Below are 461,373 nucleotides of genomic sequence, written 5' to 3'. Positions count from 1 at the left end.
CCGCCTCGGCGGCGGACTTGTTCGGGGCGAATCGGTAGTTCACGGATATGCGGCATTCGTCGGGCACGACATTGCCCGCGACTCCCCCTGTGATATTCACCGCCGACAGCGACTCGCGGTAGTCGAGACCGTCGACCGTGATCGTGTCCGTCTCGTGCTCGGCCAGGCGGGTGAGCACCTCGGCGGCGGCGTGGATCGCGTTGACGCCCATGAACGCGCGGGCGGAATGGGCACGCACTCCGGTGGTGGTGACGTCGACGCGGATGGTGCCGTTGCACCCTCCCTCGACCGAGGCGTTCGAGGGTTCGCCGAGGATGGCGAAGTCGCCGGTCAGCCAGTCCGGGTGGCTGCGCGCGACGCGGCCGAGCCCGTTGAGGGAAGCGTCGACCTCCTCATGATCGTAGAAGACCCAGCTGATATCGCGGGCCGGTGTGCGCAGCGCCGCCGCGGTGACGAGCTGCATGGCCACCCCCGCCTTCATATCGCAGGCTCCGCGGCCCCAGATGACCTCATCGGCGGGGTAGTCCTCGCCGGTCATGGTCGTGCGCACCGGGGGCAGATTGTCCTCGACGGGGACCGTGTCGAGATGCCCGGCCACGACGATCCGCTCGGCCAGGCCGAGGTTCGTGCGCGCGACGACGGTGTCACCGTCGCGCAGGATCTCGAGCTGCGGACCGGGGCCGTCGCTGATGCGTGTGAGCACGTCGACGACGGCATCGGCGATGGATGTCTCATTGCCGGACACGGATTCGATAGCGCACAGGCGACCCGTGAGCTCGGCGGGATCGTCGAGGGCGGCGAAGAGGTAGTCACCGAGCCCGGTCGTGGGCGCGAACAGGGAATCGGTCTCAGCAGATGGATCGACAGTCATGTCCCTTAGCCTAGTACGCCGCCACCGACTAGGCTTGAGGCATGACAGAACGCATCGTTTCCGCACGTGGACTCGCCACGATCCATTCCGACACCGTCCTCTCCGTCTGGTACCCGACGCTGAGCACGGGAGACACGCCCGAATCCGCCGAGGCGGCCGCAGTACCCCACGTCACCGACGACGGTCTCGACGCCCTCGTCGGCATCGATGACGCTCGCGGAACCCACGCCAAGGTCGTCACCACGACGATCGACCTCGACGCCGCCCCCGCCTCGGCGGAGGACGCCTATCTGCGTCTGCACGCTCTGTCCCACCGCGTGGTCACTCCCAATGACGTCAACCTCGACGGCATCTTCGGTCATATCGCCAACGTCGTGTGGACCTCCTTCGGTGCCTGCTCGCCGGAGGACTTCGAGTCCACCCGCGCGAAGCTGATGGCGCGCGGACCCGTCGCCGTCTACGGACTCGACAAGTTCCCGAGGATGACCGACTTCGTCATCCCCTCCGGTGTGCGCATCGCCGATGCCGACCGTGTCCGCCTCGGCGCTCACCTGTCGTCGGGCACCACCGTGATGCATGAGGGCTTCGTCAACTTCAATGCCGGCACGCTGGGCTCGGCCATGGTCGAGGGACGCATCTCGCAGGGCGTCGTCGTCGGCGACGGCTCGGACATCGGCGGCGGCGCTTCGATCATGGGTACTCTCTCCGGCGGTGGAACACACCGGATCTCGATCGGATCGGGCAGCCTGCTCGGTGCGAACGCCGGTGTCGGCATCTCCATCGGCGACGACTGCATCGTCGAGGCCGGCCTCTACATCACAGCAGGCACCCGCGTGTCCGTTCCCGGTGAGGACGGTGCCGTGGTGAAGGCCTCCGAACTCAGCGGTCAGAACAACATCCTGTTCCGCCGCAATTCGGTCTCCGGAGCCGTCGAGGCCATCGCCCGCGATTCGAAGGGCATCGAGCTCAACCCTGACCTGCACTGATCACCAGCAGTCTGCTGCACGGCGGCCAGCCTGGCGGCCACGGGCAGTCGCGAACCGTGCGACGGTTTCGCGAGAGGGCGCGTTCACACGACGTGGACGCGCCCTCTCGCATTCATCGCCGCAGCGACTCATTGCAGGAAGCTGCGGCCATCCATCACCGTTGGCGCCGAGACATACCAGCAACCGCATATCACCGCGGTCCTGCGGGGCGTGGTGCCGCGAACGGTGAGGGATGCACCCAGCACGCGCTCAAAACGGGTCGCGAGGCACGAGGGGCCGCGGGTGGCCGTGCACTCGCTGGTGAATGCGCGACGGCGTCGGGCAGAGAGTTCTGCACCGACGCCGTCGCGTGGTTTGTTCAGCCGCAGAGGCTCAGCGGTCGCTGATGTCCTTGTAGGTGCGTGAGTGCTCGCCCGTGTAGATCTGGCGCGGACGGCCGATCTTCGTCTCGGGATCCTTGATCATCTCACGCCACTGAGCGATCCACCCGGGCAGGCGGCCGACGGAGAAGAGCACCGTGAACATGTTCGTCGGGAAGCCGAGCGCCTTGTAGATCAGGCCCGTGTAGAAGTCCACGTTCGGGTAGAGCTTGCGCTCGACGAAGTAGTCATCCGCAAGAGCGATCTCTTCGAGCTGCTGAGCGAGTTCGAGCAGCGGGTCTCCGCCGGAGCGCGCCAGCACCTCGTCGGCGGTCTTCTTGATGATCTTCGCGCGGGGATCGTAGTTCTTGTACACACGATGCCCGAAGCCCATGAGACGAACGCCGTCTTCCTTGTTCTTCACGCGCTCCATGAACTTCTTCGGACCGTCGTCGGAGGCCGCGATCTGCTGCAGCATCTCGAGCACCGCGGAGTTCGCACCGCCGTGGAGCGGTCCGGCCAGAGCGTTGACGCCGGCCGAGATCGACTGGAACACATTCGCCTGGGACGAACCGACGAGGCGCACGGTCGAGGTCGAGCAGTTCTGCTCATGGTCGGCGTGGAGGATGAACAGCTGATCCATCGCCTTGACCGCCAGCGGATCCGGCTCGTACTCCTCGGCGGGAACTCCGAAGTTCACGCGCAGGAAGTTCTCGACCAGGCTGAGCGAGTTGTCCGGATGGATGACCGGCAGTCCCATGTTCTTCCGGTGGGCCAACGCAGCGATCGTCGGCATCTTCGCGAGCAGGCGGAACGACGAGGTGTCGATCTGGCCCTCGTCAAAGACATCGAGGTCATCTTGGTAGAACGTCGACAAAGCCGCGACGGCTGCTGCAACCATAGGCATCGGATGCGCATCGTAGGGGAAAGCACGGAAGAAGCGGCGCAGATCCTCGTGGACGATCGTGTGTCCGCGCAGACGCGCATCGAAGGCATCGTACTGTTCCTGAGTGGGCAGCTCACCGTAGATGAGGAGGTAGCAGACTTCAACGAAGTTCGACTGCTCGGCAAGCTGTTCGATCGGGTACCCGCGGTACTGCAGCACACCTTCGTCACCGTCGATGAAGGTGATGGCCGACGAGGTGGATGCGGTGTTGGCAAACCCTGGATCGTATGTGACCGAACCGGTCTCTTTGAGCAGAGAGCCGATGCGGTATCCGTTGTTGCCCGCCGACGCTGACACCTCGGGCAGTGTCAGCTCCGTGTCAGCGATCCTGAGGTTCGCCTCCGAAGTCATTCGATCTCCTCACCGTTGACGTACCTCAAGAACTTCCTGAGGTGTCTTGCACAGTTCCATCAAAGACTACCGACATCTGCAGGAATGAGAAAATCACTGCACTCTGCATCTACTGGTCAGTAATACTTTTGACCTGGTCAGACACTGATTTCGCCGTTCTGAACGTGAGCCCAGCGTCACCTTGGCGAACGCTGCGCAGACAGCGCGCAGCACCTCACCCGTCTCCGCACGAAGCCTCACTCAGCGGCCGCGCGAAGCCGGTCCGAAGCCGCTTCGATCCGTTCGTCGCTGGCGGTCAGCGCCAGCCGGATATGATCGTCGGCGGCCTCCCCGTAGAACTCCCCCGGGCCCGCAATGATGCCCAGTTCGGCCAGGTCAGCCAGGGAGTCCCAGCAGTTCCTGCCCGCCGTGGACCACAGGTAGAGGCCGGCTGTCGAGTGATCGATGCGGAATCCGAAGCTCTCGAGGCCGGAGCGCAGCAGCTCCCGCCTCCGACGGTAGATCTCCTTCTGCGCGCGAACGTGGTCGGTGTCGTGCAGCCCCGCGATCATCGCCGCTTGGATCGGGAACGGCACGATCATTCCCGCGTGCTTGCGGGAACGGGTGAGGTCGGCGATGAGTGCGGCGTCTCCCGCGACGAAGGCCGCCCGGTATCCGGCGAGGTTGGACTGCTTCGACATCGAGTACACGCTGAGCACGCCTTCGCGGCTCTCCCCCGCCGCCGACAGCACGCTCGGTGCCGGTTCGTCGGATTCCCAGTTGAGCAATCCGTAGCACTCGTCGGAGGCGAGCACGACTCCGGCTTCGCGGGCACGACGGACCACCTCGGCGAGGGTGCCGGCGTCGAGGACCTCCCCGGTCGGGTTGCTCGGGGTGTTGATCCACAGCAGGCCGATGCCTTCGAGTGAGGCACCGGCGGCCACCTCGGCGGCATCGATGCGCACACAATCAACCCCGGCGATCGTCGCACCCATCTCATAGGTCGGGTAGGCCGCAGCGGGACAGGCCACAGTCAGGCCATTCTGTCGCAGACCGAGCAGCGTCGGCAGCCAGGCCACGAGCTCCTTCGAACCCACGGTCGGCAGGATCTCCGTCGCCGGATCGAGGGTCACCGAATGCCAGGTCTCGTACCACCAGGCGATGGCTTCGCGCAGTTCCGCGGTGCCGGCAGTCGTCGGGTATCCGTGGGCGTCTCCGGCATCGGCCAGCGCCCGCCGGATGACCTCGGGCGTCGGATCGACGGGGGTGCCGATCGACAGATCGCAGACGCCCCCGGGGTGTTCAGCCGCCCGTCGGCGGAAGTCGGTGAGCCGGTCCCAGGGGTAGTCCGGCAGGTTCAGACCATGGGAATTCGTCATCGCTCAGTCGTTGTTCTGAGGCGGCAGCGCCGAGATGATCGAGTGGTCCTTGTGCGTGTTGCCGAGCTTGGCGGCACCGCCGGGCGAACCGAGATCGTCGAAGAATTCGACGTTGGCCTTGTAGTACTCTTCCCATTCCTCGGGAACGTCGTCTTCGTAGAAGATCGCCTCGACCGGGCAGACCGGTTCGCAGGCGCCGCAGTCGACGCATTCGTCGGGGTGGATGTAGAGGCTGCGTTCGCCCTCATAGATGCAGTCGACCGGACATTCGTCGATGCAGGCCTTGTCTTTGATATCGACGCAGGGCTGGGCGATGATGTACGTCACTGGACTGACTCCTTGGAAGACTCACGGATGGTGCGCATATACCTCCCACAATACGCCCTCACCCGTTGCCGGTGACCACCCGCCCGAGGTGATTCGCATTGCATCCGGCCTCCCTCCTCATGCCTGCGAGGCACCGGCCCCGCGGTGTCATAGGGTGGGAGGGCACACGATCGACGGAGGAAGGTACGAAGTGGACGATCTGCAGCCCGGCAGACGAGTGGTCATCCGGTATTCCCTCGAGCCCGGCGACACCCATTCGACCTCGGACGCGCTCGGTGTCGTCACCTCCGCCGACGAGGCGGTCGTCGACATCGACACGAAGCGCGGTCCCCTGCGCATCCCCCGCCCCCAGGTCCTCCTCGTCCACGAGGTGCCGCCCGCACCGACCCGGTCCGGTCGGACGCATGAGATCGTCTCCGCGGTCGATCTGCGCCGCATCTCCGCCGCCGCCTGGCTGCCTGCTGACGTGTCCTGGCTGCATGTGGAGAACCTCCGCAACGAAGGCGGCGAATCCGATGCCGAGATCGGCCTGCTGCAGAAGGGCTGGCTGCTGCGCAGTTCGGATTCGGCCACGCGCCGCGCCAACAGCTGCCTCCCCGTGACAGATTCCGGTCTGGGCTGGGAGCAGGGACTCGACGCCGTCGAGGAGTGGTACCGGAATCGGGAGAAGCCGAGCCGGATCCAGATCTACTCCGCCGACGATTCCTCGGCTCTGGCTCCCGAGTGCGAGGGGCTCGCTCCTCTGCTCTCGGCCCGCGGGTACTCCCCCTCCGAGGCCGTCCTCCTGCTCACCGGTTCCACCGCCGAGGCGGCCGACGGAGCGTCGAACCCCGCCGAGGCGGCCGCCCCCGGCCTCATCATCGATGTCGCCGATGCGCCGACGCCCGAGCATTTCGCGGCCTGGACGAGTCAGCGCAGCACTGGCGATGCGCCCGGCTCGGACGAGTCGTTCCGAGGGCTGATCGAAGCCGACCAGCCCTGCGAGTTCGTCACCGCCTATGCCGAGCACCCCGACGGCTCCCGCTCGATGGTTGCGGCGTGCCGGGTCGTCGAACGCAGCAAATGGGGCGTCATCACGAATCTCATCACCCGCCCGGACCTGCGCCGCAGAGGTGCCGGCCGTGCGGTCGTCCGAGCCGCCGCGGCACTGCTGGCTCAGCGCGGGGTCCGGTCCTACCTCGTCGACATCGAGGTCGGCAACGAGGCGTCGCTGGGCCTCTTCACCTCACTCGGGGCGACGGTGCGCCATCGGTCCTGGTATGCCGAACAGGGCTGAACTCAGCCACGTGGATCAGTCCTTGCACTCGACCTTGTTCACCGGCCGGTAGACGGTGGTGAAGCCGTCCTTCGACGTCCGGCCCGATGCGATGTCCTTCATCGTGCGGGAGATCCGGATCGACCATCCGCCCTTGGGCGACTGCGGTGTGCACGATGCGCCGCTTTCGGTGACGGATCCGGCCGAGGTGAAGTCGAAGCGGTCCGAGGAGTGGGCCTTGACGTCGTACTTCTTGACGCCGAAGACCTTCGCGTGGACCTCTCCGCCTTTGAGATACATGTCGAGGACGACCGGAGTCTTCGAGTTGTTCGTGAACTTCAGGTCGATCGACGACCAGTCGAGCGTGGACTCCCGGCCTTCCGGGTAGCGGGAGATGTACCGCGAGTGCGCCTGGTGTTCGTCGAGGTCGAAGCCGGCGAAGAAGGCGGCGTTGAACAGGGTCGTCGACACCTGTGAGACTCCCCCGCCGAAGTCCTCCTTCATCTGTCCCTCGGAGATCACGCCTGCGGGTTTGTAGCCGTTGGCAGCGGTGCGCTGTCCGAGCGCCTCGTTGAGCGAGAACTGCTCTCCTGGTCTGAGCACGGTCCCGGAGACCTTCTTGGCGGCCACACGCAGGTTGGTGTCACGGTTGGGTTCGGAGTTGTACCCTGTGGAGAACTCGGACACGGTGTCGGAGACGTCGGCCTTCTTCGCGTCCTTCGTCGTGAAGTCGGGTTCGACCGAGGCCAGAGTCACCGTGGGCGTCGCGGAATCGTCTTTGATCGCATCGGTGACGGCGGCCGTCAGTTCCTTCGCCTTGATTCCGATTCCGTCAACGGCCGGGACGACCTCCGGCTTGCCGTCCTTGATCGTGAAGCTCGCGTCCTCTGCGGGCTTGCCGATGTCCTTGTTCGCGGCGAGAACCGCTTCCTGCAGTTCGTCCTTGTCGAAGACGGGCACCAGCTTCGAGTCCTTCTTGTCGAAGGTCAGCGTCTTGGCGATGGTCTCCGGCGACACCGTCAGGTCCCCGCCCTTGACGTCGGAGTCTGCATCCTTCCCAGCCTCGGCAGTGATGGTGCGGTCCTTGCTCACCGCGTCCTTCGCGAAACCGGAGGCCGTCTCCTTCGCCTCGGGGGTGGTGATGTCCGGATCGACTTTCTCCGGTCCGACCGGCAGTGCGTCTTCGCTGCGCAGCCAGTGCCGATCAACGGCGGTGCGCACCGCGTCGGCGTCGACGGTCTGTCCGACCGTTCCGTCCTTGACCGTCGGCTTCGTCTTCTCAAAGCTCAGTTCTGCGTCCTTCGGTTCGACGGCGAGGGACTCGGTGACCTTGTCTGTGGCTTTGTCGAACTTCTTCTCATCGACGTCGATGACCGGCGCGACCTCGTCGTCGCCGAAGAGTCGATGCCAGATGACGGTGGGGTCGAGGCTGAATCCCGTCACCTTGGACACGGTGGCCTCGGCATCGAAGGTGATGCCGGCTTCGGCGGGGTCCAGCTTCGCGGTGGGTTCCCCGGCCTGGAGGGTGATCTTCTGCTCCGCCGTGTCCTTGAGGTCATTGCGCAGAGTATTCTCGGCGTCAGTGGCGCTCTTGCCGCCGATGTCGATGCCGGCAACGGTGGTTCCCGGGGTCAGGACGCGTCCGCTGAAGAAGCCGATGACGACGTAGATCACTGCCAGGACGATGACGGCGCCGAGCGCGAACGGCCAGATGCTCCGCTTCTTCTCCTCATCGCCTGCTGAACGCGGCCCTTCGGGCGTCGGCGTTCCGTCGGACAGGGTCTGGGTCGGCATCATTCTCCCGAGTGTGTCGAAGAAGACTGGTTCGGTTCTGTTCGGATGAGTCTAACGAGTCCGATCCTCGCGGTGCACGTCGGTGACGGGACGCACCTTGATGAAGGAGAACACGGCGGCCAGAATCATCGGTCCCAGCAGCCATGCCACCGAGCGCAGCATGCCGGTGACGATCATGTCCGCACCCGGAAGCCAGTTCGGCTGCCCGAACACGTAGGACATCACAGCGATGACGACGGCGGCGAGCAGCATCGGTGAGCTGGACCGATACATCGTCTTCAGGTGCCACAGACCGGCGGCGGCCAACAGCAGCGAGAGTGCGAGCCCCCAGGGCAGGATGACAGGAGTCTCGCCGAGGTGGGCGACCGTGACGTTGAGATGCTGCATGGCACCGAGGAACGCGATGAGCAGTCCCAGGACCGCGGCGTGCAGGTACGCGAAGACGCCGGGCCGCCTCGGCGACCGATCCCGTCGCAGCGGAGCGGCAGCTGCGGCCCGGTCCTGCCCAGCCGGATCCGTTCCGGCGTGCTCCTGCGCGTCGATGGCACCGAGATCGAGTCCGGTGAGGACATGCCCGGCCGGACCGTCATGCAAGGCGTCGTCCGGAACGTCGGTTCCGGCTCCGACGGAGAAGTATTCGCAGTCGCCGATCCGCTGACCGACGCCGTTCGAGAGTGCGAAGAAGTCGCCGGACACGCTCACCTGGGTCCGGTGTGCCACAAGCGCCGCACGCTTGGCGGGCAGCTGCGGAGTCACGTCCTGGCCGATGACGATGCGACCGACCGGGGGTTTGGCCGGGATCGTCGACGCCGGTGCGAACCCGGTTGCGGCGAATCCGGCCTGGTCGGGGTCGAAGGCGGCGCGGGCCACCTCGGCGGGCGTGTCGACATAGAGCAGTCGACCCGTGCGCCATTCGGCGAGGTCGACCGCGGCGGTGGTGGCCTCATGGACGCGCACATGATCGGGATGACCGTATCCGCCGTTGCCGGCGTAGGTGATCACGGCATGCGGCTCGAAGGCGTCGATGACCGCAGCGACGTGCCTGGCCACGGTGCTCAAGTCCGTCGCGCAGAGGGCATCGGCGGTCATGGACCGGGCGGGGCGGGCGTGGCCGTCCGGGCCCCACTCCATACCCGAATCCTCGAAGGTCCGGGTGGTCCCGCCGAGAAAGGCATGCAGGCGCACTCCGAGGGCACGCATCGCCTCGGCGATCTCCTGTTCGCGGACGCGCGCCAATCCCTGCCGGTCGCCCTCGAGGTGCCCCAGTTCGGCGGGAATGACCTCTCCGCCCTCACCGCGGGTGGCGGTGAGCACCATGACCTCGGCCCCCTCGGACACCAGCGCGGCGATCGTGCCTCCTGTCGTGATCGTCTCATCGTCGGGATGAGCGTGCACGAAGAGGACGCGTGGCGTGACTGACATGGAATCCTGGGGGCTCGAGGTCATTCGGCGGAGTGCGATTCAGGCGTTCTGCCGGCGCAGCTTGGCGTAGAGCTTCGCCCGCTCCTTCTGGTCGAGTTCGACCTTGCGGATGCGCACGACGGTCGGGGTCACCTCGACGCATTCGTCCTCACGGGCGAATTCGAGGCTCTCCTCGAGGGTGAGCTTCCGCGGAGGGGTGAGGTTCTCGAAGGAGTCCGCCGATGCCGAACGCATGTTCGTCAGCTTCTTCTCCTTCGTGATGTTGACGTCCATGTCGTCGGCGCGAGAGTTCTCGCCGACGATCTGACCCTCGTAGACCTCGGAGGTCGGCTCGACGAAGAAGGTTCCCCGGTCCTGCAGGTTGATCATCGCGTACGGTGTCACAGCTCCCGGGCGGTCGGCCACGAGGGAACCGTTGATCCGGAACTCGATGTTGCCCGCCCACGGACGGTACCCAGCCGAGAACGAGTTCGAGATGCCGGTGCCGCGGGTCTCGGTGAGGAACCGGGTGCGGAAGCCGATGAGGCCGCGGGCGGGGACCGTGAATTCCATCCGGACCCAGCCGGTTCCGTGGTTCGTCATGGTCGACATGACGCCCTTGCGGCTGGCCATGAGCTGGGTGACGGCGCCGAGGTAGTCCTCCGGAACGTCGATCGTGAGCTCTTCGAACGGCTCATGGAGCTGACCGTCGATCTGCTTGGTCACGACCTGAGGTTTGCCGACGGTGAGCTCGAATCCCTCACGGCGCATCTGCTCGACGAGGATGGCCAGAGCCAGCTCTCCGCGGCCCTGCACCTCCCACGCATCAGGACGCTCGGTCGGGAGCACCTTGAGCGACACGTTGCCGACGAGTTCCTGGTCGAGGCGGTCCTTGACCATGCGGGCGGTGACCTTGGTGCCCTTCTCGCGTCCGGCCAGCGGCGAGGTGTTGATGCCGATGGTCATGGAGATCGCCGGATCGTCGATGACGATCGCGGGCATCGGTTTCGGGTTGCTGATGTCGGTGAGCGTGTCACCGATCATGATGTCCGGGATGCCGGCCACGGCGACGATGTCGCCGGCCGAGGCCTCGGTGGCGGGAACACGGTCGAGCCCTTGGGTTTCGAGGAGTTCGGTGATCTTGACAGAGCTGATGTCGTCCCCGCGGGCCCATGCGACCTGCTGGCCCTTCTTCAGCGTTCCGCCGAAGATGCGCAGCAGCGCGAGACGACCGAGGAAGGGCGAGGCGTCGAGGTTGGTCACATGCGCCTGCAGGATGCCGTCGGAGTTGATCTCCGGAGCCGGGATCGTCTCGAGGATGGTCTTGAACAGCGGCTCGAGGTCGGGGTTGTCCGGCACGTCTCCGTCGGCGGGCTGTTCGAGGGAGGCGGCTCCGGCCTTCGCGGCGGCGTAGACGACGGGAACTTCGAGAACGGAGTCGACGTCGAGATCGGGGACTTCGTCCGCGAGGTCGGAGGCCAGGCCCAGGAGCAGATCCTGCGACTCCTCGACGACGCCGTCGATGCGGGCGTCGGCGCGGTCGGTCTTGTTGATCACGAGGATGACCGGAAGCTTCGCGGCCAGCGCCTTGCGCAGCACGAAACGGGTCTGCGGGAGCGGTCCTTCGGAGGCATCGACGAGGAGGACGACGCCATCGACCATCGACAGTCCGCGTTCGACCTCACCGCCGAAGTCGGCGTGGCCGGGAGTGTCGATGACGTTGATGACGATGGGTTCATCGCCGGCCGAGGGACCGTTGTAGAGCACCGAGGTGTTCTTCGCGAGAATGGTGATGCCCTTCTCGCGTTCGAGGTCGCCGGAGTCCATGACGCGTTCAGCAAAATCGCCGTGTTCGCTGAACACACCGGTCTGGCGGAGCATGGCGTCGACGAGGGTCGTCTTGCCATGGTCGACGTGGGCGACGATTGCTACGTTGCGACGGTTCTCCCGACGCGTGATGGCTTCAGTCATCAAAAACCTTTTGAGATAGAGAGATCGGTCCAGCCCGGACCCAACAGACAATTATACGGCCACCCGCACACTCTCGTGTGCAGGTGGCCGTGTAGGTGAGCGAACTCAGGCGTTCATCGTGGCTTCGAGGACGGCATCCCTGGCCTCCCGACGCTTGCGCTGCTCCTTGGGATCCGGAACCGGAACCGCCGACAGCAGGCGCTGTGTGTAGGGGTGAACGGGATTCGACACGACCTGCGAGGACTTGCCGATCTCGACGAGGTATCCGTGACGCATCACCGCAATGCGTTCGGCGATGCGCTCGACGACAGCGAGGTCATGGCTGATGAACAGGCAGGCGAACCCGTAGTCCTTCTGCAGTCCCTCGAACAGATCGAGGACCTTCGCCTGCACGGACACGTCGAGCGCCGAGGTCGGCTCATCGGCGATGAGCAGCTTCGGCCGCAGGGTCAGCGCGCGGGCGATGCCGATGCGCTGCCGCTGCCCGCCCGAGAGCTCATGCGGGTACCTGTTGCGCATCGACGTCGGCAGCTCGACCGCGGTCAGCAGCTCCTCGACCCGCTTGCTCAGCGCCGGTCCCTTCATCTTCTCGTGGAGATAGAGCGGTTCGCCGATGGACTCACCGACGGGCAGACGCGGATTGAGCGAGGAACCGGGATCCTGGAACACGATGCCGACCTCCTTGCGCAGAGGACGCATCTGCTTGTTGCTCAGACCCTTGATGCTCGTGCCGTTGACGACCATGTCGCCTTCGACTGTGGGCAGCAGACCGAGCGCGGCACGCCCGATCGTCGTCTTGCCCGAACCGGACTCGCCGACCAGACCCACGACCTCACCAGGAGCGATCATGAGGTTGATGTGGTGGGCGGCGCGGAAGGCCTTCTTCCGCCCCGACGCCGGATATTCGATCGCGGCATCCCGCAGCTGCAGTGCAGACGGCTTCGAGAAGTCCGCCTGCGAACCGGGATGGTAGTACGTGTCCGTCGAATCCATCTCGATCTCGGGACGCTCCGTCTCGCTCGCCTGCGCACGGGCCTCGGCCAGCGCCATGTCCGCCTCCGCGGCCATCGAGATTCCGTCCGTGCCGGCACCGGCATCCGACAGACCCACCGGATCCGAGGCATGATCGGCCTGATCGCTTCCGATATCGCTCAGCGATGCTTCGACATCGTCGAGGGTGGTGCCGAACGCCTCCCCCTCAGCGCCGGCGCCGAGGTGGGGCACCGCGTCGAGGAGCTGCTTCGTGTACGGGTGCTGCGGCTGATAGAAGATCTCCTCCGCCGTTCCAGCTTCGACGACCTTGCCCGCCCGCATGACGATGATGCGATCGGCCATATCGGCCACCACGCCCATGTCGTGGGTGATGAGGATGATGCCGGCGTCGAGCTTCGACTTCAGCTCACGCATGAGCTTGAGGATCTCGGCCTGCACCGTCACATCGAGTGCCGTGGTCGGTTCGTCGGCGATGAGCAGCTTCGGCTGACAGGCGAGGGCCTGCGCGATCATGATGCGCTGACGCTGACCGCCCGAGAGCTGGTGCGGGAACGAGTGGAACCGATCCTCAGGGTCCGGGATCTCGACGAGGCGCATGAGCTCGAGAGCTCGCTCTTTGGCCTCGTTGGGTCCGATGTCGAGGTGGACGCGCAGCGTCTCGACGATCTGGTAGCCGGCGGTGTAGACCGGGTTGAGGGCGGTCATCGGCTCCTGGAAGATCACGGAGATCTCATTGCCGCGCACGTTCTGCATCTTCTCCGGAGGCATCCCGATGAGCTCACGGCCGCTGAGCTTCGCCGATCCCGTGGCGCGACCGTTGCTCGGCAGGAGTCCGAGCAGGGACATGCTCGACTGCGACTTCCCGGAGCCGGATTCGCCGACGATTGCCAGAACCTCGCCGGCGTTGACCGTGTAGTCGAGGTGTTCGGCGGCCATCCACCATTCGTCGCTGACCCAGAACTGGACGCCGAGGTCCTTGACCTCGAGGATCGGGGACCCTTTCTTCGGCTGGGTATCCGCTGTCTTCTCAGCCATCACTTCGCCCCTTTCTGCGCCATGCGCTCGGCTTTCTTCATCTTCCTCCAGCTCGGGATGGTCTTCATCCGCGGGTCGAACGCATCACGCAGACCGTCGCCGATGAAGTTCACGCACAGAGCGATGACGATGATGAACAGACCGGGCCACCAGAACAGCCACGGACGAGTGGCGAAAGAGGTCTGGTACTCACTGATGAGCTGGCCCAACGAGATGCCGGGCGGCTTGATGCCGAAGCCGAGGTACGACAGCGAGGCCTCGAGCACGATCGCCTGGCTCATGATCAGCGTCGTGTTGACGATGATCACGCCCATGGCGTTGGGCAGCATGTGCTTGAACATGATCCGGAAGTCACTGGCTCCGGCCACGCGGGCCGAGTCGACGAACTCACGTTCGCGCAGAGACATGAAGTCACCGCGGACGAGGCGGGCGAGGCCGACCCAGAGGATGCAGCCGAGAGCCACACCGAGCAGCGGGCCGTTCGCTCCGCCGACGAGGACGCCGAGGATCGAACCGACGACGATGACCGGGAGGATGACGAAGCCGTCGGTGATGCGCATGAGCACCGAATCGACCCAACCGCGGTAGTAGCCGGCGAGGGCTCCGACGATCGTGCCGATGATGAGACACACGATGCCGATGACGAACATGACGATCAGCGAGATCTGTGTCCCCTTCATCACTCGGGCGAAGTTGTCGCGCCCGATCTCGTCCTGTCCGAACGGATGGTCACCGGGAGAGAAGATGTTCGACAGCGACCAGGTCGGTGCGCCGCCGGGGTTGACCACGGGGCCCGAGGCGGTGTGGGTGAACTTCCACCACCCGGGCACAGCGCCGAAGCCCTGGGCGCTGAAGGCGAAGATCGCCACCAGCACGAGGACGACGATGCTGATCATCGCGCCTTTGTGGCGGAGGAACTTGCGCAGGACGATCTTGCCCTGCGACAGGCCTTCGGTTTCCTTCGACTCGATCGCATTGTCCCCGACTTCGTCGAGCGCGAGAGCGTTCTGATTGTCGTTGTTGGTACTCATGCATTCACTCGGATTCTCGGGTCGAGGACGGCGTAGAGGAAGTCCGCGACCAGGTTGGCGATGATGGCGAGCAGACCCGTGATCAGGATGTAGGCCATGACGGGATCGAGCTCGGCCTGTCTCAGCGAGTCGATGAAGAGCTTGCCCATGCCGTTCCAGCCGAAGATCGTCTCAGTGATCACGGCGCCGCCGATCATCGTGATGATGTCGACGGGAACGACCGAGGCCAGCGGCAGCAGCGCATTGCGCAGCGCGTGCCGCATGATCACCGTGCGCTCGTTGAGACCTTTGGCTCGTGCCGTGCGGATGTAGTCCTGTCCCATCACTTCGAGCATCGAACCGCGCGTGTAACGGGTATACGAGGCGAATGAGATGAGGACGAGGGCGATCGACGGCAGCAGCAGGTGCGTGAACGAGTCGAGGTTCGTGATCCAGAAGTCGCCGTCGATGTTCGGTGCCGAGGCACCGATCGTGGCGATCGGACGATTGTTGATAGCCGGATCGTCCGAATACTCCTGCCATCCCTGCAGCACCCGGTCGGCGAAGATGAGGACGGCGATGATGATGGCGGTGAAGCTCGTCGTGCGTGCGGTGTCCCACGGGTCAGGCCCGCGGAAGGCGAGCCCGACGCCGATGGCGATCGCAACGGCGATGATGAGGAGGCCGAACATCCACAGCCAGTTCATTCCGACGTAGTAGAAGAGGTTCTGCAGAGGCCAGTAGAGGAGCGCACCGATGACCACCGTGGCCAGCGAGGCATAGAGCACGCGACGGTTCTTCAGACCGGTCGACAGAAATGTCATGACGATGGCCGCGCCGGCTCCGATGACGATGACGCCGACGAGACCGATGCTCGGGTGCTGCATCCAGCCGCTGGCGAGAATGTAGTAGACCGTGGCAAAGGTGATGAGCGTGGCGGCCGCAAAACTGATGAGGCGTCGCTTCCCGCTGCCGCCGAGAGCCCCCATCCAGAACAGGCCCATCGCCACACAGGCGATGATGATCGGCCACCAGGAGTCGAGCGTCGGATCATTGATGAAGTTGTTGATGTCGATCGCACCATACTGCTTGAGCAGCACCGCCACCCAGAAGACCGGCAGCGAGTAGAGGAGGAACGAGACGAAGGTGATGAAGTAGTCGAAGCCCGAGTACTGGCGGATCGCCGAGATCATTCCGACGGCGATGCCGAGGATGATGGCCACGATCGTCGAAGCGGTGATGAGCTTGATCGTGTTGACGATCGCGCCCTGGAGCTGGTCGGTGACTTCCTGACCGGACTTCCAGGCGATGCCGAAGTCACACTGGCCGATGGCGCATCCGCCCACACCGGCCAACCACTTGAAGTAGCGGACGACCGCAGGAGTGTCGAGGTCGAGGAGTCGGCGACGCGACTCGTAGAGGGCCTCGATGTTCGGAGAGGTGCTCGCCCGCAGATCCCAGAAGAAGTCGAGGGCGACGTTGAGCAGCAGGTAGAGGACGAAGGTGACGACGAGGAGCACGAGTGCCGTCGACAGCAGTCGTCGGAGGATGAATCTGATCATAATGGGGTTCCGTTTCAATCTTCCGAAAACGCCGCTGTGGGGATCACACAGTGATCCCCACAGTAGGCTTGGGTGGAGAAGAACCGATCGCGTCAGTCGCGGATCAGTTGACTTCCCACTCCCAGTAGTTCCAGAACATCGTCGGCGACACAGCAGTCGACTTCACGTTCTTGACGCTGTCACGATAGATCGTCAGTTCGGGGAACTGGAAGATCGGAGCGCCGAAGGCGTCCTCGCTCAGCTGCTTCTCCATGTCGATGAGCAGATCCTGTTGCTGGTCCTCCTTGGACACGAGCAGCTTGTCGAGGATCTTGTTCATCTTCTTGTTCGAGTAGCCGCCGTAGTTGTTCTGAGCACCGGTGCGGAAGTTCGCATCGTTCTCCGTCACTCCGGTGCCCTCGGACTGCCAGCCGAACAGCGAGACGTCGTAGGTGCCGTCACCGAGGCGGGTGCCCCAGTTGACGTCACCGACGTCCTTGATCTTGAAGCCGGCCTTCTCGGCCGATTCCTTGATCAGCTGGAACTCCTGCTGACGACGCGAGTTCGTGTTGTCGTACATGACGCGGACCGTCGGAGCGTCGGCACCAGCTTCCTTGAGCAGCTTCTTCGCTTCGTCGATGTCGACCTTGGTCGCATCGGCAACACCGTTCTCCTTCGTGATCGCGTCATACATCGGCGAACCGGGGACCTGCGAATAGGAATCGCGGGTGACGGCCTTGTCGTTGAGAGGCTTGATGATCTTGTCGACGATGTCTTCGCGCGGGAGAGTCTTGAGGAAGGCCTGGCGGACCTTCTTCGCCTTCTCTTCGTCACCGCCGTTCGCCTCGGGATCGAAGGGACCCTTGTTGTCGAACGTGAAGTCGACGTGCTCATAGGTGGCGCCGTCCGCGGCATCGACGTTGACTCCGTCGAGCTTTTCGGCAGCGGAGAGGACGTCGGCGGTCGCCTGCGGCTGGGTCATATCGACCTCGCCGTTCTCGATCGCCTGGATCATGGCCATCGGATCGCCGTTGTAGCGGACCGTGACGGTCTTGACCTTCGGCTTGACCGGTCCGGTGTACTTGTCGTCGAGTTCGAGGGTGACGTACTGACCCTCTTCGAACTTCGTCATCTTGTACGGGCCGTTGTGGACGAGCAGGTCCTCGTCGTCCGGCATCGAGGTGAAATCGAACCCGGTGTTCCAGGTGTTCGAGATCTTCGAGAGCTTCTCGGTGTCCTTGTCCTTGATGGCATCGAGGATCGCCTGCTTGCCCTTTTCGGCATCGTCGATGCCCAGGGCCTTCTTCGCCACGATGTGAGCGGGCAGACCGACGCCGTCGGCCCCGGTGCCGAATTCGGTCTGCCAGTCGGCGTAGGGCTTCGAGTACTCGAGCGTGATCTCTTTGCCGTCGTCGGAGATCTCCGGGAACTTCTTCACCAGAGCCGAACCGGCGGTCGAGGAGTCGAAGTAGACGGTCTTCGCGTCGTTCTTCTTCACCGATCCGTCATCTTTGTTGTTCGATTCGACGGTGTTGAAGTTCGCCGAGGTGCCTGCCCAGGTCAGGGCGAGGTCCGCTGCGTCGACGGGGGTGCCGTCGGACCACTTGGCATCGTCATTGAAGGTGTACTTGACCTTCAGGGGATCTTCCGAGACCTGCTCGACCTTGCCGAGGGCTCCGTCCTGGACCTCGAGGTCACCGTCGTAGTACCCGAAGTTGTCATTCATCATGTAGGTGAGAATGGCGTTCGAGGTCGCATTGCCGTTCGCGGTCAGAGTGTTCATCGAACGGAAGGATTCGTTCCATCCGATGTTGACGGCAGTGTCCTTCGATGAGTCACTGTCGTCGCCTCCGCCAGGGGGTGTGCAGGCGGTGAGCACCATAGCGGCTGCGGCAACTGAGGCGCCGGCCGCGAGGAAGCGCTTTTTCACGTTCTCTCCTTGTTGTCTTAGGGCGAGTCACCCTCGTACGTGCGCCCCAAAGCCGGGGTGCATTCCGATCACAGAATCCGGGACAGGACAATCCGATCCGGATATGATCGCGTTCATGCTTTTCACATGGATTGCCTCAAAGTTAATTCACTCCCGACTGTGACTGAGTCCACATAATGAGCATTCTCGGCAATCGTTACCGTTTCGAGACCGAGGAAACATGCAAGAAATCTCAAGTCTCAGTGGATAGGATGTTCAGGTGGTTAACAGTGAGATGGATCGCAATTCAGTGGGTCGTCAGCCGACTTTCGTGAGGACGACGAGCTCGACGGTGCTGTTCGTCATCGTCGGCGGGCTCTGCGCCGTCGGAGTCGCCTCGATCGCGATCGGCGACTTCACGATGCGCGGACTCGCCATCGCCGGGATCCCCATCGCCGTCGGCGCCCTCGTCTACGTGCTCTACAGGTACCCGCGGGTCGAGCTCCACCACCGGCAGCTCGTCCTCGTCAATCCGCTCCGGACCGTGACCGTCCCGTGGAATCTCGTCGACGGCTTCGACACGCACTTCGGCCTCGGAGTGCGCACGCATGAGAAGACCTTCTCCTCCTGGCCGTTGGCCGGCAAGGGGAAGAAGTGGGAGAAGGACGAGCACGACATGCGCCGACTCGTGGACGATCCGAATCCGGCCGTCGACACCGTCCTCGACCGCTACGCCGGTCTCAGCGACGACGAATTGGCCAACCCCGGCGGGAAGCGGACGATTCAGCGGGAGTGGAACCTCGGCATCATCGTCGCAGGTCTGCTCGCCCTCGCGTGGGCTGTGCTCGGCATCGCGGCCCTGCCGAGCTGATCATCACCAGCCGCGTTCGCGCCACTCCCCCAGCTTCGGCCGCTCCTCGCCCACTGTCGTCGAGGCACCGTGGCCCGGCAGCACCAGCGTGTCATCGGGCAGCTCTGTGAAGACCCGTTCCTCGAGATCGTCCATGAGCGAGGTGAAGTCCTCACTCGACCAGGTCTTGCCGGGTCCGCCCGGGAACAGTGAATCTCCGGAGAACAGGATCGTCCTGCCCCCGTCGCGCAGCAGCAGCGCGATCGATCCCAGGGTGTGCCCGCGCAGCCCGATCGCCTGCAGGACGAAGCCGCCGAAGTCTCCGACGTCGAGGTGGTCAACCGAATGTGCGATCTCCACGCCTTCGGCTTCAGCGATGGCGGCCGCGTCGTCGGCTCCGGCGATCGTCATCGCCTCCGGATACTTCGCCGAGGCTGCCGGCAGGGCGCGGATGTGATCCCAGTGCTGGTGGGTGGTGATGATCGCCCGCAGCTGCGGCTGCGCCTCGGTGTCCGCGGCTCCGGCGGTGACGAGGTCGCTGATCGCGTCGATGTCGTCGGCGGCGTCGATGAGCACCTGCGATCCGGTCTCCTTGGCCGTGATCAGGTAGACGTTGTTCTCCATCTCGGACACTGCGACTGAGCGGATGACGACGTGTTCGGTCTCGATCGTGTTCATTTCCGTACTCCTCTTCTCATTGTGGTCTGACACTTCGCTGTGGGCTGACGCTTCACCAGGCTCCGCGCGTGTATTGGGGCGGATAGGGGCCGGGCTCGACACCGAGGATGTGGGCAGCCTTCTGCGGCCACGAGGGTTCGCGCAGCGCGGCGCGGGCCATGAAGATCGCATCGGCCTGGCCGGTGCTCAGGATCGTCTCGGCCTGCTGCGGGTCGGTGATGAGTCCGACGGCACCGGTCGGCACGCCCTCAGCATGCACCGCAGCGGCCAGGGACACCTGGTAGCCGGGGCCGATGGGGATCCGCACGGGGTAGTTGCCGCCGGAGGAGACGTCGATGAGGTCGACACCTGCCTCGGACAGACCGCGGGAGACCTCGGTCGCCTCGGCGATGTCGAAACCGCCCTCGTGCCATTCGCTGGCCGAGATGCGCACGAAGACGGGAATCTCCTCGCCGACCTCGGCGCGGACGGCCCCGTAGACCTCGTTGAGCATGCGGGAACGCCCGGCGAGGTCCCCGCCGTAGTCGTCGGTGCGCTGGTTCGACAGCGGTGAGAGGAAGGAGTGCAGAAGATAGCCGTGGGCGGCGTGGATCTCGACGAGGTCGAACCCGGCGTCGATCGCACGGCGCGCGGCCGCGGCGAAGGCGGCGACCACCTCGGCGATGTCCTCACGCGTCATCTCCGTCGGTTCGGCCAGCTGCGGGTAGGCGATCGGACTGGCACCAAGCGTCGGCCAGCCACCATCGGATTCGGGGACACTGCCCTTGGGCTCACCGGTGAAGGGACGGTAGGTGCTCGCTTTGCGCCCGGCGTGGGCGAGCTGGACGCCGATGACGCTGCCCTGGGAATGGACGAAGTCGACGACGGCCGACCACGATTCGGCCTGTTCGTCATTCCAGATCCCCGCGTCCTGAGGAGAGATGCGCCCTTCGGGGACGACGGCGGACGCCTCCGTGAGGATGAGTCCGAACCCGCCCTGCGCTCTGGCACCGAGGTGGACGAGATGCCACGGACCGGGCATGCCGTCCTCGGCCTCGCAGGAGTACAGGCACATCGGGGCCACCCAGATGCGGTTGGGGATCTCCGTGCCGCGCAGAGTGAGCGGTTCGAACAGCTGAGTCATGGCTCAAGTCTGCCAGTTCGCGACCAGGTCAGACAGTGTCCGACACATTCCGGACCGAGTTCGCGGCTGCGGGTCCGCTGCGACGCTGGCCGGGAGTGCGTGGGCGTGCCCCCGACCTCGTCGGCGCATTCCGTCAGTCATCGTCTCAGTCGAGTTCGGTGACCTCGCCGAGTCCGCTGCAGAACTCGCTGACGTGGTCGACGACGATGTCGGGGTGTTCGACCATCGGCAGGTGTGCAGAGTCGGGAACCGTGACGAAACGTGCACCCTCGACCTGGTCGGCCATCGCCGACATCGCCTCCGGGGTGCAGCCGGGATCCTGTGCTCCGGCGAGGAACAGGGTCGGCGTCGTGATCGCCTGCAGCGATCCGCTCACGTCGTAGCTCTTGAGCGCCGAGGCGGCTGCGATGTAGGCCTCATCGTCGAGCAGTGCCAGGTCGGTGAGCACGAGGTGACCGGTCGCGATGTCTTCGGCGAGGAATCCTGCTGCGAACCAGCGGTCGGCGGTGTCGTCGACGATTCCGCGGGTGCCGTCGGCGCGCACCTGTTCGATGCGCTCGTCCCAGGACTCCGGGGTGCCGAACTTCTCAGCCGTCGCACAGACGATGAGTCCGGTGAGGGACTCGGAGTGGTTGAGTGCCAGCGTGAGTCCGATGCCGCCGGAGATCGAGACCCCGCAGTAGGCGAAGGTCTCCACTCCGATGTCCGACAGGGACTCGACGAGACCGGAAGCGAGCTCGTCGATCGTCACCGGCGCGGCCGCCTCGGCGAGGGAATCGTCTGCCGGGAGGGTGTGCCCGGGCAGATCGGACAGGTAGATCTGGAAGTCGTCGGTCAGCCGCGCGGCCACCGAGGACCACAGGGACATCCGCGTGCCCAGCGCATTGCCGAAGACGAGGACGGGAGAACCGGGATTGTCGTTGAAGGCACGGATGGCGATGCGCATATCAGGCTCCTCGGCAGGGGTGGTCAGGAGTCTTCCGTGATCAGCCTACCGCCGGAGAAGTCGAGATAACAGCGGGGACACAGTGACTCATAGGTCACCGCGTTGCCGTCGATGGCGACCTGATCACCGTCGAAGATGAACTCACCGTCGACGAGGCGGCCGTTGAACATCGCCTTCCGACCGCAGCGGCAGATCGTCTTGAGCTCTTCGAGGGTGTGCGCGATCTCGAGCAGGCGGGCTGAACCGGGGAATGCGCGCGTCTGGAAGTCCGTGCGGATTCCGTAGCACATCACCGGCACCGAGGCGTAGGTGGCGATGCGCATGAGCGAATCCACCTGAGCCGGGGTGAGGAACTGCGCTTCGTCGATGAGCAGGCATGCGACGGGGGTCTTCGGCGCGTCGATCGATTCGAGCAGAGCGTCGTGATCGACGTAGTCGGCGTGTTCGGCGTAGATCGTCTCCACATCGCCGTCCTCGGGGATGAGGAAGTCGACCTCACGGGTGACGCCGAGGCGGGAGACGATCTCCGAGGCGCCCTTCGTGTCGATGACCGGCTTGGCCAGCAGGACCCGCTGTCCGCGCTCCTCGTAGTTGAAGGCGGCCTGGAGCAGAGCGGTCGACTTGCCTGAGTTCATCGCCCCGTAGCGGAAGTAGAGCTTGGCCACTGTCGTCCTCTTTCTGTTGTCCGTGCCGACACAGAAGACTACCGGGTGGCACGATGACTGGGCGCCGTGGGGCGTGGACCGGTGCTCGCACGGTGGCAGACGTGCGGCGGGGCGGCTGTGAGAACCGTCGCAGGAGTGAGCACAGTCGCAGGTGTGAGCACAGTCATCGGCCCGCGACGACTACCGAAATGGTCCGGAAGGTAAGATGTCTGTGACAAACCCCAAGACGATGCGGAGTAGTCCATCACTATGGCTAAAATCATTTACACGCGCACGGATGAAGCGCCGCTTCTGGCGACATACTCGCTCAAACCGATCATCGAAGCCTTCGCCACCTCGGCCGGCGTCGAGGTCGAGACGCGAGACATCTCTCTTGCCGCGCGCGTGCTGGCGCAGTTCAGTGACCGTCTCCCCGAAGATCAGCAGGTCGGCGACGCCCTGGCCGAACTGGGCGCCCTCGCCCAGACTCCGGACGCGAACATCATCAAACTGCCCAACATCTCGGCTTCCGTCCCGCAGCTCAAGGCCACCATCTCCGAGCTGCAGGGCCAGGGCTACGATCTGCCGGACTACCCGGAAGAGCCTGCCACGGATGAGGAGAAGGACGTCCGCGCCCGCTACGACAAGGTCAAGGGTTCGGCCGTCAACCCGGTTCTGCGCGAAGGCAACTCCGACCGTCGCGCTCCGGAGGCGGTGAAGAACTTCGCCAAGGCCCACCCGCATTCGATGGGCGAATGGTCCGCTGACTCGAAGACCGAGGTCGCGACCATGGGCTCGGACGACTTCCGCGACAACGAGAAGTCGGTCATCATCGACGGCGACGATACGCTGTCAATCCGCCTGCGCACCGCTGCCGGCGAAACCGTCGTGCTCAAGGAATCGCTGCCGGTCCTCGACGGTGAGATCATCGACTCGACGAAGATGAACGTCGCCGCCCTCGACGAATTCGTCAAGGAGCAGATCGCCCGCGCCAAGGAGACCGGCGTCCTCTTCTCCGTCCACCTCAAGGCGACGATGATGAAGGTCTCCGACCCGATCCTCTTCGGGAAGGTCATCGAGGCCTTCTTCCCTGCCGTCTTCGCTGAGTATGGTGACGTCCTCGCCGAGGCGGGACTGACCTCCGACAACGGACTGGCCGCCATCCTGGGCGGACTCGACGCCCTGCCTGCCGACGCCGCAGCCGGCATCAAGGCCGGAATCGAGAAGGGCCTGGCCGAGGGACCCGACCTGGCCATGGTCAACTCCGACAAGGGCATCACGAACCTCCACGTGCCCTCCGACGTCATCGTCGACGCATCCATGCCCGCGATGATCCGCGTCGGTGGAAAGATGTGGAACAAGGACGATGCGACCCAGGACACCCTGGCCGTCATCCCCGACTCCTCGTACGCCGGGGTCTACCAGACCGTCATCGAGGACTGCAAGGCCAACGGCGCCTTCGACCCGACGACCATGGGCACCGTGCCCAATGTCGGTCTCATGGCGCAGAAGGCCGAGGAGTACGGCAGCCACGACAAGACGTTCGAGATCACCGAGGCCGGTGTCGTCGAGGTCGTCGATTCCGCCGGTGAGGTGCTCATGAACCACGAGGTCGCCGCCGGTGACATCTGGCGCGCCTGCCAGACCAAGGACATCCCGGTCCGTGACTGGGTCAAGCTCGCCGTCACCCGCGCCCGCCTGTCGGACACCCCGGCCGTGTTCTGGCTGGATGAGACCCGCGCACACGACAACAACATCCGCACGAAGGTCGAGGAGTACCTCAAGGATCACGACACCGAGGGCCTCGACATCCGGATCATGAACCCCGTCGACGCGACCCAGTTCTCGATCGACCGGATCCGCGAGGGCAAGGACACCATCTCGGTGACCGGCAATGTGCTCCGCGACTACAACACCGACCTGTTCCCGATCCTCGAACTGGGCACCTCGGCGAAGATGCTCTCCGTCGTCCCGCTCATCGCCGGCGGAGGACTCTTCGAAACCGGCGCCGGTGGTTCGGCTCCCAAGCACGTCCAGCAGCTCGTCGAGGAGAACCACCTGCGTTGGGACTCCCTCGGTGAGTTCCTCGCCCTGGCCGAATCGTTCCGTCACGAGTTCAACGTCCACGGCAACGAGCGTGCCGGCGTGCTGGCCGACACCCTCGACGCCGCCACGGGCCGGTTCCTCGAGGAGAACAAGTCGCCCTCGCGCAAGGTCGGTCAGATCGACAACCGCGGCAGCCACTTCTACCTCACCCTCTACTGGGCGGAGGAACTGGCGAAGCAGACCTCCGACGAGGCCCTCGCCGAGGCCATCGCACCGGTGGCGAAGGCTTTGACCGAGAATGAGGAGACCATCGCGAATGAACTCCTCGAGGTGCAGGGCAGCCCCGTCGACCTCGGCGGGTACTACTACCCGAACGATGAGAAGGTGAACGCGGCGATGCGTCCGTCGGCCACGCTCAACGACATCATCTCCTCCCTGAGCAAGACCGTCTGATCTCCTGATCGACATCGCTGATCTCCTGATCGGCATCATGTGAGAAGTGTCCCGGCAACGGTTTGCGAACACTTGCCTCACACCCCGACTCATGCGCCCCATCAGCAGTTATGATGGGGCGCATGAGTACTCAAGACCCCCGCGGCGAATCGCAGACGCCCGAAGAGCTCCTGGCCGAGACCGACTCCGTGCTCGGGGACGAGACTCCCGCTCAGGCCGACCACGGTGCTGGTGACACCCGTGAGATCTCCCCACACGAGCAGTCGCAGACACCTGCCGGACACCCCGACGAACGGACCCAGCCTCAGACCGGAGAGCTGCCGTCGACGAAGGCCGGCCCCGGCATGTCGGCAGGCATGTGGGTCTCCCTCATCCTCGGCGCGGTCATCGTCGTCCTGCTCCTCATCTTCATTCTCCAGAACAACGTGCCCGCGGAGTTCGAGTACTTCGGCTGGCAGTTCGAGCTGCCGCTGGGCGTGGCCATGCTCTTCGCCGCGATCGGCGGCATCCTCATCGCCGGAATCATCGGTTCGGTGAGGATCTTCGTCCTCAACCGCAAGCTGAAGAAGATCCACAAGGCGCTGGGCCGCTGATCGATGCCGTTCCACTCCAGCTTCACCCAGCTGCCGACCGATCTTCCCGCTGCCCTCGTCCTCGCCGACACCGCCGCGTCTGCCGCATGGACGCGTGAGGACGACTCCGTGCTCACCGAGCAGGAACGCAACTATGCGAAGGAATTCGACGCCGAGGCGGCCGCCACCTGGACGGCCGGTCGTGTCGTCCTCCGCCACGTCCTCGGCGCTCATCTCGATCGGGATCCGGCCGGGATCGAGATCCGTCTCGATTCGGCGGGCAAACCTCGTGTGGATGACTGCGAGTTCTCCGTCAGCCGGGCCCGGCGCCTCGTACTCGTGGCCGTATCCGAGGATCCGGTGGGCATCGATGTCGAGGCCGTGCCCGAACATGCTGTGGCGGCCGAGGCGATGCAGCTGCTCCATACCAAGGAGCGCGCCGAGCTCGAGGCACTTCCCGCCGACGACCTCGCGGCCGGTTTCGTCCGTGTGTGGGCGCGCACCGAGGCGTTCCTCAAGGCACTGAGCACCGGCCTGGCGAGGGATCCGGGAATGGACTACATCGGCACCGGCGAGCAGCCGGACTCACCGCACCCGGACGTCGACATCCACGACCTCGACGAAGGAATCCCCGCAGGCTACACCGCCGCGATCGCCTTCAACCGCTGAGGGCGACGGGAGCCCTGAGCTTTTCAGCGCCGGCGTCAACGTCCGAGTCGGCTTTTCGTCGGCACCCTCCGGCCCAATGTCGGCGTCGTTCAAGAGTCCCAGCGGCAGCCGACCCTCGTTCAAGGCGGCGCGCTTCTGTCGAAAGGTGCACGGTTCCACAGACGCGGCCCGCCTTGAACGAGCCGATTTCAGCACCGACCGCTCAAGCGCGTCGTCACTGATCGTTCTCCTCGTCGCCGAAGTCCGGGCCGTTTGCTCCGGTCGTGAAGACGACCGCGAGGAACAGCGAAGCCAGCCCCGTGTATCCGAACCAGACAAAGCCGCCGGCGACGTTCCCGGCGAAAGCGAGTACGATGCCGACAATCGTCGCGATGATCCACAGGATGTCGAAGATCGCCAGGTGTCTGACGTAGCGTCTCTCCCCCTTGCGCACTCCGAATGAGACCTCCGTGGCCGCGCTGAGGAAGAGCAGTACGGCAGCGGTGATGACGAGCCACCTCGGCGAGAGGAAGAACTCCTCGAGTGCGGGCATGAACACCACGAGTGCCACGGCGACAAGCAGTTTGAATACGCCGTCGGCAACGAAACCGGACCTCATCATGACTCGATCCTACTCAACAGGGACTGCACGACTGTCAGTGCGTTCCGCAGCACCTCTGCCTCGACATTCGAGTGGGCGATGACCAGTCCGTGGCGGGCCTCATCCCCGCCGGTCCAACCGCGGGCCAGCGAAGCGACGAGGATACCGCGATCGGCGAGTCGGCGCAGCAGCCTCGCGGCCTCGTCACGGCTCGTCTCGATCACGAGGGTGCGCCCCTCGTGGACGAGTCCGGGGATCTCGCCGACCTCGGCGACGATCTTTTCGGCCACTCTGAGGCGACGGCGTCCACGAGAGATCCGCCGACGCAGTCCCCCGGATCCCAGGTACGAACCGATGGCCATCTGCAGGATCGGTGAGTACGCCGGGCCCAGTGCTGTGCGCATCTCCACGAGGCGGTCGGCGATCTCGCCGTGGCTGATCAGGTATCCCGTCGACACCGACGAGGTCAGCAGGGTCGAGAACGTGCCGATATGGACGACCTGCGCATCGCTTCCTGCCGAGGAGGCGAGGTCGTACAGCGTCGGCAGCACGGTGCGGGTGAAGCGCGCCTCGCTGTCGTAATCGTCCTCGACGAGGATGATGTCGTGCTCAGCTGCCCAGTCCAGGAGACGGACCCGTTGGTCGACCGGCATCGGTGTGCCGTGCGGGAACTGATGATTCGGGGTCACGACAGCAGCTCCCACCCCGGTCGGGGCCGGGGCTCCTTCGGCGACGTCGAGCGGGACGAGATCGTGGTCGGCCATTGCCTGCCGCAGTCCCGGGAAGCCGGGATTCTCCACGGCGATCGCCCCATTCACGCCGATGCCCAGCAGCAGCCTCAGACCATCGCGGGAACCACTGGTGAGGATGATCTCGTCGGGATCGACAGTCATCCCGCGGGCCAGCCGCAGATACTCAGCGATGGCCCACCGGGCACCAGGCTGGCCCACGGGGTCGATCGGTCCGGGATCGAGGTCGAGCGAATCCCGCCACGCCCGCCTGAAGGCAGGTTCACGCAGCGGATCGTCGCCGCCGAAACCCGGACGCAGGTCGACATAGCTGCGCAGACGCCGCCTCGGCGACGTGGAAATACGGGGTCTGGAATGCGGTGACCGTGCCGCGGCAGGCAGGTCCGGATTCACCCGGGTCGCAGAGCGTTCGGCTCCGACGAGAAAGCCTTCGACGCCGAGTTGAGCGTACGCGGTTTCGACGCTGCCACGGGAGACGCCGAGGTGGCCCGCCAGGCGACGAGTCGACGGAACCGCATCACCGGGGCGCAGGGCTCCGTCGGCGATGAGGGTTCGCAGGCCCTGACCGATCTGATCGGGCAGGGGCGTCGCCTCGCGGCGGTCGACGCTCAGCGGCAGGGCGATGCCTTCGGCTTGGTCAGTGTGCGCTCCCATGTCACGATGATAGGTCCGTCGGCTCCGTCTGGCCTAAAATTATGGTTCTCTGCTGGCCCTCTATTTGAGCCACATATCGTTCTAGGCTGTGAGGGAACGGCCGTTCACCCCTGTAATCATCCGATCCACCGACCCCACAGCTGTCTGAGGCGACTCGACGTTGCGTACTTGGTCGACCCGGATCGTGACCACACGAGTGAATGGACGAACCCAATGACCGAGACTCAGACCCTCCTCAACACCGGCCTGGCGCAGATGCTCAAAGGCGGCGTCATCATGGACGTCATCAACGAGGAGCAGGCCCGCATCGCCGAGGCCGCCGGAGCGTCGGCCGTCATGGCCCTCGAACGCGTCCCCGCCGACATCCGCGCTCAGGGCGGAGTCGCCCGGATGAGCGATCCCGACCTCATCGATTCGATCGTCAGCGCGGTGTCGATCCCGGTCATGGCCAAGGCCCGCATCGGACACTTCGTCGAGGCGCAGATCCTCGAGACCCTCGGCGTCGACTACATCGACGAATCAGAGGTCCTCTCCCCCGCCGACTATGTCAACCACATCGACAAGTCCGTCTTCCAGGTCCCCTTCGTGTGCGGTGCGACCAACCTCGGGGAGGCTCTGCGCCGGATCACCGAAGGCGCTTCGATGATCCGATCCAAGGGTGAAGCCGGAACCGGCGACGTCTCCGAGGCGATGCGCCACCTGCGGACCATCAACTCCGAGATCCGTGCGCTGACCGCCAAGAGCGAGGACGAGCTCTACGTCGCAGCCAAGGAGATCGCCGCGCCCTACCACCTCGTCAAGCAGGTCGCGAGCCTCGGCAGGCTGCCCGTGGTGACCTTCGTCGCCGGCGGCATCGCCACTCCCGCGGACGCGGCGATGATGATGCAGCTCGGCGCCGACGGCGTGTTCGTCGGCTCCGGCATCTTCAAGTCCGGCAACCCCGAGGCCAGGGCGAAAGCCATCGTCGAGGCCACCACCCACTTCGACGACCAGGCAGCGGTCGCCGCGGCATCACGTGGACTCGGCGATGCGATGGTCGGCATCAATGTCGCCGACGTGCCTGCCCCTCACCGACTGGCCGAACGCGGATGGTGAGAATCGGGGTCCTCGCCCTCCAGGGAGCATTCCGTGAGCACCTGACCGTGCTGCGCTCCCTGGGGGGCGAGACCCGGAAGGTCACCCGGGCCGAGCACCTGACCGATCTCGACGCGGTCGTCCTGCCGGGCGGGGAATCGACGGCCATGGTGCGCATCGCCGACGGCACGGATCTGTTCCCCCAGCTGCGCAGACGCATCGACGAGGGTCTGCCCGTGTTCGGCACTTGCGCCGGGCTCATCCTGCTGGCCGACCATCTCAGCGATGATTCGTTGGGCGGGTATGGCCGCCTCGGCGGACTCGACATCACCGTGGCCCGCAACGCCTACGGACGCCAACGCGAATCCTTCACCGCGCCGCTGACCGTCTCAGGGCTCGACGAGAGCTTCGACGGCACGTTCATCCGTGCCCCGCAGATCCTCGACATCGGATCGGACGTCGAAGTGCTCGCCTCGCATGACGGTCAGCCCGTCCTCGTGCGGCAGGGACATGTGTGGGGCGGCAGCTTCCATCCGGAATTGGGCGGGGATGCGCGATTGCACGCACAATTCCTCCACCACCTCCGCGCCGCTGTGCAAAGATTGAGCCATGACAGCTCAGCCTCTGCAGACGCTCAAAGACGGATACGCATTCGACGGTGAGACCCTGGAGCTCGGGGTCGCCCTTGACGGTGAGGAGCCGTCGAAGGACACCCCCATCTCCATTCCTCTGGCCATGCTCAACCGGCACGGGCTCGTCGCCGGCGCCACCGGCACGGGCAAAACCGTGACGCTCCAGGTGCTTGCCGAGCAGCTGTCGAAGGCGGGCGTGCCCGTGTTCGCCTCGGACATCAAGGGCGATCTGTCGGGCATCGGTGCCGCCGGCATCGAATCGGACAAGCTGCGCAAGCGCCTCGACGCTGCCGGCCAGGATTGGGCGCCGAAGGGCAATCCCACGGAGTTCTACACGCTCGGCGATTCGGGACTCGGCACGCCGCTGCGCGCCACCGTCACCTCGTTCGGACCGATCCTGCTGTCGAAGGTGCTCGAGCTCAACGACACGCAGGAGTCCGTGCTCTCGCTGGTCTTCCACTACGCAGATCAGGCCGGACTGGCCCTGCTCGACCTCTCGGATCTCAAGGCGGTGCTCACCTTCCTCACCTCGGCTGAGGGCAAGGAGGATCTCGAAGGCATCGGCGGAGCGTCGAAAGCCACCGTCGGGGTCATCCTGCGCAAGATCTCGGAACTCGAGGCGCAGGGCGGCGACGTCTTCTTCGGTGAACCCGAGTTCGACACCGCGGATCTGGTGCGGGTCGACGACAACGGGGCCGGGATCATCTCCGTCCTCGAGCTGCAGAAGCTCAGCCAGTCCCCCGCGCTGTTCTCCACTTTCCTCATGTGGCTGCTGGCCGACCTGTTCCAGGACCTGCCCGAGGTCGGCGATGCGGACAAGCCCTCGCTCGTGTTCTTCTTCGACGAGGCCCACCTGCTCTTCGCCGATGCGTCGAAGGCGTTCCTCCAGTCCGTGACGCAGACCGTGCGGCTCATCCGCTCGAAAGGCGTGGGCATCTTCTTCGTCACGCAGACGCCGAAGGATGTGCCCGACGATGTGCTCGCGCAGCTCGGGTCCCGCATCCAGCATCAGCTGCGGGCGCATACGCCCAATGATGCGAAGGCGCTCAAGGCGTCGGTGCAGACCTTCCCGAAGTCCGACTACGACCTCGAAGAGCTGCTGACGTCGCTGGGCACCGGCGAAGCCGTGGTCACGGTGATGGATCCCGATGGGGCTCCGACTCCTGTGGCGCCGACGCGGATGCGCGCCCCGGAGTCGAAGATGGGTCCGATGAGCGAGGACGAGATCAAATCGGCCGTGGCCGCCTCGCCGCAGCATGAGAAGTACGGAACCGCCATCGACAACGAATCCGCGCGCGAGATCCTCGCCAAGCGGCTCGAAGGCGGGTCCGAAGCCCATGCGGAAGAGCAGCGCTCGGCATCGGCCGATTCGGCTCGCGAACCGGCTGGCGGCTCCGCATCCTCGGACAAGATCGACTTCCCCGAAGAGGCGGGTACGTCGGGGAGGAAGAAGCCGGCGAAGAAGGCGGACGAGAACATGTTCTCGCAGGTGGTGAAGTCCTCCGCATTCAAACAGTTCACGCGCACCGCCGCCCGTGAGATCGCGCGCGGCATCTTCGGCACCTCACGGCGTCGGCGCTGACACCAGCAGTCCCCTTTCCCCGGCGCTCAGGTGCAGCTCGACGCAGTCCTCGATGAGCTCGCCGTCGAGCTGCACCGGTGCCGGGGTGGTCAGACGGACCGTGACTCCGGTGGCCTTGCGATAGTCCATGAGCGCATTCGATTCGGGACTGCCGCTCAGACAGGAGAGACCGATTGATGACCATGCGCGTATCCGCATGAGAAGCGTGTGCGGTAGCGGTCCGACGCCGAGCACGGAGAATGTCTCAGCGTCGATGCGGGCGTCGGGAAAGACCGAGACAGGTCCGGCGGGACGAGCGACCTTCGACGCCATCACCGACCACACGCTTCCTGGTCGAGCGCCGGTCTCGTTTCGTCGAGCTGTTGTCCGGTCGTCCGCCGGGTCGCCGGCCCGAGCCGACTCCCCATCGACGGTGATGCCGTCCGCGGTGGGCGTGAGGTCGGCGGCGAAGAGCGCTCTGGCAGCGCCCCAGACGTAGCCGAGCAGACCCGGCGCGATGTGATGGTGGGCCACCGCACGGGCATCCCCGCCGATTCCGGCCAGACTGAGGAACACGGTATGCCGTCGTCCGCCGTCGCGGAGACGGATATCGACCTCGTTGATCGGCACGAGGAGCCAACCCGCAGTCGGGTCGAGTCCCGTGGAGAGGGCCCGCAGGCAGTGCGTGATCGCGTGTCGTGTCGAGGTGATGCCCACGTGTCGGCTGAGCACGTTCGCCGTTCCCGTCGGGATGAGGAGCACTGGTGTCTCTGAGTCGGCGAGCACCGGACCGGTGGCCCTGATGGTGCCGTCGCCGCCGAGGATGATGACGACGTCCGCGCCCCACGTCACGAGTTCTTCTGCCTGCCACGCACCGTCGCGCGCACGCGTCGTCGTCATCGTCCGGGAGCGGATGCCGAGGGGACGCATCGCCGCGACCAGTTCCGAGTAAGCCCGGTGACTGCTGAGGTGTTTGGGGTTGACGATGATGCCGACTGCCGGCAGCGTTCGCCCTCGTTCTCTCCGGCTATGCAAGGGAAACGCCGATCAGGCGAAAGCCGGGTGCGCGGCGGCGGCCGCCTCGACGGCGTCGGTGTCGACCTTCAGGCCGGGGAAGGCATCGGTGACCACGCGTGACCCGGTCTTGCGTGGTGAGCGCTTCCACGTTCCATGCGCCCGCCCCTGGCTGATGACAGTGTTCTTGAACATTCCGTTGCCGCCGGGCACGACGAGCTTCTCGTGTTCCGGGTCGAGTGTGGCGCTGCGGTCCTTGTAGCCGAGGATGATCTCGTCGAAGCCCGGCAGCAGCATCGTGCCCTGGGCGGCTGATTCGAATTCGGCCAAGCGGTCCTCGAGGTCGGGAGCATGAACATAGTCGACGTCGCCGATTGTCGTGCCGATGATCTCCTCGGCATCGAGAGCCGTATTGATGGCCGACTTCACCGTCGTCTTCGGAAGGCCGGTCCACCGTGTCGCGTCGTCGATGGTCACCGGTCCGTGGCTGAGGACGTAGCGTCTCATCCATTCGTGCAGGGCTGCCTCGGCGCCGAGTTCGGTGGGTGTCGGCACCCAATCGGCGGTGAGGACGTACTTCATGTCGTCCTTGCCCGCGATCATCGGGGCCTGCACGAGGAGGTTCTGCAGGCACAGGGAGGTGATGAGGTACCGGGCGTGACCGTACTCGTCGCCGGCTCCCACAGGTGCGAATGCTTCGAGCAGCTCCTCACGTGTCAGCGGTCCGCGCTCCCGGATGGCGTCGGTGGCAAGTTCGGCCGCAGTCTCGAGCATGGCATCGGTGATGCCGAAGTACTCTCGGCGCTTCGCGGTGGACTTCATCGTCCGCGGTCCGGTCAGGCTGAGAATCCATCCGAGGTCTTTGGCAGTGGTGAGATGGATCGTGCCGCGCTGAGTCCACGAACGCACGACTTCACCAGCATCGATGGCCGCTCGCACGGCGTCGAGGCTTGCGGGGGCATTGTCTCCGCTGCGCAGAGCCACAGACGCCAGGGCGCCGCCGAGGGCCTGCGCTTGGACGCAGCCGAGGTGTTCGACGACCGCGCCCGCCGGCGACAGTGCCGTACCGGTCGGTGATGCCGGTGCCGGTCCGACGAGTCCCTGGGAGATGAGTCGGGCGGCAGAGATCTGGTCAACGTCCATGGACCATACGGTAGTCGACGACGGTGACGCAGCGATTGTGAAAACGCGACTCCCACCGGCTCCATCGTCAGGATGCGTGCGGCGGAGTCCGTGCGATGGGCCAGGTCGGCCCGTTGTGCGCGGCCCCGGCGGGCCTGTCAGCCCCTGGCAGCCGGGACGGTCAGCCCATGATGTCGATGAGTCCCGGGACGGGTACTCGCGGCAACGCCCCCGAGGTGGCGAATCGGCCCCAGATCCGTCGCAGTTCGGGTCCGGCGATGGCGGTGGTCGTCCCATAGTCGAGGAAGGAATCGTGCCAGATGTCGCCAGGGAAGACCAGCGGCAGATCACCCGAATGTGCGGCATCGAAGAAGCTGCCGTCGCCGCGGGAGACGATGAGCAGGCGCGCTCCCTGACCGCCGGACATGCGGTGCCGGTCGTAGAATTCCCGACCGGCCCGGGTGTAGACCGCCGAGGTGATACCGGAGATGAGGGATTCGAGCATCGGTGAGGTCAGGGACCGGTTGTGCAGCCGGCGCAGGGCCGGAACGAATCCGGCGAAGAACGCGATCTCGCGTTCGGTGCGGGTCATGAGGACGTCGAATTTCGGTGCGACGTCGGCCCATGCGGCCGCCGCGAGCGCACGAGTCGGCAGAGGGTGCCGGCCGTAGTGGACTCCGAAGCACATTCCCGCGTGCAGGCCCCCGACGAGGGCCGCTCTGTGGACTTCCTCCTGGGCGTCGAGAATCTCCTTGACGCTTGCGTCGGGGTCGATCCGCTGGGCGACCTTCGCCATGGCCCAGTTCATCGTGTCCGTGCCGCCGGCCAACCCCAGCGGGGCTGAGGCCATGAGGACGCGGCGGAAGAGTCCTGCCGTTCCCTCGGCGATCATGAGGTGGGCGCACGCGTCGGCGCCGGCACTCTGTCCGGCGATCGTGACATTGTTCGGGTCTCCGCCGAAGGAGGCGATGTTGGTCTGCACCCACCGCAGGGCGGAGATCTGGTCGAGCACGCCGAGGTTCGAGTGCTCGGGTTCGCCCGTGCCCAGGTATCCGAGGACGCCGAGGCGGTAGGTGACGGAGACGACGATGATGTGCTGTTCTGCCGCGAGGGTGTGCGGGTCGTAGATCCCCACGTCACCGGCACCGGCGACGTAGGCACCGCCGTGGATCCAGACGAGGACAGGGAGCCCCACCTCGGCGCTGGGATCGATGCCCTGGGGCATCGTCACGCTCACGCGCAGGCAGTCCTCGCTGATGGGAAGGCCGCCGAGCTGGTCGAACGTCATCCCCGCGTTGGGGTCGCGGCGCAGCTGCGGGCTCGCCGGTCCCGGGTCGGCGCCGTCGATGAAGTCGACGGGCGGCTCGTCGACGGGAGGTTGGAAGCGCTGGGCGCGGGCATAGCGGATGCCCCGTGCGCGGATCACATCGCCGTTCGCGTAGGCGCGGACCCGTCCGCACGGGGCGACGAAGTCCCGTGTCTCCGTCACCGTCTCAGTTCACTTGCTGGGTACGACCGGGGGCTCGGCCGACCACGGGAAGACGATCCACTGATCCGTGCGCTTCCACACGAAGTCGGGGTCGATGATCGAGGCCGACTTCGCGTAGATGACGGCCGACTGCGCCTCGGCCCCGTGCTTGCGCAGGAGTTCGAGCACGAGGGCGAGGGTGCGACCGGAGTCGGCGACGTCGTCGACGACGAGCAGCTTCTTGCCCTTGATCGCGTCGATGTCGAGCATCGGCGCGAGCAGGATCGGGTCGGGCAGGGTCTCGTGGACATCGGTGTAGAACTCGACGTTGATGGCGTCGGAGAGCTTGAGTCCGAGAGCATAGGCCAGGGCGCCGGCGGGAAGCAGGCCTCCTCGAGCGACGGCGATGACGATCTCCGGTTCGTAGTCGGAATCCGCGATCGTCTGTGCCATCTCGCGCGCCGACTGGCCGAACATGTCCCAGCTGAGGATCTCTTTGTCGTCGAGGTCGGTCGAATCGGCGTGATAGGCCATGGATGCTCCTTGTGTGTGCCCGATGGTGGTCCGAGTTTCAAGGATACGCCGTCGCGAACTCAGTGCAGAAACGCCGCGAGCCCGGCCATCTCCTGCGCTTGGGAGCCGGTATGGACGGGTGGATTCGGGTTCACCCAGTAGTGCCCGGCGCCGGAGTTGCGCTCGAGGAGTCGATAGTCGATGAGTTCGCGCCGTAGGAGGGCGAAGTCCGGGTGGAAGTCGGCAAGGATCATGTTGACGTCCTTCTCTGTGTACGTCCGGTCGGGTTCGAACGCGTGGAGGACCTCGATGAGGAGGACGACGAGGGCTCTGCGCTTCGTCGGAATCGCGGTGATCCGGCCTGCGGGCATGAAGGTGCGCAGCGTCTTGGTGCGGAACTGTTCGATCCGGGGGTCGATCTGTGGGTCGAGCAGGGCCGCGCGTGCGGACGTGAAGTTCTCGCCGGTCGCTGTCATCCGCGCTCGCACGAGCTTCTTGAAGTCCTTGTCCTTGGTCATGGTGTCGTTTCCTTCTGCGACCAAGTCTCCCCCAGCACGAAACCTGGTCAGGAACTCTCACCGTGCCGGTTTCGTCCGAGGATTCTCTCCCCTTCGCCATGTGGTCGATGTGCTGGGAACACGACCTCGGCTGGGCGTTGGATGCGCCGGTGACCAGTATAGGCACGGCTGCGTCCGGTTTTCGAATACGGCGCTGTCAGCGACTCCAGATTCGGCGGCTCAATGGTTGAGAGCCTCGAGGTACATCCATCGGCCGGCCCGCCGAACGAATGAGGAGTTCTCCTCGAGCACATGATCGCCGAGGTGGTCCCGGAATCGCGCACGGAAGTGCACCGTCCCCGTGGCATCGTCTTCGCCGCCGTCGGTGGTGCCGATGATTTCGAGCCCGAGCCATTCCGTCCGATCGTCGACGCCGAGGTCGGCGGGGCGGGTCCTCGGGTGCCAGGTGCGGAAGAGGTGATTCTCATCCCCGCGGACGAAGGCGGTGTAGCGGGAGCGCATGAGCGCCTCGGCGGTGGTCGGCCAGGTCGCACCGTCGAGGGCAGGTCGGCAGCAGCGGTCGAAATCGGTTCCTGGGGGCAGTCCGGAGCAGGGGCAGATCATGGCTCGATGATATCCGGGATGATCGGCCGGCGATTGCGTGCGAGGATGGAGCAATGAGTTCAGTGTTCCTCTCCGGAGATCCCAAGGCCGATGCCCTCCTGACCGAAGACCGTTTCGCCCTGCTCGTCGGCATGCTGCTTGACCAGCAGGTGACGATGGAGAGTGCTTTCGCTGGACCGGCGAAGCTCAAGGAGCGTTTGGGCCGGCTCGACGTCGAAGAGATCGCCGAGATGAATCCGGATGACTTCCTCGACACGTTCGCTGCTACCCCGGCGGTGCACCGGTTCCCGAAATCGATGGCGGCGCGGGTGCAGAAGCTGGCTGCTGCCATCGTCGACGACTATGACGGTGAGACCGAGAGGATTTGGACCGAGGGCGACCCCAGCGGAGCCGAGGTGCTCAAACGGTTGAAGAAGCTGCCCGGGTTCGGTGATCAGAAGGCGAAGATCTTCCTTTCGCTGCTCGGCAAGCAGTTCGGACTCACTGCTGAGGGGTGGCGTGAGGCCGCGGGTGACTACGGCGATGAAGATGCACGACGATCCATCGCCGATGTCGTCGACGATGTCACCCTCCAGGAAGTGCGCACTTTCAAGAAGCAGCAGAAGGCTGCGGCAAAGGCTGCCAAGGCGGCAAAGAAGTAGGACGCTCACTCCCGCGTGAGTTATCCACAGATTCCACTTCGCCTGTTCTAAAATGCGCGCTGGTCGAATAATGTAGGGATTCCGGGTGCTGAGCGAGGGCTCGCACCGCAGTTGCAGACCACAGAGGCGTGGAATGAGAACTGGACCGTCCCGACACATTCGTCGACCTGGCTTCATTGCTGTTGCACTTTTTGCCGCTCTATCGCTGGCTTCCTTGGCGGGCTGTGGCGACAATTCACCTGTTGCTGCGCCGACATCGACCCTGCCGGAACAGGCGCCCGACGATGATGCCACCGATACCGGCACCGAGGTGGACATCCCCGACTACGAGACCGACCTTGATCTCTCGCCTGAGGAGGAAGAGGCGGTGGACGGCGCGTTGGTGGCTCTGGACGGTTACGTCACCACTCTGAACGAAACTTTTTCAAGCGGAGGCTACGAGACAGATCGCATAGCGAAATACGCTCAAGGAGAGGCACTGCGGTCACTCCGCGAGGACTCGGACGATCTAAGAAGAGACGAACAAATCATGGCTGGCCGATTCAAGATTGAGAATCGGGAAATTCAGGATATCGATCTGAAGGAAGATCGAGTCACGGTTTTGACTTGCGTTGACAACTCGGCATTTGCAAAGGTTGCCAAGGGAGAGTCGCTCCCCAAAAGCGCGCCAGAGCCTCTCAGCGTAATCTTCAATACACAGCGCAGTGGCGAAGAATGGAAAGTCGATTCTCAAGACCTGTGGAGCGAGCCTTGCGGCGGATAGCACTGATAGCGGCGTTGGTGCTCGCGTTGACAGTGTCTGGGATAGCGCCCGCAGTAGAAGCGCAGTCGGGCCCTGGTTGTAGTGCGCTCAGTCTCAAGAAGTGCAAGGTGGTAGATCCCCCGGCTCCCGCTCCCCCGCCTGGCGGAGGAGGCGGTGGCTCCGACGGAGGAGGCAATGATGGCGGTGGCTCCGGTGGAGGAGGCAACGGCGGCGGAGGCCGTGGCGGACCCGGAGGCTCCGGTGGTGGAGGAGGCTCCGGAGGAGGCGGTGGTGGTGCCGAACTCCCCGATTGCAGCTACGAGGAGACCGGACACATCTGCGCCAGCCTGCCCGGTCCGGGCGGAGGCGGCGGAGGTGGAGGTGGACCGGCCGCTCCAGTCCGCCCGGATCCCCCGACTCGCATTCCGGAGTCGCAGTTCCAAACCTTTGATATTCCGGCCCCGACGATCTACGCATGGCCGAAGGACTGGGCAGTCGTCGGCAAACCCGCCGCGTTCTGGACGAACACCGAGGTCAGCTACATCGACATGACCCTGCTGACCTACGCAGTGACTGTGAAGGTCACACCGGAGAAGTTCCATTGGAACTTCGGTGACGAGACGGGCAAGACCACCTCAACGAAAGGTGCAAAACCGCGACCCGGTGGTGCCCCGCAGATCGGACACGAATACCAGAAATCCGGGAAGGTCTCGGTATCGATGACTGCAACTTTCAGCGGCGAGTTCTCCGTCGACGGCGGACCATGGCTGCCGATCGACGGCTTCGCCCACGTCGCCAGCAACGACATTGCCATCGACGTCTACCGATACCACCGGTATCTCGTTGACGAAGATTGCTACTCCGACCCTCGCGGACCTGACTGCACCTGACCGCCTGACTAGTGACGACTCAGCCGCGCACCCGCGATTTCGGCCGTTCGAAGAACAGAACTGCAACGAAACCGATGATGACGAGGGCCGCGGGCACCCACAACGACTGTCCCATCGCGTGAGCGAATCCCGAGGCGATCGCCTCAGGCATTCCTGCCGACGCGGCTCCCGCACCGTCGGCGGACGACCCCGCCCCCGCCTCGGCGCCGGCACCGCCGACTGTCCCCGTCGACGAACCGATATTCGCGGCCAAGCGCGACTCCATCGCCACGGCTATCGCCGCACTGCCGAGCACCGCCCCGACCTGCCGAACCGTGTTGTACACGCCCGACCCGGCCCCTGCATGGTGCAGCGGAAGGTTCCTCGTCGCCGTCGAGCTGATCGGCGCCCACATGAATCCGTTCGCCACGCCCAACAACAGAAGTGGCGGAATGATGGCCCACAGCGATGTGTGTGCGTCGAGGATCGACCCCAGCCAGAACAGAGCGATCGAGAACGATCCCAGTCCGATTCCGGCCAGGACTCGCGGGTTGCCGTGATCGACGAGGCGACCGACGAACGGGGCGAGCAGACCTGAGAGGATCGCCATCGGAGCCATCAGCAGAGCCGATTGCGTCGGCGTGTACCCGAGCACAGTCTGCGCCCACAGCATGAGCGGGAATGCCATCGCTGTGATGCCGAATCCGACCGTGGTCATGGCGATCGCCGCGAGCGTGAAGTTCCGATCCTTGAACAGCGAGAGTGGGACGAGCACCTCGGAGGTGTTGACCTTCTGCCACAGGACGAAGCCGATGAGGAACACGACTCCCCCGCCGATGACGAACGGTACGGTCACCGGCCCGATGAGCGGACCCCAATCGACACCATGTGCCTGCTGGATGCCGTAGACGAGCAGGAACATGCCGCACGCCGACAGCACCACGCCGAACCAGTCGAACCGGTGCGGATGCGTCTGCAGTCTCGGCACCAGCCACACGGCCATGATGAAGGCGATGATTCCGACCGGAACGTTGATGAAGAAGATCCACTCCCAGCCGAACGCGTCGACGAGCACTCCGCCGAGGATGGGGCCGACCAGGGTGGCGATGCCGGCGACGGCACCCCACATGCCCATCGCTGCACCGCGACGATCGGGCGGGAAGATCCGAGTGATCACCGCCATCGTCTGCGGCGTCATCGATGCGGCACCGATGCCTTGGACGACTCGAGCGAGGATGAGGACTCCGACGCTCGTGGTCAGACCGCACCACAGCGAGCTCAAAGTGAAGATGACGAGTCCGACCAGATAGACCCGTTTGGGTCCGAATCGGTCACCGAGGCGGCCGGTGATAAGCAGCGGCACCACGTAGGCGAGCAGATACGCCGAGGTCACCCAGATGACGGAGTTGATGTCCGCACCGAGGGAGTCCATGATGTCGCGGATGGCGACGGACACGATCGTCGAATCGACGAGGATCATGAAGAAGCCGAGACAGAGGGCCCACAGTGCTCGCCAGGGGTTGCCCACGGCATTCGTTTCAGTGCTCACCGGTTCATCATTGCCCTCCCCGCCTCCAGGGTCAATCCGAGCCGCCTTCCCGGTCAATCGGACCGACACCGCAGAGACGAGTGTGACGGATTCGAACGACAGACCCACGCGTCACCGCCGCCGACAGTCACCGCCGCCGACGCTAACCTGGGACAATGGGGTCATGGTGTGCCGAATCAACGAGCTCCTCGTCGACTCCCACTGGTCCGTCGTCATCATCGGTGCCGGCCAGGCGGGTCTGTCTGCAGCGCACTATCTGTGGCGCGACGGCATGGTCCCCGGGAGGGACTTCGTCGTCCTCGACGCCGGAGACGGACCCGGCGGTGCATGGCGCGAGCGGTGGGATTCTCTGACACTGGGCAGGACGAATCACGTCGCCGATCTGCCGGGATTTCCTCTCGGCCACCCGGACCCGAATGTGCCCGCTTCGCAGGTCGTCTCCGACTACTATTCGCGCTTCGAACGTGAACTCGAGCTCTGCGTCGTCCGTCCCGCCGAGGTGGCCAACGTGACTTCGCAGCAGCGTGGGTCCGGCCTGCTCGACATCGTCGCCGACATCGACGGTGAGCGGGTGAAGCTGTCGACCGACTTCCTCATCAACGCCACCGGCACGTGGACCCAGCCCTATGTGCCCTTCGTCCCGGGAATCGCCGATTTCGAAGGACACCAGCTGCACACAGTGAACTTCCGCGACGTCGAGGATTTCCGGGGACTGCGCACACTCGTCGTCGGCGGCGGCATCTCCGCCACCCAGTTCCTCCTCCAGCTCGCCGAGGTCACCGACACCCTCTGGGCCACACGCCGTCCCCCGAACTTCACCGCCCGAGAATTCGACGGCCAGTGGGGACTCGAGGTGGAGCGGGCTGTACGTGAGCGCACCCTCTCCGGCCGCGCCCCCGCCAGCGTCGTCCGCACCACCGGGCTGCCCATCCGCAGCGAATTCCGTGACGGCGTCGAGTCCGGTGTACTCGTCTCCCGCGGCATGTTCGACCGCGTCCTCCCCCACGGTGTGCACTTCCCCGGCACGGGCGAGACTGCGACGACGACTTCCGAAGGATTGGGGCCCTCGGCAAGTGATCATCTCGCCCTGCCGCAATCGTGGGCGCCGTATACGACCGAGCAGGTCGAGGACGTCGACGTGATCTTCTGGAACACAGGATTCCATGCCGCCCTCAAACATCTTGCCCCACTTCACCTGCGCACCCCCGACGGCGGAATCTCCATGGACACCGAGGTGGCTGTCAAGGACGATCCCCGCATCTTCCTCGTCGGCTACGGTTCCGCCAGTTCCACCGTGGGTGCCACCCGGGCAGGCCGCATCGCCGCGCGGGAACTGCTCAAACGCATGGGCAGCCCACGTCAGCGCAGATCCGGGGCCTTGAGTTCCTGACCGTCGAGGCGGACGGTCGGCAGCATCTGCCTGAACTCCTCGTCGGCCGTCTCATCAGCGACCGGTGCGAGCATGTCGACGCTGACCTTGAACAGTCGGCCGTCGACGGAGATCCCGGCGACAACACCGAACATCACCGATTCCTCGTTCTCGACTGCACGCATGTCCTCCGGAGCGAGTGTGCCGTAGACCGTCCAATACTCTCCCCCGTCAAGGGAGCCCGAGGCTTCGCTGATCTTGGTCGAGCCAGAGGTGCTGAACATCCGTTCGCGAGCCTTGTCCATGATCTCCTGAACCGATTCGTCATCCTCATCGAAGCAGTTGACTGTGACGATCGCGTCCGTGTCGGTCTCAAAGAGCCAGTAACCGTCATACCCTGCTCCATCCGACCAGTCCGCACCGATCGCCAGGCTCACTTCGACCGGACACGAACTGCCGAGATCGACCGTGGTCTCGGTCATGCCCTCTGGAACGGTCGGACCCGTCGGGCTCGGCGACCGGCTCTCCGAACCGTCGCTGATGCCGACTCCGGCCGGTTTCGATCCGGCCTCATCGGAGCTGCTGACCCGCAGTGCCGAGCATCCTCCGAGCAGCAGACTCACAGCCACCACGCCCACCAGGAGCAGTCTCTTCTTCATCGTCAGCCTTCACTCGCTCGGACGGTTGCCATCATCGTACCCATTTCCATGGTGGACTCAGGGCTCTGGCGCAACCGATTCCAGCGGCTTAGCCTGGTGTCATGACTGAACTCCCACTCTTCGACGACTCTGCCATCGACCGTGTGCTCTGCGTCGTCGCCCACCCTGACGACATGGAGTACGGCGGTTCGGCCGCGGTTGCGAAATGGACCGACGAGGGCAAGGAGGTCGCGTACCTTCTCGTCACCCGAGGTGAGGCCGGGATCCGGGGCATGCCTCCGGAAGAGGTCGCGCCGCTGCGAGCCGGAGAGCAGCGACACGCCTGCACCATCGTCGGCGTCGACGACCTCGAGATCCTCGACTTCCCCGACGGACTGGTCGAACCCACGCATGAGCTGCGTCGGGCCATTGCGAGGAAGATCCGCGAATCCCGTCCGCAGGCCGTCGTCGTGACGAACTTCGATCTCAACACCAACTGGGGACTCAACCACGTCGACCACCGCAATGTCGGTGTCGCCGCCGTCGATGCGATCCGTGATGCCGACAATCCGTGGCTCTTCACCGAACTCAAGGACGAGGGGCTCGAAGCATGGAAGGCGGACCGTCTGCTCATCAACGGTGCCGAACCGACACATGCGGTGGCGTTGAGCGCCGAACACGTCGACCGGGGAGTGCGCTCGCTCGAAGCACACACGGTCTATCTCGACGCTCTCAGCGATCATCCCGCGCCGAACGAGATGATCCCGTCGATCGCGGCGTCCGGAGGGGAGCTTGCGGGCATCGATTACGCACTGCCGATCAGAGTCGTGGACATGTGAGAACCGGGTGGAACGCACGATTGCGTTCCACCCGGTTCGTCTGCCTGTCGACCGGTCAGTCGAGGACCGGCCTGCTGCTGTTGATCAGGCGTTCACTGCGGCGATGGCGGCGTCGTAGTCGGGTTCGGTGGTGATCTCGTCGACGAGCTGCGTGTAGACCACGGTGCCTTTCTCATCGAGGACGACGACGGAACGGGCCAGCAGACCGGCGAGCGGTCCGTCGACCATGGTCGTTCCGAAGTCCTTGCCGAACGAGCTGCGGAATCCCGATGCGGTGATGACGTTCTCGATGCCTTCGGCTCCGCAGAAGCGTGCCTGTGCGAACGGCAGGTCGTTGGAGACGCAGAGGACGGTGGTGTTGTCCAGGCCTGCGGCGAGTTCGTTGAACTTGCGCACCGAGGCGGCGCAGACACCCGTATCCAGGCTGGGGAAGATGTTGAGCACGACGCGCTTGCCGGCGGTGTCCTGCGAATTCACCTCACCGAGATCGGCACCGACGAGGCTGTAGGCCGGAGCCTGCTCGCCCTTGGCCGGCAGCTCGCCGACGGTCTTGACCGGGGATCCCTGAAATGCTGTGTTGGCCATACTTGAATCTCTCCTTCTTCAGAGCGGACTTGTCGTCCCCACTCTACGTGAGTCACCGCACAGGGGGACCCGACGTCCATCTCCCGTCCGTTGTCTCTGCTCTCTGTTCGACGGTTTCAGCTGCGCCGGCGTCGAGCGAGGATGACCAGCGCGATTCCGAGGGCGATGGCCGCAGCAGCAATGCCGATGCTCGTGGCGATCTCGATGCCCGTACGCGGCAGATCGGAACCACCGTCGGCATCGCCGGATGCGTCCTCGGTGTTTCCGTCCTCGGCGCCGGAGCCCTCACCACCGCTGTCGGTATCGGCTGAGCTGTCGTCTGTCCCCGCACTACCTCCGCCGGCACTGTCGGCACCGTCGGCGCTGCCATCAGCCTCGGCGCGGGTCGACCCGTCGTCACCCGCTCCGCTGCCGGCGTCAGAGTTGCCGGACGTGTCCGTATCCGCGGAATCGGCACCGGACGAATCCGCATCGGAATCGTCATCTCCGGGAGTCCGACTGCTCGTGACGACCTGCCAGTTCTCGTCGAAGAAGTCGGCTGGATCGACCACTTTCTGCTCTTCGACCCAATCGATGAGGGCCTGCCTCACCTCGACCTGCTCGTTGTAGACCTCGTTCAACCCATCGACAGGGTAGGCTCCTCCACCGGACTGGCGGTAGTTGTTGATGGCCAGGATGAACCGATCGTCGTCTCCGATGGCGTCGCCCTCGGCATTCGTGAGGTTCTCGATCCTCTCCCCCACGGGCTTGGACACGTTGATGTCGTAGTCGACTCCGGCCAGGGCGTCATAGTTGTAATCCGGGATCGGCGCATCGGTGGCCTCATCGATGGCGTTGGTGCCGTCGACGGGATCGAAGTCAGCACCCTCGTCGGTCTGCTTGAAGTAGCGAGACGAATATTCGAGGTAGTCGCGCAGCTGTCCGCCGTTGATCTCAACCCCGGAGAGGGTGTTATCGAAGACATAGAGCCCGGCCACATCGCGAATGGTGATGTCTCCGGCGGGGAACTCGGCAGTGCGGCTGAAAGGTGAGGCCTGCGAAATCACCGGGAGGTCTTCATAGTCAGTGCCCTTCAGACCGTCTTCCACGGTCTGCGTCTGGACGTGCGAGATGAAGTCAAGGATCGCTGTGTCCTCGTAGTAAGAGCTCTTGGCTGACAGGGTCTCTGTCACCGAGCCGATCTTCGTGTTCACATAGTCGATGGTCTTCTGATGCTGATCGTCGACGAGATCCGTGATCTCCGGATCCTCGGCGACCTCACCCTGAGTCACGAGCGGATCGGCCTGCGGCTCGTCTCCGCCCCAGTCGACATGCCCCGTGTCGAGGTTGATCGGCAGGTTCACTTCGGACACCGACCGGGCCCAGTAGTTCGGTTGAGTGATGAGCGCCTTGCTGCCGTCGTCTCGGGTCACGACCTGGCTGGGTTCGTTCTGATGGGTGTGCCCGGCGACGAGGACGTCGACACCGGGGACCTGCGCCACCGAGGTGCTCACGTTCTCCTGCAGCTCGTCCGGATCCCAGGTCTGTCCCTTCGGATCCTTGCCGGAGTGGGAAAGCACGACGATGACGTCGGCCCCGTTCTGCTTCATCTCCGGCACGTACTTCTTCGCAGTCTCGACCGGGTCGTCGAAGTGCACCCTTCCGGACAGGTTGTTCTTATCCCAGATGCGACTGCCCGGCGTCGTCACACCGAGCACTCCGACGGTGACCTCTTGACCGTCGACCTGCTTCTTGATCATGGTGTACGGATCGAGGTGGGACTCATTGTCGTCATCATCGATGACGTTGGCGCCGAGCAGCGGGAAGTCGAGCTGCTTCTCATACGCCGACAGCAGATCCAGCCCGTAGTTGAATTCGTGGTTACCCACGACCTGGGCATCGTATTTCAGGTGGTTGTAGGTCTTCGCCAGCGGATGTGTCTCACCGGTGTCGGTGATCGGCTCCTGTTTCGCGTAATAGTAGGCCAGCGGACTTCCCTGGATGGTGTCTCCGTTGTCGACGAGCAGCACGGAATCCGCACCTTTGTCCTCACGCACGCCGTTGATGAGGGTCGAGGCCCGCGACATGCCGAGTTCCTCACCGTCCGGGTAGGGCTTGTTCGCGAAGTAGTCCCAGTTGAGGACATTGCCGTGAACATCCGTGGTCGCCAGCAGGGTCAGTTCCCCGGTGTTTGCGGCTTGCGGATCAGCGGTAGTTGCGTCCCCGAGGCCGGCAGCCGAGGCGGCTGCCGGTCCGGCGACGATGAGAGTGAGGGCGAGAGTCGATGTGGCGAAGGCGCGCAGACGCATGAGTCTCCAGAGATCCGAACAGTGGATGGAAATGTAATTCAGATCTCCAATCCTAGTACGCGCTGACCGTTTCCTGAGTGGAAAGTGAGCAAAATTTGAACAAACTCTGTTGTGATCTGTGCCTGGTCGCGGTGGTCGGAGCCGCCGCGAGGTCAGCCCGTCGTCTCGGACGGCTCGGTCTTCGGAGCCGAGAACTTTGCTTCGACGACGATGAGAACCACGACCGCTGCCGCCCCGACTACCGCGAGGAGAATCGGACCGGCCACGGGGTCAACGGGTAAGAGGAGGCCACCGGCACCATGGGCTTCACCGTCGGCACCGACTTCGGCTGCAGTCTGCCATGGCCAGAGGGCCCGTAGAGAGCCGAGCATCAGTCCGGCCATGACGACGAGTGTCCACCAACGGTGGTTGTGGAGGAAGTACCGCAGGACGTTGACGAAGACAGCCAGTCCGAAGACCGCGCCGAGCAGGAAGACCCCGATGTACCCGAAATCGTGGGTGTCGACAGCTCGCAGTGTGGCGGAATACATCCCGACAGCCAGAAGGAAGAACGAGCCCGAGACGCCGGGCACCACAAGGGCGCAGACGGCAATCGATGCGACGACGAAGACAGCGATGAGCGGCGGGTCGGCCACATCGGCACCACCGGCCAAGCCGGTCATCCAGAACGCTAGGGCCGCCGCGACGAGGAACGCCAGACTGCCGACCAGCACAGACTGCCTGGCTGTGCGGGAGGGAAGCATACGCAGCGGCACGGCGATGCTGGCGGCGACCAGTCCGAAGAAGAGTCCACGCGCCAGTTCCGGATTCGCAGTCACGAAGTTCTCCAACACCCCGGCGATGGAGAACACAGCAGTGGCCATGCCCACAAGCACCGGGATGACGAGGAACCAATCGGTGCGTCGCAGTTCGGATAGGGCTCCGGCGATCCTGTTCGGCCCGGTGCCGAGAGTCTTCGCCGCTCCGACGACATGAGCCGCGGAGTCGATGAGCTGGTCGTACACCCCGGTGACCAGCGCGATGGTACCTCCGGAGACACCGGGGACGAGCTCGGCACTGCCGATGAGGAAGCCCCGAACGAGGTCGAGGGGAATCAGCGCTTTGGACCGTGTCGGTGCCGCCTGAGTCGCGGATGACGAGGAGTTCGACATGCCTTCCACCTTACGGGATCGGCCTGCTCCGAACGGCTCCAAGTCCCCATGGCGGATGCCGCAGGCCCCAGGGGCGGTGTCAGTCGCCGACCTGGCCGTCGATGTCTTCGCGGATGAGATCGGCGTGCCCGGCGTGACGGGCGTATTCCTCGACGAGGTGGATGAGGATCCACCTGACGTTGAATTTCTGCCCGGTCGAGTCACCGCGCACGCTCAGCGCGTCGAGATCGGCCGCCTCGGCGAGGATTTCACGTGATCGAGCACAGGCCTGCGCATGGGCGGACAGGAGGTCGTCCGCGCTCGAACCGGCCGCACTGTCGAAGTCCCAGTCGGGATCGGCCTTCCAGTCGACGCTCGCCCACGGCTCTGCAAGGTCCCTGCCCAGCAGGACCTCGGAGAACCAGGACTCTTCGACGAGCGTGAGGTGTCTGATCATGCCGCCGATGCTCAGCGACGACGAGGCCACCGTGTGCGTGAGCTGTTCGGGGCCGAGCCCCTCGGCCTTGCGCCGGATCACCTGTCGGAAGTAGTCGAGGAACTCCTCGAGTCCCTGTCGCTCACTCGGAGTCGTGGCCGGTTCGGTCAACGGCGGCAGCATCATGATCCTCTCTGATCAGTCGCGTAGCACTCGGGGCACGGCGCCCGGATTCGGACGGGCACACCCGAGTTTCGGGCAGCGCGCCCGCTTCTCAGGCTACAGTGCGTCGACCGATATCGAAGAGGTTGCCTTCGGGATCTTTCAGAGTCGTCCATTCGATGCCGTATTCGTCGAAGGAGGCGAGCTTCTCTGCACCCAGCGCCACCGCCCGCTCGACGTCAGCGGGATAGTTCGGGTCGTCCAAGTCGATGTGCAGCGGATTCTTCCCCTCAGCACGGTCGTCGACCTTGATGAAGAGCATTCCCGGTGTCAGGGAGTCCGAATTGTGCACACCGCCGATGCTAGCGACGAATTCGTTCGCGCCCTCGTCGAGTTCCGTGCCGAGCAGTTCGGCCCAGAAGACCGCCTGCGTCTCGACATCGTGGCAGTCGAAGGTGATGCTCAGTGATGACAGCGAGGCCATGGGTGGTCCTTTCGCCAGAGGTACGCCGGTGCCTCCGACTCTAGACTCACGCACTGACGCGACAGTGCCGCCGGTGTCATCAGCGGTTATCCAGCGTCATTTCGCTCAATCGCGCGGTTGGCGAGCCAGCTGGCGGGACTGCGCGACGAGGCGGCCGGCCGAATCCCAGAGATCGCAGTCCTCTTCGAACATTCCTCCGGCGATGTTGCGGGTGGAGATCCTCGCACTGATCCAGCCGGGGGCCGGCAGGGCGCGCAGGTGCGCGGTCAGCTCCATCGTCGGGGCCCAGTTGAATCGGCCGAGATCGAACATCACCGGCGGGAAGGCGTCGAGGAAGGTCAGCAGCGACAGCGGGTCGGGGTCGGTGTCGTCGATGAGCCGGATCCACCCCTGCAGCAGTCCGCGTCCGCTCGGCTTTCCGACGGCGAAGCCGGCCGTGGCTGGGTCGAGGCGCATGTCGAAGCGGTCGATGAGCGGAGCGGCTTGGTGGAAGTCGTCGCTGGCTTCGGCGACGCTGATGCATTCCTCCGGAGGCGGCAGGTGGGGAGGTTCTGCGGTGGTGGCGACATCGTCGGGAAGCCCGCCGAGGTTGCCCATCGTGGCCATCGCCGAGATCGTCGGCGCTCCGTTCTGGGACAGATCGATGCCGAAGTTCGCCGTCGAGCGCCCTTCCCGCAGGATGCGGGTGGTGATGTCGGTGGGGCCTTCCGTGCTCGGGCCGAGGTAGAAGGTCGAGATCACGAGCGGGTCCGGAGTGGCCGGATTGAGGGCCCGCAATGCTCGCCCGGCGATTCCGAGGAGATATCCGCCGTTGATGGCGCCGCCGACCTTCCACTTACCGTCGAGTTCGGCGGTGAAAGTGGTGTCGGATAGGCGTTCGACAGCGGTCGCACGCGCGAATTCGCTCGTGATCGTCTGACTCATGTCACATACAGTACCAACAACTGAACGATCGTCCAGCCAGCTTCAAGGTCGGCGAGATCGCCGTTCGTTCCCGTGGCGATAGTTCCCCGTGGCTCGGGCGAGCAGCTGCTGGTCGGAGTCGTCGCTGCGACCGAGTCGGGGAATGAGTGAGGCGGCCTTCTTGCCTCCGAGTTCCATCACGGTGTATCCGCCCCTGCGGATGAGAAGCATTCCTGACTTGGTGATCTGATACTCAAACGGGGCGTCTTCGAGGCTCATCGTCGCGTTCCTTCGTCAGTCGAGGGCTCAACGCTGAGCCCGAGTGGGTTCTAGTCTAGAGGGCATGAGCATCGAACTGACCCGCATCGATCCGGCGGGACCGAACGCAGAAGGACTTTTCGACTTCTTCACCTCCGAGGACTTTCCTTTCCACGTGCATCAGGGGGCATGGTCGGATGAGATGGTCAAGGAGCGCATCGAGTCGGGGTATTTCCGTGACAAGGACAACGAGTCGTTCTGGCTCGACCATGATCGGTTCGGCCGGGTGGGTTTTACCCGTCTCGAGGACGTCCGCGATGAGACGGTGATGTTCGATCTGCGCCTGGCGAGCAGTTTCCGCGGCCGCGGGCTCGGGATCGAGGCGGTGGAGGCGATCGCCGGTCATCTGTTCTCCACGACGGGAGCGCTGCGGGCAGAGGGTCAGACGCGGGATGACAACCATGCAATGCGCACGGTCTTCGAACGAGCCGGGTGGACGAAGGAGGCGCACTATCGTCGGGCCTGGCCGGTCACTGGCGCATCCCCGCGGGATTCGGTCGCCTATGCGCTTCTTCGGGAGGAGTGGCAGACGGGCCGTCGGCTCGAGCTTCATTGGCACGACAGCCGCCGCTGCCGAGAGTCCTTTGACTCGGCAATCACGTACTCGTCGAATGTCTTGCCCGCTCAAGGGGCGCTGATGGCTCTCTACGACGCGGTCGGGTGGTCGGCGTACACTGCCGATCCAGCGCGGCTGGATCGGAGCATTCGGGCGTCCGCTCATGTCGTGAGTGCGTGGGATGGGGAAAGCCTTGTCGGATTGGCTCGAGTCGTCAGCGATTTCGGCACTGTGGTGTACGTGCAGGATGTCCTTGTTGATCCGGAGCACCAACGCCGAGGTATCGGTGCCGGTCTCATGCAGCGAGTGCTTGAGCCGTTTGCCGACGTCCGTCAGACGGTTCTGCTCACCGATGCCGATCCCGCCTTGGCCGCGTTCTATGCCTCACTCGGATTCAGCGAAGCGTCCAAGGCGGCGGGATCGTCTCTGCGCGCATTCGTCCGGTTGTGACGAAGTGCCCCTGGCCAGCTGGCCAGGGGCACTTCCGTTCAAACGATCACGTGTGGATCATTCGTGTCATTCTCAGTTGTTCTTCTTACGACGCATGGTCAGGACAACTGCGGCTCCACCGACGAGGAGGAGTCCGGCTCCGGCTGCGAGGCCGGTCAGCTCGGCACCGGTGCGAGGCAGATCGGATCCGCCGCCACCGTTTCCATCGTCGTTGCCGTCACCGTTGTCTCCGCCGCCGCTGCCGTCTTCGTCAGCAACAACTTCGAACGAACCGGTCAGTGCCGACTCATCCTCGGTGTCGTTGGCCCCGGTGACCTCAACGTCGTACTTGCCCAGGTAGGCCTCGGGGTTCGAAGCGCTGGTGCCGTAGATCGAGAATCCGACGACGCCGTCAGCGTTGGCAGTCTCCTCGAGGGTGATTCCCTCGACGTTCTCCGGACCGGAAGCGACCTTGAGGGAGACCTTCTCGCCCTCGTCGAAGCCTTCGCCAGTGATCTGCACGCCCTTTTCCTTATCAACGAAGTCGGAAGCGGTGACTTCCTTCGGGTCGACAGTCAGCTTGCGCTCGGCCGGAGCCTCTTCGGCTTCAACCGTCACGACGAACTCGGTGGCAGCAGAGTCCTGGCCGTTGGCGTGGACGACCGCCGTGTAGTTGTAGTCACCGGCTTCAGCGGGAGCATCTGCAGTGAACTTGCCGTCAGCATCGGTCTTGACGGTAGCGCTGCCTTTAGCGGGAGCGGCCTGTGCCTTAGCCTGCGAGGAACCGGCGTTGGCGTCGGCGGGTGCCCAAGTCAGCTTGACCTCAGCGTTCGGCTCGGCCTGACCGGTGATCTTTCCGCCTTCGACGACTGTCTGGTCGCCGACCTTCGGAGCTTCGGGCTTCTCGTTGCCATCAGCGTCCGAGTCGGCCTTGTCGTCGTTGCCATCGGCGTTGTCGGATCCATCCGAATCCTTGCCGTCAGCAGCGGAGCCACCGTTCTTGTCGGCGTCGTCCTTGGAGTCTTCGTCCGCGTCATTGCCTTCAGCCGACGAGTTGCCGTCCTTGTCAGCGTTCTCGTCGGAATCATTTCCGTCAGCGGCAGCGGAAGAGCTTCCATCCTTGTCGTCGGAGCCGTCCGCAGCCTTGACCGTCACCTTGAACGAAGCGGCCTCCGAAGACTGACCCTCGACAGTCGCCACTGCCTTCGCATCGTAGTCTCCTTCAGCGGTGGGGCCTTCAAGGGTGAAGTTGCCGCTGTCGTCTGCCTTAGCGGTGACTTCTCCTTCGGCAGCTCCCGTCCAAGTGACCTTCACGTCTGCCCCGGCAGCAGCTTTGCCAGTGATCTCGCCCTTGGGTTCGATGGTCTGGTCTTCAACGGACGGAGCGGCAGGAGCTTCCGGCTCTTCACTCGGATCGCTGAGGGAGAAATCGACGTCAGAGTACTCGAGGGAGTAGTCGAGGTCAGCCACCCACGCGAAGGACTTGGTGTCCTGGTATGTGCCGCCTCCGGAGATGACGCCAACTGCCTTCGAACCCTGGTATACGCCCCCACCGGAGTCACCAGGCTGAGAGAACGGGTCAGAGAGCGGTGCAGTCACTCCGAAGCCGTGTACCCAGTAGCCGCCGACATTCTGGAACTGGAAGGCGTCGTTGTACTCAGTGAAGACCTCGCCTGACGTCTTACCTGTCGTACGCCCCGACTTTTCAATATCACCGTCGGTCACCTTACCGATCGACTTGATCTCCGTCGTCGAGGAGCTGAGGTCGCCCGCGTCGGCCGCCGACTTCTTCCAGTCGGTGACGCCGGACTTCGACTGATACTTCGATCCGTCGACCTTGATGGCCGCGAAGTCGATGTCACTGTCTTTAGGAGGGTTGGTCTTCGGTGTGGCGTCATCGGGAAGGCGCTCGCCTTGGCCGTAGTTTTCGTATGCCCACTTACCGATGACTCCGAGCCCAGAGGGGTCAAATCCTTCGCCGCCATTGGCCGGCGCGGTCGCGGGCTTCTCGGACTCGTTGACCGTGGACTTGCCAATCACTTCGCCGGTCTCTTCGACGATCTCCTGCGCACAGTGACCAGCAGTAACGACGACCGACTCACCCTTGCTGTTCCAGCCAGCGAATCCGGTTGAACAAGCGCCAAGACCAGAGTCACTCGTAGCGAGATATCCAGCACCACCGACAAGATCGTTCTTGGCCTGCGGCTTGATGTCTGTTGCAGACGCAAGAACATTGACGTTGTCGTATTCCGCTGCGAGTGCCTTAACGTCCTTCGACTCCGGGTCGCCCACTCCGATGTTGAGGGTATCGCCCTTAACGCCGTATGCGTTGATGTCGTCAATGCTCGACAGTGCGTCCTGGACCTTCGTCTGGCTCTGCACGTCCAATTTCTGCGGACCGCTGTCAGCAGCCGCCGGGCCGGCAACGAAGGCGCCTCCGAGGCCGAGTGCCGTCGCTGCTGCCAGCGCCAGCGAACTCTGCACGAGTTTCTTCTGCATAAGTAGTTGTCTCTCTTGTCTGAGGGATCTATGTTACGAATCGATGACCTAAGTCACGATAAGGTTACGGGCTCCGCTCAGCGACTACCAAGAAAGTAGCCAAGAAGCTGTGAACTAAATGAACGAAACTTCAGGCGATGTGGACAACCCTCGTTGGCAGAATTTGGTCCTGCCGCCGGTGCGAATCGACGATGCCCCGGTCACAGGACCGGGGCATCGTCTCTGAGTGCTCAGCAGACCGTCAGACGGTCGACCTCACCTCGAACTCAGTTGTTCTTCTTGCGGCGCATGGTCACAACCACCGCAGCTCCGCCGACGAGCAGGAGCCCAGCTCCGGCGAACAGGCCGGTCAGCTCGGCACCGGTGCGGGGCAGATCGGATCCGCCGCCACCGTTTCCATCGTCGTTGCCGTCACCGTTGTCTCCGCCGCCGCTGCCGTCTTCATCAGCAACAACTTCGAACGAACCGGTCAAAGCCGACTCATCTTCGGTGTCGTTGGCCCCGGTGACCTGAAGGTCGTACTTGCCGAGATAGGCCTCAGGGTTCGACTTGCTGGTGCCGTAGATCGAGAATCCGACGACGCCGTCAGCATTGGCAGTCTGCTTCATCTCGTAGTCCTTGACGCCCGAAGGACCATCAACGACCTTGAGGGTCACTTCCTCGCCCTCCTCGAAACCTTCAGCCTTAATCTGAACGCCCTTGTCTTCCTTCACAAAGTCGCTGGCAACAACTTCCTTCGGGGAGATCGAGATCGAACGCTCAGCCGGAGCCGGAGGCTCAGTGTCCTCCTTCTCGACAGTCACCGTGAATTCCGTGGTTTCCGATTCCGCTCCATCGACAACAGCGACCGCGGAGTAGTCATAAGTGCCCTCGGCGGATGGAGCTTCGAGACTGAAGTTGCCTTCTTCGTCGGCCTTGACCGTCTCGGATCCTTCCTTTGCTGCTTGCTTTGCTGCCTGCGCACCCGAGCTCGGTGCCCACTCGACCTCGACTTCAGCGCCAGGTGCGGCCTTACCTGTCACCTCACCTTTTGGACCGACAGTCTGGTCCTTGGCGACAGGCGCCTTCGGCTCGTCGGGGGTCTCGTCGCCCGGCTTCTTCAATTTGAAGTCGACGCCCGACTGCTCGATCGAGTGGTCGAGGTCGGCGACCCAAGTGAACGAGGTGTTCGCGTCATAGTCACCGCCGCCAGAGATCACACCGACAGCGGTGCTGCCCTGGAAGACCGCGCCACCCGAGTCGCCGGGCTGAGAGAACGGCTTGCTGATCGGCGAAGTCACACCGAAACCATGCACCCAGTAGCCGCTGACGTTCGCGTACTCGAATTTATCGTTGTAATCCGAGAACACGTCACCATCGGTGAGTCCGGTGGTGCGACCTGACTTCTGAATACCACCATTATTGTGCGCTCCGACCTTCGAGATGTCTGTAGCAAGGCTGCTGGACAGATCCTCGGAATCGGCTGACGACCAGTCAGTCACACCATTCTTCGCAGCATATGTCGAGTCGTCGACCTTGATCACGGCAAAGTCGATGTCGCTGGGCTTGGCGTTTGCCGTGTCCTCGTCATCCCCGACGAATCCACCGCTACCGAAGCTGGTGAATCCCCACTTGCCGGCGACTCCCTTACCTGACGGCTTGAACCCCTCTCCGCCATTGGCCGGTGCCGTGGATGGCTGCTCAGTCTCACTCACCGACGTGTCACCCTCGATGAGACCTGAGTCCTCGTTGATGATCTTCGAGCAATGGCCGGCGGTCAATACTACAGGGTTGCCGTCACCGTCCCAGCCGGAGAAGCCCGTCGAGCACGCACCAGTGCCGCCTCCGGCGTCCACCAGATAGCCGGCGCCGCCGACGAGGTCGGTGTCGGCATAAGCCTCGAGCTGCTTCACCCCCTCGGTGACGGTGACATTCTCGTATTTATTCTCCAGCTCCTCGATCTCGGGCGTCTTCTCCTCGACACCGATATTGAGTTCGCCGTCCTGAGCTCCATAGGCGTTCAAACCCTCGACGTCGGCGAGGGCCTTCTGAATCTGAGCATCACTCTGCACGTCGAGCTGCTGGGTAGCATCATCGGCCATGACCGGTGACGCGACAAAGGCACTCCCAAGCCCGAGCGCAGCGGCGGCAGTCATTGCAAGCGAACGCTGCACAAGTTTCTTCTGCATGTGTGGTCGTCTTTCTGATCGGGACCAGCTGAGATCACGATTTCATGATCTAGGTCACAGTCAGATTACGGGCACCATTCAGCTACTGCCAAGGAAGTCCCTCCGAACCGGTGACCTAAATGAACGAAACTACAGGCACCGTCAGTAAAAACAATCACGATGAACGTTCGTCAGGACGGATGTGAATCGACGATGCCCCCGGTCACAGGACCGGGGGCATCACGTCTGAGTGTTCAGCAGACCGTCAGACGGTCGACTTCACTGTGCTCAGTTGTTCTTCTTGCGACGCATCGTCAGAACCACAGCGGTTCCGCCGACGACGAGGAGTCCGGCCCCGGCAGCGAGGCCGGTCAGCTCGGCACCGGTGCGAGGCAGATCAGATCCGCCGTCACCGTTTCCGTCATCGTTGTTTCCGTCGTCGTTGCCGTCATCATCGCCGCCGTTGCCGCCGCCGTTGCCGTCTTCGTCGGCAACGACCTCGAAGGATCCGTTGAGGGCGTCTTCGTCTTCGGTGTCGTTGGCGCCGGTGACATCGAGGTCGTACTTACCGAGGTAAGCCGACGGATCCGAGTCGCTGGTTCCGTAGATGGAGAAGGCGGCAGCACCGTTCTCGTTGGCGGTCTCATCGAGGGTGATGCCCTCGACGTTCTCGGGACCGGAAGCGACCTTGAGGGTCACCTTCTCACCCTCGTCGAAGCCCTTGACGGTGATCGTCACGCCCTTGTCTTCCTTCACGAAGTCAGAGGCGGAGATCTCCTTGGGGTCGACGCTGATCTCACGCTCGGCGGGAGCAGGCGACTCGGACTCGTCCTTCTGGACGGTCACGTCGAACTCGGTCGTCTTGGATTCCTGTCCGTCGACGGTCGCCGTCGCGGAGAACTTGTAGTCCCCTTCGGCCTTCGGACCTTCGATGGAGAACTTGCCGTCCTTGTCGGCCTTGACCTTCTCGGTGCCATCCTCAGCAGCCTGAGTGCTGTTCTTCTCAGCCTTAGCGGCTTCCCACTTCACCTCGACCTCGGCGCCGGCCTCAGCCTTGCCGGTGAGCGTGCCTTCAGGCTCGACGGTCTGATCGTCGACCTTCGGAGCGGCAGGAGCCTCAGGGGTCTCGTCGCCCGGCTTCTCGAGGTTGAAGTCCGTTCCGGACTCCTCGAGCGAGTGGTCCAGGTCGGCAACCCAGGTGAACGAGGTGTTCGCGTCGAGGTCGCCGCCGCCGGAGATCACACCGACAGCGGTGGATCCCTGGTACACGCCGCCGCCGGAGTCGCCCGGCTGCGAGAACGGCTTGTCGATCGGAGCGGTCACGCCGAAGCCGTGGACCCAGCGGCCACCGACGTTCTGGTAGTCGAAGTCGTACTCCGAACGCGGCAGGACTTCACCCTCGGTCTGACCGGTGGTGCGGCCCGACTTCTGGATCGAGCCTTCCTTGTGCGCTCCGACCTTCGTGATCTCCTGAGTGGACTTGGCGAGGTCGTCCGAGTTCGCGGTCTTCCAGTCGGTGATCCCGCTTTTGACGTTGTAGTTGGAATCGTCGACGTTGATGACGGCGAAGTCGATGTCGGACTCGCTGGGGTTCGGCCACTTCTCCTTGTCGTCGCCCTCGAGAAGGTCGCCGCCGAAGTTGTGGAAGCCCCACTTGCCGATGACGCCGTTCTTGGAGGGCTTGAAGCCTTCCCCGCCGTTGGCCTCGGATGTCGATGGCTGTTCGGTCTGGTCGACGGTAGAGTCGCCGTCGAACTCGTTCGTCTGCTCGTTGATGATCTTCGAGCAGTGTCCTGCGGTCAGGACGACGGGCTTGCCGTCTCCGTCCCAGCCGGAGAAACCGGTCGAGCAGGCTCCGCCGCTCTCGCCGGCCTTGACGAGGTAACCGGCACCGCCGACGAGATCGTTCTTCTCGTACGGCTTGAGTTCCTTGACACCCTCGGTGACGTTGACGTTGTCGAACTTCTTCTCGAGATCCTTGATCTCGGAGGTCTTCTTGGCAACGCCGATGTTGAGCTTGCCGCCGTCGGCACCGTAGGCGTTGACGCCTTCGATTCCGGACAGTGCCTTCTGGACCTGAGCGTCACTCTGAACGTCCAGCTTCTGCGGGGCGCTGTCGGCCATCGCGGGAGAAGCGACGAACGCGCTGCCCAGGCCGAGCGCAGCTGCGGCACTCAGGGCCAGTGAACTCTGCACGAGTTTCTTCTGCATACTGTAGATTCCCTTGATCGTTGTCGGTGCTTCGATTGTCCGGCGCCTCAACACGCCCTGCCGGTAAAAGCGGTCGCGTCTCCGGTGTCAGAATTTCAACCGTGTGAAAGGTTACGGTTTGATCACGACGCAGTGCAAGAACAATGAGTCTTGTGCGTGAACACAACTTACAGAAGTCGCTGCCATGCTCGTGGCAGAAGCTGCCGTCTTCCCTACATCAGCGTTCTTACAGCTGACGAAGAACCCTGGCCGTTATGATCAGGGCATGCCGAACCACACTCTGCTTCGCCCCCTGCCGACTTCTCGCGCGGTCTCCCGGCTTGCTCTCGGGGTGGCCGCGCTGGCGCTGACTCTGCCTCTGGCCGCCTGCGATACCGGCGTCGACCCACGCGACCCCGGCTCGGCTTCTCCAAGCGAATCGGCCGCATCCGCGTCGCCGAGCGATGACGCCGCCGCCACCGACCCGGTCGGAAAGTGGTCCTCCCCCGAAGCCGGCGATCCCTTCCTCGAATTCGCAGAGGACGGATCGCTCAAAGGCTCCGACGGATGCAATGCGATCTCGACTTCATGGAAGGCCGAGGACGGCAAGATCACCATCGAATCCTTTATGAGCACACAGAAGGCCTGCGCCGGGGTCGACACGTGGCTGAGCAAGGCATCGTCGGCCACGATCGAAGGCGATGTCATGAAGGTCGAGGACAGCAGCGGCAAGGTCATCGGCGGACTGGAGAAGGAAGACAAATGACACACGAGACGATCGGCCGCTGGGTGGCCGAGGACAACGACCGAGCATTCCTGGACTTCCACAAAGACGGCACACTGCGCGGCAGCGACGGCGCCAACGCCATCGTCACCTCGTGGACCGATGAGTCCGAAGGCGTGACGATCAAGTCCTCGCTGACGACTCTCCGCGCCGCCCCGAACATGATCAAGTGGATCTCCAAAGCACGCCGCGTCGAACCCGATGGAGATCGACTCCACGTCTTCGACTCTGCCGAGAACCACCTCGGCGATCTGCTCCGTCAGCCGCCGGGCGGCTCCGACGCGGGCGAGAGTCGATAGATGGCCGGCGGACTGTTCGCTCTCCTCGACGACGTCGCTGCACTCGTCAAGCTCTCTGCCGCCAGTCTCGACGATGTCGCCGCAGGAGCCTCCCGGGCGGGGGTGAAAGCCGCCGGAGTCGTCGTCGATGACGCAGCAGTCACCCCGAAATTCGTCGAGGGGGTCAGCCCGAAGCGCGAACTGCCGATCATCCAGCGCATCGCCCTCGGATCCCTCGTCAACAAGATCGTCATCATCCTGCCGATCATCCTGCTGCTCAGTCAGTTCCTGCCCTGGCTGCTCACGCCGCTGCTCATGGTCGGCGGCACCTACCTGTGCTACGAAGGCGCGGAGAAGGTCTTCGAGAAGTTCGGGTGGATCGCCCACCACGAGGAGCATCAGGACGACGAGCGGCCTGCAGACGGTGACGCTGCGGAGAAGAAGATCGTACGCTCGGCTATCACGACCGACTTCGTCCTCAGCTGCGAGATCATGGTCATCGCCCTCAACGAGGTGGCCAGTGAAGCACTGCTCCCCCGCGCGATCATCCTCGCCATCGTCGCCGTCGCCATCACCGTCGGCGTCTACGGAGTCGTCGCGCTCATCGTCAAGATGGATGACATCGGCCTGCACATGGCGACCAAAGACGCACCGGGACCGCAGAAGTTCGGGCGCTTCCTCGTCGAGGCCATGCCGAAGCTGCTCGCACTGCTGTCAGTGGTGGGCACCTTTGCGATGCTCTGGGTCGGCGGGCACATCATCCTCGTCGGCACTGACGAACTCGGCTTCCACGCACTCTACGGATTCGTCCACCATCTCGAGGAACCCCTCGCCGCAGTCGCCGCTGTGGGAGGTTTCCTCGGCTGGCTGGTCAACACCTTCTTCTCGCTCATCCTCGGAGCGATCTGGGGCGCGATCGTCGTCGGCGTGGTTCTCGGGGTCAAGGCTCTCTTCCGGTCAGGGAAGAACACTGAGCATGCGGCGGACGAAGCTCAGGCAGGCTGAGTCTCAGCGCTGGGCGAAAGTCTTCTTCGGCATCCCTGCGACGATCATCGGGGCACCGGTGACGGGATCGTCGATGACGGTGCAGTCGATGCCGAAGACCTCGTGGACGAGATCAGCGGTGACGATCTCCTCCGGGGCGCCCTGCGCGACGATGACCCCACCTTTCATGGCGATGATCTCATCGGCGTAGCGGCACGCCTGGTTGAGGTCGTGGAGGACCGCGACCATCGTGTGCCCGTATTCGTTGTTCAGCTGTGAGAACAGATCGAGCAGTTCGATCTGGAATGCGACGTCGAGGAAGGTCGTCGGTTCGTCGAGCAGCAGCAGCGAGGTCTCCTGTGCCAGCACCATCGCCACCCACACGCGCTGCCGCTGGCCGCCGGAGAGTTCGTCGACCTGTCGGGACGACAGTTCCTCGGTGTTCGTCGCCCGCAGGGCTCGCAGCACTGCCGCCTCATCCTCATCGGTCCACTGCTTGAGGAACGACTGATGAGGATGGCGCCCTCGCGCGACGAGTTCGCCGACGGTGATGCCTTCGGGGGCGATCGAACTCTGCGGAAGCAGACCGAGGCGCCGGGCGATGACCTTGGTCTTCATCTTCGCAATATCGGTGCCGTCGAGGAGCACGTTGCCCTGTGCCGGAGGAAGCAGCCGGGCCAAGGCTCGCAGCAGCGTCGACTTCCCGCAGGCGTTGGGCCCGACGATGACGGTGAACTTTCCGTCCGGGATCGACACGTCCAGGTTCGTCACGACCTGCCGGTGGTCGTAGGCCAGATCGAGGCTCTTCGCGACGAGAGGAGCTGCTGTTGTTGTCATTGTGCTCATTGTGCCTTCCGAGCTTCTTGGACGAGGAGCCAGATGAGGTAGATGCCGCCGATGCTCACGGTCACGACGCCGACGGGCAGTTGGATGTCGCCGAGCGCATGCTGGGCGATGAGGTCGGCTCCGACGAGCAGCAGCGCTCCGACTGCAGCCGAGGCGAGCAGGCTGGTGCCTTGTGACCGGGCGATCCGTCGGCCGATCTGTGGGGCCGCCAAAGCGACGAAGGCGATGGGGCCGGCCGCCGCGGTGACGACCGCGACCAGGGCGACGGCGACGAGGATGAGTGCGGCTCGCACCGGTTCGTTCCTCACGCCCAGGGCCTTCGCCGTGTCGTCTCCGAGTTCGAGGGTGTGGAGGTCACGGGCGAAGAGCCCGCACGCCAGTGCGAGAACGATCGTGACGATCGCGGCCGGAGTGATCGTCGACCAGCCCATGCCGTTGAGCGAACCTGCCCCCCAGGTCGCTGCGGCCATGGCCAGTTCGAGGTCGGCGCGCATGATCAGCCAGGTGTTGAAGGCGTTGAGCATCGCGGTCAGGGCGATGCCGACGATGATGAGCCGGAATCCCTGGACGCCGCCCTTCCAGGTCAGCAGGTAGACCACGGCGGCGGTGGCGATGCCGCCGATGATCGCACCGAAGGCGGTCGAGACGTAGCTGGACCCGAATACGATGATGGTTACGATTCCACCGGTGTAGGCACCGGTGGAGAAGCCGATGATGTCGGGGCTGCCGAGTGGGTTGCGGGTCAGTGACTGGAAGACGGCTCCCGAGACGCCGAGCCCGACGCCGAGAACGATGCCGGCGATGATGCGCGGGGCGCGCCATTCTCCGACGACGGTGTTGACGATGCGTCGGTCGGCCTGACCGAAGAGTCCTTGGAACACCTCCCCGGGGGTGAGGGAGAACTTGCCGAGCATGAGGCCGGCGAAGCCGCACGCCAAGGCCAGGAGCGCGACGATGCCGGCGGTCATGACCACGCGCATGTCGATGCGCTGACCGAAGATGCGCAGCATCGGCCGCCCGAAGTCGATCTTCTCTCCGGGCAGGACGGACCGATCGATGTTCATCGGGGTCGATTCGAGTCGGGTCGGTGCAGTCTTCACAGTCCGCTGGCCTTCTTTCGGCGTACGAGCGCAATCAGGACGGGGGCTCCGACGAAGGCCGTGACGACTCCGACCTGCAGCTCTCCGGGTTTCATCACCACACGCCCGATGACGTCGGAGGCCAGCAGGAGGATGGGCGAGAGGAGGACGGAGTATGCGAGGATCCACCGCTGATCGGGTCCGACGATCCAGCGGGCGATGTGCGGGATCATCAGTCCGATGAAGCCGATCGGGCCGGCCGCCGCGGTGGCGGCCCCGGCCAACAGCGTCACCGCGAGGATCGAGAGGACTCGGGTCCGGTTGACCGACGTGCCCAGGCTCGCGGCGAGGTCATCGCCGAGGGCGACGGCGTTGAGCGAATGGGCCAGAGCCAGGGCCAGCACGGTACCGACAGCGATGAAGGGCAACACTGCGGTGACCGCTTCGAAGTCACGACCGGCGATCGCACCCACGTCCCAGGACCGGAAGGAGTCGAAGGCTCGTTCGTTGGTCAGCAGGATCCCCTTCGTCAGTCCGGTCAGAACTGCGGCCATGGCCACGCCTGCCAGGGTCAGGCGGATCGGGTCGACGGTCCGGGTGGGTCCGGAGGACCCGATGATGTAGACGCCGACGGTGGTCAGCAGCGCACCGACGAAGGCGAACCAGATGTAGCCGTTGATCGAGGTGATGCCGAAGAAGCCGATGCCGATCGTCACGGCGAAGGAGGCACCGGCGTTGACACCGAGGATGCCGGGATCGGCCAGCGGATTGCGTGTCAGCGCCTGGATGAGGCCACCGGCCAGCCCCAATCCCATGCCGACGAGGATGCCCAGCACGGTTCGGGGCAGACGGAGTTCGAGGACGACGAGCTGATCATCGCTGCCGGTCGGTGCGAAGAAGGCGTCGAGCACCTCGCTCACAGGCATGTCCCTGGCGCCGATGGCCAGGGAGGCGAGCACCACGAGAACGAGCGCGAGCACTGCGGCGATGAGTCCCGTGGTGCGCTTGATCAGCAGAGCCCGACCGGAGGTGCGACCGGTATCCACGTCCTCCTTCGCCGAGGAAGGTGTGACGGATACGGTCATCGAGGTGGTCCTTTGAATGGCGGGCTAAGGTCAGGCTAACCACACTGTAGCTCACCGGACCATGTCAGCCAAGCGGAACCGAACTCACTCGCCTGTGATCTTGCCGATCCTTTCGGAGACCTGACGCTGGATGCGCGAGAGCATTCCGCTCATCCCCCGCAGTCTCAGGGGACTGACGATCTCGGACATCGACAGCCGAAGGGGCAGGTCGGCGGGAATGCCGAGGATCACCTCGGCGGTGGCTCCGTCGAGCCCTTCGTGGAGGATCCCGGCGAAGCCCCTGGTCGTCGGCGCCTCGGGCGGCGCGGAGAAGTGCAGGCGTACGATCGATCGGTCCCCCGCCTCGGCGTCGTCGACCTCGGTGACGAGGAAGATCGGCGATTGGCATTCGGGCACCGGTTCGAGCAGCTCGGGGTGATCGGCGTACCGCTCCGGCAGGTCCGGCAGGTCTGTGGCCAGTTCCAGCAGCAGCTGGAGTCGGTCATCGGCCGGAGTCTCGGCGAAGTCGGTGACGATCTCGGCCAGTGCCTCCGGCAGGTCGTCGGTCTTCGGTGAGTTGTCGGTCTCGGCAGCCATCAGCGTCCGGGCACCTCTCCGGGTTCGGAGCCGGTGACGATCGGCACGCCCACGACGTTGCCCCACTCGGTCCAGGATCCGTCGTAGTTGCGGACGTTGGAATAGCCCAGCAGGTGCTTGAGGACGAACCAGGTGTGGCTCGAGCGTTCGCCGATGCGGCAGTAGGCGATGACCTCGTCGCTTTCGCCCAGACCGGCCTCATCGGTGTAGAGGGCCTTGAGCTCGGCCGCCGTCTTGAACGTGCCGTCCTCGTTCGCGGCCTTGCCCCACGGCATCGACTTCGCTCCGGGGATGTGGCCGCCGCGCAGGGCGCCCTCCTCCGGGTAGGCCGGCATGTGGGTGCGTTCGCCGGAGTACTCCTCCGGGCTGCGCACGTCGATGAGCGGAAGGTCGCCGAGGCTGTCGCGGACCTCGGGCAGGAAGGCGCGGATGACCGAGTCGTCACGGTCGACGACAGGGTATTCGGTGGGCGTGGGCTGCGGCTTCTCCGTGGTCATCTCTCGGCCCTCGGCCTCCCACTTGGACCGGCCGCCGTCCATGAGGCGGACGTCTTCGTGGCCGAAGAGAGTGAAGACCCAGAGGGCGTATGCGGCCCACCAGTTCGACTTGTCGCCGTAGACGACGATGGTGTCCTCACGCGCGATGCCCTTGGCCGACATGAGTGCCGCGAAGCCTTCTCCGTCGACGTAGTCGCGGGTCACGGAGTCGTTGAGTTCGGTGTGCCAGTCGACCTTGACCGCTCCGGGGATGTGCCCGGTCTCGTAGAGCAGCACGTCCTCGTCGCTTTCGACGATGACGACTCCGGGATCACCGGCATGGTCAGCGACCCAATCGGTGCTGACCAGTCGTGCTCCGTCCGCATACTCGGCGAACTTCGGTGCGGGATCGGCCGGGATCGAAGTGCTCACGCATTCCTCCTGAGAGCTTGTGATTGTGACGTACTGTTCGGGGCAACGTCGGACCCATTCAGCATATTCCTTTTCACGACTCGCTGAGGACTCACGGCCTGCTGAGGAAGGCCGTCAGTGCAGAGACGAAGGCCTGCGGCTTCTCCGAATGCACCCAGTGCCCCGATCCCTTGACGGTGAGCAGAGTGGTGCGGGGGAAGAGGCTGCGCATCTGCGGCAGATCGTCGCGGCTGACGTAGTCCGATCTCTCCCCTGCCACCCACAGCACTGGGTGGTCGAAGACGGCGTCGCCCGTGTCCGGGAAGTCTCCGATGATGTCGAGGTTCGAATGCAGGAGTGTGAGGTTGGGCTGCCAGGCATACCCCGCCGAGGTGGGGCGCAGGTTCTGCAGCAGGAATCCCCTGACCGCGTCCTCGGGGATGGGCTCCCGCAGTGCGGCATCGGCGTCCGCGCGTGACTCCACCCGGTTGAGGTCGAGGGCGGCGAGGCTGGAGAGCAGATGGTCGAAGACCCCGGTGGAACCACCGGCATTCGGACCGATGTCGACGACGACGAGGCGGTCGACGAGTTCGGGGTGGCGCAGGGCTAGGATCATGGCGACCTTGCCGCCGAGGGAATGGCCGACCAGGTGCACCGGCTGATCATCGGTCTCGGTCGCCTCGGCGATATGGGCGGCGACAGCGTCGGCGAGGTCGACATAGTCGAAGGTCTCCGTCCATTCGGAGTCGCCGTGGTTGGGCAGGTCGACCAGCAGGCTCGAGAATTCGGGCTCGATCGCCTTGGCGATCTGCGTGAAATTCTTGCCGCGGCCGAACAATCCGTGGAGGAAGACGACGAGCCGACCTGTCTCGCCGATGCGTCTGCTGAAGATGGAGGTCACTCCTCCAGCCTATCTGCCAGCGGATCGGGCACGGGTAGGGTGAGGGCATGCACTTCTCCGAATATGACACCCGCCTTGCCGGTTATGCGGTGATCGTCAATGACGACAGCGAGATCCTGCTCAGCTGGTTCAACGGCGGCACCGACAACTCCCATGCAATCTGGACTCTGCCCGGCGGCGGCATCGAATACGACGAGTCGATCGAAGACGGGACGATCCGCGAGATCAAGGAAGAGACCGGTTTCGACGCACAGCTCGTGCGCCCGCTCACGACGCATTCGTTCACCGATGCCAGGCGCAATCCGTCGTTCGGCGAGTCCTCGGGGCGTCCGTTCAAGGGTGTGCGGGTCGTCTATGAGGCGCGGATCACCGGAGGCACGCTGGGCACGCTCGAGGTCGACGGGACGACGGACCGGGCCGAATGGCTCGCGATCGACTCGCTGACAGAGGTGCGGCACGCCCGCATCATCGATGTCGGTCTCGATGCGTGGCGTGCCGCTTCGTAGCACTCGTCGCGTGCCGGCATGCAGCCGGCTCAGTTACTTGACGATCTTCTCGAGTTCGTCGGGCAGGTGTTCGGCCGCGTACTTCGCCGAGAGGATGGAGTTGAGCGAGAATGCCATCCGCAGGTCATCCATCTTGTCGGTGAACACGAGGGAGCGACCGTCCTTGACTGCGGGGATCCGCTTGTAGCCCTCGTCCTTCGTCACGTCGGTGTCGGGGATGTAGATCGGGAACGTCAGCAGCACATCGGCATCGAGGGTCTTGAGGTTCTCCTCTGAGACCGGGACGGAGAATCCTTCGGCCTTGCTCTCATCGACATTCGGCGACTGCTTGAAGCCGAGCCGTTCCATGACCTGCACGCGGCTCGATGCCTCGACGTAGGCTCCCCAGCCGTCCGCGGTCTTCGCCGCGACCGTGGCGGTCTTGCCCTTGAACTCGGGATGGGCCTTCGCCGCATCCTTGAACGTCTGGTCGAGGTCGTCGAGCAGCTTCTGTCCATCATCGGGCTTGCCGAGAGCTTCCGAGACGAGTTCGACCTGCTGGTCCATCGTCGTCAGGTAGTTGTCTCCGCCTTCAGGTACGCCGACGGTCGGGGCGATCTCGGAGAGGCGATCGTAGCGCTTCTGCTCTCCCGAGCTGTTCGTGTCGAGGATGAGGTCGGGTTCGAGTGCGGCGATCTGCTCGTAGTCGGGTTCCATCGTCGCGATGATCTCCGGATCCTGGTCATAGAGATCCTCGGCCCAGGGGCCGACCCCCTTGCCGCCGAACTCCACCCAGTCTGAGGCGCCGACGGGCTGGACTCCGAGGGCCAAGGCGGTCTCGGCGTCACCCCATCCCACGGCCACGACCTTCTGCGGATCGGCGGGAACCTCGATCGCACCGAACTTGGTGTCGACCGTGGGGCCGGAGGCGGAGTCCGCCGAGTCCGATCCTCCCCCGCCGCATCCGGCGAGGACGAGAACGGAGGCGAACAGAGGGACAAGAATTCTGCGCATGGGATGGAGTCCTTCTTCGAGTATTAGGCGAGCCTAGCTTAACCCATAATCGCACTGGCGACTGCACAGGCGATTGCACGGGCGATTGAAGCGGGATCGCCCGCACACCGGAACTCCTGCGCCGTGCTTCAGGACGCCTTGATCTCCAGTCCTGCGACGTCCATCTCGTCCAGACCGACCATGCGTGAGCGGCTTCCCGTGACGACGCGGTGGATGAGCCACAGCAGCAGGAACGCCGGCAGGCCCGCATAGGCGCTGGCGACCTCGAGCAGCCGGCCGTTGACGATGGCCTGCACGTTCTGTCCGATGATGACGACGATGAGCATGATGAGTGCGATGACCGGGCCGATCGGGAACAGCGGCGCCCGGTAGGGCAGGTCGTCGATCGAATGCCCCTGACGCACGTAGGCGCGGCGGAATCGGAAGTGGCACCAGGCGATGCCGACCCAGACGATGAATCCGGAGAGTCCCGACACGTTCATCAGCCAGGTGTAGGCACCGCCGTCGCCCATCACTTCGGTGAGGAAGCCGAACAGACCGATGAAGGCGGTGGCCAGGAGGGCCATGACGGGGACTCCGCGTTCGTTGAGTCGGGCGAACAGCCTCGGCGCGGTGCCTTCCTTGGCCATGGCGTAGAGCATTCGGGTCGACGCATAGAGGCCGGAGTTCCCGGCAGAGAGGATGGCGGTGAGGATGACGGCGTTCATCACCCCGGCCGCCACGGCGATGCCGGCGCGTTCGAACACGAGGGTGAACGGTGAGGCGGTGACGTCTTCGTTGTTCGCCGAGGCCAGGAGCGACGGATCGGTGTAGGGCAGGAGGAAGCCGATGATGACGATGGCACCGATGTAGAAGAGCATGATGCGCCAGAACACCGTCCGGATCGCTCGCGGCATGTCCTTGCGGGGGTTCTCCGACTCTCCGGCGGTGACGCCGACGAGCTCGGTTCCCTGGAATGAGAATCCGGCGATCATGAACACGCTGATCACCGACATCCACCCGCCGGCGAAGGGGGCCTCACCGGCTGTCCAGTTGCTCAGCCCCGGTGAGTGTCCGCCGATGATGCCGACGATCATCAGCACCCCGAGGACGAGGAACGCCAGCACAGCGGTGACCTTGATCGCGGCGAACCAGAACTCGCCTTCGCCGAAAGCCTTGGCGGACAGGAGATTCAGCGTCCCGAGCAGGATGAGGAACACAGCCGCCCAGATCCACGACGGCACGTCGGGGAACCAGAAGGACATGATGACCCCTGCCGCCACCAGCTCCGCTGCCAGGGTGATCGCCCAGTTGAACCAGTAGTTCCAGCCCATGGCGAAGCCGAATGACGGGCTGACGTACTTCGTGCCGTAGGTGTGGAAGGACCCGGCCACAGGAAGGTGCGTCGACATCTCCCCCAGCGACTGCATGACGAAGAGGACCATGACGCCGATGGCTGCGTAGGCCAACAGAGCACCGCCCGGGCCGGCTTGGGAGATCGTCCCGCCGGAGCCGAGGAAGAGACCGGTGCCGATGGCTCCGCCGATCGCGATCATCTGCAGGTGCCGGGACTTCAGTCCGCGTCGCAGACGGCGTTCCTCGGTCGCCGAGGCGGTGGGTGTTCTCATGGTCGTCCTCGCTCGTGGATCGGCAGGTCCACGCACGAGGACCCGGGCCATTCCTACCACACGCTCGGTCGGCATGGACCGCCGTCGACTGCGAGTGGGACCAGGGTCACATCTGGTCGGTCACGCCTGCTCGGAGGAAACGGGAGCCTCTGTGTGCGGAGCCTGCGGCAGTCCGCGAGCGAGCTCCGGTCTGAGATCTGCGATGCCGCGGGCTCCCATGAGGCCCATGGCGGTGCGGATCTCCTGCCCGATGAGGTCGATCGCCTTCTCAACGCCCCGCTGCCCTCCGGCCATGAGGCCGTAGAGATAGGCACGGCCGATGAGCACGAAGTCAGCTCCGGCGCACAGGGCGGCGACGACATCGGTGCCGGACATGATTCCGGAGTCGACGATGAGCTCCATCTCCGGTCCCACCTCGGCGCGGACCTCGACCAGTGACGTCAGCGAGTCGGGGGCACGGTCGAGCTGCCGGCCGCCGTGGTTGGAGATCACGAGCCCGTCGGCGCCCACCGACCGGGCGCGCCTGGCATCGTCAGCGGTGAGGATGCCCTTGACGAAGAGCTTCCCCTTCCACTGCTCACGGATCCATCGGAGGTCCTCGAGGTCGAGGGTGGGGTCGAACATCGTCGCGGTCATCTCGGCAAGAGACTGCGAGGTGTTCGACAGTGAGGCGTACTTCGGCGGTTCGGTGGTGAGGAAGTTGAACCACCAGCCGGGCCTGTAGGAAGCGTCGAGAACCGTTTTGAGAGTGAGTTTCGGCGGGATGGACAGTCCGTTGCGGTGGTCACGCAGTCGCAGCCCGGTGATCGGGGTATCGACAGTGACGAGCAGCGTCTCGTAGCCGCTGTCCTGGGCTCGCCGCAGCAGGTCGAGGCTGCGCTGTCGGTCCTTCCACAGGTAGAGCTGGAACCATCGGGTCGAATCGGGAGCCGCCTGCGCGACGTCTTCGACGGAGGTCGTTCCCATCGTCGACAGTGAGAACGGGATGCCGGCCTTCGCGGCCGCACGCACTCCTGCGACTTCGCCTTCGGCGTGCATCATCCTGGTGTACCCGGTCGGAGCGATGCCGAAGGGCAGTCGTGTCCTGGCCCCGGCGATGGTCGTCGAGGTATCGGGGGCATCCACACCGTGGAGGATGCGCGGCAACAGCACCACCTCGGCGAACGCGCCACGGTTCTTGGCCAGGGTCCGCTCGTCCAGTGCGGCACCGTCGACGTAGTCGAAGGGCGCTTTCGGTGTCAGGCGCTTGGCGATTCTGCGCAGGTCCCAGATGTCGGCCGCGGTATCGAGTCGCGCTGCCACTCGGTCGAGCTTCGGCAGACCGAACTGCAGGAGTGGGGCCAGTTCTCTCACATCGGGCAGCTGCCGTTTCATGACTCTCCTCAGGTTCGAAGTCGACTCTCCACGGAACCCAGGCATCCACGACTGAGGCGAGCGCCCGATTGTCCGTTGGCCAGAGTCTAACGAAGCCATTATGACGGTCTCAGGTGGGATCAGCATCGGAGATATTCCCACTTATACTTTCAAGTGGGAATATCGTCGACGAGGAGTCGCGTGCTCTCACACGGCAGGAGTCTCCCTCAGGACTTATCGAGGTAGGCAAGGACCGCTGCGACCCGTCGGCTCGTCGTCTCGCCGGCGTGCAGTCCGAGTTTGTCGAAGATCGCGCTGATCGCCTTCTCCACGGCGCTGACGGAGACATAGAGCCGTTCGGCGATGCCCCGGTTCGACAGGCCCTCGGCCATCGCTTCGAGCACTTCGCTCTCCCGCGGTGTCAGCGACGATAAGGTGTTCTGCTTCTCCGAGGTGCTCAGCAGCTGTCTGACGACCTCGGGGTCGATGACGGTCCCTCCTTCGGCGATGCGGTTGACCGAGTCGAGGAACCGGTCGATATCGGTCACCCGGTTCTTCAGCAGGTAGCCCACGCCGACCGATTCGGTGCTCAGCAGCTCTGTCGCATACTCCCGCAGCACGTACTGGCTGAGCACGAGCACACCGATGTCGGGGAAGCGATGTTTGATCGCCAGGGCCGCCTGCAGGCCTTCCGTGGTGTGGGTCGGAGGCATCCGGACATCGACGATCGCGAGGTTCGGTCGCAGCGCTTCGACGGCCGCAAGCAGTTCGGTCCCGTCCCCGACGCTGGCCACAACGCTGATGCCTTCGTCCTCGAGCAGACTGCGCACGCCTTCTCGCAGCAGGACGGCGTCGTCGGCGAGGACGACGCGCAGGGGCGCCTCCTTGGTGCTTTCGGTCATGGCTTCCTCTCTGGTTCGCCGGAGGGGACCGGCAGTCCGTGCGGTATTCGAGCGCTGATCATGGTTCCCCCACCGTCTGGCGAACCGACAGTGAGGCTGCCGTCGAGGGCGCCGACTCGCCGGACGAGGCCCTGCAGTCCGCTGCCGTTCGGATCGGCCCGACCGTTGCCGTCGTCGACGACCTCGGTGCACAGCGCCCGGCCGTCGTCGACGACCGTGACCGTGATCGATGCCGCCTCGGCGTGCTTGACGACATTCGTCACCGCTTCTCGGATGACGAAGTACGTGGCCGATTCCATCGCAGCCGGAAACCTCCGCTCGGGTACCGCGGCCAGCGTCAGCGGCACCGGGCACCGGGCGGCGATCCGCTCGAGCACGGGGCCCAGTCCGCGTTCGTCCAGGGCCGTGGGGTAGACCCGCCACGCGACTTCGCGCATCTCATCGATGAGGTCCTGGGACTGCGCGAGCGCGTCATCGAGCAGACTCTGCGTCTTCACCGGGTCGCTTGCCCGCTGGGCACGAGCGATGAGCACGGAGAGGGACACAACGTTCTGCTGCACTCCGTCGTGGAGGTCACGTTCGATCCGCCGCCGTTCGTCATCGATGGCCAGGACCACTCCCCTCCGGGTGGTCAGCAGCTCCGTGATCCGGGTGTGCAGGGCGAAAGGTCGAGCCACCTCGGCGAAGTTCGCATCGATGCGACCGTGCATCCAGTTCGCCGCTTCGGCGATCGCTATCGCCCCGATGAGGTTCGCCGCCCCATAGAGGACCCCGACGAAAAGGGTGGGCTGGGAGATCGTCCACATGTCGAAGCCGATGTCGACGGCGCCGCCGATGAACAGCCCCTGGATCAGGGAGCCGAGGGTCACGACGAGGAATCCGCCGAGCAGGTTGAGTGTCGGGATGACGGCCACACCGGCGATGAGGCCGTTGAACAGGAGAAAGCGTCGCTGCTGCGGCGGATCTGAGAGGACGAGACCGAAGCCGCGGGAATGTCGGGCCAGCTCCCAGCCGCGGACCCGGACGGCGAATCTCGAGGCCGGAGAGAAGACCGCAGCGACGAGCAGCGGCAGGAACAGCAGTCCGCCCCACAACACTCCGAGCAGCGAATGGACCCACCGGGTGGCGAGCATGCGCGATTCGCGGGGAATGCGCGCAGTCAGTGAACTCGGCCAGGGCATGGATCGATCGTAGCAACGCGCCACCCGGGCTCACAGGGGTCAGACCGCAGACTCCACTTCCGGTTTTCCGCAGAGGTGTCCCCGGTCGTTCGTCAGCGTCGTGCGCTCGACCGCATACCCCCACCTCGGCGAAGTCCCTAGCGTGGATGAGTATGGATCTCGCATTCGAGCTGCTCTCCACCGTCCTCACCTCGCCGTGGGTCTACCTGCTCATTGCCGTCGCCGCGAGCCTCGATTCTCTGGTGCCCGTCGTCCCTTCGGAGACGCTGCTCATCAGCGCTGCCGCCTTCGCCGCTTCCGGGGTGCCTTATCCGGCCGGTCTCGTGCTCGCCGCCGCAATCGGGGCTATGGTCGGGGACCTGGCCGCTCACCTGGTCGGTCGCTTCGTCCGATCGCGAATGCAACGGATACGACTGCGGCGAGTGCGGCTGTCCAAGCACGCCTCGGGGATCGTCGAGTCCGCCCGGTCCGTCTTCGCTCGCCGGGGTTGCTCTGCCCTCATCGCCGGTCGATTCATCCCCGGGGGTCGGACCGTCACCACTGTCGGTTCGGGGATGCTCGGTTTCTCCCTGCGCGGCTTTCTCCTCTGGGACGGACTCGGAAGTCTGGCCTGGGCCCTCTATTCGACGGGGATCGGCCTGTTCGGCGGCACGGCGTTCGACGATCAGCCGCTGCTCGGCGTCGCCGTCGGCATCGGCATCGCGCTGTCCACCGCTGCCGCGGGAGAAGTGTTCCGACGTCTCCGTCGCAGCGGAACTCGACGGGTCGCGGTCCGACAGGTCAGGGCGCGCCGGTCCACGGCCCGGGTCGACGCGCCCCGGAACCGAAATGGCATCATGGAGACGATGTCGAATACGCATGTCTGGTATGTCAGCTACGGATCGAACATGGCCCGCGATCGCCTCGCCTGCTACCTGCAGGGCGGTCGGCCACCGGGTGCGCATGTGACCTATCCGGGTGCCAGGGACGGGACCCTGCCCGGTGAGGAGGCCGGAGTCGAACTGCCCGGCCGCATCTACTTCGCCGGTGAGTCGAAGGTGTGGGGAGGTGGGATGGCCTTCTACGACCACACCTTGACCGGGCCGACCCCGGCGAAGGCGTATCTCATCAGTGCCGAACAGTTCGCCGATGTCGCGGCGCAGGAGATGCACCGCCGACCGTCACCCGGCGGCCCGCTGGAGACCCTCGTCTTCGACCTGCCCGTCGGTGCCTCGCATTCCGTCGGCCCCGGCGGCTACGAGACGCTGCTCGTCGTCGACGACGTCGACGGCGTGCCCATGGTCACCTTCACCGCCGCTCACGGTTCGGGCGAGGTCGAGCACACTCAGCCCAGCGAACCGTACCTGGCGATGCTGCGCACCGGCACTGCTGAGGTCAGGGACGCCGCAGCGCTTCTCCGGCCCGCAGCTGCACAAGCGTGAGATCGAGCAGCGGAGTGTCCACTCCCAGGTCCCGGGCCTTGCGCGACAGATCACCGAGGATGTGCTCGGCTTCGCTGGGCAGACCGGCAGTGACGTCCCGGTAGAGGGACGAGGTGAATGACGAGCCCTCGCCGGTGAGCATCGAGACGGTGGCGGCATGGGACTTCTCGGATACCGCGTGACCGGCTGCTGCGGCGACCGCCTCGAGTTCGTCGATGATGCGCAGCACATGATCGTGACCGCCGGCTGACATGATCGCTCCGACCGGAGCCCGGAACAGGCAGGTGACGACTCCGGCGGCGGCGATGAAGATCCACTTCTCCCACAGCCCGTCCGTGATGTCGTCGATGACCTGGAGTCGGAAACCGGGCACGTCGAGGACGGCGGCGACGTCGGTGGGGACCTCTCCCTCGCTGAGGTCGCCGATCGTCATCACGGCCATGTCCGTGAGCTGGTGGACCGCATCGCCGTCGATGGTGCCGACGATTTTGACGAGTCCGCCGAGCACCTGCCCGGGGTAGTCGGCCTGCAGCCGATCGATCTGGGCCATCCCATTGAGGAACGGGATGATCCTCGTCCCCTCTCCGACGGCAGGACGGATGTCGGTGAGGACAGACTCGAGGCCGCCCGCCTTGACCGCCACAAGCACGAGGTCGTAGGTGCGCGCACCCTCGGCGAGCTCTGAGGCGGTGACGACCTCGACGGTGTTCGTCCGGTCGTTGCCCGGTGAGACGAAACGCAGACCCTCGGCGCGGATCCGCTGCGCCTTCGCCTCCCGCAGCAGGAACGTCACATCGCGACCGGCTTCGAGCAGATAGGAGCCGAATGCCCCACCCGTGGCTCCGGCCCCGGCGATGAGGATGCTCGGCCTGCGCGAGGCCAGCTCGTTCGCGCCCTGTTCGTCCGCACCCGTGCCGGTGCTGCCCTCGATGATCTCACTCATCCCAATTCCTCCTTGAGTTCCCGTGCGGCCGCAGCGGGATCGCCAGCCGAGGTTATCGCACGCACCACCACGGTGCGCGTGGCGCCCGCCTGACGGATCTCGTCGAGGCGCGACCCGACGGCGATGCCGCCGATGGCGAACCATGGGGTGCGCGCCGTGGCGGCCACCGTGCCGAGCAGGCCCGTGCCGACGGCAGCGCGGCCGGGTTTCGTCGGCGTCTCCCACACGGGGCCGACGCAGAAGTAGTCGGTCTCCGGGTCCGCGTCGGCGGCGAGCGCCTGCTCGTGCGAATGGGTGGAGCGACCGAGGATGACGTCGGGTCCGAGGACGGCGCGCGCCTGAGCGCTGGTGAGGTCGCCTTGTCCGACGTGGAAGACGTCGGCGCCGGTCAGCAGGGCGATGTCGGCACGGTCGTTGACCGAGAAGAGCTTCCCGTGCCGGGCCGCGGTGGCCTTGAGCACTTCGAGGGCTGTGATCTCGGCCCTGGCTTCGAGGGTCTTGTCGCGCAGCTGGATGATGTCGACTCCCCCGGCATATGCGGCGTCGAGGAACTCGGGCAGATCGCCTTGGGCGGTCCTGGCGTCGGTGCACAGGTACAGGCGCGCTTCGGCCAACCGGGCGTCCCGCCAGGCTCTTCTCGATTCGGAGCCTGAAGGGTGCGGTGGAATATCGGAGGTCATGGTCATAGAGTAGAGGAGTTCGCGGGAGCCTCCCAACGAGGCTGAGAGGGCGTAAGAGCCGACCGTCAGACCTGATGCGGATCATGCCGCCGGAGGGAGAATCCATGCATGTCATCGTCGTGGGCGCCGGAATCATCGGCCTGTCGACAGCGTGGCATCTGCGCCGCCTCGGTGCCGGTGTCACCATCATCGATCCCGTTCCCGGGCAGGGAGCCACGCATGCCGCTGCGGGGATGCTCGCCCCCGCCGCCGAGGTGGTCTGGGGTCAGTCTCCCCTGTACCCGCTGATGCGCGCGTCGGCGCAGATGTATCCGTCGTTCGCCGCTGAGGTGGCGAGCGCCGCGGGTGCCGATCTCGGGCTCACGGACTCGGGGACCCTGGTGTGTGCCGGGGATCGTGCCGATCTGCAGGCTCTGCGCGAGCTGCGCACCGCGCAGACCGCCGCCGGTTTCACCACCGAACTCATCACCGGGTCCCGCGCCAGGGAGCTCGAACCGACACTGTCACCGTCGGTGGCCGGTGCCGTGCGCATCCCCGACGACCAGTCCATCGACCCCCGACGGGTGACGGCCGCCCTGCTGTCCGTCGTGTCGGCCACGACCGTCCGCCGACAGGTCACCCGGCTCATCCGTCGAGACGGAATCACCGTGGGCGTCGGGTTCTCCGGCGGCGACGAACTCACAGCCGATCAGGTCATCATCACCGCCGGCGCCGAGGCGGACTCGATCACCGGGATGCCGTCTCTGCCGCTGCGGAAGGTGTGGGGTGATGTTCTGCGTCTGCGATCGCCGGCCGCACTCACACCTCTGCTGCACGGCACGGTCCGCGGACTCGTCAACGGCCGGCCGGTCTACATCGTCGCCCGCGAGGACGGGGAGCTCGTGCTCGGGGCGAGTTCCCGGGAGGACGGTCGGGAAGGCACCGATGCCGGAGCCGTCCACCGGCTCCTCCAGGACGGTCAGCGCCTCGTCCCCGGCATCCTCGACTGCGAGATCACCGACATCACCACGCGTGCCCGCCCCGGTTCGCCCGATGACCTGCCCATCGTCGGTCGCATCGATGACGGCTGCCTCGTCAGCACCGGGTACTTCCGGCACGGCATCCTGCTGGCCCCACTCGGCGGACGGCTCGGTGCCGAACTGGCCGTGGGACTCACCCCCGACTGGCTGCCCGCGGGAGCACTCGATTCCGTCTCCCCTGGGCGGTTCTCTGCCGACCAGCACTCTGCCGAACCGTCCGCTGACGGATCGTCCGCTGTCTCATCCGTCCTCCACCCAACGCCCCTGCACAGGAGCACACTATGACCGACACTGCCCACGCACCGACCATCGTCGTCAACGGCGAGGAACGAGAACTGGGAGGACCAGCCTCGGTGCTCGACCTCGTCGCGGTGACCACCGGACGCGACCTCCGTGCCGACGGAACACCGGCCGACGGGGGCCGCCTGGGCATCGCCGTGGCCGTCGACGGAGAGGTCGTCCGCCGCGGCCGCTGGGCCGATTTCGCATTGGCCGACGGGCACACCGTCGACATCGTCACCGCTGTGCAGGGAGGCTGACATGACCTGGACGATCGATGGTGTGGACCTCAACTCACGCCTGGTCATGGGCACGGGTGGGGCGAGCTCGCTGAGCATCCTCGAAGACGCGCTGCTGGCCTCGGGCACCGAACTGACGACGGTGGCGATGCGTCGCTTCGACGCGGCGTCCCGTGAGTCGGTGTTCACCCTGCTGCAGCGCCTGGGGATCCGCATCCTGCCCAACACGGCCGGGTGCTATACCGCTCGGGATGCCGTGCTCACCGCGCGGCTGGCGCGAGAGGCGCTCGAGACGAACTGGGTGAAGCTCGAGGTCATCGCCGACGAAGACACTCTGCTGCCCGATCCGGTCGAACTCTTCCGCGCCGCCGAGGAACTCGTCCTCGACGGGTTCACTGTCTTTGCGTACACGAATGACGACCCGGCCATGGCCAAACGACTCGAGGACGCGGGCGTGGCGGCGGTGATGCCGGCCGGCGCCCCGATCGGCAGCGGCCTGGGCATACTCAACCCGCACAACATCGAGACCATCGTCAGCCGGGCGGGAGTGCCGATCATCCTCGATGCGGGTGTCGGCACGGCTTCCGATGCCGCCCTGGCCATGGAGCTCGGCTGCAGCGCCGTCCTGCTGGCTTCGGCCGTGACCCGTGCCCACGATGCGACAGCGATGGCGCGGGCGATGGCTCTGGCCGTGGAATCCGGGCATCTGGCCGCGGGTGCGGGTCGGATCCCGAAGCGGTCTCTGGCCCTGGCATCGTCGACCTTCGACGGAATGGTCGCAGCGCAGTGACCGGCGTTGGGCTGACTCCTCTGGTCGAACCGGTCGAGGCACTGAGCCGCGAGGAGATCGAACGCTACGCCCGACACCTCAGCCTGCCGGGCATCGGACTCGAGGGTCAACGGCGGCTGCGGGCCGCCTCGGTGCTGGTCATCGGGGCCGGTGGCCTCGGGTCACCGGTGCTCAGCTATCTGGCCGCCGCGGGGATCGGATCCCTGACGGTCATCGATGACGATGTGGTCGAATCGTCGAACCTCCAACGCCAGATCATCCACCGCGACGCCGACGTGGCCCGGCCGAAGGTCGACTCGGCGGCCGCGGCTCTGCACCGGCTCGATCCGACGCTGCACGTGCGTCCGATTGCGGGCCGGCTGACCCCGGACAACGCTCTCGAACTCTTCGCATCCCACGACGTCGTCATCGACGGGGCCGACAACTTCGCCACCCGGTATCTGTCCAATGATGCCGCTGAACTCACCGGTACCCCGCTGGTGTGGGGCACGATCTTCCGGTTCGCCGGGCAGGTGAGCACGTTCGTGCCCGGGCACGGACCGATGCTGCGCGACCTGTTTCCCGACATCCCGGAAGCCGATTCGGTGCCCAACTGCGCCGAGGGCGGTGTGTTCGGGGTGCTGTGCGGGACTGTGGGGTCGGCCATGGCCACCGAGGCGATCAAGCTCATCTGCGGCATCGGCGAACCGTTCATCGGCAGGCTGCTGCGCTACGACGCTCTGGCCGGGGAGTATTCGACGCTGCGGTTCTCCTCCGATCCCGACCGGCCAGCGGTGACCGACCTCGCCGAGGTGGCCGCCGCGTGTGCGGCGACCGCTTCGTCCGGTGTGGGTTCCGGGGTCGAAGAGATCGAACCGACCGAGCTGGTCGACTCCCGTGAGCAGGTGATGCTGGTCGATGTGCGTGAGGATTGGGAACGGGAGTCGTCCTCGATTCCCGGCTCCGTCCATGTGCCTCTGGCGCTCATCCGCGACCGGGGGTGGAATGCGCTGAGCGGAGTGATCGACGGCGAGGCGCATGATCACGTTACCGTGAACGACCTCGTCATCCACTGCAAGGCGGGGGCCCGCTCAGCAGAGGCCGTCGGGATCCTCGCCGGCACGGCCCCGGCAGGGGTGCGACTGCGCTCGCTTGCCGGCGGCATCGATGCCTGGGCGACTCAGGTCTGAACCTGAGCTGAACAGGCCTCGGTGCCGAGTCAGGCAGCTTCGTGTTTGAAATCGGTCCAGCTCGGACATCCTCGGCGCCGGGTCATGCATGATCGGCGATCGGTCATGGGTGAGGTGTCGGATCGGTCAGTCTCGCCGCGAGACCGCGCTCACCGGCTCGCATCACGATCGCATGCATGAGGCTCGCGACAGGTCGAAGGATTCTGATCATCGTCCTCGTCGGAGTCACACACCAATGGGAGTCGACGCGGGTGGTCCCCTCGTGCTCGCTCAAGGTCCACACGCCTTCGCCGCGCAGATCACCGTCGACACGGAGCGCGACCCGATTCGGAGCCTGCAGGGCATCGACCTCGATGGTGAATCGCAGCGGCATCCCGATGGGTGTGCGCACGACGATCTGCGCTCGACTGCCCGATCGCAGCTGGTTCCCGACGGGTTCGGCCGCGGCAAGTCCCGGCCACCACTGCGGCCACTCATCCACCCGTTCGAGAACGGCCCAGACAGTGTCGACGTCGGCGTCCAAGCTCCACCGGTCGTCGAAGTGGAAGGGTGATGATTCGCCTCGCCGAGGTGTCACATGTTCGTGGCTCATGGTACGACGGTAGTGTGAAAGACGTGAGTGAGAACAGCAGAGTCAGCAACCGTCGTCCCTCCCCCTTGGGCGGTCGCAAACCGACGAAGGACGATCTCGCAGCTTTCGCGACCGACGATCCGAACGCGATCGACGATATTCTGCCCATCGATTCTGCCGGGCTGAGGCTGCTCATCGTCGGCATCAACCCGGGTCTGTGGACCGCGGCGGTCAATGCACCGTTCGCCCGTCCCGGCAACCGGTTCTGGCCGTCCCTGTTCGAGGCGGGACTGACCGACCACCTCGTCGATGCCTCCCGTGGACTCGACCAGGCCGATGAACAGCAGCTTCTGAGTCGCGGCATCGGTCTGACCAACCTCGTCGGACGTGCCACGGTCCGCGCCGATGAGCTGTCCCGACAGGAGCTGCGCGATGCTGCCGCCCATCTCATCGAGCGGCTTGCCGACATTCGACCGCGCGCCGTCGCGATCGCCGGCATCACCTCGTTTCGGACCGGTTTCGCACTGCCGAAGGCACAGTTCGGTCGACAGGACACGTCGCTCATCGCAGGGTGGCCGGGCTCGGTGGCCCTGCATGTGGTGCCTCAGCCCAGCGGCCTCAACGCGCACTACCAGGTTGCCGACCTCGCCAGGATCTGGCGTGAGGTGTGGGAGAGCATCGACGATTGACGCGTATCGTCCCACGGGAATCGACACGTCAATGTGCGTGGGCTCAGTCAGCTCAGGAACGGTGGGGAACGCCTCCCGGCTCATCGGGATCCGAGATGTTCCCGAATCCCGGTGAGCAGCAGCTCCTCCACCGGACTCAACGGCTCGAAATCGGCGTCGTAGACATCGACGCTGACGGTCGTCCGCCCGAGCCTCAGCGGTGGGGGCTGCTCGGCTCTGCGGAGGTACCGCCACGGCAGGTGGATCTGCCACTGCTGGTCGCCGACGTTGTCGCCGTCGGCACCCGAGACTTCACCCGATGCGGGCGCACTGGACCTCGGCGCCGTAGCTGCAGGTGTGCCTTCTCCGGCCGTGGCGACCGGTAGTGCCGGGCCGGATTCCACATCCGGTGGAGTCCCTTCGCCCCCGTCCGCCGGTGTCGTCGTCTCTCCGACCTCTACGGTCGGTGGTGGTGTTCCAGGCTCAGTGGCTGGTGGGTCGGTCGATGGTGGGTCGGATCCGACCGCTGGGTTCGGCGGACCAGTTCCCGCCGACGTCCCCGGCGGACCAGTTCCCACCGGGATCCCCGGCGGACCGGTTCCCGCCGGAATCCCCGGCGGCGCCGCCGTCTCGCCGACGACCTCACCGTGGGCCAAGCCCGGGTCGGGCTCACTGATCGGTTTCGTCCGCGAACGGTACCGGTGCCCCGTAGGCGTGACCACTTCAAGCGCATCCGGGGTGACATTGTGGCGCCACCCCGAGAGTTCCTTCGCGTAGTTGCAGGCCGCGCACAGACCGGAGGAGTTCTCCCAGTCGGTGTCTCCGCCGGAAGCGAAGGAGACCACGTGATCGGCCTGCTTGATCGGAGCTTCGCACCACGGCGAGCGGCACACATCGTCACGCAGGACGACCATACGCCGAAGCAGGCCGGAGAACTCCCTGCGACGAGAATCCATCCGCACCAACTGCCCATCCTCAGGCCGCGTATACAGGCGACGCAAGAACACCGCAGCATCGTTCTCCGCCACGAAGTCACGCGCCACCTGGGCCGGAATCGGACCGACCCCAGGAAACCATGCAGACTCCTCCCCTGGTTCGAACAGGCTGCTGGCCTGCATGATCAGGTGGACCTCGGTCGGCACTGCCGCAGCGGATTCCTGCCCGGTCACACGTTCGACCAAAAGGTCCGCAGCGATCTGGCCCTGCGACCGGCCGCCGGCATCGCCGGTGGCGATGACGGACTGCGCCGACTTCGTCAGGTTCGCAAAGGCAGCGACCGCCTCCGGCATCGGCAACAGCGCAGTCAGATAAGCCATATTGCCAGGCGCAGGGCGCACACTCACCGAACGCTCCTCGACACAACGCTCCAGGTGGTCGACCGCGGCCCGCTGGTCAAGCCTCTGAGCCAACGCCCGCACTTCGTTTCCCAGGCGCCTGACACCCACCTCAGGGAGACGTTCGGCCATGCGCTCGTCAAGCTCCTGCCGCTTCTCCCGCGGCAGCCAGCCGGACTCCTTAGCCACGACCCGCGCCTTCTCCTCGGAGATGTCACCGCCCTTCATCGCCTGATAGGTCTTGGGCAGGTCCATCAGCAGAGTGCGGGAGAACTTCAGCAGGGCGGCACCCCGGGAACGCGAGACCTTCCTCGCCAAAGCCACCTCGGCGCCGAGGCCGCGTCCCTGCTTCTTGCTGGCCACACCGTCCTCGGCTTCGCGGTTGCGGCGAAGCATATCGAACGTCAAGGTCTCACGCGCCTGCGCCGCCGCGCTCGCAGAGTTCAGTTCCTCGAGCGCAGTGATGCGATCGATGGCCTCTTCCTCGGTCGTCGCCGGGGGCATTTCGGACAGGCTGCGACGCCACCGATGAATCTCGGTGAGAACGTCCGGAACCTGCTCTGCTTCCATACCCACAACACTAAACGTCGGCACTGACACAAGATTCCGGGCGAGTGTACCTCCAGGTCAGAGCATAATCGTGAGGTCAGAACCGACTGCGCAATTTCAGGAAGGCTTGCGCTGCGAGGGCAGAACCAGCACCACACAGGCAGAATGCGACAGTCCCAGCACCGGCTATGCCTGAGAACTGCTGACGGCTGACATTGTGGCGCAGCCCCGGTTGAAGTGTTCTCGACAGCGGGCGACATAGGCGTCGAGACCACCGACGTGGCTGGCATCGATGACGGTGGCGGCAGGACTCGGTGAGTCCTCGTCCGAGGACACCTTCGGTGCCACTGCAGCGCCCGATCCGCGCTCCGAGTCCCTCAGCCGCTGGTGGAAGACGGCGTCGCGGCCGCAGATCGTGCATACCGCGGTGAGCCTGAGCACCTCTTCGGCCACGGCCATGAGGCTCGGCAGAGGTTCGAAGGGTTCTCCGTCGAAGGTCACACAGAGTCCTTCGACGATGACGTCGACTCCTCGGTGCAGGAGCTCATCGACGGTGGGGATGAGATCGGGGCCGAAGAACTGGGCCTCGTCGATGGCGACGAGATCGTAGTCTGCGGAGCGGACAGCCTCGGCGAGGGAATCCACATCAGGCAGCGGCACCGCAGGGATGTTCGCCCCGACGTGGGAGGTGATCGTCGAGATCGACGACCGGGTGTCGAGCGAATGGGACACGACGAGGACGGTGATCCCGGCGATGGTCGCCCGCCGCACCCGACGCATGAGCTCCTCGGACTTTCCGGAGAACATCGGTCCGGCGATGACAGTGAGGCGGCCGGTGTCAGTCAAGGCAGAATTCGTTGTCTTCGGGATCGGTCATGACGATGAAACCGTGCTCCATCGGTGGATCGGGTTCGACTCGTCTCAGCCGGCTTGCTCCCAGCTGTGCCAGGCGAACACATTCGGCCTCCAGTGCCTCCATCCGTTCCTCACCGTCGAGACCGGGTGCCGCTCGGACGTCGAGATGGATCCGGTTCTTCACCGTTTTGCCTTCAGGGACGGCCTGGAAGAACAGTCGGGGCCCGACGCCTCCGGGATCCTCGATGGCCGCGCGCATATCCTCTGGCCCCAGTTCGATGCCGAGGTCTGAAAAGAAGTTCTTCCACGCGTCGAACGGATCATCGTCATCGGCGAGTTCGACACCGGGTGGCCCCGGAATGATGTAACCGAGCGCTGACGCCCAGAATCTCGCGACCGTCTCCGGGTCGCGGCAGTCGAATGTCACCTGAAAGGTTCTGCTCATCTCAGTCTCTCCTCTGCCTCTACTGTCCGGCCCTGCCGTCGATGCATTCGCGCAGCAGGTCGGGATGCCCGCAGTGTCGAGCGTATTCTTCGATCCGGTGGACCTGCAGCTCGCGCACGGCGATGCCCACTCGGCCCAGATGGGTGCCCAGATCCTCGTGCCTGTCGACCACTGCGTCGGTGGCCGTCTGCTCCTGTTCGAGCCTGTCGAATGCCTCTGTGATCAGGGGGCCCTCGATGTCCTCGCCGTCAGACCGTGCTCCGTTGTTGTGCGCCGCGCCGGACCGCGCTGTTCCGAACTGCGACGCACCCGCCTGCGAGGTGTTGGACTGGGCTGCACCCGCCTGCAAGGTGTTGTTGGACTGGGCCGCGCCGGGCTGTGACGCGAGCCTGCTGAGGTCGAACGCCGTATCCAGTCCACCGTAGATCGCTGGTTCCGGATCACCGTCGGAGATCCAGTTGCGCCAGTCCCTCTCGACCTCTGTCATATGCCGGACGAGGCCGAGCAGAGACATCGCCGACGGTGGAACGGAGAGCGTCATCATCTGGTCGAGTGTGAGTCCACGGCATTTCATCGCCAGGGTCAGTCGGTAGTCGTGGATGTAGTCGAGCAGTGTCGCCGACTCACCGTCGGGGCTCAGGCCCTCGGTGTTTCGCGGGTCGTCTGCGGGATCGCCCCACATGTCGGGGTAGACGGTGGCGAGGGTCCATCGCTGAGGTGGGGTGGACATAGGTGGAATTCTGCTCTCATCCGTCCCCGAATACCAGGGGTGTGCCCGGATCTCCGGTGATCACACAGCCAAAGGCTCGTCGAGGGAGAAGAGACTCGGAACCTCCTGCCTGACCTGATTCCCAAGGGCAGATGCCCCACCGAAGAGTCCTTCGACGGCGTCCACGGTCCGCAGCACCCGATCGCGTGAGATCGGGGGCATGAGCTCCCCGTCCTTGAGGTAGCCCTTGAGTGAGCCGACGGCCGCCGACCTCAGACCGAGGCGACCGGCGATCAGCCACGTGATGCATTCGGTTTCGAAGCGCACCTGAGCCTGATCAAGCGCAGGCTCGCTGGCAGCGATGCCGTGGTCGGGACGGTCCCCGCGATGACCGGCGAAGACGAGGGCGAGCTCTTCGATGAGGTGTATGAGCATGACGGTGGGGCTGCGCGTCGTCGGCAGCGTCTCGGGCAGCAGGTCCTGTCCGCGCAGATCCGCGATCACCGTGTCGACGCCGGCCCACGTCGGTGCACGGTTCGCGGTGTCCGGCCCCTCCGCCTCGGCGGAAGCCAGCGCCCCTGCGGTGCCGGCGGCTGTCGGATCCGAGGCCGAGGTGACCGTCGACTTCCCAGTCCCGGCGGCCGCCTCCGGAGTCCCGGCGGCTGCCTCCGGGCCCGATCGGGCGAGCATCGCCGCGTCGAAGGCAGCGAACTGCGGGCACCGGCGCACCCAGACGAGCAGCCCGTCCCACGGCAGGAGTGAGCTGCGCTCGAGCGGTTCGCTGTAGAGAGCGTCGAAGGAATACCGGTTGTCGTCCATATGCTCAATCTAGGTCGCGCCCCTGACACGAGATCTGCCAGTGCCCGGACCTGCACGCAGCATCGGCTGAGAAGTAGGCTCGAATTGCAAGGACTGCAGCGGGATTCGACCGAGGTCCCGGTGATCCGGTGCCCGGGTGAAGGGAATCCGCCGAGGGAAGAGGAGAGTCACATGGCTGAGAACAAGCGCGACATCCACCTGCGCATCGGGTCGGAAGAGCTCGTCATCCGGCAGCGCTACCAGGTGCTCAGCATCGCCAATGACGTGCTCATCGGTGTGTGGTTCCTCATCGGCAGCTTCATGTTCTTCTCCGAGGCCCTGATGGCCACCGGCACCTGGCTGTTCGTCATCGGCAGTGTGGAGATGCTCATCCGCCCGGTCATCCGCCTCATCCGGCATCTCCATCTGCAGCGGTTCCGCGGCGGTGCCGTCACCGCGGACTCGAGCTACGATTTCTGAGCCGAGAGGCCCGATCGATTCTCACGACGAGGTGGGCGGCAAGTGCGATCGCGCCCATCGTCGGAGGACCGAGCCGCCAATCGGAGGCGGTCAGCGGTCTGCCGAGTTCAGCGAGTTCCCGTCGGGCGAACGCGGCTCCCGGCCACATGATCGGCAGGGCCGTGAGCACCCCTGAGGTGTACCGGCGAGCCGCCACCGCCGAGAGCAGATGAGTGAACACATGAGCTTCGAGGCCGGCGACGGAGGCTCGGTAGAACCGTGACGCGCCACGGGTTCTCGCTCCTCGGACTCCGGCGACGGCGAGCGCGGCTCCCACCAGGCCGATCGCGGACAAACTCTGCTTGGTGGTCATCCGCAGGGCGTCGATTCCAGTGAGGTCGGCCAGGTGGTCAGCCGTGGCTGGAAAGGTCAGCGCCTCCTCCGCATCATGAAGAGCCCAGGAGGCGAAGAGCACCAGTGGTCCGCGCATTGCGATCCCTTCCGACGACGGTTCTCACACCCATTGCATCACACGACCGCATCAGTGACGTTACCTCTTCAACGCGAGTGCACTCGCCCATCGGCGAGGTGCAGGCGACGGTGGGACGATTCCGCGGCCCACCGCGGGTCGTGGGTCGTCGCGAGGACCGCACCGCCTCGGCGCAGGACGCGATCGATGATGGCGGTGAGTCGGTTCATCCCCGCCTGATCACGCCCGATCGTGGGTTCGTCGAGAAGCAGAACGTCGGCACCTGTGATCAGGGCCGAAGCGATGACGAGATCCTTCCGCCGGGGGCCGTCGAGGTCGAACGGGTGTTCCTCGTCGACCGCCGCCAGATCGACCTCGTGCAGCACCGAGTCGACGATGCGGCGACGGTCGTCGAGAACCTGGGTCCGTTCCCGCCGCCGGTGGCGCGGCAGCGGGGCCGCATGCATGAGTTCGGACCGCACGGTCGCCGCCGAGAGCTGAATGCCCGGATCCTGCCCCACCCAGCCCAAGTGGGCGCTGCGTGCGTGAGCGGGCATGTCCAACAGATTGGTTCCTTCGCCGAGGCGGCTCATCGTGACCGTGCCCGTGCAGTCGCCGGACCGACCGAGGAGTCCGATGAGTCCGCGCAGCAGAGTCGATTTCCCCGCTCCGTTGGCACCGGTGAGCGTGGTCAGTTCGCCGGGATGCAGATCGACGTCGACACCGTCGAGAACGGTTCTGTCTGCACGATGCACGCTCAGGCTCCTCACGCTGAGCACCGGGTCGGCCCTCGGAGGTTCGGCCGCCGCGGTCGTACTCAGCACCGGGTCGGCGGTCGTCGATGCGGACGACTGACTCCCCGTCATCGACGCGCTTCGTGACTGGGCCGCATGTTCTGGGCGGGTGTCCCAGACTCCCTGCGCTCGAGCCGACTGTGCCAGCCTGACACCGTCAGCGCTCTCCTGGGCCAACCCGTCGCCTGCTCTGAGGAAGCGCACCTCGTCGCAGGCGACGGTGAGCTCGTCGATCCGATGGCCGGTGATGAGCGCTGATCCTCCACGCTCGCAGTTCTCACGGAGAAGGCCCGCCAGGCGTCGACGCATATCGGGATCGAGCGACTGTGAGGGCTGGTCGAGGATGAGCAGATCGGGATCCAGTGACGCGATCCTCGACAGTGCCACCAATTGGCGCTGACCACCGGAGAGGGTGTCGAGGCGCCGGTTCCACAGATCGTCGATCCCAAGGTTGGCCAGCACATCGTGTGCCCGGGCCTCGGCAGCGGCGGGAGCGATACCGCGCAGCCGGCATGCCAGCTGGGTCTCGTCGGCGACTCGGCTGGTCAGTCCGCTCAGTTGGGCTTCCGGATCGTCACCGAGGAAGCCGACCGTGCCGGTGACGTCGACGCGACCGGTCGTGGTTCCTCGGGTCTCGAGCAGACCGGCCAGGGCCCGGCTGAGGGTCGATGTGCCCGAGCCGACGGGGCCGAGCACTGCGGTCATCGACCCGGCAGGCAATTCGAGGTCGACATCGGTCAGGACTCGGCTGTCTTCGCCGGCATAGGTGAAGCCGAAGCCTCTCATGTTCGCCGTCATCTCAGTCCATGCCGATCAGCTGTGCAGCGTCCGGCAGCGGGAGCACACCGGCCACCGAACAGGCGATGAGTCCGACCACGAGGACGGGAATGATGAGCCGGATCAGTCCCTGCCTGCGACTGTCGTGGTGGTCGTGCAGTTCGACGGTGCGGCCGTGCATTCCCAGACCGCTCTGTTCGAGCACCTCATGGCGCTGTTCGACGTCGATGAGCATCGAGGTGAACAGGCCGGTGACGATGCCGGGCAGCAGTCGCATCCGCACCCGCCAGCGTTCCGTCGCCCAGCCTCGTGCCTTTCGAGCTTCAATGATGTTGCGGGTCCGGGCCCCGATGAGGGGGATGAGTCCGATCGCGGAGGCACACACGTAGGCGAGAGCATCAGGCAGTCGGAGTCTGCGCAGACCGTCGAAGAGTCTGGCGGAGTCAGTGCCGAGTCCGAAGAGGGCACACAGTCCGATGAGTGCAGTCACGCGCAGCCAGATCTGGACGGCGATGCTCAGGCCCTCGACGCTCAAGTGTGCGGGTCCGGCCTCCCAGAGGACGTGCGCGTTCGCGCCGGGATAGAACAATCCCTGCACGATGATGAGCACGAGCAGCGTCGGCAGACACAGCACGCCGACACCGAGGGCCCACGACCGCCGGCCCACCGCTGGGGACGAGGCGACCGTGATCACTGTGGCGACGATGACGGCGGCTGGCACCACGGGCGAGGGGATTCCGAAGACGAGCAGCAGGCTGCACAAAAGGATGACGATCTCGGTCGCCGGGTGCAGCCGCTGACCGTCGCGACCGGCAGTGTCGTCGGCAGCGCAGTGTCCGGGTTCGACTCGGTCGGCCCCGGAATGCCCGGTGGTGTTTCCGCTGGCGCCGGTCTCGGTGCCGGTGGTGGTCATTCCGCCGCAGGAGTCGACTCGACCGGCGCGTCCGCCGGAGGCGTCGAACCGGAGCGCACTGCCTTCGGGCGGCTGAATGCGGCGAACGGGTAGCGTCCGATGATGCGCTTGGGCAGGGACCGGATGACGACGTAGGCCAGGGCGAAGATGAGCGCCTTGTCGATGATGTCGGAGAACATGCTCTGCGCGAAGGTCGCGTTGAACATCTCGAGCCCCGCGGCCTGGAGTATCGCCACCACTCCCCCTGTTCCGGCACCGAGCCCGCCGCCGAACACATATGCGGCGACCGGGGCGCCGATGGCTCCGGCGGGGACTCCGGCGACTGCGCCGACGATGACGGCAGTCCAGGGGGTGCGGAAGATGCCGAGGCGGGCGGCCCATCCGGCGGCGGCGCCGATGAAGGCGGCCCCGGAGCTGAAGGCGATGACGCTGGGGCTCAGCGTCACTCCCCAGATGAGGTTCGAGATGATCCCGGTGAAGGCACCGGCGGCGGGGCCGGCCAGGACGCCGATCATCACGGTGCCGATGGAGTCGAGGTAGAGCGGGACCGGGGTGTAGTTGCCGATGATCTGCCCGATGATGATGTTCAGCGCGATGGCGACGGGGATGAGCGCGAGGACGCGGCGAGGAATGAGCGGAAGGGTGCCGGCGGCCAGGAGGATTCCGCCGAGCAGGTAGCCGAGCATCACCCACAGGGTGGTGTGGCCGAGGTCGATGCCGAGGTTGGCAGGCTGTGTCAGGAGCACCGCGAGGTAGGTGCCGATGACGACGAGGGTTCCGAGGAGGGTCAGAGTCAGGGGAAGTGCAGTTCTGCGACTTTGTCCGGGACCGACCGTGGAGGTGGTCGGCCCCTGCCCAGACTGTGGGGAGGGTGCGGTCATGAGTATGGTCCTTTCATCAGTGTGGAGCTGAGGTGGTCTAAGAAGGCCGGGGCGTCGATCGCGCGGATGATCTCGGCGTTGACGGGTCGGTCCCACCGACCGAGCCAGTCGGCGACGGTTTCGCCTCGTGTGAGTGTACCCGTGAGTTCGACGTCAACGGGTGCGAACAGAGTCCGTGCCCAGGGCAGCAGGCCCGCAGATCCTCTCACCGGCGCCGAGGCGGCCGACGGGTCGGCGTCGACCGTGGGCTTCGCCTCGATGCTGGTGACCGCAGGCGCCGGCCCGTCCGAGGAAGACGTGTTCTGGCGTGCCCAGGCGAGTGCGCAGGCGAGGACGAAGGGATCGTGGATGTGAGCGAGATAGCCGAGTCCGTCGGATTCGTGGAATTCGAAGTAGAACCGCAGCGCCTCGGCCAACTGGGTGAGCATCCGCTGCCACCCGGCAGAGGTGCCCACTGCCCCACCGAGGATGTCACTGAGTCGGTCAGACGTCATCTCGACGGCTTCGGTGGCTTCGATCGGCGCGATGACCGGTAGGTGGGTGAGCTGGCCCTGCGCATGCGCTTCACCGAAGGCGGCGAGCGCCCGGGCCGCGGATTCCGGGTCGAAGGTGACGTTCCACTCGGTCGTCGGCTGGGTGTTGCCGCGATAGTTGAAGGCTCCTCCCATGATGAAGAGACGTTTGAGCAGTCGCGGCAGTTCGGGTTCGATTTCCAGGGCGAGCGCGAGGTTCGTCGATGGTCCGATGACGATACCGATGAGCCGGCCCGGGTGGGCGTGTGCCGCATCCACCCACGCTTGGGCTGCCGATACCGAGTTCGCGGGACGCGTCGGTGCGGGCAGTTCGGCGTAGCCGGCGCCGGTGGCACCGTGGGTGAGATCGGCGTATTCGGGTCCGCTGACGGAACCGGCAGAGGATGAGGTGGTCGCACCGTCACGAGCAGCATCATCTTCGGCATCGTCGTCGGTCTGCTGCCAGGCCAGTGGCAGTTCGTGTCCAGAGTGAACGGGAATATCGGTCCGTCCGGCCAGGTCGAGCCAGCCGCGGGTATTCGCCACGACCTGCGCGGTGGGCACGTTGCCGCCCGAGGCTGCGATGCCGACGATCTCGACGTCGTCCTGACAGCACAGGTACGCGAGGGCGAGCGCATCGTCGATGCCCGGGTCGCAGTCGAGGAAGAGCGGAAGAGTCGGCGTCATAGTTCCATTCTGCCGGACGTTTCAGGTCACCACCGTCGGAGTCGGGTCCAGTTTCCGCAAGCTTGGGTCGATCCCCGCCTCACCAGTCGGCAGCACAGGTACAGAGTCGTCGAGGGAGGTTCACTGATCCCGAATCGTTCTCGCAGTTCATCGAGGTCCTCACTGCCGAGACGCGTGCCGATGAGTTCACCGAACGGCATACTGGTGATCCACGGCCGGTCGACGAGTACGAAGGCGTTGAGGAACATCTCGCAGTCGCAGCAGCATGCACCCATTCTGCTGAGTCGTTCGAGCATCGCCGTAGCACGTGGTGCTGTTCTATCGCGGAAGCTTTCGGCGAAACGGTGAGTTCCGTTGCAGCCGAATTCACTGAGCTGGCGGTTGACATAGCAGACCAGGCATTCGCCTGGCCGCGGGGCGAGGATGGCTGCGGATGCTGAATCGATGATCGTTCTGACGTCTGTGTCAATCGTGTTCTTGTCCATGACCACACACTGCCAGGAGGCACTGACATGAAACCGCCCTCTTCATCCCGGATTCTCGATTGTCGTCCTATTGATGCAGGTCACGCGGGCAGGTCAGTACTCGTCGTAGAATCGCAGGCATGGGCATCCTCGTCATCGGTGAGTCACTCATCGACATCGTCAGCACCGCCGGCAACCGTGATCGGTACTCCCCGGGCGGCGCCCCGGCGAATGTCGCGCTCGGATTGGGCCGCCTCGGCGATGAGGTCGAGTTCCTCACTGATGTCGGCGATGATTTCCACGGCGGGTTCCTCCTCGCCCATCTGCGGAGATCACGGGTCGACGTCCTCGCTCGACCGACAGGAGCGACGTCGACGGCGCTCGCGCGACTGGCCGCAGACGGCTCCGCCGACTACGACTTCCGCCTGCGGTGGGACCCCGACGACTCGCTGGTGACAGACGATGAGCGGTCGGTGCTGCATTTCGGATCGATCGCCGCGTTCCTCCAGCCCGGCGCGGCCGCGGTGGATCGGCTGCTCGAGCGGGCCGCCTCGGCGACCGGAACGGCGCCCCGCTCCCCTCTCGTCACCTTCGATCCGAACATTCGGCCCTCGATCATCGGCACTCACGCCGAGGCGCTGCACCGTTTCGAGGAGTTGGCCGCACGGGTCGACGTCGTCAAACTCAGTGACGCCGATGCCGATTGGCTCTACCCCGATCTCGACGTCGCCGCTCAGACCGAACGCATCCTTGACTTCGGCGCGGGAATGGTCGCGATGACTCGCGGTGGGGATGGGGCGATCGTGGCGACCACCTCGGCGCAGGCGGAGGTGGAAGCGGTGCACGTCGATGTGCGGGACACGATCGGAGCCGGAGATACGTTCATGGTCTCGCTCATCCACGAACTGCACGCGAACGCGACCGAGGTGAGCACCCTCGGAGAATCCGACCTCATGCGCCTGGCCGAACGTGCGGTCAGGCTCGCCGCGGTCACGGTCGGCCGCGAGGGCGCCGACCTGCCCTGGGCGGAGGACCTCACGCGCTGAGGTGGTCTCCGAGCTGGCGCAGGCAGATGTCATGGCCGTTGCGGTGGCCGTCGATCATTCCCTGCCCGACGAAGGAGACGACCTGGTCGACGAGTTCGACCCGGGTGCCGCTCGCGGTGGCTGTGAAGGTCCAGGTGATGATCGCGGTCGACAGGATCTGTCCGTCGCGGGTCAGCGTCTCGGTGGTCACGAGCCAGCGTTCATCTTCAACGGCGCAGTACTGCCCCGCGGACACGAATTCCAATGCTCCCGGTGTTCCGCAGCGCGCACGAATCGAGCCGCCGGGCCGAAACTCGTCGACATCACAGATCATCGCCTCGCCTTCGGGAACACCCCACCGCACTCGCTGGTCGACATCGGCAAAGGCCTTCCACACCGCTGAAGTGGGGTGCTCGATGTCGGCACCGAGGCTGATCGTCGCGGTCACCGGCGCACCCTGAACGGAAGATGCGTCACTCACCGAAGAACACCACCTGATTTCCATCCGGGTCGCTGACCGGGAGGATGCGCTGTCCGCCGCCGGGGCTCGGCTCGTCGTGGTCGATTCCGACCGCTCGCAGATGCTCGGCCATTGTGTCGAGGTCGTCCACGTTGATGACCACATTGGAGCCTCCGGCTCGCTGCGGGTCTTGCCAGATCTGGACGCCGAACTTCTCGTCGAAGCACCATTGGGCCAGCCCCGCCATCGGCTTGCCATCCGGCCGCCTTTCGAAGAGTCGGGAATACCACTCGGTAGCTTCCTCTTCGTTGGTGACAACGATATTGGCCATGAGTCCTGTGAACATGATCGCTCCTTCGAGATCAGCCTTGAGAACGAGTGATTGCATTTTGCAATCACTTATTCCATGGAAGCACACATCGCCCCCGAGGACAAGAGCGATGTTCGACTCAGCCGCCAGCGATCTCCGCCTCGTAGGCGGCCTGCAGTCGCTCTGAGGAACGCGGAGCATCAGGGTTCGGGCGAGGCACGCCGAGGTGGGCCTCCCGGAGCTCATCCATGAGGCCATCCACGAGCTGCGGATCTTCTGCCATGAGGCGGGAGCGGATCGTCAACTCCCGAGAGGTCTCCCGGTGGGTCATCCCCCAGGTCCCGAGAGCGACCATGACCGGCAGAGTCTGGATCCCAGCCTCGGTGAGGGAGTATTCGGCACGCTGCCCGCGTGCGGCGTCCGCCCTTGTCAGCAGCCCTTCGTCGATGAGCTTCTTCAGACGACTGGCGAGCATGTTCGAGGCTATGCCCTCATTGTTGAGGGTGAGCAGCTCGCGGAAGTGCCGGCGGTTGCCGAAGATGATGTCGCGCAGGACGATGAGCGACCAATTGTCGCCGAGGACTTCGACAGCGGCATTGATCGCACATCCCGAGCGCGGCTGCGCAGGCATCGATCCACCTCCAGTGATTGCATTCTGAAACTACTTAATCTTACACTTGGTGCACTTCTCGGGAACCGACGCTATCCATCCGACAGCAGACATCAGCCGAACCATCACATTGGAGTGCTCATGGCCAAAGCCTGTGTCAACAACCTCTTCGTCTCCCTCGACGGCTTCGCTGCCGGCGAGTTCGTCACCTTCGACCAGCCGATCGGTGAAGCGCAGGCGCTGTTCTCCTACTTCGACGGCCGCGGGATCGAGGGCGTGAATCATGTCGACGCGCCGGTGACCGCAGATCGCGCATTGTTCGCCATGTGGGGTCAGGGCAACGGTGCCGAGATCATGGGGCGAAAGAAGTTCGGACCGCAGTCGGGGCCATGGCCCGATGACGGGTGGCGCGGCTGGTGGGGTGAGGAACCGCCCTTCAAGACCCCGTGTTTCGTACTCACCCACCATGCGCGGGAGCCGATGGAGTTCGACAACGGCACGAGCTTCCATTTCATCGACGCCTCCCCCGCCGAGGCTCTCGCCGAGGCGACTGCAGCTGCCGACGGACTCAACGTCCGCATCGGCGGCGGACCCTCGACGGTCAGACAGTTCCTCGCGGACGGCCTCGTCGACTTCCTGCACCTCGTCGTCGTGCCGGTCGCCCTGGGCCGGGGCGTCTCGCTCTGGGAGGGCCTCGATGGGGTGGAGAAGGATTTCGCGATCGAGTCCGTGACCACCGCGAGCGGTCTGACCCACCAATTGTGGAATCGCCGAGGCTGAGCGTCCCCAGGTCCCGGCAGGCCGATCATCGTTGGCGGCCGGTCGTCACTGCCGGCCGGTCGTCACCGGCAGCCAGTGCCGGTACGACAGACCGATGGCCCGTCGTTCCTTCCGGAGCGACGGGCCATCGGGTTCGTGAGCCTTCAAGCCTGCGGGCATTCGTGCCCGCGTGACGATCCAGGTCAGCTGATCGCCTCGGCGATGGGGGTCTGACCGTCGTAGAAGTTCACCGTCTCGCGCACCGCTGCCGATTCGGAGACCACGTGGGTGATGACGTCGGCGACGAGTTCGCGTGAGGTCACGCGCACATCATCGGCCGGCTTCTGTCCGTCGAGGTCACCCGCGGCATCGGCGATGAGGACCTTGCCGCTCGAGGGTTCGAGGGTGAGGCCGCCGGGGCCGAGGATCGTGTAATCGAGCGAGCTTGCGCGCAGATGCTCATCGGCACCGTGCTTGGCCTGCACGTAGGGGTAGAAGGAGCTCTCCGGGTCGACGCGGTCGGAGTCGACGGAAGCACTGGCGTAGGAGACCAGGACGAAGCGCTTGACCCCGGCCTGTTCGGCGGCGTCGACGGAGCGCTTGGCCGCGTCGAGGTCGACTGCCTTCGTCCGTTCTGGGTTGCCTCCGCCGGCTCCGGCAGAGAAGACGACCGCTTCGGCCCCGGAGAACAGGTCGGCGAGCGCCTGCGTGTCCGCGGTTTCGATGTCGAGGACGACCGGGTTGGCCGCAGCGGCTTCGACATCGGCCGACTGATCGGGATTGCGGATCACGGAGTCCACAGTGAAGCCGGCGGCGTTGAGCTTGGGCGCGGCCAGGAGGGCGATCTTCCCATGGCCGCCGAGAATGACAACACGAGCTGAATCAGACATATCTTCCTCTGCTGTTGGTGATGTTTGGTGGTCAGCATAGCGATCTGTCGGCCACGATTATTCCGTCGCGTCTGCTGACAGTCGGATCGCAGTGCTCGTCAGACGGAGTCGACCCCGCATTACACTCGGGTCATGAGCAGAGTACTCGTCGCCGGAGCCACCGGGTATCTCGGACGCCATGTCGTTGCCGAACTGTCCCGGCGAGGACATCGGGTGCGTGCGATCGTCCGTCATCGATCCCGCGCAGAGGCTCCCGGAGCCTGCTCGGCTCCTCCCCTGTCCGGCTCAGTGGACGAATGGGCAGTCGGCGACGTCACCGATGCGAGTTTCACCCGCGACATCGCAGATGGAGTCGACGAAGTGATTTCGGCTCTCGGGGTGACTCGGCAGAAGGCCGACCCCTGGGAGATCGACAACCGTGCGAACCTCGCCGTCCTCGATTCGGCACTGCGGTTCGCGGTCCGCTCGTTCACGTATGTCGGTGTGCTTCATGGGGACCGGTGTCCTGCCCGCCTGACTCGAGCGAAGACGACGTTCGCGCAGACGCTCACGGCCTCGCCGATGTCGGAGCGGATCATCAATCCGACAGGCTATTTCTCGGACATGCTCGACGTGCTCGCTCTGGCACGAAGGGGTCTCGTTCCCCTGTTGCGACCGCATGGCCGGATCAACCCTATCCACGGAGCCGATCTCGCTCGCTTCTGCGTCGACCGTATGGAGGGAAGCGACGCGGGAAGCTGGGATGTCGGCGGACCGCAGTCCCTCACATGGCGGGACGTCGCGCTGACTGCGTTCGAGGCAGCAGGTCGGCATCCGCGCATCCTTCACGTGCCCGAACGGATCGCCGCCCCTGCACTGCGCGCGGTTGGCCTCTTCAGCCCACGGACGGCCGATCTCGGGGAGTTCGCCGTGTGGGGCATGGTCCACGACGCAATCGCCCCTGCGACAGGCACCCGGAGGTTGGCGGACTTCTTCGCCGAGCGCACCGGCTGAGGCCTTCTGCCTGTTCCCGAACAGGGGTTCGATGAGTCCTCGCTTCTACGTTTCGGTGTCCGCTCACTGCGCTTCCGCTGCGAGCCTCTTCGGGTCCTCAGCCGAGTGCTCCGCCGGGTAGGCTGACGGTTATGCCCGAGGACCTCTCGCCCGCCACTGTGCTGCGCCGGTTGGAGCGCGGACAATCCGTGATCATTCCCTCGTCGACCCGGCACATCGTCCTCACGCTGATCCTCGCGCTCGTCATCGGGGTCGGGCTGCTCATCGCCTTCGTCTGGATCGTCGCCGCCACGATCAGCGAGGGCCGCAGCTGGTGGCTCGTCATTGCCAACCTGCGCATGTGGGTCTTCGTCGTAGGCATCATCGGCTGCCTCGTCGTGGCTCCGATCGGCGTGGTGCTGCGACTGCGTCGCCGTGAGGCACTCGTCGTCTCCCCTGCGGGTGTCGCCCTCGCCAGGCGCGGGCGGGTCGTGCCCGGAACCCTTCTGCCGTGGCATGACATGAAGGCGATCGTGTACGAGCGCGCCGCCTCCCGAGGTCCGAAGGTTCTGGGCCTACATCCTCACCGAGGAGGCGACCCGGCGGCTGCGCGGGCGCGGCCTCAATCCGCGCTGGATGGTCCGCACCGGTTTCGTGCTCAGCCACCGCCGTCTCCATCCGATTCTGGCGGCTGCCCATGCGCGCTTCTCAGCTCGTCCCTATGGACACTGGTAGGTCCACACACCGCGGTGCTCTACCGTTGAGTTCATGATCCGACGCCTCATCGCCCGCGCCTTCTGGACCTTCAGCCGGTGGAGACTCGTCACCGAGCCCGCCCCGAACCGTCCGACCGTGCTCATCGGGGCTCCGCATACGTCCAATTGGGACTTCGTCATCATGCTCGCCATCGCGTGGAGTCTTCGTGTCGAGGTGCACTGGCTGGGCAAGGATTCACTGTTCACAGGCTGGCGAGGCCCGATCATGCGCAGTCTCGGCGGAATCCCGGTCGATCGGTCCGACCCCAGCAGAATCGTCGCCGAGGTGGTCGACCGTGTCCGCGCCAGCGAGGTCTTCGGCCTCGTCATCACCCCCGACGGCACCCGCGGCGGGCACACGCACTGGAAATCCGGTTTCCACCGCATCGCCGTGCAGACCGGGATTCCGGTCACCATGGGATACCTCGACACCGCGACCCGGACGACGGGACTGGGACCGACCATCGAGATGACCGGAGACATCGCTGAGGACATGGACCGGATCCGCGAATTCTACGCCGACAAGCGCGGTATTCGACCGCACCTGCAGATCACGCCGAGGCTGCGCGAAGAGGACGTCGCAGGTGACGGTCGCGAAGGCGGCTCGGAGCCGAACTGAGATGAACGGTGATGTGCGCGTCCCCGCGGGGCCGGGGATCCCGACCGGTCTGGTCATCCCCGCTGGCGAACTGAGCGAACAGTTCTCCCGTTCCTCCGGCCCAGGCGGGCAGCACGTCAACACTGCCGACTCCCGAGTGCAGCTGAGCCTGGATCTGGCGAGCGCGTCCTTCCTCACCGAAACCCAGCGCGAACGGGCGCTCAGTGTTCTGGCACCGAGGCTGACGGGCACCGTACTCACGGTGACCTCCGAGTCGCAGCGATCCCAGCTGAAGAACCGTCAGGACGCCAGAATCCGATTGGCTGGGCTGCTGCGGGAGGCCCTGGCACCGCCGACGCCCAGGCGAGCGACGACGCCCTCACGGAACTCCCGTCGCCGCCGAGTCCGGACCGAACAGCGCAGATCCGAGATCAAACGCAACCGGCGCAGACCGCGCCCGGACTGATCTGTCCGTGACAGGACCGGATTCCGTGACAGGACCGATGTCGAAGAGCAGAATGGGCGACATGAACAGTATCGAGCTCCTCACCGACCTGGCACAGCGTCCCCTGCAGGCAGCCACCGCTCTCCCCCGGCTGACCTCCGATCAGCTCAACGACCACCTCGGCGGTCATCCGAATTCGGTGGCATGGCTGCTGTGGCACAGCGGCCGAGAGATCGACGTCCAACTCTCCGACCTCACCGGTCGCCCACAGCAGTGGGAGGACTTCCGGGAGCAGTTCGATCTCGGCAAGCCCGGTGACGGCATCGGCCTCGGTCACACTCCCGAGGAGGCCACGCAGATCCGGGTCGACGACCAACAGATATTGATCGACTACCTCGAGGCGACGCTGAACGCGTTCACCGACTATGCCGCCACATTGTCGGAGGCCGACCTCGGCGAAGTCATCGATGAGAACTGGACACCCGTGGTCACACGCGGAGCGCGGATGGTCTCGATCGTCGACGATGCCATCCAGCATGTCGGGCAGGCGGCGTTCGTCGCCGGGGCCGAGGCCTGACCGTCCTGTCTGTCGGCACGGTCAGGGACGGCGGAAGTGCGTGACCTCGCCGAGGCTGCCTATTCCGGCCGCACGATAGGTCGCCACCGCTGGGGCGTTCGATGACGGCGTGGCTGCGGTGACGCTGGAGGGGCGCCCATCGCCCGCAGCGGCACCGGAGGGACCGGGTCGGCCAACTCCCGACGCAACTGAGTTCACGGTTCGTCGGTCGTCCACCCCGCGTCGGCGAGGGTGTCCGGCAGATCGGTCACCTCGCGTTCGCTCAGCCATTCGACCATGGCGCGGGCCGTCTCGGTGGCATATCCCTGCCGCTGCCGGTCGGGGGCGACGGTGAGTGACGGTGCCCGTGTTCTCACCTGCGGTCATGGTCTCAGTTCCCAGCGGCTGCGGTGTCTCGGTCGCCGACGGCTCGGGTGACGAAGTCCACGACCTCGGCCTCCGCCTCGGCACGTGTGGTCGGCTCGTTGTGCACTTCATGGCGGACTCCGGCGAAGACACGGGTGCGCACGTCATCGTGGCCGGTGGCTCGGAGTCGGTTCGCGACGTGATACGCCCCTTCGCCGAAATTGGCGACGGGATCCTGGTCGCCTGCGAGGATGAGCACGGGGAGGTCGGCAGGCACCGTCTCATACCAAGATGCGTCGTTGACTTCGTCGTAGAGGTCGACGAAGCCTTTGAGGAATCGTGCGCTCATCGGGGCGCCGAAGTTATTGAAGGGGTCGCTGCCGTGATCGGCCACGACCGCCTCGTCGAGGGCGACCCACGCGGTGGGACCGGCGTCGGGTCCGTACCGGTCGAGGAATCCGTCGAAGAGCTGTCCGACGAGATGCTCGGAGGCGGGCTCCTGCCGGGCCCCGCCCGTAGCCGCGCGCGTGAGTTCCTCGCGGTCGATGGTTTCGTCGATGCCCCGCATCTGTGCCGCGATGCCGCACAGAGCGAGCCCGGCGAGGTCGGATGCCGGGTCGGAGGCCATGGCGCGTGCGATCATCGAGCCCCAGCTGTGGCCGAACACGACATAAGGCAGGTCCGGGAGGATCTCGCCAGTGCTGCGCTGCAGTATCAGTTCGTCGTCGACGACCACGCGGGCCGCCTCGTCGCCGGCATCCGCCCAGATTCCCGACTGCATGGCAGTGCGCCCATGCCCGGCGTGATCACCTGCGACGACGGCGAACCCGGAATCGAGCAACGTCGTGATGAGGTGGAAGTAGCGCCGGGAGTGCTCACCGAGGCCGTGGATGAGGTGGACGACGCCACGAGGCTCGACGGTGGGAGTGTGGAGCCAGGAATGGATCGTGTCACGGTCATTGCTTGAGGTGAAGTCGATTTCGTACAGCGCCAAGTCCGGACTCCTCTGTCAGTTCCTGTGTCTGCACCACGATACGGGGCAGGTCAACCGATCGGTGAGATGCAGATCACCCTACCGCGGGACTCCGATCCTGATCCCCTGACACGGCCCTCCACGGTGCACAGCAGTAGGAGTGAATGCGCGTCGCAGTGCGTCCGTGCTCATCGCTGCGCACTCGAGAGCAATCAGGCATATTCTGAGGCTATGCCAGTCGAACCCGTGTCATTCACCGATGTCTCCACCGAGGGACTTGAGTCCTCCCCCGCCGCTGGCGCGCTCGCCGGTCTGCGTGCCAACGAAGCACGCTATTTCTCCAACAAGTACAAGCACACGTTTTCGGTCGCCCCTGCCGCGGAGGCTCCGGAGGCTCTCGCCTGGGTGGAGGAGATACTTCAGTCCGAGCGCGAGATCGTCCCGACGTCTCCGGCTCTCGAAGTCAGCGTCAACGATGTGGACGGCATCTTCTGGGTCCATGTCTTCTACGAGTCCGGGCTCGCTGTCAACGTGCTGTGGACACGGGAGGATTCCGGGAAGCGTGCGGTCGGCTTCAAACTCTCCGCCGGGATGGAGGTGCCGCCGGAGCTCTCGGCGTTCAAATTCGCCAGGCAGAAGTCGAAGCTCGCCGGTGAGATCCGCGGCTCGTACTTCGTCATCAAGGGTGAGCACCCGTTGCCGTAGGACTCATGCTGACAGGCCGCTCCAGCGCAGGGGTCAGGCTTTGAGAACGTAGCGCAGGGTTTCGACGACCTGGTCGGTTGTCGTACACCAGGCCTTGGCTTCGGCGTCGACTTCCTTGAGCGGATGGACGATGTCGGCATCATGCAGAGTGACATACGGCGTGCCGAGAGCGGCGCAATAGCCCGCGTCGAAGGCGGCGTTCCACTGCTTGTACTTGTCGCCGAAACGCACCACCACCATGTCCGCCTTCTCGATCAGGGTGCGGGTGCGGATGGCATTGACTTTCGCCGACTGGTGATCGCGCCAGAATGAGCTGTCGTTCTCGCCGAGGTGGTCGCCGGCGGCATCGCTGGCCGGGTGGTCGGTCACCGGGGCGCTGAACTCGATGTCCAGTCCGGCGGCCTCGGCACCGCGCTGGATCTCATCGCGCCAATCGGTGTGGATCTCACCGGACAGATAGACATTGAATCTCATGATCGAAGTCTCCTGACTCGAATGCGGTTGGAACCGGAATGTCCCTCGGGCTCCACCATAGCCAATCGGTGTTTGTCAGTGTTGTTCTTCAACTTCCCGCATACCGTGAAGCGAATTTCGGCGCGGCTCCCGGCCTCGGCGGGTCAGCGGAAGCGTTCGGACAGGTAAGCTTCTGCGATGCTCAGGTGTCCCTGGCTGCCGAGCGAGTTCTTCGACTTCTGCGTGTAGGCATGATTGGCGAGTGGAATCCGCACGGTCTGGACGTCGGCTCCACGGCTTCGGGCTGCATCAGCCCAGGCAAGTTGGTCGGCCGGGGCGATGACGTCATCGCGCATTGCGGTCATCATGAGCATCGGGGGCGCGGATGAGTTGAGGTGAGTGGTGGAATTCACTGCCTCATAGCGTTCCGGATATTTCTTCGGAGTGCCACCCGTGTAGCTGATCGCAAACACGCGCGTGCCGACACCCGCCCCCGGGCCGACGGGAGCGTTCTCATAGAGCCCCGTCACGTCGAAAGCGGGGTAGTCTGCAATGACTGCTGCCGGAGCCGGAACTTTCCCACCACACGACGACTCGGCGTCGCCATGCGCAGCGGCGCCTGCGGTGTTGGCGGCCATATTGCTGCCGGAGCTCTCTCCCCAGAATGCCAGACGGCCCATGTCGGCACCGAGCTCACTCGCGTGAGTGTGAATCCAGCTCGCTGCACAGGCAACCTGCGAAGGCGCCTTCTGCCAGGTCGCGTTGTCAGGGGTTGCGAGTTCATATTCGACCGACACCACCAGGTAGCCGCGATCAGCGAGTTCGCGGAGTTCCGAACTCGAACCGTTCGCCTCGCCCGCGATCCAGCCGCCACCGTGAACGTACATGATCGTCGGCGCGAAGCCGCTCACTCCCTCCGGCTCGTAGATCGATACGGAAAGGTCATCGCCTGAACCGGTCGTGTCGTATATTTCCTGTCGGTCGGGCGTCGCCCCGTCGATGGCGGACAGCCCGAACGTCGCAGTTAACAGGTTCACCGAGCCGCCGGCGGAGACGACAGCGCCGATGAGGACGACGATGACCGCGGTATTCGCAACCGCGCCGACCCCACCGAGCACTGTTGCGACCGTTCCGGTGGGTCGACGGCCCCTGCGCACAGCAACGATTCCGACGACAAGCACGATCAGCCCCGCCAGAGCCACGAGCGGTGCCACGGTCGGGGCGAACCGAGCAGCGAACGAGCTGAGCGAGCCTATCCCGGGAATGAGCGAAGCGAGCCCGAAGATCGCAGAAAGCGCGCCCAGTACGAGCGCGAGGACGAGGACCACGGTCAGACCTGTCCTGGCGACGCCCCGTATCACCGAGTGCTGTGACGATCTCGTGCTGTCTGTCATCTTCGGTCCTCGACTCTCGATCTTTCAGGTTGGTTTTCCACCTGCACCAGACCTCATCGCTGCGGTCACTTGCTGACGCCGGGGGCCACTCTAACGCAGGCCGCTTGCCGCGACCTTGGTGTTTCGGGTGCGACCAAGATGATGCCCCGACAATTGCAGTGGGCAGAGTACCTGAAAGACCACCGTTGGTGAACGAGGAACCAGAAGCGACGAACGGAGCATTTCACGGCGGTCGACTCGGCGAGCAACGCCGCACGCGACAGCGAGAGGGCAGTCGGCGAATCCGGCGGAGTCGACTCGAGCCGACCGACTGCCAGGACAGCGTCGTGATCACGAGCAAAGGCTTCTGCTCCGGACCCCTTTCCACCGATACGGGAAGACGCTCATCCCACGTCCGACCGCGACGCACACAGACATCGAAAACCTCAGAACGTCAACGACGACCGCGAGATCCGCCTCCATCGACTGCGCACCCGTAGGGCCCAGTCGAACCTCACTGGATGGCGGCTCTGACCGAACATTGCCTGCCGATCGAGTGAGTTCACGCGACTCGCAGCGGCGTGATCGCCGCAACCTTCTCGCGCAGCACGCGCCGCTCGAGCCGCAGTTCGTAGTTCGACTGCAGGTTCATCCAGAACTCCTCAGATGTCCCGAAGTAGCGCGCCAGACGGATCGCCGTGTCCGCAGTGATACCGCGCTTCCGATGCACTATCTCGTTGATCCGCCGCGGCGGCACCCCGATGGCCACGGCCAGTTTGTTCTGCGTGATCCCAAAGCCCTCGATGAAGTCCTCCATCAGGATTTCTCCCGGGTGGATGGGCTCTATCAGATCGTCCTCAGTGGTAGTCGATGAGTTCGACAACTTCCGCACCTCCATCTCTCCAGACGAAACAGAGACGCCATTGTGCGTTGACGCGGATACTGTGCTGCCCGCGTCGGTCGCCGACCAACCGGTCCAGACGATTCCCCGGCGGGACCCGGAGGTCCTCGACATCCTTCGCCGCATGGATCAGCTCGAGCTTCCGCATAGTCGTCCGCTGCACGGTCCGGTCGACGCGCTTGACGTACTGCTCATGCCAGATGCGCTCGGCATCTTTGTCGCCGAACGATCTGATCATACGAGCATTCTATAACGCACTCCGTCATTAACGCTAGACGTTAAACCGGAACTCCATCGCGCTCCGTAACCGAATGATCTATGAGTTCAACAACCCATCTCGGTAAACATGGCCTTGCACGAGCATCTGCCGCTGAGGCTGACAGGTTCACTGCGGGAGTGCACCCACGGCGAAATCGCTCGTTCTCGCAACCCAGCAGGCGTTCACCTCGGCCAAGACGGAGCGACCCGAAGCGATGGATGCCTCGCCCGTCTGCCAGACGCCCAATTGGGCGCGGACAGACACACCGATCCACCCAGGCGGTTGACGTTGTCAACCTAGGTTCCGTAGACTTACGTCGAGTTGTCTCGAGCAGGGAGAAGCGATGTCCACGATCCTCATCACCGGCGGGCATTCCGGGATCGGCTTGGCCGCCGTCCGGAACCTAGCGCGCCTTGGCCACGACCTCATCCTGGCCGGCCGCTCCGTGACACGCATGCAGCCCGTACGGGACGAGATCGCCGCCTCCCACGGAATAGACGTCTCCATGATTGAGGTCGATATGTCCTCTCTCGCTTCGGTACGGACCGTCCCCGAACAGCTCGCCACCCTCTCCGACACCGGGACGCTGCAGGAGCTGGACGCCCTCGTGTGCAATGCCGGAGGACGCTTCGACGGCGAGATCACCTACAGCCCCGAGGGCTACGAGATGACCTTCGCGACCAACTACCTGGGCAACGTGTTGCTCATCGATCTGCTCACACCCTTCCTGGCCGAGCACGGTCGGATCATCATCACCGCCAGCGGAACCCATGATCGGGATTCCACCGACGGGAAGATGGTCGGTGCCGCCGTCGAACCTGATGCGTTTGCCCTCGCATACTCGGGCCGGGACGGACGCACTCCCCTCAGCGCCGGAAAGCGGTACTCGACCTCCAAGCTCTGCACGATCATGCACATCTACGAGCTGGACCGGCGGCTGCGTCAGCAGGGATCGACCGTCCACGCCATCGCCTACGACCCAGGCCTCGTCCCCGGAACAGGATTCCTCCGCGACATGCCGAAGATCGTCAGGCGCATCTCCCGGACGGCGCTGGTCACTCGGCTCTCCAGCGCCTTCGGAGGCATCGTATCCGACGTCGAGTTCTCCGGGCGTTCCCTCGCCGCCCTCGCCGTCGAGCCACAGTTCGCAGAGCGCACCGGAGAGTACTTTCAGGCCAACCTCGGTGCGCTCACCGCCGTGAGGTCGGCACACCAGAGTTATGACAGGCCGCTGGCCCGCGCCCTCTGGGATGACGCGCATCGACTCGTCGAGACCGGCGAGGCATCTGCGACGGAAACGACGACTCGGTGAGCACCGCCCGGCTGCTCGTCTCCGCCGCGGCGGACCTCCTGGACGAGGGCGGGGACGCTGCCATGACGCTTCGAGCCGTCGCCTCGCGGGTCGGTGTCTCCCACAACGCGCCGTACAAGCACTTTGAGAGCCGACGAAGCTTGTTGTGTGCCGTCGCCCGGCAGGACGTCGCCGCCATCTGGACACGATGGCGGCAGCTGCTCGATGTCGAGAAGGACCCGATCGATCGAATCCTCGACGCGCTCGACGTGGTGATCGCGTTCAGCCAAGAACATCCTGCCCGCTATCGACTCCTATTCGGCATGCCCGACGCCCTGGCTGCCGACGACACCCTCACCGAGGCGATCGAGGGGGCGCTCGGGACCTTCGCTCAGATCGTCAGGTCGGCGCGGACCGCGGGGCGCTTACCGGACACCTCAAGCCACGACCTCGCGATCCTGCTGTTCGCCTCGACACACGGCCTGATCGACGCTCAGGCAGGCGGCCGGCTGGAGAGCAGTTCCGGCTGGGACGGAGTAGAGACCGGTGTCCAGATCCTGTTGCGGACGATGACCCGCGACTGAGATCCGCTGCCGAGCGCAGGGAGGTCGTGGAGACTTCGCGCGCGAACAGGGCGCGGTCGTCATGCAGACGTTCCGCCCGAGCGCGAAGACGACCCCTGTCATTGCTGAGCATCGATCACGTGCTGACGTTCGCTCTAGAGGACACTGCGAGGAATCAATGCCAGCAGCACCGTCTCACCGCCCAGGGCCACCCGCAGAGTCCGCGTGCTCGATGGAGTCACACATTGAACCGGAACTCCACGACATCTCCGTCGACCATGACGTAGTCCTTGCCTTCCATCCGGACCTTGCCCGCGGCCTTCGCCGCCGCCATCGACCCGTTGGCGTCGAGATCCTCGAAGGACACGACCTCGGCCTTGATGAAGCCCTTCTGGAAGTCGGTATGGATGACTCCGGCCGCCTCGGGGGCGGTGGCTCCCTTCGGAATCGTCCACGCACGGGACTCCTTGGGACCGGCGGTCAGATAGGTCTGAAGGCCCAGGGTGTCGAAACCGACGCGAGCCAGCTTGTCCAGACCGGCCTCGTCCTGGCCGGTGGATTCCAGCATCTCGAGAGCTTCCTCCGCGTCGAGCTCGGCGAGCTCCGACTCGAACTTCGCGTCGAGGAAGATCGCTTCGACGGGCGCCACCAGGGCACGCATCTCGTCTTTCTTCGCCTCATCGGCCAGAACATCGTCGTCGACATTGAAGACATAGAGGAACGGCTTGACGGTCATCAGCTGCAGCTCACGGAGGTTGCTGACGTCGAACTTGTCCGCCTGCATCGCCTGGTACAGGGTCTTTCCACCCTCGAGCACCTCGGTGGCGGCATCGATCGCGGTCAGCTGCTCGGCCGGGGCGCGCTTGCCCTTGACTTCCTTCTCGATCCGCGGCCGTGCCTTCTCCAGGGTCTGCAGGTCGGCGAGGATGAGTTCGGTGTTGATTGTGTCGATGTCGTCGGCCGGGCTGATCTTGCCGTCGACGTGGACGACGTCGTCGTCGACGAATCCGCGGATCACCTGGCAGATCGCGTCGGCCTCACGGATGTTGGCGAGGAACTGGTTGCCCAAGCCTTCACCCTCGGACGCGCCGCGCACGATGCCGGCAATATCAACGAAGTCGACCGTGGCATTGAGGATGCGCTCCGAGGAGAAGATCTCCGACAGACGGCCCAGCCTGGCATCAGGCAGAGGCACAACGCCGACGTTGGGTTCGATCGTTGCGAACGGGTAGTTCGCCGCGAGAACTTGGTTCTTGGTCAGTGCGTTAAACATGGTCGACTTGCCGACGTTGGGCAGTCCCACGATTCCAATAGTCAAAGCCACGGTAGCTAAGTCTAGCCGTCGCCGAGGTGGTCGCAGAATTCTCGTGTCAGTGCCCTCTGTCACCCTGTAACCATGAATGCTTTCCCCGCCTCCGGTGTCATCATCGCCTTCGTCGTGGCAATCATCCTCGCCGCCGCCCTCGGATTCCTCCTCGGCCGCTCACTCACTCGTTCCCGTTACCTCGAGAGACTCACCCGCGCCGAGACCACGTCCCGCATTCTGTCGGAACGGACGGAGGACCTCGAAGCAGATGCCCAGATGGCCGGTGAGATCACCGCTGCCATCGGCCCGTTGGCCGCAAGTGTGAAGAATCTGCAGGAGAACCTCCACGCCCAGGACCGGACTCAGATCGAGCAGATCACCCGCCTGAACTCACAGATCGGTCACCTCAGCCAGCAGAACCTGCGTCTCCAGGAATCCACTGGATCCCTGGCCAATGCCCTGAATTCGACCACTCACCGAGGCGACTGGGGCGAAGTGCAGCTGCGACGCATCGTCGAATATGCGGGACTCCTCCCGCACGTCGATTTCGACACCCAGGTCAGCAGCGACCGTGATGGGAAACGGCATCGCCCCGATATGGTCGTGCACCTGCCCGGTGGCGGAACCATCGTCATCGATGCGAAGACTCCGCTGTCGGCGCGGATGGGCAGCTCGGATTCGGACTCGGAGGCAACGAAGGGCTCGGATGCTCAGGATCATGCCCGGGCGCTGCTGCGCCACGTCGATGCGCTGGCATCGAAGGAGTACTGGAAGGCCTTCGAGTCCTCCCCTGACTTCGTCGTCTGCTTCGTGCCCACCGACGGACTGCTGTCTTCGGCGGCGGCGACGTACCCGAAGATGATCGATCATGCCTTGGGCAAGAACGTCGTCCTCGCTTCCCCTGCCACCCTGTTGGTCCTGCTCAAGACGGTGGCGCTCAACTGGCGCCAGGCCGACATGTCCACCTCGGCGAGTGAAGTGCTCCGCCTCGGCACGGAGCTCTACGAACGCATCGGCACGCTGGTCACGCACGTGTCGCGAATGGGTGCCAGCCTCGATCGCTCCGTCGACGATTACAACCGGTTCGTCTCGTCGCTGGAGTCACGCTTCCTCGTGACCGCCCGAAAGTTCCCGTCGACGGGAATCGTCGCCGACGAGCTCGACGCCGTCGCCGAACTCGATGCTCGCACCCGCGGAGTCAGCGCCGAGGAACTCACTCGCCCGCAGACCAATCGATTCGATGAACGCCGACCCACCGACCTGCGGAATCGGCACACGGGAACGAGCTGAGGATCAGCATCCCGGCTGCGGGGAGGCCAGGGCTGCTCAGCCGAGCTTGCGCAGCTCCTTCGGCAGGGAGAACATGAGATCCTCCTCGGCGGTGACGACCTCGTCGACGTCCTCGAAACCATAATCGGCCAGCAGAGCCAACACGTCCTGAACGAGGTTCTCCGGAACGCTCGCTCCCGAGGTGACGCCGACGGAGGCGACATCATGGAACCAGGTCTCGTCGATCTCGCGGGCGAAGTCGACGCGATGGGCCGCCTTCGCCCCGTGTTCGAGGGCGACTTCGACCAGACGCACAGAGTTCGAGGAGTTCGCCGAACCGACGACGAGTACGAGATCAGCCTCAGGAGCGATCTTCTTCACCGCTACCTGCCGGTTCTGAGTGGCGTAGCAGATGTCATCGCTCGGCGGGTCCTGCAGCTGAGGAAAGCGTTGACGCAGAATGTTCACGGTGGCCATCGTCTCGTCGACACTCAGCGTGGTCTGGGAGATCCACACGAGCTTCTCGGACTCAAGCACCTCGACGGTGCGTGCCTCCTCAGGATTCTGGACCAAGGTGATCTGCTCGGGCGCCTCTCCCATCGTGCCTTCGACCTCCTCATGGCCGGCATGGCCGACCAACAGGATTCGGAAGTCGTCCCGTGCGAAGCGGATCGCCTCCTTATGCACCTTCGTCACCAGCGGACACGTCGCATCGATCGTGGCAAGCGACCTGTCGGCCGCCTCGGCATGGACGGTCGGTGAGACCCCGTGGGCGGAGAACACGACTCGTGCCCCTTCCGGCACCTCGGTCGTGTCGTCGACGAAGACTGCACCCTGTTCGGACAGTGTCTCGACGACGTGCCGATTGTGCACGATCTCCTTGCGCACATAGATCGGGGCACCGAAGTGTTCGATGGCGCGTTCGACGGCGATGACGGCACGATCAACCCCGGCGCAGTAGCCGCGCGGAGCGGCCAGCATTACTCTCTGCCGCCCGCCGTCGGGGGCGCGGATCTCACTGCGCGGCAGTCGTCGGCGCGGAATCGTCGGTGTGGGAACGGTGACAGCACTCACCCGACCAGTCTAAGCCGGGCGCATCAACAGGACCTACGCACAGCGATGTGGGTCTACGTCAGTGGTGTTCGTTAGGCTGGGGGTTCGGAAGGGGACACACCATGGCACAACGCATCTCCGGGACTCCCGGCACGCTCGGCGAAGCCGTCGAACCGAAGGAACTCGCCGCCACAGCCGCCGAGACCACGGCGGAGAACCCGTGGCCGCTGAGCCTGCTCTCGTCGAAGATGAAGTCCTATATCGACCGCATGTCGAGCGTGTGGATCGAAGGGCAGGTCGTCGAGCTCAACCACCGCGGCAAAGCCAGTTACCTGACCCTGCGAGACACCGATGTCGAGATGTCTCTGCCGGTGCAGATCTGGAAGAACGTCCTCGAACGCACCGGCGCACCCCTGACCGAAGGCAGCCACGTCGTCGCCAACCTCAAGGCCGACTTCTGGACGAAGACCGGACGGCTGACGATGCGGGCCAACGACATCCGCGCCGTCGGCCTCGGCGAACTGCTCGCCCGGCTCGAACGGCTGAAGAAGCAGCTGGCCGCCGAAGGACTCTTCGACCCGGGCCGGAAACTCCGGCTTCCCTTCCTGCCGAACCGGATCGGCCTGATCACCGGACGTGACTCGGATGCGCAGAAGGACGTCGTACGCAATGTGCACCTGCGGTGGCCCGCGGCGGAGTTCGAGATCCGCAACTGCGCCGTGCAGGGCCCGGATGCCGTGCCCGGAGTGATGAAGAACCTCGCCGAACTCGACGAAGACCCGAACATCGACGTCATCGTCATCGCCCGCGGCGGCGGCAGCATGGAGGATCTCCTCCCATTCTCCAATGAGGCGCTCGTGCGCGCCGTGTCCGGGGCCCGGACTCCGGTGGTCTCGGCGATCGGGCACGAGGCCGACCGCCCGATCCTCGACGAAGTCGCCGATATGCGAGCGTCGACCCCGACGGACGCCGCCAAACGCATCGTGCCCGACGTCGCTGAGGAAGGAATGAACCTGCTGCGGGCGCGTGCCGAACTCGAAGCTGCGGTCAATCGCATCCTCGACCGCGAACAGGAGATGCTCACCGCCGTACGCTCACGGCCTGTGCTGGCAGAACCGCAGACAATGATCACCGCGCATGAGAACGAGTTGACGACGACCCGGCGACGCGGTCTGCAGGCGATGAACGGACTGGTCATCCAGGCACAGAACGAAATCCACCACCTGCGGTCGCAGGCACGATCGCTCTCGCCGCTGCGTACCCTCGAACGCGGCTATGCCGTCGTCCAGACCGACGCGGGCCAGGCGGTCCGCGATGCCGCCGAGGTGGCTGCTGGGGACACGGTCCATGTGCGTGTTGCACACGGACGCTTCGATGCCGATATCACCGAGGTCACACCCGAGACCGAGCCAGCCGACTGACCACTGCGCCGCATCACTGCGAATCGACATTGCACCAACAGACAGACACCACACCATGAGAAGGAGACCACGATGACCGAACCGACGACCGCACAGGACCAACCCGAAATCAGCGCGCTGAGCTACGAGCAGGCGCGCGAAGAACTGGTCATGACCGTCAAACGGCTCGAGACCGGCAATCTGCCTCTCGAGGAGTCACTGCGACTCTGGGAACGCGGAGAAGCCTTGGCCGATCGCTGCCAGTCATGGCTCAACGGTGCCCGCGAACGGCTCGACAAGGCACGCGAAGAGACCTCCGACGACGCGGAGTGAACGCGACGCGAGGTAGGTAGTGTGCGGACAAGGCCGCGCAATCAGCCGGAGGCCGAGTGGACACCCCCTGCCGCCTGCCACACCGACACTTCGACTGCCCGATACGCTCACTTCAGCTGCGCGGCCACCTGGTCGGCGAAGGAGTTGATCGTGTCCGGGGCGGCTGTGGCCGTCATGACGACATACACGTCGCCCTTGTGCGTGACCCAGTATTCCTTCGCTTCATCGGTGCGGTAGATCTGGAAGTCGGCTCCACCGACGGTGACTTTCTCCGCGGCGACGGCGTCATCGGACTTATTCTTCGCCCAGTTCGCGCTGGCCTTGGACTGCTCGATGCTCACCCACTGATCGTCGGTGCCGATGAAGGACATGTACCAGGAGAGGAACTCTGAGTCATTGAGGCGATCGAGGGTCGCTTCGTTGGCCGACCAGCCTTGAGGGATCTGCGGCACGATGAGGTCGAAGTCCGCGTTGCCTTCGGACTGCTCGGCGATGCCCTGATAATCGACGACGCGTTCGGAATCGACCTCCGGCTGAGGCGCGATGAACAGGATCCCCACTGCCACCGCCAGACACGCGAGGATGGCGATGACCATGTTCACCCAGTTCGAGTTCTTCCGCAGGAAGCGCATCTCTTCCCGAGAACCCGGCAACATCGCTCCGGACTCGTCAGCCATGGACTCTCCCTTGGGGCCCGAGGTCGAGTCGTTGACGACCGTTCGGGTACCCGCCTCGTCGGCAACATTTCGGACATTCACATCGCCATTGTCCTCGGCTGGGGTGCCAAGAGCCAATCCCCACGCTCCGAGGTGGCCGACGCCACAACCCGATACCGCTGTCGCGACCCTCATCACAGGGGTGGCACAATTGGAGGCATGAGTGACTCCAAAGAGCCTGTTGACGTGAAATCTCACCATGACCGCGGACGAGTCGACGACGAGACTCCCCCCGTTGCCGTGACCGATGCATGGTCGCAGAAAGCACAGGTCAGTGAGGACGCGCCCGACCGCAACCTCGCTCTCGAACTCGTGAGAGTCACCGAGGCCGCGGCGATCGCTGCCGCACCCTGGGTCGGCCGCGGTGACAAGAACGCCGCCGACGGAGCCGCCGTGGCAGCGATGCGCAATGTCATCTCCACCGTCCGCATGGCCGGCACCGTCGTCATCGGAGAGGGCGAGAAGGACGAAGCTCCGATGCTCTTCAACGGTGAGCAGGTCGGCGACGGCACCGGCCCGCACTGCGACGTCGCCGTCGACCCCATCGACGGCACCCGCCTGACCGCCTTGGGCATGCCCAATGCGATCTCGGTCATGGCGGTCACCGAAGACGGCGCGATGTACGACCCTTCCGCAGTGTTCTATATGGAGAAGCTCGTCACCGGCCCCGAGGCGGCCGACGCTGTGGACCTGCGCCTGCCGATCGCCGAGAACATCCGCCGCGTCGCCAAGGCGAAGGGCACGAAGGATCCCGGTTCCGTCACCGTGATGATCCTCGACCGCCCCCGCCACCAGCAGATGATCGATGAGATCCGCGCCGCCGGCGCCCGAATCCAGCTCATCACCGATGGTGACGTCGCGGGCGCCATCGCCGCGTGCCGTCCCGGCACCGGCGTCGACATGCTCATGGGCATCGGCGGCACACCGGAGGGCATCATCACCGCATGCGCCATCAAGGCACTCGGCGGTGTCATCCAGGGTCGTCTCTGGCCCCAGGATGACTCCGAACGCGATGCCGCCGCCAAGGCCGGACTCGACGTCAACCAGGTCCTCAACACCGACGACCTCGTCACCGGCGACAACAGCTACTTCGTCGCCACCGGCATCACCAACGGCGACCTGCTCGACGGCGTGAAGTTCCAGGGCGGGCACGTCACCACCCACTCACTCGTCATGCGCTCGAAGTCGGGCACCGTCCGACAGGTCTTCGCCGAGCACCAGTCCGCGAAGACCCACTCCTATGTCGAGGCCGCCGAAGAAGCGGCGCGTCGCGGACTCATCTGAGTCGGCGCCCGCACACACGCCGCGCAGCGCACACATATCCATCGCCACTGGAAGCAGGTCTGATCACAATGCCCAACAACGCGTGGAACCGCTTGATCGAAGGCAACCGGCGCTTCGTCAGCGATGAGCCCGAACACCCGAATCAGGACACCGCTCGACGAGAGGCGGTCACCGGCGATCAGGCTCCGTTCGTCACGCTCTTCGGCTGCGCCGACTCCCGGGTGGCCGCGGAGATGATCTTCGACGTCGGCCTCGGAGACATGTTCGTCGTGCGCAATGCCGGCCAGGTCGTCGATCCGGTGACATTGGGTTCGCTCGAGTACGGAGTCGAGATGCTCGGCACTCCGCTGCTCGTCGTGCTCGGGCATGACAGCTGCGGAGCTGTCACTGCGGCCTACAACGCCTACGACACCGGTGAGACTCCCCCAGGGTTCATCTCCGACGTCGTCGCGAGGATCCTGCCCACCGTTGCCCGTGCGCGCAAGAACGACCGCACCACGGTGAACGAGACCGTCGTCCAGAACACCATCGACACCGTCGACAAGATCATGCAGCTCTCCTCCCTCATCGCCCGCGCGGTCGATGAGGGGCGACTGATCATCGTCGGACTCACCTATCAGCTCCACGACGGCCGGACCACGGTCGTCGCCCAGTACGGAGGCGACGAGGCGGCTGTCTCCACCTACACGTCCTGACTCGGGCCCGCGGGCCCAGGCGAGACGACACCACGACGTCACCACACAGATCCATCACGCCCCGGAACCATTCCACGGCAGCAAGTCGGAAAGGACAGACATGAGCGAAGAGTTTCGCATCGAACACGACACCATGGGAGAAGTGAAGGTCCCCAAGGACGCCCTCTACAGTGCGCAGACACAGCGCGCGGTGGAGAACTTCCCGATCTCGGGCAAGACCCTCGAATCGGCACACATCGCCGCCCTGGCCCAGGTCAAGAAGGCCGCGGCCAAGGCCAACCTCGAGCTCGGAGTCCTCGACGAGGCTCGCGCCACCGCGATCCAGAACGCCGCCGACGAAGTCATCGCCGGCAAGTACGACGCCCACTTCCCCATCGACGTGTTCCAGACCGGGTCGGGCACCTCGTCGAACATGAACACCAACGAGGTCCTCGCCTCGCTCGCGACGAAGGCCCTCGGGGCCGACGGCGTCGACGTCCACCCCAACGACCACGTCAATGCCTCGCAGTCCTCGAACGACGTCTTCCCCACCTCGGTGCACCTGGCCGTGACCAAGGCACTGGTCAACACCCTGATCCCGGCCATGGACACGCTGGCGACCTCGCTGGAGAAGAAGGCCGAGGAGTTCTCCTCCATCGTCAAGTCCGGCCGCACCCACCTCATGGACGCCACCCCGGTCACCCTCGGCCAGGAGTTCGGCGGCTATGCAGCTCAAGTCCGCTACGGCATCGAACGCATCGAGGCCTCGCTCCCCCGTGTCGCCGAGGTTCCGCAGGGCGGAACCGCCGTGGGCACCGGCATCAACACCCCCGACGGATTCTCCTCCCGCGTCGTCGAGATCCTCGCCGAGGAGACCGGGCTGCCCATCACCGAGGCACGCAACCACTTCGAGGCCCAGGCCAACCGCGACGGACTCGTCGAAGCCTCCGGCCAGCTGCGCACCATCGCCTACGGCTACATGAAGATCTGCAACGATCTGCGCTGGATGGGTTCAGGACCGAACACCGGCCTCGGCGAAATCGCGATCCCCGATCTGCAGCCCGGTTCGTCGATCATGCCCGGCAAGGTCAACCCGGTCATCTGTGAGGCGACGATCCAGGTCGCGGCCCAGGTCATCGGCAACGACACCTCGGTGTCCCTGTCCTCGACCAACGGCGCCTTCGAACTCAACGTGGGCATCCCCGTGATGGCCTCGAACCTGCTCGAGTCGATCCGACTGCTCGCCAACGCCTCGACCGTGATGGCCGAGAAGATGATCAACGGGCTGACCGCCAACGAGGAGCGCGCCCGCTTCCTCGCCGAGGCGAGCCCCTCGATCGTCACCCCGCTCAACAAGGTCATCGGCTACGAGGCGGCCGCGAAGATCGCCAAGCACGCCGTGGCCAACAAGATGACCGTCAAGGAAGCGACGATCGACCTCGGCTTCGTCGAGAACGGATCGATCACCGAGGCCGACCTCGACAAGGCCCTCGACGTCACCACGATGATCGGCAGCTACAAGTAAGCATCAGACCTGCCTGATCAGATCACGGCGCCCGGACGACATCGTCCGGGCGCCGTTTCGTGCCTCCGCACCGACCGCTCACGTTGCCGCCGACCGCTCAGTTCGGCGATGTGCTGGCCGCCGACCGCTCGCGTCAGCGCCGACAGCTCGCCGCATAGCGCAATACAACGGCGGTGACCTGAGCGGTCGGTGACGCGGGCGCCGAGTTCAGGACCGGAACGGATCGAACTCCTCGAGCACATCGGTGACCAGGGCCGCGATCTCCGAGCGCTCCGACCGCGTCAGCGTGACGTGGGCGAAGAGTTCGTGGCCCTTGAGCTTCTCGATCACCGCGGCGATTCCGTCATGGCGTCCCACGCGCAGGTTGTCACGCTGGGCGACATCGTGGGTGAGCACCACCTTCGAATTCATCCCGATCCGTGAGAGCACCGTGAGCAGCACGTTGCGTTCCAGCGACTGCGCCTCATCGACGATGACGAACGCATCGTGGAGTGAACGGCCGCGGATGTGGGTGAGCGGAAGCACCTCGAGGATCCCTCGGTTGACCACCTCGTCGATGACGTTCTTGCTCACCAGAGCGCTGAGCGTGTCGAACACCGCCTCGGCCCAGGGGTTCATCTTCTCCCCCTCGCTGCCGGGAAGGAAGCCGAGGTTCTGCCCGCCGACCGCATAGATCGGGCGGAAGACCATGATCTTCGAGTGCTTGTTCTCCTCGAGTACCTTCTGCAGCCCCGCCATGAGGGCCAGCGCGGACTTCCCCGTTCCGGCTCGCCCTCCCAGTGACACGATTCCCAGCGCATCGTCGAGCAGCATGTCGATGGCGATGCGCTGTTCGGCCGACCGACCGTGGACGCCGAAGATGTCCCGGTCCCCACGCACCATGCTCACCCGATTGCCCGGCTGCACCCGCCCGAGCCCGGAACCGCGCGGGGAGGTGATGACGACACCGGTGTTGACGATCTCGTCCGAGACGTCCTCGGTGACCACAGACCCCGAATCGTAGAACTCACTCATCTGCTCGTCGTCGAAGCCGATCTCACTCATCCCCGTGAATCCGGAGTCGGTGGCGAGCTCAGCGAGGTATTCTTCGGCGTGCAGCCCCAGCGCCGAGGCCTTGACGCGCATCGGCACGTCCTTGGTCACCACTACCACGTCGTGGCCCTCGGCCGAGAGATTGCGTGCCACGGCAAGGATGCGCGTGTCGTTCTCCGTGCGGTCGAATCCGATCGGCATCGTCGAGGCGTCGATGTGGTTGAGTTCGACCCGCAGGGTCCCTCCCGCCTCTCCGACGGGGATGGGCTCATCCAGCCGGTCGAAGTCCGACCGGAAGTCGTCGAGGATGTGCAGGGCCTTGCGTGCGGTGAAGCCGAGTTCGGGATGGTTGCGTTTCGCCTCGAGTTCGGAGACGACGATGAGCGGGATGACGACATGGTGTTCGGCGAAGCGCAGAAGCGCGCCGGGATCCGAGAGCAGCACCGAGGTGTCGAGAACGTAGGTGTGGACATTTTCAGCCATGAGGACCTCTGTGGCGTGAGTTCCGCCGAGATCCGGTTCTGACATCCCCCGATCTCGGGTTGGTGTCGACCAACTACTGCCAACCTAACCCCGTTTGCGGCCGGGATCGGTACCGGCACGCGCGTTCGGGAAAGTCGGCGTCATGAACTTCGTGTGAATGGGCGATGCGCGCACCCTCGCCGAGGCGGTTGGGCTCCTCGTTCGGATCCACCGACTGTGCGGCGTCAGCACGGTGTCGGCACCCGTTTCCCCGCCGAGGCGGTTCGTCCTATTTGCCGAACCGCCGTTGGCGCAGGCCGTAGTCGCGCACGGCGCGAAGGAAGTCGGTGCGCCTGAAGTCGGGCCAGTAGGCCTCGCAGAAGTAGAACTCGGAGTAGGCGCTCTGCCACATGAGGAAGCCGGAGAGCCGCTGCTCGCCGGAGGAGCGGATGATGAGGTCCGGATCCGGCTGCCCCTTCGTGTAGAGGTGTTCGCCGATCTGCTCAGGTGAGAGTTCCGAGATGATCGTCTCAAGATCTGTGCCCTCGTCGCTGCGCGTGCGGAGCAGTGAGCGCACCGCGTTGACGATCTCCTGCCGACCGCCGTAGCCGACGGCCACGTTGACTCGCATTCCGCAGTCGGTGTTCGTCGTCACCGCTTCCAGTCGCGCCCGCAGGTCGGAGGGCAGGATGTCGAGGTCGCCGACGAGCTGCACGCCGACGCCGTCGAGGGCCGCGATCTTCTCGACGAGATCGGAGATGATCTCGATGAGGATCTCGACCTCGTCGGCCGAACGCGCAAGATTCTCCTTGGACAGGACGTAGAGGGTGACGATCTCGACGTCGATCTCGAAGCACCAGCCGAGGAATTCGACGATCTTCGCCGCTCCCGCCCGGTGCCCGTCCGCGGTGGTGGCACCGAACTCCTTGGCCCACCGGCGGTTGCCGTCGGTGATGACACCGACGTGGCGCGGAACCGGCACCGACTTGTCGAGCTCACGTTTGAGCCGTCGCTCGTACAGCCGATACAGCAGGTTCACCGGTCGAGCCACAGCTGTCCTCTTTCACGTTGATCGCGGGTCGGTTCGAACACCATACAGACTACTAGCCGGATTCGCTGAATGAGGCCTCAGACCCGCTCGGTACGATAGGGGTATGAATGCTCCGGTCACCGAGTCCTCAGCACTCGTCCCCGATGATTCCCGTTCCGCCGATGCCGCTGGCCGTGACACTGCGCTCCCGGCCCGTCCGGACCGCGTCGCCCGTCGTCGTTCCGCGCTGCGCGCCGAACTGGCCAAGCTCGCCGGACATGTGAAGCCGAAGCTGCGCGGCTGGTTCCACGCCGGCGCATTCCCACTGGCGATGTTCGGCGGACTCGCCCTCGTGATCATCTCGCCGACGATCGAGTCGCGCATCGCCGCTGCGATCTTCGCGATCACCGGAATGCTGCTCTTCGGCACCTCCGCCGTCTACCACCGCGGTCGCTGGCGCACCCGAGCCCGCCTCGTTCTGCGCCGACTCGATCACGCGAACATCTTCCTCATCACGGCCGGAACCTACACACCCCTGGCCGTGCTCATGCTCCGCACCGATCAGGCGATCCTGCTCCTGTCGGTGCTGTGGGGTGCCGCCGCTCTCGGTGCGGCGTTCCGTACGATCTTCACCACCGCGCCGAGGTGGCTCTTCGTTCCGATCTACGTCGGCTTCGGTGTGGCCGGAGTCGGGTACATCCCCCAGATCTGGGAGACGATTCCCGCCGTCGGCCTCCTCGTCGTCCTCGGCGGGGTCTGCTATATCGCTGGGGCCGTGATCTATGGGATCAAACGACCCAACCCGTCACCGAAGTGGTTGGGATTCCACGAGATCTTCCACATCCTGACGATCTTCGGCTATGGCTGCCACCTCGCCGCGCTCATCGTCGCCGCCGTCGCGGCGTACTGAGCTGACTCAGCTCCGGCGGTTCAGCCCCACTCGTGTGGGTTCACGACCTCGGGTCAGAGCCGTCAGAGTCATCTGACTTTGCGTCCGCGTCGTCTGACTTTGCGTCATCGGACTCTGCGCCGGTGCCGTCTGCGCCATCTGACTTCGTGCCAGTGCTGCCAGCGTCATCATCCGGGGAAGGGGCTGCCTCGGCGGATGTGTCCTCTGCTTCCGGTTCCTCCGGGCCCGAGAGCGTCGACTGATTCGGCACGACATGCCTGCGCAGCGGAATCGGGTAGGCGTCGCTGGTGCCGGAGCGTGCCCGCACCCGACGAACGCGGCGGAGGGCGTCGCGGATGAGGAAGATCACGACGATGACCACGGCCAAGGTGACGAGGAATCCGATCGTTCCCGGGGTCACCAGGTCGGGGTCAGGGGCGGTGCCGTCGGGCGTCGATGCTGGGGTGGAGGCGAGGATCATGCGGGGGAATCGCTTTCGGTCGACGTCGTGGCCTCGGCACCGGTCTCGGCCCCGGCCTCTGTCTCAGTTCCCGGCGACTTCGGAAGCATTCCCTCCGCGGGGACGCGGCGGCCGTCGTCGAAGGTCACAGAGGCGAACAGGTCATCCTCCTGGAAGTCGACTCCCGGTGTCAGCGGCTCCCGACCGGTGAGGTCGGTGGCGAGCTCGAACTCCTCTGTGGGCCAATAGGTGCGGGCAGCCTTGCGAGAGGCGGAGAAGAATCCGCCCTCCGGGTCGATCTGGGTGGCATGGGACAGCAGCGCGCGATCCCTGGACGGGAAGAACTCGCCGCAGTCGATCCTGGTGCTCAGCCAGTTGTCGCGTTGATTGTCCCGCTTCTTGAAGTCCTCGAGGTGGTCGGCGAAGGGGGATTCGAGACCCGCCTCGAGCATCTTCTCGTGGATGGTGATCCACTTCTTCGCCGACAGGTCCTGGTTGTAGTAGACCTTCTGCACCTGCCATGCCTCCCCCAGCTCGGGGTGCGCGGCAGGATCGGCGGCTGCGGCGACGGCGGCCATGGTCACCGCGTGGTTCTTGATGTGATCGGGGTGCGGGTAGCCTCCGAGCTCGTCATAGGTGGTCACCACCTGCGGGCGGAAGGTGCGGATGATGTGGACGAGCGGCAGCATCGCCACCTCGTCGGGGACCCGGTAGAAGCAGCCGGGCGGTGTCTGATCATCGAAGTCGCCGTCGGGCAGACCGGAGTCGACGTGCCCGACCCAGACGTGTTCGGCTCCGAGGGCGGAGGCCGCTGCGGCCATCTCCTCGCGGCGGAGACCGGCGATGTCCCGGCTGGCCTTCGGGGACTGGAGCAGCGCAGGGTTGAGGATGTCGCCCGCCTCGCCGCCGGTCATCGTGGCGATGAGGACCCGGGCTCCCAGTGATGCGTACTTCGCGCTCGTGGCCGCACCCTTCGAGGATTCGTCATCGGGGTGGGCATGGACCGCCAGCAGACGCAGCCCATGGTACGGAAGCGAAGTCATGTCCTTGATAGTCCCTTTCGAATCAGCCGGCGGCCTCTCACTGCCCGCACCGCGGCTGACATGATCGCGGGCAGAGAATCGACTACTCTAGGTTAGTGCGCGATGTTCTCAAAAAGGAATTCAATGACTGAGGTAACAGTGGACAGGCCGCTGCATGATGATCGGTACGGTCGGACCCGTACGCCCAAGCGCGGCCTGAGCCGCACGTCGAAGATCATTGCCGCAGCAGCCGTTCTCGCCGTCGCCGTGGTCATCGCCGTCTGGGCCTTCCGTCCGCAGACGGATCCGACGACGCCGCGCACACTCGACTATTCGGTTGTCGACTCCTCTTCAACGCAGGTCAGCGTCGGAATATTTCCCGACCGGACCCGTGATGTGCACTGCATCGTCCAAGCCACGAACGACAACGAGGCGGTCGTCGGCTTCACCGAAGTGACCGTGCCGGCCGCTGCCGACAACGATCCGAATTCGCCGAGGCAGCTCGACATCGATCTGGCCACGACGCAGCTGGCCGCATCGGGGCATGTCGACTCCTGCTGGTTCGAATAGCACGACCCTTCGCCTCGGCTTCATACCCGGTTCGGCCGCAAACTCGCCGTTCGCCTGTGACCGACCGCACGGCCGCGACATTCCGGGAGTGACCCAGCTCATCGTCTTTCACGACAGATGCGTTACACTGTAGTTTCATTCAACTTCCGGGCGTGCCCATACGCCCGGTTTTTTCGTTGCCTGACACGCCCGTCAGCGCACCGAACCGAAGAAGGAGAAGTCATGACCGAGGAAGTCACCCAGGAAGAGACATGGTTGACCCAGGAAGCCTTTGACCGCCTGTCGAAGGAACTCGAGTATCTCTCCGGACCGGGTCGTGCAGAGATTGCTGAGAAGATCGAAGCCGCCCGTGACGAGGGTGACTTGAAGGAGAACAGCGGCTACCACGCCGCCCGCGACGAGCAGGGCAAGCAGGAAGCACGCATCCGTCAGCTCGAAGTGCTCCTGCGCAACGCGAAGGTCGGTTCCAGCGAGGGCGACGGCAAGACCGTGGCCCCGGGAACCGTCGTCACCGCCGAGGTGGCAGGGAACTCGATGCGGTTCCTGCTCGGCAACCGTGAGATCGCCGGCGATTCCGATATCGACGTCTTCTCGGAGAAGTCACCGCTCGGTGCCGCCGTGCTCGGCGTCAAGGCCGGAGACACCTCGTCCTACGAGGCGCCCAACGGCAAGACCATCGAGGTCAAGGTCAAGTCCGTCGAGGCCTTCACCGGCTGACCGACGCGCCCAGAGCGCAGACAGCAGTGGGCGGGTGATTGTCACCCGCCCACTGCTGTATTCAGATCACCTGTGTGCTCTGCTGTATTCAGGTCACCTGTGTGCTCTGGTGCATTCAGGTCACCTGCGCATTCAGGTCACCTGCCGTTTTCACCGAGATGCCGCCGCGGCTCTCACTTCCTCCGGCCTCCGGCTCCATGCGGCCCGCTCTCATCCGGTCCGCTCGGATCCGAGGGAGAGGATTCCGCGGAATCCGCTCCGGCTCCGGCGGCATCGGTCTCCCCCGTCGACGACGCACCGTCGGACTTCGCCGCGGAGTCCTTGACCGCCTCGGTGAGTCGCTCCTCGGCGGCATCGAGCACCTCGGCGGCCTCTCTCGCATCGGGATCGGCCGGCGGATCGCCCATCTCGTCGGAGTCACCCGTCTCGTCGGATCCGCCCGCCCGGACGATGTAGCTGACCACGCTGTTGACGACGGCGACCAACGGAACGGCGAACAGGGCGCCGACGATGCCGAAGAGGAAGCCGCCGCCGGTGACCGCGAGGATCACGGCCAGCGGGTGGACGGAGACCGCCTTGCCCATGAGGAAGGGCTGGAGCACCTGGCTTTCGATCTGCTGCACGGCGATGACGACGGCGAGCATGATGACGGCCGCGATGAGACCGTTCGAGACCAGGGCGACGAGCACAGCCACGGCTCCCGAGGCGATCGCACCGACCACGGGGACGAACGAGGTCAGGAACACGAGCACCGTCATGGGGATGACCAGCGGAATGCCGAGGAACGCGGCGCCGATGCCGATGCCGACGGCATCGACGGCGGCGACGAGGACCTGGACCCGGACGTACTGGACGAGCGTGGTCCAGCCCCGCTGCGCGGCACCGGTGGCGACGGGACGCGCCGGGATCGGCAGCAGCCCCATCACCCATTTGAAGATGTTCTGCCCGTCATAGAGGAAGAAGAACGTCGTGAACAGGCACACGGCCATGCCGGTGAGGAACGTGCCGACCGATGAAGTGGCTTCGAGTGCGCCGCCGAGGAGCTGACTGCTGTTGTTCTGGAAGAAGTCCGTAGCGGTCTTGATGCCCTCGTCGATATAGCCGGAGATCGTCGAGGAATCGATCCCGAAGGGGCTCGTCGCCAACCAGTTGCTGATGCCGGAGACACCCGCGATGACCTGCTTGACGAGGTCGGGCATGCCCGAGTAGATCTGCTGACCGACGAGGCCGAAGAGGCCGAGCACGACGACGATGAAGCCGATGAAGGCGATCGCCGCGGATCCGGCCCGAGGGATGCCCTTCTTCACCAGCCATCCGGTCAGGGGCGCGAGCAGTGCAGCGAGGAGAAGCGCGATGAGCACCGGGAGGACGACGCTCGAGATCTTCGACAGCAGCCACAGGGCCACTCCGATGGCGACGAGGACGACGATCGACCGCCAGGACCAGGCTGCAGCGAGCTTGAGGCCGGGGGCCACGTAGGGCTTGGCTTCGGCCTCGATGCGGCTGAGCGCGATCTCCTCGGGGCTGACTTCCTGCGGCTCCTGGACTGCGGGTTCGGATTGGGTGCGGGAGGAATCACGTCCTCGCCGGAACGCCTCCCACGCCCCACGGAATCGGCTCGGGGATTGCTGTTGGTCGTTATCGGTCATGCCTCAACAATAGTTGTTGATGCGCCGACAAAGGTGCAATGATGACCGCTGAGGAGGGAAATCCGTGGGAAAACGCATCATCTACACGTTGGCCACCATGGGCGCGACGGCCTTCGGCGCCGGGGCGTCGGCGGTGGGCCTCCTCCGTCATCAGGCAGGCTCGCTTCGGCTCGCCTTCGATGATGACGAGAACCGCCCGTATCCCACCATCGCCGAGGCGATCGCCGCCCCGCCTCACCGCGACGATGATGATTCGGCCGCTCTCGCCGTGATCGGAGACTCCTGGCTGTGCGGAGTCGACGTCGATGCCGAGCACGCACCGCCCACCCTCATCGGACGCGGGCTGGCGCGCATGCTCGGCACCACCGTGAGAGTGCAGTCGACCGCACGGCCTTCGGCGCTGTCGGAGGATCTGCACCAGCAGGTCGACGAGGTGCTCCGCTCCCCCTGGCTCTCACGGCAGCTCTCGGCGCAGTGGAGCGAATCCCGGCGATTCGCCATCATCTCGATCGGCACCGGCGACATCATCCACCCGATCCAGGCCACGATCGGCATTCCGATCCTCAATCAGGCCATCAACCGGCTCCAACGCGAGGGCCGCTACACGGTCTTCGTCCTCGTCTGTCCCAACCTCGGGGGCCTGCCAGGTCTGCGCGATCCGCTCAAGACGTCGATGCGACGCACCTCCCGAGTCCTGGCAGGATCTCAGTGGCTGGCCGCACTGTCCGCGCGGGCCGTTCCGCTCCGGGCGACCGGGGCCCTGAGCGGGACGACGCGACGGTCCCTGCTCAACGAATCGGGTCGCTATCCCAGCGAACTCGGCTACGCGCAGCTGTCCTCGACCCTGCTCGCCGCGATCGCCGAACGCATCGAAGCACCGGTCGTCGTCGACCGCAGCCTCGATGTGCCTGAGAAGGGTGAGACCGCACGTCGGCACGAGTTCTCGCCATCCCCGCAGCCAGACAGCCCGGCGACAGACACTCCGCAAGTCGAGCCCGCGGAGACCGACAGCCCGGCAACCGGCAGCCCGGCGGCCGCCTCGTGATCCCCGTCGTCCTGGCCTCCCAGTCCCCCGCCCGACGTCAGATCCTCACCGCCGCCGGGATCGACCCGCTCATCATCGTCTCCGACGTCGACGAACGCGCCATCGAATCCGACTTCTCCGGAACGGTCGGCGATCTCACGATCGCACTCTCACAGGCCAAGGCCCGGGCCGTCATCGACCGGATCACCGCCTCCCCGCCCGAGGATCTCTCGAGCGCCGAGACGATCGTGGTCATCGCCGGCGACTCCCTCCTCGAATTCGACGGTCGCCCCATCGGCAAACCCGGCGACGCCGAAGGGACCCGTGCCGTGTGGACTCACATCGCCGGTCAGTGGACGCAGCTGCATTCGGGTCACACGGTCGCCGTGCTCAGACGCAGTCGCGATGGTGACACGTCGGCGGTCGACTTCGAGCTGTCCGATCTGCGTTCGCGGCGATCGACCACCTCGGTGCTCATCGGCACTCCGACCCCGGACGAACTCGAGGCGTACATCGCCACCGAGGAGCCCTTCCACGTCGCCGGAGCACTGACCATCGACGGCTACGGCGGCGCCTTCGTCGACCGCCTCGACGGCGATCATCTCACCGTGCTCGGACTCAGCCTGCCCGTGGTGCGCGAAGCGGTCACCGACATGGGCCTGTTCTGGCCGGATCTGTGGTCGTCTAGGCGCTAGAATCGGTCAAGGCGGCATGACACGCCCGATCCCTTTGAAGTTTTCGCTCGAACTTTTTATCGCTGTCCTACAAACGCTTGGTGGGCTTCTCTAAATTGTTCTGTGATCATACAAAGGAGCGCCATGACCACAGTCCTCCCCGAGACGACGACCGCAGCACTGAACACCACGGTGCCGACGGCAGCCGTCCGCCGAGTCCTCATCGCCAACCGCGGTGAGATCGCTCTGCGCATCATCCGGGCCGCCCATGACCTCGGCATCAAGGCCGTCGCCGTGTACACCCGTGCCGATTCCGATGCCGATTTCGTCGACCTCGCCGACGACGCCTGGCTGCTCGACGGGTCCGGAGCCGGGGAGACCTACCTCGATGTCGACAAGATCCTCGCGCTGGCCAAACGCTCCGGCGCCGACGCGATCCACCCCGGATACGGCTACCTGGCCGAGAACGCCCTCTTCGCCCAGGCGGTCATCGATGCGGGACTGACCTGGATCGGTCCTCCCCCTGCAGCGATCGAACTGCTCGGTGACAAGTCGGGTGCCCGAACCGTGGCCGAGGCCGTCGACGCTCCGGTCGCGCCCGGATCCGACGGTGCCGTGGCCGATCTGACAGAGGCCGCCGAGGTGGCCGACCGGATCGGCTACCCGATCGTGGTCAAGGCCGTCCACGGAGGCGGAGGGCGAGGTTTCCGCGCATGCGCCTCCGCCGATGACCTCGAGTCCGCCTACACGGCTGCGACCCGTGAGGCGCAGAGTGCCTTCGGCCGCGGCGAATGCCTCATCGAGAAGCAGATCGTGCGCCCCCGACACATCGAGACCCAGTGCCTGGCCGACGCCCACGGCAATGTCCGCATCGTGTCCACCCGCGACTGCACCCTGCAGCGTCGCAACCAGAAGATCATCGAAGAGGCGCCTGCTCCGTTCTTCTCTCCCGAGCAGGAGCGCATCGTCTCCGAGGCCTCGGCACGTCTGCTCGCCCATGTCGGCTACGTCGGCGCCGCGACGTGTGAGTTCCTCCTCGGCGAGGACGGAACGATCATCTTCATGGAGGCCAATGCGCGCATCCAGGTCGAGCACACCGTCACCGAGGAGATCACCGGAGTCGATCTCGTCGGCTGGCAGATGCGCATCGCCTCGGGCGAGACCCTGCCGGATGAGTTCCCGGCCGTGCGCGGACATTCCTTCCAGTTCCGGATCAACGCCGAGGATCCGACGACGTTCTTCCCCGCCACCGGCATCGTGAAGAGCTATCGGGCTCCTTCGGGTCCCGGTGTGCGTCTGGACTCGGGCATCGGCGAGGGCAGCGTCGTCGGAACCGACTTCGACCCGATGCTCGCCAAGCTCGTCGTCACCGGAGCCACTCGCGATGAGGCTCTTGCACGGGCCCGCCGCGCACTGTCCGAGTACCGCATCGAAGGCGTGTCGACTCTGCTCCCGCTGCATCGGGTGCTCGTTTCCGACAAGGCCTTCGCCACCGATTTCAAGGTCTGGACCAACTGGCTCGAGACCGCCTTCGTCAATCCGCTCACCGATCCGCACACGGGAGATCACATGAGTACTGCAGCCGACAGCTTCAGCGTCGTCGTCGAGGTCGACGGCCGACGGATGACCGTCTCGGTGCCCAAGGACGTCATCTCCGATCTCGGCCACGTCCCCAGCCCGAGCGTGCCGCGCCGCAAGCGCGGTCTCACCAGCCACAAGGGTGCCCAGCTCGCCGACGATTCGAACGCGCTGGCCGCCCCCATGCAGGGCACCATCGTCTCCGTCGCCGTCGGTGCCGGCGACACCGTCGAGGCCGGGGACACCTTGGCCGTGATCGAGGCGATGAAGATGGAGCAGCCGCTCAAGGCCGGGCATTCGGGCACCGTCTCCGAGGTGCTCGTCGACGCCGGAGCCGCTGTCAAGTCCGGTGAGACGATCATCCGCTTCGCCGCCTGATTTCAGCCGTGAGGTGGACTGCCGCGTGCGGCCTCCCGCCTCATGAGAGTCCTGCCCGGGTCACCGATAGAGATCGGCGGCCCGGGCAGAGATGTAGTCGGATTCGGCATCGTTGCCCGCACACTCGAGTGCGGCCGCATACGCCTACTCGGCTTCGCCTGCTCGTCCGAGTTCGGACAGCGTGATCGCCCGCGCGGTGTGGAATGGCCTGTGCCTGCGCAGCCGGGGGACCTCACCGAGCTCGTCGAGAGCGCGCAGGGCCGCCTCGGGGCCCGAGACCTGCCCGAGCGCGACCGCGGCTGATCGCCTCCGTCTGCAGATCGACCCGTGTGTGGGTGGCACCTGAGGTCGCATTCATGCCGTCGGTGAAGATGAGGCTGATGACACGCAGCACTCCCGGCAGCCGGTCGACGAGTCCGGTACGGGTGCCGCGAAGGGAATGCCCGTCGTCGTGATCCGCTTCTTCGCGCGCACGATCCGCTGCTGCATCGTCGCGGTCTCCACGAGGAACCCAGCGGCCACCTCGGCGGTGCTGCGACCCGCGAGGAAGCGCAGCATGAACACAATCCTCTCGTCCTCCCGCAGGGTCGGGTGGGAGCACGTGAAGAACAGCCCCAGCCGCTCGTCGGGGAAGTCCACGCCGGAGAGTTCCTCGCCGAGGCGGCCGGCGTGATCGTCATGGTCGCCTGGTCGCATCTCCTCCTCGATCCGCAGCCGGGCGAGGTGGCGGGTACGCACCTCATCGGCGCGGATGCGATCGATCACGCGATTCTTCGCCGTGGCCATCAGCCACGCCTGGGGACGATCGGGCACACCTCGACCGGGCCACACCTCGACCGCGCGGAGCACGGCATCGTGGAGGGCCTCCTCGGCGAGGTCGAAGTCATGGAACCGGTTGACCAGTGCCGCGAGCAGCCGCCCGTGGTCCTCTGCAGTGATCGCGCTGAGGACCCGGGCGGCCGCCTCGGGGTCGGGGTCCATCAGTAGTCGGCGACCGGGCGGCCTGACACCATCATGACGGGCGAGGAGGTCCGAGATCGACAGCGCGGGGAGGGAAATTTCGGAATTTCCCTCCCCGCGCTGATCTGCAGGCCGTGCCGCCGAGCCTCAGAGGTGGCGGTGGAGCTTCCGTGCCGCTTCGGTCAGTGAACCGCTCACCGAGGGATAGACGACGAATGATGCGGAGAGCTGATCAACTGTGAGCCGGTTCTCCACGGCCATCGTGATCGGCAGGATGAGCTCGCTGGCCCGCGGCCCGACGACGACGCCGCCGAGGATGGAGCCGGATCCGCGGCGGGCGAAGATCTTGACGAACCCGTCCTCGATCCCGAGCATCTTGGCGCGCGGATTCGTGTCCAGCGGCAGCATCACGGTGTCGATGTCCGTCGGGTTCTCCCGATAGTTCTGCTGAGTGAAGCCGACCGTGGCGATCTCCGGTGCCGTGAACACGTTGGAGGCGACGTTGCGCAGTTTGAGCGGCTGCACCGCGTCACCGAGGGCGTGGTTCATTGCGATCCGACCCTGCATCGCGGCCACCGAGGCCAGCGGCAGGACGCCGGTGCAGTCGCCGGCGGCGTAGATGCCTGCGCGGGAGGTCCGGGAGACTCCGTCGACGACGATGTGACCGGAGTCGTTCACGCGCACACCGGCCTTCTCCAGGCCGAGGCCCTCGGTGTTCGGGATCGAGCCGACGGCCATGAGGCAGTGGGAGCCTTCGACGCGTCGACCGTCGGCGAGCACGACCTCGACGCCGGAGTCGGTGCGGGTCACGGATGCGGCGCGAGAGCGTGAGAGGACGTTCATGCCCTTGTTGCGGAAGACGAATTCGAGGACGTCGGCAGCATCCTCGTCCTGCCCGGGCAGAACCTTCTCACGCGAGGACACGAGCGTCACCTCGGTGCCCAGCGCCCGGTAGGCCGAGGCGAACTCGGCGCCGGTGACGCCGGAGCCGACGACGATGAGGTGCTCGGGCAGCTCGTCGAGGGCGTAGAGCTGGGTCCAGGTGAGGATCCGCTCTCCGTCGGGCTGCGCGCTCGGCAGTTCGCGCGGGTGGGCACCGACCGAGAGCAGGATCGTCGAGGCGTCGAGGGTGTATTCGGTGCCTCCGGTCTCGACGACGTGGACCTGGTCGCGACCGGCGAGCGTGGCCTTGCCCTGGATCGCTTTGACCCCGGCGCGGATGAGCCCCTCGTAGATGTCGTTGGCCTGAGCGTCGGCCAGGGCCAGGATGCGCTTGTTGACGGCTTCGAGGTCGGCGGTGACGGTGCCTCCGTCGTCCTCGGGGGTGTCGGCGTCGGAGATGCGGATTCCCAGACCGCCGGAGCGGCCGATCTCGTCCATCATCTCCGCCGTGGCGATGAGGGACTTCGAGGGCACGACATCGGTGAGCACTGCGGATCCTCCGCAGCGGTTCTCCTCGATGAGCATGACATCGGCACCCAGCTGCGCGGCGACGAGAGCGGCTTCGTAGCCGCCGGGGCCGCCGCCGATGATGACGACACGATCTGCAGTGGAATCAAATTCTGTACTCACACTGTGATTGTCTCAAATCGCCCCCGACCTGGCGAATGGCGGACGGGCCGCCATCGCGGTGTCGGGTTGACACCTCCCGGGGTGTCGGATCGACAGCCCCCGCGGTGTCGGATTCAGCCCACGTCGACCACCTCGGCGGTGTCCTTGTGCAGGGTCGACAGTCGCACGTACGACTGGGCGTTCGCACGCACCTTCTCCACACCGTCATCGGTCATCTCCCGGCGCACCTTCGCCGGGATCCCGGCGACGAGGGAACGGGCGGGGATGTCGGTGCCCTCGAGGACGACGGCGCCGGCGGCGATGAGGGACTCGCTCCCGATGTGGGCGTCGTTGAGCACCGTCGAATGCATGCCGATGAGGACGTCGTCGTCGACCGTCGCCCCGTGGACGAGCGCCTGGTGACCGATCGAGACGCGGGCGCCGATGACGACGGGCTTGCCGGCATCGGTGTGCATCACGGTGTTGTCCTGGACGTTCGAGTCCTCACCGATCGTGATCGGAGCGGCTTCGGCACGCAGCACGCAGCCGTAGAAGACGCTCGCTCCCTTCTTCACTCGGACATCCCCGACGAGGGTGGCGCCGGCGGCGACGAAGGCCCCGGGATCGATCTGCGGAGTGTGCCCGGCGACGGAGACGATGCGGGGGCGGGCGAGGTCGTTTGTCATGTGTCCTCCATTGGTTCACGTGCTGTCTGCTTGCGTGTGCCAGTCTAGGCGGAGCGCCGGTGACCAGGGCCTGAAGACGCATCTCGGACTGATTTGCGCGAAGGCGTCCATAGCAGGACAATAGGGAAAATATTTGTCAGAAATTTCACACTGCCGGACCCTTGTGCGCCCAATTGCCGTATGTGAACCTTGTCTGAGAGAGTTGCGCGCCCGGAATTCGGGCGTGGTCAACCGCGTTCACTGAATTCGTCGAAAGGTCACCATGGATTGGCGACACCGTGCAGCATGCCTCAATGAGGATCCGGAGCTCTTCTTCCCGATCGGCAACACCGGACCCGCGCTGCTCCAGATCGAGGAGGCAAAGACTGTCTGTCGCCGCTGTGAAGTCGCAGAGACCTGCCTGCAGTGGGCTCTCGAATCCGGTCAGGATGCCGGAGTCTGGGGCGGTCTGAGCGAAGACGAGCGTCGCGCGCTCAAGCGTCGCGCCGCCCGCGCCCGTCGCGCCGGCTGAGGACCCACCGGCCCCGCGCCGACCTCCGCAGACGCAGCCGAGTCCCTTGTCCGGACGACGATGATTCGCCGTCCGGACAAGGGACTCAGTCATGTCTGCCGGATCTGTGGGTGATGGCCAGTATGACTCTCCGGCAACGGAGTAACACGCCCGCGATCTCTCGCTGACGCTCTGGCCTCCCCGTGATGCCGGGCAGCTCAGTCGTACGAGTCGGGCCGCAGCGGGACGTCGAGGATGGCGACGGTGCCGCCGCCTTCGCGTGCCTGCCACTGGATGGAGCCGGCCAGATCCGCCGAGACCAAGGTCTTCACGATCTGGGTGCCCAGTCCGTTGCCCGGACTCTGCGTCTCACCGAGTCCGACCCCGTCGTCGGCGATCGTCACCTGCAGATGATCGCCGTCGCGCTGCGGGGTGACCCACACATGGCCGTTGAGCGTCTCCCCCGGCTCCAAGCTGTCCTGCTTCTCGGTGGGGAATCCGTGTTCGATGGCGTTCGTGATCAGCTCGGTGATCGCCAGTGCCAACGAGGTCGCATCGGCCGAGGAGATCGCGCCGAAGCTGCCGCACCGTTTGAGTTCGATGTGCACCAGCGGACTCGTCAGCTCCGGAGTCAGGCGCAGGCCCTTGTCGACGACCTCGTCGAAGTCGACCTCGGACTCGACCCCCTGACTGAGCACGTCGTGGACGACGGCGATGATCGAGACCCGACGCATCGCCTCCGTCAGGGCACTCTTGGCTTCGGGGCTGTCGATGCGCCGAGTCTGCAGCCGCAGCAGGGCGGAGACGGTCTGCAGGTTGTTCTTCACCCGGTGGTGCATCTCCTTGATCATCGCATCTCGGGAGAGGAGTTCGCGTTTGCGACGGCGGATCTCGGAGACGTCGCGGGCCAGGACGATCGCCCCGAGCCTCTCCCCCTCGTCGGTCAGTGGGATCGCGCGCAGGGATATGCTCGTACGTCCGACCTCGAGCTCGGTGCGCCAAGGTGCCCTGCCGGTGAGCACCAGCGGCAGCGTCTCATCGACCTGCCGCAGTTCGGCCCCGAGGCTGGAGACCACCTCGGCGAGATAGCTGCCCTCGATCTCACCCCCGTGCCCGAGTCGGTGCATCAGCGATACGGCGTTCGGGGAGGCGTACTGGACGTGCGAGTCCCGATCGAGGATGAAGATGCCGTCGCCGACCCGGGGTTCCCCGTGTCGGACTCCGCTCGGGGCATCACGGTCGGGGAAGGTCCCCTGGACGATCATCCGCATCAGCGCCATGGCCGTCTCGCGGTAGTACTTCTCCAGGCGTGACGAACCCCGGCGGCGCACCTCCTCGGAGTAGCGGACGACGATCGCGATCGTCTGGGAATGCCGCACGATCGGGACCGCCTCGGCGAGGATGTCGACCTCGTCCGAACCGGCGCTGACTCCGAGTTCCCTGGCCTTCGACACTCGGGTGACGTAGGTGTGAGAGTCGGCCGCCTCGTCGAGCAGCTCCCGTTCCAGACCGGTCGCGCGGGCGCCGATGAGGTCGCGGTTGAACAGCGTCGCTCCGGTCGTCGAACGCGCATGCGCGACGACGGTGTAGGCACCGCTGGGCGAAGGCACCCAGAGCACGAGGTCGGCGAAGGAGAGGTCGGCGAGCAGCTGCCAGTCACCGACGAGCAGGTGGATCTGTTCGACGTCCGACTCGTTCGTCAGCCCCTCTGCCGCGAGCAGTTCATTGAGCACCATGTGTTCCTCTCAGGTGAGAACAGCAGACCCGGGTCTCCCCGGGTCTGCTGAACATTCGATGATCAGACGCTATCACTGATCACGATCATCCCGGGCGCTGCCTCGACCCGAGCGATCGCGAGGATCAGACGCTGTGTTCGCTCTCCCATGCCGAGGACCGAACCATCGACCGCAGGGACCGCAGCAGCACCGACAGCGGCGCCTGGGTGACGGTGTCGAGGCCGAGGATCGTCTCCGTGGTCTCGAGCACCCGGCCGACGACGGTCTCGTTGCGGTCGAGCCATTCGGCCAGCCGCTGCTTCGCGCGGTCGTCGGGAGAGCCCGAGATCGGAGAATCCGTGGCTTCGAGGACAGTCCCTGCGACCGAGAGGATCGCGGCGTAGAAGTCATCGCGCATCGACCCGCGGGCCAGCGCCGACCACCGATCGCTGCGGTCGAGGTTGCCGATGAGGGTGAGCACCTGCGAACCGGAGAACCGTTCGTTCACGGCATAGTAGACCTCGGCGACGTCCTCCGCGGATTCGTTCGTGCGGGCGGCCAGCTGCGTGATGTCGAGCAGCACGAACTCGTCGAGAAGCGCCGAGGCGCGCCACGCCAGTTCCTCCGGCACACCCTGCTCGATATAGCCCTGCGCCTTCGCCTGCATGGTCTCCGCGTCGTATCCGTCGACGAGATCCGGGACTCTGGAGCGCAGCGCCTCGACGACCTTGCCGTACATCTCGATGCCGGAATCGACGTCGAGGGTGTCGGGGGCCTGTTGCACGAGCCACCGCGAGGAACGGTCGAGCAGGCGCACATAGTCATGCTGGAGTGCCACCTGCACCTCGGTGGGCACCTTGTTGTCGAGGGCGCACACCGCGTCGAAGTAGTCGTCGAGTCCGAAGATCGCCGAGACGACGACGAAGACGCGTGCGATCTGCGGCACCGAGGCCGGAGTCTCCTCGAGCATCCGGTAGACGTAGGTCAGTCCGCCGCGGTCGACGAGGCGGTTGACGAGCTTCGCAGTCGCGATCTCCCTGTGCAGAGGGTGTTCGGGGATGAGCTCCCCATACTTCTCCTGCAGCGCATCCGGGAAGTAGGACACGAGTTCCCTGCGCATCCAGGTCTCGTCGGGGACGACGCTGTCGAGGATCTCATCGGCGGCGTGCATCTTGACATACGCCAACAGCACGGCCAGCTCAGGAGACACGTAGTAGCTGAACTCGCGTTTGGCCAGTTCCTCGGCGTTCGGCAGGAACTCGACGGCACGGTCGAGGTCGGCGTGCTTTTCGAGGTAGCCCAGCATCCGGCCGTAGGTGCCCGACATCGATTCGGTCTGCGCCCTGGCCTCGCCGAGGACGACGTTCTGGGCGTAGTTGTTCGCCAACACCCGGTCCGCGACCTGGTCGGTGAAGGACAGGAGCACATCCTCCCGATCCTCGGAGGCGAACGCGCCCTTGTGCAGCAGGGTGCGCAGAAGCAGCTTGATGTTGACCTCGTGGTCGGAGCTGTCGACACCGGCGGAATTGTCCACCGCGTCCGTGTTGACCTCGACGCCGCCGAGCGCGGCTTCGACGCGACCCAGCTGAGTCACACCGAGGTTGCCTCCCTCGCCGATGACCCGTGCGCGGACGTCCTCACCGTTGATGCGGATCGCATCGTTGGACTTGTCTCCGACCTCGGCGTGGGACTCCTCCGAGGACTTGATGTAGGTGCCGATGCCGCCGTTGTAGAGGAGATCGACGGGTGCCTTGAGGATCTCGCACATAAGGTCGGCAGGGTTGCGTCGTCCGGGTTCGACTCCCAGCGCCGCTGCGGCCTCTCGGCTGAGGTCGACGGACTTCGCCGAGCGGGAGAAGACGCCGCCGCCGGTGGAGATCAGCTCCCGATCGTAGTCCTGCCAACTCGAGCGCGGCAGATCGAAGAGTCTCCGACGCTCGACGAAGCTGCTCGCGGCGTCGGGATTCGGATCGAGGAAGATGTCGCGGTGGTCGAAGGCCGCGACGAGGCGGATGTGCTCGCTGCGGAGCATGCCGTTTCCGAACACATCGCCGCTCATATCGCCGATGCCGACGACTGTGAAGTCCTCGGCCGCGGTGTTGAGGCCGAGCTCGCGGAAGTGCCGTTCGACCGACTTCCAGGCCCCGCGCGAGGTGATCGCCATCGCCTTGTGGTCATAGCCGACGGAACCGCCGGAGGCGAAGGCGTCGCCGAGCCAGAAGCCCCGACGTTCGGCGATCGCGTTGGCCACATCGGAGAAGCGCGCCGTGCCCTTGTCGGCAGCGACGACGAGATAGTAGTCGTCACCGTCGTGGCGGACCACGCGGTCGGGGTGGACGACGACCGAGTTGTCATCGGCGCCGTAGGTGAGGTCGTCGGTGACTTCGAGCATGCTTTCGATGAACACCTCGTAGGCGGCCTGCCCGGCAGCCATCCAGGCGTCGCGGTCGCTCATCGGAGGCAGCTGCTTGGGGAAGAATCCGCCCTTGGCTCCGGTCGGCACGATGAGTGCGTTCTTGACCATCTGCGCCTTGACGAGGCCGAGGACCTCGGTGCGGAAGTCATCGCGCCGATCCGACCAGCGCAGTCCGCCGCGGGCGACGGTGCCGAAGCGCAGATGCGCGCCTTCGACCTGCGGCGAATACACCCACATCTCCAGCGCCGGCTTGGGCTTCGGCACGAAACTGAGCTCGGTCGGCCGGATCTTGAGCACGAGGGCCGTCGGCAGCTCACCCGATTCGTCGATGTAGTAGTTCGTACGCAGTGTCGCTCGCAGCAGCTCGAGCGAGGAGCGCAGCACACGGTCGGCATCGAGGCTGGCGACGTCGCTGAGTGCAGCCTCGATCGCGTCGTCGATCGTCTGCATCCTCTCGTCGCGACCGGCGTCGTCGGCCGCGGGGTCGAACTTCGCTTCGAAGTAGTCGACGAGCAGCTTCGAGATCTCCGGGTTGTCGCTGTAGACCTCACCGACGTAGCTGTCGGAATAGGTGAACCCTGCCTGACGGAGATACTTTCCGAGCGCCCGGATGATCGTCACATGCTGCCAGCTGAGGCCGGCGACGACGAGGCGGTCGAAGACTCCCGCTTCCTTCTTGCCTTCCCAGCCGGCCATGAACGCGTCCGAGACGCGTTCGCAGGCGTTCTCGGTCAGCTCCTCGTCGAAGCTGAGACCGAAGTCGTAGATGTACCGGTGGCTGCCGTCGGCGAGGTCGAGCTCGTGTGGGCGCTCGTCGACGACGGTTGCGCCGAAGGCGGTGAGGTAGGGCAGCACCTTGGAGAGGCCGACACGATCACGACGATAGAGCACGAGTCGCACGGAGGCGTCGGCCGAGCGTTCCGGACGGTAGAGGCGGACGGCAGGACCGGTGCCGGCCTCGAGGGCCTCGAACCGTGCGACGTCGGCGACCGCCTCGGTGGGGGTGTGATGCTCACCGTAGCTGGGAGGGAAGGCCTTCGACCACAGGTCGGCTCGGGCATTCGCGCCCCCGGACTCACCGGTCTCGGACGGGGTGAGGAAAGCGTGCACGTCCTCCGACCAGGATCGAACTGCACCGACGATGCGGGATTCGACCCGTTCGGGGTCGATCTCCGGCAGCTTCGCGTCGCGGGCGACGCGGGCGACGAAGTGGATTCGAGCCAGAGCGGATTCGCTCAGCAGCACGTCGAAGTCGACGCTCTCGGCGTTGTAGAACTCGCGCAGCACCTCCTGCACGCGCACACGCGCATCGGTGTTGTACAGGTCGCGCGGAAGGTAGAGGATGACCGAGGCGAATCGCTGGTAGGGGTCGGCGCGGACGAACACGCGCGATTCGCGGCGCTCCTGCATGTCGACGATCTCCATGACGACGTCGAAGAGCTCTTCGGTGTCTTCGTGGAGGAGGTCCTCGCGCGGGTAGTTCTCAAGCACCCCGAGCAGCTCATTGGCCGAGTGCGAGCCCGAAGGGAAACCGCTCGCGGACAGGATCCGGCGGACCTTCCGGTCGATGACGGGGATGTTGAGGACGCTGTCGTTGTAGAACTCGGGCTTGAAGACTCCGACGAAGCGGCGTTCGCCGACGATCTCGCCGGAGGCGTCGAAGGTCTTCACCCCGATGTAGTCCATGAACGCGGAGCGGATGACCCGCGACCGGGAGTTCGCCTTCGTCAGCACCAGAACGTGCGGTTCGAGGGCCTTCGCGGCGACCGCGCGGCTGAGCTGTGATGCGGCGAGGGGCCGCAGTGCGGAGATGCCCAGTGAGGTGTGTTCGATCGGCTCGAGGGTGCTGTGTTCGGCGTCGTGAGTGTAGTCGTACTCGCGGTAGCCGAGGAACGTGAAGTGACCGTCGAGCCAGTTCAGCAGTTCGGCGGCGGCCTCGGCTTCGGAGGCGAGTTCGGGACGCGGCGGGTGGCTGCTGAGTTCGGCCGCGATCTCCTTGGCCCTGCTCGCCATGGCCTGAGCGTCCCGGGCAGCGGCCGTGACGTAGTCGAGGACTCCGCGCAGTCGCTTCTCGAGTGCGGCGAAGTCCTCCTCTGGGATCCGATCGATCTCGAGGCGGATCCACGACTGCTGCTGCGGTGCGTCGGGGGTCCTCGCGTCGGGAGCTTCGGAGACCCGCGGAATGCTCGCGGTGTCCGCGCTCAGCGCCGGCGCCTCGGCGGGAGAGACGATCGACTCGTTCACCCCGGACCCGATCACGGTGATGATCGGGTGGTGGACGCGGCGGATGGCGCGCCCGTTCGCCGCCAGATCGCTGACGATCGAGGACACGAGGTGGGGCATGTCGGCGAGCACCATGGCCACGACGGTGTGGTTGTCCTTGAACTCCGGGGAGTCGACGGCGGGATTGTAGATCTCGATGGCCGGAGACTCACCGTCGTAGCGGGTGCCCAAGGCGAAGTGCCGTGCGGCTGCGGCGGCATAGGCCTGGGGGTCGATGGCTCCCGATTCGAACCGCGGGTAGTAAGCGTCGAGAAAATTCTCCGGGGCACTCTGCCCTCTCAGCGTCCTCCACTCTTCTGCAATGTCCGAAATTGAGACCTGAGTCACCTTGTCACCTCTATGATCAGCGGGCAATCGTCATTCGGTTCGCCATCGAACCGCCATCACCAACACTATGCCCAAATAACGAGAAAGGCACGCCGAGCGGCATGCCGTGGAGCAGCGTCAGTTCGCTGGCAGACTTAAGCTATGCGAACTCTCACTCTCAATCATGACTATGCGGAAGATCTGACGACTTTTCTGGCCAAACTCGCCGATGTCGCAGTCTGGGAGAAGCTCGGATCCGAAGCCAGTGCCGAACACATCGATCCCGACACCGAGATGACCGTGCGGACACCGATGCCCAAGACCGAGCTGCCCTCCGCGCTGGCGTCCCGGCTGCCTTCGGAGACCGAGCTCGTCGAGGTCTACATGATTCCCGGAGACGTCCTCGGCACCGATGCCGAGGTCCGCATGACCGCACGTGCGGCCGGTGTGCCGGTCGAAATCGATGCGGTCCTCGAGCTCCACGAGGTGGAGTCAGCGACGAAGCTGACCGCGCACGCCGAGATCAGTTCGTCGATCCCGATGTTCGGGGCGATGATCGAACAGGCCGTCGTGCCGATCCTGCAGAAGCGGCTGAGCGATCGGCTCCAGCGCTTCGAAACGGCCTGAGCCGAGGTGTCGAGACCGGCTCAGCCGCTCGGCTGGCCGGAATCGGCCGATCAGCCTCGGTCGGTCGCCTCAGCCGAGTTTGCTGAGCAGCTGGTCGAGTTCTGTCGCGTCGTACCACAGCAGATCCGATTCGCCGAGGCGATCCGCGGCGGCCGTCGGCCCTGATTCCCTGGCGAGCGATACGGCCTCGTCCCAATCCGCCTCCTCATCGAGGTGGAAGCTCGCCACAGCATCCATGTCGACCTCCGCGAGTGCGATGAGGTCGAAGCCCTCGGTCAGCGCTTCGCGCGGGCTCGCATCGGAAGCATCGTAGGCGACGACGACGCGAGGCCCGAGCCCGGCATCCGGAGCGTCCACCTCGGCGACGGCGGCGAACGGTTCGAGGGCCGCATCGGCCGCAAGCGCGGCGGCGATGCACAGCGCATCGAACTCGGCGGCTTCGGCTTCCTCTCCGCGCAGTCCGCGGTGCGCTTCGTCGGGGGCGACTGCCCGGACGTCGGTCAGCCTCGATCGCAGCGCGGTCAGAGTGGTCGGGATATAGCAGCGGATGGGCATGCGTCCCATCCTAGACCTCTCGCGAACCGTGCCGAACCCGTCGGGATCGCCGGGTGCGCTTGCGACTCGGCACGAGGGCTGCGGCGACCTCGGCGATCTCGGCAGCGAGCACCGAGCGAGGATTCTGCTCATGCAGGGTCTTCCCGGCCAGCATCGCCGCATCCGCAGTCGCGCGGTCGTCGCTGAGCACGAAGTCGGGGGCCACGCGGACGAACCGGTCGAGGACCTCCCGGATCCGCGCCTCGGCCGGCGAACCGACCGCGCTGGAGCGCTGTTTCGTGATCACCAGGCGCATCTTCTCCCGCAGCGATTCCGCACGCGGCGTCCCCAGCAGCTTCACCAGACGCTGCAGTCCGATCGGCTCACCGGCGGCGAGCACAAGGACGATGTCCGCGGTGTCGAGAGCCGCCCTCGTCGCGCAGTGTCGATCATAGAAGGGATCGGCGAGGTCGTCGTCGGGGTCGATGCGGTCGCTGACGTCGACGATGACGAGGTCGTAGATCTTCGCGAGCCGTCGGAGCACCGCATCGAGCACAGAGGCGCGGACCTCCGGCCAGCGTTCCGGTCGCGTCAGCCCGGTGATGGCGTGAAAGCCCTCGCGGATGACCGCATGCGGCACCGATCCCGGATCGAGCCGGGTCGGCCGCTCGCTGAACGAGCGGCACAGGCTTGCCAGATGGGAGGACTCCTCGGTCAGCCCGAGCGTCGCTGCCACCATCCCGGAGACGGTGTCGGCATCGACGACCACGCTCTTCTGCCCCTGCCGCGACGCCTGGTCGGCGAGATTGACCGCGAGAAGCGTTCGCCCCGGAGACGAACCGGTTCCCCACACTGTGACGATCGTGCCCTGCCCTCCCGCGGGCCCCGGCGGCGCCGCCGGCCTGGGCGGAACGATCATGGAGTCGCGGATGTCCTCGATGGCAGCCGCCAGCGCGGTGGCATCGGCATCGGTCCGCACCGAGGAGCCGATGCCCAGACCGGTGAGCACCTCGGCGTCGTTGCCGAAGCCGAGCACCTTCGCTCCGGTGGCCGTGATCGCAGCGACCACCTCGGCGTCGAGGCCGGGAAAGTAGCGGCCGATGATGACGACCTCGGCGCCACCGGTGCGGCAGTGGGCGAGCAGCTCCACCTCGTCGGCGGGACGGGCCACGATGGTGACGTCGTCGATGTCGCTGAGCAGTTCGAAGAGGATGAGGTCGAACTCGAAGTCGACGGCCAACAGGACCTGCGTCATCACTGCTCGCCCTCGCCCGAGTTCGGCGAGGGCGCGCCGACGACGGAGAGCACGCTGCGTCCGTCGAGTGCGGCGAGCACGGCAGAGAGGTCCCCCGTGCCGACGAAGACTTCGATCCGAGCCCCGTCACCGACTCCGAAGCTGCCGACGTCACGAGTGATGTGGGCGACCGGAGCGGAGTCGACGATCTGCTCGGGTTCGGCCCCATCGTCATCGAGCCCGTTCTGCTCGGGCTGCGACCACACGTCGACGAGGCTGCCCGCATCGACGACGCTCGGCACGGATCCCGCGACGTCGATCGCGACCACACGTCCCTCGAGCTCGGACAGCGGGGCGACCGTCGAGGCGGCGAGCAGCTCACCGGCGGCGACGACGCTGCGGACGCTCGAGCCTTCGGGCAGATTCACCTCGGCGGACAGATATCTGCTGCCCAGGTCGGCGAGGTTGACCTCGGCCACTGTCAGGTCTGCGGGGTCGAGCACCTCGCCGGGGACGAGCGCCCTCGCACTCGCCCAGACCCGGGTCGTCGAGTTGGCCGAACTGACGAGCAGATAGGTCGCGACGACGGCGAGAACGACGAGTACCGCTCCTACGAGGAGCCTGGCATCGGTCCATTTGGGTCGGCGGATACGTTTCGAGAGCTCCATTGCATCTCCAGATCGGACGAGAATTCCATGACAGAAACTGTTTCCCAGTGATAGTATTGGGCATCAAATGATGCCAAAGCAATGTTTTTGGCAAATGAGGTCAATAAGCAGACAGACATCCGGAACGGGAGAAGTCATCTCATGGTCGTCGAAAGCCGCTTCCTGCCACTGACCGATGTGGCCGAACTGCTCAATGTCTCCATCGCACAGGCGCGGGCATTGGTCCGTTCGGGCGACCTCCGCGCGATCAAGGTCGGCGGCCGCGGACAGTGGCGCGTCGAGAAGTCCGAGATCGAAGCGTATATCCAGCGCATGTACGAACGCACCGAATACCAGATCAAGACCGGCTCCATCGAGGACTGACACCGCCTGCCGCGTCTCTCGCCGTCCCGTTCCGGTCATGCGATCTCACCCGAAGGGATTGACTCGGGAGCGGACAGCGCTGATCGCGGCGAACGGAATGATTCGCTGCGCGATCTCGACGTAGTCCGCGCCGACGAGGTCACAGCGGCCGCGCACTGGGCCCGGTCCGTCGACGATGTCGATCGAGACCTCCGTGCGGTCGGCAGCGAACCGGCGCAGAGCCGATCCCATCCCCAGGCGTTCGAGCGGTCCGGCATCGAATCGGTGAGATCGTGAGGCCGTCCGCATGCTGCGGATGCTGTCGATCGAGATGACAGACGCCTCCGCACCGACCACGACGATGATGCCTCGACCGAGGAAGTCTGCTGTGCCGACGATCTCCCGCATCGGCAGCACCATCTTCACCGTCTGGCCGAGGGCGCCCCGCAGCCGCTCCACGAGTGTGCGTTCTGCAGCCTGAGCCGCGACCTCGTCGCCGAGTTCGCCGCGTCGCGCATGCCGCCCGGCGGTCGCCTCGGCGGCTTCGATGTCGGCAAGGAGCGCATCTATGCGATCATCCATAATCGTCAAGCCTGCCCCAGCTGTAGTCGACATTCAAGACTCGAAAGGAACATCGAACGAACTACACTGCTGTAGTTAGAATATGCCTATTGACAGCAAACTGCATCTAACTTCATCATTGAGATCAATATCCAATGGAGGATGTCTAGATGTATCGTCTTATCGCATGTGCCGTCTGCTGGCTGGTTCTGCTCGGTTCCTTCCTCACGGCGTGGGCCTCGATCCCTCGGCCATGGTCCGCGACCGACCTCATCGTCCTCGCCGTCGTCGGTGCGGCGGCCGTTGCGTTCGCCAGACTCGGCCTCGTCTCCGTCGCCGCACTGCTGCTTCGGATTCTCCCGTCCGGTCGCATCCGGGCACTGCTGGCCAGGGCCGTCATCCGTGTGATGCCGCGCCTTCTGACCTCAAGCGTTCTCGCCGTGGCCTCGACCGCGGTCGTGGTGCAGGCCGCGAACGCAGCTCCGGCGATGAGCATGGAGTCCACCGATGCGGCGAACCCGACAGGGGCTGAGCCGGCGGCCGCGGCTCCCGTCGACCCCGGCTGGCCGACCAGCGCAGAGCGCCCTTCGACACCGGGGCCCCCCGATTCTGCGTCGGGGGCTGATGAGGTGCCGACCGATGACAAGGTCCGGGATCCGGGGTGGCCGACCGACCCTCCGGCCCATGAGAACGAGGATGACCACGGCGAAGGGACCGGTGATGACGAAGCCGGCTCCGAGGCCGGAAGCCGCCCGGGCGACTCCCCCGAACAGACACAGCAGCGCGTCCATGACGTCGACGACGGCGAGAGTCTGTGGTCGATCGCCGAGGAGATCGCCGACAGTCCCGCCGAGGTCCCGGAACTCGTGCAGGACATCTACACCGCGAACCGCGACACGATCGGGCCGGATCCCAGCCTCATCATCGCCGGACAGAGATTGGAGATTCAGCAATGACCGCCCCACTCACCCTCACCAGGCCGCAGGCGCAGGCCGCGCCTCTGCGCTCTCGAATTCCACTGCGGACATCGGCACCTGCCGATTCGCGGATCCGCGACGGCGGTGATGCCGATGACAGGCAGCGCATTGCGGCCACGGCAACCTCGTTGGCGGTCGCGTGCCTCGAGATACTCTCAGGAGTACGACGCTGCGAAACGATCTCGCGCTGGGTCGACCCGGAGCTGTTGGCTCGGCTCGATCAGCGGGCTCAGCTGCGCGCCGAGGTCGCCCCGGCACGGGCGCCGGCCGAGCTGACGTCGCCGCGGGTGGTACAGCCAGGAACAGCGCACGTCTGCCGGGTCGGCCCCGCGGTCGCGGAGGTCACGGTCATCGTGCGCACCCCGAACCGCTATCGGGCGGTGGCGGTGCGACTCGAACTGCTCACCGCCCGATGGATGATGACGGCACTGCAGACGATGTGAGGAGGAGCGACCAGGAGGTCAGCTCTTCGCTTTCTTCTTCGCTCGGCGCTCGGCACGATTGGCCGGAGCCGGTTCGTCATCGTCCTCGGATTCCGAGATCGACGAGGAGCCGTCTTCCGACGGGGCCGACAGCTGCATCTTCGGAGTCGTATGACGCAGCTCAGCCGCGTCCACTTCGACCTCGGAGTCATCCCCGGACTCGGCCGCACTCGTGCTCACCTGCACCTTGAGGGTGTTCGTCAGGCGCACGACGTCCTCCTTGATGCCGTCCTGCATCGTGGTGAACATCTCGAAGCCCTCACGCTGGTATTCCACCAACGGGTCGCGCTGGGCCATCGCGCGCAGACCGATGCCGTTCTTGAGGTAGTCCATCTCGTAGAGATGCTCACGCCAGCGCTTGTCGATGACGGAGAGCACCACGCGACGCTCGAGCTCGCGTGTGGCTTCCTCTCCGAGCTCTTCCTCACGCTGAGAGTAGAAGAGTTCGAGGTCCGACTGGATCTCCCGATTGAGCTGGTTCTTCGACAGATTTCCCAGACCGCCGACTTCCTCAGCGAGGTCCTCGGAGGTGATCGAGGGTTCGTAGATCTTGCCGAGGGCGTCGAAGAGCTCGTCGATCTGCCAGTCCTCGACCGGGCCGGTCGTGGCCTGAGCGACGTAGGCGTCGATGACCTCCTCGCGGAAGCCCGCGACCTGTTCCTCGAGGTCGGCCCCGTCGAGGACGCGACGGCGTTCGTCGTAGATGACGGTGCGCTGACGATTGAGGACGTCGTCGTATTTGAGGACGTTCTTGCGCTGCTCGGCGTTGCGCTGTTCGATCTGGGACTGCGCGGAGAGGATCGCGCGGGAGACCATCTTCGACTCCAGCGGAACATCGTCGGGCACGTTCGCCGTCGCCATGATCCGTTCGGCCGCTCCCGACCCGAACAGTCGCATGAGGTCATCGGTCAGCGACAGGTAGAAGCGAGACTCACCCGGATCGCCCTGACGGCCGGAACGACCGCGCAGCTGGTTGTCGATGCGCCGCGATTCGTGACGCTCGGTGCCGAGCACGTAGAGCCCGCCGAGTTCGACGACCTCTTCGGCCTCTTCCTTGACCTTGTCCTCGGCGGCCTTGAGCACGTCCTGCCATTCGGCCTCGTACTGCTCTTCGTTCTCGACCGGGTCGAGTCCGCGCTTCTCCATCTCGGCGACCGCGAGGAACTCGGCGTTGCCGCCGAGCATGATGTCGGTGCCGCGGCCGGCCATGTTCGTCGCCACCGTGACCGCACTCTTGCGGCCCGCCATCGCCACGATCGAGGCTTCGCGAGCATGGTTCTTGGCGTTGAGGACTTCGTGCTTGACGCCGCGCTTGGCCAGGTGCTTGGAGAGGTATTCGCTCTTCTCCACGCTGGTGGTGCCGACGAGGACGGGCTGTCCGGTCTCGTGGCGTTCGACGATGTCGTCGACGACGGCGTCGAACTTCGCGACTTCGTTCTTGTACACGAAGTCCGACTGATCGACGCGCTGCATCGGCTTGTTCGTCGGAATCGGCACGACACCGAGCTTGTACGTCGACATGAACTCGGCGGCCTCGGTCTCGGCCGTACCCGTCATTCCCGACAGCTTCTCGTAGAGGCGGAAGAAGTTCTGCAGAGTGATCGTGGCAAGGGTCTGGTTCTCGGCCTGGACCTTGACGTTCTCCTTGGCCTCGATCGCCTGGTGGAGGCCCTCGTTGTATCGGCGGCCCTTGAGCACACGACCGGTGTGTTCGTCGACGATGAGGACCTCGCCGTCGAGGACGACGTAGTCCTTGTCCTTCTTGAACAGCTCCTTGGCGCGGATGGCGTTGTTGAGGAAGCTGATGAGCGGGGTGTTCTCGGCGTCGTAGAGGTTGCCGATGCCCAGGTAGTCCTCGACACGTTCGATGCCGGGTTCGAGCACACCGACGGTGCGCTTCTTCTCGTCGACCTCGTAGTCACGGTCGGTCTTGAGCCGCTTGACGACCTTTGCGAATTCGTCGTACCACCGGTTCGCATCGCCTTCGGCGGGGCCGGAGATGATGAGCGGGGTGCGGGCCTCGTCGATGAGGATCGAGTCGACCTCGTCGACGATGGCGAAGGCGTGGCCGCGCTGGACGAGCTCCTCGGCCGACCACGCCATGTTGTCGCGCAGGTAGTCGAAGCCGAATTCGTTGTTCGTGCCGTAGGTGATGTCTGCGGCGTACTGCTTCCGCCGCTGATCCGAGGGCATGTTCGCTTGGATGCAGCCGGTCTCCATGCCGAGGAAGCGGAACACTCGTCCCATCAGCTCGGACTGGTAGGTGGCCAGGTAGTCGTTGACGGTGATGATGTGGACCGGGTCCCCGGTCAGGGCATTGAGATAGGCCGGGGCCGTGGCGACGAGTGTCTTGCCCTCACCGGTCTTCATCTCTGCGATGTTGCCCAAGTGCAGAGCGGCACCGCCCATGAGCTGGACGTCGAAGTGGCGCAGTCCCAGGGTGCGGCTCGACGCCTCGCGCACGGTGGCGAAGGCTTCGGGCAGCAGGGAGTCAAGCGTCTCGCCGTCTTTGTAGCGTTCCTTGAACCGCCCGGTTTCCTCACGCAGCTCGGTATCCGACATCTCGCTGAACTCATCGGACAGCTGGTTGATGGCTTCCGTATATCGGCGGAGCTTCTTCAGAGTTCTGCCTTCACCTGTGCGCAGAAGCTTCTCGAGGAAATTAGCCACTTTTCTCCTAATCGGCATGACTGCCGGACAACGACTCGAACGACTGTATAGTCTCTAGCTTAATGGCAGGTGAGTGCCTTCGAGCTCCACGGCGTCCAGTCCCAGCCACATCGCCATCTCGCGCAGCTCGGCGACGAGGTCCTCGGTGTGCTCCTCCCCCGGTTCCCAGGTCACCTGGTGGGCGCGCAGGATGCCTGCCGCCCGATCCCTGTGGAGGTCGACGCGTCCGACGAGCCGATCGCCGAGGAGGAACGGGGTGACGTAGTATCCGTGCACCCGTCGGTCCGCAGGTGTGTAGATCTCGATCCGATAGTGGAAGTCGAACAGCCATTCGAGGCGCGGACGGTAGAAGACGAGCGGGTCGAAGGGCGCCAAGAGGGCACGGGCCGAGACGCTGCGCGGGGTGCGTGCTTGGTGCCACCGCAGAGCCGGGCTGCCGGCGACCTCGACCTCTCGCAGCTCTCCGGTCGACAGAAGTTCGGTGATGGCCTCATCCGTGGGTGCGCGCAGCTGCCGGAAGTAGTCGGCGAGGTCATCTGGACGGGCGATGCCCAGCGCACGGGCGGCGGTGCGAGTGAGTTCGAGGACATCGTTGTTCGTTCCGGAGACGCCGCGGGTCCGAGCCGCTTCCGGGTCGAGGCCGAGATGCGGATCGTCGTCGGTGCCGTAGGACAGAGGGATCTCGGGCAGATCAGCGCAGACGTCCCGCGTCAGGGCGTAGATGCGTTCGAAGTGATCGTTTCTCCCGGAGCTGCTGACGATGCCGCCGGCGAACAGGGCTTCGAGCGCGACCTTGACCTGACTGGGGTTCCATCCCCAGTGCCCGCGATGGCGTTCGGGCAGGTCGTGTTCGACGAGCTCGGCCACACCGCGCGCCGACTTCGGTCCCCCGGCGAGGACCTCGAGCACCGAGGCCTGCAGATCTCTGAAGCCCTCGCCGGTCTCCGGGTGGCGCTGACCGTAGTCATTGCGCCACCATTCGGTGCGGGTGCGTTCGAAGTGCATCCATGTCTGCGGCGGGACGAAGGCGGCCGCATGAGCCCAGTACTCGATACCCATCCGCGGAGAGGAGTAGAGTAGACGGTCGAGCGTCGCGCGCTGGTACGGGCCCAGGCGGGAGAAGAAGGGCAGATAGTGTGACCGGACCACCCTGGCGACCGAGTCGATCTGGGCCAATCCCATGGTGGCGAAGGCGGACTTGAGGTGACGGGCGGTGACGGTGTCCGGCCGAGGACGGTCGAGTCCCGTCGCGGCGATCGCGGTTCGGCGTGCTGCCGCCGAGGTCATCTTCTGCATGGTCCAACGGTAGGCCATCCCCCTGACACCACTCCCTCCCATTTGCTACCTGACGGCGGCCCTGCAACCTCGCGCGAGGTTGCAGGGCCGCCGTCAGGTAGCAAATGGGAGGGTCAGTCGATGGCCTCTTCGAAGTCGTGGTCGAGGGCGATCACGCCGTAGCTCCAGCCCTTGCGGCGGTAGACGACGGAGGGTTTGCTCGATTCCTCGTCGATGAACAGGTAGAAGTCGTGACCGACGAGCTCCATCCGGTTCAGCGCCTCTTCGATGCCGATGGGCGAAGCGGTGAATGTCTTCTCTCGCAGCACCACCGGTGAGTCGCCTTCGGCCTTGATCCGCCCGTTGGTCTGATCGGCGCTCTCGTTCGCGGACACCGCGGTCTCAGCCTCCTGACCGGGATCCAGCGGCTCGGCCACCGGCATCTTAGCCAGCACCTCGGCTGTGGATTCTTTGCGGTGATGCCCAGAACGCGGGACCTTGTGTCGATCGCGAGCCCGCCTGAGTCGTTCGACCAGCTTCGCCCAGGCCAGATCGAGTGCCGCATACTTGTCGCTGGCCATGGCCTCGGCCCGGATCGCCGGTCCCTTCGCCACTACAGTGAGTTCGACCCGTTCGCTCGTCTCCGGCTGGCGGGAGTTCTTCTCGTGAGTGACGTGCACCTCGACTCGCTGAGCCCGGGGAGCGAGCTGTTCCACCTTCGCGATCTTGTCCTCGATATGGGCGCGAAAGCTGTCGGAGATGGTCAGTTGACGGCCGTTGACAACAATGTCCATGATGTGTCCTTAGCGACTCGTTCTTCGGATTCATCCGATCCCATGCCCTTGGATGGGTAAACACCGTTATACAGTAAAGGGAGAGACAAATCGAGTGCCCCCGCGCCCGAGACCCAGAACGGCTCCGGCAGCGGGTCTGATCTGCACCGATGCTAGTAATCGTGCGCTTTCTGCCAAGGTTGCGCCGGTCGTTGAGAAGTCGTCGATGAGAAGATCCGCCGGCGCCTCTGCCGAAGCATCCTCAGTGTCTGCGGCCACCGTCCTGTCCAGTTCGCTGCGATTGAGATACTGCGTTCTCGCGGCGTTCTGCGCCCGGTCCTTCGCACCGAGGCCGACCTGGTCGCGGGAACGGCGTGCCAGCAGCACATCGTGGACTTCGAGCGGCAGCTCAGGGGCGAGTTCCGCTGCCCGCTGAGCCAGTGAGACCGTATGCGAGCCGCCGCGCCGACGGCGTGCCCGGTCGGAGCTGGGCGCGGGGAAGAGTCGTATCGGACCGCCCGTATACCCGATGAGATCGAGGGCCGCGACGATCGACCGGGCCAGGCCCATAGCCAACGGGTCACGGATGTCCCGACGCCCTTCGTCCTTGAAACCGACGACCATCCGGGAGATGCGCGAATTGTATTCGCAGATGCCGACGACCGGGATCTGCCCGTAGCGCGGTTCCATGGCTCGCGGAATGCCGGCGAGCAGCTGCAGGCACGCCGTGCACAGCGAGACGTTCTCCCGCCCGCAGCCGGCGCACCGTCGAGGCAGGAGCAGTTCGCCTATCTCCCCGAGCAGCCCCATGGGAGAAATCTACTATGCCGGCGGATGCTCAGCCCGGATACGAGGGATCCTCGGCCGCGACGTCGACGAGCCGCTGCCAGGCATTGGAATTGTAGGAGTAGAGGGCTCCGTGAGAGCTGGTCACGAGGATCGACCGCCCATCTGCTCCGCCGGCGATGCGACTGCCGTCGGAGACCTCTCCGAGCTGAGCGGAAGGACCGGTGACTCCGATCCGGAAGGGCTGGACTTTGTCGCCCTCCTCCGCGGCCAGCGCGACGAGGGAGGTCGAACCCGCCCACGACACGTCCTTGACTTCGGCGAAGTTCGCCCCCACAGTGATCGGGTCTCCTGACAGGCCGTCGGCCGGGTTGCCCGCCTTATCCCGAGGCACACCGACGACGTCGACCCGATCGGGTTCGCCCTTGTGGCGGCTGAGCAGCGCGACCCGGGTGCCGTCGCGCGAAACTTCGACATCGATCAGCTGCCGGCCGGAGAGGAAGTCGGCGGCGACGGTGAAGACCTGCCCGTCTCGGCCGACCGCCTTGAGCTCGCCATTGTTCTCAGCCTCCCCCGTCCACGTGGTGTTGAAACGGTCGATGCTCGGCCTCACAAGTCTCTTGCCATTGAGGATCGGCGTCGAGTCCACAGCATCTGACTTCAGCCTCATGAGTACCCTGCCGTCGTTCTGCAGGTACACGTACAGGGAGTCGTCGAGAGAGACGGCAGGGTCGCTGGCTTTCGCCTTCTTCAGGTTCGGGCTGTTCTCGACCTTGGCCACGGTCGTACCCGAGACACGAGAGATCCGATCGTCGGCGAGGACGACGGGCGGACCGTCGACCTGAACCGAGGAATCCGTCTTCGGCTGCAGGCTCGCCGCGACAGCCTGCCCGCCGATTGTCAGCTCGATACTCGAAATCGAGGGGATGACCTGCAGAGTCGAGGCGATCTGCTGCCGGATCAGCCCCTTCTCACGGTCGGACGGGGCAGGACTCTGCGGTCCCAGGGACACATGAGCGACGCCGTTCTCGATCGTCACCACGTTCGAGTCGCCGAGTTTCGCACCGTCGGGGACCGCCGTGATCACGGCTCCCGAGAGATACGGGGCGGGTCCGCTCAGCAGCTCATTCATCAGTGCTGTCGGCGTCGAGGAGGAGCGGAGGAACCAGCGCGAGTCGGGAACGAGATACGAGTAGTCGGAGGTGAAGAACTCGAGTGAGTAGTTGAGGAAGATCGTCTGGAAGTCGGTCTCACTGATGAGCAGCCCGTTCGGCGCCGAGGAGATCCTCCATTCTCCATTCTCCTGGCGCAGCGAGAACTCCAGGGTCGACTGGGTGCCGGGCTTCGTCGAGCTGTACACCCCCGAGGAGTCGACGAGGCCGACGACCGGAGCCGACATGGTCAGGGTCTTCTGGTCGGTGGTGAGATCGGAGTTGAGCGACTTGAGGTCGGTGTCGTTGGGCATCACCGACACCGATTCCTGCGGACTCCACTTCTGCGCCTCAGCCTCGGTGAGGAAGGACCGGGCCACGGAGAAGTTGTTCCCGGTCCCGGCGCCGGCGGCGAGGAAGCCGCGCACGATCTCGGACACGCTGTCGCCCGGTTCAGGACCATCAGGGATCCGCGCGTTGCTGGCGGCCGGGTCACCGGAATCGTCTTCGATGTGCCCGACGGGCGAGGACGTCGGAATCGACGAGCATCCGACCAAAGCAAGGCAGGCGCACACTGACGCCAGAATCATCGCCGGCCGGAATCGCCGATCTCTCGAGGCTGTCATGACCGTCCTCCTTCGCTTTTCCCCTGGTGCCCGTTCCCCCGCTGACTGCGACCATCACGGCTGTTCCCATCGACCGTGGGACCGGGGCCCGAACCGTCCTGCGGCACGGAATCGGCCGTCGGAAGGGATTCGGCCTCGGCGACGTCCTCGGCCGGCGCAACGGCGACCTCCTTCGCGGGTCCCCCTGCCACATCCTCGGCCGTTCCTCCGGCGACCTCCTCGTCCGATGGTGCTTTCGCGTCGCCCTCCGAATCGACGTCGACGTCGGCGTCGGCGACGAACCCGGAGCCCTCAAGGGCATCCTGATCGGTCTCGACGACGATGGGGATCGACCCGGTCTGGATTCGCACCGAACCATCGGACGACAGCGGCCCGGCGACGAGGGCGGCTCCCTTGATCTGGGCATCGCGCGGCGGCAGCGGCAGGGGCGACGACGTGATCTCCTGTTCAGGGCGCCTCGGAATGGTCAGTCGGAAGCATGAGCCTTCGCCGAGCTTGCCCCACACCTGCAGCCACCCGCTGTGCAGGTGCGCGTCCTCGAGCGAGATCGCCAGACCCAGACCGGATCCGCCGAGGGTGCGTTTGCGCGCGGGATCGGCTCGCCAGAATCGGTCGAAGACGTGCTCGACCTGCTCCTCGTTCATGCCCACGCCGTGGTCGCGGACGCTCACGGCCACCGCCTCGGCGTTCGAGGCGACGTAGATGTCGATCGGATTGCCCTCGCCGTGCTCGATGGCGTTGACGACGAGGTTGCGGATGATCCGGGTGATGCGCACCCGGTCGACCTCGGCCATCACGGGCGACGACGGAGCATGCACGACGATCCCCGTCGACATCTGTTCGGCCACCATCGACACCGTCTCGATGACGGAGGTGACGATGCCCCCGATGTCGACGGGTTTGGCAACGAGGGCTGCGGCCCCGGCATCGTAGCGGGAGATCTCGAGCAGGTCGGAGAGCAGATTGTCGAAGCGCTCGGCCTGCGAGTTCAGCAGCTCCGCACTGCGCGCGGTGACCGGATCGAGTTCGTCGCGGGAGTCGTAGATGAGGTCGGCGGCGGCGCGGATGGTCGTCAGCGGGGTCCGCAGCTCATGCGAGACGTCCGAGACGAATTGCCGCTGCAGCACCGACAGGCGCTCCATCTGCTGGATCTGATGCTGCAGCGTATCGGCCATGTCGTTGAAGCTCTCACCGAGGACGGCGATCTCGTCATTGCCATGGACGGGCATGCGTTCGTCGAGGTCGCCGTCGGCGATGAGGCGGGCGACCTCGGCCCCGGTGCGCACCGGGGTGACGACCAGGCGAGTGACGATCCAGGCGACCGCGCCGATGAGGACGACGAGGACGAGGGCGGCCACGAGCATCGATCGCTGCACGAAGTTGAGCGTGTCCTGCTGTTCGGACAGATCGCCGAGGTAGTAGAGCTGGAACTGTCCGGCCCCGGGGATCTGCAGCTCCTGCGTGATGAGCAGGCCCGGACCGGTGCCGTCGGGCAGGCTCACCGACTGGTAGAGCTTGTCATCGGTCGGAGCCTTGCGCATCGCCTCACGGAGTTCGTCGCTGATGGGAACCGACGCCGACTCCCCGTCCCGGCTCGACTCTCCAGCGGTGATCGTCGAAAACGACGAATTCGGGTCCTTCGGTTCCAGGGTCAGCGAATAGACGGAGCCGGCCGAGCGATTGTAGATCGAGGACAGCTGCGAACTGAGCGTGTCCTGGGTGACCGCTTGGCCTTCCACCGGGGCGAGGGACCGCAGCTCGGCGAGGATCGACCGCGTCTGCGAGGACAGGGAGTCCAGCCGGGTGTCGAAGAGCCCCCGGGAGATCTGCTGGGACATGTAGGTCCCGACGCCGAAGATCGCCACCGAGGTGAGCACGATCGTGAGCACGACGATCCTGACCTGCAGGGAGTGGCTGAACGATCGGAGGATGAAATTCCAGAACGTCTTCAGTGCCGAAGCCGCGGTGCGCAGAGCGCCGCCCGCGGCCGACTCGGAACTCACGCGGCTCTGCCGGCCTTATAGCCGACGCCGCGGACGGTGACGATGATGTCGGGCTTCTCCGGATCGCGTTCGATCTTCGATCGCAGACGCTGCACATGCACGTTCACCAGCCGCGTATCCGCGGCATGGCGGTAGCCCCACACCTCTTCGAGGAGGGTCTCGCGGGAGAACACCTGCCAGGGTTTGCGGGCCAGAGCGACCAGCAGGTCGAATTCGAGCGGGGTCAGCGACACCGGCGAGCCGCCCTTGGTCACGGTGTGGCCGGCCACGTCGACGACGACGTCACCGACGGTGAGCAGTTCCGGGGCCTGCGGTTCGGAGATGCGCAGACGCGCGCGAACCCGCGCGACGAGTTCCTTGGGCTTGAAGGGCTTGGGCACATAGTCATCGGCACCCGACTCGAGGCCGAGGACGACGTCGACAGTGTCGGACTTGGCAGTGAGCATGATGATGGGCACCGAGGACACCTCACGGATCTCACGGCACACTTCGAGCCCGTCCTTGCCCGGCAGCATGAGATCGAGGAGGACGAGGTCGGGTCCGACCTTCTGGAATTCCTCGAAGGCCTGATCACCCGTGGCGCAGAAAAACGGCTCGAAGCCTTCGCTTTTGAGCACAATGCCGATCATTTCGGCCAGAGCGGTGTCATCGTCAACTACGAGGATTCGAGCGTTCATGCTCCCATTGTCCCTTATGTTCGCCTGTTCTTCGGTTCTCGACACTCCTACCCTATCGGGCCGATGTCCGACAACGGCGCATCAGGTCCCCGAGGACGACACTTCACGTGCCTGCGGACGACGCATCAGGTGCCGGACGGCCGTCGAGAAGGGCCGAACAACCTCGACGATCTTCACCAACGAAGAGGCGAAACATGGCAGGATTGTGCGGTGATGGGACGATCGAACGCATGGACCTCCGAGGTCGACTGGCACACTGGCCGGTGGCAGATGCGCTCTCCGAGCCCCCGCCGCCGAGGCTGGCGCCCGCCCCCGCCGCGCGGACTGCTGCCCAAGCGGCCGCTGACGTTCATCGAGGCCCTCGACTCCGGGTTCCGCTTCCTGCGCTTCGCCCCCGGTCTGAGCATCGGATCCTCGCTCATCGTCTTCACCCTCTGGAGTCTGCTCCTCACCGCCGTCGGCACCCTCATCGCCCTGCGGTTCCTGCCCTTCCTCAACGACCTCGGCGGCAATGAGGATGCTCTCAACGGATTCCTCCTGCTGGCGCAGCTGGGGTCGGCGGCGCTCAGCCTGCTCAGCCTCGGCCTCGCCCATCTGCTCTCCGGTCTCATCGCCTCGGGCACCCGGGCCTCGTTCGGCGCCCGGAAGACGACCCTGTCGCAGGGCTGGCGTGACCTGGCCGGACGGCGCATGCGGCTGATTCTGGCCACTCTGCTGATGTCCGGAATCAACCTCGGCCTGCTGCTCGCCCTCGCCGCTCCCACCGCGCTGTTCGCCCTCATCGACTCCCCGGTGGCAGCGATCGTCTGGGCGGGGATCGCCGCCGTCCTGTGGGCGCTCGCGCTGCTCTGGCTCAATCTGCGCCTGTCCTTCCTCGGTGCCGCAATCGCCGTCGAGGGTCTGACCGTCAGTGCCGGGCTGAGAAGGTCGTGGAGGCTCACCAACCGCGGCTTCTGGCGACTGCTCGGCCAGCTCGCGCTCGGCTACTTCCTGTCCAATCAGCTCGTTCAGCTCGTCATCTCCCCGCTCGTCCTCATCGTCACGGCCGTCCTCGGAGTGGGAATCGCAACGACGGAGGACTCCCCTGCCGCGCAGGTCGCCATCGGGGTCGTCGCGGCCGGCCTCCTGTTGGGACTGACGCTGATCTCCTCGGCCGTCCTCTTCGCCTATTTCTCCTGCCTGGTCACCGTCTGCTTCTTCGACCAGCAGATGCGCACCGAAGGACTCGATCTCGTCCTCATCCGCAGCGAGGAGGAGTCATGATCACAGCCTCGGCCCTCCCCACCACGGCGCTGTCCTCGGCACTGTCCTCCGCCCTTGCCGGAGCCGCACCTGCCGTCGATCGGCGCACCGGCCGCGAATGGGTCGAACACGAACTGTCGAAGTCGGAATACTCGGCGAACGACCTCACACCGCTCGAACAGCTCGGCCGGTGGCTGAGCGACCTGTGGGAATCCCTCGTCGGCGCGGCCCTGCGCGCGAACTCGCCCTGGCTGCTGCTCCTCGTCGTCCTCGCCATCGCCGGGATCATCGCGCTCATCATCTGGCGCGTCCGCCGAGTCGGTCTGCGCCGCACCGGGGTGCCGCTCTCGGCGTTCGATCCCGTCGTCTCGCTGCCCGAACCGGGCCCCTGGCGTGAGCGCGCCGCTCGCGCTGCCGCGGCCGGCGACTACAGGGCCGCCGTCATCGACGAATCCCGAGCCATCTTCGCGGTGCTTTCGGTCAAGCAGATCGTCTCCCTCGAATCCTCGGCCACGGCCAGTGAGATCGCCCACGACGCCGAGGCGGCGCTGCCCGACCATGCCGCCGCCGTGCACAATGTCGCCGAGGTGTTCAACGACCTCCTCTACGGCGACGAGACAGGCACCTCCCTCCGTCCCGACCGGAACCTGCCGACCGTGTACGAGGACCTGTGCGACCTCGACCGCTCGCTCAGCGCCCTGCCCGCGCATCGCCGTCGGCATGGCGACGATCGTCGGACCGCTGACACGGACGGGAATACCCGTGAGGGCCGGATGATCGACGACAGCGGGGAATCGGACCGCGTCGAAGAGGCGAGAGCATGAGCGCGCAGCTGGACGTGGCCACCCGCGGCACCCGTTCGAGTGCCCGCGTGCCGCTGCGGGCACGTCTGCGCTCGGCCGGAGTATGGATCACCGCGGCGATCGTCATCCTCATCACCGTCATCGCCACCCTGCTGATGACCACGGATGACGAGACCGAAGCTCCGCTGCACTATGACTCGACGGCCAGGGACGGCACGAAGGCCATGGTCGAGACGCTGCGCGCCCACGGCGTGGACGTCACGACCACCGAGGACTTCAAGGAAGCCCGCAGCGCCGCAGCGCAGCCCGACACCACCATGCTCGTCCCCACCAACGCCGACGCGATGTCGGCCGGGGACGTCGACGGGGTCGAGTCCGCGCTGGCCACCCACGGCAACCGCCTGGTGCTCATCGACCCGGGCCCGGCGATCGCCGAGTTCACCGACCGGATCACGGTCAACGACAACCTCAGCCCGCTGGCCTCTCCTGACCCGGAGTCCCAGCCGGACTGTGCGCTGCCGAGTGCACGCACGGCCGGCGCAGTGACCACCGGGGAGACCGAATATGCGGAGACGAAGAAAGGCACCGACGGCATCACCGCGTGCTATCCGCTGGCCGGTCCCGGTGTCGATGAGATCGACGGCGCCGAGGTGGCTCCCGGCTCCGCCCGCGGACAGCTGATCACCGACACCGACGGACACGTTCCGCTGACCGTGATCGGCAATGCCGAGTGGGTGACGAACGAGCACATCGACGAGGAGGGCCATGCCTCCCTCGTCCTCTCCCAGCTCTCGGAGACCGACCACCTCGTCGTGTACTACCCGACGTTCGACGACTCCGAGGAGCCGCCGCCCTCGACGATCGACTTCGTGCCCGACTGGTTCCTCGCCGGAGTGCTGTGGCTCGCACCCACCGTGCTCGTCCTCCTGCTTGTGATCGGCAGGCGCTTCGGACCACTCGCGATCGAACGCCTGCCGGTCATCGTCCCGGCCGTCGAGACCGTCCACGGCCGGGCGGCACTGTCAGCCCGCAGCCACGACCGTGCCGGGGCGCTGCACACACTGCGCACCGCGGCGCTCCTGCGGATCGCGAAACGGCTCTCGCTCGGTCGTGAGACCGGAGCTTCGCAGATCATCGCCCGCATCGCCGAGGTGACCGGACGCGATCCCGGAACGCTCCACCACATCTTCGTCTCGGCGACCGTGCACACGGACGCCGAGCTGACCGATCTCGTCCATCAGCTCACCCAGATCGAAAGTGAGATCCCATGACCCAGTCGCCACACGAAGAACCGACACCTTCGGCCGGTCGGACGCCCGCACCGTCGGCCGCCGACCAGCCACCCGCGGCCGCGCCGAACCCCACCGGTCCCCTCACAGCCCCGGGCCCGGACCCGCTGCGCGATTCCTTCAACGGAGTGCGTGCGGAGATCGGCAAGGCCGTCGTCGGTCAGGATCAGGCGATCACCGGCATGCTCATCGCCCTGCTGTGCCAGGGACACGTCCTCCTCGAAGGAGTGCCGGGCGTGGCCAAGACGCTCCTCGTGCGCAGCTTTGCCGCGGCCGTCAGCCTCGACAGTTCGCGGGTGCAGTTCACCCCCGATCTCATGCCCAGCGACGTCACCGGCTCGCTTGTCTACGATGCTTCGGCATCGGACTTCTCCTTCCGACCGGGCCCGGTGTTCACCAACGTCCTCATCGCCGACGAGATCAACCGGACACCGCCGAAGACGCAGTCTGCCCTGCTCGAGGCGATGGAGGAGCATCAGGTCTCGGTCGGCGGACGCTCCCGCGGACTGCCCGATCCCTTCATGGTCGCGGCCACGCAGAACCCCGTCGAATACGAGGGCACGTACCCGCTGCCGGAGGCACAGCTCGACCGATTCCTGTTCAAGCTCGTCCTCGACCTGCCCGAACGCGACCATGAGTTCGAGATCCTCGACCGCCATGCCCGCGGCTTCGACTCCGCCAGACTCGCCGCCGCGGGGCTGCGACCGGTGGCGGATGCCGCACTCGTCTCCCGGGCCAGGGAAGCCATCTCCGGGATCTACATCGCCCCGCAGATCATCACCTACATCGTCGATCTGGCCCGGGCCACCCGGCAGGCCCCGTCGCTGGCACTCGGTGTCTCACCACGCGGTGCCACCAGGATCCTCGGTGCCGCCCGCGCACACGCCTGGCTCAACGACCGCAACTACGTCACCCCCGACGACGTCAAGGCGCTCGCGCACATGGCACTGGGACACCGGGTCATCCTACGGCCCGAGGCGCAGATGGACGGACTCGATGTCACCCAGGTCCTCGATTCGATCCTCGCCACCACGGAAGTGCCGCGCTGAATGACTGCCCGGCTGTTCCTGCTCACCCTCGTCGGGCTCGTTCCCGTCATGCTCGTGCCCGGGTGGCCGACGGCGCTGATCGTCGCCGGCGTGATCATCGCGGCCGCGGTGGTCGACTTCTTCCTCGTCCCCCGCGCCCACGGGCTGTCCCTGCAGCGGACCCCCGGACCGATGGTCCGCCTCGGCGATGACACGCACAGCACGCTCAGCCTCATCAACGAATCGACCCGCCGCATGCGCGTCGAGGTCCGCGATGCCTGGGCGCCGAGCGCCGGAACCGTGCGGACCCGCTCACGCCATGTCCTCGACCCCGGTGCCGAGAAGCACGTGCGCACCGAACTCCACCCGCGCCGACGCGGTGCTCTGACCGCCGATCTGGTGACTGTGCGCTCGTCCAGCGTGATCGGCCTCATCGCTCGGCAGAAGAGCATCGAGGTGCCCGCCGCAATCCGTGTGCTCCCGCCGTTCGTGTCCCGCCGGGAGCTGCCGTCGAAGACGCAGAAGCTGCGCGAACTCGAGGGCCGTTCCGCGGTGATGATCCGCGGAATGGGCACCGAGTTCGATTCGCTGCGCGACTATGTCGACGGTGACGATGTGCGCTCCATCGACTGGCGGGCCAGCGCCCGCGCCCAGGACCTCGTGGTCAAGACGTGGCGTCCGGAGAAGGACCGCCGGGTCATCATCGTCGTCGACTCCTCTCGTTTCGCGGCTCGCCGCTGCGGTGAGGGAACGGTCTTCGATGCGGCTCTCGAAGCGTCTCTCCTCCTCACCGCCCTGGCCACCGGGGCCGGGGACCGCGTCGACGTCATCGTCGCCGACGCACGCGTGCGGGCCGTGGCCTCGAGCCGGCAGGCCCATGATCCCGTCCATGATCTGTCGGTGGCCCTGACCCCGGTGGATCCCGAGCTCTACGACGCGAACTGGGAGACGATCACCTCGGCCGTGCTCCAGACCTCGCGCCAGCAGGCCCTCGTCGTCCTGGTCACCGAGTTCGACGAAGCCACCATCGCCGATGACATCCTGCCCATCCTGCCCACGCTGACCTCGCACCACCGGGTGGTCATCGCCGGGGTGGAGGATCCCTCCCTCCAGGAGCTCACGCAATCACGAGGAGATGCCGACGCGATCTTCACCGCAGCCGCTGCCGAAGAGGAACAGCTGCGGCAGGCATCTCTGCGCACGCGTCTGCGTGGACTCGGCATCTCCTCTGTCCAGGCTCCACCCGAGCAGCTGCCCGGGGCGCTGGCCGATCTCTACATTCGGCTCAAGGTCACCGGCGGACTCTGAACTGCTCAGCGGTCGGTGGAGATGACGGAATATCCCGCCTGATGCGCGTCGAGATCGGCGCTCAGCCCCGCCCGGGCCGCGCGTCTGCCGAAGTGCCAGGTGTAGGCGACGACGGCTGCCGTGTAGAGCACGCCGATGGTGATCTTGAGCGCCGGGGGAATCGGATTCGGGGTCACGAAGCCTTCGATGAGGCCCGAGCCGAACAGCAGCAGCACGAGCCCGCCGGCGACGATGAGCAGCGATCTGGCCTCGGCGGCGAGCTTGTCCCGACGCGGTCTGGGTCCCGGCACGACCCAGGCGAAGAAGAGGCGGAGACCGGCCGCGGCGGCGAGGATGATGCAGCTGATCTCCGGGATGCCGTGGGGCAGGATGTAGAGGAAGAAGTCAGAGGCTCGATCGAACTCGAACATCATCGCCCCGGAGAATCCGACGTTGACGGCGTTGGAGAACAGTCCGACGACGACGTAGACGCCGGTGATCCCCAGCAGCACGAACTGGACGGCGATCCAGGCGTTGTTCGTCCACACCCCCACGGCGAAGAAGCCGTTCGGGTTCTCCTTGTAGTAGTCGACGAAGTCGTGTTCGGCGAACTGGCGGCGGAACTGCCGATCACCGAAGGTCTCGAGCACTTCCGGGTGTGTGCCCGCCCAGATCCCCGACACGACGGCGACCGCGAGGAACGACAGTGCGACGATGGCGAAGTCCCACCGGAGCCGATAGAGCGAGAGCGGAAGGCTGACGACGAAGAACCGCGACAGCCCGGACAGTCCCCCGCTGGGAACCGCGGAGAGGTGGTTGCGCGAGCGGTGGACGATCGCCGAGAGCCGTGCGGCCTCGAGCGAGTCCGGTGCGACGGTCATGATCCGCGACAGATCCTTCGACGCGGCACGGTAGAGGTCGAGGAACCGTCTCGTCTGGTCCGGGCTCAGCGTGTTCTTCTTCGCCAGCCCCGCCAGCTCCTGCCACTCGTTGCCGTGCAGCTCGGCCAGAAGGTTCGGGTCCATGCCTCAACCCTAACGGAGTCCCCGGACCGCACATGCGGCCGCCGAGATATGACACGATGGTCGGGTGAGTACTCTGGTCACCGGCGAAGCCGTCGAACTCAGCGTCCAGCCCGCCGCGCTGGCGGCGAGGGCACTCAGCTGCCTGATCGACTACATCGTCTACACGCTCGTGGACATCGGTCTGCTCATCGCGATGTTCTGGCTCCTGATCAGCACCGCCGAGCTCAACGGGCTGCTGCTGGGCTCGGTGATGACGGTGATGAGCATCGGCGTGTTCGTGCTGCTGCCGATGCTCGCCGAGGTCCTCAGCCGCGGGCGTTCGCTAGGCAAGCTCATCCTCGGGCTGCGGATCGTCCGCGACGACGGCGGGGCCGTGCGGATCCGCCATTCCTTCATCCGGGCTCTGCTGTGGCCCTTCGAGGTCGTCTCCACCGGCGGTGGGATCGCCGCCCTGTCCGGGCTCGTGTCCCCACAGGCGAAGCGCCTCGGCGACTACCTGGCCGGGACGCTGGCGGTCAGTGAGCGCAGTGCGCCCGTTCCGCCGGTGCAGACCCATGTCGCCCCGCAGCTGCGTGACTGGCTGGCACGCACGGATGTCTCCGGGCTGCCCGACGGCCTCCACCGTCGCATCGGCCAGTTCCTCGCAATGGCGCCGAAGCTTGGGCAGCAGTCCCGGTGGCAGAGGGCGATCGAGCTCGCCACCGAGCTCAATCCGTATGTCGCTCCGGCCCCACCCGAGGGGACGTTCCCCGAGCAGTTCCTCTCGGCGATCATCCACCGCCAGCGCATCGCGGAGGTCGAGCAGGCCAGGGCACGGTCGGCCAGGGCGGAGTCATTCCGCGCTGGAGTCGACGTCCTCCCGCACGGACTGAGCCTGCACGGACGCTGAGCCTTGCGGGGACACTGAGCCTGCAGGAACGCTGAGCCTGCAGGAACGCTGAGCCGGCGACACCGGCCGACGAAGCTGCTCAGTACCGGTAGTGGTCGGGCTTGTAGGGCCCGGCGACGTCCACTCCGATGTATTCGGCCTGTTCCTTCGTCAGCTCGGACAGTTGGGCCCCGAGCGCCGGCAGGTGCAGTCGCGCGACCTTCTCGTCGAGTTCCTTGGCCAGCCGGTGCACCGCATCGTCATAGCGATCGTGGGCGGTCCACAGCTCGATCTGCGCGAGCACCTGGTTGGCGAACGAGGCACTCATGACGAACGAGGGATGTCCGGTGGCATTGCCGAGGTTGAGCAGGCGGCCCTCGGAGAGGACGAGGAAGTCTGTACGCTCCCGGTCGAGTCCGGCCTCGGCAGGCACCGGGACGGACCACTCGTGGACCTGCGGCTTGATCTCGATCTTCTCCACACCGGGCAGACGTGAGAGACCGGCCAGGTCGATCTCGTCGTCGAAGTGGCCGACGTTGCCGACGATGGCTCCGGGCTTGAGTGTCTGGAGCACCTCGACACCCACGACTCGGGTGTTTCCTGTCGTGGTGATGACGATGTCCGCCTGCGGGGCCACCTCGGCGAGGTGGGAGACCTGGTAGCCGTCCATCGTCGCCTGCAGCGCACAGATCGGGTCGATCTCGGTGACGATGACACGCGCACCCTGACCGCGCAGCGCCTCCGCGGCTCCCTTGCCTACGTCGCCGTAGCCGACGACGACGGCGATCTTACCGCCGATGAGGACGTCGGTGGCGCGGTTGAGGCCGTCGGGCAGCGAATGGCGGATGCCGTAGCGGTTGTCGAACTTCGACTTCGTCACGGAGTCGTTGACGTTGATCGCGGGGAACGGCAGTGCCCCCTGTTCGGCGAGGCGGTAGAGGCGGTTGACTCCGGTCGTCGTCTCCTCGCTCACTCCCTTGATTCCTGCGGCGAGACGGGCGAAGCGACCGGGGGCGGATTCGATGACGGAAGCGATCTTGGTCAGCAGGACCTTGTACTCCTCGGGATCGTCATCGGCGGCGGTGGGCACTCCCCCGGCGGCCTCGAACTCGGTGCCCTTGAGCACGTACATGGTCGCGTCGCCGCCGTCGTCGAGGATGAGGTTCGGGCCGTCTTCGAAGTCGAAGATCCTGTCCGCGGCCCACCAATACTCCTCGAGCGTCTCGCCCTTCCACGCGAAAACCGGCACTCCAGCAGGAGCTTCAGGGGAGCCGGAGCCGACGACTACGGCGGCCGCAGCCTCATTCTGAGTGGAGAAGATGTTGCAGCTGGCCCACCGGACCTCGGCTCCGAGCGCGACGAGGGTCTCGATGAGAACCGCGGTCTGCACGGTCATGTGCAGGCTGCCGGCGATGCGGGCACCGGCCAGCGGTGTGCTCGAGGCGAACTCCTCACGCAGGGCCATCAGCCCCGGCATCTCCCGTTCGGCGAGTCGGATCTGGTGGCGACCGGCCTCGGCGAGAGACAGATCGGCGACCTTGAAGTCGGTGGAATCGAGCACGGTACCTCCATACGGCGGACAGTCGGATCGTCCCCGAGTCTATGGCCCGAGCAGCGAGCCTGTCTCATCCCGCCCGGTCCGCGGACAGGCCGAACGCACTCACGCCTGCTCGGCTGACAGCCCGGACAGACCGGCCGCGGCCGGTTCAGGCCCGAGCGACGACGAAGTCTTCGGCCCGGCGGGTCAGTGCTCGCATGTGCGCCTCACTCGCGGCTTCGACGTTGAGTCTGACCAGGGGCTCGGTGTTCGACTTGCGCAGGTTGACCCACCAGTCCTCGCCCTGCAGACCGATTCCGTCGAGGTCGTCGACGGTGTTGGGGGGAAAGTCCTCCGCATGTGCGGCGAAGTCGGCGAGCACTGCGTCGGGGTCGGCGACGGTGAAGTTGATCTCTCCGGACTGGAAGAACCGGTCGTAGGAGTCGACGAGCCGTGAGGCCGGCGCGTCCGATTCGGCGAGGGCGGCGATGAGGTGGCAGGCGGCGAGCATGCCCGAGTCCGCACCGAAGAATTCGTCGAAGTAGAAGTGTGCGGAATGCTCACACGCGAAGACCGCTCCGGTCTCTCGCATGAGCGTCTTGATGCCCGAATGCCCGACCTTCGACCGCAGGGCCCGCCCTCCGGCAGCTGTGATGGTCTCGGCCACGCTGCGGGAGGTGATGAGGTTGTGGATGACGGTCGGTTCCGCGACTCCGGCCACTCTGGCTCGCGCGATCTCGCGTTCGGCGACGAGCGCGCCGACGGCCGAGGCCGACATCGTCGCTCCCGTCTCGTCGATGAAGAAGCACCGGTCGGCGTCCCCGTCGAAGACGAGTCCGAGGTCGGCTCCGGTCTCGACGACCTTGCGTGCCGCATCGACGAGGTTCTCGGGTTTGAGCGGGTTCGCCTCGTGGTTGGGGAACGTGCCGTCGAGTTCGGTGAACAGTCCGATCACGTCGAAGGGCACCGAGGCGGCTCCCGCGTCCGTGCCGAAGACCTCACCGAGGAGGCGCCCGGCCATGCCGTTGCCCGCATCGAGGACGATCCTCAGTCCCGTCACCTCGCCGACGCGGGTGAGTTCGCGGATGCGGGCCGCATAGCGCTGCCGCATCCGTGCCGCGGCGGATTCGTCGACCTCGACGTCCCCGGCGACCGAAGCAGGAGCCGTGGGGGCGAGTTCTCTGATCCGTCCGAGTCCCGAGGCGAGGCTGACGCCTGCGGCTCGGGGTCCGCAGATCTTGATGCCGTTGTAGCCGGCGGGGTTGTGACTGGCGGTGATCATCGCACCGGGCACATCGAAGATGCCGGAGGCGAAGTAGAGCTGATCGGTCGAGCACAGCCCGAGCAGGATCGGCCGCGATCCGGAGGCCTCGACGCCGGCGGCGAAGGCTCGGGCGAAGCCGGGCGAGCTCGGACGCATATCGTGTCCGACGACCACCTCGGCGCTGGTGTGGAGTTCGGACATCGTCACAGCCGTCGCCCAGCCGAGGGAGCAGACGATGTCCGCATCGAGCTGGTCGGGGATTCGTCCGCGGATGTCATAGGCGCCGACCGCCGCATCCAGAGCGGTGGCGCGGCTGCGTATCAGCGGCGGATCCGCATCGGCAGGACCCGGGACAGCACCAGCAGAGTCGCCTGCGGCCTCGCTCATGAGTCGCCGATGATGCGCAGGTGGCCGTGCTTGCGCCCGCTCTGAGCCTGGTCGGACGAACCGGGTCGCGCGGAGTCCGCTGCGCTGGTCTCACTGCGCGTCGACCTGACGTCCGCCCGGTCGGCGGCCTCCCGGACGGCGTCGGCGATGGCCAGCAGATCATCGCGGCTGCGCTCGGGCGGCGCCTGGCCCGATTCGATGCGGATGAGCTGCCAGTCCACGGGAGGGGTCAGCTTCGCCGCATGCTCGGCGCACAGGTCGTGGGCACCCGGCTCGGCTCGTCTGCCCAGCGGGCCGATGACGACGGTCGCATCAGCGTGCACGTACGTCATGGTGGCGGCGGCGGGGCGCGAGCAGCTGACTTTGGAACACATTCTCACGGCTGACACAGTTCACCACTCTACACGCCGCCGGTGCCCGATTCGGTCAGGCAGGGCGGTCTCGCCCGTAGAATGACATGCTATGAGATCGAGGCGATATCGCGACCGGCACGGCCGGGGTCTGCGTTCTCCGCTGCACCGTGCCCAGGTGCCTGCGCGGTTGAGCCGAGCACAGAGCTTCGCGAAGGTCGCGGCCGCGGAATTCGCGCGGATGCGGCAGCGGGAGCCCGCCCTTCTCGCCGAGGTGGTGTTCGCCATCGACGGCGTCCCTCCGGCGAGTTCGACCGAGCCCTGCTTCGGGCGGGTGTTCCCCGCGACGCCGAACCGACTCACGCACATCGTCCTCTATCGCAGGGTCATCGAGGACCACGCCGAGGCGGACACGCGGGATGCCCTCATCGCCGAGGTCGTGGCCGATCAGGTCGACATCCTCCGCCGCGCCTGATCCTCAGCCGAGGCGGATGTCGCGGTAGGCCACTCCGGCCGGCGCCGGGGTCGGCGCCACCGTCGAGATGCCGTCGTCGGTGGTGACGACGAGGCTCGCGTGGACTCCGTCGGCCTGTGATCCCGAGGCCTGCGCACCGTGGATCACCAGTGCCCGCACGGGATCGTCGGACACCTCGTTCGGGTCGAGTTCGGTGGTGGCGGTGGGGTTGAGGTCGATCGTCTGCGGGTCGGACAGGGACCCGTCGTCGAGCATCCCCTGCACCTGCACCTGGCCTTGGCCCGGGGAGATCTGCAGGGAGCTGCTGCCGGTGCGCGGCAGTGCCATGATCTGAGTCTCGGCGAGGTTCGACGTGCTCTGCACGCTGCCGAAGTCAGATGCCCCCTTCTGTCCGTCCCGGCCGATGAATGCTCCGGCCTGGATCTGACGGTTCGCGTCGAGCACCACACTGGTGGCGTCGAGATCGCCGAGGTCGGCCTCGGCGACGCCGCGACCGACCACGGTCATGGAAGAGCGGGGGATGTCGATCTCGCCGTCGGGTCCATAGGCCTTGAGCGTGACCTCGGCGAGGTCCTTGCCCGGGTTGGCCACGCGCACCCGTACGTCCTTGCCGCTCAGTCCGGTCAGCACCTGCTGCCGGCCGGCATCGGCTCCGGCGGCGGCCAGATCGATGCCCTGAGGCCGGAGCCCGTCGAGGACGGTCTCCTGCACGGAACCGGCGAGGACTCCCCCGTCGACGGTGACATCGACCGCCAGGGCCTCGGCACCGGCGGCCAGTCCGGCCAGTCGCACGGCACGCTGTTCACCGGCCTTGATGCTCAGTTCTGTCGGTTCGGCCGAGGATCCCGACGGAGTCATCAGCCTGACCTTCGCCTGGACGGGCACATCGCCGGGGTTGCTCAGCAGCAGCTGGGAGTTCGACCCGGTCGACCCCGAGCCGGCGAGGATCCGGAAGCTGCTCGAGGCCTGTGCACAGGTGAGTGCGGCCAGGCCCGTGAGGTCGCCGGAGCTGCCTTCGACGGTCTCGAGCCCTGTGGTCAGCGCGGGCGCGCCGGGGCGGGCGAACCCGGTGACGCGCTTCGTCGAGCCGATGGTGTCGTCGCCGGAGACGAAGCCCTGGCCGACCGGGTTGTCGAAGTCGACGGAACCGCCGAGGTCGGCGACCTGCAGGCGCGCCGAGGAAGTGGAGCCGTCGGCCGCTCCGATCGGCGCGGAAGCCGAGACGACACGGGTCGAAACCTTCGAATCGTCGACGAACTCGGCGTCGGTGCCTTCGGCCTCCCCGTCGGTGAGCAGCGGCCCGGGACAGATGGCGCGGGTATCGGCCGTCGGCATCCGCACCTGTTCGGGACTGCGGTCGAGGGTGCCGGGGGTCAGCGGGGTGAGGAACGAGGTCGTGGCCACGAGCACTCCGGGCACGGCGATGGCCGCGAAGGTCACGATGCTGCGCAGATGCTTCATGCTCTCGTCTCCTCCTGCTCACGGGCCGCCGTACGGCTCTTCGTCCCCCGCCGCTGTCGGGTTCGGTTCGTCTCACCGAAGGGGATGGCCACGATCACGGTCAGCGCTCCCAACACCCAGCCGATGACGACACCGACGGGGTAGAGCGGTGAGTTCAGGGAGATCTCGACGGTACCTCCGGAGGCGGGCAGGTCGAACTCGCTCACCCACGTCTCATCGGCGTCCTTCGGCGTCGGCAGCGCCTCGCCGTCAAGGCTGGCACTGACGCCGCGGGAGGCGTCGGCGACGATGAGGGTGCGATCGTCCTCACCGGCGGGCACCTCGGCGGTGGTCGTTCCGTGCATCCGTGCGGTGCTCAGCGCTCCCTCGGAATCGCGGATGAGGAACCGTCCGCTGTAGGGCTTGTCGACCCGCCACAGCTCACCGGACTCGGTGGGCCCGACCGGCAGCAGCCCCTGTGCCACGGACACAGAATTCTGCAGCCCGTCGGCGCCGGAGTCGACGAGGACGAAGTCGACGCCGAGTTCGCCGAGGATATCGCTGAGATCGCCGGCGTCATCGGCCGACAGGGCGGCCGCGGCCTGCGCGACGAGCACCTGGTCGTCCGGGATCGGCAGCGGACGCCGCTGCCACGGCCACCCGCCGACGGTGTCCGCATCGGTCACCGTGGAGGTGCCCAGAACGGTTCCGTCCGCCGAGGAGATGAGCGTGGCCATGACCTCACCGTCGACGTTGTCCAGGCGCAGGGTCCGCGCCTGTGATGCTCCGTCGGCGCGGTCGGCCGCCAGCGCCGGCACCGTGCTGTCCTCGCTGGCGGTGACGGCGTCGAGCGAGACCTGGGCCCGGCCTGCACCGATGGCGATGAGTCCGACGGCGGCGACGGCGACGAGCCCGACGAGGCCGCGCATCGGCAGCCGCCCGCCGGTTCGGCCGGCGCCGCGGATGGTGGCGGTGCGGTCGGCCCCGAGGGCGAGCAGCAGGATCGAGCCGAGGCTGACCAGCGTCAGACCGGCAGCCGGATAGGAGCCGATGAGGTCGAAGGGGCCGGTCTGTGCGGGCAGGTGCACCTGGGCGGCGGCGACGATGAGGCCCGTCAGGTAGAGGCCGACGGCCCAGGTCAGTCGGGCGAGGTCGAGTCTGGCCTCGATGAGGGTGAAGAAGGCGAGGACGAGCATCGGCAGCATGAGCACCGGCGCCCACAGCTGGAGGATGCCCGGTGAGACCGCGTCGATCCCGATGCGGGCGGCGAGGTCCGACAGCCACGACATGTCGATGGGGCCGGGGAATCCCACGGCCAGCAGGTACGTCGGTGCCGCCTGCGGTGCCAACGTCTGTCCGGGCATGGTCAGCAGCGTTCCGGGGTCGCGGACCAGCGCCCACAGCCATGGCCAACCGAGGAATGCCGTCGGAGCGAGCAGCCACAGGTGACGCAGTCCGCGCCCGGCCAGCAGGAGCACGACGGTGCCGAGGACGGCCGCGATCAGCAGCAGCGGGATGCCGGAGACGATGAGGAACAGCAGCAGTCCGCTGCCTGCCGCTGCCGCAATCGACCCGGTGCGCAGGCTCCGTCGCAGTGTGAGCACGAGCAGCGGCGCGGCGATCCAGACGATGACCACGCCGAGGCGGCCGTCCGAGAGCGCAGAGGTGAACAGCGGGGAGGCGATCCACAGCAGGGCCGCGAAGCCGCGCACCCACCTGCGCGGCACGACCGCTCCGGCGCCGGCATATGCGGCGATCCCGGCGAGGACTGGCGCGGCGAGCAGGAGCGTTCTGACCATGATGTCGACATGGCCGAAGAAGAGCAGGGAGAGGACCCCGATGACGAGATGGTAGGGATCGGCCGGCACGGCGGCACCGGTGGAGACGTCGAGGTGGCGACCCAGCAGCCGGGAGAAGATCTCGCTGATGCCGACGTCGGTCGAGCCCAGGGCACCGCCGACGAGGTGGCCCGGACCGAAGAGTCGGTAGGAGATGAAGCCGCTGATGACGAGGGCTGCGAGCACCACATAGGTCAGCGGTATCCTCAGCAGGCTCGACCCGCCGGAGACTTCGAGTCGCGAGAACGAGTCGATGGCCTCTTCGGTGTCGCCGATCGGGTTGAGTTCGGCGTCGGGATCGACCCCGCCGGTGGGGACTTCGCTCGGGTGCGGGTCCTCGGCCTCGCCGCTCATCGAGCGTCGCTGGACGGCCAGTTCGTCGTCATCGGCGAACAGCGCAGCCACATGGGAGGTGCTCGTGCGTTTGGCCAGGCGACTGCGGCGTGCGTTGGCCCGCCGCAGGGGCGCCGTGGTGGTGATGTCGGCGGCGAGCCCGAACAGGGCGCCGAGGTGCCAGCCGGCCGAGCGGAGATTGTTCGAGAGCAGCCCGCCGAGGATGTGCCCGAGGTTGACGACGGCGAGCAGGCCGAAGAGCGGGGCCGCCCCGGGACTGGCGAGGCTGAGTCGGTAGCGCTGTTCGGTGCGGATCTGGAATTTCGAGACGGGCGGCTGCGGGGACGAACCCAGGCGGGCGGCCGCCTCGGCGGAGATCTCCATCCGTGCCCGCGGGGCGAGGATGACGCGCCTGCCGAGGTCGCGCAGGCGGCGGGAGTATTCGATCCCACGGTACGCGGGGCCGAGCACGCGGGAGGGAGCGCCGATCCGTGTGAGTTCGGCGGTGGCCATGAGCATGCCCGGCAGGTCCAGTCCGAGGGTCTCCGTGCGACCGTCGCGCTGGCCCTGATCGAACTCACCGGAGCCGACGGGGTTGAATCGCTCCCCCGCCGAGGTGGTGCTCACTCCGGCGGAGACGATGCGGTCGCCGCGCATGAGTTTGGGTCCCACGGCAGCGATGGACTCGGTTTCGCCGATGGCGTCGAGGAGTTCGTCGAGACAGTCGGGCTCCGGGCGGGAGTCAGGGGTGAGGAACCACAGGAAGTCCGATTCCGCGATGGCGGGAATCTCCGAGGCGTCGCGTACCGAAAGGCCCCCGAGATCCACGACCGGGATCTCGGGGTGAAGCGGATGCAGAGCTGTCTCGAGCTCGACCTTGCTGGCCGTGTCGCTCGAGGCGACGACGACGGTGACGGCTGGCCTCACACGACCTTTTTCTTGAGCCGACGGCGTTCGCGTTCGGACATTCCTCCCCAGATGCCGAACCGCTCATCGTTGGCCAGAGCGTATTCGAGGCATTCGGACCGGACGTCGCAGGAGGCGCAGACCCGCTTCGCCTCACGAGTCGATCCTCCCTTTTCGGGGAAGAAGGCCTCGGGGTCGGTCTGCGCGCACAGCGCCTGATCCTGCCAGGACAGCTCTCCGTCCTCGGCAGCTCCGAGCAGCAGCGACAGCGGCGAGACCGCGGAATTGTCCGGCGGCAGCGGCGTCAGATCGCTCGGATCGACGGCCAGCGGATCGGGCAGCGTCTCGGGTGCGCGTGCGCCCGGTTCGACGAACCAGTCTTCGGCACGGCGGGAGGTGACTCCCGGTGCGGCGGAGAGATCTTCTCTCTCTCGCCAGTCTGTCTGTGCGCTTTGCACGGTCTTCCCCTTTCTCACGCTTGAGCAGGTCTGCCACCGTGACTGAGGCGATCAGTCCGATGTACGGTCGAATCCTTGAGGATTCATGCTCGGCGCGTTCCCCTTTAGGTATAAATTACACGCGTGTCATTACCGCCCCGTCAAGCCCTGATGGAGTATCTAAGGACGGCCTGATCGCGTATTCGAACACACTTTCTCATGCACACGCGCCGACAACACCATATGTAGGGAATTCGCGCGAGCACGGCCACAATCTGTGGGGTACTCCTGAGCAAACCTGCAGAATTTCGAAATGAGTCGCCGTGGATGGGATTATGGAGCAATGAGAGTCGAATCACCGGCGGCCTGGCATGAATGACCGTCTCCTCACCGTCTACGCCCCTCCCGTCGAGGAGGACATCGCACCGGGATCCGACCTCGCCGCGATCCTCATCAACGCTCTGCGCCGCAACCGCATCGACCTCAAGGACGGCGACATCCTCGTCATCGCTTCGAAGGTCGTGTCGAAGGCCGAGGGTCGGCTGCGCACCGTCGCCGATCGCGCCGAGTTCGAAGAGCTCGTCGCCCGAACCGGCACTCATCTCGTCGCCGAACGCTCCTATGGCTCGGGAACCACGGTTCAGGTCGTGCGCACCCCGGCCGGGACGGTGCAGGCCGCAGCCGGGCTCGACCAATCGAACTCTGCGGGCGCGGTCGTCCTCCATCCCCTCGACAGCGACCGCTCGGCCGATGTGCTCCGGACTCGGGTCGAGCAGGCGTTCTCCGTGCGCATCGGCCTGGTCATCTCCGATACCAGCTCACGGCCGTGGCGGGTCGGCGTCGGTGACATCGCGCTGGGCCTGTCCGGCCTCTCCGGCCTCGACGATCAGCGTGGCCGACCCGACGACGACGGTCGCGTGCAGACAGTGACGGTGCGTGCCGTCGCCGATGAGATCGCCGCGGCCGCCGATCTCGTCAAGGGCTCCTCCCGTGGTCTGCCGATGGCCCTGGTGAGAGGCGCCGGCGGTTATCTCGACAACGGTCGCGGCGGGGCGAAGGCGCTGTCTCGCGAACTCGGCGACGACTGGTTCCGCTACGGGCACGTCGAAGCTGTGCAGCGCGGACTCGGGGTCACCGATCTTCCCGGCAGCGCCCCCGCCGGTGACAGCGGGGACGACATCCTCGAGCGCGTCTCCCGCGCCATCCGCGTCGTCCGCGCCGGACAGTCACGCACCCCCGGACATACCGCCTGGAGGATGCGGATCGAGGGTTCCGGCTCGCGGATCACGCTCAGCCCTTCGGACTCCCCGGCCACGGCGCAGTCGGGCGGTCCCCCGCTGCTCGAGGCCATGGTCGGACTCGGATCGCTCGTCGAGCGTCTCCACACGGCGCTGTTCGCCGAGGACCTCAGCGCCTCCTCCCGCTACCACTGGGTCGACGGTGAGCTCGGGGCCTTCCCCCGCGGGGTGACCATCGACATCGGTCTCATCGTGCCCTGACCGACCACTCACCGCCTTCGAAGGACAACGGATATGGATCTGACAGCCATCACGCACACAGGCGGGCCCGTTCTGCTCTGGCGCGGCCCCGACTACGACAGCCTCGATCTCACCGGGCCGGTCATCGCGAACTGGGTGAACAAGGGCGTCGGCCTCTTCGGCGACTACGACCTCGGTGAGGACTTCACGCTCTTCGCTCCCCTGCCCCAAGGGCTGCACTGGCGAGAGCTCGTCTCCGTCCTCAGCGTCCTGCTCGCCGGCGGGCATGCGGTCATCGGCAGCTCCGCCGACACCGGTGCCGGAAACTCTGGCACCCCCGCCACCGTCAGCGGAACCGCTGGATCCCCTGTGCCTCCGAATGCGGACCATGTGGCCATCGTCCCGCTCGGACACGAAGACGATGAGTCCGTGGCCGAGGCCGACGAGGTCTTCGTCTTCAATCCCCCGGCCCTGGCCCTGAGCACCCCTGTCGACGAGGACTTCATCGACATCAATTCCGCCATTCGGGCCTACCCCGACGTCACGCACCGACGACTCGACGGCTCGGGCACGCTGACCGTCGACGGCGAGGACGTCGCGTGGAATCCGGAGGAGGGATCCGACCGACCTGCCGGACGCCCTCAGGGCCTCCTCGTGTCGAACTCGACCCCGCTGCCCGGCGAGTGGCCGCGATTCCTGCAGCACCTCCTCGGCGGCGGTGAGGTCCTTCTCGCCAACGGAGTCGATGATTCCCGCATCACGGACCTGGCGGACAGCCTCGGCGTGGTCCATGGCACACTGGGCACATGGACAAAGTAGTTGATTCCCCCGCTGAAGCGGTGGCCGACATTGCAGATGGATCATCGATCGCCGTGGGCGGCTTCGGTGTCGTGGGCGTACCCGAATTCCTCATCCGGGCACTCCAGGACCAAGGGGCCACAGACCTCGAAGTGATCTCGAACAACGCCGGTGTCGACGGACGCGGCCTCGGCATTCTGCTCGCCGACGGTCGACTTCGTCGCATCATCGCCTCGTACGTGGGTGAGAACAAGGAATTCGCCCGGCAGTACCTCTCCGGCGAACTCGAGGTCGAACTCACCCCGCAGGGCACGCTGGCGGAGAAGATGCGCGCCGGCGGTGCGGGAATCCCTGCGTTCTACACCATCACCGGCGCCGGCACCCAGGTCGCCGAGGGCGGAATGCCCTGGAAGTACGATTCCGACGGCAACGTCGTCAAGGAATCCCCCGCCAAGGAGACGAAGGTCTTCGACACCTTCGGCGAGGAGAAGGAATACGTCCTCGAGAAGTCGTTGGCTCCCGACTACGCCCTGGTCCGCGCCGCCGTCGGCGACCGTCACGGCAACCTCGTCTTCCACTCTTCGGCCAGGAACTTCAATCCTCCGGCCGCGCAGTCGGCCCGGATCACCATCGCCGAGGTCGAGAAGCTCGTCGAGCCCGGCGAGATCGATCCCGATGACGTCCACGTCCCGGGCATCTTCGTTCACCGCGTGGTCCCGCTGACGGCGGAGCAGGTGGCCGACAAGCCCATCGAGAAGCGCACCGTGCGAGAAGCCTGAGGAGAGCAAGTTATGTCATTGACAAGAAATCAGATGGCGGCCCGCGCTGCCCAGGAACTCGAAGACGGCAGCTACGTCAACCTCGGCATCGGCATGCCCACCCTCGTGCCGAACTTCCTGCCCGAAGGCGTCGACCTCGTGCTCCAGTCCGAGAACGGCCTGCTCGGCGTCGGCCCCTACCCGACCGAGGATGAGATCGACCCCGACCTCATCAACGCCGGCAAGGAGATCGTCACGATGCTCCCCGGCGCCTCCTACTTCGATTCCGCCGCGAGCTTCGGCATGATCCGCGGCGGCAAGGTCGATGCCGCGATCCTCGGTGCCATGCAGGTGGCGGTCAACGGCGACATCGCGAACTGGATGATCCCCGGCAAGATGGTCAAGGGCATGGGCGGGGCGATGGACCTCGTCCACGGCGCCAAGCGCGTCATCGTGATCATGGATCATGTGGCCAAGGACGGCTCGCACAAGCTGCTGAATACCTGTGACCTGCCCCTGACCGGAGAGGCCGTGGTCAGCCGCATCATCACCGACATCGCCGTGCTCGACGTCACCGGTGACTCCTTCACACTCGTCGAGCTCGCCCCCGGAGTCACGGTGGACGAAGTCAAGGAGAAGACCGGCGCCGAGGTGGTCGTCCCTGCCGACGTGCCCACCATCGACGTCGCCGCCTGAGGCTGCTCCCACCGCGGATGACGAAGCGGGCCGGGTCTCCGATCGGAGGCCCGGCCCGCTTCGTCGTTCACGGCGCGGCGGTCGTCGTCAGACGAGAGGTGCTGCCGGTTCCAGGCCGGTGGTTGCGACGAAGAGGTCTCCGTGACCGTCTGCCGTCACCGTCGGCTCATTGGCCGAGATGAACACGCTCTCTCCGCGCTCGAGGGTCACGGTCGACCCGAGTGAGGTCAGCGTGATCGTCCCGGAGGTGCACAGCGCGATCGCCGCTCCCCTGCGCACGAGGCTCTGCAGGCGCGGGCAGCGCAGCGCCTGGAGGGCGAAGTCGTCGGTGGCACCCCGCAGGACCCCGGAGTGGTCGGGTTCGACCATGCGCGGCATTCCTGCACGGAAGTCGGCGACCTTCGACAGTTCAGCGATGTCGACGTGTTTCGAGGTCAGGCCACCGCGCAGGACGTTGTCGCTCGAGGCCATGATCTCGATGCCCGTGCCGAAGAGGTACGCGTGGAGGACACCGGCCTCCATCGTCAGTGACTCGCCCGGCTGCAGATGCACCCGGTTGAGCATGAGACCGACGAGGACACCCGGATCGTGCGGATAGTCGTCGACGAGTTCGCAGAACGTCTGCGCCGGGTCGACAGCGCTGCCCCGGCGGCTGGGGTGCCCGGACGGCACTTCGTCGATTCCGTGCGCGGCCACCTCGTCGACGAGGCCCGCAGCTCGCGGATCGGCGAGCAGCAGCTCGACAGTGCGTGAGAGCGCCTTCGTCTCGCTCAGAGCCTTCAGGGCACCGATGACGGAACCGAGGAAGTCCAGCGAAGGCGGCGTCAGCGGCTGCGAGAGCATCCGCTCGAACGTCGCGCGCACGGCCTTGCGGGGCCGGAATCCCGTGAGTGCGTGGAAATCGGTCAGAGCATAGATGAGTTCGGGTTTCGCCGAGGCGTCCTTGTAGTTGCGATCTGGTGCGTCGAGGGCCGGTCCTGCCGTCTCTTCGCGTGCGAAGCCGGCTGCTGCCTGTTCGCGGTTCGGGTGGACCTGGATCGACAGCGCCTTGCTGGCCGAAAGGACCTTGAGCAGGAACGGCAGGCGCGGACCGAACGCGTCGACTGAGTCCCGGCCGAGCAGACCGTGGGGATCACCTGCGAGGTATTCGATGAGGTTGGGTCCCGGTCGTGTTCCCGTTTCGGTGGCGGTCCCGGCGGTGGCGGTCGGGCTGCCGGATGCCGAATCGGCGAGGCGGCCGCTGCGTCTGCGTGCGGCTGTCGTCCGTTCCTCGGCGAGGTCGAGTCGAGAGGGGCTCATCGGGTGGGCGCCGAGCCAGAGTTCCGCGCAGGGAGTGCCGTCGGGGACGGTGCCGAGAATCGCGGGAATCGCGTCCGTGCTGCCCCAATCGAAGTTCTTGACCGTATTGTGCAGACGATGCACTGTTCTGGCCCCCTTGGTCGGATCGTAGGAACGACGCTCGGCGAGTCCGGGCGTGCACTGTCCACGATAGCCCTCACGCTTCGGCGCCGACATCCACTTCACTCACTGTTCAGACGAAGTCACATACTATTCACCGCCTACCACCTGCGACGATGCGGGATCGCCTGCAGCGACGAGGGAAGAGGAAAGGAGGAGAACCCGACAGTGCCCCGCCGGAGATCCGTATTCGGATCCCGACGGGGCACTGTCGTTCAGGCGCTGTGACTCTGTCCGTCGAAGCTGCTGGTCAGCCGACGACGCGGATGACCTTCGCGCCGCGGCTGAGCATCCAGCTGTAGCTGCGCTTCGTGGTGTTCGTCCGGGTCGATCCCGCATCGTACATCTGGCCCTTGGTCTCGGAGATGATTCCGATGTGACCGGGGATCCAGATCAGGTCGCCGGCTTTGGCGTCCTTGATGGAGATCTCCTTGCCGGCGTAGCGCTGCTGGCTCGTCGTGCGCGGCAGCTTGATGCCGTTCTTGCCGTAGACGTACTGGGTGAAGCCCGAGCAGTCCCAGCCGCTCGTCGGCGAGGTTCCGCCCCAGACGTACTTCACGCCGAGGTGGGACTTCGCTTCCTTGACGATGGACGAACGCTGAGCAGCGATCTTCTCAGCCTTGGTCGGCTTGTCCTTCTTCTTCGAGTCGTCCTTTTTGGAGTCATCCTTCTTCTTGGAATCGTCCTTGGACTTGTCGTCCTTCGAGCCCTTGTCGTCTGCAGCACCTTCCCCGGAGTCTGCAGGCGACTTGCCATCGGTGGAGTCGTCTCCCGGACGGTTGTCGTCGGTCACTCCACCGGCGATCTTTCCCTTCGGGGAGAACTCGGTGGTTCCGTAGCCTTCGGCCCAGACCAGGCGTGCTCCTTCGAAGAGCTGCTCGCCGCGGCCGTTCTTGTAGACCACGTCGGACTTGGGGTAACCCAGATGACCCTTGACGGTCCCCTTGTCACCCCAGTACTTCATGATCACGCCCGTGGTGTAGTGGGCACCGGTGGCCTTGGACCAGTAGATCGAGCCCTTTTCGAAGCGCTGTGCAGCGCCCCCGCCCTTGAGACCGCCCTTCTCCGCAGAGGTGGGCAGCCCCAAGTCGGTGACCGCGTCGCCCTTGTACGACGACGCGATCGCTCCGGACAGGTGGTACGCTCCGGTCTTCTTGGACCAGTAGACGACACCCTTTTCGAACTTCTGAGCCTTGGCACCCGAAATGCCCTTGACCGAGTACTCCTTGCCGAGAGCCTTGCCGAGCTTGTTCTTCTCGGCGTACTTCTCGATCGAGGTCTTTGCCTTCGGCTTCTCGGTCTTCTTGTCGTCGTCCTTCTTCTTGGAGTCGTCCTTGCTGTCGCTGGGCTGCTCGCCGGTCTTGAGGATGGAGTTGACCGTCGAACGGACCTCGGGCAGCTTCGCGTAGAAGGCATCGCCCGGGCAGTCGGTCTGCCCCAGGTCGCGGTGTCCGACCAGGTTCGACTTCGTCGCCTTCGAGATTCCGTTGATGGAGAACTTCCAGGCGATCGCCGAGGCGACGGCGTCGCGGGTCTTCTTCGGCGGCGCCGCACTGTTGTAGGTGCCCAGCACTGAGATGCCGAAGGTACCGGTGTTGTGCCCCTGCACGTGTGCGCCGATGACAGCCTTCGAGACATCGCCGCCGCGAGCCTGCCAGAGACGCCCGTACTTGTCTGCGACGACGTTGTAGCCGATGTCGTTCCAGCCGCGTCCATCCTGGTGGTATGCCTGGATACCGCGGATGATGCCGGGGACGTCCTCTGCAGAGTAGCTGTTCGAGCCCGAGGTGTGGTGGACGACGGCCTGCTTGATGCCGCTCGCGTAGTCCGGGCTGCCCCGGTAGGCCTTCGCTCCCCAGGAGCTGCGCGAGCCGATCTTCGGCTTCGAGACCTTCTTCGCCACGGTCGAGACCGAGGACGATCCGGGAACATAGTTCTGGTTGGACACGGTCGCCCCCTGAGCGGCGGACACGTTGTCGGCGGAGGCCGCCTCGGCGTCGGTCGACTCATCGGTCGCAGCCTCTGAGGCGTCCTCGGAAGCGCCCGAAGTCTGCTGATCGAGCTCGACGGGAGCGTTCTCGGACACCGCTTGGGAGTCCCCGGCGTCGCGCTTGGGATCGACGAGCACGAGCTCCGCGTCGCTCGGTGCGGAATCGCCGAGGATGCGCATCTGCACACCCGAAGCGTTCGTCACCGTCATCGGTTCGGAGCCGTTGTTCTGCGCTTCTTCCTGCTGCTCCTCATCGAGTGTGTCCCAGCTTCCCCAATCGGACCCGTGCTTGATGCGGACCTGGATGCGGATGTTGGACTTCGCTTCGGAGAAGGTGAAGCCGACGAGGCTCGGATTGTTCGTCGGAACGTCGAGGACGTCCGAGATCAGCGCGATGTTCACACCGTCCTCGGTCTTCTGCCGGACCGAACCGGAGATGTCCTCGTCGTCGGACTTCTCGTCCTTCGCCCCTTCGTCGTCGGACTTCTCGTCCTCGGACGTCGACGGATCCTCGGTCTTCTCATCCTCGGCGGGCGACTGCTCCGCATCGGAGGGAGCTGAGGATTCCGAGGGCTCGGTCTCGTCCGAGCCGGACGTCAGCCCGGCCGAGACGTTGTTGACCGTGCCGGTCGCAGCCGTGGCGGAGGCATTGACGACATCGGGCACCTTGGCCGAGGCGAGAGCGGTCTGCGACTTGAAGATGTTCGGCAGATTGCTCGTGGCGCTCTGGTTGGCGGCGGTGGCGGTGGAATCACTGGAATCGCGGGCGCCGGGGACGTCGAGTCCGTCCTTGCTGACGTCGAGCTCCTCTTTGGACACTTCGGGCGACGAGGTGGCCGCGAAGGCCGCCGGCGCCGTGACCGCCAAGGTGCCGACGAGTGCGACAGATGCGCAGCCCGCGACAGTGGGCAATAGATATTTCATCGTTACAGCCTTTTCGAGGAAGACAGGGAAGTTCAGGCCTCGAGGTCCCCTTCACCGTTGGCAGAACGGTGGGCAACCCCAACATCTCAAAATTGTTACACATTTTCGGCGTGTCAGACTAGCCACAGGCAGGAATATTCTAGTTACACCGTTGTGGTTCCCAGTATTGGCAAGGGACACACCGAGCAAAAGTTTTTCCCGGAAGACTCATCGCCAGACCGGTTTCGGTCATCGTCGAGCCTGACCGACCGCGCGTCCTCTGTCTCAGGGCACGTAGCAGATCGCCTTCGCGTCGGCTTCGTCGCCGCTGTCAGCCGAGGATCCGCCGGCGCTCTGCGCCAGCAGCTGCGGATCTGAACCGGAGTCCGGTTCGAGTCCCGCATCGACTCCGGCGGCGGCTGACTTCCCGCCTCCCGGTGTCGAGAGCGCACCCTTGTCCTGATCGGAGGACTTGGATGCTTCCTCGATCTTATCGGCTACGAGCCGATGCGCCACATCGATGTCAGGATTCGACGGAGTGATCCGCGGCGGAGTGAGATCGACGGACTCGATCTTCTGCGACTTCACCTTGAGAGCGAGGTCGACGAAGGAGTCGACCTGCGAGGACGGAATATCCGTCGAGACGGCCCCAGGGGTCGCCTTCGCGATGGCCTGATAGCGGGTGAGCACCGTCGAGGGATCGAGCTGTTTGACCATCGCCGTCTGCACGCAGCGCTGACGCACCATACGCTCGTAGTCGCTGGCGAACTCACGCGAGCGGGCGAACCACAGCGCGTGGAAGCCGTCGAGCTTCTGCTTGCCCGGCTCGATCCACCCCTTCACCGGACCGTGCTGACCGGTGGTCGGATCGACCTTCGAGGAGATCGGCACGCGCTTGCCGGAGACCAGGGTGATTCCTCCGAGGGAGTCGATGAGGTTCTCGAAACCCTTGAGATTGATCATCGCGTAGTACTGGACCTCGAGGCCCGTGGTCGCCGACACCGCATCCATCGTGGCCTGTTCGCCCGCGGTCTTCGGGTCCTCGAACTCGTCCTTGTGCTGTTCGCCCTGCTGGAAGACAGCGTTGAGCAGACATTCGTCGCCGCAGTTGAAGCCCTGCGGATAGTGCTTGTGCAGCGGGGAGTCGTCCGGGAACGGCACATTCTCCATATTCCGCGGCAGGCCGATGATGACCGATTTGCCGGTCTTCGCGTCGATGGAGACCAGCGACAGCGAGTCCGGTCGGATCCCCGTGCGCCCCTTTCCTGCGTCGGAGCCCAGCAGCAGGATGTTGTACCGCCCGTCCACGGGCTTGAGCGCCTTCCCTGAGGCGAAGAGGTCGCTCATCAGGCCGCGTTGGGAGTTGAGCATCGTCGTCCCCCACGCGAGCGGCCCGACGACGATGAGCAGGAGGGCGCAGAAGGCGGCGATGAAGCGTCTGCGGGCGCGCTGGGAGATCGTGACGAGACGGATCCTCCGCAGCGAATCGAAGAGACACACGACCCAATTGATCGCGATGACCGGAATCCAGATCGTGAGGAACGTGAGGATGAACGGGTTGGTGCCGAGAGTGAAGAGGAACGTCCTGTCGAGGAGGATGATCACTGCGGCGATGATCACCAGGATCCAGCTGATGGCTGTGATCGACAGCGAGATGCGCGCCCAGCGGCGACGGCGGAACAGGAGCTGGACCCCGCCGGGGACGATGACCGTGACCAGAAGCAGCAGCCAGGCCCGCACGTCCCGCGTCGGCTGTGAGGCATACGACGGGTAGCGGATCGGGTCCACGTATCTCGTTTCGGCCACTGCCTTCCCTTCGTCTCGTCCGCGGTCGCGACGGCCTTCGGCGGCCTGATGATCACCGGAACAACTGTGCCAAACGATGCTCAGAGTCCACTGTGTTCATCCATTGTGTCGCCTGCGGGCCCGGGATCGACGCACATCCGCGCCGTGCATGTCGGATTCGCCGCGTGTGCGATTCTTCACAGACGGCGCTCGCACCCTGGCGCAGCCGCGCCGTCGAGCAGACGACCGCCGTGCGGGGGCTCAGGCAGCCGCGTCCGTGGGTACACAGAAGGGCACTGAGGCGAGTCGTCAGGATCGGACGCGCCGCAGTGCCCATCGTGGCGGAATGCGTGTCTCAGCGAATCAGTTTGCGCCCCATCACCATGCGCTGGATCTGGTTCGTGCCTTCGTAGATCTGGGTGATCTTCGCATCGCGCATCATCCGCTCGACGGGATGGTCGACGACGTAGCCGGCACCGCCGAGCAGCTGGACGGCGTCGGTGGCGATCTCCATGGCCGCATCCGAGGCGAAGGCCTTCGCCGCGGCACCGAAGTACGTGAGATCGTCATCGCCGCGTTCGCTCTTGGCAGCGGCGGTGTAGGTCAGCTGCCGGGCGGCCTCGAGCTTCATGCCCATATCGGCGAGCATGAACTGGATGGACTGGTTCTCAGCGATCGCCTTGCCGAACTGCTGGCGCTCCTTGACGTAGTTGAGTGCGTAGTCGAGGGCACCCTGGGCGATGCCGACGGCCTGCGAGGCAATCGTCACACGCGTGTGGTCGAGCGTGCGCAGGGCGATCTTGAGGCCCTCGCCGGGCTCGCCGACGATCCGGTCCCCGGGCAGGCGGACGTTGTCGAAGAGCAGCTCACGTGTGGGCGATCCCTTGATGCCGAGCTTGCGCTCCTTCTCGCCGAAGGTGAACCCCTCATCGGACTTCTCCACGACGAAGGCGGAGATGTTGCGCCCACGGGCCCCATCGGGGTCGGTCACTGCCATCACCGTGTAATACTCGGATTCCCCGGCGTTCGTGATCCAGGTCTTGACTCCGTTGAGGATCCAGTCGTCGCCGTCGCGGACGGCGCGAGTCTTCATCGAGGCGGTGTCCGAGCCGGCCTCGCGTTCGGACAGCCCGTAGGAGAACCCGGCTTCGCCCGCAGCCACCGACGGGAAGTACTTCTGCTTGATCTCTTCGCTGCCGCCGAGCTGGACGGGCAGGCTGCCGAGCTTGTTGACAGCAGGGATGAGCGAGGACGAGGCGCAGCCGCGTGCCACCTCTTCGATGATGATCGCCACTGCCAGCGCGTCAGCGCCCATGCCGCCGTATTCCTCGGGGATGTGGGCGGCGAAGAAGTCCGTCTCCACGAGAGCATCGTGGGCTTCCCGAGGGTAGCGGGAGTCGGCGTCGACCTCGGCCGCGAACGGCGAGATCTTCTTCTCCACGATATCGCGGACGGCCGCGCGGATCTCTTCGTGCTCTTCACTGGGCTGATAGAGGTCGAACATCATTCTCCTTCTACTGAACAATCGTTAAGTAGTTCTATTATCCCCGGAGAGCACGTCCTTTGTCGAGAGCGACCTGCCGCAGTTCGTCGCGGTAGTCATCGAGTCGCCCACGCAGGGCCTCGGCTTCCGCGCCGTCACCGGCCCCGAGGATGCGCGCGGCCAGCAGGCCGGCGTTCTTCGCTCCGCCGATGGACACGGTGGCCACGGGGACACCGCCGGGCATCTGGACGATGGACAGGAGTGAGTCCATTCCGTCGAGGTGTCTGAGCGGCACGGGGACGCCGATGACCGGCAGGGAGGTCATCGACGCGATCATCCCCGGCAGGTGCGCCGCTCCCCCGGCTCCGGCGATGATGACGCGTACGCCGCGCTCGGCGGCCGTCTTGGCCCATGCGACCATGTCCTCGGGCATCCGGTGGGCCGAAACCACCTCGGCGCTCGATTCGATGCCGAGGTCCTCAAGCGCCTCGGCGGCGGCCTGCATCGTCGGCCAGTCCGAGTCCGATCCCATGACGATTCCGACCGGGGCGGCCGGGCTCGAGTCTGCATGTGCTGTGGTCATCTGTGCTTCCTTCGTCTCGGGAGGTGGTCGAATCGTCGTCTCGGGAGGTACGTGGAACATCGCCTCCGACGACACAGGCGCCCCGGCCTCAGGAGGTGCCGGGTCGCCTGCTCAGGCGGTGTCGGCGTCGTGATCGGCGACGAGGTCGGCGGGAGTCGGCATCTCGGGATGCGGATCGGCGTCGACGCCGGCGATGAAGTCCGCGGCGTGGCGAGCCCGCGCGAGGACGAGGTCCCGATCCTGCCCGTAGGCGTTGACGTGGCCGACCTTGCGGCCCGGGCGCACACCCTTGCCGTAGAGATGAACCTTGACGGCCGGGTCGTGGGCCATCACGTGCAGGTAGGGCTGGTAGAGGTCCTCGTGCTCGGCGCCGAGGATGTTGACCATCGCGGACACTTCCTCCCTGGCTGCGGGGCTGCCCAGCGGCAGGTCGAGGACGGCGCGCAGATGCTGCTCGAACTGACTGGTGACCGACCCGTCCTGCGTCCAGTGCCCGGTGTTGTGCGGACGCATCGCGAACTCGTTGATGAGGAAGCCGTCAGGAGTCTCGAACATCTCCATGGCCATCACGCCGGTGACCTCGAGCGTGCCGGCGACGGTGAGGATCGCCTCCGTGATCGCCCGGGCCTTGTCCGCGGGCAGGTCGGGGGCCGGGGCGATCGCCTCCTTGCACACGCCGTTCTGCTGCCAGGTCTCGACGACGGGCCACACGGCTGTCTGCCCCATCGGGGACCGGCCGACCATGACCGCGAGCTCCCGGGTGAAGTCGACCTTCTCCTCGGCGAGGAGCTGCGGGACCTCGCTCAGCCATTCGACGGCCTGCTCGAGGCTGTCGATGACGCGCACACCCTTGCCGTCGTAGCCGCCTCGGGGAGTCTTGAGGATGAAGGGGTATCCGACTCGGGCGGCGAAGGCTTGGACGTCGGCGGCAGAGGTGATCTCGGCCCATGCAGGGTTCGGCAGACCGAGCTCATCCATCTTCGTGCGCATCCGGATCTTGTCCTGGGCGAAGATCAGCGCCTGAGGTCCCGGACGGACGGCATGGCCGGCCGCGGCGAGCGCCTCGAGGTGTTCGGGCGGGACGTGTTCATGGTCGAAGGTGATGACGTCGACGGTCTCGGCGAAGGCTTTGAGCGTCGGATAGTCCGTGTAGTCGCCGACGGTCACCTCGCTGATGACCTGGGTGGCGGGGGCGTCGGCGGTCTCCGCTAGGACGGAGAAGCGGATGCCGAGGGCTTCTGCGGCTGGGGCGAGCATGCGGGCCAGTTGGCCTCCGCCGATGACGCCGATTCGTGGAAAAGTCACGTTCGTCATCCTATCGTTCGCTGTGGGCCGGTCATCCCCGGGTTCAGCATACGAACCCCGAGCGGTCGGCCCTCTGCCGTCGGGGATCTGCGCTCCGTCAGCGGAACTCAGGCATTGCGTCGCAGTCGCCACAGTGATGTCGTTTCGGCGCTTCGTGCCTGATGAAGTGCATCGTCGGCGTCCGAGACCCGACGGTGACGGGGCGCCGTGTCATATCGATCGCACACCTGCAGGCCCGCGGCCCGGATGCACTCTTCGAACTCCTGACGAGTCCGCAGACCCAGGTGCTCGGCAAGGTCCGACAGGATCAGCCACCCCTCGCCGGAGTCCGTGAGATGGTCGGACAGTCCGTCGATGAACCGGCGGAGGACGAGAGAACCGGGATCGTAGATGCCGAGTTCGAGGGCGGACGTCGGGTCGGCCGGCAGCCACGGAGGATTGCAGACGATGAGGTCTGCTCGGCCCGGCGGGAACAGATCGGCTTCGACGACCGAGGCGGATCCGGCGAAGCCAAGCCGCTCGAGATTCTCCTGCGCACAGGCCACGGCCCGCGGGTTGATGTCAGTGGCGACGACCGTCCCGATGCCCCGTTGCAGAAGAACGGCGGCGAGCACGCCGGTGCCCGTTCCGAGGTCGAACGCCGTCGCAGGGGGTGCGGACCCGAACGGCGTCGTGGCCACGAGGTCGACGTACTCACCGCGAATCGGGGAGAACACGCCATAGCGCGGGTGGATGCGCTCCCCCAGAGCGTCGATGGCCACCCCTCTCAGCTGCCATTGGTGGGCGCTGAGCACTCCGCCGAGCTCGGTCAGTGACATGCACATCGGCCCGTCCGAGACTCCGTAAGCCGCTTCGCAGGCCGGCCTGACCTCCGGAGCACGACGCAGCTCGAGCGCGTAGCCCTCCCCGAGTTCGACGAGCAGCAGACCGAGCAGTCGTGAGCGCTCGGCGTTGAAGGCGCGCTCCGCTGCGAAGGTCTCCGCCGCGTCAGCTCGGACCGAACCACGACCGGTCCTCCGACCGCCTCGAGCAGCGCCGCGTCCCCGCCCGCTGCCGGCTCGGCCGGCGTGATTCCGTGTGAACCGCCGATCGAGTGCCTGCATGAGCTGGCGTCCGTTGTGGTAGTCCCCGCGCCACAGCAGTCCGATTCCCGACCGGGCCAAGCGAAAGGCAGCGTCGGCGGTGATGTCATCCCCGATGATCTTCACCTGGGTCGGCGCGGCGGACCGGTTCTCCGAACGCCACCCGGCTGAGAGTTCCACACCCTCCTCGGTCCACGTGATCGTCGACCCCGCGATGTCTTCGGCCACCGTCACACCACGAGCAGCGGAATGTGGAGCTCACGCTCCGTGGTCGAACCGTGGTGTCCGATGAGGGCGATCGCCGAGGGTGATTCGGTATCCGAGTCGACGACGGCGAACTCGTCACGGCAGATGACCAGGAGGTCTCCGATGCGCGGTCGGAACCGCGGGTCGACGGGTCCGAAGTAGCCGCGTCGGATGGCCTCATCGCGGCTGAGGATGAGCGCCCTGTCCCCGACCGTCTCGGTCCAGGCCGATGCCACGTCGGCCGCGGCGCCGGCTTCGGCATAGAGGTGGACCGCACGCGGTTCGCCGCCGACGTGCCGGACACCCGAACGCAGCGCCGGAGCATCGGCGAGGTCGAGGCGACAGGTGTGGTCGATGTCGACCATGCCGTGGTCGGCGGTGACGATCATCGTCGAATCCGAAGGCAGATCCGTGGCCAGCTGCGACAGAGCCAGGTCGACGCTTTCGAGTTCCTCGGTCCACTGCGAAGAGTTCGAACCGTGGACGTGACCGGTCTTGTCGAGATTGCCCCAGTACAGATAGACCAGTCGGCGGCCGGGAGCCTTCGCCTCTTCGACGGCCTGAGCGCAGCGCTGCTCGAGTGTCTTGGACGCCCGGAATCGTCCGCCCCGCAGAGAGGCACGGTTGAGTCCGCGACCGGCGAACTTCGCCTCCCCGAGGCTGACGACATCGACATCGGCATCCGTGAGGCGTTCGAACAGGGTCGCGTCGGGCACCCACGCGACGGGGTCGACGTCGAGGTTCCAGGTCAGCTGGTTGAATACGGCGTCCTGGGCCGGGTCGAGGACCCGGTAGCCGACGACTCCGTGGCCACCGGGCAGACGTCCTGTGGCCAGTGAGGACAGTGAGTTCGCGGTCGTCGAGGGGAATCCTGTCGACAGAGTCCGCCGGGACGCCGCCAGGGACCGGAAGAACGGCGTGTACCCACTGTACTGACGCAGTTGGCTCTCGCCGAGGCCATCGATGAGCACGACCACGGCAGTGCGGGTCTCCCGGTCGATGCCCAAGCGCCGTGCCCTGGCCCGTGCGGTGTCGTCGAAGATTCCACCCGCACCGAGGCTGAGTGCCGCGGCCGGGATCACATCGGAGAGGATGGGGCCGGAATAGTCCGGGGGACGCAGCAGGTCGGCGCTCACGGCCGATTCGGGTGTCATCTCGCTCATCAGCGCCGCGACCGGAGCCGGGCGTGGAAGACCGCGGCCCGCAGTTTGGCCGCGAAGTCGGCGATCCGGTCGACGGAGGACTGGCCTTCTGCTTCGGCCGAGACCCTGAGCATGACATCCTCGGCGAAGATCGATCCGCCGTAGCCGTGATCACCCATGCAGTTGGGATCCCCGCAGGTCTCCGGGAAGGCCTCCACCCGCTTCGAGGCGCCCCAGGACAGGGTGAGCGAGACCTCGACAGGTTTGTCGCCGGGCTCGTACGCGGCAGGATCGGCGTAGGTGCGCCCGACCATGACGGTGCCGAGGCGATCGAGTTCGATATCCTCGCTGCTGGTCACGGCGCGCGGCTTCGATCCCGGCGCAGCGTTCGGGTCGTCGTCGACATGGGCCAACAGCAGCCGGGTCTCGGTGAGGACGAACGCAGTGACGTGCCGGTGGATGGATTCGATGTCGACGTGGGTGTCGATGTGGACGAAGTGCGCGAGCACCGGTTCGTCGTAGAGGGAGTCGGCGAGTATGCCCTGAGTGAGCTGGGGGTAGTAGCCGGCCGACTGCAGATCGTGAACGAGAACCTCGGGTAATGCCATGCGTTCCATTGTGCCCCACTCCCCCGGAGACTTCCCAGCGCGGTCGCGGCTCCTCCGGACTCCGACGGCCGCAACCTCGCCGAGACCCCTATGCTGGGAGCATGGAAAACTATCCTGCCGGCTGGGAAGCCGATGTCGTCCTCCGCGACGGCGGCACCGCCCATCTGCGCCCGATCACTCCTGCCGATGCCGATGCCCTGGCCCGCATGCACGAGGCCCAGTCACCGGAGTCCGTCTATCTGCGTTTCTTCGCCCCGCTTCCGCGGCTGCCCAAGCGGGACCTCGAACGTTTCGTCAATGTCGACCACCGCGATCGCGTCGCACTGATCATGCTCATCGGCGATGACATCATCGGAGTGGGTCGTTTCGACAAGATCTCCGACACCGAGGCCGAGGTCGCGTTCAACATCGCCGATGCCCATCAGGGCCGCGGCATCGGGTCGATCCTCCTCGAGCACCTGGCCGCCGCGGCCAGGGAGTCAGGAATCCAGCGTTTCACCGCCGAGGTGCTCCCCCAGAACCGTTCGATGCTCCAGGTCTTCCAGGCCGCCGGCTACGAGGTGTCCCGCGGATTCGACGACGGCGTCGTGGCCGTGAAGTTCGACATCGACCCCACGGCACGCTCGATCGAGGTGCAGGCCTCCCGTGAGCACAGGGCCGAGGCCCTGAGCGTCCGCACGGTCCTCCACCCCACCTCGGTGGCGGTGATCGGCGCCAGCCGCAAACGCAATTCCACCGGCCACCTGCTCATCCGCAACATCACCGCGGCGAAGTTCGCAGGCGACCTCTGGGTCGTCCACCCCGAGGCCGATCAGATCGCCGGCGTCCAGGCGTACCCGAGCCTCGATGCACTGCCGGGCAAGGCCGACCTCGCTGTCATCGCGGTCCCGGCCGAGTCCGTCACCGAGGTGGTCAAGGACTGCGCCGTGCACGGGATCAAGGCCGTGCTCGTCATCTCCTCCGGCTTCGCCGAGACCGGCCCCGACGGCGCCGAACTGCAGCGTCGGATGGTCGCGACCGCGCGGGCCTACGGGATGCGGGTCGTCGGCCCGAACTCCTTCGGACTGGTCAACGAGGCCGAGAACGTCTCCCTCAATGCCTCCCTCGCCCCGTTCCTGCCGGCCTCGGGCACGCTCGGACTGTTCAGCCAGTCCGGAGCACTCGGCACCGCGCTGCTCGCGGCGGCGAAGAACCGCGGACTGGGCGTCTCGACCTTCGTCTCCGCGGGCAACCGGGCCGATCTGTCCGGCAACGACCTCCTCCAGTACTGGGAGGAGGACCCGGCCACACAGACCGTCGGGCTCTACCTCGAGTCCATCGGCAATCCGCGGAAGTTCTCCCGCATTGCGCGCAGGGTCTCTCGCGTCAAGCCCGTCATCGTCATCAAATCCGACCTCACCGGCAGAGAGCTGCCGCCCGGGCACATCGTGCGCACCTCTTCCCTGGCCCCGAACACCCTCGATCAGGTGCTCGAACAGGCGGGAGTGATCAGGGCCGACACCATCCATCAGCTCTTCGACTTAGCGCAGGTCTTCGCCACGCAGAAGCTGCCGGCAGGACGACGGGCCGGCATCGTCGGCAACTCTGCGGCGATGGGCACGCTGCTCATGCAGCGAGCCCGCTCCGAAGGACTGCACGTGCACACCGACCCGGTGGCCCTGCACCCGGAGGTCGACGCGCAGACCTTCCGCGCCGAACTCGACGAGATGTATGCCCGGGACGACATCGATTCGGTCATCGTCACGTTCACTCCGTCGGCGGGAGCCGAGGAGTCGGAGATCGCCGCGCTGCTGTCCGAGGCCGCCGCACGGTCGGACAAGACCACGGTGGCCTGCTTCCTCGGCATTCAGGGCGTCCATGACGAACTGACCAGTTACATCAAGGATGAGGACGGCAATCGCGTTTCCCGCACGGTGCCCAGCTACATCGGCCCGGAGGACGCCGTGTGGGCGCTGGCCCGGGCGACTGACTACTCGCGCTGGCGGGCCGCCGACCACGGTCGCTACGTCGAACTCGACGACATCGACGACAGAGCGGTGCGCTCGATCATCGACTCGGCTCTGGACGGAGCGACACTGGGCACACCGGTGCGGCTCGAACGCGACGCCACCAGAGAACTGCTCCGCGCCTATGGAATCGAGGTCCTGCCGTATATCGCCGCCTCCTCGGTCGACGAGGGGCTCGCGGCCGCCGAGAAGATCGGCTATCCCGTGGCGCTCAAGGCGGTCACCAACGTGCTCCGGCATCGGATGGAGCTCGGCGGTGTGCGCCTGAACATCGATACGCCAGAAGAGCTGGCCGAGGACTTCGCCGCCGTGCAGAGGATCATCACCCAGGTGATCGGCGATGACGATCCCCTCGTCGACGTTCAGGCCATGGCTCCCCACGGTGTCCCCTGCGTCATCCGTGCCGGTGAGGACCCGCTCCTCGGGCCGCTGCTGTCGTTCTCTCTGGCCGGGGACACCACGGAACTGCTCGGCGACGTCTCGCACCGGGTCGCTCCCCTCACCGACCGGGAAGCTGACGACATGATCCGCACGGTCAAGGCCTCCCCGCGCCTGTTCGGCTTCCGCGGCCTGCCCCCGATGAACATCGAGCCGCTCAGCGACGTCCTCGAAAGGCTCTCGGTGCTCGTCGAACGCCACCCGCAGATCCTCGAACTCGTCATCCATCCGATGATCGCCACGGAGGCCGAAGGGCATGTGCTCAGTGCCCGTGTGGATCTGCTGCCGGATCCGACCCGCATCGACGGCACTCGCAGGCTCCTCAGCTGAGCGCCGATGACGCGGTCGGATCCGCATCCGCGGTTCCTCGTCCGAGGGGCCTCCTCGGTCCGAGACGACACACCGAAGGCGGGACACCCTGCTGCGGCCGAGGAGGGGGAGACGCAGAAATGCGAATCCGACCGACTGCCTGGCGCGTCTTATACCAATTCGCAGACTCGACAGGTAGTGTCTGTATCCGTTCACCACGAAACGTTATGAATTCGTGCTTTACCGAGTGGTCGCTCAGGCGGCCGCAGTCTGTGGCCAGTCACTGGCCATCCACCGTCCCAGGCGTCCGCATCCGGCGGGTGTCCCATGAGAGCGAGGCCTCACAGTCATGATTTCGCGCAGAGACGTCGTCACCGACTCAGCGATCGCCGTAGTCGCCGAACAAGGAGTCCGCGGGCTCACACACCGAGCCGTCGACGCCCTGGCAGAGCTGCCGGTGGGTTCGACGTCAAATGTCTACCGCACCCGCGATGCCCTGATCACCGGAATCATGGAGCGCATCGGCGAACTCAACTCCCAACAGCTCGAGCGCCTGCCCGAACAGATACGCGCCGAGGGTGCCGAACCCCTCGAGGTGGCCGTCGAGTTCTGCATGAACTGGCTGACCACCGACCGCAATCGCTTCTACACGATGATGATGCTCAGCCTCGACCCGGCGCTGCCGCCCGAGGCAGTGGCAGCCAAGGAGAAGAACCTGCGCGCGATCCACGACTTCATCATGCGCATCGCGGGAGTCGACGCCGACTACGCCCGCAGGCTCAACAGCTCGGTTGCCGGAATGATGCTCTCCGAGCTCGTCTCCGGAACCGCCGACCGCGACCACGTCGAGACCTACATGAGGGAGTTCTTCGTGTGGCTGAATGCGAGCCGCGAGACCTCCTGAGACTCCGACACGAACCCTCCCGAAACGCCTGATTGAGCCGGAGACCTCGAATCGAACGCTAGAATCGACGGGTGCCCTCGTGCGCTGAAGTGACGCTTCGGCGCAGGCGGGCGACCGAATCGAACAGTTCGTGCGTCAAAGGAGTTCCATGCCCGAAGGCAGAGTCATCGAAGTCGACGTCTCATCAGAGATGGAGAGTTCGTTCCTCGAATATGCGGTCTCGGTCATCCACTCCCGCGCCCTGCCCGATGCCAGGGACGGTCTCAAGCCCGTCCAGCGCCGCATCGTCTATCAGATGGGCGATATGGGGCTGCGACCAGACCGCGGTCATGTGAAGTCCTCCCGCATCGTCGGTGACGTCATGGGCAAGCTCCACCCGCACGGCGACACCGCGATCTACGACGCACTGGTGCGTCTGAGCCAGGACTTCATCATGCGTGTGCCGCTCGTCGACGGCCACGGCAACTTCGGCTCCCTCGATGACGGGCCTGCGGCCCCGCGCTACACAGAAGCCCGGCTGACCACCGCATCGATGCAGATGATCGCCGGGCTCGACGAAGACGTCGTCGACTTCGTCCCGAACTACGACAACACGCTCACCCAGCCCGAGGTCCTGCCCAGCGCTTTCCCGAACCTGCTCATCAACGGCGCCTCGGGCATCGCAGTCGGAATGGCCACGAACATGGCTCCGCACAATCCCGGCGAAGTCATCGCCGCCTGCGCCCACCTCATCCGCAATCCCGACGCCGGGCTCTCGGAGCTCATGCGCTACATTCCCGGCCCGGATCTGCCCACCGGCGGGCGGATCATCGGCCTCGACGGTGTGCGTGAGGCCTATGAGACCGGTCGCGGCACCTTCCGCACCAGGGCCACCGTGTCCTTCGAGAACATCAGTGCCCGCCGCAAGGGCATCGTCGTCACCGAACTGCCCTACCTCGTCGGCCCGGAGAAAGTGGTGGCAAAGGTCAAGGACGCCGTCGGTGCGAAGAAGCTCACGGGAATCGCCTCCATCGACGACTACTCCGACCGCAAGAACGGCATGCGTCTGGTCATCGGGGTGAAGAACGGGTTCAATCCCGAGGCCGTCCTCGCCGAGCTCTACCGCCAGACACCGCTCGAGGAATCGTTCAGCATCAACAATGTCTGCCTCGTCGACGGGCAGCCGCGGACCCTGGGACTGCGTGAGCTCCTCACCGTCTACCTGTCCCATCGCATCGACGTGGTGCGCAGGCGCACGGTCTTCCAGCTGCGCAAGGCCAAGGACCGGCTCCACCTCGTCGAAGGTCTGCTCATCGCGATCCTCGACATCGACGAGGTCATCCAACTCATCCGCTCCTCCGACGATGCGGCGACGGCTCGGACGCGGCTGATGGACGTCTTCGAGCTCTCCGAGCTCCAGGCGACCTATATCCTCGACCTGCAGCTGCGCAGGCTCACGAAGTTCTCCCGTCTCGAGCTCGAAGCCGAACGGGACGAACTGAAGAAGCGCATCGACTATCTCGAATCGCTGCTCGCCGATGAGGCGAAGCTGCGTGAGCTCGTGGCCGCCGAGCTCGAGGCGACCGCCGAGGTCATCGGCTCGCCTCGACGCACGGTGCTCATCGAAGGATCGATGAAGGAGCTCAGCGCCAAGGGCAAGAAGGCGCCGACGAATCTCAAGATCGCCGACTCCCCCTGCCGAGTGCTCCTCTCGACGTCCGGGCGCATCGCCCGCACCTCCGATGCTGCGCCGCTGGCGCGTGAGGGGCGCCGCTCCAGCCATGATGCGCTGCGCTCGGAGATCGTGACTACGACGCAGGGCAAGGTCGGAGCAGTGACCTCGATGGGTCGGCTGCACATGGTCGACGTCGTCGACCTGCCCGCACTGCCGCCCGCGGCGGCGCGGCCCAATGTCGCCGGCGGAGTGAAGATCGCCGAATATGCGGCACTGGAGAAGGACGAGAAGATCCTCGGCCTCATCGATCTCGACCGGGAGTTCGTCCTCGGCACCGCCCAGGGCGTGGCCAAACGCGTCTCGGTGGCGGGGCGACCGAACAAGAGCGAATGGGAGGCCATCACCCTCAAGGGCAAGGACACCGTCGTCGGCGTCGCCCAGCCGGAGGACATCGATGACTCCCTGGCCGTGTTCGTCACTTCGAACGCCCAGCTGCTGGCATTCGACGCCGCGGGCCTGCGCGCACAGGGATGGAACGCCTCGGGTGTCGCCGGAATCAAGGTCGCCGCCGAGGCACAGGTGATCTTCTTCGGGATGACGCCGAAGGCAGCGAAGACCGATGAGGACGGCGACGCCGACGAAGCACTCGGCAGCTTCGCCGTGGTCACCGTCGCCAGCGGCGAGAACTTCTACGGTGCCCCGTCCTCGTCGATCAAGGTCAGCGAGTTCTCCGAGTTCCCGACGAAGGGCAGGGCCACCTCGGGGGTGCGTGCGCACAAGTTCCTCAAGGGAGAGTCCGAGCTGTCGCTGGCCTGGGTCGGCGACTCCCCGCAGGCCGCTGCCGTCGGCGGCGGCGCCCGGACCCTGCCGGGGGAGCTGTCGCGACGGGACGGCACGGGCTCTCCGCTGGAGTCGAAGATCGATGTCATCGGCACGCTGCCCCGCCTCGGCGGTGCAGAAGCCGTCGACCACACCACCGGCGCAGGCACGGGTGCCGACTCTGGTGCTGACGGAGACGACGCGGATGCCGTCGGCAGCGACTCAGCCGCGGAAGCGCGGGCATCGTCGGGTTCACAAGCATCGTCGAAACGGAAGTCTGCGGGATCGGGCCGGCGCGGACAGCAGGGCCTGGCGACGAGCTTCGACGAACTCGACCTCGATCTCGATGAGGCCAAGGACGAGATCGCGCGCTCGAAGTTCGATGACGAGGACGCGATCATCGTCTCCCACGACGATGAAGACGGAGACGACGACTCGGCTCTGTTCTGAGCCGAGACCGGGCCTCATGGCCCGGTGTCGACGCCGGGCCTCAGGCCTCGGTGTCGTCGTCGAGGTCGAGGCGCATCCGGGTCGCGGTGCCGCGCTTCATCTCCCCCACCGAGGTCTCTCCCAGCCCGTGCAGCGAGATCGACTGTCGCGGTTCGAAGACGTAGTCGTCGGAGGCCGAGAGCACTCGAGCGGTCTCCTCGTCGGTGAAGATCGTGCCGGGCTCGGCGACGGCGGTCAGGCGCGCGGCGAGGTTGACGCTCGAGCCGAAGATATCGCCCAGGCGTGAGAGCACCCGCCCCCAGACGAAGCCGACGCGGGCCTGGGGCAGGTCTTCGGCTGCGGTGACGCGCTCCATCAGCGTCATGGCGATCTCGGCTCCGGCCAAGGGGGTGGAGGCGGCGAAGAAGACCTCGTCGCCGACGGTCTTGATGACGCGACCGCCGCCGGTGGCGACGATGTTGTAGGCCATACCCTGGAACTCCTGGACCATGTCCGCCAGCTGCCTGGGCTCCATCTGCTGGGACAGGCGGGTGAAGGAGACGAGGTCGATGAAACCGACCGCACGGGCCAGCGGCATCGAGGAGTCGTACCAGCCCTGCCTGTTGTCCATGGCCAGTCCGTCGGAGACGTTGACGTTGAGGCGACCCATGACATCGGCGAGGTTGCGTCGCCACGAGTAGGTGAGCATCTTCTGCAGCGGGTCGATCATGTCCTCGACGACCTGCAGGGCGTCCCGCCTGGCCTCCGGGTCGCTCAGACCCTTCTCCTCGGTGAGGAATTCGACGAGGGTCTCCATCTGCCAGACCACGAGGCGGTCGGTGGTCTGTCCGATCGCACGGGCCAGGGACAGCGCGGTCGTCTGATCGATGAGTCCGTCGGCCACGGGCTTCGCCCAGATCCGCAGAGCATGGGCGTCGCTGACTGTGTAGGCCTTGTCCGTCTCCTTCGCCTGTGACATGCCCAGTGCGCGCCACATCTTGCGCGCCGAGACGGTGGAGATGCCGCCGAGTTTGGCCGCTTCCCGGCGATCGAGGACGCGTTTGCCGTCGAGGAGGATCTCTTCGAGGCGTTCGGCCGCAGTCCGTGTCTCGTAGATCGTGTCGTCGAAGTCGGGGTCATCGTCGTCGGCCGCCTCGGCGCCGTCAGCGTCGACGATGGGAATCGCCGAGGTTCGCGGGTCCTCGTGCAGTCCCCCGAAGAAGTCCTCGGCGGCGGCCACAGAGTCCTCGGGCACGTCGTCGAGGCTCTCATCTGCGTCGGCAGTTTCCGGCTCTTCGTCGGGCGCGGAGGCATCGAAGACGGCCGAATGCGACGGTGCCGCCGAGTGGGCCGCGGTCTGCGTCGGCAATGTCAAGTGGGCCGCACTGCTCGCGCCGCCGGTCTCCTTCGCGTCGGTGTCGTCCTCGTCGGCGGATCCGAGCCCGCGGAGGAGGTCGTCATCACCGTGTTCGATCCCCTGCACCGAGGCTGTCGAGGCACCGTGCTCGGCCGCTGCGTCTGCGTAAACTGCGTCGGTGTCGTCGTCGATCGACATCAGTGCTCACCTCCGTCGGGGCCGGGCGGGACGGTTCCGGGCGGGATGGAGACGGGACGCAGATGGTGAACGTCGCCGGCGCTGACGGACACCCGGTCATCGATGATGAGGTCGGCTCCGGAGTCGAGGCCGGTGGCGATGCCGATGAGTTCTGAGCCGTCGGGCTTCTCCACTCTGACCTGCGTCCCCAGCGTCACCATGTGCTCACGCACCCGGTGCGCCGTGGGGCTGTCCCGGAAATCCGTCTCGCCATATTCCGTCAGCTCTCTGTAACAGGGAATCAGTGTGCTCAGGATGGAGACTAGCAATGCTTCATGATCAATCTCTGAACCGTCCACGCCGGTCTCGATGGCCAGTGAGCTCGCATCGGCACGAGGCAGGTCGTCCGGCTCCAGCCTGGTGTTCAGCCCCATTCCCAGGATGATCTGCGGCCCCTGCGGCAGCGGTTCGACACGGGCGAGGATCCCGCACAGCTTCTTCCCGTCGACGGTGAGGACGTCGTTGGGCCACTTGATCACGGCGGGCACACCCGCCTCGGCGACGGCGGAGCGCACGGCCTCACCGGCGATGAGCGGGATCCACCCCCAGCGTGAGAATCCGACCGGCGGAGTGAGCAGGATCGACCACGTCAGGGAGCGTCGGGCAGGGACCGTCCAGGTCCGGCCCAGTCGACCGTGACCGGAGTTCTGGAAGTCGGTGCCGCGGATGGTGAACTCGGCCGGGGCCTCGCCGCCGACGGCCTGCTCGCGGACCAGCGAGGCCAATTCGTCGTTCGTGGACGGGCACGTATCGTCCCAGATCAGACGTGGGATCGAAACTCCGCGGTCCGCAGCGGCGCGGATCACCGAGGCCGAATCGACGAGCAGAGGAATGTGTTGGCTGTTCACCAGTCCACTCTAGATTCTTTTGGCGAGAGTGCACAATGAAACGCTGATGCGTCGTTATTGTGGGAGGTATGACGGATACCCCACGGACAACAGCCGAGCGCATCGACGCTTTCACCGAGCGTCGGGACGCGGCCCACACCGGCAACCAGCGCTCGGTGGACAATCAGCACAACCGCGGCAAGCAGACCGCCCGTGAACGCATCACAGCTCTCCTCGACGCCGACTCCTTCCAGGAGATCGACGAATTCGCCCGCCACCACAACCACCAGTTCGGGATGGAGAACAACCGCCCCGACGGTGACGGAGTGGTCTGCGGACTGGGCACGATCGAAGGCAAGACCGTCGCCGTCTTCGCCCACGACTTCACCGTCCTCGGCGGGTCCCTGGCAGAGGCGAACGGCCGCAAGATCGTCAAGGTGCAGAAGCTCGCGCTCAAGCTCGGCTGCCCGATCATCGGCATCAACGACTCCGGCGGCGCCCGCATCCAGGAGGGCGTGGGATCGATCGCGCTGTTCGCCGAGATCTTCCGCCTCAACGTCGCCTCCTCCGGAGTCATCCCGCAGATCTCACTGATCATGGGCCCCTCCGCCGGCGGCGCGGTCTACTCCCCCGCGCTGACCGACGTCACGATCATGGTCGACCAGATCAGCCACATGTACATCACCGGTCCCGACGTCATCAAGACCGTCACCGGCGAATCCGTCGGGCATGAGGAGCTCGGCGGCGGACGGACGAACAACACGGTCTCCGGCAACGCCCACTACCTCGCCAGCGACGAGGAGGACGCGGTCAACTATGTGCGCGACCTGCTCTCCTTCCTTCCCCAGAACAACCTCGACCCGGCCGACGCCGACGAATTCGAGTCCGATCTGTCGCTGAGCCCGGAGGACGAGGCGCTGGATAAGCTCATGCCGGACTCGCCGTCGCAGCCCTACGACATCCTCGACGTCGTCACCACGATCCTCGACGACGGTGAGTTCCTGCAGGTCTCCGAGCTCTTCGCGCCGAACGTCGTCACCGGCTTCGGACGTGTCGAAGGGGTGAGCGTCGGCGTCATCGCCAACCAGCCGATGCAGCTGGCCGGCACGCTCGACATCGACGCCTCGGAGAAGGCGGCCCGCTTCGTCCGCCTCTGCGACGCCTTCAACATCCCGATCCTCACCTTCGTCGACGTGCCCGGGTTCCTCCCCGGAACCGATCAGGAGTACGGCGGCATCATCCGCCGCGGGGCGAAACTCATCTACGCCTACGGCGAGGCGACCGTCCCTCTGGTCACGCTCATCACCCGCAAGGCCTACGGCGGTGCGTACTGCGTGATGGGGTCGAAGCAGCTCGGCGCGGACATCAACCTCGCCTGGCCGAGCGCGCAGATCGCGGTCATGGGAGCCCAGGGGGCGGCGAACATCGTCTACCGTCGCACACTCAAGGCTGCCGAGGAGGCCGGTGAGGATGTGGAGGCCAAGCGCAGCGAGCTCATCCAGGACTACGAGGATGCTCTGCTCAACCCGTACCTCGCGGCCGAAGAGGGCTACATCGACGCGGTCATCAAGCCCAGCGAGTCCCGCAACCGGATCGTCCGTGCGCTGCGTGCGCTGAAGAACAAGCACGTCGACGCGCCCGCGCGCAAGCACGGTAACATCCCACTATGAGTGAGGAAGCGCAGACCGACACCGAGGCGGACGCGCCCACAGGCACGGACCCCGAACCCATCGACGACGCTCTGAGGGTGCCGTCCGTCGAGGGACGGTCCCAGGTGCACTCCGATGACGGCGAGCCGATCAGCGATGAGATGGCCAGCGCGGCCGCGGTGGCCGCCGTCGTCGCGATCCGCCAGGTCGCGATCGCCTATGCCGCCCAGCAGGCCGCTGCCGCGGACGAGTCCGAGACCCGCAAGGGCGACAGAGCAGGCTTCCGAGCACCGCGCAGGAACGTGCGCAGGCGACTCCCCCAGACCTGGGACCAGCATCTGGGTCGCTGAGGCATTCTCACCGTTTCAGTCGAACCGAATGGGGCCGGCGGAAGAGGATTCCTCTTCCGCCGGCCCCATTCTCATCCCACTTCGGGGACCGATCACTTCAGCCGGTACTGCTCCTTGTCCGGGTCGGCCCACAGTCGATTCGCATCATCGGCGCGGTGGATCGTGCCCGTATCGGCGCCGAGGTCCGGCTGCGCTCCCTCAGCCACGGTGACCGTGGACAGGCGCCCCTCGCCCGCGGTCGCCTCGGTGTCGGTGTTGACGTCGGTGTCGGTGCCGGCGTTCGCGTTCGCGCGCCCGCCCATGTCCTCTCCGTACACGGCCTCACCGCGGGCCACCATGCCGGCGACGTCGGAGAGCTTGAGCTGCGGGAGGAACCAGGCGAGGACGAAGGCCACGAGGAAGACGGGGACCATGTACCAGAACGACGGCGCCAGCGCATCGGCATAGGCTCCGACCACGAGGTCGTGGATCGGACCCGGCAGATCGGCCACCGACTCCGGCGTGAGCGAATCGGTCGACGGGGCCCCGGCGGCGGCATTGGCCGCGTCCGCCGGCAGGCCGTGCATCGCCTCGGCGATCTTGTCCGACAGGCGCGTGGTGAAGATCGACCCGAACAGGGCGGTGCCGACCGACGCGCCGATCTCGCGGAAGTAGTTGTTCGTCGAGGTGGCCGTGCCGACGAGCTTCGGATCCACCGAGTTCTGGATGACGAGGACGATGATCTGCATGACCAGGCCCAGTCCGAAGCCCATCGTGAAGATCATGGTGCCGATGAGCACCATCGAGGTGTCCGCGGTCATCGTCGTCATCCACGCCAGCGCGGCACCGGCGATGAGGGTGCCGGCAAGCGGGTAGATCTTGTACTTGCCCGTCTTCGACACGATGATGCCCGAGACGATCGAGGTGAGCATGACACCGGCCATCATCGGCAGCATGAGCAGACCCGATCCGGTGACGTCGGTGCCGCCTGCCATCTGCAGGAAGGTCGGCAGGAACGCCATCGCGGAGAACATGCCCAGCCCCAGCAGCAGGCCGATGGTCGTCGAGAGGACGAACGTCGGATTGCGGAAGAGGTGGATCGGGATGATCGGGTTCGCGACCTTCGACTCGACGAGGACGAAGAGCACACCGGCGACGATGGTGCCGATGATGAGGCCGATGATCGTCGGTGAGTCCCAGTCGTAGTCGTGGCCGCCCCAGCTGGTGACGAGGATGAGCTGTGAGGTCGTGGCGACCATGAGGACGATGCCGAGGATATCGACCTTCTGATCCGAGCGGTGGCTGGGCAGCTTGAGCGCGAAGAGAGCGATGAGGAAGGCGATGATGCCGATCGGCACGTTGATCCAGAAGCACCAGCGCCAGTCCATGTGCTGGGTGAAGAACCCGCCGAGGACCGGTCCGAGCACACTCGAGATCGCGAACAGACCACCGAGCGGACCCATGTACTTTCCGCGTTCGCTCGCGGGGATGATGTCGGCGATGATCGCCTGGGACAGGATCATCAGTCCGCCACCGCCGAGGCCTTGGAAACCGCGCCAGGCGATGAGCTCCCAGAAGTTCTGCGACAGGCCCGAACCGAACGAGCCGATGACGAAGATCGCAATGGCGACGAGGAAGATGATCTTCCGGCCCCACATATCGCCGAACTTGCCGTAGAGGGGCATGACGATGGTCATCGCCAGCAGATAGATCGTGACCAGCCACGCCTGATGCTCGACCCCGTCGAGTTCGCCGACGATCGTCGGCATCGCCGTGGACACGATCGTCTGATCGAGGGTCGCTAAGAACATCGCGGCCATGAGCGCGGAGAAGATGAGGATGATCGTCCGCTTCGTCAGGACGATCGGGGCCTTTTCGGCCGTCGTGGATGCAGCACTCATGCTGATTCCTCCTTGAAGATCGAACGCAGTTCGTCGAAGAGCTCCGCGATGATGGGCTTCGGATCCCCTTCCGCTCGGCGCAGCCGGGTGATTGTCGCCTTGAGAGCCATCATCGCCAATGCCGCGACGGCCTCGGCACGTGCCGACACCGGGTCCTCGTCCTGATCGGCGGAGCAGGGGGTCGTCGCGGCGTCGGAGGGTGACAGCGGCGCCGAGGCGGTCCGCGGGCGGCCGTCGAGGCGGCGCTGGATGATCTGCCGGAAGAGCCGTTCATTGTTGCCCATCCGGGCCATCTGCAGCTGCAGCAGCGAGGGGTCCTGCTTGAGCATGAGGCGATACTGGTGCATCTCCTCGCGCTTGCCCATCCGGGTGGCGACGACGAAGCCGAGCAGGTGTTCGAGGTCGGCGATGAGTCTGCCGTGGGGGCCGCCGGCTTCGAATTCCTCGATGGCCGGCTGATCCTCTTCGTCGAACACGGTGTCGGCGCGCCCGAGGAGGGCCTCTTCCTTCGACGAGTAGTAGTTGAAGAACGTCCGCCTCGAGACTCCGCAGCGTTCGCAGATGTCTTCGACGGTGACGTTGTGATAGCCCTTCTCGAGGGCGAGATCGATCGCGGCACGGCGCAGGGCCTGACCGCGTTCGCGCTTTTTGCGTTCGCGCAGCCCCTCTGCCGGAGCCGGGGTCGCGCTGTCTGAACTGGACGTCATGACCCCATTGTTGCACTCAGTGCATTTTTACCTCAAGTGCAATTTTTGTGTTCTCGGACACAGCCGTCCGGACAGCGCCGGTCGGGCGCGACTCGCGCTCAGCGAAGCCGGTGCAGGTCGGGGGCGGCCGGTTTCAGTAGCCGAGCTTGGCGTTGGTCAGGACGGGCACCGCCTCGGCCGCCTTGTCAGCGCCCGCCAGGTCGAGGTCGACGATCTCGAGGTGTTCGGCACCGTCGAGCGAGGTCAGCACCGACCCGAAGGGATCGGAGACGAGGCTGTGACCGACTCCGGTCGGGCCTTTCTTCGGCACATCGACCCCGGAGACCTCGGGGTCGGCCTGGCCGAGGGCCGCGATGAACATATTCGAATCCAGTGCCCGGGCTCGGGCGAGGAGTTCCCACTGCTCGACCTTCCCGGGACCGGCTCCCCACGAAGCGGCGACGACGGCCAGCCTGGCACCGCGACGGCTGAGCTCGGCGAAGAGCTTGGGGAAGCGGATGTCGTAGCACAGGGCAAGTCCGATGTCCTCACCGTCGATGTCGATGACCGCGGGCTCCTCGCCGGCTTCGACGGTGTCCGACTCCTTGAAGCCGAAGGCGTCGTAGAGATGGATCTTCGCGTAGTCGGACCGCTCCCCCGACGGCGTGTAGACGGCGAGCAGGTTGATGACCTTGTCTTCGGTGGTCGCGAATTCGCCGACGATGACGGTGATGTCGAGTTCGGCGGAGAGTTCGGTCAGGGCGTCCCGCCAGGTCTCGACGTTGTCCTCGGCGATCGTCCGCAGCCCGGATCCGAAGGCCGACATCGTCGCCTCGGGGAAGACGATGAAGCGCGCCCCCGCCTCGGCGGCTGAGCGTGCAAAGGTCCGGACCTTCTCGAGATTGTCGGCCACTGCGGTAGTCGAGTTGATCTGAGCGAGCGCGAACTTCATTCTCATCCTCCGGGAAACGGGCGCAGGTGCGGTCAGTGGGAGTACCACCTCCTCAAGGCTATCCCGATCCCCACCCCCACAAAACCTCCCATTTGCTACCCGACGGCGGCGCAGCAACTTCGCGCGAGGTTGCTGCGCCGCCGTCGGGTAGCAAATGGGGTGGGATCAGGCGACGAACTCGCGTCCGGGACGACCGCCTCGGCGATGTCCGTGCACCCAGATGTAGACGCCGATGGAGACGACGACGAGCCCCGCGCAGACGAGGAACATGCCGTTTCCTCCCGTCATCGGGTAGAGGAAGCCGAGGACGACGGGGCCGATGCCCGATCCGGCATCGAGGAGGAGGAAGAACGAGGCGGTGGCCACGGGGACGCGGTTCATCGGCACGGATTTGACGGTGATCGCCTGCATACAGGGCATGAGGGAGCCGAAGCCGAGGCCGATGAGCACACCGGCCAGAATGATTCCGGTCATCGTCGGCCACAGGGCCAGCAGGATGTTCCCAGCGATGTCGCAGACGAAGACCGGGAAGATCACCGCGTTGTCTCCGAACACGTCCTGCAGCCGACCGACGAACAGGCGTGCCACCAGTGAAGCGACGGCGAAGGCGACGAAGAACAGGGAAGCCGCGGGCGCGACCCCGTGTTCGGCGGCGTAGCCGGCGAGGAAGACCAGCGCGGCGGCATAGGCGGTGCCGGCCAGCAGCATGACCGAACCGATGCGCAGGCCGTCGCGATCGACCAGGGTGCCGAGTTTGAGGTGCCATTTGGTTCGGCGCTGGTAGTCGCTGAGCTCCTGGACCGGCAGCCGGATGAGGAGGCAGCACGCAAGTGCGATGACGGACATGATCGCCGAGGCGACGAAGAGCATCGCGAAGTCGAACTGGCGCGGGATGATGACACCGAGGTACGGCCCCAGCGCTGTCGACAGGGTCGTCGCCGTGCCGAAGTACCCGGTCCCCTCGCCGCGGCGGGAGGAGGGGATGATGCTCTGGATCGCGGTCATGATCGCCGTGTTCCCGGCACCGAAGGCGATGCCGTGGACGATGCGCAGTCCCAGCAGAAGGGTAAGGTCATCGGCGACGAGATAGGCCAGAGAGGCGAGGACGGAGGCCGACATGGTGATGACGAGGAGTCTGCGTCGTCCGATGAAGTCGAGATACTTTCCGGTGAGCACGCGTGCCACGACCGCGCCGAGGACGAATGACGAGGACGCGAAGCCGGCAGCGGCCTCTCCCGCGGCGAAGCGCGCGACCGCATACCCGGCCATGGACGTCATGAGCAGGTAGAACACCATCGACATCGACAGGTTGAGCCCGATCCCGACGATGAAGTCCTTCGTCCACAGCTTCGCTCGTGCCACGGGTGATCGGTCTCGCTTTCTGCTGTGCGTCGGGAACACTGACACATTAGCGGGTTCGACGCGAAGAAGGTGCAGGTGTCCGGGCCGAACGTGACGCAGCTCGCGATAGGGTGGGATCCATGACCCAGAAGAGAACCCCCTCAGCCGTCGACGCCGTCGCCGAAGACTACGTCGACCGCTCCCTCGCCCTCTCCCCCTCCCTCGCCCTCTACCTCGGCCTCGACGGTGCGAAGGGATTCGACGACTTCTCCCCCGCGGGACTGGCCGCGTCCAACGATCTCACCGTCGAGACGCTGGCGAAGCTCGATGAGGTGGAGCGGACGAGCGAACTCGACGAGGTCGACCGCGTCACCATCGATGCGATGCGCGACCGCCTCGGCGTCGACCGGGATCACTTCGAGGCGGGGAACCGCCACGCGAGCCTCAACGTCATCGCCTCCCCGCTCCAGGACATCCGCGATGCCTTCGACCTCATGCCCACAGCGTCGACCGAGGACTGGGAGCAGATCGCGACGACGCTTGCCGCCGTGCCCGCCTCCGTCGCCGGGTACCGGGAATCGCTCGGCCTCGCGGCCGAACAGGGCCGGGTCTCCGCGCGGATCCAGGTCGAGAAGGTCATCGAACAGGCCCGCGCCCTCGCCCGTCCGGGCAGCAATTTCGATGCCCTCGTCGCCGGTGCCGCCGCAGTCCCGGAGACCCTGCAGTCCACTCTGAACACCGGCGCCGAGGCGGCTCGGGCCTCCTTCGATGAGCTCGCCGACTTCCTCGGCGAGACTCTGCTGCCGCAGGCACCGGAGAACGAGGCGTGCGGTCGCGACGCCTACGCGCTGCACTCGCGTGACTTCCTCGGTGCCGAGGTCGACTTCGACGAGACCTACGCCTGGGGGCTCGAGGAGCTCGCCCGCATCGACGCCGAACAGCGTGAGGTCGCCGAGAAGATCGCTCCGGGTGCCGGACTCTTCGAGGTCATGGAGATGCTGAATCAGGATCCCGAGCGGACCCTGCACGGCTCGGAGGCGCTGCGCGACTGGATGCAGCGGGTCGCCGACGAGGCGATCACCGAGCTCGGGAAGTCCCACTTCGACATCCCGGAGCCGGTGCGCACGATCGAGTGCATGATCGCGCCGTCGGCGACCGGTGGGATCTACTACACCGGCCCCACCGACGACTTCTCCCGTCCGGGTCGGATGTGGTGGTCGGTGCCCGAGGGCGTCACGGAGTTCGCGACCTGGCAGGAGAAGACCACCGTCTATCACGAGGGCGTGCCCGGTCACCACCTGCAGGTCGGTCAGGCCACCTACGTCTCCGACACACTCAATCGGTGGCGACGGCTGATGTGCTGGGTCTCCGGTCATGGTGAGGGCTGGGCTCTCTACGCGGAGAAGCTCATGGCCGACCTCGGCTTCCTCGACGAACCCGGCGACTACCTCGGCATGCTCGACTCGCAGCGGCTGCGGGCCGCCCGCGTCGTCCTCGACATCGGATTCCACCTCGGACTCGAGGCTCCGACCAGCCTCGGCGGAGGAATCTGGAACCGTGAGAAGGCCTGGCAGTTCCTCACCGACAACGTCGCGATGGACCGCTCATTCCTCGCCTTCGAACTCGACCGCTACCTCGGTTGGCCCGGCCAGGCGCCGAGCTACAAGATCGGTCAGCGGCTGTGGGAGCAGTTCCGCGACGAGGCTGCCGCCGAGGCGGGTGCCGACTTCGATCTCAAGGCCTTCCATACGAAGGCGCTCGGGCTCGGCTCGGTCGGCCTCGACGTGCTCGGCCGCGCGATGCGCCGCTGAGGAGGCGTGCCGATGAACAGTGGAACTCCGCGCTCCGAGACGGTGCGGGTCACCGAGGTCCTGCGCAACCAGATCATCGACGGCATCCGACTGCCGGGAGAGAGACTCGTCGAACGCAACCTCGCCGAGGAGCTCGGGGTCTCCCGCGTGCCCATCCGCGAGGCACTCAAGCAGCTCGCCTCGGAGGGCCTGGTCACGACGCGACCGAACACATGGTCGACCGTGCGCGAGTTCTCCCCCAGCGACATCGCCGACCTCAACGAAGTGCGCACCGTCTTCGACGTGCTGATCTTCGAACTCGCCGCACAGCGCCACACCCGTGAGGGCCTCGCGCGTCTCGAATCGACGATGCGCAGGGGCCGGGAGCTGTCGCAGAACGGTGACGTCGTCGGCGCCCATCGCAGCGCCGCGGAGTTCCACGCCATCGTCACCGAGCTCACCGGCAACGAACTGCTCGGAGAGATCGGGGCGCTGCTCGACTCCCGGATGCGCTGGCAGCTGAGCCAGCATGACGATCTCGATGTCGTCGCAACCGAGCATGCCGAACTCTTCGACGCCATCGCCAGGCGTGACCAGACGAAGGCCGGGGAACTGGCCAACCGACACCTGGGCACCAGCCAGGACCAGCATGACAAGCACACCGAGCGCCTGGCCCGGGCCGTCGAGGAGAAACGAGCGGTGCCGGAAGAGGCAGCAGAGCAGGGGGAACCGCCCGAGGAGGAGTGAGCCTCAGTCCCTCGCAGCGGCTCCCAGGCCGTCCGCAGTGCGACCGCCCGCATCGCCGACGCCGGGGAAGGGCCACCCGCTCATCCGCTTCGGCCGGGCGGGTGCATAGGTCCTCACCTTCGAGGTCCTCAGGCCGAGTCCGACGAGGGATTCGGCGAGCCTGACCGCGGCCGTGACGCCGTCGACGACGGGGACGGCGCACCGATCCGTGATTGTCCGGCCGAGATCGGCCATTCCCCCGCACCCGAGGACGATGACCTCGGCACGGTCACGCTCGACCGCCTCGGCGGCCTGGTCGGCGATCGCGGTGACGGCACGGTCCGGACTCTCTTCGAGCTCGAGGACCGCCATACCCGAGGCCCGCACCGAGGCACAGTGGGCGTCGAGTCCGGCCAGGCGCAGCCGGTCCTCGATGAGCGGGACGGTGCGATCGAGCGTGGTGACCACCGAGTAGCGGCGCCCGAGGAACATCGCCAGCGCGGCCCCCGCCTCGGTGATGTCGACGACGGGGACGTCGAGGAGTTCCTGGAGGGCCTCCCGCCCGTGTTCTCCGTAGCCGGCTTGGATCACCGCATCGTAGTCACCGTCGTAGCCGAGCACGGCGTCCATGACGCCGAGGGCCGCGAGGTGGCTTTCGACGTTGCCCTCGCAGGACTCGGCACCGAACCTCGGGGTGAGTCCGATGATCTCGGTGCCCGGCGAGGCGACGGCGCGTGCGGCTCGGGCGATGCCCTCGGTCATCGACTCCGTCGTGTTCACGTTGGCGACGAGTATTCTCACGGGTGGCTCCATCATGGTCGGCGGCGGGCGGTGCGCTGGGGTTGCAGAGGGGTCAGTGGGTGGTCGGCACGGCGATCTCCTCGCCGTCGACCTCGCGGAAGGTGAAGTCCCGGCGGGCGATGACGAAGTAGATGATCGCTGACAGGGCCGCTCCGGAGAACCACGAGAACTCGGAGAGCCCGGCGAAGGTCGGGACGAGGGCGAAGACGAGGGAGATCGCCGAGGCGGGGATGAACGCGCCGATCGCCCGCCAGTTCACGCCGTGGTGGTAGAAGTATTCTCCGTCGCCGGCTTCGGTGTAGAGCTGGGGAACGTTGACCTTCGTCTTCCGCACCACCCAGTAGTCGACCATGATGATGCCGAACAGCGGTCCGAGCAGAGCACCGAGCCCGCCGAGGAAGTAGACGATGACGACGGGTGAGTCGTAGAGGTTCCACGGCAGGATGACGAAGCCGATGATCGCCGAGACGATCGCGGCCGAGCGGAAGTTGAGGTGGCGGGGGAAGAGGTTGGTCAGGGCGTAGGTCGGGGCGACGAAGTTGGCCATGAGGTTGACCGCGATCGTGAGGATGAGCAGGGACAGCGAGGCCAGGGCCAGCAGGATCGGGCTGCCGATGGTCTGCACGATGTCGGCGGGTGAGGTGATGACGGTGCCGTCGAGTTCGTACTGGGCTCCGGCCAGCGAGATGACGACGAGGCCGAAGACGAGCATGTTGATGGGGATCCCCCAGAAATTGCCGACGACGATCGATCCCTTCTTCTTCGCTGCCCGGGTGAAGTCGGAGAAGTTGAGCACGAAGGTGCCGTAGATCGAGACCCACAGAGCACCGCCGCCGAGGATGTGCATCCACATCGGCCACCCGGACAGGGCGCCGTCCCGGGACCAGGAGATCGAGAAGTCCACGCGTGAGAGCATCCATACGGCCAGGGCGAGGAAGGTGACGAGGATGATGGGGCCGGCGATCGCCTCGTACTTGCGGATCATCTCCATGCCGTAGCTGACGATGATGACCTGAACGATCCAGAGCAGGGTGAAGGAGAACCAGCCGAGTCCGGACAGACCGAGGAATTCTGTGTCTGCCCAGGCCTGAAGGCTGGGGATGAGGGTGATGAGGAGGACGTTGAGCACGCTCGAGGCCAGGTAGGTCTGGATGCCGAACCAGGCGATCGCGACGATCCCCCTCACCGAGGCGGCCAGCTGGGCGCCGTGGATGCCGAAGGCGATGCGGCTCATCACCGGATAGGGAACCCCGGTCTTGTGTCCCATGAAGCCCGAGAGGGTGAGGAGGAAGAAGAGCAGAGCGGCGCCGACGAGGAGGGCGACGAGGATCTGCCAGGCGCCCAGTCCCAGCGCGAAGAGCCCGAGGGCGAATCCGTAGTTGCCCAGGGAGTGCACATCGTTGGCCCACAGGGTGAACACGCTGTACGCGGTCCAGCTGCGCCCTTCCTTCTTGCTCGGCGCGAGGTCGGCATTGTAGAAGCGCGGACTGATCCGGTGTGCGGCCAGCTGGTCCGGGCTCGGCCCCAGTCGCGACGGCACAGACTCCTCCGAGGTCTCGGTCTTCCTCATGCGGCTCACAACTCCTGCGTGATGAGCACATCGCCGGGATACCAAATGAGGTTCCCAGGCGCTGCGACGGCGAATTCCTGTCGCCTCAGAGTAACGCGGCTCACACTCCCGCCGCAAGACCACGCCACCGATCGAACGCACGTCATCTGTGGTCTCGCGCGGTCAGTGACGCGGGATACGACGCCGTCGCGCCGCCTCGGCGAGGCCTGGCCCGCAATGGGAGGGAATGGTATTCCATTCCTTCCGAGTGCCGTCGTGGTCACTCTTCGCGCTCGACGTCCTTGGCCGTCGGATCCCACGCCACGATGCCCACCGCGATGGCTCCGGCCAGCGGCGCACAGGCGACGATCCAGAACACGCCGGTGCCCAGTGAGGCCGCGAGGATCGGGAACATGATGAGCGAGACGATCGAGAAGGCTCGGAGCACGGACTGGTTGAAGCCGATGCCGATGCCACGCAGCCGCGTCGGGTAGGACAGGGTCGCGTAGTTCATGAGGTTCGCACCCGGTCCACCGGCCTGCGCGAAGACGAAGGCTGCGAGCATCGCGACCGAGACGAGGACGAGTGCCCCGTTCGGGATGCCGACGAGAGCCAGCAGACCCAGCGCAACGGCCTGGACGACGAAGCCGATGAAGGTGATCTTCCGAGTGCCGAAGCGGTTGACGATCGACATGCCGAGCAGGCCGCCGAGGGCCCCGAAGCCCAGATTGATGATGAGCGAGGAGACGATCGTGATCAGCGGCGTCTGGTGGAAGAGCGTGGTGATGATGAGCGGTGTCCCATAGGCCACGGCGTTGTAGCCGAAGGTCGAGAAGACGGAGACGCAGAGAGCGACGATGGTGCGCACTCGGTATTTCGGGGAGAAGAGTTCGGCGAAGCCACGCCACCGTCCTGCTGCGGGCCTGTCGATTTCGCCCTCCGGTCCCTCTGCCGCACCGCTGGACGCCTCGGCGGCGAGCGCGACGTCGAGGTTGTGGTGGGAGCGCATGACGTCGACGGCCGCACGCAGATCACCCTGGTTGGCCAGCCATTCCGGGGACTCGGCGAGGTAGCGGCGGCGGACGAGGAGCACGATGAGGGCGGGTACAGCACCGAAGCCGACGACGATGCGCCACAGGATCGCATGCTGGTCATACGGCAGGGTCACGAAGATGATGAGGACGATGAGGTAGCCGACGCCGGTGGCGATGTACCACGCGGGCGACCACGAGTTCACGCGCTGTGAGCGGTTGCCTTTGCCCTTGAGCTTCGAGAATTCGGCGAGGAACGCCATCGCCACGGGCAGATCGAGACCGACGCCGATGCCCATGACGAAGCGGAAGGCGATGAGCACCCATTCGTTCGGAGCCAGGGCGCAGCCGATCGCGGCGATGACGAAGAAGACCATATCGGCCATGAACAGCCGGTAGCGGCCGAAGCGGTCGACGAGGTAGCCGCCGAAGAGGGCACCGATGACCGCGCCGATCATGATCGAGGCGTTGACGAGGCCGGTCATGAACCCGGAGAGCCCGAACTGCTCCTGGATCGCCGTGATGCCGAAGGCCAGCGAGGAGAAGTCGTAGGCGTCCATGAAGATCCCGCCGAGGGCGAGGATGATCACGGCCTTCGTCTTCGTCCCCTGTGAGCCGAATTCGGCGAGGACCGAGTGGATGTCGGAGGCGGTGGAGATGATGCGTGTGGTCGCCTGATTCGCGGCGGTGTCTGAATTGCTCACAAGCGTCGATTATGACGGCGCGTGGCACCGCGATCCGCCTCTTCCGTCACAGAGCGTCACGCGTGTGTGCGGCCTCACAGAGACTGCGGAAGGTGCGGTTCAGGTGAGTTCGGCCCCACGCCTCTCCGGCAGCAGGAACATCGCGAGGAATTGGAGGACGTAGATGGCGGGCAGCAGCGCCAGGGCGAAGCCGAAGCCGAGGGACCCGGCCAGCAGAGCGATGACGACGGGGGCCAGGCCGCCGATGGCGCGGCCGACATTGAAGATGACGTTCTGTGCGGTGGCCCTGACCTCGGTCGGGTACATCTCGGCCAGCAGAGCCCCGTGACCGCCGATCATGCCGTTGGCGAAGGCGCCCATGAAGAAGCCGCCTGCCAGCAGCGCACTCGGATCGCTCAACTGAGAGTAGACGAGGATGGAGACGATGGCTCCGACCTGGAAGATCCAGAATGCCGGACGCCGGCCGAGGCGGTCGGCGATCTGCCCGAAGACGAGGATTCCCGCGAGCATGCCCACGACCGTCACCGCCGTCCACAGCGATCCCTTCGTCACACCGAGTCCCATCTGCTCGGAGAGGTAGTTCGGCAGCCAGGTGATGATGCCGAAGTAGCCGAAGTTCTGCACGCTGGTGAGGATGGTCAGCGCCACCGTGACCTTGAGTGTCGTACGGTCCCTGACGAGTGCGCCGAGCTTCGCGGCGAAGGACTCGTGCGTCTTCGCCTCCGTCTGGCCGCCCTCGTCCACCTGGGAGCGCACGAACTTCTCCGGCTCCTCGACTCCACGGCGGACGACGAACGCGAACACGGCAGGGAAGAGGCCGATGACGAACAGCCCCCTCCATCCCCAGGCTGCGATGACCGGTGCGGAGACGAGGGCGGCGGCGAAGACGCCGAGTTGGAAGCCCACCCCGACCCACGAGGTGGCTCGCGCCCGCTGGTCGGCACGGACCGCCTCGGCGGCCAGGGCCATGCCGATGCCGAATTCCCCGCCGATGCCGATGCCGGCGATGAATCGATAGGCCGCGAGGTCCCAGTATCCCTGCGCGAGCGCGGAGAGTCCGGTGAACACGGCGAAGACGAGCACCGTCCACGTCAGCACCCGGACTCGGCCGAACCGGTCGGCCAGCGCGCCGAAGACGATGCCGCCGAGCACGGCGCCGAACAGGGTGATCGTCGACAGCGAACCGGCCCGAACGTCGCTGAGACCGAAGGTGGCGATGATGCCCGAGAGGGCGAAGCTGAGGACGAGGAGGTCGAAGCCGTCGAGTCCGTAGCCGATCGCGGCGGCGAAGAGCGCCTTGCGCCGGTAGCCGCGCTCGGCGGCGGATTCGGTGGTGGTCAGCGGCGTCGAAGTACTCATACGCGGTCTCTGTTCGGTCGACGGATCGGAAAACGGCCGCAGACCATTATGCCCCAGGCGGGCCGGCAAGGTCAGTGCCCGCACCGCCGGACAGCCGCCTCGGCGACCTGGACTGCGTCGGTGGCCGGGCTGCTCCGGCGGACAGCCGCCTCGGTGGCCGGGCTGCTCCGGCGACCTGGGCGACGGAGAGACTCAGACGCGGGCGGCGTCGAGACGGAAGCCGGCGCCCTTGTGGTCGTCGGCCAGCCGCGGGCCACCGCCGGTGAGAGCTTCGCGCACCGTGGCTCCGGCAACCGGTTCGGGCAGGAGTCCGCGACGGCGCAGCTCAGGTGAGACGTACTTCGTGAAGCGTTCGGCATCGGCCGGGCGGACGGCTGCAGCGATGTTGAAGCCGTCGATGTCGGCCTCATCCATCCACCGCTGGAATTCGTCGACGACGGTCGCGGGCGATCCGGTGATGACCGGACCGCGGCCTCCGAGTGCGACGAATTCTGCGAGGTCACGGATCGTCCACGCCTTGTCCCCTGCCATGGTCGTGAAGGAGGCGAGCGCGGACTGATTGGCATCGGTGGACACGTATTCGAGCGTGTCCTCCGGGTTCGCTCCGGACAGGTCGACTCCGGTCCAGCCGCCGAAGAGGGAAAGCGCGGATTCGGTGTCGACGTAACTGCGGTAGTCGGCCAGACGTGCCTCGGCCGCCTCGTCGGTGTCGTCGACGATGACGGTGGCCAGAGCGAAGATCTTCACGGAGTCACGGGCACGTCCGCGCTCCTCGAGTCCGTCACGGACCTTGTCGACCCAGCTGCGCAGGATCTGCGGTGTCGGGCCGGAGAAGAAGATCGCCTCGGCGTGGTCGAGGGCGAATTCCTGTCCGCGTTTCGAGGCACCGGCCTGGAACAGCAGCGGAGTGCCCTGGGGGCCGGGCACGGCGAGCGCCTGTCCGGGGACAGTGAAGAACTTGCCCTCGTGGTCGATGTCGTGGACCTGCGCGGGGTCGACGAAGACGTTCGCCTCGGCGTCGGCTTTGAGAGCCTCGGGGTTGATCGAACCCTCGAAGAGCTTGTACATGACGTCCATGAACTCATCGGCCCGGTCGTAGCGCTCATCGTGTGGGATCTGACCCTTGAGGCCCAGGTTGCGAGCTGCCGAATCGACGTAGCTGGTGACGATGTTCCAAGCCACCCGACCGTTCGTGAAGTGATCGAGGGTCGTCAGGGTGCGGGCGAGGAGGTAGGGCTTCTCATACGTCACCGAGGCGGTGACGCCGAAGCCGAGGGTCTGGGTGTCCGCGGCCATAGCCGGGATCGCGACGAGCGGGTCGAGCAGCGGGAACTGGACTCCCCCGCGGTTCGTGACATCGGCGTTGCCGCCGTAGACGTCGTAGACGCCGAGGATGTCGGCGAGGAAGAGGGAGGAGAATCCGCCCTCTTCGAGCGTCTTCGCCAGATCCGTCCAGAACGAGAGCTGGGTGAACTCCTCGATGCGTGATTCGGGGTGGCGCCAGAGCCCGGGCGACTGGTGGACCGGGGTCATCATGTCGAAGGCGTTGAGCACGATCGGTTTCGTCATCGGTTGTCTCCTGTTTCGGTGGTGCGTGATGCTGTGAGTGCGTGGTGCTGTGTCTGCTGCTGCCCCGGCCCGCTCAGTGGCTGGGTACGAATGTGCTGTCGGCTCAGGCAGCGGTGCGGTCGAGGTCGCGTGCCGGGTCCTTGGCCGCCACGGCGGCGATAAGCGAGATCACGCACAGCAGGGTGAGGTAGCCGCAGATCAGCCACGGCGAATGTCTGCCGGCGACGTAGAGCAGCGCGGCGATCATCGGCATGATTCCGCCGCCGATGACGGTGCCCAGCTGGTAGCCCATGTTCACTCCCGAGTAGCGGACCTCGATGGGGAACTGCTCGGCGAACCATGCGGCCTGGGGTCCGTAGACGGCATCGTGGGCGAGGTTCATTCCGAGGATGACGATGATGGGCAGGAAGGCCAGCGGACCCGCGTCGAGGTAGGCGAAGAAGATCCACCCGAACACGGCGATGCCGATGAAGCCGCCGATGGTCACGGGCTTGCGGCCGACGCGGTCGGAGACCCAGCCCCACGCCGGCCCGGTGACCAGGCCGATGGCCGAGGCGATCATCACGGCCGTGACGCCGGAGGTCGAGTCGTCGCGGTTCTCCGACAGGTAGCTGAGCATGTAGACGGTGATGAGGTAGAAGACGCTGTTCTGGGCCAGGCGCAGACCGATCGTGATGAGCAGGACCCGGGGATGGTCGGTGATGACCGTGCGCAGCGGAGCCTTGGCGACCTGGCCGGAGTCCTTCAGCTCTTGGAATTCCGGGGCGTCGGAGACACCGAGGCGGATCCACAGCCCTAGTCCCACGAGCAGTGCGGAGGCGAGGAACGGAATGCGCCAGCCGAATGATTCGAACTGTTCGGTGCTCAGAAGGTTCTGGACGATGAAGAAGGCGCTGGTGGCCAGCAGCATGCCCGCAGCGGAGCCGATCTGGGTGAAGGAACCGAAGAATCCGCGCTTGCGGGCCGGCGCGTGTTCGACCGACAGCAGAGCGGACCCGCCCCATTCGGCGCCGGCGGACAGACCTTGGACGATGCGCAGGACGACGAGCGAGGCGGCGGCCCACCAGCCGATGGCTGCGAAGTTCGGGACCAACCCGATGAGCGTCGAGGCGGTTCCCATGGACAGCAGGGAGACGACGAGCAGCGCCTTGCGTCCGACCCGATCACCGAGGTGGCCGGCGATGATTCCGCCCAGAGGTCGGGCGAAGAACCCGACGGCGAGGGTGGCGAAGGACGCGAGTCGGCTGCCGAGTTCACTGTCGGAGGGGAAGAACTGGACGTTGAAGATCAGAGCCGCCGCAGTCCCGTAGAGGTAGAAGTCGTACCACTCGATCGTCGTTCCGGCGAAGGCCGAGGCCAGCACCCGCTTCTTTCCGTCAAAGAATCGCCGAGGCGGGTCCTGGGTGCTCGGATCGGTGACCGAGGTCTGGGTCATGGGAGGCTCCTGCTGCGCTCACCGAGTGAGACACATGAGTCGGGGTCGTCAGTATCGCTGAGCAATCTATTCCCCCACGCCCGAGTTCACGTCGCGCCGCGTCATGGTCCGACTTTGTCTGTCACAGAGGGTCACACTGCGTCGCCATATGACCCCGATCACTGCACTTCACGTCGTATTTTGCAATGATCGAGGGCAACGACCGACGCATATCGACCAGCGGTCCCCTGTATCGCGGGCCCTCACGCGAACCTCGCACGAGTGGAGACACCGATCCGGATCGCTCAACAGAGCATACGAGGTGAAGGAATGACGATCTTGGCAGACCCCTCGGTCACACCGAACACAGCCGCCGATGCCGCCTCACCGGAGAACCTCCGAGAGACCTTCTCCCACTTCCCACAGGGAGTCGCCTTCATCGGCGCGACGATCGACGGTGCACCGATCGGGATCGTCGCCTCCACACTGACGGTCGGAGTCTCGCTCGATCCGCCTCTGGTCAGTGTCGCCGTTCAGAAATCGTCGGCCACCTGGCCCGCCCTGCGCGATGCACCCGAGCTCGGGATCTCTCTGCTGGGCACGGACCAGGAGGGGCTGGCCCGGCAGCTCGCTTCGAAGGACCGCTCCCGTCGCTTCGACGGCATCGACCCCGACCTCACCGCCGCCGGTGCGGTGACGATCCCCGGCAGCTCGGCATTCCTCTGGACCCGCCTCTACAACGAAGTCGAGGCCGGCGACCACACCGTGGCCCTGCTCGAGATCCTCGCCACGCGCAGCCCTGACGGCCCGGAGGCACTCGTCTTCCATCGCAGCGAGTTCAAGGGCATGCGCGTGTCCTGACCGCAGTCCCGCAATGTCCGTTCGCGGGCGCTTGACGCATGTTCGAACACGTGTTCGAATTGCTCTATGAGGTGGAACGAACTCACCGGTCCCGCTCCGGACGGCGGTGCCCCCGCGAGACCCGGCGCAGCGACGCCGGAGCTCTTCGGAGTCCGAGGACTCGTCCGCACCGTCCGCACTCCCGAGTTCTCCGGCGTCACCTTCCACGAGGTGCTCGCGAAGTCCGCCCTCAATCGGGTGCCCGCAGCCAGCTCGATGCCGTTCACCTGGACGATCAACCCGTATCGCGGCTGTTCCCACGCCTGCGTGTACTGCTTCGCCAGGAGCACACACCGTTATCTCGACCTCGATACCGGCGAGGACTTCGACCGGCAGGTCATCGTCAAGATCAACACTGCCGAGGTGGTCGCCGCCGAGGTGGCCAAGCCGAAATGGTCGCGCGAGCTCGTCGCCCTCGGCACGAACACCGACCCTTACCAGCGGGCCGAAGGCAGGTACGCGCTCATGCCCGGCGTCATCACCGCCCTGGCCGGACATGGCACCCCGATGTCGATCCTGACCAAGGGCACGCTGCTGCGGCGGGATCTGCCGTTGCTCGCCCGCGCTGCCGAGGACGTTCCGGTGGAGATCAGCATGTCGATCGCCGTCCACGATGACGAGCTCCAGCAGAGCCTCGAGCCGGGGACGCCGACCACCGCGGCCAGGCTGGCGACCGTCCGCGCCGCCGCCGAACTCGGCTTCGACGTCACGGTCTTCATGATGCCGATCCTGCCCAAGCTCACCGATTCCCGCGACCACCTCGATTCGGCTCTGCGTGCGATCAGAGACGCCGGTGCTTCGCGGGTGGTCTACGGTGCCCTTCACCTGCGCCCGGGAGCGCGGGAGTGGTTCTTCTCCTGGCTGGAGCGCGAACACCCCGAGCTCCTCCCCCGCTACCGCCGCATGTATGCGACCTCGTCGTACGCCTCGAAAGACTACCGGCGCTGGCTGGGCGAGCGCATCAATCCGCTCATCGACGGCTACGGGCTGCGCGGACGCAACGATGACGACGACCCCGTCGCAGCGCGCGAGTCTCGGACTCGCATCGGAGCCGGCCCGGGCCGCCGCAGTCGGTCGGAGGCGCCATTTCCCGCCGATCTGGCGCCGCCCTCGCAGCGACCGCTCTTCTGAGCGCTCTGCCGCCGACGCAGCGGAGAACCACCTTCAGCGAACCCACCGACGGTCGCCAACCCGCTCACGGTCGGTGCAGACGGACGTATTCGGCGGGCGTGGCTCCGAACTCCTTCCGGAACGCGTCGATGAATCCTCCCGCCGTTGCGTAGCCGACCTTCGCACCCACGCGATGAACGGGCTCACCGTCCAGGAGCCCGGTGAGCGATGAGAGCAGCCGGGTCTTCGTCCGCCATCGGGCGAATCCATGTCCGGTCTGCGACTCGAACGCCCGCGCGAGGGTACGAGCACTCACCCCGTGAAGTGCGGCCCATTCGCTCAGTTGCGTGGGCAGATCCGGCTCGGCGATGAGGGAATCAGCGACGGCTCGCGCAGCCGGGTGGGTCGGCAGGGGAAGGGTGGTATCGCGATCCTCCGCCTCGTCGAGGAGGTCAAGAAGGAGCCGACAGCACGACGCACGACGATGAGGACTCAGAGCACGCCCGGGAAGATGACGCATGATCGCTCCGACAAGCGGGTCGAGCGCAATTGCGCGAGGACGCATCCAGCTTTCGCCGGCAGGACGGAGCACCGGGCTGAGATAGACACTCACCGTCGCGCCGGGGCCGAGCAGTCGGTTCGAATGCACGACGCCCGCGGGGATCCAGAGCAGCGTGTCCTCGTGAACCAACCAGCGATGCTCGCCGATGACGACTTCCATCGCACCCCCGGGGAACCAGTAGAGCTGGTCACCTTCGTGGCTGTGCGGAGCGAACGACTCGTCCCAGTGTTCGGCAGCGGAGAAAGTCGCCGTTGTCACTTCAGCATCATTGAAAACCATAGTCTCGCCTTCAGCGACTGTCATCACGTCATTCCCTGCCTTCCGATTCGTCACAGACGACAGCCTAGTGTCACTTGAACATCATCTGTGTCATCTGATCAGAGTAGAACATCGCCGAGGGCAAAGGTTAGCCTTACCTCGAGTGCCAGCCCGGCACCGTCCCGATATCACCCGATGAGAATCGAGCACCCATGCCCCTGAGCCGCCGACTGCGATCGGTCATGCCGTTTGTCGCCCTTGTCACTGCCGTTGCCTTGACTGCCTGTTCCTCGGCGCCTGCCGACCAAGAGGATGCCGGGGGAACATCCGGAGCCGAGGGCGGCTCATTCCCGGTCACCATCGATCACGCCTACGGCACGACGACGATCGAGAGCGAACCGAAGAAGATCGTCACCCTCGGCCTCTCGGACCAGGATCCGCTGCTCGCCCTCGGAGTCGCCCCGATCGCCGTGGCTCCCTGGTGGGGCGATTACGACTACGCAACCTGGCCGTGGGCGCAGGACGAACTCGGAGATGCGAAGCCGACGATCCTCAACGGCGGGGAGCGCAACGATGATCACCCGCCGGTCGAGGAGATCGCCGAACTCGAGCCGGACCTCATCATCTCCCTTTACAACGGGACCACGGAAGAGCAGTATCAGCAGCTCTCCGAAATCGCTCCCCTCGTCGTCCCCGATAAGGAGTACACGAACTTCTCGATCACCTGGCAGGAGGCGACCCGCGCCACCGGAGAGGCACTGGGACGCGAGGACGAGGCACTCGACCTCGTCGACGACCTCGAGAAGTCATTCGCCGATGCCGCATCCGACCACCCCGAGTTCAAGGGCAAGAAAGCCGTCGTCGCCGAACGCTTCGAAGCCGGAGAATCCGTGGTCCGGACGGGCAACGACGTGCGGGCCCAGTTCTTCTCCCAGCTCGGATTCGACGTGCCGAAGTCCATCGCGGAGTTCGAACCCAACGATGCAGGCGAGGTCTACGTCCCTGACGAGCGCATGGATGAACTCTCGAAGGACCTGCTCGTCTGGAACGCCGGCTTCAGCCCCGACGCCAAGAAGACCGTCGAGGGCCTCGGGCTCTACCGGGATCTGCCCGTCGTCGCCGACGACCATGTCCTCTGGGTCGAAGACGAGGTGCTCTCCGGAGCATTCAGCTGGGGAACCATCCTCAGCCTGCAGTACGCCCTCGATGAGATGGTCCCGCAGATCGCGAAGACTGTGGACTAGTCCGCGGGTTCACACGAACGGCGGGAATACGGGTGACTCGCGTGCGGTTGCCTCTGCCATGAAGATTGAGATCTGGTCGGACATCGCCTGCCCTTGGTGCTACATCGGAAAACGCCGTTTCGAAACGGCCCTCGACGCCTTCGCACACAAGGACTCCGTCGAGGTTGCCTGGCGCAGCTTCCAGCTCGATCCGAGCCTGCCCGAGCATTTCGACGGCACCGAGACCGAATACCTCAGCCAGATGAAGGGCATGCCGCCCGAGCAGGTCCGGCAGATGTTCGACCATGTCACACAACAGGCGGCCGGAGAGGGCCTGAACTACGACTTCGATGCGATCGTCGTGGCCAACAGCTTCACCGCCCACCGATTCCTCCACTATGCCGGGACGCAGGGAGTCATGTCCGAGGCGAAGGAGGCGCTCCTGTCCGGTCACTTCGAACAGGGCCGGGACATCGGTGACGTCTCCTACCTCGCCGAGGTGGCGTCCTCCCTCGGCCTCGACGCCGAGGAGACACGGTGGGTGCTCGAGTCCGTTGAGTACAGTGCTGAGGTCAGGGCTGATATCGCCGAGGCCAGGGAGCTGGGCGCCGATGGTGTTCCGTTCTTCGTCATCGACCGCAAATACGGCATCTCCGGCGCGCAGCTGCCAGCGGCTTTCAGCCAGGCCCTTGAGACCGCCTGGGGCGAGAGCCAGAAGCTCACCGTACTCGCCGGCCCGCAGGCCGCGGACGACGAATACCCGGACGGAGCCGTCTGCGGCCCCGACGGCTGCCACTGACCCAATTGCTACCCGACGGCGGCCCAGCAACCTTGCGCCAAGTTGCTGGGCCGCCGTCGGGATCCTTCTATGCTTGTCAAGCGGCCTGCCCAACCACGTTCGTCGCCTCGAGAAGCCGATACACTCTCCGAGCCACAAACCGCTTGATACACCGGATAGCTTCCTTCTTCGACAGCCCTTCCCTGAGCCGTTTGGCCATGTACGCTCGAGTCTCCTCATCGAAGGACAACTTAGTGATGGCCACCATGTACAACGCGGAGTTCAACCGGCGATCCCCACTGCGGTTGAGCCGGAACCTCACCACATTGCCCGACGACGCTGGAATCGGACTCACCCCCGCCAGCTTCGCGAAAGCAGCCTCAGAACACACCCGCCCCGGATGCGACCACGCCAGATAGAACACGGCGGCAGTGATCGGCCCGATCCCCGGCTGAGCCAGCAACACAGCAGCCGGACTGTCCTTGACCAGAGCCAGAATCCGTGTGGCGTAATCCTTGATGTCCGCATCGAGTTCGATGACACGTTTGGCCAACCGGATCGCTTCCCGACGTGCCTCCAAACGCGCCACAGGCTCGTTCCTGACCCGCCACTTCGACACCGTTCGGATCTTGGCGACTGACAGTTTCCTTCGCGCATCGAGACCGAGATCGTTCGCCCGTAACAATGCGGTCAGCGCGTTGATGGTGCGGGTCTTCTCCCGCGTCATGGACTCACGGGCACCCACCAGGATCCGCAGTCCCTGGCGCGGCCCATCGGCCTGCCTGGGCACACGCAGTCGCGATTGCTCCAAGGGCAGAACGGTGGCCGCGATTCTGCGGGCATCGATCTGGTCATCCTTGCCCGTGCTGTGACGGTCGCGAACATTCATGCTCGCTGCTTCGGCGACCATGTACCCAGCCTCAGCGACGTTCTCGGCCAGGACTGCTCCGTAGGTGCCGATACCCTCGACCACCCACAAGGTGTCCAAGTGCCCGCCGGTACGGCGACCGACCCAGGCCAACGCTCGTGCCAGTCCAGCATTCGTCGTTGGGAATTCGCGGGTATCGATGTGCTCGCCGGTGTTGGTGAGCACGGCGTAGACGTGGTTCTTCGCATGCGTGTCGACGCCTACGACAAACGCATATAAATGCGAGATGATAGTCACGACGGTTCGTGATTCTCCCGTGTTAGAGCGGATGATGTCCGACCGTCGAACGGTCGGCTCCGGTCCGGGAGATAGTCACGTCGGAACACTACTGTGATGAGTCACGTTCGGTCAGGAACGGACAACCTTCTGATCAAGTTACCGATATGGGCCGAGCCGGGGCCGGCCGCCCACCGATCACCAGACAGATCCTGACGATGACATCGTCTGAGTCAGTAGCAATTTGAGTCATGATGATCGATGGGACGGTCGGTTCCTACTCTGCCAGCCAGTCCCAGACCAGCCACTATCAATCCTCACAGTAGCAATTGGGGGTATGCGGGTCAGAGCAGCGGAACGTTCGGGTACCGCACCGCCCCGTCAGGATCGGTCACGGGAGCGGCGAGCATCCCGGCGGCGGCATCGATGAGGAACCGTCCGACCTGCTCCCAGCTGCCCTTGTTCGCATCCTCGTTCATCCTCGCCTCCTGATCGGCGCACACGCGGACGACCATGGAGCCCAGCAGGTAGGCTCGCCCACGCAGGACCCCCTCGGGAATGCCCTCGACCGCACCGTTGATGAAGCGCAGATCCTCGGGCACATCCGACCCCCCGATCACGTCCTTGACCACTCCGACGGCCGAAGGCACCGCGGATACCTGTGAGATGAACTGGGCGCGCCAGCTCGGCCGCGGGAGGCCGTCGAGCAGCTCGACGAGCGGGCGCAGTCGACAGGTGATGAGTTCGTGGATGCTCGGCGCATCGGACAACTGCGATATCAGCTCGTCCCTGCGCCGGGAAATCTCGTCCTGATGCCGCATCACGAGCGCGCGAAGCAGTCCCTCACGCCCGCCGAAGTGGTAGGCGATCGCCGAATGGTTGGCCGCCCCGGCGTGTTCGACGATCCGCCGGTTCGACACCGCACCGATCCCGTCTCGGGCGAAGAGCTCTTCGGCGGCATCGAGCAGTGCTTCACGTGCTCGGTCGCTGTGCGTTCCCATTCCACCACTCTCTCCATCAGGCGTCGATTTCACAATTTTAAGTCAGACGTCTTAAACTAGTCGAGTTCACCGTGGTCGACGAGGATCACACGACTTCCAGCGCCACAGGAGGAAGACAATGTCCGACCGTCAACCACGCACGAGAAGAGAGGCCCTCGAGTCCGAGCACCCTGTTGCCGACTCTGATGCAGGGCCGACCACAGCCGCCGACGAGGAGGCGGCTGCCAAACGCGCCAAGGCCGAAATGATCGGGCGCACCGTCGCGATCTTCCTCATGCCGCTCATCTTCGTGGGCATGATGATCACGAGCTACCTCGGCACCATGCACTCCCCCACACCCAAGGACATGCCCGTCGCCGTCACGGGCTCCTCCTCGGCGGCGTCCGATCTCACCTACGCACTCAGCGGCGCCGAGCCCGACGCCCTCGATGTCGACAAGGTCGAGGACGCACACACCGCGCGTGAGCGGGTCATCGACCGGGAAGCCTCAGCGGCGGTCGTCGTCGAGGGTCGACAGGCGACCCTGTACACCGCCGGCGGGGCCGGAGCGCAACAGGCGACGACCGTGACCGGCCTCGTTATGCCGGTACTCCAAGAGGAGGGCCTCGATATCGAGACCGACGATCTCGCACCGCTGCCGGGCAACGATCCGACCGGCATGGCCGCGATGTTCCTCATGACGGCGATCGTCATGGCCGGCTACCTGCCCTTCAGCGTGCTGCGGTCGAACTCCCCTGAGCTGCTGAAGTTCAAACGGATCGTTCCCATCATCGGCACCTGGGCTGCCGTCATCGCGGGCCTCGTGTGGACGGTGGCCTGCCCGATCCTCGACGTCGTCGACGTCGAGGACACCGTCGCCGTGCTCGGCATCGCCTGGCTCGGTGTGTTCGCCATCGCCGCCGTCCAGCTCTTCATCACCCGCCTCGTCGGGGCGATGGGCGTGATCTTCGGAATCCTCTTCCTCATGGTCCTCGGCATGCCATCGTCGAACATGGCGATGCCCGTGACCACGATGCCGAGATTCTTCCGGTTCACCCACGAGTTCCTGCCGATGCCGGCGATCGGCGAATCCCTGCGCTCAGTGCTCTACTTCGGCGGTCGCGGAGTCACCGAACATCTGCTCGTCCTCGCCATCGGCGCCGTCGTCGGTCTCCTGCTCACGAAGCTCTACGACACCATCTCGCACAGACGCAACCCGGATCCGGCACCGCTGAACGTGAACATCCCTTCCATCCACGGAGGCCGACGTCCGGATTCGAAGGTCCTCCGCTACGTCTCGCTGGTGATCTTCCCGCTGGGAATGGTGACGATGATGATCTCGTTCATGCTCGGCGCCATGCACTCCCCTGCGCCGAAGGACATGCCCGTGGTCGTCGTCGGTTCCTCGACCGAGCAGGCGAAGGACACAATCGCCGATCTCGACAAGCAGATGGACGGCATGTTCGACTTCACCGCCTCCGATGACGAAGACGAGGCTCGTGCGCTCGTCCACGACCGCGATGAGGTCGCCGCACTCGTCCTGCCCACCGAGAAGAACCCCGAGTTCGGGCTCATCGCGAATCAGGCGGCCAACAACGCCTCCTATCGGGTCGTCAATCAGATCTTCGAGCAGGTCGCCTCGGCGCAGGATATGGATCTCGACGTCGACGACATCGCCCCGCTGCCCGACCGGGACAAGAACGGCGTGGTCGTCATGTACGTCGCCATGGGCTGGATCCTCGCCGGATTCATGGTCGTCATCGTGGGTGCGAATGCGAACCCGTGGAGCCGACCGCTCAAGCGGATGCTGCCCCTGCTCACCGTCTATGCGCCGTTCATGTCGCTGGTCGTCGCGCTCATCGCCGGACCGATCACCGGCGCCGTCGAGGGGCACTTCGCGGCCCTATGGGGTGCAGGCATCATCGCGATTGCGTGCATCTCGATGTTCGCGATGGTCTTCGAGAGACTCATCGGGATGTTTGCGATCATTCCCGTCATCGGCACTCTCATGTTCGCCGGAGTGCCTGCCTCGAACGGAGCGATCTCGGAATACATGGTTCCGTCGTTCTTCTCGACCTTGCACGACTGGCTGCCGATGGCCGCCGCGGTGGAGACGATCCGGTCGATCATCTACTTCGACGGCGATGTCGTCGCCGAGCATCTTCAGGTCCTCGGGCTGTGGGGGCTCGTCTCCCTGGCCTTGGTCTTCCTCATCGACGGCATCCGGCCGCCGCGCACCGAGCACGACTTCGGCAATCTCCACCTCGAGAGGGAACGCGAACGCAGGAAGCAGCTGCGCAAGCAGACGAAGGCCCTCGATGCTCCCCAGGAGACCCAGACCGTGCAGAGCACGATCGTCGAGGACACTGACGAAGCCGATCAGCCAGCGGCAGCAGACGGGTCGGACTCGACGTCGTACTCGCTCGAACCACGCAGAGCCCCGACCGCCGGCGATGGGATCTCACGCAGCAGACCGGAGGATGACAGCAGTCGGGATGACCACCACACCCCGATCCCTTCCACCGTCTGACCCCACCCCATTTGCTACCTGACGGCGGCCCTGCAACCTCGCGCGAGGTTGCAGGGCCGCCGTCAGGTAGCAAATGGGGCTAGTGTGAAGAGCACTATGGGTTCACAGATCGACTTCTTCAGCACGACCGGCCTCATCGAGGCCGGTCTGCTGCTGGCCAGCTTCGTGCTCTGTTCGCTCATCGGCTTCGAGCGCCAGTTCCGGCAGAAGGCAGCGGGCTATCGCACACACGTGCTCGTGGGCATCGGCACCTGCGCGTTCACCCTGGTCTCGGCGTACGGATTCGCAGGCGTCCTCGACAGCGACGTCCGCCTCGATCCCTCGCGGATCGCTGCGCAGATCGTTTCGGGCATCGGCTTCCTCGGTGCCGGAGTCATCTTCAAGGGCCGCAATATGGTCCGCGGACTGACCACGGCCGCAACGATCTGGGTCACCGCCGCGGTCGGCATGGCCTGTGGTGCGGGCATGCTCTCGCTGGCGACCATCCTCACGGCCCTCCACCTGTTCACGCTCTTCGTCGTCGCGCCACTGATCCGCAGGATCCCCAACAGCGACCATCGCAAACTGCTGCGCATCGCCTACCAGGACGGGTCCGGGGTGCTGCGAGACATCCTCGCGCTGGCCAGCCGCATGGGGTTCTCGAATTCCATCGTCGACTCCCGGCGGTTCGATGACGACGACGGCACACGCATGGTTCAGATCGACGTGAAGTTCGAGGGCAAGCGTCCGCTCCACCTCCTCGTCGCACCACTCATGGATCTGCCCGGAGTCGGCACAGTGAGCATGCGCGAGGACCGCATTCATTCCTTCGACGACGACGGCGACTCGGTCTGACCGACTCGCCGCAGCGGCATCAGAGCGCGAGACGGGAGAGCATCTCTTCCATACCTGCCCGGACACGCTGCCGGGAGGAGTCCCCGAAGACCGTCGCCTGGACGACGGCCCCTTGGAGCATGGCGAGAATCGCCGGTGCCAGGGCAGCAGCCTGCGCCCGTGCCGATTCGGTCTCCGTTCCCCGCTTCTCGTGCAGATAGTCGGTCAGGTACACGGTGAATTGCTCGAGCAGCGCTTCGAAGATCGTGCCGGCGAATCGCGCGAACTCCCCGTCATACGACGCCTCGCCCCAGACCTGCACCAGAACCGAGGAGAACGGGTTGTCGACGAGCAGAGAGTCGAGGAGTTCGACGAACACCACCTGAGGCTCCGTCACCTCGCTTTCCGACTGCGCCGTCTGCAGCACCGCGATGCGAGGCTCCATCACTCTGCGGGCGACATCGATCATCAGATCGCCCTTGGAGGCGTAGTAGACGTAGACGGCACCGGCCGACAGCCCGGCCTCCTTGACGATCTCGGCCATCGACGCGCCTGCGAATCCCCTGCGGGCGAAGCAGGCCAGTGCGGCGTCCTGAATCCTGCGACGCATCGTCTGCCTGTGCTCTTCAGTGACCTTCGGCACATCTCCCCCATAAAACGAATGAACATTCTTGATATATCCTACTTCATGGTTTCATAATGAACGAGCATTCGTTTTCGAAGATTGGACAGACATGAGCACGAGGATTCTCAGCAGCTCGACGACGGGCGCGAGCCCGGAGGCAGCTCCGACGGGCGCAGGCACTCGACCGGCCGTGACAGAGCATTCCGCTTCGTCGCAGGGTTCCGGAGATCCTGCGGCACCGCCTGAGGGCAGACTGCCGCGGCACAGCGTCGGCCGTGCCATCGGCATCGCCGTCTTCGCCGCAGCGATCGTCAGTGCCATCCTGCTCGCGTTCAGTTGGCCGACCGTGACGGCCGAACCGAAGGACCTGCCCATCGCGGCCATCGGCGATGAGAAGCAGATCGATCAGGTCGTCGACAATGCACCTGAGGGCATGCTCGACCTCAAGGACGCCGATTCTCGAGCCGATGCCGTGGACATGATCAAACACCGTGATGTCTACGGAGCACTGGTCCTCGGCGACGAGCCCGAGATCCTCGTGTCCTCGGCCGCCTCGCCCGCGGTGGACCAGCAGCTGCGAGCCATGGCCGCGCAGATGCAGCAGCAGATCGACAAGCAGGCGATCTCGGGCATGCAGGACGGACTCGAAAAGCTCCAGGGGGCGCTGAAAGCCGCCTCGCAGCCCCCCGGTGCCGGCCAACCCGGCCAGCCGGGAGCAGAACGGGACTCGCCGGCCGCCGGGGCCGGACAGAATGCCTCGGCCACGGAGGTGCCGCAGATCAAGGTCACCGACGTCGTCCCCCTCTCCGATGACGACTCGACCGGTGCGGGGCTGGCGATCGCCGGGCTCCCTCTGACCATCGGCGGCATCATCGGCGGTGTGCTCACCAGCATGCTCGTTCACTCCCGCCGGATGCGAGCGGTCGCCGTGGTCGTCTACGGGGCCGTCGGCGGTCTGGCTCTCACACTCATCCTCCAGTCCTGGTTCGGCATCCTCCAGGGCAACTTCGGTCTCAACGTCCTCGCTGCCGGTCTCGCGGTCGCCTCGACGGCGGCGCTCATCAACGGATTCGTCTCGCTGATGGGGCCGGGCGGCATCGCCATCGGCGCGGTCCTCACGATGTTCATCGGCAATCCGATCTCCTCCCTGCAGCAGCCGAAGGAGTTCCTCATCGGGTCGTGGGGAGACATCGGTCAGTTCTTCGTACCCGGCGCGGCCGGAACGCTCCTGCGTGACCTCTCGTACTTCCCGGATGCTGCGATGGCCACCCAGTGGTGGGTGCTCATCGGCTGGTTCGTCCTCGGCATCGCCCTCATCCTCATCGGCCATGTCCTGGCCCACCGGAAGACGCGAGCAGCCGCGCACTGAGCACTCCCCCACCCGGCGCACTATCCCCAACTGACTCCCATCGCCCCTGGTCATCGTCTCTCACGAAGACTAGGGTCGGTGGGAGTCAGTGGTCTCCGACATCGAGACCGAGGAGGAATCCATCGTGACATTCGACGATGTGACGATCTGCCGCACCTGCGGAGTGGAAACGACGACACCGCCGCCTCGGCTGTGCCCGATCTGCGATGACGACCGCCAGTGGGTTCCGGCTTCCGGTCAGGCGTGGACGACGCGGGAAGAACTCGAAGCCGAGGGTCATGCTCTCAGCATCGACGAACGCGAGCCCGGGCTCTTCGCACTGCGGATCGAGCCGAAACTCGGAATCGGCCAGACCTGTTATCTGGCGTGCACGGAATCGGGAAACCTGCTCTTCGATGTCCCTGCCTACATCGACGCCGAGGCGGTCTCACAGGTCCGTGAGCTCGGCGGAGTCGCAGCCATCGCCGCCAGTCACCCGCACATGTTCGGCACCCAGCTGGAATGGAGCGTCGCTTTCGACGACGCCCCGGTGTTCGTCTGCCGGGCGATGTCGACTGGGTGCAGCGCCGAGGCAGGACGATCACGACCTATTTCCACGAGGCGGCCCCGCTGCCCGGGGTCAGCCTCCGCCGCACGGGAGGACACTTCCCCGGCAGTGCCGTGGCCGTGTGGACGGGTGCGGACGGCACCGGAGTCATGCTCAGCGGCGATTCCATCGGCCCCGTCCCCAGAGACGGCTGGGTGACGTTTATGCGCAGTTTCCCGAACTATCTGCCGTTGTCCGCCGCCGTCGTCAGACGCATCGCCTCCGCGGTCTCCGATCTCGACTTCGATCGAATGTACGGCAATTTCGGTCAGCAGATCTCCAACGGAGCCCATGACGCCGTGCAGACGTCGGCCGAACGCTACGCACAGTGGGTCTCAGGCGTCCACGACCACCTCACCTGAGGGCCGTGATCAGCGGGAGCGGAACTGCGCGGTGACGGGGCAATCGAAGGGATCGGCCTGGCCGAGCCCGACGCGGTTGAGATAGCGGACGATGATCCGGTAGGACTCGAACAGCGTCGTCTCCGTGTACGGGATGTCCTTCTGTCGGCAGTATTCGCGTACGAGCGGCTGCACCTTGTGCAGGTTGACACTCGGCATGCTCGGGAACAGGTGGTGTTCGATCTGGTAGTTCAGCCCGCCCATGAGGAAGCCCATCGGGCGACCGCCGGAGATGTTGCGTGACATCAGGGTCTGCCTGCGCAGGAAGTCGATCTTCACGTCTTTCGGCACGATCGGCTGGCCTTTGTGGTTCGGAGCGAAAGATCCACCCATGTGAACACCGAAGACCGCCACCTGCACGACGAAGAAGACGAGACCGATGACCGGTCCGGCGGCCCAGATCGCCAGCAGCGGGAACCCGAGGAGACGGATGCCGATGAGGACGCCTTCGGTCCAGCGCCGCTTGATCGAGGACTGACCGCGGAGAATCGCCTGCACCGACTGCACGTGCAGCTGCAGACCGGCGAGGGTGAGCAGGGGGAAGAACGCCCAGCCTTGGCGGGCGGCGAACCATTTGGCCACGCCGGTGCGTTCGCGGGCGTCCTCGGCGACGAAGACAAGGGTTCCCGGTGCGATGTCGGGATCGACACCGGCCTTGTTCGGGTTCGCATGGTGGAGGGCATTGTGCTTCTTCAGCCACCAGCCGTAGCTGAGGCCGATGAAGAGGTTGCCGATGATCGTCGAAACCCACTCCCCGACCTTCCCGCTGGTGAAGATCTGCCGGTGGGCGGCGTCGTGAGCGACGTAGGCAGTCTGAGTGAAGAGGATGCCGAAGACGACTGCGGTGGCGATCTGCCACCAGCTCTCGCCGATGAGGAAGAGCATCGCGAATGCGCCGACATAGGCCAGTCCCAGCAGGCTGAAGCGCAGGGTGTTCCATCCGGGGCGTCTGGCCAGCAGGCCGGCTTCCTTGACCTGGGCCATCAGGGCGCTGAAGTCGCTCGTGAACTCCTGCTGCGCGGTACCGCGCTTGGCACGCCTGTTCTCGAGGACCTGGGCGCGGGTGGCCGCATCCGGCTGCGGAGTCGGCAAGGGGGTGCTGATGACATCGGTCGGATTCATACTCCTCACAATAGGGATGCGACCGGGGCACCGCGTCACCCCAGAGAGCGGTCTTCGACCCCTACCCTGGTAGGGGTCGGGTCGAAAGCTCGACTGCGATCACCTCAGGCCTGAGCATATCAGGCCTGGGCACCGCAGGCTTGGGGATATCAAGGCTGGCCACCGGGAATGACGAGGCCCGACTCATACGCGGCGATGACCGCCTGTGCCCGATCCCGTGCCCCGACCTTGCCCAGAATCCGTGAGACATGGGTCTTGACGGTCTGGACGGCGATGCACAGCGAGGCGGCGATCTCCCGGTTCGTCGCACCCCGGGCGACCTCGACGAGGATCTCCCGTTCGCGGTCGGTGAGCTCGGGCAGAGCAGTCAGACTCGGTGCCTGCGGCCCGGCAGCGAAGTGTTCGATGACGCGACGGGTGACGCTCGGCGCGAGCAGACCCTCCCCTGCAGCCACGACCCGCACCGCCTCGGCGAGCTCATCGGGTGGGGCGTCCTTGAGCAGGAAGCCGCTGGCTCCGGCGCGGATCGCGTCGAAGACGTAGTCGTCGATGTCGAAGGTGGTGAGCATGATGATCCGCGGTTCACTGCCGCCCCCGGAATCGCCACCCGACTTAGCGAGGATCGCCCGCGTCGCTTCGATGCCGTCCATGAGCGGCATGCGCACGTCCATGAGGATGACGTCGGGTCGCAGGTCTGCGGCCATGGCCACACCCTCGGCGCCATCCTGGGCCTGACCGACCACGTCGATGTCAGGGTGGGCGTCGAGCAGCGCGGCGAAGCCGGCTCTCACCATCGCCTGGTCATCGGTGATGAGCACACGGATCATGACCGTTCCTCTCCGTCATCGGTCGCCGGATCGAGCGGCAGGATCGCCACGACTTCGTAGGTGTCTTCAGGAGTCCACCCGATGTGGACCTGTCCTCCCACCGAGGCGGCGCGCTCGCGCATTCCGATCAGCCCCTGCCCTCGGTCGGACGAGTGCCCGACCGACTCGGTCGCGCCGCTGCCGCGAGTGCTGACGATGCTGATCGTCACCGCTCGATCGTCGCTTCGGACGTCGACATCGATCTCCGGGCCCCGGTTGTGGCGCACCGCGTTGCTCAGTGCTTCCTGAACGATGCGATACCCCGCCAGTCCCGTGCTCTCCCGGAAGCCGCGACTGAAGTCGTCCCCCTGTTGACGAAGGCTGACTCGGACCCCGGCCTGCTGGGCCTGAACGATGAGGTTCCCGATGTCGGACAACCTCGGCTGCGGGGCGAGTTCGTGGCCGGTGTCGTCGTTGCGCAGGACGCTGAGGAGTCCGCGCATCTCCGTGAGCGCGTGGCGGGCCGAGACCGAGATCGTTTCGAACTCCTCGGCCACCTCGGCGTCGATGCCGACGTGGCGGAACGGGGCACTGGAGGCCTGGATGTTGATGATCGACATGCTGTGGGCGACGATGTCGTGCAGCTCTCGGGCGATGCGCGTCTTCTCCTCGACGGCGACCCGCTTCGAATGCTCGACGGCTGTGTTCTCCTTCTCCCGGATGAGCTGGGACCGGATGAGGTTCCACTGTCGGACGATGACCGCGGCGACGTAGACCCCGCCCGCGATGCACGAGAAGACGACGATGGTAACAACGGTCGATTCCGACCGGCGGATCTCGAGCAGGAAATGGCCGGCCGCGGCCGCAGCCGAGGAGGCGACGATGCTGCCGAGCAGCGCACCGAGGGCGACTCCCCAATGCGCCCGGAGGCCGACGATGAGGATGACGAGGACCTGGGTGATCATCATCGGCACCGTCCACGGCCACGGCAGTCCGGCCGCCGTGGGGGCGAGCAGCGGGAGCACACCGCAGACGAGCGCCGAGGCGATCGTGGCGAAGAGCGGACGCAGCATCGCCAACGGCAGACAGCCGGCGTGGACGAGGCTGAGGGCGAAGGCGAGCGCGATCGGAGCTGCGTAGACGCCGACGGCGATCGAGGCTTCGATCGCGAGCATCGCAATGGCGGCGAGGATCACCGCCACCCAGGCCAGGGCCCTCGGGTCGAGCGAACGGTCGGGAGGCAGGAATCTGTCGAAGAGTCGGCTGATCACCACGTCTGCGGGCTCCCTTTCTGCGATCCCGGTCGATCCTGGGGATCGTCGAACCCGGCGCGCGTCGTCACGTCGACAGTAGCAAACGCGCACTCTCGGCCCCAGACGCGCCCGGCCGCGGCGCCGGGCTCAGGCTTCGGCTGAGAGGTGACCGGCGGAAACGGCTGCGAAGCGTCCTCGCGTGTGCCAGGTGAGTCCGAGGTAGAGCGCGAACGAGGCGATGAATGACGGGATCGTCGCGCCCACGGGACTCGGATAGGCGTAGGTGAGCAGATAGGACACGAGCGCTCCGACCACCCAGACGCCCACTGCGGCCCAGTTGACTCCGCGGGTGTACGAGTAGAGTCCGCCGGAGTCGCGGAGGATGTCACGGGTGTAGACGCGACGTTTGATGATGTAGTAGTCGACGATGAGGATTGCGAAGACGGGGACGAAGAAGGCCCCGATCATGGTGAGGAAGGCGGTGTACTGGTCGAGCAGGGCCAGCCAGGTCGAGCCGATGATCGAGATCGCGCCGAGCACGAGTGCCACGGGCAGGAAGCGCAGCCGGGTCCGGCTCTGCGCCCCCACAACCGAGTTGACCATTCCGTAGACGACCATCGTGTTCGTCGCCATCACGGAGAGGAAGATGACGATGGCCAGTGCCCAACCGAATTCGTCGGCGAGCACGGTCGGGTCGAACGCGGCGGGCTCGCCACCGGCATCACCGGTCCCAGCCGATCCGCCTCGGTCGATGAGGATATAGCTGAAGGCCGTGAGACCGAGGACCATGGCGAGCACTGTCGAGGTGATGTAACCCAGCCCCGAGCCGACGACGCCTGCGCGCTGACTCTTTGCGAGCCGGTTGAGGTCCCCGGACAGCACGGTCCACGAGATCGCGGTGGAGATGACGATGTCGAGCGCGAGGGCAGGGGTGAACTCGAGCGACGGGTCGGTGCTCATCTGCGTGTACTCGCTCGGTGCGTGTCCGGTGAATGCCGTGACGAAGACGAAGGCCATGACGAGGAGGATGAGGAGGGCGAACCAGGGTTCTGCCTTCTCGATGCCTTCATGTCCGAGGATGGCGAGACCGACGACGAGGGCCTGGCAGAGGACGGAGAAGAGGATCGGGCTGGAGAAGCCCGTGGTCTGTTCGACGACGTAGTTGACGCTGATGCCCGCGAGCATGGCCTGCACCCATGACCACCCCATGAGGATGATGACATTGGCGGCGACGGGCAGATAGCTGCCCTTGGCGCCGAAGGCTCCGCGGGTGATCGCCATGGTCGCCAGGCCCGTGCGCGTACCGATGTTGCCGATGAGGGTGAGCACGATGGTGCCGATGATCGTTCCCACAACGATGACGATGACGGCGGTGGTGTAGTCGATGCCGGGCACGAAAAGCGTTCCCGTGAGCATGGTCGTGACGACGAGGTTCGCGGCCAGCCAGATCATGAACATCCGACGCCCGCTCAGAGTCCCGCGGATCACCCCGGATTCGTCGCTGCCGGACTCCAGCCGGTTCTCGATCCTGCGGTACCAGTTCACTGCGGGACCGCCTCGGCGTCGGTGTCAGCCTCGGCGTCGGTGTCAGCCTCGGGGTCACTGTCGGCATCGGCGGACGCCGGCACCGTCGAGAGATGTTCGTGCACGGCGATGAGGCGGGCATCGCCGAGGAGGCGGAAGACGATGCTCTCGCGTTCCCGGTAGGACTCACGACCGTGGGGAGTCTCGACGGTGGTGTCGACCGTGTGGGAGAAGACGGCCCCTCCGGGGAAGGTCTGGACGAGTCGTTCGGAGGAGCGGCAGTCGACCACGGACCATCCCTCGGCGAGCCAACCCTGCCATGTGTCCTCATACTCGGCGCGGCTGTCGAATCGTTTCGCTTCGGGGTGGAAGACGAATGAGGCGTCGGGGGCGAAGCCGGAGAAGTAGGCCTGCGTGTCGGTCGAAGCGAAGGCGGCGACGATCGCATCGGCCGCGGCGAGCACCTCGGCGATGCGTGGTTCGGCGTGTGATTCGGGTGTGTCTTCGGACATGGGATCGCTGCCTTTCGAAGGGGTGCGACGGTGCGACTGCGTGACACCCTAGCCCTCTGGTGATCCAGCGCACTGTCCATAGTGGAGCATTTGAGTACCCGACTATCCGTCCCGGTACTCACCGACCGAATCCCGAGATATGGCAATCACAGAGTGAGATCAATCGTAGAGTCGTACCACCTGGCCTGCAGGAATGGAGCGCGCACGGCCGCGGATCGTTCGCGCGCAATCGAGTGTGAAGGAGAACAAGCTTAGATGAGTCCGGAACTGATCTGCGTCGTCGTGCTCGGACTGATGTTCGTCATCGGCACGTGGCGCGACCTCAACATGGGCCTGCTCGGGTTCATTGCGGCCGCCGGCGTCGGCGGTCTCGTCCTCCATCAGGCGCCCGAGGAGTTCCTCTCGGGGTTCCCCGTCGACCTGTTCCTCACCCTGGTGGGCCTGACCTATCTGTTCGGCTTCGCTCAGAACAACGGTGCCATCGAGGTCATCGTCCACTGGTGTGTCCGGCTCGTCGGCGGGCGGGTCTCTCTCATGCCGTGGATCTTCTTCGCACTCACCGCCGTCCTCATCGCCCTCGGCGCGCTCTTCGCCGTGGCCATCATCGCTCCGCTGGCGCTGACGTTCGCACGCCGGAACCGGATCAACCAGTTCATGACCGGACTCCTCGTCGTCCACGGTGCACTGGCGGGAGCGTTCTCCCCCATCAGCGTCTACGGCATCTTCATCAACGACTACCTGGAGAAGAACGGGCTGACCCCGACACCGCTGTCGCTGTTCCTCGCCCCGCTGCTGTTCAACCTCGCATTCGCCTTCGTCGTCTACCTCGTCCTGCGCCGGCGGCCGGGCCTGCGTGCCGAGGCCGACGACCAAGCGACCGCCGCCGAGGATGAGGCGCATGTCCGGCTCTCCCGCGCGCAGATCCCCACCCTCATCGGCCTCGCCGCCATGGCCGTCTCCGTGATCGCCTTCGGCTGGGACGTCGGATTCGTCACCATCACGATCGCGATCGTCCTCGCCGTGATCAACCCGGCAGCCGGCAAGGCGGCGATGTCGAAGGTCTCCTGGTCGGTCGTCATCCTCATCACCGGTGTGCTCACTTATATCGCCGTGCTGCAGGAGGCGGGCACCGTCGAATGGGTCTCGGCGGGAATCTCATCGATCGGCATTCCGCTGCTCGCCGCACTGCTGCTGTTCTACATGTCCGGCCTGATCTCGGCGCTGGCGTCATCTCTGGCGATCATCGGCGTCGTCATCGCCCTGGCCGTGCCGTTCCTCGAATCCGGGGACGTCCATGTCGGCGGCTTCGTCGCTGCTCTGGCGATCGCGGCGACGATCGTCGACATCAGTCCGTTCTCGACCAACGGTGCGATGCTGCTGGCCAATGTCGATGCGTCGATCCGCGATCGCTACTACCGGCAGATGATCGGCTACGCGGGCCTCATGTGCCTCATCGGCCCGGGCCTGGCTTGGGTGGTGGCCGCCGTTCCGACGTGGATCGCGACCTGAACCAGCCGCCTCGGCGCGTTCGCCTCACATACTCCCGCTGGTCTGGAAGTTCCCGTGCCAGGCCAGGGCCTCGCCGAGGAGGTGCGGAGTGTGCCGTCCGGCGGGGTTGGCTGCGATCGCGCGTTCGAGGTAGTCGGAGAGTCGGTCACGATAGCTCGGGTGTGCGCATTCGGCGATGATCTTCCGTGCCCGCGCCACCGGCGAAAGCCCCCGCAGATCCGCCAGCCCCTGTTCGGTGACGAGGATCTGCGTGTCGTGTTCGGTGTGGTCGATGTGGCTGGCGAAGGGCACGATCGACGAGATCGCCCCGTCCTTGGCCAGCGAATTCGAGACGAAGAAGTTGAGATAGGCGTTGCGGGCGAAGTCCCCCGAGCCGCCGATGCCGTTGATGATCGACGACCCCATCACGTGCGTGGAGTTGACGTTGCCGTAGGTGTCGGCCTCGACCATGCCGTTGACCGCGATGACGCCGAGGCGGCGGATCGCTTCGGGATGGTTCGACATCTCCTGCGTTCGCAGCAGGATCCGCCCCTTGTAGGACTCGATGTTCTCATTGAAGCCGGCGGCGCGTTCGGCCGAGAGCGAGAAGGCTGTCTGCGAGGTTGCCCATGACGGCATTGGCGACGTTGCCGACGCCGGACTGCAGGGGCAGCAGCTCCGGCGGCAGTCGGTCGGCGGCGATCTCGTGTCGGAGGAAGTCGACGAGGTGGGCCGCGATCGCCTTCGAATCCTCGTCGGCGGGTTTGAACGGAAGGTTCCGGTCCGGCGCGTTCGTCTCGACGACGGCGACGACCTTGGCCGGGTCGACCCGCAGGTAGGGGTCGCCGATGCGCTGCATCGGCTCGAGCAGCTGGATCGGCAGCCGCTCGGGCGGGCGCCGGGTTCCGTAGTAGACATCGTGGAAGCCTTCGTAGGCCCGCGGATGCCAGGAGTTGACCTCGAGGATCACCTTGTCGGCGAGGTCGAGCCAGGTCTTCGAGTTCCCGACGGAGCTGCCGGGCACGAGCAGCCCGTTGGGCAGGATCGCGGCCACCCACGGCAGGTGATTCTCGACATTCATGTGAGTCTATCGGACGCTCTCACACGGTCGACTCGAGCCTCTGCGCAGCGAGGAACGCCGGTGCACCCAGGGCGATCCTGGCTTCGGCGATGACCCCGAGGCCGAGCATGTCCTCGTCGACGTCGAAGTCCTCGGTGTGGTGCCCTGCGGTCGTGTCCATGCCGATCTGGACGTAGGTGGCCAGTCCCCCGCGCTCCTTCACCCGTTTCATCATGGCCGTGGCGTCCTCCGATCCGCCGACTCCGCTCGAATCGCGGATCTCGGCGGCCCCGGGGACTCCTGTGAAGCTCTCCCGGATGAAGGGCAGGAGTTCGGGGCTCGGGTCCTCACGGTCGGCGCGTCCGACGACCGTGAGTGCGCAGTCGACTCCCTGCATCCGCGCGGCTCCCGCGATGACGTCCTGGGCTCGGGCGAACATGAACTCGTTGATCTCGCTCGTCTGTCCGCGCGTCTCGACACGGATCGTCGCTGCCCGGGGCACGACATTGCGGCCCTCCCCCGCGTGGAAGGTGCCGACGTTGATCCGGCTGGCGCCGGCCGAGTGGCGCGGGATCGCGTGGAGTCCGAGGGTCGCCGAGGCGGCGGCGAGCAGGGCGTTCCGGCCCTTCTCTGGGTCCCCACCGGCGTGGGAGCCGACTCCGGTGAAGGTGACGTCGAACTTCGTGCTGGCGAGGTATCCGTCGGACCCGGTGACGATGTTGCCCTTGCCGTCATCGGACTTCAGATGCGTGGCGACGAAGAGATCGACGTCGTCGAACCAGCCGGCGGCGACGATCGAATGCGCCCCACGGACCCCCTCCTCGGCGGGTTGGAAGATGATCTTCACCGTCCCGGTCAGTGCCTCAAGACGGTCGCTGAGGACGGTGGCGAGCCCGAGTCCGATCGCCGCGTGCCCGTCGTGGCCGCACCCGTGCATCGCGGCCTCGTTGACCGAGGAGAATCCCTCGGCGAAGGGACGGTGCGATTCGTCTGCCGATTCGACGAGGTCGTTGGAGTCGATGTCGAAGCGGAAGCACACGACCGGGCCCGGACGGCCGGTCTCCAGAATGCCGAGGACACCGGTGAACCCATCGCCCATCTCCTCGACGAGTTCGGGATCCGCGCCCTGGGCCACGGCGCGTTCGCGTTCGGCGGCGAGCACCTCGGCGTCGGGCACACCCAACCGCTCACTCGCCTCGTGGAGCTCGGGTCCGAAGACCGTATCCCAGCCCAGCTCGCGCAGCTCGGTGATGATCGCCGAGGTGGTGCGGAACTCCGTCCATCCCGGTTCGGCGAACCGGTGGAAGTCACGTCGCCGGGCGACGAGTCGATCCTCCAGTCCCTCCGGCAGCGCTGTCATGGTCGATTCGGGTGCTGACGATGTCATTCTCGTGTCCTCGGATCGGTGCGGTCGGCTGTACCGATCCTATTCCCCCGTCGAGGCGGACCGGCACCGATGTCCGCATCGGCTCCGCTGTCTGTCCCTGCCCCTTGAGACCCCGTGACTGTCGGATCGTCGTCAGCGCAAGGCTGGGAACGGGAATGAACGCGATCGTCGTGAGCAGAAGCGCGAGCGTGACGATCATGATCGCTGTGATAAGACCCATCGTCAGCGACAGTGCGCCGACGAGCACCGCGGGCGCTCCGGCTCCGGCATAGAAGGCCAGATAGAGAGCGGCCGTGATGCCGGCACGGCTGCGCGGCGGAGTGAGATCGTCGATCTCGCGGTTGGCTCCCCAGTAGCTGAGCCCGTGTCCGAACCCGGTCGCCGCCGCGGCGACCGCCATGAGCGTGGTCACCGCGGCGCCCCCGAGCTCGGGCAGATTCGAACTCAGCAGCAGTGCGGCACCGAGGCCCATGAGCATGAGCCCGAGTGTCTGGGCGGCGCGGGGCTGGAACTTCGGGGCCAGCAGATGGCTGCCCGTCGACACGACGAGGACGGCGCCGACGATGAGCCCGGAGGCCAGGGGGCCTGATGTCGGCAGGATCTCCGCGGCCATCGAGGGCAGCAGGGCGAGGAAGAGTCCGAGTGCGGCCCAGCCGATGAAACCCGTGATGGCGGCGATGTTGAAGCTCACCCGCATGGGACCGGGCACCGCCGGCCAGGTCGGCCGCCACCGCTGACGGGTGAACGGGCGGTGCAGCGGCATGACCGCGGCGAGGACGGCGGAGACCGTGAGGAAGACAGCCATGACGACGAAGGGGGTGATAAGTGGCGCCTCAGCGTACTGGGCGATCGCTCCCGACAGGATCGGGCCGGCTCCGGTGCCGAGGACGAAGGCCATGGTCGCCAGTGTCGATCCGAGCCAGACGCGCCTGGCCGGAGAGGCCTCGACCATGAGCGCGATCCCCGCACCCGTTCCCAATCCGAGTCCGATGCCGATGAGCATCCGCCCGAGGAACAGGCCGATCACTTCGCCCGAGGCGAGGCCGAACAGCGTCGTGCCGAGGATGACGAGAGAGATCGCCACGACGAGCACGGGCTTGCGACCGAAGGCATCGGCGGCCGAACCGAAGAGGAGCAGGGACGGCAGGCAGCTGAGCACATAGGTCGCGTACAGCGCGGTCATCGTCGGATCCGACATCCCCAGGGACTGCTGAAAGAGGGGGTAGAGCGGGCTGGCGAGATTGGCCGCCGCGGAGAGTCCGAACAGCACGATAGCGCCGATCCACAGTTGTCGCCTCGATCCTCTGATCTTCACGTATTCGGGCAAGCAGAACCTCACTTTCTCTCACTGGCGGTCGGCGTCCGAGGGACTGGAATGGGGCCGATTCGGCCTCCGCCATCCATGATGAGGGACATGGAGTAGTGTTGTCTATCGCAAGAAACAGCACTGCATCGTTCGATAGGATCGCATGATTGACAACCGGCTGGTGATGCTCAGCATGATTGAGCGACACGGCACTGTGACCGCGGCGGCACACGCCCTGCACTATTCGCCGTCGACGGTCTCCCACCAGATCAGACAGCTCGCCGCCGAGCTCGGGGTCACGCTGCTCGAGCAGCGGGGGCGGACCATCCGGCTGACCGCTGCCGCGCTGTCACTGCTGCGTCATGTCGATGCCATGTCGACCGAGTGGGAGCTCGCACTGGCCGAGCTCGGCGAACACTCCGACGAGGTCTCCGGCTCGCTCGGGCTGTGTGGATTCTCCACCGCGGCCGGACTGCTCCTGCCGCCGACGATGAAGGCGCTGAATGAGCGGTTCCCTCGGCTGCGGACCCAGACGATCGAGGCCGAGCCCGGCGAATGCTTCGACTTCCTGCTCTCCGGGGATGCCGATGTCGGCGTGGTCGTGGCCACCTCCGACATACCGGCGGGGGCAGACGCGCGGTTCAGCCAGCGTTTCCTCATCGACGACCCCCTCGACCTCATGGTCCCCCTCGACCATCCGCTGGCAGAACGGGAGTCGGTGACGATCGCCGACACCGCCTCGCAGACGTGGATCCTCGGCCGGCCCGGCACCACCTACCACCAGCTGGTCATGGCCAGCTGCGCCGCGGCGGGGTTCACCCCGATCGTCGGTCACTACGCCAACGATTGGAACACCGGCACCGCACTCGTCCACAGCGGTTTCGGCATCTGCGTGGCCTCTCGGCTCTCGCGGTCCCAGGACCTCCATCCGGTTCGCCGTATCCCGCTCAGCGGGGAGAACGCCCCGACCCGTCACATCTCAGCGGTCACCCGGGCCGGCGCCGAGGAGCGTCTGACGATCCGCTTCACTCTCGATGCGCTCAGTGAGGAGACGCAGCGTCTCATGGCACGCCTCGGACGTGATCTGCTGAGCTGATCGTCGCGGCGCCGTCACACGAGCCCAAACCGCAGCGCCGTCCGGCGGGCCATCCCATTGCGGCCTCAGAGCTCCCGGACCACCCGGAAGCCGATGTTCGACGCCGAGGAGTCCGGGGTGTTCGATGATCGCGCCGCCACGCGATAGCGATTGCAGTACGAGTCGTGGCAGAGGAAGGAACCTCCGCGCATGATCCTCTTCTCCCCCGTCTCGGGACCGCGCGGGTCGGCCTGCGGCGAGCGCTGGTAGTAGTCGCGGTCGAAGTAGTCGGCGCACCATTCCCACACGTTGCCGACGGTGTTGTACAGACCCAGGCCGTTCGGGGCGAAGTGTCTGGCCGGTGCGGTCCCGATGTACCCGTCGTCGCGGGTGTTCCTGCTTGGGAACTCGCCCTGCCAGATGTTGCAGTTCCAGTCCCCGTCGATGAGCACCCGGTTGCCCCACGGGTAGCGACGTCCTTTGAGTCCGCCGCGGGCGGCGCATTCCCATTCGGCTTCGCTCGGCAGGCGGGTGCCCGACCACGCACAGTAGGCGACCGCGTCGTCCCAGCTGACGTGGACGACGGGATGGTCTGCCCGGTCGGTGAGATCGGAGCCGGGTCCCTCGGGTGCCGCCCAGTGCGCGCCGGAGACCTCCACCCACCAGGGCACTCCCGGCGCCCGGCCGAGGACGTGGCCCGAAGCCTGCGGATTGTCCTCGAGCAGCATCGCGAACACCGCCGATGTGCCCAGCCTCTCTGCGGTGGTGACGAAGCCCGTCGCCGAGACGAAACGGGCGAAGTCGTCATTCGTCACCGTCGTCGCAGCGATCTCGTATTCACTCAGCCACACGCGGTGTCGAGGTCCTTCTCCGTCTGCCGGGTGTCCGTCGCCGAAGGGGTCGCCCATGTCGAAGGTGCCGCCTGAGGTGACGAAGTCGAAGCTGAAGCCGACGGCCTCATCTGCCCGTGCGGTCGGCATCGCCGCACCTGCGTCGCTGGAGACGTTGTCGGTCGTCCGCTCGACCGCAGGTGCGCAGCAGGAATGCGCACCTTCGCCGAGGATGCCGTCCGTTCCGTCGACCGCTGCGTTCACGTGTGCACCCCTCTGCCTCGATTCTCCTGCTCGCACCACCTTACGATGTCGGCTGTACTCGGTGCTGTGAGTGCGAGAAGGTTGAGAGATGAGCACACAGTCCTCATCGAACCCGGTGATGCCGATCCGGAGGCCGCGATCGCGCATGCGGCGATCGAGCACGTCCTCACCGAGGCACGGATCGCCCTGCCGCAGGTCCACCACGGCGACGCAATCGCCTCCTGGGTCGTCAATGCGCGAGCGATCCGGCGCGGGCACGCGGTGCGGACCGGTCTCGAGGACACGCCCGTGCTCATCGACGGCAGCCAGGCGACGGGCAATGCCGAACTCGTCGCCGTGGCGGCGGGGCTCATCGCCGAGCTGAGCACCTGACTGCGGCATGGTCGAGCGCTAGCCTGGAGGCATGAACGACCATCACCTCAAGAGTCACAGTGACGCACCGCAGGGTTTCTTCGCCGCCGAGGCGGCCGGGCTGAAGTGGTTGGCCGAACCGGGGGTGATCCCCGTCGTCGAAGTCATCGACTCCGGCGAGGACCACCTGCGGCTCGAACGCCTCGAGGAGGTCGGGCCCGACGCGGATGCCGCCGCAGTGTTCGGCCGCAGGCTCGCACGGCTCCATGACTCCGGCGCTCCCGGGTTCGGCTGGTCGCCGTCCGAATCGGCGTTCTTCGGTCCCCTCGACGCCCCGTTCGCCGTTGCCAACGATGCGGTGTCGGTCTTCTGCGACTATTGGGCCGATCAGCGTCTGTCGCCGATCCTCACCTGGCTCGACGGCGAGCTCACGGATGATGAGAAGGACACGGTCACCTCGGCGATCGAGGTGATCCGCAGCGGCGCCTTCGACGGCATCTGCGGCGACGGCGTCGAAGCGCCGGCCCGGGTGCACGGTGATCTGTGGGCCGGCAACCTCATGTGGACTCCTGACGGGTGCACGCTCATCGATCCTGCCGCCCACGGCGGGCACCGACTGGAGGATCTCGCGCTGCTCGCGCTCTTCGGTACACCGTTCCTCGAGGAGATCTTCACCGGCTACGAGGAGGTTCATCCGATGCCTGCGGGGTGGCGGGAGGACCTGCCTGTGCACAGCTTCTTCGCACTGCTTGCCCATGTGCGGCTCTTCGGTCGCGGTTTCCTCGCTCAGACCCTGGGCGCGGCCAGGTCGATCACTGCTCGCGCACGACAGCTGCAGGCGTAGGACCGGGCCGACCCGATGCACCGGGTCGAACCGGTCCTGCCGGCCGGAACTCGCTGAGTCCGGAGCGGTTACTTCAGTGAGATCTCGACGGGATCGGCGAACAATCCGCCGGCGAAGGTGAGCCGGCTCGGGTCGACGTCCTCCGGCACGTCGAAGACGAGGACGCCCTTCGCGGTGTTGCCGGGGTTGATCTCTTCGAGGAAGAGGATGTTGTCCTTCGCCGCGTAGATGCCCGCTTCGGAATCGGCGGAGTAGCTGTTGTCCTGATCGTCGGCGAGTTTGATGTCGTCTTCGAAGAAGTAGTCGGGTTCGGAACCGGTGTTCTTCACCGACAGTGAGATCTGTACGAACTGTCCCTGGGCCTCGGCTCCGAGGTATTCGTCGCCGACCTTCGAGACCCCGTCTTCGACCTCGTCGACGGTGATCTCCCAGTCGTCGGCGGCGACCGTGTCGCCGATGCCGTGTGCGGACTCTTCGGCGGGCTTCTCAGCCTTCGCCTCCTTTTCGCCGCCGCCGGCCTGCTGTTCGTCTGCCGAGGTGGAGTCGGCCGACTCGGTGCTGGTTTCGTCTCCTCCGCCGCCGAGTGCACTGACCAGGGCGATGAGGACGACGATGACGATCAGCCAGAACCACCAGCGTTTGAGCAGGGGCTTCTTCGGCTTCGGCGGCTTCTGACCGGAGGGCTGCTGCGGTGGGTATCCGCCGCCGGGGTATCCGGGTGAGGGGGTCTGCTGCGGGGGAACCCACTGCTGCGGGTTCTGGGGGTGTGGGCCTTGGGGGTGCGAGCCTTGGGACTGCGAGTACTGGGGAATCTGGAACTGCGGCTGCTGGGGTGGATTCTGGGGGTTCTGCGGGTGGGACATGGCGCTCCTTCGAAACGGTTGCCGGCTGACTCCATCAGCCTCGTCGGTCCCGTCCGATCGCACGTCCGCACTTCGGCTCGAACCGGCTGGCCGATCGGCTGATCGACCTCAGCCGATCGGTGGACTACACGCGTCAGGGGTCGCGGCTACGATTCTTCTGTGGCAGAACAATTCCTCACTCCGACCGTCAACGGTCCGGAGCCTTCGGCAACCGCGGCCGGGCATCGCGGCCGAGTCGGCCCGCCGGTGGCGCGGCCCCGGACGATCCCTCGCGCCGTGCGCATCGCGGGAAGCATCCTCATCGGCGTCGTCCTCTTCCTCATCGGGTTCTTCGCCTCGGCGATGGCGGTCACGGCGGCTCCGTGGGCGTTCTCCGACGGCGAGCTCAACGACGCCGGGATCGTCACGGTGCTGCTCCTCGTCCCCGTCTGGGGGCTCGTGTTCCTTCGCCGTCGGTGGCCGTGGGCCCTCTTCGTTGCCGGGGCTGTGCTCACCACGGGGTGGGGCGATGCCTTCCTCCTGCTCATCGGGCTGTTCCACCTCGTCATCCGCGCGTCGATTCGGCAGGCGATCATCGCCTCGGCGGTGGGATTCGCGCTGGTCGCCGGGTCGACGGTGAGGATGTGTCTGGCTCCGGCACGGCACAACCCGTTCGGCCTCTTCTTTCTGCCCGACCCGGCGCAGGTGACCGGCGCCGAGGCGGCCGTCCCACCCGATGATTCGCTGCTGGCCATGACGATCATGACCATCGCCGCGTCCACCATCGGGCTGGGGGTGAGCCTCGGGGTCGGTGCGCTGCTGCGACGGACGAGGAGGATGAGGAGTGTGGAGTCGCTCGCGGAGCGTCAGACCCTGCGCAACGAGTCGCTCACCGCAAAGCTCGCGCGACAGTCCGAACGCGAACTGCTCGCTCGCGAACTCCACGACACGCTGTCGCACCGCCTGTCGGTGATCTCTTTGCACAGCGGTGCCCTGGAGATCGGTGCCGAGACCGACCCCGAGGTCGCGTCGACGGCGGCGGCGCTGCGGCAGGAGGCACGCGCGTCTCTGGAGGACCTGCGCCACCTCGTGGGTGGGGTGAGGGAGGGAGATCTCACCGATCCGAGCACCCACCGCGGAAGTGTGACGCCACCGAACCGGGCGTCGCTGCAGTCGATCCCGCAGCTCATCGCATCAGTCCAGACCACCGGCACGATCATCCGCCCTTCGATCATCATCCAGGATGTCGAACACTGTCCCACGGGTTTGGACCGGGCGATCTATCGCATCGTCCAGGAGGCGCTGACCAATGCGATGAAGCATGCCCCGAATTCTCCGGTGAACCTCAGCGTCTCCGTCTCGGCGGCCGGTGGGGCACGGATCGTCGCCGCCAATCCCATCACAGCCTCGCCTGGCCCCGTCCAGGTGCCGCCGCGACCGCAGTTCGCCCCGGACTCGACGGCGTCGGGTCGACCGGTCTCCGCGGCTGGGAGTTCGACCGCGCAGAGCTCCGTGGCAGGGGGTTCCGCGGCTCAGATCCCTTCGGCTCAGGTCTCTGGCGATCTGGCTTCGTCGGGCTCGGGGGCCGGCCTCGTCGGCATCCGCGAGCGGGTCGACCTGTACGGGGGTTCGGCGACGATCGGGGCGCGTGGAGGCGAGTTCCTCGTCGACGTGAGCTTTCCGCCGTTCCCACCCGGCACCTGATTCCTTCTTCGTGGCCTGCGGCCCGGAGCGGCTCAGGTAATCTGACGATCATGAACCCATCCGCTCCGATTCGTGTCATCGTCGTCGACGACGATCCCATGGTCATCACCGGGATCAGGGGGATTCTGCAGGCCGCAGACGATATCGAGGTGGTCGGCTCCGCAGCGAGCGGCGAAGAAGCCATCGAGAAGGCGGCCCTGCACTACCCCGATGTCGTGCTCATGGACATCCGGATGCCGGGGATCGGAGGAATCGACGCGACCGAGCGCCTCGTCAACAGCACCCGCCCTCCGAAGGTGGTGGCATTGACGAGCATGGACAGCGACGATCATCTCTTCCGCGCGCTCGAAGCGGGAGCGAACGGATACCTGCTCAAGGACATCGGACCGGTGGAGTTGGCGATCGCGGTCCGCAGGGTCCACGCAGGAGAATCGATCCTGGCGCCGCGGTCGATGCGGCAGCTCATCGCGAAGGTCACTTCGAGCGCCGACCATCGCCTGCAGCGCGAAGCCGCGCAGCTCCTGGCGGCACTCACCGACAAGGAGCTGGAGATCGCCGAGCTCGTCTCCGAGGGCCTGTCGAATCAGGAGATCGCCGAGCGGACCTTCATGAGTCAGGCGACGGTGAAGACGCATCTCAATCGCATCAACATCAAACTCGATACGGACAATCGCGTGCGCATCGCCACGATGGTCGTCAGAGCGCAGAAGATCTGAGTCGGGACGACACTGCACAGAAAGGTCGCTGCACGGGCCGGCATCGTCCTGCATCGATGGGATCCGTGACAGAATTCATCGTTTCTTTATCGCCAATCGCAGAAGTGATTGTCTGCTCCGTCTAAGATCGGCAGTGATGGTTGCTGAGTCTTATGTCGAATCCGAGGATATGATCGGCAGCCCCTCCGAACGCAGTCCCCGGACGGCTCGACTACAGGGGCTGCTCCTTCGGGCAACCTCCATCTGGGTTCTGGCCCTGGCCTTCGCCGTGGTCACGGTGCTCGCCGCAGGGCCGCTGCGCGTCTGGGACTACAAGCTCAACCGCCGGTGGCTCTACCTCTTCAATCAGGAGCTCGTCTGGTTCGTCCAGCACATCCTCGACCCCATCGCCGGTCAGGCCGTCTGCCTTCCGGTGCTCGTCGTCACAGCGATCACGCTGGCACGTCGACGGCGGTCATGGCGGCCGGTCGTCATCGCCGTCGCCGCCGAGGCCGCGTTCTACCTCGGTGTCGGTTCGTTCAAGCTGCTGCTCGCCCGACCCGCGACGACGCTGCACGACCCCCGATTCTTCCAGGGCGGTCTGCTCGACCTCGGGGACCGCGGAATCAGCTATCCCTCTGGTCACGCAGCCGAGGCGGTGCTCATCTACGGCACGGTCGCCTACCTCATCGCCACCTACAGCAGCGCCTCCACCCGGACCGTCCGACGTCTGTGGTGGGCGGTCGCCGTGATCAGCGCGAATTCGGTCGTTGTGTCGTTCGCCCTCGGATGGCATTGGGCCACCGACCTCGTCGGGGGTCTGCTGGCCGGCGGACTGTTCCTGCGGATCATCATGAGCGTCGATCGGCGTGTGCCGGCGTTGAGGACCTGAGCGCCCGGCAATACGTCACCGCCGTGATTACGTCAGCGGCATGAGAGCGTCACCGCCGGCAGTGCGTCACCACTGACAGTGTGTCACCGCCGACGGTGCGTCACAGCCAAGCGTCGTCGAGGTCGCGAAACGTCGTCGTGCGGGATTCGACGAGGTCGAACCACGGACCGGTCAGCGGCAGCTCATGGGTGAAGAAGTATCTGGCCGTCGCGATCTTGCCGTTCAAGAACGGTGAGTCACCGCGATCTCGGGCGGTCGCCTCGGCGGCCATTCCCTGCTCCAACCACAGCCATGCGATGACGGTGTGTCCGACGGCCTCGAGATAGGTCCAGGCATTCTCCAACGCAAGGGTGGGATCCTGCTCGGCCCAGACGGCCGCGGTGACGGTTCCGATGCGTTCGACGGCGGCGCTCAGCGCCGCGGCTTCGGCGTTCCATGCGGACTTCTCGGCCGCCTCGGCGATGGTCTGTCGCATCCGCTCGAGGAGAACCTCAAGCCCGGCACCACCGGCCATGATCATCTTCCGACCGAGCAGATCCTTGGCCTGAATGCCGTGGGTGCCTTCGTGGATCGGATTGAGTCGGTTGTCGCGGTAGAGCTGCTCGACGTCGTGGTCGCGGGTGTACCCGGCACCGCCGAGCACCTGGATCGCGTGGTCGTTGGCCTTGAGGCACCAGACGCTCGGCCAGGTCTTGACGATCGGGGTGAGCACGTCGAGCAGCAGCGCCGCACGGTCACGGTCGGCTGCCTCGGCAGCGGTCTCGGATTCGTCGAGCAGGCGTGCGGCGCAGAGGATGAGTCCGAGCCCGCCTTCGACGTAGCTCTTCGACGACAGCAGCATGCGGCGGACGTCGGCGTGCTCGACGATCCGAATCTGGCCGGCATCCGCGCCTTTCGCTCCGTCGGGGCGGCCCTGGCGACGGTCGCGGGCGTAGGCCAGGGCGTCGAGATATCCGCGGTAGCCCAGTGCGACCGCACCGGCTCCGACGCCGATGCGCGCCTCATTCATCATATGGAACATGCAGGACAGGCCCTGCCCGCGCTCCCCCACGAGGTAGCCGATCGCCCCCGCGGAACCGGCGGGACGGTGGGTCCCCTCACCGAAGTTGAGCAGCGTGTTCGTCGTTCCCCGCCAGCCCATCTTGTGGTTGAGTCCGGCCAGGACGACGTCGTTGCGCTCGCCGAGGCTGCCGTCGGCGTCGACGAGGTACTTCGGAACGAGGAAGAGGCTCAGCCCCTTCGTGCCCGGTCCGTCGGCCTCGGCGCGGGCGAGGACGAGGTGGACGATGTTCTCCGCCAGTTCGTGATCGCCGCCGGAGATCCACATCTTCGTGCCGTGGATGCGAAACGCTCCATCGCTGCCGCCGGGATCGGGCACGGCCTTCGTCGTGACGTCGCCCAAGGAGGAGCCGACCTCGGGCTCGGACAGGCACATGGTGCCGAAGAACCGTCCATCGAGCTCAGGACCGACGTACCTCTCCACGAGGGCAGGATCGGCGTATTCGCGCAGCAGATTCGCATTCGCCATGGTCAGCAGCGGGTAGCTGGCGGTGGCGATATTGGCGGCCTGGAACCATGTGAAGCACGCCTTCGCCACCGTCTGCGGCAGCTGGATTCCGCCGACGGCTTCGTCCATCGTCGCCGAGAGCAGCCCGATGTCGGCGAATTGGTCAAGGGCTGTCTTGATCTCCGGGATCAGGGTCACCGTCTGTCCGTCGAAGGTCGGTTCGTTGAGATCGGACTTGCGCGAATGCGTGGCGAAGCTCGCCTTGGCCAGATCCTCACTCGCTGACAGGAGCGAGTCGAAGACCTCGCGAGAGTGGTCGGAGAAGCGGTCTCTGTCGGTGAGTTCATCCACCTTGAGCCAGTCATAGAGGAGGAAACCGATGTCCCTGGACGACAGGAGGGTTTCTGCGGTGGTCTGGTCGGCGCCGTTGCCTGTGTTCTCTTCAGTCACGTTCCTCAGTTTAGACTAATCGTTCGTTCAGTGCAGAGAGTGCAAGCCTCCTTTCTGACAAGATATGTGCGCGCCGGCGCAGCCCGAGCAGTAGGATCGGTCGGGCAGAACGCACTATGTGAAAGGCAGAACCTATGTCCTCCCCCGCCGGCACGGACGCCGCCGCTGAGATGCGGTCCGGCTCGAGGCTCGCCCGAATCCTGCGCAATTACCGGTTCCCGCTCTTCATCCTCGCCGGTGTCGTCATCGGTGCGATCATCGGGTTGACCTTCGGCGAGCGAGCCACGGTCATCAAGCCGTTCGGGACGCTGTTCATCAACATGATGTTCACCCTCGTCGTTCCTCTCGTCTTCTTCTCCATCTCCTCTGCCGTGGCAGGAATGTCCTCCGCCAAACGGCTGGGCTCGATCCTCGGCGGAATGCTCGGAGTCTTCGCCGTCACCGGCATCATCGCCTCGATCGTCATGATCACTGCGCTGTGGATCACCAAGGCGACCGAGGGCGTCCAGGTCGAGATGACCCAGCCGAAGGACGTCGAGGAGGTCGGCTCCATCGGCGATCAGCTCGTCCAGACCTTCGTCGTCGATGACTTCTCGAAGATCCTGTCGGCCGAGCACATGCTCGCCCTCATCGTCTTCGCCGTCATCGTCGGCATCGCGACCAGCAGCATCGGTGAGAAGGGCAAGCCCTTCGCTGCGTTCCTCGAATCCGGCTCCGAGGTGTTCCTCAGGTTCACCTCCATCATCATGTACTACGCACCGATCGGCTTGGGTGCGTACTTCGCCGCACTGATCGGCGAGCTCGGCGCACAGCTCGTCGGCGACTACGTTCGCGCCTTCCTCGTCTACTATCCCGTGGCGATCATCTACTTCGTCGTCGCATTCACGCTCTACGCGTTCCTCGCCGGAGGTCGCCGAGGCGTGACGAAGTTCTGGTCGAACATCATCGAGCCGACGGCGATCTCTCTGGGCACGTCCTCCTCGGTCGCGGCGATCCCGGCGAATCTGCGGGCCGGCGAGCGCATCGGAGTCCCCCGCGATATCAGGGAGACGATCATTCCGATCGGAGCGACGATCCATATGGAGGGGTCGAGTCTGTCCGCGATCCTCAAGATCGCGTTCCTCTTCGCCGTCTTCCAGCGAGATTTCTTCACGCCCGGGAACATCCTCATCGGCATCGCCGTTGCTCTGCTCGCGGGAATGGTCATGGCCGGCATCCCCTCGGGCGGATTCATCGGCGAGCTGATGATCATCACGCTCTACGGGTTCCCCGCCGCTGCCCTGCCGATCATCCAGATCATCGGCACCGTCATCGATCCACCGGCCACCACCGTCAACGCGGTCGGCGACCAGTCGAGCTCGATGATGGTCGCCCGCATCCTCGACGGCAAGGACTGGATGGAGAAGTCCGAATCTCGGCGAAACGTCGAATCCGCGGAGGTCGATCTCGGTTCGCCGCCCCTGACGCGATCCGAGAATTACTGATCACAATCCGGTCTCACAAACACCGATGAGATCGTTGCAAACGACTGCTGCGGCCGGTTGCCGGGCTGGGCCACGCCGAGTGCGGCGAAGGCCGACCCGAAGCGGATCTCGCGGCAAGAGACCCTGCCACATGACAGTTGTGCGGCAACTCTGAGACGCCAGTGTCGTCGAACCGAGACCCGTTCCGATCCGGCTCTCAGCCGGCGCATCCTCGCTCTCATCCTGGGTGACGATACTGGCCGATGTCGATGACACATCACACGCAGAAGGAGGCCCCATCATGTCATCCACCATCCGCCCTCGGACCGCCGCCGCAGGAATCGCCGCAGTCGCCGTTGCCGCGGCGCTGGCAGTCACCGCCGGACCGGTCTCGGCAGTCTCGGCAGTCTCGGCCGCCGAATCCGCGACGACCGCCTCACAGGCACCGCAGAGTTCGGGCTACCCGACGGACTCGCTCGGAGTCACCGATCTCCTCGTCACCGCCTACGGCATCGGTGATGATGACACGATGAAGCGTCTGGCCACTGGCAAGGTCGTGACGACCCTGACCGACCACGGGGATGCGCATGCGAAGCGGTGGCACCGCACGGCCGCCGATGCCGGGGCCGGCCACACCTGGGTCTCCTATACGAATCTCGACACCCGCGAGGTCATGACCTTCGGTGTCAGGAACGAAGCCGCCGCGAACGGCGGAGGCGATGCCGTCCGAGAGGTCACCTTCGCGAACTGATCGGTAGACTCGGGACCATGGTCGACCTCACCGAATTTCCCCGCCGCACCTACACCGATGGTCCGACCCCGTTGGAGCATCTGCCGAGGCTGTCGGCAGAGCTCGGCGGGCCGCAGATCTGGGTCAAGAGAGACGACTGTCTCGGGCTGACTCAGGGTGGGAACAAGACACGCAAACTCGAGTTCCTCATCGCTGATGCCCTTGAGCAGGGTGCCGACTGCCTCATCACCGTCGGCGGAGTTCAGTCGAACCACTGCCGTCTGACCTTGTCGGCAGCACGCAGGGAGGGCCTCGACTGCCATCTCATCGTCGAGGAGGACCTCGGCCCAACAGGGTCGGCACTCGGTCCTGCCGGAGCGAACCCGCCTGAGTTCACGGGCAATTTCTTACTCTTCGACCTCCTCGGCGCGGATTCGGTCGAGGTGCTCGGAAACGGTGCAGATCTTCTGGGGCGTGCGGAAGAGCTCGCCGCGAAGCTGAAGGCCGCCGGCCGCTCGCCCTACGTCATCCCTGTCGGCGGATCCAATGTCACCGGTGCGCTCGGGTACGTCGACTGCGCGCAGGAGCTGCTCGGTCAGTTCGCCGATGCGGACCTCGATGTCCCCACCGTGGTCACGCCGAGCGGTTCGGTGGGAATGCAGGCGGGTCTCGTCGTCGGATTCCATGCCGCCGAGTCCGAGACCTCGGTGCTCGGAATCAACGTCAGTCGATCGCAGGCCGATCAGGAACCGAAGATCGATGCCCTCGTCCAGGCGACTGCGGCGCGCCTGGACCTGATGGAGGTTCCGCGTGATGCCGTCGTCGGCCTCGGTGACTATGTCGGCACCGGCTATGCGCTGCCGACCGAGGGCATGGTCGAGGCCGTGAGGCTCTTCGCCCGCACCGAAGGCATCCTCCTCGACCCCGTCTACACCGGCAAGGCTGCCGCCGGTCTCATCGACCTCGTCCGCAGCGGCCGGTTCGCACCCGACGACACGGTGGTCTTCATCCACTCCGGCGGAGTGCCCGGGCTCTATGCTCGAACGCAGGCATTCGCCTGAGCGCGTCGCCCATACTCACCACATCAGCGGAAGGCACAGACATGACAGTTTCGACGGCAGACCTCTGGGACGAGCGCGGTGACGACCTGTACTCGATCGCGTTGAACTTCGGCGACTTCGGAGCCAAGGTCGCCTTCTCCGGCCCGGCCCGCACGATCCGCTGCTTCCAGGACAACGGTCTGGTCAAGAAGACGCTCAATGAGCCCGGCGACGGTGCCGTCCTGGTCATCGACGGCGACGGGTCGATCGCCACAGCCCTGATGGGCGACATGATCGCCGAGGCTGGGGTCCACAATGGTTGGTCCGGTGTCGTCATCAACGGCGCCGTTCGCGACCGCGAGGCCCTGGCCGAGATGGATTTCGGCATCAAGGCCCTGGCCAGCAATCCGCGCAAGAGCGCGAAGGACGCCGTCGGTGAGATCGATATGCCAGTGGAGATCGGCGGGGCGACGATCCGCCCCGGCGCCATGGTCTTCGCCGATGCCGACGGGGTCGCGGTCGAGAAGTAGTCACTCGCCCGAGGCGATCCCACAGGTCGGGCGCTGTCGATGCGACCGGGGCCAGACGCTGACAGTTCAGCGGTGGATGGTGTCGAAGCTCTGGTCGGCTGCGTCCCAGACGCCGGCAACGGTGATGGTGTCACCGGTGGTGAGATCGGCCACCGTGTCCCGGTGGTAGAGGTAGGACCACTCCCCTGCAGACACGTCTCCGGTGACCATGAGGATGTCGTAGTCGAAGGCTGCCTGTGACACGGCTTGGACGATCTGCGCCGTAGCCTCCATATCTGCCGCCTCGTCCTCGCTGGAGGCGAATTCCACGTGGAGGCGGTCGGGTTCGTTCTCCTCATCGAAGTCCGGGTTCGCCTCGGACTCGAGGTAGACATCGACTTCATCCAAGGACTTCGCCAGGTAGTCCGCAAGGTCCTCGGCCGAGTCGAATCCCTGCGCCACGACTTCCAGAGTCTGACTCGGAGTCGATTCCGCGTCCGGTGCGCTTCCGGTGTCGCTGCCGCAGCCACTGAGACCGATGAGAGAAGCAACGACCAATCCAGCGGCCAGGACGACAGGGACAGACTTCGAAACGGACCTCATGTGTCCCAGCCTATCGGCGGAGTGACCTGCGGACCGTATCGACCTACACCGCCACCTCGATGAGCCGCGGGCCCGAGTCGGCCAGACCGGCCGCGAAGTCACGGTCGAGGCCCTCGATCGTCTCCACGCGTGTCGCCGGGACCCCCATTCCCTTGGCCAAACTGATCCAGTCGATGTCAGGGCTGCCGATGTCGAGCAGAGACTGCGCCTTCGGCCCGAAGTCCGGCACACCGACGTTGGACATCTCGTTGCGCAGGATCTGGTACTTCCGGTTGGCGAAGATGAGCACAACGACGTCGAGCTGCTCCCTGGCATAGGTCCACAGCGCTTGCGGCGTGTACATTCCCGAGCCGTCCGACTCGAGCACGATGACCTTTCGGTCCGGGTTCGCGACGGCCGCTCCGACTCCGACCGGCAGTGCCCAGCCGATGGATCCTCCGGTTCCGCCGAGGTAGTCGTGCGGGGCCGACGTCGCAGTCTGGGCGTAGAAGTCGCGTCCCGTGGTGATCGACTCGTCGAGCACGATCGCGTTGTCGGGAATCGCTCCGGAGAGCCAGGCCGCGAGCTTGGCCGGGGTGATCGCCCCATCCGGCCTGGGTGCGGGAGCGAGCTCCGCACGCACCGAGGGGAACAGGGGGCCGCTGCCGGCCGCCTCGGCGAGGTCATGACCATTCGATCCTGCACTGATCGCCTCGCGCAGCGCCTCGAGCGCGGTCAGCGAATCGGCGCCGATGGGGCTGAGGGTGAAGAACGTCGACCCCGGTTGAGTGAGCACGCTCGGCTTATCGGGGTAGGCGAAGAAGGCGACCGGGGGTTTGGCGTCGACGAGGATGAAGGCGTCGAAGTTCTTCAGCAGCTCGACCGAGGGTTCGACGGGATAGGGGATCTTCGTCACCGTCGGGCGGCCGGCACCGCGCTCGGTGCGTGGGGCGAAGGTCTCCGCCAGCACCGAGGCACCGGTGGCCGCCGCGACCTGTGCTGCAGCTTCGAGCTGTTCAGTGCGCAGGGCCCGCCCGCCGAGGAGGATGGCAGTCCGCCGCCCAGCATCCTTCAGTCGCGCAGCGGCCGCATCGACCACGGCAGGATCGGCAGGGCCCGGCAACGGGACAACCGCGGTCGGTGGCCTGTGATATTCGTCGGCGTCATTCCACGCGGTATCGGCGGGAAGGATGAGCGAGCTGATCCGACCCGGAAGGCTGTAGCCGATGGCGTCGGCGGCATCCCCAGCGATCGAATTCGCCGATGGCGAGGTGCGCACCCAATTGCTGAACGGCCGCAGCGCCCCCTCGATGTCCGAGGTCAGGGGCGCATCGAGGCCACGGTGATAGCCGGCGTGATCACCGATGATGTTGACGATCGAGGCGCGGGCCCGCAGCGCATTGTGCAGAGCGGACAGCCCGTTGGCCGCACCCGGCCCGAGGTGCAGCAGGGTCGAGGCCGGCTTGTCGAGCATCCGCGAATACCCGTCGGCAGCGCCGGTGACGATCCCTTCGAAGAGCCCGAGCACCCCGCGGACATGCGGCTGCCGGTCAAGTGCCGCCACGAAGTGCATCTCCGAGGTTCCGGGATTCGCGAAGCACACCTCGATCCCGTTGTGACCGAGCGTTTCCAACAGGCTCTCGGCACCGTTCATGCCCTCATCTCCTTCGACGTCCCTCGTGGCGCAGCCACCGGCTCACTGTGCACAGCAGTTGTTCTCCGTCTTATCATGCCTCGCCGAAACACCGCATTCTCGCCTGAAGCGGCGGTCGTGAATATAATCCTTGCACTCGCGGTTCCATCTCTGTACGATATTAGTTGAATATTAAACTATAGGACCGCCGGCCGGGAGGGCGCCATGACCGTCACCGAGAACACCACACCATCATCACCTGTCGTCAACGACACCACGCTGAGCGCCGACACCGGCATGGATGCCGTCACCCTGCGTGTCGGTGACCTCGAGAAGATGTCGACCTACTACTCCAACGCACTTGCAATGGAGCCGCTCGAAGAGGTCTCGCGCGGGGCTGAGACTCATCGGGTTCTCGGTCGCGGCACCACTCCCCTGGTCCAACTCGTCGCCACCCCCGATCTGCCCGGCGTCGACCCGCGTCAGGCCGGCCTCTTCCACACGGCGTTCCTCTTCGAGGACAAGGCCGCCCTGGCCGCAACGGTCGCTCACGCCGCTCAGAACACGAACAGCCGGTTCGTCGGCTCCAGTGACCACCTCGTCAGCCAGGCGTTCTACTTCACCGACCCAGAGGGCAACGGCATCGAGCTCTACGTCGACCGTGACCGCTCGGAGTGGACTCATTCGGTCGACGGCGAAGTGCAGATGGACTCGCTCTACCTCGACCCCAACAGGTTCCTCGAGCGCCACCTCACCAACGAGGTCCTCGCCGCCACCTCGGCGGAACCGGGAATCGTCGGGCACGTTCATCTTCAGGTCGGCAACGTCCCGCAGGCACGTGAGTTCTACGTCGATGCCCTCGGCTTCGAACCCACCCTCGCATCGATGCCCGGCGTGCTCTTCGCCTCCGCCGGCGGGTACCACCACCACGTCGCGATGAACACTTGGAACAGCCGCGGTGCCGGCCCGCGTGCGGCCAGCCTCGGTCTCGGCGATGTCGCGATCAGCGTTCCAGGTCGCGAGGACCTTGACGCCCTCGTCGCCCGGCTGCGCGCCCGCAAGATGGACTTCGCCGACGACGGACGCCAGGTGCGCCTGTCCGACCCGTGGGGCACCCAGGTGACGCTGTCCATCGGCACCAGCTCGATCGATGAGACGCTGACCCGGTGATCGATCTCGATCGCCGGCATGTGGCCCTGAACGCCCACTGCATTCCGGGCCGCACGCATCTCCTCATCCGGTGAGCCCGAGAATCACCGGGACGAAAAGCGCCGTGCCGTTGTTGAACGCATGGACGATCACGCCCGGCCAGACGGATCCCGTCTTGTGGAAGAGGATCCCGTTGACGATGCCGACGATGAAAGCCACCGGAAGCACAGGGTTGATCCCGTGGGCGAGCGCGAAGATCGCAGCACTGACGAGAATTCCCACCCACGGACCGAACCTCAGCAGACCGGAGGTGAGCACGCCCCGGAAGAAGAACTCCTCGCCGATCGGCGTGAGCACCGCCCCCATGAGGGCAGTGACGATCACGGTGAGCACTCCCCCTGCGGCGGCGGCCGCCTGGTAGTCGCCTTGGACGTTGCCGATGCCTCCGTTGATCGCATAGGAGATCAGCGACACGACCGTTCCGAGCACCCAGCATCCGATGCCGAGCAGGGCGGCGATGATCAGTGACCGCCTGGAGGCGCGCTTGAGGCCGAAGGCCGAGAATCCGCGGATTCGGATGGCGACGGCGACCGCGAAGGCGAAGAGCCCCATAAGTCCCGAGAGCGCGAGCTGGACGATGCCGTTGATCACCGCGAGGTCGTCCGGGATCGCCTTGAGGATGAAATAGACCGACCCGAAGGCGACCACGTAGGCGATGAGCCCGGTGATCATCTCCGGCCAGCCCGGCCGCGACGGCGTCGGCGCCAGATGTCCGCGGGTGATACGCGGTTGAGTCGAGCTGAGTGAGATGTTCATTGTCCTGCCCTTTCTGATTTCGACTGATGACGCCAGCAGAAACCATGCCCCAAGGGCAGGGTCAAGTGCCCTGCTGAGATTTCGCTGCGATGATCGGCTCCATCCGGACGAGTACGTCGATCTGAGCCGGATTGTAGAGTTCGTTCATGGCCTTCCCGATCATTTCGTCGACCTCCCGGCGTCGATGGTGTGGAATCTCGCCGAGGCGGCCCGACCATCCGTACCTCTCCTGGACATCTCTGACCTCCGGACCGAACCGCCTGGCCAGGTCCGCGCGTTCCTGTTCCCCCGCCTCGGCGGACAAGGTCTGGAACTGTCGGGAGGCTTCGGTGTGGTTGATCTCGGTGAGCATCACCCGCATTGAGTCGAGCGTGGCCTCATCGAGGAAACGTGAATAGACGAGGAGCAGTCCTCGATCGGCTGCGGTGAGCTCATTTCTGACGCGACCGAATCCGCTCGGCAGATCGACCGCCGAGCCGTGCTCGAGGATCGCCGCGATGTCCTCCCGCATCTGCTGCTGTCTGGCGATGCTGATCTCGAGTTCGCGGTCAAGAGCTCGCAGCGTCTCGCGCTGGGAGGAGTCGCCGTTCCCCTCTGCCGCCTGCCCATCCTCGCCGCTGTCCTCGCAACCGTCACCGGCACTCGGGTCCATCGTCCCGATCTGGCGGAGTGAGAATCCGAGTTCGCTCAGTCGCCGAATCTGCAACAGTCGGACGAGGTGGTCGATCTCGTAGCGCTTGTACCCGTTCGGAGCTCGCTCGGGCTCGGCCAGCAGGCCCCGCGAATGGTAGTGGCGGATCGTCTTGACCGTCGTCTCGGCCAAGGTCGCGAGTTCACTGGTACTCCACGCCATCGCCCCTGCCTCCTCAGCGCCCCACGAGCTCGGCTCGCCCGACCTCGGCACACAGACCATTGTCGCAGGCGCACACCGGCCTGCGGCACGGTTGAGACGATGAACTCACCGTCGAGACAATGCAATCAACGCCGACTCAATGCAATCGGGCGCAACCCTGTCCCCGCCGCTGATCGACTCCTTAGGGTGAGGCGAGAACCGCCCACCGCGTCGAGAGGACACACCATGAGAGCAGCACGTTTCCACGATCGCAGGGACATCCGGATCGAGGACATCCCCGAGCCCGAACTCCTGCCCGGCACCGTCGCCATCGACGTCGCCTGGTGCGGCATCTGCGGCACCGACCTCCACGAATACCTCGAAGGCCCGATCTTCGTTCCACCCGCAGGCCATCCCCATCCGATCTCCGGCGAGGATGCCCCGGTGACGATGGGACACGAGTTCTCCGGCACGATCACCGCCCTCGGCGAAGGAGTAACGGACCTCGAGGCCGGAGCGAACGTCGTCGTCGAGCCCTACATCATCGCCGACGACGTCGACACGAGCATCGGCCAGAGCTACCAGCTGTCGAAGGACATGAACTTCATCGGACTCGGCGGGCGCGGCGGCGGGCTGGCCGAGAAGATCGTCGTCCAACGCCGCTGGGTCCACCCGATCGGCGACATCCCGCTCGATGAGGCCGCACTCATCGAGCCCCTCTCTGTGGCCCACCACGCCTTCGTCCGCTCAGGAGCACAGGCCGGGCAGGTCGCCATCGTCGGCGGGGCCGGGCCGATCGGCCTCCTCACCGCCGCTGTGCTCAAGGCCGAAGGACTGACTGTCTTCGTCTCCGAACTCTCCGAGGCACGCAAGACCAAGGCGCTCTCGACCGGGGCCGCCGACGAGGTGTTCGACCCCAGGGACGGAGACGTCGCCGAGGCGGTGCGGGAGCGCACCGACGGCCATGGTGCCGATGTCGGCTTCGAATGCTCCTCGGTCCCGGTCGTCCTCGACATGCTGCTTGACGCGGTGCGCCCCGGCGGAGTCCTCGTCAACGTCTCGATCTGGGGCCACAAACCCGAGGTCGACATGCCGAAGCTCGTGCTCAAAGAGATCGACCTCCGCGGCACCATCGGCTACTCGGGAGATCACCCGGCGACGATCGCACTGGCCGGCAGCGACGACCTCGATCTGTCCGCGTTCATCACCGCCAAGATCGGCCTCGACGACCTCATCACCGGCGGCTTCGACGAGCTCATCAACAACAACGAGCAGCACGTGAAGATCATCGTCGACCCCCGCGCCTGAGCGAGGGCCTCCGCAGGAGGGAGCCGGTACACGACCTTGCATAGTTGCGCAGTTATGGAACATACTTGCTCATGCTGTTCACCTTCATGGTCAGCTCACATCCACACCGGCTCATCGAGCCGGTCCCGGCCCGCCTTCGGTCCGGCCTCACTGCGGAGGATCTCATGGATCTGCAACTCATCCTGGCGCTCGCAGCCGGGATCGCGACGATCGTCGTCATCGTTCTCGCGACCCGCCTCGACGCCTTCATCGCCCTGCTCGTCGCATCCGTCGTCACCGGCATCGTCGCCGGTCAAGACCTGCTGAGCCTCATCGATGCGATCACCACCGGCTTCGGCAACACACTGGCCAGCATCGGCATCGTCATCGGCCTCGGCGTGGGAATCGGCAAGATCCTCGAAGTCTCCGGCGCCGCCGACTCCCTCGCCCGAGCCTTCCTCCGCATCTTCGGGAAGGGCCGCGAGCCCTGGGCGATGGGCACCGTCGGCTCCCTCGTCTCGATTCCCGTCTTCTGCGACTCCGGCTACGTCATCATGAATCCGCTGGCCCGCTCGATCGCCCGCGTCAAGCGCGGCGGGTACGTCACCCTCGCCCTGGCCCTGGGCTGCGGTATGACGCTGACCCACCACATGGTTCCGCCGACTCCCGGCCCCTTGGCCGCCACCGGCATCCTCGGCGCCGACATCGGCTCGGTCATCCTCACCGGTCTGATCTTCACCGTCGTCCTCCTGCCCGTCGTCGTCATCTACGCCCGCTGGATCGGCCCGAAGCTCGAACCCGTCCTCAACGCCGCCGTCAAGCACGACGTCTACGGATCGGTCACGGCCGCCTCGACGAACGCAGAGTCCCAGTCCGGCTCGACCGGAGCCACAACCGGCTCCGTGGCCACCGTCACCGGTGACGATACGGATGGAGTCGCCGCCACCGGCGGCGATACCGAAGCAGACTCGGCCACCACCTCGGCGAAGAAGCCCGGTGCCTTCCTCGGGTTCCTCCCGCTCATCGTCCCCCTGCTGCTCATCGTCGCGAACACGGTGTCCACGGCGATCGACAAGAACGCCCAGGGTGCACTGTCCGGCGATGACTACGAACCGTCGGCGTGGGTCGCTCCGCTCGCGTTCCTCGGCAACCCGGTCGTCGCGCTCATCATCGGCCTCATCCTCGCCGTCTACGCCCTCCTGCCGCGCGTGACCCCGCGCAGCCAGGTGCAGAGCTGGCTCGCCGACGGGGCCGCCTCGGCCGGCCTCATCCTGCTGATCACCGGCGCCGGCGGTGCGTTCGGCAATGTGCTCACCGAATCCGGTGTCGGTGATGCCCTCGCCGAGGCGATCGCCTCGATCAGCCTGCCCGCGCTCCTCGTGCCCTTCGTCATCGCCACCCTCGTGCGCATCGCCCAGGGCTCGGGCACGGTCGCGATGATCACCGCAGCCTCGGTCTCTGCTCCGCTGGTGGAGCCATTGGGACTCGATCCGCTCGTGGCGGTCATGGCCTGCACTGCCGGATCGATGGTCTTCTCCTACTTCAACGACTCGTACTTCTGGGTCGTCACCCGCTTTGCCGGCCTCGACGGCATCAACGCCATCAAGGGCTGGTCGGGCATCACCACGGCCGTCTGGGCGGGTTCCATTCCGCTGCTGTTCGTGCTCGACTTGATCGTATGAGCGTGACCGAACAGGCGGAGCTCAGTCCGCGGATCCTCATCATCGCCGACGACCTCACCGGCGGCAACGCCTGCGGCGCGCTCTTCGCCGAGGCGGGGCTGAGAACCATGACCGTCACCGGCGGCGATCACTCGATGCTGAACACTGCTCTTGATGAGTACGATGCGATCGTCGTCAATGCGAACAGCCGTCACCTGCCACCGGCGGAGGCCGCCGCAATCACCTCATCCATCGTCGCGACCGCCGGTGAGGTCGACCTGCTGGCCTGTCGCATCGACACGACGCTGCGCGGCAACGTCGGTGCCACCGCCGAGGCGGCGCTGCGGGCGCGTGCGAGCCTGACCTCGACAGCGCGCGCCGGGGTCGAAGGCGCCACATCAGCTCCGACCCGAGTGCTCGGTCTCTGTGTGCCCGCCTTCCCGAGTTCCGGCCGGGTCACCGTCGGCGGTCGGCAGCTGCTCAACGGTCGCCTGCTCGAGGACACTGAGCTCGCTCACGACGTCCGCTCCCCCATGACCACCTCCGAGGTGGCGACGATCCTCTCCGATGGCACCGAACTGAGCTGCCACACGATCGACATCTCCACCGTGCTGGCCGGCCCCACAGCGATCCGTGCTGAGGTGCTCACCGGCATCGCCTCCGGTGTCGACGTCATCGTCGCCGATGCCCTCACTGTCAACCACATCGATCTCATCGGTACCGTCTTGGCCGATCTCACGCGGGAGGCGGCGGAGGCCGGATCACAATGCTTCGACTGGGTGGCCATCGACCCGGGACCCGGCAGCCTGTCCCTGGCCCGTGCCTTCCTGCCCGCGCGGACCCGCAGCATTCTGCTTGGGGTCTCCGGTTCGGCCACCGAGGTCACCCGCACCCAGCTCGCCGCGCTGGCAGAGGACCCCGACATCCATGTCATGCGCGCCGAACTCGATGCCGAGGGCCTGCCTGAGGTGGAGGCCACGGTCCGCGCGGTCTGCGGGGTCGCCTCGGCGCGGGCGATCGTCATCGCCACCGTCCTCGACCCCACCGATCTGCGCGAACTCACTGCCGAACACTCCGAGCTCATCCCCCGCCAGCTGGCGATGATCACGGCCGCGGTGATGGAGCGGCTCAACGTCGCCGGCCTCTACACCACCGGCGGTGACGTCACCGCCGCCGTCCTCTCGGGTCTCGACGCCCTCGGCATGGAGATCGACACCGAGATCGTCCCGCTCGCCGTCGGCGGCCGCATCGCCGGAGGACGCGCCGCAGGACTGCCCATCGTGACGAAGGGCGGTCTGATCGGTGAGGCCGGAACCGCCGCCCTCTGCTTCGACCACCTCAACCACGCCGCGCGAAGCCGAGGCTGACCGGTTGCCCATCCTGTCCATTCCATTCGTCCAAACACTGAGGAGATGCCCATGACCGCACCCGTACTCGCCGTCACCGTCGGAGACCCCGTCGGCATCGGACCGGAGATCACCGCCCAGGTGCTCTCCGAATTCGCCGGTCGCGATGACCAGCACGGCGTCGCCGTCGCCGACCTGTCCGTGATGCGACGAGCGGTGGAGGTCCTCGGCCTCGACGTCGAACTCCGCGCGATCACCGACTGGTCGACCCCTGCCGCAGGCGAGGGCGTCATCGACGTCTTCGACATCGGTGTGCTCGGTGACGATCTGCCCGAATGGGGCGTCGTCGACGCCCGCGCCGGTCAGGCTTCGGTGACCGCGATCGAGGTCGCCACGAAGGCCGCCATGGATCAGCAGGTCGCCGGCATCGTCACCGGGCCGATCAACAAGGAGGCCGTGTGGAAGTCGGGTTCGAAGCACCTCGGACACACGGAGATGCTCGGTGAGCTGACCGGTGTGACGAAGCAGGACACGATGTTCGTCGTCGAGAACACGAAGGCTCCTGAGCACAGACTCCAGATCTTCTTCGCCACGCGCCACATGTCGCTGCGCAAGGCCATCGACGCCCTCACCGTTGAGACCCAGGTCGACTCGATCGAGCGCGCCCACCGCGCACTGCAGCTCTACGGTGTGACCTCGCCGAGGCTCGCCGTCGCCGCGCTCAACCCGCACGGTGGGGAGAACGGTGCGTTCGGCGACGAGGAGATCGAGATCCTCCGACCCGCCGTCGAGCAGGTCAATGCCGCAGGCTCCTTCGCAGTCGCCGGGCCGATCCCGGCCGACTCGGTCTTCCACCAGGGACTGAGCGGTCGATTCGACGGGATCCTCTCCCAGTACCACGACCAGGGACACATCGCCTCGAAGACCTTCGACTTCGACGGGACGATCTCTGTCACCGTGGGTCTGCCGATCCTGCGCACCTCAGTCGACCACGGCACTGCCTTCGACATCGCCGGTCAGGGAATCGCCGATGCCGGCACGATGCGCTCGGCCTACCGGGCCGCGATCGGTTACGCTCCTTTCGTCGACGGCATCCGCGAGGAGTACCTGCCCCGCTGAGACCGGGCCAGAGTCAGATCCGTTCTCGGGCCGTCCCCGGCCCGAGAACGGACGGACGGGCTCAGCGGCTCGGCCTCCGTCCGGACGAGCGAGTGAGAGGAACCAGGAACCGCCCATGGCAATCCGCACAGGCACACAGAAGCGGCGTGAGGACATCCTCTCGCTGCTCAAGACCGGAACGTGGACGATCACCCGGCTGGCCGAGGAGCTCGAGACCTCCGGATCGACGATCCGCCGCGACCTGCGCGACCTCGCCGAGGCGGGAGAGGTCATCCGCACCATCGGCGGAGCGACAGCGGCCGGGTTCGTCGAACCGCCTTTGGGCCAGCGGATGGAAACCAATGCCGAGGCGAAGGACGCGATCGCTGCGACCGGCCTGGACCACCTCGGCGAGGGTGTGCGCACGATCTTCCTCGACGCCGGGTCGACGACGGTGCGCCTGGCCGAACGGATCCGAGACCGCGACGATCTCACGGTCATCACCCGCGGTCTCGAGATCGCCCTCGCGCTGGCACACCCTGCGGGCCCGAGGGTGATCATGGTCGGCGGTGAGGTCTCGACGCTGTCCCACGGCACGACCGGGGCGCTGAGCGATCATGCGCTGGGCCGGGTCGATGTCGATGTGGCCTTCCTCGGGGCTGATGCCGTCGACCTCTCACGCGGGCTGGGCGAGCCCACACTCGACGAGGCGCGGACGAAGGAACTCATCGCCGAACACGCCCGCAGCGTCGTCGTGCTCGCCGATTCCTCGAAATTCGGACGTGAGGTCGCCGCCTGGGCCCCGCTGCCTCACGGGTGGATCTGGATCAGCGAGGACGGAACCCGGCAAAGCTGAGTCAGCGGCACAGCCAAGGGCCGACCTTCGATGGTCTCGTCACCAGCGCTCGGCCGGTGTCACACATCCTGTTCCTTGGCCATCTGCCGAACGTAGAGCGGGGCTGCCACCAGTGATGGCAACATGACGAAACCGACCGGCACGGCGGTGATGACGATCGCCGACTGCAGGGCGTCGACTCCCCCATCACCGAGGCTGATGAGCACGGCTGCGGTGATTCCGATGAGCAGCGCCCATATCGACCTCAGCTTCGGTGAGGGTTCTCCGCTGGTCATGCACGACTGCGACATCGCAAAGGACATCGAGTCCGTCGTGGTGGCGACGAACGTCATGGTCAGGACCAGGAACCCGATGCTGATGAGCAGGGACAGCGGCAGATTGTCGCTGATGGCCATGACCGCTGCGGGAAGGCCGCCGTCCATCAGCGGTCCCGAAATGGATCCGCGCGAGCCCTGCTCGAGGTAGATCCCGGTACCGCCGAGCACGGTGAACCACAGGGTCGTCGCGATCGGGGGCAACACCGTCGTGCTGATGAGCAGGTCCCTGACCGTCCGGCCCTTCGAGATGCGGGCGACGAAGATGGCCATCAGCGGCGCGTAGCCGAGGAACCAGCCGAAGAAGAACACCGTCCACCCTGAGAGCCACTCAGTGTCCCCGCGGTAGAGAGTCATGCTGAAGAAGTCGGTGACGTACAGGGCGAGGCCGCTGAAATAGCTCTTGACCACGAACCAGGCAGAGCCGAGCACCATCACCGCGGCCATCAGCCCCAAAGCCATCCAGATGTTGGCGCTGCTGAGGAAACGAATGCCGCGGCTGACCCCGGAGAACACGCTGACGCCTGCGATTGCTGTGAGCACGGCGATCACAGCAAGCTGCACGGGGTAGACGTCGGGGATGCCGAATATCGAGTTCAGCCCGTAGGAGACCTGCAGGCCGAGGAATCCGACCGGCCCGATCGTTCCCGCGGCCACGGAGATGACGCAGACGACGTCGACGGCTGCCGCGATCGGTCCGGTCGCGGCGCGCCTGCCCATGACCGGGTAGAGCAGACTGCGCGGCCGCAGCGGCATCCCCTTCTCTGCGGCACGCATCATCACGATCGTGCCCAACGATCCGAGGACCGCCCAGGCGAGGAATCCCCAGTCGATGAAGCTCGCAGCCAGGGCTGCTGCGACGCCGTCGATGCCGCTGTCGGCCTTGTTCGCGAAATACGGCGGGGTCGTCACATAGTGATACATCGGTTCGGCCGCCGCCCAGAACACTCCTCCTGCCGCAAGCAGCGTCGTCATGATCATGGCGATCCAGGCGAATCGATTGAAATCCGGACGAGCCTGGCTGCCCAGTCTGGCCTTGGCCCAGGGAGTGAAGATGAGGACGAGAGCAATGAGGAACGTGGCGAGCAGCAGGATCTGCCAATACATGCCGAAGATGTCGGCGCAGACAGCGAAGGCAGTGCTGACACCCGAGGACACAGCATCGGGCAGAGCGAGTGCGAGGACGACGAAGACGGCGAGGATTCCCACGCTGATGCCCGTGACGGGAACATCGAGACGGCTCCGGGCAGTCGCTTCGGCACTCGCCTGGGGACTGCCGTCGATGACAGATGTCAGGGCGGAGCCCTCACCCGCAGGTGCCTGTCTTTCCTCGTGGTGCCTGGAATCCGCGGGACTGATGGGATCGTCCATGTGGTGTGCTGCCTTCCGGGTCCGCTGCTGGGACGGAACTGATGAGTTCGATTGATCGTTCTGTGAAGAAATGCAGCGACCCAGTCTAGGGGCAGGCAGGCCGAGGAACCTGCCCGCGGGAGCATGATCGTCCGCGATGTGAAGATACTCACCCCGGCGGGATCATCGGCACGGACATCCTGTCGGTGCGTGTCTTCGGCGAGGTCGAGTTCTGGCCGACACGGGACATGCACCGCCGTCATCCGCACACGGTCGCATCCAGGTGAAGGCGAGGACGATACTCCCCTTTTCGGCGCAGACGAAATCAGCCATTGATCGATATTTCTGTCAACCGCTTCTCTGTAACGATAACTTCACTGTTCACTGTGAAGACATCTTGCCGGATCGGTTTTGAATGATCGGTGTATTTCTCCAGCTCAGATACGTTATTGGCGCAATATTCACTAATGACACGCCGTGATTTGACACGAATTCTCCTTTGAGAGCCTGAACGCACACTCGTAACGTAGGTTCGGTTCGAATCAAGGGCCACCGCATCGATGGCCCGCATGAATGGAGGAATTCATGAGCATCCCCGATACCTCAGGATCCGCAGCACCGGCATCCCCCAAAGAACCCGACCTCAAGACCGTCCGCAAGGCCGTCGCCGCCTCGGCACTCGGCAATGCGACCGAGTGGTTCGACTACGGCCTCTACGCCGTCTCGGTCACCTACCTCGCCCAGCATTTCTTCCCCGGCGAGCACGCCCAGCTCATGGCGCTGCTGGTCTTCGCCGTGTCCTTCATCTTCCGGCCCCTCGGCGGCATCGTCTGGGGCCCGATGGGTGACCGCCTCGGTCGCAAGCGCGTGCTGGCGCTGACGATTCTGCTCATGGCCGGCTCGACCTTCTGCATCGCGCTGCTGCCCAGCTACGCCACCATCGGCGTTGTCGCACCCATCATCCTCGTCACCCTCCGCGTCATCCAGGGATTCTCCTCAGGCGGTGAGTACGGCGGCGCCGCGACCTTCATGGCCGAATACGCTCCGGACCATCGCCGCGGATTCTTCGGCAGCTTCCTCGAATTCGGCACCCTGGCCGGCATGGCTGCCGGTTCGCTGTTCGTCCTCCTCCTCCAGCTCGGACTCGGTGAGCAGACGATGACCGACTGGGCATGGAGGATACCGTTCGTCTTCGCCGGTGTCCTCGGCGTGGTCGGTCTCTACCTGCGCTCAAGGCTCGACGAGTCGCCTGTCTATGAGGAGCTCGACGAGGAGGGTCAGGACAAGTCAGTGCGCGAGGTCTTCCGGATCCTCTTCACCGACTACTGGAAGCAGCTGCTCATCCTCGGCGGGATGGTCGTCGCGGTCAACGTGGTCAACTACACTCTGCTGTCCTATATGCCGACCTACCTGCAGGACCCGGTCGGCATGAGCCCGAATGCCTCGCTGACGGTGATGTTCATCGCTCAGGCGTTCATGATGATCCTCATCCCCTTCGGCGGGATGCTCTCGGACAAGGTCGGGCGCAAACCCGTCTGGTACTTCTCGCTCATCGGACTCTTCGTCGCGGCGATTCCGATGTTCATGCTCATGCAGGGCGGTTTCGTCTGGGCCCTCATCGGCCTCGCCGTGCTCGGAATCCTCTACATTCCTCAGATCTCGACGATCTCGGCGACCTTCCCGGCGATGTTCCCCGGCCCGGTGCGCTTCGCCGGCTTCGCGATCTCCTACAACGTCTCGACCGCGATCTTCGGCGGCACCGCTCCGTCGATCAGCCAGGGCCTCATCGATGCGACGGGCAACACCATCATCCCCGCCTATCTGGTGATGGCCTCGTGCGTGATCGGCTTCGTCGCAGCCATCTTCATGAAGGAGACCAAGGGTGCGTCGCTGCGCGGAGCAGGACTTCCCGAGGAGGGCGCCGACGTGGTCATGGAGTCCGAGCTCGTCGACGAGGCGAAGTAGGCTCGAAACCGATAGTCGATGGGCTCCAGCCCCGCAACTCCCCGATCGGGTCCGCCGTCTCACGGTGGGCCCGATCGGTCTTGACGGAGACGATCCCCCATGAAAATCTGAACGAACGATCAGCATGTGGCACGAACCGATGAGAGGACGCCCTCGTGAAGCGAGCTCTGTACACCGACGACCATGAGGCGTTTCGCGGCACCGTCGCCGCCTTCCTCGACCGTGAGGTGGTCCCCCACCTCGAGGAATGGGAGGAGGACCACCTCGTCGATCGGCAGATGTGGCGCAAGGCGGCTCGGACCGGGATCATCGGTCTCGCGATTCCCGAGGAGTTCGGCGGTGCAGGAGTCTCCGACTTCCGCTTCGAGATGGTCCGCAGCGAGGAGATCGCCCGCCGAGGCGTCGCCTCGGCGACGAGCGGGTGGGGCGTCTCGGACGGCATCGTCCCCGGATACCTCCTGTCCTTCGGAACGCAGGCACAGAAGGAGAAGTACCTCACCGGGCTGGCCTCGGGAGAGATGATCGGGGCGATCGCGATGACCGAGCCGAATGCCGGCTCGGACCTCCAGGGCATCACCACCAAGGCAGTGCGCGACGGCGACGACTGGGTGATCAACGGGGCGAAGACGTTCATCACCAATGGAGTCCACTGCGATTTCGTCATCGTCGTCGCCCGCACAGATCCCGAGGCGAAGCCGTCGCGTGGAACCTCGCTGTTCATCGTCGATGCCGATGCCCCGGGCTTCGAGCGCGGACGTCCGCTGAAGAAGCTCGGCATGGATGCCCAGGACACCGCGGAGCTCTCGTTCTCCGATGTCCGGGTCCCCTCCGAGGCGCTGCTCGGCGAGCTCGACAGCGGCTTCATCCACCTCATGGTCAATCTGCCCACCGAGCGCCTGCTCATCGGTTCGGGGGCCCTCGCCGGTGCGCGGGCGGCTCTCGAGTGGACGGCCGACTATGTCTTCGAACGCCCCGCCTTCGGACAGACCATCGGCGATTTCCAGAACACACGCTTCGAGCTCGCCGAACTCGAGACCCGCGTCGATGCCCTCGAGGCCTTCGTCGACCGCTGCGCGCTGGCGCTCAACGCCGGCGAACTCACCGCCGTCGACGCCGCGAAGGCCAAGTACCTCGGCTCGGATCTCGAGATCGAGGTCGTCAACCGGTGCCTGCAGCTCTTCGGCGGGTACGGCTACATGCTCGAGTATCCGATCGCCCGAGCCTTCAAGGACAACCGCATCCAGGCGATCTTCGGCGGCGCCAACGAGGTGATGAAGGACCTCATCGGCCGTGATATCGCCGCCCGCCACCGGTTCCACTGACGCAGACGGCGCGCACCGGCGATGCAGTTGCGCGCCGTCAGGATCAACCGGTCGGACTCACCCGCCGACCGGCTGACTCACTCTCCGGCGACTTCGAGGAGCACTTTGCCCATGACGGAACGCTCATCGAGTTCCCTGATCGCCGCGGCGGCCTTCGCCAGAGGGTAGGTCGCGTGGATGCGCGGATCGAGGCGCCCGGCTGCCACGTGCTCGCTCACGGCCTCCCACTGCCGCGCGATGAAGCTCGGGTCACCGTGAGTGGCAGCGCCCCATGCGACTCCGTCGACGGAGATGTTCTTCAGCAGCAGACGATTGACTCGGATCGAGGGGATCTCGCCGGCGGTGAAGCCGAGGACGAGGAGCCTGCCGAACGGTGCGAGCACGCGTGTGGAATCGGTGAAGCGATCGCCGCCGACGGGGTCGAAGACATAGTCCACGCCGCCGGGCAGGATCTCCTTGACAGCGTCTTTGAACCCGTCGGCGAGGACGACGTGCTGGGCGCCGAGCTCGCGGACGACTTCGGCCTTCGCCTCGGTGGAGACGACCGCGATGACCGTCAGGCCCATCGCCACACCGAGCTGCACGCTGGCCGAACCGAGACCGCCGGCCGCGCCGTGGACGAGCAGGCTCTGCCCCGGCTGGGCGTTCGCTCGCAGCCGCAGCGCGAAGTCGGCGGTGAGCACGTTCATCGGCATGCCCGCTCCGGAAGCGAGGCTCACCCCGTCGGGCAGCGGCATCACCTGCGTCTCATCGGCGACGAGGTGCTCGGCGAAGGTGCCCACCCCGGTGATCGCGGCCACACGGTCGCCGACGGAGAATCGCGAACCCGGACCCGCCTCGGCGATAACGCCGGAGGCCTCCGAACCGAGGACGAAGGGCAGCTCGTGCTTCGTCTGATACATTCCGCGGGTCTGCAGCAGCTCGGGGAAGGTCACACCGGCATACGCGACCTCGATGAGGACCTGCCCCTCCCCCGGCACGGGTCGGTCCACCTCGGCGATCTCGACATCATCGGGGCCGGTCAGGGCGGTGACATGAACAGCTTTCATCGGGTCCTCACTTCGCTGTGTTCGGTTCTTCTCGGACGCATTGGTGCGTCAGTTCTCAGACGCTTTCGCGCGTCGGCGCGGCCTGTCCAGACGTATCACATCCGGCCGTGACCGCGGTCACTTCTTCGGCTTGACTCGCACGCCTTGGTTGAATACTGTAAACGAAACTGAACGATTGTTCACTCGGGAGGGTCACCGTTGACACATCCACCGGCAGGTTTCGACACCGCGTCCATCGGACGATGGATCTCACAGCGATTCGGGGTGAGCGACTTCGACGTCGAGGTCATGTCGATCGGCCGGTCGAATCTCACCTTCACGATCACCGTCGACGGCCGACCGCGCTGGGTGCTGCGCCGCCCACCGCTCGGACATGAGGGCGGCAGCGCCCACAATGTCGCCCGCGAGGGCAGGATCATGGCAGCGCTGACCGACAGTGCTGTGCCCGTGCCGACGGTCCTCGACATCGTCGACGATCCCGAGGTCCTCGATGTGCCCTTTGTGTTCATGGATCACTGCCCCGGCTTCGCGATCAACACCCCGTCGGACTGGTCGTCGATCCCCGATGAGTCGAAGCCCGATTGCGCCTTCGGCATGATCGATGCCCTCGCGGCCATCCACTCAGTCGACATCGACGCGGTCGGCCTCGGCGATCTGCGCAGGCCGGGCGGACTCATCGAACGGCAGCTTCGGCGCTGGCTGGGCCAGGTCGAACAGATCGCCACGCGTGAGACACCGATGATCCACGAGGTCCATGACGTGCTCCTGAAATCGATGCCCGACCCGGCAGGCAGCCCGGTCGGACTCGCGCATGGCGACTTCAAGCCGAACAACATGATCTTCGCGCCCGGGGGCGGACTCAATGCCGTCGTCGACTGGGAACTCACCGCGGTCGGCGAGGTGCTCACCGACCTCGGCTACTTCATCGCGATGCTCACAGTGCCCGAGGAGTACACGAGCATCTGGGTGCCGACACCGGCGGACGGCTTCCCCGACACCGAGGCGCTCATCGCCCGCTACCAGGAGGTCAGCGGGCACGAAGTCCACGATGTCGGCTACTACTCGGCGTTCGCGATGTGGAAGCTCGCCTGCATCCGCGAAGGCGTCTACACCCGGCTGAAGACCGGACAGATGGGCGATCTCGACCTCGATCCGGACGTCGCCGGCGAGGGCGTGGAAGACCTGGCCGGTCAGGCCCTGACCCTGTTGGAGAGACCATGAGCACACCACGCTTCGACGGGGCCCGAGTCGTCGTCACCGGCGCCGCCGGCGGAATCGGGGCTGCCCTGGCCACTGAGCTGCTCGGCCGCGGCGCTTCCGTCGTCCTCGCCGACCTCGATCCGGCGGTCACCGACACCGCCTCCCGCCTCGGCGATCGGGCCCACGCATGGGTCGGTGACGTCTCCACGGTCGACGGCATCGGGCAGCTCATCTCGCTGGCCGACGACCGCCTCGGCGGGGTCGATCTCTACTTCGCCAACGCCGGCATCATCGGTCCGGCCATGCTCGGGGAATCCGACGCGGACTGGGATCCGATCATCGACGTCAACATGCGCGCCCACATCCGCGCCGCCCAAGCGCTCATCCCCCGCTGGCAGGAGACCGGATCCGGGCATTTCGTCGCCACCGCCTCGGCGGCGGGCCTGCTCACGCAGATCGGGTCGGCGGCCTACTCGGTGACCAAGCACGCCTCGGTCGGCTTCGCCGAATGGTTGGCGATGACGTATCGGGACGACGGGATCCGCTCCTCGGTGATCTGCCCGATGGGGGTCAACACCGCACTGCTCGATGCCGCCGGGGATGAAGGCGGTGCCGCACAGCGGGCGGTCACCGAGGCCGGGACCGTGCTCGAACCCGAGCAGGTCGCCGTCATCGTCCTCGATGCCGTCGAGCGGGAGGAGTTCCTCATCCTTCCCCACCCCGAGGTGCTCGAGATGTACCGCATGAAAGGCAGCGACTACGAACGCTGGCTGCGGGGAATGTCCCGCTATCAGTCCCGATTGAACGAGAGTTGAGGAGTCAACGTGTTGGAGACCACCGAACGCGGACGCGAATACCAGGAACGGCTCACCGCCTTCATGGACGAACTCGTCTACCCGGCAGAATCCGTCTACCACGAGCAGATGTCCGCGGCGGCAAGCCCGCACACCCAGCCGCAGGTCCTCGAAGATCTCAAGGCTGAGGCGAAGAAGCGGGGGCTGTGGAATCTCTTCCACCCGCATCCCGACTGGGGGCCGGGCCTGACGAATCTCGAATACGCGCCGCTGGCCGAGATCACCGGACGCAGCATCGAGATCGCCCCCGAGGCGATCAACTGCAACGCCCCGGACACGGGAAATATGGAGGTCTTCACGCTCTTCGGCACCGATGAGCACAAGGAGAAGTACCTCCGTCCGCTGCTCGAGGGCACTATGGCCTCGGCGTTCGCCATGACCGAACCGGCCGTGGCCAGCTCCGACGCCACGAACGTCGAGATGCGCATGGAACGCACCGACGAGGGATTCCGGCTCAACGGCCGCAAATGGTTCGCCTCGAACGGCATGCACCCGAACTGCCGCGTGCTCATCGTCATGGGCAAGACCGATCCCAGCGCCGAGGTGCACCGGCAGCAGTCGATGCTCGTCGTACCCATCGACGCTCCCGGGGTCACCGTGGTCCGCAACCTCCCCGTCTTCGGCTATGCCGACCGGGAGGGACACGCCGAAATCGTCTTCGAGGACGTACTCGTCCCGTTCAAGGACATACTCAAAGGCGAAGGCGAAGGGTTCGCCATCAGCCAGGCCCGGCTGGGACCCGGCCGCATCCACCACTGCATGCGCGCCATCGGAGCCGCCGAGCGGGCGCTCGAACTCATGGTCAAGCGCGCCGAATCGCGCGTGACCTTCGGTGAGAAGCTCTCAGATCGGTCGAACATCCAGGACTGGATCGCCGAATCCCGGATCGAGATCGACCAGGCCCGCCTGCTCACCCTGCACGCCGCGGACATGATGGACAAGTACGGCAACAAGGTCGCGAAGAACGAGATCGCCGAGATCAAGGTCGTCGCCCCGTCGATGGCGCTCAAGGTCATCGATCGGGCGATCCAGGTCCATGGCGGAGGCGGGGTCACCGACGACTTCCCACTGGCCCGGCTCTGGGCGCATATGCGCACCCTGCGACTGGCCGACGGGCCCGACGAGGTGCACAAACGCTCCATCGCCCGCAACGAGATCAAGAAGCACCGAGGCTGAGGTCTCGGCCGTAGCCCGCGGGACCGACTCCCGCGGGTCACGGCACCCATCCGGTCGAGACCGCCAGAGAGGTCTCGACCGGGTACCCATCTGAAAGGATGTTCGATGACGAACAGCTGGTATGACACTCGTCCCTGGATCACGACACTGGGCGACCTCGCCCACGAACCCTATGTTCTGCCCGATTCGACACCGCTCGACGATCTTGCCGCGACCGTCGCTGCCCGCGGTGACGACGAGGCCTTCACCTACTACGGCTTCCGGCTGACCTGGGCCGAATTCGATCGGCGGACGACGGCGTTCGCGGCGTTCCTCGCCTCCCGTGGAATCGCGCCCGGGGCCCGGCTGGGCATCTACGACCAGAACACCCCGGCCTTCGTCATCGCGACCTATGCCATCTGGAAGGCAGGCGGTGCCGTCGTGCCGCTCAATCCGATGTATCGCGGCGAACTCGAGCACATCTTCGCGGACTCGGAGATCAGCGGACTCATCGTGTCGAAGGCCGCCTATCTCGATCGGGTCAAGGACTACGCCGGCGATCTGCCGCTCGTCGTCCTCAGTGACGATCGCAGTTTCCAGGAGCACGGTCCGGACGCGATCTTCTCGATGTTCGCCGAGCTTCCCGACGTCCCCGATCTGCCCGATTTCGAGGCGGCCGTCGACGACAACCTCGACACCGACTTCACACCTCACTCCCCCACACCGTCCGACCTCGCTCTCGTTGCCTACACCTCGGGCACCTCGGGGCGGTCGAAGGGTGCGGCGGCGACGCATGCGAACATCTCGAGCAATTCGCGCTACTGTCTGCGCAACCCCGTGCTCGGCCCCGGCGACGGCTATCTCACCCTTGCCCCGCTGTTCCACATCACCGGTTTCGTCTGCCAATTCCTCGCCTCGGTCGCCGGTGGGGCCAGGCTCATCCTCAACTACCGGTTCGAGCCTGGTTCGTTCATTGCTCTGTGCGCCGCGGAGAAGCCCGCCTATATGGCGGGACCCGCGACGGTCTACACCGCCCTGATGGCGCATCCGGACTTCGACCCGGAGAAGTTCGCCTCGTTCAAGTCGATGATGTCCGGCGGTGCTCCCCTGCCGGAAGGTCTGGTCAATAAGTTCGAGGAACGCGCACACATCTACGTCGGTCAGGGATACGGCCTGTCCGAGACCTGCGCCCAAGTGGCCACCGTGCCGCACGGGTTCAACGCTCCCGTCGACCCCGACAGCGGGAACCTCGCCTGCGGACTGCCTCAGCCCGACGTCCTCATCCGCATCCTCGATGACGAGGGGCAGCCTGTCGGCCCGGGCGAGGTGGGCGAGGTCGCGATCTCCGGACCCCAAGTCGTCTCGAGCTACCTCAACAACCCCGAGGCGACAGCCGTGCAGATCCCCAACGGCGAACTGCACACCGGGGACGTCGGGTTCATGCGTGAGGACGGGTGGCTGTTCATCGTCGATCGCAAGAAGGACATGATCAACGCCTCAGGCTTCAAGGTCTGGCCCCGCGAGGTCGAGGACGTCCTCTACACGCATCCGGCGATTCAGGAGGCCGCGGTCGTCGGCATCCCCGATGACTACCGCGGCGAGGACGTCGCCGCGTTCGTCACCCTCCAACCCGGCGCCGAGGCGACTCCTGAGGAGATCATCACCTTCTGCCGTGAGCGTCTGGCCTCCTACAAGGCACCGCACCAGGTCACGTTCATCGACCAGCTGCCGAAGACGAGCTCGGGCAAGATCCTGCGCCGCACGATCCGTGCTGACGCCGTCGAGGCTGCGCAGGCGGCGCGCGAGGAAGCACAGGGAGCCACCGGGTCTCACTGACGCCTGGCGCGTTCGTGGCGGCCGACGATCCGATTGAGGGTCGTCGGCCGTCTCATTCGGTTCGCCTCACCCGCCAGATTGCTCAGAGTCGCTGGTCGATCGTTCGATTGCCGTCCGAGGTGTGGAAGAGTAGCGTGTCCCCGTGCGGAGACGGAGTGAGTCTCCGGGAAGTGACGAGCGCGAAGAAAGCACGTGGTGAGCATGGGTGATTGGTTCGAATCACGACCGTGGATGGCGACCTGGGGCGATGCGGCTCCGCAGCCGAATGTTCTGGAACCGTCGACGACCGTGGCCGACCTGGCCGCAACGGTCGAGGCACACGGCGAGGCCACAGCGATCAGCTACTACGGGTTCTCGCTCACGTGGACGGAGTTCGACCGCTGGAGCAGCGCCTTCGCCTCATTTCTCACGTCGCACGGGGTCACCCGCGGTGATCGCATCGGAATCTATGACCAGAACACCCCGGCGTTCGTCATCGCGAGCTACGGGATCTGGAAGGCCGGCGGCGCGGTCGTGCCGCTCAATCCGATGTATCGCGGCGAACTCGTGCACATCTTCGACACCGCCGAGGTCACGGGCATCCTCGTCTCGAAGGCCGCCTACCTCGACCGTGTACGGCCCTTCGCCGAGTCCGTGCCTCTCGTCGTTCTCAGTGATGATCGTGATTTTCAGGTCGAGGGACCTGATTCGATCTTCTCTGCGTTCGCGGATCTGCCGCCCGTCAGCGATACCTTCGATTTCCGCACCGTCGTCGAGGACCACCTCGACGACGGCTTCATCCCAGAACGGCCCGCCGCCGACGATACGGCTCTCGTCGTGTTCACCTCGGGCACCTCGGGGAAGTCGAAAGGGGCGATGGCCACCCACGCGAATGTGTCGAACAACGCCCGCCAGGCGGTGCGCACCTCAACGTTCACCCCCGGCGAGGGGTATGCGACTCTCGCTCCGCTCTTCCACATCACCGGATTCGTCAGTCAGTTCGTGGCCGCCGTTGCCGGTGGTGCCCGGCTCATCCTCAACTACCGTTTCCAACCGGGACCGATGCTCGAGCTGTGCCGCCGCGAACGCCCGGCGTACATGGTCGGACCGGCGACTGTCTACACCGCGATGCTCGCCCACCCCGATTTCACCGAGGATCACTTCTCCTCGTTCAAACGACTGAAGTCCGGTGGCGCTCCCCTGCCCGAGGGACTCGTCGATCGGTTCGAAGAGAAGACCGGACTCTACCTCCAGCAGGGCTACGGGCTGACCGAGACATGCGCACAGGTGGCCTCGGTGCCGGCCGGGATGCGGGCACCGGTCGATGAGAACAGCGGCAACCTCTCCTGCGGTCTGCCCCAGGTCGACACGTCTGTGCGCATCATCGATGGCTCCGGCGGCTCGCTCGGTCCGGGCGAGGTCGGAGAGGTGGCGGTGTCCGGCCCGTCGGTCGTTCCCGCCTATCTCAATGATCCGGAGGCGACGGCCGCGCAGATTCCCGGAGGCGAGCTGCGCACCGGCGATGTCGGGTTCATGGATGAGAACGGTTGGCTGTTCATCGTCGATCGGATGAAGGACATGATCAATGCCTCAGGGTTCAAGGTCTGGCCCCGTGAGGTCGAGGACGTCCTCTACACCCACCCGGGCATCCAGGAGGCGGCGGTCGTCGGCATCCCCGATGAGTACCGCGGTGAGGACGTCGCCGCGTTCGTCACTCTCCGCCCCGGCGCCGAGGCAGGTGCTGAGGAGATCATCACCTTCTGCCGTGAGCGTCTCGCCGCGTTCAAAGCACCTCACCACGTCACGATTCTCGAGCAGCTGCCGAAGACGACCTCGGGGAAGATCCTGCGCCGGACCATCCGCGCCGATGCCGTCCACGCCGCCGAAGCGGCTCGGAAGGCGGCACAGGGGTCAGCGGGCTCCGACTGACGAGTTGCGGACGATCCGTGCGGGATCGCCAAGCGATTTCCCGCACGGATCGTCCGCAACGTGTCGCCTCACTGCGTTGCGGAGTCGGTCAGGGAATGCGGGAGACCGGATACTTCTCGGCTGCGCTGCGGATCTCCGGAGTGAGGTCCGCGTCGTCGACGATTCCCGCCATCTCCCACTTATCGTGGACCGGACATCTTTGGAACCGGTAGGCACCGAATCGGATCGATTTGAACGACACCAGAGGAATCCAGCGTGTCCGGTAGTACCCGTCGCCTGAGCAGCGGACGATGACTTCGTCGGCATAGGTCTTCTCGCTCATATGCTCAGGCTAGCGCATGGTCACTTGCCGAACTGGAACTGCGCTCAGCCGAGGCTGACGGTGTGTGCTCCGCCGAGGCGTGCGAACCGGTCGGGCTGGCAGGTGAGCAGGATGACCTGCGCGTTGCGGCCGACATTGCCGAGGATGACGTTGAGCGCGGACAGACGCTTCTCATCGGCGAAGCCGAACGCGTCATCGAGGATCACCGGAGCACCCGACGACTCATCGACGAGGGTGGCCACGGCGAGGCGTCCGATGAGAGCCAGCTGCTCCTTCGTTCCGCCCGAGAGCGATTCGAAGCTCACCGTGCGGCCATCGAGTGTGCGGGAGACGATCTCGAGGTCTTCGGAGATCTCCACCGACAGCCCCTGGCCGAAGATCACCCGTCCGAGCCTCTCGATCTGCTCTTTGAACGGGGCCACGTACTGTCGCTGCGCTTCTTCCTTGTAGGCGAGCACCGTCTCACGCAGTAGCCGGATCGCCTCCGCCTGCCGGCGCAGGCGTGCCAACCGTGAGCGCAGCGAATCCAGGGTCTCCTCCGCGACCTTGAGTCTGTCGTAGATGCCCTCGGCCGCCCGGTCGTCGATGAGAGCCGAGAGTCGATCGACCTCCTGCCGCCCCGTATCCTGCTCCCGCTGTTTGCTGTCGAGGAGCTGGAGGGCGTTCTGCAGCCGCATCTCCAGGGTCTCGGGGTCGGCGGCTTCGTAGCGTGCCCGGGCCGCGGCGGCCTCTTCCTGACGCTTCTTAGTCTGTTCCTGCGCGCTGGCGTGTGCGTCTTTCAGCGCCTCATCGGAGTGTGCGTCCCGATCAACGGCCAGCCGCGCGGTGAGGTTCTCATGTGTCGTCATCGCCTGTTCGTGATGAGCCTGCGCTCGGACCGTGGCGACCCGTGCCTCGTCGCGGTCGGTGCGGGTGCGATCGAGCGCGGCGCGGGCCTTGTCGACGGCGTCCTGTGCGGTGTCGACGGCTGCCGTGGTCGATTCGACCTTCGCTTCGAGTTCGTCGATCGTGGCCACATCGGCCTCGGCGTCGCCTCCCGCAGGCTCTCCGGCTTCGACGATGAGCTGTTCGGCTCGGGACAGCGCCGCGTCCAACCGGTCACGGTCGTCGTCGCCGATGAGCGCGCGCAGCGTCGAGTTCGCCTCCGCCAGCAGCGCTTCGGCATTCGTGCGCACCTCGGCGCGCTCACGCGCCTGGTCGAGCGAGTCGACGCCGAGTCGTTCGAGTTCGGCGTCGAGTGCGCTGCGCGCCTGATCGACGGCACGGTCGAGTTCGGCCGGGGACTGTCCCGGCCGCACCGTGATGTCGACGACGGAGTCGATGACGATGCTTGTGTCCTTGACGACGGCGAACTCGGCGTCGGTGGTCTCCGAGAGCGCGGTTCCGTCGATCCTGACATCGGTGTCCCCGAGTCGCCTGGCGGTGATGTGCGCGGCCGCGGCGGTCTTCGCCTTCTGTGCGATGCGCACCTCGGTGACGAGGTCGCCGAGGTGGTCGACGTCCTTCGCCGTCACGGTGATCGAACCGATCGTCGCCCTCGCGTCGGCCGCTCTGCTCTCCTGGTCGCGGATGCTGCCCAACCGCCTGCGCAGTTCGCTGACCTCTCGGCGGGCACGGACGTGGGCGAGGCTCGCGGATGCCGTCTTCGCGTCGGTTCGCGCGGTCTCGAGTTCGGTCTGCCTGGCGTCGAGGGCCAGCTGCGCTCGGGCGACGACTGCGTCCTGGTCGCGTTCGGTCTCCGTGACCGTCTCCCGGCGCGCTGCCGCCTCTTTCACTGCCTCGTCGGCTGCGGTCGTCTCGGCGATGAGCCGACCGCGGCGGTCGTGGGCCTCCGCGGCCCGCTCCTCTTCGCGTTTCGCGGATTCGGCCGCCTCGGCGGCACGGTCGAGCTCGGCCTTGAGCCCGGAAACGGCCTTCGCCGCCTCTTCGGCCTCCTCGCGTTCGGTCACGGCCGCGGTCAGCTGATCGCGCACGGTCGCCAGGCGGTCGGCGGCTCGGGCGTGCCGTTCGACGAGTGCATCCATGTCCTTGCTGCGCTCGTCGAGGGTCCGATGCTGCTCTTCGGCGGCCGGAAGCTCGTCGGTGAGCTTCTTCAGCTCTCCGGTCTCCTTGCCCTTGGCCGTGAAGAATTTGAGGTATTCGCCCTCGACCAGGTCGAGGAAGGCATCGTGATCGGCCGGCGCCTCCCCCGATGCGTTGAGCGCGCCGTGCAGCGCTTTGATCTCGGCCAGCGGTGCTTGGGCGAGGCTTCGGCCCTGGGCGACGTCGAGAGCATCGAGAAGGTCGATGTCAACGGTTTCGTCGAGGAGGGAAAGAAAGCGTTCATGGGCCTCATCGCCGCTGAGCTGCTCGGGTGCAGGCGCCAGGATGTGCAGTTCGGTGAAGGGCTGCTTGAGCCAGCGTTTGCTGTAGCGGACCTCGTAGTCGCCGGTGCTCAGGTGCAGTTCGACCTGGGGGCCGACGTCGGAGCCGACCGGCTGGGTGTCCTTGACGCTGGCCTTCCTGGAGCTCGCTTTGTCCTCGCGCAGTTGGGTGATGGCCTGGTGGATCGAGGACTTGCCGATCTCGTTCGGTCCTTCGACGATCGTCACGCCGGGACCGAACTCGACGGTGGACTCGGTGATGCCCCGGTAGTCGGTGAGGGTGATCGAGTGGAGTCTCATGAGCTGCTCCTGGCGAATCGGTAGAGCAGGCCGAGCGCGTCCTGGGCCGCGATCGCTGTGTCGTCCTCGGCCGCGGCGCGTGCGGAGAGTTCGTCGAGGGTGTCCTGCAGATACCCGCTCAGACCGAGGCCGGCGAAGTCCTCATCCGCGGCGATGATCGCGAGGTCCATGTGACGCTCCCAGAGGGAGACGAGGGCGAAGAGGTCGGTGAAATGGTCGAGGAGCTCGTCGAGTCGGGCCTTCGCCGCCGTCGGCAGGGTGCCGCGGAGGATGAGCCAGACCGCGGTGCGGTCCTTGTCCGCCACGGTGTTCATCCGCTGTTCGAACTCGTCGACGTCGGCTGCGGAGTTGAGGTCGGCGGCGATGACGGTGAAGTTCCAGGTGCCGAGGTGGATCTTCTCGACCTCGGCCGCATGGGTGTCGGCGTCGATGTCGACGAGCAGGACATTGCCCGGATCGTCTTCCCGCCGAGAGGTGACTTCCGGTGCTCCCGGGTACCAGATCCGATCGGCGACCTCGAAGGTGGCGTGCCTGTCACCGAGGGCGACGAACTGGGCACGGTCCTCGCGCAGCAGGGTCCTGAGGTTGTCGGTGTCGATCGTGGCCAACGATTCCCGATCGGGGTCGAGGACGCTCACGGCACCGTGACCGGCGATGATGCGCACGGAACCGGGAGCCACCTCGGCGAGGTCGGTCGTCGCCGCGGCGACGAGATCACCTTGGGGGTGCTTGGAGAACCAGGGGGCACCGACGATCTCGACTCCGGGGACGACCTCGAAGGGGCTGCTGTCGCGGAGCACATGGACGTGGTCGGGCACGCGTGAGGCGAACGCCGGGGAATCGTAGATCGACGCTGCGTCCAGGGGGTCGTGGTTGCCCGGCAGCAGGACCACGGGGACGGTGAACGAGGCGAGGGCTTCGAAGGTGCGGGCGATGATGGCGCGGTCGAGCTGATTGGTCTCGAACACGTCCCCGCAGACGAGCACGAACTCTGCGTCCTGCTCCTTCGCAAGCTCACCGATGCGGGAGACGACATCGAGGCGGGCGCGGTGGAAGCGGGGGCGAGCCTCCGGGCTGAGGTAGTGGGCCGTCATCCCCAGCTGCCAGTCCCCCGTGGCGATGAATCTCATCTGCTCCTCCTCATCTCTCTCCCATCCTACGGGCGAGTGACCACCGTATCGGCCGGTCATGACATAAGTGAGGCACAGCACACGCTGAACCCACCCCGGGCGCCCCACCTGGGCGAACACGGCAGTCCAGGAGGCGAAGCACGCGCACCCGCGGCAGCCCCGGCCGATACGACATCTCAAGTACGGGACCCGAACCTAACTCTTAGGTTAGGCTAAGCATTTGTGAACTCCACTGCACTTACCGCCACCGACCTCGTCCTCGGCTACGATCGGGCTCCCGTCGTCCACGAGGTGAGCCTGTCGGTCGCCCCCGGAGAGGTGACCGCGCTGCTCGGCCCCAACGGCTCCGGCAAGTCGACCGTGCTGCGCTCCCTGGCCAGGCTCCACCCGATCACCTCGGGCGAGGTCGTCGTGACCACCAACGCAGCGACCATGCAGGCGAGCGCCCTGAGCGCCAAGGAGTTCGCCCGCATCGTCACGCTGCTGTCCCAGTCGCGCCCCCACCCGTCGGGGTTGAGCGTGCGTGAGATCGTCGCCTACGGTCGGCACCCACACCGCAAGCGCTTCGCCGCACTCACGGACACCGATCGGGAAGCCATCGACCGGGCCCTCGAGCTCACGGGCACCATCCGCATGGCCGACCGGCCTGTCGATCAGCTCTCCGGCGGCGAACTCCAACGCGTCTGGCTGGCCACCTGCCTCGCCCAGGACACCGGCGTGCTGCTGCTCGACGAACCGACGAACCACCTCGACCTGCGCTATCAGGCGGAGATCCTCGACCTCATGCGCGAACTCGCCGATGACCACCACATCGCTGTCGGAGTCGTCCTCCACGACCTCGGACACGCGGCCACAGTCGCCGATCACGTCGTCCTCCTCGACCAGGGGCGCATCCGTTCCGTCGGCACCTGCGAAGAGGTCTTCACCGCCGACGTCCTCAGCGAGGTCTACGGGCTGCCCATCTCCACCCGCATCGATGCGGAGACCGGACTGGTCAGGGTCGAAGCACTCAACCGGCGACGCCGCCGCGCCGCCGTCTGAACCACGCCACCAACCGCCGAGACACCATCGGCCCATCAGAAAGTAGACCATGACGAGAACACCCCTGCCGCGCACCGCCTTCGCCGCATTCGCCTCGGCGAGCGCGATCTGCGCTTTCGCCCTCACCGGATGCGGCACCACCGACACCGAGGCACCGGCCGATGCGCAGTCGACGGCCTCGGCATCATGCGCGGACGACTCGAGCGCCACCTCGGCGGATCCGGTCACCGTCAAGGACGACACCGGCCACGAAATCACACTCGACAAGCCGGCCGCGAAGGTCGTCTCCCTCGAATGGCAGTACACCGAGGACCTGCTGTCGCTGTGCGTCGACCCCGCCGCCGTCGCCGATGCGAAGGGCTTCACCACGTGGGATACCGCAGAGAAGCTGCCGGACGGCGTCACGAATGTCGGCACCCGGCAGGAACTCAACGTCGAGTCGATCCTCTCGGCCGATCCTGATCTCGTCATCATCGAGACGACGAACCGAAAGGACAAGATCGTCGGTCAGCTCGAGGACCAGGGCATCCCGGTCATGGCGATGGCCGGGGCCGACGCGAAGGACCCCGTCACATATATGAAGGACACGTTCACCACGGTGGCGGAGGCGACCGGCCGCACCGAACGTGCGAAGACCGTGCTCGGCGACTTCGATGCCAAGCTCGCGGAGTCGAAGAAGGCCATCGCCGAGGCGGACCCGGAGACCACGGACTTCGTGTACTTCGACGGGTGGGTCAACGGGTCGAATGTGGCACTGCGTCCCTTCGGGCAGGGATCGCTGTTCGGTGAGCTCGGTGAGGAGTTGGGACTGAAGAACGTGTGGACCGGCGAGGTCGATCCCGCCTACGGCCTCGGCCAGACCGACATCGAGGGCATTGCGAAGGTCGGCGACGCGAACTTCTTCTACACCGGCACCGAGGATCCGGAATCCGAGGACTATGTCGAGCTGCTGAGGAAGAACGACATCTGGGCGAACATCCCCGCCGTCGAGGACGATCGCACGTGGGCGTTCCCGGCCGGCATCTGGACCTTCGGCGGGCCCAAGTCCTCCGAACAGGCCATCGACGCCTACGTCGATGCGCTGACGAAGTAGTCCATGACCGCACCCGCGACGGCAATGACCGAGGACAAGACGACGAGGGAATCGGCCGCGGCCCGGCGCCGCAGCGGTGGGATCGTCGGCGCAGTCTCGGCGACCGCGGTGCTGCTGGGCCTCACCGCCGTCCTCGTCCTCCTCGCCGCCTGGCACATCACCCAGGGCACCTCCGGGATCGGTGTCCGCGATCTGCTGGCTTCCTTCTTCGGGCAGGACTCCTCCCTCGCCGAGCCGGGTCCCGGTGCCCGTGACATCCTCCTGGGGTCGCGGCTGCCGCGCGTGGGGGCTGGTATTCTCGTCGGCATCGCTCTCGGCGTCGCCGGGGTTCTCTTCCAGTCCCTGGCACGCAACCCCTTGGCCTCGCCGGACACTCTCGCCGTCACGGGAGGAGCGTATTTCGCCGTCACCGTGACCACGGCCTTCGGCATCACGATCCCGATGTGGGCATCGGGAGGCGTCGCATTCATCGGCGGTCTGCTGGCCGCGATCCTCGTGCTGGGCCTCGCCGGAGGTGCCGCGGCGTCGACGACGCGGCTGGTACTCGCGGGCACGGCCACTGCCATGGCCTTGCAGGCCGGAACCTCGACGCTGCTCATCCTCTTCTCCGAGGAGACCACAAGTCTCTTCTCATGGGGGTCGGGCACCCTCAACCAGCTCGATGGGACGGCCGCCGTGCGCAGCATCCCCGTCATCGGCGTCATCGTTCTCGGGGCGATCCTGCTGTCCAGGTGCCTGGATCTGCTCGGCCTCGGCGATGATGCGGCTTCGGTGCTCGGAGTCCCGATCCGTTCGACCCGGTCGGTCGGCATCCTCTTCGCCGTCATCCTCACCGCCACCGCGGTGACGCTGGCCGGACCGATCGGCTTCGTCGGACTCTGCGCGCCGGTCATCGCCCGTCTGCTCGCCCGTATCGTTCCGGTGCTCGGTCGGCATGCGGTGATGATCCCGGCGACCGGTCTCATCGGAGCGATCATCGTCATCCTCGCCGATGCAGTGCTGCGCGCGATCGTCGGGGCCACCGAGGCGATCACCCTGCCCTCGGGTGTGACGACGACGATCCTCGGCTCGATCGTGCTCGTCCTCCTCGCCAGGTCGATGCGGTCCTCGGGACCGGCGCAGGCCACCTCGGCGGCGAAGTCGACGCTTATCGGTCCACGGCGGGCGGGGCTGGTCATCGGTCTCGGAGTCGTCGTCCTCATCGTCGCGTCCGTGCTCGGTCTGCTCACCGGGGAACGGTTCTACCTCCTCGGCGACGGTCTGCTGTGGCTGCAGGATCGGGCGGCTCCGGTCATCGACTTCGCCTTCGACTCCCGGGCACCGCGGGTGGCGGCAGCGTTGGCCGCCGGTGCCGCGCTCGGGCTCTCGGGCACCCTCGTCCAGGCCAGCGCCCGGAATCCTCTCGCCGAACCAGGACTGCTCGGCATCACCGGCGGGGCCGGACTGGGTGCGGTCATCGTCGTCACCCTCATCCCCGGCGCGGGCATCGGATTGGTCTCCGGTGTGGGCATCGTCGGGGCCCTCGCGGCGTTCGCGATCGTCTACGGACTCTCGTGGCGGGGCGGGATGAATACGGACCGGCTCGTCCTCATCGGCATCGGTCTGTGGTTCGGGTTTACCTCGCTGACCACGCTGTTCCTCGTCCGCGCGAACCCCTGGGATACCCCGACCCTGTTCACATGGCTGTCGGGATCGACCTACGGGCGGGTGTGGGCCGACGTCGCCCCGGTCGCCCTCGCCCTCCTCGTCGCGGTGCCCGCGGCGTTCGTGTGGACGCGTGAACTCGATCTGCTCGCCCTCGACGACGATACGCCGAGGCTGGTCGGCGTTGCGCGCGAATCGGTGCGTCTCGCGGTGCTCATCACCGCCGCCGTGCTCGCCGCGGTGAGCGTCTCGGCCGTCGGCGTCGTCGGCTTCATCGGCCTCGTCGCCCCGCATGCCGCCCGCGCGCTGGTCGGTGCCCGGCATCGTCGGGTCGTGCCGGCCGCGATGATCCTCGGAGCCGTCGGCCTCGTCGTCGCCGACGCCGTGGGCCGCACCGTCATCGCCCCGGCGCAGATCCCCGCCGGGCTCATCGTCGCCCTCATCGGCGCCCCCTACTTCGTCTACCTGCTCGCCCGGTCACGGGCGTGAGGTCTGTGCGGCTGGTGCACAGTCTGTGGCAGAGGCCGCCGAATCGGGATTCGGCGGCCTCTTCACTCCATGCGATTCTCAGATGATTCCAGTCGGCACGAGCAGAGCCCACGCGAGCAGCGGTGCGCAGAGGACGACGAACCCGGCATAGATGAGAAGGTCACGCCAGATCGTCTTCGCCTCGCTGCCGTGAGTATTGGCGATGATGAGCGCACCGTCGGTCGAGAAGGGAGAGACGTCGACGATAGTCGCCGATACGGCGAGCGCCGACATCACCGCAGTCGCGCTGAGGCTGCTCTGCTCCAGCAGAGGAATGGACAGCGGAATCATCGCGGTCAACAACGCCGTCGACGAGGCGAAGGCGGAGCTGACCCCGATGACGTAGCAGAGGACGATGGCGACAACCAACGGAGCGCCGATCGCCACTGCCATCGTCGACAGCGAGTCGATGACTCCGGCGTGGGTGAGCATGCTGACATAGACGATCATGCCCGACACCAGCAAGACGGTCGACCACGAGATTCCGGAGACGAAGTTCTCTGAGTTCCTCAGTGAGGTGAACGCCAGCACGAGACCGCACGCCAGCCCGAGGAAGCCGATCGGCAGTTCGAACCCGACCGCACCGATGACCATGACGACGATGAGACCGATCGTCAACCACACCTGACGCGTCATCGGCGAGGTCGTCGCCGGTGCTTCGGGTTCAACGGCCACGGCTGTCGCAAAGCCGCCGCCCGACGTGGTGCTGCCACCTGAGGAGTCGAGCCCCTCGGCCTCCGGGCCCGAGCCCCGCGAGGCTCCCCAGCTCTCGAGCGCGTCAGGGTCGGGCACTGTGCGCAGTCGCCCGAGTGCTTTCATCACGACGACGGTGAGGATCGTCACGAGCAGGTTGACCGCGTAGGCGGCGACGAAGAGAGCAGCGCGGTTGATCTCGAAGCCATTGGCCTCGGCAATGTCGCGAACGATGTTTCCGGACACGGAGATCGGAGAGAAGCCGCCGGCGTGTGCACCGTTGATGACCATCGCTCCCATCACCACCCCGCTGTAACCGGTCGAGGCACAGAACCCCATGGCAGCCGGTGCCAGGAGAGCGACCGCGGCGGGAGAGAACGTGCCCATCGCAGTGAGCAGAGAGGACACGACGAAGAAGATCCACGGCACGATATTGATACGCCCTCGGACGGCTCTGATGGCCAGATCCACGAGCACCCTGATGGTCCCGTTCTTCTGGGCGATGCTGAAGAAGAAGGTCACACCGACGATCGTCAGCACGATGCTGGCGGGAAATTCCTCGAGTATCTCCTTGTCATCCATCCCGAACACGAAGGTGCCGAAGACGAATGCGCCGACGAGGCCCATGACACCGATGTTGATGGGCCATTTCGTGGCGGCGATGAACATCACCACCAGCACCACAAGCATGAGTATCTGAACGACGGTCATAGGTGTTCCTCCAACTTCATTGTCAGCTGATCTTCGTCGAGAAGAGTCAGGTATTGCGTGAGACGGCCGTCTATGAGACCAGGGGGAGATCGATGTCTGCGTGCGCGATCCGCCGGGCCACTCGTCTGACGCCGAGACGAGCGACTCGCCCTTCCGGGGTGAGCTGGACTCGGCAGACGATGACGCCCACGGGAGTTCCGATGCGGATTGCCACCTCGTTGTCGGTGTCGACGGCCCGCAGAACTCGGCCGTCGATGGCGGCATTGGCAAGGCTGCCGTCGACGAACGCGTCCCGAGCCAGAGCAATCGCCGAGGTGATCCCGATGGCCGGGTGCAGATCGAACATCGACACCATCCGCGCGGAGATGTCGTAGTCGACGGAGGAGATCCTCTCCCCCGAGATGGTGGTGTAGTCGGACGGCGGAGCGATGACTCCGACCTTGGGCACGGCGGGGCTCGGATCCTCGCCCTCCCCACTCAGTCCCATCGACCTCGAAGCGGCTGCTCGGATCGCAATGAGCTCGCTGAGCCTCAGACGCAACTCAGCGACCGGTTCGGCGCCTGACATTCCGAGTCCGACGGCACTGACGAAGCATGCTGGAGCGCCGGCGTCGATGCAGCTGACTGCGATCGACGAGCCGTCGATATCCAGCAACACAACCGGCCCCCCGGTCGGCAGCAGTTCACCTGTGGAGGCACCGTCGATGTTCTCGAAGAAGACGTTGACCGGTATCCCCGGCATCGAGCTTCCCGGAATCGTCTCGGAGCCGTTCGCCGGAATCCGTTTTCCAGGAGTCGCCACGTAGGCGACCACGACGGAACGGGTGTTCTCGTTGACCATCCGCACCATGGTGACCTCACCCCGAGGCCGGACCAGTCCGTTCTGGATGGCGTATAGCGCCACAGCCGAGGCACAGTTGCCGCAGTTCGATGTGAACTCCACCGCCGGCTGGCCGATCCCGACCTGAGCGAACAGGTAACTGACATCGATGCCGGGGATCGCCGACGGTGAGATGACAGCGGCTTTGGACGTCGTCGAGGAAGCCCCGCCGACTCCGTTGAGCTGGCGTTCGTCCCCCGATCCGAAGGCCGCAGACAGAGAGAGGGCGATGTCCTCCCTTTCCGCGGGCATCTCGTCGTTGGCGAACAGCCAGCACTTCGATGTCCCGCCTCTGTACCACTGGCCGTGGAGTTGACCTTCCACTCGCGTCTCCTTGATCCGTCATCGCGCTCTGCACCGACAGAAATCAAGTTTCCACATTGTCTAGTTAAGTTCAATCAATACTTGTTTAGCTCTACGTAAGTTATTCTTAAATCATGAGTTCAGCCCCTTATAACGTCGACCGGCTCCTCCTTCTGCTGCTCGTCTACCGGACAGGCAGTCTCTCCGCCGCAGCCGACGAACTCACCTTGTCGGCCTCGGCAGTGTCGCAGCAGATCAGCAAGTTGGAGCGCGAAGTCGGCCTGCCGCTGGTCGTCCGTCACCCCAAGGGCATGCGACTGACCGATGCGGGGATCAGACTCTCGACGTATGCGACGACCATCGACAATGCGCTCACTGCCGCCCGCAACGACATGTCGGCCTTCGCACAGCTGGATCGGGGTGAAGTGCGAATTGCCACGTTTCCGACCTTCGCCGCATCGGTCATGCCGAAGGTCCTCCAGCACTTCCATGAGCTGCACCCGGATGTCGATGTGACGGTCAAGAGCTATCGGCTCGATCGCATCCAAGAAGCACTCGAACGACGCGAAGTCGACCTCGCGACCCTGTGGGACTACCCATGGGCGCCGATCGATCATCAGATCCCGGTGAAGACGACACTGCTCAAGGAACCCACCATGCTGTTGCTGCCCTCCACGCACCCGCTCGCGAGGCGCAGAATCGTGCAGCTGGAAGAGGTCGCCGACAATCCGTGGATCACCCGCTCATCTCACCCAGTCGCCTCGGTCCTCAGTCGCATCTGCCGCGAGGCGGGTTTCGATCCGCGAGTCGTATTCGAGGCCAACGACTATCAAGAGCTGCTCGGGATGGTGTCCGCCGGCTTGGGCGTGGCGATCGCTCCGCGGTTGGCCGTGCACTCTCACGGACCAGACGTCAAGGTCGTGTCGATCAGGGGAAATCCCGCTCCGCGTCGAATCGTCCTCTCACAGCTTCCCGAGCGCGTGCCGTCACCGGCAGTGCTGGCGCTGGTCCGCTCGTTCCGCACGATCGGCAGCGCAAAAGAGTGGCGAAGCTGACGCACTCTCGCGCTCGATCCGGAAGCGACGAGCCACCCGCTGCCGACAGGCTCAGAGTTCGGCACGCTCGGCGATGAATTCGCGCAAGCGTCGAACGACGCGACTGGGTCGCTTAACAGCCGAAACGAGGGCGATGTCCCGAACATAGGCCAAACCGCGCAGCTCAACCTCAGCGAGTCCGTCGATCGGGCGGACATCAGCTGGAATGATCGCCACCCCCATCCCGCGACTGACGAACTCACGGATCGTCGAATACTCGGTGACCTCGGCCTTGACATTGGGGACGAATCCAGCCTCTCGACACCAAGACCGCGTGAGTACGCGAAGATTGTAGGACTCAGGATTTGCGATGAACTGCTCCTTGGCCAGGTCGGCCAGATCCAGCTCGGGGCAGGATGCGAGTCGGTGGTCGGCCGGCAACGCGGCCACGATCCTTTGAGTCCCAATCACCTCGTGCGGCACCTCCGGCGGGGGCGGAATGATGAGGGCGAGATCGAGAGCACCCCTGAGCAGATCGTCGACGAGCTCGGCGCCGTGCGCCTGCTTGAGATCGAGCCGGATGCCCGGATGCTCCGCGGCGAAGGCGGCCAACAGGTCGGGCACCTCGCCGGCACCCATCGTCAGCGGGAATCCGAATCGGATCGTGCCGTGATCGGGGTCGGCCGCCTCGGCGATGTCGGTGAGCGCGGCACCGATCTCGTGCAGGGGCATCCGCACCGCGGCAGCGAGTTCGCGAGCCGCCTCGGTCAGGCCGATCGCCCGTCCGTGCGGAACGATGAGAGGCACGCCGAGGTGGTCCTCGAGTCCGTGGATGCGTCGGCTCATCGTCGACTGCGGAATGCCGAGCGCGGCGGCCGCCTCGGTGAGGTGTCCGTCCTGGTCGGCCAGCTCGACGAGCTCCCGCAGCGCCGTCAGCGGGAGACGGGCATCAATCGATCGTTCCATATTCGGATCATACACATCATTTTCCTCATTGGACGGATGATTCTTAGGCGCGCATCGTGAAGACATGTCTTCGCACACCACAGCTTCAGACCATCTGCCCGACGCCGACGTCGTCCTCATCGGCGGAGGAATCATGTCGGCGACGCTGGGCTCGATGCTCGCCCAGCTCGAACCCGAATGGCGCATCCTCATGCTCGAAAGGGCCGAGAGCATCGGCGGCGAGAGCAGCGATCCGTGGAACAACGCCGGTACTGGGCATTCGGGATTCTGCGAGCTCAACTACATGCCCGACCCGACCGACGGGTCGAAGTCCGCATCGATCGCAGGACAGTACCACCTGACCCGGCAGTGGTGGGCCGAGCTCGTGCGCCGCGGCCTGCTCGACCCAGAAGACTTCATCCACGAAACGGCGCACATGAACCTCGTCTTCGGCGCCGAGGACGTCTCCTATCTGCGCACTCGCGTCGAGACCCTGCGCGCCGATCCCCTGTTCGCCGAACTCGAGTACACCGACGACCCTGACACCATCGCCGAGTGGGCTCCGCTGACGATGGCCGGACGCCCCTCGACCGGTGAGCCGGTCGCTGCCGCCCGGCACCCGCGCGGCACGGACGTCGACTTCGGCGCGCTGACCCGCTCGCTCACACGCATCGGGACCACCGAGGTCCGCACCGGCCATGAGGTGACCGGGCTCGACCGGACGGACGAGGGATGGACGATCACCGGCTCGACCTCGCAGGGGTCGTTCACGGTGCGCGCGGGAACCGTCTTCGTCGGTGCAGGAGGGTTCGCCCTCCGACTCCTGCAGAAGGCGAAGGTCCCAGAGGTCCGCGGCTATGCGGTGCTGCCGGTCGGGGCCGCCTTCTACCGCTGTTCGACCCCGTCCGTCGTCGCCGACCACGATGCGAAGGTCTACGGGCAGGCCGATGTCGGTGCGCCACCGATGTCGGTGCCGCATCTGGACAGACGCGTCGTCGACGGCAAGGAGCACCTGCTGTTCGGCCCCTACGCCACATTCAGCACGAAGCTGCTCAAGCATGGCCGCCTCACCGACTTCTTCAGAACCCTGCGCCCCGACAACCTCCACGTCATCGCCGCCGCCGGCCTGCAGAATCTCAGCCTCGTGAGCTTCCTCATGAAGGAACTCGCAGCCGGCCCCGCCAAGAAGTTCGCCCAGCTGCAGCGCTACTACCCGCAGGCGCGGCGGAACGAGTGGACCCTCGCCCCGGCCGGTCAGCGGGCACAGCTGGTCACACCGGATTCGAAGCGGATCGGAGTCCTCCAGCAGGGCACCGAACTCGTCGTCTCCGCCGACGGTTCGATCGCCGGTCTGCTCGGCGCTTCCCCCGGAGCATCGACCGCGGTCCCGATCATGCTCAACCTGCTCCAGCGGGCCTTCCCCGTCCAGTGGAGTGAGCGCTGGAGCACAGCCATGACAGCAGCTGTCCCCGATCGCGCCCGACAGACATGGACCGCCGAGGCGGCCGCTCGCACCGTCACCGACACCGATGAGGCACTCGGCCTGGCACACGCACGCCGCTGACATCGGGCATCACCCACAACCGGCCCTGCCTCACACGAGGAGTCATTGGCAGAACCCCACAGCAGAAAACTCTCAGCGTTGTGGCAAGTTGAATTGCACGGGAGGCGAATCGACTCTAATGTGACTCACAACACTTACCGTTAGGGAGATCACATATGAGGCGTCTGACCCGCAGTTTCGTGGCCATCTGCTCAACCCTTGCGCTGGCGGCGGGTCTCGCCGCGTGCAGCGGCGGCTCCGACGAAGCCGGCGGTTCCGGCGACACGATCGTGGCGGAGACGGCGTTCAGCCTTGCGACGATCGATCCTCACCGGCAGTTCGAATTCACGGGCTCGACGATCGACAACACCCTTTACCAGACCGCTTTGGAATTCAAAGACGGCGACCTCACGAAACCCACCGACGGACTGTGCTCCTTCGAGATGTCCGATGACGACAAGACGATGACGCTCAAGCTCAAGCAGAAGGACGCGAAGTTCTCCAACGGCGATCCCGTCACCGTCGATGACATCGTCTTCTCCTTCGAACGCCTCCAGGGGCTCAAAGGAAATCCCTCCTTCTTCCTCGACGGAGTGAAGGTGAAGAAAGTCGACGACGAGACCATCGAGCTCAAAAGCGAGAAGCCCAACCCGGCGTTGCCCTACATCCTGCCGAACTCCTCGATCGGCATCGTCAACTCCGAGGTCGTCAAGGAGAACAAGGGAACCACCGACGAGAAAGACGGCGCCGAGCAGTTCCTCAACGAGAACTCGCAGGGCTCGGGCCCGTACAAGATCGACACCTACGACCCGGACAGCCAGGTCGTGCTCACCGCGAACGAGCATTACAACGGTCCGGCACCGAAGTACAAGCGGGTCGTTCTGCGCAACGTCTCGGCCGAAACGCAGCTCACCGACATTCAGTCCGGTCAGGCGCAGGTCGCCTACGACCTCAACTCCGACCAGGCGAACTCGATTGACGACAGCATGGCGCAGAAGACCTCGCTGCCGTCGACGCGCAGCCTCTACATCTTCAACAACATGGACTCCAAGGTCAGCGACATCACCACCAACGAGGACTTCCGCAAGGCTGTGGCCTCGGCCATTGACTACGACAAGATCCTCGAGCTCTCCGGCGAAGGCGCTCAGCGCATGGCCGGTCTCGTCCCGAACGAGTTCAACGGAGCCGTGCCGAAGGACCAGGCTCCCGAACGCGACCTGGCGATGACGAAGAAGCTTCTGAAGAAGTCCGGTTACGACGGTGAGAAGATTCCGTTCCACTACTCGAGCGACCAGTCCGTCAACGGCGTCGACCTCGCTCAGCTCGCCGAGACCCTGCAGGCCCAGCTCAAGGAGGCGGGCATCAACCTCGCGCTCAAGCCGGCTCCCAGCGCCACGCAGCTCGACGGCTTCCGTTCGGGCAAGCAGCCTATGGGCATTGGCACCTGGGGCGCGGACTTCCCCGACCCGTCGAACTACAACGTCTTCGTCCCCGGCGGCAGCGTCGCCGAACGCGTCAACTGGGATAAGGACGCCGATCCTGCGATCACGAAGCTCGCCGAGAAGGCGGAGAAGGCCGATGAGGATGCGCGCGGCGACGCTTACGCCGAGATGTACAAGTCACTGTCGGACACCGGGGTGTGGATCCCGCTCGTCCAGCCGGTCGACACCATCGTCGTGGGCAACAGCGTGAAGAAGTTCGTCTCGAACGCAGACACCTCGTTCGACTTCGCAAAGGCAGAGTGAGGATGGCGGAAGCCGCACCCGAGGCAGCGACCACCACTGAGGCGACCCAGGACCCAGGCACCACCGACGGTGATGCTGCCCAGAGGATCGAACCGCCGAAGCTCCACCCGCTGCTGCGGTTCATCCTCATCAGGATCGGCATCTCGCTCCTCCTCATCTGGGGCGTGACGATCGTGACGTTCCTGCTCACGAACCTCGTGCCCACCGACCCGGTCGCCGCAATACTGGGCGACCGGGCGGCCGCGGACCCGGAGATCGTGGCGCAGACACGTGAGCGTCTCGGCCTCGACCAACCGCTCATCGTCCAGTACTTCACCTACCTGAGCAATCTGCTCCACGGGGACCTGGGAGTCTCCAACCAGACGCGCACCCCAGTGCTCGACTCGATCGGACAGGTCTTTCCCGCCTCGATCGAGCTCGGCATCGGTGCCATCCTCATCGCCGTCATCCTCGGGCTCCTGCTCGGTCTGCTCAGTGCGCTCAAGCAGAACACGATCGTCGACCATGCGATCCGCACTCTCAGCCTCATCGGCATCTCCGCCCCGACGTTCTGGATCGCGACCGTCGCCTACTTCGTGTTCTTCTTCAAACTCCGGGTCATCCCCGGCGCCGGCCGCCTCGACCCGTGGATCACTCCCCCGCCGAAGGTCACGGGACTCTACACACTCGATTCCCTGTTGGCCGGACAGATGGCGACCTTCACCAACGCATTCGGCCATCTCATCCTCCCCTCGTGTGTGCTCGCCCTGTTCACGATCGGACTGCTCACCCGCTTCTCCCGCTCGAGCGTGCTCGACATCATCAAGTTCGACTACGTCACTGCGGCGAAGGCCAAGGGCCTGCCCACCGGCACCGTCGTGTTCAAATACATCTTCCGCGGCGCCCTGGTCCCGATCATCACCGTCGTCGGACTCGCCTTCGGCTCTCTGCTCTCGGGAGCGGTGCTCACCGAGACGGTGTTCGCCTGGAACGGCCTCGGCCAATATGCCTATCGCGGGGCGACGACGCTCGACCTGCCCGTCATCATGGGGGTGGGCCTCGTCATCGGCATCGTCTACATCATCGTCAATTTCATCGTCGACCTGATCTACGGCTTCGTGGATCCGAGAGTGAGGGTGAGATGAGCATCGGCACTCCCAAATACTCAGCGGAGGGTTCCACCGGCGCCGAGGCGGCCACCCGTGATCCCCTCACCCCCGGTGTGAAGCGGTGGCAGCTGCGTTTCCCCAGGTCCCTGCGCACTCCGCTCGGATTCGTCGGTGCCGCCATCCTCCTCATCTGGCTGATCGTGGCGGTCTTCGCCCCGCTCATCGCCCCGTTCGATCCGCTGGCCCAGGACTTCCCTCGGCTCGCGGCACCCGGTAGTGAGAATCTGCTCGGCACAGACACTCTGGGCCGCGACGTGTTCTCACGCATCGTCGTCGCGGCGAGAACCACGCTTCCGGCCGCCGTGTTCGTCGTCATCTGCTCGGCGGTGCTCGGTTCGGTGCTCGGAGCGATCGCCGGGTACTTCGGACGCGCCGTCGACGAGATCATCATGCGCATCGCCGACCTCGTCTTCGCGTTCCCCACGATCATCCTCGCCATGGTCATCGCCGCAGCGCTGGGACCGGGGCTGAAGAACGCGATCATCGCGATCCTGCTCGTCTCCTGGCCCTCCTATGCCCGTGTCACCCGGTCTCTGGTTATGACGGCTCGCAGCAGCGAATACGTCATCGCCGGTCGCCTCCTCGGTTTCAGCGCCGGCCGCTCACTGGTCCGCGAGATCGCACCCAACGTCATCTCACCGGTCGTCGTGCTCGCCACCCTCGACGTCGGGTCCGCGATCCTCACGATGGCGGGGCTTTCGTTCCTGTCTCTGGGCGCGGTCCCGCCGACTCCCGACTGGGGCGCGATGATCAGCGAGGGCGTCTCACAGTTCGCCGCCTGGTGGATCGCGTTCTTCCCCGGCCTGTGCATCCTCACCATCGTCATGGCCTTCAACTTCATCGGCGACAGTCTGCGCGACACCCTCGACCCGCACACAGCACAGGAAGTCGGTGAGACGACATCATGAGCATGATCAGCATCAGAGACCTCAATCTCTCCGTCACCACCGGCAAGGAGACCTCACACATCCTCAAGGACGTCTCCTTCGACCTCGAGGCCAGACGGATCACCGGTGTCGCCGGCGCGTCCGGGTCCGGCAAGACGCAGACCGGGTTGGCCATCATGGGACTCTCCCCCGCCGGCGCGGAACTGAGCGGAAGCATCGACTTCGACGGTGTCGAACTCGTCGGAATGCCGGCCAAGGCCCACAACCGGCTGCGCGGGGCACAGCTGTCGATGGTGTTCCAGGATCCCGCCTCGGCGTTCCATCCCATGCTCACCGTGGGCGACCAGATCACCGACCATCTGCGGCATCACCAGAAGGTCTCGAAGAAGCAGGCGCTGGCGAAGGCCATCGACATCCTCGGCCGCACACGGGTTCCCCACCCCGATGAAGCCGTCCGCAAGTACCCGCATCAATTCTCCGGCGGGCAGCTGCAGCGGATCGCCTTCGCCTCGGCGATCATCTGCGATCCGAAGGTCCTCATCGCCGACGAACCGACCACGGCGCTCGACGTCACCGTGCAGGCCGGCATCCTCCGTCTCCTCCGTGAACTCTGCGACGACCTCGACCTCGCCGTCCTGCTCGTCACTCACGATTTCGGGGTGCTGTCCTCGGTCGCCGATTCCATCGTCGTGATGAAGAACGGCATCGTCGTCGAGACCGGTGACCGGGAGACCGTGATCACCGCGCCGAAACACGAATACACACGCTCGCTCATCGAATCGCTGCCGGGAGCGGAGGTCGCATCATGACGCCCGATGGTCACACCTCCACTCAGGCCCGCGACGAGTCCACCGCCGCCGGTGCCCCGCTGCTCGCCCTCGATTCCGTATCGTGCGAATACAAGCTCGACGGCGGCGGACGGTTCCGTGCGGTCGACGGGGTCTCCCTGCAGCTGGGCCGTTCCGAGGTGCTCGGACTCGTCGGCGAATCCGGCTGCGGGAAGTCCACTCTGGCGAAGCTCATCTGCGGGCTGGAGAAGCCGGCCGGAGGCTCTATCACCTTCGACGGCAGCCCGGTCAGAGCATTGGGTCTGAAGAAGCGGGCGAAGAGTCTGCTCGGCATTCAGATGGTGTTCCAGAACCCCTACGCGTCGCTCAATCCGCGGCGACGCATCCGTGATCAGCTCGAAGACGCTCTTGCCTTGGACCCGTCGGGGAGCTGGAGTGTCGAGTCGCTCCTCGAGGCTGTCGACCTGCCGAAGGACTCCGCGCAGCGGTATTCGCATTCGTTCTCCGGCGGACAACGACAGCGCATCGCGATCGCACGCGCCCTGGCGGCCGGGCCGAAGGTGCTCGTCGGCGATGAGCCGATCGCCTCTCTCGATGCGTTCCTGCAGGCTCGCATCGCTCGGATGATGCGCGATCTCGCCATCGACTCCGGGGCGTCGATGATCTTCATCAGCCACGATCTCTCCGTCGTCCGCGACATCGCTGACCGGGTCGCGGTCATGGAGGCCGGGCGCATCGTCGAGGTCGCACAGACCGCTGAGATCTGGAACGACCCCAAGCACCATTACACGAAGAAGCTGTTGGCCGCCATCCCCAAGGTCGACGGCAAGGGCATCATCCCCGGATGAACGGATCCGCGTCTCGACCGGGTCGAGAGCGCACACGGTCGGGGTGGGAAGGAGACTCAGCATGGTCACGCTGATCCGCGGGGCGGAGATCTTCGCCCCCGAACCGCTGGGAGTCCGCGACATCCTCGTCGAAGGTTCCCGCATCGCCCATATCGGTGAGGTGGATCCGGCCGGCATCGCCGCGTTGCCCGGTGCCCAGGTCATCGATGCCTCGGGACTCACCGCCTGCCCGGGTTTCATCGACCCGCATGTGCACATCACCGGCGGTGGCGGCGAAGGAGGCTATGCGACACGTACCCCGGAGATCGCCGTCACCGACATCATCCGTTCGGGTGTGACCACCGTCGTCGGCTGCCTCGGCACCGATTCCGTCACCCGCACGCATGCAGGTCTCCTCGCCAAGGCTCGGGGCCTCGAAGAAGAGGGGATCACGGCTTTCGTCTATACCGGAAGCTACCAGCTCCCGGCACGGACGATCACCGGATCGGTCGTCGACGACATCGTGCTCATCGACAGGGTCATCGGCGCCGGAGAGATCGCCGTGTCCGAACGACGTTCGTTCCAACCCACGATCGAGGCTCTCGCCGACATCGTCAGCCAGTGCCACGTCGGCGGACTGCTCAGCGGCAAGGCCGGTATCACGCACTTCCACGTCGGGTCCCATGAGTCCAGGCTCGCCCCTCTCCATCGCCTCCTCGATGACTACCCGATCGCGCCGCCAGCCGTCTACGCCACGCACATCACCCGGGATGAGGAGCTCTTAGCCGATGCCGTCGCGCTGGCGGCGAAGGGGGCCTTCGTCGATATGACGGCCGGTGCCTCGACCGTGGAATCGGTACGCAGATACGTCGAGCTCGGCGGTGATCTCGACCGGCTCACGCTGTCCTCGGATGCCAACGGAAGCCTGCCGCGGTTCGATGCTCAGGGTCGTCTGATCGACCTCACAGTGGCCGACCAGTCGACATTGTTTGAGCAGGTGTGGGCCTGCGCCGAGTCCAGCGGACTCTCCCTGTCCCAGGTGCTCGCCCTCGTCACCGCCAACACCGCCGACGCACTCAAGCTCTCCCGCAAGGGCCGGATCGCGCCCCGGCATGATGCCGACCTGCTGCTGTTCGATGAGGGCCGGACGTTCCGACACGGATTCGCTATGGGGCATCAGACCATCAGCTACGGTCGGCTGCAGGTCCGTGGGACGTTCGATGCGGCGCCTTCTCAGACAACACGATCTCAGTCGCCCCCGGGCCGCAGCGGCCGGGACTGACCTCAGTCGCGCTGGGCTCGGGCCGTTCTCCTCTGTGCGTATTCGCCGGGGCTGAATCCGGTGACGCGGAGGAAGTCGGCGTTGAAATGGGATTGGTCGAACCATCCGAAGCGTGCACCGAGGTCGGCCAGTGACTCGTCCCATCCGCGGTCGACGGCCCCGACGGCGTCGATGATCCGAGCCCGGGTGAGGATCTTCTTCGCTCCGACTCCGCAGTAGCGGCTGAACATCCTCTGCACCGTGCGTTCGGTGACACCGGCACGCTCGGAGAGCATTCTCAGGCTCACGACCTCCGGATCATCGAGGATGTCGAGCAGATGTTTCAGCCGCATATAACCCCCGGTCATCTGCGGTCGGCGGGAGAGCAGCCAGGACTCGACCGCCTCGGCGAGCGCGGAGATGTTCGGGCCGTCTGCCGAGCTGAAGTCCGACTCGGTCAGTCCCAGATCGGATTCGAGGGCGGGAAACCACTGTGCTGCGGGAACGGTGGTGTCGCGGATGTCGGCCGGCATCTGCCCGGAGAACGCCAGGGTCGCTCCGAGGTGGAAGTTCACCCCGAAGACTCCGCCGCGGCTGAAGATCCCGACGTCGAAGCGTCGCTGCGTCACCGGACCCGTCACCCACACTCCCGGTCCATCGGTGTTCGCCCGCCGGCTCGTCCCGTATTCGAAGGTCAGGTTGATCGTCGGCTCGGCGACCGTCGCCGTCTGGTAGCTCTCACCGTCGGGAAGATCCCAGTCGACGGCCCAATAGCGTTTGACGAAGGGGCGCAGGCGCTCCGCGACCACGCGGACCGACGAGTACTGCGCGTGCTCGAGCAGCTCCCCCGGCTTGAGGACGCGACCGTAGAGGTGATCGGGCGCCGGTGACGTATTTTTCCTAGAGACGACATCGTCCATGAGACAAGAATGTCAGACATGACCGACACACAGAACTCCACAGACCCGACCGACACCCTGCCGACCACTCCCGACACCACGGCCCAGTCTCCCATCGCCGCTCTGGCCATGGTCACTCTCGACGCCCCGGATGCCGCGGCGCTCGGCAGCTTCTACTCCGCCGTCATCGGGTGGCCGATCGCCTACTCGGATGAGAACTATGCGATGCTCACCGGACCCAGCCACGCTCTGGGCATCGGCACGATCCCTGACTACCAGCGCCCGGACTGGCCCGATGACGGGCACAAACAATTCCATCTCGACCTCGCAGCCGATGATGTCGAGGCCGCAGCCGACCGCTGCGTGGCCCTCGGCGCCACCCGCGCCGATCCGCAGCCCGGCGAGACCTGGGTCGTGCTCATCGACCCTGCCGGTCACCCGTTCTGCATCTCGGACGCGAAGAACTGGGGCTGAGCCACGGCACGATCAACAGTCGCGCTTCTCCGCCCGCACAATGTAGTGGGAGGCGTCGAGCCCGTCGATGAGGATCGTCGCCGTGTGCTTGTCGTTCCCACCGGCGACGAGCCAATTGGGTTTGAGCAGCCGGCGGGCACCTTCATGGTCGACCGTTGAGATGTCGAAGCCCATGCCGAGCTTGACCGTTCCGAGCACCTTCGTCCGGGCGAGCGACCGAGCGGTCCTCCGTGCGTCGGCCTGGCTCGGCACGTTCCGATGGTCGCCGACCTCACCGATGAGGTCGCTCCATTCCTCGGCAGTGCCGGCCTCGCCGGTCGGTGTGAAGTCAGCGATCACACCGCGACCGGACACCGCATTGATGAGGATGTCCATGCGCTGACCCCGACCGACCGCAGAGCGCCTCAGCAGACCGTGAGTGCGCACCGTGAGCGGCACCCACCAGAACGGATGAACGACTGCTCTGACCTCCGCGGTCGCGCCGGGGACCTTCCGCTGGAAGGCGGCGAGCGCCTCGGCGACGGTGATGTGCGGATTCATCCGCACCGGCAGCTGAATCTGCGAGGCGGCGGACGCCTGCGAACCGGTTCCGATATCGGCGCTCATCTCATGCGTCCTTCGGCACCTGAGAGGCCAGTGAATCATTCTGCCCGGTGAGCATGTGCGCGGGAATCGCTCCGATCTTGTCGGTCTCCTTCAGCGCCTCCACCACATGTACCGGCACCGGATGAGAGCGCTGGGTGGCCAGGGAGACGATGATGAGTGCGAGTGTCGAACACACGATGCCCACACCCATCGGGTCGACTCCGGTGACGTCGACGAGCCCGGTCAGCTGCCACACGACGGATGACACGGTCCCGGCGATCATCGACCAGATGGCTCCGGGCACGTTGGCCTTCTTCCACCAGGCAGCAGCGATGTAGACGGGGACGAAGGCGGCACCGAGGACGGTGGTAGAGAAGATGACCACCTCGGCGACGGCCGGCGGATCATTGACCGCCACGACATAGCCGATGATCGCGAGTACGAGCACGGTGAAGCGCGAGACCCATACCGACTGCTGATCCGACATGTCCTTCTTGACGAAGCGCTGGAACAGGTCCTGGCTGGCGATCGTGCCCGACTGCAGCAGCAGGGCATCCGCAGTCGACATGATCGCTGCCATGATTCCGGCCATCACGATGCCCACAGCGAAGTCCGGCAGCACTGTGTCGGCGACCTGGAAGACCGCCAGCTCAGGATTGTCCAGAGTGGGCAGCAGGATGAGTGCCATGATGCCGACGATGTAGGGCGCGGGGATGAACAGCAGGTTGAACCCGGTGGCGTACATGCTCGCGGTCCGCGCCACCGAGGGCCGCTTCATCGCCATGTGGCTGACGTTGACGTGCGGCCAGCCCATGTAGCCGATGGAGAAGACGAGGACCGCGCCGACGATGACGCCCCACTGCACGGATTCGATCCCGTCGGGGCCCCACATCGTCAGCAGGTTCGGGTTGATCTGCCCGACCGCCTCGTTGCCGGCCGTCCATCCGCCCACGGCCCGCAGAGTGCCGATGAGGATCCACACCATGCCGATGAGCATGATGATCGCCTGCACGAAGTCCGTGTAGGCCACGGCGAGGTAGCCGCCGAGGAACGTGTAGAAGACGATGACGCCGACGGCGATGAGCAGCGCCCAGGCGTAGGGGATGCCGGTGACCATCTCGAGGCCGCGACCGCCGGCGATGAATTGGCTCATGACGTAGAAGAAGATGCAGAAGACGGCGATCGGGGCCGCGATCGCGCGGATCCACTTCGACGGATAACGGTGCTCGAGGTATTCGATCGACGTCAGTGAGCCGAGAATCTGGGACAGCTTGCGCATCCGCCGTCCGAGGATGGACAAGTTGAGCACGCCGCCGCCGATGTCGCCCATCGCATACCACAGCGAGAAGTAGCCCTTCGTGTACGCCAGCGAGCCCGCTCCGAGAAACATGTACCCGGACATCGAGGAGGACTGCAGGCGCAGAGCGGTGACAGCCGGACCGAGGCTGCGGCCGCCGAGCAGGTAGCCTTCGCTGCCTTTCGACCCGATCTTGAGCGTCCACACGCCGATGCCAGCCATCGCGGCGAAGTAGATGACGAGGAACCAGGTTTCGATGTTCATGCCACTCCCCCGTTCGCCGAGGCTGCCCCACCGTCGGTCGCGCCTCCGCTGTTGCCGGACACCCGAGATTTGGCCAGGGCTTCGTCCTCGGCGATGTCTTCGGCCTTCCACCCGCGGGAGAGGACGACGAAGACCAGGGTGTAGATCACCCAGGCCACCGGAATGCCGAAGAGGATGACGACCGTCGCCGTCGGGAGACCGAACACGTTGACCACCTCGTTGTGTCGCAGGGAATCGAGATCCTGTGAGTGAGATTACAGTATTGTCCGAAGACCTTCACACCGGCGGGCGGAGTTCGCATGGTGGTCAACGACGCCGGCACCCCGACGGTTCTCCGGTCGGGCGGTTCTCTGGTCGGACTGCTTTCCGGCTGGGTTGTTCACCGCACTGTTCAGCCTCACTCCACGGTGAATTGGCGGTCGTGCAGACCGGTGGCGGCACCGGGAATGGCGGGCCGGCGCTGCGAGGTCTGGATGTTGCCGTCGGCGTCGATCGCGCGCACGCTCACCGTGTGCGTGTCCCGGCTCAGTCCGCTCAGCTCACACCGCCACTGCCGCCAGGTGTCGGCGGTGAGCTCCTCGCTGAGATCGGCGGTCTGCCAGTCGCCGTTGTCGACGCTCACCTGCACCTTCGCAATCCCCGTGTGCTGAGCCCAGGCCATGCCCGCTGTGATCACCCGTCCACCGTCCTTGGGCGTCACTGTGGCTCCGGGGCGCGGCACGTCGATGCGGGAGGCTACGAGCACCGGCCCGTGCGTGGACCAGCCGCGGGTCGTCCAATACGCTTCCTTGTCCGCGAATCGGGTGACCTCGAGGTCGGTCACCCATTTCGTCGCGGAGACGTACCCGTAGAGTCCCGGCACGACGAGGCGAGCCGGGTACCCGTGGTCGCGCGGCAGCGCGTGGCCGTTCATGCCCACCGCGAGCAGGGCGGCCCGGTTGTCGGTGAGCACCTCGAGCGGGGTGGAGGCGGTGAAACCGTCGTCGGAGCCCGAGAGCACCATGTCCGCCCCGGCCTTCGGCTTTGCCCGGGCGAGCAGGTCCCGGATCGGGTATCCCAGCCATTTCGCGTTGCCGACGAGATCCCCGCCCACTTCGTTCGACACACACGCCAGACTCACGTAGTGCTCCTCCAGCGGTAGGTCGAGCAGTTCGGCCATGGTGATCGTCACTTCGTGTTCGACGAGCCCGTGGATGCGCAGCTGCCACGTCCCGGCATCGACCGACGGCGGGATGAGCGCGGTGTCGATGCGGTAGAAATCCTGGTTCGCGGTCACCAGCGGGGTGAGCCCGGTAACGTCGAGTTCGGCCCCGGCAGGGATCTCCGGCGCCGAGGTGGCCGGACGGGGCAGGACGAGTCGCGTGACCGTGCCTGCCGCGCTGCGGGCCAGCGATGCGGCGGATTGGCCGGCGGCGACGGCGGCGATTCCGATCGCACCGAGCCCTGCGGCGAGTCCGAACAAGGCCCGCCGGTCAGGCTTCGACTCTCGCCCGGCGCATTCTCTCGTGACGGCATCCGAACTGTCTGCCGGCCGCGCGTCGAGACGTCCCGCCTCGCCGGATCCCGGCTGCCCCACCTCGTCGAAACCCTTCCGCCCGGCGCGATCATCAAGGTGCAGGAGCATGAGGTAGACGATCGTGCCGGCCACGACCCCGCCGAGTGTCGGCAGGGTGGCGGTCAGTTCGGAGCCGTTGGTCACAGTGAGCACGGCAGGCAACAGGCCGAATCCGATGAGCAGGACGATCGAGAGGCCCCGCCGGTTGACCCCGATCCAGCCGATGAGCGCTCCGAGCAGAGAGCCGACGATGACGATGGTGATGACCAGCGCGAGCTTGTCACCGGTGCCAAAGACCGCGATCGCCGCCTTGATGAGAGCGGTCGGCATGAGCGGGATGAGGATCTGGCCGAGGATGAGCGCTGGGGCCGAGACGATGCCGAGTCCGCGGGCGATGAGTTCGGCGGTGCCGAAGTAGATGACGGTGGCGACGATCCCGGCCAGGACGGAGGTAACCGTGCGACGGTCGGTCATCGCTCTTCGCCTCCCCCGCCCATCCTCATGCCAGCGCGCGGCGCAGACGCACGGCCGCCTCGGTGAGGGTGCGGATCTGGTCGTCCCGCTCGTCTTCGGACAGCCTTGCGGATGTGCTGAGTCCGTGCTCGAGGAGGACGACGACCTGGTCGGCAAGCGCGTGATCGCTCAGCCACGGAACCTCGCGTCCGGCCGAGGTGATGGAGGAGAACTCGGCGAGGGCGTCGATGATCGCCTGCCGCCTGCTGGGTGCGGTGGCGGTCGCCTCGTCGAGTTGGGCGGGGGTCAGCGAGATGATCCGGATGCGGAGTCGACGCACCTCGGTCTCGAGTTCCTCCGCGGCTGTGGTCATAGGCCTATGGTAGTCCTCGTCCTTCGGCCCGGCTCCGAGGTGGCGCTCAGCCGTCGGCCACCCACACGGTCATCGTCTCCTGGTAGGAGGCCAGGGCTTCGGGTCCGTTGTCGCGGCCCCAGAATCCGGACTGTCGCATTCCCCCGAACGGGGTCGCCTCGGTGCCTTCGCTGTAGCCGTTGACGGCGAGCGTGCCCACTCGGATCCGGTCGGCCCACCAGCGCACCCAGCCGATGTCCTCACACCACACGGTCGAGGCCAGGCCATAGGGCTCGTCGTTGATCAGGGACACTGCGGTTTCGCTGGTCTCGCAGCGGACCAGGTGGGTGACGGGGCCGAAGATCTCGCCGCTTCCGAGGCGGGTGTCATCGGGGACGGATTCGATGACGGTCGGCGGGTACCAGGTGCCGATGTCAGGCACCTCGGCGCGGGTGTTGACGATCCGCGCGCCTTGGTTCACGGCTTCGTCGACCCAGGCGGTGATCCGGTCGCGGGCTTTCGTGTTGATCACGGGACCGATGTCGGTCGTCGGATCGAAGGGGTCGCCGACGGTCAGTGCCTCGGTCGCGGCGATGAGGGTGGTGCGGAAGTCGGCGAAGCGCTCGTCGTCGGCACCGACGTAGATCACCCGCGAGGCGGCCGTGCAGTTCTGTCCGCTCGTGCCGAACGCGGCCCCGGCGATGTCAGCGGCGATAGCGGTGAAGTCACCGGCATGGTCGGCGTCGACGATGTACCCGGCCCGGCCGCCGAGTTCGAGCGAGACCTTCTTGAGGTTCGACCGGGCGGAGGATTCGAGGAAGGACCGCCCGACCGGGCCGGACCCGGTGAAGGTGAGCACGTCGATGTCCTCGTGCAGCCCCATGGCCGCGCCGATGCCCGGGCCCGTGCCGGTGAGCACGTTGAGGATGCCGTCGGGAACCCCGGCCTTCGCGGCGAGGCAGGCGAAGTGGAGGGCGCTGAGGGTTGAGTCCTCGGAGGTCTTGATGATCATCGCGTTCCCGGCGGCCAGCGCGGGGGCGACCTTCCAGCCGAGCATGGCGATGGGATAGTTCCACGGCAGGATCGCGGCGACGATGCCGGCGGGCACCTTCGTCACCCAGCCCCAACCGTCCGCGCTGCGCAGGTAGCGGCCGTCGTCGTGGGAGATGAGGGCGGCGGCGAAGCGCAGGTTCGCGACGACGTCGGGGACGTCCTCATCCACGCTGCCGGCGGCGACCTTCCCGGCTTCGACGGCGTCGAGGTAGGCGATCTCTGCGGCGTCGTCCTCGACGAGGTCGGCCAGTCGACGCAGCACGCGGGCGCGCAGCTTTGCGTCGCGAGCCCAGTCGGCGGTGTCGAAAGCAGTGCGTGCCCTTGTCACGGTCGTATCCAGTTGATGCCGGCTGGCCGCGGTGAGGCTGCCGAGGAGGGTTCCGTCGATCGGTGAGATGAGGTCGATCTGCTCGCCTTCACCCGTTTCGGCTCGGCCGCCGATCCACAGCCCGTTGTCGCCGTCGATGATGGAGTGCAGTGCGGCTTCGCCGCGGTCGAGCAGTGCCTGATTGGTCGTGGAATGATCGTTCATGGTCGTGTCGCTCATCGTTCCTCCTCCAGAGCGGCGATCGCCGTCATGAGTTCCGTCAGCGATTCGGAGTCGGCCGTCGGCAGCGGCGGGCGCACCGGCCCCTGTTCGTGGCCGCGGTGGCCGAGGGCCTGTTTGATGAGTGAGATGAACGCTGCGTTGCCTTCGATGAGGCCGAGCGCGGACCCGAGCCTCGTCCACAGCTCGACCGCACCTGCCCACTCCCCGGCGTCGGCGAGTGCCCAGAGTCGCTGGCAGTGCTCGGGAAGCAGCCACGCCGAGGCGGCCACCCATCCGCTGGCTCCCTGGGCGAAGCCTTCGAGTGCGATCCCGTCGGCGCCGACGAAGATCTCGATGTCCTGGCCCAGGCGATCACGCAGTTCGCGGATGCGTGTGGCCGCCCCCGAGGTCTCCTTCACGCTCCAGAGCCGACCGGTGTCGGCGAGGGCGGCGAGGTGGTCTGGGAGCAGGTCGGTGCCCGTGGAGTGCGGGTTGTTGTAGACCATGACCGGCACCTCAGCCCCGGCTAGTACGGGGTGCAGGGCAGCGATGACGGCATCGGGTTCGAGTCCGCCGTAGAAGGGCGGGGTGACCATGACAGCATCGGCTCCGCGGTCGGCGGCCTGGCTGATCTGCGCACTCATCTCGGTCGGGGTATAGGCCATGCAGCCGATGACGATATGGGCACGGGAGTCGACGGCGGAGACGATGGTCTTGATCTGGGCGTCGCGCTCGGCGGGAGTAAGGGCGAGGGCCTCCCCCGTGGCGCCGAGGCCGAGGATGCCGGTCACGCCCGCAGCGACGACCTCGTCGATGCGTCTGCTCAGTGCGTCGAGGTTCTGGGCTCCGTCCTCGGTGTAGGGAGTCGTGGGAACGGCGAAGACGCCGCGCATCGGATTCGTCATCGAATGGTCCTCTCAGGCGGTGAGGCAGCTGGTCCGGTCTTCGACGGTGAAGGCGGTCCTCCGACGGTCGTCGTCGGTATCTCAGACGATAGGCATAAAAGTGATCACAAGCAATGGGGCGGACCCGGTTGCCCTGTTTTCGATCGTTCCAGCATTGCTCGAGCCTCACTCCGGCCTCGTTCAAGGCTCCGCGCACTCTTCGAACCGTGCACCGGTGGACATCCGCGCTTCGCCTTGATCGACAGTCGCTACCGTGGGCACGGCCGCCTCGGCGAAACGATCCTGCTCATCGCGACGCTGCGTGGACTTCTGCGACTCTACACGGACGACGAAGGGCGGATCCCCCGGTTCGGGGATCCGCCCTTCGTTCAGTGCTCGGTCGCCACCCTCGAGTGTGCGGTGAGCGTCGTTCTCAATCTCTGTCGGCGGTCAGTCTCTGAAGTAGGAGATGAGGCGCAGGATCTCGACGTAGAGCCAGATGAGGGTGACCATGAGCGAGAACGCGCACATCCAGGAGTACTTCTCCGGGATCTTGTGCTTGACGCCCTCTTCGATCATCTGGAAGTCCATGATCAGGGTCATCGCGGCGAGCACGGTGGCGACGATGCCGATGACGATGCCCAGCGGAATACCGAAGATCTCCATGCTGCGGACTCCGCCGGTGCCGAAGGCCAGCCCGAAGACGAGGTTCACGATCGAGAAGATCGCATAACCGCCGACGGCGATCATCATGAACTTCATCATCTTCGAGCCGAAGCGCACGCCCTTGAACTTGAAGAGGGCGAGCATGACGCCGAAGACGCTGAGCGTGGCGAGCACGGCCTGGACGACGATGCCGGAGTACATGCTCTCGAAGATCGAGGAGATGCCGCCGAGGAACACGCCCTCGAATGCGGCGTAGCCGATGATCAGGGCCTTGCTCGGTTCCTTCTTGAAGGCGTTGACCAAGCCGAGGACGAGGCCGACGAGCATCGCCGGGAAGGCGAGCATCGGCACGAACCAGCCGAGGACGGCACCGGCGAGGAGGATGGTGAAGAGCACGCCGGTCTTCATCATCACATCGTCATAGGTCATCGCCCGGTCGGCGACCTGCGGACCGGCGTTGCGGTTCTCCGCGGCCGGCTGGTTGAACAGGTTGTTGAGTTCCTGATCGGACATGACCGGCTGATTGTGTCCGGCCTGGGCGCCCTGGTTGATCGCCCGGTTCATCATGGGGTTACTCACGGTCGAGATCCTTTCGATCTGAGTAGACTGCTCGCGCCGACGCGGTGTCACGCAAGTGGGTGATTCTTGATTCAGTCTAGCGACAACACCTGGACGGACACTGAAATTCCCGGCACCGCCCCGGCAGGCGTTGCACGATCGTAATCCCTGGAGGTCTCGGGATGGTCGGGGTCGCCGACCGCGCTGCATTTCCAGCGGGCTGCCCCTCTTCGATCGCCGCCGCACCCCGTGGCGGCTCAGCCCATGTGGTAGCCGGTCGCTGAGCCCGGGCCCCATGGGATTCCCGTGGCCCACCAGATGAAGAACAGCAGACCCCAGAAGACGAACATCGCAAACGACAGCGGGATCGTGAACGACAGGAGGGTGCCGATGCCGGCGTCCTTCCGGTAGCGCTGGATGAAGCCGAGCACGAGGACGAAGTAGGGGCTCATCGGGGAGATGATGTTCGTCGTCGAGTCGCCGATGCGGTAAAGCGCCTGCGTCGTCTCCGGCGAGATCGAGAGCAGCATGAACATCGGCACGAGGACCGGGGCCATGAGCGTCCACAGGCCCGAACCCGAAGTGAGGAACATCGCGCCGAGCGCGGTGAGCAGCCAGCCGCCCAGCAGGATGACGAACGTGCCGGTGTTGAGCGCGCCGAAGAACTCTGCGCCCTTGATCGCCAGGATCTCGCCGAGGTTGGACATCGTGAACAGCGCAAGGAACTGGCTGGCCGCGAAGAAGAGGACGATGACAGGCACGAACGGCAACAGCCCCTTGGCCATCATCTCCGGGATGTCCGCGGTCGTCTTGATCGTCCCTGTCGCGCAGCCGTAGACGATGCCGACGAGGAAGAAACCGACACCGATGATACCGGCGATTCCTGCCATCAGTCCGGATTCGGGGCCGAAGCCTCCGGCCTCGTCCCGGAGGAACGAGTCGGCGGGCAGAGCGAGGAAGAAGAGGATCGCCGCGCAGACGACGATGGCGAGCACAGCGAAGACCATGCCGCGCTTCTCTTTGGGCTCGAGGTCCATCGTGACGTCGAAGTTCTCCGGATCGTTCTCGTCCTCGGGGTCGAGTTCGATCTGGTCGGCGCGTTTGGTCAGCAGCAGCTCGGTCATCAGGGTGATGGCGGCAGCGACGACGAACATGGACACGAAGTTGAAGTAGAAGTTCGCGACCGGGCTGACCGTGTAGCTGTCGTCGATGATGTGGGCCGCGGAGGTCGAGAGGCCGCCGAGGATGGTGTCGAGGGAGTTGACCATCGGTGCGGCCGAATACCCTCCCGAGGTCGCGGCATAGGCGACGACGCAGCCGAGCAGCGGGTTGCGGCCGACGGCTTTGAAGGCGAGCCCGCCGAGGGGGATCATGATCATGTACGAGGCGTCGGAGGCGATCGACGAGGCGGTGCCGGCGAGCGCGACGATGAACGTGATCCACTTCGGCGAGGCCCCGGCGATGGTTCCGCGCAGCATCGCGGCGATGAGCCCGGACTGTTCGGCCACGGCCACGCCGAGGAGGACGATGATGACGAGTCCCAGCGGTGGGAAGGTGACGAAGTTGTTCGTCGCTCCGGCCACGATCTCGCGCAGCGATTCGGTGCTGAACAGGTTCGTCACCGCCACCGTCTTATCCGTCGCGGGGTTGACCGCGCTCAGTCCCGTGGCGGAGAAGATCGCGGAGAGGATCATGACGATGACGGCCAGGGAGAGGAACAGCCAGAACGGGTGGGGCAGCTTGTTGCCGACCTTCTCGATGACGACGAGCAGGCGCATCAGCCAGTTGAGGTCTGATGAACCGCTGTGCTTCTCACCGGTTGCTGAGGTGGTGCTCGACATGGGATCTCCTCGGTCGTGGGCGCACCGGGCGGTGCGTCGGCCCGCGTGATGCGCATGTGAGCGCAATCACGTCGAAGAGACAAGTGTCGTAGACAATCGCCGTTGTGTCACGGCGATCTCATATTCCGGAAGCGCCGAGGCGGCTCATCGTCGCGCGGTCCGATTCCCGAGCGACCGGTCCTCTCTCCTGGCGGCGGGCCTGTTCGCCCGGACAATGACGAAGCGCGCCGATCACAGTGTGACTGCGGTCGGCGCGCTTGTCGGTGTGCGCTGGGGTCAGCGCTCCACGTCACCTCGGATGAAGGCTTCGACCGCCTCGTGGGCGGCGTCGTCGTCCTGCTGCTCCGGGGGCGACTTCATGAAGTAGGAGGAGGCGGAGATGAGTGCTCCGCCGATGCCGCGGTCGAGTCCGATCTTCGCCGCACGCACGGCGTCGATGATCACGCCGGCGGAGTTCGGGGAGTCCCAGACCTCGAGCTTGTACTCCAGCGCCACGGGGGCGTCGCCGAAGTTGCGTCCTTCGAGGCGGACGAAAGCCCACTTGCGGTCGTCGAGCCATTCGACGTAATCGCTGGGACCGATGTGAACGTCGCGGTCGGACAGCTGGGCCGAGGTGATCGAGGTCACGGCCTGCGTCTTGGAGATCTTCTTCGACTCCAGACGCTGACGCTCCAGCATGTTCTTGAAGTCCATGTTGCCGCCGACATTGAGCTGGTAGGTCCGGTCGAGGACGACGCCGCGGTCTTCGAACAGCTTCGCCATCACCCGGTGCGTGATGGTCGCACCGATCTGGGACTTGATGTCGTCGCCGACGATGGGAACACCGGCGGCGCGGAACTTCTCGTCCCATTCCTTGGTGCCGGCGATGAAGACGGGCAGGGCGTTGACGAAGGCGACCTTCGCGTCGATGGCGGCCTGCGCGTAGAACTCGACGGCCTCCTGGGATCCGACCGGCAGGTAGCACACGAGCACGTCAGCCTCGGCGTCCTTGAGAGCCTTGACGACGTCGACGGGGTCACGGTCGGATTCGACGATCGTGTCGCGGTAGTACTGTCCGAGTCCGTCGAGGGTGGGCCCGCGCAGGACCTCGATGCCGGTCGGTTCGACGTCGGCGAGCTTGATGGTGTTGTTCTCACTGGCCGTGATCGCCTCGGCGATGTCCACGCCGACCTTCTTGCCGTCGACGTCGAAGGCGGCGACGAAATCGATGTCACCGACGTGATAGTCCCCGAACTCCACGTGCATGAGACCGGGAACCTTCGTCCCTGGGGACGCGTTCCGGTAGTACTCCACACCTTGGATCAGGGACGAGGCGCAGTTGCCCAATCCGGCAATCGCGACTCGAATCGATTTCGTTCCCACAGTTCTCCTTTGTCGTTTCGGGCCTCACCCGAGTGTCAGGTTTCCCGAGGTTACAAGGGATTGCGTGCCTCGTATATTCCTGACTGAGTCCGGATTTCGACCGGACCCAACTATTCATCTTAGACTCCCCGTCAAAGCGGCGAGGCATGGGTCCCTCCGAGCCGAGCGTCCCGGTGAACCCAGTGTGTCCGTTCAGCTGACGACGAGCGGCTCGAGCACCAGATCAGGGTGGTTCTTCTCCACGCCCTGCAGCCGCCAGCGGTCGGAGAACAGTGCGAGCAGTTCGCCGTCGGAGCGATGGAGGACCTCGACGCTGCGTTCGCGGGCCAGGGTCGGCACACAGTCGGGGGTGGTGCGCCTGGCCAGGGAGAAGTTGAGGCGCTCGAGGCTGCAGGGGGCATTGAACTCGTTGGTCATCCGGTCTTCGGCGACCTCGAACTGCATCGGACCGACCGCGCCGAGGACCGGAGCCTGATCGCCGCGCAGATCCGAGCGCAGGACCTGGATGACGCCTTCGTGATCGAGCTGTTCGATGCCGCGGCGGAACTGCTTGTACTTCGAAGAGTCCTTGGCTCTGATGACCATGAAGTGTTCGGGTGAGAACGTCGGGATGCCCGGGAACTCGACCTTCTTGTCCAGGTAGAGCGAGTCGCCCACGCGCAGTGCGGAGGCGTTGACGAGTCCGACGACATCACCGGGGAAGGCTTCGTCGACGACGTCGCGGTCGCGTCCGAAAACCTGCTGAGCGTACTTCGTGGCAAAGGGCTTGCCGGTCGCGGCATGGGTGAGCACGGTGCCGCGCTCGAAGACTCCCGAACAGACGCGGATATAGGCCAACCGGTCACGGTGGTTCGAATCCATGCCTGCCTGGACCTTGAAGACGAAGCCGGAGAACGGAGCGTCGACGGGACGCGGGACTCCCTCCTTGTCCGGGCGCGCCTCGGCGGCGGGTGCCAGATCGACGAGAAGGTCGAGGAGTTTGTGGATGCCGAAGTTGAGCACCGCGGAAGCGAACATGACCGGGGTCGACTTCCCGGCGAGGAAGGTCTCCTGATCGTGGATCTGGTCTTCCATCTCCAGGAGTTCGGACTCGTCGACAGCGGTGGCCCAGGCATCGCCTTCGAGGTCCGCGGCCGCCTCGGCGGAGTAGGTCTCCTCCCCTGCGATGGTGGCACCGCCATCGGTGCGGGTGTACTTCGTGTACTCGCCGGTGAGGCGGTCGAGGACACCGCGGAAGTCGCCGGACTGGCCGACGGGCCAGGTGATCGGGGTGGGGAGCAGCCCGGTGCGCTGTTGGACCTCGTCCATGAGTTCGAGCGCGTCGAGGCCGGGACGGTCCCATTTGTTGACGACGGTGATGATCGGGATGTTGCGGTGGGCGCAGACCTCGAAGAGCTTCATCGTCTGCGCCTCGAGTCCTTTGGCGGCGTCGATGAGCATGACGGCGCAGTCGACGGCCGAGAGCACTCGGTAGGTGTCCTCAGAGAAGTCCGCGTGTCCGGGGGTGTCGACGAGGTTGAAGACGGCGTCGCGGTACTCGAACTGCAGCGCGGCCGAGGAGATCGAGATGCCGCGATCCTGCTCCATCTGCATCCAGTCGGAGACGGTGGCGCGGCGCCCGGCCTTGCCGTGGGTGGCTCCGGCCTGACCGATCGCACGGGCGTGCAGGGCAAGCGCCTCGGTGGTCGTCGACTTACCTGCGTCGGGGTGGGAGATGACAGCGAACGTGCGGCGGCGCGCCGCTTCTCGTCGGATGTCCTTATCGGAATACTGGCCGGAAGTCACCGCAATATCCTATCGTTCTTCTCCTGCCGCCGCCTTGTCCGGTCGGTCACAGTGGATTTCGGGGCCGTGCAAGGCGGCATTCGAGGTGTCCGCGCTGTCCGAGCCGAGATGGGTACATCGCGGAACGGCCGAAGTGAGCATCGCACTGTTGGCATTGCGTCCAGCGTCCTGTCGGCATTGCGTCCAGCGTCCTGTCGGAATCGGCCCATATGCTGGTGGCGATGTCTGAGGAATATGTCGATTACGCCGGCCGTTCGGAGCCGAAGGAACGTTGGCTCAAGGCCCTGCCGCTCATCCTGGCCGGCGTCCTCGGCGCCCCGCTGCTCGCGTTCGCGATCATGTTCTCGTGGCAGATCGCTCAGGTGACCAGTTACATCTTCGATCTGGGCACCTCGGGCTGGGAAGCCTTCGCGATGGTGATGCTCAGCCTCTCCGGTGCCTTCTTCGTGATCTTCTGGATCGCGTTCCTCTTCATCGGCTCTCGTCGACGCACGTGTAAGTGGCGGATCTGGTGGGCGGCGGCCGCATTCCTCGTCGCTGCTGCGCTGCCGCTCTGGGCGCTGGCCGACAAACTGATCCATCCTGGGGCCTGAGCGGCACACCCTACAGTTCGCGACATTCCCTACCGACAACCCGTCGCCCGGCGGAGCCAGCCGAGATCAGAGCTGCGCGAGCACCTTGGCGATGCGCTTCTCGGACACCGGGTGAGCGGTGCCCAGCGAATTCGCGAACAGTGACACCCGCAGCTCCTCGACCATGGCCACGACCTCGACCCACTCTCGCGGCAGTGACACGATCAGCTGCGCCCACTCGGCCTTCGCCAGCGGCGGGAACCGGTTGCCGATCTTCTTGGACACATCGTCACTGACACCGGTGACGCGGTCCATGAACTGTTTGTCCCGGATCGGCGAATCCTGCATCCCGCCGATGCGCACGACCTCTGCCTGAACCCAGCGCGGCAGTTGAGCCAGCATCTCGGGCGTCATCGCCGCGACCGCCTCGGCGCTCACATGCGAGGCCCGCCAAGCCTGCACGTCGGCGAGGTTCGACAGGATGACCAGCGATGACGCCTTCGACACGAGCTTGTCGAGTTCGGTGGCCGCCTTGAGCGCCCTGACCAGGGACGGCAGCAGTGACGAGCAGGTGAGCGGCAGCTGCGCGTGGACGTGCGTGCGCAGCTGATCGAACTCTGCCTCCGTGGCCACCCATGAAGACTCGGCCGGTCCCAGCCTGTCGTCGACGAGCCCGCGGATTCCCACCCGGACGAGGCCGGTGAGCAGTTCGTCGGAGGACTTCTGGTGCCCGGCGAGGATGAGCTTCTCCTCGGTCGTCAGCCCGTCCTGCAGATACTTCAGCGCCTCATTCGCCTGCAGTGCCAGCAGCGTGATGAGTCCCTCCCGGGTAGCCAGCCGCGCTTCGAGGGCGGTGTCGAAGGCCACGAGGTCGACCGACTGCTGACGGGCGGCAAGCCCGGGGACGACCCCGGCCGAAGCCTCATCAGGATCGCCGAGGCTGCCGAACGTCCAGCCGGTGAGTCCCGTCTTCGGGGAGAACGATGATTGCTTCTGCCTGGCCTTGCGCACTTGCGGCTTCGCTCGTGTGGTCAGGGTGGCAAGATCCTCGCCGAGTCCGACGGTCTTCTTCCCGTCGACGACGCGGAAGGTCAGTCGCAGATGCGCGGGGATCCGGTCCCGGTCGAAGTCCGAGGCGGTGACCGTGATCGGCACCAGATCGTTCAGCCCTCCCCCGCCGGCGCGTTCGCTCAGGTGGGCGGCCAGCACCTCCGGCAGGCTGCCCTGGTAGGGGGTGAGCGCGGGCAGAATGTCGCGAGCGACATCGGGGGCGGGGACGAAGTAGCGTCGTTTGTTCTTCGGCAGCGACCGGATGTAGGCGGCGACGAGCTCTTCCCGCAGCCCGGGCACCTGCCAGGAGAACTCGTCGACGTCGACGGCGGGCACCGCCTCGGCGGGGATCTCCACCGTGACCCCGTCCTCGGTGCTGCCGGGGTCGAACGAGTACCGCAGCTTCGCCTGCGTACCGTCGGCGAGCTCCCATTCCATCGGGAAATCATCGGCGACCGAGGCGGTGAGCTCCTCACTGTCATCGCTGAGCAGCACCGAGGTGGTCAGGTCGAGCAGGTGCGCGTCGCGTCGCTTCTGCTTCTTCCACCAGGACCGGAAATCCGCCGCCGAGGTGACCCCTTCCGGGATCCGTTCAGCGAAGAATTCGTAGAGGGCATCGTCCTGGTCGAGTACGCGCCGGTTCCGTGTCCGTGAGGCCAGTTCCTCGGCCTCCGCGATGACCGCGGCATTGTGGTCGAGGAAACCGAAGCGTTCGTGCCAGTCGCCTTCGATGAGGCCCTTGCGGATGAACATGTCGCGAGCACCGTCCCGGTCGAAGGTGCCGTAGCCGACGCGGCGGTCGCTGACGAGAGTGACCCCGTAGAGGGAGATCTTCTCGTAGACCATCGACGCTCCGGCTTTCGTCGACCAGTGCGGGTCGGAATGCTGGCGGGTGACCAGGTCGCCTGCGGCTTCGACGACCCAGTCGGGGTCGATCGCGGCGACGGTGCGGGCCCAGAGGCGGGAGGTCTCGACGAGTTCGGCGGCCATGACGAAGTCCGGGTTGACCTTGAACAGGCCGGATCCGGGGAAGATCGCGAAGCGGGTGCCGCGGGCTCCCTGGTAGTCCTTGTGACGTTCGGATCTCGAACCGATCATCGTCAGCAGCCCCGTGAGCAGGGCGCGGTGGATGGCGGCGGCATGCGGGTCGAGTTTCGCGGCGGCGACCTGCTTACCTGCGTCTCCGACGCCACCGGTGACCGCTGGCTTCTTCGCACTGCGTTTCGCGGCGCTGAGTTCGGCGAAGCCGATCTTGCCCTTCGCCCCGGGACCGCGCTGCGTCTGACCGGTGCCGTCGGCCGCCTCGGCGCTCCTGGCAGCCTTGGCGCCGTCGGCCGCCTCGGTGCCGTGGATCGCGACGGCGGGCCCATCTGCCTCATCGCTGCCTGCCGGGTGCCAGACCGATCTGTCGATGCGGATGCCTGCCGAGCCGAGCAGGGAGCGCAGCTGACCGACGAGGTCCTGCCATTCGCGGATGCGCACGAAGTTGAGGAACTCGTCTCTGCAGCGGCGCCGGAACTTCGATGACCCCATATCGGCCTGCAGGCTCTGCAGGTAGTTCCACAGGTTGAGGTAGGACAGGAAGTCGCTGCCGCGGTGGGTGAAGCGCGCATGTTTCTCATCGGCGGCAGCACGTAATTCCGCTGGACGTTCCCGGGGATCCTGGATGGACAGGGCTGCCACGATCACGGTGACCTCTCCCCCGCAGCCGGCCTCCGCGCCGGCGATGACGATGCGGGCCAGGCGGGGGTCGATCGGCAGCACGGTGAGCTTCCGACCGATCTCGGTGACGGTGATCCTGCCGGTGCTGTCGCTGGTCAGCGCCCCGAGCTCGGCGAGCATCGTGCGTCCGTCGCGGACGGCACGGGCGTCGGGCGGGGTGAGGAACGGGAAGTCGAGGATCTCCTCATCGCTCGAGGCGAACCCGAGCGAGGCCATCTGCAGGATGACGCTGGCGAGGTTGGTGCGCAGGATCTCGGGGTCGGTGAACTCGGGACGGGAGTCGAAGTCGGTTTCCGAGTACAGGCGGATGCAGATGCCCTCGCTCGTGCGGCCCGACCGGCCCTTGCGCTGGTTGGCGCTCGCCTGTGAGATCCGTTCGATCGGCAGTCTCTGCACCCGGGTGCGGTTGGAGTACCGGGAGATGCGGGCGGTGCCGACGTCGATGACGTATTTGATGCCGGGCACCGTCAGCGAGGTCTCGGCGACGTTCGTGGCCAGCACGATGCGGGGTCGCGAATGCGGTTGGAAGACTTTCTGCTGCTCCCCAGCCGAGAGCCTGGCGAACAGCGGCACGACCTCCCAATTGCTCATCCGCGGACGTCTGCGCAGGTGGTCGGTCAGGGCGTCGGCGGTGTCGCGGATCTCGCGTTCGCCGGAGAGGAAGACGAGGATGTCTCCGGGTTCTTCGGCTGCGAGTTCGTCGACGGCTGCGATGATGCCGTCGGTCTGCTCCTCGACCCCGGTCTCGAAGCTGCCGGAATCGCCGGGTCCGTCGACGTCGTCATCGTCGTCTTCGTCGACGAGGGCCCGGTAGCGGACCTCGACGGGGTAGGTCCGGCCTTCGACGGAGATGATCGGGGCGTCGTCGAAGTGCGCGGAGAAGGACTCCGGGTCGATCGTCGCCGAGGTGATGATGACCTTGAGGTCCGGCCGCCGGGACAGCACCTCTTTGAGGTAGCCGAGGAGGAAGTCGATGTTGAGGCTGCGTTCGTGGGCCTCGTCGATGATGATGACTTCGTAGTCGCGCAGAAGCTTGTCTCGGGAGAGCTCGGAGAGCAGGATGCCGTCGGTCATCACCTTCACACGAGTGGAGTCAGCGACCTGCGCGGTGAAGCGCACCTGATACCCGATGGTGTTCCCGAGGTCCTCGCCGAGTTCGTCGGCGATGCGTTCGGCCACGGTCCGTGCGGCGATCCGCCGAGGTTGGGTGTGGCCGATGAGCCCGTCGACGCCGAGGCCGAGTTCGAGGCAGATCTTCGGCAGCTGCGTGGTCTTGCCCGATCCGGTCTCACCGGCGATGATGACGACCTGGTTGTCCCGGACCGCCTCGGCGATCTCGTCCTTCGCGGCGGTGACGGGCAGGTCCGCGGGGTAGGTGACGTCGACCGTGTGCGCCGCGCGGGCGTCTTTGAGCCGGGCACGTCGCTGCTGGTGGTGGGCCGCGGTGGACTTCCGTCGCTGGCCGGTCGATCCGCGTTGCCCGCGTCGCCGAGGCGAGCGCTTCGCCCGCGGAGTCGACGAATCAGTCTGCGCGTCGGGACGCGGTGTCGACGATGCTGAGTTCTCCTGTGCCATTGCAGTCACCAGCTTAGCCGTAGCCGCAAGCGAATTCGGAGACACCGAGCTGTGGCGAAGAGGAGAGAATCTCTACCGGCCGGTCTTCTCCGCCAGCTCCCGCAGCATCGCCGAGTAGGCTTCCCAATCCTGGCCTTCCGGGATGTTCGGGCTGGCCGCGCTCAGCCCGACCTGCCCATCGATCCCTTCACGGACCACATCGACCTGCCCGAGGTGGCGGGTGAGGTCGACGAGGACATGGACCATCATCTGCCCCAGAGTCACCGCGTTCATCGGAGCCGGCCAATGCGGAACCTGTCCCGGTGCGTCGAGCGGCAGGGAGTCGAACGTCTCATCCGCGAAACCCCAGACCCGCCGGTAGAGGTCGAGAACGCTCTCAGCGGACTCCGCCTCGGTGGCGTACCAATCGGCCTACGGATCGGTGTCGAAGACCTCATCGGAGACAACTTCGTCCCGGTGCGGCCAGGGCCGGATGAAGCAATGATCCTCTCATCCGCCCCAGAGCGGGGCGAGCGCGGAGTAGAGCTGTTGGATGCCGAGGACGATGAAGAGCAGTGCGGTGATCGCCAGGGCGATGTTCGTGTGCAGCTTGTTCGCCCATTCCTTCGGGATCTTCTTGCCGTTGAGGAGTCCGAGCAGGGTCACGGCCAGGAACGGCATGAACAGCGAGCCGAGAACACCGTAGGCGAGGATGAGGCCGATCGGTTTGCCGAGGATGAACAGCAGCATCGGCGGGAACGTCAGCCACAGGACATAGAACTTGAAGTACTTGCCGCCGGTCAGGGTGTCGGGGTGTCCGCCGGGCTTCTTGCGCATATGGCCCCAGAAATCGGCGAACATGAGGGACACACCGTTCCACACACCGATGATCGAGGAGAACGAGGCGGCCCAGAAGCCGACGAGGAAGCCGATGCCGACGACGTCGCCGTAGCGGGCCTTGAGCACCTCGGCGAGGTCGAGCAGTCCCTTGTCCTCGGCGGAGATCGACACGCCTGCCGCACGCACGACCTCGGCGCCGACGATGAGCATGGCGATGACGAAGATGCCGGTCATCACGTACGCCATGGAGTTGTCGATGCGCATCACCCGCATCCACTTCGGGGTGTGCCAGCCCTTCTCACGCAGCCAGTACCCGTAGGCGGCCAGCGTGATGGTGCCGCCGACCCCTCCGGCGAGGGCGAGGGTGTAGATCACGCCGCCCTCGGGGATGATCGGGATTAGTCCGGTGAGCATGTCCGGGACGTTCGGTGCGGCGATGATCGCAAGCCCGACGACGGTGATGAACATGATGCCCACGAGGGCTGCGGTGATCTTCTCGAATATCGCGTAGCGGCCGAACCACACCATGGCGAAACCGGCCAGGCCCATGAGCACCGACCAGACGGTGAGGTTGAGTCCGGGAAACAGCGCGGCCAGAGGCAGGGCAGCGGAGCTCATGGCTGTCGCGCCGTAGACGAAGCCCCAGATGATGATGTAGGGACCGAAGTACCACGTGGTCCACCGGCCCAGTGACCTCCAGCCTTCGAAGATCGTCTTCCCGGTTGCGAGGCTGAATCGGCCGGCTCCTTCGACGAGGACGATCTTGAGGATGACACCGACGATGACTGCCCACAGCAGGCCATAGCCGAACTGGCTGCCGGCCACGAGGGTGGCGACCATATCGGCGGCGCCGACGCCGGTGGCCGCGACGACGAGCCCGGGACCGATGACCTTCCATTTGGCCGGCCCCGAGGCCTCCTCGATTCCGGATACGGTCTGCGGATCCGCTCCGTCGCGGGATCCGCTGCCGCTCGACTGCTCGCTCATTCCATTACCGCCTTCGTGTTCGGTCGCATACGACTTCACCGGGCGGTCGGTGACCCTCCATAGGATCTCCTCGGGCATCGGCGGCGCAGCGGTCTCCGTGTGTCCACCACCATCGTAGTCGACAGGACCGGTGCGCCACGGACGTCATCGTCTCGTCATCGCTGCCGTGTGCGGACTTCCCCACCCGGCGATGGCCGTCTGGGGCTATCCTCGAAGGGTGAGTGACGACAATTCCGCCGAAGATACCCGCAGCAGAATCGCCCGCCGTGTCTTCCCCGACGGCGAGGACCCGGACCCGCGCTTCACCCTGGCCAATGAGCGGACCTTCCTGTCCTGGATCCGCACGGCCCTGGCCTTCATCGGCGGCGGCATCGCCGTCGAAGCCTTCACCTCGGAGATCTTCTCGACCGGTCTGCGTGCGACTCTGTCGATCGTGCTCATGGTCATCGGCTTCATCCTCGCTTCCGGGGCCGCAGTCCGCTGGCATCGCATCGAATCGGCGATGCGGCGCAAGACCTCGCTGCCGCTGCCGCTCATCATTCCCATCGTCAGCCTCGCCTCGGCGCTGGGCGCGGGGCTGCTCGTGCTGGTGTTCGCCGGTCTGCTGCGATGACTCCCCGCCTCCCGCGGCCGCGGTTGCCCGGGCCGCGCCGAACTCGACCGCAGCCGCACCCCGATCCGGGTCTGCAGCCCGAGCGCACCACTCAGTCATGGCTGCGTACGGCACTGACGATGACCGTCGTCAGCCTCGTCTTCATGCGCTTCATCAACGTCTTCGAAGGCTGGTCGGTCGGCGTCTTCGTCGTGTGCATGGGCCTCGCGATCGCCGCGCTGTCGATGCAGGTCAGGCGATACCGGTTGGGTGCGGACTCGATCCAGGCCGAACGCGGCCGCCCGAGTCCGTGGGCCGTCGTCTTCCTCACCGCCTCGGTGTGTCTCATCGCGGTCATCAGCATTGCCTCGGTCATCAAGATCTCGCTGACGTGAGGGCTGATGTGAGGGCCGCGATGCCGAATCGGCGTTCCTTGTTGTGAGACCGCCGTCCGGACCGCGAACCCTCATGCATAGACTTGAGCGCATGAAGGATGCACACGAAGTCGCCACCGCCCCGCTCGTCGCCGTCGGCCTCATCGGCGGATTCCTCACCGCCCGCGAGACCGGCATCCGCCCCCTCGGCGGCGTCGTCCTCGCCGCTGCCGGCGGCTATGCAGCCCGCTCCTGGTACGCCAAGCGAGGCTGGCCTGCCGCTGTCGGTCTCGGTCTGACCTACCTCGGCGGCTTCGGAGCCTCGCATCCCCTGGCAAAGAAGATCGGCGCCTGGCCCGCGGTGTTCGCCGTCAGCGCGGTCAGCGCCGCCGCGTCCTATCTCGTCTCCGACGCCGCCGAGGCGGACTGACCTACCGACCGTCACCGGCGGCACGCCTGACTCAGAACACGACTGCTCCAGAAAGCGAGGATCGTCCCACCCATGCTCGCCGTGTTCGAAGGTTTCGCCGTCATCGCCGGGGTCATCCTCGTCGGCTTCATCCTCGGTCGCTCCGGCGTGCTCGGCCCCCACGGCCAGCAGGTCATCGCGAAGCTCGTCTTCTATGCGGGCACTCCGACCCTGCTCTACGTCACTGTCGCCGACACCGATCTCGGGCTGATCTTCAACACCACGCTCTTCGCCACCGGCGGATCCGCGGTCATCGTCGGCCTCCTCCTCTTCGTCCTCACCCGCTGGATCCGCAAGCGCAGCACCGGTGAGGCCATGTTCTCCGCGTGGGCGACCAGCTACGTCAACATCGGCAACCTCGGCATCCCGATCGCCGCCTACGTCCTCCACGACATCGGCTACGTCGCCCCCGTGCTGCTATTCCAACTCCTCGTGCTCGCCCCGATCGGGATGGCCGTCCTCGACGGAGCCGGGAAGAAACAGCACGACTCGCACTGGTACTCCGCGGTCCTCCAAGTGCTCAAGAACCCCATCGTCCTCGGCGCCGCGGCCGGTGTGGCCGCCTCGGCGACCGGCTTCGAACTGCCCCGCTTCGTATTCGAACCCATCGACATGATCGGTGCCACCGCGGTCCCCGGTGCCCTCCTCGCCTTCGGCATCTCACTCAAGGACGGGTGGGCGCTGCCGGTCAAGGGCACCCGGTCCCAGCTGAGCTACATCGCGGGCGGCAAGCTCGTCCTCCAGCCGGTCATCGCCTGGGCCATCGGCGGGCCGATGCTCGGCTACGGCGGCATCGACCTCTTCGCCATCGTCGTCACCTCGGCCCTGCCCACAGCCCAGAACGTCTACATCTACTCGATGCAGTACCGCCAGTCCGAGGCGCTCATGCGAGACGCGGTGTTCATCACCACGGTCCTCGCGGTGCCCGCGCTCGTCGTCATCGCAGCCCTCCTGGGCTGACTTCTCCGGTTGACTTCCTGGGCTGAGCCCGCCCCGACGCGAACCGCGCTCGACCGATCGTCGCGGCCCCACCTCGGCGCGGGTGTGCCCGAAATCGTCCGCCGTGGCGTGTCCTCCCGGGCTCGGACCCTGTGGTCGCTGACAATGGGGATGTGTCCAGAGACGAGAAGAACGAGACCGAAGACCTCCTGAGCAGGCGGATGAGTTCAGGGTCGGCCAGTGCTGCCGAAAAGCAGTCGTCGACCTCTCTGGAGGCGGCGAACGATCCCTCGACCGACACCGAGGCGTTCGATCCGATCACGGATCCCATCGCCGAGGATGCCCCCAAGCATTCCGCCGACGCCAAGCCCCCGACGGGCCCGGTGAGGGTGGCTCCCGCCCATTCGTCGAATCCGAACGCTCAGTCCTCGAGTACACGCGGCGCCGACCGATCCTCCTCGACGGAGGCTGTGGATTCGGCATCCGCGGCGACTTCCACGTCGACCTCGACCGGGGCCACCCGGGAGGTGCCCGCGAACGCACGGACAGCGGTGATGAGCGAGGCCGATTGGGCTGCTGTGTCGAAGGCGGCGACCTCGACCGATTCTCGTGAACCCGAGGTCCCGGAACGTCGGCGCAGCGTCCTCGACGTCATCGGCACGATCTGGATCATGCTCGCCACCCCCTTCGTCCTGCTCGCGCTGGCCGTGCGCTTCGTCGCCTCCGGGATCTTCCTCAAGTTCGAGTACTTCCGGCCCGGATTCCCCGCCGACCAGTTCGGCTTCGGAGAGGCCGACCGGGAGCACTACGGGACCTATGTCATCGACTATCTGCACAACTTCGATTCGCGGCGCTACCTCGCCGACATCGTCATGCCCAACGGCGAACCGATCTTCATCTCCGACGAGCTCAGCCATATGGCCGACGTCAAGGGGCTCATCTCGCTGCTCTACCTCGTCGCGCTCATCGGCCTCATCGGATCCGTCCTCTTCGGTCTCTACATGTGCCGCAAGGGCGGTTCGGGCATCCATGCCGGAGTCCGCCTCGGTTCGATCTTCAGCGTCATCTTCATGGCCGCTGTCGCCGTCGTCGCCGTACTCGGCTGGGAGAGCTTCTTCCGCGGGTTCCACAAGGTCTTCTTCAAGGACGGGACCTGGGAGTTCTACGCCGATGATTCGCTCATCCGGCTGTTCCCACCCCAGTTCTGGGTCGATGCCGGCATCGCCGGAGGCGGATTGTTCGTCCTGGTGGCCATCGTCCTCTTCTGCTTCAGCTTCGCCGGCCACAAGAAGCGCCGCGCGGCGCGGAAGGCACGCAAGGAAGCCGCCGACGCTTAAGCCGCGTCTGCCAATAGTGCGCTGCGGGTGAGAGCCCCGCTCCACGGTTCCGGCCGGGTGGTCTTTCCCCTTCCACCCGGCCGAAATTCTGTCTCGACGGCTGTCGCTGACACCACCTCAGATTTCCTGGTCGATCCGCGGTGTTCTGGTCGAGGAAAACACGGTGGATCGACCAAAGAATTCCGGTCGCCCGCCGTCCCGGGCCGATTCCGATCCAAACCCGACCCGGAGTCGCCCGCGGGACGTGACCTTCAGTCGTCGACGGCGTCGCGTCCGCGGCGCACGAGCAGCGGATCGGCCTCGTAGACGACCGAGGTGTCTTTGTCCTCGTAGTCGAACTGGTTGAGGAAGTAGCGCATCGCATTGAGCCGCGCGCGCTTCTTGTCGTTGCTCTTGATCGTGATCCACGGAGCATGGTCGGTGTCCGTGCGGCGGAAGGTCGCCTCCTTCGCCTGCGTGTAGTCATCCCATCGGTCGAGGGACTCGAGGTCCATGGGTGAGAGCTTCCACCGCCGCACCGGGTCGATCTGGCGGATCGCGAACCGGGTGCGCTGTTCACGCTGGGTCACGGAGAACCAGAACTTCGTGACATGGATGCCGGAGTCGATGAGCATCTTCTCGAACACGGGCGCCTGCTCCATGAACGTCTCGTACTCGTCATCCGTGCAGAATCCCATGACGCGTTCGACATTGCCCCGGTTGTACCAGGACCGGTCGAACATGACGATCTCACCGCTGGTGGGCAGGTGGGAGATGTAGCGCTGGAAATACCACTGGCCGGCTTCTCGGTCCGAGGGCTTGTTCAGCGCCACGACGCGGGCGGCACGCGGGTTGAGGTGTTCGGTGAAGCGTTTGATCGTCCCGCCCTTGCCGGCTGCGTCGCGGCCTTCGAAGACGATGACGTGCTTCGCCCCGGTGTCCTGGCCCCAGTACTGGAACTTCAGCAGCTCGACCTGCAGACGGTACTTCTCGAGCTCGTATTCCTCACGGTCCATCTGCTCGTCGTACGGGTACCCTTCACGCCAGGTCTCGACGGCCCGGCCCATGGGGTCGATGAGGTGCGGATCCGTGGTCTGGCTGTCCGAAACGGTATAGCCCTCCAGCCGGAGCTTGTCGATGTACTCCCGCAGATTCTCTTGGAACAGATCGTTCACGAGATCCTCACCTTTCGATATGGGCACAGAGTCGAGCCTCGAGCACGCTAGCGCGCCGAGGTGAATATCAGGTTATGCGATCGACGTCCTTGCGCGGAATGATTCCGATGCTCAGCAACGGGGCGAGGGCGATGAGCCCGAAGGACAGCGGGTAGCCGAAGGCGGTGACCAGGGCGCCGAACCCGGGCCCGAGCAGGGCCGACATGACGAACTGTCCCGTGTTCTGCGCTCCCATGGCCTTGCCCGACCAGCGCGGTCCCGCGGCTTCGGCGACGGAGGCGAAGGCGAGTCCGTTGTCGGCGACCGACACCGCCGAGGCGAGGATGAACACGATCGCCGCGACGACCGGGAGTTCGGTGAGCGAGAGAACGGCGATGGCGACGACGCTGACGACCGCCGCGATCGCGACCACCCGCATGAGGCCTACCCGTGAGCTCGTCCGATCCGAGAGACCGCCGACGACCATGCGCCCGATCGCCCCGATGATCTGCGCGGCGGCGACGATCGCTCCGGCGGTGCCGGCGTGGATGCCCTGGTTGGCGATGAGCCAGATGAGGCCGTAGGTGGAGAACGCGAACTGCGGGATGACCAGCAGTGCCGAGACCCCGTGGATGCGCCACAGGAAGGAATCGCTGCGGTAGGGATTGACCGCCGAGGTGGGGCTCGGTTCCCCCTCCCCCGCCGAGGTGGCGCCCGGGCGAGCGGATCCGTTCCCGTCCGCTGCCGGTTCGGGGAGGGACGCGTCGAGAACGTCGGTGGCGCCGTCTGGGTCGGCTACCTCGGTGCGGGTGGGAACCGAGGGCGGAGGGTTGCGGACGAGGGCGAAGCAGATGAGCGCGAGTGCCCCGGAGACGGCAGCGACATACCAGAGGTAGGCGGGAAATCCGCCGGCCGCGGCGATCGGTGGGATCGTGACGGCGGCGATGCTCGTGCCCAGGGGTTGGGACATCTGCCGGATGCCCATGGCCAGCCCTCTGCGGTGGCGTGGGAACCAGCCCATGACGACGCGGCCGCTCGCGGAGTTCACCGAGGCAGCGGCCGCACCGGAGGCGGCGATGACGATGACCATCCAGATCGGTGAGTCGACGACGAGGACCGCGACCGCAGAGAACACGGCGGTCAGTGCGATGCCCAGCGTCATGGCCAGCCGCTCACCGTAGCGGTCGGCGAAGGCACCCCAGGCGATGAGCGTGAGGATGAGACCGAAGCTCGGGGCGGCGGCGACGGTGCCAGCCTGGGTGAGGGTGAACCCGAGGTCGGTGTGCATATACGGGATGAGGAATGCGGGACCGGCGATCGCGATGGTCGCCGCCATCTGGGTGAGGACACCGATGACGAGGATGATCCAGGCTTGTGGGCTCGGTCGGTTTCTCGTCATGGGTCGAGGCTACCGCCGGGTCACTGACGGCGGCCGAACGTCTCAGATCGCGGGTTCGGACGTTTGGCTATACAGTGTGTTCTGAGCATTCCCCCTATAGCCCAATCGGCAGAGGCAGTCGACTTAAAATCGATTCAGTGTGGGTTCGAGTCCCACTGGGGGGACCAGAGAGATCCGGTCCATCCGCGGCAGAGTGCTCGCGAGAATCCGATGTCGACATTCTGGCGCAATCACGCATTGGGCGTGAGCTCCGTGCCGGCACCGCGGCGACGGATGGTCGGAATCGTCACTCCGGAGTCGCCGGCTTCGTGACCGGCCGTCGGCAGAGGTTTGCCACAGGGCAGCGTACTCATAGTCATCGCTGCCCCAGCGGGCGCTCCGCCACTCTTCGCTTCACTGGGCGCCGCCTCGGCGAAGGCGGCCTGATGCGCCGCCCGATGGGACTTCAGCTCATCGCGCAACCGCTCGGCACTCTCTGCCCCGACGATCTCGAACCCGCCGTCGACGATCATGTCGAGGTCCTCCTCGGCGGCCTGCCCCTCCGAGGTCAGATAGTCGCCGAGGAAGAGCGAATTGGCCACATGCAGCGACATCGGCTGCAGCGATCGCAGATGCAGCTCCCGACCACCGGCGATGCGCAGCTCGCGGTCCGGGCAGAGGAAACGCACGGCGCACAGAATCCGCAGGCAATGCTGTGGGGTCAGCGTCCAGGTGCCCTCGAGCGGGGTGCCGTCGAAGGGAATGAGGAAGTTGACCGGGATCGAGTCGGAGTCGACGGCCCTGAGCGCTTCGATCGCCTCGATGATCTGCTCATTCGTCTCCCCCATTCCCACGATGAGCCCCGAGCACGGCGAGAGCCCGGCGCCACGCGCCTTGTCGACGGTGTCGACGCGATCGGCGAATGTGTGGGTCGAGCAGATCTCGGGGTAGAGCGATTCCGCGGTGTTGAGGTTGTGGTTGTACGCGTCGACGCCGGCGTCCTTGAGACGCTGTGCCTGACCGTCCTTGAGGAATCCTAGGCACGCGCAGACCTCGACGTCGGGAGTGGATGACTTGATCTCCTCAACCATGCCCGAAACGCGTTCGACGTCCCGGTTCGAAGGACCGCGCCCGGATGCGACGAGGCAGACCCGCGAAGCACCTCCTGCCAGACCGAATTCCGCCTGCCGCTTCGCCTCATCCTTCGGCAGCCACGAGTACTTGAGGATGTCGGTGTCCGAACCCAGGCGCTGCGAGCAGTAGCCGCAGTCCTCTGGACACAGTCCGGATTTGAGGTTGACGAGGTAGTTGACCTTGACGCGATTGCCGAAGTGCTCGCGACGCAGCCGGGAGGCAGCCGCCACGAGGTCGAGCAATTCCTCGTCGGGCGATGACAGGATCGCGTGAGCGGCGGAGGCAGAGGCCGGAGCGCCGCCGAGCACGCGCTCGGCGAGTGTTTGGTAGCTATCCATGTTGTCATTATTGAACACTGTTCAGGAGAGCGCAAAATCACATCTTCCCGCGCGAGGAGGCAGAATGGTGTGATGACCTCCGTACTTCTCACCGTCGGCGACCGCCCGCAGTTCGTCGACGGGGTTGATGACCCGCACCTCGCCGAGGCGACCGGACCGGCCGTACTCTTCGACGTCGACAGCGCTGCCACCGACTCCGGGCGACCGTCGCTCAGTGAATGCACCAGCGCACCCTACCGCCCCCTCGCCTACCGCGAGGCGAGCACGGACTGGACGGACATCGACTTCGAGGCCGCCGATCATTGGGTGCAGATGGGGCCGGAAATGCGACACCGCCTCGTCGAAGATCACCTTGCGACGCTCGACGTCAGCGAGTTCAAGCGTGCGACGAACGGCGGCAGCGCCTCGATCATCACGAACAATTGGGTCTATTCAGGTTCGCCGCGGGCCTACCGGGTCGCCGGCCGACTGCGGGAGTTCGTCACGGTGCTCGGAGAACTCGTCAGCGAGAGCCGGGCTTGACGGGCTCGAGCCCGGCCTGGCGATCGCGGTTGCCGATCACCTCGGCGACATTGAGCTCGGCCCACCGCCGCAGAGCGGCCACTGGGGCCTGGAGCGAGCGACCCAGCTCCGTCAGCGAATACTCCACCCGCGGAGGCACCTCACCGTAGGACTGCCTGGTCACCAGGCCGTCGGCAACGAGCGATCGCAACGTCGAAGTGAGCACCTTCGGGGTGATGCCGCCGATCGCCTGCCGGATCTCGCCGAACCGCTTGGGGCCGTCATCGAGGATCTCGATGATGAGCACCGTCCATTTGTCACCAACCCTGTCGAGGATGACGCGAGTAGGGCACTCCGGATCGAAGGCGTCGCCTTCCCAGGAATCTCTGAACTTCATGCCCCAATAGTATCTTTGAGGTACTCGGTTTCCAAACGATAGCGTATCGATGTCAGCACAGGAGAAACCACCTCGGCGCCACCAGCAGGGCACCGGCAGAAAGGAACACACATGAAGATCGCACTCTTCGGAGCATCCGGAATGATCGGCTCCCGCGTCACCGCCGAGGCGGCCGGCCGCGGCCTCGAGGTCACCGCCATCACGCGCTCGGGCAGCGACGTACCCGGTGCCGCCCGCAGCCTCACTGGCGACATGGCCGACGCCGAGTTCGACGCCCGCATCGCCGCCGAGCATGACATCATCGTCTCCACCACTGGTCCCAGCCGCACGGGCGGCGATCATCAGGAATGGCTCGATGCGCTGAAGACCCTGGCCGAGAACAGCGGAGACACTCGCATCTTCGTCGTCGGCGGAGCCGGATCGCTGTGGGTCGGCGAGACCATGCTCAAGGACACCGAGGGCTTCCCCGCCATGTACAAGGCCGAGTCGGAGACCGGCACACGGGCTCTCGAGCTGCTGCGCGCCGGCAACTGGTCGCCGTGGACGCTCATCTCCCCCGCCCCGGAGATCGCCCCCGGTGAGCGCACCGGATCGTACAAGTCAGAGCTCGAGGTTCCAGCCGGTGACGCGGTCTCGGCCGAGGACTTCGCCGTGGCCATGGTCGATGAGATCGTCGACCCGAACCACATCGACACCCGTTTCACCGTCGCGAACTGAGCGCAGAGAATGAGAAGCGCCGGGGATGCTTGAGTGCATCCCCGGCGCTTTCGCCTCATCAGGCCCGGTGGCCGGTCAAGGCCAGTGGCCCGAGATCAGGCCTTGGCGGCTTCCTTGGCTTCCTTCTTCGGGGCCGGCTTCGAGTTCGCGGCCTCAACGAAGTTCTTCCGCGGAACATCGAGGTCGGCCAGCGGCATGGCATCGCGGCCGAGGACGGCGCTGAGGAACCAGTTGCCGAAGACCCGAACCTTGCGATCAACGGTCGGAATGGCGTAGCCGTGGTAGGCGCGGTGCATGAGCCAAGCGAGGATCCCGCGAGCCTCGAAGTCGCCCATCTGCGAGACGCCCTTGTACACACCGAGACCGGCAACCGTACCGATCGTCTTGTGGAAGTACTGCTTGAACTCGGTCTCTCCCCGCAGAGCGGCGAGGACGTTCGCGGCCAGTACGGGAGCCTGACGCACAGCGTGCTGAGCGTTGGGCACGCAGAAGCCCGCCACGCCGCCGCCGGAGAGGTCGGGAACCGCAGCGTTGTCGCCGGCCGCCCAGGCACCCTCGACGACTCCGTCATCGCCCTCGACGCGCAGATCCGCGCGGACGGTGACGTTGCCGCGTTCGTTGATCGGCAGATCGGAGTCGATGAGCATCGGGTTGGCCTTGACACCGGCGGACCACACGATCGTGTCGGCGTCGAACTCTTCGCCGTTCGAGAGCTTGATGTGCTTGTCGGTGCAGTCCTGGAGGAAGGTCTCGAGGTAGACGTCGATGCCGCGTTCGCGCATGTGCTCGACGACCCAGCGGGCCTGAGCCTCGCCGACCTCGGGCATGACCCGGCCGAGGGCCTCGACGAGGACGAAGCGGACGTCGGCCTCGGTCAGGGTCTCGTACTGGGCAACAGCCGAACGGACCATGTCCTCGAGCTCGGTGAGCAGCTCGATGCCGGCGAAGCCGCCGCCGACGAACACGAAGGTCAGGGCCTTGCGGCGCTCTTCGTCGTCTTCCATGAGCGCGGCGTCGGCGAGGCGGGAGAGGAGGTGGTCGCGCAGGGCGACGGCTTCCTCGATGCGCTTCAGCGCAATCGCGTTCTCCTTCAGGCCCGGAATCGGCAGCGCGCGAGCGACCGAACCGGAGGCGAGGATGATGTGATCGTAGTCGAGCTCGAAGGCCTCATCGTTCTCAGGCTCAATGGTGGCGAACTTCTCGGCATGGTTGATCGAGGTGACCTTCGCGGTGATGACCTCGGCACCCGGCAGGTTGCGACGCAGCGGCACAACGGCGTGACGGGGCTCGATCGAACCGGCCGCCACCTCGGGGAGGAACGGCAGGTAGGTCATGTACGGATTGGGATCGACCACGGTGACGGTGGCTTCGCCCCGTCCGAGGTTCTTCAGCAGATTCTGAGCGGCGAGGAGACCGACGGAGCCCCCACCGACGACGAGGATTCGTGGACGCAGTTTCGAGTTTCTGATGAGTGCCATATGCCCATGCTAGACCCTTGTGAAAACTTTCACTAATTGTTTTCTCGCAGGATTCGAACTCCGCAGATGAGAGCGGTTGACGCTCCCCTCCCATCAGCGCCGACGGCGAGCGAAGGCGATGATCGAGGCCACGATGAGGCCGAGCGCGATCAGCGCACCGACGCCGAGGGCGGCGAATCCGAGAACAGGCGTCGACTGGGTGGCAGCGATATCGGTCGGCGCCACGGCTTTCGGCCCCTCGGTCTCATCCGGTGACGCAGTCTCCGTCTCTTCGGTCTTCGCATCACCGCGCCGATGCATCTTCACCCAGTCCTCGAGCTCTTTCTCGGCCGAGGGCGCGTTGCCTGGTGCCTTGGCTCTGAACGCGGCGTTCGGGTCGAGCCGGCCCCACCCGACGATCGGATCGGGCTTGCCCTTCTTGGTCACACCCTTGTGGCCGGAGACGGGTTTCGCGCTCGACTGCAGCTTCGCCCGAACCTCATCGGCGCTGAGTTTCGGATTGTCGGCCCGAATCAGTGCGGCGACTCCGGAGACGATCGGCGAGGCGAAGGAGCAGCCCTGCCCTTCGGCGTATCCGCCGCTGTAATAGGGGATCGGAATGTCCTTGGCCGGGCCCATGAGGTCAACAGCCGTGCCCGGTGCCGTGGAGTCGTCGAGCACCTTGCCGTTCTTGTCCAGTCCGCCCACGCCGATGACGCCGGGAACCGTCGACGGCGACCATGCCTGGGTCGCACCCTGTGAGGCGTTGCCGACGCAGGCGACGACGAGCACGTCCTTCTTATAGGCGTACTCGAACGATTTGTCCCAGCTCTCCGGCCAGCCCGGGTCGTCCCAGCCCAAGGACATGTTGATGACCTTCGCTCCGGAGTCAACGGCCCAGCGCACGGCCTTGTCGGCCTGTTCCCGGGTCGACCCGGATTCCTTCGGTCGGTCCGGGCCCAACCACATCGATGCGGAGAGGATCTGCGCATCGGGGGCGACACCTGTCGGTCCTGCTCCCGTGCCCTGCCCGGCGATGACTCCGGCGACGGCGGTGCCGTGGTGGATCGTCGTCGATCCGCCGATCGGCGTCGTGCCGTCCTTTCCGAGACCGCTGAAGTCCTTGGCCTTGGTCACCACACCGTCGAGGTCCTCGTGGTCGGTGTTGACGCCGGAGTCGATGACGGCGACCTTCACGCCCTTGCCGGTCGAGGTCTTCCACGCCTTGTCGATGCCGTAGTCCTTGATGAACCACTGCCCGGGTCCGGCCTTCGGGGCCGCGATGACCGGCTGTGTGGTGCCGGCGATCAGGCCGAGGATGAGCACTGTGACCGCGGCGAGTCGGCCGGCGGCTCTCACGAGCTCGTCAGCGCAAGGTCGAGCGCGGTTCCGTCGAGGATGTCGGTCTCCGAGATGCGGATGTCCAGCTGACCGCCCGCCCCGGTCACTGCCGTCTCGAAGCGTTCGACGATGCGGGAGAAGAGCAGGGAGCCGGCTCCGATGACATCGACGCGGCCCGGGTGCATGTACGGAAGTCCCGCCCGCGTGCTGCGGTCCATGGCCAGCAGCCTGCGCGATTCGCCGGCGATGTCGGCCACGCTGATGTGGGCGCCGTGGATGCGTTCGCGCTGGTAGCTCTCGAGTCCGAGGATGCCTGCGGTGATGGTGGTGACGGTGCCGGCGACACCGATGAAGGTGTGTGGAGCGGAGAAGTCGACGATCTGTGCCGCCTGGTCGAGCTGGGCGTCGATGTCGGTCAGCGCGGCCCGGATCTGGGCGTCGTCAGGGGTTTCGACAGGCATGTGCCGCTCGGTCAGGCGCACGGATCCGATGTCCATACTCACTGCGGCGTCGACGTCGTCGGTGCCGAGGACGAGTTCGGTCGAACCGCCGCCGAGGTCCATGACGACGAAGGGTGCTTCGGCGTCGGACAGGTTCGCGGTGGCGCCGAGGAAGGACAGGCGCGCCTCTTCGTCGCCCGTGATGACGTCGGGGACGATGCCGAGGATCTCGAAGATGCCGGCGAAGAACTCATCGCGGTTCTTCACGTCGCGGCTGGCAGAGGTCGCGACGAATCTCAGCTTCTCCGGCTGGTACTCCGCGGCCACCTCGGCGAATTCCCTCGCTGCGGCGAAGGTGCGCTCGAGGGCTTCGGGCGCGAACTGACCCGTCGCGTCGACGCCTTGGCCGAGGCGGACGATGCGGGTCTCGCGACGGAGGTCGGTGAGTGTTCCATCGACGACATCAGCGATGAGCAGGCGCAGGGAGTTCGTCCCGCAGTCGAAGGCAGCAACGCGCATGGTCGGATCCTAGTCAGTCGGTTCGGCGGTGGGGGCATCGGGGATGGGAACGTTCGCAGGATTCGGAGCGTCCGCCTCGGCGACGGGAGGGACGTCGTCCATGTACGACAGTGCGCGGTCGCCGATCGGGTTGACCCCGGGCCCAGCGGCGAGCGAGTGCCCGACGAGCGCGTGCAGACATTTGATCCGGGTGGGCATCCCACCGGCGGAGTAGTCCTTGATCTCGACCACCTCGGCGAGGCCGGCTGCGGCGCCGATCTCGGAGCGGACATCGAGGTAGGCCCGGTGGGCGGCGGCATAGTCGCTTGCGAGGTCCTCGTCTTCGCCGACTTCGGTCGTCCATTCGGCCATGATGCCCGAGGCCTCCAGACGCGAGCATTCGGCGACGTAGGCGGGGTGGGTGAGGTAGAAGGTCGTCGGGAACGGGGTGCCGTCCTCGAGACGTGGGGCGGTGGCGACGACGAGCGGCTCACCGGCGACGCTGCGGGCGGCGATGCCGACGACGCCGCGGGGAATGCGTCCGAGCTGACCCTGCAGGGTCGCGAAATCCGCCTCGGTGCATTCTGTGATCATCAGTTCTTCTCCACGGTATTGCCGACCTCTTGAATCGACTCCAGCAATTCAAGGTACCAGGCTTGCTTGCGAACCGGCTCATCGGACTTCGAATCCTCGTCGACGGCTTCCTGGTTGGTCACAATGACCGCGTTCTTGCCCTTCTCCACGTAGTACTGATCCGCCCGGGCCTTGCGTTTGATGTAGTCCGGATCCTTGAGATTCTCGTTCTTCTGCTCGAGGCTCTTGACCTCGGATTTCGTGGTCTCGATCTCGTTGTTCAAGGCTGCGATCTGCTGGGCCTGCTTGAGTGCGGAGTTGAGCGGCGAAAGGAAGGCGAAGAGGACGATGGCGATGACGAGGAGAAACATTCCGGTGCGCCAGGACATCCGACGGCCGCGGACCTCGGCGGCCTCATCGGCTTCGACCACGGGTTTCGGGCGTCGACGAGGGGAGGCTTTGCCAGGAGCCGATTTCGGGGCACTTCTTCTGGGCTTGCTCGGGACCATGCTTCTTTCCTCTGCGACTGGGGATCGGGGAAGTGTGTCGCAACATATCCAAGTCTGCCGTGTCGGCATTCCCAGCGCGAGGATTTCGAACCCATGGCGTGTTCGCGTGTTCGCGCGGCGGTCGGCACATGTATCCTCCCGCAACTCACAGCGCATTCCGAGCCCGACCCGGCACCATCACGCACCGGGAGCGGCACTCCCACGCGCCAGCCACATCTCTTACAATCCCCCATGCATCCATCACTGTTAGCGAGAAATCGCTCCGTTCCAACACGGTTTCCTATCGCTTCCGGTGACTGATACCTTCCGCCGCAGCACAGGGCCCACCGACTCACCGCACGCTCTCCTATCCTGCAACACCGCCATCCACAGAGTTATCCACAGATATAGATAGCTCTATTGCGATTTGTGGGCGTTTATTGCATTTTGAATGCATGTACAAACTAATGGATACCAGGGAACTCAACCGACTCGGTTTCAGCCACAATGACATTCGCCGTGCCCGAAAGTGCTGTCTCCGACGGCTGTCGCGAGGTGTCTATCTCGTCAGACATGTCTGCGACCTCGACTCTCATCGACCGTTGTGGGCCAGCATCGCGGAGAGGGTCCACCAGGCATTCGTCGATCACGGCGATGCGCGCGACCGGGTGGAGGAACTCAACGCCGCTGTGATGGCGCGCTATGCTCGGCAAGCCGATCGTCGGACAGACGCGTCGAAGCCGGGCTCCCCGCCCGAGGTCTTCTCTCACATCTCTGCGGCGCTCCTCCACGGCTTGCCGCTCGCCTACCCCGTCACCCACCAGGTCGAAGTCGTCCGCCCGGGCACGAATCGCCGGTTCAAGAGCATCCACGTCCGCGGCAATCACATTCCGTCGAATCACCGGGAGATCACCGGCGCCGCAGAGGTCACCACACTCGAACGCACTCTCATCGATGTCGCCCGCAGCTATCACCTCGACATCTCCGTCGCCATGATCGACGATGCACTCCACCGAGGTCGGACGACGAAAGACAGAATCCTCGCGACCCTCGACCAGTGCCTTGAGAAACGCAATATCAGCAGGGTGAGGCTCGCCATCGACCTCGCCGACTCCCGCCGCGAATCCCCCGCCGAGGCGATCGCCGCGGTCCGCTTCTACCAGCACGGCATCACGGGCTTGGAGCCGCAGATCTCGTTCCGAGCCGAAAGTCTGCACCGCACCATCCGCGTCGACTTCCGTCACGCCCAGGCGCGCCTGATCATTGAGATCGACGGCCTCGGGAAGCTCTATCTCGGCTCGGGCGTGCCTCGCGTCGAGCTCGAAGCCGAGCGACGGCGCGAACAGTGGCTGCGCGATCGCGGCTGGCAAGTCATCCGGATCAGCTGGAAGGAGCTGTTCGAGGAAGCGAAGTTCGAGGAGATCCGTCGCGCGATCCGACGCTCAGCACAGCCGCAGACGGCATGATCGGTCGCCGTTCGCGCCATCTCCTCCCGGTGCAACGGTGCAGTATGTGGCGAACCGGAGGAACTGCGGCGACTGGTGCGAAGCGACGGCAGCGGTGCGGGATGGTCCAACTCCAGCGCAATGAGGCGGCCGCGCGTTCGCGCGAAGGCCGGCGACGCGCCGAGGCGGGGCCCGAGCGATCGATGATGATCACTCAGGCCCCGCCTCGGGGAGGTCCCGCCTCGGGGATTCCGATCTGAGCCGGGCTGCGCCTCAGGCTTCGAAGCGCGGGAACGCCTTGCGTCCCGCGTAGCGGGCGGCGTCACCCAGCTGCTCTTCGATGCGCAGCAGCTGGTTGTACTTCGCGACGCGTTCGGAGCGTGCCGGTGCACCGGCCTTGATCTGGCCGGCGTTCGTGGCCACGGCGAGGTCGGCGATCGTCGTGTCCTCGGTCTCGCCCGATCGGTGCGAGATCATCGTCGTGTACCCGTTCGTCTGTGCCAGGGACACGGCATCGAGAGTCTCGGTGAGGGTGCCGATCTGATTGACCTTGACGAGCAGCGAGTTCGCGGTGGCGTTGTCGATTCCGCGCTGCAGGCGCTCGGGGTTGGTCACGAACAGGTCGTCGCCGACGAGCTGGACCTTCGACCCGATCGTCTCGGTCAGCGTCGCCCAACCGTCCCAGTCGTTCTCGTCGAGGGGGTCCTCGATGGACACGAGCGGGTAGTTCGCGAGCAGCTCCTCGTAGTAAGCGGCCATCTCCTCGGCGGTCTTCTTCCCGCCTTCGAAGTCGTAGACGCCGTCGTTGTAGAACTCGGAGGAGGCCACGTCGAGGGCGACGGCGATGTCCCGTCCGGGGCGATGTCCGGCGATGTCGATGGCTTCGAGGATGAGGTCGAGTGCGGCGGCATTCGAGTCGAGGTTCGGGGCGAATCCGCCCTCATCGCCGAGTCCGGTGGACAGTCCCCGTTCCTTGAGCACGCCCTTGAGCGCGTGGTAGACCTCGACGCTCCACTGCAGCGCCTCGCGGAAGCTGGCCGCACCGATCGGGGCGATCATGAATTCCTGGATGTCGACGTTCGAGTCGGCGTGCGAACCGCCGTTGAGGATGTTCATCATCGGCACCGGCATGACGTGGGCGTTCGGTCCGCCGAGGTAGCGGTAGAGCGGCAGGTCGGCCGAGACTGCGGCCGCGCGGGCCACGGCCAGGGAGGCACCGAGCATCGCATTCGCGCCGATGCGGGACTTGTTGTCGGTCCCGTCGAGCTCGATGAGGGCCTGATCGACCAGACGCTGATCGTCGCTCTCGAGGCCGATGATGGCTTCGTGGATCTCGTCGACGACGGCGTCGACAGCCTGGGTCACACCCTTGCCCAGGTAACGCTCGGGGTCGCCGTCGCGCAGTTCGACGGCTTCGAACTCTCCGGTGGAGGCACCGGAAGGCACGTCGGCACGGCCGACGGACTCATCGGCCAACAGCACTTCCACCTCGACGGTGGGGTTTCCCCGGGAATCCAGGATTTCGCGGGCATTTGCGGCAACGATCTCAGCCACTGATTACTCCTTAGCTATGGGTTTCACATGGGGAACATGCGCCTGCAGGACAGCTTAATGCACCGCGTGGCCGGGCTCACGCCGTGTTCGCCGCCGGCTCGAGCAGGCAGTCGCGCAGCCGCTGCGGCGTCGTCGGGTCCATTCCGTGCGCGAGCAGGTACGCTTCCACTCCCCCGCCGGTGCCGTCTTCATTCGCCGAGGCGGTGCCGACCCCGCCGACGCTGGTGCCTTTTCCCTTCGCCGAGGCGGCCCCATAGTCGGCATCGATCCGATCGAGGAGGTCGTGCATGAGTGCGGGTGGTGCGGCAGTGGCGGTCGCGGCGAGGTTGCGGGAGATTCCCGCATCGGCGAAGTCGCGGGTGATCGAGTCGAGGAATCCGTCGGAGAGGTGGGTGGAGGTGATCGCATACTCATCGACTATCTCGCTGCGGCCCACGCCGAGGAGGTCGAGGACGAACGCTCCCAGCACCCCGGTCCGGTCCTTGCCGGCAGAGCAGTGGAAGACCACGCCGCCGTCGCAGTGCTCAGCGATCGCATCGACGGCGAGCGCCAGGCGGTGGCCGAAATGCGTGATCATGAGGTCATAGATCCGAGCCAGCGAGCGGTCGCTGAGATCGATGCCGGACGCGGCGGCTGCGGCTTTCATCTCATCGACGCTCAGCGGGCGGGCGGGGAAGAAGTGATCGTCGAAGATCGGCAGTTCGATTCGCCTCACGTCGAGACCGTCGACGGCGTCGGGCAGCTTCGACCGCTCACCGATGTCACGCAGGTCGATCACGGTTCGAATGCCCAGCTCCTCGAGATCCGCCCTCGCCCGATCGGTCAGCTGAGCGAGACCGTCGGCGCGGAACACCAGCCCGTGGCGCACCGCCTGGTCACCTGCCCGAGTGGGTGCGCCACCGAGGTCACGGAAGTTGAAGGTGCCTTCGATGTCGAGCCGTTCCAGGCTCATCGCCGCCCATCCTCAGGTTCGTGGGTCGTGGCTGTCACCGAGACGTTCTCCGCGCCGTTGTTCTCAACGTTCTTCTCGGCTTTCTCCTCGGCCTTGATCCGGCGGTATTCGCGTTCGACGTCGTCCAAGTCGGCCATCGCACCTTCGGCATCGTCGCCGAAGGCCAGCGGGTGCCGGCGGATGAGCTTCTCCTGAAGGCCGTCGATGATGGCGCCGAGGCTGTGCCCGTACTCGTGCCCGCTGCTCTCATCGAGCAGCGCGGAATGGAAGAGCACTTGGTAGAACACATCGCCGAGTTCTTCGACGACGGCCGCCCGGTGATCTGCGGTGGGTGTCGTGGTGAAGTCTTCGAGAGCGACGATGAGTTCCTCGGTCTCTTCCCGAGCGTACTTCTCGAGGCTCTGGTGGTCCTGCCGGCTCGACCAGGGACAGCGTCGCCGCAGGGTCGCCATCGCGTCGATCACCGGTTGCAGCCGAGGTTCGACCTGCTCCGCTCCAGTTTCGGCGTGGTCTGCTCCAGTTTCGACCTGGTCTGCTCCCCGTTCGACCGCACTCTGCTCGTCACATTCACCCACGAAATATCCTCCTGTCGGCACGAAAGACCCCCACCGCAGAAACGATGAGGGTCGATTCGTCGGTCACTTCGAGAATTTGTCCTTGACCGATGAGCCGAGGTCCTTGACCGACTCGCCGACATCCTTGGCCTTGGCCTTGAGCTGGTCGGTGGCGCCTTCGGCCTTGAGCTTGTCGTCATCGGTCGCATCGCCGATGGTCTCCTTGGCCCGACCGCCGAGGTCCTCGGCCTTGTTCTCGAACTTGTCGTCAACACCCATGGGGATTCTCCTTAGCAGATAGCTGAGTGATGTGCACTTGCTGCGGATGCCTCCGCGTTTCGCACTCTACGCCACTGCCCTGGCCCGTGGGCCGGTCAGCGATGAACAGTCGGGGAGTTCTCAACCGTTCTTCGCAACTCCGGCCTCGCTGTCCTCCGTGACTTCGGACCCGATGACGGGCACGATCGCGTCGAGGAACTGATGCGCCCACCGCAGGATGTCCGAATCGGTCATCTCCTTGGCATCGAAGCCGGTTCCCGCCATCGGCTTGGGCACGAGCACGGACCGGATCGCCGGTTTGAGCAGCGACTTCGGGTAGAGGCGTTTGAGCCTGACCACCTGGGAGTCTGCGAGTTCGAGCGGACCGAAGCGGATGAAGTTGCCTTGCACGACGATGTCGCTGACTCCGGAGGCCCGGGCGCGAATGCGCAGCCGGGCGACGTCGGCGAGCACTCCGACGGCCTCCGGGTAGGGCCCGTAGCGGTCGACGAGTTCGTCGAGGACTTCCTGCAGTTCGGCTTCGTTCGCCGCGGCCGCGAGCTTCCGGTAGGCCTCGAGGCGCAGTCGCTCGTGATCGACGTAGTCGGCCGGCAGGTGGGCGTCGACGGGCAGCTCGATGCGCATCTCCGCTTCGGGTTCGGTGTCCTCCCCGCGGAACTTCGCCACGGCTTCCCCGACGAGACGGACGTAGAGGTCGAACCCCACTCCTTCGATGTGACCGGACTGCTGACCGCCGAGGAGGTTGCCGGCACCGCGGATCTCGAGGTCCTTCATCGCCACCTGCATGCCCGCGCCCAGTTCGGTATGAGCCGCCAGCGTGGTCAGGCGGTCATGGGCGGTCTCGGTCAGCTGGGTGTCCGGCGGATAGAGGAAGTAGGCGTAGGCGCGTTCGCGTCCGCGGCCGACGCGTCCGCGCAGCTGGTGGAGCTGGGAGAGACCGTACTTGTCGGCGTTGTCGATGATGAGCGTGTTCGCATTCGCGATGTCGATGCCGGTCTCAACGATCGTCGTGCACACGAGCACATCGTATTTCTTCTCCCAGAAGTCGACGATGACCTGCTCGAGCCGCGATTCGTTCATCTTCCCGTGGGCGATGGCGATCCTGGCCTCGGGCACCATCTCGGCGATATGCCCGGCCACTGCCTCGATGTCGCGGACCCGGTTGTGGATGTAGAAGACCTGGCCCTCACGCATCAGCTCACGGCGGATCGCGGCCCTGATCTGCTTGTCCTCGCGTCTGCCGACGTAGGTCAGCACCGGGTGCCGTTCCTCGGGCGGTGTGGCCAGGGTCGACATCTCGCGGATGCCGGTCACCGCCATCTCCAGAGTGCGCGGGATCGGGGTCGCCGACATCGCGAGCACATCGACGTTCGTCCGCAGCGCCTTGAGCGTCTCCTTGTGTTCGACGCCGAAGCGCTGCTCCTCGTCGATGATGACCAGTCCGAGGTCCTTGAACCTCACCTCACCGCTGAGGAGGCGGTGGGTGCCGATGACGAGGTCGAGCTTCCCAGCGGCGAGATCCTCCTTGACCTTCTCGGATTCCTGCTTGGTCCGAAACCGCGACAGTGCTCCGAGGGTGACGGGGAATCCCGAATACCTCTCGGCGAAGGTCTCATAGTGCTGCTGCACGAGCAGGGTCGTCGGCACGAGCACGGCGACCTGTTTGCCCTCCTGGATCGCTTTGAACGCGGCACGCACCGCGATCTCTGTCTTGCCGTAGCCCACATCGCCGCAGATCAGACGGTCCATCGGCACCGTCTTCTCCATGTCGGACTTGACCTCGTCGATGGTCGTGAGCTGGTCAGCGGTCTCGACATAGTGGAATGCGTCTTCGAGTTCGCGCTGCCAGGGGGTGTCGGGACCGTAGGCATGGCCGACGGTGGCCTGCCTGGCCGAGTAGAGACGGATGAGTTCTCCGGCGATCTCCTTGACGGCTTTGCGGGCCTTCGCCTTCGTCGTCTGCCAGTCGGCGCCGCCCATCTTGTTGAGGTTCGGGCTCTCCCCGCCGACGTAGCGGGTGACCTGGTCGAGGGCATCGCTGGGCACGTAGAGACGGTCTCCGGGCTGGCCGCGTTTGGCCGGGGCGTACTCGATGATGAGGTATTCGCGGGTGTGCTTGTTCGCACCCCTGCCCGTGGTCCGCTGCGTCATCTCGACGAACCGGCCCACGCCGTGCTGATCATGGACGACGTAGTCGCCCGGGGTCAGGTTGAGCGGGTCGACCTGATTGCGTCGGCGTCGGGTGGGCAGGCGTCGCATATCCCGCGTCGAGGTGGCCGCCGCACGCCCGAGGACGTCGGCCTCGGTGAGCACGGCGAGCCTGAGATCGTCGAAGACGAAGCCGCCGAACGAGGTCGCCGTGGTCACGGTGACGAGGGCCTCGGGCAGGTCGGTGGGATCCTCGACGAAGCTGGCAGGCACTCCGGCCTCGGAGAACACCTCGACCATCCGTTTGCCCGGCCCCGGTCCTTCGGTGAGCACGAGGATGCGCCACTTGTCATGGACGAGACCTTTGACGTCGGCGAGGATCGCCTCGACATCGCCGGCGTAGCCCTTCGGCGTCCGGGCGGGGACTGAGAAGATGTTCTCCTCCGGGCCCGCCAGCTCCTCATCGTGGGCGAAGCCGCCGATCTCCCACCACGGCAGGCCGATGAGGCGAGCGCCTTCGGCCATCTCGGCGACGGTGCGGAAGGTCGCTGCCGACAGGTCGATCGGCGATTCTCCCCCGGCGGCGGCACCGACCCAGGCGGCCTCGAGGAATTCGTTCGTCGTCTCCACGAGATCGGCGGCGCGGGCCTCGACGCGTTCGGGCTCGGTGATGATGATCTTCGACTCGGGCGGCAGCAGCGCGATGATCGGCTCCATTCCGTCGGCGAGGACGGCTGAGAGGGATTCCATGCCTTCGACGGCGACTCCCCCGGCGATCTTCTCGAGCATGTCTGCCGCGCTCGGCACGGTCTCAGCGAGTTCACGCGCACGGGCGCGGACCGAGTCGGTCAGGAGCAGTTCGCGGCACGGAGGCGCAGAGAGGTGCAGAGGCTCGTCTCCGTCTTCGGCGGGGATCGACCGTTGATCGCTGACGGAGAACTCGCGGATCTCATCGACCTCATCGCCGAAGAACTCCACACGCAGCGCCCGCTCGGCCGTGGCCGGGAAGATGTCGACGATGCCGCCGCGGACGGCGAATTCACCGCGCCGGGAGACCATGTCGACGCGCGAATAGGCGAGTTCGGTCAGCTTCTGCGACAGATCGTCGATCTCGCATTCGTCTCCGACGGAGAGTTCGACCGGTTCGATGTCGCCGAGTCCCTTGGCCAGCGGCTGGAGGAAGGCGCGGACGGGGGCAATGACGAAGGTCAGTTCCTTACCGGGACTCGGGTGGGTCAGGCGGCGGAGCACCTCGAGACGTTGGCCGACGGTGTCCGAGCGCGGGGACAGCTTCTCATGCGGCAGCGTCTCCCAGCTGGGGAAGACCGCGATCGATGCGGCCGGAACCCAGTCCGCGAGCGCCTCGGCGAGGTCTTCTGCCTCACGCGTGGTGGCCGTGACGATGAGCTGCGGTGCACCAGCCGTGGCCACCGTCCGGCGCAGGATCGAGGGCCACAGCCCCTTGATCGCGTCGATCGTCCCACCGCTCGTGCTCGGGTCGTTGAAGGCACCGACGAGTTCGGTGATGGTGGGATTCTGGCGTGTGAGATCGAGTCCGTTGAGCACCCGAACATTCTAGGCCACCGGACGGACACGGCCCAGCCTGTGCGGGGTCGAGCGAAACCGGTCGAAACGTGTGAGGATGGGCATATGGCGAAGATGAGAACTGTCCTTGCAGGTCTGGCTGCCACGGCTCTCCTGCTCGCGGGCTGTACGAACGATGCCGATGACGACATCGAGGTCGCCGAACGGTGGGACTTCCACTCTCGCCCCGATCTCGGACCGCCGAAGGTCGACATCGACTCCGGTGCATTCCCCGACGACGGGGGTCTCAAGACGTTCCTCGCCCCGAAGGGCCAGACGCAGACCGACGAGAAGTCATGGGTCGGGGGCCTCATCCTCGACGCGGACGGTGAGCCCGTGTGGATCCGAGAGAACGTGGGCACCCTGTGGGACCTGCGGGTTCAGCAGTATCAGGGCGAACCGGTGCTCACGTGGTGGGAGGGCCTGGCCGAGACCCCGCACACCGCCGGAGAGGTCGTCGTCCTTGACACCTCGTATCAGGAGATCGCGCGGGTCGGCATGGGCGGGGATCTGCCCAAGGACACCTCCGACCTGCACGAGACGACGATCACCGACGACGACACCATGTTCCTGCTCTCCTATGTCAAGAAGCAGACGGATCTGTCCTCGGTCGGCGGTGACGCCGACGGCTGGGTCTGGGAGGGCGTGGTCCAGGAGGTCGACATCGCCAGTGGTGAGCCGCTCGTCGAATGGCATTCCCTCGACGACGTCCCCGTCGACGAGTCCGAAGCCGAGCTCAAGGACGGGGAGGGGACGAAGGACGAACCCTACGACTACATCCACCTCAATTCCGTCAGCGAGGACGACGGCGGGGATTCGCTGCTCGTCTCGGCCCGCAACACGCATGCGGTCTACCAGCTCGATCGGACGACCGCGGACCTCCATTGGGTCCTCGGCGGCAAGGCCTCGGACTTCGAGATGGGAGAGGGGGCGACCTTCGCCTGGCAGCACGACGCCCACCGGCGTGCGGACGGGACGATCACGCTGTTCGACAATCATGCCGCGCCCCGCCTCGGCGATACCCGCGGTCTGCGTCTCGACGTCGATGAGAAGGACAGGACCGCCGAGGTGGTCACCGAATATTCCGCCCCCGACGATCGGTCGTCGGGCAGTCAGGGCAACCTGCAGGAGCTCGACAACGGCAACGTCGTCGTCGGATGGGGGTCGGAGCCGTTCGTCTCCGAATTCTCCAAGGACGGGAAGCTGCTGAGCGACCTCACCTTCACCGGCGGATCGAACTACCGGGCCTATCGCTTCGACTGGCATGCCCGGCCGACCGCACCGCCGATCGCAACGAAGTCCGAGCCGCAGGCCGGCGTCACCCGCATCCACATGAGCTGGAACGGAGCCACCGAGGTCGCGTCCTGGCGGGTGCTCAGCGGAGAGGACGACGACCACCTGGCTGAGAACACCGAGGTGGAGCGCGCAGGGTTCGAAACCGCGGCCGACATCACCCCGAACGGGCCGGCGATCGTCGTCGAGGCCCTCGATGCGAACGGCGACCCCCTCGGATCGACGCGGGCGGTCAAGCGCGAGAGCTGAGGCCCGCTCGCCCGGCTGAGACAGTCCGGTGTGCCGGGTGCACGCTGGCGAACATTGCGGGGTGATAACGGGGCTAACGGAACGATCACGATTGCCCGGCCGCCGCGGATATTCGGGGTTCTCCAATCTTCATCGCCCACAATTGGACCATGAGCTCCAACCACTCCCCCCGTTTCTCCGACGAGGAGTCACGAATCCTCTTCGGGTCCGATTCCTCCGCCGGGTCGCCCCACTCCGGCCGCTCGGCGAATCCACCGGTCGCCCATCTGAATACGAGCGTCGACCGCGACCATCATCTCTCGCGCTTCGTCCCGGTGCTCGTGCTGCTGGCGGTCATGTGGGTCGTCGAGATCGTCGACACGCTCCTGCCGATCGACCTCGATCGGTTCAGCCTCGAGTCGTGGCACCCTCTCTCGCTCTACGGCCTGGTCACCTCGCCGCTGCTGCATTCGGGCTTCGGCCACCTCCTGGCCAACACGTTCCCGTTCCTCGTCCTCGGAATCGTCATCGCTGTCGAAGGCTCCCGACGGTTCTGGCAGGTCACGGCCATCACCGCTCTGGCCTCCGGGCTCGGAGCATGGCTGACGACCCTGCCGGGACACCACATCGTCGGTGCCTCGGGCATCGTGTTCGGATTCTTCGGCTATCTGGCCGTGCGCACCTGGTTCACCGATGACGTGCTGCGCAAGATCGTCTACTTCGTCATCGGGTTCTTCATCTTCGTCACCTACGGTGCGTCGATGATCTTCGGAATGCTCCCGCAGGCCAACGACATCTCCTGGCAGGGGCACCTCTTCGGCCTCGCCGGCGGCGTCTTCGCCGCATGGCTGCTCCACCGCCGGCGTGCGGGGGCGGAACAGAAGAGCTGAGGCGGCGCCCAACAGCTGAGTCCGCGCAGACGAGCTGAGGCTGGGTCGCTCAGCGTGAGTGGAACTTCTGCTGCGCCGTGTCCAATCCCTCATTGATGAGGAGTTCGACGGAGTCGGCAAGGTCGGCGATGAAGATCGGCAGCGTCTCCCGCTCGGCCTTCGCGAACGGGCGGAGCACATAGTCCGCAGTATCCTGCCGACCCGGAGGCCGTCCGACACCGGCACGAACCCGCAGATAGCTCTTCGTGCCCAGCACGGAGGTCATGGACCGCAGACCGTTGTGTCCGCCCTCTCCCCCGCCGAGCTTGATCTTGATGGTGTCGAAGGGGATGTCCACGTCGTCGTGGACAGCGATGATCCGATCTGTCGGAATGCCGTAGAAGTCGGCGAGCTGGCGCACGGGCCCGCCGGATTCGTTCATATACCCGGTCGAGGTTCCCAGCACCACCCGGGGCCCGGGCACACCCGGCACGCTGCCGGTGGGCAGTCGCCCGGTGCCGACGTTCGTGCGCAGCTTCGTCCGGGTCAGCGTCGTCCCGATACGAGAAGCGAGCTCGGCCACGACCATCTGCCCGATGTTGTGACGGGTCGATTCGTACTTCGGTCCCGGATTGCCCAAGCCGAATACCAACCATGCCTCGTTCGTCAATGCCGCTCTCTCCCCTGGTGTCTGCCGCCCGGGTGCCTCACCGCTCTCGTGCCGAGCCGGCTCCCGGTGCCCGGATGCTGCCCGACGGAGACGACTTCGGTGGGCCGCCGCAGGGACGACCCACCGAAATCATTCATCAGTCGATGCTCGTCACGACGCCGCTCGGCATCGTGACGATGAGGAATCACTCCTCGTCGGAGCCCTCTTCCTCGGTCGACTCCTCGGCGCCGGACTCTTCGTCGGTCGACTCTGCCTCGGTGGCTTCTTCCTCGGCGTCGGACTCGGTGTCCATCTCGGCCTCTTCCGAGACGTTGACGATGAGCAGCTCTTCGTCGGCGACGAGTTCGACACCGGCGGGCAGCTCGACCTGACCGGCGAGCACGTGCTCGCCTGCCGGGCGGCCTTCGACGCTGACCTCGATGAGCTCGGGCAGCTTGGTCGCATCAGCCTTGACGGCGATGGTCGACTCCTCCTGCGAGACCATGGTCCCGGGAGCGGCCTCTCCGACGATGTGGACGGGCACGTCGACCTCGATCTTCTCACCGCGCTTGACGATGATGAGGTCGAGGTGCTCGATCTCACGGCGAACGGGCTCGACCTGGACGTCGCGGGCGATGGCCAGGACGTTCTTCGAACCGTCGGTGCTCTCGATCTCGAGCAGCGCGTTGGCGTGCTTGAGTGCCATCATGGTGGCGTGGCCTTCGAGCGAGATGTGGACGGGATCGCCGCCGTGTCCGTAGACGACGGCGGGGATGCGGCCCGCACGACGGATGCGGCGCGCTGCGCCCTTGCCGAACTCATTGCGAGCTTCGGCCAGAAGTTTGAAGTCAGCCATTTTCTCTCCTTCGTGGTGAACTTATCTTCAAGCACCACGGCGAAACAGCCTGGATCCGCTGCGAACTGTGACCAGGCGAACCGGGTGGGTTCGTGCAGTTCGTGGGACGTCGGCCGCGTCGATCACGGAGACAGAAGTCTCCCTCGCCGAGGCAACCCCACTAGTCTACGGCACTGTCCGCGGCCGCACCAAGTCGGCCGACGACGGCATCGGCGCACGCGTCGATGCCGGTCTCGGTGAGCAGGATGTCGTAATGGTTCGTGCCCTGCACATCGATGACGGACAGCCGCGGCCACCGCTTCGCGTAGTCGTCGACGAGCTCGGGTGGATAGAGTCCGGGTTCGGCGGCGACGAGGTCGCGTTCGGCGAAGAGGAACACGACCTCGCCCTGCCGGTCCTCATCCCCCATCACCGTTGCCAGCGCATCGGCGTAGGCGGAGCCTGTGTACATATCGGCCGAATCGGACTGCATCGCCTCGATCGAGGTGGAGGGTTGGAACGAATGGTCGTCCTTGGCCGCAAGATCGTAGACGAAGCTCTCGGTGGCCACGGTGTCGAGGCCGTCGACGAAGGCCGGGTGGGCGGCGAAGAACGCGAGGTACTCCTCGACGGTGGAAAAGCTCATCGACAGTCGTTCGGCGGCGGGTCCGAGCACGGCGGCGATGAGATCGTCGGTGTCGAGGTCATCGTCGTTGAGGTCGTCGACGGGCTCACCGCCGGTCGGCTGGCCCACGGGCAGCGGGAGCCCGCCGTCGATGAGCACGGGTCCGCGGAAGCGTCGGGCCGCCTCGGTGCCGGAGTCATCCTCGTCAGGCATGGCCGCCAGGGTCATCGCGACGAACCCGCCCATCGAATGCCCGACGAGCACCACCGGCCCCTCGGGGGCGAAGGCGTCGATCGCGGCGCGGACGTCACGGGCATGGGCGGCCATTCCGTACGGTCCCGGCAGGGTCCGGGAATCGGCGCGACCACGCAGGTCGGGGCCGATGACGCGGACCTCGGGCAGGGCGGAGACGAGGCCGGCGAAGAACAGATGGTTCGAGGTGATGCCGTGGATGACGCAGACCGTGGGCACATGTCCGGGCCCGGCGGCCACGGGTTCCCATACCCCCACGGACAGCTGACCACCGTCCACGTCGACCCGGTACCGGTTGTAATCGTGTGACGACATCGTCGCGGTTCCCTTCGTCGCTTCCTCCCAGTGTAGATCGAAGACGGCTCGGAGACGACGGAACCCCGAGTCGATGATCGACTCGGGGTTCGTCGGGAGTGCCGCGGTCGGCCGCGGTATCCGTGCCGGGCTGCGTTGTCCTCGCAGGTCTGCGTTGTCCTCGCACGCCTGCGTTGTCCTCGCAGGTCTGCGGCGGGAGGTTCTCGGTTCAGACCTCGAAGAGGCTCGTGACCGATCCGTCTTCGAACACCTCGTGGACGGCTCGGGCGATGAGCGGGGCGATCGAGAGGATGGTGAGCTTGTCGAAGGTCTTGTCCTCGCTCAGCGGCAGGGTGTTGGTGACGATGACTTCCTGCGCCACGGAGTTCGACAGGCGTTCGACGGCCGGGCCGGAGAACACCGCATGCGTGGACACGACGATGACTCCGGTGGCGCCGGCGGCCATGCACGCATCGGCGGCCTGAACGATGGTGCCGCCGGTGTCGATCATGTCGTCGACGAGCACACAGGTGCGACCCTCGACCTCACCGACGACGCGGTTGGCCTTGGTCTCGTTCGGACGCGTGATGTCACGGGTCTTGTGGATGAACGCCAGGGGCACTCCGCCCAATGCGTTCGACCAGTTCTCGGCGACCTTGATGCGGCCGGCATCGGGCGAGACCACGGCGAGGTCGCCGGGGTACTTGTCCTTGACGTAGCCGGCGAGGATCGGCATGGCGATGAGGTGGTCGACGGGGCCGTCGAAGTATCCCTGGATCTGCGCGGTGTGCAGGTCGACGGTGATGATGCGGTCGGCGCCGGCGGTCTTGTAGAGGTCGGCGACGAGGCGAGCGGAGATGGGTTCGCGTCCGCGGTGCTTCTTGTCCTGGCGGGCGTATGGGAAGAATGGTGCGATGACGGTGATCCGCTTGGCCGAGGCGCGCTTGAGGGCGTCGACCATGATCAGCTGCTCCATCAGCCATTCGTTGATGGGCGCGCAGTGGGACTGGAGGACGAAGACGTCGCTGCCGCGGACCGACTCGGAGTACCGGACGTAGATCTCGCCGTTGGCGAAGTTGTAGATGTCGGTGGGGAGGAGTTCGGTCCCCAGGTTCTCCGCGACTTGTTCGGCGAGTTCGGGATTCGCCCGGCCGCTGACCAGGACGAGCTTCTTGTCGCCGGCCGTCGTTATCTCATTCACTGATCCGGTTCCCCTTCGGATGCGTTTTCGGCCGCCTGCGCTGCAGACGTGCCGGGACGATTGGTTTGGACCCAGCCCTCCAGGTTGCGCTGTGGGGCCACCGAGATGGCCAACGCTCCTGCAGGGACATCCTTGCGCACCGTCGTGCTCGCACCCGAGTAGGCGCCGTCGCCCACCGTGACAGGGGCGACATACATATTGTCCGAGCCCATGCGTGCGTGTTTGCCGATGACGGTGCGGTGCTTGTTGACGCCGTCGTAGTTGACGAACACCGAGGCGGCTCCGATGTTCGTACCCTCGCCGATCTCGGCGTCGCCGACGTAGGACAGGTGGGGGACCTTCGCTCCCTTGCCGATGTCGGCGTTCTTCGTCTCGACGAAGGTGCCGATCTTTCCACCTTCGCCGAGGCTGGTCCCCGGTCGCAGGTAGGCGAACGGTCCGACGTTGGCGTCGGGCCCGATCTGGGCGAGTTCACCGTGGGTGCGCACGACGTGGGCACCTGCGCCCACCTCGGTGTCCTTGAGGGTGGTGTCGGGTCCGATCACGGCGGAAGCGGCGATGTCGGTGGCGCCGAGCAGCTGGGTGCCGGGCAGGATGGTGACGTCCTGGCCGATCGAGACGTCGACGTCGATCCAGGTGGTGTCGGGGTCGATGACGGAGACGCCGGCGCGCATGAACTTCTCGCACTGACGGCGGTTGAGCTCCTTGCCCAGCTGCGCCAGCTGGACTCGGTCGTTCGCGCCTTCGACCTGCCACAGATCGTCGGTGGCGGTGGCGGCAACGGGGCGGCCGGCCTCGCGGGAGTGGCCGATGACGTCGGTGAGGTACTTCTCTCCCTGCGCGTTGTCGGTCGTCAGGGAGGCCAGGCCCTCCTTGAGAGCGGAGGCGTCGAAGGCGTAGATGCCGGAGTTGATCTCGCTGATGGCCCGTTCGGTCTCGTCGGCGTCCTTCTGCTCGACGATGCGCAGCAGGGATCCGTTCGCGTCGCGGACGATGCGACCGTACCCGCTGGGGTCGTCCACCTCGGCGGACAGGACGGTCACGGCGTTCGACGCGGATTCATGGACCGCGACGAGGCCGTTGATGGTCTCGGTGGTCAGCAGCGGAACGTCGCCGTAGGTGACGACGATGGTGCCGGTGAGATCCTCGGGGAGCTGGGTGAGCGCACATTCGGTGGCCCGGCCGGTGCCGGGAACCTCATCCTGATCGGCGATGAGCAGGGTGCGCTGGGAGGCCAGGGGCAGGGAGTCGAGATGGGCGACGAGCTGGTCGCGTTCGTGACGGACCACGACGACGAGGTGCTCGGGCGAGGTGCCGGCCGCGGCGGACACGGCATGGTGGAGCAGGGAGCGCCCTCCGATGGGATGCATCACCTTGGGAAGCGCCGACTTCATACGGGTTCCCTGGCCGGCGGCCAGTACGATGACGGCGGTCGGTGAAGTCTGCGACATAGTTGAATCCTTCGCAAGTCGGATTGGGCCAGCTCCGCCCATAGGATTCGAACCTATACTGCACGGCTCCAAAGGCCGGCGTGCTGCCATTACACCAGGGCGGAACAGCGTGACCAGTTCAGGGGCCCGCGCTCACGAGACACCATCATGCCACTACGATGAACGCTATGGAAATTCTACGCGAGATTCTACTGACCCTGCATCTGGTCGGAATGGCGATCATCGTCGGCGGCTATTTCACGGTCATCCGCTCACCGAAAGTGGTGCCCGGAATGCTCCATGCGGCCTATCTGCAGCTCATCACGGGACTGCTGCTCATGGGTCTGGCAGAGGTGGGCGACGGGGACGTCAACCACATGAAGCTCGGGATCAAACTAGTCGTAGCGATCCTCGTCACCGTCTTCGCTTTCATCGGCAATAAGAAGGAGAAGGCCTTCGCCGCATCGGCCCCCGCCGAGGGAGGTGTGGCCACGGCTGTGAAGAGCCCCTCGGCCACGCTGGCGCATCTGACGTTCGCCTTCGCGGTCCTCAACGTCCTCATAGCCGTCTTCATCCACTGATTGCTACCTGACGGCGGCCCAGCAACTTCGCGCGGGGTTGCTGGGCCGCCGTCAGGTAGCAAATGGGGTGGGGAGGACGGCGGGATCGTGTCGTGTCAGAGGCTGACGGTATCGTTGATGGCGACATGACTGCTGCAGCTGAACACATCGACCATGCCGCCGGCGCCGATTCCCGGGCGGCCGAACTCCTCACCGGGCTCAATCCCAGGCAGCGCGAGGCCGTGATCCACACCGGTTCCCCGCTGCTCATCGTCGCCGGGGCCGGATCGGGCAAGACCACGGTGCTCACCCGCCGCATCGCCTATGCGCTGGCCACCGGACGCGCCCACCCCGGCGAGGTGCTCGCCATCACCTTCACGAACAAGGCGGCCAAGGAGATGGCCGAACGCGTCTCCTCCATCGTCGGCCCGGCTTCGCGTGCCATGTGGGTCTCGACGTTCCACTCCTCGTGCGTGCGCATCCTCCGCCGGGAGGCGAAGGTGCTGGGCATGAAGTCGAACTTCACGATCTACGACGCTCAGGACGCTCAGCGCCTCGTCGCTCAGATCCTCAAGGAGCTCGGCTTGGATACGAAGAAGTACGCACCGCGGGCCATCCTGCATCGCATCTCGAACCTCAAGAACGACCTGCAGACGCCTGACGACTTCATCCCACGACCGAACAACCCTGCCGATGAGGTGCTCGCCGACGTCTTCAAGCGCTACACCTCCCGCCTGCGACTGGCCAACGCCTTCGACTTCGACGACCTCATCGCCGAGACCGTTCACCTCTTCGGAGCCTTCCCCGAGGTGGCCGATTCCTACCGTCGTCGGTTCCGTCATATCCACGTCGACGAGTACCAGGACACGAACCCGGCTCAGTACGCGCTCATCAAGGCTCTGGCCGGGGACGGTGCCGGAGGGTCCACAGGCGCCGAACTCACCGTCGTCGGCGACGCCGACCAGTCGATCTACGCTTTCCGCGGGGCGACTGTGCGCAATATCGTCGAGTTCGAGAAGGACTTCCCGAACGCGGACACCATCCTGCTCGAGCAGAACTACCGGTCGACGCAGAACATCCTCGACGCGGCGAACGCGGTCATCGCGAACAACGACGATCGGCGCGAGAAGAAGCTGTGGACCTCCGAAGGCTCGGGTGAGCCGATCATCGGCTGGGTGGCCGAGAACGAGCAGGGCGAGGCACGGTTCATCGTCGACCGCATCGACGACCTCATCGACGAGGAGAAGTACACCTACGGTGACTTCGCCGTCTTCTACCGCACGAACGCGCAGTCGCGTGCGATCGAGGACGCCCTGGTGCGGTCGGGCATTCCCTACAAGGTCGTCGGCGGCACCCGCTTCTACGAGCGCAAAGAGATCAAGGACGCCCTCGCCTACCTCCGCGTGGTCGCCAATCCCGATGACGACGTCAATCTGCGTCGCATCCTCAATGTGCCCAAACGCTCCATCGGTGATCGCACCGAGGGTCTCATCGCCGACTTCGCGGACCGTGAGAGCATCAGCTTCTACACTGCGCTGGGCCGGCTCGATGAGATCCCTCACCTGAGTTCGCGCGCCCTGACCTCGGTGCAGAAGTTCTACGATCTCATGCAGGATCTGCGCTCGACAGCCGAGTCCTCTCCTCTGTCGCGGGTCATCGAGGCGATCCTCGAACAATCCGGTTACCTCGAGTCGCTGCAGAAGAGCACGGATCCGCAGGACGAATCGCGGGTGGACAACCTCGCCGAGCTCGTCGCTGTGGCCGAAGACTTCGTCGCCACACGGGAGGCCGCCGTCGATTCCGACGGCGATGGCTCTGGTTCGCAGGCATCGGGTGCGGAGTCCGCCACGGCGGCAGATGAGGCAGGCACCGACGCCGAGGCGGCCGACCGTGACGACGAATCGACCGGTCCGCAGACCGCCACGTCCGACACCGGCTCAGACGAGGCTGCCGAGGACGAGGAATCGGCTGTCGAAGCGGTGCCCGGGGTGGGCCCTGCGGCCATCGACCAGTTCCTCGAGCAGGTGGCTCTGGCGTCGGACACCGATCAGATCCCCGATGCCGAACTCGGTCAGGTCACGCTGATGACGCTGCACACGGCGAAGGGGCTGGAGTTCCCGGTCGTCTTCCTCACCGGTCTCGAGGACGGCGGCTTCCCCCACGCCCGGTCGTTCGAGAATCCGCAGGAGCTCTCCGAGGAACGCCGCCTGGCCTATGTCGGGCTCACACGCGCCCGTCAGCGTTTGCTCGTCACCCGTGCCGAGACCCGAAGCATGTGGGGCCAGCCGCAGTACAACCCGCCGAGTCGATTCCTCGGCGAGATCCCGGAGAGCCTCATCACCTGGGAGAACACAGGCAGCTTCTCCGGTGGATTCGGCTCGGGCGGTTACGGGTCCGGTGCGTACGGCTCCGGGGGCTCGTCGTCCGGATACTCCGGCGGTTTCGGTTCGTCGCGTTCGACAGGCGGTTCGTCCCGGTCGCGCTCCGGTTCGTCCGCCTCGGCGCCGGTGGCCGGATTCCCCAATCGGATCCGCCCCAATCGAGAGGTCATCTCCGTCGAGGTCGGGGAGAAGGTCTCGCACGAGTCCTTCGGCCTCGGCACCGTCACCGAGGTCAACGGGGTCGGTGACAAGACGGTCGCGGTCGTCGACTTCGGTTCGGCCGGGTCGAAGCGACTGCTGCTGCGCTACGCACCGATCGAAAAGCTGGGCTGAGAGACTCGGTCATGCGGCTGGTCAGCCCCGGCCCGGTCAGACCAAGCCGGTCAGACCAGCCCGGGCTGACCGGTCCGCCTGCTCTGGCCGGTCCGTCGCACGAAGAAAGCGCCGAGGAGAACCGGAGTTCTCCTCGGCGCTTTGTCCATGCCGGACGCGGCTATGGAATGAAGGTCATTCGTTGCCAAGCTTGTCGTCGGCTCCGTCGCGACCCTTGTTGATCTGGTCTTCGAACTTTCCACCGGTGACATTGTTGGCTGCGTCCGAGGCCTTGTCCAGGCCCTGGTCGCTGATCTCTTCACCCTTATCGCTATTCAAGGCGTCCTTGGCTTTGTTAGTAAGATCGTCGAGTCCCATGCTGTCTCCTTTCATCGGAAAAGGTTCGAAGCGAACCTCTGACGACACTCACCCTGCCACTGATTCCGGCGCGACGACACCGGCGGGTTCCATTTCCCAGAAAATGCACATAATCGAGGTCATCGCGACTGCGGGACGATGAACGCCAGTCCGATCAGCAGGACGGCGAACAGCACGCATGTGGTGATGTCGACGGCCTTCGAACGATTGGTCCACACCTCGTTCCACGGCGGCGGCATCGCCCTGAACACGGCCAGGACTGCCGGCACCACGGCCAGGACGACGGCGCCGAGGCGGAAGTCGATGAAGGTGCATGCTGCGGCGGCGCCCGCCCCGAGGAGGCAGCCGAGCAGCACCCAATCGCGGCGGGTGGGATGCGCGTACCGGCGCTTCCAATAGATCCACCGCTTGGAGATTGGGCCTCTCCCCCGCCCCCGCCGGGCATGGCGGGGGTGAGGGTGTCTCATCTCAGTGGAAGAAATGGCGGCTCCCGGTCAGGTACATCGTGATGCCTGCCGTTTCGGCGGCAGCGATGACTTCGTCGTCGCGGATCGATCCGCCCGGCTGGACGACGGCGGTGACGCCGGCGTCGATGAGGATCTGCAGGCCGTCCGGGAACGGGAAGAAGGCGTCCGAGGCGGCGACGGACCCGGCGGCGCGTTCGGCTCCGGCCCGCTCGACGGCCAGCTTTGCGGAGTCGACCCGGTTGACCTGGCCCATGCCCACGCCGACGGAGGCCCCGCTCTTCGCGAGCAGAATGGCATTGGACTTCACGGCCCGACCGGCTCGCCACGCGAACTCGAGGTCGGCCAGGACCTCCGGGGCTGCGGCAGGTCCCGCGGCCAGCGTCCAGTTCTCCGGGGAGTCTCCTTCGGCTTGGAAGGCATCACGGTCCTGGACGAGGAACCCGCCGCTGATCGGCTTGATCTCCGAGGCGGGCACGTCGACGTCGCCGAGTTCGAGCAGACGCAGGTTCTTCTTCGTCGACAGAATCTCCAGGGCCTCCTCGGTGAAGGAGGGAGCGGCCAGGCACTCGGTGAAGATCGGCTTGATCGACGCGGCGAGTTCGGCGTCGACCTCACGGTTGACTGCGATCACTCCGCCGTAGGCCGAGAGCGGGTCGCAGGCGTGGGCGGCCGCATGGGCGGCGGCCGCGGTCTCACCGACGGCGATCCCGCACGGGTTGGCGTGCTTGATGATCGCCACGGCGGGCTGGTCGAAATCGAAGGCGGCACGGATCGCGGCATCGGTGTCGGTGTAGTTGTTATACGACATCGCTTTGCCGCCGAGCAGGGTGGCCCCGGCGATTCCGCGGGTCCCGTCGGCGTAGACGGCGGCGGCCTGGTGCGGGTTCTCTCCGTAGCGCAGGTCGGCGATCTTCTCACCGGTGACTCCGGCGAAGGCCGGCTGTTCGTCGGTGCCGAGCTCGGCGGCGAACCATGCGGCCACGGCGGTGTCATAGGCCGCGGTGTGGGCGAAGGCGCGGGCGGCGAACGAGCGTCGCGCCGCGAGGTCGAAGCCTTCCCCTGCGGCCGCGTCGAGCACCGCTTGGTAGTCGGTCGGATCGGTGACGACGGTGACGGTGGGGTGGTTCTTCGCGGCAGCACGCACCATCGAGGGTCCCCCGATGTCGATCTGTTCGATGCAGTCGTCGAAGCCGGCACCGCTGGCGACCGTGTCGGCGAAGGGGTAGAGGTTGACGATGACGAGGTCGAAAGGGTCGATCTCGAGCTCGGCCAGCTGTTCGAGGTGATCGGGTTTGCGGGAATCGGCGAGGATCCCCGCGTGCACGCGTGGGTGGAGGGTCTTGACCCGCCCTTCGAGACATTCGGGGAACCCGGTCAGCTCTTCGACCTTCGTGACGTCGACCCCCGCCTCGGCGATCTTCGCGGCCGTCGATCCGGTCGACACGATCTGCACGCCGTTGGCGCTCAGTCCGCGGGCCAGATCCTCCAGACCGGTCTTGTCGTAGACGCTGATCAGCGCTCTCTTGATCGCGCGGGTTCCTGTCACAGATCCTCCTTGAGGTTCGGTCGCCGGTCGGTTCTTCGCACGGCTGGGTTCAGTTCGGCACCGTCGCCGAGGCGGCATATCCGCGGACATGCCGACCATCGACGACGAGGTCGGAGTGGGCGAGATGGGCGAGGACGCGGACGAGTTCCTCCCGTTCGCGGGTCTTGATCCGTTCGTGCACGGTCTCTTCGGTGTCATCGTCCCCGATGGGCACCGCGTACTGCGCGATGATCGGACCGGTGTCGACGCCGGTGTCGACGAGGTGGATGGTTCCCCCGGTGATCTTCACCCCGTGGGCGAGCGCGTCACGCACTCCGTGCGCGCCCGGGAACGAGGGCAGGAGTGCAGGATGCGTGTTGATGATGTGCTGTGGGAACGCCGCGACGAAGTCCTCGCCGAGGATGCGCATGAATCCCGCCGAGACCACCCAATCGGGTGCGTACTCGGCGACGGTCTTCCGCAGGGCTTCGTTCCACATCGCACGGTCCGTGAAGTCCTTGGGACGGACGACGAAGGTCGGCACATCGTGGCTGCGTGCTCGGTCGAGGACACCTGCCGTCGGAGAATCCGACCCGACCGCGCAGATGTCGACACCGCGCGCACCATCGACGAATGCGTCGATGACTGCCTGCGTGAGGGTACCGGAGCCTGAGGCCAGAAGAACGATGCGCACCCGCACAGTCTAACGTCTGCGACGGAGCGAGGCGCCCCGGCACTCGGCACCCGGACACAGTTCGGCGTTCGGGCACCGCCCGTCGAGGCATTTGTCAGTCGTCTGTGAGAAACTGACGGAGTGACGTCACCAAACAGCACCGAAGAGAAGAAGGCCCCGACTCGCGAAGAGGAGCAGCAGGCGGCTCCGGCACGACACGGGCTCGTCCTCATCCTGCTCATCCTCGCCTCGGTGCTGACGTTCACCTACCAGCTGCCGTTCAAGCTCGCCGCCGTCGGCTTCGCCATCGCCGCGATCGTGTGGTCGGTGAAGTACATCGTCGCCGTGGTCAAGACGAAGCAGCGGAGGAACATGTCGCTGGGCATCCTCGGCGGACTGCTCAGCCTCTATCTCATCTTCTCGACGATGTCCTCGGTCATCCTCTGGCCGGTGCAGTCGAAGTACGAGGAGTGCCTGCGCGACGCGATCACCCAGCAGGCTCAGCTGTCCTGCACGAGCGAATACCAGACCGGCCTCGGCGACTGGTTCAAACAGATCACCGGGCAGGACCTCGACATCCCCGGAACCAACTGAGACCGGTGTGCTTCGGCACCTCGGACCTGCCCGTCTGAGGACTCATCCGTGAACCTCGGCGTACCTGCCTGCCGCTGAGCACGGCATCCCCGGCCCCGATACAGCCGTCCCCGGCGTCACAGCTGACCCCTGCGTCCCTGCTCAGCGGACCTCGTCGTCATCGAGGACGGCGTCGTCTCCGAAGTACCCACCGTCATCGTCGACCCCGAGACCATCATCACCCGGCCCCGGCTGCAGGTTCGACAATCGGATCAGCAGCAGGCCGACGCTCATCCCCGCACCGATCCACGCAGTGATCACCAGCGCCGAGGTGAGCGCCGAGGGACCGAAATCGGCGAGTCCCAGCGGCCCCAGTGCACCGGAGGAGAAGACCGCGATGACCTCCGCACCGACGAAGACGATTCCGGCGGCGACGCCGATCCCCGTCCACGAGCTCTCGAGCACGTCCCGAGCCCGGAACCGTCCGAGGATGGTGCAGAGCAGACCGAGGACGACGAGGAGGATGGGCGCGGCTGCCGTCCATGCCGGGTAGTCCCCGATGAGAAGCTGGAGAACCGGCACATCGGGGACCGGTGAGGCGGTCGCGCTGAACGCCGAACTCGTGCCCGCTCCTCCGAGACCGACACCGGTGCCGGCAGACCACGAGAGTGCAGAGAAGAGAATGCCCGGGGCGAAGAGCACCTGCACGATGAGGAGGCCGAGGCCTGCGGCGACCGGCGAACTGTAGACCTGCATCGAGTCGGTCACCTCCTCCCAGCGGAGGACGAATCCGACCGCGAGGATGATCACCGCAGCGACGAGCCCACCCCAGACCAGCCGGCGGGCGAGCCTGACACCGACGTCCCAGGCTCTGTCGTCGAGAAGTCGCAGTCCCGGGAAATCGTCGATCCCGCGGACCCGAAGGCACCCGAAGAACAGCGCCGACAGCAGAAAGAGAACGAGACGGAGGAAACCGAGCGGAGTCATCGTCGCCTGCCCGACGAAGAGCGCGAGAGCCACCAGAGGGGCAGCGTAGGCGAGCGTGAACGTCCCCAGTCCGGCGCCGACGATCGTCCACCACTGGCCGAGTGCGACCTCATCGTCGTCCCAGTCCGCAGCAGCGACACCGGCGACCAGTCGCTTGGCCGCCGCGGCCACGAGCAGCCACAGTCCGAGAGTGACGAGACTCGGTGCCAGGGAGAAGTCGAAGCCGAGGGTGGTCACGCTCAGTCCCGAGATCGCCGCCCACAGTGCGAAGGCCCATTCGGGAACGGCCGAATAGGGAAGCTGTGAGCCGAGCCCGATGATCCAGAAGACGATTGCCGCCACGAAGACAGCGGGCACGACGATGAGGTCGATCTTCACGACTTCGATGAGTGCGTTGACGATCGTTCGGCGGAGGGTCTGAGGGTGGGGAGAAGTCTGCATCAGCACCATTTTCGCTGACTTCGAGCCGGCTTCCCGGTATTGACAGCGCGATTCCCTGTTCTGGGAAGTACAATTGCGCCAGGACAGGCTTGTACACGCAAAGGATGAACCCCACGATGAGCAACGGGAACGATCACCTCAATTTCCCGCCACCACCCAGCGAGCCTCCGAATACCGGCGGCGCGAAGTCGCCTGGCGAGCACACCGACGACGACCGAGGTTCGGCCGCCGCTGAGGATGTGAGCCCCGCAACGTCCTCCCCTTCCGAGGAGTCGAACACCCCTCCCGAGGCGTCTGAATCGTCACAGTCCTCTGCTGACTCGTCGGTCCCCGACGACCAGGCACCTCCACTCGGCAGCTCCAGTGGGGATTCTTCGGCCCGGCCCACCGTGACGCCGGCCGCCTCGCAACAGGACCGAGCCCCGCAGTATTCGGGGACCGGCTCCCAGGCCGGTCTCGGCCAGCAGGATGGGGCTCCGCAGCAGCCGAATGAGGCACCGGTCTACCCGCCCGCCGGCCCCTACCCCGGTGCCGGCCCTCAGAACGGTCAGCCCCAGAACGGCCAGTACCAGGGAGGTCAGTACCAGAACGCGCAGAATTCGAGTGCACCGTACCCTGGCGGTCAGACACCGAACCCTGGCGGTCAGAGCGGCACTCCCTACCCCGGAGCACAGAACCAGGCGGCACCGAACCAGGCCGGGCAGAGTCAGCCGGGCCAGTACCAGACCGGTTCGGGTCCGAACCCGAATCAGACCGGCTCCGGGCCCGGACAGTCGCAGGCGATTCCACAGCCGGCGCCGGCGCCGGGCTTCGCCGGCTCGCAGGCCGCTGCGACTCGGGCCGATTCCCGTCCTGAGAAGAAGAAGAGCAAGCTTCCGCTCTTCATCACTCTCGGTGCGGTCGCTCTCGTCATCATTCTCGTGCTCGTCGGCTTCCTCGTCATCGGCAGCGTCAATAAGAACAACTACGGTCCCGACAAGGTGGCCGCGGACTATGTCGAGGCTCTCAACAAGGGCGACTTCGCCGCCGCCGAGAAGATCGCGCCCTCACCGCGCCCGGAGGGCACGAATCTCGATCTGCTGTCCAAAGAGTTCACCGACGCGTCATCGGCGAAGATCGAGAAGGCGAAGGTGGAGTCGTCGAAGGTGGACGGGGACAAGGGCACCGTCACCGTCTCATATGAGCTCGACGGCAGTCCTTACAATGTCGATCTTGCGGCGAAGAAGGACGGGAAGCAGGATCTGTTCTTCGACAAATGGACGATGACCGGCCCCGACCTCAACGTCGTCTCACTCGACGTTCCCGCCGCCGACGGTCTCACCGTCAACGGTGAGGACTACAAAGTGAAGTCGGGAACCACTTCGTTCGCCGTCTACCCCGGCAACTACGACTTCAAGATCCCGTCGAACAAGTGGATCTCGGAGGCTTCCGACACCGCCGGAGTGAACTTCCCGAAGGCCTTCCCCCCGGGCGGCCAGCCGAACGAAGGGCAGGTGTCTCCTACGACCCTCAACCTCGATCTCACCCCCACGGATAAGTTCCAGAAGGAAGTCCAGAAGCAGGTCGAGGCCGAGCTCAAGAAGTGCTTCGACAACAAGAGCATCAAGCCCAAGTGCAAGTTCATCAAGTTCGATCCCACCGAGATCCCTGTCGGCGGTTCGGACAAGAAGCTCGACGATCTGGCGAAGAAGGACTCCGCGAAGTGGACCATGAAGGACATGCCCAAGGTGAAGGCCTCGTTCAGTGCGGGTGACACGAACACCGGTTCGTTCTTCACCGAGAAGCCCGGCAAGTTCGACTTCACCGTCGACGGCAAGGCCGCCGGCTCCTCATACTTCTCCAACGGCAATGCTCTCTCGGTCTCCGGCAGCGTGAAGATCGACGGAGACAAGCTCAAGGTCGAATTCTTCGACTTCTGAGACTCTGCGCCACCCTGCGGCACCAGCTCTGCGGCACCCGCACCGCGACCCTCGACGGGCGGCGGTGAGCGTTCAGCTCATCGCCGCCCGTTCTGGCGTCTCAAGACCGCCGGCATCTTCGAACCAGGCGCCGGCGGCCATGACGACATCGTCGGCGAAGCGGCGACCGATGAGCTGAGCGCCGATGGTCCGACCATCGGGCATGAATCCGGCCAGCACCGTCGCAGCGGGCTGTTCGGACATGTTGTAGGGCATGGTGAACCCGACGTGCCCCATCGGCTCGTGCACCTTCGGATAGGGCATCGGCTGCTCTGCCGGGAACGCGGCATCCGGTGACGTGGGCGAGATGACCAGGTCGAATCCGGAGGTGGCCGCGATGGTGCGCCGCCGGATCTCCTGCACACTGTGATAGCAGTTCATCAGCTCGACGCCGCTGGTGTCCGCCCCATCCTGGGCCCACTGCTGGATGTAGGGCAGGATGAGCGCCTGCTCCTCGACCGGCAGCGCCTTGAGGTCCGCCCACGACCGCACTCGCCAGAACAGGTCCATGTCGTGGAGCAGGTCATCGTCGATGAAGGGCTCGATCATGACGATCTCGGCACCGGCCGCGGCGAAGCTCTCGGCCGCCTCGGTGATGGTGGATCGCACCTGAGCATCGACGGCCACTCCGCACCCGGCATCGAGGTGCAGACCGATCCGCAGCCCACGCGGATCGAACGGGGCGTCTGACCCGCAGCCGGGGCCGGCCGGAAGATCGTCGGAGGCGAAGCGCGGCAGCCGCGAATAGTCCCGGTCATCGGGGGCGGAGACGATGTCCATGGCGGCCCGGACATCCGACATCCGGCGTGCGAGCGGACCGGCGCACCGCCCGAGGTAGGGCGCGTCGAGAGGAATCCGACCGAAACTGGGTTTGAGCCCGGCCAAGCCCAGCCATGTGCACGGCAGGCGGATCGAGCCGCCGATATCGGAGCCGATGTGGATGGGGCCGTACCCGGCCGCGGCCGCCGCTCCCGCTCCGGCACTCGAGCCGCCCGTGGTCAGACTCGGGTCGAGCGGTGAACGGGTGACTCCGTGCAGGGAGGAGACTCCCGAGGACAGCATTCCCCAGTCGGGCATCGTCGTCGATCCGAGGATGACGGCGCCGGCTTCCTCGAGTCGCTGTGTGATCGGGGCGTCGTGGTCGGAGATCGGCATCTCGACCCACGCGTGCCCGCTGGGCAGGGGCACGCCGCGGCGCGCGATGTTCTCCTTGATCGTCACCGGCACACCGTCGAGGTCGCTCAACGGACTGCCTTCGCGCCAGCGAGCGGCACTGGCCACGGCGGCTGCGCGGGAACGGTCGTCATCGCGGTGGAACAGGGCGTTGATGACCGGTTCGCATTCGTCCATCCTGTCCACGACCGCGGCATGCACCTCGATCGGGTCGAAGTCTCCGGATGCGTATCCGGCCGCCATAGCGGCCGCACTGTGATCGGCAAGCGTGGTGGTCACGTTCCGCCCTTCCTTTCGATGGTTCTGATGTCGTGTGTCGGTGCTTGTGCGCCCGGTGCCGTACTCCGAACATCCGTCGGTGCCGTGGCCCTGCCGATCCGGTGCTGAATGCGTTTCACCCGGTGGAAGCGAGCGCGTCGGCGAGGCTCGGTGTGGCGGCGATGAGACGCCGGGTGTACTCCTGCTGAGGGTTCGAGTAGATGTCCTCGGTGGCCCCGGATTCGACGATCTGACCGTCCTTCATGACGATGACCTGCGAGCACAGGTGTTTGACGACACCGAGGTCGTGGGAGACGAACAGCAGCGTGAGCGCATAGTCTTCGACGAGGTCGGTGAGCAGGTTGAGCACCTGGGCGCGCACCGAGACGTCGAGCGCTGAGACCGGTTCGTCGGCGACGAGGATCTGCGGCCGAGTGACCAGGGCGCGGGCGATCGAAATGCGCTGGCGCTGCCCGCCGGAGAATTGGTGCGGGTAGCGCCGCAGGGACTGTGCGTCGAGGTCGACTGCCGCGATCATCTCCTCGACCCTGGCGCTTCTCTCGTCCTTGTCGACCCCGGCCGCGACGAGCGGTTCGGCGACGATGTCGGCGACCCGCATCCGCGGATCGAGCGACGCGAATGGGTCTTGGAACACGATCTGGAGGTTCTCCCGCAACGCGCGCAGGGCGGTCGAGCTCGCCGCCTCGACCCGGATGTCGCCGACCCTGACATGCCCGGTCGTGGGCCGGTCGAGTCCGGAGAGGATGTTCAGCAGCGTTGACTTCCCGGACCCGGATTCGCCGACGATGCCCAGCCGCTCCCCTGCGGCGACGCTGAAGTCGATGCCGCCCAGGGCCGTGACGTCTGATCGTCGACGACCGAAGAGGCCCCGGCCCTTGAAGACGCGAGTGACGTCGGAGACCTCGATGAGCGGTGCCGATCCCGTCGTCGAGGCGGCCCCACCCTGACCGTCGGCCGCGCGGTTCGCATCCGTCGACGAGTCACGGGTCGGCACGCGCGGTCCCGCATAGTCGAGCGCGGTCTTCAATGTGAACAGGCGACCGCGGTCATCGGTGGCCTCGAGGTCGGAGGAGGCCAGCAGTCCGCGAGTGTACTCGTGCCGGGGTGCGGTGAAGATCTCGGTGACGGTGCCGGTCTCGACGATCCGCCCGCGGTACATGACGATCACCCGGTCGCAGACACCGGCGACGACGGCGAGGTCGTGGGTGATGAACAGCAGACCGGCCTCCACGGCGGCGACCCGTTCGGCGATGAGGTCGAGCATGCGTCTCTGCACGGTGACGTCGAGGGCGGTCGTCGGTTCGTCGCAGATGAGCAGCCTCGGCGAGTTGGCCAGGGCGATGGCCAGCATGACCCGCTGCCGCTGCCCGCCGGACATCTGGTGCGGATAGGCGAAGCGCGCACTGTCCGGGTCGGGCATATGGACATCGGCGAGGAGTTCGCACACCCGTCCCGGGATCAGCGCGCGGGGAACCCTGCGGTGGATGCGCAGCACCTCGGCGATCTGGTCGCCGATGCGCATGAGCGGATTGAGCGCACTCATCGGCTCTTGGAACACCATCGAGACGATGTCCGAGCGCAGCCCGGCCAGGGTCTTCTCGTTCGCCTCGAGGAGGCTGCCGCCATGCCCCTGCAGACTCACGGTGCCCTGCGCGTGCAGTTCCTCGGGCAGCAGTCCCATGACCGACAGTGCGGTCAGCGATTTCCCGGATCCGGATTCTCCGATCAGGCCGACCCTCTCCCCCGGCGCCAGGCTGAGGCTGACGTCGTCGAGCACGGGCACCTCGGCGCCGGCAGGAGTGATGGTGAGGTTGCGGACCTCGAGCAGGTTCTCAGGCACCCCTGGCCTCCATCTTCGGGTCGAATCGGTCACGCAGGCCATCCCCTAAGAGGTTGAACCCGAGGACGGCGAGCGCGATGAACAGTCCCGGCCACAGGGCGAGCTCCGGATGGGTGGACAGGAACTGCTGGGACTCCTGCAGCATCCGCCCCCAGGAGGGAACCGGCGCCTGGGTTCCGAGCCCGAGGAAGGACAGCCCCGCCTCGGCGAGGACGGAGATCGCGAACGCCACCGAGGCTTGGACGATGACCATTCCGGCGATGTTCGGCAGCACATGGACCACGGCGATCGCCGGGATCCAACGATTCGAAGCCCGCGCGGCGCGGACGTATTCGGAGCCGAGCACCTGCAGCGTCCCCGACCTGGCCACCCGCGCGAACCCGGGGATCGCGGCGATGCCGACGGCGACCATGGCCGGACCCGTCCCAGGCGAATATACGGCGGCGAAGATGATCGCCAGCAGCAGGGCGGGGAAGGCCAGCAGGATGTCGTTGGCGCGCATGATCACCGCGTCGATCCACATCCCCCACGGCTGTTTGGCGAAGATCGCGGACACGATCCCGATCGGGGTGCCGATGAGCAGCGCGATGCCCACGGCCACGACGCCGACCATGAGCGTGATCCTCGCCCCGTACATCACCCAGGTCAGCGTGTCCCGACCGAATCTGTCGGTGCCGAACGGGTGGGCGGGGCTGCCCGCGCGGAGCCTGGCGACCGGGTCGATCTCGCTGGGCCCGTACGGGGTCCAGACGAAGGAGACCAGGGCGAGGCCGAGGATGAGGACGACGAGGCAGGCGCCGATGATCATCGAGGAGTTCAGCCGCAGGCGTGAGCGACGGCGCCCGGTCGCAGGTTCCGGCGCCGAGGCGGTCGCTGCGCTCACGTCGAGGGCGACGTCATCGCGGGGGCTGTTCGCACCGGTGGGCATCTCACTCATGCGGCGTTCCGGATTCGGGGATCGACGAGGGGCACGAGGATGTCGACGATGAGGTTGATGATGAGCACGAGCAGCACGAGGACCATGACGATGCCCTGAACCGCGATGAGGTCTCGGTTAGCCACTGCGCGCACGAGTTCGGACCCGATGCCCGGTAGGACGAAGATCTGTTCGATGATCACGGCACCGACGAGCAGGGTCGCCAGCTGCACACCGGCGACTGTGATGACGGGGATCGCAGCGTTGCGCAGACCGTGGACGAACAGGGCTTTCGTTCTGGTCAGGCCCTTCGCTCGGGCGGTGCGGATGAAGTCCTCACGCATCACGTCGAGCACAGCCGAGCGCACATAGCGGGTGAGGATGGCCGCCTGCACCAGCGCCAGTGAGACCACGGGCAGGACGAGTCGGAGCAGGAATCCGCCGACGCCCTCGATCGGAGCCATCCAGCCCTGGGAGGGGAACCAGCCGAGGGTGAGTGAGAAGACGATGATGAGGATGATGGCGGCGAGGAAGTTCGGGATCGCGATGCCCACCTGGCTTGCCGCGGAGATCGTCACTCCGATCCAGCTGCGCTGTTCGAGCGCGGCGAAGGTGCCCAGCGGCACGGCGATGAGGATCGACAGCGCGATTGCGGCGATGACGAGGATCGCGGTGACCTGGACGCTGTCGATGATGACCGGAGTGATCGCCGCCCCGGTGACGTAGGAGGTGCCGAAGTCGCCGCCGAGCATGCCGACAACCCAGTCGAAGTAGCGGACGACCGGCGGCCGGTCGAGGCCGTACTGGGCCTCCAGCGCCGCCACCGCCTCAGGGGTGGCGTTGGTGCCCAGAGCCACCTGCGCCGCGTTGCCGGGCAGCAGGCTCATCAGTGCGAACACCACCACCGAGGCGACGATGAGGGAGAGTGCGAACTGGATCGCACGGTTGGCTGCGTAGGTGAGCATCGAACGGGTCGATCACTTCCAGCTGAGGTCCGCGATCTTGAACGCGTCGGAGACCCGGTTGGCGGGGACGCCCTCGATGTCGGCCTTGGCGATGACGAGGTTCGGGAACAGGAACAGGAAGTCCGAGGCCGCATCGTCGGTGATCGTCTTCGCGATCTCCTTCATTCCGGAGATGTACTCTTCCTCCGTTCCGGTGTCCGCCTTCTCGGCGATCTTCTTGATCTTCGCATCGTCGTAGCCGATGTAGTAGTCCTTGGAGAACACCGTGAGGATGTCCCGCGGTTCGGCATGGTTGATCACCGACATGTCGAAGTCGTGTTCGGTGAACGTCTTGTCCAGCCAGACGGCGGGGAACTCCTGGGTCGTCACCTTCGCCTTGAGTCCGACCTCTTCGAGCTGGGCGGACACGATCTCGGAGATCGCCTTCGCATACGGCAGGTTGGGCACGGTGAAGGAGAACTCCTCCCCCTTGATCCCGGCCTCGTCGACGAGCTCCTTCGCCGTCTTCGGGTCGTACTTCCAGACCCCGGTGAGGTCCTCGTAGTACGGATCGGTCGGTGGGACCATCGAGCCGATGAGTTCGCCGTAGCCTGCCCAGGCGGTGTCGAGCACGGCCTTGCGGTCGATGGCGTGCATGACTGCTTCGCGGGCCTTCTTGTCCTTGAAGATCCCCTTCGCATTGTTCATCGACAGCACGACTTCGCCGTTGGTGGTGCCGGAGACGATCTGGTAGTCGTCGCTCTGGTATTCGCCGGCCAGTTCGGGGGCCTGGAGGTTGGAGACGAGGTCGATCTCTCCGGACTTCAGGGCGTTCGAGGCCGAGACCGCGTCCTTGAAGTATTTGAACTGCACCGAGTTCAGGGCGGGTTTGTCACCCCAGTAGTCGTCCCGGGCGGCGAAGTCGATCGACTGGCCGCGGGTGAACTTCTCGATCTCGAAGGGTCCGGTGCCGATGGCCTCGTTGGCCAGGTCCTTCGTGCCCTCGGTGTCGAAGACGGCGCCGACGAGGCTGGTGAGGTTGAACAGCCACGTGTTCGACGGCTTCTTCAATTCGATCTTCACGGTGTCGTCGTCGGGGGTCTCGATGGATTTGACGATGTCCATCTTCGACTTCAGCGCGTTCTTCCAGTCCTTCTGCACCCGCTCATAGGAGTACTTGACGTCCTCGCTGGTGAGGTCCGCGCCGTTGGAGAACTTCACGCCTTCCTGCAGTTCGAAGGTGTAGGTCGTGCGATCGTCGGAGAGCGACCAGTCCTTGGCCAGCGCCGGCTGGATCTCGCCCTCACCGTCGAGGCGGACGAGCGATTCGTAGACGTTCTCCATGAGCGCTTCGGGGATGGCGACCCCCGAGGTGGAGGTGAAGTCGAGGTTGACCGGTTCGGCGGTGAAGGCGATGGTCATCGAATCCTTCTTCGCATCCTCGCCCGAATCCGATGCCCCGGCCGAGCAGGCCGTCAGCAGCAGGCTCACAGCGGCAGCGCCCGCCACCCACGTCATGATGCGCGGAGTCTTCATTGTTCTCCTCGAATTCGCCGACCGCAGAGCGGGTCGTTCGCCAAACACCCAAGCATCGTCAGTGTAACCGATGTTCTCACCAGGTGAGGCGACGAAGTTCGAATGCTGGGCCGGATCGGGAACGCGAACGAGACCCGGTGCGAGCAGCGGGCAGAGTCGGGCTCATCAGCCGGGCGCGAGCCCATCCTTCAGAGGCCTGGGCCCGCTTCTCAGAAGCCCAGGCCCGCCGCTCAGAGGTCGGGTTCGGCGGCGAAGATCTCTGCAAGTGCGTCGAAGGCGATCCTGCGGTGGGAGCGGGAGTTCTTCTCTTCGGCGCTCATCTGTGCGGCGCTGATCGTCGAGCCTTCGGGCACGAAGATCGGGTCGTAGCCGAAGCCGTTCTCGCCTCGGGGTTCGGTCGCCAGGGAACCGGGCATGACGCCCTCGGCGGTGAATTCTCGGCCGTCCGCGGTCACGGCCGCCGCGGCACACCGGAACTGGGCGCCCCGGTGCTCCTCGGCGATGTCGCTCAGCTGTGCGAGCAGGAGGTCGAGGTTGGCCCGGTCGTCGCCGTGTGTGCCCGACCATCGAGCGGAGAAGATGCCCGGTGCCCCGCCGAGGACGTCGACGCTGATGCCCGAGTCGTCGGCGATGGCGGTCCTCCCGGTGGCCATCGCGGCAGCGCGGGCCTTGATGAGCGCGTTCTCGATGAAGGTCACTCCGGTCTCGGGGACATCGTCGAGGCCCGCCTCGGCGGCGGTGAGCACCGTGGTGTCGGCGCCGAGGACGGGGCTGAGAATGGTCAGCAGCTCCCGCTTCTTGCCTTCGTTGTGAGTAGCGAGGACGAGCGTCGTCACTGTCCGAGCACCTCGTTCTGGATGCGGGTGAGATCGGTGCAACCCTTGGTCGCGAGGTCGAGCAGCTGGCCGAGTTCATCGCGGTCGAACGGCGCACCCTCGGCGGTTCCCTGGACTTCGACGAACTTGCCCGATCCGGTCATGACGACGTTCATGTCCGTCTCGGCGCGGGAGTCCTCGACGTAGGGCAGATCCAGCAGGGGTTGCCCGTCGATGATGCCGACGCTGATGGCGGAGATGGAGTCGATGATCGGGTTGTGGGCGGCGGGGATGAGCCCGGTCGACCGACCCTTGTCGATGGCTTTGGCCAGCGCCACATAGGCACCGGTGATCGAGGCGGTGCGGGTTCCTCCGTCGGCCTGGAGGACGTCGCAGTCGAGGACGAGCGTGTTCTCTCCCAGCTTCTCCATGTCGATGACCGCGCGCAGGCTGCGGCCGATGAGCCGGGAGATCTCGTGGGTGCGGCCGCCCTGTTTGCCCTTGACGGACTCTCGCGTGCTGCGGGAATCGGTGGCCCGCGGCAGCATGGCGTATTCGGCGGTGACCCAGCCGCGGCCCTGGCCCTTGAGCCAGCGGGGCACGCCTTCGGTCAGCGAGGCCGCGCAGAGGACGCGGGTGTTGCCGAACTCGATGAGAGCTGACCCTTCTGCGGTGTTGATCCAGTCGGGGGTGATCCTGACTTCACGGAGTTCGTCTGCCTGACGGCCGTCTGCGCGCACTGTCTGCCTCTTTCGTTTCGTCGTTGCGGATTCTTCTGCTGCGGCTCATGCCGCTTCGCCCGAGCTCACACGTGCCGGGCGCGAAGGCGCCGGACTCACACGGTCCAGGTGGCTCCGGGTTTGGCGAGTTCGATGGGACCGTGGAACTCGCCGGCTGCCTCACCACGAACGATGGAGCAGTCGGTCCAGATCGGGATGTGGGTGAGCACGAGCGAAGCCACCTCGGCGTTCTGGGCCACTCGCCCGGCTCGCTTTCCGGTGAGGTGGATGCCACGAGCGGTGTCACGGTCCTCTTGGAAGGCGGACTCGCAGAGGAAGAGATCGGCGCCTTCGGCGGCGGCGACGAGGTTGTCGCATTCGTCGCTGTCACCGGAATAGGTGATGACGCTGCCCTTGGCATCGGTGATCCGCAGTGCGTAGGTCTCGACGGGATGGTCGACGAGGAAGGACTCGATCGTCAGCGTTCCGATCTGGTGTCGGCTGCCGTGGTCGAGGTCGGAGAACTCGAAGGCGTGGTCGAAGTCCGAATCGTCTCCTCCGTTGGCGACCGGGGACCGACCGGGATCGGTGTAGTAAGCGCGGGTCAGCCGGTCCTTCGCACCGGGAGGCGCGAGCACCGGGGTGCGGGTGCGGATCGTGCCGGTGTCGGAGATGTCGCCGTTGAAGTACTTCGGGTCGAAGCAGTGCTTGACGTAGAGACCGGTCATGTCCATGCAGTGGTCAGGGTGCAGGTGGCTGAGCACGATTGCCGACAGACGATCGGTGTCGATCGTCTGCTGGAGCGGGCTGAGCGCTCCCGAGCCGAGGTCGAGGATGATGCGGGTGGGCGTGTCCTCGTCGGATTCGATGAGATAGCAGCTGGCGAGGGTGCCTCGCCCGGGGAAGGAGCCGGCGGTGCCGATGGCAGTGAGTTTCATGTCTCGTCATCCCCTTGCGCTTGGTCCAGCAAGGTCGTCGTCAGTCGGTCCTGAATCCAGGTCAGGAAATCGTACAGGGTCAGGGTGAGGTCTTCCGATTCGGAGAGGTCCTCGCGGTGGGCGTATTTCTCCTCCTGCGCTTCCTCGGAGTCGATGCCCAGGCGCACGGCGAACACGAGCCGCAGGTCGTTGAGTCCCTTCATCCAGGCCAGGACCTCATCGTGGGTCAGGGTGATGTCGCTGCTCTTGCTCAGTCCCAGCAGCACGATGCGCACATTGTGCGCCTTGGCCTGTTTGAGGTCGTATTCGGTGAGCCGCCGGAACTCGGCGGAGCGTTCTTCGTCGTCGGGGTCGACATCGGGCAGCAGCCGCAGCAGCGCCGGGTCCTCGGGGCGAGGGCGATCGACGAGTCCGAGCCGGGCTTCCCAGTTCTCCGAGTCCGGTCGGTCTGCATCGCCGTCGTCGGCCTCGGACAGGAGTTCGGCGAGGTCGGTGAAGACCGTGAGCATGAGAGAACGTTCATTGTCCTCGAGTCTGAGGACGATGTCGTCCCCATGAGCGTCGATGGCGGCCATATCTCAGTCGGATCCTGAATCGGGTTGGCATGCGGCCCAGAGGCCGTATTCGTGCATCGCCTGGGTGTCCCGCTCCATCGCTTCGCGACCACCGGTGGCGACGACGGAGCGGCCGTTCTCGTGGACTTCGAGCATCAGGGAATCGGCTTTGTCCTCGGAATAGCCGAAGTAGCTCTGGAACACGAAGCTGACATAGCTCATGAGATTGACCGGGTCGTTGAAGACCACGGTCCGCCAGGGCTTGGCCAGGTCTTCGACCGGTCGGACGTCGACGTCCGGCTCCAGAACTGGTGTCGTTGGATTGCTCACGTTTCCAGCTTACGGCAGAAGACTGACGCTGTCGTGACGTAAGATCGCGCCTATGAGTGATCTCACACGCACCGATTCGACGGCATTCTTCACGGATCAGTACGAATTGACGATGGTGCAGGCCGCCTTGGAATCGGGCGCCGCACACCGCAAGAGCCTCTTCGAAGTCTTCGGCCGCACACTTCCTGCCGGTCGTCGCTACGGTGTCGTCGCCGGCACCGGGCGGATCCTCGAGATGATCCGGGATTTCCGCTTCGACGATGCGGAGCTGTCGTATCTCAGCCGTGAGCAGATCGTCGACGATCGCACCATCGACTGGCTGGCGAACTACCGGTTCTCCGGGACCATCCGCGGCTATGCCGAGGGTGAGGTCTACTTCCCCGGTTCACCGCTGCTGACGATCGAATCGACGTTCGCCGAGGGCGTCATCCTCGAGACGCTCATCCTCTCGGCGATGAACTATGACTGCGCGGTCGCCTCGGCGGCCTCCCGGATGGCGCAGGCGGCCGGTGATCGCCCGTGTGCGGAGATGGGCGGACGACGCACGAACGAGCATGCCGCAGTGGCTGCGGCACGGGCGGCCGTCATCGGCGGTTTCGCGTCGACGTCGAATCTGGCTGCAGGACTGAGGTACGGGCTGCGCACGATCGGCACCTCGGCGCATTCCTTCACCCTCCTCCATGATTCCGAGCGTGAGGCCTTCGCCGCTCAGCTGAAGTCGCTGGGTCAGGACACGACTCTCCTGCTCGACACCTACGACGTCGAGGACGCGCTGGCGACCGCGGTCGAACTGGCCGGCACGGACCTCGGCGGGGTGCGGATCGATTCCGGGGATCTCATCGAGCAGGCCAGGGAGGTCCGGGACGGGCTGGACCGCCTCGGCGCCCACGACACGACGATCACGGTCACGAGCGACCTCGACGAGTATGCGATCGCGGCCTTGGCGGCCTCCCCCGTCGATTCCTACGGCGTCGGCACTCGCGTCGTCACTGGTTCCGGAGCACCGGCGGCCGGCCTGGTGTACAAGCTCGTGGCGCGCGCCGACGAAGCCGGGGAATGGACGTCCGTGGCCAAGCACTCGTCCGGCAAACCCTCGCGGGGCGGGCACAAGGAGGCGCTGAGACTCATCGACGGTGCGATCGCCGTCGAGGAGGCCGTCGGCATTCCGTCCCTGCCCGGAGACGTCGGCGAGGGACGTCGGCTCAGCGTCGATCTCGTCATCGACGGTGAGGTCGACGAGGACTTCATCGGTGCCGCCGGAGTGAAGAAGGCCTGTGCCCGCCACGACGAGTCTCTGGCCGAGCTGCCGCGCTCGGCTCGCCGTCTGCAGGACGGCGAACCGGCTATCCCGACCGTCTTCTACACAGACTGAACGCGACCGGCGTCACTTCTTGCCGACGAACCAGCCCTGCAGCTTCGCGATCCGGGCCTGGATCTGTTCGCGGGTGGCCTGAGCCACGGCCGGTCCCCCGCAGGCCTTGCGCAGTTCGACGTGCACGTTCTGATGCGGGGTGCCGGTACGGCGTGACCAAGCGCCGACGAGGCTCTGCAGCTGGTTGCGCTCTTCCTTCATCGCCCGGTGCTCGAGTTCGCTGGTGGCCGTCTCCGGCTGTGGCGGTGCCGCCGCGGTCTTCCGTTTGGCCTGCCTGGCCTGCTGGGTGCGCAGCAGTTCGTGGACCTGATCGGGTTCGAGCAGTCCAGGGATCCCGATGAAGTCGAGTTCGTCCTCCGAACCGATGGCACCGCCGGTGCCGAATTCGCCGCCGTCGTAGAGGACACGGTCGAACAGGGCTTCGGCGCCGAGGGCTTCGAAGGAGCCGAGCTGGTCGGATGAGGCGCCTTCGTTCCGATTCGCCTGTTCCATGGCCTGCTCGTCGAAGACGACGACGTCGTTCTCGTCTTCGTTCGTCGGACGATCGAGGGCGTGGTCGCGTTCGACCTCCATCGTGTTCGCCAGCGCCAGCAGGACCGGCACGGAAGGCAGGAACACCGAGGCGGTCTCTCCGCGTTTGCGAGCACGCACGAAGCGCCCGATCGCCTGAGCGAAGAACAGCGGGGTCGATGACGAGGTCGCGTAGACGCCGACACACAGACGTGGGACGTCGACGCCTTCGGAGACCATTCGCACGGCCACCATCCACCTGTCGGTGGAATTCTGGAACTGCTCGATCCGCTCCGAGGCACCGGCCTCGTCGGAGAGCACGACGGTCGGCTTCTCACCGGTGATGTCGTGGAGGCGTTTGGCGTAGGCGCGGGCCGCCTCCTGGTCGGTGGCGATGACGAGGCCGCCGGCGTCGGGGACGGTGCGGCGGACCTCGGTCAGCCGGAGGTCGGCGGCCTTGAGCACGGCTGGGATCCAGTCGCCCTTAGGGTCGAGCGCTGTGCGCCAGGCCTGTGCGTTGATGTCCTTCGTCGTCTCCTCACCGAGGACGTGGGACATCTCGTCGCCGGCCTTGGTCCGCCAGCTCATCGCCCCGGCGTAGGCGAGGAAGAGGACGGGTCGGACGACGGAGTCCTTGAGCGCGCGACCGTATCCGTAGGAGTAGTCCGCCACCGAGGTGCGGATGCCGTTCTCGTCGGGAGCGTAGGTGACGAACGGGATCGGTGAGGTGTCCGATCGGAAGGGGGTTCCTGTCAGGGACAGTCGGCGCACCGCCGGGCCGAAGGCCTCCCGGACCGCGTCGCCCCATGACAGTGCGTCACCGCCGTGATGGACCTCGTCGAGGATGACGAGTGTGCGGCCGGCGGCGGTCCGGTTGTGGTGGAGGACCGGTTTCGCTGCCACCTGGGCGTAGGTCAGTGCCACTCCGTGAAAGCCGGGTGCGTGCCTGCCCTGGGAGTTCTTGAAGTGGGGGTCGAGTTTGATGCCGACTCGCGCCGCCGAATCGGCCCACTGCACCTTGAGATGTTCGGTGGGGGCGACGACGGTGACGCGGTTGACGACCCGCTGAGCCAGGAGCTCGGCGGCCAGACGCAGAGCGAATGTGGTCTTACCGGCGCCGGGAGTCGCGACGGCCAGGAAGTCCTTCGGCTGCTTCTGGAAGTAGAGTTCGAGGGCCTCCGCCTGCCAGGCACGCAACTTTCCGGCCGTTCCCCAAGCGGCGCGTTCGGGGAAAGCCGGTGGAAGTTGTTCTGCAGCGGAGGTCCCAGGTGCTGATGGGAGACGTTCCGCGGACATCTACTCCTGCGGTCCTTCGGACATCGTCTCGTAGATCTCTTTGCACTTGGGGCAGATCGGGAACCGCTCCGGGTCGCGAGTGGGGACCCACACCTTTCCGCACAAGGCGATCAGCGGAGTCCCGGTCACCATGGACTCCATGATCTTGTCCTTGGGAGCGTAGTGGCTGAAGCGCTCGTGGTCTCCGGGCTCGACAAGCTGCTCGGACTGCTCGCGCTCGATCGTTGCTGAACCGCCTGAAGCTGGAATGGTCATGGCTCCATTGTAGTTCCCTAGAATGTGAGTCATGGACCAGGCCCACGACGAATCCCTCACAGAACGCTATCGGGAGCTCAGTGATGACATCGCCGCTGCCGTCGCCGTCGTCTCCGCGACCCGCGGCACCGCGCTGCACGCGATCACCGTCGATTCGTTCCTCGACGTCTCCTATGATCCGCCGACCATGGCCGTGAGCATCTACTCAGGTTCGCGGATGATGGAGACCCTGGAGGTGAGCTCGCATTTCGCGATCTCGCTGCTGAATGCGGAGCAGAGGGACATCTCCGAACGCCTCGGAGCTTCGGGGCAGCCGCTCTACGGATCTCTCAAAGGCATCGACACCTTTCCGGCTCCGCAGGCCGGACAGCCGGTGCTCACCGAGGCGATCGCCTGGTTCGAACTCGAACTCACCGAGGTGCTCGAAGTGGCCACCCACAACATCGTCGTCGGCGAGGTGGTGGCGATGGGTGCGGGTGAGAACGCGGGCACGAGTCGGCCTCTGCTGCGCTGGCGCAAGGGCTATGGAACCATCGGGCCCCGCTGATCGTCACTGACCACGCCCGTTGACCACTGATCACCGCCGATGACCGCTGACATCCGCCGAGATCTCCTGCGCCGAGGTGGCCCCTTCCACGAACTGCGGACACTCGGTCTCCCACCAAGTCAGCCACAACCCTCCGTCTCACACACGCGAAGGGCCCCGCACGCGAGCGGTCAGCTTCCTTCCGAAGCTGTCCGGCCCGGTACAGGGCTCTTCGTCAGGCGATGTCGATCGGCGCGCCGTCGGCAGCACCGCGCGACATCCGCTGCGTCAGCGAATCACACGACCCCCTGGGCCAGCATCGCTTCGGAGACGCGGATGAATCCGGCGATGTTGGCGCCGGCGACATAGTCACCGGGTGAACCGAACTCGTCGGCGGCGGCTGCGCAGCTGTCGTGCACATCCCCCATGATCTCGGCCAGGCGCGCCTCGGTGAAGTCGAAGTCCCACGAGTCGCGGCTGGCATTCTGCTGCATCTCCAGGGCACTGGTGGCGACGCCTCCGGCGTTCGCCGCTTTGCCCGGGGCGAAGAGGACGCCGGCCTCGGAGAAGATTCTCGCAGCTTCCGGAGTGCAGGGCATGTTCGCACCCTCGGCAAGAGCGATGACGCCGTTCTTCACCAGGGTTGCGGCCGAGTCACCGTCGAGCTCGTTCTGAGTCGCACATGGGAGCGCAACATCGGCCTCGACGTCCCAGACGTTGCCGCCTTCGTGGTAGGAGGAGCGCCCACCGCGCTGCTCGACGTACTCGGAGATACGGCCGCGCTCTTCGAACTTGATGCGCTTGACGATCTCAGTGTCGATGCCGTCCGGATCATGGATGAATCCCGACGAGTCCGACATGGTGATGACGGTGCCGCCGAAGGCCGTGACCTTCTCGGCAGCGAAGACCGCGACGTTGCCCGATCCGGAGACGGAGACAGTCCGACCATCGATGTTCTTCTTCGCTGCGGCGAGCATGTCCTTGAGGAAGTACACGACTCCGAAGCCGGTGGCCTCGGTGCGGACCATGGATCCGCCGTAGGACAGCCCCTTGCCGGTGAGCACGCCGGCCTCGTACGAGTTCGTGATCCGCTTGTACTGTCCGAAGAGGTAGCCGATCTCGCGACCGCCGACGCCGATGTCGCCTGCCGGCACGTCGCGGTATTCGCCGATGTGGCGGTAGAGCTCGGTCATGAATGACTGGCAGAAGCGCATGACCTCACGGTCGCTGCGCCCCTTCGGGTCGAAATCCGATCCGCCCTTGCCGCCGCCGATGGGCAGTCCGGTGATGGCGTTCTTGAAGATCTGCTCGAAACCGAGGAACTTGACGATGCCGAGGTTGACGGTCGGGTGGAAGCGCAGACCGCCTTTGTAGGGGCCGAGAGCCGAGTTGAACTGGACTCGGAACGCACGGTTGATCTGGACGACGCCGGAGTCATCGATCCAGGGGACGCGGAAGATGATCTGGCGTTCGGGTTCGCACAGACGCTCGAGGGCAGAGAGCTCGAGGTATTCGGGGTGCTTGTCCACGACGGGACCCAAGGAATAAAGAACTTCCTGTACCGCTTGGTGAAACTCCGACTCTCCAGGATTGCGCTGGAGAACTGTGTCGAAGATTGGCTGCAGTGATGGATGTAGACTCATGCGGACAAACATACCGTGACCCGTATAACAAGATTCCACGCGACCAGATGATGGACAGCGTTGTCCGCTCACTTCAAGTGGGATATATGAGCGCAGTCGCTGTCATCGGCGTGGAGATGCGGAATGGAGGAATGCGACGAATGGTCATCGAGGACATCTGGCCGCCGTATGCACTTCGTCTGTCTTCCGGAGATATGGAGCTCTCGCCAGTACGGGAGGTTGACCTTCCCGAACTCGCTGAGATCGCCCGTGGAGGTGTGAGGCGAAATGGCGTACAGGCTTTCATCGTCGACTGGGATTCGGGCAGCGATGAGCAGATCGCCCGGAATCTCGCTCAGTATCACTGGGCGACACGGGCGAATTTCACCGTCGACGACTGGACCATCGAGTTCACGGTCCGTGTCGGGGAAAGAATCGTGGGTATTCAGGGAGTCACCGGCCGCCGGTTCCCTCAGACACGCACGGTGTCCACCGGGTCGTGGCTGGCACGAGCCGAACAGGGCAAAGGCCTCGGCACACGGGCACGCGGAATCATGATCGACGCGTTCATCACGCACTTCGATGCTGAGCGGTTCGAGACCGCCTACTTCGACGGCAATGTCGCGAGCCGAAGGGTGTCGGAGAAACTCGGGTACTCCCCCAACGGTGACCGACGCACCATCGGCCAGAATGGCACCACGCAGATCGAGAACAAGATGGTGCTGTTCTCCGAGGACTTTCGACGACACCCTGGTGAGGTCGAAGTCGCCGGTGCAGAAACAGTCCGAGCCTTCCTCGGCCTGCCTGACTGACACCACGAGGCAGCGGCCGGCTCGTCGTTCAAGGCGCACCGCTTCTATCGACCCACAACCCGCCCAGCAGACCGCCACTCAAGCCGTCACCCAACTGCAGACCCGTCCACCACTCGACAAACGCGCCCCGCCTTCAACGACGACCACCAGCCAGCCACACACCACACCACCCACCGGCAGCAGCAGCACCCACACCCGCACCAGCAGCACCCACACATGGTCGACGAACCCGGTGAATACAGGAAAGGCCCCGCCCAACACCACAGTCAGACAGGACCACACAAAGAAGAAGAGGGAGCCTGCCGAAACAGACTCCCTCCACCAAAAAATATTGCGGCAGTCACCTACTCTCCCACAACCACCAAGTTGCAGTACCATCAGCGCGAATGGGCTTAGCTACCGGGATCGGAACGGTTAACCGGGCGTTTCCCCACCACTATCACCACCGCAAAACCACACAGACCCTACACACCCCACACAAAAAGAAGGGGCGGTAGTGGTCCAAGAACCGCACAGCGAACGCGAACACCCATCGACACAACACACGCACACCCCACAAGGGCGAACGCGGATTCTCAAGCAATCAAACTCAGAACAACAAAACTCGCACACACACCAACCCCATCAAAAGAAGAGTTGAGTGAGTGATCGGTGTATTAGTACCAGTCAACTCCACACCTCACAGTGCTTCCATACCCGGCCTATCAACCCCATCATCTATAGGACACCTCCCCCCACACAAAGTGGGTTGGAAATCTCATCTCGGAGCAGGCTTCCCGCTTAGATGCTTTCAGCGGTTATCCATCCCGAACGTAGCCAACCAGCCATGCTCCTGGCGGAACAACTGGCACACCAGAGGTTCGTCCGTCCCGGTCCTCTCGTACTAAGGACAGACCTCCACAAATTTCCTACGCACGCAGCGGATAGGGACCGAACTGTCTCACGACGTTCTAAACCCAGCTCGCGTACCGCTTTAATGGGCGAACAGCCCAACCCTTGGGACCGACTCCAGCCCCAGGATGCGACGAGCCGACATCGAGGTGCCAAACCATGCCGTCGATATGGACTCTTGGGCAAGATCAGCCTGTTATCCCCGAGGTACCTTTTATCCGTTGAGCGACCACGCTTCCACAAGCCATGGCCGGGTCACTAGTCCCAGCTTTCGCTCCTGCTCGACACGTCCGTCTCACAGTCAAGCTCCCTTGTGCACTTACACTCGACACCTGATTGCCAACCAGGCTGAGGGAACCTTTGGGCGCCTCCGTTACTCTTTAGGAGGCAACCGCCCCAGTTAAACTACCCATCAGGCACTGTCCCTGAACCCGATCAGGGTCCGAAGTTCAGGAATCCACTATGGTCAGAGTGGTATTTCACCGATCGACTCCACCCACACTAGCGTGCAAGTATCCTAGTCTCCCACCTATCCTACACAAACCACACCGAATCCCAATACCAAACTATAGTGAAGGTCTCGGGGTCTTTCCGTCCTGCTGCGCGTAACGAGCATCTTTACTCGTAATGCAATTTCGCCGAGTTCGTGGTTGAGACAGCAGAGAAGTCGTTACGCCATTCGTGCAGGTCGGAACTTACCCGACAAGGAATTTCGCTACCTTAGGATGGTTATAGTTACCACCGCCGTTTACTGGGGCTTAAATTCTCCGCTTCACCCCATACAGGGTTAACAGGTCCTCTTAACCTTCCAGCACCGGGCAGGCGTCAGTCCGTATACATCGACTTACATCTTCGCACGGACCTGTGTTTTTAATAAACAGTCGCTTCTCTCTGGCCTCTGCGACCACCACCAGCACATCACCAAGCACGTTGGCTTCACCGGGATGGTCCCCCTTCTCCCGAAGTTACGGGGGCATTTTGCCGAGTTCCTTAACCACGATTCTCTCGATCACCTTAGTATTCTCTACTCGACCACCTGTGTCGGTTATAGGGTACGGGCAACACACACCCTCACGTCGATGCTTTTCTCGGCAGCAGAGGATCACCAGATCACCCCACCAATGTGGGGCGCCCATCAGCTCTCACACACTATGTGGGGACGGATTTGCCTACCCCCACGTGCTACAACCTTAGACCGTGACTACCATCGCACGGCCTGGCTACCTTTCTGCGTCACACCTCACGCTTACCGACTCCACACTCAGGTCCCACAAACGAGTCCAACCACAGATCCGAAGACCTGACGGGACACGCTCATGGTTAGTCTCATGTGTTTTGGTACTGTCGGTTGTGTGTCGGTACCAGAATATCAACTGGTTGTCCATCGACTACGCCTGTCGGCCTCGCCTTAGGTCCCGACTTACCCAGGGCGGATTAGCCTAGCCCTGGAACCCTTGGTCATCCGGTGGACGGGTTTCTCACCCGTCTTTCGCTACTCATGCCTGCATTCTCACTCGAACCGCCTCCACCACTAGTTCACACTGCAGCTTCACCGGCGACTCGACGCTCCCCTACCCAACACCACACCATTACGGAATCACGTGGTGCTGCCACAACTTCGGCGGTGTACTTAGCCCCGCTACATTATCGGCGCTCAATCACTTGACCAGTGAGCTATTACGCACTCTTTCAAGGATGGCTGCTTCTAAGCCAACCTCCTGGTTGTCTTCGCAACTGAACATCCTTTCCCACTGAGCACACGCTTAGGGGCCTTAGTTGATGGTCTGGGCTGTTTCCCTCTCGACAATGAAGCTTATCCCCCACTGTCTCACTGCCACGCTGAACCTTGACTGGCATTCGGAGTTTAGTTGACGTCAGTAACCCGGTGGGGCCCATCAGCCATCCAGTAGCTCTACCTCCAGCAAGAACCACGCAACGCTGCACCTAAATGCATTTCGGGGAGAACCAGCTATCACAGAGTTTGATTGGCCTTTCACCCCTAACCACAGGTCATCCCCTCCATTTTCAACTGAAGTGGGTGCGGGCCTCCACGCGCTCTTACACACGCTTCACCCTGCCCATGGCTAGATCACTCCGCTTCGGGTCTAGGACACGCGACTGAAACGCCCTCTTCGGACTCGCTTTCGCTACGGCTACCCCACACGGGTTAACCTCGCCACGCACCGCTAACTCGCAGGCTCATTCTTCAAAAGGCACGCCATCACAGCCATCACGATGCTGCTCTGACGGATTGTAAGCACATGGTTTCAGGTACTCTTTCACTCCCCTCCCGGGGTACTTTTCACCATTCCCTCACGGTACTATTCCGCTATCGGTCATCAGGAAGTATTTAGCCTTACCAGGTGGTCCTGGCAGATTCACACGAAATTCCACGAGTTCCGTGCTACTCGGGCATCTGCACACCATGCGCAACCACTGTTTCGTCTACGGGACTCTCACCCACTCCGGTCCTGTTTCCCACCAGGTTCGACTACACCAATCACACACAGCCCGGTCATGCTGAACCAGAACATGCACACCCCACAACACCCACGCAGCAACACCAGCACGCTCTCACGCTACGAAGGTTTAGGCTCATCCAGTTTCGCTCGCCACTACTCCCGGAATCATTATTATTTTCTCTTCCTGCGGGTACTGAGATGTTTCACTTCCCCGCGTTCCCCCCACATGCCCTATATATTCAGACACGGGTCACCACCCTCACAGATGGCGGGGTTTCCCCATTCGGACACCCTCGGATCAACGCCCGTTTATCGGCTCCCCGAGGCTTATCGCAGATTTCCACGTCCTTCATCGGCTCCTGATGCCAAGGCATCCACCATGCGCTCTCACACACTCACCCAACCCCAAAAGGGAGTCGGCATCATGTGTGCGCGAAAAAAATTTTCATCACTCTAAGATGATCACAAGAAAATCACATTACATCACACCACACACAAACATGTGTGCAGTATGGATGCTCGCGTCCACTATACGATTCTCAAACCACTACCAAACACCACCCACAACCAACCAGGTCTCCTGGCTGCTTGTGGTGCGGGTCGGTCCTGTTGGTTGAAACCACACCCAACACCAAAGTGTCAGGGCTTGTGATTCCAGGACCCAATAACGTGTCCGTTCTAGCAAGCCCATATCCCAACGACGTCGAGGCACAAACCTCAACCCGGCTGGGTGGACGAGCGGGAGTTGTGATGTTCCACCCTTGAGCTCTCATGATGACCACATGCGGGTCATGCCACGAGGATCTTAATGTGTGCTCCTTAGAAAGGAGGTGATCCAGCCGCACCTTCCGGTACGGCTACCTTGTTACGACTTAGTCCCAATCACCAGTCCCACCTTAGACGGCCCCCTCCACAAGGGTTGGGCCACCGCTTCGGGTGTTACCGACTTTCGTGACTTGACGGGCGGTGTGTACAAGGCCCGGGAACGTATTCACCGCAGCGTTGCTGATCTGCGATTACTAGCGACTCCGACTTCACGTAGTCGAATTGCAGACTACGATCCGAACTGAGACTGGCTTTAAGGGATTCGCTCACCCTCACGGGTTCGCCTCTCTCTGTACCAGCCATTGTAGCATGCGTGAAGCCCAAGACATAAAGGGCATGATGATTTGACGTCATCCCCACCTTCCTCCGAGTTGACCCCGGCAGTCTCCTATGAGTTCCCACCATCACGTGCTGGCAACATAGAACGAGGGTTGCGCTCGTTGCGGGACTTAACCCAACATCTCACGACACGAGCTGACGACAACCATGCACCACCTGTACACCAGCTCCAAAGAGAAGAACTGTTTCCAGAACGGTCCAGTGTATGTCAAGCCTTGGTAAGGTTCTTCGCGTTGCATCGAATTAATCCGCATGCTCCGCCGCTTGTGCGGGCCCCCGTCAATTCCTTTGAGTTTTAGCCTTGCGACCGTACTCCCCAGGCGGGGCACTTAATGCGTTAGCTACGGCGCGGAGAACGTGGAATGCCCCCCACACCTAGTGCCCAACGTTTACGGCATGGACTACCAGGGTATCTAATCCTGTTCGCTCCCCATGCTTTCGCTCCTCAGTGTCAGTTACAGCCCAGAGTCCCGCCTTCGCCACCGGTGTTCCTCCTGATATCTGCGCATTTCACCGCTACACCAGAATTCCAGACTCCCCTACTGCACTCTAGTCAGCCCGTACCCACTGCCCGCGCAACGTTAAGCGTTGCGTTTCCACAGCAGACGTGACCAACCACCTACGAGCTCTTTACGCCCAATAATTCCGGACAACGCTCGTACCCTACGTATTACCGCGGCTGCTGGCACGTAGTTAGCCGGTACTTCTTCTGCAGGTACCGTCACTTTCGCTTCTTCCCTGCTGAAAGCGGTTTACAACCCGAAGGCCGTCATCCCGCACGCTGCGTCGCTGCATCAGGGTTTCCCCCATTGTGCAATATTCCCCACTGCTGCCTCCCGTAGGAGTCTGGGCCGTGTCTCAGTCCCAGTGTGGCCGGTCGCCCTCTCAGGCCGGCTACCCGTCGTCGCCTTGGTAGGCCATTACCCCACCAACAAGCTGATAGGCCGCGAGCCCATCCCCAATCGAAAAACTTTCCACCACCAACCATGCGGTCAGTGGTCATATCCGGTATTAGACCCAGTTTCCCAGGCTTATCCCGAAATCAGGGGCAGGTTACTCACGTGTTACTCACCCGTTCGCCACTCATCCACCCGAAGCAAGCTTCGGGCTTCAGCGTTCGACTTGCATGTGTTAAGCACGCAGCCAGCGTTCGTCCTGAGCCAGGATCAAACTCTCCATAAAAAAATTATGTTACGAATGAATCCCAGCAAGACAGCCAACCCCTCACGGGGTGAGAAGGTTGACCACTAAAAAACGACCAAACACCCACAACGCCCACCCCGATGATCGCGGGAGGTTCGGCGAAGAACCACCCACACGAGGTGAACACAGATGCTCGATCGTGTGATTGTCTCACCAGAAAATAAATGTTCTGGCATCACAACTTGTTCAAACAAACACGCTATTGGATTCTCAAACCACAAACACACACCCATCACCACACACAACAGTGCGCGTTCACTGGGGGTATCAGTTTCGTTGTGCACTTTTCGTCTTGCGAGTCGCTGTGCCAGCGGATGTCTACTCTACATGGTTGTTTCGGTCCGTGCAACTGGAAGTTCATCTTCGTTTTACCCGAATCGTTCCCGATGAGAGCGACTGTCGCCGTTCCTTGCGGCTCGGCAACCTGGACAACAATACACACATCACCAGCGGTGCGCAAAACGGCTTCGATCACCCGGCGGACGAAGCCTGCACCGGCGGCCTCAGTGCGGCCCAGACACCTGCCGAAGACAGGTCGAGCTCGATAGAGAAAGTCGGTCTACGGGCGAGCGAATGTCATCATCCGAGCGGCTGACATCCGACCCTCTGCTGTCAGGCAACCGGCTGAGCGAGTTCCGGGGAGTCGTTGCGGACGTTGCCCACCGCCTTGCCGACCTTATGTCTGGTCACACTCGCGGGGTCGACCTCGTCCAGGGTCGCGGCCAGCAGATCGGGGACGTCATTGCTGAGCACTCCCGGGTCGATCCAGTCGTCGATGCGCTCACGTGCGAGGAACACGGGCATCCGGTGGTGGACATCGGAGAGATGCCCCGACGATGCCATGGTGAGGATCGACGATGAGACCAGCCAGCTCTCGTCCGGCTGCTTCCAGAACTCGAAGAGCCCGGCCATGAACAGAGGATCCTTGCCGGCGGAGCTCATCATCCACGGCTGTTTGCTGTCCTCGGTCGTCTCCCATTCGTAGTACCCCGGGATCGGCAGTGCACAGCGTCGACGTCTGATCGCCTGCCGGAACATCGGCTTCTCCAACACAGTCTCGGATCGGGCGTTGAACGCCTTGAAGCCGATCTTCACGTCCTTCGCCCACGACGGGACCAGACCCCACGACGCGGTCTCGAGTCTGCGATGGAGCTGTCCCCCATCGTCGAGACGTTCGACGACGATCGGGACGAACGACCCCGGCGGAACGTTGTAGCGCGGCGAATAGTCATAGGACACGACGTCCAGCCGAAGCTCATCGGCGAGATCCGCCGGATCGAGGGACATATTGAGTCGACCGCACATGCGCCCATCTTCTCACTTCACTACACTGTCGACAATGGCGGCAGAAGAGAAGACACCGAGCAGACTCGACCCGATCGAGGAGTCCCGTCGGCAATGGCTGGCCCACGGATGGAATGAGGCCGCAGACGGAATGACGACGGTCATCTCGGTGATGCGGATCCACCAGCTCTTCCTGGCCCGGGTCGATGCCGCGCTCAAGCCGTTCGCCCTCACTTTCTCCCGTTACGAAGTCCTCACCCTGCTGTCCTTCACCCGATCGGGCACATTGCCCATGTCGAAGATCTCGGCACGCCTGCAGGTCCACGCCACCTCGACGACGAACTCCGTCGACCGCCTGGAGAAGGCCGGGCTGGTCGCCCGCCGCAGCCATCCCGATGATCGTCGAACCACACTCGTCGACCTCACCGACGCCGGTCGGAGACTCGCCGCTCAGGCGACGACCGCACTCAACGCCGAAGTCTTCTCCTCGCCGGACTTCTCCGGCATCGATCTCGATGCGCTCCTCCCTCACCTCGCGACGCTGCGCTCAGGTCTCGAAGACCACAGCTGAGCGCAGACGGGCCTTACCCTCACCCTCACCACGCACTCCCCTGCACTGAACACAGCAGCCGTGGGCCACCTCGGCGATCAATTAGTTGGACGTCCAAGTAATTGCGACGTATCGTGGTTCCCGTCACCCCTTTGCGCCAGATCACTGGAGGAATCATGTCCCGCAGCACAGCAGCTGCCCTGCCCTTCGGACTCACCGACGAACAGCAGACCGTCTCCGGAATGGTGCGCGAGTTCGCCGATACCGAGGTCGCCCCTCACGCCCTCGAATGGGACGCCGAACACTTCTTCCCCGTCGACGTGATCAGGAAGTCCGCCGAGCTCGGAATGGGCGGCATCTACGTCAGCGAAGAGGCCGGCGGAACCGGAATGGGCCGGATGGATGCGGCACTGATCTTCGAAGCGATGTCGACCGGATGCCCCTCGGTCGCCGCCTACATCTCGATCCACAACATGGTCGCGTGGATGATCGACAAGTTCGGCAACGACGAGCAGAAGGCCAAGTACCTCACTCCCCTGGTCTCGATGGAGCACCTCGGCAGCTACTGCCTGACCGAACCCAACGCCGGATCCGACGCCGCGGCCCTGCGCACCTCGGCGCGCGAAGACGGCGATTCCTACGTCCTCAACGGTGTCAAACAGTTCATCTCCGGCGCAGGCACCTCGGAGACCTACCTCGTCATGGCCCGCACCGGGCAGGACGGCTCCCGCGGGATCTCCGCCTTCATCCTCGAAAAGGGCATGGAGGGCCTGAGCTTCGGCCCCAACGAACAGAAGATGGGCTGGCGCGCCCAGCCGACCCGACAGGTGATTATGGAGAACGTGCGGGTGCCGAAGGAGAACATGCTCGGCGAACCCGGGCAGGGCTTCAAGATCGCTATGTCCGGCCTCGACGGCGGCCGCCTCAACATCGGCGCCTGCTCACTCGGAGGCGGGCAGTCGGCTCTGGAGAAAGCCATCGTCTATATGGGCGAGCGCCAGGCCTTCGGCACCGAGCTCTCCGGATTCCAGGCTCTGCGCTTCGAGGTCGCACAGATGCAGGCCGACCTCGAGGGCGCCAGGTCCCTGCTGTGGCGCGCGGCGAACGCCTACGACGCCGGCGATCCCAACACCTCCCTGCTGTCCGCGATGGCCAAGCTCAAGGCCACCGACACCGGCTTCGACGTCGCCAACCGGGCACTCCAGTTGCACGGCGGCTACGGCTATCTGACAGAGTATGGAATTGAGAAACTGGTTCGTGACCTGCGCGTCCACCAGATTCTGGAAGGCACCAACGAAATCATGCGCGTGATCATCTCGCGCAAGAGCACAGGAGTGGGCTGATATGACAGAACCTTCGGCACAGGCGGCGGACGAAGCCGTCCTCACCTCGGTATCCAACGGGGTGGGCCGAATCGAACTCAACAGACCGAAGCTGATCAACGCGCTCAGCCAGGACATGGTGGGCGCCATCGACGACGCTCTCAACGCCTGGCGCGACGACGATTCGGTCTCGATCGTCCTCGTCACCGGACGCGGAGAGCGCGGCCTGTGTGCCGGAGGCGACATCAAGGCCGTGTACAACGACATCGTCGCCGGCAGCGATGAGAACGCGAAGTTCTGGAACCGCGAGTACAAGATGAACTTCGCGATCTCCGAGTTCCCCAAGCCCTATGTCGTGATCATGAACGGCATCACCATGGGCGGCGGGGTCGGGATCTCCGGGCACGGTTCGCACCGCATCGTCACCGATTCGACGAAGGTCGGAATGCCCGAGACCGGGATCGGGCTCTTCCCCGACGTCGGCGGCACGCATCTGCTTGCCAATGCGCCGGGAGAGCTCGGCACCCACCTCGCTCTGACCGGCCAGCCGGTCGGCCCCGGCGCCGCGATCGCCTTGGGACTGGCCGACCACTTTCTTCCCGATGCCCAGGTCCCCGCGCTCATCGCCGATCTCACCGCCGGTGGCGACCTCGACACCGTCCTCGGCGAGTACGCGACCGAGGCCCCGGCGGACGAACTCGCCGAGGCGGCCGGTTGGATCAACGAATGCTATGTCGGCGACAGCGCCGAGGACATCGTCGCCGCCCTCGCCGCACATGCGGATCCCGATGCGCAGGCCACCGCCGAGCTCATCGGGACCAAGGCCCCCACCTCGGTGAAGGTGACGCTGGCCGCCGTCCGCAACGCCGAGACGATGACCCTCGCCGAGGTCCTTGAACAGGACTACCGCGTCGCGGTCACCCTCACCGGACTGCCCGACCTCAAGGAGGGCATCCGCGCCCAGGTCATCGACAAGGACCGCAGCCCGAAATGGAGCCCGGCCTCGTTGGCCGAGGTCAGCGACGAGACCGTCCAGTCCATCCTCACCACCGATCACGAAGAGAAGGTGTTCTCATGAGCGAATTCGAAACCATCCTGACCGAGGTCGCCGACGGCGTCGCGACCATCACCCTCAACCGCCCGAAGGCGCTCAACGCGCTCAACCTGCAGGTGCTCACCGACGTCACCGAGGCGGCCGCCGGGTTCGACGCCGACGACTCGGTCAAGGCGATCATCATCACCGGCAGCGACAAGGCCTTCGCCGCCGGCGCCGACATCAAGGAGATGTCGAACCTCGACTTCGCCACCGCCTACAAGGCGGACTGGTTCGCCGGATGGACCCGACTGACCGACGTCCGCAAGCCGATCATCACCGCGGTGGGCGGCTTCGCCCTCGGCGGCGGCTGTGAGCTCGCGATGATGGGCGACATCCTCATCGCCTCGACGAAGGCGAAGTTCGGCCAGCCAGAGATCAACCTCGGCGTGCTGCCGGGCATGGGCGGATCACAGCGCCTGACCCGCGCGGTCGGCAAGGCGAAGTCGATGGACATGTGCCTGACCGGGCGGATGATGGGCGCCGAGGAGGCCGAACGCTCCGGACTCGTCGCTCGAGTCGTCGAACCCGAGGAGCTCATGACAACGGCCAACGAGATCGCGCAGACGATCGCAGCCAAGTCCCGGATCGCCTCGGCAATGGTCAAGGAAGCGGTGAACACCGCGTTCGAGACCACGCTGGAACAGGGGCTGCGCTACGAACGCCGGCTCTTCCACTCGACCCTGGCCACGAACGACCAGACCGAGGGCATGGCCGCCTTCGTCGAGAAGCGGGACCCGAACTTCACGGACTCCTGAACACGGCGATCGGCCGAACGTCGGCGCAGACTCCACGGGGTCTGCGCCGACGTCGTCTCCGGGCGGATGTCACCGATCTCTGCGCACCACCTCGGCGAGGATGCCGAGGGTCTGCGGGATCGGTGATCAGTGGATGTGTCGGATATCGCATTTAACAAACGTTCGGTTAGAGTGGGACCATGCATTCATCGACTCAAGGAGGCATCGTGAAACCTCTCACCGATCTGCGCTCCCAGCTGCGTCTGCCCGTCTTCGCCTCGCCGATGTTCATCGCCTCCGGGCCCGAACTCGTCAAGGCTCAGTGCCAGGCCGGGGTCGTCGGCTCCTTCCCCACGCTCAACGCACGGCCGGCATCGCAGCTGACCGACTGGCTCGACGAGATCACCGATTCGAACGCAGCCCACACAGAGGCCCACCCTGACCGCCCGGCCGCCCCGTTCGCGGTCAACCTCATCGTGCACCGGTCGAACAATCGCCTCGAGGAGGACCTCGCCGAGGTGGTCCGGCACAAGGTCCCGATCGTCATCACCTCGCTGGGCGCCCGTGAGGAGGTCAACGAAGCCGTCCATTCCTACGGCGGCTTCGTCCTCCATGACGTCATCAACAACCGCTTCGCCCACAAGGCCGTCGAGAAGGGTGCCGACGGAGTCATCGCCGTGGCCGCCGGTGCCGGCGGGCACGCGGGTGCGCAGTCTCCGTTCGCGCTCGTCCAGGAGATCCGGTCCTGGTTCGAGGGCCCACTGCTGCTCTCGGGCGCCATCGCCCACGGACGCTCAGTCCTCGCCGCCCTGGCCGCCGGCGCGGACTTCGCCTACATCGGTTCGGCCTTCCTGTCCACGCCCGAGGCGAACGTCGTCGACGACTACCGCCAGATGATCGTCGATTCGGGTGCCGAGGACGTCGTCTACTCGAACTACTTCACCGGAGTCAAAGGCAACTATCTGCGCGGGTCGATCGTGAACTCCGGGCTCGATCCCGATGACCTTCCCGAGTCCGATCCGTCGAAGATGAACTTCGCCTCCGATCCGAACTCGGATGCGAAGGCCTGGCGTGACATCTGGGGTTCGGGCCAGGGCATCGGTGCACTCGGCACACAGCGCACGACCGGCGAGCTCGTCGAGACCTTCGCCGCCCAGTACGAAACGGCAAAGGCCGAGCTGCGGGCACGCCTGGGCTGAGCCGACCAAGCACCTCACGGCCCACTTCGCCCCCAATTGCTACCTGACGGCGGCCCAGCAACCTTGCGCAAGGTTGCTGGGCCGCCGTCAGGTAGCAATTGGGGTTTGGGTCAGATGGTTGAGATGATTCCGCGTTCGGTCAACCGGGAGGACAGGCCCGCACCGTCGGGCGCATAGATCCACGGCACTCCCTGCCCGCGACCATGGCGCTTCGAGCGGCCGCCGGCCCACACTGCCTCACCGACCGTGAGCTGACGGATGGCCACGGCGGCGACGTTTTCCGGGTGGTTCTCGACGAACTCCCCGTAGACCTCTTCGTCCTTCTGCCCGTCGTCGCCGATGAGCAGCCACTTCATCCACGGGAACTCCCGGGACAGCCGCTCGAGCATGTTCCGCTTGTGCTCCTTGCCCGAGCGGAAGACCCGCGTCGTCGTCGGCCCCCAGTCCGTGAGCAGCAGCGGACCCATCGGATAGAGGTTGCGGGAGAGGAAGCGTTTGATCGTCAGGGCCGAATTCCACGCTCCGGTCGAGAGGTAGATCATCGGGGTCGCCGGACGCATGAACGTGATCCGGTCATAGAGCACGGCCATGCCCGCCACCGGTGAGCGCGCATGCTCGCTGAGCACGAACGTGTTCCACGCGGCGAGGAAGGGCCTGGGCAGCGAGGTGACCATGACGGTGTCGTCGATGTCGGAGATGATCCCGAAGGTCGAGTCCTCACCGATGATGCGCACGGCCGCGGAATCGACGAGGGACCCGTCGGTCCACAGTTCGATCTCCGTCTCCCCCGGTTCGAAGTCGCCGGGGATGACCGTGTCGATGATGCCGCCCCGGTCCGAGGTGACCATGTGCTCTTCGTCGTTGACCCGCACCCATGCCGTGTCATTGGGCAGCGGTACGCTGACGAAGGACTTCCACCCGCGGATGCTCGCGTGGATGTCTGCCGCCGGCTGACCGTTGGGAGTGAGCACCAGACGCCCGAGGACACGCACCCAGCCGGTGCCGCCGTAGGTGTCGTAGGCGATGACCGTGCGCTGATAGCTGTGGTCGGTCGCCCGGTTCTGGATCCATCCGTTGAACCGGTCCTCCACCCGCGCTGCGGTGTGGAGCATGTCCGGTGTGAGATTGAGCGGACCCTCCTCGGGCTTCTTCCTCGCCATGGTCAGATGAAGCCGATCTTGTCGTAGACCTCACGCAGGGTCCCCTCGGCGATCTCGCTGGCCTTCTCGGCCCCGCGATCGAGGATGGCCTGCAGCTGATCCCGGTCCTCGAGGAGTTCGAGCGTGCGCTCCCGCACGGGGCTGAGGGCCTCCACAGCAACCTCGGCGAGGTCGACCTTGAGATGTCCGTACATCTTGCCCTCGTAGTCGGCGACGATGTCGTCGACCGGGCGGGAGGTCAGGGACGAGTAGATGGTCAGCAGATTCGACACCCCCGGCTTGGTCTCGGGATCGTAGGCGATCTGCGTGCCGTCATCGGTCACGGCGGACTTGATCTTCTTCGTCAGCGCCTTCGCATCGTCGAGGATGTCGATGCGGCCCTGCGGACTCGGCTGGGATTTCGACATCTTCGCGCCGGGGTTCTGCAGGTCGTAGATCTTCGCCGTGGCTTTGAGGATCTGCGCCTCGGGGACGACGAAGGTCTCTCCGAACCGATAGTTGAAGCGTTCGGCGAGGTTGCGGGTCAGTTCGAGGTGCTGGCGCTGGTCCTCGCCGACGGGGACGAGCTGCGGATTGTAAAGGAGGATATCGGCGGCCATGAGCGCCGGATAGGTGAGCAGGCCCAGGGACACGTGCTGCTGCTTGGCCGACTTGTCCTTGAACTGCGTCATCCGACTCGCCTCACCCATCGAGGTGGTGCACTCGAGGACCCAGGACAGCTGCGGGTGCGCGGGAACCTGGGACTGGACGAAGATCGTCGACTTCTCCGGATCGATCCCGGCCGCGATGAACTGGGCGGCCGTGCGCAGGGTGCGCTCGCGCAGATCGGCGGGGTCCTGTTCGACGGTGATCGCGTGCATGTTCGCGATGAAGTAGAAGGCGTCGTGCGACTCCTGATGCGTCACGAACTGCTGCAGCGCCCCGATGTAGTTGCCCAGATGCAGGGAATCGGAGGTGGCTTGGATGCCGGAGACAGTGCGTGGCAGAGAAGAGTTCGTCATGGTCCTATGATGCCATCCTCATCACCGGCAGCTCGTGGTCGGTCCCCGATTCGGACGCGGCCGAGGACTCCCGGCAGTCGGGCGGCGGTCGGCGGTCGGCGGTCCGGCGGCGGTCGGGTGACGGATGGTCGGTGGTCGGGTGACGGACGGTCGGTGGTCGGACTGTTCGAGTTCGGGTCGCGCACGTGACTGCGGACACGGAACTGGGCGGACGAGCGGTATAGTGTCGAGCAGATCACATGGATCGCCAAGGTAACTCTCACTTCTCGGTCAAGCATCGAGGACAGTCCCCGCCGGGATACCCACGAGTAGAACTTCGCGATTCCCATGCAGCACTCTCAAGGAGGAGGATTATGTCGGTCGAATACGTCAAGACCGAAGACGACCTGCCACCGGTCGCCGTGGTCGAGAAGCCGCGCTGGACGCCCGCGAAGATCGTACTCTGGGTGGTCATCGCGCTGATCGCCGCCATGGGCTGGGCGATGATCGCCTTCGTCCGCGGTGAGGAGATGTCGGCCAGCTGGTTCGTCGCCGCCGCCGTCGGCAGCTACCTCATCGGCTTCCGCTTCTATGCGAAGTTCATCGAGTGGAAGATCTGCCGTCCCGACCCGAAGCGGGCGACGCCCGCGGAACTCAATGACAACGGCCGCGACTTCGCTCCGACCGATCGCCGCGTCCTCTTCGGCCACCACTTCGCAGCGATCTCCGGAGCCGGGCCTCTAGTCGGACCGATCCTCGCCGCCCAGATGGGCTACCTGCCCGGCACCCTGTGGATCATCCTCGGCGTCATCCTCGCCGGCGGTGTCCAGGACTACATGGTGCTGTTCTTCTCGATGCGGCGCAACGGCCGGTCCCTGGGGCAGATGACCCGTGACGAGCTCGGCCGCACCGGCGGCATCATCGCCTCCATCGGCATCATCCTCATCATGGTCATCCTCATCGCGGTCCTCGGCGTCGTCATCATCAACGCCCTGGCCGAAAGCCCCTGGGGCGTGTTCTCGATCGCCATGACCATCCCGATCGCCGTCTTCATGGGCGTCTACATGCGCTACCTGCGTCCGGGCAAGGTCATCGAAACCTCGGTCATCGGCATCGTCCTCCTCGTCATCGCCATCGTCGCCGGCGGCTGGGTCCACAACTCGCCGTTCTGGTCCGAGATCTTCCACCTCGACAAGGTCACACTTGCCTGGTGCCTGATGATTTACGGCTTCCTCGCTGCGGTCCTGCCCGTGTGGGTGCTGCTGGCACCGCGTGACTACCTTTCGACCTTCATGAAGATCGGCACCATCGTGCTGCTGGCCGTGGGCATCCTCATCGTCAACCCGAGCGTGCAGATGCCGGCGCTGACCGATTTCGCCTTCAACACCTCCGGTCCGGCCTTCGCTGGAGCGCTGTTCCCGTTCCTGTTCATCACGATCGCGTGCGGGGCGTTGTCGGGCTTCCACGCCCTCATCTCCTCCGGAACGACACCGAAGCTCATCGAGAAGGAGACCCAGGCCCGCCTCATCGGCTACGGCGGAATGCTCATGGAATCCTTCGTCGCGATCATGGCGCTGGTCGCCGCGATCTGCCTCGACAAGGGCCTGTACTTCGCGATGAACGCCGCCGAGCCGCTGACCGGCGGCACCGTGCAGGGAGCGTCGGATTTCATCAACAACTCGCTCGGCATGTCCGGTGTCGAGACCAGCCCCGAGATCCTCGAACAGGCGGCCAAGGATGTCGGCGAGGAGAGCATCGTCTCCCGCACCGGCGGAGCCCCGACGCTGGCGATGGGCATGGCCCACATCCTCCACAACGTCTTCGGCGGACCGGCATGGATGTCGTTCTGGTATCACTTCGCGGTGATGTTCGAAGCCCTGTTCATCCTCACCACCATCGACGCCGGCACCCGCGTGGCCCGCTTCATGCTCAGCGATGCGCTCGGCAACTTCTCGAAGAGGTTCCGCGACCCCTCATGGACTCCGGGAGCGTGGCTGACGACTGCGATCATGGTGGCCGCATGGGGTTCGATCCTGCTCATGGGCGTCACTGACCCGCTCGGTGGAATCAATACGCTGTTCCCGCTGTTCGGAATCTCGAACCAGCTGCTGGCGGCGATCGCCCTGGCCGTCATCTTCGCGATCGTGTGCAAGATGGGCCTAGCCAAATGGGCGTGGATCCCCGGCATCCCACTCGTCTGGGACCTCCTGGTGACAATGGTCGCCTCCTGGCAGAAGATCTTCTCCTCGGATCCGAAGCTCGGCTACTGGGCGCAGCACTTCGCCTACAAAGATGCCCTCGCCGCCGGAGAGACGTCGATGGGCAACACCGAAGGCGTGGAGGCGATGAGCGCGGTCGTGCGCAACACCTTCGTCCAGGGCACTCTGTCCATCGTCTTCGCCCTCCTTGTCGCCATGGTCGTCGTCATGGCGGTCTGGAAGTCGATCGAGGCCGTGCGGAAGGGTTCGCTGCCGACCTCGGAAGAGGAGTTCGTGGCCACGAAGAGGTTCGCCCCCGCCGGACTCATCGCCCGCAAACCCGAGCGTGAGCTGCAGGAGCAGTGGGACGAGCACAATGCAGGGAGGCAATGACGATGAGCACTGCCCATCCGCTGACCAACATCGCCCGTGATCCTTGGGGGTCGCTCCGCCGAGGTGGTGCCTGGCTGCACTGGTACCTCAAGGAGATCATGGGTGAGAACGCCTACCTCCACTACCTCGAGTCCTACGAGCGCCGTCACGGCACTCGCGACGGGGCGATGGAGGAGAAGGCATTCTGGCGTGATCTCACCGACGAACAGGATCGCAACCCCAAGGCTCGGTGCTGCTAAGGCGCTGAGCTGCCGGGAGGCGTGAGGTCCGCAGCGGTCGGTCCCTTCAGGGGTCGGCCGCCTCGGCGAAAGACGGAGCCCGGGTGCTCAGGACATGATGTCCTGAGCACCCGGGCTCCTCGCCTGTCGGCGATCCTTCGGGATCGGGTTCACGTGTACGGCTGCTGGGCCCACCTCGGCGAGGCTGCCCCACCTCGGCGGTATGGTCCCACCTCGGCGACGCAGCCCGCCGCGGCGGTGAGGCCGGGTGATCAGGCTTTCGCGGCAGGCAGGTCGTAGTCGATGACCAGCGGGGCGTGGTCCGACCACCGCTCACCCCAACTGTCGGCGCGGTCGACGGTCGCTTTGACGGCCGAATCCGCCAGGGCAGGGGTGGCCATGTGGTAGTCGATGCGCCAGCCGGCGTCGTTGTCGAAGGCCTTCCCTCGCATCGACCACCAGGTGTAGGGCCCGTCGACGTCTCCGCTGAGCTTCCGGTGGACGTCGACGTAGCCGACGTCGCCGAAGAATCCGTCGAAGTAGGCGCGCTCTTCGGGCAGGAATCCGGCCTTCTTCCGATTGGCCTTCCAGTTCTTCAGGTCGCGTTCGGTGTGGCAGACGTTGAGGTCGCCGGTGACGAGCACATGGTCGGCGTGCTCGGCCAGCTGCGGCAAACGTTCGGTCATCCGATCGAGGAAGCGGTACTTGTCCTCCTGTTTGGGAGTGTCGACCTCACCGGAGTGGACGTAGGCGGACACGAGCGTGAGCAGCGATCCGTCGCCGAGCCGGTAGTCCGTCTCCACCCACCGTCCGGCCCGATCGAAGTAGCCGTCGTCGCCGAGTCCCTCGCGCACGGATTCCGGTTGGGTGCGCGCCATCACGGCCACTCCCGCGCGGCCCTTGGCCTCCGCGTCGTGGCTGATCGTGGTGTAGCCGGTGTCGGCGAGGACGTCGAGTGCGATGTCGTTGGCCGCACGCACTTCCTGCAGGGTGATGAAGTCGGGTTTGGCGGCATCGACCCAGGTGGGCATCCCCTTTCGCCAGGCTGCGCGGATCCCGTTGACGTTGACTGAAGCAATCCGAATCATGTGTTCTATCATGTCATGAGCGCACTACTCTTCCGGGACAGGGCGTTATAGAGTGAGAGCAAGCACGAATAAATCAGGAGGCGCAATGGCCGTTGACGAAACCATCGAAACCGAGCAGCTGAGCATCAGTCCGCTCGACGAAGTCGACGCCCGTGAGATGCGAGATTTCCTGTTGGGAGCACAGAAGAACTTCTGGGGCGACAGGGACCTCAGCGGAGACCACGACGCCTACTGGTTCCGCCAGTTCGTGACCTCGGGGCTCGTCGCCCGGTACCGTTCGGAGATCGTCGGCTATCTGCTCGGCGTCATCCCCCATGACGGGCCGGCTTATATCCACCTCGTGGCGGCCCGCACCGATTTCCGACACCAGGGTATCGGCCGTCACCTCTACCAGCACTTCATCGATCATGCCCGGCAGCTCGGCGTCTCCTCGGTGCAGGCGACCACGATGCCCGAGTCCTCCGGGGCGATCTCGTTCCACTCCTCGCTCGGCTTCAACGGTGAGCTCATCGAGGACTATGCCGGCGCCGGCAACCCGCGGGTCTTCTTCGAGCTCAAACTCGCCGAAGACTGACCCTCCCCTACTACCTGACGGCGGCCCAGCAACCTCGCGCGAGGTAGCTGGGCCGCCGTCAGGTAGTAATCAGGAGGTGCGCTGGGCGGTGTCGACGACGTTCTTGAGCAGCAGGGCTCGCGTCATCGGCCCCACACCGCCGGGGTTCGGTGAGACCCAGGAGGCGACCTCGGCGACACCGGGATCGACATCGCCGACGATCTTCGACTTCCCCGTCTCCGGGTCCTCTTCGCGTGAGACCCCGACGTCGAGGACGACGGCACCGGGCTTGACCGCCTCCGCCTTGACGATGCGCGCCGCACCGGCGGCCGCGACGATGACGTCGGCCTGAGCCAGCAGCTCGTCGAGGTTGCGCGTGCCGGTGTGGGTCAGCGTCACCGTCGCATTGTGCTCACGCCGGGTCAGCAGGGATCCGATCGAACGGCCGACCGTGACGCCGCGGCCGATGACGACGACGTGCTTGCCGACCAGCTCAAGGCCGTTGCGGCTGATCAGCTCGATGACTCCGCGGGGCGTGCACGGCAGCGGAGTCGTGATCTTCGAGTTGACGTTGAGCATGAGGCGACCGAGGTTCGTCGGGTGCAGCCCGTCGGCGTCCTTGGCCGGATCGATCGCCTCGAGGATGGTGTCAGTGTCGATGTGGTCCGGCAACGGCAGCTGCACGATGTAGCCGGTGCACTCGTCGTTGTTGTTGAGTTCATCGATGACGGCCAACAGCTCGTCCTGACTCACCGACTCCGGCAGGTCACGGCGAATGGACTGGATGCCCACCTCGGCGCAGTCGCGGTGCTTGCCGGCGACGTACCACTTCGAACCGGGGTCCTCCCCCACCAGCACGGTGCCCAATCCGGGAACGATCCCGGACTTCGCCAGCTCAGCCACCGCCTCGGTGAGTTCGTCTTTGATCTGCTTCGCGCAGGCCTTGCCGTCGAGGATCTGTGCGCTCATCAGTACTGCTCCAGTCCGTCGTAGAGGGGGAAATCGTCGCTGAGCTTGGTCACCCGGGCAGCGAGAGCCTCGACGTCGGCACCGGGCTTGAGCGCCTCGGCGATGACGTCGGCGACCTCCGTGAACTCCTCGTCACCGAACCCACGAGTGGCCAGAGCAGGGGTGCCGATGCGAAGACCCGAGGTCACCATCGGCGGACGGGGATCGAAGGGCACGGCATTGCGGTTGACGGTGATGCCGACCTCGTGGAGGAGGTCCTCGGCCTGCTGCCCGTCGAGGGCGGAGTTGCGCAGGTCGACGAGCACCAGGTGCACGTCGGTGCCGCCGGTGAGCACGGTCGCACCGGCCTGGGCCACGTCATCGGCGAGCAGCCGCTCGGCGAGGATGGCCGCACCGCGCACGGTGCGCTCCTGACGCTCCTTGAACTCCGCCGAGGCTGCCAGCTTGAAGGCCACGGCCTTGGCGGCGACCACGTGCATGAGCGGTCCGCCCTGCTGGCCTGGGAAGACAGCGGAGTTGAGCTTCTTGCCCAGGTCTTCCTTGCCGAGGATGAAACCGGAGCGGGGTCCGCCGATGGTCTTGTGCACCGTCGAGGACACGACGTCGGCGAAGGGAACGGGGTTCGGGTGCAGACCCGCGGCGACGAGTCCGGCGAAGTGGGCCATGTCGACCCACAGCTTCGCGTCGACCTCGTCGGCGATGTCGCGGAACGCCTGGAAGTCGAGCTGGCGGGGATAGGCCGACCAGCCGGCGACGATGACCTGCGGACGGTGTTCAAGAGCCTTCTCGCGCACTTTGTCCATGTCGATGCGGTACGTGTCGGGGTCGACCTCGTAGGAGGCGACGTCGTAGAGGCGGCCGGAGAAGTTGATCTTCATGCCGTGGGTGAGGTGTCCGCCGTGGGCCAGGGAGAGACCGAGCATCTTGTCTCCCTGACGCGCCAGCGCATGCATCACCGCAGCATTGGCCGAGGCACCCGAATGCGGCTGGACGTTGGCGTATTCGGCCCCGAAGAGGCTCTTGGCTCGCTCGATGGCGAGGTTCTCGGCGACATCGACGTATTCGCAGCCGCCGTAATAGCGCTTCCCGGGGTACCCCTCGGCGTATTTGTTCGTCAGCACCGAGCCCTGTGCCTGCAGCACGGCGCGGGGGACGAAGTTCTCCGAGGCGATCATCTCGAGAGTCGAACGCTGGCGGCCCAACTCGAGGTCGAGGACCTCGGCGATCTGCGGATCGATGTCTGCAAGCGAGGCCTGCATCGAGTTTTCGGTCATGAGTACTCTCCTGTGGCATCCGATGTGGTGAGTGGGACAGCGCGATCAGCCGCCGCGAACACCCGCAGACCATGCTAACAGCGAAATCCGCGCCCACAGCGGGCTGACCGCCATCCGGATGCCCCTCCTCTGGCCATTCGTCTGCCCACTCAACCGTGCCGGTGCGCCCGGGTCCGTGACGCGGAATGCGCACTCGATGAGACCACCGATTAGGATGCAGTCCATGAGCAGAGAATGGATCCTGAGAGTCACCTGTCCCGATGCGACCGGCATCGTCCACGCTGTGACGGGAGTGCTTGCAGGCCGCGGCGGGAACATCACCGAATCCCAGCAGTTCTCCTCCCCCGATTCGCGTCAGTTCTTCCTCCGCCTCGAATTCGCGACCGACGATGGTATCACCGTCGAATCGCTCGAATCCGACCTCGCCGAGGTGGCCGACCGTTTCACGATGACGGTGAGTCTGCAGCCGGCGGAGAAGAGGACCCGGACCCTCATCCTGGTGTCGAAGGCAGCGCACTGCCTCAACACTCTCCTCTTCCAGCATTCCTCGTCCCAGCTGCCCATCGACATCGTCGGGATCGCCGGCAACCACGACTCGCTCAAGCCCTTGGCCGAGTTCCACGGCCACGACTTCCACCACATCCCCATCACCCGCGAGACGAAGCCGGAGGCCGAGGCACGCCTGGCTGCCCTGGTCGATGAGCTCGACGTCGAGCTCATCGTGCTGGCCCGCTATATGCAGATCCTCTCCCCCGAACTCTGCGACCGTCTCGAGGGTCGGGTCATCAACATCCATCATTCGTTCCTGCCGAGCTTCAAGGGCGCGAAGCCATATCACCAGGCCCATGCCCGCGGCGTGAAGATCATCGGCGCCACCGCGCACTACGTCACCAGCGATCTCGACGAGGGCCCGATCATCGAACAGGACGTCGCCCGCGTCGATCACAATCGGGCGATCGCCGACTTCGTCCAGCGCGGGCAGGACGTCGAAGCGGCCGTGCTCGCCCGGGCCGTCGCCTGGCACGCGCAGGGCCGGGTGCTCATGGACGGACACCGCACGGTCGTCTTCAACTGAGACCCACCTCGGCGAGGTTGCCACCGTCGATCCGACGCTTTCTCTGCCGGGTGCAGGCGCACCGAGGTTGCCCAGCCTCTACGTAGAAAATTCACACCTACTGTCACTTCTCCTGTAAGGTCACGTCGGCCTACCTAAGGAGCTGACCTCACATGACAGAGACGACCTTCCGGACGATTGCGATCGTCCTCTACTTCGTCGGCATGCTGGCCATCGGCTGGTTCGCCTATCGGAAGACCAAGAACAGCCTCGACGACTACATGCTCGCCGGGCGCGGGCTGCGCCCATCCGTAGCGGCGCTGAGCGCCGGCGCCTCCGACATGTCGGGCTGGCTGCTCATGGGCCTGCCCGGAGCGATCTATGCCTCCGGTCTCATCGAGGCCTGGATAGCGATCGGGCTCACGGTCGGCGCGTGGGTCAACTGGAAGATCGTGGCTCCGCGGCTGCGCGCCTTCACCGAGAACGCGGGCGATTCGATCACGATCCCCAGCTTCTTCGAACAGCGGCTGAAGGACCGGACACGGCTGCTGCGCATCGTCTGCGGCGTGATCATCCTCGTGTTCTTCACGTTCTACGTCTCCTCGGGAATGGTGGCCGCAGGCAAATTCTTCGAATCGAGCTTCGGGCTCAACTACCTCGGCGGCATGCTCCTCGTCGCTGCCGTCACCATGGTCTACACCCTCTTCGGCGGATTCCTCGGTGCCACGTTGACCGATGTGGCGCAGGGCCTGCTGATGTTCGCAGCACTCATCGCCGTGCCGATCGTCGCCGTGAGCAACGCCGGCGGACCGGGAGCCGTCATCAGCAACGTCAAGCAGATCGATCCCGGCCTGCTCAACATCCTCGGCAGCGAACCGTTCTGGGCCAGCGGAGCGTACCTCGCAGTGATCTCGTCCCTCGCCTGGGGACTGGGGTACTTCGGCCAGCCGCACATCATCGTGCGCTTCATGGCGCTGCGGTCCCCTGCCGATGCCACCGTCGCCCGCCGCATCGGCGTCGGCTGGATGGGCATCTCTGCCCTCGGTGCGATCGCTACGGCCATCGTCGGCATCTCGTACTTCTCCCAGCACGCCGCTATGGAGCCGTCCGATTCCGAGACCGTATTCCTCGATCTCGCACAGATCCTCTTCCACCCCTTCATCGCCGGCCTGGTACTGGCCGCTGTGCTGGCCGCGATCATGTCGACGGTCTCCTCTCAGCTCGTCGTCACGTCCTCAGCACTCATCGAGGACCTGTTCAAGATCGTCGCTCTGCGCACCGGATCGACCCGCACGCTTCAGGACAAGACCTATGTGCTGCTCGGGCGTCTCGGCATTCTCGTCGTCGCGATCATCGCAGTTGTGCTGGCGATCTCGCCGTCGAACAGCATCCTCGACCTCGTCGCATTCGCGTGGGCCGGTTTCGGTGCGTCGTTCGGACCGATCGTGCTGCTGACCCTGTTCTGGAAGCGACTGAGCAATTGGGGCGCCCTGTTCGGTCTGCTCTCGGGAGCGGTCGTCGCATTCGTGTGGGGCCAGGTCAGCACACCCCTCACCGACGACATCTACGAGATCATCCCGGGCTTCATCGTCAACCTCGTCGTTGCGATCGTCGTCAGCCTGTTCACATACAAGCACGATGCCGAATCGGACCGAGAATTCGACGAGTCCGTCGCGCTGTCGCGGATGAAGAAGCAGCCTGTGGCGGAGAGCTGAGGCTCTGAGGCTGCGCGCCCGGCCGCGGCGGGGTTTCGCCAGCACGACCCGCGAACCGAACTGCCCGCCGGCACGACGCGCACAACCTACATTTCGCGGCATCTCACACCGTTCCTGCGGTGAGAGGTGCCGCGAAGTGTATGCGCTGCGACTCACGGGCCGATTCGTTCGTCGCGCTGCGCGCGTCGTCACAGACAATGTGCCGCACAGCCTCAGGCTCGCAACCCCGCAGACCACCGTCGGTGAACACACTTCGGGCGGGCATCCTGTGTGGATGCCCGCCCGAAGTGGTCGGCGGCTGCTCCTATCGCGCGGAGCAGTTCAGCCGGAGGATGTGTTACTTCTCCTCGGCAGCCTCGGTGGACTCTTCAGCAGTCTCGGCCTCGGCCTCGACCGGAGCCTCCTCGACGACCTCGGCCTCAGCCGGTGCCTCTTCGGCCTCTGCCGGAGCCTCGTCCGCGGCGGGAGCCGCAGCGGCGGTGGCCTGCTCGGCTTCCTTCACGGTCGCCTGCTTCGGCGAGTAGGGCTCGAGGACCAGTTCGATGACGGCCATCGGCGCATTGTCGCCGGGGCGCGGACCGATCTTCGTGATCCGGGTATACCCGCCGGGACGCTCGGCCATGGTCTCGGCGATCGAGGTGAAGAGCTCGTGCACGATCGACTTGTCGGTGATCTGGCCGAGAACGCGACGACGTGAGGCCAGGTCACCCTTCTTGGCGTTCGTGATCATCCGCTCGGCGACCGGACGCAGGCGCTTGGCCTTGGTCACGGTCGTGGTGATCTGCTTGTGCTCGAACAGCTGAGCTGCCATGTTGTTGAGCATCAGGCGCTCGTGTGTGGGCGATCCGCCGAGGCGGGGACCCTTGGTTGGGGTTGGCATGGTGAGTTACTCCTAGGTCTTGATCAGTACTGTTCGTCTTCGACGTAGGACTGGTCCTCATCAACGAGACCGGCTTCGAATCCGGCAGGACTGTCCTTGAGGCTGAGGCCGAGCTCGTTGAGCTTCGCCTTGACCTCGTCGATCGACTTCGAACCAAAGTTGCGGATATCCATCAGGTCGGCTTCGCTGCGAGCAACGAGCTCACCGACGGTGTGGATGCCCTCACGCTTGAGGCAGTTGTAGGAGCGCACGGTCAGGTCGAGATCTTCGATGGCCAGCGCCAGGTCAGCGGCCAGGGCCGCGTCCACAGGCGAGGGTCCGATCTCGATGCCTTCGGCTTCGACGTTGAGCTCTCGAGCCAGGCCGAAGAGCTCGACCAGGGTCTTACCCGCCGATGCGATGGCATCGCGCGGGGTCATCGAGGGCTTGGTCTCGACGTCGAGGACGAGGCGGTCGAAGTCGGTGCGCTGTTCGACACGCGTGGCTTCGACCTTGTAGGTGACCTTGAGAACCGGGGAGTAGATCGAATCGACCGGGATCCGGCCGATCTCTGCATCCGCGTTCTTGTTCTGGGCGCTCGACACATATCCGCGTCCGCGTTCGATGGTCAGTTCCATATCCAGACGACCTTCACCATTCAGCGTGGCGATGTGCAGATCCGGATTGTGGATCTCGACCCCGGCGGGAGCAGAGACGTCGGCAGCGGTCACATTGCCGGGACCCTGCTTGCGCAGGTAGGCCACGACCGGTTCGTCGAATTCGGACGACACGACCAGGGACTTCAGGTTGAGGATGAACTCGGTGACATCCTCCTTCACTCCCGGAACGGTGCTGAACTCGTGGAGAACTCCGTCGATCCGGATGGACGTGACTGCGGCACCGGGAATCGAGGACAGCAGGGTCCGACGAAGCGAGTTGCCGAGGGTGTAGCCGAATCCGGGCTCGAGCGGTTCGATGGCGAACCGTGAGCGGTTATCGGAGACGACTTCTTCCGTGAGCGTTGGGCGCTGTGCAATGAGCACGTGGGCTTCCTTTCAGCGAACATCCGCTATATGACGTTCGCACTGCACGTCATGGCTTCAGGCCATGAAGAACGGTTCGGGTTATCTGGGAATCCGTTCTGCGACCGATGTCGGATTGCGATCCGACATCCGTTGCAGTTTCAGGATCAGCCGCGGCGGCGCTTGGGGGGACGGCAGCCGTTGAATGGGACCGGGGTGACATCCTGGATGGTGCCCAGTTCCAGACCGGCGGCCTGCAGCGAACGGATCGCGGTCTCGCGGCCCGAGCCCGGGCCCTTGACGAACACGTCGACCTTCTTCAGGCCGTGTTCCTGCGCCCGACGAGCGGCCGATTCGGCAGCCATCTGAGCGGCGTACGGGGTCGACTTGCGCGAACCCTTGAAGCCGACCTCACCTGAGGAGGCCCAGGAGATGACAGCACCTGACGGGTCGGTGATCGACACGATGGTGTTGTTGAAGGTTGATTTGATGTGGGCCTGGCCGGCGACGATATTCTTCTTCAGCTTGCGGCGAGGCTTGCGCGCTGTTGCGGCGCGTGACTTGGGAGGCATATGTCCTTACTCCTGATCGAGGCGGTTGGTCCTAGCCAACCGAGTGAGCGTGTTACTTCTTCTTACCGGCCACGGTGCGCTTGGGCCCCTTGCGGGTACGCGCATTCGTCTTGGTCCGCTGTCCGCGAACCGGCAGACCGCGGCGGTGACGCAGGCCTTCGTAGCTTCCGATTTCGACCTTGCGGCGAATATCAGCGGCCACCTCACGACGGAGGTCACCCTCAACCTGGAATGTGCCCTCGATGTAGTCACGCAGCTGGACGAGCTCTGCGTCGCTCAAGTCCTTCACACGGGTATCAGGGCTGATTCCCGTTTCGGTCAGGGTCTGGCGCGCACGGGTGCGGCCCACACCATAGATGTATGTCAAGGCGACCTCCACGCGCTTTTCACGCGGGATGTCGACTCCGGCAAGTCGTGCCATAGGTACGTATCTCCTGTTGTTGTTTCGGAGGTGCTGATGCAAACCTGTCCCTGGTCTCCCAAGGTCTCCGGCCCCCGACCGGAGGTGTCGTCCTGCGATTCACAGCCCGGAAATTCAGACTTCCCGACCGCTCATCCGCAGATGGCGAGGTTTGCGCGGGTGTGGTGCTGCTTGAGACTCCCGGAGGAGCCTCGATCTGCTGAAAGAGCTGCTCAGCCCTGACGCTGCTTGTGGCGCGGGTTGGAGCAGATGACGATGACCCGACCGTGACGGCGGGTAATCTGGCAGTTTTCGCAGATCTTCTTGACGCTGGGCTTAACCTTCATCGTTTTTCCTTCTTTCGGTCCTTGCCCCCGAGGGGAGCAAGACGCGAATGATCGAAGATCCTTACTTGTACCGGTAAACGATTCGTCCGCGCGAGAGGTCATATGGAGACAGCTCCACGATGACCCGGTCCTCGGGAAGGATGCGGATGTAATGCTGACGCATCTTTCCGGAGATGTGCGCCAACACTTTGTGCCCGTTGCTCAGCTCGACCCGAAACGATGCGTTCGGCAGAGCCTCGACAACGGTCCCTTCGATCTCAATGACCCCTTCTTTTTTGGCCATATCGTTCGCTAACCTCGTATTCCCGCGATACCCTCGCGTTCGACGTAATCGTGTATCACCGACTCACGTCGGCGACCCCTTGGACTGCAGTCCTCGTCACCACATGAAAAGGAGTGGATGGCAGAAGCCGCCCACATCCGAAAAAGGGTGAGTTGAGTGAGAACAGACCAATCATCAATCTTACACTACGGTCGATGGATCTTCCACACGGTGCTCGCTTCACAGCGTGAAGTCACTTACAATCCCTCCTTCGCCGAGGCGGCCCTGCCCTGGGCAGGTCCAGCTTCGCCGAGGCGGCCCCGTCCTGGGCATGTCCAGGACGGGTCAGCGAGCGGCGCGGTCCCCTCCCCTGCCGCAGCCTCCTCGAGCCCGAACGCAGGCGAGCCGGGAACGGTGGGGTTCCGTTCCCGGCTCGCTCACTGCTCACTCATCCGCCGCCTCCTTTCGAGGGGAGGTCGCACTGCGGATCATTCGTCAGTGCGCAGCGGTCTTTCGCCTCGAAGCGCGATAGACGAGTCCACCGGCCGTGAGCAGGGCGAGTGCTGCGGCGATCAGCGGCAGCAGTTCGGCGCCGGTGCGAGGCAGGTGCCCGCCTCCGTTGCCGCTGCCGTTGTTGTCCTGTCCGTCTGCAGACCCGTCGGACGAACCGCCGTTCGACCCGGCAGTCGCTCCATCCGAGCCTCCGTCATCGGATCCGCCGCCCTTCGGGTCGTCGTGCTTTCCGTCATTGCTGCCGTCATCGCTCTTGCCTTCGTCGTCGTCCACAACCGTCAACGTGGTGTTCGCGGCGGTCTTGCCGTCGGCGTCGAGGACCTGGACGACATATGTGCCGGGCTTGGCGGCCTTGGGCACGGTCACCTCGGCGGTGGCGTTTCCACCGTTGTCGGTGCTCAGCGTGCCGAACGTGCCTCCGATTTCGAACTCCACGGTGTAGGACTGCTCGGATCCGAGGTGCTTGACCATGGCCTGCACCTTGTCACCGGCGTGAACAGTGTCTTTCGAGAGGGTGAAGTCGTCGGCGCGGAAGGTGTCCATCTTGCACCGGTTGGGCAGGGTGATGGTCTCGTCCCTGTCGTCGACAGCGGTGTCGGGCTTGGGCAGCTTCGGCCCGAAGTCACCGAGCTTGGGCAGGGTGCCCTTCGTCAGGAACCCGTTGACTGTCGCGTCCGTGCATGCCTTGTTCTCATCTCCGGACATATATGAGGTGTGCGAGGCACCTGAGACCGAGAGCAGGCTGCCGTCGATCGTGCGGGCCAGCTTCACTCCCGCGGCATACGGTGTCGCGGAGTCATGCGAGGTGGACACCACAAGGACGTTCGGCACGGCCGTCAGGTGCTTCGGCTTGGGCAGGGTGCCCTTGAACTTCCAGAAGTCGCAGTAGTCGTAGACTCCGGGAGAGACCGATGCCGATTGGAACGGACCTGCCTCGTCGTAGCGCTTGGCGAGGTCGCGCAGCTCCTTGATGTCCGGCTTCTTGCCGAAGCTGTTCTCATCGGTGCAGCGGATATTGGTGAAGGCCTGCAGCATCGGGTCGTAGTGGCCCTCTGCGTCGCGTTCGTTGTAACTGTCGGCCAGCTGCATGAGCACTCCCGCGGAGTCTCCCGCTTTCAGCTCAGCCAGCCCCAATGCCAGATCCGGCCACAGGGATTCGGAGTACAGCGCCTGGATGACACCGGTGCGCGCGTCGCCGAATGTGACGTCGCGGTCATCGCCGTCGACGCCGGTCGGCACCGGATCGCCTTCCAGGGATCGGAGGATGTTCTGGTTCGCCTTCGTCAGAGCATCCCGATCGTCGATTCCGTCGCCGAGGGCGCAGGTGAAGGTCTCATCAGCCAAGCTCTCGAGGTGCTTGGGGAATTCGATTCCCGGGTAGGTTTCGGCCCAGGTCCTGCCGTCGGCGCCCTTGGCCGAGCAATCGAGTGCGAACTGTTCGAAGGTGCCTTGGAAGCCGGCGATCTGCTTGACGGAGTCGTCTTCGTCCTCTTCGGCGTCTTGGGCCTTGACGACCTTACCGCTGGCGTCGAGATAGGTCTGCGGGTCCTTATTGATGTCCTTCAGTGCCTTATAGGCTTCGACGTTGCCCGGGTCCACGGCCCCGTCAAGGACGAGTCGCCCGACGTTCTGCGGGAACTTCTGAGCGTAGACGTAGCCGAGCCGCGTGCCATACGAGAAGCCGATGTAGTCGAGTTTCTCGTCCTGGCTGGTCGAGCGGATGAGGTCGAGGTCGCCCACGGCATCCCAGGTGCCGAGGTGCTTCATCAGGTTCTCCTGGCCGCCCTCGCCCAGGTCGAACAGTTTGCCGGTGTTCTCGATGCAGTCGTTGGCATAGCGTTCGTACTGCTCGTTCAGCAGGTCTTCTGCCTCGTCACGGTCACCGGCCCACGCGTCTTCGGCACGGTCGGCGTCGAGCTGCTCATCCGTCGAGCACTGCGAGAACGGCATCGAGCCGCCGGTGCCGCGCGGGTCGAAGCCCACGAGGTCGAAGCTCGCGGCGAGGTCGGGTTCGCTGATGGCTCCAGCCACGCCCATCGTCATGCCGGAACCGCCGGGTCCGCCGGGGTTCCAGGCCACGGATCCCTGAGACTTCGTCTTCTCGAACTTGCCGTCGACGACCTTGCCGGAGGGCACCTTCATCATGGCGATGGCGACGTTGCCGGCTTTCGGATTCTTCGCATCGATGGGCGCGATGACGTAGCCGCATTCAGGTGTGCGTCCGATCCGTGAAGTGTAGTCGGGGTAGCCGAGTTTCTGGCAGTTCTCACCGGAAAGATCGACGCTCTGGTTGTAGTACTTCTGCAGCCCCGGGGGAATGTTTCCGGCGCCTGTGCCGCCGCCCTTGGGATCGGAGATCTTGTACGTGCCGTCGTCCTGACCGAAGAGTTCCTTGGCCAGCTCCGGGTAGAACTCGTCGAGGTCGGCATCGGCAGCGTCGCCTTCGTCTTCGGAAGGCGACTTCTCACCGGAAGTCTCGGACTTATCCTCTGCCCCTTCACTGGCTGCAGTGGATTCGGTGGGCTCGGGCGTCGGCTCGGGCGTCGGGTCGGGATCTTTCGAATCCGTCTCGTCGGGGTCGCTGACCGTGAAGTCGTCGCTGCTCTTGAGGTTGTCGTCGGTCTTGACGATGTAGGTACCAGGTTCCAGTGCGGACCCGTCGAGTTCGGCGTCGAGCTCGTCACCTCCGGTGGCCAGTTCGGTCTCCGTGCCCTTGACGGTCTCGTTGTTCGAGGCGTGCACGATCTTCAGGCCGGTTCCGGCCTCCGCGCTCAGGGTTACGGGAACGACGAGTCGAGGCGAGGCCTCGACCTCTTTGTCGATGCCGAGTGTGATTTCGAATTTATGCTTGTCGCTGTCAGCGGGCTGAGCGGACGATTCGGCGGTGGACGTCTGTGATGCGGCGGACTCCGGAGTGGGTGCGGCGAAGGCGGATGAGCCCCCGGCCAGCAGCAGGGAAGCGCCGATGATCGACGCTCCCAGAACACGCGAAGACCCCTTGAATGTGATTCGGGTCATAACCGCTACAGTAACGTACAGATAACGTTCAGAACTTTTTCATACTCTTCGTTATCGTTTCGTTATTCGAGACGTTGACCCATCCGGGACCGGCACCAGATCATCGTCCATGACAGCACAAGTCAGAGGCCACCTCGGCGAGCGGATATCGACTGCTACCGTGGGCACTGCGCCGGGGAATCCTGCGCAGTCGAACCGTGACCGACGATCACATGATCGTGACCATCGAAGGAGAATGAGCGTGCTGGATCTCGACGCCATCACCCAGGAGTCCCTCATCGCCAAGGGAGGCCGCAAGTGGTCGACCTTCCCCGGGTCGATCGGTGCCTTCATCGCCGAGATGGACTTCGGTGTCGCTCCCGCCGTCCGGCAGGCCCTGCGCGAGATCGATGAGCGCGATCTCTACGGCTATGCACCTTACGGTCTCACGGCCGATCTCAAGTCCGCGACCGCGGACTTCTGTCTCGACCGCTACGGCTGGCAGATCCCCACCGATCACATCGAACCGGCCAGCGACGTCATCGCCGCCTTCGTCGGCGTCCTCACCCATCTCACCCCGGCCGACACTCCGATCGTACTGCCGACGCCCGCCTATATGCCGTTCTTCGACGTCGCGAAGGTCACCGGCCGCGAGCTCATCGAGGTGCCGATGCTGCGGTCGGAGACCGGCTGGTCGATGGATCTCGACGCCATCGCCGCCGCGCTGACCCCCGGGGCCACTCTCGTCCTGTGCAATCCCCACAATCCGATCGGCAAGGTCTACACCGAATCCGAGCTCCTCGCCCTCGCCGAGGTGGTCGAATCCGCAGGTGCGCGCGTGTTCTCCGATGAGATCCATGCCCCCGTCGTCTACGGTCCCGCGCGCCACACCCCGTACGCCACCCTCACCGACGCGACCGCGGCCCACACCACAACCGCGACCGCAGCGTCGAAAGCCTTCAACATCCCCGGCCTCAAATGTGCCCAGCTCATCCTCACCTCGGCCGAGGACCGCCAGACTTGGGCGCAGAAGGGCCAGTTCGTCTCCGGTGCCGCATCGAACCCGGGAATCCTGGCGACCACGGCTGCGTACAACAGCTCACGGGACTGGCTTGCCGAGATCACCGGCTACCTCAAGGGCAACCGTGACCTGCTCACGGATCTCGTCTCCACCCTCCTGCCGAATGCCGCATATATCCAGCCCGAGGGCACCTACCTTGCCTGGCTGGATCTGCGCGGGTACGGCCTCGAGACAGACTTGGCCAAACACATCGAATCCCGCGCCGAGGTGGCCGTGACCGAGGGGCGCCTGTGCGGCGCGGTCGGAGCCGGTCACATCCGGGTCAACTTCGCACTCCCCCGTCCTCTGCTCACCGAGGCGATCGAGAGGATCGCCCGGAACCTCTGACCCACGCAGGGTCTCCCCCGAACGACCGGCGCAGCGCCGCTGGCGAATCGTCCGCCGGCGGCGCTGCGCCGACAGACCGTTCAGGCGCTGTGCCGGTCAGGCGGTCAGGCGGTCAGTCCTCGGGCATCCATTCGATGAGGTCGAACGAGGAGCGGGAACCGGCGATCTCACGGATCTGCTGATCGAATCTCAGGTAGTACTCGAGGTTGCAGCGACTCATCAGCTCCCTGCAGCGCGTCGCCGGCTGAGCGACGTCGACCAGAGTCGGAGGAAGCAGCGGCTGGGACATCACCATCCGCGCGACATCGAAGTACAGGTCGAAGAACGCGGCCAGACCGAGTTCGGGACACCCAGCACCCGGCTGACTGCCGTCCAGACTCAGCTCGTTCATTCGCGCCTCGAGGCGTGGGAGCCGGACACCGGCATCCTCGAGCCCGAAGGCCAGTGAGGTCATCCGCTTCGCCGCGTCCAGATCCGCCGGGGTGAGTTCTCCGAATTCGATCCAGCCGGGGAGTTCGATCTCCGGCAGCAAAGTGACGAGATCGGACGAACGGTCGGCCAGCCCGATGAGAATCCCCGGACGCAGCTGACGATAGCCGAGCTGATCTGCAACATAGCGGAAACGATCACGGACGGTCCTCGCGCTCTCAGGAATCGAATAGAGAACCGAGTGGAAGAGTCCCTGGTATTCCGGAGTCTCGCGCTGACCGCCGATGTCGCGGAAACCCGTGAGAAGGTGTTCGCCGAGTCGGTACACGCTTACGCGACCGACCCGACTGCTCTCAAGCAGACCGCGCTGGACCATGCGTACGAGCTGATTGTGCACGCTCGAGGTCGAATACCCGTGCTCGGCGAGAATGCCGACGATGATGGGACCAGGCAGTGCGCGAGCACGCAGGCACCCGAAAGCGGACACGACATCGAAGGTGATCCGCGTCATTCGATAGCGATCACCCACATCTGCCCGACGTTTCGGGACATCGTGGACACCCTTCATGGCCAGATCCTAACGTGAAAACACAAGGATCGGTGCCGAACCGGCCGGCGCCGAGATCTCCGAGACCGCTACATGGATGTTCGCTCTCGCCCTGATGACGGCATCGGGCACATTCACGGCCGTCTACTTCGTCGGCAAGGCCTCATTGAAGAAGCAGTCGCTGACGACCTGATCGGCACGAGCCGATCGGCCTCTCCCCTCAGGCGGCCGACGGAGGCACAGGCGTGACTCCGAAGGGCGCCAACCCGGACGCTCCCCCATCCTCGGCGGTGAGCACCCACACTCCCCCGTCGTGGCGAGCCACGCTGTGCTCCCAATGGCTCGCGCGTGAGCCGTCGGCGGTCACGACGGTCCAGTCGTCGGATAAGGTCACGGCCTCGGAACTGCCGTTGGTGAGCATGGGCTCGATCGCCAGGCACATCCCCGGACGGATCTTCGGTCCGTTCGACCTGGCCCGGTAGTTGAGCACATCGGGAGCCATATGCATGGCGGTGCCGATGCCGTGACCGGTGAACTCTTCGACGAGTCCGAGCTGCGGGTGCGCCTCGGTGACGTAGTCGTCGATGGCGTCCCCGATGTCGCTGACCTTCGTTCCGGTGGCAAAGGCGGCGATTCCTGCCCACATGGCCGCCTCGGTGGCTGCGGACAGGTCCCGGTCGGCGGTCGTACCCGCCTCATCGCCGCCGACGATCATCGTGAACGCGGAGTCCCCGTGGAATCCCTCGACGATCGCGCCGCCGTCGATGGAGACGAGATCGCCGGTCCGAAGCACCTTCGAACCGGGGATGCCGTGGACGATCTCTTCGTTCACGGAGATGCACACGACAGCGGGAAATCCCTGGTAGCCCTTGAAATTCGACCGAGCCCCGGCCGCGTCGATGACGGCCTCGGCAGCGGCATCCACCTCGGCGGTGGTGGCTCCGGGAACAGCCGCGGACCGGGCAGCTGACAGCACTCGGCGTGTCAGCTGCCCGGCCCGATCCATGAGCTGGAGCTCCGCAGGAGACTTCAGCTCGATCCGTGGTCCGAAGATCATCGAATGGCGGAGAGGATGCGCTCGGTGATGGCGTCGACCTCGCCGAGGCCGTCGACCTGGCGCAGCAGTCCGCGGTCCCGATAGATATCGGTCAGGGGCTGCGTCTGCTCCGCATAGACGTCGAGGCGGTGACGGATGACGTCTTCGCTGTCGTCGCTGCGACCTTCTGTCTGAGCGCGGGCGAGCAGACGGGCGACGACCTCGTCGGTATCGGCGGTGAGTTCGACGACGTGCTCGATCGCTTTGTCCTCTGCGGCGAGGATCCGGTCGAGTTCGTCGACCTGGGCGCTGGTGCGCGGGTATCCGTCGAGGAGGAAGCCCTCTGCCGCGTCTGCCTGGGACAGACGGTCGGCCACCATCGAGTTCGTGACCTCGTCGGGCACGTATTCGCCGGCATCCATGTAGCGCTTGGCCAGCTTGCCGAGCTCCGTCTCACCCTTGACGTTCGCGCGGAAGATGTCTCCGGTCGAGATGGCGGGAACACCGAGTGCCTCGGACAGGCGTGCGGCCTGTGTTCCCTTGCCGGCGCCGGGAGGGCCGATCAGAATGATGCGTGAACTCATAAGGTGTCCTTCCAATGGTTGTCCGCTGAACGTCAGCGTCCGGTCGTGATCAGCGCAGCAGTCCCTCATAGTGTCGCTGCTGCATCTGCGCGTCGATCTGCTTGACGGTCTCGAGTCCGACACCCACGACGATGAGCAGCGAGGTGCCGCCGAACGGGAAGTTCTGGTTGGCGTTGATGAGCACCAGAGCGATCAGCGGGATCAGAGCGACGAAGGCCAGGTAGAGCGAGCCGGGGAAGTTGATGCGGCTGAGCACGAAGCTCAGGTAGTCGGCGGTCGGTCGTCCCGCGCGGATGCCGGGAATGAAGCCGCCGTACTTCTTCATGTTGTCCGCGACCTCTTCGGGGTTGAAGGTGATCGCGACGTAGAAGTAGGCGAAGAAGATCGTCAGCAGCGCGTAGATGGTGATGTAGAGAGGATGGTCGCCCCGGGTCAGGTACGTGTTGATCCACTCGACCGCCTTCGACTCCGGGTCGAAGAACTGCGAGACGAGGCTCGGCAGGTAGAGGACCGAGGAGGCGAAGATGACCGGGATGACGCCGGCCATGTTCACCTTGATCGGAATGTAGGTCGAGGTGCCGCCGAACATGCGACGGCCCACCATGCGCTTGGCGTACTGCACCGGGATTCGCCGCTGCGACTGTTCGACGAAGACGACGAGGGCGACGAGGACGAGACCGACGGCGAGGACGATGAGGAAGATGTCCACGCCCTGCTCGCGGAAGATCGCACCGAGCGAGGATGGGAAGGCCGCGGCAACCGAGGTGAAGATCAGCAGCGACATGCCATTGCCGACACCGTGCTCGGTGATCTGCTCGCCCAGCCACATGATGAGGCCGGTGCCAGCGGTGAGGGTGACCACGAGGACAGCGATCCCCCACCAGGTGTCGTTGGCGATGAGGTCCTGGCAGCCTTCGACGCTGCCGAACAGCGCGCCGGAGCGGACGGTGGCGACGAGCGTCGTTGCGTTGAGGATCGCGAGACCGATGGTGAGGTAGCGCGTGTACTGGGTGAGCTTGGCCTGGCCGGAGGCGCCTTCCTTGTGCAGCGACTCGAAGCGCGGGATGACCACGCGCAGCAGCTGCACGATGATGCTCGCGGTGATGTAGGGCATGATGCCGAGGGCGAAGATCGACAGCTGCAGCAGAGCGCCGCCGCTGAAGAGGTTGATCATCGCGAATCCGCCCTCATTGAGCTGAGGCGAAGCCACGCACTGCTGCACTTGCTTGTAGTCGATGCCCGGGGAGGGAATGAACGAGCCGAGTCGGAAGATGACAAGAATGCCCAGGGTGAAGAGGAGCTTCTTCCTCAAGTCGGGCGTTCTGAAAGCCCTCCGGATTGCGCCGATCAAGCGTCCTCCTCGTTGGCGGATGAAAAGTCAGAGTCGTGGTCGCGACCTGGCGAATGGGAACAAATACCTGCAAAAGACTACCAGGATATGAGCGTCAGGCCGAAACCGACGACGGCTGGACGAAGGGCGCGCAGAGGCTGTGTGTGGGCATGTGAGACGCCTGTGACGATGAATGTGCCCCGCCTCGGTGCCGGTGCGGGAGCTGGCATGCAGAAGGGGGCGGTCACCTTTCGGTGACCGCCCCCTTGACCCGTTGCCCGGGACCCGCGCAGCGGGACCCGATCAGGCTACGGTGGTGCTTCCGCCTGCAGCAGTGATCTTCTCGGCTGCGGAGCCGGAGAACTTGTCTGCAGTGATGTTAAGGGCCACGGTGATCTCACCGGTGCCGAGAACCTTGACGGGCTGCTTCGGACGCACAGCACCCTTGGCCACGAGGTCGGCGACGGTGACGTCTCCGCCCTCGGGGAACAGTGCCGACAGCTTGTCGAGATTGACAACCTGGAACGTCACCTTGGCGGGGTTCTTGAAACCACGCAGCTTCGGCAGACGCATGTGCATCGGGGTCTGGCCGCCCTCGAAGCCGGCAGGAACCTGGTAGCGGGCCTTCGTGCCCTTGGTTCCGCGACCGGCGGTCTTGCCCTTCGAACCCTCACCGCGACCCACGCGGGTCTTCGCGGTCTTGGCTCCCGGGGCCGGACGGAGATCGTGCAGCTTCAGCGAGTCGTTGTTCGACATATCAATCGACCTCTTCCACAGTCACGAGGTGACGCACGGTATTGATCATTCCCCGGATCTCGGGGCGATCTTCCTGCACCACGACGTCGTTGATCCGCTTGAGACCGAGCGAACGCAGCGTGTCGCGCTGGTTCTGACGGCCACCGATGGCGGACTTGCGCTGAGTAACCTTGAGCTTTGCCATCAGGACTTCGCCCCACTTTCAGCAGCTGCTCGCAGCAATGCGTGCGGAGCGACCTCGTCGACGGGGAGGCCACGGCGAGCCGCAACTTCCTCGGGACGTTCGAGGTTCTTCAGCGCAGTGATCGCAGCGTGCACGATGTTGATTGCGTTCGACGAACCCAGCGACTTCGACAGGATGTCCTGGACACCTGCGGCGTCGAGGACCGCACGGACGGGTCCGCCGGCGATGACACCGGTACCGGGAGCAGCCGGACGCAGCAGGACGACTCCTGCGGCTTCCTCGCCCTGGACCGGGTGCGGGATGGTCTTCTGGATGCGCGGGACGCGGAAGAAGTTCTTCTTCGCCTCCTCGACACCCTTGGCGATGGCGGCAGGAACTTCCTTCGCCTTGCCGTATCCCATGCCGACCATGCCGTCGCCGTCTCCGACCACGACGAGAGCCGTGAACGAGAAACGACGTCCGCCCTTGACGACCTTGGACACGCGGTTGATCGTCACGACATGTTCGATGAACTGGTTCTTGTCGTCACGGTCATTGCGACCGCCGCGTCCACGGCCTTCACCGCGTCCACGACCCTGGCCGCCCTGTCCACCCTGGCCGCGGCCGCGGGAGGAACGGTCACCGCTGTTGTCATTGCGGGTCTCAGCAGTCGCCTGCTGATCCTTGTTCTCTTCAGTGCTCATAGGGCCAATCCTCCTTCACGGGCACCTTCGGCGATTGCCTGCACACGGCCGTGGTAGGCGTTGCCTCCACGGTCGAAGACGACGGCTTCGATACCGGCGTCCTTGGCGCGCTGGGCCACCAGCTCGCCCACCTTGCGGGCCTTGCCGGTCTTGTCGCCTTCGAATGTCCGCAGGTCGGCTTCCATGGTGGAGGCCGAGACCAGGGTCTTGCCGACGGTGTCGTCGATGACCTGGACGAAGACGTGGCGCGTGGAACGAGTCACTGAGAGGCGAGGGCGCTCGGCCGTTCCGTGCACCTGCTTGCGCAGACGAACGTGACGACGCTTGCGGGCAGCAGCCCTGCCCTTGCCGTAGCTTTCCTTCTTGCCAAAGGCCATCTTTACTTACCAGCCTTTCCGACCTTGCGACGGACGTTTTCGCCGGCGTAGCGCACGCCCTTGCCCTTGTAGGGTTCAGGCTTGCGCAGCTTCCGGATGTTGGCAGCGGTCTCGCCGACCAGCTGCTTGTCGATTCCGTGGACAGCGACCTTCGTCTGGCCGTCGACGCTGAAGGAGATTCCCTCCGGCGGCTCGACGACGATGGGGTGGCTGTAGCCGAGGGCGAACTCGAGGTTCGATCCCTTGGCCAGTACACGGTAACCGGTTCCGACGATCTCGAGGCCCTTCGAGTAGCCTTCGGTCACACCGACGATCATGTTGTTGATGAGCGTGCGGGACAGTCCGTGCAGCGAACGCGATTCGCGCTCTTCGTCCGGACGGGCCACGGTGATGACACCGTCGTCGAGCGATACGGTGATCGGATCGGCGATGGTGACGGACAGCTCGCCCTTCGGTCCCTTGACGGCGACGTTCTGGCCGTCGACGTTGACCTCGACGCCGCTGGGAACGGAGATCGGGTTCTTGCCAATACGTGACATCTTCTTCTCTCCTTCCTTACCAGACGTAGGCGAGGACTTCCCCACCCACACCCTTCTTGGCGGCCTGTCGGTCCGTCAGGAGACCTGACGAAGTCGACAGAATGGCGATGCCGAGGCCACCGAGAACCTTGGGCAGGTTCGTGGACTTCGCGTAGACGCGCAGTCCCGGCTTCGACACACGGCGCAGACCGGCGATGGAACGTTCCCGGTTGGGTCCGAACTTGAGGTCCAGCATGAGGGTCTTTCCGACCTCGGCGTCTTCGACGCTCCAGTCGGTGATGTAGCCCTCGGCCTTCAGGATCTCGGCGATGTTCGACTTGAGCTTCGAGAACGGCATGCTGACGTCCTCGTGGTAAGCCGAGTTGGCGTTGCGCAGACGCGTAAGCATGTCTGCGACTGGATCAGTCATTGTCATTTGGGCACTTGCCCTTCCTCGTTACGGTTTCCGCCCACATGTGCGTGCTTGGACCTGCAACGTAGAGATTATTTTGTCTTGAACGGGAACCCGAGGTGACGCAGCAGTGCACGTCCCTCATCGTCGGTCGTCGCCGTGGTCACCACGGTGATGTCCATGCCGCGGACACGGTCGATCTTGTCCTGATCGATCTCGTGGAACATCGACTGCTCGGTGAGACCGAAGGTGTAGTTGCCGTTTCCGTCGAACTGGCGGTCCGAGAGTCCGCGGAAGTCGCGGATACGCGGCAGAGCCAGGGTGATGACGCGGTCGATGAACTCCCACATCCGGGCTCCGCGCATGGTCACGTGGGCACCGATGGGCTGACCCTCGCGCAGCTTGAACTGAGCGATGGACTTGCGAGCCCGGGTCACGACCGGCTTCTGACCGGTGATCAGACTGAGATCGTTGATGGCACCTTCGATGAGCTTGGAGTCACGCGCGGCGTCACCCACACCCATGTTCACGACGACCTTGGTCAGTCCGGGAACCTGCATGGGGTTGGCGTAGCCGAATTCATCCTGCAGCTTCGCAACGATCTCTTCGCGGTAAACCTGCTTGAGACGCGGTGCGGGACGGCTGGTGGTTGTTTCCGTCATCAGATCTCCTCCCCGGTGCGACGCGAGTAGCGAACCCGAACGGTCTTGGTGCGACCGTCACGCTCGACGCTCTCCTCGCGGTATCCGACGCGGGTGGGCTTGTTGTCCTTGGGGTCAACGAGCGCCACGTTGGACACGTGGATGGGGGCTTCGTGAGTCTCACGGCCGCCGGCGGTGCCGCCGGCCTGAGTCTGCGTAGCCTTCTTGTGCTTGATCACGCGGTTGACGCCCTCAACGAGGACGCGGTTGCGATCGGGGTAGACGGCAAGGACCTTGCCCTGCTTCCCGCGATCGCCGCCGCGTGAGGCCCGAGCGCCTGCGATCACCTGGACGAGGTCGCCCTTCTTGATCTTGAGCTTGTTCGCCATGCTCACAACACCTCCGGTGCCAGGGAGACGATCTTCATGAACTTCTTGTCGCGGAGTTCGCGTCCCACGGGTCCGAAGATACGGGTTCCGCGCGGCTCCCCTTCGTTCTTGAGGATGACAGCTGCATTCTCGTCGAACTTGATGTAGGAGCCGTCGGGACGACGGCGTTCCTTGGCGGTGCGGACGATGACGGCCTTGACCACATCGCCCTTCTTCACGTTTCCGCCGGGGATTGCGTCCTTGACGGTTGCCACGATGGTGTCACCGATCGAGGCGTAGCGCCGACCGGAGCCACCCAGGATCCTGATGGCCAGGATCTGCTTGGCGCCAGTGTTGTCGGCGACTTTGAGTCGCGACTCTTGCTGAATCACTATTTTCTCCTGTCGTCGCGCTGGTTCTCACACGCATGCATGAGCCTTGCGGAACGGATTCATTGACATTTCACCCCATTCCCGGTAGCCGCCCGCTGCCTGCATCAGGCCGCGGGCGGGACCGGGTGGGAGGGGCGGCGTTGGCTACTTGGCGCGCTCGATGATCTCGGCGAGCCGCCAACGCTTCGCGGCCGAAAGGGGCCGCGTCTCGGCCACGAGGACGAAATCGCCTATTCCGGCGGTGTTCTCCTCATCGTGGACCTTGTACTTGACCGACTTGCGCATGACCTTGCCGTAGAGGCGGTGCTTCATGCGCTCCTCGACCTCGACGACGATGGTCTTGTCCATCTTGTCGGATACAACGTAGCCACGTGCGGTCTTGCGGGTGTTGCGCTCCGCAGCATTGGCCTCAGTGTTCGTGGTCTCCGCCATCACTTGCCCTCTTCCTTAGCATCAGCGGGGTTCGGCCGGATGTCCAGCTCCCGCTCGTTGAGCACGGTGTAGATACGAGCGATGTCGCGACGCACGGCCTTGAGGCGACCGTGGCTCTCCAGCTGACCGGTGGCCGACTGGAAACGCAGGTTGAACAGCTCGGCCTTGGCCTTCTTGAGCTCTTCGAGCAGACGCTCGTTGTCGAAACCGTCCAGTGCGTCGATGGAAAGGTTCTTCGAACCGATTGCCATTCTCACTCACCACCTTCGCGGGCCACGATGCGGGCCTTCAGCGGAAGCTTGTGGATCGCCAGGCGCAGAGCCTCACGAGCAACTTCCTCGGACACACCGGCGAGTTCGAACATAACCCGTCCCGGCTTGACATTGGCAACCCACCACTCGGGCGAACCCTTACCGGAACCCATGCGGGTCTCGGCAGGCTTCTTCGTCAGGGGGTTGTCGGGGTAGATGTTGATCCACACCTTGCCGCCGCGCTTGATGTAGCGGGTCATGGCAATACGTGCGGCCTCGATCTGCCGGTTGGTGACGTAGGCGGGCTCGAGAGCCTGGATGCCGTAGTCACCGAAGGACACCGTCGTGCCTCCCTTGGCGGCGCCGCCCCGACGGGGGTGGTGCTGCTTGCGGAATTTCACTCGACGAGGGATCAACATGTCTCAGCCCTCCGATCCGGCCTCAGCCGCGGGGGCTTCGGCGTTGTTCTCAGTGGTACGGGCCTGGTCGCCGCGGCGCGGAGCGCCTTCCTGACCACGTCCGCGGCCGCCACGACCGCGCCCACGGCCACGCGGGCCACGAGCAGCAGGAGCCTTGGCCTGCTCGGCGGCAAGCTCCTTGTCGGTCATGTCGCCCTTGTAGATCCACACCTTGACGCCGATGCGTCCGAAGGTGGTGTGGGCTTCGTGGAAACCGAAATCGATGTTCGCACGCAGGGTGTGCAGGGGCACACGTCCTTCGCGGTAGAACTCGGAACGGCTCATCTCAGCACCGCCGAGGCGGCCCGAGCACTGCACGCGGATGCCCTTGGCACCTGCACGCTGAGCGCTCTGGATCGCCTTGCGCATCGCGCGGCGGAAGGCCACGCGGCTGGCGAGCTGCTCGGCAACACCCTGCGCGACGAGCTGTGCGTCGACCTCGGGGTTCTTCACCTCAAGGATGTTGAGCTGAATCTGCTTGCCGGTGAGCTTCTCGAGCTGACCGCGGATGCGATCGGCTTCGGCTCCGCGACGTCCGATGACGATGCCCGGACGAGCGGTGTGGATGTCGACACGGACACGGTCACGCGTGCGCTCGATGTTGACCTTCGAGATGCCGGCCCGTTCGAGGCCGGTGTTCATCATCTGGCGGATCTTGACATCTTCGAGCACGTAGTCCTTGTAGCGCTGCCCCGGCTTGGTCGAGTCAGCGAACCACTTCGACTTGTGATCCGTGGTGATTCCGAGTCGGAATCCGTTCGGATTGATCTTCTGGCCCATTAGCGGTTCCCCTTCCGGCTCTTGCGCTGAGGCAGGTCGTCACCGCTGGCCAGGACCACGGTCACGTGGCTGGTGCGCTTCTCAATGCGAAACGCACGACCCTGGGCACGCGGACGGAACCGCTTCATGGTCGGCCCCTCGTCCACGAATGCTTCGGAGATGACCAGTTCGTTCTCGTCGAACGCAACGCCTTCCTCGTCGGCCCGGACACGCGCATTGGCGATGCCGGAGGCCACGAGCTTGTAAATCGGATCTGATGCCGACTGTTCTGCAAACTTCAACACTGCAAGTGCTTCGGTCGCCTGCTGACCACGAATGAGGTCGACGACGCGCCGAGCCTTGCGAGGCGTAACGCGCAGGTAACGCGCCTTAGCCTTGGCTTCCATCGCTTCCTTCTCTCTTATCTAGGATCGTAAGAGTGCCCCGCCTCAGCGGCGGCGACCCTTGCGATCGTCCTTTTCGTGGCCACGGAACGTCCGTGTCGGTGCGAACTCGCCGAGCTTGTGTCCGACCATCGACTCAGTGATGAAGACGGGGACATGCTTGCGTCCGTCATGTACTGCGATGGTGTGTCCCAGGAAGTCCGGGATGATCATCGAGCGACGAGACCAGGTTTTGATGACATTTTTGGTGTTCTTCTCGTTCTGACGAGCGACCTTCTGGTACAGGTGTTCGTCGACGAAAGGACCCTTTTTGAGGCTACGAGGCATAAGTCAGTACTCCAATCAGCGCTTCTTGCCGGTCCGGCGACGGCGCACGATGTACTTGTCGCTCTCTTTGTTCGGCCGGCGTGTGCGGCCCTCTGGCTGACCCCACGGGCTGACCGGGTGACGACCACCCGAAGTACGGCCCTCGCCACCGCCGTGCGGGTGGTCGATCGGGTTCATCACGACACCGCGGACGGTCGGGCGCTTGCCCTTCCAACGCATGCGGCCTGCCTTGCCCCAGCTGATGTTCGACTGCTCGGCGTTGCCGACCTCGCCGACGGTTGCACGGCAGCGCGCGTCGACGTTGCGGATCTCGCCCGAAGGCATCCGCAGCTGCGCGAACCGACCGTACTTGGCCACCAGCTGCACGGAGGATCCGGCGGAGCGGGCGATCTTGGCACCGCCGCCGGGACGCATCTCGACAGCGTGCACAACAGTACCGACTGGGATGTTGCGCAGGGCAAGGTTGTTGCCCGGCTTGATGTCTGCACCCGGTCCGGCCTCGACCTGCGCACCCTGCTTGAGGTTGTGCGGGGCGATGATGTAGCGCTTCTCTCCGTCTGCGTAGTGCAGCAGAGCGATGCGAGCCGTGCGGTTCGGGTCATATTCGATGTGCGCGACCTTCGCCGGAACGCCATCTTTGTCATGGCGGCGGAAGTCGATGACACGGTACTGACGCTTGTGACCGCCGCCCTGGTGGCGAGTGGTCACGCGTCCCTGACTGTTGCGTCCGCCGCGCTTGGGCAGCGGGCGCAGAAGCGACTTCTCCGGTGTAGACCGGGTCACTTCGACGAAGTCGGCGACCGACGAGCCACGGCGGCCCGGGGTCGTCGGCTTGTGCTTACGGATTCCCATGAGTCTTTTCCTTCTTTGACGAAGGATCGCTTAGAGCGATCCACCGAAGATGTCGATCGATCCGTCCTTGAGGGCGACGATGGCACGCTTGGTGTCCTTGCGCTTTCCCCAACCGGTGCGGGTGCGGCGGCGCTTGCCCTGACGGTTCAGGGTGTTGACCTTGGCGACCTGCACATCGAAGATCGATTCAATGGCGTGCTTGATCTCGGTTTTGTTCGAGTTCTGATCGACGAGGAAGGTGTACTTGCCCTCGTCCATCAGGCTGTAGGTCTTCTCCGAGACGACCGGAGCGACGATGATGTCGCGCGGGTCCTTGAAGTTCAGACTCATGATGCGTCCTCCGATTTGCGGTTGCCGCTCAGGAACGACTGCAGAGCTGCCTCGGTGAACACGATGTCATCGGCGAGCAGCACATCGTAGGTGTTGAGCTGATCGGAGGTGAGCACGTGGACGTGGGGCAGGTTGCGCACGCTCAGGTAGGTGAGCTCGTCGTCACGGTCGAGCACCACGAGGGTGTTCTTACGGTCGGACAGGCCGGCCAGTGCGGCCTTCGCCTGCTTGGTCGACGGCGTATCGCCGGTGACCAGGTTCTTCATCACGAAGACCTGATCCAGACGTGCACGATCAGACAGAGCACCGCGCAGAGCAGCGGCCTTCATCTTCTTGGGGGTCCGCTGCGAGTAGTCGCGCGGGACCGGTCCGTGCACGATTCCGCCGCCGTTGTACTGGGGAGCGCGGATCGAACCCTGACGGGCGTTGCCGGTTCCCTTCTGGCGGTAGGGCTTGCGACCGCCGCCGCGAACCTCGGAGCGGGTCTTCGTCTTGTGCGTACCCTGACGGGCCGCAGCCAGCTGCGCAACGACGACTTGGTGGATCAGCGGCACGTTGGCTGGCACGCCGAAGATTTCGGCGGGCAGGTCAACGGAACCGGCCTTGGCACCGGCGGCGTCGATGACGTCGACTGTCTTGACATCAGTCATTTCGTTCAGGCCTCCTTCACGGCCGAGCGAACGAGGACGACTCCACCCTTGGGGCCGGGAACGGCGCCCTTGATGAGCAGGAAGTTGTTCTCGCTGTCCACGGCGTGGATCGTGAGGTTCTGGGTCGTGTGCTTGACAGCGCCCATACGGCCGGCCATGCGCATGCCCTTGAACACGCGGCCCGGGGTCGCGGCTCCGCCGATCGACCCTGGCTTGCGGTGGTTGCGGTGCTGACCATGGGAGGCACCGACACCGGAGAAGCCGTGACGCTTCATAACACCTGCGGTTCCCTTACCCTTGGTCTTCGCGGTCACATCGACCTTGATTCCCGCGTCGAACGTGTCGACTCCGAGTTCCTGGCCGAGCGCGTAGTCAGCAGCGTCTGCAGTGCGCAGCTCGACGAGGTGACGGCGCGGGGTCACGCCAGCCTTCTCGAAGTGGCCTGCGGTCGGCTTGTTGACCTTGCGAGGATCGATCTCGCCGAACGCGATCTGCACAGCGGGGTAACCATCGGTTTCCTCGTTGCGGATCTGCGTGACGACATTGTTTCCGGTGGCCACAACGGTCACCGGCACGAGGTTGTTCTTCTCATCCCAGACCTGGGTCATGCCCAGCTTGGTTCCCAGAAGGCCCTTGACCTTGCGGGTGGTCGGGAGAGCGGATGAACGAGTGTTCGCCATTGCTGCCTCCCTTAGAGCTTGATCTCGATGTTGACGTCGTCGGCGAGGTCGAGACGCATGAGCGAATCGACGGCCTTCGGCGTCGGATCGACGATGTCGATCAGACGCTTGTGCGTGCGCATTTCGAAATGCTCACGGCTGTCCTTGTACTTGTGCGGCGAACGGATGACGCAGTACACGTTCTTCTCCGTCGGCAACGGCACGGGGCCCACAACAGTCGCGCCAGCGCGAGTGACGGTGTCCACGATCTTGCGTGCGGCACTGTCGATCACAGCGTGGTCGTACGACTTGAGCCGGATGCGGATCTTCTGTCCCGCCATGGCGTCGTCTCTTTCTTCAGTAACTTCCGGCCATCAACTGCAGGGCATCTGGGATGTCTGCGGTCTGTGCCGGCTGACCATGACCGACCCCCGAGGTCGGGCGTGTCGGCTGATCCTGGCGGAGAAATTCTCACTTCTCACCTGAACGCCGACGGCGCTTCTACTCATTGGCTGCTCGGTCCGAACCCGCTTGATGCAGATTCATCGATCCGATAGTGTTCCGGGCTGTTCGCGGTATCGCTACCGCAGTGCAGGGGTCAACGCCCAAAACGCAACTTCACCATCTTGTCATATAGCACTTCACGCGCGCAATTCCAGGACTGTCTCCTGTGAGCGATCTCTCAGGCCCACGCGCAGGCGCCACTCCCCCGGACATCGCGCGGCGCACCTCCCCTGATTCTCATGTCACTGTCTATTGAAAATGCACGCGTGCTGATTTTCATCACCCCGCGTGCATTTTCCATAGACAGTGGACGCGCCAGCCTCCGGCGGGCACACCTTTGGGCGGGCACCTCCTCGAAATACACCGAGGGCCGCAACCCTCGAAAGGATTGCGGCCCTCGGCTCTGGTACTCAGTGAGTCAGATCAGGCAACGATCTTGGTGACTCGACCGGCGCCGACGGTGCGGCCGCCCTCGCGGATAGCGAAGCGGAGGCCGTCCTCCATGGCGATCGGCTGGATGAGCTCGACCGACATGTCGGTGTTGTCGCCGGGCATGACCATCTCGGTGCCCTCGGGCAGCGTGATGACGCCGGTGACGTCCGTGGTCCGGAAGTAGAACTGCGGACGGTAGTTCGAGTAGAACGGGTTGTGACGTCCGCCCTCGTCCTTGCTCAGGATGTAGACCTGGGCTTCGAACTTGGTGTGCGGGGTGATCGAACCCGGCTTCACGATGACCTGACCGCGCTCCACGTCTTCGCGCTTGGTGCCGCGAAGAAGCAGACCGACGTTCTCACCTGCACGAGCATCCGGCAGGGTCTTGCGGAACATCTCGATGGCGGTGACGGTCGTCTTGGACGACTTCTCCTTGATGCCGACGATTTCGATCTCGTCGTTCGGCAGCAGGACGCCGCGCTCGACACGACCGGTGACGACGGTTCCACGACCGGTGATCGTGAAGACGTCCTCGACGGGCATGAGGAACGGCTTGTCGACGTCGCGCTCCGGCTCCGGAACGTTGTCGTCGACAGCGGCCATGAGATCCTGGACGCTCTTGACCCACTTCTCGTCGCCTTCGAGGGCCTTGAGAGCGGACACCTGGATGACAGGAGCGTTGTCTCCGTCGAACTCCTGGCTCGAGAGCAGGTCGCGGACCTCGAATTCGACGAGCTCGAGGAGCTCTTCGTCTTCGACCATGTCGGACTTGTTCAGAGCCACGACGATGTAGGGGACGCCGACCTGACGAGCGAGCAGCACGTGCTCACGGGTCTGAGGCATCGGACCATCGGTGGCGGCAACGACGAGGATGGCGCCGTCCATCTGTGCAGCACCGGTGATCATGTTCTTCACGTAGTCGGCGTGACCCGGGGCATCGACGTGAGCGTAGTGGCGCTTCTCCGTCTGGTACTCAACGTGCGAGACGTTGATGGTGATGCCGCGCTCCTTCTCCTCAGGTGCATTGTCCACCTGGTCGAAGGCGCGAGCCTCATTGAGATCCGGGTACTGATCCGCCAGGACCTTGGTGATCGCGGCGGTCAGGGTGGTCTTTCCGTGGTCAACGTGGCCGATGGTGCCGATGTTGACGTGCGGCTTAGTCCGTTCGAAACTAGCCTTTGCCACTGGGTTCCTCCTCGTGGTTGTCAAAAGATATGCGGTACATATCTTAGACCTTCTGTTGGTTATCTTTCATTCCGGTGAACATGTTCTTGATCACCGGGGCGACCGGATTCCGGAGATTACTCTCCGCCGCGCACCTTCTGGATGATCTCCTCGGCAACAGCCTTCGGGACCTCCGCATAGCTGGAGAAAGTCATCGAGTACACCGCACGGCCCTGGGTCTTCGACCGCAGATCACCGATGTAACCGAACATCTCCGACAGCGGGACCACAGCCTTGACGACCTTCACACCGGAAGCATCGTCCATCGACTGAATCTGGCCACGCCGGGAATTCAGGTCGCCGATGACGTCACCCATGTATTCCTCAGGGGTGCGCACCTCGACGTCCATGACCGGTTCGAGAAGAACCGGGTTCGCCTTCCTGACGGCCTCCTTGAGGACCATCGATCCGGCGATCTTGAATGCCATCTCCGAAGAGTCGACATCATGGTAAGCACCGTCGACCAGTGTGGCCTTGATGCCGACCAGCGGGTAGCCGGCGAGGACACCGAGCTGCATGGCGTCCTGGATGCCGGCGTCGACGCTCGGAATGTACTCGCGCGGAACGCGTCCGCCGGTGATGGCATTCTCGAACTCATAAATCGTATCGCCTTCGACCTCGAGGGGTTCGAAGGTGACCTGGACCTTCGCGAACTGTCCCGATCCACCCGTCTGCTTCTTGTGGGTGTAGTCGTACTTCTCGACAGTGCGGCGAATGGTCTCGCGGTAGGCGACCTGCGGCTTGCCCACGTTCGCCTCGACCTTGAACTCGCGACGCATGCGGTCGACGAGGATGTCGAGGTGGAGTTCGCCCATGCCGCGGATGACGGTCTGACCGGTCTCCGCGTCGAGCTCGACCTGGTAGGTCGGGTCTTCCTTGACGAACTTCTGGATGGCCGAGGACAGCTTCTCCTGGTCGCTCTTCGTCTTCGGCTCGATGGCCACGGAGATCACAGGCTCCGGGAAGGTCATCGATTCCAGCGCAATCGGGTTCGCAGGATCGCAGAGGGTGTCACCGGTGGTGGTGTCCTTGAGACCGATGAAGGCGTAGATGTGGCCGGCGAAGGCCTCTTCCACAGGGTTCTCCTTGTTGGAGTGCATCTGGAAGAGCTTGCCGACGCGTTCCTTCTTGCCCGAGGTGGTGTTGAGCACCTGCTCACCGGACTTGACCTGGCCGGAGTAGACGCGCACGTAGGTGAGCGCACCGAAGAACGGGTGCGATGCGACCTTGAACGCGAGAGCCGAGAACGGCTCGTCCTTCGCAGGCTTGCGGGTGAGCTCCTCGTCCTCGTTGCTCGGGTTGTGCCCGATCATCGGGGGAACGTCGAGCGGCGAGGGCAGGTAGTCGATGACCGCGTCGAGCATGGGCTGGACGCCCTTGTTCTTGTACGCGGAACCGCACATCACCGGGAAGGCCTCGGACTTGATGACGAGTTCGCGGATGCCCGACTTGATCTCGGCCACCGTGAGCTCTTCGCCGTCGAGGTACTTCTCCATGAGCGCTTCCGTGCTCTCGGCGACGTCTTCGACGAGCTGCGCACGGTACTCTTCGGCCTTGGCCTGCAGATCCGCGGGGATCTCGACCTCGGTCATGTCCTGACCCATCTTCGACTCGTCGGGCCAGGTGTAGGCCTTCATCTCGAGCAGGTCGACGACACCGGCGAATTCACTCTCGGCGCCGATCGGCAGCTGGATGACCAGCGGCTTGGCACCGAGGCGGTCCTTGATGGTCTGCACGGTGAAGTAGAAGTCAGCACCGAGCTTGTCCATCTTGTTGACGAAGCAGACGCGCGGGACGTCGTACTTGTCGGCCTGACGCCAGACCGTCTCCGACTGCGGCTCCACGCCCTCCTTGCCGTCGAACACTGCGACGGCGCCGTCGAGGACGCGCAGCGAGCGCTCGACCTCGACGGTGAAGTCGACGTGGCCGGGGGTGTCGATGATGTTGATCTGGTTGTCGTGCCAGTAGCAGGTCGTCGCGGCCGACGTGATCGTGATGCCGCGTTCCTTCTCCTGGTCCATCCAGTCCATCGTGCCGGCGCCGTCGTGGGTCTCGCCCATCTTGTAGTTCACACCGGTGTAGAAGAGGATGCGTTCGGTCGTGGTGGTCTTACCGGCATCGATGTGGGCCATGATGCCGATGTTGCGGACCTTGTTCAGGTCGGTGAGCACGTCAAGTGCCACGGTGTCTCTCTCTCTTCGATGATTTGCTCGACTCCCCCAAGCTGTCCGGCCGGCAGATGTCGCGGACGATGTCCGCCGACCGAACAGCAGGGAAGGCGATTACCAGCGGTAGTGGGCGAAGGCCTTGTTGGACTCGGCCATCTTGTGAGTGTCCTCGCGGCGCTTGACTGCGGCGCCGAGGCCGTTGCCGGCATCGAGGATCTCATTCATGAGTCGTTCGGTCATGGTCTTCTCACGACGCTGACGGGCGTAGCCCACCAGCCAGCGGAGGGCCAGGGTGGTCGAACGAGTCGGGCGAACATCCACCGGCACCTGGTAGGTCGCTCCGCCGACGCGGCGGGAGCGGACCTCGAGGGACGGACGAATGTTGTCGAGAGCCTTCTTCAGGTTGACAACGGGGTCGTTGCCGTTCTTCTCGCGGGTACCTTCGAGGGCACCGTAGACGATCCGCTCTGCGGTCGAGCGCTTGCCGTCGAGCAGGATCTTGTTGATCAGCTGCGTGACGAGCGGTGAGCTGAAGACCGGGTCAACGACGATCGGTCGCTTGGGTGCAGGACCTTTGCGTGGCATTACTTCTTCTCCCTCTTCGCACCATACTTGCTGCGGGCCTGCTGACGGCCCTTGACGCCCTGGGTGTCGAGCGAACCGCGGACGATCCGGTAGCGAACACCGGGCAGATCCTTGACGCGGCCACCGCGCACGAGCACGATCGAGTGCTCCTGCAGGTTGTGTCCCTCGCCCGGGATGTAGGCGGTCACCTCGATCTGGCTCGAAAGCTTGACACGAGCGACCTTGCGAAGAGCCGAGTTCGGCTTCTTGGGGGTAGTGGTGTACACGCGGGTGCACACTCCGCGACGCTGCGGGCTGCCCTTGAGGGCAGGAGCGTCGGATCCTGCTGATTTCACATGCCGTCCCTTGCGGACGAGCTGCTGGATTGTCGGCACTAAGCGTTCTCCATTTGCTTCTCGATAGACCTAATTCCCAATTCCGGCCACGACCGTGGTCGCGTCTGTGAACCGTGGGACATATCCGACTGAACATCGGGTGAAGCTCGGCTCCCGATGCCAGTAACCGCGCAGTCTCTCATACCCTGCGCTCGGGTGTGTCGCGTGGACACGTCCCGACAGAGTCGATTTTCCGGCGGCCCGCATCGTCAAATTCTCACAGGGGTCCGAGCTTCACAGAATGCCCGGCAGGATCATCCGACGACACAGATAACACAATCAGTCGCTTAACAGAATATCTCTCTTCCGCGCGTCTGGTCAAAATCGCCGGCGAACAACCCTACCCCATCGAGCGCACTCACCCACACGCTCGACCGTACGCACGCCCGCCCTCGCGGTCCGCAGCGGATTCCACCTCGACGATCACCTGGGCGACCACCTGGGCGAACATGGCCGCACCCACCCCGGGGGCCGCCTCGGCGGAGGTCATCGCTCTTTCCTTGACTGATTCAAAAGAAGCAGGCATCCTTAAGGTGTGAACGGGACGAATCATGGACATGCAGAGGATCCTGCCGCAGCCCTGCGGCAGACTTCTCTGCGTGTGACGAAACAGCGGGTTGCCGTGCTCGAGGCCGTGCGGGATCATCCTCACGCGGACACCGAGTCCGTCATCCGCTCCGTCCGCGGGTCGTTGCCGACGGTCTCTCATCAGGCCGTCTACGACTCGCTCCACACTCTCACCGAGGTCGGGCTGCTGCGCTGCATCCAGCCGTCGGGCTCGGTGGCTCGGTATGAGCGGCGAATCGGGGACAACCATCACCACCTCGTCTGTCGGTCCTGCGGTCTCATCGTCGATGTCGACTGCACGGTCGGGCACGCACCGTGTCTGGTTCCCTCTCATGATGCCGGCTTCCGCGTCGAGGCGGCCGAGGTGACCTTCTGGGGCCTGTGCCCGGACTGCGCGGACTCCGGTTCCGCAGCGGACACCGACCGCCTTGCCTCGTCCGTGTGAGACCAGTGCTTCGTTCATGCCCATCCCTCTCCTCGCGGTGAGACACCTGTGTCCTCTCTGCGAGGTCAGCCTTCGTCGTCAAACGGGTCACTGAAGTCGACCCGACTGTGAAAGGAACACGATGACCGACACGACCACCGGCGGCTGCCCAGTCGTCCACACGAGCTCGGAGCCGACGCAGGCTTCCGACTCGGACAACCTGGTCAACCCCACCCAGGGCGATTCCAACGCCCAGTGGTGGCCCAACCGTCTCAACCTCAAGATCCTCGCGAAGGGTCAGCCGGCGCGCGATCCCATGGATCCCGAATTCGACTACGACGCCGAATTCAACAGCCTCGACTACTACCAGCTCAAGGCCGACATCGAAGAGCTGCAGAAGACCAACTCCGACTGGTGGTCGGCGGATTTCGGGCACTACGGCCCCTTCATGATCCGCATGGCCTGGCACTCGGCCGGCACGTACCGCGTGCAGGACGGTCGCGGCGGCGGCGGTGAGGGGCAGCAGCGCTTCGCTCCGCTGAACTCCTGGCCGGACAACGTCTCGCTCGACAAGGCCCGCCGTCTGCTGTGGCCGGTGAAGAAGAAGTACGGCAAGAAGATCTCCTGGGCCGACCTCTTCATCCTCGCCGGAAACGTCGCCCTCGAATCGATGGGCTTCAAGACCTTCGGCTTCGCCGGCGGACGCAAGGACGTCTGGGAGCCCGACAATGACGTGTACTGGGGCTCGGAGACCGAATGGCTCGGCACCGACAAGCGCTACGTCGGCAACCGCGAGCTGCAGAAGCCGCTGGCCGCGACGACCATGGGACTCATCTACGTCAACCCGGAGGGCCCCGAGGGCGAGCCGGACCCGCTCAAGGCCGCGATCGACATCCGCGAGACCTTCGGTCGGATGGCGATGAACGACGAGGAGACCGTCGCCCTCATCGCCGGCGGACACACCTTCGGCAAGACCCACGGCGCCGGACCCGAATCGCACAAGGGCTCCGATCCCGAGGCCGCGCCGCTCGAGGAGCAGGGGCTCGGCTGGAAGTCCGACTTCGGCACCGGTCAGGGCAATGACTCGATCGGTTCGGGCATCGAGGTCACCTGGACCTATCACCCGACCCGGTGGGACAACGAGTTCTTCCACATCCTCTTCGCCTACGAGTGGGAGGTCTTCGAGAATGAAGGCGGACACCTGCAGTGGCGTCCGAAGGACGGCGGCGGCGACGACATGGTGCCGATGGCCCAGGGCGACGGACGCCGCGAGCCGCGCATGCTCACCACCGACCTGTCCCTGCGCTTCGACCCGATCTACGAGAAGATCTCCCGGAAGTTCAAGGACGATCAGAAGGCCTTCGAAGACGCCTTCGCTCGTGCGTGGTTCAAGCTCACCCACCGTGACATGGGACCGGCCACCCGCTACCTCGGCCCCGAGGTTCCCACCGAGGAGCTCATCTGGCAGGATCCGGTCCCGGCCGGCACCCAGCTCGACGATGCACAGCTTGACGCTGTGAAGGCCGCGGTCCGGGACTCCGGGCTCACCGTCTCCCAGCTGGTCTCGACCACCTGGGCGGCCGCGTCCTCGCACCGCGTCTCCGACATGCGCGGCGGCGTCAACGGCGGTCGCCTTCGTCTCGAACCGCAGCGCAGCTGGGAGGCCAATGAGCCGGCCAAGCTCGCCGAGGTGCTTCCGGTGCTCGAGGGCATCGCCGAGGCGACCGGTGCTTCCTTCGCCGATGTGGTCGCCATCGCCGGTGCCGTCGGCATCGAGACCGCTGCGGCTGCCGCGGGTCACGCGATCACCGTGCCCGTGTCCACGGGTCGCGGCGACGCCACCCAGGAGCAGACCGACGTCGAGTCGTTCAACTACCTGGAGCCGACTCACGATGGTTTCCGCAACTACCTCACCGAGGGTCTGCCGCTCAAGGCCGAATACCTGCTGCTCGACAAGGCCAGCCTGCTCGGTCTCACTCCTCCGGAGCTCACCGTCCTCATCGGCGGTCTGCGCGTGCTCGGTGCGAACTTCGAGGACTCCGACCTCGGCGTGTTCACCGACCGTCCCGGCGAGCTGACGAACGACTTCTTCGTCAACCTCCTCGAGCTCGGCAATGTCTGGAAGCCGATCGGTGACTCGGAGACGGCGAACGTCTACGAGTGCTTCTCCCCCGAGGGTGAGAAGCTGTGGTCCGGCAGCCGCGTCGACCTGCTCTTCGGTGCGAACTCCGAACTGCGGGCCATCGCCGAGGTCTACGGCTCCGATGATGCCGGCGAGAAGTTCGTCGCCGACTTCGTCAAGGCCTGGACCAAGGTCGTCGAGGCCGATCGATTCGATCTCCACCGCTGAACCGCATGATGATCTCTGAGAGCTGAGAGGCTCTCGGGTTCACAGGTTCACAGTACGATGCCCCCACCGATTGCGGTGGGGGCATCGTCGTATTCGGGAGGCACGTGAGGACGGGGACCATCTGGTGGGAACAGCACCGACCTCACGTCACCGCGGTCCTTCCGCATGCAGGAAGTTCACTCGTCCCGGTTGAGGACGGCGAATCCGGTGAACATCTGCTCGAAGTGGGTGACTGCGACGTTGTCGACCGTCGTGTCATCGCTACTCGTCGAGGTGGTGTCTGCGGTCGAATCCGACCCGTCGGAGTCCCCACCGGAGTCCGAGCCGGTGCCGGTGTCCGAGTTTGTGCCGGAGTCCGAGCCGGTGCCGTCTTGTGCGGTGCCGTCGGTTCCGGCTCCGCTCGAATTCGTTCCGTCCGACGAGCTTCCGTTCGACGAGCTTCCGTTCGAGCCGGACCCGTTCTGATTCCCCGGCATGCCGTTGGATTGGCCACCGGGCATGCCGCCGCCGTCCGACTGACCGCCCGGCATGCCTCCGCCGTCCTGTTGCCCGCCGTTCTGCGTGCCTCCGTCCTGTTGCCCGCCCATTCCGCCGGGCCCGTTCTGGCCCCCGGGGCCCTGGCTCGTCCCCGAATCGTTCGACGCGATGGCCGCCGAGGCACCGATCGCTCCCCCGGCGAGTCCGCCGACGACGAACAGTGCCGAACCGGCCAGCACCGCGGGGGCCAGTGGGACGCGGCGCTTCTGCTTACGCGGGCCCGCGGTACTTCCGAAGTGTGCGGTCTGGGCAGACACACCATAAGGATTCACCCAGGGCCGCGATCCTGCCGAGCCATCGGAGCGTGGATCGGGCGCGGACCGGGAGACGCGGTCGGAATTCCGGGTGCTGGTCTCGCCGGGGTTCTCACCGGCATTCTGGTCAGCGTTCCGTCCGGCATTTTGGCCGGCATTCTGGTCAGGGTGCTGATTCGGGTTCTGGCCAGAGTTCTGATTCGCGTTGGGACTCTGGTCGGGGTTCTGGTTCTCGGTCATGGAATCTCCTCTGGTTATCGGTGATTCCACTTTCGGACCCCGCGCTGTAGCCCTTCCCAGTCGTACCTGTGGTCAGCCTGTGCGATTCGGTTCAGCCTGTGCGATTCGGCTCAGGCGGCGGGCAGTCGCAGTTCGAAGGTCGTTCCTGCGTCCGTGCTCGACATCGCGATGCTGCCGTGCATGAGGTCGACGAGGCCGGCTGCGATAGCGAGCCCCAGCCCCGAGGATCCGCCCTCGGCTCCGTCCTGCCGTGCCCGTGAGGGATCCCCCCGGACGAAGCGATCGAAGACCCTGTCCCGGATCTCAGGCGGAATGCCCTGCCCGTCGTCACTGATACGGATCGCCACGACGTCGCTGGGCAGCTGCCCCGAGACCGGCTTGTGCGCCGCCTGCGCCTCGATATGCACTCTGGTGCCCGGAGGGGTGTGCACGCAGGCGTTCGTGAGCACGATCGACACGACCCGGCGCACCTGGTCGACCTCGCCGCGCACTTCGAGAGCCTCGGGCGGGACGTCGAGTGAGATCGAATGATCGGGGTTGACGACATGGGCGTCCTCGACGAGCTCGATGAGCAGGGACGAGACGTCGACGGTGTCCTCACTCGTCGGCTGGCGGCCTGCTTCGAGGCGCGCAAGGAGCAGGAGGTCATCGACCAAGGAGGACATCCGCATCGCTCCGGAATCGATCCTGCCCAAGGAGGTGGCCACCTCGGCGGGCAGATCGTCGCGGTACGGGCGGGTGAGGTCGGCCCAGCCGCGGATCGTCGCGATCGGGGTGCGCAGCTCATGGGAGGCGTCGGCGACGAACCGGCGCATCTGCTCCGTGCCCCGATAGCGCTCCTCGAGGGCGGAGCCGACATGGTCGAGCATCCGGTTGACCGAGGCGCCCACGTCGCCGACCTCCGTGCCCGGCACCGCGAGGTCGGCGGGGACCCTGAGCGCAAGCTCGGGTTCGCCGGCGCTGAGCTCGAGGTCGGTGACCTCCCGCGCGGTGCGGGCGACCTCCCGCAGATCGCGCAGCTGCCGGTGGATGATCACGGCCATGAGTGCGGCCGTGGCGATGACGCCGATGAGGACGACGAACGCAGTCGTCCACGCGGTGCGTTCGAGGGCACCGTCGACGCTGCCCTGGGGAACCCCGTACACAGTGGTGGTTCCGCCGTCGTCGAAGGCCACGACACGGTAGGCGCCGAATCCGGGCACTCGCACGGACTCGTGAGCGGAAGCGCTGCCGCCGGAGGCACTGCCGCCGGACTCGCCCCCGCCGGGTTCGACGTCGAGCAGGGCATCGATCGCCGCCGCGGACAGGGCCCGCGGGCGGCTCAGCCCCGCCTCGGCGATGAGCCCCTCTCCCCCGTCGCCGGAGTCGACGACGAGAGCACCGTCGCCGACGCCGGGCTGGAAGAGATAGCGCAGAGCAGAATCGACCGCCCCCGACGATCCGTCACCCCCACCCGAGGTTCCCGGATTCCCGGTCGCCCCGGGTCCCGCGCCGGGACCGTCGCCCGAACGCGCATGCGACGTCATCGACGTCAGCTGTGCGTCGAGGTCGGACATGAGCGAGCCGCGCACGCTCAACCAGGAGGCGGTTCCGATCCCGGCCCCGACGAGCAGGAGGACGAGGCCGGCGAGGACGATCAGCCTCGTCTGCAGCCGCCATCGACGCAGGGTCACTGCTCCGCCCGCAGGATGTATCCGGCTCCGCGCTTGGTGTGGAAGAGGTTCGGCAGGTCCGGGAACGGGGTGTCGATCTTCTTCCGCAGGTAGGAGACGTAGAGTTCGACGATGTTGCCGTTGCCCCCGAAGTCGTAGTCCCACACCCGGTCGAGGATCTGGGCCTTTGAGAGCACCGCCCGCGGGTTGCGCATGAACAGCAGCAGCACCTCGTATTCGCGAGCGGTGAGTTCGATCGGCTGACCGGCGCGGGTGACCTCATGGGAGCGCTCGTCGAGTTCGAGGTCGCCCACGCGCAGAACATCGTCCTCGTCGACCGGGCCGGCCGAGGCTCCACGGCGCAGGCGCACCTCGATGCGGGCGATGACCTCATCGAGGTTGAACGGCTTAGTCACGTAGTCGTCCCCGCCCAACCGCAGGCCCGTCAGCCGGTCGTCGACCTCGTCGCGGGCGGAGAGGAAGACGACCGGGGTGTCGATTCCCTCCCCGCGGATCTTCTCGATCACGGCGAAACCGTCGAGGTCGGGCAGCATGACGTCGAGGACGATGGCGTCGAAGCGTTCGCTCCTGGCCAGCGCCACGGCCTCACGGCCGGTGCCGACCCCTTCGGCTTCCCATCCCCTGACTTGGCAGGCCATGACGAGGAGCTCGGAGAGGTTCGCTTCGTCGTCGACGATGAGGATGCGCGCCGGCGGATTCGCTGTCGGGTTCATAGGTCGATTATCCCCTCATCCGGCGCTCAGATCGTAGAGCGAAACGGAGTCGACGGTGGTCGCCTCGTAGTTCGCCTCGACCCAGGCCGCGATCTGAGATGAGGACGAATCCGAGTCGCCGCCGCCGGGGCCCTGGCCGCTCGAGCCCGATCCGATGTAGTAGTGGATCTTACCCTCGGCCACGAGCTGTTTGAACTCTGCGAGGCTCGGCGAGGGATCGGTGCCGTTGAACCCGCCGATCGCCATGACGGGCTCGCCCAGCGCGAGCTGGTATCCCGCGGCCTGGTTCGCCCCGGTCGCCGCAGCCACCCACGTGTAGTCCGAGGCGTCCTGTTCGAGCAGATCAGTGAGCTCGTCCGAGGGTTCCGAGCCGTTGAGCAGACCGCCCATTCCGCCTCCTCCGCCGCCGGGAGCTCCCCCACCGGGGCCACCGGTGCCGGTCTCCGACTTGCCTGCCCCACCGGTCGTTCCGGTGGTTCCTCCGCCGGTGCCGCCGGTGGGGGCTCCGCCGCCGGCACCACCGTCGCGGGCTCCTCCCCCGCCGGGCATTCCTCCCCCGCCGGGTCCGCCGCCCATGCCCGAGCTCGTACCGGCGATCGTCACGATCGATCCCTGCGTCGAGCCGGCGATCGTGCGCACGGCCAGCTGAGCCGGAATCGCAGCGCTGCCGAGGACGGCCAGTGCCACGAGCACCGAGGCGAGCGCCGCACCGAATCTGCGATGCGCGGTGGCGATGAGGGCCAATGCACCGAGTATCGAGACGATGAGCACCGCCCAGCGCAGGATGCCGGGGATTCCGGTCATATCGGAGCTGAGGATGAACTGCCATGCTCCGGTCAGGGCCCACGCGATCGCCAGCAGCAGTCGTGGAAGGAATCCGGACCGCTCGAGCAGCACGGCGATGCCGAGGCCGATGACGACCGCGATCGCGGGAATGAGTGCGACCGTGTAGTACTCGTGGACGATTCCGTTCATATTCGACAGTACGAGCCAGGTGATGACGAGCCAGGCACCCCACATGAGCAGGCCCGCGCCGAGGCTGCCCCTTCCGGAGGAGTCGGCCTTGCCGAAGGAGCCGGCTGTCCCTGAGGTTCCGGATGCGGGCACCGCGCGGTCACCGCCCGTGACGGTGGGGACACCGCGACGGCGGGCCGCCTCGGCGAGGATGAGAAGGACGATCGTGACGACGAGGAGGAACAGGGCGGTGGGCAGGAACCACGACACCTGCTGGCCGAAGCTGCCGGTGAACAGGCGGGTGATTCCTGTTTCGCCCCATCCGCCGCCTTGGCCTCCGCCACCTCCGCCGACGGATCCCGTCTCATTGCCGGTGAGGCGTCCGAAGCCGTTGTAGCCGAAGGTGAGTTCGAGGAACGAGTTCGACTGAGAGCCGCCGACGTAGGGCCTCGAGTCGGCCGGCGTGAGTTCGACGAGGGCGATCCACCAGCCGGCGCTGACGATCATCGATCCGAGCGGGACGAGCAGCCACAGCAGGCGGCGCGGCCAGGAGGTGCGGGCGAAGAGCACCCACGCCAGGGCGAGGCCGGGGACGATGAGCAGAACCTGGAACTGCTTGGTCAGGAACCCGAGGCCAAGGCAGACTCCGGCGAGGACGAGCCAGCCGGCGATGCGGCGTGCGGACCGGCGCCGTTCGGATTCGGTGAGGATGCGGAGTGCATGCTGCGTCGCGACGACCGCGCCGATCATCAGGGTCACGAGCAGGGCGTCCGGGTTGTTGAACCGGAACATCAGCGCCACCAACGGGGACACGGCGACGATCCCGCCGGCCCCCAGTGCCGCAGCCTTCTCGAGGCCTGATCCGACGTGGGACCGCAGGCTCAGCCGCACTGAATGGACGATGAGCAGCACGCTCACTCCGGCCAGGAGGACCTGGGGCAGAAGCATCGAGAACGACGAGAACCCGAAGACGCGGGCGCTCAGGGCCATCAGCCACAGGGCGGCCGGGGGTTTGTCGACGGTGATCGCGTTCGCCGAGTCGAGGGACCCGAAGAGGAACGCCTCCCAGTTCTCCGAGCCGGCCTGCACGGCCGCCGCGTAGAAGGAGTTCGCCCAGCCGTTGGCGCTGAGGTTGGCGAGGAAGGCGGCGATCGTGCCGAGGGTCAGCATGGTCAGCAGCGCCGGGTACCAGTGCCTGCGCAGGCCACGGGTACTGGCAGGATTGGTGTGAGACTCAGACATGCTCGATGTCCTTCCCGTCGTTGTGGGTCCGATCGACTGCGTTCGCCGAGGCGGGGTGGGAGCGGCCGTGAGAGCCGCGGGCGAAGACCCAGGTGCGCATGAGCACGAAGCGGACCACGGTGGCGGCGAGGTTCGCCAGCGTCAGCACCGCGAGAGTGCCGACGCTCGCCCACGGCCCGGTGAACCCGTCGGCGACGGCCAACCCCGCCGAGGTGAAGGCCAGGCACAGTCCGAAGGCCGCCAAGCCTTTGAACTGGGAGGTCAGTCGGTGGTGTGGGGATCGCACCCCGAAGGTGTGACCGCGGTTGAGTGCGGTGTTCGCGATCGTCGACAGGAGCAGTGCGATGATGTTCGCCGCGGAGTCCGAGACGAACTGGACCCCGAGGAGGAACAGCACGGCGTAGAGCACGGTGCTGATGATTCCGACGTCGATGAAGTGGAGGATCTGCGCGCCGGTGTTCGGTGCGGGGACCTCGTGCTGAACCCGGGTTCGTCCGCCTGTGCGCAGTCGGACGATGCCTTTGATGTCCTTCCACGCCGTGTTGATCACGTCGACGGAGGAATCGGGATCGTCCGTCCAGTCCGTGCCGAACTCATGGATGCGGAGGCCGGCCCACTCTGCGCGAGCGAGCAGCTCCGTGTCGAAGAACCACTCGGTGTCCTCGACCTGAGGCAGCAGTTCCTTCGCCGCCCGCGCCGACAGTGCTTTGAACCCGCACTGGGCATCGCTGAATCCGACGCCGAGGCTGACCTTGAGCAGACGGTTGTAGCAGCGGGAGATGATCTCGCGCTTGATGCCGCGATCGACCGCGAGTCCCGGCTGCAGGCGGGAGGCGATGGCGACATCGGCCAGGCCTGACCGGATGACCTCGACCATCGGGTCGAGGACGCGGATGTCCGTGGCGAGGTCGACGTCCGTATAGGCGACGACGTCGGCCGTCGATGCCTGCCACACGCGGCTCAGGGCACGGCCGCGCCCCTTCTGCTCGAGGCGGACGTATTCGACCTGCGCATGTCTGGCCGCGAGTGTCGAGGCGATGTCGGGGGTGGCATCGGTGCTCGCGTTGTCGGCGATGATGATCGTGACCTCAGTGCCGAGGGAGGGCTCGACGGCGAGGAGGGTCTCGATCGAGGCGGCCAGCGAGGCCTCCTCGTTGTACACCGGGACGACGAGGTCGACGGTGGTGGTCGGGCGGGTGGCCGTGTCTGCTGTCTGCGTCTGCGACTGCTGCCAGGCGCTGCTCTCATCTCTCATGGACTCCACATTCCAGGGGTCGGATAGGCCCAGCATTGGTCGAACCTGTGGCCCTGCTGTGGAGTCCTCACCACGTCAGTCCGCCCTGCTGCCACGTGTGAAGACCGCTACACTGGGCACCATGGCCGACGACGACTCCCCTCCTCCCCAGCGGCGCATCCGCGCCTCCGACCAGGACCGCGATGATGTCCTGTCCGTGATCACCGAGGCTGTGACGAACGGTCGCCTCGATCCCGAGGAGACGACGCAGCGGCAGGATGAGGCCATCGGTGCGAAGTTCCTCGACGAGCTCATCCCGCTCATCGACGATCTTCCCGAAGGCGACAGCCTCCACCGCAAGCTCGCCCGTCAGACCGGGCAGGCTCCCGGACCCGCAGGTCCGGGATCGGAGCTGGCTCGGCGCGGACCGACCGAACTCTCCCCCGCTGCGGAACCTGGGTCGGCCACACCGATGAACTCCGTGGCCATCATGTCCGGGCGCCAGCTCGACGTCCCGCCCGGCACCGCCGAGGTCACCACCTACGCCCTGATGGGCGGGGATGACATCGACCTGTGCGACGTCATGGGCCCCGGGGTGACGGTCGAACTGAACTCGTATGCGATGTGGGCCGGCAACGACGTCTACGTGCCGCCGGGAGTGCGCATCCGCGACGAGACCATCAACATCATGGGCGGCAACGACATCCATGGGCCCGCGCAGGGTGACGGTTCGAACGGAACCGTCATCCTCAAGGGCGTCTCACTCATGGCCGGGCACGATGTCCGGCTCGCCAAAGGCTATCGAGCAAAGGATCAGGGTCAGCTGGAATGAAGATCGGTGTACTCACCTCGGGCGGCGACTGCCCGGGCCTCAACGCTGTCATCCGCGGCATCGTCCGCAAGGGCATCCGCGCCTACGACGCCGAGTTCGTCGGCATCCGCGACGGCTGGCGAGGCCTCCTCGAGGACGACATGTTCGACATGACGATGCTCGATGTGCGAGGCCTGTCCGGACGCGGCGGCACCATCCTCGGCACCTCACGCACCCACCCCTACGAGGACGGCGGACCCGAGCGGATGCGCGAGGTCATGGCCGCCCACGGCATCGACTCTCTCATCGCCATCGGCGGCGAAGGCACCCTGGCGGGGGCCTCCCGACTCGTTCGTGAAGAGGGCATCCACATCGTCGGAGTGCCCAAGACCATCGACAACGACCTCGGCAACACCGACTACACCTTCGGATTCGACACCGCCCAGTCCATCGCCACCGAGGCCATCGACCGACTGCGCACCACGGCCGAATCCCACCACCGGTGCATGGTCATCGAGGTCATGGGACGCAACGTCGGCTGGATCGCGCTGCATGCCGGGATGGCCGCCGGCGCCCACGCGATCCTCATGCCGGAGTTCCCCGTCTCCTTCGATCAGATCTCCGCATGGGTCCGCTCGGCCCGGGACCGCGGACGTGCCCCCATCGTCGTCGTCGCCGAAGGATTCATCCCCGAAGGATTCGACTCCCAGGTCGCCGACCATGGGGTCGACAACAAAGGGCGGGTCCGCCTCGGCGGGATTGCGAACTACCTGGCCCCGAAGATCGAGGAGATCACCGGGATCGAATCCCGAGCGACGATCCTCGGCCACCTGCAACGAGGCGGCTCCCCCACCGCCTACGACAGGGTCCTGTCGACCCGGCTGGGGATGGCAGCCGCCGATCTCGCCCAGCACGGCCATTGGGGCAAGATGGCCAGTCTCAAGGGCACCGACATCGTCTCGGTCGAGATGTCTTCGGCCGTCGACAGCCTCAAGTCGGTGCCGCTGCACCGCTGGGAAGAAGCACAGGTCCTCTTCGGCTAGGACAAGCCCCACCGAGACAACGGCGGAGCGCCGAGACACCTGCACACAGAGGGCACACACAGTGGTCTCGGCGCTCCGCCGTTGTCTCGACGTCCCGAACCCGGTTCCATACAGAAGGGGCACCCACCATGCGGTGGGTGCCCCTGGTGCAGTCAGCTCTTCAGCCGCTCAGCCTCAGCTGAACGCGCCGTAGTCGTAATCCTCCAGCGGGATGGCAGAGCCGGAATCGGCTCCGATGCCCGCGTAGAAGTCGCCGTAGCTGTTGGTGAACATCTCGGCCTTGGCCTCTTCGGTCGGCTCCACCACGAGGTTGCGGTGCGACTGCAGGCCGGTGCCTGCAGGGATGAGCTTACCGAGGATGACGTTCTCCTTCAGCCCCATGAGCGTATCCGACTTGCCTTCCATCGCCGCCTCGGTGAGGACGCGGGTGGTCTCCTGGAAGGATGCGGCCGACAGCCACGACTCGGTGGCCAGCGAGGCCTTCGTGATGCCCATCAGCTCGTCACGAGCCGATGCGGGCTGGCCGCCTTCGGCGACCACACGACGGTTCTCCGCCTGGTAGCGGCCGCGGTCGACGAGCTCGCCGGGCAGCAGGTTCGTGTCGCCGGACTCGATCACGGTCACGCGACGCAGCATCTGCCGCACGATGACCTCGATGTGCTTGTCGTGGATGCCCACACCCTGCGACCGGTAGACTTTCTGGACCTCCTCGACGAGGAAGCGCTCGGCTTCACGGCGACCGCGGATGCGCAGCACCTGCTTCGGATCGACAGCACCGACGATGAGCTGCTCACCGGCCTTGACGTGCTGTCCGTCCTCGACCATCAGGCGGGCACGCTTGGAGACCGCGTGCTCGATCTCCTCGCTGCCGTCGTCCGGGGTGATGATGACGAAGCGCGTCTTGCGGCTGTCGTCGATCTTCGCCCGGCCGGTCGCCTCGGCGATGGGGGCGAAGCCCTTCGGGGTACGAGCCTCGAAGAGCTCGGTCACACGCGGCAGACCCTGCGTGATGTCACCGGTCGACGCTGCGGCACCACCGGTGTGGAAGGTACGCATCGTCAGCTGGGTGCCGGGCTCGCCGATCGACTGGGCCGCGACGGTGCCGATGGCCTCGCCGATGTCGACGAGCTTGCCGGTCGCCATCGAACGACCGTAGTGCTCGGCGGAGATCTGCGCATCGGAATCCGCGGTCAGCACCGAGTGGACCTTGAGCTCCTCGATGCCTGCGGCCACGAGGGTGTCCACGGTTGCGGCGGTGACATCGGACTTCGCCGGGACGATGACATTGCCATCGGCGTCGGTGACGTCGTTGACGGTGAGTCGACCGTACACGCTGGTCTCGGCGTACTCGTGCGGCACGAGGTTGCCCTCGTGATCGCGTTCGGCCACCGGCAGGGTGATGCCCTTGTTCGAACCGGCGTCCGCGGTGCGGATGATGACGTCCTGGGACACGTCGACGAGTCGACGGGTCAGGTAACCGGAGTCAGCGGTACGCAGAGCGGTGTCGGCCAGGCCCTTACGAGCACCGTGTGAGGCGATGAAGTACTCGAGCACCGCCAGGCCCTCACGGTAGTTCGACACGATCGGACGCGGGATGATCTCACCCTTCGGGTTCGTCACCAGTCCACGCATACCGGCCAGCTGGCGGACCTGCATCCAGTTACCGGAGGCACCGGACTCGACCAGGCGCAGCACCGAGTTCTGCTCGGGGAAGTTCGTGCGCATGACCTGGTCGACCTTCTCGGTCGTCTCGGTCCACAGTTTGACGAGCTCGTTGCGGCGCTCGTCGTCGGTGAGCGCACCGAGTTCGTACTGCTGCTGCACCTTCGTGTCGATGGCCTCTGCCTCGGCGAGGATCTCCGTCTTCGCCTCGGGCGAGACGACATCCGACATCGCGACGGTGATGCCCGAACGCGTGGCCCAGTGGAAGCCCCCGGACTTGAAGTTGTCCAGCGTGTGGGCGACCTCGACCTTCGGGTACTCCTCGGCGAGGTGGTTGACGATCCGGCTCAGAGCCTTCTTGTCGATCGTCGAGTTCACGAACGAGTAGTCGGCAGGCAGGTACTCGTTGAACGTCGCGCGACCCAAGGTCGTGGCCACGTCCAGCGGATCACCGGCTGTCCAGCCCTCGGGTACGTCGATGTCGTCACCGGGAACAACGTTCTCCAGGCGGATAGTGATCGGCGAGCCGAGGTCGAGCTCTCCGCGGTCGAAGGCCATGAGGGCCTCGCCCATTCCGGAGAATGCGCGTCCTTCGCCGGGGAGTCCCTTGCGCTCGGAGGTGAGGTGGTAGAGACCGATGATCATGTCCTGCGAAGGCATGGTCACGGGCTTGCCGTCCGAGGGCTTGAGGATGTTGTTGGCCGAGAGCATGAGGATGCGGGCCTCGGCCTGCGCCTCGGGGCTCAGCGGCAGGTGAACGGCCATCTGGTCACCGTCGAAGTCGGCGTTGAACGCCGAGCACACGAGCGGGTGCAGCTGGATGGCCTTACCCTCGATGAGCTGAGGCTCGAACGCCTGGATGCCCAGACGGTGCAGGGTCGGTGCGCGGTTGAGCAGCACGGGGTGTTCGGTGATGACCTCTTCGAGGACGTCCCACACCTGCGGGTGCTGACGTTCGACCATGCGCTTGGCGGACTTGATGTTCTGCGCGTGGTTGAGATCGACCAGGCGCTTCATCACGAACGGCTTGAACAGCTCGAGGGCCATGGTCTTGGGCAGACCGCACTGGTGCAGGTGCAGCTGCGGACCGACGACGATGACCGAACGGCCCGAGTAGTCCACACGCTTGCCGAGCAGGTTCTGACGGAACCGGCCCTGCTTGCCCTTGAGCATGTCCGACAGCGACTTGAGCGGGCGGTTGCCCGGTCCGGTCACCGGACGTCCGCGACGTCCGTTGTCGAACAGCGAATCCACGGCTTCCTGCAGCATCCGCTTCTCGTTGTTGACGATGATCTCGGGAGCACCGAGGTCGAGCAGGCGCTTGAGGCGGTTGTTGCGGTTGATCACGCGACGGTAGAGGTCGTTGAGATCCGAGGTCGCAAAGCGACCGCCGTCGAGCTGAACCATAGGACGCAGCTCAGGCGGAATCACCGGAACGACGTCGAGGACCATGCCCTCGGGGTTGTTGTCGGTGGTCAGGAACGCGTTGACGACCTTGAGGCGCTTGAGCGCGCGGGTCTTGCGCTGGCCCTTGCCGGTGGCGATGAGCTCACGCAGCTTCTCGGCTTCGCCCTCGAGGTCGAAGTCGAGCAGGCGCTTCTGGATCGCCTCGGCACCCATGGCACCGGTGAAGTAGAGACCGAAGCGGTGGAACATCTCGCGGTAGAGGCTCTCGTCACCTTCGAGGTCGTTGACCTTGAGGTTCTTGAAGCGGTCCCACACCTGCTCGATACGGTCGACCTCACGGTCGGCGTTCTTGCGCAGCTTGTCCATTTCCTTCTCGGCGGTGTCGCGCAGCTTCTTCTTGGCCTGGGCGGTGCCGCCCTCGGCCTCGAGCGCTGCGAGATCCTCTTCGAGCTTCTTGGCGCGACGGTCGATGTCGGCGTCACGGCGGGTGCCGATCTGCTGCTTTTCGATGTCGATCTTGTTCTGCAGGCTGGGCAGATCGCGGTGACGGGAGTCCTCGTCGACCGAGGTGATCATGTAGGCGGCGAAGTAGATGACCTTCTCGAGGTCCTTCGGAGCCAGATCCAGCAGGTATCCCAGACGGGAGGGAACACCCTTGAAGTACCAGATGTGGGTCACGGGAGCGGCGAGCTCGATGTGGCCCATGCGCTCACGGCGCACCTTGGCACGGGTCACCTCGACGCCGCAGCGTTCGCAGATGATGCCCTTGAAGCGGACGCGCTTGTACTTTCCGCAGGCGCACTCCCAGTCGCGGGTGGGTCCGAAGATCTTCTCGCAGAAGAGTCCGTCCTTCTCCGGCTTCAGGGTGCGGTAGTTGATGGTCTCAGGCTTTTTCACCTCACCGTGTGACCAGCCGCGGATGTTCTCCGCGGTGGCAAGACCGATGCGCAGTTCATCAAAGAAATTGACGTCAGGCACGTAAATCCTCTTTCCTGGCGATGAACGAATCGTTCATCAAAAAGTTGTGTCGGTTGAAGTGGAAGTCCTCAGACTTCTTCTACGGTCTGTGCTTCGCGGCGGGAGAGGTCGATGCCGAGCTCTTCGGCGGCACGGTAGACCTCGTCCTCCGACTCGCCCATCTCGACCTGGCCGCCGTCGGAAGAGAGAACTTCGACGTTGAGGCACAGGGACTGCATCTCCTTGATGAGGACCTTGAACGATTCGGGGATTCCCGGATCGGGCAGGTTCTCGCCCTTGACGATGGCTTCGTAGACCTTCACACGGCCTGGGATGTCATCGGACTTGATCGTCAGAAGCTCCTGCAGAGTGTAGGCGGCGCCGTAGGCCTCGAGGGCCCAGACTTCCATCTCACCGAAGCGCTGACCACCGAACTGCGCCTTACCACCCAGCGGCTGCTGGGTGATCATCGAGTACGGCCCGGTCGAACGTGCGTGGATCTTGTCGTCGACGAGGTGGTGGAGCTTGAGCATGTACATGTAGCCGACGGAGATCGGGTACGGGAACGGCTCACCGGAGCGGCCGTCGAACAGCTGCGCCTTGCCCGAATTGTCGATGAGGCGGTCCCCATCGCGGTTCGGGGTCGTCGAATCCAGCAGTCCGCGCAGCTCCTGCTCGTGCGCACCGTCGAAGACCGGGGTGGCCAGGTTGGTGCCGGCCTCGGCTTCGCGAGCGGCCTGCGGCAGCTCGGCGGCCCACTCGGGGTTGCCCTCGATCTTCCAGCCCTGCTTCGAGATCCACCCGAGGTGGATTTCGAAGACCTGGCCGATGTTCATACGACGTGGCACGCCGTGCGGGTTGAGGATGACGTCGACGGGGGTTCCGTCGGCGAGGAACGGCATGTCCTCGACCGGCAGGATCGTCGAGATGACGCCCTTGTTGCCGTGACGGCCGGCCATCTTGTCGCCGATGGTGATCTTGCGGCGCTGAGCCACGTAGACGCGGACCATCTGGTTGACGCCGGGCGAGAGCTCGTCGTCGTCCTCACGGTCGAAGACGCGGACACCGATGACGGTGCCGATCTCGCCGTGGGGAACGCGCAGCGAGGTGTCGCGGACCTCACGGGACTTCTCACCGAAGATCGCACGGAGCAGACGCTCCTCCGGGGTCAGCTCGGTCTCACCCTTCGGGGTGACCTTGCCGACGAGGATGTCGCCGTCGGTGACCTCGGCGCCGATGCGGATGATGCCGCGGTCGTCGAGGTCGGCCAGTGCGTCGGGCGAGATGTTCGGGATGTCCCGCGTGATCTCCTCGGCGCCGAGCTTCGTGTCGCGAGCATCGACTTCATGCTCCTCGATGTGGATCGAGGAGAGCACATCGTCCTGAACGAGGCGCTGGGAGAGGATGATCGCATCCTCGTAGTTGTAGCCTTCCCAGGACATGAACGCCACGAGGAGGTTCTTGCCCAGAGCCATCTCACCGTTCTCGGTCGACGGTCCATCGGCGAGGACGGCGCCGGTCTCGACGCGGTCTCCCTCGTCGACGAGGATGCGCTGGTTGTACGAGGTGCCGTGGTTCGAACGCTTGAACTTCGAAGCCTTGTAGGTCAGCTGCGTTCCGTCGTCGGCGAGGACGGTGACGTAGTCGGCAGAGACCTCGGTGACGACACCGGACTTCTCAGCGACGATGACGTCACCGGCGTCGACGGCGGCACGGTATTCCATGCCGGTGCCCACGACGGGAGACTCGGCCATCACCAGCGGCACGGCCTGACGCTGCATGTTCGCACCCATGAGGGCGCGGTTGGCGTCGTCGTGCTCGAGGAACGGAATCAGAGCCGAAGCCACAGACACCATCTGACGTGCGGAGACGTCCATGAAGTCGATCTGGTCGTACTGGACCAGCTCGGCCTCACCGCCGCCGCCCTTCGGACGGGCCAGGACCTCGACCTCGGCGAAGCGCTGCTCGTCGGTCAGCGGCGCGTTGGCCTGCGCGATGTTGAACTCGAGCTCGTCATCGGCGGTCAGATACTGCGTCTGGTCGGTCACCACTCCGTCGATGACCTTGCGGTACGGGGTCTCGATGAAGCCGAACGGGTTGATGCGCGCATAGGAGGCCAACGAACCGATGAGGCCGATGTTCGGACCCTCAGGGGTCTCGATCGGGCACATGCGGCCGTAGTGCGAGGGGTGCACGTCACGGACTTCCATGGCGGCGCGGTCGCGGGAGAGACCGCCCGGCCCCAGAGCCGAGAGGCGACGCTTGTGGGTCAGACCCGCCAGCGGGTTGTTCTGATCCATGAACTGCGAGAGCTGCGAAGTGCCGAAGAACTCCTTGATCGCAGCCACCACGGGGCGGATGTTGATCAGGGTCTGCGGGGTGATCGCCTCGACGTCCTGGGTGGTCATGCGCTCACGCACGACGCGCTCCATGCGGGACAGACCCGTGCGGATCTGGTTCTCGATGAGCTCACCGACGGCGCGGATGCGGCGGTTGCCGAAGTGGTCGATGTCGTCGAGCTTGACGGACAGGTCGACCTCTTCGCCGTCGCGCGTGCCCTTGGCGGTCTCCACACCGGCGTGCAGGGAGACGAGGTAGCGGATGGTGGCCACGATGTCCTCGGTGGAGAGCACCGAATCGGACAGCGGTGCTTCGACGCCGAGCTTGCGGTTGACCTTGTAGCGGCCGACCTTCGCCAGGTCGTAGCGCTTCGGGTTGAAGTACAGATTGTTGAGCAGGTTGCGGGCGGCCTCGGCGGTCGCCGGCTCTGCCGGGCGCAGCTTCTTGTAGATGTCGAGCAGCGCTTCGTCCTGCGTGTTGACGGTGTCCTTGGCCATCGTCTCGCGGATGGATTCGAACTCGCCGAATTCCTCGAGGATCTTCGCTTCGGTCCAGCCGAGGGCCTTGAGCAGAACGGTCACGGACTGCTTGCGCTTGCGGTCGAGGCGGACGCCGACCTGATCGCGCTTGTCGACCTCGAACTCGAGCCAGGCACCACGGGAGGGGATGATCTTCGCGGAGAAGATGTCCTTGTCCGTGGTCTTGTCGACGCTGGATTCGAAGTAGGCGCCGGGCGAACGGACGAGCTGCGAGACGACGACGCGCTCGGTGCCGTTGACGATGAACGTGCCCTTGTCGGTCATGAGCGGGAAGTCACCCATGAACACAGTCTGGCTCTTGATCTCGCCCGTGTTGTTGTTCATGAACTCGGCGGTGACGTAGAGCGGTGCCGAGTAGGTCATGTCGCGCTCTTTGCACTCGTCGATCGAGTACTTGGGAGCTTCGAACCGATGCTCGCGGAACGACAGCGACATGGATCCGCCGAAGTCTTCGATCGGCGAGATCTCTTCGAAGATGTCCTCGAGTCCCGAGGTCGTCGCGACGGAGTCGTCTCCGATCTCAATGGCCTCGGCGACGCGGTCCTGCCACGCCTCCGATCCGATCAGCCAGTCGAAGCTGTCCGTCTGCAGACCGAGCAGATCGGGAACCTCGAGAGGTTCGCGAATCTTCGCGAAGGAAATTCTCTTGGGGGGATTAGCGGTCCTGGTGTTGTCGTTGGCGGCGGCCAATTGGTTCCTTCCGAGTGCTTCACCATCTGATACTTCGTCTGCCCACTCGTCTTCGCTTCGCCGAGCCGAAGGTGTGTCGGATTTCGACTCCCGGCATCGACGTGGTTCACTTGAGTGGAAATGACGTGCCCCCCGCTATATGAAGGCACACCACAGGCAGAACGATGCAAATATCAAGCTTATAGCATCTGGTCAAGTCTCGCAAGATCGTGTCAGTCGAGGATCTTCTTCCACAGACCGACCCAGCCCACGGCCGCGAATCCCGCTCGATCGTTGATCGCGAGCATCCACGAATTCTCTGCCGCATTCCAGGTGTAGACGCGCTCGATCGGCGAATCCCGACGGAGCGCGGCGTGGTTGGCGATCTTCAGCCTCGCCCCGAGTCCGTGCCCGCGATGTTCGCTCCTGACGAGGGTGGCGCCCTGATAGGCCACATTCGGCCGCCCCGCATAGCTGACCACCTCGGTGAAGCCCACCCCCTCACCGTCGAGCAGTGCCAACGCCGTCTGAGTCCGCCCACCCGCGAACTCGCGATCGGCTTCGAGCGCGCGCACACGGTCTCCGTCCCACTTCGACTCGTCATAGAGTTCGGCGGCGCCGGGAACATCGGTCGACATCTTCTGCCGCAGCAGCGCGATCGCCTCGACGTGCTCGACCGGAGTCGGTCCCGCCCACGTGCGGATGGTGTAGTCGTCACCGGCCGCTGTATCGTCGGGTGCCTCGGAGGTCGTCTCGTCGCCGGTCGCCGAGCTCATCTCAGGCACGGGCACACCTGCTTCGCCTTCGATCGCAGCGCCCTGGATGCGGGCGGCCGAGCATCGCTCGATCTGCTGGAGGCGGTACCCGCTGTGCAGTGCGAAGGCGACCTCGCCGTGGTCGGCGGGTAGGCTCCCGGTGCCGGCGGCAGCGGCGATCCGAGGCCGGCGAGGGTCGGCGGAGAAGTCCAGTGCGGGCATCTCGCACCACGCGTTCATCCTCGTCCTGCCGTCCTCTCTCAGTTGCGTCTCCATGACCGTGAGCAGCTGGGTGCCCAGACCGTGACGCCGCGCCTCGGGCAGGACACCGGTGTAGACATCGGCGACGTCGGTGTTGTCGCTCAGGCTGAGATAGGCACCGGACTTGGCGACGAGGCGGCCTTCGATGCGCCCCAGCCAGATCTCGTGGGAGGTGAAGGCGTCACTGCGCACGAGTTTGCCGCGCACCGACCCGGGCAGCGGATCGAAGTCGGAGCCGAACCCGAGGGCGCGATTGATCGCCCGGTCGAATTCGACGATCTCGGTCAGCAGCTCGTCGACTTCAGGGTCGGCGAGATCACCGGCCCGTATCCGTGTGATCTCCATGCGTGCACTCCGCAACTTCCGCGTCTCCGAGGCATCTGCGCCCCCTCGCGCTGACAGCCGATGACAGACATTCTAGACTGCGACCATGACACGAGTGAATGTCCTCACCTTCTCCCCCGCCGAGGTCAACTGCGGGATCATCGCCGGCCGTGATCGGATCCTCCTCGTCGATGCCGGGCCCGGCCCCACGGCCGCGGCACGCCTGGTGGACAGGGCGGGCCGCCTCGGCGAGGAGATCGACGGCGGCGGGCAGGAACTCGACCTCGTGATCACCCACGATCATTGGGATCATTTCTTCGGCGCCGCCCCCGCAGTCGCCGCGGGGGTGAGCACCGTCCACGCATCCTCAGCGTTCTCCGCCGATCAGGAGGCCACCTCGTGGATCGCTCTCGACGCGGTGCGCGGCGGTGAGGCGCCGGCGGACTATCGCAGCGAGCTGCCGAGCGATCCGGCCGAACTCGTCGTCGACGTCTCCCCCGTCGACGGCGACGACGGAGCGATGGGCCATCTCGATCTCGGCGGCTGCCCGGTCGAATTCCACGTCCTCGGCGGGCATTCCACCGCCGATCTCGTCGTCCGTCTGCCGGAGCTCGGGATCGTCTTCGCCGGCGACCTCGTCGAGGAAGCCGATCCGCCTCAGGCGGGAGCCGATTCCTCACTGAGCGAGTGGGCCGCCAGCCTGCGGATCCTGCTGTCCTTCACCGAGGCGAGAGTCTTCGTCCCCGGTCACGGAGTTCCGGTCGATCGGGACTTCGTGGCCCGGCAGCTCGACGATATCGAGGGGCTGAGAGCCGATCAGGGCGACACCGAGGTGGCCCTGCCCGCCCGGGCCATGCCCGGTGATCCGGACCGCGCGGTTCCCCGGGAGATAAGACTCGCCTGAGACCCTTCCCGGGCACGGGCGTCGGCCGTCGGGTGCCGGGGTCAGTCCAGGTCTGAGCGATGCCGGTGCAGCTCGCTGACGAGGTCGCCGCCGATCGCCCCGAAGAGCGTGTCGGACCATACGCTCGCAACCTCGACATAGGGCCGGTCCCCGTCATAGATCCACTGCAGTTCTCTGCGGCCCCGCAGATCGTCGAGGCAGGCCTGGCACACGGGCACGCGCACGGTGCGGCCGGCCTCGGCGTCGGCGATGACCCGCTCGGCGGCTGTGGCCTCACCGTGGAGCGGATTGATCGTGCACAGGCTCTGCGGCACCACGCCCCCATTGCCGGTTCGGGCACCGCGGGACCCGAGCCCTCGTCGGGACCCGAGCTTCGCCTCGGCGATCTCCCGTCCTGCCTGCCGCAACAGGACCATCGCTCCGGCGAGATCGATGCGCTCTGCCGCCTCATCGTCGACGATTCGGCGGGCGATCCGGTAGGCGTCGAGCCCGCGTTCGACGCGTGCGGAGTCAGCGGCGGCAAGGCTGCGGGTCTGCAGGTCCTCGATCTCGGCGGCGAGCTGCAGGGTCTCGGAATCGATGGTCTCGCGCAGGGATCGGCGCTGCAGGGTATCGACGCGGTCGAGCAGCCGCCCGGGAAGCTGGAACTGCTGCTGGGTCCGGCGGGCAAGCACGCGCCGACGCCTGCTGCGGAAGAACCAGACCCCGGCGATGACGACCGCGAGGACGAGCACCGCGACACCGAGGAACAGGCTGGCGAACGAACCCGAACCGTCGACGGTCGTCACTTCGCTCGACTGCCCCTCCTGCGCGGTCGACGTGTCACCGTTCGGGGCGGACTGGGGATCGGCGTAGAGGTCGAGCAGCGTATTCAGCTTCGTCGTCGACGGCGAACTCACGTTCCAGTCGCTGCGGGCGATCGTCAGCTGCTCCATGACCTGCATCTGCAGTTCGTGCTGGTCCTCGAAATGGATGTCGACGGCGATGTCGGAGCCTCCGTTGATCATGACGTACGACCCCTGACCGCCGTGGTGGACCTTGATCTGTTCGAGCAGGTCGGTATCGAGGTGGTCCGTGTCGACGGCGATGACGTAGACGTCGAAATCGGCCTTCTGCGCGGTCGCCTCGGCTTTGTCGATCAGTGTCGGGTTGAGATCTCCGGCCGCGGAATCCTCGACGTAGAAGGGATCGGTCTGCAGCGCCTCGGCGATCTGCTGTGCATCGATGCTCACGACTTCCTCGCGCCCCTTTTCACTCTTCTCCAGATCAGCATTCCCGCTGCGCCGACTCCCCCGCCGACGATGATGCCGAAGACGATGCCTGCCGCGGTGGAGCCGTACCCGTAGCGGAGGTCCCGCGGATCATTCGTCCGTTCCTCGGCCGCGACGATCGGATTCCCCTCACGGTCGAGGGACCGCGAGTATGCGTCCTCTGGGGGCACCACCTCGGCGGCGGCGAGTGCACGCACATAGGCAAGCGCCTCGGTCGAGGAATTGTCGTCGATATCGGTCGCCGGCCTCTCATCGAGCTTCCGGACGGCACCCTTGTCACCGATTCCTTCGACGGTGTTGCCGATGACGAGCACTGTCGCCCGGTCGTCGGGCAGCTCCGCTGCGATCCGTGCCGCGAGGATGTCACCGTCTCCGTCGGCGTCATCGAGGTCGGAGGTCGAGAGGAATGCCACATAGATCGGGATGTCGAGGGCGTCGAGCTCGGAGCGGATGGCGTCGAGGTCGGCATCGTCGACGTCGAAGGCCTGATAGCCGTCGATGTGGATCGGGTCGGCGGCGAAGGAGTCGACGATCGCTTCGTACCGGGAACGGTCGTAGTCGGCGTCGTATCGACCTTCGATGCGGTCGGTGTAGATCGAGTCGACGGAGATTTCGTCGCTCTCCTCAGCGGCGATGCGCGCACCCCGTGCCTCGTCGAACTTCGAGACGCTGAACATCGTCGCCGCAATGCTCACGAGCGCGAGGATGACCAGCGCGATCCCCCATTCCCACCATCTCGTGCTCAGCACCTTCATCGTCGTCCCCTGCTCATATTCGTTCTGAGGGTGTGCGCAGTGGGTGGGACGTCCGTGGTCGAAGTGTCCGGACATCCCGACTCGAGGAGCGCGTCTTCGAGTGGTTGGAAGCTGCCGAAACCGGAATGGGCATAAGCGTCGTCGCGGAGATAGTAGGGCACGGGCCGTTTCGATCCCGGGCGCTTAGGCACCATGAGTCGAGCAGGTTCGTGCCCGGCCTCGACCTCGGTGCGACAGTCGGCACACAGGTCCACCGTGAGGTTCGTCCCCTGCTGGCGAAGGACGAATTCTTCGATGCCTTTCGTGTGGTGAGGGAACAGGAAGCAGAAGCGGGGCGGTTCGGTGCGCGTCCGCTGCCGCGAACGCAGTTGTGCGCGGACCCAACGATCGGTGCTGATCAGGGTGTTGACAGCGTGACGGTGGGCGAAGTCGGGACTGTCCGCCCAGTCCGGGTGGTTGTCGATGAGGAGGGTGAGCGCATCCTGGACTCGTCGACCGCGGTCGTAGACGTCCCAGATTTCGGTGACCGCCTCGGCAGGTTCGGGAAGGGGTTCGAGTACCGCGTCGGCACGATCGGTCAGGGCCCGGGAGCGGACGAGTTCCGGCTGGGTCGTCAGCGCGGTCTTCCAGGAATACCGTTCGCGTCGGCGCATCAGCCAGGCGCTCAGGCCGAGGGCGGTCACAGCGACAGCGCCGAAGACGAGAGCGTCGGGGTTGCCGAGGTTGAGCCCGGTGGCGGAGATGTAGTCTTCGCGACGGTCGCCGGCATCGCGGGTGTCGAAGTCGGGAGCGGCTGGGGCGTCGGTGCCCTCTGCAGCGGCGACGAGGGTCTTCAGCTGGTGCGGCACGGCCAGCTCGACGGGCAGGAAATCGTCGCTGGCCGATCGGGTGAGCTGTCGGGATTCCGGTGGGATCGCCGGCCCATTGTCATCGACGAGGTAGGCCTGCGTCTTCGCGCCGCCGCCGGCTTGGGAGAAGAGGACGAGCGTCTGTTCGGCGCCGCGTTCCTCATGCATCGTGTAGGCGAGGTCCGAGGAGAATCGCATCCAGTCGTCATCGGAGCCGATCGGAACCTCCGAGACGACGGCGATGAAATGGGGCAGACCGGTCTGCGCGGTCTCCGCTGAAGCTCGTTCGATCGCGCTCACCTGGCGGTCGGTGAGGCCGGGGGCGATGATCTCATCGATATAGATTCGATCCCCGGCCCAGGCGTCGAGGATTCTCGATCGCAGCTCCTGCAGCGCCGAGGCGGCGGTGGTCTTCTCTGTCACAGTTCAAGGATATGGTGCCGACGGCGGCTTCTCCGACTGTGTGCGTACCGGATCTGCAACACCGGCTCGATGTTCGTGACGGTTCGCCGCTGACGACGGTGCGACCTCCATGGCGGTTCGACACTCATGAGATGCGAAGAACCCCACAGTGCAGGACTGTGGGGTTCTTCGTCGTCAGGCGGCGATCGATGATGCCGCCTGCGAAATCACTTGAGGGTGACGGTGGCGCCGGCAGCCTCGAGGGTTTCCTTGGCCTTCTCGGCGTCTTCCTTCGAAGCGCCTTCGAGGACGGCCTTGGGGGCTCCGTCGACGAGGTCCTTGGCTTCCTTGAGTCCGAGGGAGGTGAGTCCGCGAACTTCCTTGATGACGGGAACCTTCTTCTCGCCGGCCGATTCGAGGATGACGTCGAATTCGGTCTGCTCTTCGGCGGGAGCGGCGTCTCCGCCACCGGCTGCGGGAGCGGCGGCAACGGCGGCCGGGGCGGCAGCCTCAACGTCGAATTCCTCTTCGAACTTCTTGACGAACTCGGAGAGTTCGATGAGGGTGAGCTCCTTGAAAGCTTCGATGAGCTCGTCGGTGGTGAGCTTAGCCATGGTGGCTAGTCCTTCCTGTTTTGGTCACCTCAGGTGACCGGGTTTGGTTGGGGGTGATGCTCAGGCGTCGGAAGCAGGAGCGTCGTCCTGCTTCTCGCGGAGGGCATCGACAGTGCGCGCGGCCTTGACCAGCGGAGCGGTGAAGAGGTAAGCCGCCTGATGGAGGCTTGCCTTCATGGCACCGGCTGCCTTTGCAAGCAGCACTTCGCGGGATTCGAGGTCGGCGAGCTGGTTGACCTGCTCGGGGCTGAGTGCGGCTCCATCGAAGTAGCCGCCCTTCACCACAAGCTTGTCGTTCGCCTTGGCAAAGTTACGCAGAGCCTTGGCAGCCTCGGGGGGTTCGCCGTTGACGAACGCGATCGCGGTGGGCCCGTTGAGGTGCTCATCGAGACCGGTGATCCCGGCTTCCTTGGCTGCAATCTTGGTCAGCGTGTTCTTTACCACGGCGTAGCTGACGTTCTCACCGAGAGAAACGCGCAGTTCTTTCATCTGCGCGACGGTGAGACCGCGGTACTCGGTCAGCAACACAGCGTCGGAGTTCTCAAACTGCTGTTTGATCTCCTCGACTGCGGCTGCCTTGTCTGGCCTCGCCATGGTGTTCCTTTCATAAGTCGTCCGGTCTTCCCCGACAACGCAAAAAGCGCTCCACGCAGGAAGGCGTGAAACGCTTGATCGATGAGAACATGGCACTCATCGAGAAGAATCTCGAGCTCACCTGCGCGGGTCACTCACTGGGAGTCTTCGTCTGCGGGCATCGAGATTCGATGGCGAATTCCGATGGATCCACAGAGACCGACGGTCTTGGGTGGTTTGAGTCTATCGAAACTCCCCGCAACAAGTCCAATCCGCCCATTTGCTACCTGACGGCGGCCCAGCACCCTCGCGCGAGGTTGCTGGGCCGCCGTCAGGTAGTTCTGGGATGCGGTGGTCGGTTGCGGTCAGTATTCGATGACGACGCGGCCGTCGATCTTACCGTGCTCCATCTCGTCGAAGATCGCATTGATGTCCTCAAGCGGACGCTTGGAGAATGTCGGGTGGATCTTGCCGGCGGCGTAGAACTCGAGCGCTTCGACCATGTCCTGGCGGGTGCCGACGATCGATCCGCGGATCGTCAGTCCCTTGAGAACGATGTCGAAGATCGGAGCCGGGAAATCACCGGGCGGCAGTCCGTTGAAGACGATGGTGCCGCCTCGGCGGGTCATGCCGATCGCCTGCCCGAACGCCGCCGGGTGCACGGCGGTGACGAGGACGCCGTGGGATCCGCCGATCTTCTCCTGGATGATCTCGGCCGGGTCCTCGGCGAAGGCGTTGACGGTGATCTCCGCGCCGTGCTTCTTCGCCAGGGCCAACTTGTCGTCGGCGACGTCGACTGCGACGACGCGCATGCCCATCGCAACGGCATACTGCACGGCGATATGGCCGAGTCCGCCGATTCCGGAGATGACGACCCACTGTCCCGGCTGCACCTCGGTGCGCTTGAGGCCCTTGTACACGGTGACGCCGGCGCAGAGGACCGGGGCGATCTCATAGGGGTCGGCGCTGTCGGGGATCGCCGCGGCGAACTTCGTGTCGACGAGCATGTACTCGCCGAACGATCCGTCGACACCATAACCGCCGTTGACCTGGGATTCACACAGCGTCTCCCAGCCCTGGCGGCAGTGCTCGCACGTTCCGCAGGCCGTCCACAGCCAGGCGTTGCCGACTATCTGTCCAACCTTGACATCGGTGACGCCCTCGCCGACCTTCTCAACCGTGCCGACACCTTCGTGCCCGGGGATGAGCGGGACCTTCGGCTTGACCGGCCAGTCACCGTGGGCGGCGTGCAGATCGGTGTGGCAGACTCCCGAGGCGATGAGTTTGACGAGGGCCTGACCTGGGCCGGGCTCCGGGATCGCGTTGTCTCCGACAGTGAGGTCCTTGCCGAAGTCCTCGACGACTGCTGCTTTCATTCCTGACATCATTCGCTCCTTTGAGACGATGGTGGATTTCGTGATCACACGGGGTTTGAGAATGTGGCCGACACACCCGACGGCGGCCCAGCAACGTGGCGCCAGGTAGCTGGGCCGCCGTCGGGTAGCAATTGGGTCAGAAGAAGCCCTGGGCGTTGTCGGAGTAGCTGACGAGCAGGTTCTTCGTCTGCTGGTAGTGGTCGAGCATCATCAGGTGGTTCTCACGCCCGATACCCGAGGCCTTGTACCCGCCGAAGGCCGCATGGGCCGGGTAGGCGTGATAGTTGTTCACCCATACACGACCCGCCTGGATGTCCCGGCCGGCACGGTAGGCGGTGTTTCCGTTGCGCGACCAGACACCGGCACCGAGGCCGTAGAGCGTGTCATTGGCCGTGGCCAGAGCATCGTCGTAGCCGGAGAATGTCGCCACCGAAACGACAGGCCCGAAGATCTCCTCCTGGAAGATGCGCATCGTGTTCGAACCCTTGAAGATCGTCGGCTGCACGTAGAAGCCCCCGGCAAGATCTCCGTCGAGTTCGGCCTTCGCTCCGCCGGTGAGCACCTCGGCGCCTTCCTGACGGCCGATGTCGAGGTAGGACATGATCTTCTCGAACTGGTCGTTCGAGGCCTGTGCGCCCATCATCGTGTCGGTGTCAAGCGGGTTGCCCTGGACGATCTTCTGCGTCCTGGCCACGACCTTCTCGAGGAAGGGGCCGGCGATCGAGTCCTGAATGAGTGCGCGGGACGGGCAGGTGCAGACCTCGCCCTGGTTGAGGGCGAACATCGTGAAGCCCTCCTGGGCCTTGTCCGCGAACGCATCGTCGCGATCCAGCACGTCTTCGAAGAAGATGTTCGGGGACTTGCCGCCGAGTTCCAAGGTCACCGGGATGATGTTCTGCGAGGCGTACTGCATGATCAGACGGCCCGTGGTCGTCTCACCGGTGAACGCGATCTTCGAGATCCGCTTGTTCGATGCCAGCGGCTTGCCGGCCTCGAGACCGAAGCCGTTGACGACGTTGAGCACGCCTTCGGGCAGCAGGTCTGCGATGAGCTCGACGAGGACGAGGATCGAAGCCGGGGTCTGTTCGGCGGGCTTGAGGACGATCGCGTTGCCGGCGGCCAGCGCCGGGGCGATCTTCCACACGCCCATGAGGATCGGGAAGTTCCACGGGATGATCTGTCCCACGACGCCCAGGGGCTCGTGGAAGTGATAGGCCACGGTATCCTCGTCGATCTGTGACAGTCCGCCCTCCTGCGCACGGATGGCGCCGGCGAAGTAGCGGAAGTGATCGACGGCCAACGGCAGATCGGCATTGAGCGGCTCGCGGATCGCCTTCCCGTTGTCCCAGGTCTCGGCGACGGCGATCATCTCGAGGTTCTCCTCGATGCGATCGGCGATCTTGTTGAGGATGTTCGCGCGCTCGGCCACCGAGGTCTTTCCCCAGGCCGGAGCCGCCTTGTGTGCCGCATCGAGGGCGAGTTCGATGTCCTCGGCGGTGCTGGCCGGAACCTCGGTGAACACCTGACCGGTGACCGGGCTGGGATTCTCGAAGTAGTTCCCATTGACCGGGGGCACCCACTGTCCGCCGATGAAGTTCTCATAGCGGGGCTTGAAGGTGACGAGCGATCCGTCCTGACCTGGCTGTGCGTAGACAGTCATTGCAACTCCTTTGATGCGTCTGCTTTCACCGGATGATCTCCGTGTGACCACGACGCTACAGAGCGCAACGTTGCATGTGGGTTGCATCACATGATGCAGGGCCTGCTGGGGTTCAGCAGCCGAGTGCCTCCAGCCGCACAACGGCGGCGTTGCGCTCCGCCGCCTCGGGCGGGGCCAGACGCAGCACGGTCATGAGCACCTCGGCGTCATCGCGGAAGTCGGGCAGGCTCGCATAACGCCACAGCTGCTGCCAGGTGCCGTCCTGAAGCAGAGTCTCGCGCAAGAGCGCATCGACCTCATCACCGATCTCCCGCACCCCCGGGGCATCGGAGTCAGGCAGAACGGGTCCGCGGTAGTGCCCCAGAGCGGTGTCGACATCCCCGCGAGCCAGAGCCGCACAGGTGCGGTCGAGGTCGGAATCGAGGTCGCCGAGCAGTCGGTACGGACGCGCATCGATCCGCAACCCGCCGAGGCCGTCGATGGCCTTCCGCAGTCGAGTGATCTCGGCGCGGACGGTGACTTCGCTGCCGCCGACCGGCCACAGCCGATCGACGAGACCCGAGCCGCTGATCCCGTCGGGGAAACGATGGAGAAGCAGCAGGATCTCAGCATGACGACGTGTCAGCGAGACCCTTGCCCCCTCCGGACCCTGCAGGGCGGGGGCAGAACCGAAGACGCTGAGCTCGCTGCGGACCGCCTCGGCGCCGGAGCGATCCATGTGTTTCGGGCGATATAGCTGAGAGAGTTCGGCTCCGGCCGCTTTCGCCGTCGAGGCGAGCAGCGGCAGCACGATCGATGACACAGCGTCGTCTCCCCCGGTGACGTCGATGATCCCGATGACCTGCCCGGTCAGCGGATGCGTCACGGGTACGGCGCTGCAGCTCCAGGAGTGGACGTCCGGGGCGAAGTGCTCGGCCTGGCTGATCTGCACCGGCGACCCCGATCGCAGCGCCAGGCCCGGCGCCGAGGTGCCCATGACCTCCTCCGACCAGTCCGTTCCCGCCAGGAACCCCATGGCTTCGGCTCGATCACGAACAGCACGTTCCCCTTCGACCCACAGCAGGCGGCCCTGCTCGTCGCCGAGGGCCGCGAGCAGGCCGGCGTCTTTCGCCGGCTCGATGAGGTGCGAACGCAGCAGAGGCATGATCGAGTGGAAAGGGTGACGGCGCCTGACCTCGGCGAGCTGGTCGGCTTCGTAGGCCACACGCACCCGTGCACCTGCGGGGTCGTGCAGGCGATCGATTGAGCGGTTCCATGATTCCAACACCGAAGAGCGCACTCCGCCGGGTCGCGAATCGCTGCCGTCCACCGAAACTCCAAGACGCGACGAGGACGGTTGCAGTCGGTCGTGCGCCAGGCGCACGGTGGCCTGATAGTCGTCCTCGAGCAGCAGCGTCGAATGCATGGCTGACGGCCCACCTCCATCGGCGGTGTCGGAAAAAGAGCCTCGATTGTTCATAATCTAACCGCGAACCATCCCCCGAGCAAGACCAGTCTGACCCCCAAGACGCCCCCTTTTGCTACCTGACGGCGGCTCAGCAACCTTGCGCAAGGTTGCTGAGCCGCCGTCAGGTAGCAAAAGGGAAGGGCGGGGAGTGATCTCTCACTCCCCGCCCTTCCCTCGAGGCGATGCCTGTCTGCGTATCAGCAGATCACACGCGCAGTGCCGAGGCGTCGACCGGAACGGCGGGGCCGTTCGAGGTCGTCACGGTGGCCTTGCTGATGTAGCGGCCCTTCGACGAAGCCGGCTTCAGACGCAGGACCTCTTCGATCGCGGCGTCGAAGTTCTCCTGCAGAGCGTTCTCGGAGAAGGAGACCTTTCCGATGATGAAGTGCAGGTTCGAGTGCTTGTCGACGCGGAATTCGATCTTTCCGCCCTTGATGTCGGACACGGCCTTGGCGACGTCCATGGTCACAGTACCGGTCTTCGGGTTCGGCATCAGTCCGCGGGGACCGAGCACCTTACCGAGTCGACCGACCTTGCCCATCATGTCGGGGGTCGCAACAGCGGCATCGAAGTCGGTGAACCCATCGGCCACCTTCTCCAGCAGGTCATCGGAGCCGACGTAGTCAGCACCTGCTTCGCGGGCAGCTTCTGCACGGTCGCCGGCAGCGAACACCAGGACCCGGGCGGTCTTACCGGTACCATGCGGAAGGTTGACGGTGCCACGCACCATCTGGTCCGCCTTGCGGGGATCGACCCCGAGGCGGAGGGCGACCTCGACGGTGGCGTCGTACTTCGCCACGGTGGTCTCCTTGGCCAGGGCGATCGCCTGACCCGGTTCATAGTTCACATCTGCGGCGATCTTCTCAGCCGCGGCCTGGTAGGCCTTCGAACGCTTTGCCATCTGCTTTACTCCTTGCAGTCGTGGTGTGGGCTGCGTGGGCCCTGCCACTGTGTGGGGTGAGGTCTCAGACCTCGATGTCGGTGGTGATGCCCATGGAACGCGCGGTTCCGGCAACGATGCGGTCGGCCTGATCCAGGGTGTTGGCGTTCAGGTCGGGCATCTTCGTGGTGGCGATCTCACGCACCTGATCGGCGCTCAGGTGAGCGACCTTGACGGTGTGCGGCGTAGCCGAACCCGACTTCACTCCGGCGGCCTTCTTGATGAGTTCCGCGGCCGGCGGGGTCTTGAGAACGAAGGTGAACGAACGGTCTTCGTACACGGTGATCTCAACGGGGACGATGTTTCCGCGCTGGGATTCTGTGGCGGCGTTGTAAGCCTTGCAGAATTCCATGATGTTGACGCCGTGCTGGGCAAGCGCCGGACCGATCGGAGGAGCCGGGTTAGCGGCACCTGCCTGGATCTGGAGCTTGACGAGGCCGGCTACCTTTTTCTTGGGAGGCATGTACGGTCCTTAATCTTGGAGTTTCGATGTGCCAGACAGATACGGCACATCGTCCGATGACGGCCTCGGATGCAGGCCGCAATCAAACCACACCAGTATTCCATGCGCGCGGGCTCGTGAGCAAATGCTCGTGAGCCACCTCACCCGGCCCACCGTCGGTTCAAGCGCAGGCTCGGATATCGACCTGAGGAAGGCTCGAAATCCGGGCGCAGCCTTGAACGGGGGAATACCGTCGCCGAGGCGGCTTCCCAGGCAACAGCGGAGGGGCCCGGATTCCTCCGGGCCCCTCCGCTGCCGATCGCGAATGCGATCAGTTGATCAGTGCAACTTCACAGCTTCGACACCTGGTCGAAGCCGAGTTCGACGGGAACGTCGCGTTCGAAGATCGAGAGCAGAACGGTGAGCTTCTGCGACTCCGGACGGATCTCCTGGATGGTGGCGGGGTGGCCCTCGAACGAACCCTCCTTGACGAGGACGGACTCGCCGACCTCGAACTCCACCTCGGTGACCGGAGCCGGCTTCGCAGCCGCCTCGGCGGCCGGGCCCTCGGCAGCGGCGGCTTCGGCCTGACGCTCCTCGAAGATCGGGGCGAGCATCGAGAAGACCTCATCGATGGACAGCGGGGTCGGATCGTAGGCGTTGCCGACGAACCCGGTCACACCCGGGGTGTGGCGGACCGCGCCCCAGGACTCATCGGTCAGCTCCATGCGGACGAGCACGTAGCCGGGGATGCGGACACGACGGACCTGCTTGCGCTGTCCGTTCTTGATCTCGACGACGTCTTCCATCGGAACCTGGGCCTCGAAGATGTACTCTTCGAGGTTGAGGCTCACGGTGCGGTTCTCGAGATTCTGCTTCACCCGGTTCTCGTACCCTGCGTAGGAGTGGATGACGTACCAGTCACCTTCCTGCATGCGCAGTTCGGATTTGAACTCCTCGGCAGGGTCGAGCTCATCGCCGGCCTCCGCAGGCGAATCGCCTTCAGCCGCGTCGCCCTCGGCGACGCTGTCGTCGGCACCGGTCGCTGCATCAGAATCCTCGGCAGCGGCCTCATCTGCAGAGTCAGCGGTTTCGTCGGTCGACTCTGCGGTGTCCGCAGCGGTCTCGACGTCCGCATCATCGGCCACGACGGCCTCGGCGTCGGCGGACGGAGTTTCGGTTTCGGGCACCACAGCGGCACCCGACTCCTCGGGGGTGACGTCCTGGGTCTCAGGGGTCTCCTGCTCAGGTGAATTGGTATCCGACACCGATCAATTCCTCGCTTCGCGTGTTGTGATTCCCGTTTGGGAGTGAAGATTCAGCTTTAAGTGTGCCACTGGGGAGAGCGTGTCACCACAGAGGCCACAGCGGCGTTCCGCCGAAGACGAAACCGACGAGCTTGCCGAACACCAGGTCGAGGACCGTGACGAGGAGCATCATGAACAGGATGAAGCCCAGCACCACCAGGGTGTAGTTGACCAGCTGCTTCCGCGTCGGGGTGACGACCTTCTTCAGCTCCGCCACAACCTCGCGGAAGAACTGCAGGATTCGTCCGAAGAATCCGAGCTTCTTGGGACTGGAGGCACTGCTGGGTGCGCTGCCAGTCTTCTTTGCCGGTGTGTCGCTCACACATCCTCACTCGGTCGGTTTCAGTCAGGGCTTCACAATTGTTCGTGCCAGTCGAGGACGGCGCCTAGCCGATGAGACTTCGGCAGAGTCAACTGCGCAGGGGTGACAGGACTCGAACCTGCAACCTACGGTTTTGGAGACCGTTGCGCTACCAATTGCGCCACACCCCTTCGATCAGACGACCGAACCTTGACGATCCGGTTGGTGTCCAACCACGAGAAACGAGCATACCGTGCCCGACCGCCGTTCGTCGAACCGGCGGCGCGACCGGGTCCGTGAGCGTGTCGGCGCTCACTCATTCGCCCGCCTCGTCCTCCGGAGGCTGGGCCGCCAGCGGCAGGGGTGCGGGGAAGCGCGCCCACGGGTCGATGATGACTTTCTGGTCGGGCGTGACCGTGATGATCTGCACGTCGATCGGGCGTTTTGTGGCGTTGTCGACGCGGATGATGCTCAGCTCAGCGTTCATCTTCAGCGGTCCCGGGGTCAGCGCATTCGCAAGCGCCCCGCCGGTCGTCGAGCTGAGGTAGCGGACTCCCGAACCGAATGTCTCGGGACCGACCCGGCGGTGCCAGTGTCCGCTGAGGGCGTAGTCGACGCAGCCGGTGCGCAGTGACGGCGCACCGACCGCGGCATCGTGGATGAGCATGATGTCGAAGTCCGCGTCGCAGGCTTCCTCGGCCAATCGCTTCGCGTACTGGTCGGCGGTGAGATCGGTTTCGAGCTGCGGTCCGGAGCCGAAGACGGTGCGCCTGGGATCCGCTGCGCCGAAGAAGGTCACCCCGGCCATCTCCGCGCTCGAATCCTCGAGGACCTTCCACCCGCGCGTCTTGGCATGTCCGGTCGTCTCCATCGAGTCGTGGTTGCCTTTGACCATCATGCGCGGCAGCTTCTCCGGCAGTTCGTCGTCGAGGACGTCGAGGCAGTAGTTCTCCGCCGAGGTGCCCGTCATGGTGATATCGCCGCCGTCGATGTAGGCATCGGCCCCGCTCATCTCGGTCACGGCTCCGACGACTCGGGCCATGCCGATGTTGCAGTGGATGTCGGACCCGAAGACGAACGTCGACACGCCGTCATTCGAATCATCGTCTTGGCCGCCGATCCCCGCAGGCGGGACCATCCCGCGGTCGTTCCAGTTGCCCGTGATCGGCCGTTGGTTCCACTGCGACCTCAGCGTGGTCAGCACCCGGTCGTAGAAGGCGTCATTGTCGTCGGCGAAGTCCTTCACCGCGGCGAACGCGGTGTCGATGATCCCGCCGAGGCGGCCGGTGACCTGCGAGCCTGCCAGCGGGGTGCCGTCGAAGGCCGGGTCCGGTGCGATGGGCTTCGGTCTCTGGGCCACGACGGTGCCGAGACCGGCGAGGACGAGCGCGACCACGACGGTGATGCCGATGAGTTCCTTGCCCGCGACGGCGCGCACGACGGTCTCGAGGCGCTGGGGGCCGAGCACGGCGGCAAGGCCGACCAGCCCACCGGTGATGAGACAGACGGCCAAGGCCCAACGGATGAGGATCTCCTGTAGGAGTCCGGCGACGACCTGATCGACCTGCGCCTGTGGGGCCGAGAACAGTGCCGCATAGGAGGCGACGTCTCCGCCGAGCGCGTCGACGGCTCCCCCGCCGGTCTCGCCACTCCCACCGTCGTCAACCCGATCCGGGTCCGCTGCCGGCCGGTCGTCGTCCCGGTCCTCTCCGGACACGGGGATCTCCCCGATGTCGACGTGCAGTCCGAGCCCGAGTGGAATGTAGTCCTCGGCCGGCACGAGGAGCGTGCCCAAGGGACCGAAGTCGACGGTCAGCCGGGAGTCAGCGGTGATCCGGTACTGCGCCTCATGTGGGCCAAAGGTGAGATCGGCCCGGGAGGTGAACACCGCCCACGGCAACGTCAGGAGAGCGACCGCTGCGAGGGCGATGAGGAGGCCGATGGTTCTGCGACGTGGTGACACTCCCCCAGTCTAAGGAAGTGCTCAGTTCGACAGGGAACAGCCCACGAAGGTCGGTTCCGGTTCGAGGGTGATGCCGAAGGCGTCCTCGACACCGGAGACGATGGTGCGTGCAAGATCGATCACGTCGACCGTCCTCGCGTGTCCCCGGTTCGTCAGCGCCAGGGTGTGCTTGCTCGACAGCGCCGCATTCCCCTCGCCGATGCTGAAGCCCTTGGCAAAGCCGGCGTGTTCGATCAGCCAGGCCGCGCTGGTCTTGGTCTTCCCCTCGATCTTCGCCCCGCTGAGCGGATCGGTCACCGGGTACCGTGGAGCCACGGCCGGCAGCGCGGCGGCGTCGTCGACGATGGGGTTGGTGAAGAAGGATCCTGCCGACCACGAGTCGTGGTCGGCTGGGTCGATGACCATCCCTTTGGACCGGCGCAGCGCGATGACGTTCTCGCGCACGCGTGCGGCCGGGACGCGGGTGCCGATCTCGACGTCGAGCGTGGACGCGAGTTGGGCGTAGCGGACCGGCAGCGACTCTTCGCTGTGCTGGAGGTCGAAGGTCACCGAGAGCACGACGAACTGGGGGCTTCCCGTCGCGATCTGCGCACGCTTGAGCGCCGAGGTGCGGTAGCCGAATTCGAGTTCGACGGCGCTGAGGCGACGGACCTGGCCGGCGACGCGGTCGAAGACTTCGACGGAGGTGATGAGTTCGCCGACCTCGGTGCCGTAGGCGCCGACGTTCTGGATCGGCGTCGCCCCGACGGAGCCGGGGATGCCGGAGAGGGCCTCGAGCCCGGAGAGACCGAGGTCGAGCGTGTGGGCGACGAATTCGTCCCAGTTCTCCCCCGCCTCGGCGGTCACCTGGGTGTCGGTGGTCGAGGTCTCGACGGTGCTCACTCCGGTGGTGCGCACGACGCACACGGTGCCGTCGAATCCTTCGTCGGCGATGAGCAGGTTCGACCCGCCCCCGATGAAGAGCACATCGGAGGCGTCCTCAGCCTCTGGCCCCAGCTGGTGGGCTGCGCAGAAGTCGAGAAGCTCAGCGCGGGTCTCGGCCACCTTCACCTGCTGGGCTGGGCCGCCGAGGCGGAAGGTCGTGAATGTCGACAGGTCCTCACTCACGGCAGCGGTCACCTGGAGATCCGCACCTGGGTCCGGCTGAGGACATCGGTCTCGCCGGTCTTCACGGTGACGTCGATGCGGGCGGTGCCCACGGCGGCGTCGACCGCTCCGACGGTGGCGGTGAGCGCCAGCGACGTCGTCGGGGTCGCCGGTGTTCCGGACTCGGCATCAGGGACGAGGACGGGAGCGGAGAATCGGGTCCGGTAGTCGCTGATCGCGCCGGGATCGCCGAGCCATTCGACGATCGGAGCGATGACCGCGGCCATCGAGAGCATGCCGTGGGCGATGACGCCGTCGAGGCCGACCTCCCGGGCGAAGCGCTCGTTCCAGTGGATCGGATTGTGGTCGCCCGAGGCTGCCGCGTAGTCGATCAGGGAGGCACGCGAGAGGGGGATCTCGGCTTCGACGACGGTGTCTCCGATGGTCAGCTGGGAGAAGTCGATGGGGCTCATTCTCCGTCTCCTCTCACGACGATGGTCGAAGTCACGGTGACGACCGGCTGCTCGGCGGCGTCGGTGAGTTCGGTGCGGGTGGTGATCATGGCGTTGTCGCCTGCGGCGCGGACTCCGTCGACGTGGGTCACGGCCGACAGCACGTCGCCGGCGACGACGGGGCGGGTGAAGGAGAACTGCTCGGAGCCGTGGACGACCTTCGAGAAGTCGATGCCCGATTCGGGGGCGGTGATGTAGGCGGCCTCGGACTTCTGCGCGATGATCACGGCGAAGGTGGTCGGGGCGACGACGTCGCGATAGCCCAGCGCGGTGGCCGCCTCGGCGTCGAAATGGTAGTCGGCCTTCGCCCCGGTGGCGAGCGCGAACTCCGCGATCGCCTCCCGTGAGACCTCGTAGGGCTGAGGCAGGGCGAACGAGGCTCCCTGCTTCTCGGTATTCACCGGCATATCCGCTCTCTTTTCCGCTGTGGTCAGTATCGTTCCCAGCCTAAGGCACGGCCCTGATGCGATGCCCACCGGTGAAGAATTGACCGGTCGTTCGTGTCCGGTTCACACAATTCCTGCACCATCGGGCTCAAGACTTCAAAACTGGTATATGTTGTCCACATCACATTTGCTAAGGAGTAGTGCGATGACGAACGAACCCCGAAGTGCAGGCCCTGCGAGCCCCGATCTGCAGGAGGCGAAACCCGCGCCCGCGGCTCGCGAGGATGCCCCTGCCGAGGTCGAAGTGGCCGTCGCCACCGATGCGGCATACACCGGCGAAGAGGCCGAGCGCGTGCAGATCAGACGTCCTCTGCGCAACGTCTCCGAGGTGCGCCACTTCTTCCGGACGAATCAGACCCCGATCTTCTTCGTCGGCGCCACCCCGTTCAACCTGCTCGGCATCGACCGGTGGGTGCGCAACTTCTCCTACGTCACCTACTACGACGGGTGGGACGGCGCGCACCCGCGAGTATTCTCACCGCGGTACAAACCGTATGTGGAGTTCGATTCGGGTGAGGCCATCAACAATTGGCTTCTGCTCAATGCCGAGGTGCGGGCGCATATGACGCGCAATGTCCCCCACGGTGAGCGGGTGAAGGTGGCGATGGTGTTCTTCGATGAGGAGACGGAGAGGATCTGCCGGGAGCTCGGTTACGATCTCATCCTGCCCTCGGCCGCGCTGCGCAATCAGCTGGATTCGAAGATCGAGACGACGAAGCTCGGCAATGAGGCCGGAGCATTCTCCGTACCCAATGTGCTCACCACCGCTGATACGTACGCCGAACTGGGTGAGCGGGCCGCCGAGGCCGGGCTCGGTGACGATCTGGTCGTACAGACCCCGTACGGAGATTCGGGGAAGACGACGTTCTTCATCTCCGAGGCTGCCGATTGGGAGACGCACAAGGACGACATCATCGGCGAGCAGCTGAAGGTGATGAAGCGGATCAACAACACCCCGGTCGCCGTCGAGGCGGTCATCACCTCCAGCGGCGTCGTCGTCGGACCGTATCTGACCGAACTCGCCGGCTTCGCGGAGCTCACCCCGTACAAGGGAGGCTGGTGCGGCAATGAGATGAAGCCCGATGTCCTCAACGCCGAGCAGCGGGCGCAGACCCGTGAGCTCGTGCGAAAGATGGGTGAGGGTCTGCGCCGACGCGGCTACCGAGGTTTCTTCGAGGTCGATGTCCTCGTCGATCTCGACAACGACGACTGCTACCTCGGTGAGCTCAATCCGCGCATCTCCGGGGCATCGGCGATCACGAACGTCACCGCAGGCGCCTATGCCGATGTGCCGCTGTTCCTGTTCCATCTGCTCGAATACCTCGATGTCGAGTTCGATCTCGACGTCAATGAGATCAACGAGCGGTGGGAGGAGCTCTCCGGCGCCGACGAGTGGAGCCAGATGATCATCAAGGAGACGGCTCCGATCACCGAGTACATCACGCATTCGCCGCTGACGGGTCAGTACTATCTCGATCAGTACGGGACGCTGACGTACAAGCGCGCTGCGCTCGACTGGCACCCGCTGCAGAACGGCAGCGAGGTGTTCTTCCTGCGCATCTTCGGCGCCGGGGACTACCGGTGGAAGGGTGCCGATCTCGGCGTGCTGGTGACGAAGAATCCGCTGCAGACCAATGTCGGCGGGCCCGATGCGCTGAGCATCAGGGCCAAGCATTTCATCGATTCGATCCGTGCGATGTACGCCGGGGTCCCGGTCGTGGCCGAGGATCCGGCTCCCGCCCTCGGCGGTCCGGGAGCCAAGGGCGACTGAGTCCGGATCCGATCGTGGGCCGGCCCAGACCCCGATAGCAGTGCACGATGGCACTGCACGATGGCACTGACTATCACACGGTAGGCGGGGCCGCCTCGGTGATACTCTCATCACGACCCGAGGCGGTTCTGCACTGCCTCCCGCGCGGCCGATCCGCGCGGGCGTGACCGACCAGAGAACACGAGGTGAAGCGTGACC

At 65.3% G+C, this 461,373-nt stretch carries 419 protein-coding genes, 3 tRNA genes, 3 rRNA genes, 2 pseudogenes and 1 riboswitch (2 of these 428 only partly in view); of the genes and pseudogenes, 154 read left to right on the top strand and 273 right to left on the bottom strand.

The features are described from left to right. On the bottom strand, window positions 1-871 hold the 5' portion of the coding sequence (gene dapE / locus J9314_RS08105) for a succinyl-diaminopimelate desuccinylase (RefSeq protein WP_210605266.1). 296 nt of this gene lie to the left of the window's left edge; 871 of the gene's 1,167 nt are visible here — the first part of the coding sequence; its start codon is at window positions 869-871; its stop codon lies off the left edge, out of view. Between the two features lie 41 nt (window positions 872-912). Between dapE and dapD the strand changes: the two genes are divergently transcribed. Next, a complete protein-coding gene (gene dapD / locus J9314_RS08100; protein ID WP_210605265.1) occupies window positions 913-1,857 on the top strand; it encodes a 2,3,4,5-tetrahydropyridine-2,6-dicarboxylate N-succinyltransferase in 945 nt (314 codons plus the stop codon). A 372-nt stretch (window positions 1,858-2,229) separates the two neighbouring features. On the opposite strand, the gene J9314_RS08095 is transcribed toward dapD, so the two are convergent. The 3 genes from J9314_RS08095 to fdxA all read right to left on the bottom strand — a co-directional run bounded on the left by J9314_RS08095 (window position 2,230) and on the right by fdxA (window position 5,198). Continuing rightward, window positions 2,230-3,513 (bottom strand): citrate synthase, encoded by a 1,284-nt coding sequence (locus J9314_RS08095; protein ID WP_181275375.1) that lies wholly within the window; start codon window positions 3,511-3,513, stop codon window positions 2,230-2,232. A 236-nt stretch (window positions 3,514-3,749) separates the two neighbouring features. Next, a complete protein-coding gene (gene dapC, locus J9314_RS08090) occupies window positions 3,750-4,871 on the bottom strand; it encodes a succinyldiaminopimelate transaminase (protein WP_210605264.1) in 1,122 nt (373 codons plus the stop codon). 3 nt (window positions 4,872-4,874) lie between these two features. Next, entirely contained in the window at window positions 4,875-5,198 is a 324-nt protein-coding gene (fdxA, locus tag J9314_RS08085; protein WP_166971282.1) for a ferredoxin, read from the bottom strand. Window positions 5,199-5,388: 190 nt separating this feature from the next. On the opposite strand from fdxA, the gene J9314_RS08080 reads away from it, so the two are divergent. Next, window positions 5,389-6,474: a GNAT family N-acetyltransferase gene (locus J9314_RS08080; protein WP_210605263.1), complete on the top strand. Its 1,086-nt coding sequence runs from the start codon at window positions 5,389-5,391 to the stop codon at window positions 6,472-6,474. Between the two features lie 15 nt (window positions 6,475-6,489). Here the strand turns inward: J9314_RS08080 and J9314_RS08075 are convergent, their stop codons facing one another. From J9314_RS08075 to J9314_RS08045, 7 genes are all read right to left on the bottom strand, one after another. Next, window positions 6,490-8,250 carry a VanW family protein gene (locus J9314_RS08075; protein WP_246490679.1) on the bottom strand — a complete coding sequence of 587 codons (1,761 nt, stop codon included), beginning with the start codon at window positions 8,248-8,250 and terminating at the stop codon, window positions 6,490-6,492. Between the two features lie 48 nt (window positions 8,251-8,298). Next, the gene (locus tag J9314_RS08070; protein WP_210605262.1) at window positions 8,299-9,669 is read right to left on the bottom strand and encodes a PIG-L family deacetylase; all 1,371 of its coding nucleotides are present in this window, start codon (window positions 9,667-9,669) and stop codon (window positions 8,299-8,301) included. A gap of 39 nt (window positions 9,670-9,708) precedes the next feature. Then, window positions 9,709-11,619 carry a translational GTPase TypA gene (gene typA / locus J9314_RS08065; protein ID WP_210605261.1) on the bottom strand — a complete coding sequence of 637 codons (1,911 nt, stop codon included), beginning with the start codon at window positions 11,617-11,619 and terminating at the stop codon, window positions 9,709-9,711. Between the two features lie 105 nt (window positions 11,620-11,724). Further along, entirely contained in the window at window positions 11,725-13,647 is a 1,923-nt protein-coding gene (locus tag J9314_RS08060) for an ABC transporter ATP-binding protein (protein WP_181275380.1), read from the bottom strand. Next, complete coding sequence (locus tag J9314_RS08055; RefSeq protein WP_181275381.1) at window positions 13,647-14,678, bottom strand: ABC transporter permease; 1,032 nt, start codon at window positions 14,676-14,678, stop codon at window positions 13,647-13,649. The genes J9314_RS08060 and J9314_RS08055 overlap by 1 nt, the downstream gene beginning before the upstream one ends. Then, entirely contained in the window at window positions 14,675-16,219 is a 1,545-nt protein-coding gene (locus J9314_RS08050; RefSeq protein WP_210605260.1) for an ABC transporter permease, read from the bottom strand. Before J9314_RS08050 ends, J9314_RS08055 begins: the two co-directional genes overlap by 4 nt. 103 nt (window positions 16,220-16,322) lie before the next feature. After that, the gene (locus J9314_RS08045; protein ID WP_210605259.1) at window positions 16,323-18,128 is read right to left on the bottom strand and encodes an ABC transporter family substrate-binding protein; all 1,806 of its coding nucleotides are present in this window, start codon (window positions 18,126-18,128) and stop codon (window positions 16,323-16,325) included. Between the two features lie 310 nt (window positions 18,129-18,438). On the opposite strand from J9314_RS08045, the gene J9314_RS08040 reads away from it, so the two are divergent. Further along, complete coding sequence (locus tag J9314_RS08040) at window positions 18,439-18,978, top strand: hypothetical protein (RefSeq protein WP_246490678.1); 540 nt, start codon at window positions 18,439-18,441, stop codon at window positions 18,976-18,978. A 3-nt stretch (window positions 18,979-18,981) separates the two neighbouring features. Here J9314_RS08040 and J9314_RS08035 read toward each other — a convergent pair whose 3' ends face one another. The 4 genes from J9314_RS08035 to J9314_RS08020 form a co-directional block, all read right to left on the bottom strand. Continuing rightward, entirely contained in the window at window positions 18,982-19,635 is a 654-nt protein-coding gene (locus tag J9314_RS08035; protein ID WP_210605258.1) for an MBL fold metallo-hydrolase, read from the bottom strand. A 52-nt stretch (window positions 19,636-19,687) separates the two neighbouring features. Further along, window positions 19,688-20,758, bottom strand: coding sequence for an NADH:flavin oxidoreductase/NADH oxidase (locus J9314_RS08030; RefSeq protein WP_210605257.1), 1,071 nt, complete (start codon window positions 20,756-20,758; stop codon window positions 19,688-19,690). Window positions 20,759-20,903: 145 nt separating this feature from the next. Continuing rightward, window positions 20,904-21,704, bottom strand: a complete 801-nt coding sequence (locus J9314_RS08025; RefSeq protein WP_210605256.1) for an alpha/beta fold hydrolase — start codon at window positions 21,702-21,704, stop codon at window positions 20,904-20,906. Between the two features lie 23 nt (window positions 21,705-21,727). After that, window positions 21,728-22,369 (bottom strand): thymidine kinase, encoded by a 642-nt coding sequence (locus tag J9314_RS08020; RefSeq protein WP_210605255.1) that lies wholly within the window; start codon window positions 22,367-22,369, stop codon window positions 21,728-21,730. Window positions 22,370-22,618: 249 nt separating this feature from the next. Between J9314_RS08020 and J9314_RS08015 the strand changes: the two genes are divergently transcribed. From J9314_RS08015 to J9314_RS08005, 3 genes are all read left to right on the top strand, one after another. After that, complete coding sequence (locus tag J9314_RS08015; protein ID WP_210605254.1) at window positions 22,619-24,847, top strand: NADP-dependent isocitrate dehydrogenase; 2,229 nt, start codon at window positions 22,619-22,621, stop codon at window positions 24,845-24,847. 122 nt (window positions 24,848-24,969) lie between these two features. After that, window positions 24,970-25,440 carry a LapA family protein gene (locus J9314_RS08010; RefSeq protein WP_210605253.1) on the top strand — a complete coding sequence of 157 codons (471 nt, stop codon included), beginning with the start codon at window positions 24,970-24,972 and terminating at the stop codon, window positions 25,438-25,440. Window positions 25,441-25,443: 3 nt separating this feature from the next. Then, window positions 25,444-26,088, top strand: a complete 645-nt coding sequence (locus tag J9314_RS08005) for a 4'-phosphopantetheinyl transferase family protein (RefSeq protein ID WP_210605252.1) — start codon at window positions 25,444-25,446, stop codon at window positions 26,086-26,088. 214 nt (window positions 26,089-26,302) lie between these two features. On the opposite strand, the gene J9314_RS08000 is transcribed toward J9314_RS08005, so the two are convergent. Beyond that, window positions 26,303-26,689 (bottom strand): hypothetical protein, encoded by a 387-nt coding sequence (locus J9314_RS08000; RefSeq protein ID WP_210605251.1) that lies wholly within the window; start codon window positions 26,687-26,689, stop codon window positions 26,303-26,305. Next, on the bottom strand, window positions 26,686-28,071 hold the full coding sequence (locus J9314_RS07995; RefSeq protein ID WP_210605250.1) for an aminotransferase-like domain-containing protein: 1,386 nt from the start codon (window positions 28,069-28,071) through the stop codon (window positions 26,686-26,688). The genes J9314_RS08000 and J9314_RS07995 overlap by 4 nt, the downstream gene beginning before the upstream one ends. Window positions 28,072-28,284: 213 nt before the next feature. On the opposite strand from J9314_RS07995, the gene pdxS reads away from it, so the two are divergent. From pdxS to J9314_RS07980, 3 genes are read left to right on the top strand one after another with little or no spacing between them, the layout of a single operon-like run. Then, window positions 28,285-29,166, top strand: a complete 882-nt coding sequence (pdxS, locus tag J9314_RS07990) for a pyridoxal 5'-phosphate synthase lyase subunit PdxS (RefSeq protein WP_210605249.1) — start codon at window positions 28,285-28,287, stop codon at window positions 29,164-29,166. Beyond that, the gene (gene pdxT / locus J9314_RS07985; protein WP_210605248.1) at window positions 29,160-29,807 is read left to right on the top strand and encodes a pyridoxal 5'-phosphate synthase glutaminase subunit PdxT; all 648 of its coding nucleotides are present in this window, start codon (window positions 29,160-29,162) and stop codon (window positions 29,805-29,807) included. Before pdxS ends, pdxT begins: the two co-directional genes overlap by 7 nt. After that, window positions 29,755-31,359: a helicase HerA-like domain-containing protein gene (locus J9314_RS07980; protein ID WP_210605247.1), complete on the top strand. Its 1,605-nt coding sequence runs from the start codon at window positions 29,755-29,757 to the stop codon at window positions 31,357-31,359. Before pdxT ends, J9314_RS07980 begins: the two co-directional genes overlap by 53 nt. Here the strand turns inward: J9314_RS07980 and J9314_RS07975 are convergent. The 6 genes from J9314_RS07975 to J9314_RS07950 form a co-directional block, all read right to left on the bottom strand. Next, complete coding sequence (locus J9314_RS07975) at window positions 31,342-32,373, bottom strand: diacylglycerol/lipid kinase family protein (RefSeq protein WP_210605246.1); 1,032 nt, start codon at window positions 32,371-32,373, stop codon at window positions 31,342-31,344. The genes J9314_RS07980 and J9314_RS07975 overlap by 18 nt on opposite strands. A gap of 12 nt (window positions 32,374-32,385) precedes the next feature. Next, entirely contained in the window at window positions 32,386-33,495 is a 1,110-nt protein-coding gene (locus tag J9314_RS07970; protein ID WP_210605245.1) for a winged helix DNA-binding domain-containing protein, read from the bottom strand. Window positions 33,496-33,655: 160 nt separating this feature from the next. Beyond that, entirely contained in the window at window positions 33,656-34,963 is a 1,308-nt protein-coding gene (locus tag J9314_RS07965) for a carboxylesterase family protein (RefSeq protein ID WP_210605244.1), read from the bottom strand. A 9-nt stretch (window positions 34,964-34,972) separates the two neighbouring features. Then, a complete protein-coding gene (locus tag J9314_RS07960; RefSeq protein WP_210605243.1) occupies window positions 34,973-35,476 on the bottom strand; it encodes a phosphoribosyltransferase in 504 nt (167 codons plus the stop codon). A 59-nt stretch (window positions 35,477-35,535) separates the two neighbouring features. Next, a complete protein-coding gene (locus tag J9314_RS07955) occupies window positions 35,536-35,973 on the bottom strand; it encodes a DUF2087 domain-containing protein (RefSeq protein WP_210605242.1) in 438 nt (145 codons plus the stop codon). Between the two features lie 219 nt (window positions 35,974-36,192). After that, entirely contained in the window at window positions 36,193-36,576 is a 384-nt protein-coding gene (locus tag J9314_RS07950) for a YchJ family protein (RefSeq protein ID WP_210605241.1), read from the bottom strand. A 53-nt stretch (window positions 36,577-36,629) separates the two neighbouring features. Here J9314_RS07950 and J9314_RS07945 point away from each other — a divergent pair, with 53 nt between their 5' ends. From J9314_RS07945 to J9314_RS07935, 3 genes are all read left to right on the top strand, one after another. Further along, window positions 36,630-37,217 (top strand): HhH-GPD-type base excision DNA repair protein, encoded by a 588-nt coding sequence (locus J9314_RS07945; protein WP_181275401.1) that lies wholly within the window; start codon window positions 36,630-36,632, stop codon window positions 37,215-37,217. 133 nt (window positions 37,218-37,350) lie between these two features. After that, window positions 37,351-37,980 (top strand): hypothetical protein, encoded by a 630-nt coding sequence (locus J9314_RS07940; protein ID WP_210605240.1) that lies wholly within the window; start codon window positions 37,351-37,353, stop codon window positions 37,978-37,980. Window positions 37,981-38,087: 107 nt separating this feature from the next. Continuing rightward, window positions 38,088-38,849 (top strand): hypothetical protein, encoded by a 762-nt coding sequence (locus tag J9314_RS07935; protein WP_210605239.1) that lies wholly within the window; start codon window positions 38,088-38,090, stop codon window positions 38,847-38,849. 19 nt (window positions 38,850-38,868) lie between these two features. On the opposite strand, the gene J9314_RS07930 is transcribed toward J9314_RS07935, so the two are convergent. Next, window positions 38,869-40,377 carry a DHA2 family efflux MFS transporter permease subunit gene (locus tag J9314_RS07930; RefSeq protein WP_281412377.1) on the bottom strand — a complete coding sequence of 503 codons (1,509 nt, stop codon included), beginning with the start codon at window positions 40,375-40,377 and terminating at the stop codon, window positions 38,869-38,871. A gap of 163 nt (window positions 40,378-40,540) precedes the next feature. On the opposite strand from J9314_RS07930, the gene J9314_RS07925 reads away from it, so the two are divergent. Then, window positions 40,541-41,767 (top strand): oleate hydratase, encoded by a 1,227-nt coding sequence (locus tag J9314_RS07925; protein ID WP_210605238.1) that lies wholly within the window; start codon window positions 40,541-40,543, stop codon window positions 41,765-41,767. Here the strand turns inward: J9314_RS07925 and J9314_RS07920 are convergent. Continuing rightward, window positions 41,737-42,405, bottom strand: a complete 669-nt coding sequence (locus J9314_RS07920) for a hypothetical protein (RefSeq protein WP_210605237.1) — start codon at window positions 42,403-42,405, stop codon at window positions 41,737-41,739. The genes J9314_RS07925 and J9314_RS07920 overlap by 31 nt on opposite strands. Window positions 42,406-42,506: 101 nt before the next feature. Here J9314_RS07920 and J9314_RS07915 point away from each other — a divergent pair, with 101 nt between their 5' ends. After that, window positions 42,507-43,223: a PIG-L deacetylase family protein gene (locus J9314_RS07915; RefSeq protein WP_210605236.1), complete on the top strand. Its 717-nt coding sequence runs from the start codon at window positions 42,507-42,509 to the stop codon at window positions 43,221-43,223. 84 nt (window positions 43,224-43,307) lie between these two features. On the opposite strand, the gene tpx is transcribed toward J9314_RS07915, so the two are convergent. From tpx to J9314_RS07880, 7 genes are all read right to left on the bottom strand, one after another. Next, window positions 43,308-43,808, bottom strand: a complete 501-nt coding sequence (tpx, locus tag J9314_RS07910; protein ID WP_210605235.1) for a thiol peroxidase — start codon at window positions 43,806-43,808, stop codon at window positions 43,308-43,310. 116 nt (window positions 43,809-43,924) lie between these two features. Continuing rightward, the gene (locus J9314_RS07905) at window positions 43,925-46,096 is read right to left on the bottom strand and encodes a bifunctional metallophosphatase/5'-nucleotidase (protein ID WP_210605234.1); all 2,172 of its coding nucleotides are present in this window, start codon (window positions 46,094-46,096) and stop codon (window positions 43,925-43,927) included. Between the two features lie 152 nt (window positions 46,097-46,248). Beyond that, the gene (locus J9314_RS07900) at window positions 46,249-47,247 is read right to left on the bottom strand and encodes a DUF368 domain-containing protein (RefSeq protein WP_210605233.1); all 999 of its coding nucleotides are present in this window, start codon (window positions 47,245-47,247) and stop codon (window positions 46,249-46,251) included. A 79-nt stretch (window positions 47,248-47,326) separates the two neighbouring features. Then, window positions 47,327-47,845, bottom strand: a complete 519-nt coding sequence (locus J9314_RS07895; protein ID WP_210605232.1) for a DinB family protein — start codon at window positions 47,843-47,845, stop codon at window positions 47,327-47,329. A 91-nt stretch (window positions 47,846-47,936) separates the two neighbouring features. Beyond that, entirely contained in the window at window positions 47,937-48,308 is a 372-nt protein-coding gene (locus J9314_RS07890) for a VOC family protein (protein WP_210605231.1), read from the bottom strand. 105 nt (window positions 48,309-48,413) lie between these two features. Next, window positions 48,414-49,232 carry a thioesterase family protein gene (locus J9314_RS07885; RefSeq protein WP_210605230.1) on the bottom strand — a complete coding sequence of 273 codons (819 nt, stop codon included), beginning with the start codon at window positions 49,230-49,232 and terminating at the stop codon, window positions 48,414-48,416. A gap of 42 nt (window positions 49,233-49,274) precedes the next feature. Next, window positions 49,275-49,490 carry a hypothetical protein gene (locus tag J9314_RS07880; RefSeq protein ID WP_210605229.1) on the bottom strand — a complete coding sequence of 72 codons (216 nt, stop codon included), beginning with the start codon at window positions 49,488-49,490 and terminating at the stop codon, window positions 49,275-49,277. A 64-nt stretch (window positions 49,491-49,554) separates the two neighbouring features. Here J9314_RS07880 and J9314_RS19160 point away from each other — a divergent pair, with 64 nt between their 5' ends. Then, entirely contained in the window at window positions 49,555-50,535 is a 981-nt protein-coding gene (locus J9314_RS19160; protein WP_246490676.1) for a GNAT family N-acetyltransferase, read from the top strand. A gap of 72 nt (window positions 50,536-50,607) precedes the next feature. On the opposite strand, the gene J9314_RS19155 is transcribed toward J9314_RS19160, so the two are convergent. From J9314_RS19155 to J9314_RS07855, 3 genes are all read right to left on the bottom strand, one after another. Further along, window positions 50,608-53,013, bottom strand: coding sequence for a S1 family peptidase (locus J9314_RS19155; protein ID WP_246490675.1), 2,406 nt, complete (start codon window positions 53,011-53,013; stop codon window positions 50,608-50,610). 266 nt (window positions 53,014-53,279) lie between these two features. Beyond that, complete coding sequence (locus tag J9314_RS07860; protein ID WP_210605228.1) at window positions 53,280-55,181, bottom strand: LPXTG cell wall anchor domain-containing protein; 1,902 nt, start codon at window positions 55,179-55,181, stop codon at window positions 53,280-53,282. 267 nt (window positions 55,182-55,448) lie between these two features. Next, window positions 55,449-57,371, bottom strand: coding sequence for an LPXTG cell wall anchor domain-containing protein (locus J9314_RS07855; protein ID WP_210605227.1), 1,923 nt, complete (start codon window positions 57,369-57,371; stop codon window positions 55,449-55,451). A gap of 265 nt (window positions 57,372-57,636) precedes the next feature. Between J9314_RS07855 and J9314_RS07850 the strand changes: the two genes are divergently transcribed. From J9314_RS07850 to J9314_RS07840, 3 genes are read left to right on the top strand one after another with little or no spacing between them, the layout of a single operon-like run. Next, window positions 57,637-58,116, top strand: a complete 480-nt coding sequence (locus J9314_RS07850) for an META domain-containing protein (protein WP_210605226.1) — start codon at window positions 57,637-57,639, stop codon at window positions 58,114-58,116. Next, complete coding sequence (locus J9314_RS07845; RefSeq protein ID WP_210605225.1) at window positions 58,113-58,433, top strand: META domain-containing protein; 321 nt, start codon at window positions 58,113-58,115, stop codon at window positions 58,431-58,433. Before J9314_RS07850 ends, J9314_RS07845 begins: the two co-directional genes overlap by 4 nt. Beyond that, window positions 58,434-59,417 carry a DUF808 domain-containing protein gene (locus tag J9314_RS07840; protein ID WP_210605224.1) on the top strand — a complete coding sequence of 328 codons (984 nt, stop codon included), beginning with the start codon at window positions 58,434-58,436 and terminating at the stop codon, window positions 59,415-59,417. A gap of 3 nt (window positions 59,418-59,420) precedes the next feature. Here the strand turns inward: J9314_RS07840 and J9314_RS07835 are convergent, their stop codons facing one another. The 6 genes from J9314_RS07835 to J9314_RS07810 form a co-directional block, all read right to left on the bottom strand. After that, window positions 59,421-60,233 carry an ABC transporter ATP-binding protein gene (locus tag J9314_RS07835; RefSeq protein ID WP_246490674.1) on the bottom strand — a complete coding sequence of 271 codons (813 nt, stop codon included), beginning with the start codon at window positions 60,231-60,233 and terminating at the stop codon, window positions 59,421-59,423. Between the two features lie 5 nt (window positions 60,234-60,238). Further along, window positions 60,239-61,306 (bottom strand): FecCD family ABC transporter permease, encoded by a 1,068-nt coding sequence (locus tag J9314_RS07830; protein ID WP_210605584.1) that lies wholly within the window; start codon window positions 61,304-61,306, stop codon window positions 60,239-60,241. Between the two features lie 32 nt (window positions 61,307-61,338). Continuing rightward, window positions 61,339-62,406: an iron chelate uptake ABC transporter family permease subunit gene (locus J9314_RS07825; protein WP_210605222.1), complete on the bottom strand. Its 1,068-nt coding sequence runs from the start codon at window positions 62,404-62,406 to the stop codon at window positions 61,339-61,341. An 84-nt stretch (window positions 62,407-62,490) separates the two neighbouring features. Next, window positions 62,491-62,982 carry a SufE family protein gene (locus tag J9314_RS07820; RefSeq protein WP_210605221.1) on the bottom strand — a complete coding sequence of 164 codons (492 nt, stop codon included), beginning with the start codon at window positions 62,980-62,982 and terminating at the stop codon, window positions 62,491-62,493. Further along, window positions 62,982-63,890 carry a sulfurtransferase gene (locus tag J9314_RS07815; RefSeq protein ID WP_210605220.1) on the bottom strand — a complete coding sequence of 303 codons (909 nt, stop codon included), beginning with the start codon at window positions 63,888-63,890 and terminating at the stop codon, window positions 62,982-62,984. Before J9314_RS07815 ends, J9314_RS07820 begins: the two co-directional genes overlap by 1 nt. A gap of 91 nt (window positions 63,891-63,981) precedes the next feature. Further along, window positions 63,982-64,770 carry an alpha/beta fold hydrolase gene (locus tag J9314_RS07810; RefSeq protein ID WP_210605219.1) on the bottom strand — a complete coding sequence of 263 codons (789 nt, stop codon included), beginning with the start codon at window positions 64,768-64,770 and terminating at the stop codon, window positions 63,982-63,984. A 47-nt stretch (window positions 64,771-64,817) separates the two neighbouring features. Between J9314_RS07810 and J9314_RS07805 the strand changes: the two genes are divergently transcribed. Beyond that, window positions 64,818-65,276 carry an NUDIX hydrolase gene (locus J9314_RS07805; protein ID WP_210605218.1) on the top strand — a complete coding sequence of 153 codons (459 nt, stop codon included), beginning with the start codon at window positions 64,818-64,820 and terminating at the stop codon, window positions 65,274-65,276. Between the two features lie 33 nt (window positions 65,277-65,309). Here J9314_RS07805 and J9314_RS07800 read toward each other — a convergent pair whose 3' ends face one another. The 5 genes from J9314_RS07800 to J9314_RS07780 all read right to left on the bottom strand — a co-directional run bounded on the left by J9314_RS07800 (window position 65,310) and on the right by J9314_RS07780 (window position 71,312). After that, window positions 65,310-66,269 (bottom strand): iron-siderophore ABC transporter substrate-binding protein, encoded by a 960-nt coding sequence (locus J9314_RS07800; protein WP_210605217.1) that lies wholly within the window; start codon window positions 66,267-66,269, stop codon window positions 65,310-65,312. Between the two features lie 128 nt (window positions 66,270-66,397). Then, a complete protein-coding gene (locus tag J9314_RS07795; protein ID WP_210605216.1) occupies window positions 66,398-67,876 on the bottom strand; it encodes an amino acid permease in 1,479 nt (492 codons plus the stop codon). A 120-nt stretch (window positions 67,877-67,996) separates the two neighbouring features. Beyond that, window positions 67,997-69,250, bottom strand: coding sequence for an alpha-hydroxy acid oxidase (locus tag J9314_RS07790; protein WP_210605215.1), 1,254 nt, complete (start codon window positions 69,248-69,250; stop codon window positions 67,997-67,999). A gap of 206 nt (window positions 69,251-69,456) precedes the next feature. Further along, on the bottom strand, window positions 69,457-70,131 hold the full coding sequence (locus J9314_RS07785; RefSeq protein WP_246490672.1) for a response regulator transcription factor: 675 nt from the start codon (window positions 70,129-70,131) through the stop codon (window positions 69,457-69,459). Next, on the bottom strand, window positions 70,128-71,312 hold the full coding sequence (locus J9314_RS07780; protein ID WP_210605214.1) for a sensor histidine kinase: 1,185 nt from the start codon (window positions 71,310-71,312) through the stop codon (window positions 70,128-70,130). Before J9314_RS07780 ends, J9314_RS07785 begins: the two co-directional genes overlap by 4 nt. A 152-nt stretch (window positions 71,313-71,464) precedes the next feature. Between J9314_RS07780 and J9314_RS07775 the strand changes: the two genes are divergently transcribed. Continuing rightward, a complete protein-coding gene (locus tag J9314_RS07775) occupies window positions 71,465-72,733 on the top strand; it encodes a DedA family protein (protein WP_210605213.1) in 1,269 nt (422 codons plus the stop codon). Here J9314_RS07775 and J9314_RS07770 read toward each other — a convergent pair. Both J9314_RS07770 and thiE read right to left on the bottom strand, forming a co-directional pair. Then, window positions 72,687-73,676 (bottom strand): ketopantoate reductase family protein, encoded by a 990-nt coding sequence (locus J9314_RS07770; protein WP_210605212.1) that lies wholly within the window; start codon window positions 73,674-73,676, stop codon window positions 72,687-72,689. The genes J9314_RS07775 and J9314_RS07770 overlap by 47 nt on opposite strands. Beyond that, on the bottom strand, window positions 73,673-74,356 hold the full coding sequence (gene thiE / locus J9314_RS07765) for a thiamine phosphate synthase (RefSeq protein WP_210605211.1): 684 nt from the start codon (window positions 74,354-74,356) through the stop codon (window positions 73,673-73,675). The genes J9314_RS07770 and thiE overlap by 4 nt, the downstream gene beginning before the upstream one ends. Before the next feature lie 11 nt (window positions 74,357-74,367). After that, window positions 74,368-74,471, top strand: a riboswitch (TPP riboswitch). Between thiE and thiO the strand changes: the two genes are divergently transcribed. From thiO to moeB, 4 genes are all read left to right on the top strand, one after another. Further along, window positions 74,461-75,660, top strand: a complete 1,200-nt coding sequence (thiO, locus tag J9314_RS07760) for a glycine oxidase ThiO (RefSeq protein ID WP_210605210.1) — start codon at window positions 74,461-74,463, stop codon at window positions 75,658-75,660. Its footprint overlaps the riboswitch before it by 11 nt. Further along, window positions 75,657-75,914 (top strand): sulfur carrier protein ThiS, encoded by a 258-nt coding sequence (gene thiS, locus J9314_RS07755; protein ID WP_210605209.1) that lies wholly within the window; start codon window positions 75,657-75,659, stop codon window positions 75,912-75,914. The genes thiO and thiS overlap by 4 nt, the downstream gene beginning before the upstream one ends. 1 nt (window position 75,915) lies before the next feature. Next, complete coding sequence (locus J9314_RS07750) at window positions 75,916-76,683, top strand: thiazole synthase (protein ID WP_210605208.1); 768 nt, start codon at window positions 75,916-75,918, stop codon at window positions 76,681-76,683. After that, window positions 76,680-77,852, top strand: coding sequence for a molybdopterin-synthase adenylyltransferase MoeB (gene moeB, locus J9314_RS07745; protein ID WP_210605207.1), 1,173 nt, complete (start codon window positions 76,680-76,682; stop codon window positions 77,850-77,852). Before J9314_RS07750 ends, moeB begins: the two co-directional genes overlap by 4 nt. A 103-nt stretch (window positions 77,853-77,955) precedes the next feature. Here moeB and J9314_RS07740 read toward each other — a convergent pair whose 3' ends face one another. Continuing rightward, entirely contained in the window at window positions 77,956-78,444 is a 489-nt protein-coding gene (locus J9314_RS07740; RefSeq protein ID WP_210605206.1) for an SRPBCC family protein, read from the bottom strand. Between the two features lie 23 nt (window positions 78,445-78,467). On the opposite strand from J9314_RS07740, the gene J9314_RS07735 reads away from it, so the two are divergent. After that, window positions 78,468-79,112, top strand: a complete 645-nt coding sequence (locus J9314_RS07735; RefSeq protein WP_246490671.1) for a mismatch-specific DNA-glycosylase — start codon at window positions 78,468-78,470, stop codon at window positions 79,110-79,112. A gap of 80 nt (window positions 79,113-79,192) precedes the next feature. On the opposite strand, the gene J9314_RS07730 is transcribed toward J9314_RS07735, so the two are convergent. The 5 genes from J9314_RS07730 to J9314_RS07710 all read right to left on the bottom strand — a co-directional run bounded on the left by J9314_RS07730 (window position 79,193) and on the right by J9314_RS07710 (window position 83,802). Continuing rightward, window positions 79,193-80,995 (bottom strand): HNH endonuclease signature motif containing protein, encoded by a 1,803-nt coding sequence (locus J9314_RS07730; protein ID WP_246490670.1) that lies wholly within the window; start codon window positions 80,993-80,995, stop codon window positions 79,193-79,195. Window positions 80,996-81,160: 165 nt separating this feature from the next. Then, entirely contained in the window at window positions 81,161-81,781 is a 621-nt protein-coding gene (locus J9314_RS07725; RefSeq protein WP_210605583.1) for a thymidine kinase, read from the bottom strand. 31 nt (window positions 81,782-81,812) lie between these two features. After that, window positions 81,813-82,274, bottom strand: coding sequence for a VOC family protein (locus J9314_RS07720; protein ID WP_210605204.1), 462 nt, complete (start codon window positions 82,272-82,274; stop codon window positions 81,813-81,815). Between the two features lie 19 nt (window positions 82,275-82,293). Next, a complete protein-coding gene (locus J9314_RS19150) occupies window positions 82,294-83,004 on the bottom strand; it encodes a mycothiol transferase (protein WP_246490669.1) in 711 nt (236 codons plus the stop codon). Window positions 83,005-83,064: 60 nt separating this feature from the next. After that, window positions 83,065-83,802, bottom strand: coding sequence for a hypothetical protein (locus J9314_RS07710; RefSeq protein ID WP_210605203.1), 738 nt, complete (start codon window positions 83,800-83,802; stop codon window positions 83,065-83,067). 171 nt (window positions 83,803-83,973) lie between these two features. On the opposite strand from J9314_RS07710, the gene J9314_RS07705 reads away from it, so the two are divergent. After that, window positions 83,974-84,261, top strand: coding sequence for a YrhK family protein (locus J9314_RS07705; RefSeq protein WP_210605202.1), 288 nt, complete (start codon window positions 83,974-83,976; stop codon window positions 84,259-84,261). Here J9314_RS07705 and J9314_RS07700 read toward each other — a convergent pair. From J9314_RS07700 to J9314_RS07675, 6 genes are all read right to left on the bottom strand, one after another. Then, on the bottom strand, window positions 84,233-84,730 hold the full coding sequence (locus tag J9314_RS07700; protein WP_210605201.1) for an HXXEE domain-containing protein: 498 nt from the start codon (window positions 84,728-84,730) through the stop codon (window positions 84,233-84,235). The two genes, J9314_RS07705 and J9314_RS07700, sit on opposite strands and share 29 nt — an antisense overlap. Window positions 84,731-84,798: 68 nt before the next feature. Further along, window positions 84,799-86,301 carry an ATP-binding cassette domain-containing protein gene (locus J9314_RS07695; RefSeq protein ID WP_210605200.1) on the bottom strand — a complete coding sequence of 501 codons (1,503 nt, stop codon included), beginning with the start codon at window positions 86,299-86,301 and terminating at the stop codon, window positions 84,799-84,801. Window position 86,302: 1 nt separating this feature from the next. Next, window positions 86,303-87,193 (bottom strand): energy-coupling factor transporter transmembrane component T family protein, encoded by an 891-nt coding sequence (locus tag J9314_RS07690; RefSeq protein ID WP_210605199.1) that lies wholly within the window; start codon window positions 87,191-87,193, stop codon window positions 86,303-86,305. Continuing rightward, a complete protein-coding gene (locus J9314_RS07685) occupies window positions 87,190-88,074 on the bottom strand; it encodes a histidine kinase (RefSeq protein ID WP_246490668.1) in 885 nt (294 codons plus the stop codon). Before J9314_RS07685 ends, J9314_RS07690 begins: the two co-directional genes overlap by 4 nt. Next, window positions 88,071-89,273: a nucleoside hydrolase gene (locus tag J9314_RS07680; RefSeq protein WP_210605198.1), complete on the bottom strand. Its 1,203-nt coding sequence runs from the start codon at window positions 89,271-89,273 to the stop codon at window positions 88,071-88,073. Before J9314_RS07680 ends, J9314_RS07685 begins: the two co-directional genes overlap by 4 nt. A gap of 26 nt (window positions 89,274-89,299) precedes the next feature. Next, window positions 89,300-89,758 (bottom strand): DUF2695 domain-containing protein, encoded by a 459-nt coding sequence (locus J9314_RS07675; RefSeq protein ID WP_210605197.1) that lies wholly within the window; start codon window positions 89,756-89,758, stop codon window positions 89,300-89,302. Between the two features lie 119 nt (window positions 89,759-89,877). On the opposite strand from J9314_RS07675, the gene J9314_RS07670 reads away from it, so the two are divergent. Beyond that, a complete protein-coding gene (locus tag J9314_RS07670; RefSeq protein ID WP_210605196.1) occupies window positions 89,878-90,783 on the top strand; it encodes a carbohydrate kinase family protein in 906 nt (301 codons plus the stop codon). Here J9314_RS07670 and J9314_RS07665 read toward each other — a convergent pair. The 3 genes from J9314_RS07665 to J9314_RS07655 all read right to left on the bottom strand — a co-directional run bounded on the left by J9314_RS07665 (window position 90,773) and on the right by J9314_RS07655 (window position 92,163). Then, window positions 90,773-91,243 (bottom strand): SRPBCC domain-containing protein, encoded by a 471-nt coding sequence (locus J9314_RS07665; protein ID WP_210605195.1) that lies wholly within the window; start codon window positions 91,241-91,243, stop codon window positions 90,773-90,775. The genes J9314_RS07670 and J9314_RS07665 overlap by 11 nt on opposite strands. Continuing rightward, complete coding sequence (locus tag J9314_RS07660; RefSeq protein WP_210605194.1) at window positions 91,236-91,568, bottom strand: VOC family protein; 333 nt, start codon at window positions 91,566-91,568, stop codon at window positions 91,236-91,238. The genes J9314_RS07665 and J9314_RS07660 overlap by 8 nt, the downstream gene beginning before the upstream one ends. Before the next feature lie 103 nt (window positions 91,569-91,671). Beyond that, window positions 91,672-92,163 (bottom strand): winged helix-turn-helix transcriptional regulator, encoded by a 492-nt coding sequence (locus tag J9314_RS07655; protein WP_210605193.1) that lies wholly within the window; start codon window positions 92,161-92,163, stop codon window positions 91,672-91,674. 120 nt (window positions 92,164-92,283) lie between these two features. Between J9314_RS07655 and J9314_RS07650 the strand changes: the two genes are divergently transcribed. Further along, window positions 92,284-92,922, top strand: coding sequence for a dihydrofolate reductase family protein (locus J9314_RS07650; protein ID WP_181275666.1), 639 nt, complete (start codon window positions 92,284-92,286; stop codon window positions 92,920-92,922). Between the two features lie 182 nt (window positions 92,923-93,104). Here J9314_RS07650 and J9314_RS07645 read toward each other — a convergent pair whose 3' ends face one another. Next, window positions 93,105-93,791 carry an SDR family oxidoreductase gene (locus tag J9314_RS07645; RefSeq protein ID WP_210605192.1) on the bottom strand — a complete coding sequence of 229 codons (687 nt, stop codon included), beginning with the start codon at window positions 93,789-93,791 and terminating at the stop codon, window positions 93,105-93,107. 132 nt (window positions 93,792-93,923) lie between these two features. On the opposite strand from J9314_RS07645, the gene J9314_RS07640 reads away from it, so the two are divergent. From J9314_RS07640 to J9314_RS07620, 5 genes are all read left to right on the top strand, one after another. Next, window positions 93,924-94,784, top strand: coding sequence for an NAD(P)H-binding protein (locus tag J9314_RS07640; RefSeq protein ID WP_210605191.1), 861 nt, complete (start codon window positions 93,924-93,926; stop codon window positions 94,782-94,784). Window positions 94,785-94,915: 131 nt separating this feature from the next. Then, window positions 94,916-95,527: a hypothetical protein gene (locus J9314_RS07635; protein WP_210605190.1), complete on the top strand. Its 612-nt coding sequence runs from the start codon at window positions 94,916-94,918 to the stop codon at window positions 95,525-95,527. A 4-nt stretch (window positions 95,528-95,531) separates the two neighbouring features. Further along, window positions 95,532-96,137: a 1-acyl-sn-glycerol-3-phosphate acyltransferase gene (locus tag J9314_RS07630; protein WP_210605189.1), complete on the top strand. Its 606-nt coding sequence runs from the start codon at window positions 95,532-95,534 to the stop codon at window positions 96,135-96,137. 1 nt (window position 96,138) lies between these two features. Continuing rightward, window positions 96,139-96,582 (top strand): alternative ribosome rescue aminoacyl-tRNA hydrolase ArfB, encoded by a 444-nt coding sequence (gene arfB, locus J9314_RS07625; RefSeq protein WP_210605188.1) that lies wholly within the window; start codon window positions 96,139-96,141, stop codon window positions 96,580-96,582. Window positions 96,583-96,643: 61 nt separating this feature from the next. Beyond that, on the top strand, window positions 96,644-97,138 hold the full coding sequence (locus J9314_RS07620; RefSeq protein ID WP_210605187.1) for a DinB family protein: 495 nt from the start codon (window positions 96,644-96,646) through the stop codon (window positions 97,136-97,138). A 194-nt stretch (window positions 97,139-97,332) separates the two neighbouring features. Here J9314_RS07620 and J9314_RS07615 read toward each other — a convergent pair whose 3' ends face one another. Then, the gene (locus tag J9314_RS07615; RefSeq protein ID WP_210605186.1) at window positions 97,333-97,494 is read right to left on the bottom strand and encodes a hypothetical protein; all 162 of its coding nucleotides are present in this window, start codon (window positions 97,492-97,494) and stop codon (window positions 97,333-97,335) included. Window positions 97,495-97,508: 14 nt separating this feature from the next. Continuing rightward, window positions 97,509-98,477: an alpha/beta fold hydrolase gene (locus J9314_RS07610; protein WP_210605185.1), complete on the bottom strand. Its 969-nt coding sequence runs from the start codon at window positions 98,475-98,477 to the stop codon at window positions 97,509-97,511. 210 nt (window positions 98,478-98,687) lie between these two features. Here J9314_RS07610 and J9314_RS07605 point away from each other — a divergent pair, with 210 nt between their 5' ends. Next, window positions 98,688-99,161: a phage tail protein gene (locus J9314_RS07605; protein WP_210605184.1), complete on the top strand. Its 474-nt coding sequence runs from the start codon at window positions 98,688-98,690 to the stop codon at window positions 99,159-99,161. A 33-nt stretch (window positions 99,162-99,194) separates the two neighbouring features. Here the strand turns inward: J9314_RS07605 and J9314_RS07600 are convergent, their stop codons facing one another. The 4 genes from J9314_RS07600 to J9314_RS07585 all read right to left on the bottom strand — a co-directional run bounded on the left by J9314_RS07600 (window position 99,195) and on the right by J9314_RS07585 (window position 102,126). Next, a complete protein-coding gene (locus J9314_RS07600; protein ID WP_210605183.1) occupies window positions 99,195-99,635 on the bottom strand; it encodes a YtoQ family protein in 441 nt (146 codons plus the stop codon). Between the two features lie 143 nt (window positions 99,636-99,778). Beyond that, a complete protein-coding gene (locus J9314_RS07595) occupies window positions 99,779-101,008 on the bottom strand; it encodes an alpha/beta hydrolase (RefSeq protein WP_210605182.1) in 1,230 nt (409 codons plus the stop codon). 541 nt (window positions 101,009-101,549) lie between these two features. Continuing rightward, window positions 101,550-101,885: a HigA family addiction module antitoxin gene (locus J9314_RS07590; RefSeq protein WP_425514178.1), complete on the bottom strand. Its 336-nt coding sequence runs from the start codon at window positions 101,883-101,885 to the stop codon at window positions 101,550-101,552. Beyond that, complete coding sequence (locus J9314_RS07585; RefSeq protein WP_210605180.1) at window positions 101,845-102,126, bottom strand: type II toxin-antitoxin system RelE/ParE family toxin; 282 nt, start codon at window positions 102,124-102,126, stop codon at window positions 101,845-101,847. Before J9314_RS07585 ends, J9314_RS07590 begins: the two co-directional genes overlap by 41 nt. A 364-nt stretch (window positions 102,127-102,490) precedes the next feature. On the opposite strand from J9314_RS07585, the gene J9314_RS07580 reads away from it, so the two are divergent. Next, window positions 102,491-103,459 carry an SDR family NAD(P)-dependent oxidoreductase gene (locus J9314_RS07580; protein ID WP_210605179.1) on the top strand — a complete coding sequence of 323 codons (969 nt, stop codon included), beginning with the start codon at window positions 102,491-102,493 and terminating at the stop codon, window positions 103,457-103,459. Further along, window positions 103,456-104,022, top strand: coding sequence for a TetR/AcrR family transcriptional regulator (locus J9314_RS07575; protein WP_210605178.1), 567 nt, complete (start codon window positions 103,456-103,458; stop codon window positions 104,020-104,022). The genes J9314_RS07580 and J9314_RS07575 overlap by 4 nt, the downstream gene beginning before the upstream one ends. Window positions 104,023-104,239: 217 nt before the next feature. On the opposite strand, the gene ychF is transcribed toward J9314_RS07575, so the two are convergent. Further along, entirely contained in the window at window positions 104,240-105,325 is a 1,086-nt protein-coding gene (ychF, locus tag J9314_RS07570) for a redox-regulated ATPase YchF (protein ID WP_210605177.1), read from the bottom strand. A 72-nt stretch (window positions 105,326-105,397) separates the two neighbouring features. On the opposite strand from ychF, the gene J9314_RS07565 reads away from it, so the two are divergent. After that, window positions 105,398-106,597, top strand: a complete 1,200-nt coding sequence (locus J9314_RS07565) for a DNA recombination protein RmuC (RefSeq protein ID WP_210605176.1) — start codon at window positions 105,398-105,400, stop codon at window positions 106,595-106,597. A 36-nt stretch (window positions 106,598-106,633) separates the two neighbouring features. Here the strand turns inward: J9314_RS07565 and J9314_RS07560 are convergent, their stop codons facing one another. Then, window positions 106,634-107,650 carry a 4-hydroxy-3-methylbut-2-enyl diphosphate reductase gene (locus J9314_RS07560; protein WP_210605175.1) on the bottom strand — a complete coding sequence of 339 codons (1,017 nt, stop codon included), beginning with the start codon at window positions 107,648-107,650 and terminating at the stop codon, window positions 106,634-106,636. Between the two features lie 101 nt (window positions 107,651-107,751). On the opposite strand from J9314_RS07560, the gene xseA reads away from it, so the two are divergent. Together xseA and J9314_RS07550 are read left to right on the top strand one after the other, a co-directional pair. Further along, window positions 107,752-109,050, top strand: a complete 1,299-nt coding sequence (gene xseA, locus J9314_RS07555) for an exodeoxyribonuclease VII large subunit (protein WP_210605174.1) — start codon at window positions 107,752-107,754, stop codon at window positions 109,048-109,050. A 72-nt stretch (window positions 109,051-109,122) separates the two neighbouring features. Next, a complete protein-coding gene (locus J9314_RS07550; RefSeq protein WP_210605173.1) occupies window positions 109,123-109,362 on the top strand; it encodes an exodeoxyribonuclease VII small subunit in 240 nt (79 codons plus the stop codon). Window positions 109,363-109,469: 107 nt separating this feature from the next. On the opposite strand, the gene J9314_RS07545 is transcribed toward J9314_RS07550, so the two are convergent. After that, a complete protein-coding gene (locus J9314_RS07545; protein WP_246490667.1) occupies window positions 109,470-110,120 on the bottom strand; it encodes a DUF4245 domain-containing protein in 651 nt (216 codons plus the stop codon). Between the two features lie 117 nt (window positions 110,121-110,237). On the opposite strand from J9314_RS07545, the gene glpX reads away from it, so the two are divergent. The 3 genes from glpX to J9314_RS07530 all read left to right on the top strand — a co-directional run bounded on the left by glpX (window position 110,238) and on the right by J9314_RS07530 (window position 113,561). Then, window positions 110,238-111,362: a class II fructose-bisphosphatase gene (glpX, locus tag J9314_RS07540; RefSeq protein WP_181275645.1), complete on the top strand. Its 1,125-nt coding sequence runs from the start codon at window positions 110,238-110,240 to the stop codon at window positions 111,360-111,362. 68 nt (window positions 111,363-111,430) lie between these two features. Continuing rightward, window positions 111,431-112,057: a carbonic anhydrase gene (locus tag J9314_RS07535; protein ID WP_210605171.1), complete on the top strand. Its 627-nt coding sequence runs from the start codon at window positions 111,431-111,433 to the stop codon at window positions 112,055-112,057. Window positions 112,058-112,157: 100 nt separating this feature from the next. Beyond that, entirely contained in the window at window positions 112,158-113,561 is a 1,404-nt protein-coding gene (locus tag J9314_RS07530; RefSeq protein WP_210605170.1) for a class II fumarate hydratase, read from the top strand. Between the two features lie 207 nt (window positions 113,562-113,768). Here J9314_RS07530 and phoH2 read toward each other — a convergent pair whose 3' ends face one another. Continuing rightward, the gene (phoH2, locus tag J9314_RS07525) at window positions 113,769-115,076 is read right to left on the bottom strand and encodes an RNA 5'-3' helicase PhoH2 (protein WP_210605169.1); all 1,308 of its coding nucleotides are present in this window, start codon (window positions 115,074-115,076) and stop codon (window positions 113,769-113,771) included. A gap of 268 nt (window positions 115,077-115,344) precedes the next feature. After that, window positions 115,345-116,106: an isoprenyl transferase gene (locus J9314_RS07520; protein WP_210605168.1), complete on the bottom strand. Its 762-nt coding sequence runs from the start codon at window positions 116,104-116,106 to the stop codon at window positions 115,345-115,347. Between the two features lie 103 nt (window positions 116,107-116,209). Here J9314_RS07520 and trhA point away from each other — a divergent pair, with 103 nt between their 5' ends. After that, window positions 116,210-116,995: a PAQR family membrane homeostasis protein TrhA gene (trhA, locus tag J9314_RS07515; protein WP_210605167.1), complete on the top strand. Its 786-nt coding sequence runs from the start codon at window positions 116,210-116,212 to the stop codon at window positions 116,993-116,995. A 40-nt stretch (window positions 116,996-117,035) separates the two neighbouring features. Here trhA and J9314_RS19145 read toward each other — a convergent pair whose 3' ends face one another. Beyond that, entirely contained in the window at window positions 117,036-117,455 is a 420-nt protein-coding gene (locus tag J9314_RS19145; protein WP_246490666.1) for a hypothetical protein, read from the bottom strand. After that, window positions 117,452-118,477, bottom strand: a complete 1,026-nt coding sequence (gene mca, locus J9314_RS07505) for a mycothiol conjugate amidase Mca (protein ID WP_210605166.1) — start codon at window positions 118,475-118,477, stop codon at window positions 117,452-117,454. Before mca ends, J9314_RS19145 begins: the two co-directional genes overlap by 4 nt. A 123-nt stretch (window positions 118,478-118,600) precedes the next feature. Between mca and J9314_RS07500 the strand changes: the two genes are divergently transcribed. Both J9314_RS07500 and greA read left to right on the top strand, forming a co-directional pair. Continuing rightward, window positions 118,601-119,026, top strand: a complete 426-nt coding sequence (locus J9314_RS07500; RefSeq protein ID WP_210605165.1) for a DUF4307 domain-containing protein — start codon at window positions 118,601-118,603, stop codon at window positions 119,024-119,026. 222 nt (window positions 119,027-119,248) lie between these two features. Next, window positions 119,249-119,743, top strand: a complete 495-nt coding sequence (greA, locus tag J9314_RS07495; RefSeq protein ID WP_210605164.1) for a transcription elongation factor GreA — start codon at window positions 119,249-119,251, stop codon at window positions 119,741-119,743. A gap of 173 nt (window positions 119,744-119,916) precedes the next feature. Here the strand turns inward: greA and J9314_RS07490 are convergent, their stop codons facing one another. Then, window positions 119,917-121,392 carry an AI-2E family transporter gene (locus J9314_RS07490; protein WP_210605163.1) on the bottom strand — a complete coding sequence of 492 codons (1,476 nt, stop codon included), beginning with the start codon at window positions 121,390-121,392 and terminating at the stop codon, window positions 119,917-119,919. A 64-nt stretch (window positions 121,393-121,456) separates the two neighbouring features. On the opposite strand from J9314_RS07490, the gene J9314_RS07485 reads away from it, so the two are divergent. The 3 genes from J9314_RS07485 to J9314_RS07475 all read left to right on the top strand — a co-directional run bounded on the left by J9314_RS07485 (window position 121,457) and on the right by J9314_RS07475 (window position 125,046). Next, window positions 121,457-122,437 (top strand): SGNH/GDSL hydrolase family protein, encoded by a 981-nt coding sequence (locus tag J9314_RS07485; protein WP_246490665.1) that lies wholly within the window; start codon window positions 121,457-121,459, stop codon window positions 122,435-122,437. Then, window positions 122,434-123,111, top strand: coding sequence for a Maf family protein (locus tag J9314_RS07480; protein WP_210605162.1), 678 nt, complete (start codon window positions 122,434-122,436; stop codon window positions 123,109-123,111). Before J9314_RS07485 ends, J9314_RS07480 begins: the two co-directional genes overlap by 4 nt. 123 nt (window positions 123,112-123,234) lie before the next feature. Then, window positions 123,235-125,046: an acetyl/propionyl/methylcrotonyl-CoA carboxylase subunit alpha gene (locus tag J9314_RS07475; protein ID WP_210605161.1), complete on the top strand. Its 1,812-nt coding sequence runs from the start codon at window positions 123,235-123,237 to the stop codon at window positions 125,044-125,046. A gap of 144 nt (window positions 125,047-125,190) precedes the next feature. Here J9314_RS07475 and J9314_RS19140 read toward each other — a convergent pair whose 3' ends face one another. From J9314_RS19140 to J9314_RS07460, 4 genes are all read right to left on the bottom strand, one after another. Next, window positions 125,191-125,388, bottom strand: coding sequence for a hypothetical protein (locus J9314_RS19140; protein ID WP_246490664.1), 198 nt, complete (start codon window positions 125,386-125,388; stop codon window positions 125,191-125,193). A gap of 12 nt (window positions 125,389-125,400) precedes the next feature. After that, window positions 125,401-126,027, bottom strand: a complete 627-nt coding sequence (locus J9314_RS07470) for a sigma factor-like helix-turn-helix DNA-binding protein (protein ID WP_246490663.1) — start codon at window positions 126,025-126,027, stop codon at window positions 125,401-125,403. A gap of 126 nt (window positions 126,028-126,153) precedes the next feature. Continuing rightward, entirely contained in the window at window positions 126,154-127,578 is a 1,425-nt protein-coding gene (locus tag J9314_RS07465) for an NAD(P)H-quinone dehydrogenase (RefSeq protein ID WP_210605160.1), read from the bottom strand. 113 nt (window positions 127,579-127,691) lie between these two features. Continuing rightward, entirely contained in the window at window positions 127,692-128,243 is a 552-nt protein-coding gene (locus tag J9314_RS07460; RefSeq protein ID WP_210605159.1) for a gamma carbonic anhydrase family protein, read from the bottom strand. A gap of 262 nt (window positions 128,244-128,505) precedes the next feature. Here J9314_RS07460 and J9314_RS07455 point away from each other — a divergent pair, with 262 nt between their 5' ends. After that, on the top strand, window positions 128,506-128,754 hold the full coding sequence (locus J9314_RS07455; RefSeq protein WP_009374875.1) for a WhiB family transcriptional regulator: 249 nt from the start codon (window positions 128,506-128,508) through the stop codon (window positions 128,752-128,754). Window positions 128,755-128,951: 197 nt separating this feature from the next. On the opposite strand, the gene J9314_RS07450 is transcribed toward J9314_RS07455, so the two are convergent. Both J9314_RS07450 and J9314_RS07445 read right to left on the bottom strand, forming a co-directional pair. Continuing rightward, window positions 128,952-130,466, bottom strand: coding sequence for a sensor histidine kinase (locus J9314_RS07450; protein WP_210605580.1), 1,515 nt, complete (start codon window positions 130,464-130,466; stop codon window positions 128,952-128,954). Between the two features lie 127 nt (window positions 130,467-130,593). After that, window positions 130,594-135,474: an NAD-glutamate dehydrogenase gene (locus J9314_RS07445; RefSeq protein ID WP_210605158.1), complete on the bottom strand. Its 4,881-nt coding sequence runs from the start codon at window positions 135,472-135,474 to the stop codon at window positions 130,594-130,596. Window positions 135,475-135,615: 141 nt separating this feature from the next. On the opposite strand from J9314_RS07445, the gene J9314_RS07440 reads away from it, so the two are divergent. Further along, window positions 135,616-136,080, top strand: a complete 465-nt coding sequence (locus tag J9314_RS07440; RefSeq protein WP_210605157.1) for a DUF2505 family protein — start codon at window positions 135,616-135,618, stop codon at window positions 136,078-136,080. Between the two features lie 69 nt (window positions 136,081-136,149). On the opposite strand, the gene J9314_RS07435 is transcribed toward J9314_RS07440, so the two are convergent. The 3 genes from J9314_RS07435 to J9314_RS07425 are packed head-to-tail and all read right to left on the bottom strand — an operon-like array spanning window position 136,150 to window position 138,516. Further along, window positions 136,150-136,635, bottom strand: coding sequence for a DUF6912 family protein (locus tag J9314_RS07435; RefSeq protein WP_210605156.1), 486 nt, complete (start codon window positions 136,633-136,635; stop codon window positions 136,150-136,152). Between the two features lie 10 nt (window positions 136,636-136,645). Continuing rightward, the gene (locus tag J9314_RS07430) at window positions 136,646-137,869 is read right to left on the bottom strand and encodes a CpaE/TadZ family protein (RefSeq protein WP_210605155.1); all 1,224 of its coding nucleotides are present in this window, start codon (window positions 137,867-137,869) and stop codon (window positions 136,646-136,648) included. Beyond that, window positions 137,869-138,516 carry an SAF domain-containing protein gene (locus tag J9314_RS07425; protein ID WP_210605154.1) on the bottom strand — a complete coding sequence of 216 codons (648 nt, stop codon included), beginning with the start codon at window positions 138,514-138,516 and terminating at the stop codon, window positions 137,869-137,871. Before J9314_RS07425 ends, J9314_RS07430 begins: the two co-directional genes overlap by 1 nt. Before the next feature lie 141 nt (window positions 138,517-138,657). Between J9314_RS07425 and J9314_RS07420 the strand changes: the two genes are divergently transcribed. After that, window positions 138,658-138,879, top strand: coding sequence for a helix-turn-helix domain-containing protein (locus tag J9314_RS07420; RefSeq protein WP_181275627.1), 222 nt, complete (start codon window positions 138,658-138,660; stop codon window positions 138,877-138,879). 45 nt (window positions 138,880-138,924) lie between these two features. Here the strand turns inward: J9314_RS07420 and J9314_RS07415 are convergent, their stop codons facing one another. After that, window positions 138,925-139,440, bottom strand: coding sequence for a hypothetical protein (locus tag J9314_RS07415; protein WP_210605153.1), 516 nt, complete (start codon window positions 139,438-139,440; stop codon window positions 138,925-138,927). 149 nt (window positions 139,441-139,589) lie between these two features. Here J9314_RS07415 and J9314_RS07410 point away from each other — a divergent pair, with 149 nt between their 5' ends. Next, window positions 139,590-140,375 carry a LysM peptidoglycan-binding domain-containing protein gene (locus J9314_RS07410; RefSeq protein ID WP_210605152.1) on the top strand — a complete coding sequence of 262 codons (786 nt, stop codon included), beginning with the start codon at window positions 139,590-139,592 and terminating at the stop codon, window positions 140,373-140,375. Beyond that, the gene (locus J9314_RS07405) at window positions 140,372-140,839 is read left to right on the top strand and encodes an Rv3235 family protein (protein ID WP_181275624.1); all 468 of its coding nucleotides are present in this window, start codon (window positions 140,372-140,374) and stop codon (window positions 140,837-140,839) included. The genes J9314_RS07410 and J9314_RS07405 overlap by 4 nt, the downstream gene beginning before the upstream one ends. A gap of 18 nt (window positions 140,840-140,857) precedes the next feature. Here J9314_RS07405 and secA read toward each other — a convergent pair whose 3' ends face one another. The 7 genes from secA to mtrA form a co-directional block, all read right to left on the bottom strand. After that, complete coding sequence (gene secA / locus J9314_RS07400; RefSeq protein ID WP_210605151.1) at window positions 140,858-143,548, bottom strand: preprotein translocase subunit SecA; 2,691 nt, start codon at window positions 143,546-143,548, stop codon at window positions 140,858-140,860. A gap of 54 nt (window positions 143,549-143,602) precedes the next feature. After that, on the bottom strand, window positions 143,603-144,844 hold the full coding sequence (locus tag J9314_RS07395) for a winged helix-turn-helix domain-containing protein (protein ID WP_210605150.1): 1,242 nt from the start codon (window positions 144,842-144,844) through the stop codon (window positions 143,603-143,605). Between the two features lie 113 nt (window positions 144,845-144,957). Next, the gene (gene hpf, locus J9314_RS07390; protein ID WP_210605149.1) at window positions 144,958-145,617 is read right to left on the bottom strand and encodes a ribosome hibernation-promoting factor, HPF/YfiA family; all 660 of its coding nucleotides are present in this window, start codon (window positions 145,615-145,617) and stop codon (window positions 144,958-144,960) included. Window positions 145,618-145,683: 66 nt separating this feature from the next. Then, window positions 145,684-146,406 carry a ComF family protein gene (locus tag J9314_RS07385; protein WP_210605148.1) on the bottom strand — a complete coding sequence of 241 codons (723 nt, stop codon included), beginning with the start codon at window positions 146,404-146,406 and terminating at the stop codon, window positions 145,684-145,686. A gap of 28 nt (window positions 146,407-146,434) precedes the next feature. Then, the gene (locus J9314_RS07380; RefSeq protein WP_210605147.1) at window positions 146,435-148,159 is read right to left on the bottom strand and encodes an LpqB family beta-propeller domain-containing protein; all 1,725 of its coding nucleotides are present in this window, start codon (window positions 148,157-148,159) and stop codon (window positions 146,435-146,437) included. Further along, window positions 148,156-150,162, bottom strand: a complete 2,007-nt coding sequence (gene mtrB / locus J9314_RS07375) for an MtrAB system histidine kinase MtrB (protein WP_246490662.1) — start codon at window positions 150,160-150,162, stop codon at window positions 148,156-148,158. Before mtrB ends, J9314_RS07380 begins: the two co-directional genes overlap by 4 nt. Beyond that, a complete protein-coding gene (gene mtrA / locus J9314_RS07370) occupies window positions 150,159-150,839 on the bottom strand; it encodes an MtrAB system response regulator MtrA (RefSeq protein WP_181275618.1) in 681 nt (226 codons plus the stop codon). The genes mtrB and mtrA overlap by 4 nt, the downstream gene beginning before the upstream one ends. A gap of 213 nt (window positions 150,840-151,052) precedes the next feature. Here mtrA and J9314_RS07365 point away from each other — a divergent pair, with 213 nt between their 5' ends. The 5 genes from J9314_RS07365 to J9314_RS07345 are packed head-to-tail and all read left to right on the top strand — an operon-like array spanning window position 151,053 to window position 156,509. Next, entirely contained in the window at window positions 151,053-152,102 is a 1,050-nt protein-coding gene (locus J9314_RS07365) for a DUF7847 domain-containing protein (RefSeq protein WP_210605146.1), read from the top strand. Continuing rightward, window positions 152,099-152,905, top strand: coding sequence for a DUF4129 domain-containing protein (locus J9314_RS07360; RefSeq protein ID WP_210605145.1), 807 nt, complete (start codon window positions 152,099-152,101; stop codon window positions 152,903-152,905). The genes J9314_RS07365 and J9314_RS07360 overlap by 4 nt, the downstream gene beginning before the upstream one ends. Then, on the top strand, window positions 152,902-154,155 hold the full coding sequence (locus J9314_RS07355) for a DUF4350 domain-containing protein (protein ID WP_210605144.1): 1,254 nt from the start codon (window positions 152,902-152,904) through the stop codon (window positions 154,153-154,155). The genes J9314_RS07360 and J9314_RS07355 overlap by 4 nt, the downstream gene beginning before the upstream one ends. Further along, a complete protein-coding gene (locus J9314_RS07350; RefSeq protein ID WP_210605143.1) occupies window positions 154,152-155,222 on the top strand; it encodes an AAA family ATPase in 1,071 nt (356 codons plus the stop codon). The genes J9314_RS07355 and J9314_RS07350 overlap by 4 nt, the downstream gene beginning before the upstream one ends. Next, complete coding sequence (locus tag J9314_RS07345; protein WP_210605142.1) at window positions 155,223-156,509, top strand: DUF58 domain-containing protein; 1,287 nt, start codon at window positions 155,223-155,225, stop codon at window positions 156,507-156,509. A 5-nt stretch (window positions 156,510-156,514) separates the two neighbouring features. Here the strand turns inward: J9314_RS07345 and J9314_RS07340 are convergent, their stop codons facing one another. Further along, a complete protein-coding gene (locus tag J9314_RS07340; protein WP_210605141.1) occupies window positions 156,515-157,513 on the bottom strand; it encodes a stage II sporulation protein M in 999 nt (332 codons plus the stop codon). Between the two features lie 64 nt (window positions 157,514-157,577). On the opposite strand from J9314_RS07340, the gene J9314_RS07335 reads away from it, so the two are divergent. Next, window positions 157,578-158,402: an RDD family protein gene (locus J9314_RS07335; protein ID WP_210605140.1), complete on the top strand. Its 825-nt coding sequence runs from the start codon at window positions 157,578-157,580 to the stop codon at window positions 158,400-158,402. A 79-nt stretch (window positions 158,403-158,481) separates the two neighbouring features. On the opposite strand, the gene ahcY is transcribed toward J9314_RS07335, so the two are convergent. The 3 genes from ahcY to J9314_RS07320 all read right to left on the bottom strand — a co-directional run bounded on the left by ahcY (window position 158,482) and on the right by J9314_RS07320 (window position 161,943). Beyond that, complete coding sequence (ahcY, locus tag J9314_RS07330) at window positions 158,482-159,942, bottom strand: adenosylhomocysteinase (protein ID WP_210605139.1); 1,461 nt, start codon at window positions 159,940-159,942, stop codon at window positions 158,482-158,484. A gap of 145 nt (window positions 159,943-160,087) precedes the next feature. Next, window positions 160,088-161,569 (bottom strand): phosphohexomutase domain-containing protein, encoded by a 1,482-nt coding sequence (locus tag J9314_RS07325; RefSeq protein ID WP_210605138.1) that lies wholly within the window; start codon window positions 161,567-161,569, stop codon window positions 160,088-160,090. After that, window positions 161,566-161,943: a DUF3499 domain-containing protein gene (locus J9314_RS07320; RefSeq protein ID WP_181275701.1), complete on the bottom strand. Its 378-nt coding sequence runs from the start codon at window positions 161,941-161,943 to the stop codon at window positions 161,566-161,568. Before J9314_RS07320 ends, J9314_RS07325 begins: the two co-directional genes overlap by 4 nt. Before the next feature lie 88 nt (window positions 161,944-162,031). Here J9314_RS07320 and J9314_RS07315 point away from each other — a divergent pair, with 88 nt between their 5' ends. Beyond that, on the top strand, window positions 162,032-162,394 hold the full coding sequence (locus J9314_RS07315) for a metallopeptidase family protein (protein ID WP_181275608.1): 363 nt from the start codon (window positions 162,032-162,034) through the stop codon (window positions 162,392-162,394). 3 nt (window positions 162,395-162,397) lie between these two features. Here J9314_RS07315 and J9314_RS07310 read toward each other — a convergent pair whose 3' ends face one another. Genes J9314_RS07310 through J9314_RS19310 form a run of 3 tightly spaced genes read right to left on the bottom strand, consistent with a single transcriptional unit; the run spans window position 162,398 to window position 167,369 of the window. Beyond that, the gene (locus J9314_RS07310) at window positions 162,398-163,855 is read right to left on the bottom strand and encodes a DUF5719 family protein (RefSeq protein WP_210605137.1); all 1,458 of its coding nucleotides are present in this window, start codon (window positions 163,853-163,855) and stop codon (window positions 162,398-162,400) included. Further along, window positions 163,852-166,932: a glycosyl transferase gene (locus J9314_RS07305; RefSeq protein WP_210605136.1), complete on the bottom strand. Its 3,081-nt coding sequence runs from the start codon at window positions 166,930-166,932 to the stop codon at window positions 163,852-163,854. Before J9314_RS07305 ends, J9314_RS07310 begins: the two co-directional genes overlap by 4 nt. Beyond that, complete coding sequence (locus tag J9314_RS19310; RefSeq protein ID WP_281412375.1) at window positions 166,929-167,369, bottom strand: WhiB family transcriptional regulator; 441 nt, start codon at window positions 167,367-167,369, stop codon at window positions 166,929-166,931. Before J9314_RS19310 ends, J9314_RS07305 begins: the two co-directional genes overlap by 4 nt. Window positions 167,370-167,719: 350 nt before the next feature. Here J9314_RS19310 and J9314_RS07295 point away from each other — a divergent pair, with 350 nt between their 5' ends. Genes J9314_RS07295 through J9314_RS07280 form a run of 4 tightly spaced genes read left to right on the top strand, consistent with a single transcriptional unit; the run spans window position 167,720 to window position 171,078 of the window. Beyond that, the gene (locus tag J9314_RS07295; protein ID WP_210605135.1) at window positions 167,720-168,847 is read left to right on the top strand and encodes a coenzyme F420-0:L-glutamate ligase; all 1,128 of its coding nucleotides are present in this window, start codon (window positions 167,720-167,722) and stop codon (window positions 168,845-168,847) included. Between the two features lie 33 nt (window positions 168,848-168,880). After that, a complete protein-coding gene (locus J9314_RS07290; RefSeq protein WP_210605134.1) occupies window positions 168,881-169,645 on the top strand; it encodes a hypothetical protein in 765 nt (254 codons plus the stop codon). Continuing rightward, window positions 169,633-170,403 carry a CoA transferase subunit A gene (locus J9314_RS07285; RefSeq protein ID WP_181275603.1) on the top strand — a complete coding sequence of 257 codons (771 nt, stop codon included), beginning with the start codon at window positions 169,633-169,635 and terminating at the stop codon, window positions 170,401-170,403. Before J9314_RS07290 ends, J9314_RS07285 begins: the two co-directional genes overlap by 13 nt. 12 nt (window positions 170,404-170,415) lie before the next feature. Next, window positions 170,416-171,078, top strand: a complete 663-nt coding sequence (locus tag J9314_RS07280; protein ID WP_210605133.1) for a CoA transferase subunit B — start codon at window positions 170,416-170,418, stop codon at window positions 171,076-171,078. Window positions 171,079-171,165: 87 nt separating this feature from the next. Here J9314_RS07280 and manA read toward each other — a convergent pair whose 3' ends face one another. From manA to J9314_RS07235, 9 genes are all read right to left on the bottom strand, one after another. Next, a complete protein-coding gene (manA, locus tag J9314_RS07275) occupies window positions 171,166-172,593 on the bottom strand; it encodes a mannose-6-phosphate isomerase, class I (RefSeq protein WP_246490661.1) in 1,428 nt (475 codons plus the stop codon). Between the two features lie 193 nt (window positions 172,594-172,786). After that, a complete protein-coding gene (locus J9314_RS07270) occupies window positions 172,787-175,450 on the bottom strand; it encodes an NlpC/P60 family protein (RefSeq protein WP_246490660.1) in 2,664 nt (887 codons plus the stop codon). Window positions 175,451-175,714: 264 nt separating this feature from the next. Next, window positions 175,715-177,235, bottom strand: coding sequence for an LCP family protein (locus tag J9314_RS07265; RefSeq protein ID WP_210605132.1), 1,521 nt, complete (start codon window positions 177,233-177,235; stop codon window positions 175,715-175,717). 334 nt (window positions 177,236-177,569) lie between these two features. Then, on the bottom strand, window positions 177,570-178,718 hold the full coding sequence (locus J9314_RS07260; protein WP_281412374.1) for an acyl-CoA dehydrogenase family protein: 1,149 nt from the start codon (window positions 178,716-178,718) through the stop codon (window positions 177,570-177,572). A 37-nt stretch (window positions 178,719-178,755) separates the two neighbouring features. Next, window positions 178,756-179,280: a 5-(carboxyamino)imidazole ribonucleotide mutase gene (gene purE, locus J9314_RS07255; RefSeq protein ID WP_181275599.1), complete on the bottom strand. Its 525-nt coding sequence runs from the start codon at window positions 179,278-179,280 to the stop codon at window positions 178,756-178,758. A gap of 111 nt (window positions 179,281-179,391) precedes the next feature. Further along, on the bottom strand, window positions 179,392-180,594 hold the full coding sequence (locus tag J9314_RS07250) for a 5-(carboxyamino)imidazole ribonucleotide synthase (protein ID WP_210605130.1): 1,203 nt from the start codon (window positions 180,592-180,594) through the stop codon (window positions 179,392-179,394). 98 nt (window positions 180,595-180,692) lie between these two features. Further along, a complete protein-coding gene (locus tag J9314_RS07245; RefSeq protein ID WP_210605129.1) occupies window positions 180,693-181,895 on the bottom strand; it encodes a methyltransferase in 1,203 nt (400 codons plus the stop codon). 2 nt (window positions 181,896-181,897) lie between these two features. After that, complete coding sequence (locus tag J9314_RS07240; RefSeq protein ID WP_210605128.1) at window positions 181,898-183,067, bottom strand: alkaline phosphatase family protein; 1,170 nt, start codon at window positions 183,065-183,067, stop codon at window positions 181,898-181,900. Between the two features lie 8 nt (window positions 183,068-183,075). Next, window positions 183,076-183,663, bottom strand: coding sequence for a DUF5998 family protein (locus tag J9314_RS07235; protein ID WP_181275596.1), 588 nt, complete (start codon window positions 183,661-183,663; stop codon window positions 183,076-183,078). Between the two features lie 101 nt (window positions 183,664-183,764). Between J9314_RS07235 and J9314_RS07230 the strand changes: the two genes are divergently transcribed. The 3 genes from J9314_RS07230 (at window position 183,765) to J9314_RS07220 (ending at window position 190,243) form a co-directional block, all read left to right on the top strand. After that, entirely contained in the window at window positions 183,765-186,437 is a 2,673-nt protein-coding gene (locus J9314_RS07230) for a bifunctional acetate--CoA ligase family protein/GNAT family N-acetyltransferase (RefSeq protein WP_210605127.1), read from the top strand. Window positions 186,438-186,765: 328 nt separating this feature from the next. Beyond that, a complete protein-coding gene (locus J9314_RS07225; RefSeq protein WP_210605126.1) occupies window positions 186,766-187,320 on the top strand; it encodes a TetR/AcrR family transcriptional regulator in 555 nt (184 codons plus the stop codon). Between the two features lie 148 nt (window positions 187,321-187,468). Continuing rightward, a complete protein-coding gene (locus J9314_RS07220; protein WP_210605125.1) occupies window positions 187,469-190,243 on the top strand; it encodes a DNA gyrase/topoisomerase IV subunit A in 2,775 nt (924 codons plus the stop codon). Between the two features lie 40 nt (window positions 190,244-190,283). Here J9314_RS07220 and J9314_RS07215 read toward each other — a convergent pair whose 3' ends face one another. Then, window positions 190,284-191,777 (bottom strand): adenylate/guanylate cyclase domain-containing protein, encoded by a 1,494-nt coding sequence (locus tag J9314_RS07215; protein WP_246490658.1) that lies wholly within the window; start codon window positions 191,775-191,777, stop codon window positions 190,284-190,286. Beyond that, window positions 191,777-192,664, bottom strand: a complete 888-nt coding sequence (locus J9314_RS07210) for a biotin--[acetyl-CoA-carboxylase] ligase (protein ID WP_210605124.1) — start codon at window positions 192,662-192,664, stop codon at window positions 191,777-191,779. Before J9314_RS07210 ends, J9314_RS07215 begins: the two co-directional genes overlap by 1 nt. A 68-nt stretch (window positions 192,665-192,732) precedes the next feature. Here J9314_RS07210 and J9314_RS07205 point away from each other — a divergent pair, with 68 nt between their 5' ends. Continuing rightward, window positions 192,733-194,313 (top strand): acyl-CoA carboxylase subunit beta, encoded by a 1,581-nt coding sequence (locus J9314_RS07205; RefSeq protein WP_181275591.1) that lies wholly within the window; start codon window positions 192,733-192,735, stop codon window positions 194,311-194,313. After that, the gene (locus J9314_RS07200; RefSeq protein ID WP_210605123.1) at window positions 194,310-194,642 is read left to right on the top strand and encodes a hypothetical protein; all 333 of its coding nucleotides are present in this window, start codon (window positions 194,310-194,312) and stop codon (window positions 194,640-194,642) included. The genes J9314_RS07205 and J9314_RS07200 overlap by 4 nt, the downstream gene beginning before the upstream one ends. Window positions 194,643-194,734: 92 nt before the next feature. Here J9314_RS07200 and J9314_RS07195 read toward each other — a convergent pair whose 3' ends face one another. The 4 genes from J9314_RS07195 to J9314_RS07180 all read right to left on the bottom strand — a co-directional run bounded on the left by J9314_RS07195 (window position 194,735) and on the right by J9314_RS07180 (window position 199,522). After that, window positions 194,735-196,522 (bottom strand): MDR family MFS transporter, encoded by a 1,788-nt coding sequence (locus J9314_RS07195; protein ID WP_210605122.1) that lies wholly within the window; start codon window positions 196,520-196,522, stop codon window positions 194,735-194,737. Then, on the bottom strand, window positions 196,519-197,229 hold the full coding sequence (locus tag J9314_RS07190) for a TetR/AcrR family transcriptional regulator (RefSeq protein ID WP_210605121.1): 711 nt from the start codon (window positions 197,227-197,229) through the stop codon (window positions 196,519-196,521). The genes J9314_RS07195 and J9314_RS07190 overlap by 4 nt, the downstream gene beginning before the upstream one ends. A 133-nt stretch (window positions 197,230-197,362) precedes the next feature. Beyond that, window positions 197,363-198,160 carry a carbon-nitrogen hydrolase family protein gene (locus J9314_RS07185; RefSeq protein ID WP_210605120.1) on the bottom strand — a complete coding sequence of 266 codons (798 nt, stop codon included), beginning with the start codon at window positions 198,158-198,160 and terminating at the stop codon, window positions 197,363-197,365. A 165-nt stretch (window positions 198,161-198,325) separates the two neighbouring features. Next, on the bottom strand, window positions 198,326-199,522 hold the full coding sequence (locus J9314_RS07180; protein ID WP_210605119.1) for an MFS transporter: 1,197 nt from the start codon (window positions 199,520-199,522) through the stop codon (window positions 198,326-198,328). Window positions 199,523-199,641: 119 nt separating this feature from the next. On the opposite strand from J9314_RS07180, the gene J9314_RS07175 reads away from it, so the two are divergent. Both J9314_RS07175 and J9314_RS07170 read left to right on the top strand, forming a co-directional pair. Beyond that, complete coding sequence (locus J9314_RS07175) at window positions 199,642-201,312, top strand: DUF885 domain-containing protein (protein WP_210605118.1); 1,671 nt, start codon at window positions 199,642-199,644, stop codon at window positions 201,310-201,312. 12 nt (window positions 201,313-201,324) lie between these two features. Beyond that, on the top strand, window positions 201,325-202,038 hold the full coding sequence (locus J9314_RS07170) for a GntR family transcriptional regulator (protein ID WP_210605117.1): 714 nt from the start codon (window positions 201,325-201,327) through the stop codon (window positions 202,036-202,038). A gap of 3 nt (window positions 202,039-202,041) precedes the next feature. Here the strand turns inward: J9314_RS07170 and J9314_RS07165 are convergent, their stop codons facing one another. The 6 genes from J9314_RS07165 to J9314_RS07140 form a co-directional block, all read right to left on the bottom strand. Further along, window positions 202,042-202,818, bottom strand: coding sequence for an aspartate/glutamate racemase family protein (locus J9314_RS07165; RefSeq protein WP_246490657.1), 777 nt, complete (start codon window positions 202,816-202,818; stop codon window positions 202,042-202,044). Window positions 202,819-202,870: 52 nt separating this feature from the next. Beyond that, window positions 202,871-204,388 carry an NCS1 family nucleobase:cation symporter-1 gene (locus J9314_RS07160; RefSeq protein ID WP_210605116.1) on the bottom strand — a complete coding sequence of 506 codons (1,518 nt, stop codon included), beginning with the start codon at window positions 204,386-204,388 and terminating at the stop codon, window positions 202,871-202,873. Window positions 204,389-204,647: 259 nt separating this feature from the next. Beyond that, entirely contained in the window at window positions 204,648-206,102 is a 1,455-nt protein-coding gene (locus J9314_RS07155; RefSeq protein WP_210605115.1) for an MFS transporter, read from the bottom strand. A 99-nt stretch (window positions 206,103-206,201) separates the two neighbouring features. Continuing rightward, window positions 206,202-207,461 (bottom strand): MFS transporter, encoded by a 1,260-nt coding sequence (locus J9314_RS07150; protein WP_210605114.1) that lies wholly within the window; start codon window positions 207,459-207,461, stop codon window positions 206,202-206,204. Window positions 207,462-207,653: 192 nt separating this feature from the next. Beyond that, complete coding sequence (locus J9314_RS07145; protein WP_210605113.1) at window positions 207,654-209,030, bottom strand: LLM class flavin-dependent oxidoreductase; 1,377 nt, start codon at window positions 209,028-209,030, stop codon at window positions 207,654-207,656. A 103-nt stretch (window positions 209,031-209,133) separates the two neighbouring features. After that, on the bottom strand, window positions 209,134-210,465 hold the full coding sequence (locus tag J9314_RS07140) for an MFS transporter (RefSeq protein ID WP_210605112.1): 1,332 nt from the start codon (window positions 210,463-210,465) through the stop codon (window positions 209,134-209,136). Window positions 210,466-210,774: 309 nt separating this feature from the next. On the opposite strand from J9314_RS07140, the gene J9314_RS07135 reads away from it, so the two are divergent. After that, a complete protein-coding gene (locus tag J9314_RS07135; RefSeq protein WP_210605111.1) occupies window positions 210,775-211,305 on the top strand; it encodes a flavin reductase family protein in 531 nt (176 codons plus the stop codon). Between the two features lie 66 nt (window positions 211,306-211,371). After that, a complete protein-coding gene (locus J9314_RS07130) occupies window positions 211,372-212,475 on the top strand; it encodes an Rv2578c family radical SAM protein (RefSeq protein WP_210605110.1) in 1,104 nt (367 codons plus the stop codon). A gap of 64 nt (window positions 212,476-212,539) precedes the next feature. Here J9314_RS07130 and J9314_RS07125 read toward each other — a convergent pair whose 3' ends face one another. Further along, window positions 212,540-213,274: a helix-turn-helix transcriptional regulator gene (locus tag J9314_RS07125; protein WP_210605109.1), complete on the bottom strand. Its 735-nt coding sequence runs from the start codon at window positions 213,272-213,274 to the stop codon at window positions 212,540-212,542. 212 nt (window positions 213,275-213,486) lie between these two features. Between J9314_RS07125 and J9314_RS07120 the strand changes: the two genes are divergently transcribed. Both J9314_RS07120 and J9314_RS07115 read left to right on the top strand, forming a co-directional pair. After that, window positions 213,487-214,518: an ABC transporter substrate-binding protein gene (locus J9314_RS07120; RefSeq protein ID WP_210605108.1), complete on the top strand. Its 1,032-nt coding sequence runs from the start codon at window positions 213,487-213,489 to the stop codon at window positions 214,516-214,518. Between the two features lie 58 nt (window positions 214,519-214,576). Then, on the top strand, window positions 214,577-215,296 hold the full coding sequence (locus tag J9314_RS07115) for a DsbA family oxidoreductase (RefSeq protein ID WP_210605107.1): 720 nt from the start codon (window positions 214,577-214,579) through the stop codon (window positions 215,294-215,296). 76 nt (window positions 215,297-215,372) lie between these two features. Here J9314_RS07115 and J9314_RS07110 read toward each other — a convergent pair whose 3' ends face one another. Further along, a complete protein-coding gene (locus tag J9314_RS07110) occupies window positions 215,373-216,440 on the bottom strand; it encodes an IS110 family RNA-guided transposase (RefSeq protein ID WP_210605106.1) in 1,068 nt (355 codons plus the stop codon). 323 nt (window positions 216,441-216,763) lie between these two features. Then, complete coding sequence (locus J9314_RS07105) at window positions 216,764-217,420, bottom strand: TetR/AcrR family transcriptional regulator (protein ID WP_210605105.1); 657 nt, start codon at window positions 217,418-217,420, stop codon at window positions 216,764-216,766. A gap of 118 nt (window positions 217,421-217,538) precedes the next feature. Between J9314_RS07105 and J9314_RS07100 the strand changes: the two genes are divergently transcribed. Together J9314_RS07100 and J9314_RS07095 are read left to right on the top strand one after the other, a co-directional pair. Then, complete coding sequence (locus J9314_RS07100) at window positions 217,539-219,929, top strand: ABC transporter permease (RefSeq protein ID WP_246490656.1); 2,391 nt, start codon at window positions 217,539-217,541, stop codon at window positions 219,927-219,929. A 96-nt stretch (window positions 219,930-220,025) separates the two neighbouring features. Beyond that, window positions 220,026-220,763 (top strand): MgtC/SapB family protein, encoded by a 738-nt coding sequence (locus J9314_RS07095; RefSeq protein ID WP_210605104.1) that lies wholly within the window; start codon window positions 220,026-220,028, stop codon window positions 220,761-220,763. Between the two features lie 19 nt (window positions 220,764-220,782). Here J9314_RS07095 and J9314_RS07090 read toward each other — a convergent pair whose 3' ends face one another. Continuing rightward, on the bottom strand, window positions 220,783-221,385 hold the full coding sequence (locus tag J9314_RS07090) for a TetR/AcrR family transcriptional regulator (protein WP_210605103.1): 603 nt from the start codon (window positions 221,383-221,385) through the stop codon (window positions 220,783-220,785). A gap of 91 nt (window positions 221,386-221,476) precedes the next feature. On the opposite strand from J9314_RS07090, the gene J9314_RS07085 reads away from it, so the two are divergent. Together J9314_RS07085 and J9314_RS19375 are read left to right on the top strand one after the other, a co-directional pair. Further along, a complete protein-coding gene (locus J9314_RS07085) occupies window positions 221,477-222,736 on the top strand; it encodes an ABC transporter permease (protein WP_210605102.1) in 1,260 nt (419 codons plus the stop codon). Window positions 222,737-223,237: 501 nt separating this feature from the next. After that, a complete protein-coding gene (locus tag J9314_RS19375) occupies window positions 223,238-223,684 on the top strand; it encodes an MBL fold metallo-hydrolase (protein ID WP_343207052.1) in 447 nt (148 codons plus the stop codon). 9 nt (window positions 223,685-223,693) lie between these two features. On the opposite strand, the gene J9314_RS07075 is transcribed toward J9314_RS19375, so the two are convergent. From J9314_RS07075 to J9314_RS07055, 5 genes are all read right to left on the bottom strand, one after another. Further along, a complete protein-coding gene (locus J9314_RS07075; RefSeq protein WP_210605101.1) occupies window positions 223,694-224,845 on the bottom strand; it encodes a fatty acid desaturase family protein in 1,152 nt (383 codons plus the stop codon). A gap of 149 nt (window positions 224,846-224,994) precedes the next feature. Next, window positions 224,995-225,672, bottom strand: coding sequence for a response regulator (locus J9314_RS07070; RefSeq protein WP_210605100.1), 678 nt, complete (start codon window positions 225,670-225,672; stop codon window positions 224,995-224,997). Continuing rightward, window positions 225,669-226,925: a sensor histidine kinase gene (locus tag J9314_RS07065; protein ID WP_210605099.1), complete on the bottom strand. Its 1,257-nt coding sequence runs from the start codon at window positions 226,923-226,925 to the stop codon at window positions 225,669-225,671. Before J9314_RS07065 ends, J9314_RS07070 begins: the two co-directional genes overlap by 4 nt. Before the next feature lie 126 nt (window positions 226,926-227,051). Further along, entirely contained in the window at window positions 227,052-228,449 is a 1,398-nt protein-coding gene (locus J9314_RS07060) for a purine-cytosine permease family protein (RefSeq protein ID WP_343207051.1), read from the bottom strand. Beyond that, window positions 228,446-228,940 (bottom strand): YybH family protein, encoded by a 495-nt coding sequence (locus J9314_RS07055; RefSeq protein ID WP_210605098.1) that lies wholly within the window; start codon window positions 228,938-228,940, stop codon window positions 228,446-228,448. Before J9314_RS07055 ends, J9314_RS07060 begins: the two co-directional genes overlap by 4 nt. A 255-nt stretch (window positions 228,941-229,195) precedes the next feature. Here J9314_RS07055 and J9314_RS07050 point away from each other — a divergent pair, with 255 nt between their 5' ends. Further along, window positions 229,196-230,449, top strand: a complete 1,254-nt coding sequence (locus J9314_RS07050) for an SLC13 family permease (protein WP_210605097.1) — start codon at window positions 229,196-229,198, stop codon at window positions 230,447-230,449. Window positions 230,450-230,473: 24 nt separating this feature from the next. Here J9314_RS07050 and J9314_RS07045 read toward each other — a convergent pair. The 3 genes and pseudogenes from J9314_RS07045 to J9314_RS07035 all read right to left on the bottom strand — a co-directional run. Further along, window positions 230,474-231,482, bottom strand: a pseudogene (locus tag J9314_RS07045) (acetyl-CoA hydrolase/transferase C-terminal domain-containing protein); the annotation flags it as partial. Window positions 231,483-231,528: 46 nt separating this feature from the next. Beyond that, complete coding sequence (locus J9314_RS07040; RefSeq protein ID WP_246490655.1) at window positions 231,529-232,875, bottom strand: amidohydrolase; 1,347 nt, start codon at window positions 232,873-232,875, stop codon at window positions 231,529-231,531. Further along, a complete protein-coding gene (locus J9314_RS07035; RefSeq protein ID WP_210605096.1) occupies window positions 232,796-234,145 on the bottom strand; it encodes an MFS transporter in 1,350 nt (449 codons plus the stop codon). Before J9314_RS07035 ends, J9314_RS07040 begins: the two co-directional genes overlap by 80 nt. 199 nt (window positions 234,146-234,344) lie before the next feature. Here J9314_RS07035 and J9314_RS07030 point away from each other — a divergent pair, with 199 nt between their 5' ends. Beyond that, complete coding sequence (locus tag J9314_RS07030; RefSeq protein WP_210605095.1) at window positions 234,345-235,277, top strand: LysR family transcriptional regulator; 933 nt, start codon at window positions 234,345-234,347, stop codon at window positions 235,275-235,277. 65 nt (window positions 235,278-235,342) lie between these two features. Here the strand turns inward: J9314_RS07030 and J9314_RS07025 are convergent, their stop codons facing one another. After that, on the bottom strand, window positions 235,343-236,236 hold the full coding sequence (locus tag J9314_RS07025; protein WP_210605574.1) for a formylglycine-generating enzyme family protein: 894 nt from the start codon (window positions 236,234-236,236) through the stop codon (window positions 235,343-235,345). Window positions 236,237-236,416: 180 nt separating this feature from the next. On the opposite strand from J9314_RS07025, the gene J9314_RS07020 reads away from it, so the two are divergent. After that, window positions 236,417-236,722 (top strand): 3-keto-5-aminohexanoate cleavage protein, encoded by a 306-nt coding sequence (locus tag J9314_RS07020; protein ID WP_210605094.1) that lies wholly within the window; start codon window positions 236,417-236,419, stop codon window positions 236,720-236,722. 31 nt (window positions 236,723-236,753) lie between these two features. Next, a complete protein-coding gene (locus J9314_RS07015; RefSeq protein WP_210605093.1) occupies window positions 236,754-237,545 on the top strand; it encodes a fructosamine kinase family protein in 792 nt (263 codons plus the stop codon). Between the two features lie 68 nt (window positions 237,546-237,613). Here the strand turns inward: J9314_RS07015 and J9314_RS07010 are convergent, their stop codons facing one another. Then, window positions 237,614-238,408 (bottom strand): DUF4352 domain-containing protein, encoded by a 795-nt coding sequence (locus J9314_RS07010; protein ID WP_210605092.1) that lies wholly within the window; start codon window positions 238,406-238,408, stop codon window positions 237,614-237,616. Between the two features lie 159 nt (window positions 238,409-238,567). On the opposite strand from J9314_RS07010, the gene J9314_RS07005 reads away from it, so the two are divergent. The 3 genes from J9314_RS07005 (at window position 238,568) to J9314_RS06995 (ending at window position 241,678) form a co-directional block, all read left to right on the top strand. Then, entirely contained in the window at window positions 238,568-240,091 is a 1,524-nt protein-coding gene (locus J9314_RS07005; RefSeq protein ID WP_246490654.1) for a sensor histidine kinase, read from the top strand. Between the two features lie 50 nt (window positions 240,092-240,141). Continuing rightward, window positions 240,142-240,807: a response regulator transcription factor gene (locus tag J9314_RS07000; RefSeq protein ID WP_246490653.1), complete on the top strand. Its 666-nt coding sequence runs from the start codon at window positions 240,142-240,144 to the stop codon at window positions 240,805-240,807. Between the two features lie 136 nt (window positions 240,808-240,943). Next, a complete protein-coding gene (locus J9314_RS06995; RefSeq protein ID WP_246490652.1) occupies window positions 240,944-241,678 on the top strand; it encodes a phosphatase PAP2 family protein in 735 nt (244 codons plus the stop codon). Between the two features lie 100 nt (window positions 241,679-241,778). Here the strand turns inward: J9314_RS06995 and J9314_RS06990 are convergent, their stop codons facing one another. Further along, on the bottom strand, window positions 241,779-243,635 hold the full coding sequence (locus tag J9314_RS06990; RefSeq protein ID WP_210605090.1) for an acyl-CoA dehydrogenase: 1,857 nt from the start codon (window positions 243,633-243,635) through the stop codon (window positions 241,779-241,781). Window positions 243,636-243,769: 134 nt separating this feature from the next. On the opposite strand from J9314_RS06990, the gene J9314_RS06985 reads away from it, so the two are divergent. From J9314_RS06985 to rraA, 4 genes are all read left to right on the top strand, one after another. Beyond that, window positions 243,770-245,119, top strand: coding sequence for a dicarboxylate/amino acid:cation symporter (locus J9314_RS06985; RefSeq protein ID WP_210605089.1), 1,350 nt, complete (start codon window positions 243,770-243,772; stop codon window positions 245,117-245,119). Between the two features lie 280 nt (window positions 245,120-245,399). After that, window positions 245,400-245,849, top strand: a complete 450-nt coding sequence (locus J9314_RS06980; protein WP_210605088.1) for a hypothetical protein — start codon at window positions 245,400-245,402, stop codon at window positions 245,847-245,849. 17 nt (window positions 245,850-245,866) lie between these two features. Next, window positions 245,867-246,889, top strand: a complete 1,023-nt coding sequence (locus tag J9314_RS06975) for a D-cysteine desulfhydrase family protein (protein WP_210605087.1) — start codon at window positions 245,867-245,869, stop codon at window positions 246,887-246,889. Between the two features lie 41 nt (window positions 246,890-246,930). Next, window positions 246,931-247,398 (top strand): ribonuclease E activity regulator RraA, encoded by a 468-nt coding sequence (rraA, locus tag J9314_RS06970; protein ID WP_210605086.1) that lies wholly within the window; start codon window positions 246,931-246,933, stop codon window positions 247,396-247,398. Between the two features lie 66 nt (window positions 247,399-247,464). On the opposite strand, the gene J9314_RS06965 is transcribed toward rraA, so the two are convergent. Continuing rightward, window positions 247,465-247,980, bottom strand: coding sequence for a hypothetical protein (locus J9314_RS06965; RefSeq protein WP_210605085.1), 516 nt, complete (start codon window positions 247,978-247,980; stop codon window positions 247,465-247,467). 43 nt (window positions 247,981-248,023) lie between these two features. Further along, on the bottom strand, window positions 248,024-249,613 hold the full coding sequence (locus J9314_RS06960) for an acetolactate synthase large subunit (protein ID WP_210605084.1): 1,590 nt from the start codon (window positions 249,611-249,613) through the stop codon (window positions 248,024-248,026). 204 nt (window positions 249,614-249,817) lie between these two features. On the opposite strand from J9314_RS06960, the gene J9314_RS06955 reads away from it, so the two are divergent. Beyond that, window positions 249,818-250,762: a VOC family protein gene (locus J9314_RS06955; protein WP_210605083.1), complete on the top strand. Its 945-nt coding sequence runs from the start codon at window positions 249,818-249,820 to the stop codon at window positions 250,760-250,762. 63 nt (window positions 250,763-250,825) lie between these two features. Here the strand turns inward: J9314_RS06955 and J9314_RS06950 are convergent, their stop codons facing one another. After that, entirely contained in the window at window positions 250,826-251,557 is a 732-nt protein-coding gene (locus J9314_RS06950; RefSeq protein WP_210605082.1) for a CPBP family intramembrane glutamic endopeptidase, read from the bottom strand. 61 nt (window positions 251,558-251,618) lie between these two features. After that, window positions 251,619-252,410 (bottom strand): MerR family transcriptional regulator, encoded by a 792-nt coding sequence (locus J9314_RS06945; RefSeq protein WP_210605081.1) that lies wholly within the window; start codon window positions 252,408-252,410, stop codon window positions 251,619-251,621. Window positions 252,411-252,635: 225 nt separating this feature from the next. On the opposite strand from J9314_RS06945, the gene J9314_RS06940 reads away from it, so the two are divergent. The 5 genes from J9314_RS06940 (at window position 252,636) to J9314_RS06920 (ending at window position 258,637) form a co-directional block, all read left to right on the top strand. After that, entirely contained in the window at window positions 252,636-253,697 is a 1,062-nt protein-coding gene (locus tag J9314_RS06940) for a 2,3-butanediol dehydrogenase (protein WP_210605080.1), read from the top strand. A 164-nt stretch (window positions 253,698-253,861) separates the two neighbouring features. Continuing rightward, window positions 253,862-255,358, top strand: coding sequence for a GntP family permease (locus J9314_RS06935; protein WP_210605079.1), 1,497 nt, complete (start codon window positions 253,862-253,864; stop codon window positions 255,356-255,358). After that, window positions 255,355-256,704, top strand: coding sequence for a four-carbon acid sugar kinase family protein (locus tag J9314_RS06930; protein ID WP_210605078.1), 1,350 nt, complete (start codon window positions 255,355-255,357; stop codon window positions 256,702-256,704). The genes J9314_RS06935 and J9314_RS06930 overlap by 4 nt, the downstream gene beginning before the upstream one ends. A 51-nt stretch (window positions 256,705-256,755) precedes the next feature. After that, window positions 256,756-257,802 (top strand): 4-hydroxythreonine-4-phosphate dehydrogenase PdxA, encoded by a 1,047-nt coding sequence (gene pdxA / locus J9314_RS06925; protein WP_210605077.1) that lies wholly within the window; start codon window positions 256,756-256,758, stop codon window positions 257,800-257,802. Window positions 257,803-257,917: 115 nt separating this feature from the next. Then, the gene (locus J9314_RS06920) at window positions 257,918-258,637 is read left to right on the top strand and encodes a DeoR/GlpR family DNA-binding transcription regulator (protein WP_210605076.1); all 720 of its coding nucleotides are present in this window, start codon (window positions 257,918-257,920) and stop codon (window positions 258,635-258,637) included. Between the two features lie 59 nt (window positions 258,638-258,696). On the opposite strand, the gene J9314_RS06915 is transcribed toward J9314_RS06920, so the two are convergent. Beyond that, entirely contained in the window at window positions 258,697-260,322 is a 1,626-nt protein-coding gene (locus J9314_RS06915) for a BCCT family transporter (RefSeq protein ID WP_210605075.1), read from the bottom strand. Window positions 260,323-260,886: 564 nt separating this feature from the next. Here J9314_RS06915 and J9314_RS06910 point away from each other — a divergent pair. Further along, window positions 260,887-262,266, top strand: coding sequence for an MFS transporter (locus J9314_RS06910; protein WP_246490651.1), 1,380 nt, complete (start codon window positions 260,887-260,889; stop codon window positions 262,264-262,266). A 155-nt stretch (window positions 262,267-262,421) separates the two neighbouring features. Next, complete coding sequence (locus tag J9314_RS06905; RefSeq protein WP_210605073.1) at window positions 262,422-263,588, top strand: acyl-CoA dehydrogenase family protein; 1,167 nt, start codon at window positions 262,422-262,424, stop codon at window positions 263,586-263,588. A gap of 77 nt (window positions 263,589-263,665) precedes the next feature. On the opposite strand, the gene J9314_RS06900 is transcribed toward J9314_RS06905, so the two are convergent. Then, window positions 263,666-264,637 carry an NADPH:quinone oxidoreductase family protein gene (locus tag J9314_RS06900; protein ID WP_210605072.1) on the bottom strand — a complete coding sequence of 324 codons (972 nt, stop codon included), beginning with the start codon at window positions 264,635-264,637 and terminating at the stop codon, window positions 263,666-263,668. A gap of 198 nt (window positions 264,638-264,835) precedes the next feature. Between J9314_RS06900 and J9314_RS06895 the strand changes: the two genes are divergently transcribed. From J9314_RS06895 to J9314_RS06875, 5 genes are all read left to right on the top strand, one after another. Beyond that, window positions 264,836-265,858, top strand: a complete 1,023-nt coding sequence (locus J9314_RS06895) for a phosphotransferase family protein (protein WP_210605071.1) — start codon at window positions 264,836-264,838, stop codon at window positions 265,856-265,858. Further along, window positions 265,855-266,652, top strand: a complete 798-nt coding sequence (locus J9314_RS06890) for an SDR family oxidoreductase (protein WP_210605070.1) — start codon at window positions 265,855-265,857, stop codon at window positions 266,650-266,652. Before J9314_RS06895 ends, J9314_RS06890 begins: the two co-directional genes overlap by 4 nt. A gap of 9 nt (window positions 266,653-266,661) precedes the next feature. Next, entirely contained in the window at window positions 266,662-267,867 is a 1,206-nt protein-coding gene (locus J9314_RS06885) for an acyl-CoA dehydrogenase family protein (RefSeq protein ID WP_210605069.1), read from the top strand. Window positions 267,868-267,972: 105 nt separating this feature from the next. Next, window positions 267,973-269,682, top strand: coding sequence for a class I adenylate-forming enzyme family protein (locus J9314_RS06880; protein ID WP_210605068.1), 1,710 nt, complete (start codon window positions 267,973-267,975; stop codon window positions 269,680-269,682). 201 nt (window positions 269,683-269,883) lie between these two features. After that, window positions 269,884-271,590 (top strand): class I adenylate-forming enzyme family protein, encoded by a 1,707-nt coding sequence (locus J9314_RS06875; protein WP_210605571.1) that lies wholly within the window; start codon window positions 269,884-269,886, stop codon window positions 271,588-271,590. Window positions 271,591-271,678: 88 nt separating this feature from the next. Here J9314_RS06875 and J9314_RS06870 read toward each other — a convergent pair whose 3' ends face one another. From J9314_RS06870 to J9314_RS06860, 3 genes are read right to left on the bottom strand one after another with little or no spacing between them, the layout of a single operon-like run. Then, window positions 271,679-271,912 (bottom strand): hypothetical protein, encoded by a 234-nt coding sequence (locus J9314_RS06870; protein ID WP_210605067.1) that lies wholly within the window; start codon window positions 271,910-271,912, stop codon window positions 271,679-271,681. A gap of 44 nt (window positions 271,913-271,956) precedes the next feature. Then, window positions 271,957-274,575, bottom strand: coding sequence for an AAA family ATPase (locus J9314_RS06865; RefSeq protein ID WP_210605066.1), 2,619 nt, complete (start codon window positions 274,573-274,575; stop codon window positions 271,957-271,959). Continuing rightward, the gene (locus J9314_RS06860) at window positions 274,572-275,705 is read right to left on the bottom strand and encodes a metallophosphoesterase family protein (protein WP_210605065.1); all 1,134 of its coding nucleotides are present in this window, start codon (window positions 275,703-275,705) and stop codon (window positions 274,572-274,574) included. Before J9314_RS06860 ends, J9314_RS06865 begins: the two co-directional genes overlap by 4 nt. A 222-nt stretch (window positions 275,706-275,927) precedes the next feature. Here J9314_RS06860 and J9314_RS06855 point away from each other — a divergent pair, with 222 nt between their 5' ends. Genes J9314_RS06855 through J9314_RS06845 form a run of 3 tightly spaced genes read left to right on the top strand, consistent with a single transcriptional unit; the run spans window position 275,928 to window position 279,972 of the window. Further along, window positions 275,928-276,746 (top strand): ABC transporter ATP-binding protein, encoded by an 819-nt coding sequence (locus J9314_RS06855; protein WP_210605064.1) that lies wholly within the window; start codon window positions 275,928-275,930, stop codon window positions 276,744-276,746. Between the two features lie 49 nt (window positions 276,747-276,795). Next, on the top strand, window positions 276,796-277,839 hold the full coding sequence (locus J9314_RS06850) for an ABC transporter substrate-binding protein (RefSeq protein WP_210605063.1): 1,044 nt from the start codon (window positions 276,796-276,798) through the stop codon (window positions 277,837-277,839). A 3-nt stretch (window positions 277,840-277,842) separates the two neighbouring features. Continuing rightward, the gene (locus tag J9314_RS06845; RefSeq protein WP_210605062.1) at window positions 277,843-279,972 is read left to right on the top strand and encodes an iron ABC transporter permease; all 2,130 of its coding nucleotides are present in this window, start codon (window positions 277,843-277,845) and stop codon (window positions 279,970-279,972) included. A gap of 78 nt (window positions 279,973-280,050) precedes the next feature. On the opposite strand, the gene J9314_RS06840 is transcribed toward J9314_RS06845, so the two are convergent. Both J9314_RS06840 and J9314_RS06835 read right to left on the bottom strand, forming a co-directional pair. Beyond that, the gene (locus J9314_RS06840) at window positions 280,051-281,415 is read right to left on the bottom strand and encodes an SLC13 family permease (RefSeq protein WP_210605061.1); all 1,365 of its coding nucleotides are present in this window, start codon (window positions 281,413-281,415) and stop codon (window positions 280,051-280,053) included. Window positions 281,416-281,485: 70 nt separating this feature from the next. Continuing rightward, window positions 281,486-282,619: a PrpF domain-containing protein gene (locus tag J9314_RS06835; RefSeq protein ID WP_210605060.1), complete on the bottom strand. Its 1,134-nt coding sequence runs from the start codon at window positions 282,617-282,619 to the stop codon at window positions 281,486-281,488. A 113-nt stretch (window positions 282,620-282,732) separates the two neighbouring features. Between J9314_RS06835 and J9314_RS06830 the strand changes: the two genes are divergently transcribed. Further along, window positions 282,733-283,653 (top strand): LysR family transcriptional regulator, encoded by a 921-nt coding sequence (locus tag J9314_RS06830; RefSeq protein WP_210605059.1) that lies wholly within the window; start codon window positions 282,733-282,735, stop codon window positions 283,651-283,653. 51 nt (window positions 283,654-283,704) lie between these two features. Here the strand turns inward: J9314_RS06830 and J9314_RS06825 are convergent, their stop codons facing one another. After that, entirely contained in the window at window positions 283,705-284,598 is an 894-nt protein-coding gene (locus tag J9314_RS06825) for a LysR family transcriptional regulator (protein ID WP_210605058.1), read from the bottom strand. Window positions 284,599-284,662: 64 nt separating this feature from the next. Between J9314_RS06825 and J9314_RS06820 the strand changes: the two genes are divergently transcribed. The 7 genes from J9314_RS06820 to iadA all read left to right on the top strand — a co-directional run bounded on the left by J9314_RS06820 (window position 284,663) and on the right by iadA (window position 292,797). Further along, entirely contained in the window at window positions 284,663-286,141 is a 1,479-nt protein-coding gene (locus J9314_RS06820; RefSeq protein WP_210605057.1) for a malate:quinone oxidoreductase, read from the top strand. A gap of 155 nt (window positions 286,142-286,296) precedes the next feature. Then, complete coding sequence (locus J9314_RS06815; RefSeq protein ID WP_210605056.1) at window positions 286,297-287,865, top strand: ABC transporter substrate-binding protein; 1,569 nt, start codon at window positions 286,297-286,299, stop codon at window positions 287,863-287,865. Between the two features lie 2 nt (window positions 287,866-287,867). Next, window positions 287,868-288,989 (top strand): ABC transporter permease, encoded by a 1,122-nt coding sequence (locus tag J9314_RS06810; RefSeq protein WP_246490650.1) that lies wholly within the window; start codon window positions 287,868-287,870, stop codon window positions 288,987-288,989. Next, entirely contained in the window at window positions 288,986-289,921 is a 936-nt protein-coding gene (locus J9314_RS06805; RefSeq protein WP_181275528.1) for an ABC transporter permease, read from the top strand. Before J9314_RS06810 ends, J9314_RS06805 begins: the two co-directional genes overlap by 4 nt. Next, window positions 289,918-290,709 carry an ABC transporter ATP-binding protein gene (locus J9314_RS06800; RefSeq protein ID WP_210605055.1) on the top strand — a complete coding sequence of 264 codons (792 nt, stop codon included), beginning with the start codon at window positions 289,918-289,920 and terminating at the stop codon, window positions 290,707-290,709. The genes J9314_RS06805 and J9314_RS06800 overlap by 4 nt, the downstream gene beginning before the upstream one ends. Beyond that, window positions 290,706-291,536 carry an ABC transporter ATP-binding protein gene (locus J9314_RS06795; protein ID WP_210605054.1) on the top strand — a complete coding sequence of 277 codons (831 nt, stop codon included), beginning with the start codon at window positions 290,706-290,708 and terminating at the stop codon, window positions 291,534-291,536. The genes J9314_RS06800 and J9314_RS06795 overlap by 4 nt, the downstream gene beginning before the upstream one ends. 61 nt (window positions 291,537-291,597) lie before the next feature. Next, entirely contained in the window at window positions 291,598-292,797 is a 1,200-nt protein-coding gene (gene iadA, locus J9314_RS06790; protein WP_210605053.1) for a beta-aspartyl-peptidase, read from the top strand. A 2-nt stretch (window positions 292,798-292,799) separates the two neighbouring features. Here the strand turns inward: iadA and J9314_RS06785 are convergent, their stop codons facing one another. Further along, a complete protein-coding gene (locus J9314_RS06785; RefSeq protein WP_210605052.1) occupies window positions 292,800-293,696 on the bottom strand; it encodes a helix-turn-helix domain-containing protein in 897 nt (298 codons plus the stop codon). Window positions 293,697-293,714: 18 nt separating this feature from the next. Here J9314_RS06785 and J9314_RS06780 point away from each other — a divergent pair, with 18 nt between their 5' ends. Then, window positions 293,715-294,149 (top strand): VOC family protein, encoded by a 435-nt coding sequence (locus tag J9314_RS06780; RefSeq protein WP_246490649.1) that lies wholly within the window; start codon window positions 293,715-293,717, stop codon window positions 294,147-294,149. 12 nt (window positions 294,150-294,161) lie between these two features. Here the strand turns inward: J9314_RS06780 and J9314_RS06775 are convergent, their stop codons facing one another. The 11 genes from J9314_RS06775 to J9314_RS06725 all read right to left on the bottom strand — a co-directional run bounded on the left by J9314_RS06775 (window position 294,162) and on the right by J9314_RS06725 (window position 307,333). After that, window positions 294,162-294,755 (bottom strand): hypothetical protein, encoded by a 594-nt coding sequence (locus J9314_RS06775; protein ID WP_210605051.1) that lies wholly within the window; start codon window positions 294,753-294,755, stop codon window positions 294,162-294,164. Between the two features lies 1 nt (window position 294,756). Continuing rightward, a complete protein-coding gene (locus J9314_RS06770) occupies window positions 294,757-296,295 on the bottom strand; it encodes a sodium/proline symporter (RefSeq protein ID WP_210605050.1) in 1,539 nt (512 codons plus the stop codon). Next, the gene (locus J9314_RS06765; RefSeq protein WP_210605049.1) at window positions 296,292-296,501 is read right to left on the bottom strand and encodes a hypothetical protein; all 210 of its coding nucleotides are present in this window, start codon (window positions 296,499-296,501) and stop codon (window positions 296,292-296,294) included. Before J9314_RS06765 ends, J9314_RS06770 begins: the two co-directional genes overlap by 4 nt. A 191-nt stretch (window positions 296,502-296,692) precedes the next feature. Next, complete coding sequence (locus J9314_RS06760; protein ID WP_210605048.1) at window positions 296,693-298,324, bottom strand: molybdopterin-dependent oxidoreductase; 1,632 nt, start codon at window positions 298,322-298,324, stop codon at window positions 296,693-296,695. A 25-nt stretch (window positions 298,325-298,349) separates the two neighbouring features. Beyond that, the gene (locus tag J9314_RS06755) at window positions 298,350-298,676 is read right to left on the bottom strand and encodes a hypothetical protein (protein WP_210605047.1); all 327 of its coding nucleotides are present in this window, start codon (window positions 298,674-298,676) and stop codon (window positions 298,350-298,352) included. A 46-nt stretch (window positions 298,677-298,722) separates the two neighbouring features. Beyond that, the gene (locus J9314_RS06750; protein WP_210605046.1) at window positions 298,723-300,255 is read right to left on the bottom strand and encodes an aldehyde dehydrogenase family protein; all 1,533 of its coding nucleotides are present in this window, start codon (window positions 300,253-300,255) and stop codon (window positions 298,723-298,725) included. Then, window positions 300,252-301,142 carry a dihydrodipicolinate synthase family protein gene (locus J9314_RS06745; protein WP_210605045.1) on the bottom strand — a complete coding sequence of 297 codons (891 nt, stop codon included), beginning with the start codon at window positions 301,140-301,142 and terminating at the stop codon, window positions 300,252-300,254. The genes J9314_RS06750 and J9314_RS06745 overlap by 4 nt, the downstream gene beginning before the upstream one ends. A gap of 429 nt (window positions 301,143-301,571) precedes the next feature. Beyond that, window positions 301,572-302,354: a Bax inhibitor-1/YccA family protein gene (locus J9314_RS06740; protein ID WP_210605569.1), complete on the bottom strand. Its 783-nt coding sequence runs from the start codon at window positions 302,352-302,354 to the stop codon at window positions 301,572-301,574. Window positions 302,355-302,602: 248 nt separating this feature from the next. Then, window positions 302,603-304,186 carry an AbgT family transporter gene (locus J9314_RS06735; RefSeq protein WP_210605044.1) on the bottom strand — a complete coding sequence of 528 codons (1,584 nt, stop codon included), beginning with the start codon at window positions 304,184-304,186 and terminating at the stop codon, window positions 302,603-302,605. Window positions 304,187-304,462: 276 nt separating this feature from the next. Beyond that, window positions 304,463-305,548: an inositol-3-phosphate synthase gene (locus tag J9314_RS06730; RefSeq protein ID WP_210605043.1), complete on the bottom strand. Its 1,086-nt coding sequence runs from the start codon at window positions 305,546-305,548 to the stop codon at window positions 304,463-304,465. 192 nt (window positions 305,549-305,740) lie between these two features. Beyond that, window positions 305,741-307,333: a peptide chain release factor 3 gene (locus J9314_RS06725; protein ID WP_210605042.1), complete on the bottom strand. Its 1,593-nt coding sequence runs from the start codon at window positions 307,331-307,333 to the stop codon at window positions 305,741-305,743. A gap of 221 nt (window positions 307,334-307,554) precedes the next feature. Between J9314_RS06725 and J9314_RS06720 the strand changes: the two genes are divergently transcribed. Continuing rightward, complete coding sequence (locus J9314_RS06720; RefSeq protein WP_210605041.1) at window positions 307,555-307,926, top strand: Asp23/Gls24 family envelope stress response protein; 372 nt, start codon at window positions 307,555-307,557, stop codon at window positions 307,924-307,926. Window positions 307,927-307,992: 66 nt separating this feature from the next. Here J9314_RS06720 and hrpA read toward each other — a convergent pair whose 3' ends face one another. From hrpA to J9314_RS06705, 3 genes and pseudogenes are all read right to left on the bottom strand, one after another. After that, window positions 307,993-312,252 (bottom strand): ATP-dependent RNA helicase HrpA, encoded by a 4,260-nt coding sequence (hrpA, locus tag J9314_RS06715; RefSeq protein ID WP_210605040.1) that lies wholly within the window; start codon window positions 312,250-312,252, stop codon window positions 307,993-307,995. Window positions 312,253-312,324: 72 nt separating this feature from the next. After that, a pseudogene (locus J9314_RS06710) lies at window positions 312,325-312,651 on the bottom strand (mycothiol transferase); the annotation flags it as partial. Window positions 312,652-312,741: 90 nt separating this feature from the next. Continuing rightward, complete coding sequence (locus J9314_RS06705) at window positions 312,742-314,058, bottom strand: Nramp family divalent metal transporter (RefSeq protein WP_210605039.1); 1,317 nt, start codon at window positions 314,056-314,058, stop codon at window positions 312,742-312,744. A gap of 190 nt (window positions 314,059-314,248) precedes the next feature. On the opposite strand from J9314_RS06705, the gene J9314_RS06700 reads away from it, so the two are divergent. The 5 genes from J9314_RS06700 to J9314_RS06680 all read left to right on the top strand — a co-directional run bounded on the left by J9314_RS06700 (window position 314,249) and on the right by J9314_RS06680 (window position 317,769). Next, entirely contained in the window at window positions 314,249-314,671 is a 423-nt protein-coding gene (locus J9314_RS06700; protein WP_210605568.1) for a YidH family protein, read from the top strand. After that, window positions 314,668-315,045, top strand: coding sequence for a DUF202 domain-containing protein (locus J9314_RS06695; protein WP_210605038.1), 378 nt, complete (start codon window positions 314,668-314,670; stop codon window positions 315,043-315,045). The genes J9314_RS06700 and J9314_RS06695 overlap by 4 nt, the downstream gene beginning before the upstream one ends. A gap of 91 nt (window positions 315,046-315,136) precedes the next feature. Beyond that, window positions 315,137-315,454, top strand: coding sequence for a hypothetical protein (locus J9314_RS06690; protein WP_246490648.1), 318 nt, complete (start codon window positions 315,137-315,139; stop codon window positions 315,452-315,454). A gap of 72 nt (window positions 315,455-315,526) precedes the next feature. Next, complete coding sequence (locus J9314_RS06685) at window positions 315,527-316,453, top strand: AEC family transporter (protein ID WP_210605036.1); 927 nt, start codon at window positions 315,527-315,529, stop codon at window positions 316,451-316,453. Between the two features lie 152 nt (window positions 316,454-316,605). Beyond that, window positions 316,606-317,769 (top strand): TIGR01906 family membrane protein, encoded by a 1,164-nt coding sequence (locus J9314_RS06680; protein WP_246490647.1) that lies wholly within the window; start codon window positions 316,606-316,608, stop codon window positions 317,767-317,769. A 251-nt stretch (window positions 317,770-318,020) separates the two neighbouring features. Here the strand turns inward: J9314_RS06680 and ppk2 are convergent, their stop codons facing one another. Beyond that, on the bottom strand, window positions 318,021-318,923 hold the full coding sequence (ppk2, locus tag J9314_RS06675) for a polyphosphate kinase 2 (protein ID WP_210605035.1): 903 nt from the start codon (window positions 318,921-318,923) through the stop codon (window positions 318,021-318,023). 67 nt (window positions 318,924-318,990) lie between these two features. Further along, window positions 318,991-320,301 carry an MFS transporter gene (locus J9314_RS06670; protein WP_210605034.1) on the bottom strand — a complete coding sequence of 437 codons (1,311 nt, stop codon included), beginning with the start codon at window positions 320,299-320,301 and terminating at the stop codon, window positions 318,991-318,993. 90 nt (window positions 320,302-320,391) lie between these two features. Between J9314_RS06670 and J9314_RS06665 the strand changes: the two genes are divergently transcribed. Next, window positions 320,392-320,468, top strand: a tRNA-Leu gene (locus tag J9314_RS06665). A gap of 63 nt (window positions 320,469-320,531) precedes the next feature. Here J9314_RS06665 and bioB read toward each other — a convergent pair. Further along, window positions 320,532-321,752, bottom strand: coding sequence for a biotin synthase BioB (gene bioB, locus J9314_RS06660; RefSeq protein WP_210605033.1), 1,221 nt, complete (start codon window positions 321,750-321,752; stop codon window positions 320,532-320,534). 72 nt (window positions 321,753-321,824) lie between these two features. Between bioB and J9314_RS06655 the strand changes: the two genes are divergently transcribed. Then, window positions 321,825-322,274 (top strand): hypothetical protein, encoded by a 450-nt coding sequence (locus tag J9314_RS06655; RefSeq protein WP_210605032.1) that lies wholly within the window; start codon window positions 321,825-321,827, stop codon window positions 322,272-322,274. Here J9314_RS06655 and J9314_RS06650 read toward each other — a convergent pair. Then, window positions 322,255-322,650 (bottom strand): winged helix-turn-helix transcriptional regulator, encoded by a 396-nt coding sequence (locus J9314_RS06650; protein WP_210605031.1) that lies wholly within the window; start codon window positions 322,648-322,650, stop codon window positions 322,255-322,257. The genes J9314_RS06655 and J9314_RS06650 overlap by 20 nt on opposite strands. 111 nt (window positions 322,651-322,761) lie before the next feature. Between J9314_RS06650 and J9314_RS06645 the strand changes: the two genes are divergently transcribed. After that, window positions 322,762-323,367 carry an NAD(P)-dependent oxidoreductase gene (locus J9314_RS06645; RefSeq protein ID WP_210605030.1) on the top strand — a complete coding sequence of 202 codons (606 nt, stop codon included), beginning with the start codon at window positions 322,762-322,764 and terminating at the stop codon, window positions 323,365-323,367. Between the two features lie 95 nt (window positions 323,368-323,462). On the opposite strand, the gene J9314_RS06640 is transcribed toward J9314_RS06645, so the two are convergent. The 5 genes from J9314_RS06640 to J9314_RS06620 all read right to left on the bottom strand — a co-directional run bounded on the left by J9314_RS06640 (window position 323,463) and on the right by J9314_RS06620 (window position 328,185). Next, window positions 323,463-324,845: an NAD(P)/FAD-dependent oxidoreductase gene (locus J9314_RS06640; RefSeq protein ID WP_210605029.1), complete on the bottom strand. Its 1,383-nt coding sequence runs from the start codon at window positions 324,843-324,845 to the stop codon at window positions 323,463-323,465. A 93-nt stretch (window positions 324,846-324,938) separates the two neighbouring features. Next, window positions 324,939-326,183, bottom strand: coding sequence for a S8 family peptidase (locus J9314_RS06635; protein ID WP_210605028.1), 1,245 nt, complete (start codon window positions 326,181-326,183; stop codon window positions 324,939-324,941). Then, window positions 326,180-327,124 (bottom strand): Ppx/GppA phosphatase family protein, encoded by a 945-nt coding sequence (locus J9314_RS06630; protein ID WP_210605027.1) that lies wholly within the window; start codon window positions 327,122-327,124, stop codon window positions 326,180-326,182. The genes J9314_RS06635 and J9314_RS06630 overlap by 4 nt, the downstream gene beginning before the upstream one ends. A gap of 9 nt (window positions 327,125-327,133) precedes the next feature. Then, window positions 327,134-327,697: a DUF501 domain-containing protein gene (locus tag J9314_RS06625; protein WP_210605026.1), complete on the bottom strand. Its 564-nt coding sequence runs from the start codon at window positions 327,695-327,697 to the stop codon at window positions 327,134-327,136. After that, the gene (locus J9314_RS06620; protein WP_210605025.1) at window positions 327,697-328,185 is read right to left on the bottom strand and encodes an FtsB family cell division protein; all 489 of its coding nucleotides are present in this window, start codon (window positions 328,183-328,185) and stop codon (window positions 327,697-327,699) included. Before J9314_RS06620 ends, J9314_RS06625 begins: the two co-directional genes overlap by 1 nt. Before the next feature lie 581 nt (window positions 328,186-328,766). Between J9314_RS06620 and J9314_RS06615 the strand changes: the two genes are divergently transcribed. Beyond that, window positions 328,767-329,630, top strand: a complete 864-nt coding sequence (locus J9314_RS06615) for a DUF559 domain-containing protein (protein WP_246490646.1) — start codon at window positions 328,767-328,769, stop codon at window positions 329,628-329,630. Window positions 329,631-329,882: 252 nt separating this feature from the next. On the opposite strand, the gene eno is transcribed toward J9314_RS06615, so the two are convergent. The 5 genes from eno to mfd all read right to left on the bottom strand — a co-directional run bounded on the left by eno (window position 329,883) and on the right by mfd (window position 336,662). After that, window positions 329,883-331,163 carry a phosphopyruvate hydratase gene (gene eno / locus J9314_RS06610; protein WP_210605023.1) on the bottom strand — a complete coding sequence of 427 codons (1,281 nt, stop codon included), beginning with the start codon at window positions 331,161-331,163 and terminating at the stop codon, window positions 329,883-329,885. A 76-nt stretch (window positions 331,164-331,239) separates the two neighbouring features. After that, on the bottom strand, window positions 331,240-332,115 hold the full coding sequence (locus J9314_RS06605) for a tyrosine-protein phosphatase (RefSeq protein ID WP_210605022.1): 876 nt from the start codon (window positions 332,113-332,115) through the stop codon (window positions 331,240-331,242). Continuing rightward, complete coding sequence (locus tag J9314_RS06600) at window positions 332,112-332,690, bottom strand: MazG nucleotide pyrophosphohydrolase domain-containing protein (RefSeq protein ID WP_246490645.1); 579 nt, start codon at window positions 332,688-332,690, stop codon at window positions 332,112-332,114. Before J9314_RS06600 ends, J9314_RS06605 begins: the two co-directional genes overlap by 4 nt. A 63-nt stretch (window positions 332,691-332,753) precedes the next feature. Further along, entirely contained in the window at window positions 332,754-332,948 is a 195-nt protein-coding gene (locus tag J9314_RS06595) for a CsbD family protein (protein WP_181275495.1), read from the bottom strand. 120 nt (window positions 332,949-333,068) lie between these two features. Continuing rightward, entirely contained in the window at window positions 333,069-336,662 is a 3,594-nt protein-coding gene (gene mfd / locus J9314_RS06590; RefSeq protein WP_210605021.1) for a transcription-repair coupling factor, read from the bottom strand. 84 nt (window positions 336,663-336,746) lie between these two features. Between mfd and J9314_RS06585 the strand changes: the two genes are divergently transcribed. Together J9314_RS06585 and J9314_RS06580 are read left to right on the top strand one after the other, a co-directional pair. Next, the gene (locus J9314_RS06585; protein WP_210605020.1) at window positions 336,747-338,222 is read left to right on the top strand and encodes an arylsulfotransferase family protein; all 1,476 of its coding nucleotides are present in this window, start codon (window positions 336,747-336,749) and stop codon (window positions 338,220-338,222) included. A 149-nt stretch (window positions 338,223-338,371) separates the two neighbouring features. Next, complete coding sequence (locus J9314_RS06580; RefSeq protein ID WP_210605019.1) at window positions 338,372-339,091, top strand: rhomboid family intramembrane serine protease; 720 nt, start codon at window positions 338,372-338,374, stop codon at window positions 339,089-339,091. Between the two features lie 49 nt (window positions 339,092-339,140). On the opposite strand, the gene pth is transcribed toward J9314_RS06580, so the two are convergent. The 6 genes from pth to J9314_RS06550 form a co-directional block, all read right to left on the bottom strand. Further along, entirely contained in the window at window positions 339,141-339,740 is a 600-nt protein-coding gene (pth, locus tag J9314_RS06575) for an aminoacyl-tRNA hydrolase (protein ID WP_210605018.1), read from the bottom strand. A 184-nt stretch (window positions 339,741-339,924) separates the two neighbouring features. Further along, the gene (locus tag J9314_RS06570) at window positions 339,925-340,575 is read right to left on the bottom strand and encodes a 50S ribosomal protein L25/general stress protein Ctc (RefSeq protein WP_210605017.1); all 651 of its coding nucleotides are present in this window, start codon (window positions 340,573-340,575) and stop codon (window positions 339,925-339,927) included. 160 nt (window positions 340,576-340,735) lie between these two features. Next, on the bottom strand, window positions 340,736-341,746 hold the full coding sequence (locus J9314_RS06565; RefSeq protein WP_210605016.1) for an alpha/beta hydrolase: 1,011 nt from the start codon (window positions 341,744-341,746) through the stop codon (window positions 340,736-340,738). Between the two features lie 208 nt (window positions 341,747-341,954). After that, window positions 341,955-342,926 carry a ribose-phosphate diphosphokinase gene (locus J9314_RS06560; protein WP_181275488.1) on the bottom strand — a complete coding sequence of 324 codons (972 nt, stop codon included), beginning with the start codon at window positions 342,924-342,926 and terminating at the stop codon, window positions 341,955-341,957. After that, complete coding sequence (gene glmU / locus J9314_RS06555; RefSeq protein ID WP_181275487.1) at window positions 342,923-344,377, bottom strand: bifunctional UDP-N-acetylglucosamine diphosphorylase/glucosamine-1-phosphate N-acetyltransferase GlmU; 1,455 nt, start codon at window positions 344,375-344,377, stop codon at window positions 342,923-342,925. Before glmU ends, J9314_RS06560 begins: the two co-directional genes overlap by 4 nt. Window positions 344,378-344,409: 32 nt before the next feature. Continuing rightward, window positions 344,410-344,481, bottom strand: a tRNA-Gln gene (locus tag J9314_RS06550). Window positions 344,482-344,544: 63 nt separating this feature from the next. Here J9314_RS06550 and J9314_RS06545 point away from each other — a divergent pair. Both J9314_RS06545 and J9314_RS06540 read left to right on the top strand, forming a co-directional pair. Then, window positions 344,545-344,937: a hypothetical protein gene (locus tag J9314_RS06545; RefSeq protein WP_210605015.1), complete on the top strand. Its 393-nt coding sequence runs from the start codon at window positions 344,545-344,547 to the stop codon at window positions 344,935-344,937. Between the two features lie 125 nt (window positions 344,938-345,062). After that, window positions 345,063-347,630: a UvrD-helicase domain-containing protein gene (locus J9314_RS06540; RefSeq protein ID WP_210605014.1), complete on the top strand. Its 2,568-nt coding sequence runs from the start codon at window positions 345,063-345,065 to the stop codon at window positions 347,628-347,630. 174 nt (window positions 347,631-347,804) lie between these two features. On the opposite strand, the gene J9314_RS06535 is transcribed toward J9314_RS06540, so the two are convergent. From J9314_RS06535 to purN, 4 genes are all read right to left on the bottom strand, one after another. Next, window positions 347,805-347,987, bottom strand: coding sequence for an antitoxin (locus J9314_RS06535; protein WP_181275484.1), 183 nt, complete (start codon window positions 347,985-347,987; stop codon window positions 347,805-347,807). A 119-nt stretch (window positions 347,988-348,106) separates the two neighbouring features. Next, entirely contained in the window at window positions 348,107-348,454 is a 348-nt protein-coding gene (locus tag J9314_RS06530; RefSeq protein WP_210605013.1) for a DUF3017 domain-containing protein, read from the bottom strand. 1 nt (window position 348,455) lies between these two features. After that, window positions 348,456-350,000, bottom strand: a complete 1,545-nt coding sequence (gene purH, locus J9314_RS06525; RefSeq protein WP_210605012.1) for a bifunctional phosphoribosylaminoimidazolecarboxamide formyltransferase/IMP cyclohydrolase — start codon at window positions 349,998-350,000, stop codon at window positions 348,456-348,458. A gap of 49 nt (window positions 350,001-350,049) precedes the next feature. After that, entirely contained in the window at window positions 350,050-350,673 is a 624-nt protein-coding gene (purN, locus tag J9314_RS06520; RefSeq protein WP_210605011.1) for a phosphoribosylglycinamide formyltransferase, read from the bottom strand. Between the two features lie 120 nt (window positions 350,674-350,793). Here purN and J9314_RS06515 point away from each other — a divergent pair, with 120 nt between their 5' ends. Beyond that, window positions 350,794-351,246 carry a hypothetical protein gene (locus tag J9314_RS06515; RefSeq protein ID WP_210605010.1) on the top strand — a complete coding sequence of 151 codons (453 nt, stop codon included), beginning with the start codon at window positions 350,794-350,796 and terminating at the stop codon, window positions 351,244-351,246. A 141-nt stretch (window positions 351,247-351,387) separates the two neighbouring features. Here the strand turns inward: J9314_RS06515 and J9314_RS06510 are convergent, their stop codons facing one another. Further along, window positions 351,388-352,653 (bottom strand): cell division protein PerM, encoded by a 1,266-nt coding sequence (locus J9314_RS06510; RefSeq protein ID WP_210605009.1) that lies wholly within the window; start codon window positions 352,651-352,653, stop codon window positions 351,388-351,390. A 116-nt stretch (window positions 352,654-352,769) separates the two neighbouring features. Here J9314_RS06510 and J9314_RS06505 point away from each other — a divergent pair, with 116 nt between their 5' ends. Then, window positions 352,770-354,572, top strand: a complete 1,803-nt coding sequence (locus J9314_RS06505) for a hypothetical protein (RefSeq protein ID WP_210605008.1) — start codon at window positions 352,770-352,772, stop codon at window positions 354,570-354,572. 72 nt (window positions 354,573-354,644) lie between these two features. On the opposite strand, the gene J9314_RS06500 is transcribed toward J9314_RS06505, so the two are convergent. The 10 genes from J9314_RS06500 to clpS all read right to left on the bottom strand — a co-directional run bounded on the left by J9314_RS06500 (window position 354,645) and on the right by clpS (window position 364,655). Next, a complete protein-coding gene (locus tag J9314_RS06500; RefSeq protein ID WP_281412372.1) occupies window positions 354,645-356,063 on the bottom strand; it encodes an amidase in 1,419 nt (472 codons plus the stop codon). A gap of 115 nt (window positions 356,064-356,178) precedes the next feature. Continuing rightward, window positions 356,179-357,903 carry a dipeptide ABC transporter ATP-binding protein gene (locus tag J9314_RS06495; RefSeq protein ID WP_210605007.1) on the bottom strand — a complete coding sequence of 575 codons (1,725 nt, stop codon included), beginning with the start codon at window positions 357,901-357,903 and terminating at the stop codon, window positions 356,179-356,181. Beyond that, window positions 357,896-358,831, bottom strand: a complete 936-nt coding sequence (locus tag J9314_RS06490) for an ABC transporter permease (RefSeq protein ID WP_210605564.1) — start codon at window positions 358,829-358,831, stop codon at window positions 357,896-357,898. The genes J9314_RS06495 and J9314_RS06490 overlap by 8 nt, the downstream gene beginning before the upstream one ends. 5 nt (window positions 358,832-358,836) lie before the next feature. After that, window positions 358,837-359,784 (bottom strand): ABC transporter permease, encoded by a 948-nt coding sequence (locus tag J9314_RS06485; RefSeq protein WP_210605006.1) that lies wholly within the window; start codon window positions 359,782-359,784, stop codon window positions 358,837-358,839. Between the two features lie 12 nt (window positions 359,785-359,796). Continuing rightward, entirely contained in the window at window positions 359,797-361,299 is a 1,503-nt protein-coding gene (locus J9314_RS06480; protein WP_210605005.1) for an ABC transporter substrate-binding protein, read from the bottom strand. 230 nt (window positions 361,300-361,529) lie between these two features. After that, window positions 361,530-362,135, bottom strand: coding sequence for an RdgB/HAM1 family non-canonical purine NTP pyrophosphatase (gene rdgB / locus J9314_RS06475; protein WP_210605004.1), 606 nt, complete (start codon window positions 362,133-362,135; stop codon window positions 361,530-361,532). Beyond that, entirely contained in the window at window positions 362,132-362,854 is a 723-nt protein-coding gene (gene rph, locus J9314_RS06470) for a ribonuclease PH (RefSeq protein ID WP_181275473.1), read from the bottom strand. Before rph ends, rdgB begins: the two co-directional genes overlap by 4 nt. A 95-nt stretch (window positions 362,855-362,949) precedes the next feature. Then, window positions 362,950-363,771, bottom strand: a complete 822-nt coding sequence (locus J9314_RS06465; RefSeq protein ID WP_181275472.1) for an MBL fold metallo-hydrolase — start codon at window positions 363,769-363,771, stop codon at window positions 362,950-362,952. Continuing rightward, window positions 363,768-364,346, bottom strand: coding sequence for a DUF2017 family protein (locus tag J9314_RS06460; RefSeq protein WP_210605003.1), 579 nt, complete (start codon window positions 364,344-364,346; stop codon window positions 363,768-363,770). Before J9314_RS06460 ends, J9314_RS06465 begins: the two co-directional genes overlap by 4 nt. Before the next feature lie 3 nt (window positions 364,347-364,349). Then, window positions 364,350-364,655 (bottom strand): ATP-dependent Clp protease adapter ClpS, encoded by a 306-nt coding sequence (gene clpS / locus J9314_RS06455; protein ID WP_181275470.1) that lies wholly within the window; start codon window positions 364,653-364,655, stop codon window positions 364,350-364,352. A 52-nt stretch (window positions 364,656-364,707) separates the two neighbouring features. On the opposite strand from clpS, the gene J9314_RS06450 reads away from it, so the two are divergent. Next, a complete protein-coding gene (locus J9314_RS06450) occupies window positions 364,708-366,027 on the top strand; it encodes a nicotinate phosphoribosyltransferase (RefSeq protein ID WP_181275469.1) in 1,320 nt (439 codons plus the stop codon). Window positions 366,028-366,039: 12 nt separating this feature from the next. Here the strand turns inward: J9314_RS06450 and J9314_RS06445 are convergent, their stop codons facing one another. Together J9314_RS06445 and J9314_RS06440 are read right to left on the bottom strand one after the other, a co-directional pair. Beyond that, the gene (locus J9314_RS06445; RefSeq protein ID WP_210605002.1) at window positions 366,040-367,833 is read right to left on the bottom strand and encodes a DEAD/DEAH box helicase; all 1,794 of its coding nucleotides are present in this window, start codon (window positions 367,831-367,833) and stop codon (window positions 366,040-366,042) included. Next, entirely contained in the window at window positions 367,834-368,088 is a 255-nt protein-coding gene (locus tag J9314_RS06440) for a DUF3039 domain-containing protein (RefSeq protein WP_035320920.1), read from the bottom strand. It abuts the gene before it with no gap. A 31-nt stretch (window positions 368,089-368,119) separates the two neighbouring features. On the opposite strand from J9314_RS06440, the gene J9314_RS06435 reads away from it, so the two are divergent. Further along, window positions 368,120-368,635, top strand: a complete 516-nt coding sequence (locus J9314_RS06435) for a flavin reductase family protein (protein WP_210605001.1) — start codon at window positions 368,120-368,122, stop codon at window positions 368,633-368,635. Window positions 368,636-368,910: 275 nt separating this feature from the next. Here the strand turns inward: J9314_RS06435 and gdhA are convergent, their stop codons facing one another. Further along, the gene (gdhA, locus tag J9314_RS06430) at window positions 368,911-370,257 is read right to left on the bottom strand and encodes an NADP-specific glutamate dehydrogenase (protein ID WP_210605000.1); all 1,347 of its coding nucleotides are present in this window, start codon (window positions 370,255-370,257) and stop codon (window positions 368,911-368,913) included. A gap of 86 nt (window positions 370,258-370,343) precedes the next feature. Here gdhA and J9314_RS06425 point away from each other — a divergent pair, with 86 nt between their 5' ends. Further along, window positions 370,344-371,048 carry a GNAT family N-acetyltransferase gene (locus J9314_RS06425; RefSeq protein WP_246490643.1) on the top strand — a complete coding sequence of 235 codons (705 nt, stop codon included), beginning with the start codon at window positions 370,344-370,346 and terminating at the stop codon, window positions 371,046-371,048. Window positions 371,049-371,379: 331 nt separating this feature from the next. Here J9314_RS06425 and rrf read toward each other — a convergent pair. From rrf to J9314_RS06410, 3 genes are all read right to left on the bottom strand, one after another. Next, window positions 371,380-371,498, bottom strand: a 5S ribosomal RNA gene (rrf, locus tag J9314_RS06420). A 186-nt stretch (window positions 371,499-371,684) separates the two neighbouring features. After that, a 23S ribosomal RNA gene (locus J9314_RS06415) occupies window positions 371,685-374,802 on the bottom strand. Window positions 374,803-375,224: 422 nt separating this feature from the next. Then, window positions 375,225-376,747: ribosomal RNA gene (locus J9314_RS06410) — 16S ribosomal RNA — on the bottom strand. Together the 16S, 23S and 5S rRNA genes form the textbook arrangement of a ribosomal RNA operon. A gap of 364 nt (window positions 376,748-377,111) precedes the next feature. On the opposite strand from J9314_RS06410, the gene J9314_RS06405 reads away from it, so the two are divergent. Next, window positions 377,112-377,363, top strand: a complete 252-nt coding sequence (locus J9314_RS06405) for a hypothetical protein (RefSeq protein WP_210604999.1) — start codon at window positions 377,112-377,114, stop codon at window positions 377,361-377,363. Window positions 377,364-377,380: 17 nt separating this feature from the next. Here the strand turns inward: J9314_RS06405 and J9314_RS06400 are convergent, their stop codons facing one another. Beyond that, window positions 377,381-378,055, bottom strand: a complete 675-nt coding sequence (locus tag J9314_RS06400; RefSeq protein WP_246490642.1) for an SOS response-associated peptidase — start codon at window positions 378,053-378,055, stop codon at window positions 377,381-377,383. A 52-nt stretch (window positions 378,056-378,107) separates the two neighbouring features. Here J9314_RS06400 and J9314_RS06395 point away from each other — a divergent pair, with 52 nt between their 5' ends. From J9314_RS06395 to J9314_RS06375, 5 genes are all read left to right on the top strand, one after another. Beyond that, complete coding sequence (locus J9314_RS06395; protein ID WP_210604997.1) at window positions 378,108-378,623, top strand: MarR family winged helix-turn-helix transcriptional regulator; 516 nt, start codon at window positions 378,108-378,110, stop codon at window positions 378,621-378,623. Between the two features lie 155 nt (window positions 378,624-378,778). Beyond that, a complete protein-coding gene (locus tag J9314_RS06390) occupies window positions 378,779-379,945 on the top strand; it encodes an acyl-CoA dehydrogenase family protein (protein ID WP_210604996.1) in 1,167 nt (388 codons plus the stop codon). Between the two features lies 1 nt (window position 379,946). Then, window positions 379,947-381,002 carry an enoyl-CoA hydratase/isomerase family protein gene (locus J9314_RS06385; RefSeq protein WP_210604995.1) on the top strand — a complete coding sequence of 352 codons (1,056 nt, stop codon included), beginning with the start codon at window positions 379,947-379,949 and terminating at the stop codon, window positions 381,000-381,002. Then, window positions 380,999-381,775, top strand: a complete 777-nt coding sequence (locus J9314_RS06380; protein ID WP_210604994.1) for an enoyl-CoA hydratase — start codon at window positions 380,999-381,001, stop codon at window positions 381,773-381,775. The genes J9314_RS06385 and J9314_RS06380 overlap by 4 nt, the downstream gene beginning before the upstream one ends. Window positions 381,776-381,981: 206 nt before the next feature. After that, window positions 381,982-382,953: an NAD(P)H-dependent flavin oxidoreductase gene (locus J9314_RS06375; RefSeq protein WP_246490641.1), complete on the top strand. Its 972-nt coding sequence runs from the start codon at window positions 381,982-381,984 to the stop codon at window positions 382,951-382,953. Window positions 382,954-383,063: 110 nt separating this feature from the next. Here J9314_RS06375 and J9314_RS06370 read toward each other — a convergent pair whose 3' ends face one another. After that, complete coding sequence (locus tag J9314_RS06370) at window positions 383,064-384,113, bottom strand: App1 family protein phosphatidate phosphatase (RefSeq protein WP_181274854.1); 1,050 nt, start codon at window positions 384,111-384,113, stop codon at window positions 383,064-383,066. A 2-nt stretch (window positions 384,114-384,115) separates the two neighbouring features. Next, window positions 384,116-385,114 carry a tryptophan--tRNA ligase gene (gene trpS / locus J9314_RS06365; protein WP_210604992.1) on the bottom strand — a complete coding sequence of 333 codons (999 nt, stop codon included), beginning with the start codon at window positions 385,112-385,114 and terminating at the stop codon, window positions 384,116-384,118. Between trpS and J9314_RS06360 the strand changes: the two genes are divergently transcribed. The 3 genes from J9314_RS06360 (at window position 385,093) to J9314_RS06350 (ending at window position 387,923) form a co-directional block, all read left to right on the top strand. Next, window positions 385,093-385,257, top strand: a complete 165-nt coding sequence (locus J9314_RS06360; protein WP_210604991.1) for a hypothetical protein — start codon at window positions 385,093-385,095, stop codon at window positions 385,255-385,257. The genes trpS and J9314_RS06360 overlap by 22 nt on opposite strands. Before the next feature lie 210 nt (window positions 385,258-385,467). Continuing rightward, the gene (locus tag J9314_RS06355) at window positions 385,468-387,684 is read left to right on the top strand and encodes a carbon starvation CstA family protein (RefSeq protein ID WP_210604990.1); all 2,217 of its coding nucleotides are present in this window, start codon (window positions 385,468-385,470) and stop codon (window positions 387,682-387,684) included. Further along, window positions 387,681-387,923, top strand: a complete 243-nt coding sequence (locus J9314_RS06350; protein ID WP_246490640.1) for a CstA-like transporter-associated (seleno)protein — start codon at window positions 387,681-387,683, stop codon at window positions 387,921-387,923. Before J9314_RS06355 ends, J9314_RS06350 begins: the two co-directional genes overlap by 4 nt. Before the next feature lie 251 nt (window positions 387,924-388,174). On the opposite strand, the gene J9314_RS06345 is transcribed toward J9314_RS06350, so the two are convergent. Beyond that, window positions 388,175-388,990: an exodeoxyribonuclease III gene (locus J9314_RS06345; protein ID WP_181274851.1), complete on the bottom strand. Its 816-nt coding sequence runs from the start codon at window positions 388,988-388,990 to the stop codon at window positions 388,175-388,177. 85 nt (window positions 388,991-389,075) lie between these two features. Here J9314_RS06345 and J9314_RS06340 point away from each other — a divergent pair, with 85 nt between their 5' ends. Continuing rightward, window positions 389,076-389,564 (top strand): GNAT family N-acetyltransferase, encoded by a 489-nt coding sequence (locus J9314_RS06340; protein ID WP_181274850.1) that lies wholly within the window; start codon window positions 389,076-389,078, stop codon window positions 389,562-389,564. A 69-nt stretch (window positions 389,565-389,633) separates the two neighbouring features. On the opposite strand, the gene J9314_RS06335 is transcribed toward J9314_RS06340, so the two are convergent. Both J9314_RS06335 and glyA read right to left on the bottom strand, forming a co-directional pair. Beyond that, a complete protein-coding gene (locus J9314_RS06335) occupies window positions 389,634-390,512 on the bottom strand; it encodes a bifunctional methylenetetrahydrofolate dehydrogenase/methenyltetrahydrofolate cyclohydrolase (protein ID WP_210604989.1) in 879 nt (292 codons plus the stop codon). Beyond that, the gene (gene glyA / locus J9314_RS06330; RefSeq protein WP_210604988.1) at window positions 390,512-391,786 is read right to left on the bottom strand and encodes a serine hydroxymethyltransferase; all 1,275 of its coding nucleotides are present in this window, start codon (window positions 391,784-391,786) and stop codon (window positions 390,512-390,514) included. Before glyA ends, J9314_RS06335 begins: the two co-directional genes overlap by 1 nt. Window positions 391,787-392,009: 223 nt before the next feature. Between glyA and purU the strand changes: the two genes are divergently transcribed. After that, complete coding sequence (gene purU / locus J9314_RS06325; RefSeq protein WP_210604987.1) at window positions 392,010-392,861, top strand: formyltetrahydrofolate deformylase; 852 nt, start codon at window positions 392,010-392,012, stop codon at window positions 392,859-392,861. Between the two features lie 152 nt (window positions 392,862-393,013). Then, window positions 393,014-394,555: a sodium/proline symporter PutP gene (gene putP, locus J9314_RS06320; protein WP_181274847.1), complete on the top strand. Its 1,542-nt coding sequence runs from the start codon at window positions 393,014-393,016 to the stop codon at window positions 394,553-394,555. 337 nt (window positions 394,556-394,892) lie between these two features. On the opposite strand, the gene rplQ is transcribed toward putP, so the two are convergent. The 7 genes from rplQ to J9314_RS06285 all read right to left on the bottom strand — a co-directional run bounded on the left by rplQ (window position 394,893) and on the right by J9314_RS06285 (window position 401,548). Then, window positions 394,893-395,435 carry a 50S ribosomal protein L17 gene (gene rplQ, locus J9314_RS06315; RefSeq protein WP_210604986.1) on the bottom strand — a complete coding sequence of 181 codons (543 nt, stop codon included), beginning with the start codon at window positions 395,433-395,435 and terminating at the stop codon, window positions 394,893-394,895. Window positions 395,436-395,458: 23 nt separating this feature from the next. Continuing rightward, window positions 395,459-396,457 carry a DNA-directed RNA polymerase subunit alpha gene (locus J9314_RS06310; RefSeq protein WP_210604985.1) on the bottom strand — a complete coding sequence of 333 codons (999 nt, stop codon included), beginning with the start codon at window positions 396,455-396,457 and terminating at the stop codon, window positions 395,459-395,461. Between the two features lie 146 nt (window positions 396,458-396,603). Further along, window positions 396,604-397,008 carry a 30S ribosomal protein S11 gene (gene rpsK / locus J9314_RS06305; RefSeq protein ID WP_166970679.1) on the bottom strand — a complete coding sequence of 135 codons (405 nt, stop codon included), beginning with the start codon at window positions 397,006-397,008 and terminating at the stop codon, window positions 396,604-396,606. Between the two features lie 52 nt (window positions 397,009-397,060). Beyond that, window positions 397,061-397,429 carry a 30S ribosomal protein S13 gene (rpsM, locus tag J9314_RS06300; RefSeq protein ID WP_025777905.1) on the bottom strand — a complete coding sequence of 123 codons (369 nt, stop codon included), beginning with the start codon at window positions 397,427-397,429 and terminating at the stop codon, window positions 397,061-397,063. Between the two features lie 212 nt (window positions 397,430-397,641). After that, window positions 397,642-397,755: a 50S ribosomal protein L36 gene (gene rpmJ / locus J9314_RS06295; RefSeq protein WP_009884960.1), complete on the bottom strand. Its 114-nt coding sequence runs from the start codon at window positions 397,753-397,755 to the stop codon at window positions 397,642-397,644. 61 nt (window positions 397,756-397,816) lie between these two features. Continuing rightward, window positions 397,817-398,038 carry a translation initiation factor IF-1 gene (gene infA / locus J9314_RS06290; protein WP_009379245.1) on the bottom strand — a complete coding sequence of 74 codons (222 nt, stop codon included), beginning with the start codon at window positions 398,036-398,038 and terminating at the stop codon, window positions 397,817-397,819. Window positions 398,039-398,512: 474 nt separating this feature from the next. Further along, window positions 398,513-401,548, bottom strand: coding sequence for an alpha/beta fold hydrolase (locus tag J9314_RS06285; protein WP_210604984.1), 3,036 nt, complete (start codon window positions 401,546-401,548; stop codon window positions 398,513-398,515). Window positions 401,549-401,783: 235 nt separating this feature from the next. Here J9314_RS06285 and J9314_RS06280 point away from each other — a divergent pair, with 235 nt between their 5' ends. Then, on the top strand, window positions 401,784-402,935 hold the full coding sequence (locus J9314_RS06280) for a MalY/PatB family protein (RefSeq protein ID WP_246490639.1): 1,152 nt from the start codon (window positions 401,784-401,786) through the stop codon (window positions 402,933-402,935). 112 nt (window positions 402,936-403,047) lie between these two features. On the opposite strand, the gene J9314_RS06275 is transcribed toward J9314_RS06280, so the two are convergent. The 29 genes from J9314_RS06275 to J9314_RS19305 form a co-directional block, all read right to left on the bottom strand. Further along, window positions 403,048-403,932, bottom strand: coding sequence for a PaaX family transcriptional regulator (locus J9314_RS06275; protein WP_210604983.1), 885 nt, complete (start codon window positions 403,930-403,932; stop codon window positions 403,048-403,050). Between the two features lie 199 nt (window positions 403,933-404,131). After that, on the bottom strand, window positions 404,132-404,968 hold the full coding sequence (map, locus tag J9314_RS06270) for a type I methionyl aminopeptidase (protein ID WP_210604982.1): 837 nt from the start codon (window positions 404,966-404,968) through the stop codon (window positions 404,132-404,134). Then, the gene (locus tag J9314_RS06265; protein WP_166970673.1) at window positions 404,965-405,531 is read right to left on the bottom strand and encodes an adenylate kinase; all 567 of its coding nucleotides are present in this window, start codon (window positions 405,529-405,531) and stop codon (window positions 404,965-404,967) included. Before J9314_RS06265 ends, map begins: the two co-directional genes overlap by 4 nt. 49 nt (window positions 405,532-405,580) lie before the next feature. Further along, window positions 405,581-406,882, bottom strand: a complete 1,302-nt coding sequence (secY, locus tag J9314_RS06260) for a preprotein translocase subunit SecY (protein WP_210604981.1) — start codon at window positions 406,880-406,882, stop codon at window positions 405,581-405,583. 282 nt (window positions 406,883-407,164) lie between these two features. Continuing rightward, the gene (gene rplO, locus J9314_RS06255; RefSeq protein WP_210604980.1) at window positions 407,165-407,617 is read right to left on the bottom strand and encodes a 50S ribosomal protein L15; all 453 of its coding nucleotides are present in this window, start codon (window positions 407,615-407,617) and stop codon (window positions 407,165-407,167) included. A 1-nt stretch (window position 407,618) separates the two neighbouring features. Further along, a complete protein-coding gene (gene rpmD, locus J9314_RS06250) occupies window positions 407,619-407,801 on the bottom strand; it encodes a 50S ribosomal protein L30 (protein WP_166970667.1) in 183 nt (60 codons plus the stop codon). After that, window positions 407,801-408,484, bottom strand: coding sequence for a 30S ribosomal protein S5 (rpsE, locus tag J9314_RS06245; protein WP_219921879.1), 684 nt, complete (start codon window positions 408,482-408,484; stop codon window positions 407,801-407,803). Before rpsE ends, rpmD begins: the two co-directional genes overlap by 1 nt. Next, window positions 408,481-408,861 carry a 50S ribosomal protein L18 gene (gene rplR, locus J9314_RS06240; protein ID WP_210604979.1) on the bottom strand — a complete coding sequence of 127 codons (381 nt, stop codon included), beginning with the start codon at window positions 408,859-408,861 and terminating at the stop codon, window positions 408,481-408,483. Before rplR ends, rpsE begins: the two co-directional genes overlap by 4 nt. A gap of 2 nt (window positions 408,862-408,863) precedes the next feature. Next, window positions 408,864-409,400, bottom strand: coding sequence for a 50S ribosomal protein L6 (gene rplF, locus J9314_RS06235; protein WP_181274837.1), 537 nt, complete (start codon window positions 409,398-409,400; stop codon window positions 408,864-408,866). 16 nt (window positions 409,401-409,416) lie between these two features. Further along, window positions 409,417-409,815 carry a 30S ribosomal protein S8 gene (rpsH, locus tag J9314_RS06230; RefSeq protein WP_181274836.1) on the bottom strand — a complete coding sequence of 133 codons (399 nt, stop codon included), beginning with the start codon at window positions 409,813-409,815 and terminating at the stop codon, window positions 409,417-409,419. Between the two features lie 68 nt (window positions 409,816-409,883). Then, window positions 409,884-410,453 carry a 50S ribosomal protein L5 gene (gene rplE, locus J9314_RS06225; RefSeq protein ID WP_210604978.1) on the bottom strand — a complete coding sequence of 190 codons (570 nt, stop codon included), beginning with the start codon at window positions 410,451-410,453 and terminating at the stop codon, window positions 409,884-409,886. After that, a complete protein-coding gene (rplX, locus tag J9314_RS06220) occupies window positions 410,453-410,821 on the bottom strand; it encodes a 50S ribosomal protein L24 (RefSeq protein WP_210604977.1) in 369 nt (122 codons plus the stop codon). The genes rplE and rplX overlap by 1 nt, the downstream gene beginning before the upstream one ends. Before the next feature lie 2 nt (window positions 410,822-410,823). Continuing rightward, window positions 410,824-411,192 (bottom strand): 50S ribosomal protein L14, encoded by a 369-nt coding sequence (gene rplN, locus J9314_RS06215; protein WP_166970655.1) that lies wholly within the window; start codon window positions 411,190-411,192, stop codon window positions 410,824-410,826. 144 nt (window positions 411,193-411,336) lie between these two features. After that, the gene (rpsQ, locus tag J9314_RS06210; protein ID WP_166970653.1) at window positions 411,337-411,624 is read right to left on the bottom strand and encodes a 30S ribosomal protein S17; all 288 of its coding nucleotides are present in this window, start codon (window positions 411,622-411,624) and stop codon (window positions 411,337-411,339) included. Beyond that, a complete protein-coding gene (gene rpmC / locus J9314_RS06205; RefSeq protein WP_135537474.1) occupies window positions 411,624-411,875 on the bottom strand; it encodes a 50S ribosomal protein L29 in 252 nt (83 codons plus the stop codon). The genes rpsQ and rpmC overlap by 1 nt, the downstream gene beginning before the upstream one ends. Before the next feature lie 2 nt (window positions 411,876-411,877). Next, a complete protein-coding gene (gene rplP, locus J9314_RS06200; protein WP_166970651.1) occupies window positions 411,878-412,294 on the bottom strand; it encodes a 50S ribosomal protein L16 in 417 nt (138 codons plus the stop codon). Between the two features lie 3 nt (window positions 412,295-412,297). Further along, complete coding sequence (rpsC, locus tag J9314_RS06195) at window positions 412,298-413,113, bottom strand: 30S ribosomal protein S3 (RefSeq protein WP_210604976.1); 816 nt, start codon at window positions 413,111-413,113, stop codon at window positions 412,298-412,300. Beyond that, window positions 413,113-413,499 (bottom strand): 50S ribosomal protein L22, encoded by a 387-nt coding sequence (gene rplV / locus J9314_RS06190; RefSeq protein WP_166970647.1) that lies wholly within the window; start codon window positions 413,497-413,499, stop codon window positions 413,113-413,115. Before rplV ends, rpsC begins: the two co-directional genes overlap by 1 nt. Before the next feature lie 42 nt (window positions 413,500-413,541). Next, window positions 413,542-413,823, bottom strand: a complete 282-nt coding sequence (gene rpsS / locus J9314_RS06185; RefSeq protein WP_135537125.1) for a 30S ribosomal protein S19 — start codon at window positions 413,821-413,823, stop codon at window positions 413,542-413,544. Window positions 413,824-413,838: 15 nt separating this feature from the next. Continuing rightward, the gene (gene rplB / locus J9314_RS06180) at window positions 413,839-414,675 is read right to left on the bottom strand and encodes a 50S ribosomal protein L2 (RefSeq protein ID WP_166970645.1); all 837 of its coding nucleotides are present in this window, start codon (window positions 414,673-414,675) and stop codon (window positions 413,839-413,841) included. A gap of 30 nt (window positions 414,676-414,705) precedes the next feature. After that, window positions 414,706-415,005, bottom strand: coding sequence for a 50S ribosomal protein L23 (gene rplW, locus J9314_RS06175; RefSeq protein WP_181274834.1), 300 nt, complete (start codon window positions 415,003-415,005; stop codon window positions 414,706-414,708). Further along, window positions 415,002-415,655 carry a 50S ribosomal protein L4 gene (gene rplD, locus J9314_RS06170; RefSeq protein ID WP_166970641.1) on the bottom strand — a complete coding sequence of 218 codons (654 nt, stop codon included), beginning with the start codon at window positions 415,653-415,655 and terminating at the stop codon, window positions 415,002-415,004. Before rplD ends, rplW begins: the two co-directional genes overlap by 4 nt. Before the next feature lie 5 nt (window positions 415,656-415,660). Continuing rightward, a complete protein-coding gene (gene rplC / locus J9314_RS06165) occupies window positions 415,661-416,335 on the bottom strand; it encodes a 50S ribosomal protein L3 (RefSeq protein WP_210604975.1) in 675 nt (224 codons plus the stop codon). A gap of 11 nt (window positions 416,336-416,346) precedes the next feature. Further along, window positions 416,347-416,655: a 30S ribosomal protein S10 gene (gene rpsJ, locus J9314_RS06160; RefSeq protein ID WP_009379191.1), complete on the bottom strand. Its 309-nt coding sequence runs from the start codon at window positions 416,653-416,655 to the stop codon at window positions 416,347-416,349. A 586-nt stretch (window positions 416,656-417,241) separates the two neighbouring features. Continuing rightward, the gene (gene tuf, locus J9314_RS06155) at window positions 417,242-418,435 is read right to left on the bottom strand and encodes an elongation factor Tu (protein ID WP_210604974.1); all 1,194 of its coding nucleotides are present in this window, start codon (window positions 418,433-418,435) and stop codon (window positions 417,242-417,244) included. 116 nt (window positions 418,436-418,551) lie between these two features. Beyond that, window positions 418,552-420,657 (bottom strand): elongation factor G, encoded by a 2,106-nt coding sequence (fusA, locus tag J9314_RS06150; protein ID WP_210604973.1) that lies wholly within the window; start codon window positions 420,655-420,657, stop codon window positions 418,552-418,554. A 99-nt stretch (window positions 420,658-420,756) separates the two neighbouring features. Beyond that, a complete protein-coding gene (gene rpsG, locus J9314_RS06145; RefSeq protein WP_166970633.1) occupies window positions 420,757-421,227 on the bottom strand; it encodes a 30S ribosomal protein S7 in 471 nt (156 codons plus the stop codon). Continuing rightward, the gene (gene rpsL / locus J9314_RS06140) at window positions 421,227-421,601 is read right to left on the bottom strand and encodes a 30S ribosomal protein S12 (RefSeq protein WP_166970631.1); all 375 of its coding nucleotides are present in this window, start codon (window positions 421,599-421,601) and stop codon (window positions 421,227-421,229) included. Before rpsL ends, rpsG begins: the two co-directional genes overlap by 1 nt. A 358-nt stretch (window positions 421,602-421,959) precedes the next feature. Beyond that, the gene (locus tag J9314_RS19305) at window positions 421,960-422,091 is read right to left on the bottom strand and encodes a hypothetical protein (protein ID WP_281412369.1); all 132 of its coding nucleotides are present in this window, start codon (window positions 422,089-422,091) and stop codon (window positions 421,960-421,962) included. A 111-nt stretch (window positions 422,092-422,202) separates the two neighbouring features. Between J9314_RS19305 and J9314_RS06135 the strand changes: the two genes are divergently transcribed. After that, complete coding sequence (locus J9314_RS06135; RefSeq protein ID WP_425514177.1) at window positions 422,203-422,613, top strand: Fur family transcriptional regulator; 411 nt, start codon at window positions 422,203-422,205, stop codon at window positions 422,611-422,613. A gap of 121 nt (window positions 422,614-422,734) precedes the next feature. After that, complete coding sequence (gene katG / locus J9314_RS06130; protein WP_210604972.1) at window positions 422,735-424,942, top strand: catalase/peroxidase HPI; 2,208 nt, start codon at window positions 422,735-422,737, stop codon at window positions 424,940-424,942. A gap of 176 nt (window positions 424,943-425,118) precedes the next feature. On the opposite strand, the gene J9314_RS06125 is transcribed toward katG, so the two are convergent. The 5 genes from J9314_RS06125 to J9314_RS06105 form a co-directional block, all read right to left on the bottom strand. Continuing rightward, window positions 425,119-425,973, bottom strand: a complete 855-nt coding sequence (locus J9314_RS06125) for a hypothetical protein (protein ID WP_210604971.1) — start codon at window positions 425,971-425,973, stop codon at window positions 425,119-425,121. A gap of 110 nt (window positions 425,974-426,083) precedes the next feature. Then, window positions 426,084-427,646 carry a sensor histidine kinase gene (locus tag J9314_RS06120; protein ID WP_210604970.1) on the bottom strand — a complete coding sequence of 521 codons (1,563 nt, stop codon included), beginning with the start codon at window positions 427,644-427,646 and terminating at the stop codon, window positions 426,084-426,086. After that, window positions 427,643-428,359, bottom strand: coding sequence for a response regulator transcription factor (locus J9314_RS06115; protein ID WP_210604969.1), 717 nt, complete (start codon window positions 428,357-428,359; stop codon window positions 427,643-427,645). The genes J9314_RS06120 and J9314_RS06115 overlap by 4 nt, the downstream gene beginning before the upstream one ends. Before the next feature lie 15 nt (window positions 428,360-428,374). Continuing rightward, entirely contained in the window at window positions 428,375-430,555 is a 2,181-nt protein-coding gene (locus J9314_RS06110) for an ArnT family glycosyltransferase (RefSeq protein ID WP_210604968.1), read from the bottom strand. Further along, window positions 430,548-431,810 carry a glycosyltransferase gene (locus tag J9314_RS06105; RefSeq protein ID WP_210604967.1) on the bottom strand — a complete coding sequence of 421 codons (1,263 nt, stop codon included), beginning with the start codon at window positions 431,808-431,810 and terminating at the stop codon, window positions 430,548-430,550. Before J9314_RS06105 ends, J9314_RS06110 begins: the two co-directional genes overlap by 8 nt. A gap of 121 nt (window positions 431,811-431,931) precedes the next feature. Between J9314_RS06105 and J9314_RS06100 the strand changes: the two genes are divergently transcribed. Next, window positions 431,932-432,621 (top strand): DUF1707 SHOCT-like domain-containing protein, encoded by a 690-nt coding sequence (locus J9314_RS06100; protein ID WP_210604966.1) that lies wholly within the window; start codon window positions 431,932-431,934, stop codon window positions 432,619-432,621. Continuing rightward, window positions 432,618-433,643, top strand: a complete 1,026-nt coding sequence (locus tag J9314_RS06095; RefSeq protein ID WP_181274823.1) for an ATP-dependent 6-phosphofructokinase — start codon at window positions 432,618-432,620, stop codon at window positions 433,641-433,643. Before J9314_RS06100 ends, J9314_RS06095 begins: the two co-directional genes overlap by 4 nt. A gap of 174 nt (window positions 433,644-433,817) precedes the next feature. On the opposite strand, the gene J9314_RS06090 is transcribed toward J9314_RS06095, so the two are convergent. The 3 genes from J9314_RS06090 to J9314_RS06080 all read right to left on the bottom strand — a co-directional run bounded on the left by J9314_RS06090 (window position 433,818) and on the right by J9314_RS06080 (window position 442,578). Beyond that, window positions 433,818-437,690, bottom strand: a complete 3,873-nt coding sequence (locus tag J9314_RS06090; protein WP_210604965.1) for a DNA-directed RNA polymerase subunit beta' — start codon at window positions 437,688-437,690, stop codon at window positions 433,818-433,820. A 68-nt stretch (window positions 437,691-437,758) separates the two neighbouring features. Continuing rightward, complete coding sequence (gene rpoB, locus J9314_RS06085) at window positions 437,759-441,238, bottom strand: DNA-directed RNA polymerase subunit beta (protein WP_181274821.1); 3,480 nt, start codon at window positions 441,236-441,238, stop codon at window positions 437,759-437,761. A 212-nt stretch (window positions 441,239-441,450) separates the two neighbouring features. Next, window positions 441,451-442,578: a GNAT family N-acetyltransferase gene (locus J9314_RS06080; RefSeq protein WP_210604964.1), complete on the bottom strand. Its 1,128-nt coding sequence runs from the start codon at window positions 442,576-442,578 to the stop codon at window positions 441,451-441,453. 85 nt (window positions 442,579-442,663) lie between these two features. Here J9314_RS06080 and J9314_RS06075 point away from each other — a divergent pair, with 85 nt between their 5' ends. Next, a complete protein-coding gene (locus tag J9314_RS06075; RefSeq protein WP_210604963.1) occupies window positions 442,664-443,461 on the top strand; it encodes an MBL fold metallo-hydrolase in 798 nt (265 codons plus the stop codon). Between the two features lie 41 nt (window positions 443,462-443,502). Here J9314_RS06075 and J9314_RS06070 read toward each other — a convergent pair whose 3' ends face one another. The 17 genes from J9314_RS06070 to J9314_RS05990 form a co-directional block, all read right to left on the bottom strand. After that, on the bottom strand, window positions 443,503-444,693 hold the full coding sequence (locus J9314_RS06070) for a hypothetical protein (RefSeq protein ID WP_210604962.1): 1,191 nt from the start codon (window positions 444,691-444,693) through the stop codon (window positions 443,503-443,505). Beyond that, window positions 444,690-445,487, bottom strand: coding sequence for a hypothetical protein (locus J9314_RS06065; protein WP_210604961.1), 798 nt, complete (start codon window positions 445,485-445,487; stop codon window positions 444,690-444,692). Before J9314_RS06065 ends, J9314_RS06070 begins: the two co-directional genes overlap by 4 nt. Continuing rightward, a complete protein-coding gene (locus J9314_RS06060; protein ID WP_210604960.1) occupies window positions 445,484-446,758 on the bottom strand; it encodes a hypothetical protein in 1,275 nt (424 codons plus the stop codon). The genes J9314_RS06065 and J9314_RS06060 overlap by 4 nt, the downstream gene beginning before the upstream one ends. 206 nt (window positions 446,759-446,964) lie before the next feature. Continuing rightward, window positions 446,965-447,351, bottom strand: coding sequence for a 50S ribosomal protein L7/L12 (rplL, locus tag J9314_RS06055; RefSeq protein WP_181274815.1), 387 nt, complete (start codon window positions 447,349-447,351; stop codon window positions 446,965-446,967). Window positions 447,352-447,411: 60 nt separating this feature from the next. After that, window positions 447,412-447,945 carry a 50S ribosomal protein L10 gene (gene rplJ, locus J9314_RS06050; RefSeq protein ID WP_166970600.1) on the bottom strand — a complete coding sequence of 178 codons (534 nt, stop codon included), beginning with the start codon at window positions 447,943-447,945 and terminating at the stop codon, window positions 447,412-447,414. Window positions 447,946-448,289: 344 nt separating this feature from the next. Further along, the gene (adhP, locus tag J9314_RS06045) at window positions 448,290-449,309 is read right to left on the bottom strand and encodes an alcohol dehydrogenase AdhP (RefSeq protein ID WP_210604959.1); all 1,020 of its coding nucleotides are present in this window, start codon (window positions 449,307-449,309) and stop codon (window positions 448,290-448,292) included. Window positions 449,310-449,436: 127 nt separating this feature from the next. After that, entirely contained in the window at window positions 449,437-450,960 is a 1,524-nt protein-coding gene (gene exaC, locus J9314_RS06040; RefSeq protein WP_210604958.1) for an acetaldehyde dehydrogenase ExaC, read from the bottom strand. 112 nt (window positions 450,961-451,072) lie between these two features. Next, window positions 451,073-452,365, bottom strand: coding sequence for a helix-turn-helix domain-containing protein (locus J9314_RS06035; RefSeq protein ID WP_210604957.1), 1,293 nt, complete (start codon window positions 452,363-452,365; stop codon window positions 451,073-451,075). Between the two features lie 247 nt (window positions 452,366-452,612). Continuing rightward, entirely contained in the window at window positions 452,613-453,308 is a 696-nt protein-coding gene (rplA, locus tag J9314_RS06030; RefSeq protein ID WP_181274811.1) for a 50S ribosomal protein L1, read from the bottom strand. Window positions 453,309-453,372: 64 nt separating this feature from the next. Beyond that, on the bottom strand, window positions 453,373-453,810 hold the full coding sequence (rplK, locus tag J9314_RS06025) for a 50S ribosomal protein L11 (protein ID WP_166970592.1): 438 nt from the start codon (window positions 453,808-453,810) through the stop codon (window positions 453,373-453,375). 329 nt (window positions 453,811-454,139) lie between these two features. Continuing rightward, on the bottom strand, window positions 454,140-455,057 hold the full coding sequence (gene nusG / locus J9314_RS06020; protein ID WP_210604956.1) for a transcription termination/antitermination protein NusG: 918 nt from the start codon (window positions 455,055-455,057) through the stop codon (window positions 454,140-454,142). Between the two features lie 82 nt (window positions 455,058-455,139). Beyond that, the gene (gene secE / locus J9314_RS06015) at window positions 455,140-455,418 is read right to left on the bottom strand and encodes a preprotein translocase subunit SecE (RefSeq protein WP_181274809.1); all 279 of its coding nucleotides are present in this window, start codon (window positions 455,416-455,418) and stop codon (window positions 455,140-455,142) included. A 97-nt stretch (window positions 455,419-455,515) separates the two neighbouring features. Beyond that, window positions 455,516-455,588: transfer RNA gene (locus J9314_RS06010), tRNA-Trp, on the bottom strand. 125 nt (window positions 455,589-455,713) lie between these two features. Further along, a complete protein-coding gene (locus tag J9314_RS06005) occupies window positions 455,714-457,360 on the bottom strand; it encodes a metallophosphoesterase family protein (RefSeq protein WP_246490638.1) in 1,647 nt (548 codons plus the stop codon). 21 nt (window positions 457,361-457,381) lie between these two features. Next, window positions 457,382-458,479, bottom strand: coding sequence for a UDP-N-acetylmuramate dehydrogenase (locus tag J9314_RS06000; RefSeq protein ID WP_246490637.1), 1,098 nt, complete (start codon window positions 458,477-458,479; stop codon window positions 457,382-457,384). Continuing rightward, on the bottom strand, window positions 458,476-458,919 hold the full coding sequence (locus J9314_RS05995) for a MaoC/PaaZ C-terminal domain-containing protein (protein WP_181274807.1): 444 nt from the start codon (window positions 458,917-458,919) through the stop codon (window positions 458,476-458,478). Before J9314_RS05995 ends, J9314_RS06000 begins: the two co-directional genes overlap by 4 nt. Next, entirely contained in the window at window positions 458,916-459,365 is a 450-nt protein-coding gene (locus tag J9314_RS05990; protein ID WP_210604955.1) for an FAS1-like dehydratase domain-containing protein, read from the bottom strand. The genes J9314_RS05995 and J9314_RS05990 overlap by 4 nt, the downstream gene beginning before the upstream one ends. A 184-nt stretch (window positions 459,366-459,549) precedes the next feature. Here J9314_RS05990 and J9314_RS05985 point away from each other — a divergent pair, with 184 nt between their 5' ends. Continuing rightward, window positions 459,550-461,175, top strand: coding sequence for a biotin carboxylase (locus J9314_RS05985; protein ID WP_181274805.1), 1,626 nt, complete (start codon window positions 459,550-459,552; stop codon window positions 461,173-461,175). Between the two features lie 192 nt (window positions 461,176-461,367). After that, window positions 461,368-461,373 carry the beginning of a serine hydrolase domain-containing protein gene (locus J9314_RS05980; RefSeq protein WP_210604954.1) on the top strand. The gene runs 1,239 nt beyond the window's last position, so only the first 6 of its 1,245 coding nucleotides appear in the window; the start codon lies at window positions 461,368-461,370; the stop codon falls past the right edge of the window.

It is taken from the genome of Brevibacterium oceani (assembly GCF_017948325.1).
In the GTDB taxonomy this organism is placed as follows: Bacteria; Actinomycetota; Actinomycetes; order Actinomycetales; family Brevibacteriaceae; genus Brevibacterium; species Brevibacterium oceani.
Note: the sequence above shows the minus strand (reverse complement) of the source record. Positions and strands in the feature narration are given on the sequence as shown.

Coding starts and splice junctions, on each gene's coding strand:
- J9314_RS07385 (WP_210605148.1), bottom strand. CDS start 146,406: ATGGGGCTGCTCGGGGAGATAGGCGAACTGCTCCTGCCTCGACGGTGC.
- J9314_RS07530 (WP_210605170.1), top strand. CDS start 112,158: ATGAGCGAAGAGTTTCGCATCGAACACGACACCATGGGAGAAGTGAAG.
- J9314_RS06995 (WP_246490652.1), top strand. CDS start 240,944: ATGGTTGCTGAGTCTTATGTCGAATCCGAGGATATGATCGGCAGCCCC.
- J9314_RS07455 (WP_009374875.1), top strand. CDS start 128,506: ATGGATTGGCGACACCGTGCAGCATGCCTCAATGAGGATCCGGAGCTC.
- J9314_RS19375 (WP_343207052.1), top strand. CDS start 223,238: ATGGAGCGTCGCTTTCGACGACGCCCCGGTGTTCGTCTGCCGGGCGAT.
- J9314_RS07795 (WP_210605216.1), bottom strand. CDS start 67,876: ATGAGAACACCCACCGCCTCGGCGACCGAGGAACGCCGTCTGCGACGC.
- rplF (WP_181274837.1), bottom strand. CDS start 409,400: ATGTCACGTATTGGCAAGAACCCGATCTCCGTTCCCAGCGGCGTCGAG.
- rpsG (WP_166970633.1), bottom strand. CDS start 421,227: ATGCCACGCAAAGGTCCTGCACCCAAGCGACCGATCGTCGTTGACCCG.
- rplO (WP_210604980.1), bottom strand. CDS start 407,617: ATGTCGAACAACGACTCGCTGAAGCTGCACGATCTCCGTCCGGCCCCG.
- J9314_RS07670 (WP_210605196.1), top strand. CDS start 89,878: ATGGGCATCCTCGTCATCGGTGAGTCACTCATCGACATCGTCAGCACC.
- mtrA (WP_181275618.1), bottom strand. CDS start 150,839: ATGAACGCTCGAATCCTCGTAGTTGACGATGACACCGCTCTGGCCGAA.
- J9314_RS06800 (WP_210605055.1), top strand. CDS start 289,918: ATGAGCATGATCAGCATCAGAGACCTCAATCTCTCCGTCACCACCGGC.
- J9314_RS07730 (WP_246490670.1), bottom strand. CDS start 80,995: ATGGAAGCAGAGCAGGTTCCGGACGTTCTCACCGAGATTCATCGGTGG.
- J9314_RS06570 (WP_210605017.1), bottom strand. CDS start 340,575: ATGGCTGACTTCAAACTTCTGGCCGAAGCTCGCAATGAGTTCGGCAAG.
- J9314_RS07655 (WP_210605193.1), bottom strand. CDS start 92,163: ATGCCTGCGCAGCCGCGCTCGGGATGTGCGATCAATGCCGCTGTCGAA.
- J9314_RS08025 (WP_210605256.1), bottom strand. CDS start 21,704: ATGCGCATCGCCATCCGTGCCTTCAACGACAATCCCGGTTCTCCCGTC.
- rplD (WP_166970641.1), bottom strand. CDS start 415,655: ATGACTGATGTCAAGACAGTCGACGTCATCGACGCCGCCGGTGCCAAG.
- J9314_RS07830 (WP_210605584.1), bottom strand. CDS start 61,306: ATGAACATCGATCGGTCCGTCCTGCCCGGAGAGAAGATCGACTTCGGG.
- rplE (WP_210604978.1), bottom strand. CDS start 410,453: ATGACGGAAACAACCACCAGCCGTCCCGCACCGCGTCTCAAGCAGGTT.
- J9314_RS07955 (WP_210605242.1), bottom strand. CDS start 35,973: ATGACCAAGGACAAGGACTTCAAGAAGCTCGTGCGAGCGCGGATGACA.
- J9314_RS06580 (WP_210605019.1), top strand. CDS start 338,372: ATGAGCTCCAACCACTCCCCCCGTTTCTCCGACGAGGAGTCACGAATC.
- J9314_RS07940 (WP_210605240.1), top strand. CDS start 37,351: ATGAGAACTGGACCGTCCCGACACATTCGTCGACCTGGCTTCATTGCT.
- purU (WP_210604987.1), top strand. CDS start 392,010: ATGAGCAGAGAATGGATCCTGAGAGTCACCTGTCCCGATGCGACCGGC.
- J9314_RS07725 (WP_210605583.1), bottom strand. CDS start 81,781: ATGTTCTCCGGAAAGTCCGAGGAGCTCATGCGTCGGGTGCGGCGGGCG.
- rpsK (WP_166970679.1), bottom strand. CDS start 397,008: ATGCCTCCCAAGTCACGCGCCGCAACAGCGCGCAAGCCTCGCCGCAAG.
- J9314_RS06490 (WP_210605564.1), bottom strand. CDS start 358,831: ATGCCCACCGGTGCGAACAGCCCCCGCGATGACGTCGCCCTCGACGTG.
- hpf (WP_210605149.1), bottom strand. CDS start 145,617: ATGGACATTGTTGTCAACGGCCGTCAACTGACCATCTCCGACAGCTTT.
- glmU (WP_181275487.1), bottom strand. CDS start 344,377: ATGTCGCAGACTTCACCGACCGCCGTCATCGTACTGGCCGCCGGCCAG.
- rplP (WP_166970651.1), bottom strand. CDS start 412,294: ATGTTGATCCCTCGTCGAGTGAAATTCCGCAAGCAGCACCACCCCCGT.
- J9314_RS06820 (WP_210605057.1), top strand. CDS start 284,663: ATGTCTTCGCACACCACAGCTTCAGACCATCTGCCCGACGCCGACGTC.
- J9314_RS06355 (WP_210604990.1), top strand. CDS start 385,468: ATGTCGGTCGAATACGTCAAGACCGAAGACGACCTGCCACCGGTCGCC.
- J9314_RS19145 (WP_246490666.1), bottom strand. CDS start 117,455: ATGATCCTCGCCTCCACCCCAGCATCGACGCCCGACGGCACCGCCCCT.
- map (WP_210604982.1), bottom strand. CDS start 404,968: ATGATCTTCGGACCACGGATCGAGCTGAAGTCTCCTGCGGAGCTCCAG.
- J9314_RS06900 (WP_210605072.1), bottom strand. CDS start 264,637: ATGAAAGCTGTTCATGTCACCGCCCTGACCGGCCCCGATGATGTCGAG.
- J9314_RS07490 (WP_210605163.1), bottom strand. CDS start 121,392: ATGACCGATAACGACCAACAGCAATCCCCGAGCCGATTCCGTGGGGCG.
- J9314_RS07160 (WP_210605116.1), bottom strand. CDS start 204,388: ATGAGGAAGACCGAGACCTCGGAGGAGTCTGTGCCGTCGCGACTGGGG.
- J9314_RS07170 (WP_210605117.1), top strand. CDS start 201,325: ATGAACAGTGGAACTCCGCGCTCCGAGACGGTGCGGGTCACCGAGGTC.
- J9314_RS07025 (WP_210605574.1), bottom strand. CDS start 236,236: ATGCCGACCGCACGGGCAGATGAGGCCGTCGGCTTCAGCTTCGACTTC.
- J9314_RS07835 (WP_246490674.1), bottom strand. CDS start 60,233: ATGACAACAACAGCAGCTCCTCTCGTCGCGAAGAGCCTCGATCTGGCC.
- J9314_RS06395 (WP_210604997.1), top strand. CDS start 378,108: ATGGCGGCAGAAGAGAAGACACCGAGCAGACTCGACCCGATCGAGGAG.
- J9314_RS06105 (WP_210604967.1), bottom strand. CDS start 431,810: ATGAGAGATGAGAGCAGCGCCTGGCAGCAGTCGCAGACGCAGACAGCA.
- J9314_RS06705 (WP_210605039.1), bottom strand. CDS start 314,058: ATGAGCGAGCAGTCGAGCGGCAGCGGATCCCGCGACGGAGCGGATCCG.
- J9314_RS07315 (WP_181275608.1), top strand. CDS start 162,032: ATGAGATCGAGGCGATATCGCGACCGGCACGGCCGGGGTCTGCGTTCT.
- manA (WP_246490661.1), bottom strand. CDS start 172,593: ATGTCGGCGCCGAAGCGTGAGGGCTATCGTGGACAGTGCACGCCCGGA.
- J9314_RS07140 (WP_210605112.1), bottom strand. CDS start 210,465: ATGACCCAGACCTCGGTCACCGATCCGAGCACCCAGGACCCGCCTCGG.
- J9314_RS07770 (WP_210605212.1), bottom strand. CDS start 73,676: ATGAGTGAGATCATCGAGGGCAGCACCGGCACGGGTGCGGACGAACAG.
- rpsE (WP_219921879.1), bottom strand. CDS start 408,484: ATGAGCACTGAAGAGAACAAGGATCAGCAGGCGACTGCTGAGACCCGC.
- J9314_RS06645 (WP_210605030.1), top strand. CDS start 322,762: ATGAAGATCGCACTCTTCGGAGCATCCGGAATGATCGGCTCCCGCGTC.
- J9314_RS06670 (WP_210605034.1), bottom strand. CDS start 320,301: ATGACGAGAAACCGACCGAGCCCACAAGCCTGGATCATCCTCGTCATC.
- J9314_RS07010 (WP_210605092.1), bottom strand. CDS start 238,408: ATGTCCCACCCGCAGAACCCCCAGAATCCACCCCAGCAGCCGCAGTTC.
- trpS (WP_210604992.1), bottom strand. CDS start 385,114: ATGACGAACTCTTCTCTGCCACGCACTGTCTCCGGCATCCAAGCCACC.
- J9314_RS07855 (WP_210605227.1), bottom strand. CDS start 57,371: ATGCAGAAGAAACTCGTGCAGAGTTCACTGGCCCTGAGTGCCGCAGCT.
- rpsM (WP_025777905.1), bottom strand. CDS start 397,429: ATGGCACGACTTGCCGGAGTCGACATCCCGCGTGAAAAGCGCGTGGAG.
- J9314_RS07150 (WP_210605114.1), bottom strand. CDS start 207,461: ATGAGTACTTCGACGCCGCTGACCACCACCGAATCCGCCGCCGAGCGC.
- rpsQ (WP_166970653.1), bottom strand. CDS start 411,624: ATGGCGGAGACCACGAACACTGAGGCCAATGCTGCGGAGCGCAACACC.
- J9314_RS08055 (WP_181275381.1), bottom strand. CDS start 14,678: ATGAGTACCAACAACGACAATCAGAACGCTCTCGCGCTCGACGAAGTC.
- J9314_RS07290 (WP_210605134.1), top strand. CDS start 168,881: ATGGATCTGACAGCCATCACGCACACAGGCGGGCCCGTTCTGCTCTGG.
- J9314_RS06735 (WP_210605044.1), bottom strand. CDS start 304,186: ATGTCGAGCACCACCTCAGCAACCGGTGAGAAGCACAGCGGTTCATCA.
- typA (WP_210605261.1), bottom strand. CDS start 11,619: ATGACTGAAGCCATCACGCGTCGGGAGAACCGTCGCAACGTAGCAATC.
- exaC (WP_210604958.1), bottom strand. CDS start 450,960: ATGACTGTCTACGCACAGCCAGGTCAGGACGGATCGCTCGTCACCTTC.
- J9314_RS06285 (WP_210604984.1), bottom strand. CDS start 401,548: ATGACCCGAATCACATTCAAGGGGTCTTCGCGTGTTCTGGGAGCGTCG.
- J9314_RS07185 (WP_210605120.1), bottom strand. CDS start 198,160: ATGAAGTTCGCGCTCGCTCAGATCAACTCGACTACCGCAGTGGCCGAC.
- J9314_RS07295 (WP_210605135.1), top strand. CDS start 167,720: ATGAATGACCGTCTCCTCACCGTCTACGCCCCTCCCGTCGAGGAGGAC.
- J9314_RS07410 (WP_210605152.1), top strand. CDS start 139,590: ATGTATCGTCTTATCGCATGTGCCGTCTGCTGGCTGGTTCTGCTCGGT.
- J9314_RS07270 (WP_246490660.1), bottom strand. CDS start 175,450: ATGAAATATCTATTGCCCACTGTCGCGGGCTGCGCATCTGTCGCACTC.
- J9314_RS06345 (WP_181274851.1), bottom strand. CDS start 388,990: ATGATTCGGATTGCTTCAGTCAACGTCAACGGGATCCGCGCAGCCTGG.
- J9314_RS06685 (WP_210605036.1), top strand. CDS start 315,527: ATGCTCGCCGTGTTCGAAGGTTTCGCCGTCATCGCCGGGGTCATCCTC.
- J9314_RS06545 (WP_210605015.1), top strand. CDS start 344,545: ATGGAAATTCTACGCGAGATTCTACTGACCCTGCATCTGGTCGGAATG.
- J9314_RS07175 (WP_210605118.1), top strand. CDS start 199,642: ATGACCCAGAAGAGAACCCCCTCAGCCGTCGACGCCGTCGCCGAAGAC.
- greA (WP_210605164.1), top strand. CDS start 119,249: ATGACCGAGGAAGTCACCCAGGAAGAGACATGGTTGACCCAGGAAGCC.
- J9314_RS07650 (WP_181275666.1), top strand. CDS start 92,284: ATGGCCAAAGCCTGTGTCAACAACCTCTTCGTCTCCCTCGACGGCTTC.
- J9314_RS06035 (WP_210604957.1), bottom strand. CDS start 452,365: ATGCATTCGACGCTGCTGCTCGAGGACGACTATCAGGCCACCGTGCGC.
- rpsS (WP_135537125.1), bottom strand. CDS start 413,823: ATGCCTCGTAGCCTCAAAAAGGGTCCTTTCGTCGACGAACACCTGTAC.
- J9314_RS06870 (WP_210605067.1), bottom strand. CDS start 271,912: ATGAGCGAGAAGACCTATGCCGACGAAGTCATCGTCCGCTGCTCAGGC.
- J9314_RS07355 (WP_210605144.1), top strand. CDS start 152,902: ATGAGCGCGCAGCTGGACGTGGCCACCCGCGGCACCCGTTCGAGTGCC.
- J9314_RS07070 (WP_210605100.1), bottom strand. CDS start 225,672: ATGATCCGTGTGCTCATCACCGATGACCAGGCGATGGTGAGAGCCGGC.
- J9314_RS05990 (WP_210604955.1), bottom strand. CDS start 459,365: ATGCCGGTGAATACCGAGAAGCAGGGAGCCTCGTTCGCCCTGCCTCAG.
- J9314_RS06775 (WP_210605051.1), bottom strand. CDS start 294,755: ATGAGCGCCGATATCGGAACCGGTTCGCAGGCGTCCGCCGCCTCGCAG.
- J9314_RS07700 (WP_210605201.1), bottom strand. CDS start 84,730: ATGCGCGGACCACTGGTGCTCTTCGCCTCCTGGGCTCTTCATGATGCG.
- J9314_RS06075 (WP_210604963.1), top strand. CDS start 442,664: ATGACACGAGTGAATGTCCTCACCTTCTCCCCCGCCGAGGTCAACTGC.
- J9314_RS07195 (WP_210605122.1), bottom strand. CDS start 196,522: ATGAGTGCTGCATCCACGACGGCCGAAAAGGCCCCGATCGTCCTGACG.
- J9314_RS06880 (WP_210605068.1), top strand. CDS start 267,973: ATGACGAACAGCTGGTATGACACTCGTCCCTGGATCACGACACTGGGC.
- J9314_RS07285 (WP_181275603.1), top strand. CDS start 169,633: ATGGACAAAGTAGTTGATTCCCCCGCTGAAGCGGTGGCCGACATTGCA.
- rplW (WP_181274834.1), bottom strand. CDS start 415,005: ATGAGTCTGAACTTCAAGGACCCGCGCGACATCATCGTCGCTCCGGTC.
- J9314_RS07780 (WP_210605214.1), bottom strand. CDS start 71,312: ATGCCCTGGCCGAGTTCACTGACTGCGCGCATTCCCCGCGAATCGCGC.
- rplB (WP_166970645.1), bottom strand. CDS start 414,675: ATGGGAATCCGTAAGCACAAGCCGACGACCCCGGGCCGCCGTGGCTCG.
- J9314_RS06655 (WP_210605032.1), top strand. CDS start 321,825: ATGACCTCCGTACTTCTCACCGTCGGCGACCGCCCGCAGTTCGTCGAC.
- J9314_RS07900 (WP_210605233.1), bottom strand. CDS start 47,247: ATGTCGAACTCCTCGTCATCCGCGACTCAGGCGGCACCGACACGGTCC.
- J9314_RS07260 (WP_281412374.1), bottom strand. CDS start 178,718: ATGTTCGACCTCTATCAGCCCAGTGAAGAGCACGAAGAGATCCGCGCG.
- J9314_RS06815 (WP_210605056.1), top strand. CDS start 286,297: ATGAGGCGTCTGACCCGCAGTTTCGTGGCCATCTGCTCAACCCTTGCG.
- J9314_RS06640 (WP_210605029.1), bottom strand. CDS start 324,845: ATGGCACTCATCAGAAACTCGAAACTGCGTCCACGAATCCTCGTCGTC.
- J9314_RS06620 (WP_210605025.1), bottom strand. CDS start 328,185: ATGGTCCCGAGCAAGCCCAGAAGAAGTGCCCCGAAATCGGCTCCTGGC.
- rpmJ (WP_009884960.1), bottom strand. CDS start 397,755: ATGAAGGTTAAGCCCAGCGTCAAGAAGATCTGCGAAAACTGCCAGATT.
- gdhA (WP_210605000.1), bottom strand. CDS start 370,257: ATGAGTCTACATCCATCACTGCAGCCAATCTTCGACACAGTTCTCCAG.
- J9314_RS07425 (WP_210605154.1), bottom strand. CDS start 138,516: ATGGAGCTCTCGAAACGTATCCGCCGACCCAAATGGACCGATGCCAGG.
- J9314_RS07645 (WP_210605192.1), bottom strand. CDS start 93,791: ATGTCTGATTCAGCTCGTGTTGTCATTCTCGGCGGCCATGGGAAGATC.
- J9314_RS07840 (WP_210605224.1), top strand. CDS start 58,434: ATGGCCGGCGGACTGTTCGCTCTCCTCGACGACGTCGCTGCACTCGTC.
- J9314_RS07850 (WP_210605226.1), top strand. CDS start 57,637: ATGCCGAACCACACTCTGCTTCGCCCCCTGCCGACTTCTCGCGCGGTC.
- J9314_RS07825 (WP_210605222.1), bottom strand. CDS start 62,406: ATGACCGTATCCGTCACACCTTCCTCGGCGAAGGAGGACGTGGATACC.
- J9314_RS19305 (WP_281412369.1), bottom strand. CDS start 422,091: ATGACCTCCGCCGAGGCGGCCCCCGGGGTGGGTGCGGCCATGTTCGCC.
- J9314_RS07075 (WP_210605101.1), bottom strand. CDS start 224,845: ATGAATCCGACCGATGTCATCAGCACCCCCTTGCCGACTCCGCAGCCG.
- J9314_RS06605 (WP_210605022.1), bottom strand. CDS start 332,115: ATGAGCCTGGAACGGCTCGACATCGAAGGCACCTTCAACTTCCGTGAC.
- J9314_RS07660 (WP_210605194.1), bottom strand. CDS start 91,568: ATGTTCACAGGACTCATGGCCAATATCGTTGTCACCAACGAAGAGGAA.
- rpsH (WP_181274836.1), bottom strand. CDS start 409,815: ATGACAATGACTGATCCAGTCGCAGACATGCTTACGCGTCTGCGCAAC.
- J9314_RS07395 (WP_210605150.1), bottom strand. CDS start 144,844: ATGCAGAAGATGACCTCGGCGGCAGCACGCCGAACCGCGATCGCCGCG.
- J9314_RS07635 (WP_210605190.1), top strand. CDS start 94,916: ATGCCCGAGGACCTCTCGCCCGCCACTGTGCTGCGCCGGTTGGAGCGC.
- J9314_RS07685 (WP_246490668.1), bottom strand. CDS start 88,074: ATGACCGCACCCTCCCCACAGTCTGGGCAGGGGCCGACCACCTCCACG.
- J9314_RS08010 (WP_210605253.1), top strand. CDS start 24,970: ATGAGTACTCAAGACCCCCGCGGCGAATCGCAGACGCCCGAAGAGCTC.
- J9314_RS07980 (WP_210605247.1), top strand. CDS start 29,755: ATGACAGCTCAGCCTCTGCAGACGCTCAAAGACGGATACGCATTCGAC.
- J9314_RS07000 (WP_246490653.1), top strand. CDS start 240,142: ATGAACCCATCCGCTCCGATTCGTGTCATCGTCGTCGACGACGATCCC.
- J9314_RS06875 (WP_210605571.1), top strand. CDS start 269,884: ATGGGTGATTGGTTCGAATCACGACCGTGGATGGCGACCTGGGGCGAT.
- J9314_RS06760 (WP_210605048.1), bottom strand. CDS start 298,324: ATGACCGACCGTCGCACGGTTACCTCCGTCCTGGCCGGGATCGTCGCC.
- rplX (WP_210604977.1), bottom strand. CDS start 410,821: ATGGCGAACAAGCTCAAGATCAAGAAGGGCGACCTCGTCCAGGTGATC.
- J9314_RS06390 (WP_210604996.1), top strand. CDS start 378,779: ATGTCCCGCAGCACAGCAGCTGCCCTGCCCTTCGGACTCACCGACGAA.
- J9314_RS07235 (WP_181275596.1), bottom strand. CDS start 183,663: ATGGCATTACCCGAGGTTCTCGTTCACGATCTGCAGTCGGCCGGCTAC.
- J9314_RS07580 (WP_210605179.1), top strand. CDS start 102,491: ATGTCCACGATCCTCATCACCGGCGGGCATTCCGGGATCGGCTTGGCC.
- J9314_RS06440 (WP_035320920.1), bottom strand. CDS start 368,088: ATGACCATTCCAGCTTCAGGCGGTTCAGCAACGATCGAGCGCGAGCAG.
- J9314_RS07050 (WP_210605097.1), top strand. CDS start 229,196: ATGAGTCCGGAACTGATCTGCGTCGTCGTGCTCGGACTGATGTTCGTC.
- J9314_RS06465 (WP_181275472.1), bottom strand. CDS start 363,771: ATGAAACTCACTGCCATCGGCACCGCCGGCTCCTTCCCCGGGCGAGGC.
- J9314_RS07040 (WP_246490655.1), bottom strand. CDS start 232,875: ATGACATCGTCAGCACCCGAATCGACCATGACAGCGCTGCCGGAGGGA.
- rpmC (WP_135537474.1), bottom strand. CDS start 411,875: ATGGCAATCGGTTCGAAGAACCTTTCCATCGACGCACTGGACGGTTTC.
- thiO (WP_210605210.1), top strand. CDS start 74,461: ATGCATGTCATCGTCGTGGGCGCCGGAATCATCGGCCTGTCGACAGCG.
- glpX (WP_181275645.1), top strand. CDS start 110,238: ATGAGTGACTCCAAAGAGCCTGTTGACGTGAAATCTCACCATGACCGC.
- J9314_RS06350 (WP_246490640.1), top strand. CDS start 387,681: ATGACGATGAGCACTGCCCATCCGCTGACCAACATCGCCCGTGATCCT.
- J9314_RS07785 (WP_246490672.1), bottom strand. CDS start 70,131: ATGACCGAAAGCACCAAGGAGGCGCCCCTGCGCGTCGTCCTCGCCGAC.
- J9314_RS06630 (WP_210605027.1), bottom strand. CDS start 327,124: ATGCGCGTTGCTGCCTTCGACTGCGGGACGAACTCCCTGCGCCTGCTC.
- katG (WP_210604972.1), top strand. CDS start 422,735: ATGACCGACACGACCACCGGCGGCTGCCCAGTCGTCCACACGAGCTCG.
- J9314_RS06770 (WP_210605050.1), bottom strand. CDS start 296,295: ATGAACATCGAAACCTGGTTCCTCGTCATCTACTTCGCCGCGATGGCT.
- J9314_RS07310 (WP_210605137.1), bottom strand. CDS start 163,855: ATGAAGCATCTGCGCAGCATCGTGACCTTCGCGGCCATCGCCGTGCCC.
- J9314_RS07345 (WP_210605142.1), top strand. CDS start 155,223: ATGACTGCCCGGCTGTTCCTGCTCACCCTCGTCGGGCTCGTTCCCGTC.
- J9314_RS07100 (WP_246490656.1), top strand. CDS start 217,539: ATGTCCGACCGTCAACCACGCACGAGAAGAGAGGCCCTCGAGTCCGAG.
- J9314_RS07115 (WP_210605107.1), top strand. CDS start 214,577: ATGAAGATTGAGATCTGGTCGGACATCGCCTGCCCTTGGTGCTACATC.
- J9314_RS07915 (WP_210605236.1), top strand. CDS start 42,507: ATGACTGAACTCCCACTCTTCGACGACTCTGCCATCGACCGTGTGCTC.
- J9314_RS06385 (WP_210604995.1), top strand. CDS start 379,947: ATGACAGAACCTTCGGCACAGGCGGCGGACGAAGCCGTCCTCACCTCG.
- J9314_RS07350 (WP_210605143.1), top strand. CDS start 154,152: ATGACCCAGTCGCCACACGAAGAACCGACACCTTCGGCCGGTCGGACG.
- J9314_RS07405 (WP_181275624.1), top strand. CDS start 140,372: ATGACCGCCCCACTCACCCTCACCAGGCCGCAGGCGCAGGCCGCGCCT.
- J9314_RS07860 (WP_210605228.1), bottom strand. CDS start 55,181: ATGCAGAAGAAACTTGTGCAGCGTTCGCTTGCAATGACTGCCGCCGCT.
- J9314_RS06535 (WP_181275484.1), bottom strand. CDS start 347,987: ATGGGACTCGACGATCTTACTAACAAAGCCAAGGACGCCTTGAATAGC.
- J9314_RS07740 (WP_210605206.1), bottom strand. CDS start 78,444: ATGAGCCACGAACATGTGACACCTCGGCGAGGCGAATCATCACCCTTC.
- J9314_RS06080 (WP_210604964.1), bottom strand. CDS start 442,578: ATGGAGATCACACGGATACGGGCCGGTGATCTCGCCGACCCTGAAGTC.
- J9314_RS06625 (WP_210605026.1), bottom strand. CDS start 327,697: ATGATCACAGAATGCACCGAGGCGGATTTCGCGACCCTGCAGGGTCAG.
- J9314_RS06445 (WP_210605002.1), bottom strand. CDS start 367,833: ATGTCCGCGGAACGTCTCCCATCAGCACCTGGGACCTCCGCTGCAGAA.
- J9314_RS07790 (WP_210605215.1), bottom strand. CDS start 69,250: ATGAAACGGCAGCTGCCCGATGTGAGAGAACTGGCCCCACTCCTGCAG.
- J9314_RS08030 (WP_210605257.1), bottom strand. CDS start 20,758: ATGACTCAGCTGTTCGAACCGCTCACTCTGCGCGGCACGGAGATCCCC.
- J9314_RS06720 (WP_210605041.1), top strand. CDS start 307,555: ATGTCTGAGGAATATGTCGATTACGCCGGCCGTTCGGAGCCGAAGGAA.
- J9314_RS07680 (WP_210605198.1), bottom strand. CDS start 89,273: ATGACGCCGACTCTTCCGCTCTTCCTCGACTGCGACCCGGGCATCGAC.
- iadA (WP_210605053.1), top strand. CDS start 291,598: ATGGTCACGCTGATCCGCGGGGCGGAGATCTTCGCCCCCGAACCGCTG.
- J9314_RS07690 (WP_210605199.1), bottom strand. CDS start 87,193: ATGACCACCACCGGCACCGAGACCGGCGCCAGCGGAAACACCACCGGG.
- J9314_RS06700 (WP_210605568.1), top strand. CDS start 314,249: ATGGCCGTCTGGGGCTATCCTCGAAGGGTGAGTGACGACAATTCCGCC.
- J9314_RS06540 (WP_210605014.1), top strand. CDS start 345,063: ATGACTGCTGCAGCTGAACACATCGACCATGCCGCCGGCGCCGATTCC.
- pdxS (WP_210605249.1), top strand. CDS start 28,285: ATGACCGAGACTCAGACCCTCCTCAACACCGGCCTGGCGCAGATGCTC.
- J9314_RS08005 (WP_210605252.1), top strand. CDS start 25,444: ATGCCGTTCCACTCCAGCTTCACCCAGCTGCCGACCGATCTTCCCGCT.
- phoH2 (WP_210605169.1), bottom strand. CDS start 115,076: ATGGCTGAAAATGTCCACACCTACGTTCTCGACACCTCGGTGCTGCTC.
- J9314_RS19160 (WP_246490676.1), top strand. CDS start 49,555: ATGAGCATCGAACTGACCCGCATCGATCCGGCGGGACCGAACGCAGAA.
- rplL (WP_181274815.1), bottom strand. CDS start 447,351: ATGGCTAAGCTCACCACCGACGAGCTCATCGAAGCTTTCAAGGAGCTC.
- pdxT (WP_210605248.1), top strand. CDS start 29,160: ATGGTGAGAATCGGGGTCCTCGCCCTCCAGGGAGCATTCCGTGAGCAC.
- infA (WP_009379245.1), bottom strand. CDS start 398,038: ATGGCCAAAAAAGAAGGGGTCATTGAGATCGAAGGGACCGTTGTCGAG.
- J9314_RS07015 (WP_210605093.1), top strand. CDS start 236,754: ATGAACGACCATCACCTCAAGAGTCACAGTGACGCACCGCAGGGTTTC.
- J9314_RS07145 (WP_210605113.1), bottom strand. CDS start 209,030: ATGACGAAACCGATCGTGCTCAACGCCTTCGACATGATGACCCCGGTC.
- J9314_RS06960 (WP_210605084.1), bottom strand. CDS start 249,613: ATGAACGGTGCCGAGAGCCTGTTGGAAACGCTCGGTCACAACGGGATC.
- J9314_RS06530 (WP_210605013.1), bottom strand. CDS start 348,454: ATGAGACACCCTCACCCCCGCCATGCCCGGCGGGGGCGGGGGAGAGGC.
- J9314_RS19150 (WP_246490669.1), bottom strand. CDS start 83,004: ATGTCCACCCCACCTCAGCGATGGACCCTCGCCACCGTCTACCCCGAC.
- J9314_RS06845 (WP_210605062.1), top strand. CDS start 277,843: ATGACCGCACCCGCGACGGCAATGACCGAGGACAAGACGACGAGGGAA.
- rplR (WP_210604979.1), bottom strand. CDS start 408,861: ATGGCCTTTGGCAAGAAGGAAAGCTACGGCAAGGGCAGGGCTGCTGCC.
- J9314_RS06825 (WP_210605058.1), bottom strand. CDS start 284,598: ATGGAACGATCGATTGATGCCCGTCTCCCGCTGACGGCGCTGCGGGAG.
- J9314_RS06955 (WP_210605083.1), top strand. CDS start 249,818: ATGACCGTCACCGAGAACACCACACCATCATCACCTGTCGTCAACGAC.
- J9314_RS07030 (WP_210605095.1), top strand. CDS start 234,345: ATGATTGACAACCGGCTGGTGATGCTCAGCATGATTGAGCGACACGGC.
- J9314_RS06920 (WP_210605076.1), top strand. CDS start 257,918: ATGGCAATCCGCACAGGCACACAGAAGCGGCGTGAGGACATCCTCTCG.
- tpx (WP_210605235.1), bottom strand. CDS start 43,808: ATGGCCAACACAGCATTTCAGGGATCCCCGGTCAAGACCGTCGGCGAG.
- J9314_RS06485 (WP_210605006.1), bottom strand. CDS start 359,784: ATGCTCACCTACGCAGCCAACCGTGCGATCCAGTTCGCACTCTCCCTC.
- J9314_RS07845 (WP_210605225.1), top strand. CDS start 58,113: ATGACACACGAGACGATCGGCCGCTGGGTGGCCGAGGACAACGACCGA.
- J9314_RS06850 (WP_210605063.1), top strand. CDS start 276,796: ATGACGAGAACACCCCTGCCGCGCACCGCCTTCGCCGCATTCGCCTCG.
- J9314_RS06935 (WP_210605079.1), top strand. CDS start 253,862: ATGGATCTGCAACTCATCCTGGCGCTCGCAGCCGGGATCGCGACGATC.
- J9314_RS06985 (WP_210605089.1), top strand. CDS start 243,770: ATGTCCTCCCCCGCCGGCACGGACGCCGCCGCTGAGATGCGGTCCGGC.
- J9314_RS07905 (WP_210605234.1), bottom strand. CDS start 46,096: ATGCGTCTGCGCGCCTTCGCCACATCGACTCTCGCCCTCACTCTCATC.
- J9314_RS06480 (WP_210605005.1), bottom strand. CDS start 361,299: ATGAAGACTCCGCGCATCATGACGTGGGTGGCGGGCGCTGCCGCTGTG.
- J9314_RS07500 (WP_210605165.1), top strand. CDS start 118,601: ATGACTGAGGTAACAGTGGACAGGCCGCTGCATGATGATCGGTACGGT.
- J9314_RS06650 (WP_210605031.1), bottom strand. CDS start 322,650: ATGAAGTTCAGAGATTCCTGGGAAGGCGACGCCTTCGATCCGGAGTGC.
- J9314_RS06505 (WP_210605008.1), top strand. CDS start 352,770: ATGAGCAACGGGAACGATCACCTCAATTTCCCGCCACCACCCAGCGAG.
- rpsJ (WP_009379191.1), bottom strand. CDS start 416,655: ATGGCGGGACAGAAGATCCGCATCCGGCTCAAGTCGTACGACCACGCT.
- J9314_RS07440 (WP_210605157.1), top strand. CDS start 135,616: ATGCGAACTCTCACTCTCAATCATGACTATGCGGAAGATCTGACGACT.
- J9314_RS06945 (WP_210605081.1), bottom strand. CDS start 252,410: ATGGCGTGGAGTACCAGTGAACTCGCGACCTTGGCCGAGACGACGGTC.
- J9314_RS08060 (WP_181275380.1), bottom strand. CDS start 13,647: ATGGCTGAGAAGACAGCGGATACCCAGCCGAAGAAAGGGTCCCCGATC.
- J9314_RS07880 (WP_210605229.1), bottom strand. CDS start 49,490: ATGAGCCTCGAAGACGCCCCGTTTGAGTATCAGATCACCAAGTCAGGA.
- J9314_RS06930 (WP_210605078.1), top strand. CDS start 255,355: ATGAGCGTGACCGAACAGGCGGAGCTCAGTCCGCGGATCCTCATCATC.
- J9314_RS07230 (WP_210605127.1), top strand. CDS start 183,765: ATGGAAAACTATCCTGCCGGCTGGGAAGCCGATGTCGTCCTCCGCGAC.
- J9314_RS08000 (WP_210605251.1), bottom strand. CDS start 26,689: ATGATGAGGTCCGGTTTCGTTGCCGACGGCGTATTCAAACTGCTTGTC.
- J9314_RS07775 (WP_210605213.1), top strand. CDS start 71,465: ATGGATCTCGCATTCGAGCTGCTCTCCACCGTCCTCACCTCGCCGTGG.
- J9314_RS08050 (WP_210605260.1), bottom strand. CDS start 16,219: ATGATCAGATTCATCCTCCGACGACTGCTGTCGACGGCACTCGTGCTC.
- rplC (WP_210604975.1), bottom strand. CDS start 416,335: ATGGCGAACACTCGTTCATCCGCTCTCCCGACCACCCGCAAGGTCAAG.
- bioB (WP_210605033.1), bottom strand. CDS start 321,752: ATGGATAGCTACCAAACACTCGCCGAGCGCGTGCTCGGCGGCGCTCCG.
- J9314_RS07605 (WP_210605184.1), top strand. CDS start 98,688: ATGCCAGTCGAACCCGTGTCATTCACCGATGTCTCCACCGAGGGACTT.
- rplJ (WP_166970600.1), bottom strand. CDS start 447,945: ATGGCGAGGCCAGACAAGGCAGCCGCAGTCGAGGAGATCAAACAGCAG.
- J9314_RS06400 (WP_246490642.1), bottom strand. CDS start 378,055: ATGTCCCTCGATCCGGCGGATCTCGCCGATGAGCTTCGGCTGGACGTC.
- J9314_RS07945 (WP_181275401.1), top strand. CDS start 36,630: ATGAGTTCAGTGTTCCTCTCCGGAGATCCCAAGGCCGATGCCCTCCTG.
- J9314_RS07925 (WP_210605238.1), top strand. CDS start 40,541: ATGGTGTGCCGAATCAACGAGCTCCTCGTCGACTCCCACTGGTCCGTC.
- J9314_RS05995 (WP_181274807.1), bottom strand. CDS start 458,919: ATGAGCCCCATCGACTTCTCCCAGCTGACCATCGGAGACACCGTCGTC.
- J9314_RS06335 (WP_210604989.1), bottom strand. CDS start 390,512: ATGAGCGCACAGATCCTCGACGGCAAGGCCTGCGCGAAGCAGATCAAA.
- J9314_RS07470 (WP_246490663.1), bottom strand. CDS start 126,027: ATGGACCCCGACCCCGAGGCGGCCGCCCGGGTCCTCAGCGCGATCACT.
- J9314_RS06565 (WP_210605016.1), bottom strand. CDS start 341,746: ATGTCGTCACACGATTACAACCGGTACCGGGTCGACGTGGACGGTGGT.
- J9314_RS06940 (WP_210605080.1), top strand. CDS start 252,636: ATGAGAGCAGCACGTTTCCACGATCGCAGGGACATCCGGATCGAGGAC.
- J9314_RS07600 (WP_210605183.1), bottom strand. CDS start 99,635: ATGAGATTCAATGTCTATCTGTCCGGTGAGATCCACACCGATTGGCGC.
- J9314_RS06805 (WP_181275528.1), top strand. CDS start 288,986: ATGAGCATCGGCACTCCCAAATACTCAGCGGAGGGTTCCACCGGCGCC.
- J9314_RS06830 (WP_210605059.1), top strand. CDS start 282,733: ATGAGTTCAGCCCCTTATAACGTCGACCGGCTCCTCCTTCTGCTGCTC.
- rplQ (WP_210604986.1), bottom strand. CDS start 395,435: ATGCCAACCCCAACCAAGGGTCCCCGCCTCGGCGGATCGCCCACACAC.
- rplK (WP_166970592.1), bottom strand. CDS start 453,810: ATGCCTCCCAAGAAAAAGGTAGCCGGCCTCGTCAAGCTCCAGATCCAG.
- J9314_RS07960 (WP_210605243.1), bottom strand. CDS start 35,476: ATGGCCTATCACGCCGATTCGACCGACCTCGACGACAAAGAGATCCTC.
- J9314_RS07105 (WP_210605105.1), bottom strand. CDS start 217,420: ATGGGAACGCACAGCGACCGAGCACGTGAAGCACTGCTCGATGCCGCC.
- J9314_RS07895 (WP_210605232.1), bottom strand. CDS start 47,845: ATGCTGCCGCCGTTGACCGAACCGGCCACGACTCCGAGTGAGCGACAG.
- J9314_RS07095 (WP_210605104.1), top strand. CDS start 220,026: ATGGGTTCACAGATCGACTTCTTCAGCACGACCGGCCTCATCGAGGCC.
- J9314_RS07565 (WP_210605176.1), top strand. CDS start 105,398: ATGAATGCTTTCCCCGCCTCCGGTGTCATCATCGCCTTCGTCGTGGCA.
- J9314_RS06435 (WP_210605001.1), top strand. CDS start 368,120: ATGGACCAGGCCCACGACGAATCCCTCACAGAACGCTATCGGGAGCTC.
- putP (WP_181274847.1), top strand. CDS start 393,014: ATGACAGAGACGACCTTCCGGACGATTGCGATCGTCCTCTACTTCGTC.
- dapD (WP_210605265.1), top strand. CDS start 913: ATGACAGAACGCATCGTTTCCGCACGTGGACTCGCCACGATCCATTCC.
- J9314_RS06840 (WP_210605061.1), bottom strand. CDS start 281,415: ATGACCGTCGTTCAGATACTCATGCTTGTGGTGCTGGTGGTGATGTTC.
- arfB (WP_210605188.1), top strand. CDS start 96,139: ATGAACGGTGATGTGCGCGTCCCCGCGGGGCCGGGGATCCCGACCGGT.
- J9314_RS06380 (WP_210604994.1), top strand. CDS start 380,999: ATGAGCGAATTCGAAACCATCCTGACCGAGGTCGCCGACGGCGTCGCG.
- J9314_RS07890 (WP_210605231.1), bottom strand. CDS start 48,308: ATGGCCTCGCTGTCATCACTGAGCATCACCTTCGACTGCCACGATGTC.
- J9314_RS07200 (WP_210605123.1), top strand. CDS start 194,310: ATGAGTGAGGAAGCGCAGACCGACACCGAGGCGGACGCGCCCACAGGC.
- J9314_RS06890 (WP_210605070.1), top strand. CDS start 265,855: ATGAGCACACCACGCTTCGACGGGGCCCGAGTCGTCGTCACCGGCGCC.
- J9314_RS06795 (WP_210605054.1), top strand. CDS start 290,706: ATGACGCCCGATGGTCACACCTCCACTCAGGCCCGCGACGAGTCCACC.
- J9314_RS07805 (WP_210605218.1), top strand. CDS start 64,818: ATGCACTTCTCCGAATATGACACCCGCCTTGCCGGTTATGCGGTGATC.
- J9314_RS07585 (WP_210605180.1), bottom strand. CDS start 102,126: ATGATCAGATCGTTCGGCGACAAAGATGCCGAGCGCATCTGGCATGAG.
- J9314_RS06280 (WP_246490639.1), top strand. CDS start 401,784: ATGAGCGTGCTGGATCTCGACGCCATCACCCAGGAGTCCCTCATCGCC.
- J9314_RS19155 (WP_246490675.1), bottom strand. CDS start 53,013: ATGCAGAAGAAACTCGTGCAGAGTTCGCTGGCGCTGGCAGCAGCGACG.
- J9314_RS06460 (WP_210605003.1), bottom strand. CDS start 364,346: ATGGCCGCCATCGACGCTCATGGGGACGACATCGTCCTCAGACTCGAG.
- J9314_RS07800 (WP_210605217.1), bottom strand. CDS start 66,269: ATGCGCAGAATTCTTGTCCCTCTGTTCGCCTCCGTTCTCGTCCTCGCC.
- J9314_RS07885 (WP_210605230.1), bottom strand. CDS start 49,232: ATGAGTCAGACGATCACGAGCGAATTCGCGCGTGCGACCGCTGTCGAA.
- trhA (WP_210605167.1), top strand. CDS start 116,210: ATGAATGCTCCGGTCACCGAGTCCTCAGCACTCGTCCCCGATGATTCC.
- J9314_RS07120 (WP_210605108.1), top strand. CDS start 213,487: ATGCCCCTGAGCCGCCGACTGCGATCGGTCATGCCGTTTGTCGCCCTT.
- J9314_RS07475 (WP_210605161.1), top strand. CDS start 123,235: ATGACCACAGTCCTCCCCGAGACGACGACCGCAGCACTGAACACCACG.
- J9314_RS06450 (WP_181275469.1), top strand. CDS start 364,708: ATGAGTGATCTCACACGCACCGATTCGACGGCATTCTTCACGGATCAG.
- J9314_RS07720 (WP_210605204.1), bottom strand. CDS start 82,274: ATGAGCAGAACCTTTCAGGTGACATTCGACTGCCGCGACCCGGAGACG.
- J9314_RS05985 (WP_181274805.1), top strand. CDS start 459,550: ATGACGAACGAACCCCGAAGTGCAGGCCCTGCGAGCCCCGATCTGCAG.
- rraA (WP_210605086.1), top strand. CDS start 246,931: ATGACAGTTTCGACGGCAGACCTCTGGGACGAGCGCGGTGACGACCTG.
- J9314_RS07205 (WP_181275591.1), top strand. CDS start 192,733: ATGACGGATACCCCACGGACAACAGCCGAGCGCATCGACGCTTTCACC.
- J9314_RS07240 (WP_210605128.1), bottom strand. CDS start 183,067: ATGACACCCGAATCGGCCGTGAGCGCCGACCTGCTGCGTCCCCCGGAC.
- J9314_RS07620 (WP_210605187.1), top strand. CDS start 96,644: ATGAACAGTATCGAGCTCCTCACCGACCTGGCACAGCGTCCCCTGCAG.
- J9314_RS06110 (WP_210604968.1), bottom strand. CDS start 430,555: ATGTCTGAGTCTCACACCAATCCTGCCAGTACCCGTGGCCTGCGCAGG.
- J9314_RS07550 (WP_210605173.1), top strand. CDS start 109,123: ATGACCGAACCGACGACCGCACAGGACCAACCCGAAATCAGCGCGCTG.
- J9314_RS06750 (WP_210605046.1), bottom strand. CDS start 300,255: ATGAGCGACACGACCATGAACGATCATTCCACGACCAATCAGGCACTG.
- J9314_RS07380 (WP_210605147.1), bottom strand. CDS start 148,159: ATGACAGCCTCGAGAGATCGGCGATTCCGGCCGGCGATGATTCTGGCG.
- J9314_RS06370 (WP_181274854.1), bottom strand. CDS start 384,113: ATGGCGAGGAAGAAGCCCGAGGAGGGTCCGCTCAATCTCACACCGGAC.
- J9314_RS06785 (WP_210605052.1), bottom strand. CDS start 293,696: ATGGACGATGTCGTCTCTAGGAAAAATACGTCACCGGCGCCCGATCAC.
- J9314_RS07595 (WP_210605182.1), bottom strand. CDS start 101,008: ATGACAGACAGCACGAGATCGTCACAGCACTCGGTGATACGGGGCGTC.
- J9314_RS07415 (WP_210605153.1), bottom strand. CDS start 139,440: ATGGATGATCGCATAGATGCGCTCCTTGCCGACATCGAAGCCGCCGAG.
- J9314_RS07360 (WP_210605145.1), top strand. CDS start 152,099: ATGATCACAGCCTCGGCCCTCCCCACCACGGCGCTGTCCTCGGCACTG.
- J9314_RS07705 (WP_210605202.1), top strand. CDS start 83,974: ATGGCTGAGAACAAGCGCGACATCCACCTGCGCATCGGGTCGGAAGAG.
- J9314_RS07220 (WP_210605125.1), top strand. CDS start 187,469: ATGCCCGAAGGCAGAGTCATCGAAGTCGACGTCTCATCAGAGATGGAG.
- J9314_RS06910 (WP_246490651.1), top strand. CDS start 260,887: ATGAGCATCCCCGATACCTCAGGATCCGCAGCACCGGCATCCCCCAAA.
- J9314_RS06265 (WP_166970673.1), bottom strand. CDS start 405,531: ATGAGTTCACGCATCATTCTGATCGGCCCTCCCGGCGCCGGCAAGGGA.
- dapC (WP_210605264.1), bottom strand. CDS start 4,871: ATGACGAATTCCCATGGTCTGAACCTGCCGGACTACCCCTGGGACCGG.
- J9314_RS06755 (WP_210605047.1), bottom strand. CDS start 298,676: ATGACCACAGCCGCGGAGGAACTCGAGACCGAGGTGCGTCGACTCCGC.
- J9314_RS08070 (WP_210605262.1), bottom strand. CDS start 9,669: ATGTCAGTCACGCCACGCGTCCTCTTCGTGCACGCTCATCCCGACGAT.
- J9314_RS07630 (WP_210605189.1), top strand. CDS start 95,532: ATGATCCGACGCCTCATCGCCCGCGCCTTCTGGACCTTCAGCCGGTGG.
- rplA (WP_181274811.1), bottom strand. CDS start 453,308: ATGGCAAAGCGTTCGAAGGCCTACCAGGCCGCGGCTGAGAAGATCGCC.
- J9314_RS08075 (WP_246490679.1), bottom strand. CDS start 8,250: ATGATGCCGACCCAGACCCTGTCCGACGGAACGCCGACGCCCGAAGGG.
- J9314_RS07250 (WP_210605130.1), bottom strand. CDS start 180,594: ATGACGAACGTGACTTTTCCACGAATCGGCGTCATCGGCGGAGGCCAA.
- J9314_RS06965 (WP_210605085.1), bottom strand. CDS start 247,980: ATGAGGTCCGTTTCGAAGTCTGTCCCTGTCGTCCTGGCCGCTGGATTG.
- J9314_RS07340 (WP_210605141.1), bottom strand. CDS start 157,513: ATGGACCCGAACCTTCTGGCCGAGCTGCACGGCAACGAGTGGCAGGAG.
- J9314_RS07710 (WP_210605203.1), bottom strand. CDS start 83,802: ATGGACGACAACCGGTATTCCTTCGACGCTCTCTACAGCGAACCGCTC.
- J9314_RS07695 (WP_210605200.1), bottom strand. CDS start 86,301: ATGACGGCGAACATGAGAGGCTTCGGCTTCACCTATGCCGGCGAAGAC.
- J9314_RS06125 (WP_210604971.1), bottom strand. CDS start 425,973: ATGACCGAGAACCAGAACCCCGACCAGAGTCCCAACGCGAATCAGAAC.
- pdxA (WP_210605077.1), top strand. CDS start 256,756: ATGACCGCACCCGTACTCGCCGTCACCGTCGGAGACCCCGTCGGCATC.
- J9314_RS07320 (WP_181275701.1), bottom strand. CDS start 161,943: ATGTGTTCCAAAGTCAGCTGCTCGCGCCCCGCCGCCGCCACCATGACG.
- J9314_RS06740 (WP_210605569.1), bottom strand. CDS start 302,354: ATGATGAACCGGGCGATCAACCAGGGCGCCCAGGCCGGACACAATCAG.
- J9314_RS07215 (WP_246490658.1), bottom strand. CDS start 191,777: ATGTCGATCGACGACGACACCGACGCAGTTTACGCAGACGCAGCGGCC.
- J9314_RS06115 (WP_210604969.1), bottom strand. CDS start 428,359: ATGAACCCGACAGCGAATCCGCCGGCGCGCATCCTCATCGTCGACGAC.
- J9314_RS06865 (WP_210605066.1), bottom strand. CDS start 274,575: ATGAGACTCCACTCGATCACCCTCACCGACTACCGGGGCATCACCGAG.
- J9314_RS08015 (WP_210605254.1), top strand. CDS start 22,619: ATGGCTAAAATCATTTACACGCGCACGGATGAAGCGCCGCTTCTGGCG.
- J9314_RS07420 (WP_181275627.1), top strand. CDS start 138,658: ATGGTCGTCGAAAGCCGCTTCCTGCCACTGACCGATGTGGCCGAACTG.
- J9314_RS07055 (WP_210605098.1), bottom strand. CDS start 228,940: ATGTCCGAAGACACACCCGAATCACACGCCGAACCACGCATCGCCGAG.
- J9314_RS07280 (WP_210605133.1), top strand. CDS start 170,416: ATGTCATTGACAAGAAATCAGATGGCGGCCCGCGCTGCCCAGGAACTC.
- J9314_RS07820 (WP_210605221.1), bottom strand. CDS start 62,982: ATGGCTGCCGAGACCGACAACTCACCGAAGACCGACGACCTGCCGGAG.
- J9314_RS08095 (WP_181275375.1), bottom strand. CDS start 3,513: ATGACTTCGGAGGCGAACCTCAGGATCGCTGACACGGAGCTGACACTG.
- hrpA (WP_210605040.1), bottom strand. CDS start 312,252: ATGGCACAGGAGAACTCAGCATCGTCGACACCGCGTCCCGACGCGCAG.
- thiE (WP_210605211.1), bottom strand. CDS start 74,356: ATGACCTCCGATATTCCACCGCACCCTTCAGGCTCCGAATCGAGAAGA.
- J9314_RS07460 (WP_210605159.1), bottom strand. CDS start 128,243: ATGACAAACGACCTCGCCCGCCCCCGCATCGTCTCCGTCGCCGGGCAC.
- J9314_RS07970 (WP_210605245.1), bottom strand. CDS start 33,495: ATGGACGTTGACCAGATCTCTGCCGCCCGACTCATCTCCCAGGGACTC.
- J9314_RS07365 (WP_210605146.1), top strand. CDS start 151,053: ATGGGACGATCGAACGCATGGACCTCCGAGGTCGACTGGCACACTGGC.
- J9314_RS07640 (WP_210605191.1), top strand. CDS start 93,924: ATGAGCAGAGTACTCGTCGCCGGAGCCACCGGGTATCTCGGACGCCAT.
- J9314_RS06275 (WP_210604983.1), bottom strand. CDS start 403,932: ATGAAGGGTGTCCACGATGTCCCGAAACGTCGGGCAGATGTGGGTGAT.
- J9314_RS06915 (WP_210605075.1), bottom strand. CDS start 260,322: ATGGACGATCCCATCAGTCCCGCGGATTCCAGGCACCACGAGGAAAGA.
- J9314_RS07535 (WP_210605171.1), top strand. CDS start 111,431: ATGCCCAACAACGCGTGGAACCGCTTGATCGAAGGCAACCGGCGCTTC.
- J9314_RS06950 (WP_210605082.1), bottom strand. CDS start 251,557: ATGAACATCTCACTCAGCTCGACTCAACCGCGTATCACCCGCGGACAT.
- rpmD (WP_166970667.1), bottom strand. CDS start 407,801: ATGGCAAAGCTCAAGGTTACTCAGCGCAAGTCCGCCATCGGTGGCCGT.
- J9314_RS06585 (WP_210605020.1), top strand. CDS start 336,747: ATGGCGAAGATGAGAACTGTCCTTGCAGGTCTGGCTGCCACGGCTCTC.
- J9314_RS06975 (WP_210605087.1), top strand. CDS start 245,867: ATGGTCGACCTCACCGAATTTCCCCGCCGCACCTACACCGATGGTCCG.
- J9314_RS06095 (WP_181274823.1), top strand. CDS start 432,618: ATGAAGATCGGTGTACTCACCTCGGGCGGCGACTGCCCGGGCCTCAAC.
- J9314_RS06695 (WP_210605038.1), top strand. CDS start 314,668: ATGACTCCCCGCCTCCCGCGGCCGCGGTTGCCCGGGCCGCGCCGAACT.
- J9314_RS06340 (WP_181274850.1), top strand. CDS start 389,076: ATGGCCGTTGACGAAACCATCGAAACCGAGCAGCTGAGCATCAGTCCG.
- J9314_RS07085 (WP_210605102.1), top strand. CDS start 221,477: ATGAGCACGAGGATTCTCAGCAGCTCGACGACGGGCGCGAGCCCGGAG.
- J9314_RS07430 (WP_210605155.1), bottom strand. CDS start 137,869: ATGACGCAGGTCCTGTTGGCCGTCGACTTCGAGTTCGACCTCATCCTC.
- mca (WP_210605166.1), bottom strand. CDS start 118,477: ATGACTTCGCTTCCGTACCATGGGCTGCGTCTGCTGGCGGTCCATGCC.
- J9314_RS06860 (WP_210605065.1), bottom strand. CDS start 275,705: ATGAGATTCATCGCCACGGGGGACTGGCAGCTGGGGATGACGGCCCAC.
- J9314_RS06065 (WP_210604961.1), bottom strand. CDS start 445,487: ATGAAGGTGCTGAGCACGAGATGGTGGGAATGGGGGATCGCGCTGGTC.
- purE (WP_181275599.1), bottom strand. CDS start 179,280: ATGACCACAGCACATGCAGACTCGAGCCCGGCCGCCCCGGTCGGAATC.
- thiS (WP_210605209.1), top strand. CDS start 75,657: ATGACCGACACTGCCCACGCACCGACCATCGTCGTCAACGGCGAGGAA.
- glyA (WP_210604988.1), bottom strand. CDS start 391,786: ATGACCGAAAACTCGATGCAGGCCTCGCTTGCAGACATCGATCCGCAG.
- J9314_RS06810 (WP_246490650.1), top strand. CDS start 287,868: ATGGCGGAAGCCGCACCCGAGGCAGCGACCACCACTGAGGCGACCCAG.
- J9314_RS06780 (WP_246490649.1), top strand. CDS start 293,715: ATGACCGACACACAGAACTCCACAGACCCGACCGACACCCTGCCGACC.
- J9314_RS07920 (WP_210605237.1), bottom strand. CDS start 42,405: ATGAAGAAGAGACTGCTCCTGGTGGGCGTGGTGGCTGTGAGTCTGCTG.
- J9314_RS07750 (WP_210605208.1), top strand. CDS start 75,916: ATGACCTGGACGATCGATGGTGTGGACCTCAACTCACGCCTGGTCATG.
- rpsC (WP_210604976.1), bottom strand. CDS start 413,113: ATGGGCCAGAAGATCAATCCGAACGGATTCCGACTCGGAATCACCACG.
- adhP (WP_210604959.1), bottom strand. CDS start 449,309: ATGTCAGGAATGAAAGCAGCAGTCGTCGAGGACTTCGGCAAGGACCTC.
- J9314_RS06690 (WP_246490648.1), top strand. CDS start 315,137: ATGAAGGATGCACACGAAGTCGCCACCGCCCCGCTCGTCGCCGTCGGC.
- J9314_RS08035 (WP_210605258.1), bottom strand. CDS start 19,635: ATGAACACGATCGAGACCGAACACGTCGTCATCCGCTCAGTCGCAGTG.
- J9314_RS06745 (WP_210605045.1), bottom strand. CDS start 301,142: ATGACGAATCCGATGCGCGGCGTCTTCGCCGTTCCCACGACTCCCTAC.
- J9314_RS07325 (WP_210605138.1), bottom strand. CDS start 161,569: ATGAGCGAGGCCGCAGGCGACTCTGCTGGTGCTGTCCCGGGTCCTGCC.
- J9314_RS07135 (WP_210605111.1), top strand. CDS start 210,775: ATGACGATCTTGGCAGACCCCTCGGTCACACCGAACACAGCCGCCGAT.
- J9314_RS07950 (WP_210605241.1), bottom strand. CDS start 36,576: ATGATCTGCCCCTGCTCCGGACTGCCCCCAGGAACCGATTTCGACCGC.
- J9314_RS07130 (WP_210605110.1), top strand. CDS start 211,372: ATGAGGTGGAACGAACTCACCGGTCCCGCTCCGGACGGCGGTGCCCCC.
- J9314_RS06510 (WP_210605009.1), bottom strand. CDS start 352,653: ATGCAGACTTCTCCCCACCCTCAGACCCTCCGCCGAACGATCGTCAAC.
- J9314_RS07435 (WP_210605156.1), bottom strand. CDS start 136,635: ATGCCCATCCGCTGCTATATCCCGACCACTCTGACCGCGCTGCGATCG.
- J9314_RS07225 (WP_210605126.1), top strand. CDS start 186,766: ATGATTTCGCGCAGAGACGTCGTCACCGACTCAGCGATCGCCGTAGTC.
- J9314_RS06980 (WP_210605088.1), top strand. CDS start 245,400: ATGTCATCCACCATCCGCCCTCGGACCGCCGCCGCAGGAATCGCCGCA.
- J9314_RS06425 (WP_246490643.1), top strand. CDS start 370,344: ATGAGCGCAGTCGCTGTCATCGGCGTGGAGATGCGGAATGGAGGAATG.
- J9314_RS07590 (WP_425514178.1), bottom strand. CDS start 101,885: ATGGAGGTGCGGAAGTTGTCGAACTCATCGACTACCACTGAGGACGAT.
- xseA (WP_210605174.1), top strand. CDS start 107,752: ATGGCACAACGCATCTCCGGGACTCCCGGCACGCTCGGCGAAGCCGTC.
- J9314_RS06100 (WP_210604966.1), top strand. CDS start 431,932: ATGGCCGACGACGACTCCCCTCCTCCCCAGCGGCGCATCCGCGCCTCC.
- J9314_RS06595 (WP_181275495.1), bottom strand. CDS start 332,948: ATGGGTGTTGACGACAAGTTCGAGAACAAGGCCGAGGACCTCGGCGGT.
- J9314_RS07995 (WP_210605250.1), bottom strand. CDS start 28,071: ATGGGAGCGCACACTGACCAAGCCGAAGGCATCGCCCTGCCGCTGAGC.
- rplV (WP_166970647.1), bottom strand. CDS start 413,499: ATGGAAGCCAAGGCTAAGGCGCGTTACCTGCGCGTTACGCCTCGCAAG.
- J9314_RS07190 (WP_210605121.1), bottom strand. CDS start 197,229: ATGACGTCCAGTTCAGACAGCGCGACCCCGGCTCCGGCAGAGGGGCTG.
- J9314_RS07675 (WP_210605197.1), bottom strand. CDS start 89,758: ATGGACAAGAACACGATTGACACAGACGTCAGAACGATCATCGATTCA.